A 333,907-nucleotide genomic window follows, 5' to 3' on the forward strand; every position below is an offset into this window, starting at 1 on the left:
GAGGACAGGAAGCTCAGAGTTAGCATGATGTCGGTTAATGGTGGACTGATGAGCGTAGTCAGCACTGATTATTAAAACTGACGGGCAGTTAAGCCCAGGTATCTTGAATATGGGGGATATTAAGGTTTATGTCAGTCACTCAAATGCTCCGCCAGCTACTCCAGTGGTTAATTACTGTAAATCCGGATTTATCACCTGTCTAATTGAGAGTACCCTCTGATAGACATAGAAAACCATTATGTTTTGCTGGCCTGCATATTTATTTTATTCAGGCATCAGGAACTTTTCTATAAATGATTCGTCTTATGCAACAGTTCAATAACTGACTAAAAATATAAATCAATAATGTTTACGCCAGATGTCTCTCTCAGCTGTTTAAATTCAGCACCTGTTTATCCGTGTCTGGACTCTCAATCAATAATTTCTGATTATGAAAATGATCCAATAACAGCCTATTATAATGGCCTGACAGTCAGCGCGACTGAAACATGCTTTCCCCTTTTAACCTCTTCATTTGATCAATTTAACCAGGATTTAATAGACCGGATTTTCCTTTCTGATAACAATGCATCGGAATCAACAGATAGTGACACTGAGAATACGACATTAAGCGGAAGAACTGAACGAGTTCAACGATGCTGGGTAAAAAATAAACTTTCAGGCTGTGAGATAAATGGCGTTAAAACGACAATTGAAGCATCAACGCCGGCTTCAGAGGATCCGGCCATTGAATTACCGGATGGCACACCAGAAAAAATACTTTCTGCATCTATACCTGAACCACAAAAGCCTGGTGCCCAAAGCAAGCTGTTTTTCTGTACTCAGTGCACACCGAAGAGATCGTACGCAACAAGGAATGCACGTAGTGTGCATATATATTCGTTTCATTCGGCAATAGAAGATAGAACCTGCAAAACCTGTGATAAATCGTTTACCAGTCGTCATGGTCTTTATATGCATAATAAAGGGGTTCACAAGATGAGAACCCAGAGAATGGCGGTTAACCATAAAATGAATACAGCTTTGCACGATACTCAAATGCATAAAAAAAATCACAGAGTAGCGCACCCCGTTGCTCGAAGAGTAGTCAGTTTAGTATCACAGCTTGAAACTGGTAAAACGGAGGGTCCCTATCGCTGTCTATTCTCAAGTTGCAACAAGGTGTTTGCTCAACGAGGCCTGTTTACAAGGCATGTCCGAACTCATACTCTGCATTAAACCTGGCACTTACTCATCATATAGGCATCAAATTTTCTAACCCATGTACTTTGGTTCTGACGTCCATACTGTCACCGGTTTACTTACTTCACAACCATCGTCGACACCAACTGCGCCACGGCCTCTCTCCGCTGAATATCCATCTTGCCCAGGCTGGCCACAATGACCTCGGTGTGTGGACAGTAGTCGTATACTGGTTCGCGCAGGACCGGCTCTCTCCCTTCCAGATACCAGTCGGTGGTAATGCCATAGAGTTGACACATCGACACAAGGTCCTCCATATTTCTGGGGCCTCTGCCATCTTCCGCCTCCCATCCATGCACCGTACTCACGCTCTTTCCAAGCTTCTTTGCAACCTCTCGGATGCTGAGCCCCGCCATTTGCCGTGCTGCCCTGACTCTCTGATTTTTACCGTTCATGTTCGTTGAGTTGGTGTCCAGATGAAAGCTGATCTATTGAACAGGAATATGACTGATGAGGACAGTAAACCCGAAACAAAAAATCGTTGAGTAATTAGAATTGATTCATATTTTTATGAGGTTTCTATTCGTTTTTTAATGACTTTTGGTTTATTTTGAGGTTATTAATTGTTGTTAATCATAAAAAAATGAGTTAATTTGTTTTTTGTGCGCATAAGAAAGTGAAATGGATAACAAAAACAATCAGCACAACGGAGATTCCAACGTATGAAAAAATCCCGTCCCGCCACCGCTGTTCTCGGTTTCCGGGTTTCCTTAGAAATGATCAAGCGACTCGATTCTCTGGCCGAACAGGATCACCGTACCCGTTCACAAATGGCCCGCCTGCTGATTGAACAGGCTCTGCGTGACAAGGAGCAGAGCCACAAAAGCAAAAGACTAGTCGCCACCGCCTGATAATAAGCCATCGCAGTACGGCTCTTTACTCTCAAACCTTATTCATACTGTCTTCTCAGGAATCTGGCAGGGGCTAGCCTCTGGCTGAAGAAAGTCAGGTCCTGAATGAAGGGGGAATCAATGTCAGATCAGATCCAGAAGACCAAAGCCGATCTTGTTATACCGGCCAGCGTTCAGGAAGAGCCAGACTCATTTTATCTGACCCTTGGCCTGACCTTAAGCGAGGTGTCCGTACTCAACCAGTTCTGTACCCATTTGCGCATTGGGCAGTTAACACAGGATAACCGGTGTACTGAGCAGCAGTCCCGTGCACTGATGCACCTGCTGCATCGCATTAATAACCATATCCAGCCAGATTGTGTACTGCCATTCCTGACCGGAGATGCTGATGAGCAGCCTTGAGGCACTCAAGCAGAAGGTGGATTTACACGAACTGGCTGACCGGTTGGGAATGCGCCGAGCCTCCAGAAACGGGCAGGGCAATGGGATGTATCACTCACCGGTACGAGAAGATAAGCACCCATCGTTGTCGGTGTTTAGCAGGGAAGGGGTACAGCGTTGGAAAGACCATGCCACTGGAGAAGGGGGGAGCTGTATCGACCTGCTTCTGTATGCAGGTGTCGTACAATCGGTTGCAGAAGCCAGTCAGTGGCTGCGACAGGTGTTCTCCCTGCCGGAAGCTGCTCCTTCCATGCCCCGTGCCCGTCAGAACAAAGAAGAGTGGCTTGCTTCCCGCTGCCTGCAACAGTCCCGTGAGGTTGAGCCTTACCTGATTAATGAGCGGGGTATTTCTGAGTCGGTGGTGACTTATGGGCGCAACAGTAAAACGCTTGGCTACTCCAGCTATACCAGCAGTAAGCCCGCCGGTGATGTGTTTCACGGTGGGCCAGCGGTAGCGTTTATCTGTCGGGATCTGATACGGCGCAATGTCACGGCCGTGGAATACCGTTACTTTGATCCGGCGTTGAACGGTGGGGTAAAGAACCATTGCCATGGTCAGAAGGCGGCAGCGTTCTGGTGTCTTAATCCTGGCAATCTCAAAGCGGCCAACACGGTAGTACTGGTTGAATCCCCCATTAATGCCTTGAGTGTGGAAACGGCTATTGAGCAGTGTTCCAGTATGCGTGACTGGGCATCCCTGGCAGTTTTGGGGGCGAGTAATGTGCGGGAGAAAGAGTGGCACCTGCTGCAGGGTAAAAAGATCATCATTGCCATGGACAATGATCCGCCACTGGATCAGCCGGGCAAGCGGGAAGGGTTCAGCCCCGGTGCCGAAGCGGCCTGGCAGATCCACGAACAGTTGCTGGCACTTAATATTGCCTGCCACCTGGTAGACCACCGTCGCTGGTGTGATCTGAACGATGTTAACGACATTCTGCGGGAGAAGGGGGTAGAAACTCTGCGTCGTTCTTTGATTAATCTGGAACCTTGGTTGATTCCCGGCGTCAGTGGCAAAAAGGATAAACGTCGTCCCAGGGTCAACCTGCCGGAGCACGACTACACCCGCTACTGGCAATTTCGGGTACGTGAAGACTTTACAAGTTTTCAGCGGGAAGTCACCAGTCGTAATGGTGAAACCCGGCTGGTCAATGAAGACCTGTGTGGCTTCCGTATTGCCGCATTGTCGTCTATTCGCATCCAGAGTGCGGCCGCCACCATGAGTGGCAGTGAAGACAGCCAGCCATCAGTGGTGTTTGCCGCCAGTGTACAGTCGGCGCGTCATGGGCAACGACTGATCCGTCAGGTGTTCACCGATGATCAGCTCTACAATCCGGACCGTTGGCGCAGTTTCGGCGGGGCGATCTATAAGCCTCTTCAGTTCAGTCGGATGCTGAATATCCTGGAACGGGCTACCCATATAGGCGGGCGTGAAGCGGTGAATTTTGTCGGGGTGGCCTGGCGTAATGGGCATTTGTCGGTTAATGAGGGACCGGACAGTTACTTTACCGAACCCGACAAGCAGTGTCCTTACCATAACTTGCAGTTTCCCTCGGGGGCGGTTGCCGATGCAGCACCGGTGATTCAGGCATTTCAGGCCACCTTTGGTTTTAATGCCGCTGCCCAGTTGTTGTGCTGGAGCCTGGGGACGCATTTGAAGGCCGTGCTGGGGTTCTGGCCACACATGGTGTTACAGGCTGATAAAGGGGCAGGGAAGTCCACCTTAATTAAACGACTGGAGAACACCATTGGTTTCACCATGTTTTCTGGGCAAAGTCTGCAGACCGAGTTCAGGCTGGTGACCTCGGTCTCCCATACTTCCCAGCCCGTGGGTTGGGAAGAGCTGTCAGCCAGACGCAGTGACGTTATTGATAAGGCAGTTGCACTGTTGCAGGAAACCTATCAATACACCATTACCCGCCGAGGTGCAGAGCTTACTGAGTATGTGCTCTGTGCGCCGGTGTTACTGGCGGGTGAAGATGTGCCGGTGCAGTCGCTGTTGGGTAAGGTGGTTCGGGTTGAGCTCACGCGTAAAGGGGCTCTGCTGCCGGATGATCTGCCCCGTTTTCCTCTGCGGCAGTGGCTGCAGTTTCTGGTCAGGTTATCGCCCGAGCGGGTGCGGGAGATGTACTGGGAGCACTTGGACTATCTGAAAGGGTTTTGTTCATCCAACACTGGTAAAAATGGAGTTTCCCGGATGGTGGCTAATTATGCGGCTATGGCCGTCTGCTGGTCACTGTTGTGTGAGTTCAGTGGCCTGCCCGGGGAGCAGGACGTGATGATGGTGGACATGGTGCAGTCCATGAATCATCACGTACTGGAAACCAGCAATGAACGTGAGCCCTGGGTGTGGATTCTGGAGATTATCCTGGGTGAGATTGATGCAGGTAGCTTCCCCAGGCCTTATAAATTCGAAACCAACGGTGATGACTGCCTGCTTTATATTCGCACCCCACATATTATGCAGCACCTGAGTCAGACCTCGGCCCTGCGTCCCAAGTTTGATGCACTGCCGGTAAAATCGGACCGAGTGCTGAAAAAACAACTGATCAAGGCGGGGGTGCTTGCCAGAGAGAACGACGACCGGGAGCGACGCATTGACGGCAAACGCTGTGCTCACATGAGCGGATTGTCGCTGAATCGGCTGGAAGGGTATGGGCTCAGTCCCATGTTGCCAGATGATCTGGCGCATGTTGGATCAGGAGTCTGCAATGAACAATAATAATCGTGAAGGAAGCGACATAGTGTTGACCACCGAACTGATGCTGTATGGCAAATACAAAAAACCCGTGATCAATCTGTCTGAGTGCTGTGAAGAGGTTCTTGGGCTCTGTTATAAAAACGCGAGAGAAGCGGCGCGCCGTTGTGAGCTGCCATTCCCTGTCGTCCGCACCCGAAATACCCGACATGCGCCGTACCTGGTGCATATACGCGATCTGGCCCGGTATCTGGACAGCACGTTTGAGGATGCGAGGAAGGATTTTGACAAACTGTAGTAACCGGTGCCGGTAGCGCTTGGTAGATGTATCCTGTTAAAAGCTTACGGTTTTTGTTCACCACGGAGCCTGAGGGTATTAAAAGCTGGTCGTACAATCAGTGGGCCAGTCGCCAAATCTTACATTCTCAGTGCTATCAGCCGATAAAAAAGAGCTGTAATCAACTGACTTGATTGATACGGCATGATAGAAGACTCCCTGAATACCTTGTTTCTGGCAACTTGCATCATTCTGGTGTTTCTGATGCAGGCGGGCTTTCTCTGTTTGGAGGCGGGTGCAGTCCGCCATAAAAACAGCATTAATGTCGCCGCCAAAAATCTGATGGATTTAATTTTGGTCACCAGTGCTTATGTATTGGTTGGCTTTCGTATTCAGTACGGTGCTTTCGATACGTTTTTCTCAAGTGATCCCATCATTGATAAATCCCTGATGCAGCAGGGATTCACTGAGTTGTTCATCATTTTTCAGGCGCTGTTTGCCGCTACGGCGGCCACCATTGTGGCGGGTGCCGTCGCCGAGCGGTGTGGGTTAGTCGGCTACCTCATCATCAGCCTGATGATCGGTATCCTCATTTTTCCCGTAGTCGGTGGATGGGTCTGGGGCGGTGTGCTCGACACGCCGGTTGGCTGGTTGTCCGAACTTGGCTTTGTTGACTTTGCCGGCTCCACCGTTGTTCACAGTTTGGGGGGAGCTGTTTCTCTGGCCGCTATTATGATCATTGGTCCCCGCAAGGGTGCTTTTTCCGAATCGTCGATAAGCACAGGTCAAAACATGGTACTCAGCCTTCTTGGCGTATTGTTGTTATGGCTGGGTTGGTATGGATTTAACGTTGGCAGTCTGTTGACCATGGGGCCGCTGTTATCCAATGTGTTTACCAATACATCCATTGGTGCCTGTACCGGAGGGTTGGTAGCCAGTGTATGGAGCTACTGTTACTACAAACAGGCCAACCTGAAGGTGATTGCCAATGGGGTATTGGCTGGCCTGGTCGGCATAACGGCTGGTGCTCATGTGGTAAATCTGTGGTCCGCGGCCATTATTGGTGGTGGCGCCGGAATTGCCTGCTGCCTGGCAACGGTCGCCCTTATACGTCTGAAGCTGGATGATGCCATTGGCGCCATTCCTGTTCACCTGGTTGCAGGCATCTGGGGCACCATTGCCGTGGGGGTGCTTGGTAACCTGGATATGCTTGGAACCGGACACGATCGGGGTACTCAGATATTGATCCAGGCTTTGGGCAGCATGAGCATTGTTATTGGGTCATTCAGTGTCAGCTATGCTCTATTGAGCCTGATTAATTGTTATATTCCCTTGAGAGTCTCAGCGGAAGAAGAAGAGCGGGGGCTGAATGTTTCCGAGCATGGGGCGGTGACCGAACTCTCTGAGCTGGTGTTCGAGCTGGAAAAACAGGCGGGAAATGGGATGTTGAGCTCTCTGACGGTTGACCCTTTTTCTGAACTGTCTGCCATTACGGAACAATATAATCGGGTCTTGAGCCGGTTTGCCCGGTCACAGTCTTCATTGCAACAGAATATCCGTGCGCTGGAAGAGGTCCGGGATCAGCTGCAAGTTCAGAAAGATAGGGCTGAACAGGCCAGTCAGCACAAAAGTCAGTTTTTGGCCAAAATGAGTGATGAAATCCGAACGCCGTTAAACGGTATTATTGATCTGTCGGATTCATTAGGGACAGAGCATCTGTCAGACCGTCAAAAAAAATCAGTGGATGTGATTCTGCAATCCAGTCGGGCACTGTTGGCGATTATTGATGATATTCTGGATACTCCTCAGGCTGAGACGGGAACCCCGTCCATTGAGACGGTCGATGTTCCAAGCAAAGGTTTCAACCTGAAGTCACTGCTTGAGCAATCCCTTGCCCTGTTTAAAGCAGAAACCCTTAACCGTCCTATTGCACTTAACCTGGAATTCGGGGGTAATATTCCTTCAGGAATACAGGGTGATGCCATGCAGGTCCGTCAGATCATCATTAACCTGCTGGGCAATGCCATAAAATTCACAGAAAAAGGCACGATTACCCTGAGTGCAGAATACGACTATATGACAGGGTTGGTGAGCATAGCGGTATCGGATACTGGCAGAGGCATCAGCCAAGGCTGTATCAGGCATATTTTTGAAGCCTGCCAACCGCAAGATAACGCCTTTAACCCTCAGTTCGGAGGGAAAGGGCAAGGCCTTGCTACCTGCAAACAACTGGTTGAATTAATGGGTGGAAATATTGATGTGCACAGTGTTGTGGGGCAGGGCTCCACGTTCTGTGTCCGGTTTCCGGTCAGGCAGTAGTCTTGTGATTGTTTAAATGTTCTTACAGCGACTTTAACTTCTGCTTCAAAGGCTCTGCGTTTGACATTGTGCTCGTCGCAACTGATAAAAACGGGGCAGGTGAAGGGCAGAAAACTCGTCTACACGAATGGTAGAAAGGTACTGGTGTTCAGACTGAGCCCGTAGTACTGGCTGTTTCTGAGCCCAGGGACTGAGACTGCTCGAGACAGAATTGGAGCAATGCCCCCTAGGGAGGACGCGACTGTTGATTGGCCAGCTGTGTCGCAGAATCCACCTCTTCGAGTTCCACCACACGTATGCGCCCCCATGCCCTGACTGCCTGCAAAGAACCGAAGTTTTTGCGGTCAGAGAAACGCTGAGCGGTGATCGTTTTTCGGACAACCGCAGTGCAGCGTGCCTTCCCAGCGTGATTCTTTCGTTTTAGTATGCTCATATTATTTTTATCCAGATATTACAAAGGATCGGGAATGTGTAACATGTTGCAGCTGTAACAGAAAAACAAAGCATTTCCAGACGTTCATATGCCCAATAAAGCCGACCAGATAAGTAGTAAATCTCCTGTGATTGATAGTAATAGCAAGGTTTCTAGCCATTCAGCGCTGGATCGGACTTTTATGGTAGCTCCGATGATGGATTGGACTGACAGGCATTGTCGTTACTTTCACCGGGTATTGTCCGAGCGCGCATTGCTTTATACCGAGATGGTAACAACTGGCGCTTTGGTTCACGGTGATAAAGACCGGTTTTTACAGCATGATGCGTTTGAGTATCCACTCGCCGTTCAATTGGGTGGACATGATGATAAGGATCTTGCGTTTTGTGCTGGACTGGCGGAAGAACGGGGCTATCAGGAAGTTAACTTGAATGTAGGCTGTCCCAGCGACCGGGTTCAAAATGGTCGTATTGGTGCATGTCTGATGGCAGAGCCAGACACTGTGGCTAAGGCTATCCGGGCAATGAAAGAGCAGGTGTCAATTCCTGTTACTGTAAAGCATCGTATCGGTATTAATGGTCGCGAGTCATGGCAGGAGCTGGTGGATTTTGTAGGTACGGTAGCAGAGGCAGGTTGTGAGACCTTTATTGTGCATGCCCGTATTGCTGTTCTGGAAGGTCTTTCTCCCAAAGAGAACCGGGATATTCCCCCCCTGAAGCCAGACTGGGTCTATGAACTGAAGCGACAGTTTCCTGCTTTGAATATCTCCATTAATGGGGGGATTAAAACATTTGAAGAAATTGATGATCACCTGCAGCAGGTTGATGGGGTTATGTTGGGGCGGGAAGCCTATCAGAACCCATATCTTCTTTCGGAAGTAGATGGCAGGCTTTATGGCAGTCAGAAACCTGTTGCCAGCAGGTCTGAAGTAGTAGAAAAGATGATTCCGTATATTGAGTCTGAGCTCTCGAAAGGGACGTGGCTTAGCCATATTACCCGTCATATGCTTGGTCTGTATCATGGTGTTCCTGGTGGGCGACGTTTCCGAAGACATATCAGTGAAAATGCCCATAAACCCAAGGCAGGTGTCGATGTGTTGCTTGATGCTGTCGGGCTGGTCGAAAGTTTGTAAAGATTTTAGTGAAAAGTTCAAGCCGGCTAAGGATCGCCGGCAGGATGATGCTTTTTAATAAGATCCCCCAGGAGTCTGCCGGACTTAACAGTGGCCTGCTGCGAAAAAGCCAAATTTGCCGGTTTTTATGCTGCTTTTCGTTGAATAGAGTCAGCATAAAAACTGGCTCAAACCGGACTTTTTCTCGCTACGACCGGTTAAGTCCGACAGGTTCCTAGCGCGGTTTTATTGGGGGAAGCTGCGCTTTCTTTTTTATACGATGTCTACTTGATTCGCTGACTTAGGTGGTCACTTCTGGCTGTCTGCAGCGTTCCAGTTGTTTGACGAGGTCACTAAAGGCCTTTCGGTTATTCTCATTCAGGCTCATGAGGACTCTGTGGGCATCCAGTACCCGGGCATGTGTGGACTCCTCGCTGCAGTCATTGCATTCGATTTCACGGTATTCACTGGTATGGTTGCCGGCATCTTCAACGATGACAAAAATCCGCTCAAATCCCATGCTCATGAGGATTCTTGTAATATCGGCGCGAGGCGATATAAGTACTGGCCGCTGATCTATTTGCTTTCGGGCCATAATGGATAACTTGGCGAGTAGTCCAAGCGATGTGCTGTCAATGGTTTCTGTTTCCGACAGGTCAACAATAACAGAACGGAATCCGGGTTCTTCAAACATGGCCTGAAGGAAGGTCTCCAAGCTGGAACACAGGGTAAGTCGTACTTCTCCGATCAGCTTGAGTACATAGGTACCTTCGCTTTCGGCAAACTGAATTTTTCCAGGGTTCATGATCAGTTTCGAGCCAGTATTAGCATTGCAATGTCATCGGGTGCTTCCTGAATATCATTAAGCCCCAGCTTTTCTGTCAGCGCTTCTATGGTGTCGGCCCCTTCTCTGATAACCGATAATAAATAATCTTCTTTTTCTTTAAGGCTTTTCTGCGGTAAAACCTCAATAATACCGTCAGAAAGGATAGTTAAGCTGAATTGTGGGGGCAAGTCTATAATAGCGTCTTCGTATACAGCATCTTCAAACAGTCCAACTGGTAAACCCTTGCCTTCAAGGAAGTGAACTTCTTTCCCTTCGGCAATTACGGGTAGCGGAAAATGCCCGCCGAAAGAGTATGTCAGTGTCTGGTCGCGGGTATTCACAATTCCACCGAATACGGTGACATGTTTGCCCAGTCCGGTTTTTAGCAGGCTGCGGTTAATGTAATTAAGTACATGAGAAGGTTTGACCCGAACTTTTCCACCATTGCTGTGATAGTCCTGAAGCAGGCTGATTGACATATGCTTCAGAAGAACCGTGACAAATGCAGAAGAGGCGCCATGGCCTGAAACATCTGCAAGATAAAAGGCAAAGCTGTGATCATTCAGGGTGAAATAATCAACAAAATCCCCACTTAAATACAAGGAGGGGATAATATTATGGCCAACCTTGAAATCCTGATACTGAAGGGGTTGCCTGGGTAACATGTTCATCTGTACCTGGCGCCCGGCTTTTTGGTCTTCTTGAAGAAGAGTCAAACTGCTCTTTAAAGAGTTTATCGCCTCTTCCAGACTCGCACGATAGCGCTTATTTTCTATCAGCAGTTGTGCTTTTTCCAATGCCCGGTTAATGGCGTACTCTAACACCTCAAGATCTACAATCGGTTTAACCAAAAAGTCACTGGCACCAAGATGGAGAGCTTCAACAACATCGGTCATGACGCCGGCACCGGAGACTACGATAAAGGGGATGTCGCTGGATTCACTGCGGACCTGACTTAGCATGGTGAGCCCATCCATGACAGGCATGCGCAGATCGCAAAGAATCAAGTCTGGCTTGCATTCACGGAAAATATGCAGACCCTGCTGGCCATTTTCAGCTTCAAGGGTTTTGAAGCCACTCCCTTTCAGGTAGGTGACAATGCTTTCACGTACTATAGTGTCATCATCGATGACCAGAATGGTACTGCCGGTCATGGATACACCCGCAAAGTAAAGAGGATATAAGAACCTGCTTGAGCTCGATACATTCGGATAAAAAACCACATTAAAATGTAAAGTTAAGGAAAAAATACTCCCAAGCGGCCTTGGCTGCAAGCGGGAGTATTGGCAAGTTAATGTGTTTGCTTTGATTAATTACAGCCAGAGGCTGCAGCGATTGTCTGTAGCAGTTTATCTTATTGGTTTTTTAGAAGTCATCTTCAGGCTGTTGGCCTGTAATTAAATATTCACGCCTTTGCAAATAAGTATCTCGGATAAAGGTATAACGGTCGCCAAGAATCAGCTCCTCAGCGTCAAGCAGCTGAGCGCGGCTGTTGATGATATTAATACTACCGGCAATCCAGCGATCACGCTCAGCTTCATGATAGGTCACCGGATTGGTTAATGCATCTGGAACCAAACCAACTCCGGATCTTATGGTGTTGGGGCCGAGCATGGGCATTACAAGATAAGGCCCGGAAGGCACCCCCCAATGAGCAAAGGCAAGCCCAAAATCACTATAGCGCTTATCAAGACCCATGGGTGTTGCTACATCAATCAGGCCAAGAATACCCACTGTTGAGTTGATAATGAGACGGCCTGATGAAACAAGGGCATCCTGACCTTTGAACTGGATGCCGGCGCTGGCGATATTTCGGAACTCTCCCAGGTTACTGAAAAAGTTACTGACCAGCGTTTGTGCTGGCTTGGGGGTAAGGTAGTTATAGGTTTTTGCTACCGGTTTGAGTGCATAGGTATCCAGGGTGTCGTTAAATCGAAACACCTTGCGGTTCCAGCTTTCCAGAGGGTCATCATAAGAGATGGGGGCTGCTCCGAGTGCCAGAACGGGTAATAGCATCAGTACCGTTACGACAACTGATCGAGCAATGGTCGCAGGAGAGTGATTCACGCGCTTGATCCTTGATTCCTTGTTGATTTTTAACGGGGCTGCTGTGACCCAGCCGCGCAGTATTCCATATTAAATGCGATGGTGATGTATGTTTCGCAATCCGTTGTCCTGAGTGAATAACGTTCAAAACGAGCTCAGTAGAATATAAAATCTTCCCTCGGATTATTCTACCTCGTTCAGTGGTGATTTTTCCAACGTAGTGATGATTTCAAAGAGTCCATCGGCACATTTTGGTGCACCGTTATAGGGCATAAAAAAAATAATGAGGTTCTTTTTTTGCTAACTTTTTGAAACCAAAGCAAAGCAGGTAATTGGTATGGAATTTGTTTACTAAAATAATGTGGATCATGGGTGGACAGCCTGAATTGGAGGTGACAGTATGTCCGACTCGTCACCGAAAAATGTCAGTATTTATTGATCGTTCAAGGAGTGAACATGGTTAAAAAATATCGAGAGTCAAGTGAGAATTTAGAAGGCTCCGAGAAGAAAATAAGCTTTGTTATCAACACCACTGAAGATCGGGTCAGCCTTCTGCGTCAAGCTTATCTTGACGGACAGCTGATCGTAAACAGTGAAAGCCTCGCTGAAAAAATGCTTGCCTTCGAGCGTCAGCTTGAAATCGTCTTTCCTGAGAAAGACAGTCCCTGAGTTGAATCAAACTTGTAGAGAGTGTGCTGGGCTGCCAAGGCTTGATCATCCCTTGTGAATGAAGTACGCTTCAAACCACTTAAAGAGTGCATCTGCCTTCGGCCTTAAGGCTGAAACTTTATGCTCCCATGGCACAGCTGGATAGCGCAGCCCCCTCCTAAGGGGCAGGTCGGAGGTTCGAATCCTCCTGGGAGCGCCATAAATAAAAGGCTTACTTTTGGTAAGCTTTTTTACCCTCAACCTTACACTTTCACTCCCAGCGTGCATGAAGTAATAATATTACCCCAATAAATTGTCTCTTTGTGTGGCTTTTCGCTTTTAGAACTTCCAGCTAAAGAATTTTATCTCTCTTTGTTTCTGCGACCTTCACATCAAAACCTGTTCAATAAATATGTTATTTAAAATGTTAAATGCTTCATCTACTCGCAAAAATCTATGAGTTGCTCTCCGAGTTTGCCCTTGTATGGATGGTGTTAGCCATTAATGGCATGGTTAGCGCTTCAGTTGAAAGTGGGCGTCAAATGTCGTCAGAATGTGCAGGTAAATGGTTTAATTTACTATTAAATGGAGGCTTTAAATAAAAGCCCCGAGTGAAAAAATTATATGAAAATGAACTGCCGGTAGAGCTCTTTTAAATCCTGTCGAATCTTTTTGGCTTTGTCTGATTCACCGTTATCTACCGCTTTTAACATTGCTTTTTCCCAAAAAGATATTTGCTGGCATAGCGATGCAAGATTTTCACAAAATTTAGGAGAATGAACTATTGGCTCAACGGCCATCTCATCATCATGTGCGGCTTGTTTGCGTTTTGAAGAGGTTGGCGTAATTCCATTGGCCTGGTTATAAGCGGCTTGTCGTTCTCGCCGTTGGGCTGACTCATCCATTGCCAGTTGCATCGCCGTTGTGATCCTGTCGGCATAAAGAATGGCTTTTCCGTTGGCGTTGCGGGCTGCCCGACCAATAATCTGTATTAATGCCTGCACTGAACGTAAAAAACCTGCATGGTCTGCATCAAGAATAATAACCAGAGATGCTTCGGGGATATCCAGTCCTTCACGTAATAAATTAATGCCAATCAATACATCAAACTCCCCAGCACGAAGTCCGTTAATGATCTCAACACGGTCGGATGTTTTCACATCAGAATGGAGAGTGCGGACTTTAATACCATTATTGGATATAAACTGATCCAGTAACTCTGCACTCTTTTTAGTGAGGGTTGTTACCAGTACTCGCTCATTCTGTTTAACTCTCAGGCGAATTTCTTGTAACAGATCATCCATACGGTTTTCTGAGGGGCGAACTTCTACTTCAGGGTCCAGTAATCCGGTTGGCCGAATAATTTGGTCAACAGCAATACCTCTGGACTTCTCCAGCTCATATACGCCCGGTGTAGCCGAAACAAAGATAGTCTGAGGCTTAATCATTTCAAACTCAGTAAATTTGAGTGGACGATTATTTCTCGATGAAGGAAGACGAAAACCGTAGTCAATCAGGTTATCTTTACGACTTTTGTCACTACGGTACATAGCCGAGATCTGGGGTATCATGACATGAGATTCATCAATAAAAAGAAGGCCGTCTTTCGGTAGGTAATCCATCAGTGTGGTTGGGGGCAGTGAGGCGTCACGATCATTGAGGTAGCAGGAATAGTTCTCAATCCCGGAGCAGTAGCCCAACTGCTGCATCATCTCGATATCATACTCTGTCCGTTCGTAGAGCCTCGCAGCCTCGGCAATCCGGTTTTCAGCATTTAATTCGGCAACCCGTTGCTCCATTTCACTCCGGATATGTTGACAGGCTTCTTCAATTTTTTCTCTGGGTGTAGAGTAGAGGGTTTTTGGAGATACTCGGTAGTTTTCTAACGCCTCTAACTTAGTGCCAGAAACCGGATCGATCCATGATAGTTGCTCAATGTTATTGTCAAAAAGCTCAATGCGAACACCAAGGTGGTCGGAATCAGCCGGAAAGATATCAATAACATCACCATTGACCCGAAAGGTGGCCCGCTCAATGGTTCGTTCACAGCGAGTGTACTGGAGTTGTGTCAGCTGCTGAATCAAATCCTGTCGGTCAATGGTTAAGCCGGGAGCCAAAGGAACCTGAAGGGCTCGATAGGCTTCTGGATCACCCAGCCCGTAAATGGATGAAACAGAAGCGACCACTACCACATCACGGCGCTCAATAAGTGACTTGGTGGTAGACAGCCGGAGCCGTTCCAGGTGCTCGTTAATGGCAGAATCTTTTCGAATAAAGCGGTCAGTGCCGGGAATATACACTTCAGGTTGATAATAATCGTAATAGGAAACGAAATACTCAACAGCATTTTCTGGAAAGAAATGCTGCATTTCACTATACAGCTGGGCTGCCAGTGTTTTGTTATGAGCCAGAATGAGAGTTGGACGCTCCAGGCGATGAATGATATTGGCCATGGTAAAGGTCTTGCCCGAGCCAGTAACCCCTTTGAGTGTCTGATGGGTTTCTCCGCTATCAAGACCGCTAATAAGCCGGGCTATGGCTTCTGGTTGGTCACCAGCAGGTGGATGGTTTGCATGCAGAATAAATGAGCCTTTCGACATGGTGTACGTCCATCATCGTGTGAAAGTCCCCTGTAGTATATGTTGATATGACCATATTGACTGAAAGAGCTTATTTATCGAAGTAAATCTGTGGTATGTGTAAACCAGATGCCAGCATTTCTAACCATGAATTAATCATGTCGTTATAGAGTTTTTAAGGCAGAATCCCCGTAGTATCGTCAGGTTCCTGGTTTTCAGCTTCGGCCTCAAATCTACAGTCACTTCTGGTAATCACGAACTTCATGATATGTACTCCATCATTTCCGGAGTACGAGTAAGCATACTTGCCACCGTACTGAAGTGACGGTTTCATCTCGGCACTATCGCAGACGCCATCACGAATAATAGGGAATACACCGGCTCTCATGATGTTTATATCAATATCTTTGGCGGTAAAGTTTGGGAAGGTGTAGTGATACGTCATTAATGCCCCGGGACCTACGGTGGCTTTTTCCATTCTGGTTTCTTCATCCACCATTAAAGGCGTCATTGCATTCAGTTGCTGAGCAGCGAGCTCAAATCCTTCAATCACTTTGGCTTCTAAAGCTTTGGCATTTTTCTCTGAAGGTGCGAATTGCTCTCTGGCACTTTGCATAACCATAACACCCGCAGTGATTAAGATAACCAGAGCGAATATGGAGCCAAGTACTTTCAGAAGGTTTGATGGCATATTGGGCTTCCTGTATCTGGCGTAAAGAAAACATTTATGGAGTATCAGGTCAGTTATCGTCCGTTTTAGTTAATCTTAATAGGCTTTATAGCGATTTATTTGTTAGTGATGTAGGTAAGCGCATTAAGCCGGTAAGAGGCAGGAATGCTTTGAAACTATAGCAATGGGTGACTGTCTACATGTGTTTCTGTTCATTAGGTTGTATTTATGAACACCGTGGGTGCTTCTCATCACACAGCTTCACCTCAACAGGTCCCTGAAACTGTTTCAAAATCAGAGGTAAAGCTGCCTGATAATTATTCTCACAACAAAATGAGAGCTTCAGGCAGTCCTTGTGAAAGAGGTCATCCTTCAGAAGAGCCTTTAATTTCACACAAAATATCTCCTCGAATGGTGGATCCAACGCAGGGTATGTCTGAGCAGTTGCCGGGAGATGGTCCTGGCTTAGCTTTTCCAAATCCTATGGGAAGGAATGAGGTCGGGCCTGAGAAGAGGTCAAGCTATTGTCTGGAGTCTGATGGCGAAAGCGGTTGTGAGGAAGGTACTGGCCTTAAAGAGACTCCATTAGAAAGGAAGCATAATGCTAAGTCCAATTCAGATAAACAGTCAGGACTGGATGTTAATGCCCTCCTTATGCGACTCGAGAATTTATCAGAGACAGGTATGCCCGAGGAAAAGTGCGCTGTCGTTTGTGATGTGGCTGTATCGGAGGAAGCAGAAAATAATGAGACAGGTGCTGCTTGCTCAGGCAGCTACAGACCTGGTGATACGAAAAGTGCTGAAAGCGAGGCTTCCGATTCAGAGTACTATGATAGCGACACTGACTGTTCCGATTTTGATGATGATTTTTCCAAAGAGTATGTGTTGGAAAAGCTGGGTCGATTCGACAGGTTAGCATTTAATGCATCACCCGATCATTTACAGCAACTCCGATCCGAGCTGGCTGATTATATGAAAAGGGCTACGGATCTTAGTGTTATTGATGTTCGAGATCTTAAAGAAAATGTCGAAGAACTTAATGCACTTTATAAAAACAAATTTCTGTTTGATAGGGCTGGAGTCTCAGAACCATTTGTTTTGGTAAAAAAAATGCCTGAAATCAATGGTAACGCTTTTGTCCAACATAGGATGAAAGTATCTAAGTTATTTGAGCTCATACAATGCAGTGCTATCTATGACAAGTTAATAGCATTTTGGAGGCAGCTGGAGTTTGCTCTGCCTGCTCGTGATGTACCAACCCGCCCTATGCTTGTGTTACATGAAGGGAAAGCTGGATCCCGTTTGCTTCTTGGTCTTCCGGTTTACTTGAATAAAGATGGTCTACCGGTGGTTCTACTCGTCGATCTTGATGCTCAAGCCACTGCCTGGAGCAATTTGCGGAAGAAGTTAATAAGTGAGCTGGATGCCTGTATTGCAGTAAAGTGCTGGCAAAAGCACAATCCTGATTATGCTATCAAAATGGAAATAGATCTTAATTTTGAAAACCTTGAATCATCAGTATTAACGTTAGAATTGATAGGGATAAATCACAATATGAATATTCGGATTGCCAAGACTTGTTCAGTTTTTGAATTGTTTGATGTTGCAAGTGGTGAAGTGTGCTTTAGGAAGTTCTTTAGCGTACTAAATCAAATGAAACCAGTACGTGATGATGTTACGGGCTCTCCAGATGATGAAAATACTGCTTTTGAATCTAATGGTCTGCCTGATCCGGGGCAAACAATCTTTCATTTAAAACTAACTTAGAAGGAGTGACTCTGTATTCCCACTCAATGTAGATGCGATTAAATACTGCCTGAATTTATACCTGCTAAAATCAGCAAACGCTCTTAGAGAAAAGGTAGCAAGACTACCTCGATACGACGACTATTAAATACTCTCAGGGTTTCTATACTCTGACTGTGTGGCTACTGGCTGGATTTCTTTTCTCTTTCAGGCCCTTTCAGTGACAAGTGTTCTCAATACCTTCCGCAATAGTAAAGCAGGAAACCTCAATGATTTATAAGAACCCTGGTGAGTCGGGTGCTGTTATCCGTTTTAAAGCACGATATGGAAATTTTATCGGTGGTAAATGGGTTCCGCCATCAGGGGGAGAGTATTTTGAAAATACAACACCGGTTACGGGAGATTTAATCTGTGAGATCCCACATTCCAATAGGGCCGATATTAACCTGGCCCTGGATGCAGCCCATGCTGCTAAAGGAGGGTGGGGAAAAACTTCGGCTACAGAGCGATCCAATATTTTATGGAAGATTGCTGACCGGATAGAACAGAATCTTGAAAAACTGGCTGTGGCCGAAACCTGGGATAATGGTAAAGCAGTGCGTGAAGCTCTGGCGGCGGATATCCCCCTGGCAGTGGATCATTTTCGTTACTTTTCCGGTTGTATTCGTGCCCAGGAAGGCTCAAGTGCTGATATCGATCAGCATACCGTCTCTTACCATTTCCATGAACCATTGGGTGTTGTCGGGCAGATTATTCCCTGGAACTTTCCATTACTGATGGCGGCCTGGAAACTGGCTCCGGCGCTGGCAGCGGGCAACTGTGTAGTACTGAAACCTGCAGAGCAGACTCCAGCTTCCATTTTAGTCCTGGTAGAACTGATTGGAGACTTACTGCCACCGGGTGTTTTGAACGTGGTCAATGGTTTTGGCCCGGAAGTGGGTGAAGCGCTTGCAACCAGTAAACGCATTGCCAAAATAGCTTTTACCGGCTCAACCACAGTGGGGGCAGGCATTCTTAAATGTGCAGCAGAAAACATTATTCCTTCTACTGTGGAGCTAGGTGGTAAATCTCCCAATATCTACTTTGAAGATGTATTGCAGCATGAAGATGAGTACCTGAGCAAATGTGTTGAGGGTACGGTGCTGGCTTTTTTCAACCAGGGGGAGGTGTGTACCTGTCCGTCCAGAGTGCTGATTCAGGAATCCATTTACGATGAGTTTATCAGCAAAGTGGTCGAGCGGGCTGGTCAGATCAAACGTGGGAACCCGCTGGATACTGAGACTCAGGTTGGAGCTCAGGCATCTATCGAGCAGTTTGATAAAATTATGAGTTATCTGGAAATTGGCCGTCATGAAGGCGTGGAGTTTCTGATGGGTGGCGGGAAGGATAATATTGGCAGTGGTTTTGAAAAAGGCTTTTATATTCAGCCCACCCTGATGAAGGGCTCCAATAATATGCAGGTGTTTCAGGATGAGATCTTCGGCCCTGTGGTGGGTGTTACCACATTTAAGAATGAGGCAGAAGCGCTTACCATTGCCAATGATACCCGGTATGGTTTGGGTGCCGGTGTATGGACACGGGATATGAATCTGGCCTTTCGAATGGGCCGGGGTATTCAGGCGGGCAGGGTATGGACTAACTGCTATCACTCTTATCCGGCGCATGCAGCATTTGGAGGCTACAAGCAGTCCGGTATTGGTCGTGAGACTCATAAGATGGCGTTGGAAAATTATCAGCAGATAAAAAACTTGTTAGTCAGTTATGACATTAATCCTATGGGCTTTTTCTGAGCAGGAATAGCAAGTATTTAATGAAGGGTTATCCTATGTCGAGCCACTTAGGGTAGACATAAAGGACTTCCCTTGATGCTTCTGGAGGGCAATTCCAGTAAGTCACTGATGGTCTCTGACTCATTGATTCACTCTGGTAGCCTAACCGTATTGCAGGGATCTTTTTTAAACCACAGAGATCACAAAGAGCACGAAGAAGAGCCTTTCTTTTCCTTTGTGTTCTTTGTGATTCAAGCTTTTTTAACCCATGCAAAAAAGGAGTAAGTGCTTAATGTCCACCTTAAGTGTCGAGATCAGGGTGTGTTTTAACTTGCCAGCTGATCGAAGGGTTCTTCATCTGTTGGCGGCCGCGTGTATGGCAATAACCCTTGAATGGCTTTAGCTCGACAAGCCTTTACTGCATAGCGGCTCCGCTTATTGTCAGTCTTGGCTCCAGAACCAGTGGTCTGACATCCAGTTTATTCCAGAACCAGCTTGCAGAGTCAGGAGAGAGTCTTGGGTGTGTGTCATAGCGGGCATGATAGTGTTGAAACAGGTAGTGAAGGAATTGTGGAAGAATATAAGTGCTATAAGGTCTGGATGGGCATTTTCTAGGTTCATAACCAAAGGCATGACCTTTAAGGGAGTTAGTAATCAGTATTTTATCGCCTGTCTTAAACAGAATGTGGTGTTCACCTGTATTTGTTGTTGTGGTCACTAAAAATGGTTGGTTGACCTTTCGTGGGAATAGTGTGGCAAGGGCTCGAAGGTTATGAACTTCATCTACAAAGAGCTTACCCATATTCACAAGATGCTGGTTTTCTTTATGCTGTTCTGCAACGTGAATGACAAAATTCGTGGCGGTATTACTGATATTTAATGAATTATCTATCCAGGATAATAAATTGAAAACAATATTCACGGCTTCCTCTGGCGAAATGTTATCAATATCTTGTGTTAGCGAAGGAGTGAAGACTGGCAGTACAGCTGCATTATTTGTCTTTAATAGCTCTACTGTTTTTAAAGCCAGAGTTTCACGTCTTGTTAACTGCGGGTGGCTGTTTTGAACATCGTCGAGTAACGGGTCTATATCGTATAAGAGGCATAAGACCTTATAGAATTGCTTCAGCGTTCGAATATTGCTGTAGGGTTGAACTTTGGGGAAGGGCTTGTTGCCGTGAATAAAGTTATTGGCTTTTAAATTATATTTTCCCGTGTGTTCTTCAAGTTGATCGTAGAGAGAGTTGATCTGGCGATAGTTTTCACCTACATGCTGCTGAATGTTTCTGTTTACGGGGTATTCAGGTGAAGGATTTGAAAAGAGTATTTGGAAATAGATCTGCGTTAATAAATTGCTGATCTGGTCTTCGGCGCGGTCTCCATACAAATAACCTGAAGTGATATTGTCGGTTAATAAAGCGGATAGGTCGGGCAATTGTTGCAGTCTTTCAAATGCATGGTGGAAAAAAGCAGCCTGTTTCCTTCCGTAGGCATGGTGGAACATATCACGTGCCGCGACTGGATTGTGTTCCAGAAGGAACCAGTTTTCAGGGGTCAGTAATCGCCGGTTGGTAAAGTTGTTGATTTCCTGCCCTTCAAGCGCAATGACTTTGTTTGCCAAGTCTTCGTTAGCGATAAAGTATATTTTTTTGTCTCTGAAGGACAGGTCGTAGTAACCATACCTGGTGGATTTGGCATAATCATTGAATGTTTTTATGTCCTGGTATGTGAGCACATAGGTTTTACTAACACGAGACACAGCTTGAAATGCTTTTAAAAGGGAGCTTTTCAATGCCCAGGACAGTAAGGGTGACTGTGTTTGTAGTTTATCGATTGAAAACAATGTTTGTGTTAAAACGGGAACTGCACGTTTTTTTAGAGAATAAGACCAGCTCGGTTTATCTGGTTGAACAGTTGCGCTGTAAGCCTGATTTGTCATCACAGAAAAAGATAATAAAGCAATGATCATTGTCATCAAGCTTATTGAAGTCTTCCTCTTGTTGGTGAGCGTAAAATGATTTTTCTTGTATGAACGTGTGATATTTCTATATAAAATCATTTTTAAATAACCGGTTAAATAGAATGTTTTTAAAGCATTCTTCGCATCTTTGATGTTGGCTCTGTCACTGGATTTTTATAGTTTTATCAGATACGTATTAGCGTTATTTTTAGTGGCTGAAAAACCAATATCCAAGTAATTAGTCTGATTATCGATAAAATAGTTCCAAGCTTTTTTATTGCTCGGTTTCGGGTACGGGTTGGCTATTTCCCTTTGCAAAACAGTAACAGGGGTAAGGTAAGTGTCTGGCGTTGTAAGAGGCTGGAGCTATTCAACGACTCCTCGACGCTGAAAGCCGTCTGAAAGAGGTAACAGGAAGCGGCTGTCCTATGTATTCATGTTCAGACGGTTTCAGTTGTGGGGGAGTGTCTCAGGGCGTTTCCTGAAGGTACTGGCTGGGGTCAATATAGAGGCCAAGTGATCGCTTATCGATACGTTTTTCTTTGTTGTCAGTTTTTCCAATTTCCTGGTATCTGAAGACGACAGTGTCGCCAATATTGACATCCAGAAGCTTGTCAGCTGACAGGTATTTGTAGTCGTCGCCGGCCACTGTCAGGGTATGGATATAGTAGTCTGGCATACCCAGCCATTCATTGTGAGGACCATCAGTGTTGACGGCTTCAAGCAGGCCACGGCCTTCCAGCTTGGGCTGGCGTTTTTGAAAATTTCTTTGCATTGGGCTGTTATCTCAAGAGAGTATTGAGTAGCGGTTAGTTGAATGGATCGGGTCGAGAGCGTCGTTTATTTCTCTGGCGCCAGTTGATGACAACATTCCAGCGCCAGGCTGCCCGAATCAACAGATAACTGATGAAGCCAAGCACAACACCTGAAACCAGTGACCCTAGATAAAGAGGCTTCCACACACGGGCAAGTCCTGCACCCAGGCCCTGAATGGTAAGTTCGAAGGAAGCTTCACTTACTGGTGTCTGAAGGATAAAACAGCCAATTTTGTATGTAAAATAGAATATGGCTGGCATGGTCAGTGGGTTCGTAATCCAGACCAGGGCAACAGACAGCGGTAAGTTACAGCGAAAGACAATGGCCAGGCAGGCTGCCAGAACCATCTGAAAGGGCATGGGAATAAATGCGACAAAAATGCCGACAAAAAATGCGGCTGCAGCAGAGCGGCGGTTCAGTTGCCAGAGGTTCGCATTGTATAATGCCGACCCCAGAAACCGCAGGTGACGATTTTCCTTAATGGTTTTTGGTTCCGGCAAATACCTTTGAATCAGTTTTTTCGCCATATCCTTCCACTATGTTACAGCTATTATTGCGTCTACTCGTGAGTGCTCTGAGCACCGTTGCTTTCAAGCTATGACTTTAGTTCATGGCCTGTAGAGCCTGCCAGCTTTTCCAGTATGAAAATCGTAACCCGGTTTATTTCCTTCTGCGGATCCACTGCATCAGCCTGAAATTCATCTATGCTTGCTGCTTTTTCATCGGCTGTGATGAGCCATTTTTCAACAATGGTTTTTTACTGCATCACGGTAGGGTGAGAGTCAATCAAGGCCAGAAAAAGCGGGCCCCGAATTGAGCATTAAAGCAGGGAATTATGCACTGAAACAGCAGGCAAGACTACGTGGATAACACTCACTATACAATAAAACCGGCAGCAGGGTTGCTGATATTATCAATGACAATTGGTCTTGCATCGTGGTTGTTAAACCTTTGTACGCTTCTGGTGATCAGTCTCCCGGCATTTATCCTCTTGTTTTGGATTCTTTTTTTGAAGAGAGGTTCCCGACTGCACTGGTGGCTGCTTCCGATAATAATAGGCGTATTGGTTAGTTCATTGTATGCAGGACGCTTCATTTCGACCCGTTTTGATGAAAGCCTTCAGGGAAAAGACCTTGATATTGTAGGCTATATTGCCAGCCTGCCGGTAGCTAATGGTACGGTTACCCGCTTTGATTTTGATGTTGATAGTCCCGAGGTTGGCCAAAATGAGTCTGGTCAATATCCCAAAAAAGTCAGGCTAAATTGGTATGAAGCGCCTGAGCTGAAGGTTGGCGAATACTGGAGGATGACGGTTCGACTGCGCCAGCCCCACGGTTTTGCCAGTGCCGGGGCTTTTGATTATGAAGCGTGGTTGTTACGTCAGGCTATTCAGGCAACAGGGTATGTAAGGTCAGGCAGTTTGCTCTCTGGTAGGGATTTATGGAAATACCCTGTTCATCAGCTCAGAACACAGCTTCGTGAGTGGCTGGAAAAGACGGTTTCGCCTGAAAATACGGGTGTTCTGACGGCACTTTTGTTGGGTGATAAATCCGTTATTACGGATAAGCAGTGGCGCATGTTTAATGAAACAGGCACCACTCATTTGATGGTGATATCGGGCCTTCACATAGGTCTGATGGCCTGGCTGGGGTTTTCTCTGGCGTCGCTGATGGGGAGGGTAGGGGTGTTACCTCTTCGCCGATTCCCACTGCCCCTGATCAAGGCTTTGGCTGGAATGTTATTTGCGCTTTGTTATGCATTGCTGGCAGGGTTTAGCATTCCTGTACAAAGGGCTCTGGTTATGACATTTGCAGCACTGCTATCCCCACTGTTTGGTATACGTGCTTCCCCTTTAACGCTCTGGCTACTGGCTCTTGCTGGTGTTCTCGTCATGGATCCACTGGCTGTGACCAGTCAGGGATTCTGGTACTCCTTTATTGCTGTCGCCGCACTTTTGTTTGGAATGGCTGGGCGTCAGGGTGGGCAGCATTGGCGAATAAAGGCGTTTAAGCCCCAGTGGCTGGTGTTTTTACTGTTGATGCCTTTGTTACTGGTGAACGGGCAACCTGTCTCGCCATTTTCTCCTTTGGTGAACCTGGTCGCTATTCCATTTATTGGTTTCGGCGTAGTTCCTCTGTTGCTATTCAGTGCTCTGCTGCAGTTTGTTCTGCCGGATATAGCCAGTTTTATGCTGCTTGGAGTTGACTCTCTGATGAACGCTTTTCAATGGTTTCTTCAGTGGGTCTCGGACTTCATGCTCTTGATACCATCACGGCAGTCAGCTGACTGGCCTGCAATTTTGCTGGCAATGATGGGGATGTTGTTGTTGATTTCGCCGGTAGCATTGCGGTTACGCTGGCTCTCTCCAGTCTTGCTTCTGCCTCTAATTTTTCCAGAGCAACATCTACTGCCAGCAGGGCAGGCTGAGGTGACGGTTCTTGATGTTGGTCAGGGACTTTCGGTATTGATAAAAACTCACCAGCATCTTCTGGTTTATGATACGGGCGATCGTTTTTCTGAACGTTTGTCAGCTGCAGACAGTGTGATTCTACCTGTATTATTGTTGTCAGGAGTAGCCCGGATTGATCGAATTATGATCTCTCATGGTGATAAAGATCACTCAGGTGGTTTATTGCCGCTGCTGTCCAGATATGATGGAACATCGGTTATCAGTGGGACTGATTTACCACAGTACGACGGTAAGCTTGCCCAGTGTATGGTGGGCGATCAATGGCAGTGGGATGGTGTTGACTTTCAGGTGCTCTCCGGAGGTGGTTTTCGCAGAAGTAATGATGCTTCATGCGTGCTGAAAATTACGGCGGGTTCCGAAAGTATCCTCTTGCCAGGGGATATCAGCGAGCGGGTTGAAAGGCACTTGCTGGATCAGGGCTCTGATCTTGAGTCTGATGTTCTGCTGGCTGCACACCATGGTAGCCGGTTTTCCAGCAGTCCTGAGTTTCTGAACAGTGTTCGGCCAGAAGTGGTTATCTTTTCTGCAGGGTTTGCCAATCGTTTCGGTCATCCCGCTCCAGAGACCGTTAAGCGTTTTCAGAAAGTAGGTGCTCAGGTCTATAACACGGCTTCAGATGGCTCATTATCTCTGGTGCTTGGGCGGGGCAATCTCATGGTTTCAGCTTACCGGAAAAAACACACGCATTATTGGTGGCGCTAACTCCATCTCAAAGCGATCAGTTACTGCTTAAATGGCACCAATCTCTGTGATACAGTCATGCTAACAACCTTGAAAATCGTGTGATCAGCTATTTAATACTCCGGTTTTCATGAATCTGTCATTGTAAGGGAAGATTATTGTGTTCGAACTGGTGAAATCCGGTGGTTGGCTGATGGTGCCTATTCTGTTGTCTTCTATTATTGCCATGGCGATCATCTTCGAGCGGCTGTGGACGTTGAGGCCCTCGCGTATTGCGCCAAAGAATACCCTCTCCCAAGTCTGGAAGTGGATTAAAAGCAATGGTCTGGACAGTAAAAAGCTGGAGCAGCTTAAAGGTGGTTCTCCGCTGGGTGAGATTCTCGCGGCGGGGTTGAGTAATGCCCGCAGTGGCCGGGAAATCATGAAAGAGGGTATTGAGGAACAGGCGGGTAAGGTTATCCACGACCTTGAGCGTTATCTCAATACGCTGGGAACGATTGCTGCCATTGCTCCACTGCTTGGCCTTCTCGGAACCGTGATCGGTATGATCGACGTGTTTACTGTGCTGATGGTTGAGGGCACTGGTAATGCGGGTGTTCTGGCGGGTGGTATTTCAAAAGCGTTGATCACCACAGCTGCCGGCCTGACGGTTGCTATTCCGGCTTTGATTTTTCATCGCTACTTTACCCGCAGGATTGACGAACTTGTAGTGGCTATGGAGCAGGATGCGATTAAACTGGTTGAAGTTTTGCAGGGCGACCGCAAGGGCTCTTCATCCGCTCTGGGCAGTGAGGCCAGGAAATAATGAATTTCCGACGACAGAGAAATCAGGAGGAGGTGTCAGTCAACCTGACGCCTCTGATCGATGTAGTGTTCCTGCTGCTGATTTTCTTTATGGTCTCAACCACCTTTACCAAGGAAACTCACTTGGCCATTGACCTACCGGAATCAGCTGGTGAAGTCTTGCAGCAGCAGCCGAAGCAGATTGAAATTACTATCAGTAAATCCGGCGATTTTGCGATTGATGGTCAGGGATTGGTTAATGGCCAGCTGGATACCATCAAACGAGCGTTAAGCAAAGTAAGCCAGGGGGATAGTAAGTTGCCTCTGATTATTACGGCGGATGCCAAAACCCCTTATCAATCGGTCGTAACTGCTATGGATGCAGCTGGTCAGCTGGGTTTCGTTAACCTGAGTATGACCACCCGTAAAGATACCGAGTCCGATCAGTGAGTCTATGGCGTCGGTTCAGTCAGTCCGTCACGGACTCATGGTATAATCCTTCGAGCGGTTGGACTCTGAGTCTAAAGCCGCTTAGTTCATTGTTTACCTTTTTTGCAGAAAGAAGAAAGCAGCGGTATCTTCGCTCATCCCGGTGGTCTCCTCCCGTGCCTGTCATTGTGGTGGGGAATATTTCTGTGGGAGGGACTGGTAAGACACCGCTGGTTGCCGCTCTGGTAAAGGCGCTTCAGGAAAAAGGTTACAGGCCGGGTATCATCAGTCGTGGTTTTGGTGCGGTATCCGGTGAATATCCCATGCTGGTCACTTCAGCCAGCGATCCGAATGAAGCGGGGGATGAGCCAGTGATGCTCGCCCGGCAGTTGGGCGTACCGCTGGTAGTGGATGTTGATCGGGTTAAGGCGGCTCAGTACCTTTGCAGTCAGACGGATTGTAATCTGATCATCGCAGATGATGGCTTGCAGCACTATAATCTGCAACGGCACATTGAGCTATTGGTGCTCGATGGTGAAAGGTTATTGGGTAATCGACTGTGTCTACCTGCTGGCCCTCTTCGGGAGCCGCTGGAAAGAATGAACTCTGTTGATATGATTCTGGTGAATACCAACAGTACGCCAGTGTCTATGAAAGTGGCAGAGGTGGAAAGCTCGCTCGGACGAAACCTATTGGCGCGAAAGGCGAACAAAGGGTTGTTCTATTTTTCCCTTGAGCCTTCGATGCCTTTAAGAGTAGCGGGTAGTTCTCAGCAGGCTCCAGAGTCAGGTCGGGTTCATGGGGTGGCCGGTATTGGTAATCCGGAGCGCTTTTTTAATACACTCCGGTCGCTGGGGTTTGATGTTATTGCTCATCCTTTTCCTGACCACCACGCTTTCATATCGGAAGACATCTCTTTCAATGATAATCTTCCGGTGATCATGACGGCAAAAGATGCGGTCAAATGCAGCGGGTTTGCGGATGAGCGTCACTGGTACTTGCCAGTCACTACTCATTTGCCGGACTCATGTATTGATCATCTGGTGGAAATGATTGAAGCACGTAAACCAGCCACTTCCGGCTTATAGATGTAGTCTAAGGAATCATTATGGATAAGACTTTATTTGAAATTCTGGCCTGTCCACTGTGCAAAGGGGAAGTGCATCTGGAAAAGGAGCGTCAGGAGCTGGTTTGCAGACCCTGCGGTCTTGCTTACCCGATACGTGATGGTATTCCTGTTATGCTGGAAGGTGAGGCGCGCACATTAACGGTTGACGAACGTTTAGATGAGGCGTCCTGATGACTCAAAGCTTTCAATCCACTGAAGGCTTGCGATCGGCTGAGAGCTCAGGCTTTACGGTTGTCATTCCCGCCCGCTTTGCTTCCAGTCGTTTGCCTGGTAAGCCTCTGGCGGAAATTGCTGGAAAGCCAATGGTTCAGCACGTTTATGAGCGTGCCCTGGCCAGTGATGCCCAGAGGGTCATTATTGCAACAGATGATGAGCGCATCATGAAGGTGGCAGAGGGCTTTGGAGCTGAAGTGTGTATGACTTTGCCGGGGCATCCTTCCGGAACCGACCGTTTGCAGGAAGTCTCTAGAATCTATGACATGAAAGATGATGAGATTATTGTCAATGTTCAGGGAGATGAGCCGCTGATACCGCCTTCTGTAATCAATCAGGTAGCAAAAAATTTGAGTGCGGCGCCGGATGCCGGGGCGGCTACGCTATCCAATCCGCTCGTTCAGGCTGAGCAGGTTTTCGACCCTAATGTTGTAAAAGTCGTGACAGACAGCAATGGTTATGCGCTCTATTTCAGTCGTGCCCCCATACCCTGGGCCCGAGATGATTTTGCGGGTGGTGAACGAAAAATGCCTGCCGAGATGTGCTTTCAAAGGCATATTGGTATTTATGCCTATCGGGTAGAGCTTTTGAATCACTATGTGACCTGGGGTGTCAGCCCTATTGAAAAAATGGAGTCCCTCGAGCAGTTACGCCTGATGTGGAATGGCTATCGCATTCATGTCGCTGAAGCGGTTGAAACGCCACCTCACGGGGTTGATACCGAGCAGGATCTGACTGCGGTTCGCCAGTTTCTGGAAAGAGGGAGCCAGGTGGTAGGGGATAGTGAGCAGAATGAGAAAGCGGTGAGAGTATAAGTAACCATGGTTAAGGTACTGTTTGTCTGTCTGGGTAATATCTGTCGGTCTCCCACAGCCCATGGTGTTTTTGCTCACCAGGTAGCTGAATCAGGGCTTTCAGGTCGCATCAGGGTTGACTCTGCAGGTACCAGTGGCTGGCATGAGGGTGGTGTGCCAGATAGCCGCTCCATGGCCCACGCTTCGGGCCACGGTTATGATCTTTCGTTTATTCGATCCAGGCAGGTGTCCTCCAGTGACTTCGTCGAGCAGGATCATATTCTGGCTATGGATAAGGAAAACCTTAAAAATCTCAGAAAAATCTGCCCACCTGAATATACCCACAAAGTTCGGTTGTTTCTTGATTTTGCTGACTTACCCGTAACAGAGGTGCCAGACCCATATTATGGTGGAGACGAAGGCTTCACCAGAGTTCTTAATCTTGTTGAGTTGGGTGGGCTTGCGTTGCTGGATCATTTAAAGAAAACCTTGTAGTGAGCTGGGCAGATATACCCAATGGATTTCAAGTTGCAACGTGGCGGGTATAGGTATCTAGACCTGGTTGTCGAGTAGTTAAACTCTCCCAAATATTGTCGTATTAATTATTACATGAATTCCCCTCTCAAAATTCACGAAAACTATTCTCTAAAGCACCGGAATACACTGGGCTTGTTGGCTTCTGCCAGGTATTTCGTCGAAGTCAACTCTGTGGACGAACTGCCGGAGGTGCTGGGTTTTGCCAGAGATAAGCAATTGCCGGTTATTCCTCTCGGCGGCGGAAGTAATGTGGTGTTCGGGGAGTTCCTGAACGCTCTGGTTGTCCATATAAACCTTAAGGGGCGATCCGTTTTACAGCGTGATCAAGGTCGCGTTGTGGTCAGGGCTGAGGCTGGAGAAAACTGGCATGAGTTCGTGTTATGGACATTGACCAATGAAGCCTATGGTCTCGAGAACCTTTCACTGATACCGGGGACCGTTGGTGCGGCACCTATTCAGAATATCGGGGCTTATGGTGTTGAGCTAAAAGATCACTTTGTTTCACTGGAGGCTATGAATATTGAGTCTGGCGAGATCGAGTGTTTTGATCGACAGGCCGTTTGTTTCGGTTACCGGGACTCTGTCTTCAAAGGTGAAAAGCTGGATCAGTATATTATTACCTCCGTAACCCTGGAGCTTGACCCAGTATTAAGGCCTAAGCTTGGCTATGGTCACCTGGGTGATCTTATTGCAAGTCGGCTGGATGGCGAGGCTCCATCGGCCCTGGATATCAGTCAGGCTGTTTGTGATATTCGTCGGGAAAAGCTGCCCGATCCTTCGGTGATTGGTAATGCTGGCAGCTTTTTTAAGAATCCCGAGATTTCACAGGAATTGATGGATCAGCTGAAAAAAAGGTATCCGAACATCATCGCCTACCCCGTAGGGGCGAAGTGGAAGCTTGCTGCTGGTTGGTTAATCGATCAGGCCGGCTTGAGAGGGGTGCGAGAAGGAGAGGTTGGAACCTATCAAAAACAGGCTCTGGTGCTTGTCAATCATGGCGGTGCGACAGGTCAGAATGTGTTGGCTTTTTCCGATAGGGTTCAGCAAAAAGTTAACGAGAAATTTGGCATCATGCTGGAGCGAGAGCCCCGGTTTTATAATGGGTGGGTTAGCAGTATAGGGTAGTGAGTACAAAGCGCAGCAGCTATCTTTTGTGGTGCGTGTTGTTATTCTTGTTGAGGGATATAACATACCTTTTGAAGGTAGCAGGCAATGGATTGCTCACTGGCTTCAAAGTGAGGCTGGGGTAATTCGGTGGGGTCAACCCATATCCAGCCTTCACATTTGTCAGGTTCTCTGTTTTCCTCTGTATCACCCTGGTGCTGTGCTTGCAGGCATACTGAAATGTAATGCTTGTTTTCTTCCTTAAAAGTTTTCAGGTTGTTGGTAATCGCAATCACTTGGGGATTTTTGATAATCAATCCTGTTTCTTCATATATTTCACGGATTGCAGCCTGCTCAAAAGACTCACCAAGGTCGAGATGCCCTCCTGGAATTGACCAGTAAGGAGCATGGCTGCCTTTACGCTTTCCAATCAGGATCTTTCCATCCTTTCTGATGACGATCACGCCAATACCGACTTTAGGCTCTGCTCTTAGGGTGGGCATCAAGCACTACTTCCTATTTTCATGGGGTATAGATTGAACCACAGAGAGCACAAAGGAAAAGAAAAGCTTTCTTCGTGCTCTTTGTGCCCTTTGTGGTTTAAAAAGAATGACCGCAGTATGATCAGGCTCGAAGAGTGAATCAATTTTTTGAGAATGTTGGTTTTATAAAATCAAAAAAAACGGGGTGGAAACCACCCCGTTTTTGATCAGCAGTCAATCTTAATGGTTGCTTTCTTCAGTGTGTGCAGGCTGAGCTTCCTTTGCTTCTTTAATTTCAGGCTCTACAGATAGTTCAACCTGCTGAGTCTGGCGCTTGGCTCTTGGATCGTTATGAGCCCTACGGCGGCGGCGGGGCTGATCAGGAGTCGTATTAGCCGCAGCTGCCACTTCTGGCTTATGGTCAGCCTGGGTAGTGACAGTACTTGCATCCTGATTCAGTGAAGGTTGGTCTTTAGCCGCTTCTTCCTTTGTCTGATTGTCAGGCTGTTCTTTGTTGGCAAGTTGAGTTGCCATCTCTGTTTGGCCTTCACTCTTGTCGAGGCTGGAGCGGTGTTCTACAGGGCTGTCAGCTGTTTTTGACAGCTGTTCAGACTGGTTCAGAGCCTGCTTCAGCATTTCCTCCGCTTCATTGGCTAAGGCAGTACTTTTCTTCTCGCTCTTGCTCTCGGAAGTATCAGCTTCAGTTGTTGCTGGTTTCTCAAAAGCCTGTGGTATCGATGTAAATGCTGACTTATCGAGGTTGTGAGAGGCTGCTACAGCTTTCGCCATTTCAGTCATCTGCGGGCGAGAAGCTTTTGCAGGCTCTGTCGTCATGGTTTCATCGGCACTGTCGGTGCGGGAGGAATCGTTGGTCTCATTGGCTGTAACCGGTGTTTCAGCTGTGGATACTTGCGATTCATCGGCTGCTACAGCGTCTGTGCCTGAAGTTTTGACTGTTTCTTCAGATGCTGGTGTTGCTTGCGCTGCTTGCTGCTCTTTCCTGAGGATGCGAGGATCATTCTTCACTCTTCTGGAGCGACGAGGCGCCACTGCTTCTTCAGAAGGTCGAGCTTCTTCGACAGTTTTGACAATGGCTTCTTGAGCGTGAGCTGCTGTGGCGTTGCCGGCTTCCTCTACCTTGCCTTCTGTAACCTTGTCTTCTCTAGAGCTGCGAGTTTCAACACTATCCTGCTTGGGGGCGGTCTCTGAAGTTCGGGTTTCAGAGGCAGGTTTAATGTTCTGAAGCTCGGTTTTGTCAGTAGTCGAAAGAGGTTCTTTCTTGTCTGTGCTCTTTTCCTGGGAAACAGGCGTGCTTACCGTGCTTTTTGTATTCTCGGGCAGCAATGGCTGAAGCTGAGGCTCATTCTGCTGCTGTCGCTGTGACTGGCGGTTATTGCGACGGCGTGGCGCTGAGCTTGGGCGACGGCGACGGTCATTTGCAGAGCCTTGTTCAGAATCCTGCTCCTGACGGCGTTCTGGTTTGTATTCCTGTTGTTGCTCAGAGCTATCCTGATGCTTTTCGCGCGGACGGCGTTCCTGCTTCTCAAAGCGATTATCTTGCTTGTTTTGGCGGTTGTCGGAGCGTTCCTGTGGAGTCTTTTTGCGCTCTTTCTGAGGGCGGCTATCCTTGTCCTGTTTATCCCGACGCTGTGAATCAGTCCGTGGCTTCTTTCTGTTCTGGCCTGGTTGATTGTCACGACGAGTTGACTGGCGCTGTTGGATAGCCTTGTCCTTGCTGGCAGGTTTCTCTTCTTCATTGTCAGAGCTGAAGAGGCTGCCAATGGACTTAAACAGACTACCAATGAATCCGGATTTTGCTTCAGCAGATTTAATAGCTGGTGCAGGCTGAGCGGGTGCTACATTTCGTACTGCTGCTTGCTGCTTCGGCTGTGGCTTAGCGGCTGTGATCAGTTCTTCTGCAGAAGCTTCTTCATTTTCCAGAATAATGTCATAACTGCTTTCGTGATCCTGCTGGTTACCATCTCGGAGGCGCTGAACGTCGTAGTGAGGTGTTTCCAGGTTGACGTTTGGAATGACGATGATGCGAGCATCATGGCGCTTTTCGATCTTGGCGATCATCTTGCGTTTTTCATTCAGCAGAAATGCCGCTACAGGTACAGGAACCTGGGCCCGGATTTCAGCGGTCTTGTCCTTCATTGCCTCTTCTTCCATAAGGCGCAGAATGGACAGTGCCAGTGACTCGATGTCGCGGATAGTACCCTGGCCGGAACACCTTGGGCAGACAACGCCGCTGGTTTCACCCAGTGATGGACGCAGGCGCTGGCGTGACATTTCCAGCAGGCCAAATCGAGAAATGCGGCTGGTCTGGACGCGGGCGCGATCTACTGATAGGGCCTGACGAATACGGTTCTCAACTTCCCGTTGGTTCCGGTTGCTGCCCATGTCGATGAAGTCAATAACAATTAGACCGCCAATATCGCGAAGGCGCAGCTGGCGTGCGATTTCATCGGCAGCTTCGAGGTTGGTGTTGAATGCGGTTTCTTCGATATCGCCACCGCGGGTAGCCCGGGCAGAGTTGATATCAATAGATACCAGTGCTTCTGTTGGGTCAATAACGATGGAGCCGCCGGATGGCAGTTTGACTTCACGCTGGAAGGCAGTCTCGATCTGACCGTCAATCTGGAAGCGGTTGAATAGAGGGACGCTGTCTTTATACAGTTTGAGTTTGTTTTGATACTGAGGCATTACCTGCTTAACAAAATCCAGGGCTTCTTCGTAAACCGAGGTCTTGTCGATCAGAACTTCACCAATATCCTGACGTAAATAGTCACGAATCGCACGGATGATGACATTGCTTTCCTGGTAAATCAGAAAAGGAGCAGGGTTTTTGTCGGCAGCGTCCTTGATTGAATTCCAGAGCTGCAGAAGATAGTCCAGATCCCACTGGAGGTCTTCCGCTGAGCGGCCAAGGCCTGCAGTACGGACGATAACGCCCATCTCGGCAGGAATGGTCAGCTTGCTCATAGCTTCGCGAAGTTCGGCGCGCTCATCCCCTTCGATGCGACGGGAAATACCGCCGGCGCGAGGGTTGTTTGGCATCAGAACAAGGTAGCGACCGGCCAGGCTGACCAGTGTTGTCAGGGCGGCACCCTTGTTGCCACGCTCTTCTTTGTCCACCTGAACAATAACTTCAGTGCCTTCCTTGATGACATCCTTGATATTTGGTCGGCCACCGGTGTGGCCAACGAAATATTCCCGGGATATTTCTTTCAGCGGAAGGAAGCCATGTCTTTCGGCGCCAAAATCAACAAAGGCGGCCTCTAAGCTGGGCTCAACGCGGGTGATTTTTGCTTTATAGATGTTCGCTTTTTTCTGTTCACGAGCTCCGGACTCAATATCCAGATCGAACAGGCGCTGTCCATCGACGAGTGCAACCCTCAGCTCTTCTTGCTGGGTTGCATTGATCAACATTCTCTTCATAGAGTACCAATTTGCTAATGGCTACCCTAATCAGTCGCTCTTTGCGAAAAGCCGTTCATTACAGTCGGTCAATCCAGTGCATCCATTGGTAAGGCGGGTATCCATATTGTTGCTGGTATAACCCGAACTTCACCACTGAGCATATAGCTGGCTTCCTTCAGTTTCTGTACAAACTCTTCGGTGCTACCCGATTGTAAACAGCCGGCTGTCATAGAGTTATGAGCTGCCGGTTATATCCTGCTATCAGTCATACAGCCTGACTTGTTTCAGATAGAGGCTGTAACGATATAGCAATATGCATCCATTATTTTGCCGGATGCAAAGGGGAGATGCGATTATCGGGCGCTTCTGGCTGGCTATGGATACGTTGTAAGGTATCCCCAGACCTTTCACTAGCATATGACCCGTTCGCTTTTCCTCATCCCTGGTATCGGGAGCGCAACCACTGATCAAGGGTGGCACTGTTTATCTATCACGGCTTATGCCGTGGTCTTTCATCTTTTAATCATGGCAGGGCCTTTATACCCTGAAATAAGGGTGGTGACTTGCTCTGCTGCCACGATATTTGTCTAAGCACGTATTCCTGAAGCCACCTAACCCATAATTACTGAGGGGTAAAAAGCGTGGCTTCAGTTTATTTTTCGGACCTTTTTAGCGGAATTTGAATGTAACTTCCGTCTCGGGTCTTGCTCAGACTTCGTAAATCGAACTGCCCTTACGGATAGATACCGGGCATTGCCACAACTATATCAGTAATCTGTAAGTGCTTCAAATGAGTCAAAGCTGATAAGATTACCTGAATGTGAATAGTAGAAAATCGATAAAGTCTAGTTATCTCAATTGGTTAGTGTAGGCTTTTCGGTAATGATTTTGTATTAACAGATATGTGGTTAGGCGATTGAAGCAAACGCGTGGTGTTAGTAGGAGGACTCGTTCCTCAGTAAGGAAAGGGGTCTCAAAGCCCGGTCGTGTGAATTCTACAGCTGCGGAGTCGTCAGCCGGCAGAAGGTCATCAGCCGTCAGAAAGCCTTCAGCTGCTAAAAAGCCGCCTTCAGGAGGAAGTGCTTCAAAGTTGGAGATAATGGCAGTTGAAGACGAGCGCTCCTCTCAGGATGGCGGTGAAGCTTTGAGGGTTAGGCTGATCACCATCGATGAAGATACAGCAGATCAAAGAATTGATAACTACTTGTTGAGGGTTCTGAAGGGAGTTCCCAAAACACGGATTTATCGCATTGTTCGAAAAGGTGAGGTGCGTGTAAACAAAAAGCGGATTACGGCTGATTATCGTCTGCAGCCGGGCGATGTGGTTCGAATTCCTCCTGTTAGAGTGGCTGAGGCCAATGCGCCGGCGCGGCCAGCAGATTCTGTTATTGCCCAGCTGGAAAAAGCCGTACTCTATGAAGATGATCAGTTGTTGATTATCAATAAACCATCCGGGTTGGCGGTGCATGGTGGGAGTGGTCTCTCTTATGGGGCAATCGAAGCGTTGCGTCAGCTGCGACCCGAAAATCGTACGTTAGAGTTGGTGCATCGGCTGGATAGAGATACATCAGGTTGTCTGGTCATTGCCAAGCGACGAAGTATGCTTCGCCACTTGCATAACCAGTTGCAGCAGAAAGGGAAAGTTGAAAAGCTGTATCATGCTTTGGTGGTGGGTAAGTGGCCTGCCAGAAAGCAGCTGGTTAATGCGCCTTTGTTAAAAAATGTTTTGCAATCCGGTGAGCGGATGGTCAGGGTTCATGTAGATGGCAAAAAGTCCCGAACGGCTTTTCGGGTGTTGGACCGTTTTCCGAATATGACGCTGGTCGAGGCTTATCCCATTACAGGGCGCACGCATCAGATTCGAGTTCACTGTCTGCACGCGGGGCATGCTATTGCCGGAGACGAAAAGTATGGCATGGATGAAGATAATCAGTCGCAAAGACAGTTTGGTTTGAAGCGTCTGTTTCTTCATGCAGCCAGTATCCAGTTTGAATTGCCAGATGGGCGCTTGTTAAAAGTTGAAGCACCTTTGCCGGATGAGTTGTTGGAGGTGCTGTCTGTGTTGAAGGGGGAGTGAGGCAGGAAATGTCAGAACGAGTAATGGATAAATACTCACTTATTATTTTTGACTGGGATGGAACACTGGTTGACTCGATTTCAAGCATTGTTAAAGCGTTGCGACAGGCTGCTGTAGAGGAGCGATTGCCCGTTCTTGATGATGTGCTATATCGTGGGGTGGTTGGCTTGAGCTTAGCTCCCGCTATGGAACATTTATACCCTGCGCTGAGTGCAAATGAGGTTGAGCGATTGTGTCGAGCCTATAAAAAGCATCACCTGGTTTTGGAGGAGGAGCCTTCTCGACCTTTTGTCGGTGTTTTAGAAGGGTTGCCTGCCCTTCGCGATAGTAAAATATTGCTTGCTGTTGCAACGGGGAAGCGACGATCAGGGCTGCAGCGTTCAATGATTGCTAACGACGTTGAGGCTTTTTTTGATGCAAGCCTGACGGCGGATGATGCTCGCTCTAAACCTGATCCAGATATGATTGAGCAGCTTATGAAACGCTTTCAGCTCATGCCTGAGCAGATTCTTATGGTTGGTGATTCCGGGTTTGATATGGAAATGGCCTGTCGTGCAGGGGTTGACCGCCTGGCGGTAACTTATGGGGCGGGTTCCCGTGAGGACCTTGAGCGTTATCAGCCGGTATTTATTGCCGATGACTTTGATGGCGTGTTGGTATGGCTGGGGGTTAAGCCGGTATTAGAGCAGGTTGTTTGATTTTGGATTTATAGGGGTGGTTATGCAAGATAAGTGGCGAGAGTCTTCGTCAGAGGCGACTTCTGCAGCAGAAGGGCGTATTGAAAGTGATCGGGCCTGGGGGCTGGTTGAGTCTCTTGCCAAGGGGGCTTTGCTTGAGCAGCGGCGCTCAAGGCGCTGGAGTATATTTTTCAAACTGCTGACGTTTTGCTGGTTGTTCTTCTCGGTTGCTGTGATTTACAACGCGACCAACGTCAATGATGTTTCGGTGGGTGCGGGTACTGGGGAGCATACCGCGCTAGTGGACATTAATGGCCAGATTGGTGGTGGCGATGTTGATGCTGATACCGTTGTTACCGGCCTGCGATCGGCTTTTGAAGATCCGGGTACAAAAGCCGTTATCCTGAGAATTAACAGTCCTGGAGGCAGTCCTGTTCAGTCTGGATACATCTATGATGAGATTATTCGCCTGAGGGGTATGCATGAAGACATACCGCTTTATGCAGTCATTATGGATATTGGGGCTTCCGGTGGTTATTACATCGCCGCTGCAGCGGATGAAATCTATGCGGATAAGGCCAGCCTGGTTGGGTCCATTGGTGTGATTTCATCGGGTTTTGGCTTTGTGGGAACGATGGAGAAGTTGGGTGTCACCCGACGAACGTATACTTCTGGTGAAAATAAGGCTTTCCTTGATCCGTTTCAGGCAGTTGATCGTGATGCTGCTGTCCAGTGGCAGCAGTCGCTCGATACCATACACCTTCAATTTATTGATGCGGTGAAAACCGGTCGTGGTGAGCGCCTGGTGGATGATTCTGATATTTTCTCAGGCATGGTCTGGTCTGGTGAGCAGGCAAAGCAGCTTGGCTTGATTGATGGGTTGGGCAGTGCTGGTTATGTGGCTCGTGAGGTTGTCGGTGAGGGGGAGATCATTGATTATACTTCCCGCCTTTCACCTCTGGAGAAGTTTGCCAGGGATTTCGGGGCGGGTGTTAGTGCTACCCTGGTTGAAGCCCTGGGTGAAGGTTTTCAATTGATGTAGTGTTTTTAAGAGACCTCTCTGGAGAGGTCTCTTTTTCCTTATATAGTAGCTGGCCATATGGAATCGAATATTTCTGGGTGATTAACCACTTGCTCAGAAAATATGATTTCATATAGTTAGTTACTTATACCCAACGGGTGGAGCCCTTCATTGATCAACATGCTGGTCAGGGCGATTAGTGGTAATCCTACTAGGCTGTTGGGATCATCCCCCGCCATCTTCTCAAAAAGCGTAATGCCTAGTCCTTCACATTTAAAACTTCCAGCGCAGTCCAGTGGGCTCTCTACATCTATATAGGTGGTAACCTGTGAGCTGGAGAGTTTGCGGAACCAGACTGTGTAGTCCACGCAGGCCAGTTGTTGTTGTCCTGTTGATGTGTTTAAGAGGCAGAGGCCGGTATGGAAAATGACCTGCTTGCCGCTGCAGTCTGATAACTGCTTAATAGCGCTCTCTCTGGTTCCCGGTTTTCCGAGAATGGTGTTCTCCAGTGCAGCGCACTGATCAGAAGCGATAATTAGGGTGTCGGTGTATTGGTCGGCCAGGGCCTGAGCCTTTTCTTTTGATAGTCTCAAGGCCAGTTTTTTTGCATTTTCGCCCGGCCTTGGGCTTTCGTCTATATTGGGTGAGGCTTGTTGGAAAGTCAGGTTGAGCCTCTCCAGCAGGCTTTTTCTGTAGGGTGAGCTTGAAGCAAGCAGAATATTCATTGATTGATGTTTCGGGCGTGATAAGTGGTGGTGATACGGGATAGTTGAGTGAACAGTATGTACTGTCTCAGGTTTTTGTGAAATAACCCCGTGTATTCAGGGGAAGGGATTGTGAAAAATACGGGGTTGAGGCATGTTAATCATGAAATTGTTGAAAATCTGATAAAAAGGTTGTTTGACAGCAAAGGGGCATCGCCCTATGATTGCGCGCTTATGTTATCAGGCCAATTACCAAAAACCGTTGATCCGCGTAAACTCGCGCGTCAGGGGTTACAGTTTGAAGGTTCGCTGGCGCTTAAGCAGTTTAATCGACTGGTCGCCAGTCTCGCTGACGATCAGGGTGAGGTGAAGGTCTTTCTTCATTTCTACATGAGCGAAGATCATCGAGTGGTTCTTCAGGGGTACGTTGAAGCAAATCTGAAAATGATTTGTCAGCGCTGCCTCGATGTGGCAGAACTTCCCGTACGTTCAGACCTCAACCTGATGGGTGTATTGACCGATGAGCAGGCCCGATCCCTGCCAGAGGGTTATGAACCCCTGATGCTCATAGATGAGCCGATGGAGTTGGTACCCTTGCTTGAGGAAGAGCTTTTATTGAGCCTTCCGATTGTGGCTTATCATCCGCCTGAAGCCTGTCAGGTTCAGCAGAGCTTTACTACTGAATCTGATGAAGAGGCTGAAGCTTTCGCTGCTCAGGCAGAGGAAGAAGAAAAGCGTCGTAACCCGTTCAGTGTTCTGGCCAGTCTGAAAACAGATGCTACCGAACCCAAATAGAGATTCAGGAGAGTTGACACATGGCTGTTCAGCAAAATCGTAAAACCCGTTCCAAGCGTGACATGCGCCGTTCCCACGACAGTCTGACTGCTTCCCAGCTGTCTGTTGATGCTACTTCCGGCGAAACTCATCGTCGTCATCACATGACTGCTGATGGTTTCTACCGTGGTCGTAAAGTGCTTGAAGGCAAAATCGGCGAGTGAGTCGATCGATGCCAGGACGGTTGGCGGCTCCAGGACGGAGAATAGCGCTTGATGTTATGAGCGGGGACGAAAGTCCCCGTTCTCGTATTCGGGCTGCGCTCAGGGCCCTGGGAACCTATTCAGATCTTCATCTTATTCTTGTTGGTGATCATTCAGTGATTGCTGATGAGCTATCCTCCGTTTCATTCGATCATGCCCGCCTTGATATTGTCCATGCAGAGAAAACCATTGGTATGGATGAAAAACCATCGGCCGCGCTAAGAGCCAAAGAGGGAAGCTCCATGTGGGTTGCTCTTGAGCAGGTTGCCAGTGGTTATGCTTCGGCCTGTGTCAGTGCTGGAAACACGGGCGCGCTGATGGTTATGGGGCGATTTGCCCTGAAAACATTTGTGGGTATAGATCGTCCGGCAATTGCTGCCAGTATCCCCAGTGCTGGTGGAAGTGTCCTGTTGCTTGATATGGGGGCGAACGTTGACTGTTCTTCGACTAATCTCTACCAGTTTGCCATCATGGGGTCCCAGTTGGTTGCCTCGGCGGGTGGTATTGCCTCTCCGCGGGTTGGTCTTCTGAATGTAGGCACCGAAGATATTAAGGGAAATGAGCAGGTCAGGTTGGCCAACCGGCTGCTGAGAGAAGACGGCCGTTTGAATTATATTGGTTATATCGAAGGGCATGATGTATTTGCAGGTCGGGCTGATGTTGTGGTCTGTGATGGCTTTGTCGGTAATATTGCGCTGAAAACCGGAGAGGGTGTGGCTTGTCTTATTCGGGATAGCCTTGTTGATGCCTTTCAGCAGACGCTCTGGCGCCGCTTTCTCTCCCTGCTTATCGCGCCGGTTATGCGTAAGCTCTATAAAAGCATTGATCCGGTGGTTTATAACGGTGCCAGCTTTCTTGGGTTGCAGGGGATTGTGGTGAAGAGTCATGGTCACTCCAATGAAGAGGGCTTTTTGCGAGCGATTGAAGAGGCAGTTCGGGAAGTGGATAGTGATGTCCCTGGTCGCCTGGCGGAAGAAGTTGAGGCAATGTTAAAAGGTTAATTTGCTTGTTTTTTCCATCGGAAACATAAATTTACTTACCTTGTTGTCTACTTTTTCTATAATTGCACCGGTTTTCTACAGGGAAGCGTGGCCAATTTGTGAGTAACTGCCTGTTTTTAATAGTGGTTGCATCGTTAAGGCTCGCTTTGTATCCGATTACGTTTTGATGGTTCTGTTTAAAGAAGACCTATTGGTGTTCTCCATAAAAAGCAGGGTCGAAGGAAAAAGAGCGGGTTGAAATGACGGATAAGCTAGCTTTTGTCTTTCCCGGGCAGGGATCTCAGCAGGTCGGCATGCTGGCTGACTACCTTTCAGAGCCTCTTGTTCAGGCAACGTTTGCGGAAGCTTCAGAGGTGCTTGGCTTTGACCTCTTGAAAATGGTATCCGAAGGGCCTGCTGAACAGTTGAATCGGACAGAAAATACTCAGCCTGCACTGCTGGTGTCCAGTGTGGCTCTCTGGCGTCTATGGTGTGAGCGTCAGGGTGAGGCTCCATCAATGATGGCAGGACACAGCCTGGGTGAATACTCCGCGCTGGTTTGTGCTGGAGCTATGAATTTTGTGGATGCGGTCAGACTGGTTCATCTTCGTGGGCTCTTTATGCAGGAGTCTGTAGCTCCTGGTGAAGGTGCCATGGCGGCCATTATTGGTCTGGGTGATGCGGATGTAATCGCGGCCTGTGAAAAGGCAGTCACTCTCGGTGAAAAAACAGAGGTTGTTGAAGCGGTTAACTTTAATGCTCCCGGGCAGGTGGTTATTGCGGGCCAGGTGGCTGCTGTGAAGCGGGCAATTGAGTGTGCAAAAGAGGCGGGTGCAAAAAGGGCTATCGAGCTGCCTGTCAGTGTTCCTTCTCATTGTGCACTGATGAAGCCAGCAGCTGAGCGGCTTAAGAAAGAGCTTGATAGTATTGACCTGCTTGAGCCAGTCATTCCTGTTGTTCAGAATGTCTCCGCTGATGTGTGTTCGGATCCGGTTCAATTGAAGGCTAACCTGGTTGCTCAGTTATACAGTCCTGTTCGCTGGGTTGAGTCTGTTGAAGGCATGATGACGGCCGGGGTTGGGCGATTTGCCGAATGTGGTCCCGGTAAAGTGCTTGCAGGGCTGAGTAAACGAATTGCACGACGTGCGCCCATTGTCACGCTGGAGTCCGCTGATGCTATGGCTCAAATGCTGGCAGAAGCTAACTAATAAGGAATAGGCGGGAAATGACAGCTTTCTCAGGACAAGAACTGGAAGGAAAGGTTGCTCTCGTTACCGGTGCCAGTCGTGGCATTGGCAGGGCGATAGCGCTTTCTCTTGGTAAAGCCGGAGCCATTGTTGTTGGAACTGCAACGACGGAATCCGGTGCGGCTGCCATTACCGAAGCCCTGCAGGCCGAAGGTATTCAGGGGCAGGGTATGGCGCTTAATGTTACTTCAGCGGGTGAGTGCCAGGCGGTGGTGAAGTCGGTTGCTGAAAAGTACGGCGCTCCTCTGATTTTGGTAAACAATGCCGGTATTACTCGTGATAATATCCTGATGCGAATGAAGGATGATGAGTGGGATGACGTTATTGATACCAATCTCAGTTCCATCTTCCGCATGAGTAAAGCCGTACTGCGTGGTATGACAAAGGCACGCTGGGGGCGGATTGTGAATATCAGCTCTGTTGTTGGTTCCATGGGGAATCAGGGACAGGCTAACTATGCCGCAGCTAAAGCCGGTATCGAAGGTTTTACCCGGGCGATGGCTCGGGAAGTGGGTTCAAGAAGTATTACTGTGAACACCGTTGCCCCGGGTTTTATTGCGACGGATATGACCAAGGCGTTGCCTGAAGAGCAGCAGTCTTTTCTGCTTGGGCAGATTCCACTGGCCCGGTTGGGGCAGCCCGAAGAGATTGCTGCTTCAGTTGCTTTTCTTGTCAGTGAGCCGGCGGGTTATATTACTGGTGAGACATTGCATGTTAATGGCGGCATGTACATGAATTAATGCTCTCTCCCAAGGGGCTGTTGCCAGGCTTGAATAGTCGTGAGCGAAAATAGCCATGAGCGGGAAAAATTTCTGTTCTGATGGGTTGGGTTTTGGGTTTTTTTTGAAGCAAATGTCAATTTGCGCGGATAGTCACTGGTTTTCCATGAACTGGCTTGAAATTCCCATAATTGACCATATACACTAGTTCACCTGTAGCCTCAGGCTGCACCGAATATCGATAGGAGCACAACAAGGTATGAGCACCATTGAAGAGCGCGTTAAGAAGATTGTTTGCGAACAACTTGGCGTGAAGGAAGACGAAGTCACTAACAGTGCGTCATTCGTAGAGGATCTGGGCGCGGACTCTCTGGACACTGTTGAGTTGGTGATGGCGTTGGAAGAGGAGTTCGAAACAGAGATTCCTGATGAAGAGGCTGAAAAAATCACCACTGTTCAGGAAGCAATTGATTACGTCGTTGCCCACTCCTGATTCTGCCTTGATTTGCACAACTATGATCACTCACGGAAAAGTCTCATGATGCTGTCTTGTGACACTGTCCTGTGACAAGAGTGTGACAACAGAAGCCGCATGACAATTGTCTGCGGCTTTTGTTGTTTCTGGCAGCCTGCTGGGCTATAACAGCTGGCTGTATGGTGGGCTAATTCGCATCATACCTGAGGTGGCTGCTTATAGCTGTGTAGCAACGCTGGATTCTTTGGATATATATCATGTTGTTGTCGTTTTTTCATATTCAGTGATCTTGTATGGGTTCAATGTGTGAATGACGGATCATTAAATCTGTACGGCAGGTCAGCAGGAGACTCAGTCTTGTCGGAAGAAAAAAAAATAGAGAAATTACAGCAGCGGTTACGTAGAAGGGTTGTTGTAACAGGGATGGGGGCTATCACCCCGGTGGGTAACAATGTCCGGGATAGCTGGATTAACCTTGTAGCGGGTCGTAGTGGTATTGAGTCAATCAGTCATTTGGATACTGAGGGCTTCAGTGTACGCATCTGTGGAGCCGTAAAGGGCTTTGATCCTGCTGGTGTGATTGATAAGAAGGATGTCCGGAAGATGGATGTCTTTATCCAGTATGGTGTTGCCGCTGCTGCTGAGGCTATAGCAGATGCTGGTTTTGTAGTTGATGACGATTTTGCTCATCGTTATGGGGTTGCCATCGGTTCTGGTATTGGTGGGTTGACGTCCATCGAGCAAAATCACTCTACGCTTATGAATAGTGGCCCTCGTCGTATATCTCCCTTTTTTATCCCCGCAGCGATTGTCAACATGGCAGCAGGCTGGGTCTCCATGAAGTACAATCTTCAGGGGCCAAATTTTGCCACTTCTACGGCCTGCGCAACCGGTAGTCATGCTATTGCTCTTGCTGCGAGAACCATTGCCTATGGTGATGCAGATGTTATGGTGGCAGGAGGTGCTGAAAAAGGCTCTTCTTCACTTGGAATGACAGGCTTTGCTGCTGCTCGTGCGCTTTCTACCCGGAATGATTCCCCTGAGAAAGCCAGTCGCCCCTGGGATGCAGACCGTGATGGTTTTGTGCTGGGCGATGGTGCCGGCATTGTTGTTCTGGAGGAATATGAGCATGCGGTGGCCCGAGGGGCCAGAATATATGCCGAACTCAGTGGAGTCGGTATGAGTGGTGATGCCTGGCATATGACGTCACCGCCAGAAGACGGTCGGGGGGCTGCACGGGCAATGTTATCTGCGCTCGAAGATGCCGGCCTGAGACCTGAAGATGTGTCGTACATTAATGCACATGGAACGTCAACGTTTGCAGGCGATCTCGCAGAGACCCGAGCTATACACAAAGTGTTTGGTGCGCATGCCACGCACCTTGCAGTCAGTTCAACCAAATCCATGACTGGCCATTTGCTCGGCGCTGCCGGTGCTGTTGAAGCTGTGTTCAGTATTCAGTCACTGGTTGAAGGGGTAATACCACCAACCATCAACCTGGATGCCCCCGGAGAAGGGTGTGATCTTGATTATGTGCCCAACAAGGCGCGTAGAATGACGATGGATCACGTTTTCTCGAACTCCTTTGGTTTCGGTGGTACTAACGTAACTCTGGCATTTTCTCGAGTAGTATAAGTTTTTTTGAAAAACTCAGGGTAAATGGGGCGTTGGATGAGTAATATCCCTGTTTGGGTAAATGGTGCTCCTCAGGATCATCTGTCTGTTTCAGATCGCGGGTTGGCTTATGGTGATGGCTTGTTTGAGACTGTTCGAGTGTCAAATGGCAAGCCAACCCTTGCAGGTTACCATTGGTCCCGTCTGCAGCGTTCCTGCGAGCGGCTTGGTATTGTTCTTGATGTTGCTCAGCTCCTTGAAGAAGTTGATGCCTTTTTGTCGGGCAATCAGGCAAGTGCAGGCGTATTGAAGGTGATTGTGACCCGGGGGAGTGGTGGTCGTGGGTATAACCCCGAAGGTTGCCTGTCTTCTTCCCGGATTCTTTCGCTCCATTCCTTGCCTGTACGTCAACGTGATCCCGGGCTTTTTGGTGCGCGGGTAAAGGCATGTCAGACCTGTCTTGGACGCAGTTCTCTGGCTGGCTTGAAACATTTGAATCGTCTTGAGCAGGTTCTGGCAAGAAGTGAGTGGCAGGGGGGTGCTTACGACGAAGGTTTGCTGTGTGACTATGAGGGAATCCTTGTTGAGGGCACAATGAGTAATTTGTTTATTGTTACTCATCAAGGTGATCTGGTTACCCCTGACCTGTCATTCAGTGGTGTGGCAGGTGTTTGTCGTGAGTTTATTATTGAGTTTGCACGCAGTCGTGGAATCATCGTTAAAGAGCAGCTGGTATCAGACCTTGATGTTGCGGAAATCTTTCTTTGTAACAGTGTCAACGGTGTCTGGCCTGTGGTTGAATATGAAGGCAGGGTATGGGAAATCGGCCCCATTACTACCCTGATTCGGGATTGTGTACTGGAAGAATTAAATGCTTAAGAAGTTACTGCTGACACTGCTCGGTGGTTTGCTGGTAGTTATGGTGTCCTTGGCTGCTGGTTTTTATGGATTGCGCTGGTATGGGGATCAACCGGTTTCTGCTGACCGTGATACAGAGTTCGTTATTGTTTCGGGAGACTCACTTGGGCGGGTTGTTCTGCGGCTGTCGACAGATCAGTTAATTCAATATCCAGAGGTGTTTGAGATATTTGCCAGAATAAAAGGCGTTGCAGCTGCGCTTCATGCTGGTGAATATCTGATTTCTCCCGGTATTACCTACCGACAGTTGTTGAATAAATTTGTTGAAGGAGATGTTCGCTATTACAGCGTCACTCTGGTTGAAGGTTCGACTCTGAAAGAGTTGTTGCAGGATCTTAACGGTCATCCCAAGCTGCTTTCTCCAGTAGAGCCTGCCAGTCTGTCAGCGATGCTGGGTCAGTATGTTCAGGGAGTGTCAAAGGCTGATAACCTTGAGGGGCTTTTTTATGCGGATACCTACAGCTTTGAGGCGGGCACGTCGGTTGAATTGATCCTTAAAAGGGCGCACAAAAAACTTCAGTCGGTTTTGACCGAAGAGTGGGGGCAGCGGACTGAGGGGCTTCCTTATAAGACACCTTATGAAGCCTTGATCATGGCTTCCATTATTGAAAAGGAAACGGGTGTTCCATCAGAGCGGCCTGATATAGCGGGTGTTTTTGTTCGGCGTCTGGAAAAGAGAATGCGCTTACAGACAGACCCGACCGTCATATATGGTATGGGTGATCGTTACGAGGGTGGGTTAAATCGTCGTATGCTCAGGGAGCGTACCGCTTATAATACCTACGTCATTCATGGGTTGCCCCCAACACCCATCGCGTCGGTCGGGCGCGAAGCGATTCGGGCGGCGCTGAATCCATCCGATGGAAAAACACTGTATTTTGTTGCTCGTGGCGATGGTACCCACCATTTCTCCAAAACACTGGCAGAACATAATCGTGCCGTGAGAAAGTATCAGATTACTGAGCGACGGAAAGATTACCGCTCCACTGTGCAGCAATAAGCTGTTCAGAAACGAGTGTTTACTGATGAAACTGAGAGATCAATGGGTTTTTTTCTGACGATTGAAGGCTGTGAAGGTGCTGGTAAAACCACAGCTAAAGGTGTGGTTCTGCAATGGTTGAAGGCGGCTGGACGGGAGTTTATAGAAACACGGGAGCCAGGTGGTACTCCACTGGCTGAGGAGTTGAGAAACCTAGTGCTTTCTGAGCACGAAGAGCAAGTATCGGATACCTCGGAGTTGCTTATGGTTTTTGCGGCCCGCTGTCAGAATTTGACTCAGCGAATTGAACCTGCGCTTGCTGAAGGGAAGGTAGTTGTCTGCGACCGGTTTACTGATGCGACCTATGCGTATCAAGGTGGCGGTCGTGGTATTGATGAGCAGCGTATAGCGGTTCTTGAGCAGTTGGTTCAGGGTGACAGACGGCCTGATATGACCCTGCTTCTGGATGTTGAGCCTGAGCTTGGACTTGCCAGAGCTCGAGGGCGTGCCCTGGAACAGGGTGGCTCTCTGGATCGTATTGAACAGGAGGCTATTGAGTTTTTTCATCGTGTGCGAAATGTCTATCTGCAAAGAGCTGAACGTTTTTCTGGGCAGTATGTGGTGATAGACGGCAGCCAATCCATTGCTCAGGTTGAAGAGCAGATTCTTAAGGCGCTGCAGGCTCGGTTGGGTAACTCGTTTGAATAGCTTTTTGGGAAAGCCGCTGCCCTGGCAAGAGGTGCAATGGAAGCCGTTGATTCAGCGTTTACAGTCAGGCCTGCTCTCCCATGCCTTATTGCTCAAAGGTGTGCCTGGTATTGGCAAAGGCCTGTTTGCGAAAGCGCTTGCTGCCCGTGTGCTTTGTAACGAGGATGGTTTCTATGCTTGTGGTCATTGTAAAAGCTGCGAGCTGGTGAAGGCGGGAACACACCCGGATTTTCTGGAGGTTGAGCCTGAATCGACTGGTAAGCCGATTAAGATTGATCAGATTCGTCAGGTGAATGAGTTTGCCCGTAAAACGGCACAGCAGGGCGGTCGCAGGGTTATTGTCATTAATCCGGCTGAGGCAATGAATATCAATGCAGCCAATGCGTTATTGAAAAGTCTGGAGGAACCGGGTGGAGATACATTGTTTATTCTTTCCAGTGCCCGTTCCGGTGATATGCTGCCAACGATTCGCAGTCGCTGTCAGATGGTAACGTTTCCTGTGCCAGAGAGAACTCTGTCAATTGCCTGGCTGTCTGATCATATTGCAGACTCATTGATCGTGGAGCAGCTGCTGGATCTTGCTTCTGGTTCGCCGATGACTGCGAGATTTATGTTTGATAACGATACTCTCGCCATTCGTGGACGCTTGGTTAATGCAATGCCGGAGTTATTCAGGGGTAATCTAACCCCTGTTGAAATGGCAAAGGATTGGCATGCCGGTAACATAACTGAACTGTTGTCCTGGATGGGTAGCTGGCTGGATGATGCTGTAAAACTGAAGCTGGCCGCCGATGAAAGCAGTATCAGAAATCGTGACCTGATTAGAATGCTGGACTATCTTGCTAAGAAAGTTGAGTCTTCTGAGTTGTTGGTGTTGCGGGACAAAATTATGCGCCAGCGGCAGCAGCTGCTGGAAGGTGCTAACCTGAACTGTCAGATGCTTTTGGAAGGCGTGTTCAGTGATTATCTTGAGCTGTTGGTGTAAGTCGATTTTTACAGGGTATTCGAGGACTAAAGTCCACCTGAACATAAACAAACCTGTGATTAACGGGTTGGATTTGGAATAGAAGGAGAGGATTGTCATGGGAAAAGGGATGCAGGGATTGATGTCTCTGACCATTCGGGACACAGCATCGCTCTATGAAGCCTATATGCCTTTTATCAGCGGTGGTGGCCTGTTTGTTCCAACCCATAAACATTATAATTTGGGTGACGATGTATTTATCCGTCTGACGTTGATGGATGAGCCAGAAAAAATTCCTGTTCCTGGTAAAGTGGTATGGATTACACCCATGGGGGCTCAGGGTGGAAGGCAGTCAGGTATTGGTATTCAGTTTAATGATCCGACAGACAGTGTCAGGACTAAAATTGAAACCTATATTGCGGGAGCACTGGCTTCAGATCGCCCAACCAATACGATGTAATTGATTTTTTAAAAAGAACTACGGCTTTTACTGCTTTGCGGTAAAAGCCGTATTTTGTTGAAGTGCTTTTTGGCTACAGGGCTGTGTATGTTTATTGACTCCCACTGTCATCTTGATCGCCTCGATCTCAGCGCTTACGAGGGCGATCTTGATAAGGCTATAGAGGCAGCCAGGCAAGCTGGTGTGGAACGTATGCTCTGCATTGGTATCGATCTTGAAAATGGTCCCAGAGTGGTTGAGCTGGCAGAGCGATACGACGATGTTTATGCCTCTGTCGGAGTGCATCCATTAGACTGCAAAGAGATGGTTCCGGACATCAATGTGGTGCGTTCACTGGCTGACCATAAGAAAGTTGTAGCCATTGGTGAGACAGGGCTGGATTATTATTATGCGGGCAGTGAAGGGTTGCAGGCAGTTCAGAGACAGTCGTTTATTAATCATTTACAGCTGGCTTCAGAGCTGGAGTTGCCTGTCGTTGTTCATACTCGTGATGCCAGGGAAGATACCATCGATTTTATTCGTGAATATGGTTCTGAAGCGTCTTCGGGTGTCCTGCACTGTTTTACTGAGTCTCTGGAGATGGCAAAGGCCGCCCTGGATTTGAATTACTATATTTCCATTTCGGGTATTGTTACGTTTCGAAATGCCGCCGCATTGAGAGAGGTGGTGCAGTATCTCCCCATGGATCGGTTGTTGATTGAGACTGACTCTCCGTATCTGGCGCCTGTTCCTCATAGAGGGAAGTCGAATGAGCCACGTTTTGTGGCAGATGTTGCCCGGTTCATTGCTGAGCTTAAGGAGGTTGATCTCGAGATACTCGGAGAGAAAACTACCGAAAATTTCTTCCGACTCTTTTCCCGTGCTACCTGACTGGTGATTATCAGGTGCTGTTGAAATGAAATTGTCGTATAAAAAACTGTTATATTTGTGAGTTCTTTTATCTTGTTTTGAATGCGTCAAGGGCGGAACTGGGCTGCTTTTTTGTATTTTCTATCTACTGGGACGGTGCGTGAAAAACTCTCGCGATTAAGGTGTTTTTTGGTTATTTCTAATAGGTATTGGTAAAAATATCCTGCCAATCAGTATGGCATATCACTTCCAGTCTCTTTATAATTGCGCCACCATTTTCATCGGTGATGTTGCGAATTAAGGCTCAGGTACGGAAATTCCGATCATGTTTCGGCTAATTATAAAGAACATAAGTTCTCAATTACGATGCGTGTCTATCTGTTTGCCCATTAGGATCCTGCTGGTTTAAGGCGGGGTTTTTTCTGCGTCTGGATGGATTGCCAGAGTGCTTTCCGGGATAAAGACTGCGCAGCAGTAACCTTGAAAAAGGGGTGCTCTTCCAGACCCTGCTGCTTTTCCCTGATGCCGCTGGCCTCAGGGCTTTGCTTTGTGCAGTATGTTTGCTCCCCTTTCTCAAGTGATTACATGAAAGCGTTCGCAGTGCTCTCGGCCAGTTATCTGGTTGCTGGGAGTTTTGGTTTTTGTACTGGCTCTTTTTGAGAGAGAAGGCTAGGAAACCAGAGCTTCCTCAATCGTTCGGACAATTCCGGATCACCGGAGAGACGGGTTACTCCTGACCTCAACTTGATTGATTAGGCGAAAGGTATGATCAAAATCAAACAGGGGCTGGATCTCCCGATCTCAGGATCGCCTGAACAAAGTATCACGGAAGGCAGGGCAGCGCGCTCTGTAGCCGTGATCGGCTTTGATTACGTGGGCATGAAGCCCACTATGGCGGTTGCTGTGGGAGATCGAGTTAAAAAAGGGCAACTGCTCTTTACCGACAAGAAAACACCGGGTATCCGGTACACCGCTTTGGCTGGCGGTACCGTTTCAGCCATTAACCGTGGCGAAAAACGGGTTTTTCAATCCGTTGTGATTGATGTTGATGGCCAGGAAGAGGAAGAGACCTTCACTGCGTACAAGCCTGAGGAACTGGCGGGTCTGACCGCTGATCAGGTTGAAGTGCTGCTGAATGAATCTGGTCTCTGGACTGCCCTGCGCACCCGTCCGTTCAGCAAAGTGCCTGCATTGGGCTCTCGTCCTGCTTCTATCTTTGTAACGGCCATCGATACTCACCCACTGGCTGCGAATCCAGAAGTGGTGATCAAAGAACAGGCTGAAGCATTTGAGCAGGGTATCAATATCCTGGGCAAGCTCAGTGGCGGCAAGATTTTCCTTTGTAAGGCACCTGGTGCCAACATTCCTGCCGGCATTGCCAACAGCGAAGAGTTTGCCGGTCCGCATCCTGCGGGTTTGCCAAGTACTCACATTCATTTCCTTGATCCGGTTTCTGCCACCAAAACGGTTTGGCAGGTGGGCTATCAGGATGTGATTGCCGTGGGTAAATTGTTCACCACTGGTAAGCTCTTTACTGACCGTGTTGTTTCTCTGGCAGGACCCCAGGTTGATAAGCCACGTCTGGTTCGTACACGCCTTGGTGCCTGTACCGATGAAATCACCGCCGGTGAACTGAAGCCTGAGACCAACCGTATTATTTCTGGATCGGTTTTTGGTGGTCGCACTGCCAACGGCCCATTTGCTTACCTTGGACGTTACCATAATCAGGTTTCCGTTCTGGAAGAGAGCGATGAGCGTCTGTTCTTGGGTTGGGTTAACCCAATGGTTGACCGCTTCTCCATTCTGCGCGTCATGACCTCTGGCCTCAGCAAGAGCCGCCTGTTCAACTTCACCACAACCACAAACGGTGGTGAGCGTGCAATGGTGCCCGTCGGTAACTACGAGCAGATGATGCCCCTGGACATCCTGGCAACACAGCTGCTTCGTGCAATTATCGTTGGCGATACCGATACCGCGCAGAAACTGGGTGCACTTGAGCTGGAAGAAGAAGACCTTGCTCTTTGTACATTTGTTTGTGCGGGTAAATATGAGTACGGCCCCCTGCTGCGTGACAACCTGACCCGTATTGAGCTGGAGGGGTAATCAGTGAAGCCATTAAGAAAACTCCTTGACTCGATGGAGCCCCATTTCGTCAAGGGCGGTAAGTACGAAAAGTTCTACGCGCTGTTTGAAGCGGCTGACACGCTGTTTTACACACCGCTGGACAAAACTCACAACACCAGTCACGTTCGTGATGCGGTTGACCTGAAGCGTATGATGGGACTGGTGTGGTTATGCACTTTCCCGGCCATGTTCTTCGGTATGTGGAACGTAGGTTTCCAGGCAAATACTGCGATTGCTGGTGGCCTTGCAGCACCTTCTGACTGGCACGGCATGTTGATCGCCATGCTGGCGGGTAACGATCCGGCCAGCATCTGGGATAACCTGATTTATGGTGCGGTTTACTTCCTGCCTGTTTACGCTGTGACGTTCTTCGTCGGTGGTTTCTGGGAAGTGCTGTTCGCCATCGTGCGTAAGCATGAAGTGAACGAAGGTTTCTTCGTTACCTCTATCCTGTTTGCCCTGATCGTTCCGCCATCCATTCCTCTGTGGCAGGTGGCTCTGGGTATTTCCTTCGGTGTTGTTATCGGTAAGGAAGTATTCGGTGGTACGGGTAAGAACTTCCTGAACCCTGCGCTGACAGGCCGTGCGTTCCTGTTCTTTGCCTACCCGGCACAGATCTCTGGTGACCTGGTCTGGACGGCTGTTGACGGCTTCTCCGGTGCGACCATGCTGAGTGTTGCCCAGCAGGGCGGTGTGGAAGCTCTGCAACAGTCCATCAGCTGGATGCAGGCATTTATCGGTGTGATGCAGGGCTCCATTGGTGAGACCTCCACTCTGGCAATCTTTATTGGTGGTGCGATTCTGCTGTTCACCGGTATTGCTTCCTGGAGAATTGTTGCAGGTACCATGATCGGTATGATCGCCACAGCAACCCTGTTCAACATGATTGGTTCTGAGACCAACATGATGTTCCAGCTGCCTTGGTACTGGCATATGGTTCTGGGTGGTTTTGCCTTTGGTCTGATCTTCATGACTACTGATCCGGTATCGGCTTCCATGACCAACACCGGTCGTTGGTTCTACGGTGCCCTGATTGGTGTGATGGTCATCCTGATTCGAGTGGTAAACCCTGCGTATCCGGAAGGGATGATGCTGGCCATTCTGTTTGCCAACCTGTTTGCGCCGCTGATTGACCACTTTGTGGTAGAGGCCAATATCAAGCGTCGGGAGGCTCGGGCCTGATGGGTAACGATTCTATTAAAAAGACACTGCTGGTCACGGTAGTACTGTCACTGATCTGTTCAGTGCTGGTATCTGCGGCGGCAGTATTCCTGAAGCCGGTTCAGGACCAGAACATTAAACTGGATGTTCAGCGTAATATTCTGGCGATTTCCGGTCTGACTTCGGATGCAAAGGCGCTGAGCGTTGCTGAAGTTGCAGAGCTTTACAAGCGTATTCAGCCACGTCTGGTGGATCTGAAAACGGGCAAGTTCGTTGATGAGGCCAATGGTTTGACCGTTGATCAATACGATCAGCGTGTGGCCGCTAAAGACCCTAAAGCTTCTGAAGCCCTGGCAGGCAGTAAGGACATTGCCGGGATCAAGCGTCAGGCCGATGTTGCTAAAGTCTACCTGGTTGAGCAGGATGGCAAGATGCAGACTCTGATTCTGCCAGTTCACGGCTACGGTCTGTGGTCTACCATGTACGGTTTTCTGGCTCTGGAAAATAACCTGAACACTGTTAAAGGTTTTGGTTTCTTCGAGCAGGCAGAAACACCGGGACTGGGTGGTGAAGTTAGCAATCCGGTCTGGAAATCCAGATGGTCCGGTAAGGAAATTTACGGCGTCGACGGTCAGGTTGCTCTGCACGTGATTAAAGGCGGTGTTGATCCAGCCAACCCGGGTGCCATGAATCAGATCGACGGTCTGGCTGGTGCTACACTGACAGCCAACGGTGTCAGCAACCTGATTAAGTTCTGGTTATCCGACACTGGTTTCAAGCTGTTCCTCAATAACCTGAAAGCGGGGAATGCATAATGTCTGTAAAGACCAAAGACATCCTGCTGGAGCCGGTGGTTAAAAATAACCCCATTACCCTGCAGATTCTGGGTATTTGCTCCGCGCTGGCAGTAACCACCAGTATGCAGGTTAGCCTGGTAATGGCGCTCGCGGTTATCGGGGTTACTACGGCTTCCAACTTTGCCGTTTCTCTGATCCGTAACCAGATTCCCAACAGCATTCGAATCATCTGCCAGATGACCGTTATAGCCTCGCTGGTAATCGTGGTAGATCAGATTTTGAAAGCTTATGCCTTTGATATCTCCAAGCAGTTGTCAGTATTCGTTGGCCTGATCATCACCAACTGTATCGTTATGGGACGTGCAGAAGCGTTCGCCATGAAGAATGGTCCTGCACTGTCTGCGCTGGATGGTTTCGGTAATGGTCTTGGCTACGGTGCAGTTCTGCTGGTTGTTGCTTTCTTCCGTGAGCTGTTTGGTGCCGGCAACCTGTTTGGTGTGGAAATCCTGCAAACCGTGAACAACGGCGGCTGGTATATTCCTAACGGACTGATGCTGCTGGCTCCTTCAGCCTTCTTCCTGATCGGTCTGCTGATCTGGGCGATTCGCAGCTGGAAGGTTGACCAGGTTGAAGAGGTGGAATTCAAGATTGCACCTAACACCAAATTCAGTGAGGCGCACTAAGTCATGGAACATTTTATTTCGCTTTTTGTGAAAGCAGTGTTCGTGGAAAACATGGCGCTGGCTTTCTTCCTGGGGATGTGTACCTTCCTGGCCGTGTCCAAGCAGGTGAAAACTGCGATGGGCCTGGGTGTGGCGGTGGTTGCTGTGTTGACCATCACCGTGCCGATTAATAACATCATCTACCAGAACGTACTGAAGCCTGACGCGCTGGTGCCGGGAGTTGACCTGAGCTTCCTCGGTCTGATCACCTACATTGGTGTTATCGCGGCACTGGTACAAATTCTGGAAATGTTTCTGGATAAATTTGTACCGTCACTCTACAACGCACTAGGTGTTTTCCTGCCACTGATCACGGTGAACTGTGCCATCATGGGTGCGTCACTGTTCATGGTGCAGCGTGACTACAATCTGGGCGAGTCTGTAGTGTACGGCTTTGGTGCAGGCATGGGTTGGGCGCTGGCTATTGCGGCACTGGCGGGCATTCGTGAAAAGCTCAAGTACAGCGATGTACCTGCGGGACTGCGAGGTCTGGGCATTACCTTCATTACCGTAGGTTTGATGTCTCTGGGCTTCCTGTCGTTCTCTGGCGTACAGCTGTAAGGGGATTGGGACGATATGGATTCAAATATTATCTATGGCGTTGCCATGTTTACCATTATCGTACTGGCGCTGGTGTTGGTCATCCTCGCCGCCCGTTCGAGACTGGTAAGCACTGGTGATGTGACCATCGGGATCAACGAAGATCCGGAAAAAGGCGTGACTACCGCTGCTGGTGGCAAACTGCTGAATACGCTGTCCGGTGCAGGCGTTTTCCTGCCATCCGCCTGTGGTGGTGGTGGTACTTGTGCACAGTGTAAGTGTAAGGTGCTCTCCGGTGGTGGTGAAATGCTGCCAACCGAGCGTTCTCACTTCACCAAGCGTGAAGAGAAAGAAGGCTGGCGTCTTTCCTGCCAGGTCGCTGTTAAACAGGACATGGAAATTGAAGTTGAAGAAGAACTCTTCGGCGTCAAGAAGTGGGAGTGCGAAGTTGTCTCTAATGAGAACGTGGCTACCTTCATCAAGGAGCTGGTGTTAAAACTGCCTGAAGGTGAAAACGTTAACTTCCGTGCCGGTGGTTATGTTCAGCTGGAGTGTCCTCCTCATACGGTTGAGTACAAAAACTTCGATATTGAAGAAGAGTATCGTGGTGACTGGGACAAGTTTAACCAGTGGCAGTACGTTTCCAAGGTGGACGAAGAGACTATTCGTGCCTACTCCATGGCCAACTACCCAGAAGAGAAGGGATTGTTGAAGTTCAATATCCGTATTGCTTCACCACCTCCGGGTACTGACTTTGCGCCTGGTAAGATGTCTTCTTTCGTCTTCAACCTGAAGCCAGGCGACAAGATGACCGTATACGGACCATTTGGTGAGTTCTTTGCCAAAGAGACCGATAACGAGATGGTTTTCGTAGGCGGTGGTGCAGGTATGGCACCAATGCGTTCGCACATCTTTGACCAGCTGAAGCGTCTTTCTTCCAAGCGGAAGATCTCTTTCTGGTACGGTGCACGTTCTCTCCGTGAAGCTTTCTACGTGGATGAGTTCGACAAGCTGGCTGAAGAAAATGAAAACTTCACATGGCATCTGGCGCTGTCTGATCCGCTGCCGGAAGATAACTGGACGGGTTATACCGGCTTTATCCATCAGGTTCTTTTCGATAATTACCTGAAGGATCACCCGGCTCCGGAAGACTGTGAGTTCTACATGTGTGGACCGCCCATGATGAACGCAGCTGTGATTAAGATGCTTGAAGATCAAGGCGTAGAGCCTGAAAATATCCTGTTGGATGATTTTGGTGGCTAATTCTTTGATTTAACAGCTGAAAATTAAAAAGGCCAGTTCTCTTTGAGACTGGCCTTTTTATTTGCAATTTTATTAATGATGGGGAACTTTTAAAAACATTAGTACACAAATATGAAGTGTATTCAAGACATACGGAAAATGTGAGTCTTCCGGGATTTAACCGAACAACTGAATGGCTTCATCAAATAAAAAATAAGGTAATTAACCATGGCTGGAATCCAATTAAGTACTCTGGAGTCTCTTTCTCATTCCTGGCATAAACATGCCCAGTCATGGCTGATTATTCGTGCTGTTAAAACATTTGTTAATACGGTTAAAGCAGTTTTTGGTTTTTACACTGTTAATGTATTGGATGGTGTTACTCCCCGCCTAGTTCAAAAGCACCCCGATGCCTGGTTTTCTCAAGCGCTTCGAAAGCCTCTCGCTTTATTTAAAATTGCTTCTGTGTTGCCTGAGTTAGTGTCTCCCTATATCGCAGGAAAGCTTCATAAGGTGAAGGATAGTGAGCGTTCAGTGGAGTGTAGATTAGTGTTTTCCGGGGATCATGTCGGCTTATTACCCTCATATCGATCTAAGGATGAACCTGCAGCTTATTTGAATTGTATAGTTATGTGGCCAGGTAAAACAGACAAAGATGATGTTATTGCGTGTAGGAATTTAGCACAAGCTTATACAGACCGCACCTTTGGCCGAGGAAAGAGCTCTTTTTTACAGGTTGATAGTCCATTTAAACTTCAAGCACTTGCTGCTCAAATTCCTGATGATAAAAAATTGCGAGAGATAGAGAAACAGGGACAGTCAGATGAAGCTTATTATTTCAGCATTGATTGCATTCAGGATGCCATTGAGAAAATTGCTGAGAAGCATTGGAATATGCGTGTGGGGGAGGAAAAGTGCTTCATGTTTCGGGCAAGTGATCATGCAATGAGCCTGCGATTTAAAAAGCAGGAAGGAAGTCTTAAAGTTATTTTCTATGATCCGAATCTGACAGATTTACACTGTACTTACGGATTAACTTCTCCGCTGGATGCCCGCGGTCTTACAATCGATTATTTAATGGCGGGAGGTGACATCAGTGAGTACTTTCCTGATAAAAGTCTGCGGTCAGGCTGTATCAATTCTAATACGATGATTCCAGATCGTGATCAATGTGATGTTCATATGTTTGGAAAGCCTGATGCAGGAATGATGTTCCAGGGTTTGAAACAAGGCCATTTTGGCCATAAAGGTTTTTCAAAGAGTGCCGTCGCAAGTGCTATTCAAGGGCTTACTTCTTATGAAAAACTGGATTTGTTGATGGCAAATAATGAAAGAGGTGCCCCTGGACTTTCCGCTGCCTGTGGTAAAAATCGTGTTCAAGCCGTAAGAGATATGCTTGCTTTAATTAATGAGTCCGGATTGCCTTCCTGGGATATCAAGCGATTATTTAAGGGCGATCCGGAACTTCATAATTTAAAGAGAGCATTGGCATTTAGGAGTCTTGATATTATCGTTCTATTGATCAGGGGTATTTTGGAAAACCGCACACTAGATTCCCATGATAAAAAAGATCTTCTTGGGCCATCATACAGTAATAACTCCATACTGCATGATGTAGCATTGATTGAAGGCGCTGGTGCTGAAATGTTACTGAACTCATATGTTCTTGAGGTAGCCAATAGTGATTTATCTTACCTTGATAAAAAGGATCTTTTGGTGGCCGGTAATAAATACGGTAGAAACTTCTTTGATACGTGTGGCCTTCTCGGTAAAGGGTACATGATAGATGTATACCAAAATGCTTTGATGGCTAGCTCGTTGGCAGAATGGCAGAAACAGGATATTTTGAGCGCAGGTGCAGGAAGATTCTATGGAGCGACTGCGGCTGCTTAGCCATTTTTGAGTGAGTTATAAAAGTTAGTGAGTTTATGTAGAACTAATGCATAAGTAAAAACATATGCAAAGTCTGAAAACATCTGTGTCAGGTACGGAATGAGCGAATAAATCTTTATGGTCCTCTCTCACGCAACCATTGATTTTACTTTGGTTTTGGGAGAAGTGACTTATTCGCAGCGTCCTTAATGATTTTCTTTGGTGGTTACACTTGATTAGTATTGAAAAGTTTAGATCAATAACCTTTCCAAGGCACCAGTTTCTTTTCCAGGTGGCGCATCAGTAAATCAAAGCTATAGGCAATTAATCCAATAATAATAATGCCTGCTACAACCACATCCGTTACCATAAACTCAGCAGCATTCAACACCATAAATCCGATACCTGCTTCAGCGGCGACCATTTCTGAGGCTACCAGTGTCGTCCAGCCAAAGCCGATACCAATTCTCAGCCCGGTCAGTATCTCGGGCAGGGCACTTTTAATAATGACATGGTATAGCACCTGCAGTTTGCTGGCTCCCATGGAATAGGCCGCTTGAATCTGTTCACTTTTGGCGGCATTGACACCCGCACGTGCACTTAAAGCAATAGGGGCAAACATAGCCAGATAGATCAGGGTTACCTTACTGGCTTCGTCAATGCCCAGCCAGATAATGATCAGTGGCAGATAAGCCAGTGGTGGTAGTGGACGGTAAAATTCAATAATGGGATCGAAAATACCGCGAAACCAGACATTGCAACCGATCAATATTCCCACAGGAATCGCAGTGACTGCTGCCAGTATGAATGCTCCAAAAACACGGCCAAGGCTGGCCTGCATGTGTTCAGCAAGGGACGCTCCGGCAAAACCATCCGTCACCAGCTCTCCCATTCTGGCTGCCACATCAAGCGGGGAAGGTAGAAACAAGGGGTTGATCCAGCCCAGTTCTGTGGCGGCCAGCCATATCAGAATGCAGCAGAGGGTGGTGACTATGGCAATGAGTCGACTGTCTCCCTGACCAGGCTCGCCATAATAACTGCCGGGTGTCATGGTTTTTGACAGGATTTTGTCTTTTAATTTAACCAGCAATGGTGTCGGTTGCCTGTCTGCTTCACACTGTTCCAGTGGGATGGGTTCTGTGTTCATTTCAGCAAGCCTCCTGAACTTCATCCTGGTGAATGATGGAGAGAATTTTTTCTCTCATGGCAATAAAGTCCGGTTCAGATTTAACCGCTCTTGCATCCCTGCATTCCAGAAAACGACGGTTGAAGTTCAGGTCAAAGGCGTGGGTTATCCGCCCAGGCCTGGGAGACATGACGATCAGTTTTGAGGCCATAAACAGTGCTTCTTCGACACTGTGGGTAATAAAGAACATCATTTTGCTGGTGGCTTGCCAGGCGTCCAGCAGCAATTCCTGCAGTGTTTCCCGAGTCAGAGCATCCAGTGCGCCGAGTGGCTCATCCAGAAGCAGAATGCTTGGGTCATTGGTTAAGGCTCTGGCAATACCAACCCTCTGTTGCATACCACCGGACAGCTGATACACCTTGTGTTGATGAAAATCATGGAGGCCTACCAGTGCTAGGTATTTTTCTGCTTTTTCACGGCGCTCTGCGGCACTGATGCCTTGAAGCTTCAGGCCAAATTCTGTGTTCTCTACCACATTCATCCACGGGAAGAGGGCATGCTTTTGAAAAACCACACCGCGTTCAGCGCTGGGGCCGAGAATCTGGTCACCAATGTCGCGCCCCATGGATACCCGGGGGACACCCGTTAACGTTGAGCTGCCCAGTGTCAGATAACCTTTAGTGGGTCTGATAAAGCCGGCAATAAGATTGAGCAGTGTCGTTTTACCACAGCCCGAAGCACCAAGGGCGACGACCAGTTCTCCCTGTTCGATCTCAAGATTAACACCGGACAGGGCAGTAACTGGGGAGCCTCCCTGCAAACCGGGGTATTCCACTGAGACGTCCCGGATTCTCAGTACCTTGTCCATACTCATGTGATTACTTCCTTATCCAGCAAATAGGAGTACCTGACCTTTCTAAGTCAGGTACTGATGACAGGCAAAAAGTGTTCCGGAATCACTCGGTCAGTTTCATGGCCAGTTCGGCATAGGCCGGGTTTACGAATGTGCTGTAGTCATCCTGAAGTCCATTGATCTTCTTTTCTTCCAGCAGAAATTCGGAGGTATAAAGAAGCGCTTTTGCAGCACCGCCTTCCATCTGGCAGCCAAGCCACTTGCAGGAAACCTGTGCAGGGATATCCGGGAATTCATAAAGGGCCATTGCTTCGACCACCTGATCCAGTTCACCACCTACGATGTTTTTGACAGACTGTGCGATAGGGTGTTCGCTGGAGAAGTCTGCACCTGCCTGGCGGTAAGTACTGTCGGCCTTAGCAATTACCTTGATCACTTTTGCCACAAATTCGGGAGATTCTTTGGCAAAGGACTTACTGGCGATCAGACCATCAAAGGTCGGTTTACCCCAGTTGCTCAGCTCTTTGGATGAAATAAGTACAGAGCCTTCTTTCTTGATGTTGCCCAGTACCGGGTCCCAGATAAAGGCACCATCAATATCACCTCTGGCCCAGGCGGCAGAAATGGCATTGGGCTGCATATTGACCAGCTTTACGTCCTTTTCACTCAGGCCAAACTCTTTCAGGGCGAAGAGCATGTGGTAATGGGTGGTCGAAACAAAAGGTACGGCAATCCGCTTACCTTTCAGATCTGAAGGTGACTTGATTCCACTGCCATCACGAACTACCAGAGCTTCTGCCTCAGCAATGTTTTCCATAATCCAGACCAGCTCCACATCAACACCCCGGCTGACGGCAGTGGCAATAGGGCTGGAACCGGCTACGGTCAGGTCAACACTGCCAGAGGCAATGCCGGTAATGGCCTTGGCGCCGGAATCAAACTTCCGCCACTTGATCTCAACACCGGTCTCCTTTTCAACCAATTTCTGGTCGATGGCGTATTTCCAGGGGTTAAACATTCCCTGGTAACCGATGGTGACCACGTCTTTGGCATAACTGATGCCAGAAGTAACCGCCAGACCGAGAGAGAGGGCTACCGTACCCAGCGTATTTTTAAATGTACCGGTTTTGCTCATGACTGTTTCCTTTCAGTTTATGGTGACTGGTTGTATTTATAAGTTTGGGTTGCACCAAGTGGGTGCGTTAGTAAGGGTGTTTACTTTGTCGTGCACTGTTTGAAGTACAGTGTCTTCTAAGGTGATATCTCTGTAATCACTTCATCCAGAATGCTCAGGATACGATCCGCTTCCTCCTGGTTGATGGTCAGCGCAGGGCTGAGGCAGAGGGTATTATTGAACTGGCTGAAGGAGCGGTTGGTTCTGCCAATCATCAAGCCCTTCTCAAGGCAAAGCCCTGCTACCTTGATGGCTACCTGCTCATCTACCGGCTCTTTGGATACAGGGTCATTGACCAGCTCAATGCCGAGGAAAAGGCCTTTGCCCCTGACATCGCCAACAATAGGGTGCTTTTGTTGAAGCTGTCTGAGACCAGCCATCAGGTACTCACCCATATGGCTGGCATTTTCCAGTAGCTTCTCATCTTCCAGAATTCGCAGGTTTTCCAGTGCCGCTGCGGGCCCGGCAGTGCATCCGCCAAAGGTGCTGATATCACGGAAATAGTCTTCCCGGTCTTCAGGGTTGCTTTTAAACAGATTGAACACTGCTTCTGTGGTCACGGTGCAGGAGATGGCGGCGTAGCCTGAAGCGACGCCCTTGGCCAGAGTGACAATGTCCGGCTTGATACCGTAATGCTGATAACCAAACCAGGCACCGGTACGGCCCATGCCGCAGACCACTTCGTCAATGTGCAGCAGGATGTCATACTTACGACAGATTTCCTGTATTTTCTGCCAGTACCCTTCCGGCGGGGTAATGACGCCACCTCCTGCAGTAATGGGCTCAAGGACAACTGCACCAATGGTATCAGGCCCCTCTTTCAGAATGACCTCTTCCATCGCCTTTGCAGCGCGGATGCCATAGTCTGCGATATCGCCATACTGACTCCGGTACTCGCAGCAATGAGGGATTTCGATAAAACCGGGAGTAAAAGGGCCGTACTGTGAACGTCGCTCTTCCTGTCCAGTTGAACTGAGGCAGGTGATGGTTGTGCCGTGATAATCCCGTTCTCTGTACAGAATTTTGTGTTTTTTTCCGTTGTATTTCTTATGGGCGATCTGACGCACCATTTTGTAGGCTTTCTCATTGGCTTCAGAGCCTGAGTTAGACAGATAGACTCGACTCATGCCCGGCATCTTCTCCAGCAACTTCTTGCTGAACTCTGCAGCAACCGGTGTGCCAGCTGTTGCTGCAAAGAAGTTTAATGTTTCCAGCTGCTGTTTTACGGCCTCCGCAATTGAACGTCTGCCATAGCCGACATTCACCGTCCATACGCCACCGGCAGAAGCATCCAGGTATTCCTTACCATTGATGTCCCAGACTTTCAGTCCCTCACCTTTCACCATGACAGGAGGCTGTTTATGGTCATAGATGGCGTGCTGTGAAAGGTGGTGCCAGACGTGCTGACGATCAATTTCTGCAATGTTCATTGGTTTACTCCCTGGCGTTTGTGCTTTTTTTCAAACTAAAAAAATCCTGCAAATCTCGCCTAGTGACAGTTTTGTTTTTTTATAAGGCCAGTAATCAGCAAATGGTTGGCCAGAAACTTGCTTTGCAGGTAGGGCAGGTGTTTAGAAAGGGAGTTGATAGGAATACTGCTCCAAAATGGTGAGGCTAAAGGAGATGGATGACGAATGAGTGAGCATTTGCTGCATATTGACTTTACCCGGGCAAGAGGTCTTCAGGAGCAGATTCGCGAGCACCTAACCACCATGATTCATCAGAACCATTTTGGCGATCGAGCGTTGCCATCCTGCCGGAAGATGGCGGAAATGCTCAAGGTTTCCAGAAATACCATTGTCCTGGTTTATGAAAAACTGGTGGACGAGGGATTTCTGATCTCACGGGAACGAAGCGGCTATTTTGTCAACCTAGACTACCTGTCACAGAATACGCAACTGGTGTCCAGAACCTTTTCTCTGAACTCGTCAGTATCGGACTCATGTTCTTCTTCGATTTGCTGGAAAGATCGACTTGTCAGGGATCTTTCCAGCTATCAAAACATCAGGAAACCCTCAGACTGGCAGGATTACCCATACCCTTTTGTTTTTGGCCAGCCTGATCATTCACTTTTCCCTCTGAATCAGTGGCGTGAATGCAGTCGTCTGGCCCAGCGGCAGAGTGCGATGAAAGCGTGGGTTTCGGATTTTATGGACAATGATGATGAGTTTCTGGTTGATCAGTTAAAGCAGCATGTGTTGAGTAAGCGGGGGATTCAGGTCAGCACGGATGAAATACTGGTGACTGTGGGCACCCAGAACTCCTTGTATCTTCTGGCATCCCTGTTGGTGGGAGAGAATACTCGGCTGGGCATGGAAGACCCAGGCTATCCGGATGCCAGAAATATCTTTGCCCACCATGGAGCGGAGGTGGTTCCGCTGGGGATGGATGATCAGGGCGTGATTCCGGATAGCCAAATGGATACCTGTAATTATGTGTACCTGACGCCCAGTCATCAGGTACCCACCAATGTCACCATGTCGATGGAGCGACGGCAGGCATTGTTGTCTGAGTCCAGTGAGAAAGATTTCATCATTATTGAAGATGACTATGAGAGCGAAACAAACCTTCAGGCGCAGCCTCATCCTGCCTTGAAGAGCCTGGATCAGTCCGGGCGGGTGATCTACGTGGGCAGTCTTTCGAAGTCGTTGTCGCCAGGGCTGAGAATCGGGTTTCTTGTGGCGGATGCTGAACTGATTCAACAGGCCAGGATGTTACGGCGCCTCATGTATCGACACCCTCCCATGAACAATCAGAGAACCGCAGCCCTGTTTATTTCCATGGGCTACTACGACAGCTATCTGCGCAAGCTTCGCAAAAGCTATGGTGAAAAGTGGCAGGTGATGAGCGAAGCCCTTGAGCGCTATCTTCCCGGGAGCATCATTAATCACACGTCAGGTGGTTGTTCTTTCTGGCTGCAGTTGCCCGGTGGTATTGATTTGGATTCACTGGTATCCAGCTGTGCCACAGAAGGCATTATTATTGAACCGGGAGATATTCATTTTCTGTCGTCAAAATCACCGGGCAACTTTATCCGACTGGGATTTTCAGCCATTGCTCCTGAAGCCATTACACCGGGTATTCAAATTCTGGCTCAGGTTATTTCAGCTCAGGCATACCCCTTGGACTGTCCATCAAGATTACCGGTAGCGGTATAGCAAGAATTAACCTTAATGATGACTCTGTCCCTAAAAAAAACAGCTTCTGTCTCTAATGGTCCTGGTTCCCAGTGATTAGACTGAGATGGGTTGATAGGGATTATGTATGTTGTCGATCGAGTGGTTACTGTTTGTTCCTGTTGCCATTGCTGCGATGATCCGGGGGTATACAGGATTTGGCTTTGCCGCCATTTCAATACTGGCTATCGGTCAGTGGTATCCGGTTCATATTGCCGTGCCTGTGGTGTTGCTTCTGGATGCTGTGACCGGGTTGCCGCTTCTGCTGGGCAGCTGGCGCCAATGCTGTGTCCGAACCCTGAATTCATTATTACTGGCTGGCGTTGCAGGCATGCCTGCCGGGTTGTTTCTGCTGTTTTATCTGGAAGAATCCACGCTGAGACTGCTGGTGGCGCTGGTTATTCTGTTGATGGGACTGTTGAGTTATCTGCCATCCAGCGTTGCTCAGTCGGTGATAAAGTCCGGCTGGATCTGTGGCGTGATGTCTGGTTGGACAACCAGTGCCGTATCGGCGGGGGGGATCCCGGTGATCATGCACATGGTGAACTCATCGCTGTCACTGCGAAAACAGCGGGCAACACTCATCATGTATTTTGTGATCAGTTCCATATTATGTGTGTCATTAATTCTGATGGGCACAAAGGATCTGGACTCGGTATTTGACCTTTTTCTGGGATTGCTCCCGGTTTGTATCTCGGGTGCCCTGGCAGGCAAGGTCTTTTTCCACTTCTACGAAACCGGTAGGGTTCAACAAATCGCATTTTCCTTTATGATGCTTCTGGCATCGCTTTCACTGATCAAGGCAGTTTATGTGGTGTTTTGATGTAAACTGCGACACAAGAAATGAAATGGAGTTACGCAGAATGAGTTCATCCACTGTTTTGATCACAGGGGCAACCTCCGGTTTTGGTCTGGCCTGTGCCAGGTTGTTTGCTGAGCATGGTCATTCCCTGATCATCACCGGTCGCCGTTCAGAACGTCTGCAGACGCTGGCGGATGAGTTGACGCCTAAAGTCCCGGTTCACAGTGTGACTCTGGACGTTCGCGATACCCAGGCGGTATCGGATATGGTGGATTCACTGCCCGACAGTTTTCGAAATATTGAGGTTCTGGTGAATAATGCCGGTCTTGCGCTGGGAGCAGGACCGGCGTGGGAAGCCAGCCTGGAAGACTGGCAGACCATGATTGATACCAATGTGACCGGACTGGTGAATGTGACCCATAAGTTGCTGCCGGTTCTGCGTGAACAACCCAAAGCCTCCATCATTAACCTGGCTTCTGTGGCTTCTAACTGGGCTTATCCGGGGAGTCATGTCTATGGAGCGAGTAAGGCATTTGTTGCCCAGTTCTCCCGCAACCTCCGCTGTGACCTGGCGGGCAGTGGCGTCCGAGTGACCAGCCTTGAACCTGGCATGTGCGAAACCGAGTTTTCACTGGTGCGTTTCAAGGGGGATCAGGAGAAGAGTGACAGTATTTATAAAGGGGTTAATCCGCTCCGCCCGGAAGACATTGCCGATATTATTCTCTGGATTGCCCTGCAGCCAGCGCATATCAATATCAACAGCCTTGAAGTGATGCCCACCTCCCAGGCATGGGATAATTTCAAAGTGGTTCGGAAAACTGACTGACAGAATGTTTTGTTGAACCACAGAGGTCACTAAGAGCACAAAGAAGAATCTTTCTTTTCCTTAGTGCTCTTTGTGATCTCTGTGTTTCAATCTTCAGCTCTCGAAAATAATTTAATGGCCGCTCTAAGTTAGGCTGAATAATGGGGCATTGGACAGTAAAGAGACAATACTCTCTAGGTCATCCGGCGTTGCTGAACAATACTTCAATAACATTAAGACTTCTTTTCACATCAGAGCATGTTGTAATCATTGGTCATGCTCGTGCTGACAAGTATCCATACCTTGCTAAATAGTGCCAGATTTTCTTGATTTCTTGCTCGTCGTAACCCTGTTCAGTAATTGCTGTGCCTAATAGCCTGGCATTGACGGTGCCGTTTACCGCAAGGCTGCGAGCTAGTTGAATGAACTGTTTACCCCTGTAGCTAGGGTAACGGCTCATAACATTGACCTGTAATTCATAACCATCATGCCAATTTATGGTAATACCTAGTTGATGAGCGTGTTCCTCTACGACACTGAATCTGTATATTGGATCTAAAACCAAACATTCCACGTCCGTTTTTATTGAAACAACTCCATGAATATGGGCTTCAATATAATCATCCAGTAAGTCAACTTGGTCTAACGAGGCTTTTGCTATTAATGAACTGACTGTGTTGGATACGGCACAATCTTCTGGTTCAAAGAAGCTGTCTGGGTAACAGAACGTTGTACGCTCCAGAACATGGGATTTCAGTTGGAAAAAGGCTGACCCAAAACGTGGTGCTGCACCGGTTTTGTACTTACGGAAATTAAGAGCACCATACTTAGGCCTAAGGTGTAAAGGCGCTTTATCATAAGCCCCTCCAAAAATCCGTTGTTCCCAAAGCCAGCGTGCACCACCGTTGTATGCAGTTAAGCCACCATTACTTGTAGCGGTTTCAAATTGAGACCTTAATTCTCCCGTTTTGGCAATAGCTAACAATAAAGGCACATTATCTGGTGTATATCGATCTGGATGAAAATTGATAGTAACAGAGTGCTCTGTACCTTCAGAATTACCAAAAGATTTTGCACGCACATTTTCTATAGCTTGAGTAACAGCATGTGTATTCATCCAGTCTCCATTTCAGACCTATGCTGGCTGAACAATCTGCCATGAAGCATCTTCTTGAAGGCAGGCCTGTCCCCAGGCTTCCTCTGTTTTTCCTCCAATCGTAACAGACTGCTGAAACTCTCGACAGACCAGTCCGGAGGTTGAGCTTTTGCCTTCTTTGGTGGCAACAACATAACCATTGGCGTCACCATCACTCCAGATGATCTTTTCACCTACCGGAGCAGTCGTCGCTTTAACCTGCGCCGCTTCGTGTTCCCGCTGGGCAGCTTCATTGATGTTATCAAGAATTTTCAGTGTAATGGCCGTGAATGCCAACCATTTTACCGCATCATTATCGTTGTGATAGTGACCATAACCCCCATAGGGGTGACCGTATGGACGAATCACCACAATGTTATTAATAACCCTTCTGCGAGGGACAACAATGGGTTGTACTCTGACCCGTCGATGATCATCCCAGCGGTCATCCTGGCGGTAGTCCCTACGGTCATCACGACGATCCACACGATCATCCACTCTTAAGTCGGCCATCAGAGGCTGAGAAACCAGGCCAAGAGACAATAATAACAACAGTGGTGAGAGCAGCTTTTTCATATCAGTGATTCCTTTTCTTATGATCAGGCTTCTTTACCCCAGAGCAGTACTGTTGCCTGGGCGCGCCCTTTGCCCTGGGTCTGATACCAGAAGGAGACTTTTTCTATGGCACGGGTTTTACCTGGCAGATCGATTTGGCGGGTGCTGTTGTTCTTGCGAACCAGGCCTTTCATGGCAATTTCACGGGTCTGACCATTTCGGTAATGGATGATGGCCCGCTTGAAATCCACATCTGCGCCACGAACCTTGAACTGAATCTTCCGAAATAACCCTTCACGGGCTCCCACGAAAATAGTGTCAGCTTCTGTACGGCGACTGACTTGTTTCTCGCCCAGTAGCTCCCAACCAGAAGCCTGTACTGGTTGAATAAAGAGGGTAGTAATGAACATGGCAATCAGGCTGAAAACGGTAAGGTGACCTTTCATGGCAATTGAAACTCCAGAGCTTTATTATTTATTTTGCATATGTGTATGCAATTTAGGGATGTTTAATAAAAATAGGTATAGTGGCTTTTACTTATAAGAAATTATTGAAGGACAAAACTGAGGTACCCAGAGCTATTTTCAATGTTTTATGGGCATCTTCATCAGAAGTCACCGTTTGCAACTGATCCAGCAGACGCATCATCGCTCCCTGAGTGGAGGGGTGTGGTGAACGGGACATCAGGTTATCAATGAACATCCTGACGACATTCCTGAAATGAAGATCATTTCTTAGTGCTGATTCCCAGGATGAAATAAATAACTGGCTGCTGGAGAAGTCGAGATTTCTGGCAACAATTGGCATCACTTTGCCCTGGAGGGCGGTCACAAAGTGCATTCTGCTGGGGTAGTAACGCTGTAGCGTTGATTTGCTGATGGTCAGTTCTCTGGCCAGGCGATCATAAGTGATGGCCTCCCAGCTTTCTGTCATAAATATATTCAGAATAACTGCGTCGTACATTTGTTTACGGCGGGCACGCTCTTCACTACTGATTTTAGCCATAGTCTGTTTCTGAGGGCTCTCTTCCTGGCAATACGTATAGCTGTTGTATACACATTAAGGTTACTTAAACTGGCGCTCCATACTATTTAGCATGCAGCACTTGTCAACAGGATAATTGATGGCTTGCATTATTTATCCATTATATATGTCATTTTGAGTATTGGTATGCATTAATGCAAGTGTTTTGTACTTCCAATCTGGAGATTGGTTTGATGATATAATTGAGCCAATGAAATTTGTTAATAACGATCTTTGGGGGATAAGAAGCCTATCTGTGTACTTCATGACGGTGACTCAGGATTGGGATGACATTCGGGGATGACTGATATTCACTCCCAGCTCGCTTTTTTGATGGCTTCAAATAAGTCGTTACACTCCGCTTCCAGTATTCCACCAATGACCTTCGTTTTTCTGAATGGTGTTCTTCTGGCCACCTCCTCCGCACGTATATCAATTTGCTTCCATCCCAGCTGTGTCAAATAAGGGATTGATGTTCCGTAATAAACGTTTTGAATACCACACCATTCAATAGCACTCTGGCACATAGGGCAGGGCTCTGCGGTGGTGTAAAGCGAAAGGTTTGACCAGTCTCTGGAATGATAAACATGTGCGCATTGATTGATCGCATCAATCTCACCGTGAAAAATCGGGTTTTCAGCAACCCGGTTAAAGCCGGTCGCGATAACTTCCCCGGAACCTTGATCAACAATGACAGAGCCAAATGGATATTCAGGCTCTTGCCCAGCAACGGAAATGGCCATTTTCATATAATCTTCGTGGCAGTTTCCTTTCAGGTGTTTGTATTTATTTGATTGCATATTTTCTGCTGCAGCTTCAGACGGCCTGGCAAGCATCATGGAAAGTCCAGCAAAGGAGAGTAGCGAATCCAGAAAAAATCGTCGACGAGTGACATGAAGCGTCGTTTTTTCTTTATTACCCGCTGAAAATGAATCTGAGTATTTCACTTTCTACACTGCACATTCAATAAATGGTCAGTGCAGTGTAGAGGTATATAGAAAAAGGGGGATAAAAATATACAGGTATTGAATCACTGGATCCCAAAATGATTAAAAACAGCCTCACCTGTTTTTACAATTATCTGGTTTCTTTCTTCAAAGCTGGCGTTTGTACCCGTCATATAAATACTGATGATGAGTGGCAGCCTTTTTTCACTCCAGATAATGGCGGTAATTCCCCGCGAACCATGGCCGCCTGCACCTGAGCGGTCGGCAATTGACCAGCCTTCTGGAAGCACAGAGCGAAGCAGGTTGTCTGCTACCTGGTTGCCCATCATCCATGTTTTCAGCTGTGCCCTAGAGCCGTCAGAGAGAGTATTCCCCAGTATTAGCTGGTTCAGGGTATCTGCCATTGCCAGAGGGGTTGTGCTATCTCTTAGGTCTCCCTGTTTTGCTTCATTCAATTCGGGCTCAATACGATCAAGGCGTGTAACGGTGTCCCCTGTAGAACGGAGAAAGTCTGTCAGTTGCTGTGGACCACCAATCCCAGTCAGTACCAGGTTTGCCGCAGTATTGTCGCTGGTGGTCATTGTCGCATCACAGGCCTGTTCCAGCGTAATTCTTTGGCCTGTCAACGGCTCGGTTACCGGAGAGTAGGTAACCAGTGATTCCCTGGTAATCATGGCTTCAGTGGTCAGTTTCTGTTTTTTCTGATCTGCATCAGCAAGCAGTTTGGCGCAGGCCAGCGTCTTGAAGGTACTCATTAATGGAAAGCGGGTATTGCCCCGGTAATCCCACAGAGACTGGTTTGACGTATCCATTACAGCAATACCGATGTGTCCTCCATGGCGATTTTCAAGATCCCTGGCCAACTCAGTAACCGGGTGAGCAAGGGCATGTGAGGAAAAGCAGAAAAGAATCAATGTAATGAATGAGAGAGAAACTGAACATCGGGCCATTGAAAAGTACTTAGTGTGTTTAGTGGACGATATCAAAGGGGCTGAATGCTATCATTGGCAAATTACTTGACACCAGTCTTTTGGTTACCTGCAACGGATGTAATCACGGTATGTATTCAGAGAAAGTTGTGATTGTCACAGGCGCCAGCCAGGGTATTGGCAATGCCATTGCTAGGGCATATGTCGATCAAGGAGCTATTGTAATTGGCTTCGACCTGCATAAGCCTGAAGCTCCAAGTATAGATTACTACTGTGTTGATCTTGGAAAGCCGGATGAGATTGAGGCGGCTTTTAGCGAGCTTGATCGCAAATACGGTGTAGTTCATGTCCTGATCAATAATGGTGCTATCAGCCAATTTAATAAACCCGTAGAGGATCTCTCTTCTTCAGAGTTTTCCCAGGTTATTGATGTCAATTTGAATGGCAGTTTTAACTGTGCAAGGGCGTTTATTAAAGCCCATAAAGATGAATATTATGGTCGTATTATTAATATTGCCTCGACCCGCTGGCACCAGAATGAGCCTGGCTGGGAAGCTTATGGTGCCTCTAAAGGTGGGCTGATCTCACTGACCAATACGCTGGCCATCTCACTGGCAGAGACACCGATTACGGTGAATGCCATCAGTCCTGGCTGGATTCAAACTGAAAATTACGATGACCTGACTGAGCAGGATCACCGGCAGCACCCATCAGGGCGTGTGGGTAAGCCAAGGGATATTGTGAATACCTGCCTGTTTCTGACCCATGAAGATAATGACTTTATCAATGGTGCCAATATTGTGGTTGATGGCGGAATGACGAAAAAAATGATTTATCTGTAAATTATTCAAAATTAACTGCACGGCTTCATTAATTCACTCTCTGCAGGTTTATCTTTAACACTATACTGGGCTCTCTTTCCATTATCACATAAAGGCATAGTGAATATTTCCGGTGCAGTATGTTCAGTTATGCTGGCTTTTCTGCTGTCTTTGACTCTAGTTGTTATGGCAGAACCCGTAGCAAGAAAGGAGTGCGTTGAGAAAACCCGGTACAGGCTTGACGGTGAAGTTGATAATTACACCTTTTCATTTCCTGTTCACAATGTTCAAAAAGCGTTGCAGGAAATTCCCGGTCAGCATAAATACAATCAAATAAAGCTATGGTCCTGTGGTCCGAATGCTATTGCACGGGCCATGATACTTGTCTCAGGGGAGAGTATTTTTTTATCCGACTCTGAGTACGTCCATTTTGCCCAAAGTGTGCCCAAGACTTTGGGAGAATATATCGATCACCGGTTTGATGAGCGGTTAAATATCGACAATCATCTTCTTAAAACGCTCAACTATCCAATGCGCCTGTTTTATATCAACAGTTTTCTGCAGTTAATTACCACAAGGCTGTCGTTGGATGTTGGAGCTTTTCCTGTCTGGCTGGCCGATTACATGAATGAGTATGTTGCTCTATCGAACAGGTCTGGCTTTTATTTTGAGTTCTATTCTGCAACCACCTTTCAGCGAATGAGGGATGAGATTCAGTCACACTTGTCCATGGGGCATGCTGTGATTCCACTGGTGATTATGGGGCCATTAAACTGGCATTATCTCAATATCATTGGGTGGGATGATATCACCGGTACTGTCATGATTATGGATACAGATTCCAGAATATATCGCTGGTCTGTTTATGTCCTGGAGTGTCTGATGAACACCGGTATTAAACATCAGGGGGCAGGATTGGATGACATGTTCTCTCTTGGTGTTTCTATCCTGGGAAACCAGATTTCTGAGATCAACTATTTCAATACTATTTTTGTTTCACTGCAGCCCTCATCAGATAAATAGCTATCAACTGATGATCAGAAACTCAGCATATATTATACCAATCGAACCTTCTAACTCCCTATTGCGCTGAAGATTTGAGCTTTAATCCTGCGTTGCCGATCGTCGCCATAGCTAAGGCTATGACTCCTCACGCCGCCTTGTCTTAAGGCTCAAATCTTCTTGCTCATAACGGGAGTTAAAAAGCACGATTGGTATTAGTTATTGATGAATAAACTTTGCACAAATATTTGCATGAATTTTCTTTTTCTATCATTTATTGTCGCTTATTGATGTAGACATTTGATTGAAATCAAAACTTCTCTCGAAACACATGCCTAGTATCCGTATTTTGAGGGGTAAGTTAAGATGTCTACTACAAAAGCCGCCCTCCAGCTCCTGTTCGATAAGCTTGCCAGTATTGGTCATTCCAGCCATGGCATGAATCGCATCGCCTTCACACCACCTGAAAACCAAGCCTTCGAATTTATCAGCCAGATTCTTGATCAGCATGGCATCGCCTATCGCAGCGATGGCTTTGGCAACCTGATTGCCCGTATTCACGGAGAAAAAAACAGGCCGGTGGTTGCCACTGGCTCCCACCTTGACAGTGTACCTGACGGTGGTTGTTATGACGGTGCAGTGGGGGTTATTGCTGGGTTGTATGCGCTGATTGAACTGCAAAAAGAAGCACTGAACCATCCTCTTGAATTAATTATTTTCAGAGCAGAAGAGTCCAGTCGTTTTGGCCACAGCTGCATGGCCAGCAAGCTGATGACTGGGCAAGCTGACCTGGATAAATGGCGGGAGACGCGGGGGAGTGATGGCAAAAATATCTTTGATGCCCTGAGAGACAATGGACTTGACCCCGATCAGCTGGACCAGGTGCGAATTAACCCAGCAAATTATAAATCCTTCATAGAGTGTCATATTGAACAGGGCAGGGTGTTACTGGATAACCATTTGAGTTTGGGCGTGGTCTCTGCCATTGCGGCGCCAACTCGGTTTTTGATTGAAATCAACGGCATTGCAGATCACTCCGGCGCTACACCAATGGGGCTGCGCCACGATGCGCTGGTGGCTGCTTCTCAGGTGGTGACCCGGGTGAATACCATTGCCCAGCGTGAGGCACTCCACGGTACTGTAGGTACGGTTGGCCGTATGGAGGTCTCTCCCAATGCCATGAATGTGATTCCCGGAAAAGTGGTGATGAGTATCGATATCCGTGGGATTGATACGGGCAGCATTCAACGAACTAACCATGACTTATTGACTTTTGTGTCTGAACTGGAAGGCGTTACCGTCTTTATTACCCGTCTCTCAGAAGAAAAGCCGGTCCATCTGAATAATGACATCGCAGAGCTGCTGAATCAGTCCTGTCTGGAGGAGTCTATTCCAGCCATGCCCATGCAGAGTGGGGCAGGGCATGATGCCATGTATATGGCCAGAGAAATTCCTACTGCCATGCTGTTTGTGCCATCGGTGAACGGGATCAGTCATAACCCGGAAGAGTTTACCCCGTTTGATGATATCTGGAATGCCGCCAGGGTGCTGAAGCGCACCATGAGAAAGCTGGCAGCCTGAATTTGTAACGTCAACAGGCCCCTAAGAATCTTATATAAATCCAGTTGATAGGAGATTGTTGTGATGACCCTCATGCCGTCGGATTTTGTAAGCGCCAATAAAGAGAAGTACACGGCGATCAGACGATTCTTTCACCAGATTCCTGAGCCGGGCTGGGAGGAGTATCTGACCACCTGGCATATTTATCAGCACCTGAAAAAGCTAGATGCTCCCTTCACCTTTACCATTGGTAAAGACCTGCTCAACAGTGATAGTCGACTAGGTCTTCCCAGTGTGCAATTGTTACTGGCTGCTCACCGTCGTCTTGAACAGACTGAAGCGGATGCCGGGTTTATTGAAAAGATTGCTGGTGGCCACACAGGTCTGATGGTCACTCTGGAGAGTGGACGACCCGGGGTAAACTCTCTGTTTCGTTTTGATATTGATGGTTTGCCTGTCAGAGAAGCTGACTCCGAGAGCCATATTCCAGTCAAAGCAGGTTTTCAGTCCACCCATCCAGGGTATATGCATGCCTGTGGTCATGATGGTCATATTACTACCGGCCTGGCCCTGGCCGAGTTTATTGCCCTGAACAAGGATTCGCTCAATGGTCGAATTCAGTTGTTGTTCCAGCCTGCGGAAGAGGGGTGCCGTGGAGCAAAAGCAGTGGCGGATCGTGGCTGGCTGAAGGATGTCGATCACTTTGTTTCCGGACATATTGGCATCAGTCAATACCCGGTCGGTACGGTATCCGCAAGAACCTGCGATATGCTGGCAACCAGCAAGCTGGATATCCGTTTCAGTGGTCGTTCATCCCATGCTGCCAATAATCCCCAGGAAGGTCGTAACGCACTGCTGGCTGCTGCTAATTGTGCATTGGGGTTACACGGCATCAGCCGTCATTCGGACGGGGGCTCCCGAGTTAATGTCGGGTCACTGAATGCCGGCAGCGGTCGCAACATTATTGCAGATAAAGCAAAAATGATGGTGGAGCTTCGCGGTGAGAACGATGAGATCAATGCCTTTATGCTGGATCAGGCCAATAGGGTGACTGAAGGCAGTGCGTTGATGTACGGCGTTGAACACGAGTTGCAACTGGTCGGTCATGCGCTGGCTGCTTCTTGTGACGAACCATTGGCAGAACGAATGGAAGCCGTGCTGAAGGACTGTCCTCTGGTTACTGAAGTGGTTCATCAATTACCTCTGAAAGCTTCTGAAGATGCTTCGGTGTTGATGGATGCTGTTCAGAAGAGCGGCGGACAGGCTACTTACCTGATGTTCTGTTCGCCCACCTGTGGTGGACACCATAACCCGGAATTTGATTTTGATGAGTCAGTGCTGAGTATCACTATGGATGTGATGGCCCGCTCGCTTCTGGCTCTGAATGGCTCATAGGAGGCTGACAGCCTGATTGGGTTCAGGCTGTTATCAACGCGCCTTGGCAGAACAGTATTCAATCCAATATCAATGATAATGAATGGGGGGAAGGCCGTATGTTACCGTTCATCGGCTTGTTGATTCTGTGTGGTACCGTTTATTGCTTAATCAAACGTCTGGAAACCCGAATGGTCCTGTTTGCGTCGGGACTGCTGATGTCGATAGTGGCACTGCAGCCGATGCTGGCACTGGACAGTTTTGCCGGGCGCATGACGTCAGGGGGGCTGATTCAGGCCATCTGTTCCGTAATGGGTTTTGCCTTTGTGATGAAATATACCGGCTGTGATATGCATCTGGTAAAAGCGTTGACCGGTGTACTGAAGAAGGGCGGGGGCCTTCTGATACCGGGAACGACCATGATCACGTTTGCTATCAATATTGCTCTCCCGAGTGCAGCGGGTTGTTCTGCTGCGGTAGGGGCAACCATGATTCCTCTGCTGATGGCTGCAGGTATTCATCCGGCCATGGCGGGTGCGGCTGTTCTGGCCGGAACCTATGGCAGCATGCTGAGCCCGGGGTCGGCCCACAATGCCTTTATCTCTGAGCTCAGTGGTAAGACGGTTATGGAAGTGATTGCTGTTCATGCTCCGGCAACGATAGCTGCCGGTATTGCTGGTGCAATCATTCTGACCGCAATCGCCTATTTTAGAAAGGAACACACTGGTCATCTGGTGCAGGCTACCGAAGGCACCATGGAAAACCAGGTTGATAAGGTTAATCCGCTGTATGCCCTGATGCCGGTACTGCCAGTATCCATTTTGATTCTGGGTTCTTCCGTGATGCCTGCGATCAAAATGGGGGTTCCGCAGGCCATGCTGATCGGTGTGGTGCTGTCGTTGCTGCTTACCCGCATGAACCCTCAGGAAGCGACCAAGAAATTCTTCAATGGTATGGGGACAGCTTACGCGGATGTTATTGGTATCATTATCGCGGCCAGCGTATTTGTTGCCGGTATGAAGGCACTGGGGATGGTGGATGTTTTCCTGAACTGGCTGATTAATACACCGAGCCTTGCGAAGTTTGGTTCAACCCTCGGCCCATTTATTCTGGCGATCCTGACTGGCACTGGTGATGCTGCTGCTTTCGCATTTAACGAAGCCGTTACGCCTTTCGCAGAGCAGTTCGGGATGACCATTGCCAATATGGGTACCGCTTCAGCGGTGGCTGGCGCCATTGGTCGAACTGCATCGCCTCTGGCAGGTGCGGCTATTGTCTGTGCCGGTATTGCCGGTGTGAGCCCACTGGAGCTCGCCAAGCGAACCATGCCCGCAATGATTGTCTCCTTGATTGTGTTGATGCTGGTTTTGTTTTTGTGAACAGGAACAGTAGATGAAAGCACCCAGAGTACAATAAGTCATTATTGTACTCTGGGTGTATCTTCATTCGAATGCTTCTTTAACCATTTCATCCATAGATCTATTGTAATCATCAGATATGCTTCTAAGAGCTTCTACCATAGCTTCGCACTGCTTTTGCCTGGAGCTATTCTCTGGATTACTACAAATTGATGTTCTAATGCTTCTTAACAATTGAAATGCTTTTGCTTCATCATTCAGCCCTTTGGATGAGTATATGCTATCAGCAGACTTCACCTGTTTTGCACCAAGGATATTAGCGTCAGCAGCAACCAACTTGAGATTGTCATACAGCTGGCTGAAGCCACGACTGTTTTCCTTAGAGCTCGGAGTAGAGAGATCGGAAAAATCCAAGAATAACTGCTCAGGGTCTGACCATGCAGATACCAATAGATTCATAAATTTGGAGAGCTCTTCATCATTAATTGTGATCTGGCCAGTTTCTATTGTCTCAATAGTTGACATTGTTACTCCAACATAAGTGTTCGGAGGGACTCCATCTCCAGTTATCTGCGTCGTAACAGTTCCACTCCATTTCTCTTGTGCCAGCGGTTTTCCAGCACTCTCCGCCTTAGCTCTGAGCTGAGCTTTCAAGTGTTCACTTTGACTAGAGGCTTCTTTTTTTAGTTCGGCTCTTACACCCTCGAGAGTTTTTATTGTTCTTTCAGATGAATGTATTTGAGGAGAACAGCAAGCATGGCAATATTTTTGAGGGTTTTCTTCTGTTGAAACTTTATAGCCTGCCCCCCAGCTACGTTGGCTATGATCATGAGGCTCTTGATTTTTTGGGCTATGATCTGGAACACTAAAAGTGTATCCACTGCTTAATTCACCAATTCTATTTTCCATATCACTTGGCCTTTGAAATCATAAATGAAAGCAAATTAATGGTATTAATGAGGGCGGTATTTAATTTTCAGTAGTTGAAATATATATCCCTAAAATATTAAGGGTATATATTTTTTCCTATTCAGATTTTTTAGGCTTATTTTATGGGGCAATCGAGGGAGTTTGTTGATAAAAAAAGATAATAAGTAGATGTTATTTTATAAAAGGCGGGATTAAGATTAAAGCAGCCCAAGGGGCTGCTTTAATCTTAGTGTATAAATATGCTCAACTCTTAATATCAAGGACTCTTGCAACATCAGCGGCAGGGCGATAGCCCGGAATCACCTGACCACTTTCCAGAACCATTGCTGGTGTTCCGTTAATGCCCATCTGAACACCCAGATTATAGTGCTCATCAATGATAGTGCTGCAGGCTGCCTTATCCCCTTTAATGTCCACACTAATGGGCTTACCCGTTTTCAGATCTGTTAATGCCTGTTTGCGGTCTACTGAACACCAGGCATCGGTCATCTTGCCATGCACTGGTGACTGTTGACCACCGCGAGGGAAGGCAAGGTAGCGTAATTCAATACCTAACTCATTTAACTGGTCGACTTCCCGGTGCAGTTTGCGGCAGTAGCCACAGTCGACATCCGTGAACGCATAAACAACGCCTTTTGTTTCACCTTTCGGCGAAAAAATCACCATGTCTTCCTTTTTCAGGGATTTGAGTAACTTGGCGTTCTGCTGGCTTTTAATTTCTTCCGTCAGGTTAACCAGCTGGTTGCCGCGAACTTCCAGCATATCCCCTTTAATAAAATACTGTCCGTTTTCACTGCTGTAGAGAACAAAGCCACCTTTGAGCATGACTTTGTAGACGCCAGGCATCGGGCTTTTGGTGACCGACTCAATGGGGATGGTGGCATCCAGCTTTTTTAGCTGACTTTCAATAAGGGTCTCGGGGCTCTGGACTGAGCTGTCCTTGCCGGTAGCCTCTGCATTGACAGCCACAGACCAGCCTGCGCTTGCGGTCATAATGGCAGTTAAAAGAAGAGCAGAGCGTTTAGACATACTGATTCCTTAAGTGATCCAGAAAGATAAGCCTGACTGACGGCCGATCAATTAATCAATGGGCATCTCAGGGGCTATCGGCAAGCCGTTCTAGCTTTGGAGAGAAGCGCTGGATAAAAACAGGAAAGTTTAGCCTTATTTCTCCCTGTTGTATCGCTTGGACACTGTTATCAGGTAAAGAGTTCTAAAAAAGGTGTATAGACGGTCAGGTTATCCCCTGGGATGATGCTCTCGGTGAAGCTCTGACAGCCTGTGGTTGGCAATATGGGTATATATCTGGGTGGTGGACAGATCACTATGGCCAAGCAGCAGCTGCACTACCCGAAGATCAGCGCCATGATTCAGAAGGTGAGTGGCAAACGCATGGCGGAGAACATGAGGGGAGACGTCAGTATTGATACCGGCAATCGTATTGTAATGCTTGATTCGATGCCAGAATGTCTGGCGGGTCATTGGGCGCCCGTGTCGGCCGGGAAACAGGGTTCGACTTTCATATTGATTCAGCAGATCGCCTCTTGCCTGCTTTACATACTGCTCTAAACACTCAATGGCATTCTGACCCATGGGTACCAGTCGTTCTTTTCTGCCTTTACCGATAATGCGAATGACACCCTGCCTCAGGTTGATGCTGTCCATGTTCAGGTTCACCAACTCCGAAATCCTGAGGCCGCAGGCATACAGGATCTCAAGCATGGCACGATCACGTAGACCAATGGCGGTATTGGTATCCGGACTGTTAAGCAGTGACTCCACATCGTCTTCTGACAGTGTCTTTGGTAATGCTTTTCCCTGGCGGGGCATTTCAATATTGGCCGTAATATCAGTAGGGATCTGTTCAGATTGTAAAAGATAACGGTAAAAGGCTCGAAGACTGGATATTTGCCGGGCGGTTGATCTTGGGTGGTAACTCTGCTCATAGCGCCAGCCCAGAAAGCAGCGAAGATCATCTTCACTGGCCGTGAGTAATAGATTGCCTGTGTTTTGAGTGTGCTCTTTCAGCCATTCAGAGAACAGCAGCAGATCTCGTTGGTAAGCTTCACGGGTATTTTTGCTGAGGCCTCGCTCAAGCCAGAGGTGCTGTAAAAATTCCTGTGTTTCAGGGGACGCGGGGGCTGGCATGACAATCAATAAATCCAATTTGGCGCAATGGTTGAATAATACCAATATTCTTCTCTGTGAGGCTAAGGTTCTTTAAGCATCTAGCCATTAATTTCTTTGAACCACGAAGCACACGAAGAGCACTCAGAAAAACGTTTCTTTTACTTTGTGCTCTTCGTGTGCTTCGTGGTTCCAATTTAAGGGCCAGCAACACGTATCAAGCAACATGTCTGCACCCGTTAGCAAAAGGCAAAGAACGAGGGAGAAGCAGTGGCAGAAAACAAAATCCCTTAATGTCTACCCTAAGGGCTAAGGTTAGGACGCAGTGTGTTTTCAGGCTGCCTCTTGATTGCACGTTATATATTCAGCATTGTTGTTGTGATGAAAAAATAAACCAGCATGCCTGTCATATCGACCAGTGAGGTTAAAACCGGGGCTACGATAACCGCTGGATCCAACTGTAAGGATCGGATAAAAACCGGCAGTATCGCACCCAAAAAACTGGAGCTGATTACTTGAATGGCCATGGCCGTTGAGACGGCAATAGCCACCTGGAGCAGGGTAATATCACCGGGAAGGTCTACATCTGAGCCAAACCCCATGACTCTGATCAGAATGATGCTGATCAGGGCTGCTGCCATGATCAGAGAAACCCTGAACTCTTTCCAGAGCACCCTGGCCCAGTCTCGCGTGGTTATTTCTCCTGTTGCCATAGATTGAATCAGCAGTGTTGAGGCTTGTGCACCAACATTGCCTCCGGTATCTGCCATAACGGGCATATAAATCGCCAGAATGACCAGGGCGCTCAATGCGTCCTCGTAACTGGCTATGATCATTCCTGAAAAAATACCAAGGAGGGATAGGCTGACAATCCATCCTAATCGTGATTTTACATGCTCAAATACGCCTGTATGCAGGTAGTTACTCTTTAAGTCTTTACGATGTGTGACCAGACCAAGGTCAACAGTGAGCCTAGTGTATTGAGTTGCATAACCGGCTTCCTTTAACTCATTCAGTATTTCACGAACCAGTATAAGGGGGGCCTGCTGAAGGGTTTGCAGAGTCTGTTCATAACTCAGTGCTTGCAGAATAGGGGTTCGATGCCCTCTATCGGTTTGGCTTAACTGATGAATCGTTGTGTCTGCGTCATGTGTGGTGGATTGGTCGTTGTGCGGATGCTCAAAAGCTGTGATGTCCAGGCTGGTCATGGTTATCCCTCTGGCCCGGGTGTCTCTGGTCATTAATAGCTTTTACAATCTGGTTTGTTTGTACGCAAATTGGGGCGCAAAACAGTAAGGATCAGCAGAATGATGTCAGGAAACCCAGTCTGGTTAATTTTTTGTATTCAAGAATCTGGAAGGTAAGGAGGGAGGTAGACATAAATAATCCGAGCCTGAAACAGCCCGTGAGAAATGAAACATCATGGGTCAGTTTGCAGGCCAGTCTCTCCTTACGTTGCTACTTGGAGGTTGGTCGCTGTTCATGGTCTTTTCCTGACTGAATGTAATGACGATGAAGCCTATTGGCGTATTTTATTTCGGACAAGGCTATTTACATAAATTAAAGATAAAAAAAAGCGGCTTTCGCCGCTTCTTTCTGGATCGGGGAGTGCCTGATCCGCTCTTCTGAAGAAAACAGTTGCCGGAAAATTAAACTGAATCTTAGTTGAGCTTTTCCTTGATGCGAGCAGCTTTACCGCTCAGCTCACGGAGGTAGTACAGCTTAGCCTGACGAACGTCACCACGACGCTTCACAGTAACAGAAGCAATCAGCGGAGAGTAAGTCTGGAAAGTACGCTCAACACCAACACCGCTAGAGATTTTACGAACGGTGAAAGCAGAGTTCAGACCACGGTTACGCTTGCCGATGACAACGCCTTCGAACGCCTGCAGACGCTCACGGTTGCCTTCTTTTACCTTAACCTGTACGACGACAGTGTCACCCTGGCCGAAGGCAGGGATCTCTTTGGTCATTTGTTCAGCTTCAAGCTGCGCAATGATTTTGTTTTTGCTCATTAAAAATGCTCCCAGTTAGTCAATGTTCCGCTCGGTTTTAAACTCTGACAGTAATTCCTCTTCCTTGCTGGTCAGGGGTCTGTTCTCCAGGAGATCAGGCCGTCTCAGCCAGGTTCTGCCCAGTGATTGCTTCAGTCGCCAGCGTTCAATGTGTGCATGGTTTCCTGATAACAGCACCGGCGGCACTTCCTGTCCTTCAAATATCTCCGGACGGGTGTAGTGCGGGCAGTCAAGAAGACCGTCAGCAAACGAATCTTCCGATGCGGAATCCTTATGACCAAGGGTGCCCGGTACAAAGCGTGAAACTGCATCAATCAGAGTCATGGCGGCTAATTCACCACCACTTAACACGTAATCACCAATAGACCATTCTTCATCGATCTCGGTCTGGATTACACGCTCGTCAATACCTTCATATCGCCCCGCGACCAGGATCAGTTTCTTGCTTTGGGCAAGCTCCTCTACACCTTTCTGGTCGAGCATTCGACCCTGGGGAGAGAGGTAAATCACTTTGGCCTCGGTTCCTGCAGCTTTGCGGGCTGCATGAATGGCGTCACGCAGAGGTTGAATTTTCATCAACATGCCGGGACCACCGCCATAAGGTCGGTCATCCACAGTTCGGTGTCGGTCATGAGTGAAGTCTCTGGGGTTCCAGAAATCCACGCCAATCAGCCCTTCCTTAACGGCGCGACCGCTAATGCCGTGCTCCGTTACTGCCCGAAACATCTCGGGAAAAAGACTGATGACACCGAACCATATTCCGGTGTCCATGGGGCTCTTGTCGGTTTCCAGCGAGCCTTCTTCAACGTCGCTGGAAGGTGAGGGTTGAGTCGTCATGGACACTTAAAACTCCGGATCCCAATCTACCCGGATAAATCCTTTCTCAGGATTTACGTCTAACACCACCGATCCGGTAAGCCAGGGTACCAGACGTTCACGACGGTCAATGCTGCCTTTTGAGGGGCGGATAACCAGAACGTCGTTGGCACCTGTTTCCATCAGGTGGCTGACTTTGCCCAGCAGGATATTGTCTCCCTCAGCGTTACGGGAGAATACATCCAGCGATTCCAGTTGATGCCAGTAAATCTCGTCATCTTCCGGTTCGGGCATCTCATCGGCGTTGATGGTGATCTCGCTTCCACAGTAGCTGCGGGCCAGCTCACGATCGTCACAGCCGACGATATGGGCAACCAGACCTTTACCGTGAGGACGGGCCTGATCGATTTCAACGGTCATCAACTGACCGTCGCGGTCAAGAATCCAGCGTGGGTAGTTGAGGATGTTTTCCATCGGGCTGGTATTGGAATGAATCTTCAGCCAGCCTTTAACTCCGTACACGGAGGCGATATGGCCTAACGCGATGCGCTTCACAGCGCCCTCTACTGCCTTTGTCACTGAATGGTTAACCTCACGCAGCCTTTTTAGCTTCTTTCAGAAGCTGGGCAACGCGGTCAGATGCAGTAGCACCCTGGCCCAGCCAGAATTCTACACGCTCGCTATCAACACGCAGACGTTCTTCCTGGCCACGAGCAGTAGGGTTAAAGAAACCTACACGCTCGATGAAACGACCGCCGTTAGCATTACGGCTGTCAGCCACGGTCAGGTGGTAAAATGGACGCTTTTTGGAGCCGCCACGAGCAAGACGAATGGTTACCATGGAATAGGTTTTCCTATAGTTGTTTCCGGCAACTGATTTTCTGTGTTTATTGTGCCTTTGGCGCGAGACCTCAGGCGAAAACCCAGAAGAGTTCTGACAGCTCTGGCCAGAGATAGTTCTCTTCCCATCGTTTGTCAGCTAATCCATGATCGGATTAAGGCCAATCATAAAGGGCGCATATTGTATGGAAATTGGCAGTGAGTGGCAATATTCTGTGATAAGTATATTCCCGCGATAACTTTTTTTGGGGTAGGGCTTTATACAATAGGTGCTGCTGCAGACCGGGGTGTTATTGAGTTATTTGCGGGCTTGCAGAGAGTGGAGCCGAAGAAGTCAAATCGTCTTTACCTGAAGGATAATGACCTCAGGATAGCAACGTGGTAATGAACCCAGTACTCATCAAGAGTACTGGGCCTGAAGGGTTATGACGGGTCGTGACCTTTAGAAAGGAAACTTCTTGCCACCACCGGGAGGCATCATGCCGCCCATTCCACCCATACCGCCAGGCAGCTGACCTTTCATGGCAGACATGCCACGCATCAGCTTGTTCATTCCGCCCTTTTTGGTGACCTTTTTCATCATCTTGCTCATCTGCTTATGCTGTTTGATGAGACGGTTGATATCCTGGATCTGGGTGCCGGAGCCTGCAGCTATGCGTTTTTTGCGAGAGCCGTTCATGATGTCCGGGTTGGCTCGTTCTGAAGGTGTCATGGAGTTGATGATGGCCTCCATCTGATTAAACACCTTGTTATCCATCTGTCCTTGCATCTGTGGCGCCATACCACCCATGCCTGGCAGTTTGTCCATCATACCGCTGAGTCCGCCCATCTTCTTCATTTGTTGAAGCTGATCGCGGAAATCTTCCAGGTCGAACCCTTTGCCTTTCTTTAGCTTACTGGCCAGCTTATCCGCCTTGCTGCGGTCAAGCTTGCGCTCGGCTTCCTCGATCAGGGAGAGAATGTCACCCATGCCAAGGATTCGGGAGGCAATACGATCCGGATAGAAAGGCTCCAAGGCATCGGTCTTCTCACCCATACCGATAAACTTAATGGGCTTACCGGTAATCTGACGGACGGACAGTGCCGCACCACCGCGGGCATCACCATCTGCTTTGGTCAGGATAACACCCGTCAACGGGAGGGCGTCACCAAACGCCTTGGCAGTGTTGGCGGCATCCTGACCGGTCATGGCGTCAACTACAAACAGCGTCTCTATGGGGTTAATGGCGCTGTGCAGTTGCTGGATTTCAGCCATCATATCGTTATCGATATGCAGGCGGCCGGCGGTGTCGACGATCAGTACGTCAGCATGCTTGATCCGTGCTTCATGAATGGCACTGTTGACAATGTCTACAGGCTTCTGGTCCGCAGAAGACGGGAAGAAGTTGAGTCCGGTTTCCTGGGCCAGAGTTTCCAGCTGTTTGATCGCAGCAGGACGGTAAACGTCGGCACTGACCACCATGACCGATTTTTTCTGGCGCTCTTTCAGCCATTTACCCAGCTTGGCAACCGAGGTGGTTTTACCCGCCCCCTGCAGGCCAGCCATCAGAATTACGGCAGGAGGCTGTGTGGCAAGGTTCAGTTCGTCATTGGACGAACCCATCACCTCAATCAGCTCATTCTGGACAATTTTGACAAATGCCTGTCCCGGGCTGAGGCTGGCCTGGACTTCCTGCCCGATGGCGCGTTCCCTGATCCGGTTGATGAACTCTCGAACCACCGGCAGGGCAACGTCTGCTTCCAGCAGAGCCATGCGTACCTCACGCAAGGTGTCCTTGATGTTGTCTTCGGTCAGTTTTGCCTTCCCGGTGACCGTTTTAAGCGTGCGGGAGAGGCGTTCGGTTAAATTTTCGAACATTCTGGGAATTACCCTGATCTAAGATGTTTATGCTCTGATGGAGGCCATTATATAGGAATCGTGACTAAAGCGGCATCCATTTCAATGGTCAGTGTTTGGTTCTGTCAGAAAGAACCTGAATGGTTGTTTGTCTAGTGCTGTTTAATATGACAAACTGCTGGTGCTGCTTGATCGTTGAAGCCTATGGACAAACAGGGCTTCCAGCTTTTTTATTTTCTGCTGTTTTGAGGACAATAGGCTTCGCTAATGGGTGTCATGTTGGTCAGTATGGGTGCGCTTGGTTGCTATCTGGCAGGCACGGTAGGTCAAGGGTTGCGAAACAGTGGGCGTGAAGTATCCAGATCATTGGTTTTGTTGATCACCGCCTTAGGCCTCGTTTTTCATGTTATTGCTCTTTATATCTCTATCCATACTGACCACGGTATCAATCTTGGTGTGTTCACTATGGGGTCGCTCACCGCGATGATGGTGACGATGATGGTTCTGTTGAGCAGTTTGAAAAAACCATCAGAAAGTCTTCTGGTGATGATTCTCCCGGTAAGTATGCTTGCCATTGTGCTCGCTTTACTCGCCCCGGTTGAGCATATTGTCTGGAATCCAGCTTCTTCAATGGTGACCCATGTTCTTCTTTCAGTAATGGCCTATGGCATTCTGATGGTTGCTGCATTTCAGGCGATTCTTCTTTCTTATCAGGAACATCAGCTTCGTACTCACCGGCATACGATTAAAACACTACCGCCTTTGCAAACCATGGAACGACTGTTGTTTGAGTTTCTCTGGCTGGGCGTTGTTTTGCTGACGCTCTCTCTGGGCAGTGGCTTTCTTTTTCTGGAAGATATGTTTGCCCAGAAACTGGTGCATAAAACCGTCCTGTCCATTACTGCCTGGTGTTTGTTTGCGGCGCTGCTGATCGGTCACTGGCGATTTGGCTGGCGGGGGCAAACCGCCGTTCGCTGGACACTGGCAGGCTTCCTTTTTCTTATCCTGGCTTACTTTGGTTCCAGGCTGGTGCTTGAGTGTATCGTCTCCGGACAGTCATGCTTTTGACCTGTTTCATGAGATCGGGCTTGGGACTTTGCCATTAAGTGAGTAAAATAAGTAACTTTACCTGCTCTTATTCTGACAAAAGGCGACAGCTCGTTGAGTGAAGCACCCCTTAGTATATTGATTGGCGCGTTAGTTTTCCTTCTGCTGCTCTCTGCGTTTTTTTCCAGCTCTGAAACCGGGATGATGGCAATCAATCGATACCGTCTCCGGCACCTGGCTCGCAAAGGTAATCGGGCGGCCAAAAGAACCAGTAGTTTGCTGGACCGGCCTGACCGCTTGATTGGGGTTATTCTGATCGGCAATAACTTTGTGAATATTCTTGCCTCGGCATTGGCAACTATTATTGCTGTCCGGTTATGGGGCGACAGTGGTATTGCCATTGCCACACTGGGTTTGACCTTTGTGGTATTAATATTTGGTGAGGTGACGCCGAAAACGATAGCCGCTATGTACCCCGAAAAGGTTGCGTTTCCTGCATCGATGGTATTGGTTCCACTGTTGAAAATTCTTTATCCGGTAGTGTTGCTGGTTAACTGGATTTGCTCTTTGTTGATGAGACCGTTTGGTATACGTCCGGGGCAGGAAGGTGAGGACCAACTGAGCAGTGAAGAGTTGCGAACACTGGTGAATGAGTCAGGCCTGCGGTTGCCCAAAAAGCGTCGTGGGATGTTGCTGGGAATTCTTGATCTGGAGAAAGTGCACGTCGATGATATTATGGTGCCGAGAAACGAGGTTTACGGTATCGATATTGAGGATGATATTAAAGAGATCGTGCATCAGTTAAGAGATTGTCAGCATACGCGTATGCCGGTTTATCGGGGAGACATTAATAATATTGTGGGTATGCTTCATATGCGGAAGATTGCCCGCCTGCTGACCCTGGAAGAAGTCAACAAAGCAACATTGTTGCAGGAAACTGCTGAGCCCTATTACATCCCTGAATCCACCCCGCTTCATACCCAGCTGTTTAATTTTCAGAAGTCCAAGGAGAGAACGGCGCTGGTGGTGGACGAGTACGGTGACATCATGGGATTGGTGACGCTGGAAGATATCCTTGAAGAGATTGTTGGTGACTTTACGACCGATGTTTCTGACAGCAGTCAGGACATCACTCCCCAGGGAGATGGCAGCTATATCATTGACGGCTCGGCTTCTATTCGTGACGTTAATAAAGCATTAGGCTGGGATCTGCCCACAGACGATGCTCGAACGATCAATGGTTTGATTACAGAAGAGATGGAAGTTATTCCGGAGGCCAGTGTGTGCTGGAAAATCAAAAACTGTCGCTTCGAGATCCTTCAGGTGAAAGATAACCGGATCAAGAGTGTCCGTATGTTTATGGCTGGTACATTGTAGTTCACTCCTGATCATTAGGATAATGGCATAATATGGGTTAACTGAATTTTCGTAATACCTCATGTCAGAAAACCTTTGAGCAGTTTCTTCCGTACAACATGGCGATAACTATTAGAATAAAGCAAAGGGGTCGCCATGCAGAAAGCCAGCGTAAAGTTCTTCACTTGTCTTTTTGAGTTCTCCCTCCTGTTGTGGCTTTTGGTATTTCTCTTCCCCTCACACTCTTTTGCTAAAGACACTGTTCATGAGAAGTCGGCTAATCCTGTCTGGCTGGGGTGGAAGACTGTTGGGCATTCAACACTAAAATGGGGGTTCTGGGATATTTATGACGCCCACTTGAGAACACCCTCTGGTACTTATTATCAGGCAAGCGACCATACTGTTTCCGATATGGCGTTACTGATTGATTACCGTCGAACGATCAGTAAAAAACGTTTACTGTCGGCAACGAATGAACAATGGCTTCACCTTGGGATTTCCCGAGAGGACAGGATGCGCTGGATTCAGGAACTCGGCAGGATATGGAAAGGTGTCAAAAAGGGGGATCGTCTGGTGTTTGTGCTGACTGAGACTGGTGGTCGCTTCTATTTTGGTAACGATTTTCTTGGTAAAACCGATGATTTGCAGATGGCTAGAAGTTTTATTGATATCTGGTTGTCAGAAAATACTGCCTATCCAGGGTTGAGACGCGAGTTACTTGGGCAGTAAGCATCAGGCTAAGCCTGTCGTTTTATATGTTGGCTGCTGAAGTGGGGGGCATTCAATGGAATGTCTGTGTCCAGTGTAATGTTCAGGAACTCAACCAGCATTACTGCTGTCAGCCCCCAGATTAGATACTCTCCATAGTAAAATGAGGGCATCATGTAATCCTGGTTGCGCATTTTCCAGTGATTGAATGACAGGTTTTCTTTTTCAAGAAAGTAGCTTAACGGGACTTTAAAAATGCGGTCCAGCTCTGCCATATTTGCCCTGAGCGGAGTGTCGGCTTCGATAATTCCGACAATTGGCGTCACTTCAAGACCAAAGCGGGAGATTACTGAACCAGTCTGGCCAATTATCCTGACGGTTTCCGGAGGCAGGGCAACTTCCTCGTAAGACTCCCTCAGCGCGGTATGTATCAGGTCTCTATCCGATGGGTCTCGCTTCCCTCCCGGAAATGCAACCTCACCACTGTGGGTATTCATGTGTGTTGCACGTCGAGTAAATACCAGCTCTGGCTCGGAAGCATTGGTAATGGGTATCAGCACCGCCGCTTCTGGCAGCTGAGCATCGACTCTTCTTGGCTGGTAGTTTTGCAGCCGTTCTTCAACCTGCTTTAACATCATGATGATTTCAATGGCATCCTTGCAAGGGACTTGATTTTATCATAAGTAGCTTAACAGGAATTATCCAGTGTTCGTCACAACTCCTTACATAACACTATCCTAGAGTACTTGTGGAAGATGTTGAGATCGATATTATGATAAGAATGCTTTTTGTCGGCTGCTGACCAATAGGTGAGTTATTAATTCTTCGTCGTGTATTATGTAAAACAGTTTGTTCATCTTTAAGGGTTTGTTACGCTGGTACTGTTTCTCTCTACCAGTCTGCCAGAAANTTTTTTTTGCGTCTCATGACCGCAGCTACTGCAGTAATGGATAGAGGATCCTGTCATCAATCGTCACTCCTTGTTTCTGGCAGACTGGTAGAGAGAAACAGTACCAGCGTAACAAACCCTTAAAGATGAACAAACTGTTTTACATAACACTATCCTAGAGTACTTGTGGAAGATGTTGAGATCGATATTATGATAAGAATGCTTTTTGTCGGCTGCTGACCAATAGGTGAGTTATTAATTCTTCGTCGTGTATTATGTAAAACAGTTTGTTCATCTTTAAGGGTTTGTTACGCTGGTACTGTTTCTCTCTACCAGTCTGCCAGAAACAAGGAGTGACGATTGATGACAGGATCCTCTATCCATTACTGCAGTAGCTGCGGTCATGAGACGCAAAAAAAAGTTCCTGAGGGTGATCATCGCCTTCGGGATGTGTGTGATCACTGTCAAACTATTCATTACCAGAACCCCAGGGTTGTGACTGGATGCCTTCCGGTTTATAAGGACAAAGTGTTGATGTGTAAGCGGGCAATAGAACCCAGGAAAGGGTTCTGGACACTGCCTGGGGGGTTCATGGAGTTAGGCGAAACCATAGAGGAAGGGGCGGCCAGAGAAACCAGGGAAGAAGCCTGTGCCCAGGTCACCATTGAGTCACTGTATATGCTTTTTAATGTGGTTCATGTTGGGCAGCTGTCGGCTTTCTTTCTGGCGAAAATGGAGAGCCCAGAGTTTGCACCCGGGGAAGAGAGTGAAGATGTTGCCCTGTTTTCCGAGGATGAAATTCCGTGGGATCAGCTGGCATTTTCTACGATTGGCCGTACCCTGCGCCATTACTTTGAAGATCGGCGGGAAGGCTTGTTTCCCATGCGGTTGGAGTATGTTACTCCTCCGGATCAGAGAGCTTGACTGGGTAAAGGTCAAAGGCAGGTATTTCATAAGGATGAGCTTGGCGGAGAGCTTGAACTACCTGCTTTAAAAATCGTTTCTCGCAGATCATTTCAACTTTCCAGGTTTCTTCCCTGTGTACTTCTCCTGATTTTCCGGAAAATGGCGTGCTGCCTTCAAGCGGGCGAAACTGCCCTGTTCCCAGGGTTTGCCAGCAACAGCAATCATACTGGCCATAACGTCCCGCACCCGCTATGAACATTGCGTTTTTAACAGGTTCCAGAAATGGCGAAGGAACCATTACACAGATCTTATAAATCACATCTTCCGGGTGAATACTGTCTGATTCTGAAGAGAGTGATTCTTGTGTTAGAGGTGTGGGTGGTTCCTGCATATCTATTTATGATCCATACCTGAATCGATTGATGACCGGCTGTGCGTACATTCTCAAGAACCATGGGCGGTATACTTCGGGGCAACGCTCCAGGTGTCGGGTGAACTCATCGCGCTTCTTTTTCAGGTCGGTATCAGGGAAAAGCGTTGAAATATCTGGAACCTGTATAGCGGGTTCCTGTTTGATTACATTATTGCCAATAGCTTCCCAGGCAAACAGGTTGGATGGCTGCAGTTTATAGTTATGGTGGATCTGGTGGTCGACTTCTTTGGCTACCGAAATGGCATTTTCAAGGTTTTGTGGCGCTTGTTTTCCTGATAATGGTTTGCCAAACGCAACATGAACATGACCTTTATATCCCTCAATCCCCATGACGATACTTTTCAGGTCTTCGTCGTCTGCTTTCAGGTATTCTCCGGTCTGCTGCTTTTCGAAGAGTTCTCGAGCCTTGCTGCAGTCACAGGGATCAAACTCATAAGAAATAGATACTGGCACAATATTCAATGAGCGGATGTTATCAGCAAACGCCGTTTGCTTATCGCGGCGGCTGACATTAAACATCTTGATGATTGCCGGGTCAGTCTGATCATTGCCATCCTTTGCCCGACCTTCACTCTGGGCTATCCAAACGGGCTGGCCGGAATCAATGCAGTGATGGATATAAGCAGAGAGATTCTGGAAAGCGGTCAGTTTTTCTCTGCGGCCAGTGAGAGAGCGTTTCACAATAAAACTTTTGTTCAGGCGCATCAGGTCGCTGACATAAGGGCGTTTAATCAAGTTATCGCCAATGGCTATCTGGCAGGTTTCCATGCCATTTTGATAAAGGGCGTAGTTCACCAGAGCAGGGTCAAGAACAATATCTCGATGGTTTGACAGAAAAAGATAGGCTTTATCTTTTTTCAGGTGCTCAAGGCCTGAAAAGGTAACCTTGTCGGTGGTTGTTTTGATCACTCGAGTCAGGTACGGTTCGATGATGCTCTGGAAGTCCCTGACATTTTGAATGTGCCGCGTTTTATGCTTCAGGACCATGGCCGTGAGCCATGTCATAATGCCGGAAAATTTCCGGGTTAAGTCAGGGTGGCGATGTTGTGCCATAACGCTGAGGAGGTCTTTGTTTTGTAAAAGACGTGCCAGTGTTGGTCTGACCTCATGGTCGTGGTAAGGGCGAATATCGTCAAAAGCTTCCATTGGTGCCAATGCTATGTATAAAGCGGTTAAAAAATCGTTATTGATCGCCAGTTTATTATATTACATTCATTAATTACTGGTCTGTATAGACAGTGTCGCTTAATGTAACCGAGGCTGACTGGCCTTACAATGAGAGATCTTTTGCAGCTGTTGAATGCAGTTTTAAGCATTCTTCTGCTTATGGTGGTTCGGTAAGTCTGCAAAATAGCGTTTGAAAATAATATAATTGTGTTGCTTTCGGTTCTGTTGACATAAGGTTCCTTTCTCAGCGCAAGCCCTTTGGGCGGGGCGCCCCGCTGGGTTTGGAGGCTTATGTCAACAGAGCCTAGACATAAGTTCGTCAGAATCAGGCCTTCCTATAAAAAAGCCAGAAAAGCAGAGGTTGTTCATGTTTAAGCAGTGTAGATGTGCTGTCGGTGTGATTGTCGTGTTGGCTTCAGTTGCCGGGCCGGTCTGGTCTGCAACACTCGCCGATGAGCTCATTGTGCAAAAAGAACAGCCTGTTTCCAGTAAGGCTCAGGGGCAGTTGGCGGAGGCTATTCAACTGTTGCAGTCTGCGCAGCAAACAAGTTCAGCTAAGGCCATTAATTCTTTGCAGCGAGTGGCCAGTGTGGGCAATCGTCAAGCTCGTGCAGAAGCATGGCTCTGGCTGGGTAGGGCATACCGGGATGGTCTGGCAGGCACGGGTAAAGATGCTGGTATGGCTTTTGATTTTTTCAAAAAGGCTGCAGGGCGGGAAGGGCTCAATGTCGAAGCTCAATATGAACTGGGTAGGGCTTATTTAAATGGGGAGGGAACTGATCGTAACCTGATAGCCGCTTATATGTGGACTGAACTTAGCCTGCATACGTCATCAAAAATGTCTTCTTCTGCTGAAGATCAGAAAACCAGGCTGGTAAAGATGCTCAATGAAGCACAGTTAGAAAAAGCCAGAGAACTGGTTAATCAATTGGAAACACTGTATCTGAAATGAACAGTATCTGAGATGAATAGTATCTGAAATGATTAAAGTCTACAGTCCGGCAAATTTGGTTGAAGCGCAGTGCTTGAAAGACCTGCTTATGAGTCGTCATATTTTCTGTCATTTGTCGGGCGTCGACTTGATCGGAGCGATGGGTGAGTTACCTGCCATTGGTTTGCTGGGGTTGTATGTTGATGATGATGATGCCGGCCTTGCCAAAGAGTTGATTGAAGATTATCTGAATGCTGAGCCGGTGCCGGGGGAAGAGTAGTCATGTGCAGCCGTTACTCCTTTAACTTGTCCAGGGTTGATCTCGGCTTTCTTGGTATTAAAGATACAGTATCGCAAAAGCCGGTTCAGCAGGTCGTTCCTGGTCAGCGGGTATGGCTGGTTCGGCACAATGACAATGGTGTTCCTGAGCTGGCTCAGGCCAAGTGGGGGCTTGCTCCTTCATGGCTGCAGGATTTCTCCCGTGTTCAAATCAATGCCCGTGTTGAGACCGCACCCGAGTCGAGAATGTTCAAAAATGCCTGGCAGCACAGGCGTTGCCTGATTTTGGCTGATAGCTACTACCAATGGCACATGGCTCCGGGGAATCGGCGTCAGTTATGGCGCATCGGCGCAAGAAATAATTCCCTGATACTAATGGCTGGGCTTTGGGAGCGGTATCGGGTTGACAGTACACTCTCTTTTGATTCCTGTGCTGTTTTGACCATGCCTGCAATGCCTCAGTTAAGGTTGATAGCTGAAAGGATGCCCGCTCTGGTCATGGCCCAGTATGCAGACAATTGGCTGTCAGGCTTACCTTTTGATATTGATAACTTTTCTGCTTCTCTTACAGACTTTTCCTTTCATAGTCAGAATATTCTAAAACGCTGACTTTCAGGTCATGAGAATCTCCATTCACTGCTGAAATGCTGGTCTATCATTAGCGTTCGTTGTGGCCGTGTGCAGTGAACCCAGTGCAATTTTCCATTAGAAAAAAAATCATTTTTTTTACTGTCGTGCCTGTCACGCTTCTTTACAACCTGATATTTGGCATCCACCTCTATTTCTCGCTCAAGCAGGCTACGGATGCAGTAGCTAAAGGGTTGATTGAGCAGGTTTGGCATAATGCCGGCAAGATTGACAGTCATACACAGCAGCTAATGACAGTGACCTCTTTCATGGCTGACATGCTGAGCCGGATGCCGGTGACTGATCACGCCATGATTAAACACTTTCTCAGTGATCTGGTTGAAAGGAATCCTCTTGTCCGTGGCTTTACCTATGTCAAGCTGGGGAGCAGCTTTCAGCATTGGGATGTTTTTCATGCTTATATGGGGGATGGCGAGGTCAAGCTGGATGAAACCGTTGATACCGGTTTGTTTCCTGCCCAGTTCTGGTGGGCGAATCAGGGTATGCAGAAAACAGGGTTCTGGACCTCGCCAAGGGGGGCTGCTGATACAGGCTGGGCAGTCAGTTATATTGTACCGGTTTTTTCAGAAAGCACCCTTTATGGCTATTTCTGGATGGATATCAATCTTGCTGATTTGAGGAATCAGTTGGTCGAAAATACCACTGGGAATGCCAGTTTTTCTATCGTTAATGGTGCAGGCGAATACCTTCAGACGGACAGTGAAACACCAAAGCGTTATCAGCTAAACAGTATTCACCAGAGCCAGTTTTATTATGGCTCCCCCGGGTTGTGGAGCGACCTGGAAGAGTTGATTGAAAGGGGTGAGCCGGCTTTCCGTCATAAGTGGGTTCCCGTTCGGCAAAATGAGTATTGGCTGATGGGAGCCCCTATTAAATCGGCTTCCTGGTGGATGATCAGTTATGCCCCCAGGGAAACAGTGCTTGCACCTGTTATTGATCAGGCGCAGATCAATGCATTGTTGATGATACTCTCCCTGACACTGATATTTACCTGTGCCAGCCTGGTGTCTGTACGAATTACCCGTCCGATTGTTCGGCTGAAACGGGCAATGGATGATTTTACCTATCGTCAGGTAAAGCCGGTTATTACCCATATCAGTAGAGATGAAATTGGCAGTTTAACGGAAAGCTTTCAGCAGCTGGTGAACAAGCTTGCCGATCGAGAGAAAGCACTTCACAAGGCCAGAGCCAGTAATATAGGGCATTTGCTTGAGCGATTGAGGGGAAACTACTTTTATTTCAATCTCAATAAAGATGGTTGTGTTACCCATGTCAGCCCTTCAATAGAAGCCATACTGGGTTACTCGCAGAGTGAATTTCTTCGTCCACTTATTGGTTATCTGGCCACTCAGGACAGTAAGTTTCGTTTTCGGGATCAATTTCGGGAGGCCAAGCAGGGGCGATGGGGGGATACCTTTGAACTGGATATCAGGCACCTTAATGGCAGTATTCGCAGGCTTGAAATCTTCTGGAGTGATATGGGGGACCTGCCAGGCAAGCAGTATCTTGTTGAGGGGTTGGCGAATGATATTACCGACCGGGTAAGTGATACCAAAAAATTCAAGCTGCTTCTCGACAGTGCACCTGATGCTACGATCATCGCAACGCCTGAAGGTATTATTGGTATGGCCAATAGCAGGACGGAAGACTTGTTTGGCTTCCACCGGGAAGACCTTGTCAATATGCCCTTGAGCCTGCTTACGCCACTGGAAAACCGGTTAGGTCATCCTCTGCTTGGAGATCTGGAAAAGGCCAGTTGGGAGCAATTATGTCTCGTGGGTTATGAGTCCAGAGGAATCGATCGTAAAGGTCGGGTTTTCCCGGTAGAGATCACCAGTAATCCCTTGAAAACCGATGATGGTCTGCTTATTTCCATGGTGGCTCGTGATATCACTGAGCGTAAGCGTATCGAGCATGAGTTGATGAGGGCTAAGGAGGAGGCTGAGCGAGCCAATCTGGCCAAAGGGCTTTTTCTGTCAAATATGAGCCATGAACTGAGAACGCCTTTGAACGGTGTACTGGGTAATGCTCAGCTATTACTGAGAAATCTTTCATTATCTTCTGCCCAGAGAAAAAGTCTGAATACTATTGAGGCCAGTGGGCAGCACTTACTTTCACTGATTAACGATATTCTTGATTTAACCAAAATTGAATCCAGTCAGATTGAGTTGCATCCCTCTGCGGTAAGGCTTATGGAGTTGCTACGGGGGGTGCGCAACATTTTGATGGAGAGAGCTGCTAGCAAGGGGCTTGAGTTACGCCTTCTGCCTATTGGTCCTTTGCCGGAAATTGTCATGCTGGATGAAATCAAGGTTCGACAGGTATTGTTGAATCTTCTCAGTAACGGCGTTAAATATACCGTCAAAGGCTGGGTGGAGTGCAGGGTTTCTGTAGAGCGAAAGGATATCGTTTTTGAAGTACGTGACACCGGAGTTGGTATTGCTCATGAGGATCTGGAAAAGGTTTTTGAGCCTTTTCGTCAGGTGCATCTGGGGCTTCAGATTGGCGGCTCAGGTCTTGGGCTGGCCATCAGCCGAAGGTTGGTCTCGGCAATGGGAGGAGAGCTTGATGTTACCAGTGAGCCGGGTAAGGGGAGTCGGTTTATATTTACTTTGCCACTTGTCAGGGGCAGCTTTGAAGCTCTGAAAGAACACCAGCGTCTATTGCCGGGTTCGATTTATGTCCATTTGGAAGAGCGATGCCATGGGGTTCGAGTACTGGTTGTGGATGATGTTGAAAGCAACCGGGATATGATGGCAGGGTTGCTTGATTCTGCCGGCTTCAGAGTTGATATAGCTTGTAATGGGCTTCAGGCGCTGGAAGCTGTGAAACAAGTAGATTTTGACTTGATTTTGATGGATATCTCCATGCCGGTGATGGATGGCGTGACTGCGATCAAGCATGTCAGGAAACTTCCCGGAAAATCTGAAATCAAAGTGGTGGCTGTAACGGCCAGTGTCAGTCATGAGGCTCGGGAGCGATTACTAAGTCAGGGGTTTGATGAATATATTGGTAAGCCTCTCGATGCAGGGCTGATGTTTGATAAAATTCGATGCCTGCTGGGGATTGATTACATCACGGCGTCCCCAAAGCCGGAGTGGAATGAGGATATTTTGCTGCAAAGGCTCAAAGACATGCATATGGATGCATTTGCCCATTCCACTATTTCTGCTTTTGAACAGGGGGATCTCGAATGTCTGGAGCAGGCTCTTCACGCATTTGAGGGTGATGCTGAGCTGGCAGATGTTGTCGGATTTTTACTAACGCTGACGGCTGATATGGATATTGCCAGGCTGGAGAATTTTATTGGGCAGCTTGTGGAAAATTTTGGCAAAGAGTCTTGATGAAGAGTTATTAAAAATGCGGTGAGAAACAGTTTTCAGCCAGTAGAGCTGACTGAAAACTGTGAGTAGAGTTAGGTGCTTTGCCTACGCCTTTGGCCCAGGAAAATAAACAGCAACAGGATGAATGCTGGAATCCAGGTCAATTGTTTTGGCAGGCGATCGGAAGGGACTTCAAGGCGTTGAATCTGCCAGTCGAAATCAATACCGACTTTCTGAGCCTCGCTGTTAAAGTCGACCATGTCAATGACCAGGTTATCACCATCAATCAGAACTTCCAGCCCCATATTGCGGAACCGCTCTTCGGCAGACGCTTTGTTGCCGGCAGGAAGAATAACCATCTGATTAACCTGCTTACCTTCCAGAGTTTCGCCTGCAACCCAAAGCCGTGCATTTGCCTGGTCAGGCAGTGCCTCAACCTGAGTGACGATACTATTACCGTCATAGGTTTCATAGGGAGGGTAAACCCTGTCCCACCAGAAGTCTGGTCTGAACAGCGTGAAGGCAATCAACAACATGCCCAGCGTTTCATACCAGCGGTTTTTCACCAGCCAGTGTCCCTGGGTCGCTGTGGCAAAGACCAGCATGGCGGCAATGGCACCAAAAACGACAATGACCAGCTGAGGAATGCTATCGATACCAATCAGCAGTAGCTCTGTATTAAAGATAAACATAAACGGCAAAACAGCGGTTCGGATATCGTAAGTGAAGCCCTGAATACCGGTTTTGATAGGATCGGATTGTGCAATGGCTGCTGCTGCAAAGGCGGCAAGCCCAACTGGAGGCGTGTCGTCTGCAAGAATTCCAAAATAGAAAACAAACAGATGAACGGCGATCAGTGGAACAATCAGCCCATGTTGTGCGCCCAGGGTGACGATCACCGGAGCCATCAATGTGGAGACCACGATATAGTTTGCCGTGGTTGGGAGGCCCATACCCAGCACAAGGCAGATAATTGCGGTAAAGAGCAGCATCAGAATAATACTGCCGGCTGAAATCCACTCAACAAACTCCGTCATGACCAGGCCAATACCGGTCAGGGTAACCGCACCGACGACGATACCCGCAGTTGCTGTGGCAACCCCGATACCAATCATATTGCGTGCACCAGTGGTCATGCCATCAATCAGATCCAGAAAACCTTCCTTGAGGTGAGTGGTTGTCTGTTCTTTCCTGAAAATATCGATCAGTGTCTTATGGGTCAAGGTAATAAATACCATAACCAATGTTGCCCAGAAGGCAGACAGTCCCGGAGAGTAGCGCTCAACGGTCAGGCACCAGAGCAGAACAACCAATGGCAGCAAATAATAAAGACCACGCTTAATGGTTGGGCCGGGTACAGGGGTGGAGCGTATTTCATCTTCAATGTTGTTGATAAGGTCAGGCTGTCTGGCCGCCACTTTCAGTAGAATCAGGTAGCTGGCAAGCAGTGTCAGAGTGATTATCGAAAGCGCGTATTCACCCATATATTGTCGTGTCCAGCCAACGCCGTAATAAACGCCAGCGCCCAGCAGACAGAGTCCGGCAAAGGAGCCGGTAAACGACATCAGGGCTTGTGTTCTGGTACGGGTAACGCTTCTCGGCAGTCCCTGCATTCCTGCTTTTAATGCTTCAAGGTGAACAATGTAAAACAGGGCGATATAGGAAATGGCAGCTGGTAAAAGGGCGTGACGAATAACGTCAATGTAGGAAATACCCACATACTCAACCATCAAAAAGGCTGCTGCTCCCATAATGGGTGGAGTGAGCTGTCCATTGGTTGAGGCGGCGACTTCAATAGCACCGGCTTTATGAGCAGGAAAACCAACCCGCTTCATCAGGGGGATGGTGAATGTTCCGGTGGTAACAACGTTAGCAATGGAGGAGCCGGAAACGACACCACTAAGGCCTGATGATACCACCGCTGCTTTGGCTGGCCCACCTTTGAGGTGTCCTAACAGAGAGAACGCAACCTGAATAAAATAATTACCTGCTCCAGCCTTTTCCAGCAGTGAACCAAACAGTACGAAAAGGAATACGAAGCTGGTGGATACACCAAGAGCCACCCCAAAGACACCTTCTGTGGTAATCCAGAAGTGAGACAGTGCCTTATTCAAGCTTGCCCCTTTATGGGCAATAACGTCCGGCATGTAGGGGCCGGCAAAGGCATAGGTGATAAAGACCGCGGCAACGATCATGAGTGGAGGCCCAAGCGCTCGACGGGTTGCTTCCAGCAGAAGCAGCATACCTGCACCTGCTGTGATCAAGTCCATGGTGACCGGGGCACCGGCACGAGTGGCCAGCTCCTGATGAAAAATATAGAGGTATGCGGCGCAGAAGCTGCCGGTTAGACCAAAGAGCCAGTCGGTAACGGGTACCTGGTTGGAAAACGATTTTTTTCTGGCGGGGAAAGCAATAAAGGCCAGAAAAATAGCAAATGCAAGGTGTATAGCTCGAGCCTGACCATCGTTGAAAATGCCAAAATTGAAAATATAAGGCAGTGGTGAGGCATTCCAGAGCTGGAACAGCGACCAGCACAGGGCTGTGCCCAATAATACCAGTCTGGATTTGCCTAAAGGCTGACGTCCACCTTGCTCGGATTGGTTTACCATTTGTTCAGCAGAGTTTGCAGAGTCTGCCGTTGAAGAATTGTTCAGCTTATCGCTGTTGACTGCTTCCATAATGTACCTGTTGTCATTGAAGTTATGCGTTATTCCTTTGGAAACGATGCATCCTTCATCAATTGGCTTATGGCCATTTAATCAATGGGGGAAGTGGAGTATTTGAAGCTTGTGAGGTAATAAAGACGACAGTGCTTCCCCGTTCAGCCCTGTGATCCATCATTGGATAGGGCTGTAGATTTCGTCGTTCAGCGTTCAGGCAGCACTCTAAACGACGAAAAAGCGTTCGAGAGAAGGTGTTGTTACACCTTCTCAAGAGAGGTGTTGCAATTTAGAGCAGGCCAGCTTCTTTGTAGTAACGCTTGGCGCCTTCATGAAGTGGGATGCTGAGGCCGTCAGAAACCATCTCTTCTTTTTTGAGAGTACCAAATGCCTGGTGTAGCTTTTTGAAGGTAGAGAGGTCTTCAAATACTGCCTTGGTGACCTGGTAAACGGCTTCTTCACTGGCTTCAGTAGAGCTTACGAACGTTGCTGCTACACCGAAGGTCTGGACATCCTGATCGTTACCTTTATACATGCCGGCCGGGATGGTGGCTGTGCGATAGTAGGGGTTGTCCTTGATCAGCTTGTCGACTTTATCTCCGGCAACGGTCACCAGAACAGTATCACAGGAAGTGGTCGCTTCTTTGAAGGAGCCGGAAGGGTGTCCAACGGTATAAACAAAGGCATCAATCTTGTTATCACAGAGTGCTTTGGCATGCTCAGCCGCTTTCAGTTCGGAAACCAGGGAAAAAGAGTCATGGTTCCAGCCATACACTTTCATCAGCTGTTCCATTGTGCCTCGCTGACCAGAGCCAGGATTACCAATGTTGACACGCTTGCCTTTCAGGTCTTCAAAGCGTGTGACACCGGAATCCTTTCTGGCGAGGATGGTGAACGCTTCTGGATGAACAGAGAAAATGGCCCGAAGATCCTTGTTGGCGCCTTGCTTTTCAAACGCGCTGGTGCCGCGATAAGCGTGGAATTGCCAGTCGGACTGGACAATACCCATATCCAGCTCGCCAGCACGGATGGTGTTAAGGTTATAAATTGAGCCCCCGGTACTTTCTACGGAGCAGCGAATGCCATGCTCTTTACGCCCTTTGTTGACCAGACGGCAGATAGCACCACCGGTAGGGTAATAGACGCCAGTGACACCACCGGTGCCGATGGTGACAAATTGTTGATTTGTGGTGGCTGCGCCAGCCGTAGAGGTCATGGCTGCGAAACCGGCCCCTAGAATGGCAAGTCCCAGTTTTTTAAAAATGGTCATTGTCAGTCCTCTTGATTTGAGCTTTTTGTACCATGGAAATACGCAGCGGGTTACACCAGCTATGGGTGCGCCAGTAAACCGTACTGTTTGTTCATGGCTGTTATGTTCAGTCCGGACACTTCTTCCGAGTTATCCGTTCCCCTGACTGATTCTGATCGTCTGATCATTGAAGAAAAGACGTAGGGTTTGCCTGTCAGACTACAACGGTTGTCTGTAGTAATCTGCTTAAGGTGGGCGATAGTACCACGTATGAGGGTTGTTTTCTTTGATTTTTGTCTATTGATTATCGGTAACTACCTATGATATTGCGAGTTTTTCATCCGTTAGTCTGGTTGCAGCACTTTTTATATTTTCTACCGCTACCACATGGGCAAGGATCGTTTCTGCCGACTGCATCCGTTTTGGTGTGTGATATTCCGGGGTATATAAAGTACCAGCGATCTTCTATTTTCATAAAAGAAGAGCGTTCATGGTGAACTTTTTCAGGGCTGGATAGAGACTCTTTAAACCAGGCTTTAAACTCAACGATACCTACCGGGTCTGATGCTTCACCAGATTCTTTATCAACCACTTCCAGTTTTTGCCACAGTGTATGAGCAGATTGCTCATACAGTTTTTGTTGTTTGACTGCACTCTGTTGTGCGGGATGGGTTGTGGTAATCAGATATTTAAAATTCTGCAGCGTATAAGCTGTGTATCTGGAACGCATTAATGCCTCTGCAGTTGGGGCCAGTGTGCCATTCATCAATGGCTGACAACACGCCGAGAATGGTTTTGCGGAGCCACAAGGGCAGTTCGATGTTTCAGCTTGCATGTTGGATACTCAAAACGCCGTTTTACAGAGGGTAAAATGATTTTTTAAAATAGAGCTCCGATTCTAACCTAATGCCCCAAGGGCTATAAAAATAATTTCTATTTCTTGATCTGTATCAATTTACCAGTAGTGAAAATGTATTTACTCTCGCTACGTAAATGTACCTACTCATAAAATAGTCAATGGATGTCAGTTAGAAATTAATGGAAATCAGCGCGGATGAAATTGATGACTTGCTGTATTGGACCCTTCAGCAGAGCTGGCCAGTAGAGCAGCATCTTGTAGCCTTTGCCTCACAGCAAATTGGTTTTGTTAATGATGAAGGAAACTGTGGTGTACGCTATCCAGGTTCCGACATCTGCCCAGGATTATTACCAGGACAGGTCGCTGTTCATCATTGGCATCAGGGTGAGTTTCTTGCAGTGAGTGAAGTTGCTTATCTAAATGTCATGACACAATTTCTAATAGACCGTGGTGAGATTGCCTTGGCCAATTCGCTGCCAGCTCCTGAGTCTCGTCGCCGTGAATGCCTGTTACTGGATCTGTCTGGAGCTTCCACTGTTTCCATGTTGGTCTCCTGCCTGAAAAAACAATTGGGCATACTGTCTTCCGGAACAAGTGTGACGGCAATCAATCAGGCAATGATGGATGATCGCCTCTCCAATATGCCTAAATACTTGATGATAGAGGGGCTTGGTTTTATTGAAGGTTTTCTGCCTGCAACCTGCAGAGAGCTAATGGATATCTTTTCCTGCTATCAGGATACTTTTCCTGATCGGACTTTGACGCTTCGGGTCGGTAGTCCTTCTGGTGAAGGACAGGGGCTTGTGGAGCTCCAGTGGGACAGCTTTGTTAACGGCTAGGAGCCTGTCGGACTTTTTTCGCTATGGTCGGTTAAGTCCGACAGGCTCCTAGTGGCATCTACCGCTGTGAAGCCTGACCAATTTCGATACAATCCAATCATAACGTCTAATTTTGAGTTACTGATGATACCGTAACTCCCAGGAGCGATTGGCATTGTGCTTGATGAACCCCAGAAAAGAGCCATCCAGAAAGCGTACTCAGCTTTTCTGGAGAGTAAGAAGCTAAAGGCCCGGCCGGGGCAGAAGCAGATGATTGCCGAAATTGCCCGGGCACTTGGTGATATCAGAACCGACAGTGAGGGGCGCAGAATTTCAGACCCTTCGGTGACCGTTATCGAGGCAGGTACGGGCACCGGTAAAACGGTCGGCTATGTCCTGCCTTCGGTGGTGATGGCCCAGGCTGCGAAAAAACGCCTGGTGATTGCCACTGCCACCGTGACACTCCAGGAGCAGGTCATCAATAAAGACCTGCCGGATATTATTCTGAAAACCGGATTAAAGTTTTCTTATACACTGGCAAAAGGGCGTGGGCGGTACGCTTGCCTCAGTAAGCTGGATCGACTGCTGCAGGAAGAGGAAGCGACGGCTTCTCTGATGGATATGTTTGCCTACGACGGCTTTACTCTGGAAAACGATCAATCCTCCCTGGCGCTTTACCAGAGTATGTTGGAAGCCTTTGCTGCTTCCAAATGGGAAGGGGACAGGGACAGTTGGCCTGACGCCCTGGAGGATCAACAGTGGCGCACCATTACTACTGATCATGCCCAGTGCAGCGGACGTCGCTGCGGCTATTTTCGACAGTGTCCATTCTATAAGGCGCGCGGTGATCTCGAGCACGCCGATGTTGTGGTGGCGAACCACGACCTCGTCCTGGCGGACCTTGCCCTGGGCGGTGGTGCCATTCTTCCTGAACCCAAAGATGCTATCTATGTTTTTGATGAAGGCCACCATTTACCAGACAAAGCTATTGACCACTTTACCTGCCAGTCTCGGGTCAAGGGAACGGCCAGCTGGCTCGAGAAAGCAGGACGTCATCTTCAGAAAGTGCTGACTCAGCAGGCATTGCCCGGTGAGCTGGGAGAACTACTGGAGCGAATTCAGCCAGAGTTTGATGCCCTGGTTAATGCCCTTGGCCATACCCGTGAGATGTTGCACAGTATCGCTCAGTTTGAGCCAAAGACTCATTTCACCCCTCAGGGTGAAAGTCAGGTGGCTTTTTACCGTTTCCCGGAAGGGGTTGTGCCTGAGCCGCTGCGTCAGCAGGCTGAACGATTAAAGGCAGGGTTTAGTAAATGCAGTGGGCTACTGGAAAAAGTGGCAAAAACGCTCGACGATGCAATGGATGGGGATGTTCCTGGCATTGATCGCTGGCAGGCTGAGCAGCTGTACCCTGAAATTGGTGGTATGCAGTCCCGTATGGAAAGCCATTTTCAGCTCTGGCTAACCTATACCATGAAAGATCCGGAAGGGGAGCCTCCCTGTGCCCGCTGGGTGAAATGGAGTGAAGGTTCTTTTGGTGAAGAACTGGAAGTGTTCAGCAGCCCGATTATGTCATCCATGCCACTCTGGCAGACGCTCTGGAATCCAGCCCATGCCACCATTGTTACTTCGGCGACGTTGGCGGCGTTGGGCAGTTTTGGCCGTTTCCGAATGCGTTCCGGAGTTCCTGCGGAGTCCCGTTGTATCGTGGTACCGAGCCCTTTTCTGCATAATGAGGCGGCTTCTCTGGTGATTCCTGCCATGGCATCAGACCCTCGAAATGCAGAAGAACATACCGGAGAGATCATTGAACTTCTGCCTGATTTGCTCTCGGGAGATGAGCGTCCAAAAGGGATGCTGGTGCTGTTTTCTTCCCGTCGGCAGATGAAGGATGTGCATTTTGGCCTGGGGAAGGAGTGGCAGGAAAAAATACTGCTGCAAGACGATTACTCTCGACAGGAATTACTGAAAAAGCATCGTCAGCAGATTGATGATGGCAACGTGAGTATTCTGTTTGGTCTGGCCAGTCTTGCGGAAGGGATTGATTTACCAGGGCACTATTGTGAACACGTGATTATCGCCAAGATTCCTTTTGCTGTACCGGATGATCCGGTGGAAGCGGCTCTGTCTGAGTGGCTGGAAGCTCAGGGCCGTAATCCGTTTATGGAAATAACCGTACCGGATGCTGCTATTCGTTTGATACAGGCAAGTGGTCGTTTGTTGCGAACAGAACAGGATCGTGGACGAATCACCATTATGGATCGACGTCTGGTAACCGCTCGCTATGGGCAGATGATTATGAACTCGCTACCGCCCTTTAATCGGATTGTTGAGCCGGCTTCGGCAGTGATGGTGCGATAGAGCCCAAAAAAGAGGTAAGAATCAATGGCTGTCATCAATTCCTCATTTGATCAGTTGGATGTCCATACGCTCTATCAGCTACTTAAGCTACGAGTGGATGTCTTTGTTGTTGAACAGACATGTCCTTACCCTGAATTGGATGATAAAGATACTTTACCGTCTACTAGACACCTCTATTTGAAAGAGCAGGGTAAGGTGTTGGCTTATGCCCGCTGCCTGGCTCCTGGTATCTCTTTTGAACAGGGCTCCGCGATTGGTCGTGTCGTTGTAAATCCTGACAGCCGGGGGCAGGGATATGTCAAGGTGATTATGGCGGAGGCAATCAAGACCTGCCAGCAACACTGGATAGATAAACCGGTATTGGTGTCGGCGCAATCATATCTGGTGGGCTTTTATCAGAGTCTGGGTTTTGTGGTATTGGGAGAGTCTTATGATGAGGATGGTATTCCCCATCAGGATATGATTTTACAATCAGCCTGTTTATAGAAATGACCGGAGCATTTGCCCTTTGTGCAATTCAGCTTTTTTGAAGTTGTCGTAGGGTATGTATATTCAAGTTATTCCTGCAGAGTTCTCTCTTCACCGGCTATAATGGTCTGGCATTACTTGACGTCAAAAACAGAGGAGTTTTGACATGAAGTTATGCCAAACGTTAGGTATGTGCGCTGTCACCATAGGTTTGTCGTCTTTTTCCGTGGCATTTGAGAATGCTAATTGCGGCAGCGCTGATGACTGGCCTTCTCATCACTTATGCTGTTCTCAACCCGGAGCTTCTGAAAACTCTATCTGGGCTGCCGCGCCTGGCAGTGGCTGGCACTGTACCTATCAGCAGCGCTCGAATTGTGGTGCAAGTACTCACCTCTGGGATAACGACGGTAAGTATGTGACCAGTGATACCATGTATACTTATTGTTGGGCTAGAGGGCAGTCCTATCCCGTATTTGATGGAAAGCCTGTTCCCCCCCCTGAAAAACTGGATGACGAGACTGGCCATGCAACTCGTCTTATAGAGGTTCAAGGCTAAATTTCATCGGGTCTATGCCCTGGAACCAGTGAGCATTACCAACTTGTTGGATGGCCAGTAAGTAACGCTCACTGGAGAACGTTCAGGCAGCGTTTGAAATGACCCTGTTTCCAGAGCCTACCCTCCCATCTCTATGTGTGCTTTCTCAAAAGCACTGTTAAAGCGCCCGTGAGCTTCGTGGAATGTGGCCTCTCGCATCGCTGAGTTTGAAGCCTTACATTCAATACACCCAAAGATAAAGTCATAAATACTCCGTAGTTCAGTATGGCAACGCTTGGTTTCCCAAAACCAGAAGGAACCATTACCGATCTTCCCGGTCAAAAGCACTGATATTTAAAACATACGTTAGTTTTATTTTTTGAATATGCTTCTGAACAGGGTGTCTGGTTTTGAAAAACAAGGGGTTAGCTTTTTATCTGCTGTTACTGTCTACCTGTGCAGTGGGTCTTCAGGATTCTTTCCATTTTCCATCTACCTACCTTGACCCGCTCCGAAGAGAGCAGTTTTCCAGCTTCTACCATGAAGTGCTGCGTTTTATTCCTGCCAGAAAAATGGATGAACTTATTCATCAGGAAGTAATGAAAAACCCAGGGGGGAGTGATCTGCAAATCTATTCAGCAATAGGAAGACGAATGCCTGAGATTCAACCCGGTAGATTAGAGTCTTTGAAGCTGGCCCAGTCGGCACTGGCTCATCAGAGACAAGTGCTGGGAGATCAGACAAAGGCGCTGCTTCCTGACAAACATGAGATTGATGGGTATCTTGAAATTGGCACAGATGGTACATACATCAGTGCATTGAAAGAGAGATTTCCCGGAGGGTTCACGGGAAAAAACTATGTGATGAATGATAAGCAGCCCAGCCCGCTGGATATCACTTCATATTATAAAAGAGATGCTTTCTTTCAGAATTTTCACTTTATTCCCTCCCGGAACTTTTCACCGATCTCTGTGGCGGATATTCCAACAGAAAGCCTCGACATGGTGACGATGTATGTTGGGTTGCATCACACTCCTGCGGAAAAGCTGGACCATTTTCTTGCCTCGCTGAATAGGGTGCTCAAAAAAAATGGTGTTTTTATTTTGCGAGACCATGACCTGAGTGAAATAAATGAGGACTATGTCCACCTTGCACACATGACGTTTAATCTGGCTACAGGGGTAGTATTATCAGAAGAACGGAATGAGTACCGAAATTTTCAACCTTTGCACTACTGGACTGACCTTGTGGAAAAACACGGGTTCTCTGCTCATTCAGAACGACTGTTGCAGGAGGGAGATCCTTCGGGAAATACACTGATTCGCTTTACCAAAACCCACGGTACAGATTTAATCAGGGTACAGAAGCACTGTCGGGAAAATAAACAATATGTCAGACCGGAAGACCAGTCGATATTAACGGTTCCAGAGTGGTGGATTGTCTGGAATGCTCAAGACTATGCTCGGCTTGTACAGAGTAATGGTTCCTATCAATTTCCATATTTTAAAAGCATTGGTTTCTATTGGTGGGTCTATGCTCAGTCGTTTATGAATACTCGGGAAATGAATATTGGATATAATTTTATGAATGCATTTCTGGGTGCTATTCAGGGTGCTGAATATGCAGTCAAAGGTGCTGTTGATAAAGTTTGGGTTCGAAAGAATAATACCAACCCACATATTGCGAAAATTCAACATGAGTATGGTGAGTATATTAACCATACACCTTTTTATGATTTTCCTTATCAGCAAAAATACCGGGAATTTAATCAGAAAAATTCCGGGAGTGATGGGGAGTCTGCTCTATTTCGAGCAGAGTTCTGGTTGAAGTCATATATAGCTCCTTTGCTCAAATCAGGATCAAGATCTACGTATGGTGAAGAGGTAGAGACAATCGGCATGATTGTTCATGACCCTGAAAGGGTTCTTGACCATATTGATGATCGAATAGACGTAATTTTTTCATCCGGTGATTATTACGCTGTTAATGTGCCGAGATATCAGCCATTTACTGAAATTCTTCTGAAATTGGCTCAGAGTTCTGCTCGTATTGAAGAGGTGGCAGGCAATCGGTGGATTGTACTGGCCATTGAAGCTCAAGACAGCGAATCAGAATCGCTATGTCCCACACAAGCCGATTGTGAAGAACTGTTCTCTGTCAACTCGGTGATTGACAGCAATATCAAACGATCAATGGTCAGGGTCGATCTGTCTGGAGTGAATGATGTCGTTAGAAGAGTCAGTGAATTTGAAGGTTTTACCATAAAACACATCTTTGACTATTAATCTTTGCTCTGCAGTTTGGGTGACTACATGATGGGTAATCAACATTCTTTAAGAATAAACCTCACATTGCTATTAATATGTATTCAGGTATTTTTGTTCAATACTGCCTCTGCAGTAGAACTGACTGCAACAGAGTCTCCCTATGCTCAGGGTATAACCCCTGAAATTGCTACTATCCATAAAGATGAATTGAGAGCTGTTCATTACGCTTTGCTTAATTACTTTCTTCCTGAATCGGATAATTTTTCCAAAGAAATTCGACAGGCGCGAGTGCAGGCCAGGGATATGTCGTGGGGGTATATCAGCGAGAATAAAGAGGCTATGGATATACTTAAACTCCTGAGTACTTCTGAAGCCTCTTTGTTACCAAAAGAGATACAAACAGCATACCCGGAACTATTAGCTTCAGGTTTTCAGGGGATGAGTTATAGCCGACAGACAAATCTGTTAATGGACTTACGGCGTCACCCTGAAAATGACATTCGAAGAATGGCGTTCGAGCTTCGTAAAACCTATATCACTCTGGCATACGCCAGTAAATTACCCGATGGGAAGTCTCTTTCTGAATGGGTCTCAGGGATTGATAAAATATCAGTGGTCAATAAAGCGGTGGACTATCAGCTTCCTGACTCAAGACTGTTTCTGAAAAATGGCATTATCAATCATCAGGATGGGGAAATAGATTATCTGATCATTGGCAGTGGTCCTGCCGGATCGCTTATTGCCTCTGAATTGGCAAGGTTAGGAACGGATCTCAATATTGTTTTGGTAGAAGCCGGGCCTTTCGTCAAGCCCGGTAGCCGGGATACGACATCTTCAGGAGAGCTTATTGAATCTGCAAACCTGAGAACGACCAGCGATGGCGGTATTGTCGTGCGCAACGGTCAGGCGGTTGGTGGCGGAACGACAGTGAATGTTGATCTGGCCTTTTCTCCCAGACTGCCGGCGATAGAGAAACGGTTGCACCAGTGGATGGAGAATGACTGGGTCAGGAAAGACCTGTTTAATGACTTACGGGTAGAGGCTACTTATCAGTGGGTTGTGGAAAAGCTAGGTACACGGAAACCCGCCGGTAGAGAAATAAATCAGAACAATCTGAATCTGTATCAAGGGGCTCTGGAGGAGGGGTTAACGCCTGAACGTTATCATTTAAATGCTCGAGTGCCCGGTGGTGGGGACGGCGAGATTTTGAAGGTATCTGCGGTAGATGCTTTTTTAAGCCCTGCTTTGCAAGGGGCTTATCCGAATAGAGTCTCTATTATTCCTTCTGCCCGTGTATCAACCCTTTTAATGGATAACAGTGGGCATTCTGCACAAGGAATAGAAATAGAGTTCCAGCAGGAATGGGATGCCAGCCATGTCGTGAATGACCCGAACCGGTTTTATGCAGAAGCTGGCGAAACGGCAGTTATTCGATCCAGAAATGTTATTTTATCAGCGGGTAGTCTGGGCTCGGCCGAAATTATGTTGCGAAGTTTTCCCGGCCATACCTGGGCGGGGAAGGGCGTTGTGCTCCACCCCTCTATGGGAATCCCAGCGTATTTTCCATTTCCGGTAAACAACCATGAGGGTATTTCCGCTTCTGTTTATGTGCCATCAAAAAGAGTTGAAGATGGGTATTTTTTTGAAGCCATGGCCGCGGATGCAGACTTTGGTGCTCTGTTGCACCCAGGAAGTGGTCAACAGATCTTCAGCATGACAGAGAACTTTGCCCATTATGGCGGGTTTGGTGTGATGCTGGTGGATGAGCCAGAAGAAAAAAACCGCATTTTTATCAACCCCGAAACAGACAGCGTTGACATTGCTTATTCATTCAGCAATGACTCAATAAAGCGATTTAAAGAAGGGTTGAAAACAGGTCTTAGAATTGCATTTAAGGCATCGGCTAAAAAAGTTGAACTGCTTTCCAGTGAGCCAGTGCTGACGAATGAATCAGTATACCTTTCCCTCTCGGATATCACTCAAGTGGAGGAGGCGGTGAGCAATATGAAATTTATACCCAATCAGAACTTTATTTCCTCTGCCCACTTGCAGGCCAGTAATAAGATGGGGAGTAATGCTCAAACATCGGTAGTATCAAAAAACTTCAGGGTTTGGAATCAGAAGTCTGGCCAGGAAATTTCAAACCTATACATTGTTGATGGCAGTATTTTTCCGACGTCCTGTGGAGCTAACCCAATGCAGACTATATATACTATGGCGAAGTTGTTTGTTGATGGTATTATTTATAAGTCAGGCACTGTCATTTTATAAATGTCTAAAATCAATTCCGTTCTATTAGACTTTAAATGGCAATACATTGTATTAATCTCTTACCCCATATTTTTGTTGTGCTCTTTTTAATTAACTGTTAACGGGTTTAATAATTCTTACCTGGCCAAGACTATGTAATTTTTCTAAATTATCCATTTGAGCATCTATTTTGTCTTTAAAACTATGTAATTTTTCAATGTTATTAATTTGAGTTTCTATTAGCTTAATCCTGGTGTTAGTTTGATTTAGGGTGTCCATTGCTAATTTTTGCTGTTTTACAGCATGGTGGAAACGTTGTTTTTGGCTTTCAAATCGTGGTGATTGTAACGCTTCTTGATGGCTAAGACCTGCTGCTCCGTAGGCTTTTTGAAACTGACCTCCGACTGTTTTCTTATTACTTTCTGCTTTCTGTACCCATGCCATCTGGCTGCTCTGTGTTGTCCTAAGCTGCTGTAAGCTCTGGCGTAATTCGTTAAGCGACTGATCGATAGATCCTGAACCTGTTTTTCCGGTTGCTGCTGGTGGCCTTGTTGATGGTAGTGAGGCATGAGCAGGTACTTGTTCAGTCTTGCGTTTGTTTATAAATTGATGTTTTTTATTGGGTTTTATGTTTTTTAAGGGGTTAATGTAATTCTTTCCTTCAGTCTTGAATACTTTTCCTGATTTGGACGCGTTCCCACCTTTATTTATTGCGAGAGAAATTTTTTTTTGAACCCAGTTTAATGCTGCTCCAATACCACCAATTCCTTTGGCCATATATAGAATCCCTTCCATCCGATAAAACGTTATTATTTTAGTGTAGACTGCTTTTTAAGGCTGAAAAAGTAGATGGTGGTCAGTAATTAGTAGCTGCTATCTGTAAACTGGTAGTTGTGGTGGTATATTACTGAATGCTTCAGTATGTCGGGTGAAAGGATGTTAGGTTTTAAGTATAAGTATATGGTACGGTTTGTTTCTTTGTACGTCTATTCTAATTAAATTCTGTGTTTATTGCTTTAAATATTTAATTGTTTAATATTTTTGGCGAATGAAATATTATCAGTTTTGAAATTATCAAAAATTAATAATTATAGTCTTTGTTAATTAGGAACTTTCTAATGATTCCAATGGGTAACTTCGGAAACCAACCGAGATGGACGGTTGATGATTATCAAGAAGCGACTGAAAGAGGCTTGGAAAGTATACACAGCTCAGAGGTGAATTCTGTAGTTCCATCCGGATCATCTGATCCTCATTCTTTAAAGTGTAATGCTGATCTTCAGTATGCTTTAGATAAAAGTGATTTGGCCGGATTTGTGGAGGGCAGTAACCTTGCAAGACCAGAGGATAAGGTTGCTAACTGGCTTGGGCTCGAAGTGACTCAGGTAGATCATGATGTTCATAATTTAAAAGTTACAGACTATGAATTAGAAAGGAAGCACTATCAATATTTGGATAGAAGGAATTTAATTAAATTGGACGAACATCTTACTATCAAAAATAGGATGATGGTTCCGGCAGATCAGACAAAGAAACTGGACGCAGAAAATTTAAAAAGAATGTTGTCATCTCTAATGAGACGCATTTCAGAGGCTAGTGCTCAAAAATCAAATAAACCCGAAGAATTATCAGTAGTGCCTGTTTCTTGTGAAGCGATAACTGACGAAACTCTTGCTCATGGTACTCTGTCTGAAAGTAGTCACTGGCATGCAGAAGCGCAGTGCGAAGTGGCAGCAGAATCAAGCTTTAAAGAATGTATTCCGGAGGCCGCATCTGAAATAGCAACTCATACTACTTGTTTGACTTCGTATGACGCTTCTACAAAAGAGAGAGCTGATACATCTTCTCACGAAGTGGTTCCATGTGATGCTTCTGACGATGCATTATTTGATTTTGATGGAGGACAAGCTCTTAGAGGATTGGAGCGTGAAATTCAACTGAAAATTGGTGCCTATATTGGGGATTTAAAGTGGGCTGAAAATTTGGATGATGTTCTGAGTCTTCCTGAAAGGCCATTTTCTTCAGGGTTGGTAAGAAGTAAACTTGCAGAATATGCACGACATCAATATCTAGGTCCTCATCCAGAAAACTTGATGCATAAGAATGAGGCGGAAAAAGCAGGTGCTGATTTCAGGGATCACTTGCACTATTATTTGCCCAGGTTTGACTTTCGTGGTGGTTTAAGATCATTGCTCTCATCCGATGATTTAGTGAGTCATACTGCTTTAAGAGAGCTTATATATGGACATTATTGGGAGGATCATAGATTACTAGATAGAGAAGAACAAAGGTTGGAAAATGTTGCTCATGAATATCGGTCTTTTTATTCTACGATTACACAGTTAACGCCATCATTTTCAGAGCCGGAAAGAAGCTTAGTAAATCCAGATGATTATATAAAGACAATTAAAGAGCATATTGGAATGGGATATGTTTATCCCTTTATAAGAGAAAATTCTAAATTGATGACATTTGCTCAGGCTTTGGCTTTGGATTTAAGGCTTAGAGATGAAATGCCTCAGAGCTGGCTTCCTGATCATCTCACGATGCCCTTTAGTCAAGCTAAAATAGTGTTGGTTTTTAATGAGTACTGTGGTCAGATGCATAACCATTCCTATGGTTCTCTTGAAAACCAGAATGAAGTTGATGAGGCTTTAAGGCAGCTTAGTGAAGTTTTAAATGGGCTTGGAGACATTGCAGTACATAATCGACAGGATGCAAATTTCTATAACCATATAGTAGCTGTGATTTGCAGGGCCATTAGTTACACAGTAGATATGAAAGATTTTCCTAAATACCTTGCTCACTTGACAAGTATTTATTCAAACCATGTTGATCGTCTAGTGCAGGAAAAGATGGGGACTAAGGTCAAAAAGGTTTCTGAAGATAACAGCCTTGCTGAGGTTTCTGAAGGAGAGTATGCCTCGCAATGTGCAGGTGCGATAGAATACACCAAAGCGGAAGAGCCTCAACAGGATCAACAGGCGTTGCCAAGCCTTATTACGGTCACTGCTGAAGTTCATCATGTTCCTGATGACCTGCCGGATTTAGTCGGTGAACCCCAGGAAGGCGAAGCATTAGTTGATAAGAAGCTAGAGTCTTCTGATGTAGAAGCAGAAAAATGTGGTGATATCCCATGGGCTGATGAAGTGGATAGATTTGAAAGCCAACCGGTTGTTCAAATGAAACGTCACGCCACTCAGACATATATGGAGGATGAGTCTTCACCAGAAGTGAAATTTGAGGCATGTATACTAGACACGGAGAGTGTTCAAAGTGTGACTTTGGAAGCCTTACCTCAGAAACAACGGGGCAATCCTGAAAGAGAAAGCTCTGTTATTGATACAGGGCATGTGTTGGTATCTGAGCCATTTCCTGAACTGGTTGTTGTTGAAGGGGGCAATGAGGCGGAGTCAGTTGATGAGTCACGAACTTTATCACCAGAGCAGGTATCTCAAGGATTAACCAGAGTTTGGTGTGCGCAATTTCGTTTATACATAGGTCAGTTAATGGAAGACCCGGAAGCGATGCTTCCACCTCTGACAAGACTAAGGCTTATGGCGGATTCTGAACCTATGGAAGCTCTTTCACAGGAAGGAATGATTGATGAAATAGGTCAGTTCGGGGGAAGTGAGTCGAATACTGTATTAATGGATACATTTGCTAGACAACTGTCTATAGGGAAAATGTCTGCGACCGATTTTGTTAATCGGTTGCGTGCTACAAACTATCTACAGTATCTATTAAAAAATCCATGTGTTGACCATACCGTTCTTCCTGTGAAGGCACTTCAGGTGATGTGTATTGCTGCTGAGCATTCAAAGACTCAAGCCGAGAAGAGCAAGGTTGCTGCAATATTTCAGAAATTAGATTTAAGCTGTGAACCGACAAATATCAATGCTTTTGTAATGCTCTGTGATGGTTTGAGAGATGTGCTTCCTGAGAGATTTATTTATGATAAGGCAATGAGTTTTTACCTTGAAACACGCAAAGAGTATTCAATATCAAAGGTTGAAACTTATGCTATCTCTCTTCATGGCTTAGTGAGTTTACTTCCAAATTATGATCGAGATCCTCATGTTTCAGCGAGTAAGGTTTCTTTTTTGTGTGACATCTCCTCGAGTAAGCTAAAGCCAGAATGCTTTGAGTATCGAGCCTTCCTTTCGGCCATGTATCATGAGGATGAGGCTAACCCAGAAGATCTGGTAACGATGACTGATAGAAAAGAACCTGTTTTTGGTAAAAATAAAAAGCTTGAGAAATGTAAAGTGATAGAGAAGGGCGCTAAACCATTGTGTGAAGTTGTTGCTAAAAAAAGAGCCGATGAAAAATCCTCTGTTATTGGTCAGGCATGTGTACTTCCTGTATGTAGTGCTAAACCACAGTTTAGGGCGTCAATGACTGCAGCTGACTTCAAAAGATTGGAAGTAATAACTGAGTCCAGAAATCATGATTGGTATGAAATACCGGAGATGATTAATAATGCTGTACTGACTGCTAATGATTTAGCATCTGTGGGGTATACGGCACATGAAGCTTTGGTTGTTGAAACTCAGCTTGATGCGCTGATTAAAAGTGGGAGAGAGATATCTACAGCTGAAAAGTTGGATCGAGTAACCACATTAATGCGAAGATGCCCAGCTGATAATCAATTACTATCTAGAAGAATAGGTGAGTATATCTCTGAAAATAAAAAAGAAGAGAGAGCAATCAAGGAAAGAATAAAGTACAGCTTGACTCAAGACTTTCGTACAAAAGTCAAAGGAGTATGGAAGACTAGAGTTGAAGAGGCGGTAAGTTATCAGCAATTCGGCATAAGGTTTGTTAATAAATCCCCAGATGAAAAATTTGTAGACAAAGTAGTTAATGACGTTGAGAGTGATGAAGAGTTTTCTGAAATGGTGGATGAAATGACTAACCTGAAGTCAGGTAAGCTGATGCTTGATCAGAGAAAGTCTGCTTTACGTGATTTGATGATGGATGAGGGAATAGAACCACCAGAAGACGAAACATTCGACGGATTACTTCATTTTTACAGAGATAAGGCTCCTTCTTTTGATGGTGATTGGGAAGCTTCAGGCGCTGTAATGTCAAAACAAGGTGGATCCGATTCTATCGCTTTAAAAATGGATGTGTCACTTGGCAAGTGTCAAGCTAAGGCCTCATATTTAGCACAAAAGCAAGCAGATGTTGTGACTCGAAAAACAGAACAAGAAAGTCATAAGTTTCAACAGACTGTACATAAGAAATTTTCCTCTTCTGCACACCATTCATTAATTGAAAGAGAAGTGAAAGAGCGGGTAGATAAGGGAGTAGGCCGAAAAATGGATGATTGGGCAAAAAGTATGAATGATAAAGTTCGTGAAAAAGCAGATAGAAAAGTTAAGGACGTTGAGGAAAGGATCGTGAAAAGGGCTGAGGCTAAAGTCGATATTGCGCAGAGGGATATTGGTGATTGTAGAAAAGGCTACATGCAAAGAGTTTCAGCAAACGCAGTTGAACAAGAATTAAACCAGCTATTGAGCAAACATGGCATTCGTAGTACCTATTTTACGAAGCTAGATACTGATAAAATGCGCAGAGACGATAAGAAAATGTTTTCAGAATCCGAAAAAGAAAGAAAATATAGAGCGGACATTAAAGCTGCTGAAGATAGTTGGGAGTCATCTGTGTCGTTTTTGAGAAGTATTTCTGATGATACGGTCAGTAAAGCAACTTATAGCCAAAGACTTAATAAGCAAAGAAGTGCTAGAGCTTTGGAGTCAGTACGGGATGTCTAGAGCCATTTTTTGTACCCTGCGGATACCTGCGTTGTTCGTTAGTATCGTTTCAACGGGTATCTTGATTGATAATACAGGCTCCAATTAAGTTAAGAGCCTGTTTCTTTATTATGGAATCAGCGGGTTGCCCAGTGCTTCACAGGCACCTGTCAGGCCAGGGTTATCATGAATAATCAGGCTGGTGGGAATGGCCGCCAGATAGCTCACCATCTTGTCATTAATTTCAAAGGACTTACGGAAATCCGACTGGGCAAAAAACTCCGGAAAGCGGGGAATAATACCACCGGCAATATAAACACCACCTTGGGCTCCAGTCGTCAATGCTGCGTTACTGGCAGCTCTGCCCAAAAGCTCACAGAAATGCAGTAAGGTTTGTTTGCAAAGGGGATCGCCACTAAGTGCCTGAGCAGTGATTTCATGATTTTTGAGCTTCTTCACTTGGCCCGACAAAGTGCTATGGGCTTCGAATAGCAGTTCAATACCTGAACCACAAAGTACCGACTCCCAGGAAACATAGCCCAGCTTCTGCTGAAGAATGTTGAGAATCTCATTATCCATGGAGGAAATAGGAGAGAATGCCGCATGTCCGCCTTCACCCGGTAGAGGCAGCCAGTGTTCACCTACTTTCTTCAGTGCCGCAACACCCAGGCCGGTACCTGGCCCAATAATCAGTTTGGTGGCCCCTTCAATCGATTCTCCATTGCCAACCTTGATCAGGGAATTTTCGGGTAGAGCCGGCAGCGCCAGAGCCTGGGCAGTAAAATCATTAATCACTTTGAAAGACTGTAGTCTTAATGACTCTTTCATTTCAGACTTGTTAAAAGCCCAGTGATTATTGGTCATTTTTATCTGCTGGCCACTCACCGGACAGGCAAATGCCATACAGGCATGATCCACTGCTACCTGCTGAATCGCCAGGTAATGGCTGACAGCATGATCCAGGTTCTCAAAATCGTTACAAGCCAGCACTTCCACCGAATCTGCTTGAAGCTGTCCATTCAGTGAGAGGGCAAATCTCGCGTTTGTGCCACCGATATCTGCTACCAGTGCCATTGAGTCATTCAAGAAGGTGTCGCGTGACATAATGCAGAGTGCTCAATTTGTTAAGTATCCAGGCTTGAAGTCATGCTGTTCTAGTGTTTGCAGTGTATACATACAGCTTGGCTTTGTACGTCTGGCTACTGGTGAGGGTAAAAGAGTGGGCAGGAGTTTACCCTACTGCAGAGTAAAGGCGTAGTTTGAAGACATGACACGAGTCAATGCAGTAGTCAGCAATGTATGCCGCAAAAGGGGGGGTATCTACACTGGTAAGATAGCACTGACGGTTCGGGTTTGATGGGGGCAGTTCATTGTATCGTTGGAGGTTCAGTCAAAAGCGGCACTATCAGTTTTGCAGGCAATTTTTTATATCACCATCCGGAGTAACGCGGAGCTGGTAGGGCATGTAATCGTACTTCTTTATAGCATTGCCTTCGTTTTCTTCGTCGATATCCTCTTCTTCAACAGCTTCCATAAGTTCAGAAGCTGCAGAGCAGAAACTTTCTTTGCTAAAGGAGAAAGCCAAAGTGTGAATGCTTGGAAAAAGCAAAAAGATCAGAATCAGTGCTGATAAAAATCGATATGGGGTGGGTATCCACTTCATAGCACGCCTCTTGTGATTTATTTTGGTTTTAGTCGCCAGAATTTTTTATATGTAAGTGTGATTTTGACATTCAAAGCACTTCCTGGTTCCCTGTTCAAGGTGTTCGACAGGGCATAAGTACTTGTATGACCAACCCGGAAGGGCCAGTTATTAACGTCCCCTGGGTTCTGTTGACGTAAGGCTCCTGCCTCAGCTCAAGCCAGGCTGCGCGTCTGGTTGGGTTTGGAGCCTCATGTCAACAGAATCAGGTCTGTGGCTTCCAATGAATAAAAACGTATATAAAGGTCTCGCCTGCCGAGCAATTCCAACGAACAGGCTATTGTTGTAGAATCGTTCAGTTGTATTACAGGTTTTGGTAATGGCCTTGTAGAGGTCAGCCTGTCATGTTTCATGAACAGCTACATGCTGTCATTCTCCGTTCCCATAGTTTTCTGAAGAGCAAATACACGTTGTCTCTTGATGGAGCTATGCAGTATATGAGTGTTGGTGCCGGGTGCACCTGACAAGAGCGAGTGATATAGGGCAATGTTTGAAGTCAATCCCATAAAGGAGCGTATCAAGGACCTGACGGCGCGTACTGACGTGCTTAGGGGGTATCTTTGACTACGCTCACAAAAGTGAGCGGTTGCAGGAAGTAGAGCGGGAGCTGGAAGACCCGAACGTCTGGAATGATCCTGAGTATGCTCAGAAGCTGGGTAAAGAACGCTCAACATTGGAAGCCATCGTGTCCACCATCGATGAGCTGACCAGTGGCCTGGTGGACTCTGAAGAACTGTTGCAAATGTCGGTAGAAGAAGAAGACGAAGACGGTGTTCAGGGTGTGGTGGATGAACTGGATGAGCTTAACCAGAAACTTGAAGTACTCGAGTTTCGTCGTATGTTCTCCGGTGAGATGGATCCAAACAGTGCCTTTGTTGATATTCAGGCGGGATCTGGCGGTACAGAGGCTCAGGACTGGGCCAACATGCTCCTGAGAATGTACTTGCGCTGGGGTGAGGCTAATGGTTTCAAAACTGAAATCATTGAAGTCTCCGCGGGTGAAGTGGCCGGCATCAAATCTGCAACGGTTCAATTTATCGGGGATTATGCCTTTGGTTGGCTGAGAACTGAAATAGGGGTTCATCGGTTGGTTCGTAAATCACCGTTTGACTCGGGTAACCGCCGTCACACCTCTTTTGCTTCCGTCTTTGTTTCTCCTGAAATTGATGACAATATTGATATAGAAATCAATCCGTCAGATCTGCGTGTCGATACTTATCGCTCCAGTGGTGCGGGTGGTCAGCACGTCAATACCACTGATTCTGCTGTCCGTATTACCCACGCGCCGAGCGGTATCGTCGTTCAGTGTCAGAACCAGCGATCTCAGCACCAGAATAAAGATAAGGCCATGCAGCAGCTGAAGGCCAAGCTGTATGAGATGGAGATGCAGAAGAGAACTGCGGAGTCTCAGGCGATGGAAGATACCAAGTCGGATATCGGCTGGGGGAGTCAGATTCGCTCTTATGTACTGGATGACTCTCGTATTAAGGACTTGCGCACAGGGGTTGAAACCCGAAATACCCAGTCTGTATTGGATGGTGACCTCAACAAGTTCATTGAAGCGAGCCTGAAAAAAGGGCTGTAATCGAATCACTCCGGATGGCCACTGCCATTCGGTACTGGAAGATCGTCATATGTCTGAAGAACAGTTTGAAGAAGGGGTCGCAGAGGCCCAGGAAGAGAATCGTCTGGTAGCCCTGCGCCGGGAAAAGCTCGCTGCGATCCGGGAGAAGGGCGTCGCTTTTCCGAACAAGTTCCGTCGTGACTCCCTTGCCGGAGAACTGCAGGCGCAGTTTAAGGATCACGATAAGGCAAGTCTGGAAACGCTGGGCCACCCTGTCAAAGTAGCTGGTCGTATCATGTTGAACCGTGGAGCTTTCATGGAGCTTCAGGATATGACAGGCCGCATCCAGCTCTATGTAAATCGTAAGCAGCTGCCGAAAGAGACCCTGGAATCGATCAAAACCTGGGACCTGGGTGATATTATCGGTGTGGAAGGGACTGTCCAGCGCTCTGGTAAAGGTGACCTTTACGTCGACATGAGTGCCGTCCAGCTGCTGACCAAATCCCTGCGTCCTTTGCCAGAAAAGCATAAAGGTCTGACCGACACTGAGCAGCGCTATCGCCAGCGCTATGTGGACTTGATCACCAGTGAACAGTCCCGGGAAACTTTCCGGATTCGCTCCAAAATCATTCAGGGTATTCGCAGCTACTTCTTAAGCCAGGACTTTATGGAAGTAGAGACTCCAATGCTGCAGGTGATTCCGGGCGGTGCCACGGCCAGACCGTTTGTGACCCATCATAATGCGCTGGATATCGACATGTACCTGCGTATTGCTCCGGAACTATACCTTAAGCGTGTTGTCGTTGGTGGTTTTGAACGGGTATTTGAGATTAACCGGAACTTCCGGAATGAGGGGCTGTCTACTAGACATAACCCGGAATTCACAATGATTGAGTTCTATCAGGCTTATGCGGATTACACCGATATGATGGATCATACCGAAGCCATGCTGAAACAGCTGGCTGAGGATGTTCTGGGTAAAACTGAGTTCGAGTACCAGGGGCAGATGATTGATTTTGGCAAGCCGTTTGCGCGGATGTCTGTTTTTGAGTCTATCTTGCATTTCAACCCAGATCTTGATGCCTCGGATATTGATAATCTGGAGTCTGCGGCTCAGGTTGCCAAGAAGCTGGGCATCGATGTGAAGCCGATCTGGGGGCTTGGTAAAGTTCAGATGGAAATTTTTGATGAAACTGTTGAGCATCACCTGTTGAACCCAACGTTCATTACGGATTATCCAACTGAAGTATCACCTCTGTCCCGTAAAAATGACGACAACCCCTTTGTTACCGAGCGTTTTGAGTTCTTTGTGGGGGGTCGCGAAATCGCTAATGGCTTCTCTGAGTTGAATGACTCTGAGGACCAGGCAGAGCGCTTCAAGCAACAGGTAGCCGAAAAGGATGCCGGGGATGATGAGGCAATGCATTATGATGCGGACTACATCAACGCTCTTGAATATGGCCTGCCACCAACAGCGGGTGAGGGCATTGGTATTGATCGGCTGGTAATGCTATTCACGGATGCGCCTTCTATCAGGGATGTGCTTTTGTTCCCGCATATGCGTCCCCAATAAAATGGATGCACTGGGAGTAATGGTATTTGACTGGTATTGGCCAAATGCTCTATTCGACGATGTAGTTTATCGTTTACATAGGGGATGCGAGTCTTCGTTTTCATCTGGCAGTATTGGCTGATACAGTCTTATCACAATTCCTTGGGATGTTGATTCTTCAGGGTCCATAGTATGAGCAGGTTAAGCCTGCTCATCTAGTATCTGAGGATTGGAACCTGCATTTGAGTTGATGCGCTTTACTGGTGATGTCAGGGAATTTTACCAGCTGCTCTGTCCAATCGAGCGTTACAGGGAGATAGAGCATAGCTGCTAATTATGGCAGCCCGACTCTCCTGAATAGTTGCGGGGGCAGGTTTTAGACGGATGGTTGATTTCTGTACTAAGATGCATGTTCAAGCGATGGTACTGGACGAACGCTATAAAACAATCAGGCAACTGTAAGGCAGTCTTAATATGGTTTCAACAATGGATTCCCCATCAGAAGGCATGAAGGGTTCTGGTAAGCACGTCAGTGGTATGGAATTGAAATACCAGGGGCGTAAAACCAGCCGTGCCAATAGTGAGCAGCGTCGTCGAACAATTCTTGAGGCGGCATTAAGAATCGTTGTGAGAGATGGAGTTCGGGGTGTCCGTCACCGTGCGGTTGCAAAGGAAGCGGATGTTCCTCTTTCTGCAACTACCTACTACTTCAAAGATATTACTGATCTGATTACTGATACCTTCACACTGTTTGTTGAGATGGGGGCTCAGAAATTTAAGGCATACTGGGAAGAGTCTGACAGTATGTTGAAAATAGCCATGAAGGAACTTGAGCCTTCAGAGGCCGCAAGTCGCCAGGTGTTTGCTGAACGGATTAGCGATCTTGCCATTGAGTATGTCCTGATTCAGCTGCGTGAACATCGTGACTATCTTATTGCAGAACGTGCTTTCCAGCAGGAATGTCTTCGTAACGAAAACCTCAGACCCATCGCTTTCAGTCACCAGAAGTTCTTTCTTGATAGCCTCGAAACTTTCTTTACAAAAATTGGTTCTAATTATCCTGATATTGATGCCGAGCTGTTCGGTAGTATCATACTGCACGTTGAGTACCAGGGATTAATAGCAGGCTTTGACGGTGAGATAGCGAACAAACTAAGAGCAATGCTTAAACGTCAGATTGAGTTGATGCTTGGTATCTATCACTAAAAATAAAAGTTCGACCACTCATAGATGGATCGTCTGATTGACAGACGATCCCGAATGGAAGTGCAGGCACTATTCAATGCCATAGAATAGGGAATTCGAGCATGCCAAGCGTGCTGTTGTGATCTGATATATTCAGCCTTTTAATGTCTAACTCTTCCATAAAGCCAAGTACTAATATTGCATTTGATAGGCTTAAATCATTTGTTTTATTGGTTGTTTGTAGCTGTTCCTGAATATATTTTTTGAGTATTCCCTTGTTCAGGAGTTTGCCATTCATGGTGACATCAACGGCAATGCTTTCCTGAAACACCGAACCAATGGCCGTGATCTGCACCTTTTCTTTTTTCAGTTCTCTGCGAATGATGGATGGTGTTCTACGGGCAAGGTACTTAGCGAAACTAATGGCGGCATCAAGTTCTTCAGTTGATATGGGGGATAATGAACCCGAAAGTTTTGCTGGTTTATTTTGAACGACTTCTTTCAAGTACTCCATAAAGTTTACTGAGCCGAACTCCCCTTTATGGGCAAATGGACCCACTTCAGGATCCGCAATAATCAGTTGAAAGCGCTCTTTGCCTATATCCCATACAACAGGCGCTTCAGAGTTGTCTGTTGCGTTCAGCGCTGAAAAGAAGTCCATACGGTCTTCTTCTTCAAGCGATAGAATCCGAATATCAATACCTGTAGTACGCCGTATTTTTTGTACCAGCTCTTCAGCATTGTGCGCCTCCCTGAATGTATCAGTTGCTATAGCCCTGACTTTAATAGCTTTAAAATGCTCTTGTCGGGTTCGCAGTTTTTGAAATAGATTCTGGGCTTTTTTGAACATACAACTGCTAAAGAACCGATTGTCACTGGCTGCAAGGTCATTGTAAAAACCGGCATCCAGGGAGCCATAATCAAGATATCGATAGACTTTATCAGTATTGTTATTCACGTCGGCAATCGCAAAGCGAACAGTATTGGCGTCAACCTCAATGGACATCCTCCGTTCCAGTTTTGCGATGACTGATTGACTTGTAAAAACAAGGGTTAAAACTGCTGCAGCACCGATTGATACTTTGTTGAAAGCTGGCATTTTATTAAGAATCATCCATAACAATGGCTTATTGCCATGGTTGTTATTAGGAAAAGTGTTCCTGTGCTAAAGTGCATCCGGTGGCAAAGAGTGTAGTTGGCTCTTATGCAGTTGGGGGGTAATTATTTGTCAGCATCATTTGGATGAGAGGTAAGAGGTCGGGTATGCCAGAAATCAAATTGCAACCTTCCTGGAAGGTCAAGCTTCAGGATGAGTTTACCAAAGAGTATATGCAGACCCTTCGTCGCTTTCTGCAAAATGAAAAAGCCCAGGGAAAAATGATTTATCCAAAGGGTGGCGAATATTTTCGTGCAATGGACTTGACCCCTTTTGAACAGGTTAAAGTGGTGATTATAGGGCAAGACCCTTATCACGGTCCTGGTCAGGCCCATGGTCTCAGTTTTTCAGTATGTCCGGACGTAGCGATTCCGCCTTCTCTGGTTAATATGTACAAAGAGCTGGAATCTGATCTTGGGATTCCACCGGCAAAGCACGGTTTTCTTGAACATTGGGCCCAGCAAGGGGTGCTGCTTCTAAACAGTGTTTTGACTGTGGAGCATAAGCAGGCAGCTTCTCACCAGGGTAGGGGGTGGGAAGCATTTACTGATCGAATTGTTGCTGTATTGAACGAGCAGAGAGAGAACGTTGTCTTTATTCTCTGGGGCAGTTATGCACAAAAAAAAGGACGCTTTATTGATACTGGAAAACATTTGGTCCTGAAATCGGTTCATCCTTCTCCACTCTCTGCTTATCGTGGTTTCTTTGGTAGCAGACCCTTTTCACAAGCCAATAATTATCTGGTGCATCATGATATACAGCCAATTGACTGGCAGTTGCCTTCGATAGACTGATTGGTGATATTTTGTTCTCTCAACGCTGTACATAGAACGGTTGTTTATGTATAATGCGCGCCACTGAATTGATGAGGTTGGTCAGACTTCAATCCATAATTTTTCAGTTTAACGCGCTCGTAGCTCAGCTGGATAGAGTACCTGGCTACGAACCAGGCGGTCGGAGGTTCGAATCCTCCCGAGCGCGCCATATCAACGGCAGTCCATCTGCCGTTTTTTTATGCCTGCTATTTTGTAAATCCTTTCTTTCTCTTTATATTTTCTCGATCCTGTCGCCGTTGAAAGCACAGGTAACATCACTTTCATTGCTTTCACCGGTGACTGGTGCTCATCGCTTCCTATTTTCTCGTTTGGTAATACTCAGTCAAGATGAAACTTTGAAGGCGATATCGTGCTTATAGCGACAGTTGATCAGAATCCTCAGGATAAATTCTATTCGATTAGTAAAAACCGTATTTGACTCAACCTAATGAAATCTCTATAGTTTGCCTCCGTTGACGCAGGGCGCTCGTAGCTCAGCTGGATAGAGTACCTGGCTACGAACCAGGCGGTCGGAGGTTCGAATCCTCCCGAGCGCGCCAAGTCAACGAAAAAGATTGACGAATCAAAACGATTCAAATATCTTTCACATCGCTTCAAACAACGCGCTCGTAGCTCAGCTGGATAGAGTACCTGGCTACGAACCAGGCGGTCGGAGGTTCGAATCCTCCCGAGCGCGCCATTTAAAAACGGTGAGGTGGCCGAGAGGCTGAAGGCGCTCCCCTGCTAAGGGAGTATACGGCTTATACCCGTATCGAGGGTTCGAATCCCTCCCTCACCGCCATATTACTTTCTTAACTCCTTGATTTCCCTTCCTTTTATCCTAGCTCAATAGTTCCAAATTACCTATGTGTCCAAGATGTGTCCATTTTGCTTAATGGATTTAGTCTTACGGCGTCGTTTAGGTGTTCTTTGCTGAATTTCGCGTATTTCATGGTCATCTTGATGTCGGCATGACCGAGGATGCTTTGCAGTACCCGAATGTTTCCACCATTCATCATAAAGTGGCTGGCAAAGGTATGGCGTAGAACGTGGCTGGCTTGTCCTCTCACGGTTCTGACACCAGAGCGCAGTAAAGCCCTTCTGAACGATTCCTGGCAGTTGGTGAACTCGCCTTTGTCCCTGATGTGCTGCTTTACTTCCTGGAACAATGCTTCATCTAATGGAATGATTCGATTCTTCTTGGACTTGGTGTAGGTCAGGTAGACCTGATTGTTTTTGAAGTGGTGATCCTTCCGACTCTCTATCTCTCCCCAGCGAGCACCGGTAGACAGGCAAATCTTGGTTATCATCATCACATGGCGACTTTTGCTGTTCTTCTGTATGTCTTCGAATAGAAGCTGGATCTCTTCACTGCTCAGGAAGATCAGCTCTTTCTCATGGGTACGGATCTTTTCTATGGGCTGAAAGGGATTGCAGTAACCAATGATGGCATTCCTGAATAGAAAGTTATAAACGGCATTTATATAGCCCAGAATGTTGTTCAGGGTTTTGTCACCGATGCCTGCCTCTCTCTTTTTCTTCTTATACTTGTGCCAGTCCCTTGTAGTGACTTCTTTGGCTATCGGGTTTCCCAGTGCATCACAGAAGCGAATCAGGTTCTTCAGGGTGCGCTCATTGTCGGCCAGCTCGATGCCTCTGGCTTCATACCATATATCAATGAGCTCTCTCAGAGTGCGATCATCTTTCTCTGGTGCTTCCTTATCTTTCTCGGCTATGCACTTATCTCGATACTGGATACATTCCAGCTTTGTTTTTGCGGTATGACGATATCGCTTGCTGCCAATTCGGAAATCAATTTTCCATTGGTTGTTATTTTTTCTGATGGGCATATGTTTTCTATTGTATGTATGGCTGGTAGTTGTATGAAAACCATTTTCTTATGGAATATTTCATATTGTTGGATTTGTTAAAATTAATTGCAATTAATTTATTTCTAATTTTGTCTGCATATGCAGACATGATTTTTGTATTTATTTTTGATAGCAATTAAATGTTTTTAATATCTGGTAGATTTTCAGTTTGGCTTTTTGATAGCAAAATATATGTAGGTATATGTTTTATGTATAGGTATGCATATTTTTTATATATACACATGCATATGTGATGTATATGCGGTGCATATATAACGTATATACATCTCCCGTATATAAATATGTAAAAAATACTTTTTACATATTTATTGGTTAAAAAATGTTGATTTTTAATAATTGATTATGTATTCCTATTGTTTCCTTAAATCGACATGGAACGTTGATCAATGATAGAGCCAAATGATGGAGAATATTTTATACAGTCAGTTGAGTCCTTTGCCCAACGGGTCGGAGTATCTGCTGAAACAGTCCGAACTTGGATTAAGGACAACAGAATTCCCACGATAAAAATGGGGAAACGTCGTTTAATCGATATCCGCAAGTTGAAAGCCAAGCTCGATAATGATGACTGATACTCACTGCAATAAAGCTCTAAAACATCTGTAATTATAGCTTGAAATACATGGTCTTACCTGTCTTTAGAGAGCCTTTTTTTGAAGCGAGGACGCAGAAAACAAGCGCACGATTCCACAGAAAGACTTTCCCAGCAAGTAGATGAGGCTTTGAAGCTTCAGGCTGATTTACCGTATATATTCTGCAATACCCTGTCATGGGTTGAATATGCCCGTTACATTCAATCAGAAAACTCCGTCTGGTTTCTGGATGTTGAGGAATCCATCAAACGATCAAGGCAATGAATTTTAATTATTGCTTTGGATGCCATTGTGCTTCACTTTTTTTGGCGATTTTCCCCATCGCCATAAAAAAATTGAAAGCATAATGGTAAGGCTCCAAAGCAAAAATTAAAAATTCATTTTGGTTGTTTTAAGTGGTTATAGGTCAGTGTTAGAAAGTTTATTTTCACCTATTGCGCATTTGGAAATCTGTGTATTTAATTCAACACAGGTGAACCAAAAAAGGAGAAAATAAAAAATGGAAACCACCGTCAAGGCTCTCTACCTGGGAGCTAAAGTTACCGAGTTTGAAAGCTCACGCTACTTAAAGGTTTTTCTTTCTGGAACCGGTGAGGATGATGATCCAAACATTTTTGGTTTGGATGTCATGATTTGCAGTTCTGATTATGAAAAGCTCGTTGATTTTCAATCACTGCAACCCTTAAAGCCGTATGAGTTTCGAACCAAAGTGATGTCCGGTTCAAAACAACGAATCTCTATCAAGATTCTTGGCATTAAAAAACCGGCATTAGAAAAGGCGGTTAAATAATGCAACTGCTTCTGTGTGATGGCTTTAGTTCGGATTCAGAAGGGCAGATTACCTGCTCTGGTGAGTCCGCCACCATCACGCTTGAAGAGGTGCAGGCGATCCCTGCATCGACTGGGCTGACGAAAGAACAGGCGGATGCCCTGATCAGCGCAACTCTCCTGTTGCTGGTCATCGGATTTATCTTTGCCCTGATCCTTCGTCAATTACGTTAACCAACAAGGAGATTAGCCATGAAGAAGCTAAAACACCTTGCACTCCTGCTGGCAACTTCAGCAATGGCATCCAGTGCCTTTGCCGAGATTGATGTGTCAGCAGCCACTACTGCCATTTCAACCGATGGTTCGACAGCGATTACCGCTGTGGGTACTGCATTGATTGGCGTGGCGGCACTTGCCGTGGTGTTCAAGTGGGTCAAAGGCGCGATTTTCGGCTGAGACCTGTTTGCATGGGTTGGCGGGAGGCTCGTTCTCCCGTCTTTTATTAACAATTTTATAAGGATGATCAGGCGATGTGGGTTCCAGACTATGGATGGTTCTATGTGCTGGTTGTCCTTGTGGCTGTCTGGGCTATGCGGCCATGAAACTACTTTTACTGGTTATTTTGCTTTCTGCTTTCAGTTTGGACTCCTATTCTTATCAGCCTGGTGGTGCTGACTGTAATTCGCCAATCGGTCAAACCTATTCCCATAACTCTGGCTCAACCTACTCAGTCCGTTTGCTGTCCCATGTTCATAATGGTTTAAGCCCTTATCCGAACAGCACCCTATACAACTACTGTCCTCCCGATGACCAGTCTTCAAGCTTCACTGCGCTCTACAATTTCAGTACACCGCCTGAGTGCGAGGTGTATGACGAAACCGGTTCCTGTACTTCGTCATGCTTAACAGCAAAACCAATCACCAGTTCCACCAATGCTCAAACGGCTTGTTACAACCAGTGCAGCTATACCTCACTGGGAGGGTTCCGTGACTATGACAACGCACTGGCTCCCATCGCTTATGAATACATTCCAACTGGTGGGGCTTGTACCAGTAATGAAGAAACGACTCAGTTAGCCGGTATCAGCGAATACACCGAAATCAATGAAGATGAACTGCCTTGCCGAACGGATGGGTACACTCAGGTGTGTATCAGTGCTGATCAAACCTGCAAGCTGGTGAATGGGGTTCCTGTCTGTATTGATAACGAAACAAGAGAAGATAAGTTCAACTGCGGAACCTTTAATGGTGAAGTGGTCTGCTTTGAAAAGAATGCCTATAGCAACTGCAAATATGTCAACGGTGAATACCTTTGCACCTACCCTGAAGGTGATGTCGTTGACCCAAATTCTGCTGATCATCCTGCCAATGGTGGCAATGCTAATGGCAACAGTTCGGATGATATTCTTGATCAGCAGGATCTCACGGATAACACACCCGAAGCACAAACTGTCCAGCAAATCGTCAAAGAAACCGGTATTCGCCAGCAAGCCGAAAAGCAGGCAGAGAACGACAACCCCAAATCGGCATTCTCTGGCTTTGAATGCGATAAAGAAGTGACCTGTTCTGGTGATGCGATTCAGTGCGCCATTGCTCGAATGGAGAAGAAGCAGCTGTGCCTCTCGCAATATAATGACGGTGAAATCAACTCTATCATCAGCAACAACCCAAACATGTCTCCATTGGGATCACTACCGGGGGATACGCTGGAAATCCATGTTGAAGACTTTCTGGAAACCGATGAGTACGTTACCTCTGACAGTCAATGCCCCGATCCGATTAGCTTTACTGTCCTCGGTGCTGAGTTTGAATTTGCCCTGACTCCATTATGTGACCTGGCTTCCTATATCTCATGGTTCATTCTCTTCGCCACCTGGTTCTCAATGGCGGTGATATTGGCCAAGTCTCTCGGCAACGGATAGGAGCAGATTATGGGCTACATACTGACTTTCATTGTTTCCACCATTGTTCCCATCGCATGGCTATTACTGCGAGGGCTTGGGGTAGGCGTGGTCACCTATTTTGGCTTGGATATCATGGTGGATTATCTGGGCGAGCAGATACAGGCCAACTTTGATGGTATGCCAGTGGCCATGTTCCAAATGCTTTCTCTGCTTGGCATCCCCAAAGCGGTCAATATCGCACTGTCGTTTATCACCGTGATCATGGTGATCAAGGGTGTCTCCTATTTCAATGGACGGCCAAAACAAAGCGTTTCCTTCTGGAAAGGCTTTGGTGGCTAGTCCTGAACCACGGGTTGTTAACGCTGTCTATTGAGCCGCTGGAAACGGTGTTCTTTTCCTGAAAAGAACTCGGTTTTCTGCGGAACCCAAAATCAGCAGTCATTAACAATCCGCAAGGATGACCACAGGAGAAAAGGGACAAGTGCGATGCTTCACTTCATTACCGGCAGACCAGGTGCCAGCAAAAGCCTGAACTGTTTCAAAACCGTCTGCACCGATAAGAAATACGCTGGCAGACCCAAGTTCTACAACAACATCAAACTGAACCTGCTGAACTATCAGCAGTGCCAGACCTTTCAGGCGTTTTTCTACGACATCTATCTACCGTCGCTGACCAAGAATCAGAAGTCAGTCATCGCTCCGATGATCCAGCCCATTCATGAACAAAAGCGGTTTGTAACGCTGGAAGATGCGCCATTTCTGGAACAGGCATTTCAGCAGCATGATCCACTGAGGCAATGGCTGAAGTGGGTCAAAGTCTGCTATCCAGCTTCACAGGTACAGAAGGTCTCTGAGATCGAGAAGAATGCACCTGAAGGGGTGGAACTCACTTTCAAGGACTTCGAGCATCTGAACCTGCACTGGACACATTTCCCCGATCCCCACCAATGGTTTGATCTGCAAGGCTACTCGGTGCTGGTCATTGATGAGGCACAGGAGTTCTTTCCGGTACGCTCCGGCAAAGACAAAGTTCCTTTGTATGCGTCACGCTTTGAGAAGCATCGCCATGACAGTTTCGATGTAATCCTGATTACCCAGCATCCGAACTTTCTCGATGTGCACCTGAGAAGGCTGTGCGGACACCATACCCACTACTTCAATTTCTGGGGTTCCTCCAAAGTCACCCGATTCACCTGGGACAAGTGCGTTGATCCTGATGATCACTTTGCCAAGAAAGAAGGGCGCAAGTCCGTCACTGGCAAACCCAAGAAATACTTCGGGGTCTACTTCTCGGCGTTTGAGCACACCCACAAGCTGAGCTTGCCGCCGGTGATCTGGCTGATCCCGATGCTGCTCGGTGCTGTCGGCTTTGCACTCTATCTCGGTTACACCACGCTTACCCCTGATCAACAAGGCGAAGCCGCACCAGCACCGGAACCCTCCGGTTCTCTATTGCCGGTTGCTGACACCGAACCTCAAAGCCGTGAGCAGTATCTGGAAGAGCGCAAGCCGAGGATCGTCGGCATCACACATACGGCTCCGGTCTACGATCACCTCACCAAACCCCGTTCTTTCCCGAAACCCCAGAACTGTGTGCTCTGGCGGGAAGGCACCGAACAGGAGGTCTGCATCTGTTACTCCCAGCGGGTGACTCGCATGGATGTGCCGGACTACCTGTGCAAAGCCATTGTCCACAATGGCTACTTTGACGAAACACTCTCGGATAAACGACACGACCGGAACAGTCGCCGCAGCAACCGACGGGAGATCGAGCCCTATGACGAACTCTGAGCCATGCACTGTGCGAGGCTGACACGCGCAGCGCAGCCCGCACAGGCGGACGTTCCTGTAGCACGTCATTAAAAAAGGGTAGTGAAAAACGAAAAGTTATAAAAAGGATTTTTGATATGAAACATTTGGATCGTTATGAACCATCAGAGGATGGTAAGACCACAAATCAACAGGATAAGGGACTTCTGTTCGTTCACCCCAAATTTGGGAAAGTGCAGGATCTCTATCTTGAGAACTTCCAGATAGTAGGAACCTATGTGGATACCTTACGACAACTGTTCAAAGGAGCCATGAATCTGGATTTCCTGACGGATATCGAGGACTCACTGAGTTTTGGGGAGAAAACCTTTCGATTTGTTGGCCATGACTGGATACTGGGCAAGAGTGGTAAGGCATCGGGTTATCAGTACCGGCTCCAGAATAATCAACTGGGGGTGATCATCTTCTGCAAAATGTTCCACTCAAGGGCAGAATCCATTGGTTCCCATCTGAAAATAGAATGCTCTCCGTGGTTCCTGGATAACCGATCCCCGAAAAAGGTGGATCAATTCCTGGCGAACATTGCCAAGAAAATACTCAGATGTGCTGAACCCCATTATCCCGCTATTCATCTGGCGGTAGATGTACAGGGATGGAAACCGGATAACGACCTGTCAGAGAGAATGACTTGTAAATCCAGACGGGTCTCCAATTACTTTGGGATTGATAAAGCGGAATTCACCGTATCGGATGTCTCCTGTGTCTATGATCGTGCCCAGTCCTTCAAGTTTGGCTCTGCGGGTGCAGTACAGCTGGCGATCTACAACAAGACCATACAGGCGAGGGATATTGATAAGTTCGACTACATGGAACACAAATGGCAGGAGAGCACCAAACTGGATGACGGCTCCAGTGGCTATGATCCTGAGTCTGATGTCTTCCGGTTTGAGGTACGATTCCACCACTCAGTGATCCAGCAATTTGCCCTGGGAACCTGCAATAAAGAAACCGGTGAAATCGGCGTCAAAATGAACACCTACACTGAGGTCATCAAACATATACAGGCACTCTGGCAATACGGTCTGAGATCCTTCAAGCTCAAATACAACAGCAACTACCTTGACCCCATTTGGACAATCCTGCTGGAAGATATCGTATTCAAATACCCTGAATCCGCCTATAAAGACAACCTCCATTACAAACGGTATTACAAGAAAGCCACGTCCTTCTCAGGCAAGAACTACCAGCTCTATATTGGTAATCTCCTGTCGGCCTGTGCAAGAAAAGGGCTGAAATTCAAAAGGGTGCTCAGGGAGCTACAGGGGAGCGTAATCTGGGACGATATTGCTCAGCACTACGAGAAAAAGAATACGACCGAAAATCAGCTGATTGAAAGACTGCGGGAGTCTTACCAAGAAAGAATACTGCTGGGGTACAGCATATAAAGACAAAAAACAGAAAGGGGATAAACCCCCATCTGTTATTTCTTGGTAGAGCGAGTCGGTTGCTCCAATGAGGACTGATTTTTCAGGAAGCTGTGAAGGATTTCCAGAATGGTTACCAGTTCTTCAACTTCGGAATTATAACTCTCGCGGATCACCTTGGTGGTGTATTGGCTCAGTTCTGCGATTTCATGACGCTTGGTTTCAAGCTGGTTTTTGGTCAGATGTATCAGGGTGCAGAGCATTGAGTTAGTGAGTGTTTTCATGATGTCTTACCTCGTTTGCTGAATGTAATTTGTCCAGGAACGACANTGAATCCGCCTATAAAGACAACCTCCATTACAAACGGTATTACAAGAAAGCCACGTCCTTCTCAGGCAAGAACTACCAGCTCTATATTGGTAATCTCCTGTCGGCCTGTGCAAGAAAAGGGCTGAAATTCAAAAGGGTGCTCAGGGAGCTACAGGGGAGCGTAATCTGGGACGATATTGCTCAGCACTACGAGAAAAAGAATACGACCGAAAATCAGCTGATTGAAAGACTGCGGGAGTCTTACCAAGAAAGAATACTGCTGGGGTACAGCATATAAAGACAAAAAACAGAAAGGGGATAAACCCCCATCTGTTATTTCTTGGTAGAGCGAGTCGGTTGCTCCAATGAGGACTGATTTTTCAGGAAGCTGTGAAGGATTTCCAGAATGGTTACCAGTTCTTCAACTTCGGAATTATAACTCTCGCGGATCACCTTGGTGGTGTATTGGCTCAGTTCTGCGATTTCATGACGCTTGGTTTCAAGCTGGTTTTTGGTCAGATGTATCAGGGTGCAGAGCATTGAGTTAGTGAGTGTTTTCATGATGTCTTACCTCGTTTGCTGAATGTAATTTGTCCAGGAACGACAGGTAAGGACGTGTCCAAAAAATGTTTTGTCCGTAGAGGCAACAGATTTATTGGACTAAGTCTGGTGTTGTTCAAAATTACCGGTATTCAGCAGGAGGTAGGCATTCAGAATAAACCTGACGTATAGACTCAAACTCCTGAACATAGTCCGGACTGAGGTTGAGCCAGTAAATGGAAACGCGGTGCAAAGCCTGTATTGCCAAGTGATGAGCTATAAGTAGAAGACGATGGAAGAATAGTGAAGGTTATCTTTAATTCTAACGCTTTAACTGATACTTTAGTCCGGTTTTCATAGGTAACGGTTAACACCATCGAAAAATATTTCATCACAAAAATTGTTGTTGAGCTATTTCATACCCTGCTCCCTGATGTCAGTAAAAGGCAGAAGAACAAGTGATGGACGGTAGTGTGCCTGATGGTCACCACTCTCAATCAGCTGTATGAGCATACAGTTATAATAAGAAATCGGTGATTTTGGTGAATTTCCAGAGTATATAGTGCACCCACAATTCTCGATTAATACTAATTCTCGCCTTGTCAGAACATGGCAAGTAAGGCTCAATTAAGTATTGTATAAAAAATCGATAAATTTTAATCAGTTGAAAGTTGCAAAGAGAACTCATTCGTGCGGATGTTCAAAGTAAAAAGCGGAATTCGCACTAAAAAGCGTTATGCACATAGAGTGTTTAATCAGGATTTTGGCATTAAATGAGTTATTTGAAAAGAAAAACGGGAAGAAATAGTCAAATCGATTCACTTCCAAATTACACTGCCGCTGGTTCTTATTGTTTTTTTAGCCAGTGTATCGAATTAAACGATTTAGAAAAAAAAGACTTATTGGCATTTACAGATACTAGTAAATCTATAGATGAGAACCATCAAGCAATTCTTAAATTTGGTCCTTTGCTAAATCATGAAGTTAAACACTGGTATGACGCTCATTCAACGCTATGGGGGCTGAGGTTTCTAAGCGATATTTACCATTGCAGAAATGATCTTTATGAAGCGGAGAAAAGTGGCATATCGACAGAGTTGCCACATTTTTACCGGCAGTTAGAACTGTTTGATAAAGTGCAATATATTAAATTCCCTAAATATTATTCAACTGCGAACCCAAAAGCTAATACATCAGCACCTTGGAAGTATAATTATTCAGCAGGAATAATGTTTAATAAATATGGAAAACCAACTGATAGAAACATATTTTTTACAAGGTTTGCAAATAACAACGGGGAGTTGATTGCTAGGGTTCCTTTTAGTCTTTGTTCGCTCTTGGAATCTTCGGCTGTTGCTCAAGAGCTTAACGCTAAAGTAAGGGTCATAGGTCTTATCGAAGATCCCGTTTATAGAAAAATAGAAAGTAACAAACTATTAAAAGAAATGATGGCAGACTTGTATAACGAGAATCTAGTTGAGTATTCAGTGGTAGCACATAAAATATCAAATTCGTTTACTATTTCTGATGCATTAGAAGCTTATAATATTGCAGCTAAGCTAACTCGATTAATACTAAACCTACCTGATGACATAATAATGTCATTAAAACCTAAAGATATGTTAAACGCTAATTTTGAACATTTTATTGCACCGTATGAAAATGCATTGAAATATGTTGACCATGGAGCCATATTTTCACTTCTTGTGGACTCTCTACATAGTGAATATCAATTAAAAGGGGTTCAGGTAACTAGTGATAATTTAGAGCAGTTATTAGCTGAATCTTTTAAAAAGCATCTTAATTTAACGCTATTGGAAGTGTTTGAAAGGTCAAAGGAAGAATTGAAAAAAATATGCTCTCCAGTTGGTTTCGATTTAGATAAAGAGCATATTGATTCATTGTTTGAAGTAGGAATTAAACTACATAATGACTTTGGTCTCATTGGTAGTCATTATATTAACCTTGATGAAAGTTTAGTTCCTGACTTTGTTCTTGGTGATGGGAGTTTTGTAAGTCAGCAGGGAGAAAGTCAAGAAGATTTTGAAAATAGATATTTTCAATTAACTGGTTATTTTGATTATCTATCAGATTTTTCAAAGGCGTGCATTGTTTAAAATAGTGCATAACAATGCCTTGAAGCGGAACAAAAACAGTTGGCTTTGTTTTGTACCTCAACAAGTATAGCCAACTGTTTTTGTTCCGCTTAAGGCGGCGTTAGCAATCAGGAAAAGTTAAAATAGAGGCATACATTGAAAAGTATTTTCTTAGAGACTGTCAAAGAGAATTACTACTATGAACTTGAAACTAGAAACTCAATATTTGGTAGGTTGCAGCTAAATCTTGCTGTTTATACAGTTTTTTTTGCAGTTATTGCCTATATGGTAAGGGTTGTAGACTATAAATCAGATACTGCCTTGATTTTACTTTTTTACTTTTTCACTTTGTTTTGCTTATACCTGGTCTCAATTTCGTCATTCTTTTCGTACAAGACACTAACAAGAATGGAGTACAAGCTTATTCCTTCAGCAGACAGACTAAATGAAAAATATAAATCATTTGCTGAGTACGAAAAGGAAATGGTTCAATACAATAAAGACCATAATCAGAATTTTCCTGTGCCATGTCGTGAAGATAAAATGAGTGAGTACTTATTAAACTCCTATTCCATTTGCGCCACACACAACTCAGATATTAATGAAAAAAGAAGACAGTGGAATCAAAAGGCACTGGTATTTCTAGTTCTATCTAGCATTCCTTTAGCAATTGCAGCTTCCATATTTGCAATTTGTGATTTAGATGCATCCTCTCCTAGAAAGGAATTCGCTATACAGAATGTATCTCAGAACAGCAAACTAAATGAAATCAATAAAACCTTGCTTGAAATAGGCAAGAAAATCGAACCGTCACAGTACATCGAGGAGTCAATTATGTGTGACGAAGAAAATGTTAAAGTACCACCACCACCACCTGTAAGCCCATCAACTAAGGGGGAAAGTGTGTATTCAACCGAGGATATAGATTCTCAAGATGTTGTAATTCCAAATGAAGATGGGGGAAATGATAGCTAACAATCTGTTTAAGAGTGATTCGAAACGCATGGCATTTTTACTATGCGTTGCATTTAGTGTTTAAGGTAGTGTGGGGGAGCTTTGGTATTGCGTTGTTCACACCTTAACAGGGCGTTAGCCTTTCGAGTTGCCCACGAATACTGGACACTTCATTGGATCTAACAATAGGTGTCTACTTTTCGTGGGTAACACTACTCTCAATTGTCAAGGGCAAACATCAACATTTATAATTAAATTTATGGATAATATTGCAAGATCAGTTTTAAGGGACAAAATTAAAAGTCTCAAAGCAACGTATTTTCAAGATGGCCTAGATAAAATATTCTTAGTGATCTATGAAGATAGATTCACAAGGATAAAGCAAAAGCATGATCAAGGCTCAGACGGAATAATTGATAACAATACGATAATTGCAGCCTATGCTCCAGAGAATTATTCACTTAGTGATTTTAAGAAAAAAGTTGGAAGTGATTACAAATCTTATGAAGAAAATTGGATCAAAACACATCCTTGCTGGATGGTAGTTACAAACTTAGAACTTTTGTCTTCAATGCAAAAGTATGTAGATGGCTTAAAATCAAACTCCAAAACTTTATGCATAGAAGGAATAGTAGAGCTAATAAGAAAGCAAACATGGTCAAAAATAAATTTAATTTTTCAATCCTTAGATATACCTGCGCATTATTTATCAAATGATGTGGTTGGCACTGTAATTGAAGACCTAATTAATGTAAGCGATAACGAAACTAAAATAGCGCCTTACCAGAAACCAATATATATTGAGGAAAAGGCTGAAATTAATCTAAGTGATGAAGAGTATGATGCATTTATTGATGAGTATGAAGAATTTTTACAGTTGTTTTCATTGATGAAAAATATAATACAAAACCAAGAACCAAAATCCATACAGGCATTGAGAACAAAGATTAGAAATACTTTTAATTCGACTAAAGGAGAGTTCTCGTCTCGTTTAAACACGACATGTGAGATACTAGCAAGCCAAAAGTATAATGACGACTACTATATGTATCATATGAGAGCTGTTCTTTTTTACTTCTTTGAGCAGTGCTTATTTGGAAAAAGAACAAGTGAGGAAAAAAGGGTATGATCAATGCCCATATTGAAATGAATCTTAATGACCACATGGTGGTTATTGCAACGTATATCCTTGAAATACTGAAGTCAAAGCAAGGTGAAAGTGTGACTGAAACTCTTATGAGAGAGTTTTTATCAAAAAATGATTCATATACTCCTGACCAATTCTTTGATTCTTTAACTCTATTATATTCTTTAGGCTTTATAGATATGCAAGAATATAAGGTTGTAGCCAACTATGTTTAAATTAAAATCGTTAAATTCTGAAACAAATCTGTTTAAAGAAGTAGAGTTTAGAGATGGCTTAAATATTATTCTTGGTGAGTATACACATCAAGATAAGGATATTAATGGAATAGGTAAAACAACAGTAGTCAAATTGATTGACTATTGTTTATTAGCTGATGGACCGAAAGCTGCTTTTTTTAGTGAGAAGTACAGTTTTTTAAAGAATCACACAGTAACACTCGAATTTAAACTAAATGAAGTAAGCTATAGAATAAAAAGAGACTTTAAAAATAAAAAAATAGCCTATTTTTCAGAATCAGTAAAGCCTTACGTTGAGTATGATGAAGCTGACCTGAAACTTATATTATTTCGAATATGTACTTTAAATGATATGTATTCAGGTGTTTTTGATCTTTCATGGTTTAGAACAATCATGAGTTTTTTCATACAAGATGATCACTCATTTCTTGCAAGAGATGCAAAAGATGTAATTAAGTTTATTTCTGTCGGCAAGAGGAAGTCAGAATTATTATTTCTAAATATGTATTTACTAGGTATTAATAATTCAAACATATGGAAGTTTGATCAGTCTAAAGTTGAATTAAAGCAGTTTCAATCAGACCAGACTAGAGTAAGAAAACAAATAACAGAGAGCTCAAATAAATCTGTTGGAGCATTCAGAGCTGAAGTTGATGATATAGAAAGAAAAATATCAAGTTTTGAAGAAAGTCTAGATCGATTTGAATTTGGTTCCAGTTACTCTGTTGCTGAAGAGGAAATCAGTGTTCTGAGTAAGGAAATAACAGAGCTAAACAAAGATTATATCACAATCTCAAAAAAACTTAATGACATTAAGGCGAGCTTAAAAATATCACTTGATGTTGATGTAGATAGAATAACCAATCTCTATGGTGAGTTAAGCCTTCAGTTTTCGGATTTTATAAAAAAAGAATTTGATGAAGTTATACAATTTAGAGAAGATCTTGTAGCAAATCGAAGTCTATTTCTCAGTAAAAGAGAAAGTGATTATACAAGAAAGCTAAGTAGTATAAAGGAGAAAATAATTTCGTTGGAGTCAAGACGAGGCCTGCTTTACAAAAGGTTGGACGAACAAAATGCTTTCGACTCTATAAAGTCAGCATACAAAACGCTTCTAGAAGAAAAATCTTCACTTGATTCGAAAAATGGATATTTAATTCAGCTTGATAATATTGAGTTAAATATTGCCGAAAAAAGAAATGAAACCACTGGAATTGTAGCTGACATTGTAAAAGAGAAAAATCAAATTACTCAGCAGCTTGAATCTGCTAAGAAAATTTTTCTTGATATTGTAGATAATTCAGTAGACACCATAGATACTGATGTAAAGCCTCATTTAAGTTTTGATGCACGATCACATGCAAGCAGTCCTATCAATGTATCTATTGAAGTTCCCAGAAGTAGTTCTCTAGGAAAAGGAAGATTTAAAATACTTGCGTACGACCTAGCATTATTTCTCAATTCTTGCCTCGCTCAGAGATCACTGCCTAAGTTCCTGATTCATGATGGTGTTTTTCATGGCATATCACATAAAACAAGAATTAATTTGTTGAATTATCTAGATGAAAAATTAATTTCAATGGGAAATGTTCAATATATAATAACCCTCAATGAAGACGAAATAACCTTTCCAGATGAAGAGATAGAGAAAGCGAAACTTAACTTTAATCTTGAAGACCGAGCGATAATAAGGCTTGAGGACTCTCCAAGTAGCATGCTTTTCGGAACAGAATTTGGGTAAGAGAGCTAACAAATATTTCCAGTACGTTCCGGGGCTTCGCCCCTCCATCCTGATCTTCCCCCGTTTTAGTGGACACCTAAATCCAACTTGAACGGGGGCATCTGTCTACATAGGCGAATCAATGATTATTGAAGTGTCCAAAAAGTGTCCACCAAACTGACCAATAACCACTTTTAATAACCCAAATGGACACTTTTTACTATTACGGATTGCTTTAACCTATTGATATTTAACGAGTCCTTGCTTTGTTGCAAGGATTCGAATCCCTCCCTCACCGCCATTATCCCTTCTGTAAGTTCCTGATTTCCTTTTCTAAAATAGCTCATTTTTACGACCATTGTCTTTTTCTGTCAACGAAGTGTCGACGGCGAAAAAATACCCTTGTTTTCTCGGCTTAAAAGCATGCTTCTGCCTTAATTCTCTGATATCTCGAAATACCAGAAACTCATTTCTATCATCTCTGGTTAAGCCTGATAGAGTGCGTCTCACTGTAATATTCAGTACCTGAAAGCCGATAGTAATATCGCTGGATTTCATGAAATGGATATTACAATGACACCCAAATGTGAGTATTACCCGATCTGCCCATTTTTTACGGACAGTCTGGTTTCAGGTATGCCGTCCACTGCGAAGCTGCTTAAAGAGAAATATTGCTGTGATGGCTACAGTAAGTGTGCTCGATATCAAGTAATGGTTGAAGCTGGTGAACAATATATTGAAGACAGCCTCTTTCCAAACCATGAAGAAAAAGCTCAGGCTATCATCGCTAGAGTTAAGAGCGAAAAGGGGAGCTGAGGCTCTGGTTTCATAATCAACTGAACAGTTCCTCTGTTTCTTCCAAAACCTTTTCAGTGTCATCATCCATGCCGGATAACGGATTCAAATTGATCGCCTCCTGAAAATGGTTCGGATCAAATTTGGCGTATCTCATGGTCATGGAAATATCGGCGTGTCCCAGTATTCGTTGCAGCACAATGATATTGCCGCCATTCATCATAAAGTGACTGGCAAAGGTATGGCGTAATACATGGCTGCTCTGGCCTCTCGGAAGCCGGATATTGGAGCGTTTCAAGGCTCGGTCAAAACTGCACAGGGAAGAGGTGAATCCACCGTAACGGTCGAAATGGGCTTCCACTTCACGGTAAAGTTTCCTGTTGATGGGGATGCTGCGAACCTTCTTGCCCTTGGTTTGCGAATAGACCATACAGCCGTTTTGCAGGTGGGTCATAGTGCGGCTTTCAACCTCTCCCCAGCGAGCACCCGTAGCAAGGCAGAGCTTGGTAATCAGCAGTACATGGGGGTTGTTACAGCTTGCCTTAATTTCCGTTAGCAGGGTGTTGATTTGCCGTTTGGTGAGGTAAGCCAGCTCCCGTTCCTGAAGCTTGATCTTCTTGGCCTTCTCCAGTGGGTTCTGATAGTTGATCTCATCAATCTCGATCAGGTAGTTATACACCGCTCTCAGGTAGCCCAAATGGTTGTTCAGGGTCTTGTCGGATACAGTCCGTTGGTTGTCGGCCTTGCCCATCTTGTTGCTGCGCTTGATCGCTTTGTATTCATTGAAGCGGGAAACCGTCATTCGTCGAGCCTGAATATCACCAATCACCTGAACCATGCTGTCCAGAACATTCCTGGTACGCTCACCGTCTGCCAGTTCCTGACCTCTGCCCTGATACCAGATATCGATGATCTCGGATAACAGGCGTTTATCCTCCTTCTCGATAAACTCCTTATTCTTGAGTTGCGTCTGTCCCTTGATGAAGTTGACGAACTGGTTGCATTCGGCCTTGGTGTCGTAAGTACGCCGATACCGTTTTGCACCTCGCTTCAATTGCAGGTCAACTTTCCACTTTCCGGTTTTATGATCTTTTCGAATGCTCACTATTCAATGCCCTGAATTGTTATTTTGATTCTAAGCCGTGATTTTTTATATTCAGAAAATAAAAAACTGACCGCTTAATACGCGGCTGATTATTTTTTCTGAATTAAATGGGTAAAAAATCACTGAGAATATTGTCAGCGTTGAATCCAACGTTATATGATTTTGAATCAACAGGAAAGTTGCTTTCCTGTTCCATTCACCAATTGATAAAGGGATTTAACAATGACTGATAATACCTGTTTGTTTTTTACTATTACCTTGTTTGCTGATTCTGTTGGCGTAACAAAGCGGACGGTCGAGGGCTGGATTGATCGAGGATTTATTCCCGCCGTTAAAATCGGTAAACGTCGTCTGGTCAATGCTCACGCCATCAGGAAACAGCTGGATGAGGCCAGTGACGGAGACGTCGCATTAGCGGGATGCTAAACATGCTGACCACCTATGAAGTATAGTAGAAAAGCCTTGAAAATCAGGGCTTTTTTACAATTTTTCCCTGCTTTTTAAACCGCTTTTTACCAGCATTCTGTCGCTCATTCGGTGGTCGATTAAGTTTGACAGTGAAATCAGCGATTAGAATTAATGCCCCAAAAATTCCATTTTTTGGGCAAGCGCAGCGGTTAATTCAGCTGATAAGGTTCGCTGTCAAATTTAATCGACTTTTTAAAAAATAAAACCCCCGTTTTTACGCATTATTACTCATTGCTGGGGATTTGAAATTTATTGGTTGTATTTTATTGATTTTGTTTTCTGAACCTGTAAGCATAAATCCACGAAAGGGATAACGAGTAAATCGAATCAATGAAATAACATTCATTAATAGTGCAATTCATTTGTTGTTTTTTCATCAGCCGCCAGCGGTTGATTAATTCTCTTATTGTTTTTAAAAGACAGAGCCACCATTTTTTATTCATCAACAGGCTCCCCTGATTTTCGTAAAGGCAAACGCCAGGAAGCGAGCTGCCTTTACACCGAGCGGCTGAAGCGGTGCTTTTTCTTTCGGTATGAAAAAGTACCGGTTCAGTCGAACCGACACGCTTGCCGATCCTCTGCGCAACTCGATGGCACTGCCCATGGTGTTGCGCAGAGCGATCGCAGCGTGCAAACCATCAGGAGGCACGATCTCAATGCGGACACCCAACTCACCAACCACACCCACGGACTCGCCGTCTGACTCCCACGCCCTGACTTGCACGCGCAGCGCAAGCGGGCGGGGGGAACGTCCTTGTAGCACGTTATATAAATACAATATATGGGATCAATAAAGTTATAAGAAAAGGAATTCTTAGTTATGAATCATCTAAATCGTTATAAGGTCGCCGAAAATGGCTTCACCACCGTCCCCTCGGAAACCGGGTTGATCTTCTGCCATCCCAAGAAAGGGAAAGTGCTCGATCTCACTGATAGTGGGTTTCAGGTGGTGGGCATGTGTGTGGATACCCTCCGGCAAATCTTCAAAGGCCGCATGGATCTGGATTTCCTGACGGACATACAACACAGCATCGAACTTAATGAGAAACAGATGACCTTTCTCGGTTATGAGTGGTTGGTGGCGAAAAGTTCCAAGTCCTCCGGTTATCAATACCGGCTCCAGAACAATGATCTTGGGTTGATCCTTCTTTTCAAAATGTTCCATGCCAAAGCAGAGTCAGAAAGCTCTCATCTGAAGATCGAGTGTTCCCCCTGGTATCTGGATAACCATTCACCTGAAGCGATTGATACGTTCCTGAGAACCATTGCTGAGAGAATTCTGAGAGTACCGGTATCTCACTATCCAGCCATCCATTTGGCCGTTGATCTACAGGGTTGGGAACCGGAACACGATCTGGCGGATAAGGTGGCTTGTCGCTCTCGTCGAGTGGCTCAGTACAATGGGTTTGAGAACATCGAATTTAACTTCTCCTACATTTCCTGTGTGTATGATCGTTGTCAGTCTTTCAAGTTCGGGCCAGCGACTTCGGTACAAATGGCGATTTACGACAAAACCATCCAGTCCAAGGACGCCGATAAGCTGGATTACATACAAAACAAGTGGAAGAAGTATGCCGGTAAGCAGGGAAGGGTTTATGACGCTGACAGGGACGTGTTTCGGGTTGAACTGCGATACCACCACTCGGTCGTCGAACAGTTCGCTCTGGGCTCCTATGACAGCAATGGAGTGATCGGGTTAAACATGAAATCCTATGCTGAGGTGTGCAACCATCTCCACGGCCTTTGGCAGTAGGGTTGAAGTCTTTCAAGCTGAAACACAATACCAATTACTTCCATCCTATTTGGAGTATCCTGATGAATGATCTGGTCTTCGCTCCTGAAGGCATCAATGCTCCAGATCAGCAACTCAACTACCAACGCCATTACAAGAAACCGGATACCTTCTCTGGCAAGAACTATCAGCTTTATCTGGGGAACTACCTGTCAGCCTGTGCCAGAAAGAGATTACCCTTTGAACAGGTACTGGAAGAGCTGCAAAACAACATCATCTGGAATGACATTGCTCTCCACTATGAGAGCATCAATACGACAGAGCATGAACTGATTGAGCGGCTTAGGGCGGGCTACCAGGAAAGAATCCTTATGGGATATGCAATATAAAAGTTAGTTCTTTGTTAAGTACTTATAGGTGCTATATTTATGGCTCGATGGTACTATTTAGCTCTTTTTTTACAGTAGTTGAAGTACAAAAAGGATAAGAAGCTCATGGGGAAAGCTTTAAAGGTTAGCTCGCTTTTTTTGGTGTTTTTTTTAAGTGGATGTGCAACCGATTCATATAGTTCAGCGAGTGCAGAGCCTAATTTTGACTCAAGTGTGAAAAGTAAATTGTACGGTAGCTGGAATTGTGAGGCGGCTTTTAACGATTCTGGTGCTAAGATGACCTCAGAATTTACTGAGACATATGTTAGAAATGGCACATTAAATAGTATTGGAAGTATGAATATTCAATTTTCGCCAGAGCTTCCTGAAATATTCTATACAATTACTAGTCATGGGACATGGTCATTGGATGATGGCTATTTGATTACTAATTACGCTAAAACAAAAATCAAGAATATTACCCATCCAGAGTTCGATGAAATTATCAATATTAATGACTTGTTTCCCGAAAGTGTTAGTGAGTCTTCGAAAATTGTTTCTCTTTCGAATACAACCTTATCACTGCAAAGTGAAAGTAGTGGTGAGTACATAACATGTAACCGCGAGATATAGTGTCATGAATAAGGTGGGGGGGGAGTTCCCCACCTCTTTTCTGTCACTTCTTGGCAGATTGGTTTGTTTTCTGAACCGAACTCTGGTGTATGAGAGTGTCACTAAGAATCTCAAGGATCGCCACCAGTTCCTCAACCTCTGAGTTATAGCTCTCAAGGATCACCTTGGTCGTGTACTGACTCAGGTCAGCAATCTCATGACGCTTGGCTTCAAGCTGGTTCTTGGAAAGATGAATCAGAGTGCAAAGCATGGAATTTGTAAGTGTTTTCATGATATCTACCTCTTTTTTGAATGTAATTTGATCAGGAATGATTGGAGCTCTGGTCAAAAAAATATTTTGTCCTTTAGTGGCAACAAATTTTTTTGGATAAGAGCGATATTATTCAGAATTACATCTATTCAAAAAGCTGAGGGGATTGTAAACTTTTAAATCAGTGATTTTGCTTCAGTGAAACCCAAATATACGTCAATGTAATGGAAGGGAAAAAATGGATGATGTAATGCTTGAGGGTGGAAAAAGTACCTCAAAATCTATCGCGTCTGACGTTTATATAGGGGTAAAGTCTTGGTATAAAAAACTCGACCCAACAGGAGATAAGCTGGAAGGTTATAGAGAAGGTATTAATCATGCGTTAAATAAAGTTCAAATAATGGGGATGGATAGCCATAAACAGATATCTGACATCTATATTGCATTAAGGGTTCACTCCAATATGCGAAAGCTATCCTCGGATAAACCAGCAGATAAATACATATACGATAAAGATAACCCTGAATCATCGCTTTTGCTGGATAATGAAAATGCATTTGATATTGATGGTTCATTGAGATCGTTAGGCTACGGACATATACCCGAATCTCTCAAGAGATTGGGTAAGAGTAGTGAGGCTAAATCAGTTGAAGATTTAAGTATAAATGATGGTCTGACCAATCACGTTTATCATGGAAAAGAGGCATTTTCATTTGTAGATGGAGAAGAAAAAGTTTTGGTTCTGGGCCAGCCTGGTTGTGGAAAAACTACTTTTTTAAAATCTTTGGCACTTGCTTATTCTCATGTATTCAAACCTGATGTTGAGCTCGGATTTTTAATACCAATCTTTGTAAGATTGAGAGATTTCTATATTGATGGGGTTGGTAGTTCTGATCTATTTTTAAAATTTATTCTTGAGGCTGTGTCTGAGCTATCCTCGGTCAGCTTTATTGATAATTGGATGCAACAGAAAATTGAGAAAGGTCAGTGCGTATTTTTGATTGATGGGGTTGATGAGCTTTCAGATGAACAGTCAAAAAATGTTTTAAACTGTTTTAGGAAGTTTGTTAATAAGTATCATAAAAATAAGTTTGTAGTAACTTGTAGAACCTCTGCCTATGAGCATGGTCTAGAGGGGTTTAAAATCTGTGAAGTGGATGATTTTAATGACAAGGATCTAGGTGCTTTTATCTCTCAATGGTTTGGTGATCAGGTTAAAACAAGAAAAACTTTGGCTAATGATCTTAAAACATCTTTGATTGCTAGGGACTTATGTAAAACTCCTTTGCTAGCAACAATGATATGTTTGATGTATCAATACAATAAGAGAATCCCTAATAATAGGTTCGAATTGTATGAAAGCTGCTTGGATGCATTGATGTATCGTTGGGACTCTTTTAGGAGTATTGATAGGAGTCGAAAAATAACCTCTATCTCCGATAATGCAAAGAAGGCTATTTTGGCAAAAGTTGCACGGACAACATTTGATGATGATAAGCTTTATGTGAGAAAAAACTATCTGCTCAGTTTGTTATCGAAAGAGATAGACCGACTCAGTCTCAAAATTTCATCTAGTGAGCTTCTATATGATTATGAAAGTAATATGGGAATACTTGTAGAAACAGATGTTAATCTATACACATTTTCACATCTGACTTTTCATGAGTATTTTACAGCTCTTCATTATTTAGAGTTGAGGAATGAGAATCAAATAATTGATAAGGCCCTTGGTGGGCATAAATATAAAGAAGTTTTGCTCTTGATAATGGAAAAAACTCTTGATGCTGACCGACTTGGGTTGATTCTCATTGGTAGAATTAAAAGTGAAGTTATTTCTACAGGTCTGTCAAATAGCTATGTTGAAGGACTTATTCAAGATGTTTTGAGATCCAGTGTATTGTTCGATAAGAGAGTAAGGGCTGCATTACATGAGGTTTACTCCGAGCTTATGTCTCTGCCTGATCCATTTGACGTATATGATGATGATTTTTTATAGGCTTTTTGATGGTTTATCCAGAGTAGATATTTGATGTTTATTCTGGTGGATATGGTGTCGACCAAGTGTCGACACTATAGCGGTATTAAGGGGGGGGATGGGTATTTTTCAAAAATATAACTAGTTGATATTGCTGTAACTTATTGAAATTTAAGGTGTTTAAAAACCTCTGACTCGGGTTCGAATCCCTCCCTCACCGCCATATATTCTTCCTAACTCCTTGTTTTTCCTCTTCTTAATTCTCCAAGACTTCTATTTTTTTCTTAAGTGTCCAAGATGTGTCCATTTTGCTTAATGGGTTTAGTCTAACGGCGTCGTTTAAGTGTTCTTTGCTGAATTTTGCGTATTTCATGGTCATCTTGATGTCAGCATGACCGAGGATGCTTTGCAGTACCCGAATGTTTCCGCCATTCATCATAAAGTGGCTGGCAAAGGTATGGCGTAGAACGTGGCTGGCTTGTCCTCTAACGGTTCTGACACCGGAGCGGAGCAAAGCCCTTCTGAACGATTCCTGGCAGTTGGTGAACTCACCTTTCTCCCTGATGTGTTGTTTCACCTCCAGGAACAACGATTCATCCAAGGGGATAATCCGGTTCTTCTTGGACTTGGTGTAGGTCAGGTAAACCTGATTGTTCTTAAAGTGGTGATCCTTTCGGCTCTCGATCTCTCCCCAGCGAGCACCAGTAGAGAGGCAGATCTTGGTGATCATCATTACATGGCGGCTTTTGCAGTTCTTCCTGATGTCTTCAAATAGCAGCTGGATCTCTTCATTACTCAGGAAGACAAGCTCCTTCTCGTGGATACGAATCTTGTCTACGGGCTGAAAGGGGTTAGGGTAGCCAATGATGGCGTTCCTGCTCAGGAAGTTATAGACCGCATTTATATAGCCCAGCATGTTGTTGAGCGTTTTGTCTCCGATACCTGCCTCTCGCTTCTTCTGCTTATATCTGTGCCAGTCCCTTGCTGTGACCTCTTTGGCGATAGGGTTGCCCATTGCCTCACAAAAGCGGATCAGGTTCTTCAGCGTCCGTTCATTGTCGGCCAGCTCAACACCTCTGGCTTCATACCAGATATCGATAAGCTCTCTGAGCGTTCGGTTATCCTTTTCTGGTGCTTCCTTATCTTTATCCGCAATGCACTTATCCCGAAACTGGATACACTCCAGCTTTGTCTTTGCGGTATGACGATAGCGCTTGCTGCCAATCCTGAAATCAATTTTCCATTGGTTGTTTATTTTTTTGATAGCCATAGCATTCCAGACCGTTTTTTTTTGGCCGAAAAAAATTCACCTGAATATGCAGTTTGGTGCAGTTCGGTGTGGTTCAGCGGAACTTTAACTTTTCAGGTTGGTTTTCTTGGATTAATTTCTATTTTTCTGGTCTCATAATTACATAACAATAAAAAAGGAATCAACTGACATGGAAAGTGAAGAAAGACTACTGCAAACGATTGAAGAATTTTCAAAATCAGTTGGTGTTTCAATTGATACTGTCAGAGTGTGGGTAAGAGATAATAAAATACCTTCATTTAAAATTGGTAAACGCCGCTTGATTAATATCAGGAAGCTAAAAGATAAGATGGATTCAGATGATAACTGATAGTTATTGTTAGTGTAATTATAGTCTAACCTGCTGATATTGCAGGGATAAGGTGGCTCTATTTTATGTTTTTTCGATCAGCATAAGTCATAGCTTTATTGATTTTTTGTCTTTGCTTTGGATGTCGCTGTGCTTTATTTTTTTTTGAGGCGACCTGTCGCCTCAAAAAATTAAAAGGCACAGCAGCAAGACTCCAAAGCAAAGATAAAAAATTTGTTTTAGTCATTATTGGTTGTTTTAAGTGGTTATTGGAAAGTTAAAAAACAGCTATTGATATTTATCATTGATATGGCTATTAAGGATTTAAGCGGCCTGCTTTTTTAGGAATGCTGTGAACAATAACTTTCAAGTATTGATAGTAGTTTTGTATTTTCTTTGAAACGTTGTTTCTTCCTTGTTGTTTTCTCTTTCAGGTGTGCCCCCAGGAATCTTGGCAGTCATTACTGTGGTGCATGTTGTCTTGAAATTGGTGTCGGCTCTCTCACTGATACTGTGCGAGGCTGACACGCGCAGCGCAGCCCGCACAGGCGGACGTTCCTGTAGCACGTCATTAAAAAAGGGTAGTGAAAAACGAAAAGTTATAAAAAGGATTTTTGATATGAAACATTTGGAACGTTATGAACCATCAGAGGATGGTAAGACCACAAATCAACAGGATAAGGGACTTCTGTTCGTTCATCCCAAATTCGGGAAAGTAAAGGATCTCTATCTTGAGAACTTCCAGATAGTCGGAACCTATGTGGATACCTTACGACAACTGTTCAAGGGAGCGATGAATCTGGATTTCCTGACGGATATCGAGGACTCACTGAGTTTTGGGGAGAAAACCTTTCGGTTTGTCGGCCATGACTGGATACTGGGCAAGAGTGGTAAGGCATCGGGTTATCAATACCGGCTCCAGAACAATCAACTGGGAGTCATTATCTTCTGCAAAATGTTCCACTCAAGGGCAGAATCCATTGGTTCCCATCTGAAAATAGAATGTTCTCCGTGGTTCCTGGATAACCGATCCCCGAAAAAGGTGGATCAGTTCCTGGCGAACATTGCCAAGATGATACTGAGATGTGCTGAACCCCATTATCCCGCTATTCATCTGGCGGTAGACGTACAGGGATGGAAACCGGATAACGACCTGTCAGAGAGAATGACTTGTAAATCCAGACGGGTTTCCAATTACTTTGGGATTGATAAGGCTGAGTTTACGGTATCGGATGTGTCCTGTGTCTATGATCGTGCCCAGTCCTTCAAGTTTGGCTCTGCGGGTGCAGTCCAGCTGGCGATCTACAACAAGACCATACAGGCGAGGGATTTTGATAAGTTCGACTATATGGAACACAAATGGCAGGAGAGTACCCAACTTGATGACGGTTCCAGTGGCTATGATCCTGAGTCTGATGTATTCCGGTTTGAGGTACGATTCCACCACTCAGTGATCCAGCAATTTGCCTTGGGAACCTGCAATAAAGAAACGGGTGAAATCGGCGTCAAAATGAACACCTACACTGAGGTCATCAAACATATCCAGGCACTCTGGCAATACGGTCTGAGATCATTCAAGCTCAAATACAACAGCAACTACCTCGATCCTATCTGGACAATCCTGCTGGAAGATATCGTATTCAAATACCCTGAGTCCGCCTACAAGGACAACCTGCATTACAAGCGGTATTACAAGAAAGCCACGTCTTTCTCAGGCAAGAACTACCAGCTCTATATTGGTAATCTCCTGTCGGCCTGTGCAAGAAAAGGGCTGAAATTCAAAAGGGTGCTCAGGGAGCTACAGGGGAGCGTAATCTGGGATGATATTGCTCAGCACTACGAGAAAAAGAATACGACCGAAAATCAGCTGATTGAACGACTGCGAGAGTCTTACCAAGAAAGAATACTGATGGGTTACAGCATCTGAATAAGGGATCAGAAAGGGGATAAACCCCAATCTGTTATTTCTTGGTAGAACGAGTCGGTTGCTCCGGTGAGGACTGATTTTTCAGGAAGCCGTGAAGGAGTTCCAGAATGGTCACCAGTTCTTCAACTTCGGAGTTATAACTCTCGCGGATCACTTTGGTTGTGTACTGGCTCAGTTCTGCGATTTCATGTCGCTTGGTTTCAAGCTGGTTTTTGGTCAGATGGATCAGGGTGCAGAGCATGGAGTTAGTGAGTGTTTTCATGGTGTTTACCTCGTTTGCTGAATGTAATTTGTCCAGGAACGACAGATAAGGACGTGTCCAAAAAATGTTTTGTCCGTAGAGGCAACAGATTTATTGGACTAAGTCTGGTGTTGTTCAAAATTACCGGTATTCAGTAGGAGGTAGGCATTCAGAATGAACCTGACGTATAGACTCAAACCCCTGAATATAGTCCTAATTGAGGTTGAGCCAGTACATGGAAGCGCCGCGCAGAGCCTTTATTGCCAGGAGATGGGCTATAAGTATAAGACGATGGAATAATAGTTAAGGTTGTCTTTAATTCTAATGCTTTAGCTGATACCTTAGTGCAGTTTTAATAAGCGACGGTTCACACCATCGAAAAATATTTCATCACAAAAGTTGTTGTTGAGCTATTTCATACCCTGCTCCCTGATGTCAGTAAAAGGCAGAAGAACAAGTGATGGACGGTAGTGTGTCTGATAGTCACCACTCTCAACCTGCTGTATGAGTATACAGTTATAATCAGAAATCGCTGATTTTGGTGAATTTCCAGAGTATATAGCGCACCCAAAATTCTCGATAAATAGCGATGATTAATTTAACTGTCTGTTTTTAAATAAAAAAATCACTCCCTAGATCTTTATCGCGAACTATGATTCTCGATTAATACTAATTCTCGCTTTGCCAGAAAATGGCTAGTACGGCTCAATTATGTATCGTAATAAAAAATTATGATTTTCAATTAGTTGAAAGTTGTAAAGTGAAATCATGCGTGTAAATGTCCAAAGTGAAAAGCGGAATTCGCACTAATAAGCGTTAACTTTCCTATGAAATCAAACATCGTTATTTTATTCTTGTCTTCTATGATTTCAGGCTGTACTTCACTGATTATGGGAAGTTATTGTGCTGATGCAGAAATTGAGAGGGAGCCAGTTTCGATTCCAGGAACTCACGTAATATCAATAATTACGGAAAGAAAGGAGTATGACTTCACATTCAAATGTGAGAAATATTACGATGCTCAATGCTCTACAAGAGGGAATTATTGGGACGTCAGATATAATAGCTTTTCCTCTAAACATGATACTCAAGAGATTGAATACGAGTTACCTGATCAAGCTCATGCTAAAGTTCTCCTTCCTAGTTGTAATGATCTATTAGATAAAAAATCATTCGATGTTAGTATGTTAAAGGTTTGGGTTTCTGGAATACCATATTTCTATCGTAGCTCTGATAAAGATCTTCATGTTTACATAAGCCATAAATTCGGAGATATCGAAGCAAGAGATATAGTTCTAGATCTAAAAATAAGCTACGAATTTAAAGAGTAAAAAGTTAACAAGGCGCAGCAACCGACCTTCGGCAACTGTCACCTTTTGTGCATTCGCACAAAAAGCGCCAGTTACCTCGGCGGCTGTGCGCGGCGTTATGCGTACTTTATGTCCAATTCTATTATCAAAAACAAAATTAAGAATTTAATTAATGAATTTAAGTTCGGATAATTAAGCGTTTAGTGAACAGTAATGCTATATAACCCACAAACTTTACGAGAAGTAATTCGGTGGTCGAAGCGCGACCAAATAATTGTATTAATAGCTGTGATTCTGCTTCCAGGAGGTGTATTTGAGTTATTGGTTGCAGCCATAATTATGTGCTTCTTTTTATTTTTAAGAAGAAAGCATATTAGAGCTTTTAGGATAATAGCACCAACAATCTTCCAAAGGTGGGCCTACCTGCTTTTAGCTGAGATCATCATAAGTTTTGCTTTTTGCTTGCTTTTGAAATGGGTGCCTGAGAATAAGGAGGAAATTCTGATCGCGTATATAGTATTAATTTTATGTACGACCATTTTCAATTACTTTCTTCTGGGCAGGCTGCCAGATATTAAAATCAGGGCGCAATATATCGGCCCTGATCTACCCGAAAGTCAGGTCATAAGAGACGGTCGGAGTAAAATGGGATTACCTCCTCTTGATAAATACGCTCCAAATAGCAAGAAAAAGAACGGTAAAAAGAAGATAACTCGGAGAAAATAAATACTTGCCTCGTTCCTACGCTCCAGCGTGGGATTACATGTGAAGCCATCCAAGCACCAAAGAAAAATAGAAGTCCAACATGTACTCCCCGGAAGTTAATGCCCTGCTCGACCACGAAGAACTTCTTCACTGTGCCTCAAACTATAGAAATTACCTGTTTGAAAGATAAAGTTATTATAATCGAGCCCACGCATAACAAAAAATTTCAGGGGAAGATCACAGCGCCTGCGGCGCTGCCCCTGAATTTGGCGTTATACGCCCAATCAGCGTACGCTCGTTGACACAACTTTGAGATAAACAAATGGAAATTGAAGTTCCAACAGCCAAGTCCTTATATATAGAAATGTATTTTGATGAAACATTACTAAGTTCAGGAACCGCAATCTTAGCCGCTAACAATCGTGAGTCTCATTGTGCTTTGATCACTAATAGACACAACGTAGTGAAGCTTAAGTGTCCAAAAAGTGTCCACCAAACTGACCAATAACCACTTTTAACAACCCAAATGGACACGTTTTCTTAAAGTTTGAATGTACAACTTATTGATAAATAAGTGTTTAATCTAATATGGCAAGGATTCGAATCCCTCCCTCACCGCCATTTATCCTTTCTGTTAAGTGCCTGATTTTCCTTTCTAAAATAGCTCACCTTTACGACCACTGTCTTTTTCTTCCAACAAAGTATCGACGGCGAAACAAAATCCTTGTTTTTTCGGCTTAAAAAGCATCCTTATACTTTAAATAGCTGATGTTTCAAAACATCAGAAACTCATTTCCACTGCATCTGGTTCAGCCTGATAGAACTCTTCTTTCAGTAATATTCAGCATCTGAAAGCCGATAGTAATATCGCTGGATTTCACTAAATGGATATTACAATGACACCCAAGTGTGAGTTTTATCAGGTCTGCCCATTTTTTACGGACAGTCTGGTTGCAGGTATGCCATCGACTGCGAAGCTGCTTAAAGAGAGGTATTGCTGCGATGCTTACAGCAAATGTGCTCGTTACCGAGTGACACTGGATGCTGGTGAGCAATATGTGGAAGACAGTCTTTTTCCTAACCATGACGAAAAAGCTCAGACTATTATCGCTAGAGTTAAGCGTGAAACCGGTAGCTGAGGCTCTGGTTTCATAATCAACGGAACAGTTCCTCTGTTTCTTCCAAAACCCCTTCCGTGTCATCCTCCATGTCGGATAACAGATTCAAAATGATCCCTTCCTGAAAATGGTTTGGGTCAAATTTGGCGTAGCGTATGGTCATTGAATTATCGGTGTGTTCCAGTGTTCGTTGCAGAAAAAGGATATTGCCGCCATTTATCCTAGGGTTGTTGTCGGTTCGGGTGTTCATCAAGAAATAAGTTTTCCATTTAGGTTTTTAGCTCAATGTGAGTTCCAAACCGTTGGCAGCCACAATAAGCCACAGCAACGTCTCTTCATCCAGATAACAAATACGAAAAACTACGTAAAAGTCTGGGTATAAACTCAGGTTGCCCGTATCCAGGGTTGAAACTATATTGCCTGCATACCGACCGGACGGTCTGTTTTTGTGGTGAGACACAGGTGAATTCCATGGACAAAAAGCAGCAAATTCTTCAAGCAGCTATTGAGCTGTTTGCCATACAGGGTTACGAAAAGACGTCCATCGCCGCTATTTGCGAACATGTAAAGGTTTCAAAGGGGGCGGTCTTTCACCACTTTAAAAATAAGGATGAATTGCTCAGAGAGGCATTCATCCGCATGGCCCAGATTATGAATGAGATTGCAGACAATCTTGATGTCATTAATGAGGGGCTATCGACTAAAGAGAAGCTGGTGAATCTGCTGGAGCATATCTTTTCATCCATGGCTTCTGCGGAACAAAAGTTATATTACCAGTTCGACTTTCAGGTTTTGTCTCAGCCGTCGCTACGGTTGGTTTTAAACGATTTGATTGAGGAGAGATACCGCCTTGCCATGGCATCTTTCCAATCCATTCTACGGGATATACCTTCGGCAGATGGCATGGTTGATAGCCAAATACTTATTGCTGAGATAGATGGTATCGCACTGAATTATCTCTTTGCAGAAGATGACTACCCGCTGGAAAAAATCAAAGAACGATTCATCAAAAAATATTTGTTATTACTGGGTCTTTAGGGGCTGAAATGAAAACACCATACGACATCCAATACGAAGCCTTCGCTGCGGCAGGTGGTCTTTATGATGAGCGTCATGCCAGACTTTACGCGCAGTTTGCAGACGACCTGATTGCCGACGGCAGTTTTTCTATTGTTTATGAGGGCGTCGCACACGCCTGCTATACACCCATCACCATCGATGCAGCACCACACCTCAAATGTTATGTGCTGGCACCATTGGCCGTACTCCCTGAGTACCAGGGGCAGAGATATGCCACTCGACTGATGGAAGAGGCTGAGAAGCAACTGGATGCCGACGTGATCTTTGTTATGGGTGAACCCTTCCATTACGGTAAGCGGTATAACGCTGCTCACAAGGTGCTGCCACCGGTAGCAACCCAGGCTCCTCTGGATTGCTGGTTCGCTCGTGAGCTAACTCCAGGAGCCCTCGATGGTGTGGGAGAGTCCACTTCCAGTATCTCTGGCCCTTACGCCGAGCCCCTGATGTGGGGGCACCCGAACGAACAGGTGTGACACTCGGGGTGTTTTTACGCCCCGCAGGGGGGAGTGTTCAACTGGTTGGATGGCCAGTTGGTAACCCTCCCTGATAGTATGGGGGATGTGCAGTTGCATGAACATATCGTTTTATTTGCTGATATTGAGCGACTGCTGGAGGCAGAGCAATGTGTCTCTGTCCCTTTTGTTCAGCATGAGACTAATGGACTGGTCAACTCAAGCCGCACACAGATTTCCATAACGAATTGGGTTTCATCGCTGGTCTAAAACGAGATCGTTAATTTCTCGTATCAGTGCCTCGGTGGAACATTGACGACAGTAACCTTTAATCGTCTCCAGGGAATGACGATGCCTCGTCTCTGTAAAGGTGGCACACGCATCTGAGACCAGGGTGACCAGGTAGTTCAAATCACAGGCATCGCGCACGGCACTTTCCACGCACTGGTCAGTCAAGACACCGGTGATGATCAAATGCCGGCAGTTCAGGTTACGTAGAAGGTAATCGATGTTGGTTGAAATGAAGACGCTGGATGATGTTTTTGGAATTACTATTTCATCACCGACCGGACTCACTGAGTTGATCACCTGGGCATCCTTTGAACCTTTCGGTACGTTGAACCCTGTAATCTTATAATCAAGGCCTCGATCTCTCCCATCGAGTGTGAGGCTTTCAATAACGGTGAACAGGACTTCAATGTGTGCCTCACGACAGGCGGTTTGCAGGCGTCGGATGTTCGGCAAAACCATGGCAGAAAGCTGTTGGAAATAGTAGTCGAACGCTTCCATCTCACTTGGGCTTTTTCCGGTAAATTCTCCACCTTCAGGTGTGCAACTGAAGTTCTGAACATCGATGATCAAACATACACTTTTCCCCAAAACCAAGGGGATATTCCGTGATAAGACTTCATTCATTATCTGGTTTCTCCTTCTTATTTAAGGGGGATGGATGTGCTCTGCTTCAAATCTCTTCCACTCCCCGTATAGGCATCTAAGGAGCCATCACGGACCTCATGGTACATATACTCTAACGGCAAGCTCTTCAGCATAGACTGTACGCCAAAATACAGATGTTTTGTTTAGTTGTGACCCTCAGGAATGTAATTACGACAAGATATTTAGAAACTTATTCAGCTAATATATTTTTATAGTCGTTTAATAATATTTTTCTTTCTGAATTCTGTTTTTATGTTGAACCTTCAGACTTCGGGCTTGTCCATTACCGGGTAAATTCATTAAGCATTAACCGTTGTTTATCGGAGGTGTAAGTTGGCTTCAGTGTTTAACTTTGGGTTTGATTTTTTTGTAGGTGATTTTGGTGGGTTTTCTTCTTTTCTTGTTCGGTCAATGATGTCTTTTCTCTGACACTTGGGGGGTGTAGTTACGTACAGCAGGAGTAAAGGTCATCACCTTGAGCTTTGCTCCTGCTAATGTATGCTCAGTCGAATACTAGGTTTTGGAGATATTGCTATTTATTTTCGTCGTTTATTATTTTATTAAATGGATTTCGTCTTTTATTTTTCAACCTGAAGAATAGTTTTTCATATACTTCTTTTTTCTGGATCTATGGGGTTATTTCAGGTCGTCTGTTGTGGAGATTATTGTTAAAGCCTTTTGCCAACCTTGATCTGACAGCCATACTTTCACGGTATATGTGATTTTTTGCTTGCCAAGGGTAATCTAGATTTGGTGTACATTACCGGGAAAGTGGTTAAAGGCTATGGGGTTGCTTCTGGTCAGGCCAGTGATTGTCCATTCCCGGGTGGTTCTATCCGTCTGCAGAAGCCCTGCTTCCTTGAGAAAGGGCTTGATCTTTCTGACTGCTTTGATGGCACTCTCAATATCTCCATTGCGCCATATTCTTTTCATTTTATCTCACCTGAACTGACGTTACCCAGGCTTGTCTGGCCGGGGGGATGTGAGACTTTCTCTTTTTCCCGTTGCTTTCTTCAGTTTGGCCATCAGAAGACTATCGGCTGGATTTATTACCCTCATCCGGAGACCAAACCGGGTCACTTTCACCGGTCAGATATTATTGAGGTACTGTCTCCCTGGTTAGAGGGTGTTGGTTATGGGAGCGAACTGACACTGCTGGTTAAGGGAGATGAAGTGTTGATCGAGGGGTGATACTTTCACTATTTTCCTGCTTTGTCATAAGTGAATGTATGGGGAGTCTTCAGAACTCTTTCTACATAATTACTGCTGACCCAGTGAACAACTATAATAAAAGAAGAATATAACGGACTGATTAAGTTGCTGATATATAGTGTCTTTTTTGTTTTAGAGAGCGGATTGCGATTTAAATATTTATTTTATCTCTAATAGTTATTAAAAATGCGACTTTGGTCTGATTCTCTGGGAAGGAAAAGCGTGGCGGTGTTGATTAATCTTAACAATTGTCACCAGGAAGTGAATCAGTATGAATGCCAAGAACGGTCTAATAATCAGCGGTTTTCTCTTTTCAACCCTGCTGTTGATCAGCACATTTGTTGAGGTTGAAGTATTTACCCGTGCGGATGGTGAAGTATCGTCCTTTTCGGCTCCAGCCCATGCCGATTTTTCCGATGAGGGTGTTATTCAGCATATATATGTCTCCGAAGGAGATTTTGTTGAGCAAGGCGATATTCTGGTTGAGCTCGATAATGAAGAGCAGAAAATCAACCTTGATATTTTCACTGAGAAACAAGAACGTCTTGGCAAAAAACTGGACATTCTCCATGCACTGCTTGAAGAGCAGCAACTGGACAGACTGGCTGATGGTCAGGAGCTTGAGAAGCAGGTTCAGCGTTTTGTATTGCTCAGCAATAATTATCACGACAGCCTCAAAAACCTGCAGCAACTGGTGGCTATTGATAGTCAGAAGAATCAGGCCATTACTGCTCTGGTGGAAAAGAAAGCGGCTGGCTCCATGCAGACCATGGACTCCACACAAAAAGTTCTGCGCTCTCGGAAAGACCTGTTGAAGGTTAAGAAGGAATTTGAAGAGCGTATTGTTTTTGAAATTGAACGATACGAAGAGCAGCTTCGGGAAGTCAGCAACAGTATTCGTTTGTATGAGCATTACATTGAACGTACTTATGTTCGTTCTCCGGTATCCGGTGTAGTTCGGCAGGTTAACTTTTCACAGGAAGGGAAGTTTATCAGCCAGGGTGATACGTTTGCCGAGATTATTGAAGATACTCCCCAGCCCTACAAAATCACCCTGAATGTCTCTGCCAGTGATATTGGCATGATCAAGGAAGATACCGATGTAAGACTGCGTCTTGATGCTTATGACCACACAATCTTTGGTTATCTGGACGGAACGATCAATCGAATCAGCGTTGACCGTCTTGAGGAGTCTGGCGCTGAAATGTTTTATCGGGTTGAAGTGGTGCCGGAAAGAGGGTTTCTGCAGTACAAGGATCAGAACTACCCTTTGAAATATGGTATGACGCTCTACGGTACCATTGAGCGCGGCAGGATTTCATTGATCAGCTACCTCATGAGCCCGGTGATTAAACATTTTCATGAGATTGGCCATATCTGATTCGGGTTGCCCCTGACTCGAATCACTCACAACAATAAGGTGGAGGGGCAAAAATGAGTGAAACTAATCAGGTCAAATCTTCTGCGTCCGGCAGCGAAAGTGTTGGTGCAGCACTACAGGCAGCGACTGTTCTGGGAGCTTCTGATGGGCTGATTAGTGAAAATCATGAAGCTGAGACCAAGGCGAGTGAAGAAGCTCTGGCGGAGCTGGAAGAGCAGTGGGAACAAGCGCCTGAAAGTGATGATGAAGAAGAAGGAGATCAAGGTGACAAAGCGGCATTAGTCAAAGGTGCCCGACCCAATATTGCCAATACCGCTAATACTGTCTCGCCTTCACCAGAAGTTTCAGCTCCATCATCAGAAGATGACTCTGAGGGGAGTCGCGACGATTCAGGGAACGTCGGTGCTTTGGATAATCCCTCCGATTCAGAAGCAGCCGAAGAAGATGCCGAAGACGATGCTGAAGAAGAGACCGACTCTGAAGAGACTGAAGAGGAGTCAGCATCGGATACGGATGAGTCAGCAACAGAGAATATCAGTACATTCCAGCCTACCGTTTCTCAATCCACAACCTATCCGTCCAACTATCAGCCAGAAGCTGTTCCTGACGACGTAACGGCCAGTGAAAGTGGATCATTATTGTTTGACCTGCTGGCTAATGATAATGATGTCGATGTGAATGACAGCGCGCAGAACTTCAGTCTTGATAGTGTCACTATTGTTGACAGTAATGGTGACGCAACCAGTGGTCAGGGAAGTGTTGAGGTCGTTGATAATCAGCTGCAATTTGATCCCGGTAATGACTTCCAATCATTGGCGACTGGTCAGGAGCAAGTGGTGACTGTCCGTTATGTGATGAGTGATGATGAAGGTGCCCAGTCGGTCTCCACGGTCAATATCACCATAACAGGTACCAACGATGCTCCAGAGGCGATAATGGATACCGGTCATGTGGCAGATAATGCTTCATTGTCTCTGGACGTTCTGGCTAATGACACCGATGTTGATGGCAATGATGATGTTTCCGTTTTCAGCCTTGATTCAGTTCAGGTCGTGGATGGCAATAATGATCCGGCTTCAGGGCAGGGGAGTGTCAGTATCAGTGGCAATCAACTGTTGTTTGAGACTGGAACTGACTTTGATGACCTGGCTTCCGGTGAAACAGAATCGGTCACCGTTCAGTATGTGATGAGTGATGATGAGGGGGCGATATCTACGTCTACTGTAGAAATTACCGTCAGTGGAGAAAATGACATCCCTGTTGCGGTAACTGATACTGGCGCAGGCAATGAAAATCAGACCCTGCTGATTGATGTGCTGGCTAACGATACCGACCCCGATCACAATGACCAGCCCGCTAATTTCGCTCTGAGCAGTGTCAGTATTGTTGATGTTAACGGTGACCCTGTTGTGGGGCAGGGCATTGTCACTGTTGCTAACAACCAGCTTCAATTTAATCCGGGAACGGATTTTGATGACCTGGCTTTGGGGGAGACAGAAACAGTCAGCGTCCATTATATAATGAGTGATGATGAAGGCGCCGTTTCAGAGTCTGAAGTGACCCTTATCATAACGGGGACGAATGATACTCCTGTTTCAGGTGATACGGTTCTGCTGGGCAGTAGCAGTGAAGACAGCTTGATTGAAATCACTGAAGCAACCTTGCTGGCCAATGCCTCTGACGTGGATGGTGATCAACTCAGTGTTCAGAACCTGACTTCTGACCAGGGAGCGGTTCTTGATAATGGGAATGGCACCTGGTCGTTTACCCCGAACAGTCACTTCAGTGGTACAGCCAACTTCTTCTTTGATGTCTCTGATGGAATCGCTTCTTCTTCCGCTCAGGCTTCAGTTGCTCTGACTGCGGTTGCGGATGCTCCTGGTCTTAGCATTAACCCTACCCATAATGATTTGCCCATTGCGGATCACCACTTCGACAGTGGCTCAGAAGGCTGGACTCAGATGTGGGTGGGAACCGGGCTTTTTGCGACGGGCAATATGCTTGGACGCTTTGAAGGTTCCGGAGGCAATCAACGAACCTCCAACACTTACGATGTGCCTCAGGGGGTTAATGAGCTGACCCTTAACTTTACTTTTTATGAAATCGATTCCTGGGATGGCGAAGAGTTTCGGGTATTTGTGGATGGCCAGCTCTTTCACTCACGGTCATACCAGATCTATAACAATACAGGCGATGTTGCGGGTACTGAAACTCTGACAAATGGTCAGGGGGATGTTATTGGTCAGGTGGTTCATGATGAAAGCTTTCAGGCGGTGGTGTCCACGAACTGGGTTGATCAGGCGCACCACTACACGCTGACAATTCCTGTTGATCCTAATGCTGGACAGGTCACCATTGGCTTTGGCTCCACGCTGGATGAAGCAAAAAGCAATGAGTCCTGGGGGATTGATAACCTGAATCTGGCCGTTTCAGGCTCTACCAGTGACGCTATTGGGTTGGAAGATACGGCTATTACTCTGGATGTTGCCTCAGCCCTGGTAGATACCGATGGCAGTGAATCCCTTACTTTGACTTTCTCTGGCATACCCACCGGAGCGGTGTTATCTGCCGGTCAGCAGAATCAGGATGGTACCTGGACTTTAACCGCCGCTGAGCTGGACTCTCTGACCATCACACCAGCCGAGCACTTTAATGGTGAGATGTCATTAACGGTGACAGCGGTTTCTGTGGAAGCAGAGACCGGAGAGACAGCCAGTATTACCGATACCATTACCATTAATGTTATTCCGTTTAATGACCTTCCGCTGGCATCCAATGGTGTCACAATTGGTTCTGAAAATACGGATTATGTCTTTACGATCAACGATTTCCCTTTTTCTGATCCTGCAGATGCAGGTGACGTTATTGAAGCTGTGCAGATAACACAGTTGCCAGGTCATGGGCAGATATTGCTGGATACTAATGGTGATGGCAGTTTCGAAACAACGGTTGCTTTGAACACCTCTATCAGCCGGACCGATATCGAGAGTGGTCGTTTGATTCTCCGTCCTGAGACCGGGTTCAGTGGTCAGGTGACTGTGGACTTTCAGGTCAGTGATGGGGAGGGGTGGTCTGACAATTCCGGTACGTTGACTGTCATTACCAAAAGTGGTGATGCTGCTGTTGTACAGCTGGATAGCGGTGTCGAGCATATTCTGGTTGGAGAGTCTGGAGAGTTAACCGGTACGGCTTCCTCTGGCTCGTCATTAAGTGTTGCCTCTGTGAATGGGCAGCCATTGGCCGGTACAGGGACATCATCCATTCAAGGTCAGTATGGTGAACTGAAGGTTCACCCTTCCGGAGACTGGAGTTATACACCGGATGGCATATCTGAAGCAGCGCTGTCAGTGACCTCCAGCCAGCTACAGGATTCTCTGGTTGCTCACTGGCGTTTTGATCAGGCAAGTAATGGCGTAGTCGCCGACAGTGCGACAACCGGAGTCGGTCAGGAAGCGGCAACACTGACCGGAGGTGCAGCGCTCGAGACGAGAGGGTTTAATGGTTCTGCTGTCTGGCTGGATGGGGTTGATGACCAGGTGCTGGTTGGGGACTCTACCGATATTAATCTCAACAGTACTACTTTGGACGAGCGCACTCTCAGTCTGGCATTTCAGTTTGATGAAACCAATGATCTTGATGGCCGGCAGATTCTCTATGAAGAGGGGGCGGGTTCCAACGGTATTGTTGTCTACCTGGAGAATCAGACGCTCTATGCAGGTGCCTATAACCAGAGCACAGGCTGGTCAGGGGATTATGCGACACAGGATGTCAGCTCGCTATCGGCGGATCAGTGGCATCATGTCGCGCTGGTTCTTGATGGCGCCGGTCAGCAGATGACGGCATATCTGGATGGTCAGGCATTTGTCAGTGGTAGTGTTTACGGTGAAGGGCTTTCCGGCCATTCTGGTGATATTTCCATCGGTGGCCCAAGTCTGGATGGTGGAACACCGTCGACCAATATTTTCCATGATGGTGTTCAGACTGGTGCTTACTTTCAGGGCAGCATTGATGATGTCAGGATATACAATCGAACGTTGAGTGATTCAGAGGTTGAAGCCGTTCGGTATGACTTTGACGGGCTGGTTGATCAGTTTGACTATACCGTTACCAATGGGGTGTCTACGACCAGCAGTACACTGGATATCTCTTTATCAAGAGCACCGCAGGCGGTTGATGAAACGCTGCATGTCTCTGAAGACAGCGGTTATACCAGCGGTCAGTTACAAGCTTATGACCCTGATGGTGGGGATACACTGAGTTATCAGCTTCTCTCAGGTCCTGATAAAGGGTTTGTCACGGTAGACAGTAGTGGGCAGTACAGCTTTGTAACCGGTTCGGACTTTGAGTCATTGAACAGTGGTGAATCTGAGCAGGTGTCATTTACCTATTCAGTGACGGATCTACAGGGCAATCAGAATATTGGCACGGTTCTGGTGGATGTCGCTGGTGAGGATGAACTGCCTTTTGGGGAGAATCTGGTGGTCAACCCATCGGCTGCCACTGGTGACTTCTCTGGCTGGACCATCACCGAAAATGGTGGAACAGGGTGGGGCGTTACTGGCACCAGCCAGGAAGGGACAAACAGCTTCATTACGTCACATGACTGGGGCCGAAAATATCAACTGATTGATTTGGAAAACCAGGGGTTTTCAGCAGATTTTCTTGATTCTGCACCAGAAATATCCGCCAGTGAGTGGTATCTGGGAATCGCTAACCCCAGTGATCAGTATTACTTCAAGGTTGAGCTGCGAGGTGCTGGACAGGAAGTGATCGATAGTTTTGATACAGGTACGTTGACGGCCAGCAACCAGTGGCAGGAAGTCTCCCATGAGTTCAGTGGATACGGTACCGGAGTCCGCTATGTCTACGTAGAACATGGTGGTAAGGACAATGAATACTGGTCAGGCCACTATGGTACAGCCATTGATAATACGCAGATTATAGTGAGTGCTCCGGAGGCTTCGGGCAATGGGCAGGGCAGCCTGGGTATTGACAGTAGTTCGTTTCAAATCATGGATGGTGCCATGCTTGGAACGGATCTTACTGGCCAGATTGTTGAGAACAATGGGTTTACTTCGCTGGATCAGTGGTTGCTTGAACATGACGGAGGAGCACTTTCAGTTTCATTGAATACAGCCGATGGAAACAGTTGGTCTGCTGGCGTACGTCTGCTTCACAGTGATGCCAATGGTTCTGCCGGTGTGGAAGTGGCTCAGTTCAGCGGGCAGCTTTCAGCAAACGGGCAGGCAACTCAGGTTCTGGCGTTTGATGATCTTCCAGCTGGTCATTATCAGCTTGTGCTGGGAAATGACGGTTTTGATGAAAGCAGTGCGGTCAGTGCTCTGGATTATCCGGGCGTGGTCAGTGGTGAGCATGGCTATGAGGTGGCAGTTGCCGGCCAGGTATCGGTTGCGGCTTTACCGAGGGATCCGGGACAGAATGCCCTGATTTCCGGGGAAACCTATGGCCAGACTGAAGGAATTCTTACATTGGCCGTTGTTAATAATGAAGCTGAGATGATCGACACCGATAACACCTTGTATTACGAGGTGTTTAATAATGATGTCAGGGTTGGGCAGGGAGCGTTCGATTTCAGTAGCGGTATGAGTCCGCAGAACATCTCTATTACGATTAACAACGAGCCTCTGGAAACGTTAACCCTGGACGAAGTTCAGGTGATATTTCATGAGATGAATGTTTCCGGGGAGGTGGTCAGTAGTCAGACGTTTGGCTTTGATCAGGCAACCATCCCTAATGGAAGTCCAGTGACAGCCCAGGGGGGCGACGGTTTACAGGGGCTGGAGCTGATAGAACTTGGACTGGACTATTTTGAGCTGGGTTTCAGTGAGTTGATGGATGATATGCAGGGGTAGTAGGGTGAGCAGTCAGATACCCAAAGGCTTTGGAGCTGCAAATAAGGCGGTATGTGAGTGAAGCTGCGGGAGCTTAGACAAACTAAGTGATCGGGGCAAGCGCAGCCAGCGCAGTAGCAATTTCAAAGGTGACGGGTTAGCCAAGACGTGCGTTGATCATTTACTGGATAAGGAGTGACTCCCGGCATTGTTGAAAGGCAATGGACTGTGAACATGAATAGTGAAGACTGTCTGGTTAATTCAGCCAGTTTGAGCAATGCGCTGGAATATCTGAACAAGCATTATACGCTGGACAGCAGACTCGCCTTTATTAATAACAAGTTGCGCAGAACCACCGACCTTAATATTTACAAAACCAAGTCCTATCTGGAAGAACTCGGCTTTCTCGTTAAAATCTCCTCCGTTGACAATCTCGATCTGGTTGAACTGGATGAAGAGCATTTGCTGTTCTGTTTTGACCACGAGCACGACATCATTATTCTTCGTCACAATAGTGATATGAATCGGACACGTTCCAAGCACAGCATGGAACACCCGATACTTGTCATCAGTACCAAAAAGCTGGAACCCAGGGCTGGTGCTTCGGGTGATGAACACAAAAGCATGGCCTGGTTTTTCCGGCGCCTGACGGATCGTGACGGCATATACCTGGTATTGACTGGCTTAATCACGAACCTTCTGGTGTATGTTGTCCCGCTATACAACATGAATGTGTTCGACAAGGTACTGCCCAGCGGCTTTGTGGGGATTTTGTCATCACTGGTTCTGATTGCTGTATTTCTGGTACTCATCTGGTTTGTTAACCGGTCAGCACTGTCTTATTTGCTCAGTGACCGGATCTTCCACCTGGAAGTTCAACTGGCGAATGAGTTTTCACACCGGCTTTGTAACCTGAAGCCATCGGCCATGCCCCAGTCGGCTTCATTCATGACCCAGCTGGTAACCTATGGCAAGTCTCTGAGCCAAATGCTGGGCACATTGCATTTAATGGCGTTGGTTGATTCGCCATTCATGCTGTTATCTCTGGCGATGATCGCCTACTTTGGAGGGACAATGGTAGCTATTCCGTTGATCGCCATTATTCTGGTCATCGGAATCAATCTTGTTCTCCAGCCAAAGATTCAAAAATACATTAATGATCGCTATGAGTTTGAAGGACGAAAGCGCAAGTTTGAATATGAAATAATGCAGTCACTGCCTTTTATTAAACTGGCAGGAATGGAACGTTATTTCACGGAAGTCATCGAGCACAACAGACCAGACCATAAGTTTTACTTTTCAATCTCTGCTCATATCAATCATATCTCTATGTTGATCCTGTTCCTTTCCCTGATTGCTGTCACCGGGTATGGTGCCTGGCAGGTCTCTGAGGGAATGATGACCATGGGACAGCTGGTGGCCTGTTCGCTTCTTGCCTCTAAGTCTATCTCCAACGCATCCATCACCAATTTGCTGTTTAATATCAATCGCATTCGGATTTTGTTTGATAACCTGAATAAGTTTTATGAAATCCCCATTGAGGAACGGGGTGCTTCTTTCTGTCTGACTCGAATTAAGCACCTTGAACTGAAAGATATTGAGTTTAATTATGCTGATAACCGTTATTTCCAGATAAAGGGTGTAAATATTGACTTTAACCTGCCGGATACACTGTACGTTTATGGTCGTCCGGGGGCAGGAAAGTCCAGTTTGTTTAATATTCTGGCAGGGCTTGAAGATCCATCCAGCGGTCATTTACTGGTTAATAACCTGAATGTTGAACATTTCGATTATCGGGATGTACGCAGCCATATTCATTTCTCTCCTTCATATTACCGGTTTTTTACCGGTACCCTTTATGACAACCTGACCCTTGGACGTACCTCGCTGACGGCTGATCAGGTAGCGGATGCCCTGGAAAAGGTCCATCTGTCGGAGAAGATTAACCAGATTGAGGATGGCCTGCACTTCCAAGTTGATAATAACGACATCGTTCCCCTGTCATCCGGTGAGCGGAAGCGTTTTATGTTAGCCAGGGTATTTTTGACGGATGCAGATCTTGTTGTTCTTGATGAGCCTTTTGAGTTTCTGAGTGATGAAGACAGCCTGAACTTTATCCAGTCAGTCCGTGCCTTTTGCAAAGAGACTGAGAAAGGTCTGATTATTCTCAGTAACCGCAAGTCTTTTGCCAGCTTCTGTAATCATGCTCTGACATTGAATAATGGTCAGTTGTATCCAATGAAGACAAAATAATTATTCATGAAGACAAGCCATAAGGTCATTTTGTTTTTTCTGATAGCGGTGGTTTTTATTAATGCTATCTACTTTGCATTTGGAGGGAAGTCCCGGCTGCCTGTGGAGGTGCTTTATCTGCTGGGAATGAATGTTATCTATTTTGTTTTTACGCCAGTCTTCTGGGTTGGTTATTCTTCCTTTGCTGAAAGAGGAAAAAGAACGGCTCTGAAAGTATACACATGGTTAATGGGGGGAGTCGTACTTGTGGTAACCCTCATTCTGCTGTTTGTTGAAACAGGTTTTGGCGACTGGCTAAAGTATGTTCTTTCAGAATCTTAGATGTGATAGTGCCCTTTTTCATTGCAGTTACACTCGTGATTCATCATTTTTGCAGCAATAAACTAAGTACTGGTTTCATCTTCTTCGGTAATCTGGCTAAGAGGATAATCTTCTTGTTCTGCTTTCAAAGACAGGTGCTGCATAAGTGAGTTTGCTTGATCTTCTGTCATAGCCACCAAAGACACAGGCTCATCTGAAGAGTTCAATAGCTTTTGAGATATATAACGGGACGTTGTTGACAGTTGAGATGCGAGGCTTATTCTGGATCCATATCGTGATAGGCTTGCTTCAACTTGTTGGTCATATTTTGTATTTAAGGCCTGTCGCGTGGAATGATTAACTCTATGTTTGGGTGTTCTGCTCAGTTTAGAAACAGTGTCATTCATGTTGTCCTGTGGGGCTTCCTCGATACTTGATACTGTCCTTAGATGTTTTCGTTCATGTGGACCGCTTAAGTTTTCTGCATTACGGGTAGTATTGCGTTTTTTTATACAGACAACCGCAATCGCTACTCCTGAAACTACTGCTAATGCTACAAAGGAAGTGACAACGACAGCGGCTATTTCACTTGGGCTAAGTCCATCATGGGAAACGGTGCCCTGCCCATCAATGTCAAGTGGTCTGGGCATTTCACTACTCGGTGGGGACAACCTAAACAGAATGGTGCCCTTTTCATCTGTGCAAACTTCCTGACTGAAACGGCCTCTGTTGTGTCTACAAAGTTCTTTGAAGTGAGGCGCTTCATCACCATAATATGGGTATTCATCGTAGTTGATAACACTATCAAAAAAAGAGAGACCTAAGCAGTCGTTGTCACCATCGTTGATGGAAGCCCTATCAACACAACCAGCTGAGTTAACTGTATATTGATATGGAGCTTTTATCATACACGCCAGCTGATCTTTGCGAAGGCAGGCTTCTGGGCCAGGATCATAAGCGGCAGTTTTTCCTATTTGGGTCAGGAGTCCGATAGAAATTGGAACAAATGCTGTTATACCTGATGTGGTGGCTGCTATTAATTTTCTTGTTCCCTGATCGGCAATCCTAACCCCACGGGATATTAGATCTCGTTCGGCACTCTGTAGCCTGTTAAGGTGGTTTATAGAGGCTTCACCAGCGATTATTACCTGTCTATACAGGCAATTAGGACTCAATACCTCACTGCACTTAGTACGAAAGCCTTGCCACAGAGCAGATGATGCTTCAGAGACCTGCAGATTTTTTTGCTTTGAAAGTATCGGTTCTGGCTGTGTTTTTCCTAAAGCGGAGCAATGAGAGGTAATGGTCGCAAGCATAAATACCATATTCAGGTTGTATGAATTTTTATACGATTTTCTTCATGATTTCTTTATAGTAATCATTCTCCGTGTAGTGACAGTAAAGCTGATAATAAGTTCAACAGCGGTAAAACTGCGTCAATTAAAATAATACTGAGCCAAGAGATTATTGAGTATCTATGAGCAATCAATTTGACGTCATTGTATTTGGGGCGACCAGCTTTGTGGGGCAGCTGCTCTGCCAGTATCTGGTCGATACTTTTAATGGTGATGGTCAGGAGTCTCTGAATTGGGCGATGGCTGGGCGTTCTCAGACCAAGCTGGATGAGTTAAAACTGCAACTACAGCAACCGGCCTTGTCAGTGCTGGTGGCTGATGCCGCTGATGAAAGTGCCCTCAGAGATCTGTGCCAGCAAACCAGGGTTATTGTTTCTACTGTGGGACCTTATGCACTTTACGGCGAACCATTAATTAAGGTTTGTGCGGAAAGTGGAACTGATTACTGTGACCTGACCGGGGAGGTACAGTGGATCCGGCTGATGCTGGACCGATATGAGGACACAGCGCAGAAAAGTGGAGCTCGGATTGTCCATTGCAGTGGCTTTGACTCAATTCCTTCTGATATGGGCGTGTACTTTACCCAGAAAAAGGCGAAAGAGGTTTTGGGTTCATTCTGTACGGATATCAGCATGCGCGTGAAAGCGGCAAAGGGAGGGCTTTCTGGCGGAACGCTGGCCAGTATGATCAATATCACCCGTGAGGCGGCAAAAGACCCTGCATTACGTCGGCAGTTGGCCAATCCGTACCTGATCTGTTCTGAAAGTGAGAATTTGAAGACCAAACAGGACGATGTTCAGACACCGACGTATGATTCCGGCTTTGGTGCCTGGCTGGCACCATTCATCATGGCAGCCATTAACTCCCGGGTTGTCTTTCGCTCCAATGCACTGGCTGAATACCCGTATGGAAAGGATTTCAGGTACAACGAAGCCATGCTGATGGGCAGTGGCTTCAAAGGCCGTTTACAGTCCACTCTTTTTGTAGCAGGGTTGGGACTTTTTATGCTTTCCCTAGTGATTAAACCAACCCGCTGGTTTATGGAACGGTTTGTTTTGCCAAAACCGGGAGAGGGCCCCTCTCCCAAAGCCCAGAAAGCCGGGTTTTATGATATTCGGTTTCTGGGCAAAACGGCAGACGGTCAGGAAATCCGAACCCGTGTTGTTGGGCAGGGTGATCCGGGGTACAGCTCCACTGCCAGAATGCTGGGGCAGGTGGCAGCAGGGCTGGCTCTGGACTTTCATGATCATCAGCAGAAGCAAGGGAAGTCGGGTGGTTTCTGGACAACGTCCACGTTGTTTGGTGACCGGCTTATTGAGCGTCTGGAAAAAGATGCTGATATAACTTTTGAAGTATTACGCTCCTGAGTGGAGATTATTCTGATGCTATCTATCTTCCCCAGATAGATAGCAGCCGCTTTGGCTGATTTTTCCTGCGCAAATTGCTCCGTTTTCTGACAGTACTTTTTCATTTAATCGAAACTTAATAGCAATAAATCTGTAACAGCCATCCCCTAACCTCTCAGTAAATCATTCTTTCAATAAAAATACGTTTACTTAGGGGGCGTTCTCAATTAGCCATGAGTCCAGTTGATCACACACGCATTCAGGCAAGGCGAACGGTGCAGGGCATGGTGGTTCCATGTTCAAGCCGTTCAACACAGCATGAATGCGTGTGTGATCAACCCGGAGGGCCGCCCATGGTTTGTGCCATTCTGCGTTGCTCACTACTTATGTGGAATAACCACACTACGCAGTTCACGCCTTGCCTGGCGCAAACCATGGGTGGCTGGTCACATGTCTAATTGAGAACGCCCCCTAACGATGAGGAATAATCATGAAAGCTGGAACTTCAAAATTACAGAACCATCGTGATTTTCATGAGCAATTGGAAGCGCTGGATGATCAACCAGACAATCTTTCCAGTAACAGTACTCTGGATGACGTGGTAGAAAAGAGCCGACGAAATTTTATGAAGGGTGGGCTTGGTCTTGCCATGGCTGGCTTTCTTGGCGGTTGTCTGGGCACAACCGGGCAGAATCATAATAGTGTTCGCGGAATTGCTGCTCGAAACCTGCAGCAGCCAGACATAGGATTGAAACCAATTCCCGTTGAACAGGATCTGATGTTCGACGCCGTCAATGTGCCTGAAGGCTATACGGCCAACGTCTTTTTTTCATGGGGGGATTCCGTGGAAAAAGGAGCCAGCCCCTGGCGGCCAGATGGCAGCAACAGCTGGCAGGAGCAGATGAAGCAGGCAGGGCAGAATCATGATGGCATCTGGTTTTTCCCATTTCCGGATAAGCCCGATGAGCATGGTCTGCTGGTGATGAACCATGAGTATATTAATCCTACGCTCCACCCCAATGGGCTGACAATCACTGAAGACAGTCATGGCTTTAAGCAGCGGCCTGAACATGAAGTAAAAAAGGAGATGGCAGCTCACGGTGTCAGTGTTATTGAAGTCCGCAAACAATCGAATGGTCACTGGCAGAAAGTCAACGATTCCGACTATAACCGCAGGATCACGGGGTTTACGCCGATGGACCTGACCGGTGAAGTGGCAGGTACTGATTTTCTGAAAACCGTTGCAGACCACGCTGGCCGTCAGGTACTGGGTACTTTGAATAATTGCGCCATGGGGGTTACCCCTTGGGGGACTTATCTCACCTGTGAAGAGAACTGGAAGAACTACTTTGTAAACCGTGATGCTGAAGACTATGAGCAACGCCCTGCTCATCATCGTTATGGTGTGGCCCAGGATAAGAACAGTAACTACTATGCCTGGGAATCGGTAGAACCCCGTTTTAATGCCACGCCTGACCACAATGTCGCTCACGGTGGTTATGTTAATGAACCCAACCGTTTTGGCTGGGTAGTGGAAATTGATCCATTTTCACCGGACAGTACCCCGAAAAAGCGCACCTCCATGGGGCGACTGGTAAGGGAGTGCTCAACGCTTTCACTGGGTGATGATCGTCGTATGGCGTTCTATTTCGGTGATGATACCCGTGGCGAATATGTCTATAAGTTTGTGCCGGATCAGGTGTATGAGCCCGGTAATTCAGCGGCAAACCGGGATATTCTGGATCATGGCACTCTGTATGTAGCGGTGTTCCATAATGATGGCCGTGGTGAGTGGCGGCCACTGGTGTTTGGCCAGAACGGGCTGACCCGGCGGAATGGTTTTACCAGTCAGGCCGATGTACTGGTACACGCCCGTCGGGCTGCGGATATTCTGGGAGCCACCACGATGGACCGCCCGGAATGGGTTGCCGTGCATCCACAAACCCGGGAAGTCTATGTCACCCTGACCAACAATAAGCACCGCGGTAAAAAAGAGGATCAGGAGATCAATGCCGCTAACCCGCGGGAAGATAACCGCCATGGTCAGATTGTTCGCTTTACCGAAGAAAACTCTGATCCAACGGCCACCCACTTTGACTGGGAAATCTTCCTGCTGGCCGGTGATCGTCCCGGAGCGACACTGGCTGATGGCAGTTCTGTACCTGAAAACCTGGTGGGAGATATCAAAGGTGATATTTTCTCTTCGCCGGATGGTATCTGGTTCGATTACCAGGGGCGCCTCTGGATTCAAACCGATTACGGTGACGATGATGAACGTAATATCAATATGGGTACCAATCAGATGCTTTGCTGTGATCCGGTAACCGCAGAAGTGAAACGCTTTCTGACGGGCCCGAGAGGATGTGAAATCACCGGTGTAACCACCACGCCCGACGGCAAGGCCATGTGGGTTAATATTCAGCATCCGGCCATCAGTTTCCCGGCCAGTGATGGAAAAACACGGCCTCGGTCGAGTACGGTGCTGATTACGAAGGATGATGGTGGGGTGATTGGAACTTAAATCATATTACTGATGATGAAAGGTGGGTATTTTAATAAACTGCCCACTTTGTTTTTTCATTTTAATACCTTTTGCATATCCTTTTTTATAACCAAGGCCTTGCCTTCTTGCCTGGTACCTACTCATCATCAAATCACCCGGGGTAAACTTTTTTAAAAAACCTGAACTATCAGCCAGGTAGATTGGTATCCCAAGCCTTGTTGCCAATATTACATCCTGCTGAGAAAAAAACAGGTAAGTACCTTTGCCGTTACCATGAGTGTGCCAGATAGCGATTAACTCCAAACTGTCTGGAAATTGCAGTGTTGCCGTGATTTGATTTTTTCCGGGTTTTCCCGGGATTACTGAATAGTAATAAAGTGATGTCTGGCGATGTTTGAATACTCCCCCAATATACTCCCGGTCTTCTTTTATGGAATCAGGGTTATAGCGCTCAGCGGCAGCCACTGCGGTTGCCAGTTCACTGTCAAATGGCGCTGGATAAAATGTGGGGACTTGTATCAGATGCTGCTGGCTGGTATCTGAAATCACATTGGTGGAAAGAAGTAATACACACACTGCAAAGATGCTTTTATCAAGTTTCATTCTGCCTTATCTGTATTTATTGGTTATATACAGAAATATCGGCAGGGTCAGGACTTTAGATTAAAGCCAGCTTATTCTCAGCTGGCTTTTGTATGGTGGGTTGGAACTGCCGCCAGCAATTGACGTGTATATTCATGACCGGGTTGTTTCAGAACTTGCTCCGCTTTTCCCTGTTCAACAATTTGACCGTCCTTCATCACCGCAACCCGATGAGCAATATGAGGAATAATGGACAGGTCATGGGTAATAAACAGATAGGAGACCTGCAGTTCACTCTGTAACTCCAGCAGTAGATCCAGAACTTCGGCCCGAATGGAAACATCTAGCGCGCTGGTGGGTTCATCGCAGATGATCAGGTCGGGCTCAACGGCCAGTGCCCGGGCAATGGCAATGCGCTGGCGCTGGCCACCGGAGAACTCGTGGGGGTATCGCAGCCGGTGTTCAGGTTCCAGCTTTACCCGGGTTAATAGCGCTTCAATCCGTTCCTGCCGCTCACTGGCAGACAGAGGCAGGCCTAGGCTGACCATACCTTCTTCAATAATATTACCAACGGTCATGCGTGGGTTCATGGACGAGAACGGGTTTTGGAAGATCACTTGGATTTTGCGCCGTAGTGGCATCATCTCCTTTCGGGACAGGGTATTTAATGGCTGATTGTTGTACCAGATATTGCCAGAAGTGACGGATTCCAGGTTAAGAATGGCACGGCCAGTGGTGGTTTTTCCGCAGCCGGACTCTCCGACTAACGCCAGGGTTTCACCTTTGCCGATGGTGAAGCTGACACCATTCACAGCACGAGTGTAGCTGTGTATTCGCTGGAAAAGCCCTTTACGAACGGGAAAGTGAACAGCAAGGTCTTCGACTTTCAGTAATGGAACTTCCTCTGTGTCTGCCCGGTAGCTGTCCATGGCTGGAAGACTGTTGATTAATCGACGACTGTAGTCTTCCCTGGGGTTGGCAAAGAAGTCGGCACAGTTACCCTGTTCAATAATCTCCCCCTGGTACATCACGCCCACCCGGTCAGCGGTCTGTCGAACGACTCCCATATCATGGGTGATCATTAGTACAGCCAGCTGGTGGCTTCGGGTCAGGGTTTGTACCAGCTCCAGAATCTGTTTCTGAATCGTGACGTCCAATGCGGTAGTAGGCTCATCGGCCAGCAGCACATCCGGTTCGCAGGCCAGGGCCATGGCGATCATTACCCGTTGCTGCTGACCACCGGACATCTGATGGGGATACCAGTCAATGCGTTTCTCGGGTTCCGGGATACCAACCTCACCCAACAACTCAATGCAGCGATCTCGAATTTCGTCACGGTTTAAAGCGGTGTGTAGCTTCAGGGTTTCCTCGATCTGCTGGCCTACCGTATGGACCGGGTTCAGAGCCGTCATGGCATCTTGGAAAATCATGGCAATCTTCTTGCCGCGAATAGAACACATGTCGTGTTCAGTCAGGCCGAAGATATTGGTGTCAGACAGTGTTATTCGACCCTGAGTGATTTTCAGTGCATCGGGTAGCAGTCTCAGTATCGACAGGGCAGCTACCGATTTACCGCTGCCAGACTCGCCAACCAGCGCATAGATTTCACCTTTTCTCAGCTCAAAGGAGACTTCGTTCAAAATCGGGGTGTAAGGCGAATGCCGTAAACTGACACTGAGCTGGTCAACAGACAGGGCTACTGATTCTTTACTCATCATGCAGCCTCCAGTTGGGTTTTGGGATCAAAGGCGTCGTTCACCAGGTCAGAAAACAGATTGACCGACAGCACCAGCACAAACATCAGGAAAAAGGCTCCGCTCAGGTTCCACCAAATGGAGGGCTCCCGGGACAGTTCGGTACTGGCCATGTTGATCATATTGCCCCAGCTGGCCATGGCCGGGTCGACACCCACACCAATGTAAGAGAGTACAGCTTCGGCCAGGACCAGGGCGCTGAAGTCCAGCACAAACGAGATAATAATAATGTGGCTCAGGTTGGGCAGAATATGGCGACGGATAATCTGAAAATGACTGACCCCGAAGGCATGGGCGGCCTGAACGTAATCCAGCTGACTGATTTTCAGGGTCTCCGCCCGAAGTAGTCGGCACAGGCTGGTCCAGCTGGTGATACCGAGAATAAAACAGAGGGCCAGAAATTTGGCATCCGCCTTCTCCAGACCGACTTCAAAAAAGTCCGGGTTATTGTTGATCCAGACCTGAAACAGCAGCACTGAGGCGGCAATCAGCAGAAGCCCGGGGATAGAGATCAGCGTCGTATAAATATACTGCACTACATCGTCAATCCACCCTTTGAAATAGCCTGCAGCAATACCCAGAGAAATGGCAATGGGCATGGTGATCAGTGTTGCCAGCGTACCGATTAATACACCGGTACGAATGCCTTTCAGGCTTTCGTATAAAGTATCATTACCGGCTTGATCGGTTCCCAGCACATGGTAGAGATTGCCCAGGGTGATCAGCCAGCCAAGGAGTGCCATGATGATGGCAAACGTGATCCAGCCTGCACGCCAGGGCAGGTCAGGTTCTGATGATTTGCTCCTTTTTTTCAGCCAGCGGGCGTGGAGGCTTATCAATAGCAGAGCAAGGGCCAGTCCCTTGCCAAGGCCCAGCAGGGAGTTAAGGGCAATATCCCGTTGTTTATCTTCATCATTTTTCAGATGCTGGCCACCGTATTTCAGCACCGGATAGTCTCTGACCCTTTCACCACCGGGCAGCAGCAGATTCTCTTTGTTCCAGGATTTCAGGGCAAAAGGTGCGGAGTAGGTTCGCTCATGTTGTTCTCCCATCTCGCCTAACGCCAGATCCAGCAGACTGTTCACCGTATTGCTGTAAAAGATCTGCTCGCTGCCCTGGCCTTCAACCGCAGGCAGTGCTTTGCGGAAATGGATGGAGTCCACCAGGGCAATGGCAATATAGGCCATGATGATCACAAAGGTACTCATACCCAGTCGGGTAGAGAACACCTGTCGCCAGCGCTGACGGTTTTCAGGGTTCTTCCTGAGGGATATCAGGAAAAGGGTGATTGCACCCACCAGGAAGAAGATCAGTATGTCGGTCCAGAGGATGGTCCAGAGTACGTGGTAGCCAAAAAGATCTGATCCGATAGAGAAGTCCATAGTGTCGTTTATCCCTTTCTGATCAGTTTAATCGAACCCTGGGGTCGGCCCAGGTGTAAGAAATATCGGTAAGAATCAGACCGATGATGTAGAGCACCGACCCCAGGAATACCATGGCCCTGACAATGGCAAAGTCCTGGGCCTGTATGGCATCCAGCAGATAGCTGCCGAGGCCAGGAATACTGAAGAAGGATTCCATGATCAGGCTGCCCATAAACAGTGAAGGGATCACAACAACCACTCCGGTCAGTATGGGCAGCATGGCATTGGGAAGCACATGACGGAACAGAACACCGGCTTCACTGACACCCTTCGCCCTTGCAGTTCTGGCAAAGTCTTGACCGGAGGCTTCAATAAACAGGGTTCGGTACCAGCGGGCGCCGGCACCAATACCGGCGATCACGCCAATGGCAATGGGCAGAACCAGGAAGCGCCAGCCATCAATCCCTTCGTTATAACCGGATACTGGGACCAGTCGTGAAACCTTGGCGATAAAGAACTGGCCAACCACGATGTAAAACAGGTAGGACACCGACATCATGGTCACAAAGACGGCAACGGCAAACCGGTCCAGCCGGCTGCCCCGAAACATCAACACCATCAGGGCAACGCTGATATTGACCCAGATACCAATGATAAAAGTGGGCAGAGCCAGTGCCAGGCTGGGACCCATACGATCCACCACATCGGAGCGGATATTCCGGCCTTCGTCAGAGTTGCCAAAGTCAAAGGCGAACAGTTTGATGGATTTCTCAAAGAAGATGGTGCTGGTCAACTGCTCCAGGCCACTGACCTGAGGGTTATAAAACAGCGGCTGATCGTAGCCCTTGTCAGCAATCCACTCCTGGATAGCCTGCTCGGTGACGTATTTGTCGCCCAGATGAGCCCTGGCCATATCTTCTGGTGTATTGACGATAAAAAACAGAATAAACGTCAGAAGATTCACGCCAATCAAAATAGGAATGGCGTAACAGAGCCTTCTTATGATGTAAGCGAACATATCCTTCTCTCCATGAATAGGCGCTAGGAGGCTGTCCAAGAAAAGCGCCCGTAGCGAGGATGTCAGAAAATTGAGGATAAAAAATCCTTTTTGTGAGGTGAATAGTGGTTCTATTTGCCGAACAAAAAGGGTTTTTTAGACCAATTTTCTGCCACCGCAGTAGGGCAGTCTATTCTCGGACAGCCTCCTGGTCTTCAATCGTCAGTTTCTGACGCTGGCGATAAGCTTTGATACCCGGTATCAATATCATCAGTAGCAAACCAATACCTGCAAACATTGGCCAGATCACCGGTTGGTTCCACGCCTTCTGTTTCTGTGCCCGGAGATCCGGGTCTACACGGAGGTATTTCAGGGTTGCCTGACTGATCCCGTGGCGTTTGGTGTTATAAACCCATTGATTGGAGAGGTAATACTCCTTGTTATTAAAGCCCCAGATCCAGGGGCTGTCTTTCTGGACGATAGCCAGCATTCGATTGATGGCTGAAAGCCTTTCCGGCCCATTCGGCAGTGTTTTTATCCGGTCATAAAGGCGGTCATATTCAGGGTTATCATAGTTGGTGGAGTTACTGCCATCGCACTGACATTTAACCAGCCCCTGTCGACTGTCGAGCAGAAACAGAAAGTTTTCCGGATCGGGGTAGTCTGCCAGCCAGCCCCAGCCAAACATCTGGGTATTGCCCTGACGCATCTTCTCTTTAAAGCGGGTGTAGTCGGTGGCTCTGAACTCCAGCTGAACATTGATTTTAGCCAGCTGTTTCTTGATCCAGTCTGATCGTGGGTTGCTGTCTCCGGCCGTCGTATCCATATAAAGAATCAGTGGCTTGCCAGTTTCACGATGGCGACCATTGGGGTAACCCGCTTCTGCCAGCAGTTTTCTGGCATATTCAATCGGCTTTCTCCGGGCCGTCTGAATAATTTCATCCCAGTCAAAGATATAGGGGTTCAAACCTTCTTTTCCGGCGGTATAGCCAAACAGTCCTGGCGGTATTGGCCCCTGGGCAACCTGGCCAATGCCATTGCGGAAGATATCGATATACTCCTGATCGTTATACACAATGCTGATGGCCTGACGCAGTTTACGCTTCTCTTCGCTGTAGCCTCCCACCACCGGATCCACCATATTAAAGCCAATATAATAAAGTGATGGGCTGACCTCTTCATCGACAACGATATCGCGGCTGGCCAGTTCTGGTGTCAGTTCGAGCCCGTCCGGGCCAGTGGTGAAGGCCCGGTCAAAGGTGGCACTGTTAATATTGGAGTTGCCATCACCAGAACGATCGTAATAGCCCTGGACAAATTTGCTCCACATGGAGGTGGCCGCTTTTTCATAGCGATAAACGGCTTTGTCGATAAACGGCAGTGGTTTTCCTGCATCGGCGAGATAGCCGCGCTCAAGGTCATTCTCAGAGCCTTCTGATGGATAGAAGTCCTTTCTGTAATTAGGATTTCTCTCCAGAACAATTTCCCGGTTAGGTGAATTAACCGTCATCATAAATGGTCCGGTACCGATGGGGTTCCAGTCCAGCGTCAGGTTTTTTTCCGGAAACCCCGGGTTATGGTAGAAGCGGTCGGCCTCCCAGGGCACAGGCGCGAAGAAATGCATGGCCAGCCAGTATTGAAACTGCGGATAGATGCCTTTAATTCGAATGGCAAAAGTCAGATCATCAATTTTCTCAAGACCTTCCATATCCTGCTGGCGCAGATCCAGCCACTCTCCGGGCTGTCGGTTGTTTTTGGTCCATTGCCCAAACGCTTTCATGCCGACAATATAGCCGGACATCAGACCCAGCAGGGGAGATTTATTCACTGGGTCCGCTATGCGCTTGATCTGATAAATATAATCATCAGCGGTCAGGTTTCGTGTTCCGGTAACGGGGAAATCGGCAAGCAGTTTGTACGGTGCGCCTTCATCAGTGGTACTGAAAACATAAAGAGGATTACCGCTGTCGTCTTTAGCAAATGCCGGGTGAGGCTGGTATCGGGTATCCGGCTTCAAGCGAATGGTGATTCGGCTGAAAGCCGCTTCTTTGCTGCCTGCTGGCAAAGGCTGCAGTTGCTCATTCAACAGTTCCAGAGAAGGCATGGTCGCAGCTGTTGCAGGCTCCAGTTCATAGGGCCTTTTCAGGAAGTGGTACTGCAGAGGGGGATCATAAATCTGATCAATAAACATCGCCTCTTCGGCGCTGTAGGAGCGTACCGGGTCCAGGTGCTTGGGACGGGTAATAAAACTGCCGAAATAGGTGACCTGTTCCGGGTTGGTCGGTGGGTTTGGATCATTCCATGGACCATTGCATCCTGAGAGCAGCACGGCTGCAGTCAGAATAGCGAGCCACTTCCAGGTGGGGCTTTGCTGCATAAATCTGTTCTCATTAGAGATTATTAAATCTGTCTATGGGATTGTACGTATTCGATTGGTTTCCGTCATCTACTATGGCATAGCTCCGTGATTTCCTGATGCTTGTCCAGTTACGGTAATCGACTTCTATTACGGGGTTGCCCAGCTGGATTTGAAAGTCGCGGTGCCTGTACTGGCGCTCCTGTGCATTGTTAAAGCATTAAAAATTCGTGCAGATAATTTCTACATGCTTGATGAATTAAGGCCATTTGTATTGCTCTGGCCAAATGCACCTCAGTGTCCGGCAAAATAATTATCGCAAGTCTCAGATCAAAGCCATTATTGAGAATACAATGATTGTGATAACTGAGAGCGTTGCTGACAGTCAGTTTTCTTTACAGTTCTCAATACAGCTACATTGATCTTCAGGTTAGGAGGCTGTCACTTTTGGACTGTTGCTCAAAAAGCAAGTTGGGTTGATGAACCAATGATCAAAAAACTATGTCCACTTTTACTGGGCTGCTGCGTGGCTTTTTCTGTTAATTCTGTGGAGACAGATCCAGTCACTAGAGCAAATGAGCTCTATGAAGCGGGCAATAGAGACCAAGCTAAATCCTTGTACACATTGGCAGCGGAGCAGGGTAAGGCTGAAGCCCACTTCAGGCTTGCCTACCAATATATCCTGCCAGATGAGCAGCGCGCGTTTCACTATCAACAAGCCGCCTTGCAAGGTCACCAAGAGGCATTAGAGTACTATCTTGAAGCGGTCTTTTTTCGAGCTGGCAGCATAAAAATGTCTGATCCGAAAAGTGCTCTTGCTGCCTATCAGGCAGCCAAGCAACAGAACCCCAACTTGTCTCTTTATGATGAAGATCGAAGTGTCCAAATTCTCACCTATGCTGCTGAAGTGCCAGAGCGAGATATCGATGCCTTTTTCGATACTTATCAGGTAGAGGATGAAGATGGTAAGTGGCCTTTCTACGATGTATGGGAACTGGCAGAGCAAGCCTCAAAGGAAGGAGGCATATTTGGCAAACCAGACCCTGAGCTTACCTTATGGTTGATTACCCGTGGAGGACATGTTCCTGCTGAGCTGTCTTATGCGGTCAAGGATTACTATCAGCATTGGAAAAACAATCAAGTGGTACCCTTCGACATTTGTCAGTATGTGACCAGTGGCGATGGCGCTGGCTTTTGCGCGAGGCGTGTTGCTGATGAGCAGGAAATACGCCGGCAGAGTGACTTGGCTGCTCTAAAAGAGCAACTGTTAGGCGAAAACCGTGCTTTAGTTGATGTCGCCTATAAAGAAATGGAAGCTTTTGTTACCCTCAAAGCTTATCAAGAAGAAATGCACGGTGGTACGGGGCGATTAGCGTGGATATCGGAATCGATTCAGGAGCAGAAAAATCGATATATCGAAATGCTTGAAAAAGCCCTCCAGGGCAATATCGAACGAGTGGCGACGCCATTGGCTGAAACAGATAATAGGTTGAATACCACTTATAAAGTGGTGATGAGTAAGATTAAACAGCTGTCTTCAGGCGATGAGATGCCAAAGCCTCAGGAGTTAAGGGAGGTGCAGAGGCAGTGGATCAAGTTCCGAGATGCAACATGCAGCTTACTCGCTTCCATTGATCAGCAGTTTCAAGAGCAATGCCTTAATAGCTTAACGGCTCAGAGAGAGCAGCAGTTGGAAGATATTATGCATATACCGGAGATCTGATTCACAGTACCCCACAGCTGAACATTACTGATGGATAACCAGCTTGATGGCCTGACTGAGGTAGATGTCTGCTCCACTCCAAATTAAAGTTAGCCTATTAAGCATTTGTCGTTTTTTTCTGCTCGATATCACTCACCTTATTCGATCGTGTATTCCCTATGGCCAGCTACTCATTGGTTGGCATCCAGCTCCATCTCATTCAAACTATTCGTTTGAGTCGTTCCTGATCGGGAATAGGAAGTCCTTAACATGCACTTTACGCCCGCAGTGGGATTGAAAAATCCCCACCTGCAAACCCTTGCTCCTCGCTTGATTCGCAGAGCTGCGTTGTTTGAGCCGATTTGGCAAACCCTGGACACTCCGGACGGTGATTTTCTGGAACTGGCCTGGAGTGAAAACTGGCAAACTGAACGGGCCCAGGTAAAGCCGGTATTTGTGCTGTTCCATGGATTGGAAGGCTGTTTCTACAGCCCATATGCCAACGGGTTGCTCAACGCTTTTACCAAAGCGGGCTGGCTGGCGGTGATGATGCATTTTCGAGGCTGTGGGGGTAAGCCCAATCGGCTGGCGCGGAGCTATCATTCTGGTGAAGTGTCTGATGCCCGCTTTTTCCTTAAGTATCTTCAGCAGCAACTGCCTGAACAGAGGAAAGTGGCGGTAGGAATCTCACTGGGTGGCAATATGCTGGTGAATTATTTGGCCAGATACCGCGATGACCCAATTCTGGATGCCGCCACAGTGGTTTCGGCACCGCTGGATCTGGCAGCCTGTGCGCAGCGGATAGAGCAAGGTTTTTCCAAAGTCTATCGAACGTATCTACTATCATCCATGAAGCGCAATGCCCTGCGTAAGTATTCGCTGTTGAAAAATGAAATCAGCATTACCCGTCAGGGAATTGAGCAGCTGACCACACTGTATGACTTTGATGATCTGATCACCGCACCACTGCATGGTTTCAGAAATGCAGACGACTATTATCAGCAGTGTTCTGGCATTCATTACCTGAAACAGGTGTCAGTACCACTGCAGGTGATTCATGCCAGAGATGACCCGTTTATGACTGAGGCTGTTATTCCTGACTTTGCGCTGCCGAAACATATTAACTACCAGTTATTCGATCATGGCGGGCACGTCGGCTTTCTTACGGGAAGTGCGATTAAACCGGAGTTCTGGCTGGAAGCTGCGTTACCGGCATATTATGAATTCATGTAACACTCTATATCATGTGACTGATTAAAGGGAGGTTGTCTTATGTCGCGCATCATGCGCTGGTTTCTGGAAGGGCTTGCTGTGCTGGTACCTATCCTGATCACTATTTACCTGTTCTCTAAGGGGATCACGTTGGTAGCTGACTTGCTTACAGAGACTCTTGGGCCTTTTCTTAGTCGGGAGCTGTCTATTCATGGGCGTTGGCAGCTGGTTTCCATCAGCCTTCTGTTGATGGTTGGTGTTACCGTATTTGTTGGTGCTGTAACCCACGTCTGGCTGGGGAGTCATATCGTTCGTCTTGTCGATCAGGTGCTCACCCATATTCCATTTGTGAAGCTGGTTTATTCTGCCATTAAAGATGGTGTCAATGCGTTTATTGGTGACCGGCGTGAGTTTGAACGACCCGTGCTGGTGAGTATGGGAGATATTCAGGTGCCCGGGTTTGTAACCCGAAGCTCTGCTGATGATTTTGGCCTTGAGGGCCATGTTGCGGTTTATTTTCCCATGGCTTTTAGCATTGCTGGTCGGGTTGTGCTGGTGCCTGCGGATAAAATCAGACCGCTTGAGAAAAGTAGTACAGAAGTCATGTCCTTCCTGGTATCCGGTGGTGTGACTTCCGGTAAAAAATCATAAAACGGGTTCGGATAAAGTCAGCAAATACTGGCTTTATCCGGGGGGGTGAATACCTTATGCCAGGGCAACTTCCTGCTCGATTTCTGGCTGGGCAGCCCCAACTGGCTTTGTCATAAAGGCCAGGGCAAGAGCGATACCGACCATAACAGCAGATGCACTGTAAGCAAGGGTATAACTGCCACTGGTATCAACGGCAAAAGCGGCGATGACCGGGCCTATGAAACCACTGATTCCCCATGCGGTATAGAGCACGCCGTAGTTGGTTCCATAGTTTTTCAAACCGTAGAATTCTGCGGTCAGTGACGGGAATACAGAGAGCAGTATGCCATAGCCAACACCGGCAGCAATGGCACCGATAATTAATGTAATCTCTGTGCTGTAACTGCCGAACATCAGCATATTGGCGCCCTGCAGCACAAATGCCAGCATCAAGGTTCTGACGCCACCGATTTTATCGGACAATATGCCACCACCCATTCTGCCAAGACAGTTAAAGATGGCCACGATGCCGACCAGGTAAGCTGAGTCGCTGATATTGGCCTGAGTGAGCGCAATGCTGGTGATATTACCGATCACCATCAGGCCTGCTGAAGAAGCAAAGGCGAACATGATCCACATGAAGTAAAACTGTGGGGTTTTCAGCATGGCTTTCCAGGTAATATCTTTGGGTTTAACGCTATTCGCAGTGGTCAGACTTTCATTTTTCGGTGCTTCTGGTTGGTAACCTTCGGGTGGGTTGTTAATGGTACAGGCAAGAGGAACAGCAATGACAATGACCGCGGCTCCGAGCACCATAAAGCTGTATTGGATACCCAGTGTTTCGATAAGCTGTGAAGTCAACGGCGCAAGATAGACGGCACCAAGACCAAACCCAGCGGTTATCACACCATTCACAAACCCCTTTCTGGATGGGTGAAACCATTTCATGGCTGCAGGGCTTAAGCAGGCATACCCAAAACCAATACCCGTTCCAACCACAACACCAAAGGTTAAGACCAGGGCGATAGGGCTGGCCACCAGGCCGGATAAAATCATTCCAAGCCCGACTAAACTGGTTCCCAGAATCAATACTTTTCTTGGCCCTATTTTGTCTTGCAATATGCCCGCAATCAGCAGGGCGGCAGCGAATACGACAATGGCTACGGTATAAGGCAGTGTCGCATCCGCGTTACTCCAGCCGTAATCAATAACCAGAGATTTTTTAAAGACGCTCCATGCGTAAAGAATACCGATGGCCAGGTTTATGCAAAATCCGGTCCATAGGATTTTGCCGGCTTTAGACAGTGACTGCATGATCTACTCATTGAGATTTTGTTTTAATAACAACAGCTAACACCGGTATTGGTGCTTATGTTTTTGCCAATAAAAAAGATGAAAAACTGTTGGCCAGTTTCTATTTGTTGAAACTGAAAATAGAAAAACAGCGGGTTGGACAACTTTCAGTGAACGAAAATTATCCAAGAATAAGAAGTAATCCAGATTCTGTTGCTCGCGGAGATTGTGTTTTTTCGACAGCAACATTGGCAGTTGTAGAAACGCTGCCGGATGGACTACGCAAAATATCTTAATCAAGGAAAGTGCTGTGAATGTTGATTTACATCAACAGGACCCGTGATTTTGGGTTGTAAATAGAATTCAGTCTGTTTGAAAAAAGCACACCGACTTGACAGCGGGCAGTAAGAGAATAAATTATACTGTATATAAATACAGTATTGGAGTTTGTCCGGCAATGAAGCTTGTCCCCCTGATCCCTGAGTTAAAGCCAGTAAAATACCCTTACTACCGGAGCCCGGCAGCCTGTGGGTTTGTAAGCCCTGCAGCGGATTATCTGCAGGAAACCCTGTCTCTGGACCAGCTGTTGATCCGCCATCCGGCAGCGACTTTCTTTGCCAGGGCGCAGGGGCAGTCAATGGAAGGGGCCGGCATCTTTAATGAGGATATCCTGATTATTGATCGTTCTTTGACCCCAAAGTCTGGGGATGTGGTTATTGCCCTGTTGGATGGAGAATTGATTGTGAAGCGTCTGGTTTACCGTGAATCAAAGCCGGTTCTTCAGTCAGAGAATCCGGACTACCCACCCATCGTACTGGACTCCGAACAGAATCTGGATGTCTGGGGCGTGGTCACAGAAGTGGTACACCATTTGCGATGAAACCGGTGATAGCCCTGTGTGATGCCAATGCCTTTTACTGTTCCTGTGAACAGGTTTTTGACCCATCTCTGCTCAACCGCCCCCTTGGTGTGTTGAGTAATAATGATGGCTGCATTATTTCCAGAACCCGTGAGTTAAAAGCGCTGGGCGTTGCCATGGGTACACCGGCTTTCAAGGTTCGTCATCTGCTGGAGCGAGGAGAGATTGCGTTGAGAAGTTCCAATTATCCGCTCTACGGTGATATGTCTTCCCGGTTTATGTCGGTGCTGGAACAATTTACGCCTGACCTTGAGGTTTACTCCATTGATGAAGCGTTTCTAGATCTTTCCGGTTTTCCTGATGAGCAGCTGGGAAGTATTGGCCGGGAGATGAAAGAACGGGTTTATCTATGGACAGGACTACCCATCGGTGTTGGCATATCAACCACCCGAACACTGGCCAAGCTGGCGAACTATGCGGCCAAGAAATATAGTGCTACAGAAGGCGTGGTAGATTTAACCAGCCCTGTGCGTCAGCGACGCTTGATGGAAATCACTCCGGTCGGTGAGGTTTGGGGGGTAGGGCGCCGAATTGGCAAGAGGCTGGAAGCTGCGGGAATCCATACAGCAGCTCAGTTAGTCGATTGTCAGCGCAAATGGATCAGGCGTGAGTTCTCTGTGGTACTGGAACGTACAGTGTGTGAGCTTCAGGGAGAGCGCTGTATTGCAGCAGATGACCAGGGCAGTGATAACAAACATCAGATCATGTGTTCCCGCAGTTTTGGTAAACGCATCAAAACCATTGAGGAACTGCACTCGGCCCTAGCCTGTTATATCTCCCGTGCCTGTGAAAAACTCCGGGAGCAGAAACAGCTCGCTCGGGAAGCCATTCTGTTTATTCGAACTGATCCATTTCGTCAGAGCACCTGGCCAATGGGAGGTAGTATTCGGCTGGCCCTTCCTGAGCCCAGTGCTGATACACGTCCGTGGTTGTATTTGTTGAGACCCGCCCTGGAGAAGCTATTCCATGAAGGCTGTGAATATAAAAAAGGAGGATTTGTATTGCTGGATCTCAGTCACAGCCAGAGCTTTCAGGGAGACTTGCTGGCCATTCCTCCTCACCCTGAGGCTCCGGGAAAAGAGTCAGTCATGACGGTTCTGGATGCGATTAATCATCGCTTCGGTCGAAATATGCTTCGCCCGGCTTCCGTGGGTTTTGAAAAACAGGACTGGCATATGAATCAGCAGTTATTGAGCCGCTGTTATACCACCCGCTGGCCCGATATTCTGAGGATTAACACATAGGGGGAAGCCTGATTCAGCGAAGAGCTGAAGCATATAACCAGTCCAGATAATACTGTATTATTCTACCGTTTTTACTATCCAGCCATTGAAAGCTCTTACCTGAATATGAAGAAGTTAAGTATTACTGCTGCCGCCTTTATTTTGGCAGGCTGCGCAACCCAGACGCCCCATGTGGCGGTAAAAGAGGCGCCTGCCAGTCAGGAGCAACAAATAGAAGCACAAAAAAAAGCTGCAGAAATCCAGCCCAGTGACCCACTCCAGCTCAAGCGAAAAATAGCCATTGGTCGAATGACTAATGAGACTACATATGGTCGCTCCCTTCTACGTGATGATCACAATGACCCACTGGGCAAACAGGTTGGCGATATGCTGTCTGCTCGGCTGATAAATTCTGGCAGTTTTCTGGTCTTTGAGCGTCCTGACCTGGCGCGTATTGAACAGGAAAGGGCAGCGTTTGGTGCAGGTGGAGAGCTGGTAGGAGTCGATACCCTGATTGTTGGCTCACTGACAGAGTTTGGTCGCAATGTGACCGGTGAAAGTGGCTTTTTAAGCAGTACAAAAACCCAGAGAGCGCATGCCAAGGTTGAGCTGAGGCTGGTGGATGTTAATACAGGACAGGCCTTTTTCTCGGCAACCGGTGCCGGTGAAGCTACCCTTGAAAGCGCTTCTGTTGCCGGTTTTGGTTCCCGTGCTGCCTACGATGGCACCTTGACGGATAAAGCGATTGCGGCAGCCATCAGTGATGTCATTGATGAGATGATTCAGAAAATGATGGAGCGCCCTTGGAAGACCTATATTCTGGATGTCGTTGAAGGTCAGACTTTTATTAGCGGTGGTAAGAGTCAGGGGCTTGCTCCGGGTAAAGAGCTAAAGGTCATGACTGCAGGCAAGAAGGTAAAGTCTCGTCAGACCGGTTTTACGGTAACCCTGCCTGGGGCTGAAGTAGCCAGAGTTGAAGTGGTTTCAACATTTGGTGACAGTGAAAGCAATGAAGGCAGTGTGGTGAAAGTCATCAGCGGGTCACTGGACGGTCATAAATTCGACAAGCTGGAAGTAGTTGAATAACAGGAGTTCATCATGAAGAAGTTTTCTGCACTGTTGTCAGTGATCCTTTCCTTGTTTGTCCTGACTGGTTGCGTGAATACACCAACAGAGATGGTTCAGGTAAAGGATGATCGTCCATTTATCATGTTTGCTGCGGCACAGCCCGGTGATGTGGTTATGCTTGATGGTATTGATATGGGCGCTGCCAGTAATTATTCCGCCGGAAAAGTGGGTATGCGAATTGAACCGGGTACACATGTTATTCAGGTTAAACGCTCAGGGGCTGTTGTCTTAAGTGAAAAGTTTTATGTGGCTGACGGTGTCAGTAAAACATTCAATATTGGTGGTGGTGAATGACCGCAGTTAGAAAAGTGGCCGGTGTTCTTGTGCTGGCAACCACGATATTTGTGACGGGCTGTCAGACCAATCAGCAGTTGTACCACTGGGGTGAGTACGAGTCTGGCCTTTATGGCTATTATAAAGACCCAGCCGAGTTGTCAGCATTGTCCGAGGAGCTGCTCAGTGCCATTGAAGATGCCAATGGACGTGTAGCTCCCGGTATGTACGCTGAATATGGAACATTGCTATTGCAGCAGGGGAAAAAGGATGAGGCCGTCGTTTATTACACCAAAGAGAAGGAACTGTGGCCAGAAAGTCAGCATTTGATGGATGCCATGATCAATAACCTGACTCGTACATCCAGTGCTGAGAACAGTGGGGGTTCACAGGATGACTAATATGAAAAAATGGTTATTGGTGATTGGGATCAGCCTGCTTGCCGGTTGTGCAGCGCAAGCTCCCAAAGAGATGGATTTCTCCGCTTTTAAACAGGAAAACCCTCACTCTATCCTGGTTGTGCCGGTTATTAATGATTCTGTTGACGTGGATGCTCCGAACTATTTCCTGTCGACAATTTCTGTCCCGTTAGCTGAAAAAGGCTACTACGTCTTTCCAGTAAATACGGTAAAGACGGTGCTTGAAGGTGAAGGTTTGTACGACGCAAATCTAGTTCATTCTGCAGACCCGGTTCGACTGGGTAACATGTTTGGAGCAGATGCCATTCTCTACGTTACGATCAATGAGTGGGATGCCCAATATGTCGTATTGAGCACGACTGTAACGGTGAGCTTTACCTATCGCATTGTTAGCGGAAAGTCTGGTGAAGAACTGTGGACTGCCCAAAAGACCATGCAGTATACCCCTCAGCAAAATAACTCATCAGGAAGTCCATTGGCTGACCTGCTGGTCATGGCTGTATCTGCCGCGATCACCCGAGCGGCTCCCAATTATATGCCATTGACTCAACAGGCTAATTATCAGGTGCTGTATATTGACCCGACTAAGCTGCCTGAAGGCCCTTATCGGAAGCCGAAGTCTTGAGGAATGGTTGACACCGAAAACCCGGTAGTAGCTTTGATAGCCCCAAGCTAATGGGGCTTTTTTTTGGAAGTTAAAAGACGATCCGTATCAGGTATTGTGACCCATGGTTATTTAATGGAGGCTATGGCTGGTATCATGCTTGGAAAAGAGGGTGCGATGGTTACCTGGGCAGGTGTTTCAACAATTGCTTAAGGAACCTTTTTCGCTCACTGTTTTCTTAAGGTAAGTATCAATCCCTTTGAGTTGTTCTGAAAATACTGAATACGATGTCAGACCCATTAACATCAGACCGGCCTTTCACTCCGGTTAAAGAAGCTGCAGTTTTTTTCGCAAAAGGGGTGGGGAAGCGTGATGATTCAGTTGCGGTAAAGCTTGGTCCTTTCAGGGTCTCATCTTTACCGGATGAAAGTGTTGAGAGAAAACTTGAAGCAGGAGGTTCAAAGGAAGTTCTTATTGAACCAGTGCCAATCTGGCAAAGGGCGGACAAGGCCTCCCAGACTTCCCATCTTCAAATATACGAAGGTGATAATAAAACATTATCCATTTGTGTCGGTAAACCGGAAGACCATAAGAATAGACAAAGTAAAGCAGAGGGTACGAAAGAAACCGCATTATCGTCATCTAAAAACAGGGAGGAACAATTACAGTTTGTTGAATCAGAATATTCATACTGCCAGACTGCAAAAGCTGCTCTGTCAATCATAAGCCGATATGAAGAATCTACTGATGACGATAATGTAACTGAGGATGATCAAACGATATTTGATGAAGTAAAAGGTGCGGCAATACCAATTTGGCAACGAATTGCAAAGCCTGATAATGATGATGGACAGTCAAACCCGTGGGAAGTTTGTTATCTGACGAAGGGAGAAGCAGCTCTGCTGGCGACAGAACGGGCAATTTTCGAAAGCTGGAAGCAAAGGTGGAGCGATAAATACCTTCAGCTCCTAGAGGAAGATATTGAACTTGCCACCGAGCTTCCCTGTGAATATGGGGAAGCTCTGGGTGGGGCAGTGCAGCTGCTCAGGAAGCAGCAGGCTTTGATTAAAGAATTGCAAACAGAGAATAAACAGCAAAAAGAAATGCTAGTCAAAGCAGAAAATAGTAAGCACGTTGATGATAACGGTACATTGAGCTCCATATCCTCTTTTGAGTCTGAGGCTTCTTAAGAAGAGTAGCCTATATCCACTTCACAGTAACTCTCAGGTATGCACTTGTCGTGTTTTAAATGTTATATCGTTCTGAATATTTTTTGAGCAATCGAATGAATTATCATCGATTGTTTTTCGAAATTTAATTGTATGGTTTTAAATATAAAAATAACTTTACTTTGAAAGGGTTATGGATAATATCGCAACTTAGTGAAAGTCATCTGTCTTTTACTTTTCTTTCAAAGGATGATTTGAGTGAATAAGAAAACTCTTCTTGCATTATCGCTTTCAATTCTTAGTCCTGTTGCTTTCGCCGGTGGTTATGCTGGTGGTAACGTGTCGGTTCTGGACTACTCCGAAAATGGCTTTGAAGATATGTCGGTCACTGCCGCAGCGGCAAAGCTGGGCTTTCAGGCAACGGATCATATTTCAGGCGAACTGCGTGTAGGTTTTGGTCTGAATGATGACAGCGCTACTGCTATGGGCGAAGACATCAGTCTGGAAATCGACAATTACTTTGGTGCTTATGGCCGGGTCGGTATGCCTGTTGGTGACTTTTACCCTTACGCTGTTGCCGGTTTTACCCGGGTTGAACTGACCGCAGGTGTTACTAGCATGGGTGTATCCATGTCTGATTCAGGCACCAGTGTTTCCTACGGTGTTGGTGTTGATTACAGTATTAATGAAGCCATTAGTCTGAATGCTGAGTACATGAACCTTTACGACAGAGATGCTGTAGAGATTGGTGGTTTCAGTGTCGGTGCTACTTACCACTTCTAATGTAAAATGGCAGAGAAAACGCTCTGCCATTCTCCCGCCACATAAGTACCCAACCATATGAAATCATATTTTCTGATTCAGTGGTCAGCCACTCCCGGCAACTGCCCCATGCGTTGCTCTAACTCCTGCATCCATGCAGTTGTGCTGCGTTACAGCTACGATCACATAGCTACGGCTATGCTCACTCCGCTGAGCCTTGCATAGCAACTAAGCACTAAGTCAGAAATATTCGATTTCATATGATCAGGTACTTGTTCATTCTTTTGTTTTTATATCCTGGTTGCTGTTTGAACTTGCTGCGTTCAAGGGTATAACAATAGCTATACCTCGTAAAAGTTATCTAACAGTGGAGGCCATGGATGGAAACAGAATACACACCGATATTTAATGACAGCTTCCAGCGCTGTACCGGTGAACCTGATTTTCTGGACCGTTTTTATCGGATATTCCTTTCCAGTTCCGAAGAAGTGAAAGCCAAATTTTCACACACTGATATGCAGCTTCAGAAGAAGATCATGCTGAAGTCCATTGCCTATATGGTGCATGCAAATATTAACCCCGCATCAATTCACAAAACGGCCATTAACCATGATAAGCATCATCTCAATATTGCCCCCTCATTTTTATGAGCTTTGGCTGGACTCAATGATTCAGGCAGTGGAGCAGACAGATCCACATTTCACTAAGAAGGTCGCGCAGGCCTGGAGAGAAACCCTCCAGCCCGGAATTAACCATATGATCAAGCAATACCATGCTTCCTGATGGTTAATGGTTTGCCAGTTCCTGCACTTCTAACTGTACGCTTAATTCAGACTTGAACTTCCTGCGCATCATTCGTGTGTATAACGCTGGAAACCATCGGTAGAATAAACTGGCCAACAATATGGCTTTACTGGGAAACAGACGGCTTTTGCCCGAATGGCATGCTTGAATGATCTGTTTTGCCATCCACTCAGCACTCTGAATATTCCCTATGGTTGAACGCGCATGGGTTGCCTTCTGGCCATTACCCGCCAGTGCATTCTTCTCAATATCCGTCGCCAGAAAGCTGGGGTAGACCATCAGAATGTTAACAGGAAGGTGGGTTGTTTCTGCCCGCAGCGTTTCAAAATACTGGTGCTGCGCAGACTTGGCTGCGCAATAGCCGGACCGCGCCATAACCGGCATCCACCCCGCCATGCTGCCGATATTGATAATTGTTGCCGGCTTTTTCCGGGTTCCTGAATTGGCTAACTGCTCAAACAACTGTTGTGTGAGTTTGACCGGTACCAGGAAATCCAGGTCCATGACTTTTTCAATCACGTCTATTGAGGTTTCCCTGGCCAGTGAACGGTGGGTGATACCGGCGTTGTTGACCAGCACATCAAGAGACGTGAAACGCCTGGAGAGGGTGTCTTTAATGCACTCAATAGCACCTGACTCCAGTAAATTGACAGTACACAGCTCTATTTTCTGAGTGTTGCTGCCCATTTCGAGCAGGGAAGCTTTTCTTGCCTCCAGCCCCTGCTGATCCAGATCGACCAGACACAAGCTGTATCCTACCTGCCAGAACTGTTGAGACAGTGCCCAGCCCAATCCATTGGCGGCACCGGTGATCAGGGCAACGGGTGTGTTCATCATTGCGCCGCCTCCCTATCAAGGTGTTCAGTAAACAGTTGAAACACTTCCGCTGACGTTTTTCTCGGGGTATAGCCAAACTTTTGTTTTAGTGCATCGTTGGCCAGCACCGGGCGGTAACGGAGAAATTTCAGCTGCTCTGGCCCATAGCGGGTGAGGCCGATGGTTTTACCGATCGCCAGTGCAATCTTGAGCAGGGCAGGCGGTAGCGTAAATACCGGTTTATTTAGGAAGCGCGCAATATCTCTTAAGGTGAGAGCACCGTCTCCAGCGAGATTGAAAATACCGGATTTATGCTGCAGAACCCCATCACAGATAATCTGAACCACATCCTCATCCCAGATAAACACGAAAGGGGAGTCAGACCCTTTAATGGTCAGTATGCGTTTTTTCAGGAACAGGTTGGTGATCAAGTTACGGGTGTTTTTGCCAAGCACGGTTCCCGGCCGGAGGATCAGCTGCTTCAAACCCGGATAATCCACCCGGTATTGTTCAAGCATCTCCTCCACCAGGCGCTTATGCCACGAATAGGCAAACTCATAGTTGCCGCGCAGTGGCGAGCTTTCCTGTAACCAGGGATCATTATCCGCATGATAGCCATAGGCCGCGCCACTGCTGGTGACGGTTAAATGATGTACACCGGCCTGCAGGCAGGCTTCAATCACATTACGGGTGCCTTCTACATCGATACGGTAGTCACGCTCGCGGTCTTCACTGGCTTCCAGAACACTGGCCAGATGAACCAAATGGGTAATTTGCTGACTGCGTAAGAGCTCAACCAGGGAAGCATCGCAGATATCCATTATTTCGATGGGGAAGTCAGCCGCCGTATTGGGTCGAATATCACAGCCAATCACAACCTGAGCTCTGGCCAGGGCATTCCCCACTTGATGGCCGATGTAGCCGGCAGCGCCGGTAATCAGAATTCGGTTAGCTGTTGGCATAGCGCGCCTCCCTGGCATCAGAGCGTGCATTCCAGATCAGTGCGAGGCTTAACCCGGTTACCAGATGCAGAACCCCCCAGAAGGCGGCAATAATCAGCATTCCTCCGTATTGTGGGAAGAAGGTGAACAGAATACCCAGAGCCAGTCCTGAATTCTGAATGCCCACCTCCAGCGTCACTGCCCGCCTATCTGGCGTATTCAGCCGGGCCAGGTAGCCGCTGATCATACCGATCAACAGGGCGAGGGCATTGTGTGCCACGACTAGTAAGGCAAAGCTGCCCATATGTTCGATAAACACGCCAACATTGTTGGACACTGCGATCACGATAAAGACCATAAAGACCAGCAGTGATAGAAACCGGAACGGTGTGTCCGATCGTTCGGCAAACCTGGGGAACAGTTGCCCGATCACCATGCCCAGCAGCAGAGGAATGGCCAGCACCAGCGTCACCAGCAGGAAGAGCTCAAAGGGCTGAATGGCGATCTCCTGGATTAAAGGACGGGTGACCGGGTTCAGCTGACCATAGAGGACAAAGTTAAAGGGCGTCATGACAATGGCGGCCAGACTGGAAACCGCAGTCATGGAGACGGATACAGCCACATTGCCCCGTCCAATATGGGTCATGATATTGCTGAATGAACCACCGGGGCAGGAAGCCACCAGAATCATGCCCAGCGCCAGCTCAGGATCCATATCAAAGACCCAGGTCACCAGGGCCGTGGCGGCAGGCAGCACCATAAACTGGGCCAGCAGACCGATAGTGGGCGCAATGGGAGAGCGGAGAATCTGTTTGAAATCATCCGGTTTCAGCGTCAGTGAAACGCCAAACATCATCAGGGCCAGAATACCGTTCAGCAGTATCAGGCTCTGGGGGTCGAAGTGGATTTGAACGTCAGTGAGCATCAAAAAGCCTCCGCCTGCGTGAACAGGTTATCGTTATCGGAGTAGTCTCTCTGCAACAGACGAATTCCCTGGTGTATGGCTTTCAGATACGAGGCTTTATCCACGTAATAGGCCATGCGCTCCAGCTCCAGATAATCCATTCCCCCCACAACCCGCTCAGCAAACTGCTGTTCGATGTTTTGCTCAAACACGGTTGCCGATGCTTTTTTATCCTGCTTCTGTCGTAGATACAGGGCAACCAGGTGGGCCTGGTCGTCACGCCCCTGCCAGCCCAGACCCGCAGCTTCAACCATCCCCATCACAAAAATATTATTGTGTTCAGGATTGAAGACGTTCAGATGAAGCTGAGGTGCATACCCCTGCCAGTTCAAGTGCTTCTTATCGATAAACGGGTAGTGCAGTTTATAGCCCGTGGCTTCCAGAATGAGGTCATAGCCCTGGCTGGACCCATCACTGAATTCCACCATTTTGTCTGAAACGGATTTAATGGCAGGCCTTGGCGTGATATCACCATGACCAATGTGGTGGAGAAACAGTGAATTGATGACCGGGTGACTTTCATAAAGGCGGTAATCCGGGTCAGGCAGACCATAATCACTGGGCTTACCAATAATCATGCGGATCAGCCAGCTGTCCACTGTTTGCTTTAACCGCTTTGGCAGTTTTATTTTTCCACCCAGGCTGTCCGTCGGCTGGCCTTTGATGAATTTAGGCAGGAAGTAATAGCCGCGCCTTACCGACATATCGACGCTTTTTGCCTGATGCACGGCATCAACGGCAATATCACAGCCACTGTTGCCACAGCCAATAATCAGCACCCGCTTATCTTTGAACAGTTGTGGGTCCTTGTATTGGGCGGCATGGAGGTGCTGTCCGGAAAAGTCACCCTTCAGGCTGGTTCTGTTCGGATGATGCAGGGTGCCATTGGCCAGCAGGACACCGGCAACATCATAAGATACTTCCTGACCATCGGTTACTGCGGTGATCCGCCAGTGATTGCCCTGGGGGGTAATGCTGTTGACGGTGTGCCCGAAGCGAAACCCTTGATACAGGTCGAAGTGTCTGGCGTATTTCTGAAAATACGCTTTCAAGTGCTGGTGGCTTGGGTAGGTCGGTACCGAATCATCCATGGGGAATTCGGCAAACTCGGTCTGCTTCTTTGAGCTGATCAGGTGTGCAGACTGGTACATGGTGCTGGTGGGGTTATCAATATCCCACAGGCCACCCACGTCGCGGTGAATCTCAAAGCCGATCCAGGGAATTTGATACTGGTTTAACCGTCTTGCCGTGCATAAACCCATTGGGCCTGCACCAATGATGGCATAGGGAAGCATTTAGCACTCCTTAGCAGTCGTCTGTTATTTTTATTGGGTTGACGCCTGACTTCTGTCTAACAAACAATGTACCCGTAAGGAAGCAAAATAACCTTGATTATTTGGGACATTGGCATGGTTAATTCGGGACATCCCACAGTTACGCAGCAGTTTACCAAGGCCATTGTGCGGACATTGGAAGACTCTGGCTTGAAGGTTTCTGGCGAGTTGAGCGGCATTATTGAAGAGATCAGCCAGCACGCCCGGGTGCCCATGCCGTTGCAGGATCGTCTCTGGCGCTCTCTGGTTGACGCGTATTCTGAGCCGGACCTAGGGCTGCGTCTTGGGCGTTATGTTCAGCCAGGAAATCTGGATATTGTCGGTTTTCTTCTGCTGAGTTGCGACACGCTGGAAGATGCCCTGGACGCACTGATCACTTACCATCCCATTGTCGGGGAGGGCGGGGAGTTTCTTTCCATGGAAGACGAACTAAGCTGCCGGCTTATTTATTCTCCCTTCCATAATGTCTGTCGAACCACCCGGGTGGAAGCGGTCATGGCCACGTTGATCCAGTTAGCCCGCTATCTTACCGATAATCGATTTGAACCTGCCTATATCTCATTCCAGCATGCGCCATTAATGGACCCTGAGCGTTATGAAGCAATGCTTGGGTGCCCGGTTCGATTCGAGCAACTGGCTGATGCCATGGTCTTTCCACGGTCACAGTATGCACTGCCATTGGTGCAGGCCAATAAATCACTGTATGCCCAGATGCGACAGCTGGCCGATCAGGCGCTGACCGATATGCAGGAGCGGGATTTTCGAACCCGGGTCGTCCGTATTCTTAAAGCACACCCGAACTGGGGAAAAGAAAAAGTGGCCGAGCAGTTCGGTATCAGTGGCCGGCATCTGAATCGTACGCTGTCCCGGGAAGGCATTACCTTCAAACTGTTGTCTGATCAGACCCGGCTTGAAATGGCAAAAGCACTGATGACTGAAGGGGTTTCCGGAAGTGAGCTGGCAGCACGACTGGGTTTTCATGATGAGAGTGCGTTTAACAAAGCGTTCAAACGCTGGACGGGTATAACCCCTGGAGAGTATTGCTGTGTTTGACGATCAGGCTCTTGGATAAGAGCCTGATGTGGACGAAGCGTTACAGTTTTCCTGCCTTATCCATGACAAAACAGAAAACCAATGCCGTGGCGATAAACCCACCGATAAAAATGGCGGGCATGGTGGCATAGCCAAGGAAGTGCCAGATAAAAGACTCCAGTGTGCTCATTGTATTCTCCTTGCTTTCACTGGGGCTGCTTACCAGCCCTCAATACCATGCATATTAGGCAGCTCGTGGGCAATACCCTTATGGCAGTCAATACAGGTCTCACCAGTAGGAAGCATCTTGTCCGTTCCCAGGAAGGCCTTGGTGTGACTCTCCATCGCTCGGGCAGACTGTTCGGAAAAGTCCATGTAGTCGAAGTTGTGACAGTTCCGGCACTCCTGCGAATCATTGGCCTTCATCCGGGCCCATTCACGTTCAGCCATTTCACGACGATGTGCCACAAACTTTTCATGGGTATCAATTTTCCCCGTCATTTTACCCCAGAGTTCTTTGCTGGCCTGAATCTTTCTTACCAGCTTGGGTGTCCACTCCTTGGGTACGTGGCAATCGGAGCAGACAGCTCTGACACCTGACCGGTTATTGTAGTGAATGGTGGCTTTGTACTCTTCAAAGACATTGTCTTCCATTTCATGGCAGCTGATACAGAATTCTTCTGTATTGGTTTTCTCCATGCCGGTATTGAAACCGCCCCAGAAAATAATGCCGGCAACAAAGCCGAAGGCGAGAATCACACCCATGGATATCTTGCCGGCCGGTGTGGTCAGCATCTTCCAGTAGCGTTTCAGAAAAAAGTCCTTACTCATCATGTTCACCTTTACCTACACGCGTCCTTACTTCAGGGAATCAACCGGCTCAAAGTTATTCTTTTGCAGCGGTGCTGTATCCGCCTGTGGCACATGGCACTGAAGACAGAAATAACGGTTAGGGGCCACGTCCGCGCGTTGTTTTCCTTCACGGTCGTAGAAGTGGGTGACGCTGATTCGGGTTGCTCCCCATTTGCTGGCATTCTTCCAGCTGTGGCATTGCAGACAGGTATTGACGTCTTTATTGACGGTGTAACCGCGAATGTCATGAGGAATCAGTGGCGGTTGCTCAATAAAATCACGGTGAAAGGTCGTGTCACTCTCCAGAACCTTTTTCATGGCTTCCGCAGGTGGCTCGACTGAGAGGTCAATCGTTCGCAGTGAATCTATGCCTCCGGTTTCAGCCACGGCAGTCATACTGACCATGGTTGAAACCAGTAATGTCATCACGCCTTTTGATACCGCTTTTACCCAGCGGATATTATTCAATGAGAGTCTATTTCTCAGGGTCATTGGTTGGCTCATGGCAGTGTCTCCGCCTTCCTGGTCAGTCATTATTCAGAGTCCATAACCCGGTTATCTGACCGGGTTGATGCGATGATTTGATGGTTAAAGGATGCCTGGAAGGAAAAGACATTCTTTTCACAGACATCAATACAGCGACCGCAGCGGGTACAGTCACGTTTGTTCAGTACCGGGCTGTCGCCCTTTTTTTCCTTAAGGGCCGCCGGAAGAATGTGTGGTTCGGGGCAGATGGCATAGCAGTCCATGCAGTCATTGCAATGTTTGCGCTCTGTGGCACTGACCTGCAGGGGACTGATGCGTCCAACCAACCCGTAAAATGCACCCAGTGGGCAGAGGTGACCACACCAGCCTCGGGTGCTGATCAGGAAATCAAACAGAAAGACGGCAGCGATCAGATACCAGCCCGCTCCCATGCCAAACAGAAGGCCTCGGATCATTTGGCTGACCGGGTTGAACAGCTCCCATACCATCATTCCAGTCACCAGTGGCAGCACCAGTACCATGGCCAGAATCCAGTAGCGGCTGCTTCTGGACAGCTTATGACTGTTGCGGATTCCCAGCTTCTTCCTGAGCCAGGCGGCCAGGTCTGTGATCGGGTTGATCGGGCAAACCCAGCTGCAGAAACTCCGGCCACCAAGCAAACCATAGAGAAGAATGACAACACCGGCACCAATAAGCCCCCGGGCTACCATTGGGTGACCAGCCAGTAGCCCTTGCAGTACGGCCAGAGGATCACTCATTGGCAGAATGCCCAGGGTCAAACTGGACGACAGGTTTCCGTTGATCAGCAGTGTGTCACCGGTCCATTGCACCAGATATGGGGATGCCAGAAAGAGAATTGGTACCATCAGCTGGCAAAATCGACGGAGCAGAAGAAAGCGCCATTTCTTCCAGTTGCTGCGTGACGTTACGGCACTCATGATCCTTCTCCTGCAGGTCGATGCGCCGGTAATTTCAGGTTGCGGGGAACCAGCTGCGTACCGGTGCGTTCCTCTTCCTTCCAGCCCAGCCGATAGTGGCTCCCCAGTTCTCCCTGTGCCAGTTTGTGAGGCACTACCTTGATGGCCGCTTCATCCAGCACACAGGCCTGTTCGCACTTTCCACAACCGGTGCAGGCATCAGAATGCACGACCGGTTCAAAAATCGCGTGAACATTGGTGCGTGTGTTGCGGCTCAGCTGCAGGGTAATGGCTTCATCAATGCGGGGGCAGACGCGATAGCAGACATCACAGCGAAGTCCCTGCAGGTTCAGGCAGTTCTCACGATCAATAAGAACCGCCAGTCCCATCCGGGCATCGTTAATATCCGTCAGTTCCGGTGACAGCGAACCACTTGGGCAGTTGGTGATACAGGGAATGTCTTCGCACATCAGGCAGGGATTTTCCCTGGCTTCAAAGTACGGCGTACCGGAAGCAACCGGGTCTTCCGGTTGCGCCAGTTTCAGCACATCGTATGGGCAATCTCTGACACAGATACTGCAGCGCAGACAGGACGCCAGAAACTCATCTTCCGGCAATGCGCCGGGTGGGCGCAGAGCCTGAGCTTCCGGGGAGCTGGACTTGCTGCCAACCCAGCTCAGCCCCAAACCCAACAGACTGACAGCACAGGCGGCCTGGGCTGTGCCCGCAATAAAACGACGCCGGCTTACTGTACGACTGTCATGCTGGCTGGGCTTGTTCTTACTCATACGGTTCCTGGCTCAGGGCTGCATCAAACTCTGACGATCTTCGCTGCGGTTTTTTTGAAATCCGTCTCTTTCGAGAGCGGGTCGGTCGCGTCCAGAATCAACTTGTTCACCAGCTGACCGGCATCGAAGAACGGCATGAACACCAGACCTTTGGGTGGCGTATTCCGGCCCCGGGTTTCAACACGGGTACGCACTTCGCCATAGCGGGTCACGATTTTCGCTTCCATACCACGGCGCAGACCGCGTGATTTGGCATCGTCAGGGTGCATGTAAACCACGGCATCGGGGAATGAACGATAAAGCTCAGGTACCCGGCGGGTCATTGAGCCTGAGTGCCAGTGCTCCAGAACACGGCCGGTGGACAGCCAGAGATCGTACTCATCATCCGGTGCTTCATGAGGCGGCTCGTAGGGGAGAGCGAAAAGCCACGCTTTACCGTCAGGCTTGCCGTAGAAACTCACTTCTTCACCGGCTTTCACATACGGGTCATAGCCTTCGCGGTAGCGCCACAGGGTTTCCTTGCCATCAACTACCGGCCAGCGCAGTCCGCGGGACTGGTGATAAAGGTCGAATGGTGCCAGGTCATGGGCCTTGCCACGGCCAAAGGTGGCGTACTCTTCAAACAGGCCTTTCTGAACATAGAAACCAAAATCACGACTTTCGTCGTTCAGGCGGTCGGCAGGAATCTCTTCCAGACTGTATTGATCGGCCTGCCCATTGGCATAGAGGACGTCAAACAGGGTTTTGCCCTTCAGTTCAGGCGCCTTGGCCAGCAGCTCATCGGACCAGACTTCTTCTACCTTGAAGCGCTTGGAAAACTCCATCAGCTGCCAGAGGTCTGATTTAGCGTCGCCCTGGGGTGCAACCTGCTGGTACCAGAACTGGGTCCGGCGCTCGGCATTGCCATAGGCACCTTCTTTCTCTACCCACATGGCGGTTGGCAGAATCAGGTCAGCAGCCTGGGCTGTTACTGTCGGATAAGGGTCGGAAACAACGATAAAGTTTTCAGGGTTGCGATATCCAGGCAGGCTCTCATGATTGATATTGGGCGCTGTCTGCATATTGTTGTTGCACATCACCCAGTAGGCATTGAGCTTGCCATCTTTGAGCATGCGGTTTTGCAGAACCGCGTGGTAACCCACCTGGGCGGGAATGGTGCCTTCAGGGAGTTTCCAGATTTTTTCAGATTTGTCACGATGCTGCTTGTTGGCCACGACCATATCGGCTGGCAGGCGGTGGGCAAAGGTACCCACTTCACGGGCAGTACCACAGGCAGAAGGCTGACCGGTCAGGGAGAAAGGACCACAGCCAGGCTTGGAAATCTTGCCGGTGAGCAGGTGCAGATTGTAGATGATGTTGTTCATCCAGACACCGCGGGTGTGCTGGTTAACGCCCATGGTCCAGAGGGACATTACCTTGACCTTGGGATCGGCATACAGTCTGGCCAGAGCTTCCAGCTGATCTACCGGAACGCCAGATAGCTTCGAGGTTTTTTCGGCAGTGTACTCACTGACAAAGGCCGCGAACTGATCAAAGGTAATCTCTTCCGAGCCACCGTTGCCGGGGTTTTTGGCCTGTTTCTCCAATGGGTGATCTGGACGAAGTCCATAGCCGATATCGGTGACACCGCTGCGGAAACGGGTATGCTTTTTAACGAAGTCTTTATCGACGGCATTGTTCTGGATGATGTAATTGGCAATATAGTTACCAATGGCCAGATCGGTATGAGGCGTAAATACCATGCCAATGTCGGCCAGTTCAAAGGAACGGTGTTTGAACGTCGACAGAACGGATACATTGACCTGGTCACTGGAGAGGCGGCGGTCGGTCAGGCGTGACCAGAGCACCGGGTGCATCTCCGCCATATTGGAGCCCCAGAGCACAAACGCGTCCGCTTTTTCAAAATCGTCATAACAGCCCATCGGCTCATCCATACCAAAGGTACGCATAAAGCCAACGACTGCGGATGCCATGCAGTGACGGGCGTTAGGGTCGATGTGGTTACTGCGGAAACCGGCTTTCATTAATTTGGCCGCAGCATAGCCTTCCCAGACGGTCCACTGGCCGGAACCAAACATGCCGACAGCAGGCATCTCGGGTGTGTTACGGGTTTTGGCAATGGCAGCTTTCCACTTGTCAGCCATGATGTCGAATGCCTGATCCCAGGTGATGGGCGTGAATTCACCCTCTTTATGGAACTGGCCATTTTTCATCCGCAGCAAGGGGGTCTGTAAACGGTCAGAGCCGTACATAATCTTGGACAGGAAGTAACCCTTGATGCAGTTCAGACCACGGTTAACCGGTGCTTCCGGGTCACCCTGGGTGGCGACGACACGCCCATCCTTGCTGCCGACCAGAACAGAACAGCCGGTACCACAGAAACGGCAGGGGGCTTTGTCCCACTTGATTTCTGTTGCTTTACTGCTGGTGATCAGATTGGTGGCCGCTGCTGGTGTACTGACGCCGGCAGCCGCTGCGGTGGCAGCGATAGCACTGCTTTTTATAAAGTCCCTTCGACTTATTTGTGAAAAACATTTTTCTTGGTTATCGACGTTGCTTTCGGATGGCGAAAAATGTTTTTCTTCCGCTATGGGCATTCGTTTCATATCCATCTGTTTACTCCTGATGCGCATAAATCAGTGCAGCAGACAACACTCCCGCCACAGCATTAATTTCGGTCAGCCTGTCAACCATCAGCTTTTCACCGGGTAACTCTTCAACGGTAACCACCAGCTTTCCCTGTGGATCACAGGCGTGAACCTCAACACCTGGCAAGGCTTCCAGTTGCCGGGTGACGTCGGTTAACTGCTCTGGCAGGGCCCGGACAACAACGCCGGAGATGGCGCAGATTTCAGCAGCTTGAGTCATTCACAAATCCTTCTGGCCGATGGCTTTTCTGAAGATGGTTGTTCTGAATTTGAATTCATGGAAATGGCGGTTATCGGACACAGGGAGACACACTCGCCACAGCCGGTACACTGGTCGGTATTGATGCTGGGAATGGCCACACCGCCAGTTTTAATCGTGAAACTGATGGCTCTGGCCTCGCAGGTTTCCTGACAGGTTCGGCAGTGCACCCGGTTCAGTGCCAGGCATTGTGAATTGATCGTGGCCAGAATATTCCAGGGGACGTCTTCGGTTTCTTGAATAACGTGCTGTTGAATGACATCGTGCTGGCAGGCATCACTGCAGGAGCCGCAGAAAGAGCAACCGGCTTGTGAAAAGTCTGCTTCTGGAAAGCCACCGCTGCCTTTTTTAAGAAGGCCTGTTTCACAAACGGCAATACAGTCATCACAACGACGGCACTGGTCGATAAACTCATCTTCCGGCGGCGTCCAGGGAGGACGGAAAGTGGTGCCTTCCTGCCGGTTGCCGGTTAAGAAACGACGTCGTGAAATCAGGTTGCCTGCCCCCATGTTGATCGGTATCTTTTGTTCTGAATTAAACGTTAACTGTTGCTTTCAAGTGGATGATAATCCCTTGAGTAAAAGGGTAAAGACGGTGTAAACCGGGGGGGCAGGAGAGGGGTATTAAGGTTGTACCTCTAAAGAGGTATAAGCTTGGTGGTTCTTCTCAGGTTATGATTCTCGAAATCAGAAAAATAGCGTTAAAAAACAAGGGGGTCTCTTAATTCAGGCTTCATTTGAGTGCAGGCCTTGCTGCATATGGGGCTATTATGGGACAAGTCAGAAAATAAGAGGTATATGCCTTCAACTGCAGGGGATGTTGATCTGGATCAATTAGTCTTTGGCTCTGACCAGGAGCAGAAAAAAAGTCGTATCGGCTCTCTGAGGCAGAAAGCACTTCTGGTGATATCAGGCATCTGTCTTCTTGCTCTGGTCAGTGTGGGTAGCTCTTTATGGTTTGCCCTGGTGACGGAGAGTGATGCGGCGGCGATCAATATCTCAGGTTCATTGCGCATGCAGTCCTGGCGACTGGCTGAACATGTCCTGATTCCTGAACTGACCAGTCCGGACACGCTGAACCGGTTACTGGATATCTATGACAACAGCATCAACAGCGAACCTCTGAGAAAATTACTGGATGACCGGAGCGATCTGGGTGAGGCCTATCGGTTGGTGGCCAGCCAATGGTTCTCAGAGATGAAACCACTGCTGGCTGACCCTCAGGGCTACGAAGCCTTTGTTCATCAGGTGCCGGAGTTTGTTGATCATATTGATCGTATGGTGAACTCACTGCAGCTGCATACCGAGCAGAAACTCCAGCAACTGTTTTTAACGGCGTTGTTTGTGCTGGCAGGTATTCTCACCATGGCATTGATGACCATCCGGTTTATTAATCGCCATCTTCTAAAGCCAATGGATGACCTGGGCAATGCCGCAGGTCTTATTCGAAATGGTCAGTTCAGTGAACTTGGTCTGAATTATCAGTCCAGTAATGAAATAGGAAACCTGACCCGGACCTTCCGTGTAATGGCCCTGGAACTCGGAAACCTGTATGGCCGATTGGAAGAAAAAGTAGAAGAGCAGACATACGCACTCGCCCAGTCCAATCATGCCCTTGAGCTGTTGTACAAAGCGTCCAGAAATCTGGCAACCAATCCATACGATGAGCATCTGGTGGCTTCTCTGGTCAGAGAATGGCAGGAGTTACTCAGGCTGGAGGATTGTTATCTGTGCCTTTCTGATACTGAAGACAGTAACCGTTTGCAGAGAATTGCCAGTGATCGCGAAAGGACCTGTGCCGGAGAGCATTGTGCGGACTGTCTGAATAAAACGATGGCAGGGGCATTGGATGAACCAAAATCATGGCAGTTTGTTCTGTTGTCCAGGCAGCACCGTTTTGGTTTTTTGAAAGTAACCGCTGGTTCATCCATTGAGCTGTCTGAAGAGAGTCAGCAGTGGCTGCAGACCTTTGCCGATATTATCGCGACCTCCATTGACCAGAACCGCTCCAGAATCCATGAGCGACGGATGTTGTTGATGGAGGAAAGGGCGGTGATCGCCAGAGAGCTCCATGATTCTCTGGCCCAGGCACTGTCTTATCAGAAAATTCAGGTACTGCGCCTCAGGCGGCAACTGGAAAAGTCGGAAGCCCTCCCATCGGTTGTACCGATCCTTGATGAATTAAGGGAAGGCACGAACAATGCCTATGCCCAGTTAAGGGAGTTGTTAAGAACCTTCAGGCTGACCCTGTCTGAGGGAGGCCTTGAACAGGCCCTGCAAAAGACGCTGGAAGAGTTCTCTCAGCGCTCACCGGACATTCATTTCCTGCTGGATTATCAACTGCGCTTTTCCAGCATCGGTGCCCATGACCAGATTCATGCCCTGCAGATTGTGCGGGAAGCGCTGATGAACGTGGTAAAACATGCGAAAGCCAGTGAGGCCCGGGTCAGCTGTTTTATAACCGGTGGTGGGTTACTGGGCATTACCGTCACTGACGACGGTTGTGGTATTGAGGCCAAACCCTCAGCACACGGTCATTATGGCACAACCATTATGCGTGAACGCGCGGCCAGTATGGGTGGAACACTGGATACCAGGAGGTTATCGTCCGGGGGGACGGAAGTGTATCTGGAGTTCGGGCGATCTGAAGAGAGAACTTATGAGTGAGCAAACCATCGATATTCTTCTGATTGATGACCACCCTTTATTACGAAAGGGCCTGGCCCAGTTGATCAATGAAGAAGAGGGATTACATGTGATTGCTGAGGCTGGCAGTGGGGAAGCCGGGCTGGAAGCTGCGATCAAACTGGAGCCAGACTTGATCCTGCTGGATCTGAATATGAAAGGTATGGATGGTCTGGAGACACTCAAGTCGATGAGAGCCGCTGACGTGGACAGTAAAGTGATCGTTCTGACGGTTTCCGAGCATCGAGAGGATGTTGCCGCGATGTTCCGGGCCGGAGCCGATGGCTATCTGTTGAAAGATATGGAGCCGGAGGATTTACTGCTTCGAATTGGTGACGCTGCTCGTGGCAAACTGGTAGTGGATGACAGACTGACAGAAGTATTAGCGTCGTTGCTCAGGCCGGAACAGGAGCAGGAAGACCGGCTGGAGCTGCTTACGTCCAAGGAAAGGGAAGTTCTTCATCTGATCGCTGAAGGTCTGGCCAATAAAATGATTGGGCGGAAACTGTCGATCAGTGAGGGAACGGTCAAAGTGCATGTAAAACGGCTGTTGAAAAAGCTGGGTGTCCGCTCCCGGGTTGAAGCGGCGGTGTGGGTGTTAAAAAACAATACGGTAACGGATGTTGATTTATAAGCCAGAGGCTGGAGTTGTTGCTGAGTACTTTGTGTTCGACATGCCCAGTGTCAGCTGAATATCATTGATCACCAGCTCATCGATGCTCTGAAGGTTGAGACTGCTATCACCCAGGTAGGAATAACTGGACAGTGTGAAGCTGGTAGCCAGTAACTTCCATGCACACTGTCGACTATCCAGTACGGGGTGAAACAAGCCGGTTGCTTTACCCTCGTTAATCACACCTTCAACCAGGTCAGTCAGGCTGACCATGGACTCACAGTAGACGGTTTTCAACTTTTCATTGCGCCACATTTCATCAGCGGCACTGAGCCACACCCGGTTTTCAAACTCCCGGTCAGGGAAGTTTGATGGCAACAACATCTCTAGCAGGGCTTCGTAGGGGGGTAATCCCTTAATCGCCTCCAGGTCGCAGTCAACGGAAGATGATACCGCATAACGGATTACCTCCGTTTTCAACTCATCCAGAGACGAAAAATGATGGTGTATGGTGCCCGTAGCGGCCCCCATTTCTGCGGCTACCTTGCGCGCGGTTATGCCGGCAAAGCCAAAGGAAACCACCAGGGAAAGGGTGGCTTCCAGAATGGCTTTGCGCTTTTCATCTTTTGGCAGGTAACTCATTAACCGCATCTGTCCGATATAAGTACTGGTTGACTTAGCATAAAAACAAATTGAACATATGTCCAATTTGAACGTTTGTTCATATTAATCAATCAAAGGAATAAAATATTGCTGGCAAAGGGGGGACCTACTGCCGCAATAAGGAAACGCTTATGTCAGTTCACACTACTGATGACAAGATGACCTCCGGCAGTACCACGGTGGATTTCTTCCGCTTTGTTGTACCATCCATACTGGGTCTGGTGGCACTGTCTTCAGCGGGTATTGTCGATGGTATCTTTGTCGGTAATTACGTGGGGGCAACCGCCCTGGCTGCGGTTAACCTGGTGGTACCACTCTACTCGGTGTTCTTTGGCCTCTGTGTCATGATGCTGGTCGGTGGTGCTGTGGTTGCCGGTAAAGCCCTGGGTGCCGGAGATACACGCAAGGCGTCCAACATTTTTACCAAATCCCTGACGGTGATTGTGATTTTCGCACTCATCGTAGCCAGCCTGGCATTCTTGTTTGCCGGTAATATTGCAGCTTTTGTCGGAGCAGAAGGTGAAGCACTGCCCTTGACCACGGAATATATCCGTATCATCTCTCCCTTTATGTTCTTCATGGGATTGGCCTATACCTTATCGTATTTTTCCCGGGTGGATGATGCACCCAACTATGCGTTAGCTGGGCTGGTACTGACCGCGTTAACGAATATTGCACTGGATGCGTTGTTTATCAAAGTGTGGGGCTGGGGTGTCAGTGGTGCCGCATTTGCCAGTGGTATCGCTTATACGGTGGGTACGGCGTTCCTGGTTATACGCTTCTTTGGCAAACAGGCCCGAATCCGGTTGATTAAACCCTATGGTTCCTGGTTTGAACTGTTCCGGGCCGCCTACAACGGTTTTTCCGAGTTCATTAATGAGATGTCCGGTGGACTGGTCATGTTCGTTATTAACTGGATTCTGATGATCGAAGCAGGCACTACCGGCGTTGCAGCCTTTACCATTGTCAACTATATCCTGTGGCTCAGTATCATGGTGGCATACGGTACTGCAGAAGCCTTGGGGCCGCTTGTCAGTGTCAACTTTGGAGCCAGAAAGCCGGAGCGTATAGCCAGCTTTATGAAACTGGGTGTTGGTCTTGCCATTATGGTCGGTATTACCTTTGCGACGGTTCTGCTGGTGTATCCTGAGGAGCTGGCCAGTGTCTTTATCCGGAGTGACGAAGTTGCCACACTGGCTCTGACTATGTCGATTATTGCTGTGATCTGGCCTGCATTTCTGTTTAATGGTATCAATATTACCCTGTCAGGCTATTTTACCGGTATGCATGCGGCTACCCAGTCGGCACTGATTGCAATGAGTCGCTCTCTGGTTCTGCCACTGGTATTGATCATTCTGTTCTGGAAAACCCTGGGGCTTGAAGGGGCGTTTCTTGCTCTGCCAGTGGCAGAAATACTGACATTTGCTCTCAGTGTTACCCTGTTTTACCGGGCAACACCGAAAATGATGGTGAGTAAGGATGTAGCGGCAGGGAATAATGAAATAGACAGTCTGGGCGGTGTTCACAATTAGAGTTGTGAACACCTTATGGTGACCGTCCGACTCAAAGCCTTCAGGGGGCTAATTGCCCGCCATTTACATCCAGAATCTGGCCGGTGATATAACCACTGCAGGCATGAGAGGCAAAGAAGGCGTAGGAGGGGGCAACCTCTTCAATGCGTCCGAAACGACCCATGGCTATGGATCCGGCAATCTTTTCTTTCAGTTCATCACTTTTGCCATCATGAAAGGCGGTGTTGATGGTGCCCGGTGAGACAATATTGAAGCGGATATGGTCTTTGGTGAATTCCTTGACCCAGTTACGATGAATGTCGTGTAACCACGCTTTGGAGGCAGCATAAATACCGGCACCCACACCACCGCCTTCTCTTCCTGCGATGGAGCCTGTGCTGATCACACAGGTGGTTTCCCCTGACTCAACCGCCGATTGACGCAGGTGCGGTATGGCGTATTTGGTGACCATCAGAACCGAGCGGGCATTCAGGTCCATCACCCGGTCGTAAAAGTCATCGGTAATGTCTTCCAGGTTATTGCGGCCACCAAGGCCACCGGCGTTGTTAATAAGAATGTCCAGCCCGCCGTAATGGGCGACAAATTCCCCAATCAGCTTTTCACATTCCGGCGTCTGGGTCAGATTAGCCTGAATAAAAATGGTCTCGCCACCCAGGCTATTCAGCTCTTCAACAAGGGCGTCAATCTGTTGATCTTTCCGGGAGCCGTTGATGGCGACTTTTGCACCGCACCTGGCAAAGGTTCTGGCAACCGCCAGCCCAATGCCCGCGGTTGAGCCAGTAACCAATACCCGTTTATCTTTTAAATCGTTGAACATCATCATTCACAGTCAGTAACGTGTTGAATAAGTGGTACAGCATGCTGGTGGGTTACATCACACCAAACGTTGTGTAAGCCTCAACCGTGGACATGCCTTCTTTCAGCGCATTCAGCACACGCTTTTCAGCACGGGCTTTTTCAAAGGCGCCCATAAAGACTTTTTCTTCGATCGCTTTGGGAATAATCACGGTGCCGTCAATATCGGCAAAGACGATATCGCCCGGGTTGACGCGAACGGCACCAAATAGAATGGGAACACCGTAATCCATGACTTTACCTCGGACTTTCTGATCCTGGGCGTAGCTGCCCATGGAGGCGATGGGGAAGCCCAGTGCGTTGATTTCCCTGATATCACGGCAGTAGCCGTTGACCACGGCACCGGCTGCCTGAAGGTATTTGGCCCGGGTGCTCATCAACCCCCCCCAGAGCGCATAGGTTGGCGATGAGCCGGAGCAGATGTACACCTCATTCTTTTTGAGTGAGTCCAGCGCTTCGAACATCAAGCCAAAATCTTTGGCGGTTACCGGATTGTTGACTGATGAATCGGCTGGCACCTGCACCACATCCGTTTCCAGAACGGTCATGGCTCGGCCAATAATGATGTGCTTCTCGTTCTGTACTTTGATTTCGGGGGGTAAAAACTGTGTCGTGTACCCCAGGTCGTCCATGATGTCGCCAACCAGTGCGGTAAACAGTTCGGTCCGCGCCATCTGGAACAGCTGGTCATCGTCTTGCCAATAAGCGTGCATGGTGCATTGCCTGTCAGTGAATAGAAATCAATGGAGAAGCCTGCACCGGTTGGGTGCAGGCTGTTGTATCAGACGGCCAGCTGAGGGCTGGTGTTGGATTGAATCCTGCGCTTAATCCGCCAGGTGCTGTACAACGATAGGGCTGAAAGCAGTACGAAGATCAGGACAATGGGGCGGTCATAGAGGAAGCTCCAGGATCCTTCGTACATCATCAGGGATTTTCTCAGGTTGGTTTCTGCCATGGGCCCAAGAATGACAGCCAGTACAATGGGCGACAGAGGTATTTCAATTTTGGTCAGCAGATAACCCAGTAAGCCAAAGGTGAGGGCCACGGCCACATCGAACATGCTGTTGTTCATGGAGTAGGCACCAACCACGGAGAGCAGGGCGATCATCGGGATGATCAGTGCCTTTGGAATCTCCACGATCCGACAGAAAATTTTAATCCCGGCCAGGCCGACAATCAGCATCAGGATGTTGGCAACCAGCATGGAGCTGAACAGACCGTAGACAATATCCGGGCTGTTCTGGAACAGCATGGGGCCAGGCGCGATGCCCTGGATGGTTAATGCGCCGAGCAGAATCGCGGCGACGGCATCACCGGGTACGCCAAGCGTGAGCAGGGGCACCAGTGCGCCGCCGGTAACGCCGTTGTTGCCGGACTCGGCAGCCGCGATACCTTCCAGGGCACCTTTACCGAAGTTTTCCGGATTCTTGCTGCTGCGACGGGCTTCGTTATAGCAGACAAAGGCCGCAATATCGGCGCCAGCACCGGGGACTGCTCCAATACAGGTACCCATCAGGCTGCTTTTCAGCGCAGAAGGGAAGAATTTTCGAAACTCTGGATAGCTGAACAGCTTATGGCTGAAGGTCAGTGCTTTTTGACTCGCTTCTTTAACGATCTGCTCGGACTGGAGCAGACACTCTGAAATCGCGAAGAGACCAATCAGCACCGGAATAATCGATAGGCCATTGTAGAGTTCCATGATGCCGAAGGTATAACGTGGCGTACTGGTGATAGGGTCCAGACCAATGCAGGCGATGGCCAGACCAATGAAACCACTGATCAGACCTTTGACCAGACTTTTCGATGAGATGCTGCCGATAATGGTCAGACCGAATACGGCCAGCATAAAGTATTCCGGGGCACTGAATTTCAGGGCAAATCCCGCCAGCATCGGGGAAAGCGTGATCAACATGATGGTACTGATCAAGCCTCCCATAAATGAACAGACGACCGAGATACTTAATGCTTTGGCGGCATGCCCTTGTTGCACCAGTTGGTGCCCATCCAGAACGGTCGCAGCGGATGCCGGTGTGCCCGGCGTCCGCAGCAGGATTGCCGGAATGGAACCGCCATAAATTGCTCCGACGTAGACGCCGATCAACATGGCCAGCGAGGCATTAGGACCCATGCCGAAGGTGAAGGGCAGCATAATGGCAACGCCCATGGTGGCCGTCAGCCCAGGGAGTGAGCCGATAATGATGCCGCCCGTGACACCGGCCAGCAACAGCAGGAAAATGCTGGGCTGTAACGTGCTCTGTAATCCCTGAAGTAAAAGTTCAAACATAAATCACGTCCCTATTGAAACAGCAGGCCTGATGGCAGAAATACGAGAAAGATGTCAGCAAACACAACGTTCAGACCATAGGAAAAAATCGGGGCAGCCAGATACCAGAGCCAGTTTCTGACCCCTAACATAAAGAGAATGAGCGCAAAGCAGAGGATGGTGGCTGCCAGGTAGCCAATCAGGTACATGGCAACGGCGTATCCGGCCAGAATGGAAAACATCCATACGGGGCGCCACGGAAATGATTTGCTGGCTTTCCGACTGAACAGTTTGTTCTGCTTAAGATCAAATACAACCTGAGTCGCAATTAACACAATCAGCGCAGCAGAAATCAATGACGGGTAAAAGCCAGGCCCCAGCGTATGGTTACCAATGGAGGGTACCGGAAATGTCGTTGCCAGGTAAAAGAAAGACAATGCAAAAATAAAAAGAAAAGAGTACAGCACAATGGTCAGCTGTGGACCTTTGAACTTTTCCATAGCGGATTCATCTTAAACAAATAAAGGGGGAGGGAACTGCCTGTTTAAATCGCTGGAAATAATGGATTCATTTGGCCAGCTATTTGATTTAAACAGGCGTTCAGTGTTTACATTTTTTCAATGATGGTATTCAGGGATTGAGTATCTTCAGCAATAAACTGAGTGAATGACTCGGAAGATTTGTCTTCAATAAAGAAGTTCCCTTTTTCCATAAAGCTGACAAAGCCTTCTTCTTTCACCGCTTTGGCAAATGCGTCTTCCAGTTTATCAACAATGGCGTCTGGTGTTCTGGAAGGAACGGCGATACCGCGCCAGGTTCCGGAAACCACATCGTAACCCAGTTCTTTCATGGTGGGGACATCAGGCATGGACGACAGACGATTCTCTGCCAGCACTGCCAGTGGCTTCAGCTGGCCTGAGTCCAACTGAGCTTTGACTTCACCCGGTCCGGTAATGGTGAACGCAACGTGACCACCCATAACCGCGGTAGTGGCTTCGGATGCGCCATTAAATGGAATCTGGTTAAAGGTCACATTCTGATTCTGTTCAATAGCCAGAATATAGAAGTTGGGTTTTGCGGTAGAGGCAAATTGAATGCGGCCTGGATTCTTTTTGGCCTCGTCAATGATTTCAGCCATGGTTGTGTACTGGCTGTCTGCACGAACCGTCACAATCGCAGGATCAAGGTTGACCAGCCTGACCATTTTGAAGTCTTCGCTGTCAGCCTGCATTAATCCCATTTTTGGTAAGGAGGCCAGCTCTCTGGTGACCATGGTAATGGTGTAGCCATCGGGTCTGGAATTAGCCCCAGCGGTCATGCCAACGCCGCCAGCGCCACCGGTTCTGTTCATGATGGCAATGGGTTGCCCAAGGTGTGGTTCTGCGTATTTTGCCAGTGCCCTGGCCACCGCATCAGTACCACCACCGGCACCAAAGGGAACAATTAAACGAACGTTTCTGGCTGGATAATTATCAGCAGACGCAAAAGCAAATGCAGAGCTCAGGCTGAGAAGGGCAATGCCAACAGCCGCTTTAAATTTCATTTTCATGGAGAAAACCCGGTTGTTTACCGGCGTGAGTATATGAAGTGATCTGTTAGGATTTATTGATATGTGTCATCTGTAAATGTTGTACGCATTAAATTGATGTGCCATTTTTTATGAAAATGAAAGTCTTTTTATTTTCATAAAACGTTTTCTTTCATTTGAAGTTCTGGGTAAAAAAGGATCAGTATAAAATATGCTCAATTTATCCGGAAAAACGTTTTAACTGGCTTTTTAACGATGGGTGTCGATTTAAAGGTTAGTTGCAGGATATTTTTTTCAATTAAAACGGTTTCTATATCGTTATTCGTTGTCGTTAATTCTATTTTTGGTTTTTAACGGGCTATCAAGCTCCGATGACTCGGAGCTTTTATTTTGATTAAATGTTCATCAATGAATGAAATCCAACGTTAATAGCAGGCGCTTATCGGCACCGGGTAATACCGGAGAGCGATGAACCAAACCTGCATTCTCATTCCCCTGCCAAAGCGTCCCTTTCAACAGGGCTACATCACCACAGTTAAGTTGCTTGATGGCCTGTTTATGCTGATACAAGCCTGACTGGTCATCCGTTTGGCCATGGCTTCCCCGGCCCAGCTTTGTGTGATCCACCGTTTCATGGGGTAACCATTCCGTTGCGACACCTTGATAGGTCGTCACGAGGCGACAGGGGACTCGATCCACATGAAATTTCGGGCACATTGCCTGATCCAGTACTTGCATGCGCAGTCCAACCCGCACCAGACCAAATAAACAGCAAAACATGTCGACCAGCAGAGCGATATCGTCACTCAACTCCGCCATTTCGGCAGTCTGAAAAGCCTCATTAACGCCTGAAAGTACATTGTCCTGGGTGACCACCATTTGGGTTTCAAGGGTGGCGTTTGAAGCCAGGTAACTTTTCACCGCATCTTGCAGGGGGGGCGACAGTTTACGTTGCCAGATCGCTATATTGGTGTCGTCTTTATAAATGTCGCTCAGAACGGCTGGCTGCTGGCCTTGTACTGAACGCCGAAAGGCTGCTGACTCTGAAGCCAGAGAGTCAGGAAAAATGGTGTGTGTGGGGTTGGTAGACATCATTCCTACTGGCTCCATGCGGGGAAAGGGTCGTTTAACGTTGCCCAGTGGGCTCTGCCTTTCAGAACATCTTCTTCACTTAACAGGCAGTGGTTTAGTGCCTGGGTGATACCGTCTTGATCCAGGCCCTGGCCGATAAAAACGAGCTCCTGGCGCATATCACCAAAAGGCTCAACCCAGTGTTCTTGAATGCTGGAGAGGTAGTCTTCATCATCAGGCCAGTTTTCCCTGGGAATGGCTTTCCAGAACATTCCCGCAAAACCATAACGAGCTACGCCGCCAGCCTGACTCCATTGCCCGGCAAATTCAGGACGTGAGGCCAGCCAGAAATACCCTTTTGAGCGCAGCAGCTTGCCGAAATTTTCTGTGCGGTGGAGAAATTGATAAAACTTTTCCGGGTGAAAGGGGCGGCGTGCTTCATAAGCGAAGCTAGTGATCCCGTATTCTTCCGTTTCGGGAACATGCTCACCACGCATTTCCTTGAGCCAGCCTGGTGCCTGCTGTGCTCGATCGAAATCAAACAACCCGGTGTTAAGGACCGCGTCCAGATCCACTTGTCCCTGGGTTATTGGGATAATTCGGGCGTGGGTATTGAGGGTCTTGAGAATGGCGGTGAGGCGTTCGAGATCGGTGTTCTGAGCTAAATCGGTTTTACTGATTAGAATGACATCCGCAAACTCCACCTGATCAATGAGTAAATCCGCAACGCTGCGTTCGTCTTCCTCACCAAGAGATTCCCCTGTTTCCTGCAAATACTCGGCTTGCTCGTAATCCTTCAGGAAATTGACAGCGTCCACCACGGTTACCATCGTATCCAGACTGGCAAAGTCCGACAGGGAAATACCGCTTTCATCCGTAAAGGTGAAGGTTTCTGCCACAGGCAGCGGTTCCGAAATGCCGGTGGATTCAATCAGTAGATAATCATAGCGTCCTTCCCGGGCAAGCTTATTGACCTCCTCCAGCAGGTCTTCGCGCAAGGTGCAGCAAATGCAGCCATTGCTCATCTCTACCAGCTTTTCCTCACTGTGATTGAACGAGATTTCATTTTGAACAATTGCGGAATCAATGTTGATTTCACTCATGTCGTTAACAATCACAGCCACTTTCTTACCTTGCCGGTTATTCAGAATGTGGCTGAGTACTGTGGTTTTTCCTGCGCCAAGAAAACCTGAAAGCACAGTAACCGGGAGTTTATGGGCTTCGAACATCGTCATTTCCACTCAGACCTGGGTTTTTATAGTCAGGAAGATAATGTTTAAATTATGTTATAACATAACATTAAAGTTGTCGAAGTCAGACCATTTCAAAACGTCCGTGAGGAGTTGATTCGTTATGAAGGAGGTTGGTGTTGTTGTCTGGCGGGGAGCATCAAAGATCTGTTATTCCCCCAGCGCAGGCTGGGGGATAGTCGCTTTTGTTTAGACGCCAAGCAGGTAACGAGTTCCGTATGCAACCGCTACCCCCAGATAATTCCCCAGCGCATAACCGATAATGGCGGCGGCAAATCCAGGCAGCAGAATTTCACGATTTTTCAGTGCTCCGGCAATCACCGGGATAAAGGGCACGGACATAATCGCTGCAGAAGAGGTGATCAGGAAGGTGTCCGTATCGATTTTCATCAACTTGCAGGCAATTGCCTGAACAAACAGGGAGCCCAGCAGGATAAAACCGATATAAGCAAACAGATCCAGATTGAGATTGGTCAAAATGCTGGTGTCGGTCATGGTACCCATGGTGAAACAGAAAACCAGAATCAGATACATGCCCAGCTGAAAACTATTCGCCAGCTTACGGATATAGGGAATAAAGGAGGCTGCCAGCCCCAGACTGGTGATGGAAATGATGGTAACCACCGACGACATGGACTTGGGAAACAGTGATGACAAGCCCAGTGCGAGCCCAACCACCAGTCCGGAAAAGAGCAACGATTGAAGTGTCTGAGGCAGGGTTTTCAGGCTGGCCAGTGCTTTATAGCTGTTTGCGCTTTCGTCGGCCATATGAGCAAATTTATCCTGATCTACAGAATCATTGGCATTCGCGTCCGACTGAAATGGGCGGAGAAACAAGCCAAACAGTGGTTTGGCCAGGGTCATGACAAACATCAGGTATAACGCCGAGAGCAGAATGTCGTAGGTGGTCATGGTGATGAAGATGTCCTGATCGGCTTCAATGGCCGTTTTGACCGCTGCGATATTTGGGCCACCGCCGGTATAGGCTCCGACCGACATCCCGGCAATCTGCCAGATATCCTGCAGTTGATCATTAAACAGAACAGCACCGATGGCGCTGATCACCATCACGCTCAACAGGGCGACGACCATACTTTTCATGGTATCACCGGCCATGTTCAGTGAATGTTTTACGTCAATAGAGAACAACAGCAGGGGGAGAGCGAGGGCAATGGAGATTTCGCTCAGGTTCATTTGAATGGCCGACAACTGTTCCTCACCGAACAGGGCTGGCAGGTCGAAACCGGCACTCAGGGCGATGCCCAGACCAAACGACAATACCACAACACCGATTTTATCCAGCAGCCTGAGGTTCTGGCACAGGATAATCAGTACGGCGGGCACCAGCAGATAAGCCAGGGCAGTAAATAACATGGACACAATAAACTCCTTATCCTTCAGCGGCTGATGCTGACAGATCCTTTGAAAACGGGGATGTGGTTTTGGCTAACGGTGAGCCGGGTTCCGGGTATTGAAATACCGGCCAGTAGGTTTCTATATTTCCGTTATTCATCAACGCAATATTCCCAAACTGCAGAAAGACGGCTTCGCTCTGGCTGGGCCGGAAAAACATAAAGTCATCCCTTTGAATAGGGTGGTCTTTGTCGATTTCGTACAGCTCCTGGTTGCTAGAGTGGCCAAGTAATCCCGAACGTTTGCTGCCAGTGGGGTAGCAGGGGGAAGCAAGCCAGTTACCCCCGTAGATAAATGCAGCTCGCTGTGGAGAAAGGCCTACCATTCTCAGTAGCGCTGAGATTCCTGAGGCCATGGGCAGGTCTGGTTTCTGGACATCTTTTATAACCGGGGTGGCAATAAACGCAGCAGGGGAGTGATGGTCCAGAGTGAAAACGTCAAAATCAGTGGGCTTCACCAGGGCGGAAGCGGTGGCAATTTCATTGATCAGGCTACTGTCCTGGTAGAGTGGGTAGGTGGTGCTTCCTCCCGCATTGAGACAAAGATGTTCTAATGTCTGGTCACCCAATATCTTGCGTACTTGTTCAGTAAATTCCCGGTAGCTTTCCATAGCTAGTCGAAATGCCTTCTCCGGACCGCCGATCAGGTTGGGAATCTTGGTGATGTGGGCTTCATAGCCCATCAATCCAGACAGTGACAGATGATCACTGTCTCTCAAGAGTTTGAGTGCCTGCTGGAATTCGGCAAGATCAGAAAAGCCACCCCGGTTGAGACCAATATTGATCTCCAGGTTAATTTGCAGCTGCAGGTTATTGTTCTGAGCAAAATCATGATACTCCTGCAAACGTGCCAGAGAATCGACCAGCCACTGAAGCTGGGATTCCGGCCGGAACTCGCCGGGGTGTTGCCGCTGCCAGTCATAGAAGTACCTGACGGCACTGACCGGCATGGGTTTGCCCAGTAAAACATCCGATTCTGGAATGTGTTCGATCAGGTGTATTAGGAAAGGAACGTGGAAACTCATCAAGCGCCGGGTTCCCGTGCGCTCCATGATATAGCGCAGCAACGGAATAGACGGCAGTGACTTGGCAACAATCCGGTACTGGAAACCCCGGTTGATTACCTCCCTTAGCTGGTCAATGTTGTGATCCAGCCGTTGCTTATCGATCACCAGCACAGGGCTGCAGAGGCCGGCCTTTTTCAGGCTCAGGCCCATGTCCTCATAGTAGCGATCATTTGTGTCGTTATGATTCATGGCCAGTATTGAAGTTTCTTATTCTTATAGTTGACGTACTGGTTCCAGGGAACTCTGATATGCCGCAAAAATATAGAGATGCTTTTCACCACAAAGACACCAAGGCACAAAGAAAGCACAATTCGGTTAACTGAGTCTGGCTAAGTTATACCTCAGAACACGTTGTGGCTTTGTGGCCTTTGTGGTTCCTTCTTTATAAAGCTATTTACGACAACCTCAATTTTCCATGAAGGCTGGTTACGAAGACCCTCTCAATATTGCTATCAGGTAAACAGTTGCTTCAAATAGGGGTTCAGGAATTTACCCTGAGGATCCAGTTGCTGCCGGACCTGGTTGAACTCTTTCCACTTTGGATAGAGCCTTGAGAAATCCTGGACAGTCAGCTTGTTGAGTTTACCCCAGTGAGGGCGGCCATGGTATTTACGCAGGATAGGCTCGATGGCCTTGAAAAATTCCTGGTAATCCTCTTCGAAGAAACGGTGTATGGCAATGGAGCAGGTTTCCCGCTGGTAGAACGGGCTTAACCAGATGTCATCACCTTTCACATAACGGAATTCGATGGGGAAAAAGACCTCATGGAAGTTTTCTTCCAAGACTTCACGAATTTCCTTCAGCGCTTTCAGGCCATTTTCCCTGGGCAGGTGATACTCCATCTCGTTAAAACGGACATTTCGATCGTTGGCGTAATTCTTCCAGGAGCTTTCAATGACGACCTCGTCGTCAATGGTTTTCATGTACGTACTTAAGATCACCTCACGCAGGGCAGGGGACCAGCTCAACATATCCCTGGCCAGCTTAAGGTCGTTGGCACCATCATTAGTATCCAGTCGTTCAGTGCTGCCTAATGGTTCATTGGTAATGTTGTGAACGTCAGTCCATCCCATGCCGGTAAAGGGGATGTAATAGAACTCGAAGTTACGGTTGTTGTCCGCCATGTCTTCTGCGACTTCGAGAATTTCATCGAATTCACGCCAGACCGTTTCCCGCTTTAACCGGTAAGGTGCTGAGTTCTGCATGGTGACCTTGGTGATAATACCCAGTGACCCCAGTGAAACCTTGGCAGCCTGGAACAGCTCTGCATTTTCCTGTTCACTGCATTGCAATACTTCGCCACTGGCGGTGACCAGCTCCAGGGCCTCTACCATGGTGGGGATACAGCCGATACCGGCTCCTGTGCCATGGGTTGCGGTGGCGAGACAGCCAGCCAGTGACTGCTGATCGATGTCTGGCATGATGGTCAGGGCCTGACCCAGTTCTTCCAGCGGCTGCCCAATATCACCCAGACGGGTTCCACCCTGAATGGTGGCCTGCAATTTTTCCGGATGATGATCGACGATGCCAGACATACGGCTGAGAGAGACCAGCGTGTCATCAGTAGGAACCAGGGCGCTGAATGAATGCCCGGAACCCACTGGACGAATAACACCCTTTGAGGATGTGATGATTTCCTGCAGCTCCGCAACGGTGCTCGGGGCTTTTCTGAATTCAGGAAAGCACTGCTGTGATCCAGACCAGTTGCGCCAGGGAATACGGCGTTTTTCTGCAGCAAAGCTGATGGTGGGTGAAATAGCCTGGGCTGCCGCAACAGCAACTAATGACGTCAAAAAATGTCGGCGACTTAACATAACGATATCCTGGTGTTCGCTTCTTATTATTCTGCTGGGGCAGCCATGAAGGTGATCAGGGCTTCAAACTGTTCGGGATCGCAGTCCATGCACATACCGAAAGGAGGCATGCCACCAAAGCCGTTGATCACATTGTCCAGAAGCTCATCCATGCCTTTGTCCATCCGACTATCCCAGCTGTAGCTGTCGCCAGTCAGTGGGGCACCGGTATTGGCAATGGTGTGGCAGGCCTTGCAACTGCGGTTGTAGATGGCGGAGAGGTGAGAATCTTCTGGCTGCAACTGACTGGCCAGTGTGGGGTCGAATGCTTCTTTTGATGACAGGATTTGTGATGAGTCACAAGCTGTGAGCAGGAAAGAAAATAATACGGTACCTGTCAGGTATTTTGCGGTTTTCAGGAACTTCATAAAGCGCTTCTCTTATTGTTGTTTGCTTTCTACGCTTGAGTTGAACCGGGATGATTTAATTTTCTTGTACCATAGTACAGTTTTGACTCAAAAAAAAGCCCCGTTTATGCATCGTGGTCAGTAGAGTAACGCTGAAGAACAAACATTGAGAGGTGTGTATAAAAAGAAGAAATCTGAAAAAAGGGAGCAGCGCATTGCTGCACCCTTTGATAAATACCATCAGGATATCGTTTGCTTTACCAACTCAAACTCTTTGGTGATTTCTTCATCGGGAGCCTTGGTTATCAGACTGATAATCACAATGGCTACAGAGGCAAACAGAATGCCGGGTACAATCTCATAGAGATCGTAGATGCCACCACTCAGCTGCTTCCAGACGACAACCGTAACGCCACCAACAACAATGCCAGCCAGAGCGCCAAAGCGGTTCATCCGCTTCCAGAACATACTGAATAACAGCGCAGGGCCAAAGGCAGCACCAAAGCCAGCCCAGGCATAGGAGACCAGCCCCAGGACAGAACTGTCGGGATCAAAGGCCAGGAAAAGCGCTACCAGTGCAATCGCGATGACTGCAAGACGTCCTACAAGCATGACCTGCTCTGAGGTCGCGTCTTTTTTCAGAATGTCTTTATAGAAATCCTCAGCCAGTGCAGAGGAGGACACCAGCAACTGAGAGTCAGCGGTGCTCATAATGGCAGCCAGGATAGCGGCCAGCAGAATGCCGGCAATCACAGGATGGAAGATGGCATTCACGAGAACCATAAAGATTGTCTCACCATCGGCAAGTGCAGAGCCCTGATCGTTCAGATAGGTCAGACCTGCGAGACCGACGAGGATGGCTCCTGCCATGGATAAGCCACTCCAGATGACCGCTATGCGACGAGCCGTGGGAACATCGCTCTGAGAACGAATGCCGGCGAAACGCGCGAGAATATGCGGCTGGCCAAAATAACCAAAACCCCAGGCAACCAGGGAAAGGATGGCAATCCATGTCAATGCTTCTCCATCGGCGCTGCTCCAGGGGTTCAGCAGGTGTGGATTATGGTTTTCCACCAGTGTGAGTAATGACTGGTCTGAAGAGCCAGACTGCAGGGCAATAATGGGAACAATTAACAATGCTGCCGCCATCAATAGCCCCTGAATAAGGTCAGTCCATGAAACGGCGAGAAATCCGCCAAACAGGGTGTAGGATATGATGCAGAGCGTGCCGACAATCACGGCAATGCTGTAATCAATACCAAAGACGGTTTCAAACAGTTTGCCGCCGGCCACCAGTCCGGAACTGGTGTAAAACAGGAAGAACAGCAAAATGAAAAAGGCTGAAACCACCTGCAGCATTTTTGAGTGGTCTCTGAAGCGATTGGTGAAAAATTCCGGCAGAGTTACCGAGTTTCCGGCAGCTTCACTGTATACCCGTAGTCGTTTGGCCATTAACAGCCAGTTCAGCCAGGTACCCAATAACAAGCCACCGGCCAGCCAGAATGCTTCAAACCCGGCGGCAAAGGCATAACCGGGCAGGCCAAGCAGGAGCCAGCCGCTCATGTCCGATGCTCCGGCACTGAGTGCCGCAGGCCATGGCCCTAGGGTTCGGCCCCCAAGGAAATAGTCTTCAGAATTGCTGGTGCGCTTCCAGGCCAGGAATCCGATAAACAGCATCAGGGCCAGATAGGCAATAAAGGTGATTAGAATGGCACTACTGCTCTCATTCATAAGTCGTCCTTTTTAGAGTTATTGGTTTTTATTGTTATGCCAGTGATTTTCTGATGTTGTTAGGGGGCGCAACTGTTCAGATGTTCATCTGGCTTCCTGAGTCAGGTTGAAACAGAGTAGCATTTTGTAATAATACTGTCGTGTTATCTGATCAGCCAGGCTATTATTCCTTGGAGTGAATGATTGTCAAATTTATAGCTGTTCTAATGATTTTTTGAAGTCACTTCCTGATCTGCAAGATGGATTTTTCAACATATTCAGCATTGTTTCTATCCTTTTACCGTACTGCTGCTTACTTTGCATATTTCTATCTTGAATTAATGACTTAATACCCGCTATGACTTGCTCTTCCAGCATTTTTTTCAGTTCACTGTGAGTGGAGTGTTTTTCAGTAAGCCCTCTGGATACAGCAAATGCCATTGTTTCTACTGTTGCTAATAATCGCTTTTCAGAAAATCGAGCCCATTCACACTGACGGTTGCCTGACTGACTGGCTTTCATAAGTGTGTGATGTAGAGCATTGATAAATAATTGGTCAAGTGCAGGATTATCAACTGGTTGTCTTGAGAGGGCTTGGTTATGTCGCTCAATGTTTACTATTAGTGCAATAACTTTATAGAGAGAGCCAGATTGTGATTTATTTATAATCTCATGCTGAATCAGGCTGGCCGTAATAATTCTATTGAGTTTTTCAGGCAGTAAAATCGGTTCGGATCCTTTACTATCAATCATTAATGATAAAATTTGGTTAATGAAAGGAAGGCGGTTTTGTACTGATAAGTTATTACATAGCCAGGCCAGTTTCGTATATCCCTCTATACAATTCACTATTGCATGGAAGTTGTGGCACTTCTGCAGCTGTGCAATAAATATATTTTTTTCCCGCAGAGTATCAATATCCCGCTGGGCTTTGCCAGAAAAGCTTAGTTCACCTCTATTGCTGCTTGCTGGTCTGGAGTATGGCATATGTGGCTGCGCATAATGCTGTCTTTGTATTCGCTGAGGGCCAGGGGAGGCACTATAAACGTATGGCTGAACAATTGCACAGGGCCGAGTTGAAAGAGTTGTACTTGTTGGGTAGGTCATGAGTCCTTGAGCTTGAAGTGGTGATAAGCTTTGTGGTTGAAGATTTACATGGAAAATAGAAGAGTGATGATAAAATGAGGCGGCAGATGCTTGTGATAAATGAGTATATGAATGTACTGGTGTGGTATTACTCTGAAACTGAATAAGCTGCTGACTTAGTAATGCTGGAGGTATATTTCCTGGCTGCATTTTGTCTTTATCCAAGTTGCGAAAAATGAAGACAATAACTACCAATTTATATGGAGTCGAATTTTTCTAGTTAATTGGGTTGGCACTGGGTAACCCAGCAGAGTGTCTGAGAAATGAGTATGTCAGAAAGTATGATTTCATATTACTAGGTACTTATTACTACGGTATATCTATTAACTTTTTTGTATTTTTAATATCCTGATTCTAGACGTTTTTTATATTTTTGGGGCCATTCCTAATGTTTTTTTAATGGCAGTGTGGTGCCATATTAATAGCATTGTTTGGTCTTAGAGAGTGATTTCGTTTCAAAATGACTTTATTGATTCGAGGTTGTTTGCTGAATATCTTTCATTGCTGGATCACTGAGGTTCAATAAGTTATCTCAATACGTTGCCTGAGAATGAGTTTACCCATATGGGCAAGAAATGTTCTGTCGAGCCTTTGAATGAGTTTAGAGTCAGAAAGGCTGAGTTGCAGGTCCATAGTCTATCTCCGGAAAGACTGATGGATATTAGCTTATTAATGGGGACTTGATCGCAGGTTCTCTGGCTGAGGAATAGTGGTAATCAGGATGTTCTTTATGGATTAAAACAAGAGCAGTGAAAGAAAACTTTTTCCAATCAGCTCCTGAGTCACTGTTGACCTTATGTGATACCCATTAAATAACCAGCGCCAGGACGGCGCTGGTTATGTTTGGCTAAGACGATTAATATCCTAAAGCCTTTCTTTCCTCATGGGTCATATAAGGATAAGGCGCCTCAAAATAGCTTTCAGGTACCTGGTAATCCTTACGCAGCTTATTAAGCTGGGCCGTCATGGTTTTGCGCACTTCCTTATATTCCGGGTTATCGTAAACGTTATTGATCTCAAACGGGTCGTTTTCCAGGTCATACATCTCGAATGAGCCCACTCCGGTGTAGAAGTTGATCAGTTTGAAACGATCCGTTCGAACACCATCGTGACGTGGAACGTTATGGCCACCATGCTCATAGTAGTGGTAGTAAACCCCCGGGCGCTCAGCCTGCCACTGCTGGTCGGTCTGCTTTCCGGTAAGCAGTCCTTTAAAGGACTTGCCTTGCATTTCGGCCGGTACATCAGCGCCTACCATGGTCAGAAAGGTTGGGGCAAAATCGATATTCTGAATCATGCCCTGGGGTCTGGAATCGGGCTCGATTTCCCCTGGCCAGCGGATGAGGAAGGGCATCTTCATACCTTCTTCGTACATGTAGCGTTTTTCAGCCCAGCCATGTTCGCCGATAAAGAAACTCTGGTCGGAGCTGTAAACAACAATAGTATTTTCAGCGAGCTTATTCTCGTCAAGCCATTCCAGCAGGCGACCTACGTTTTCATCCACGGTCACCACCGAAGCCATGTACTCTTTCATAAAGCGCTGGTACATGAACTTGGTGCGTGCCTTCAGGTTTTCCGGAGGAATGTTGTCGCCAAACTGACGCTTGTACGGCGGAGACTGGATTTTATGCCAGTAATCCATATTCATATCGTCGTAGGCATCGTGCCAGGCCTGACGCTGTTCATAAGTCATCCGGTTCATCCACTCATCGAAGTTTCGGCGGGTGAAGGTGTCCATCTGGGCAAGCCATTGTTTACGTACGACTTTCTCTTCCGGCGTGCTGCCGTCCGGTGGGAAGGCATTTACCCCCTCGTCGTTCATGCCGTACATCTGCATCCAGGCGTTTGGCGCATGGTCGCCACGGGTAGCGTAATTATCGTACAGCGTTGCGGGCTCAGGAAACTCATGATCCTTGAATAGATTCAGGTGACGAAGCGGTGGGCGCCTTGGGGTATGGGGGGATTTGAACTGTACCATCAATGAGAAGGGCTTACTTTCATCCCGCGATGTTTCCAGCCAGTTAATGGCTTTGTCCGTAATGACATCGGTTGAATACCCCTCGACGGTGTATACCTTACCCTTGTGATCAATAAACTGCGGGTTGTAATAGGATCCCTGTCCACCGTGGCTGTTCAGAACCGTAGCGTACTGGAACTCATTGGTTGGCGTGGGGTGCATATGCCACTTGCCAATCAGTGCGGTCTGGTAACCTTCATTGGCCAGCAGTCTGGGGAATACCGTCTGGTTACGGTTCCAGCGGGACGTATTGTCGGTTACTCCGTTAAGATGGCTGTGCTTACCGGTAAGAATGGACGCACGACTTGGCTGACAGATGGAGTTGCCAACAAAGGTGTTTTCAAAAATGGCACCCTCTCTGGCAATCCGGTCAATATTCGGTGTCTGAACCATTGTGTCATCGTAGGCACTGATGGCACGGGTGGAATGGTCATCACTGAAGATAAACAGAATATTGGGCTGTTGTGCTGCCGAGGCTGCCTGTGCCATCAGTGTGGCAGCCGTCAGCATTGCGCCGGCACCACGGTAAAAAGCGGATCGTGTGAAGTTCATTGTTTTTCCGGAGAGTTTTTAATTCAAATAGCAGTGGGTAACAAATCAAAATGAACGGTTAATTCACTGAACCATTTAATACCGGGACAGACTTAAGTGGTTCAGCGAAAATACTGAGGCTTACATTAAAAGCCCAGAGCCTTTCTTTCCTTGCGGTTCATATAAGGGTAGGGAGCAACATAGTAACTTTCGGGCACTTCATACTCCTTACGCAGATTGGTCAGTTGAGCCATCATGCTCTTGCGCACTTCCTTATATTCCGGGTTGTCATAGACGTTACTGGTTTCGTAAGGGTCGTTGTCCAGGTCATACAGCTCGAAAGAGCCTTCGCCGGTGTAGAAATTGATCAATTTGAAACGGTCTGACCTCACTCCATCATGGCGTGGAACGTTATGACCACCGTGCATATAGTAGTGGTAATACAGTCCGGGGCGTTCCGCCTGCCATTGCTGGTCAGTCTGTTCACCGGTTAGCAGTCCCTTGAAGGATTTGCCCTGCATCTCTTCAGGTACCTCTGCTCCCACCATGCTGAGGAAGGTTGGTGCAAAGTCGATGTTCTGAATCATGCCCTGTGGTTTCTGGTTAGGCTTGATTCCTTCAGGCCAGCGGATAACAAAGGGCATTTTCATACCTTCTTCGTACATATAGCGTTTTTCTGCCCAGCCGTGTTCACCAATGAAGAAGCTCTGGTCCGAGCTGTAAACGACAATGGTATTTTTTGCCAGTTCATTCTCATCCAGCCATTCTAGCAGGCGGCCAACGTTTTCATCCACGGTCACCACTGAAGCCATGTACTCTTTCATAAAGCGCTGGTACATGTACTTGGTACGGGCCTTTCGGTTTTCCGGAGGAATGTTGTCGCCAAACTGACGCTTGTAGGGGGCAGACTGGATTTTGTGCCAGTAGTCCATGTTCATATCATCGTAGGCATCGTGCCAGGCCTGGCGCTGTTCCGCATTCATACGCTTCATCCATGAATTGAAGTTTTTGCGCGCATTGGGAGCCATTTTGGCCAGCCACTTTTCACGAACGACTTTTTCTTCCGGCGTGCTGCCATCCGGTGGGAAGGCATTGATACCTTCATCGTTCATGCCGTAAATCTGCATCCAGGCATTGGGGGCGTGTTCGCCACGGGTCGTATAATCATCGTAAAGCGTGGCAGGCTCAGGAAACTCGTGATCCTTAAACAAATTGAGGTGACGCAGTGGTGGTCTTCTCGGGGTATGGGGTGATTTAAACTGCACCATCAGGGAGAAGGGCTTACTCTCTTCCCGGGAACCCTCCAGCCAGTTAAGGGCCATGTCCGTGATGACATCGGTGGAGTAACCCTGAACGGTATACACATTACTCTTGTTATCAATAAACTGCGGGTTGTAGTAAGTGCCCTGACCACCAGATCCATACAGTACCGTTGAAAACTGGAACTCATTGGTCGGCGTAGGATGCATGTGCCACTTGCCTATCAGGGCTGTCTGGTAGCCTTCATCAGCCAGCAGTCTTGGGAAAATGGTCTGGTTGCGGTTCCAGCGGGAGGTATTGTCAATAACACCGTTAAGGTGACTGTGTTTACCGGTCAGCACCGAAGCACGGCTTGGCTGGCAGATGGAGTTGCCAACAAAGGTGTTTTCAAAAATGGCACCTTCTCTGGCGATCCGGTCGATATTCGGTGTCTGAACCATTGTGTCATCATAAGCACTGATGGCACGGGTCGAGTGGTCATCACTGAAGATAAACAGAATATTGGGTTGTTGAGGTGCTGCCGAGGCGGCTTGGGCCATCAGTGTCGCGGCGGTCAGCATAGCACCGGCACCACGGTAAAAAGCGGATCTTTTGAAATTCATCGTTTTTCCCAGGTGGGGTAAAGTCTTCATTTTGTTAATTGTGAAATCAGCATGACTCAATTGCCGGTAACTCCATTGGCTCTCACTGATTCATCAGGCCATTAATAAAATCAGCGGGCAGAAATACGCTTGTTGTGTCGAGTTAATTCATGCAAAAGACAAGTACTGATTCTGTTTTATTATGATATTCATTTTTGTCGAAACGTTTCATAGACTTGGGTCATAAAAATTACCGGTTAAAAATTTTCAACATTCGCTAATGTAAACGGAAACCACTTGTGGGTTTCCGTTTGGGTAAGGAAGCCGGTTATCTTGCGGCTGTTGTCGTTTCACTGATAGTGGGTAAAGGCTTTCGATAATCCGCAGGTTCCGGATTGAAATAGTCGTTGAACGTGTTGAAAAACTCCATGCCCAGATTCTCCGGCAGTGCAGCCAGACCAAACAGCATTGTTGAATAATCCACGGCCTGGATATTGTCAGCCCGCCATTCCGGGTTAGTGGTACTGTACCGCCAGAGAATAGTGCTGCCATCCTTCAGCTGGTAATGGGCACGCTTGTCAGGATCACGGTACATGGCGATCAAATCGGTTCTTGCCCTCTCAAGATGGGGTAAGAAGCCGGAAACAATATGGGGAGAAGCAATTTTTTCCAGGTTAAGGTCTTTATCACCGGGAAGGGCGATACGGTCAACACAGTAGCCAGTGCTGCAGGCTCCAGCGCCACTGCCCCATTCATAAGTTTCCCGACTTTCAATACCCTGATCCTGCCACCACTGAAAATCAGCCATCGCCGCATATCGGGTGGCCTTCTGATACATCTGGGAGTCAGAGAAGTGATGAACCAGATAGTTGTTGAACTGGAAGTTGAACATGGAGATGAATCGGCTCCGGCCTGCGGAGAGAACAGGAATCTTCCCGTAATAGCTGATGGGCGTATATTTCAGGGTGTCATACCAGGTGTCCCAGAACCGTATGGCATCGGACCCCATATTCCCAAAGTCCTCTTCCTGCTGGCGGGCCAGGTCAGCAACAATCATGTATTCATTGAATACCTTGGTTTTATGGCGCTTGAAAGAGCCGTCCTTATGAGCAGCGAGGTAGATATGCCCGGTGCGGTAATCGGCAATAAAGGATCTCAGGTCTGTGGTTTCATAGAGCTCATCCACCAGGTCCGCGATTTCCTGGTTGTTATGGAAATACCGTTTGGCAAACAGGGCACCGCTGAGCATGATGGCGCTGTCGATCGGGCTCCAGTCATCACCGATCGCCTTGCCCGTTTCCACGTTATAAAAGTGGATGTAAGTGTTGTTATCATTGCGGGGAACCGAGAAGTCAGGGTCTTTGCCGGTCAGTACCTTAAGGCTTTTGATCACCAGTTTTTCGGCTTCAGGTTCCCAGCCATTGATATGGCCAATGGTCAGCGCAACCAGGCCCATACCGGAATTGGCAATGGAACCCACTTTGGACTTTCCATCCAGAGGGTACAGGTCGTTGTAGGAACCATTGTCGTTTCTCACCATCTGCCAGTAGGTATAGCTGTTACGATAAAGTGTCTGGATTATCGCCTCATCGCTTTCAACAACCTGTGCTGATGGCTGGATATTTTCTGCAGCCCAGGAGGGCTGCGCTATGCTCAGGCCCACTGCCAGAGCCCACCCGATTTTTTTCATACTGCCGAATTCCTTAAAAGCGTAGACTGATCTTTGCTCGCGCATATCAGGGCCGTTCCTGTGAGGAACGGCCCGGCCATTGGTCATTTCTTAAAACTATGAGGAAACAGCTCTCTCAGGGTGGGTGCCGGTTTACGTTCCAGGTCGGCATCGAGCCACTCCACCATGGGAGGAACATCGTATTTCGCTTCCAGCCTTTTGATTTCTGCTTTAAGCCGTTTTATTTCATCCGCATACCGGGGATCGTTGATGGCATTGTTCATCTCGGTGGGATCCCTGGAGAGATCGTAAAATTCCCACTCATCCATCTGATAATAAAAATGCATCAGCTTGTAGCGATTGTCCCGCACACCGTAGTGACGACTTACGTCGTGCATGGCCGGGTATTCGTAGAAGTGATAGTAAAGTGATGTCCGCCAGTTATTATCGTTGCCGGAGAGCAGGTCAACCATGGACTCGCCCTGCATGGCACTAGGAATGGCAATACCGGCGTATTCCAGGAACGTAGGTGCGTAGTCAATATTCTGAACCAGCTCGTTAACCACGGTGCCGGGTTTGATTCTGGCGGGGTATTGCATGACCAGCGGGGTTCGAAACGATTCTTCATACATGAAGCGCTTATCGAACCAGCCATGTTCACCCATATAAAAGCCCTGATCGGAGGTATAGACAACAATGGTGTTGTCGGTCAGGTCATTGGCTTCCAGGTAATCCAGTACATCACCGACGGATTCATCAACCGAGCGGATAGTCGCGAGATAGTCCTGCATATAGCGCTGGTATTTCCAGAGTGCCATCTCCCGGTCTGACCAGCTGGCTTCGTTGGCATTCATATGATCATTACGGGCCTGATAAGCTTCGTCCCATTCACGACGCTGTTCCGGTGTCAGGCGTGCCAGCAGATGAGGCCAGATATCTTCCCGCCACTGGGTTTTTCCCACACCGGTGGTCATTTTCAGGTCATGGCCTTCCTGGGCATCCCGGTAAATATTCATGGTCTGCATACTGGCAGCCACACGCCCTTCATAATCGTCGAAATAATTCTCAGGTACCGGGAATTCAACATGCTCAAACAGTCGGGTATGCCGGGGAGCAGGCATCCAGTTGCGGTGAGGTGCCTTGTGGTGCATCACCAGTGCAAAGGGTTTGGATTTATCCCTCTGCTGATCAATCCAGTTCAGGCTTTTTTCGGTGATCATGTCGGTGGTGTAACCCATCTCAATCTTCACACCCTCTTTGGTGATCCAGTCCGGGTTATAGTATTCCCCCTGATCGTTCAGAATTTCCCAGTGGTCAAATTTGAAGCCTTCCGGTGTCAGGTTGATGTGCCATTTACCGATGACCGTGGTGGTATAGCCATTATCCTGCAACAGGTTTGGCCAGTTATCCTGGGTACCATCAAATAGCTGACCATTGTAGTTAAAGCCGTTTTTGTGGCCAAACTTGCCGGTAAACATGGCCGCACGGGATGGGCCACACAGCGAATTGGTGACAAAGGAGCTGTCAAAGCGGACCCCGTTACGGGCAATACGGTCAATGTTGGGTGTTGGCGCCAGTTCAGCCAGATCACCACCATAGGCACTGACCGCACGCTGAGCATGGTCGTCAGACATAATGTAGATAATGTTCGGACGCTGCAGCGGCTGCTCAATACGGGTCAGATCAGGGCTGGTGGCATGAGTCAGCTGGGACAATACACCTGCTACCATAAGTGACACTACCTGCTTTTTCATTGGCTGTTATCTTGGCTGGTTTTATAAGCGCACCCGGTGTGACCGGGTGCATGCCATTCTCTAACGGGGGGAAAGCTCACAATGACCCTGGAGCGTTGCATTGCAGTCACCTCCGACAAATACCTCCAGTTGACCATCAAAATCCTGTTGCTTGCCAAGGGCAAAGTAGGTTCTTTGCTCCGGAGTGATCTGCAGGGTAATGGTGCGGGTCTCACCCGGTTTCAGGGTGATCCGGGCAAAGTCTTTCAGCTCTCTGGTGGGGCGTGTTGTTTCAGCCACTGGCAGGCGAACATAACATTGAGCCACTTCAGTAGCAGTAACCGCTCCCTCATTGGTCAGCTCAAAGGTAACGTTCAGGTTTTCAGTGCTGTCGAGCTGCTGGTGGGACAGATGCAGATTTTTATAGCTGAACTGGCTGTAGGTCAGACCAAAACCAAATGGATACAGTGGCTCTGCACTTTCATCCTTGTAGGGCTGGTAGTCCTGAAAGTCCCGCATTTTGCCAATGGGCTTGCGGCCATAATAAATGGGCACCTGTCCGGTAGTTCTGGGCATGGTCATGGGTAAACGGCCGGAGGGGGATACATAGCCAAGCAGTATTCTGGCAACGGCATGACCGGTTTCAGTTCCTGCCTGCCAGGCAAACAGCAGGGCATCGGCATACTGTTCTGCGGCAGGTGATGGAATTGGGCGGCCACCGCATTGAACCACAACCAGCGGCTTGCCGGTTTTGCCAATGGCAGTGATCAGCTGTTCCTGACCGGCAGGCAGCGCCAGTTCGGCAATGTTTCTGGCTTCACCGGTACGGCGATGGCTTTCGCCGACACAGAGAATCACCACATCAGCACGCCGGGCACACTCCACCATGTCGTCACTGAAATCTGCCGGTTCGGTAAGGATCTCCAGCTCAGGTGCCGCCGCCACCAGACCTTCATAAATGGAGGTCACATCCTCGGTCTTACCATCCAGGCACCAGGAGCCCAGATGCTGTCGTTTAGAGTGCGCATGGGGGCCGATAACGGCAACTCTCAGGCTTTTACGGGCCAGTGGTAGTATCTGCTGCCGGTTCTTCAGCAGAACCATGGACTGTTCTGCAAGATGTTGTGCCATGGCCACATGATCTTCACGCCGCATGACGTTCAGGTGACGCTGTTCATCCACATAAGTGGACTCAAACAGTCCAACTCTGAATTTGGCTCTCAATACACGGCAGACCGAATCATTAATGGTTTCAATATCAATGTTGCCGGCATCCAGCAGGTTGGCCAGATGATCTTCATAGGCCTCATTGGTCATGGCCATATCCACACCGGCCTTTAAGGCCATGGTGGCTGCTCCGGCAGCGTCCCGGCTGACCCCGAAGTAGGCGAGGTCTGAAATTGACCCCCAGTCACTGACGACCAGACCATCAAAGCCCTGGGATTCCTTAAGCCATCCGCGAATCAAACGTCGACTGCCGGATACTGGCTCTCCGCCAAGGTCGTTAAAGCCGGACATCAGGCTGCCAACACCGGCTTCCAGTGCCGCTTTAAACGGCGGCAGATAAACGTTGTGAAGCGTATTGTCGGTGATCTCGGTGGTGTCGTAGTCACGGCCACCTTCTGCCGCGCCGTAACCGACAAAATGCTTGGCACAGGCCAGCAGTGATTCGGCGTCTGACAGGTTTTCTCCCTGGAAGCCGTTAACAACGGCTCTGGCAAACTGGCTGCTCAGGTAGGGATCTTCACCGCTGCTTTCAATCACCCGACCCCAGCGGGGGTCCCGGACGATATCCAGCATCGGTGCAAACGTCCAGTGAATGCCCAGGGAGGCTGCTTCTCTGGCAATACCCCGGTAGGCTTCCTGAACCAGTTGCGGGTTCCAGGAAGCAGCTTGAGCCAGGGGGATGGGCAGAACGGTTTGCTGACCGTAGATCACATCCCGAGCCACAATCAGAGGAATGCCAAGACGGCTCTCTTCAACGGCCACCCGCTGTATTTCATTCAGTGTTGATGGATCGACCGTGAGCCCGGGCGCATTTCCTGCCCAGGCGGTATCTGCCAGAATTCGTGACCCCCAGCGTCCCTGTCGAACACCTTCAAGGTAAGCCTCCCGGTTGGCCTCAAACTCCAGCATGGGGGTCTGGCACAGCTGACCGATTTTCTCCGCAAGGGTCATGCGGGACAGAAGGTCCTGAACACGCTCTTCAATGGGGAGCGTGGCATCCTGATATGGGGTACTCATGATAGTTCCATCAACAGCGTCGTTTATTTTGAGTTCTGAGCAGCATCAATCTAGGAGGCTGTCCGAGAATAGCGCCCGTAGCGAGGATGGCAGAAAATTGAGGATCAAAAATCCTTTTTGTGAGGTGAATAGTGGTTCTATTTGCCAAACAAAAAGGATTTTTTAGACCAATTTGCTGCCACCGCAGTAGGGCAGTCTATTCTCGGACAGGCTCCTAGTGGTGTGTAAACTCTGGAAATGCTTCGGTCAGAAATTCCGTCATCTCGGTGGCCAGTTGCTCATCACCATTTTGTCTGGCCCGCTCCTGCAGTTCGACAGCGGCCTCCGGGACATAACGCAGATCCAGCTGAACGTAGATATCGATAAATTTCAGCAGTTCAGCGTCTGACAGTTTTGGCAGAACCTCACTGGCAGCGGTGATAGCCTGCTGATAGAAACCGGGTCTCGGGCCTAACAGGCTGGATTCCCAGGTTTCGATTACCTGCTGATAGCCCCCCAGGTAGGGGTCTTCAAGGCGCAGTTCGAGCTTGTTCATACCTTTCAGGGCGGTTACCCATTCACCCTGCTGCATTTGCTCCTGGGCATACTCGAAGTAAGCACTGGACTGGCGGTAAGCCGTAATCCAGGCCGCACAGTAAGCCAGCAATAGAAACAGGCCGATAAGAGAGAGTTTTTTCCCGAGGCTCATTACTTCACTCCTACCCCTGTAAATGCCTTGATAAAGTTTTTCTGCAGGAAGAAGAAAACAAAGACCACCGGTACTGCAATCATGGTGGTCATGGCCCAGAGCTGTTCCAGCTTGCCACCGGGTACATCGGACTGGAATTTGAACAGGGCCATCTGCAGGGTCAGCATGGAATCATCCCGGATATAGAGCAGGGGGCCCATAAAGTCGTTCCAGGCTCCCATAAACGTCAGAATGCCAACGGTTGCCAGGGCAGGGCGCAGCATGGGCAGCACCACCTTGAAGAAAATTCTGAACTCGCTGGCGCCGTCGATTCTGGCGGCTTCCAGGTAGGCGTTATCGATCTGCTTCATGAACTGAACCAGCAGAAAAATGTTATAGGCACTGATCGACCCGGGAATGATCAACACGCGGTAGGTATTTATCCAGTTCCAGTCGTACATCATCATGTACACGGGAATGGTGAACAGGATCGCCGGGATCATCATGGAAGAGAGGATCAGCTTGAGCCAGAACTCCCGCCCGGGCATATTGGTCTTCACAATGGCAAAGGCCACCATGGAAGAGAACAGGCAGTTTAGTACGGTGACTGAGGTGGCAATAAAAATGGTGTTCAGGAAAATCCTGCCCAGGTTAATGCTGTTAAAGACCTCGATGTATCCCCGGAACGACCAGTCCGTAGGGAGAGCGTTCGGTGTGTGCATGATCTCTGCTCCTGTTTTAAAGGAGTTGATGATCATGAAGAAAAATGGATAGAGCACCACGATACTGGCCAGGATCAGTGACCCGTAAATCAGCCAGTGTTGTTTCTTAATGCGGATCACTGGTTGTCTCCCTTGCTGGTCAGTTTCAGCTGCATCATGGTCAGGGTATAAATAATCAGGGCCAGAAGCAGACCGATGGTAGAAGCCTGTCCCATCTTCATCTGCTCGAAGCCGGTCTGGTAGAGGTAGAGCACCGGTGTCAGAGCGGCATTGTATGGACCGCCCTGCAGGTCAAAGTTCATGAACACTTCCACAAACATCTGCAGACCGTTGATGATGTTGATGGTGAGTACAAAGACAATCTGGGGTTTGATCATGGGCAGCGTGATGCAGGTCACCTTGCGCCACCAGGAGGCGCCGTCCAGCTCGGCAGCCTCGTAAAGTGACTTATTGATGCTGGCAATACCGCCGAGAAAGATGATCATCTGTACACCGAACCACTTCCAGGAGCTGAATACCGCAATAACCGGCATGGGCAGCCACTGTTCAAACTTCCAGAACACCGGCTGGTCGAGCAACCCGGTGCCGACCAGTGAGCTCTGGATGGGGCCGGTAGGTGCTGCCAGAAAGTCAAAAATGATCATGGCGACGGTGATGGACGTAATAACCGGCACGAACAGAATGGTTCGGAACAGGCTGGCCATGAATGTCACTTCATTCAGCATCAGGGCTGCGGTCAGAGCGATCACAAAGCTCAAAGCAACAAAGATGATCTGGTTGAACAGTACGTTAAAGAGTGACAGCCAGAACTTGGCATCAGTCGCCACCATTAACCAGTTACCCAGACCGACAAATCGAGTGTTTTCCGGATTCAGAACGTTGATGTCGAGAAAACTGTTCTGAAATGAGAGGAAAAACGGGTAAAGCAAAAACACCAGAAAATAGAGGATCCATGGCATTAAAAAGAGGTATGCGATCCAGTTTTCTTTAAACTTCATGTCCTGTGACCTGTAATAAATGTGCCGGAAAAAGCCATGTTGTTGATAACGGTTCCTGATAAAATGGGAGTTACTGTTTTAACAACGCTCTTGCTTCCAGGCCTGCCTGATGAACAGCCGCTTCCGGTTCCATTTCTCCTTTGACGACGACTTTCGAGTAATACTTCAGAATAATGTTGGCAACATCCGATACATTAACGAACGATTCATTCATCACGGTATGCTTCAGCTGATCAACAAAGGGTTTAACGTCGGGTTGTTGAAAATAGGGATCGTTCTGCAGCGCAGCCAATGTTGGTAATTGTTCAAGGGCTTTACAGGCGGTCAGGTTAATGTCGCTTTCCATTAACAGTTGAATCAACTGCCAGCTGTGCCGTTCTTCTTCACGAGTGCCTTTGAACATCATCAGGGCACGGCCATCCAGGTTGGAATAGTGGGGCATACCGGCTTCAGGCACCGGAATTGGAGCGATACCCACATCCCTGCCAATTTGCATGGGGCCGCCAGCGGCATCCTGAAGATTGGCTTTCCAGCCAAATCCGTATTGCAACCACATACCGATGCTTCTGGAGAAGAAGTTTTGTTCCATGGTCAGTGGGGAGTATTTCTGGGCCTGCTGCATGGTGGCGAAAAAGTCCGCCATGCCCGCCTCTTCACGGTCAAACGCAGGGTGAGTACCGTAACGGTTGAGCAGCTGGTGCTGGCCTTCATTAAAGTTGTAATACACCTGGGCAAGCATATTCCAGTACCAGCTACCGGTGGACAGTACATCGTTCCACATGACTGTACCGTATACCGTGTTCCCATTTTTCCGTGCTGGCAGCTGACTGATCTTTTCAGCCGTGGCTAAGAATTCACGCCAGGTGACCGGTGGTTTCTCAGGATCCAGTCCGGCTTCCACAAACAGGTCCTTGTTGTAGATCATCATCTGGGTAGTGGCATGCCAGGGGATGTAATAGTGGCGGCCAAAGTTTTCCTGCATGAACAGAGGGTCGATGCGTTGATTCAGCTCATCAAAGCCCGTGTATTGATCCAGATAGGAAAGACGACCCAGTTTGGCATAACGGGCGACCTGATAACCAAAGATACCGGCATAGACATTGGGGCCATCACCGGCGGCCATTCGAGTTTCCAGATTACCGTCATTGGTTACAATTAATTCAACATCAGGGAAACGACGTTCATATTCCGGCTTGATTACTTCGGTGACAAAGGTCATGTAATCGCCGGAAGGCACCATGAATTCAATCTGTTCTTTCGCCAGCGCAAAGGGGGTAAATGCGATCAGAGCAATTGCTAACCATTTATACATCTTTTAAACCTTTAATAAACAGGGCAGAAAACGTTTGCTACGGGCACAGTCATCTCTCATCAGCAATAGTGAGGAAACAAAAAAACTGTCTGTTATTCCTGTTTAGAAAACAGTGGAGCGTTCTGTTATCAATTGAAACTCGCCTGTTTTAGTAATGACTGAACAGGCGGATTCATTTTTCTATTGAATAAGTTAATGACGATATAAGCTTTAAATGACCACTTGTTTAATTAAAGGGTCTCCCTTTTGATTAAATTGGTTGGAATGATTTTTGGTGAATCAATATTGTCATCACCATTAATGGCGCTGAACAGGGTTTCTGCCGCCAGGGTGCCCATTTCCAGCTTCTGGTGGGAAATGGTGGTCAGGGCAGGAACGGTCATTTCCGATTCACGGATATCATCGAAGCCGACCAGCCTGAGATCGCCGGGAATGGTGACGCCATGTTCCCGTGCTGCTCGAATGATGCCAATAGCCATTTCATCGTTACCGGAAAAAATGGCCCTGGGGGCGATGCCTTTGGCCAGCAGCGCTTTCATTTGCTGATAGCCACTTTCTTCCGTGAAATCTGCGGGAATAATAAAGTCTTTATTGAATTCAACGTTGAAATAACCCAGGGCGGCGATGTACCCATCAAGGCGCTTCTGGTTATCGTAGGAATCCTGTGGGCCACTGAAGAAATAAACCTCTTTACAGCCAGAGGAGATCAGTGCCTTGGTTGCTGCAAAAGCGCCACCGAAATTGTCAATAAGAATGCTGTAGATGTGTGGTGCCTGAATTTCCCGGTCAAGTACCACCAGTGGAAGATCTTCAGATGCGACCGAATGCAAAAACTGATCGTCGAAAGAGTTGGTGAGAACAATGGCGCCATCCACCATTCGGTCACGGAGGTATTTATAGGCCGTTGAGTGCTCTTCACCATAGAGACTGCAGGCGACGAGGTCGTAACCCATTTTGTGGACCGTCCGCTCTATGCCGCGGGCAATCTCACTGTAAATAGGGCCAAACCATGAGTTGAAGAACAGACCAATAGCGCGTGTTTTTTTCTGTTTTAACATTTTGGCGTTGCCATTGGCTACGTAATTCAGCCGTTTGGCGACCTCCAGAACACGCTTCCGGGTCTCTTCACTGATTCGCTCATTGCCATTGATGGCATAGGAAACCGTCGAAATGGAAACTTTGGCTTCTCTGGCAACGTCTTTTATGGTCGCTTTCACCGCAATGCTCCTTTAGTTTTCAGGAAAGAGTTCTTGCGAAAAGAGAGGTTTGCGGGAAAGCCCTCGAAATACTCACAGACTATTGACTGTGAGTATTTCGAGGCTTTCATCTTCTCATTCAGGCTCAGTCCAGCAGTTGAAACGATTCTATCAGTAACCTTGGTCCGGGGCATCAATAATTTGATGCCCCGGACTTTGATTGAGTACGAAATAATCAGCGTTTGAGCCGTTATTGGTTCTTGTCTGAAAACTCCGTACTTTTCCATGTTTACAGCCAGATTTCCAGTAGATTATCCGTTGCAGAAAGCGTGCTTTCCAGAACGTCTTTTTCGACCAGAACCCCTCCGGTGCGGTATGGGTTGGCCAGCTGAGTAAACGTCAGTGGTTTATCATTCAGGCAAACCTTTTTCGGTGTGTGTTCGCCCTGTTCAGGGTGAATGATAATCTGGCATGGTTTGTCAAAAATCCGGAAGTTCAGCGTTACCTTGCCCAGTGTTCTGGCAATCACCGGATCCAGCACCAGTGACTGCTGCTGGTAACGGATGCCCAGTACGCTGCTGATCAGCTGGTTAATATAGATACCCGGTCCACTGGAATAGATTCTCCAGCCACCTTTCACCTTGACGTCGCCGGTTCTCAGTTGCTGGAAGTTGTCATACGCTTCATAGCGGTCATTGAACTTGCCATCAGAGCTGGAGAAATAGGCATTGGACTGACGCAGTTCAGCGTTAGGCACTGCAGACTGAATCCCAACCGGAATAATTTTGTAGAGGTTTTCAAAGACCGTTTCTGCCTTACCCATCTTGCACAGTGCTTCAATGAAGCGGATGTGCGCGTGGCAGTATTGCAGGCCAACTTCACGACCCAGGTTGGCGGCCAGTTCGGCACGTTTGAAATAACTCTGCTTACCGGCCTTGTATTCCGCCATGCGGTCCATCAGTCGAACACCGTCCGGGCAGAGCAGATGTTCATGGATAATGGCCATATGTTTTTCGGCCAGTTCCGGATCAAACGTCTCGGAAATGATCGAACGGGAGCCAGGCAGCAGACGGTATTTAATGCCGGTTTTCTGGTCCGCAGGGTGCAGCAGGTACTCCACCTGACTGGTATCGCCATTGGCAAAATGAATAAAGCCGGCAATCACACCATCTTTGATCAGGTAGCGGTGGTAATCGGCCTCCATTTTTTCAGCAAGAAGGTTCAGCTCATTGATAAAGGCGTCATACTGGCCATGACCGGCAAGCGCCTTACTCATGGTTTTCAGGGTTTGCAGCGTCAGTGGAATCGTCCAGCCACTGACCATGTTTTCCCGCAGCGCCTGGTTGGCTGGCTGCAAGGTGTCGTCCCAGTCGCCATCGCCGTAGCAGGACAGGCTGGTACCAGGCACCAGGCTGTCAATGATATGCTTCAGCTGTCTTTCAACATGGGCAAAGAGACTGACTGTCTGTTCGGTAAAGCCAAAACCTTCCTCAATCGCCGTATAAGGCAACTGCTTGTCCAGAATGGCCAGATCTCCGGTTGCTACCAGATAGTCTGCCAGTGCCTTCATCGGCCAGACCACTACATCCCCATGAGCATCTTCCTGCTGGATACGGGCGTACTGGTCGAACATGAACCACTGAGGCCAGGTACCGGTTTCCAGATGCTGATGGCTGTAGATGGTTTCCAGCAGGGCTGCCGCACGGTCATAACGCTGCAGGGACATAAAGAATTCGAACGGTCCCTGGGAAACATCACGGGTACCCCAGGCGGCGCCAGAGTATTGCTCCAGACCATGAGGCGTACTGTAATGCACCAGTGCATTGTGGGTGAACCACTGCATGGTATCGTTCAGTTTGTCCGCGTTGTGATGGTCATGTTCGAAATCAATATTGAACTGGTTGATCAGCTGGTTCTGGGCGTCCTGAAACGCAGTGGTTTCCCTGTCGAAGTCCAGTGTTTCCGGTGCCGATTGCTGCTGATCCCACAGGGAGCCAGTGATGGTGAGCGATGCCTGACCTTCAACGGTGCCGGAGAGCACCAGGTAGCGAACCGGGCCATTGCCGTCTTCCTGTACCAGGTCAACCTGATTCAGGCAGCTGTCAGTACGCAGGGTATAGCTGAGTTCCGGCAGTGTGTCGGCAATCAGTGCATTGTCGCCAGTGATATGAATCAGGTTGCCTTCCTGATGAACCTGGACATGGCTTTCATGCTCATTATTGGCCATCAGCAGCTGATGGGTGATCATCAGTTCAAGAGGTTGATCATAGCCTTCAGCCTTGATATCCATCTGAATAGCAGGCGCGCTCTGGGCACTGAAACAGCGCACCTGGATAAAGCCATTCTGGAATTTATAGACCCAGAGAGAGTGGTTGGCGCCAGCCTCATAGGCAGAAGGCATGGTCAACAGGTGATAGGTTTCACCCTGCTTGACCCAGATACGCTGGCCACTGGATTTAAACAGGTTGAGAAAGCTGCGTTCAACCCCGAGAAGTTTGTTAAAGGATGTATTGCCCAGCACCACATGGGAGTTGAATACACCATAGATACCATGGGTTGAGCTCATGACCGCGTTGGCAAAATCCTGGTTATTACCGGATGCAATCATGTGGCCGGTCGCTCTTTCCAGATGCTGCTCTTTTGCCTTAAGAGTGACATAGCAGCTGTTTTCCCTGAAAAAGGACAGAAGTTCGCCGCCTTCTGTTTCCGGGAACCGGCGCTGCTCACCAAAGAAACGGGTGATCTCGTTTTCGTTTAATGTTTCACCAATAATCACCGCTGGTTGGGTCAGGCAATTCTCTTTCAGTCCGGACAGGTCAACAGCAGCGCTATTACTGTGATCAACGGACGAGTAGTGCTGCCTGATATCGGCAACCGGCAGAGCCTCGCTCACATTGGATGATGGCATATTGTCCTGGAAATCCAGGTAAAAAACATGACTGGAGTGTTCGCCAGTAGTCAGCTGGATATCCTGAGTCTGAAGCGCAATATACGCCATCTCAAACTGGTAGCGTTTATCATCCAGCGCTGGCTTCAACAGGGCTTCAGGCTCATTGGTGAACTTGTAGCTTTTGCCAAAAAACTGAATACCGTCGGTAGAAAAGTGTGCCACTGGCTGGAATGAACCGATCTGTACCCATGGGTTACCACTGCTTTGTGGCAGGTTCTGACGGCAGCAGACGGTATAGCCAACACCTTCCAGCTGGAAGACCTGCTGATCGATGTACTGGCTGCAATAGGCTTCATTCGACTTGACCGCACCTTCATCGGCCAGGGCAATGTCCTGGCCGTAGATCAGGTCATAGGTCAGCGAATCTTTGCCAAGATTTTCTACATTGGCGGTAAAAAATACGGTATTGCGATCTATAGCTACGCTGACCGTGACGGTTGCGCAGAATTGTTCTGTGCGGGTTGTCCAGGTGACTTCACCGGACTCGCTCCGACAGGTTTCAATCTGCCCGTTGAAATACATCAGCGGCGTTGCTGAAATCTGGCCGTTCTCTTTTGTACGCAGATAAATGTTGGCCAGGGCCAGTTCCATCTCCGGCGTGTCGTACTGGCTGACCATAATCTTGCCAGCCCGGATAGACTGAAGGACATGATACTGGTTAAACGACAGTGAAATATTTTGACCGCTGAGCGTATGCTTGGCTGTTGAAATAGAGAAATTCATTGAAACTACGTCGTCTCCGTCGATATTTGTCATGATTCTTTTATTGAGCAAGGGAGATGTTCTCACCTGTCTCACTGTCGAAAATGTGGCATTTGTCCATACGGAAGCAGAGGGATTGCTCTGAGGCGTGCTTAAGGGAGTGTTCAGGGCTGATCAGTTTGCAGATGAGCGCGTGGCCCTGCAGATCGAAATGAACAAAAGACTCGGCACCCATCTCTTCAATACCGGTGATATGAGCACGGATTCCCTGTTTCTGACAGCTGTCGCCAATCAGAACATGCTCCGGACGCAGCCCCAGGAACACGTCTTTATCGGTGTGAGCTGATAACAGCGCCTGCTTCTCTTCAGACAGGGGGAAAAACTGGCCAACACTCTGAACACCGAGTTGTCCTTCGTGGTTTACCAGTTTGCCGGGCAGCATGTTCATGGAGGGGGAGCCAATAAACTCGGCAACAAATTTGTTTTTTGGGCGGTGATACACGTTCATGGGAGTATCAACCTGCATGATTGCGCCTTTCTTCAGGATGCATACGCGATCCCCCATGGTCATGGCTTCCACCTGGTCATGAGTTACATAGATCATGGTTGCCGGACGACCGGAGTCTTTCAGCTGCTGGTGCAGCCGGCTGATGCGCATGCGCATGGAAACCCGCAGTTTGGCATCCAGGTTGGAAAGGGGCTCATCGAACAGGAATACTTCCGGCTTACGAACCATGGCCCGGCCAAGAGCTACACGCTGGCACTGGCCTCCGGACATCTGGCCCGGTTTGCGATCCAGCAGCTCAGTAATCTCAAGCAGTTCAGCCGCCTCATTCACCCGTTTTTCAATTTCAGCTTTTGGTTTGCGGGCCGTTTCAAGGCCGAAGGCCAGGTTCTGGCGGGCGGTCATATGTGGATAGAGCGCATAGTTCTGGAATACCATGGCAATACCGCGGTCTTTGGGCTGAACATCATTGCATCTGGTATCACCGATGATCAGGTCTCCGCTGGTGACACTCTCCAGGCCGGCAATCATCCTGAGCAATGTGGATTTGGCGCAGCCTGAAGGGCCGACCAGAACCATGAACTCACCGTCCTCAATGTCGAGAGACACATCATGAACAGCGTGAAAGCCGTTCTCATACACTTTATTTATATCTTGTAGCTTTACCCGGGCCATTGAGGTGGCTCCCTGATGTGACTGAGGTTTGAGTCGATGTTGATCATCGCTCTGTAGAAACGTTTCAGCATGATATTGAGGCAATGAAACCGTGTCAATGTTGAACGAAAGGTAAAAAATTGATCCCTGTCGTAGAAATGATAAAAAAAACGGATGTGATTGAGCTATGGCCTGTCCCCAGTGGGGGAAGAGGGTATTTCTTTTATGATCTGGATCATGTGCATGGTGGTTCCAGAGATCAAAATAAATGAAGCTTTATCATAGTTGACTCAGGTCAATGCATGGTGAGCTGGTGATTAAAAAGGACGAAACTGGTGAAATGCTTCAAATGATATAGTGAGCGGAGTGTTGAAATTTATAACCTCCGGGACAGTGTCTCCCGGAGTTACCATTATATTGAACGAATGAAGCTTGACTGAGGATTTATGGTTAGTTCACAGAGACATTGAAAGCTGCTACATCAAGCTGCTTTCCTTCAGCATAGCCAGCATTGCGATTGACCGGCTTATGGCTGTGAGGATTGACCGGCAGCGTGGCTTCCCAGTGATCAAACTTATTCTGCAGCGATTGGGCAATCTCAGGATGCTGCTCTACAAGATCATGATATTCGCCCGGGTCTTTTTCTATATCGAACAGTTGAATGGTTTTTGGACCATTGTCGTCATTCCAGGCCAGTTTCCACTGGCCATCCCTAATGGCGTAGTCATTATCCCTGCGCCAGTAGAGTGTTGAGTGAGGAGTCTGATGATCAGCCTTTTCACCATTAAGGTAAGGTATCAGGTTAACGCCGTCATAGGGCATTCCACCTTGAGGTTTGATATCAAGGATGCCGCTGATGGTTGGCATAATATCCAGAGAGCTGACCATATGAGAGTAGGCTTTACCACCTTCCAGGGTTCCGGACCAGTGCATGATAAAAGGAACGCGGATACCTCCCTCATAAGTATCGCCTTTAAAGCCATTAAAAGGGCCGGGGCTGGACATGGTGGTTTGCCCACGGGTTTTTCTGCGGGGCTGTGCGAAGCCCTGACCAGAAGGAGACCCGTTATCGCTCATAAAGAAGATCACTGTATTCTGGTCAATTTCCTGTGATTTCAGTGCTGTCAGTACATCACCGATGCCTTCATCCATCGCCAGTGTCATGGCGGCAAAATGCTTCCGTTCCTCACCGGCAGGTAGGTCCTTAACTTTGTCAATATAGTGAGCGGGTGCCTGCCATGGATGGTGAACGGCATTGTAGGCCAGGTACAGAAAGAAAGGTTCATCCGCTGATCGTTCGATAAAGGATACGGCCTCATCGGTAAAACGGGTGGTCAGGTAGTCCCTGTTCTGCTGAATAGGGGGCTGTGGTTCATTATTTCGATAGATCGGTGCCAGTAGCGGCTTTCCACCTTCAGTGGATCTGGATTTAAAATAGTCGTGAGAACCGCCTCTGAAACCATAGAAATAGTCCGCGCCTCGTTCATTGGGAAGACCGGTGGGTTCACCCATATGCCACTTGCCAATCACTGCCGTCTGATAGCCTTCATCTTTCAGCATTTCCATCATCATGGGCTGTTCCCTGGGAATGGTGTTGTTGGCAAAGTTCCCATAAATCCCGAAACGCTGCTGATAAACGCCGGTTAGCATGCCTGCCCGCGAAGGGCCGCACACAGAAGCGGATGAATAAGCCTGGGTGAAATGAACACCAGTGGCGGCAAGGTAATCCAGATTGGGTGTCCGGATATCATTAAAGCCGTGATAACCGACATCCCCCCAGCCCTGGTCATCACTGAAAATTACAATAATATTCGGTTTTCCTGGCGTGTTGATTGCCGCTGTTGCAGCGTTGGTCGAATAAACCGCAGTAAAAGATGTGGCTGTTAATGCAATGGCAATCAGCGTTTTTTTGAGAGAGCTCATAGGGAAATTGTCATTATGTTTATTGGCGGGAAGGTGTGTTCAGCCTGTTCTGCAGATAACTAAAAATATGATGGGCTATGGCAGTAGCGCCCTGTTCGTTGGGGTGAACTCCATCTGATACAAAGAGGAGCCTGTCCATACCGGCCATGGTAATGACCTCGGCACTGGTGGTTTTACGGATCTCATCGATCAGTATTTTTCTGACATCAATCAAATTCGCCTCACTGACATCCCATGGGGTACGGAGTTCAGCGTGGCTGGTCACAGGGGTAGCCACATAAACGCGGGGTGATGATGGCAGGGACTGATAGTCATTAATCAGTGAAAGCAGGTCACGCCGGTAGGCTCCGGGATTCCAGAAAGCAGGTTTTGAGTCATTTGTACCGAGCATGATGATCACAACCGACGGGCTGGACGCCAGGCTTTCTGGATAAACGTCTCTTTTTATATAGGGGGTCAGCTCCGGTGTATTCTTGATAGCGGTGGCCCCATTGGCGCCATAGTTTTTTACCCGCCATTCATTCCCTAACAGCTGCTGTAAAACGGCTGGGTAGGCATCCTTATCAGGGTGCTGAATGGAGTGGCCGAAGGTGATGCTGTCACCCACGCAGGCAACGATATTCCCATGTGCCATTGAGATCTCCCCGATAAAGACAACAGCAAGCAGTAACAGATTCCGGATGCAGTGCATGGTGGTAAATGAAAAAGTGGGTTCTGGTGAAAAGCCATGCCGAATGAAACAGGCATGGCTTGAAATGCTATCTCAACACAGCATGAGTCAGGCTTTCTTTTTGGCTTTCTGTTCGCTGCGATACTTTTTGAAGGCTTTCATCTGCTTCTTGGAAACGGCTTCGGCAAAGGCATTCTGATACTCCTTCATATTTGCCTTGCGAGCCTGCTTGAGTTCGGAAGAACCTTTTTCATGGGCCTTGCTGGCTTCTTTGTTTTTGATAAACAGAGTCGTTTTCAGTTCTTTAATGGACTCGGCCTGCTGTGGAGTCAGCTTCATTACCTCCGTCATTGCTGTTACATCGCTGGTGATTTTTTCCTCAGCTTTACGGCTTATGTCGCCTGCCAGGGCTGCCATGGAGTGACTCAGGGCCAGGCTGACGATCAGGCAGGACAGTGTTTTTTTGATAGCAGTGTTCATGACAACTCCAGTATGGAAACCCGTTAATGGTTCTGGCTCAAAATAGAAGTGTAAGATCAGCAACCGCTGTGAAATGTTTCTATTTGTCTGACAGCAGTGAATTCGTCGCTAAATTAAGCCAAAACCGATCAGCAGAGAACATCCGGGTTGAGAAACTTTGACGAGTTCTGATGTATATCAATAAAAGGGTTTTCTGCAGGCGTTGAAAGAAAAGTTATCAAGTATTGATGAATAAAGGGCTGTATGGGAGTTTGGTTGATTTTCATGCGGGCTGGCTTGATTGATTGCAAATGGTTGAAACGTTTATATTGCTGTGGTTTTTCGTGGTGGCTCTGAATAAGCAAGCCGTTCTAGCCGGAAACAGGCTAGCAGAAAATGGTTATCTGTCAGGAGTTTCACCATTCACCACTTGGGCAGGGCAATAGTGCTTATGAATAAAACAACCTCCCTCCTGGCTGCAGGGTGCCTGGCGGCATCATCCATGGTGTGGGCAGTCAATGATCCGGTCAATATCATGCTGGTCACGGCAGATGATCTGGGTTATGAGGCCTACCAGCTGTTTAATAGCCAGGTGCCTGATCTGACGCCGAACCTGGTCAGCTTTGGCGATCAGGGTTTTCAGTTTGAGCACGCCTATATTAATTCATCAATCTGTCAGCCAAGCCGTTCGGTAATGTTGACCGGAAAGTACAGTACCACATCCGGAATGATGGGCTTTATCCATATGAAGGATAAGGTGCCAACCGTGATGACGGAACTGGCCGCCAACGGTTATCGAACCGGGATCCTTGGCAAGGTGGGGCACTCTACCCCCGACCTGGATTACACCTGGGACTACGCCTATGATGCGGAAGACTTGGGTTCCGGTCGTTCACCCCAGCTTTATCACCAGCGAACTCTTGACTACATCGAAGAGAGTAAAGCGGCTGGAAAGCCTTTCTTCCTGATGGTTAACTCCCATGACCCGCATCGGGCCTTCTATGACCCGGCAGAAGATAACAACCCTGACGATGGACGACAGCCTTCAAGAATCTACTCACCTGATGAGGTTATTGTTCCCTCTTACCTGCCTGATTATCCGGAAGTCCGGCTGGATCTCTCCCATTATTACAATTCGGTAAGAAGGCTGGATGATACGTTTGGGCAGGTGATGGATGCTCTTGAAAAATCCGGTGAAGCAGACAATACACTGGTTATGTTTGTTTCCGATAATGGCTCCGCCTTTCCCTTTGCCAAGGCCAATACCTATCTGGCCAGTACCAAGACTCCGTTGCTGGTGCAGTGGCCGGAAGGTGGTTTAACGACGAATGTTGTGGACTCCCGACATGTGGTCTCGCTGGTTGATTTGATGCCGACCATGCTGGAGGCGGCGGGTATACCCATTCCGGATACTGTGGATGGTCGTTCATTTCTACCGTTAATGAGGGGCGAGCAGCAGAATGACTGGGATTACGCCTATTCCCAGATTGATTACAAAATCAGTGGGCCGGCGACCCCCATGAGGGCTGTCCAGAGTAAGCAGTATGGTTATACGTTTAATGCCTTCGTGGGTTATGCGGAATTTCAGGTGGGCTACGATAAGGAAATTATCGAGCTGATGGAAAACTCCGGAGACCCGGAGCAGGTTGCCCGTGCTGAATTCTTTCGAACCCGCATACCTGAAGAGTTTTACGACCTGAAGAGTGATCCCGATAATCTGGTTAACCTGATTGATCATCCCGAACATCAGGATCGAATCAACCGGTACCGTACCCGTATAAGGAACTGGATGGTTCAGACAGACGATCCGGTTCTTGAGATCTTCGATGCCTGGACTGATCCGAAAAACGACGCTGGCGACCCTTTGAGTATTTCCATTTCCGGCCTGACTGACGAACAGGTAGCCAGTGTTCAGGTGGTTAATTATGGCAATAAGGATCTTTCCAGCACAACACCGGCTGGAACCCTGCAGTTTGAAATCAGCGATATTCATGATCTGGACGAATCGGTTAACCGGGTCACCGTTGCCATGAGCAGTGAAGATGGTCAGGAAGCGAAAGTGGATATTACCGGAGCCGTCTATTCATTTGCCGGTTCCGAACGTGTTCAGACCGTGAATATTCCCCTGAGCTGCTTTGCAGGTGTGGACTTTTCGCAACTGGATAAGCCATTTGTTCTGAAAACGGATTCGTCGGTTAACCTGGTACTGGGGAATATTAACCTGGCTCCTGAGAGAGCGGGTAACAGTCTGGATCTGGCCTGTGAGCCGGCAGGCGTTGTGCTTTCGGGGCCGGCTTCCCAGTTGCATGGACCGAATGGCAGTGATGTTCCCTGGCAGATCAAAACCAGTGGACAGAACCTTTCCAGGCAGAGTGATGCTCATCTGGTAGACAGTGAGGGAGGCTGGATTGATCAACAGGGAACCATCACCGGCAAAGTACCTGCTGATTTCACTAAGTCCAGTGCTGGAGTGAGCCTGGTTCCTGCAGACAATCAGAACCCTGAGTTGGTGGACATCAGTAAATACCTTGAAAATGGGGCGCTGGTGTTTGATCTGCAGGTGGATACCAGGGGTAGCATGGACACCAAAGTGGTTGTTCAACTGGATACCCTGAATGGAGGAAACTCGATCAAACAGGAGTTGATGGATTATTCAGCAACAGCGTTTAAAGAACAGCGGATCTCACTCAAGGACTTCTTTACGGATAAGGATGGAAAGGTTCAGGTCAATGGCGTGCAGTCCATTACCCGGCCCTTTATGTTTAAGCTGGAAAATTCTGCCAACAGCTTCAATGAAGCTGAATTTGATATCAGGAATGTGCGGCTGATGATGACCCCATAGGGAATTACTTCCTGAGAGTTCAATAAACGAGAGGGCCAATGAAATAACTGACGTTTCATTGGCTTTTTGTTTATGGATGGAATACAGATTGCTGACATTTCTTCCAGAGGGAAAGCTAGTCAAGAATACACAGAAAATCCTTGTGGGAAAATAAGAGAATACAGTCATTTATTATGCCATTAATCAGTTCTATAGTTTTGTTACCAAACAGACTGAACCATCTACAGAGTCTGACAAATGCTATCAAGCTGATTAAATGAGGAGCCGTTCAGCATGATTCAAGAGGTGTATTCATGGATGTGCTGATACTGACGGCGCTGATTCTGCTGAACGGCGTCTTTGCCATGTCTGAGATTGCTCTGGTATCGGCCCGTAAAAGCCGTCTGCAAAAGCTGGCTGATAAAGGGGATGCCGGGGCTGCCCGCCATCAAGCTGGGTGAAGAACCGACCCGATTTCTTTCGACGGTGCAGATTGGTATCACGGTAATTGGTCTGCTGAATGGTATCTATGGTGAGGCGGCGCTGGCAGCGCCCCTGGCCGAGTATATGTCCACCTTTGATATTTCCAGAAAAACCGCATCGGCTGCATCTACGGCGATTGTCGTTATTGGTATTACCTATTTGTCCATTGTTGTGGGCGAGCTGGTGCCCAAAAGGCTGGCGCAGCTTAACCCCGAATTGTTTGCCCGTATGATGGCAAGACCACTCAGCCTTCTGGCGCTGCTTTCCAAACCCTTTGTCTCCCTGCTGGCCTGGTCAACGGATTTACTGTTGCGTTTATTGGGGAAAAATGGAGGTGAATCGGAAGAGAATATTATCGAAGAAGATATTTTTGCTCTGGTTAATGAAGGTTCTCGCAGTGGGGTTATTGAAGCCCATGAGCGTGACATGGTGAGGAATGTGTTCCATCTCGATGATCGGAAAGTCTCGTCATTGATGACACCACGCAGTGAGATGAAGGCATTTGACCTGCGTAAATCCCTGGATGAGAACCTGCAGTGCCTGCTGGCCTGTGGTCATGAGCGCTTCCCGGTAATTGATGGGGATATGGATAACCCCATCGGGGTGTTATCCGCCAAGCAGCTGTTGAACATCAAGTTCACCGGGGCAGGGGATCATGATGCGATTAAAGCCGTTACCCAGCCAGCGGTGTTTGTCCCCAAAAGTTGGAGTGGCTCGCGGCTTCTGGAGTTTTACCGCCAATGCAATGATCACCTGGTATTTGTGGTTGACGAGTATGGAGATCTGAAAGGCATTGTGACCCATGGTGATCTGCTGGAGGCTCTGGCCGGTGAGTTTAAATCCAGTCTTCCAGAGGATAACTGGTCTGAGCAACATGTTGATGGCAGCTGGACCATGGATGGACTGATACCGGTTTCCGTGTTCAGAGACCTGCTCGAACTGGATAGCGTTCCGGACGAGAGCAAGCGTGGCTACCATACCCTGAGTGGCATGATGATGTGGTGCCTTGGCGAGATGCCGAAAGTCGGCGAATCGGTCGAGTGGGAAGGCTGGCAATTTATCCTGCTGTCGGTGGAAGGTAACCGACCAGAAAAAGTACTGGTGAGGCGAAAACTGGGTAGCAGCTCTTGAATAGCGGTCAATGAGCTGCATTTCCTGAGAGCAGGTGGTTGATTAATGACCCGTCTGCTCGTCTGGCATCAGGCTTTCCTTGGTTGGGTAATGGTTGCTCATCAGGTCAATCATCTTTTCACCACGGACATCGGCAAAACCGGTGGCAATATTGTCAACCCCGACAACGGTGCCATCCCCATCGACGGCAATATCCGCGATTAATCCATTACTGTCTGTTACCTGCAGAGTAAAGCTGTTATTCGTTCCGTGACTCAGGCCATCACCATAGAGAACCACTTTGTCAGGATCTGGCTCTGGAGCGGGCTCTTCTATGCAGTCCGGTGGGCATGGATCCGGAGCAGGATCTTCAACCGCCGGTGGCGGTGTGATGGTACTGGAGTCTGATTCATCATTACAGCCGGTAAGGAGTGTGGTCGCACAGGTGATCACTAAAACAGGCTGAATCAGCGATTTGCAAAACTTGTTCATTGTTGTTTGTTATCCCCGTCTCGCGTGTGATAACAGCACTGTTTTCCAGTGCATCAGGTATCTGAAATGATAAAGTAGAAACGTTTTTTTAAGATGGGTAGATTATCAGGAGAGGTAACAGGATGCACAGGCATAAAGGGCTGGCCAGTATTTTTTATGACACCCGTCAACAGAGTGGCCGGAAATAAAGGGCTTTCAAGCGGTTCAGCCTTGCAAAAAGCACACATTTCCCTTTCAGAATGAAAAGCAGTGCTGATGCTCAGCCGGTTAATACAGGAATGAAAAAGCAGAGAAAAGTTGTGTTAGCTTCTGATGTAAATCAATAAATTGATTATTTCATCATACGCCTGTTTTTGGGTTTTTTTCTTAACTTGTTGTTTATTATGGTTTATTCTTTATTTCGGTCATTTTTTGTCCCCTTGAAAGTATTCTGCTGAAACGTTTATATTTGCGCTGTTTCGAAAATATGCAGCCCATATCAGAGGCCATGGTTTCTGTCCGGGCAAATAGGGTGATTTTCAGGATCAGGGCAATACATTATGAATAAAACAACCTCCCTGTTGGCAGCAGGGTGTCTGGCTGCTTCTTCAATGGTCAGTGCCGCCAGCGCGCCGGTGAATATCATGTTGATTACCGCCGATGACCTGGGGTATGAGGCATACAGCCTGTTTAATAATGAGTTGCCAGACCTGACACCGAACATGGATCAGTTTGCTGCTGAAGGTGTTCAGTTTGAGCATGCCCATGTCAATCACTCGATCTGTCAGCCCAGCCGTGCCGTTATGCTGACCGGTAAGTACAGTACCACTTCCGGAATGATGGGCTTTATCCATATGAAGGATCAGGTACCAACGGTTATGACGACGCTGGCCGAACATGGCTATCGTACCGGTATTCTGGGCAAGGTAGGTCACTCCAGCCCGGATCTGGCTTATCAGTGGGATTACTCATTTGATGCCAACGACCTTGGCGCAGGCCGCTCTCCCCAGTTGTATCATCAGCGTACCAAAGATTATATCGAGCAGAGTAAAAAAGCCGGCAAGCCTTTTTTTCTGATGGTGAACTCCCACGACCCTCATCGAGCTTTCTATGATCCGGCAGGTAAAAGACAGGGTGGGGATGAGAAAACGCCCTCCAGACTTTATACCCCGGATGAAGTAACCGTACCTTCTTATCTGCCGGACTACCCTGAGATTCGTCTTGATCTCTCCCATTATTACAACTCGGTTCGCCGTCTGGATGATACCTTTGGGCAGGTTATCGATGCCCTGGAAGAGACCGGTGCAGCGGATAACACCCTGGTCATATTTGTTTCAGACAACGGTTCTCCATTCCCTTATGCCAAGGCCAATACCTATCTGGCCAGTACCAAAACCCCGCTGCTGGTTCAGTGGCCGAATGGCAAGCTGGAGAACGGTTCAGTGGATGATGAGCATGTTGTGTCCACGGTTGATCTGATGCCAACCATGCTGGAAGCGGCAGGCATTGATATTCCTGATACAGTGGATGGTCGTTCATTCCTGCCATTATTGAAAGGCGAGGAGCAGGATAACCGGGACTACACCTTCTCCCAGATCGACTACAAAATCGGTGGACCGGCAACGCCAATGCGAGCGGTTCAGAGTAAAGAATTTGGCTACACCTTTAATGCTTTTGCCGGCTTCTCCGAGTTTAAAGTGGGCTACGATCGTCAGGCGATTAATCTGATGAAGCAGTCTGATGATCCCGAAATGAAAGAGCGGGCAAAGCACTTCAGAAAGCGGGTACCAGAAGAGTTTTACGACCTGAAGAACGATCCAGACAACATCAACAACCTGATTGATAACCCTGAATACCAGCAGGTCATCAAACAGTACCGGGCCAAACTGGAAGAGTGGATGGCGAAGAATGAGGATCCGGTCCTTGAGATCTTTAATCACCGTGATGATCCCCAGAAGATGCGAGCGTTGATGAAGACTCACTACCCAACGAAAAACAGTTTGATGTCCAAGGCACAGAAGGAACATATGGCCGCGAAGAAAGCCGAGAAGCGCGCACGGCGTAAGAACAACAAAGACAGTAGTTAATTTTTAAGAAGTCATCGGTTGGTCGCTGATGCCCTTGACCCTGTATGGAGTTACCGGGAGCTGATTGTGTTCTCAGTCAGGTTTGCAAACCCCTCATTGTGCAAACCTGGTGACGATCCGCTGCCAGTAGGTCCATCAGGGTCTTTTTTTATGTCGTCAAATGACCAGCCTCATATCAGTTAAGTTTGGCAACATTGTAAAGCTTGTCTGGGGGACATTTTGTGAAGGTCGAAAATCCAGTGGGTCACGTACGACAAAGGTTGAGCATAGCCGTTCGAATTGCCCTGTTTTCCGGACTGGGCATGGCGTTGTCCGCCTGTGGTGGCGATGAGTCAGGAGGGGAAACGGTAACGCCTCCACTCCCACCACCTGTCATAGATATTGCTATTGAACCATGGTCATTTGATGGCAGTAATGGGGATCTGGTCAGTGCAGCCCAGGTCTCCGGGTTGTATGCCGCAGCTGATAGCAGCGGCGACTTGATAGAAATTCGTGATATTCATGAAACCGTTCTGCATGAAATATCGGTGGGTGAGCTGTCTTCAGTGTTGCCTGATTTCAGTTTCAGTGGCGAAAACGGTATCTGTGGTATGACTCTGACGCCATCAGGCCGTTTTCTCTATATAGCAGCCTGTATGGAAGGAGAGAGTGATAATAAGGACGCTATTGTCGCTTATAACACCAATACCAGGGAGCTGACACTTCTTGACCGGGTAACACTGGTTACTGACGAGGTAAGGCCCGTTGGAATGACTTACTTCAAAGGCCAGCTTTATGTGGGCGGGGATGCGGGAATTCATCGATACGATGCCACCCGGAACCGCGTCTTTGACGTTCGTAACAACAATCTGGATGTTACTGGTCAGCTGGTGGCTACTCAGCAGCCGGTTACTGGTCTCGCCGTGGATATGGTGGATGAAAAAATTTACTTCACCACACAGGGCTCACTGAACCGTATGCAACCTGATGGCTTTGGCATGACCACGCTCTCTTCAGGAGTCGGATTTGACAGGGTAACCATGGGGGCGGTCTATGGTAATGACGACTCTGATGGACTGTTCCTTCTGAAACACATTGCTGATGGCTCCCGAATTCTGAAGATACCGTCCGAAGCGCTACGAGCTGGCCAGCCGGTTAGCCCAGAGGTTTATGCCGAGCTTGACTATACAGTGGATGATATTTCAGCCACTGCCGATGGTCGGATGATGCTGGCAGCCCAGCAGATCCAGATGATGAGGGATAACACAGATCCACGATTGAGCTACCAGGACTGGTTGCAGGATGAACTCCACCAGTATTACCTGGCCATAAAGAGTCTGGTTGAAGACGGCAGTATTGAAGGAACCAGTACCTTATTGGGCAGGCCCGGCTTTCTGTTAAGCAAGATCGTTCAGGAAGGGGGGAGTCCGGACAAATCACCGGTAGCGGATAATGTGGGCTGGGCGCTGTTTCTGTTGATGGCCATTGACCAGGTGCAGCCAAATCCCGAGATCGAACGGCTGGTGGAATTGTTGATTGAGCGTCATGCAGGCCTGTATTCCGATGGTTATGGTGGCGTGCGCACAGTGGACGGTCATTTTGTCCGAATGTACGGCAGCGATGGCCTGCCCAAAACAGGTGGACCGGAAAAGTCGCAACCGCAGGTTTATGTCAGCATGAAGTTTCTGCCTGCCGCTTATAAGGCAGCAGAGATGTACCCGCACAATGAACGTTTGCAGACTTACAAAGAGTACCTCAGGCAGTTGCTGCAGCGTTCATCCGATACCATTCGAGCCAACCAGAAAATTACCTGGACCAATGACGATTATGGTCCGTTACTTAACAATAATGCCATGTCCAATGAAACCTGGCTGTTCGGGGATATCGGTGCAGCCCAGGACCCATTGGCGACTGAAGATTATGCACACTATGTTTATGATCGCCGTAACTTTGTCTATGACCATTGGCTTAAGGGGGAGGCAGTCATAAGGGCTGGGCATTCAGCCTTTATTGTGATGGGGGGGACGCTGATACTCAAACATCATGCAGAAGATGCGGGCTGGGCAGCTTTCAACCGTAACTACTATGCTGCGACCATGGCGGAAACCGATGATATGGGAGCTCCCTATTTTGGCGGATTCTCGGCAGGGAACCAGCCGACGTGTCCGACTGGAAATGAGGACTGGTGTGGTGGATACCATGCGGATGGTCCCTCCGATCACCCCAATGACATTATCCATTTTCCCGCCGTCCTTGGCTTTGGGCAGCATGGCCATACGCCGGCAGTCGTCGGAGCCTACATGGCTTATCGCGATGGAAAGCGTCAGCCAATGAATAATGCTGCGGGCGGTGAGCCGATCAATATGCTGACCCGCTGGTCCATGGCAGAACCTGATTACACGATGAAAGCGGTCGGTATTGCTGACTTCTGGTTTGGTGGTGTTGGCCTGGTTGAAGCCATTCAACCGGGTACCGTTGACCGTTTCCGGGCTGAATTTTACCGGCCGGATCTGGAAGTGGAACGGAGCAACGGTCAAACGACGCTCCATTATTCAAACATTACCCCCAGAAAAGTGATCGGGCATGATGGTCAGAAAGAAACTCATTACGGCTATCAAATGTCACCATTCAACTTGCCTGCCGGTATCAGTCATCAGGATTATGAAATTATTGACCCAGAGGGTGAATGGCTGGAGCTGGAAGATTTGGTCAGTGAGCTGGATGGAAAGAGCAAACGCTTCTCCAATCCGGGTTTTGAAAATGGACTCGATAGCTGGACAACCAACGGCGATGTGACTGTGGTAGACAGTGAAACTGGCAGTGCTGCTCAAGTTTCAGGTGTTGGTGCTCTTGGTCAACCGCTTGAACTGTCCATGGATCTTCCAGGCACACGTTATCGGATTAGCAGTACGTCAGAAATGAAGCAGGGGAGTGGCAAGGGGTATATACGGCTGCAGTGGCGGGCATCAGAAGATATTCTGGACCCTGTTCTGGAAGAAGCGGTCAGTAATGAAATAACCTCAGTTGGCAGTGGGCAGGCGTTATCCGTCGTTACTGAAAAGCCTGCAGGTGCTGGCTACCTGCATATCAATTATGTAACGGAAGGTGCTGACAGTGTTTTTCTGTTTGATAACACCGCAGCCGTGCGGCAGGGGGCTGACTCCCCTCTGGAAAATGGAGATTTTGCAGGTGGTGAAAATGGCTGGGATGTGAGATCTGGCAGTAAGCTCGTAGACAACCCGAATGGTGTTGATGGAAAAGCATTACTGATGAAACGGAGTGTTGGCCAGAGCGGTGCCACCAATGTTTTCCGGAATGAAGATGTTTCGCTTGACCCACTGGGCACACGCTATCTTTATCGTTTTGATGTCACTACAGAGGGATCTGATGAGTTTATCTTTGAGGTTGATGTGGAAGTGCTTGATGCAGCAGGCCAGCGTATTATTCTGAGGGAAAATGCTGGTGATGTATTACCCGGGCAGAAAGGTGAAGTCACTTTTGTGATGAGAAAACGACCAGGCGATCATACTCATCGAATTAATTTCCAGATGACAAGAGACGGAGAAAAAGATTTCAGAGATGCCAGCGTCTTTATAGATAACTTCCATCTTGATAAGCAGAAATTATTTGATGAATCTGCCTGTGTCAGTGATAGTCCAACAGGCTGTTTGCCCACAAGAGTTCAATAATTAAATAATACGGCGCTGCTATTTTTTGGTAGCGCTTTCTCTTTTTATTAATTCCTGTCTCTGTATGGCCTGTCATTTTTTAATAATTGTTGCAGTATCTAAAAGGTTATCCCTTGAAGTATTTTAAAAAAACCATAACTGCACTTATGGTCAGCTCAACGCTTTCTATAGCTCAGGTTGCAGCTCAGCCAAATATTGTTGTCATCGTAAGTGATGACTTGAATTACAGTGGTTTAAGTTTTACCGGGAATAGTAAGGTAAAAACACCCAATATTGATTCCATTTTTCAAGATGGTGTTTTCTTTGAAAATGGCTATGTGACTCATGCGGTATGTGCACCTTCTCGGGCTGGCATGATGACTGGCCGTTATCAGGCAAGGTTTGGTTATGAAACCCTCACTTCCAATGATAAAGATGGGGTGAAGCATGATATTGGTGTTGATACCCGTGAGATATTTCTATCTGAGGTTTTGAAAGAGGCTGGGTATACAACGGCGGCATTTGGGAAGTGGCATCTTGGGGTAAATGAAAAGTATCAGCCCTACAACCGGGGATTTGACTATGTTTATGGTCATCCGGGCAGATGCAGCTATTACAATTGGGACAGCCTGCGCATTAATGGGGTAGAAGTAAGCTTCAGGGAAGAAGATAAAATTGCCGTCTTCGACCATAAAGGAAGGCAGCGTGGCGATGCTTATACGACGGAAGCACTTGGCCGGGCTGCAGCAGACTTTATTGATAAAAAGGGCAGTAAACCTTTTTTCCTGTATTTCGGCTCGTACAATGTCCATAAACCGTTGCAGGTTCCCTTGGAATATATTCCTGAAGGTGGTGATATTTATGATGGAATGGTTGCAGCGCTTGATGCTAATGTTGGTACTATTCTGAACGCCATTGAAAGTAATGGGCTGGAAGACAATACCCTGATGTTCTTTGTGAATGACAATGGTGGTACCAAAGGCCATGCAAATGGTGTGTTTCAGGGTGGTAAGGCAACCAACTGGGAAGGCGGAATTCGTGTTCCTTTTGGCCTTAAGTGGCCAGAAAAATTATCAGGCGGAAAAAATTTTACAGGTATTACCTCGACCATGGATATATTTCCAACAGCGGTCGCCGCTGCGGGTGCTGAAATGCCTGTTGACCGTTCTTATGATGGTGTTGATCTGATGCCCTGGTTACTGGGTAAAAAAGCGGGTAACCCCCATGAAACTCTGTTCTGGCGATCAGGGTATGGGCATGCGATGAGAATGGGGAAGTATAAATTACTCTGGATGGCGGATAAAAAGAAAAGTATGGCCAATGAAAGGCAGCATTATGGTAGGAAAAAATTTAAATGGGAGTTGCCGCTTTATAAGGATAAGCACAAGACGTATATGGCTCCGAAATTATTTGATCTTTCAAAAGATCCCGGGGAGCAGATCGATATATCGAATAAATTTCCAGAAATCACGGAAAAAATGATCCGTCAAATTGAGGGGTTTGATATAGAGATGAGGTGATTATCATCGGATAAAGACTTTCAATAAAAATTATTGAAAATCTTTTTTAGAAAATATTAAGCGATAGAGCAAAAAAATACCTTAAGCCATGGCTGACTTAAGGTATAACAAAGGCTAAATAAAATACTAATGACTATTGAACAACCGGTGCTGGATTCATGACCAGTTTAAGATCAGCAATGGTGAACTGGGCACCTCTCAGTAAATAGCCCAGTTCATCCTGATCGTTCTTTTCACCGTTATTCAGCTTGAACATGAAGGGTTTGGTGATCGCAAGCAGTGAGCTGGCAAGTGCATTACCGTTCTCATCTTTCTTAACGAATTCCTTAACCGGGATAGTCACTGTTTTTGGTGTGGCTGATATCTGGTCAGCGGTCAGCGTATAAATGGCTTCAAAGTCATCATTGTCCTGCATGGAAACGGTCACAGAAGTTGTTGCTTCTGAGCCAGCAGGTAAGGTGACACTTAAGTCAAAAGAAAGTATACCGTTTTCAATATAATTTCTGAGGTTAATCGGGGTGTCTGCCTTACTGTCAGTGATACCGACCCCGGCAACTGCTTTGCTATGGGTATCTGGAATGGTTGCAGTCAGAGTAGCAACCTTCGTGACAGGGTCTGCATCGGTAATTGACCAGCCGCTGGCGCCTGCACCGGAGCCATCTTTTGGCAGCTGTAATCCGGTTAGCGTGGCTGTCCAGGGAGCTGCCGCGATACCGCCGGGTTTGGATGTCTCATCAGTGAGCAGCAGCAAGGATTCAGCATCGTCGAGGACGGTATTGGCAATGGCAGTACAAGGCAGGTCATAACCGGGAGACAGACTGTCCGGCGACATAATGACTTTGCCGAGAGTGAAGTTGAGGTCAGTGCTGGTGGTCAGTCTGAATGGTTCATCTACTTGGGTGAAATCAACATCAGCAAAGCAGCTCAGAGGTACCCTTATTTTCTGAGTGGATTCTGCTGCTGTAAAGGCATATATCGCATCGGTAATATCAACAGGCGTTGCTGTTGCACCGGTTGAGACGGTGACAAGATTTGATGCAGTGGACACTGGTAAGTTATTAATGTCACTGACTTCAATATGCAGTGTGCCATTACTGTTGGTGTTTGAAAGGTCTTGGCTTTCTGTGCTGTCCGTTAGAATAGAGGCGTCAGAAGCGCTGCCAATACTCAGATCCACAGCGACTGCCAGCGGATCCCCCAGTTCACCATCAACTGCGGCAGGCTGGGTAGAAATAGCCCCTACGGTATGAATACCACTTCCTGGAACCAGACTGGGTTCCGACAGGACGCTGTCTGCCAGCTTCAGGGTAAACACCGAACCTGCCTTATCACCATAAAGTACGACGGTGTTGGGATCATCTGGATCAGGGTCTGGGCCTGGACCTGGGTCTACCGGCGGGTTAGTACCATCTTCTGGATAATCGTAATTATCTTCCACACAGCCTGAGAGCATGGTCACAGAGAGCGTGGCCAGTAATATGGACTTGGCAAGGAGTGTTAAGGGCTTATCCATTGTTATCGTACTTCCTGACAGTAAACCGGGCTGATATTGTCTGAACAGCATGAAATTCGGTGTGGTTGTCTGTTTTTTAATCTGTGCTGAAACGTTTCTAAAAGAAAAGATACGGAGATTTATAAATCAGGTCAAGATGGATCATGGGCAGGCAGTTATTTGTCTGGAGTTTATATGACCTTTGTCAATGGATGGTCAGTAATTGCTCTCGGCAGCCTGTTGATGGCATTTATTGCGACTTATTTATTCAGGTTAAATTACTGATGTTTCGATATTTATGTAGTTATATTTATAATTTTTAGACCTATTTTACAGGGTTTATGGTTGCTCTAATTGTTGATGGTGTCGATTTGATTCAGATCAATAAAAACGACAATTGTAAAATAATTTCTAAAAAGGGTTGATTCTGCGAAAACGACCATGAGCTCTGCTATGTAAGGTGATTGTCAGCAAATAAGGTGATATTTGAGCGTTGCTGAGCGGTTGATGGTATATGTTGAAACGTTTATCTTGGTTTTGCGCTTCACGGTGTGAGGCGTTGGTAATAACGATAAGCGGCATTTCCAGCCTGAGCAGGGCTGAATAACAGTGGAGTGTTGTGCCAGTTCAAGAATACCCGTTACCTGATATTGGCAGGGTATTTCCATGACCAGACGTCATGGCAACCAGACTAAAAAAAGCTTAGCAATGATGACAAAGAAAAGAGTGTTGATTCCAGTGCTTATGGGGGCTGTTACTTTGCCTGGAGCAGTAACCGCAAATACAGGAGCGTTCGACCTTCCGGAGTTGTCAGCGGTCACTGTTGCCAGTGCCGATACTTATAAAGAAGAAAAGCGAAAAAAGAAACCACGAAAAGCCAGTCGGAGTGCAGATCATTTCAACCCTGGTGGTGTTCAAGCCGAAGACTTGCAGGACATCGGTGAGTTTGGTGAGATTATTCAGGCAGAAGCTCCAGGCAAGAAAAAGCGCCCTGGCTTTAAACGCACCCGTATTCTTTCCGGTATTGAATACACCAAAACGGTTTTTGATAACAAGCCCCGCCTTACCAATCTGCTGAAAATTTATGCTGATGGCAACACATTGATTACGGATAATTTCCGACTCAGTTATGTGCTTTCAGAGAGGGATCAGACTACCGGGCAATACGATGAGGAGCAGCCGGGCCGACTGAATATCAACCTTACACCACGGTATGAACAGTGGGTAAGCCCCAGGCTTAACTACTTTGTTGCTGCAGGCTATAAAAGAGCGGTAGAAGCCGATGAAGGCAAAGAAGAGGAGACGTATCGGGTCAAGCCCGGTGTTAACTTTAATTTTGGGAAAAACTTTTTCGGCCTGACCGGCGAATATAACTATAAGCACCATAACGGTTATTATGGTTTCAGTGTCGAAGGAAACTACATCTATCGCTGGAAGCCCAATATCAATGTGGGAGTAAAGGGAGCCTACAGTGAGGCAGGCAGTGACTCCGACAATAATAACAAGAACATCAGGGCGCTGATTAATTACCGTTTCAAAAACAAGGTTCGTATGGAGTGGAGTGTCGTACGGGGTCGTGATGGCGCTGATGTAAAAGGGGATGGCGACACCATGATGCGTCGTGGCTATGACTATACCTATTACAATATGAACACTAATATCCCGATCAATGATACCTTCAGTCTGGTTGCCAATGTCGCCTATCGTACTGGTGAGCAATACAACCCCAGTGATACCACGGGAGGGGATAAAGATATCTTCTTTGGTAAACTGGCGATTATTTCCAGCTTCTGATTCTATTTTTTGAACCACTAAGATCACTAAGGGAAAGAAGCGCTGTTCTTCGTATTCTTTGTGATCTCTGTGGTTCAATCGATATCCTGTCAAATGCTTCTTTCTATCGTTTAAATCCCATCGAATTAATTCTGCATGATGCTTTGTCATGACGAATGTTATCTGATTTAAATCAACGAAATCCTACTTTAAGTTTCTGTTGTTTTTTGCGCATGCCTTTCTATCAGGCGTAAACACTGGGGTTTAGGGGATGTGTCAGAATTGTATGTGATTTGTACCAAAGTTTGTCATTGATGGTATTTGGTGAAACGTTTATATTTCAATTGCTGCTGGAATTATCAACAAACTGTAAAGTTCCATCAGTCAATACAGCTTATGGTTAACAACGATGTTTTCTTGATGCCCGGGTCACTTGGATGACCTAAAGGGGTATGGAAATAACTATTATGAGAAAAGTATTGATTCCAGTTCTTCTGGGGGGGGCGTTATTGCCAGCAACGGCAATAGCAGACAGTAATCCTTTTGATCTTCCTGAGCTCTCTTCTTATCAGCTTGCCAGAGAGGACTCTGATAAAAAAAAGGCTCGAAAAGCGAAAAAAGAACGTACTAAAAATAACCGGCAGACAAAATATTACAACCCTGAAGGTGTTCAGGTCGAAGACCTACAGGATATGGGCGAGTTCGGTGAAATTATCCAGGCAGAAGCGCCTGGTAGAAAACGTCCCGGTTTTAAAAGAACCCGGATCCTTTCTGGTATTGAATACACTGAGACGGTTTATGATGATGGTCCTCAGACCACCAATATGCTGAAAATCTATGCGGATGGTAATACGCTGATAACCGATAACTTCCGACTCAGCTATGTGGTTTCCGAGCGGGATAAGCACACAGGCCAGAATGATGAGCAGCAACCGGGTCGTTTGAATTTAAACCTTACCCCTAGATTTGAGCAGTGGGTTAGCCCTGCGTTTAACTATTATGTGGCTGCGGGGTATAAACGGGCGGTAGAAGGTGTTGATGATAAAGAAGAAACCACTTATCGAATCAACCCGGGCCTGAACTTCAATTTTGGCAAAAACTTCGTCGGTGTATCCGGTGAAATTGATTATAAAGAGCATACGGATAACTATGGTTTCAGTTTGAATGCTAACCTTGTTCACCGCTGGAGAGATAATATTAACTTAGGTATTAAGGGAAGCTATACCGGTAATAATAACGAAGCAGATTCAGATAACTGGAATTTCCGGGGATTGATGAGTTATCGCTTCACGAATGGGGTTCGAACAGAGTGGAATATTGTGCACGGCCGTGATGGTGGTGATGGGAATATGATTGATGAAAACAATAATATTATCGGCACGGAAAGAAGGGGCTACAAATACACCTATTACAATATGAATACTAATATTCCGCTGACTGATACTTTCAGTATGGTGGCAAACGTTTCATATCGTACCGGTGATATATACAATCCCGGCAAGTACAGTAACGGGGATAAAGAGCAGTTTATGGGCAAGCTAGCTATAATCTCCAGCTTCTAAACAGTCTGTTATTGTCATCTGATCTGGTATTGCTTAGTTATCAGATCAGATGACAATACCCTTTTTGCAACGGTTTTTTCAGTACAGTCCTTTCCTCATTTATCGTTTATTTGCCAAATAGTCACGATAAGCCTGAAGCTGGCCTGCAGTCACGTTTTCCTTAAGGCCACGTTGGAAGGTTTTCATATTAACATCCTTAGCTGCCTTAAATGTTTTTGATCCGGCACCATGTTTATTTCTGGCTTCATTATTCCTAAGCAGAAGGTCAATTTTCAACTGCATAATGATAGCTTCCTGCTGTTTGGACAGGTTCATATGGTGATCCATCACTTTAACCTCATCCTCAAAGCGGGCGCGGACTTTTCGGTGAATCTGCTGGTAGGCACTGGCTTCAAATGTGATGCACAGAGTGAGTAGTAGTAAGAAAGCTCTGGTCTTCATGGTAAACCTGTTTTTCTTATAAATAGTCAGAAGTGTTATCTACCTTTTCAGATAGAGGGTATAGATTGTTTCTTGGGTATTAACAGCGAAGTGGTTGGCAGCACTTTACAATGCTGCCAGGTGTGAATGACTGTTTAGAGTTATGGAGTGGGGTCCATAATCAGCTGGATATTATCAACTTTGAACTTCATGCCTTCCAGGTCAGTTTTGTCATCAACGGGAGTCGGGTTGATGGCAAACAGTTTCTCCACATTCTGAAGGGCTGCTGCATCGATACGGTTGGAGCTATCTGACGCTTCGAGGAATAAATCCTGAATAGGAATTTGGACGGTTACCTGATCAGGGTATCCGAGTCCCTGCGCTAACGTAACAGATGTTGAACTGTTAAATCCTTGCGGTGTTTCCATTTTAACTAACAATGTTTGATCCGGATGACTGGCGTAACTCAGTACCTGTAAATCAAATGAGACTACTCCATTCGCCAGGTAGCGACTGATATCCTTGACCGGCTTTAGATCTGTCCCTTTTGCCTTAAAGGTTATACCTCCATTAGCGCTCTGGTTTCCGGCTACATTATTGTAGTTTGCAATGATGCCACCTTCGCTTGGGTAGCCCAGAGAAGCGAGCCCCCATGCAGAAACGAAATTTGAAATACCTTCCTCCAGGTATTTCTGAGAGCTCTCCGTGTCTGGGTTCTTGATTCGGCGGTATAGTAGTGAAGCTGGTTCACTTAAAAGCTCACTGTCCATTGAGCAGGGGAGAACATACTTTTCAGTACTGGTTTTTTCCCGGAGTCGGATATGATTGAGTTCAAACTCAACATCAGACTCTGAGGTCAGTGAAAATGGCAGGGTGTTCTGGCTGAAGTCAATACCAAGGTCGGTAAAACAGGAAACGGGAATTTTGACATTCTGGCCAGCGGCGAAGCTGTCAGCATCTGGCGCATTTACAAATGCATTATAAGTGCCCGTGATATCTACTTCCGTAGCAGTCCCATCTGACTTTGGTAATGTCAGAAATACTTTTTTGTCTGTGGCTGTCTGAGTTTTCGGTTTCAGGTAAAACTGAAGGGTGCCGCCGGAGTTTTCCTCATCGGCTTCATTGGCTGCTTTGCTTAAATCATAAGCAGTATCACTTTCTGCGATAATCGTTGCCGGAGATCCTCCGGTAATTTTGACCAGCAGAGACCCTTCGGCAGAATCTGCTCTGATGGCTGAAACAGGGGATACCTCTATATTAGTGCCTTGGGCAATACCGTTTTCGATGGTGTAAACATTGTCGGTATCATCAATGACTTTCAATGGATATAAGCCATCAGAGCCCTGGTATCCGTAAATGGTATAAATTGCGCCCGGAGTAGGAGTGCCACCACCACCGCCCCCGCCATTACCACCCTGAGAATAATCATAGGTGTCGTCCATACAACCACTGAGCATTGAAGCTGACAGTGTCACCAGCATGACGGATCTGGCTAACTCTTTTAATCGTATATCCATGGCTGAGCAATCCGAATTATCAATTTATCTTTTGTAGAAACGTTTCATTTGGCGGGAAGGTACGAAAGATGTCTGAAAAGGTCAAGAATCTGCTTCTGTGCTTCAGGAATAACCAAAGATTTACATGACCAGAGTCAAATATCGTTTGAATAATGCCCATTTTTCCAATTGCAGTCTTACGAAAGCCTTTTTAGTGATTGTGAGTTTCACTCTGTCACTGTTGTTATAAATTTCGATAGGTTCTGGATCTCGCACTACGACATTTGATGAGTATAAAACTGATTCAGGTCAAGGGATTGTACGTCCAGGAAATAAGTTCTGTTGGTTTGAAAGCTATTTAACTCTATGTTTTTAATATATTTTATCTTTTTCTTCTAGCCGTCGTCTCTCATTTCTTTAAAGCGATCCAAGATTGATGCTGTTTGTTGAAACGTTTATATTTTGTCTGCCTATAGTTTAAGTGCTACATGGATAAATGCTGACAATGAATCTGAAGATAAAAAGTCTTGCAGGCGCCACCCTGATGGCGGTGAGTGTGCTTGCCAATGCCAGCGCTGTCACACTGGATAAACTGGAAGTACGGGATCAGTTTTATCCGGCTGATTTCCGGGAGGAGCTTCAAACTAACCTTAACTTCTTTCTGGATGGTAAGGGGGTCGATGCGGATACCCTGGTGCCTTACGACACAATCTGGGTCAAGGACAATAAGGCGGAGTACGCTTATTACACCAATACAACCGAGATTGCGTTGTATCTGAATATTCTGGTGGAAGCCGAGAAGGCGGGAAATCAGAAGGCGCTGACCCGTATTCAGGAAGTGCTGACCACCCTTGAAGAGGCACCCAAGTTTAAAGGGCTTTTCTACTGGCCCTACGACATTAAAGGCGGTGAGCTGAAACCCGGTAAGGGAGAAATTGCGCCAGCTGTTGATAATGGCAACCTGGCGTTTTCACTGGCCGCTGTGGCAGGAGCCTATCTCAATTCCACGGATCCGGTTAAGCAGAGCATCATCAGTCGAATTGATCAGATGCTGAAAGCCCAGATTCCCGGCTGGTTATCCCTCTACGACAAGGATCGGGGGCTGCTGTGGGGTGGCTGGCAGAACGGAGAGCTGATTGAATATCACGTGGATCGCAAGGCCAATGAAAGCCGACTGGCGGCACTCTGGGCACCTCTGATCACGAAGCATCTGGGCGCTGAGGCGATTCCAGCTTCTGTTTTTAACGATATGGAAACCTATACCGTCAGCTACCGTCTGGACGGCAAAAACTATACACCAATCCTGACCTGGGACGGTGCCTATTTCCAAGCGCTGCTGCCTGCCATATGGCTGAATGAAAAGGAACTGGTGCCCGATTACTCCATGTTTGAAGACACTACACAGCTGCAGCGGATCTACAGCAAACGAAACAATATGCCCATGGTTTCCTCATCTGCTACGGTCAATGATGAATACCGTCCATTTGGGATCCCTCATCTTTCTGAAGCCTGGGTTCGCTATGACGATAAGATTGCCGGCGGTTCTACCGGTACACCGCATGCGACAGCATTGTCGTATATGGTTGATCCCGAAGGCGCGGTTAAATCTCTGAAATCCATCAAGGCACTGTACCCAGCCATTGAGACTTCCTATGGCTGGTACGATGCGGTGGACAGCAAGGGGCGTATGAGTACCAAAATTCTTTCTCTCGACCAGGGCATGTTTGTTGGTGCGTTTCTGGCGGAAAGTATCAATGCGGATGTTGAGCGCTACCTCAGGGCCAGAGGCTATTGGGATGATGTGAAGTCAATGTATCTGAGTTTTAAAGACGACCGGGCTAAGTAAAGCCAACCAGAGCAGTGTGATGGCTATTGACGGTTCATCACACCGTTCAAAATCAATAATCAGTTTCTAAAAGCTGTTTAATTCGATCGATCTGTGAATACCACCAATAACGGTGGGGTTGGGTCGTGCAATCATGAAATGTAAAATTGCGGCAGTCATTATGTCCTGCATCACCTCGTTACCAACCATTGCCTCTGAGGCAGGCTATCTTCTTAATCCTGATAAAGCGCTGGTTCCTGCCTCGAAACAGCATTGGCAGGATGATCAGAAGGTGATGGATACCTTTATTTCTGATCTGATCAGCAGGATGACGTTAGCGGAAAAAATCGGTCAGCTCGATCTTCAGTCAGGTTTCCGAAATACCACCGGGCCCTATGTGAATGACGCCTATGAGCAGCAAATTCGCGAGGGACGGGTGGGTGCGGTGTTCAATGCTTACGGTGCTGACTTTACCCGCGAACTTCAGAAGATTGCAGTAGAAGAAACCCGCCTGGGCATTCCATTAATCATTGGCCATGACATTATTCATGGCCATAAGACCATTTTTCCCCAGTCGCTGGGCGAAGCGGCTTCCTGGGATCCTGAGGTTGCCCGTATGGGAGCAAGGGTTGCCGCTATCGAAGCAACTGCAGACGGTATCGCCTGGACGTTTGCCCCCATGGCGGATATTACCCGTGACCCGCGCTGGGGCCGGGTTTCCGAGGGGGCAGGTGAAGATGTCTACCTGGGCACCATGATGGCTGTGGCCAGGGTTCAGGGGTTTCAGGGTGAGGATCTCAGTCAGCCGGATACCATGATGGCGACTGCAAAACATTTTGCCGGTTATGGGTTATCTCAGGCTGGTCGTGATTATCATTCGACCGATGTTTCTGAACTTGAGTTGTGGACGACTCAGCTGCCACCGTTCAAGGCGATGGTTGATGCCGGTGTAGCCACGGTCATGACCGCCTTCAATGATTTGAATGGTATACCGGCAACCGGTTCCAGACGACTGTTAACCGATATTCTCCGTGAACAGTGGGGGTTTGAAGGTTTTGTGGTAACGGATTACACCGCCATCAACGAACTGGTGCCCCACGGTTTTGCCCGGGATGAAAAGCACGCCGCTGAGATTGCCTTTAACGCCGGTGTTGATATGGATATGGTCGGCATGACGTTTATTGGCCATATGGAAGCACTGGTTGCTGAAGGTAAAGTGTCTGAATCGCAGATCAATGAGTCGGTACGCCGAATCCTTGAGATGAAGTGGCGACTTGGGTTGTTTGAAGACCCTTATCGTTATTCTGACCCTGCCCGTGCTGAAAGGGAGATTCTCAGTGAACAGCACCTGGACATGGCCAGGGATGCTGCCCGACGATCCATGGTGTTGCTGAAAAATGACCATCAGACGCTGCCGCTGAATGCGGACAGTCTGAACTCCATCGCGCTTATTGGTCCGCTGGCACATTCAAGACGTGACATGATTGGTAATTGGGCAGGAGCCGGTGATCGTTCTGAACAGCCCGTGTCGGTGCTTGAAGGCATGGTTCGAAAGCTGGAAGGACAGGTCGCCATTCATTATGCACCTGGTGCCACTTATGCCTACCTCCATGATGCGGACAGCGAAGAAGCGCATATCCGTGGGAAAGGTGTGTCACGGATGGAACGTGATGACCCGAGACTGGTCAGCCTGTTCCAGGAAGCGCTGGCCGTGGCTGAAAAGTCAGACGTCATTGTCATGGTAATGGGTGAAGAGGAACGCATGTCCGGTGAGGCGTCCAGCCGTGTTGACCTGATGCTGCCAGGCAACCAGCGACAGCTGATGAAGGCACTGAAAAAGCTGGGCAAGCCCATGGTGCTGGTGTTGATGTCCGGGCGGCCCAACGTGCTTGACTGGGAGGATGAACATGTCGATGCCATTCTCCATGCCTGGTACCCGGGAACCTCAGGTGGTCATGCGATAGCGGATGTTCTGATGGGAGAATATAACCCTTCAGGTAAGCTGCCAATGACTTTCCCCCGGTCTGTTGGTCAGGTGCCCATTTATTACAATGCCCGTAATACCGGACGACCTTACGATGCCGGGAGTGAAAACCCCCGTTCACAACATTACACGTCACGGTATGACGACTCTCCCAATACACCACTTTATGCGTTTGGCCACGGGTTGAGTTATACGGATTTCGAATACGGCAAGGTTCAACTCTCAAGCCACCAGTTGAAAACCAGAAATGATGAGTTGACGGTTTCCGTGGACATTACCAATACCGGCGAGTATTCCGGAGAGGAAGTCGTCCAGCTCTATACCCGGCAGCTGGTGGGCTCTACCACACGGCCCGTTAAAGAGCTGAAGGGCTTTCGAAAAATTCAGTTTGCGCCCGGGGAACGCAAAAGAGTGTCATTTTCCCTGCGATCAGATGATCTTGCATTTTACCGGGCGGACATGAGCTGGGGAGCTGAACCCGGAGACTTTCATGTGTTTGTTGGCTCCTCGTCGGACAGGGTTCAACAGGCTGAATTTACACTGGTTGATAAATAAACAGTCAATTCTATAAGGCGTAAATAGAATGATTCCAACGTTGAAAAAAGGACTAATGGCAGCAGCCTGTGCCGTGGCAATGGCAGGTGCTTCGTTATCGACAGCACAGGCTGCTGAGCCGGCTTCTGCCAGGCTGACAGAGCGACCCAATGTTCTGCTGATTGTGGCAGATGACCTGGGTTATGCTGATGTGGGTTTTCAAAAACAGAGCCGGGATGTGGTCACACCGAACCTGGACCGTCTGGCTGCCAAAGGCACGATCATGACGGCAGGTTATGTCAGTGCTTCGGTGTGTGGGCCAACACGGGCAGGACTGATGACTGGGCAGTATCAGCAACGTTTTGGCTACCACGATAACGTTGCTCCTTTTGTACGGGAAGAAGGTATTGAACAGGGGCTGCCTGTTGAATTGACCACCATGGCAGACCGTATGAAAGACGTTGGTTACCGGACCGGTATGGTGGGCAAGTGGCATGATGGAGATGCTGAACACTTCTGGCCCCATAACCGTGGCTTTGAAGAGTTCTTCGGTTTTAATAATGGTGCTGCAAACTATTTCGTAGGTCCCATCAATCAGCAGGAACAACAGAAAAAGCCCTGGTCGGCGATGTATCGCAACGATCAGCCGGTCAGTAACTTTGATGACTACCTGACCGACCGGTTTGGTGATGAGGCGGTCTCTTATATTGAGCGGCACAAAAATGAGCCATTCTTTCTCTATGTTGCCTTTAATGCCGTTCACGGTCCTTTACAGGCCCGACCTGAAGACCTTGAACGCTTCAAGCATATTACTGACGACAAACGCCGTACTGTACTGGCCATGAATTACAACCTTGACCAGAATGTTGGCAAGATTGTCAGCAAGCTTGAAAAGCTGGAGCTGATGGATGATACCCTGATCGTCTTTATTTCCGACAACGGTGGCAAGCTTAATGATAACCGCTCATTCAATACCCCACTTCGCGGAGAGAAGGGGACTTACTGGGATGGTGGTATCCGGGTTCCTTTCACCTTCACCTGGGAAGGCGTGATTCCTGCGGGCAAAACCCTGAATGAGCCGGTGATTGCCCTTGATCTGTTACCAACCTTCCTTAACGCGGTTGGCGCAGAAGTCAGGAAAGAGTGGGATCTGGATGGGGTGAACCTGCTTCCTTATGTTAAGGGTCAAGTTGCGCAGCTGGATAACCGTTACTTCTACTGGGATAACCAGATGAGCTGGGCCATCCGTGATGATGAATGGAAGTTGATCAAGGAAAACAAGTTTAACAAGCAGCAGAAAACCGAACTTTTCCGCATCAGTCAGGACATCAGCGAGTCAAACAACGTTGCTGATCAGTACCCTGAGGTGGTTGCGAAGATGACCAGTGCCTACATGAGCTGGAATGCTGAAAACGACACGCCAAAATGGGGCTGGAGAAAGACCGAGTTTCCTGTGGCTAATGGTTATCGTGGCAGACACTGAGCAACAAAAACTGCTAAATCAGAAAACCGTTTGAGCTTGTGGCTTAAGCGGTTTTTTTATAAACACGAAAATGGATTCTATTGAATGTTTGCCTGAAGAGCGTTTAAAAATATTTGTTATTCTCATCCTGGATATTGGTTTCGCAGCATATCTTCAGAAATACATGCAGTCTGCAGGTAAAGTTGTGAGGTGAGTTCAAGGATTTCTTTGTTATCAAGCATGGCCTTTATTGGTCTCCTGCTTCCTAGAAAGTACAGCGTTGTAGGCAATCATTCTTATGTTTTGGCAATGAATAGTGCCAGGCGGTATTCAATCGTTCAATATGTCGCAGGGTTGGTGATATTCTTTATTCCCATTGTTATTAATTTGCTATGAGAGGGTAATTGGGTGAACAGCAACTGGCCAGCTATCCTTGCTGCGTTAATGGCTCTTTATATGGTAACCAATACAGTATACGAAGCGATTTTGCGTGCCGAGAAGAAAAAGTACCCTGTTGATCTATATCAACTGAGCTACTTCTCTGAAAAATCGAAGCTTATGGTTATGTGGAATATTTTTTGTGGGAAGTATCGTGGAATAAGCCAAAGGCTGGATAAAGCTGGGTTAATCAATCAAATTGTGCATCTTCTTTATTATGGAGGAATCATACTATTCTTTCTTGATACATACTTGTTTTAGTTAAAAGATAGAAAAGGTTACATTTGGAGCACTTAGTAAACTGGCCCTGTAATTTAGGAAACGGGGAAAATAAGTGAGAACCGGTTCTTCCTGAAGACCCGGTTTTTTCTAGAGGCATTACTTATTACGGCTGTCAAACAGAGCCTGGAGCTGTTTTTTGCTCACGCTCTTGGAAACACCTTTCTGATAGGCCTGCATATTCTTGTTCATGGCGGAAGAAAGCTCAGAAGATCCCTCACCAAACTGTTTGCGGGCCTGTTGGTTCTTTTTATACAGATCAATTTTCAGGTCAAGTATCTGGTCTGCCTGAGTACTGTTAAGCCCCATAATCTGGGTCATTTTTACCACTTCGTTTTCAAAGCGTTTTTTCGGGCCAGCGGGAATTCCCGCACTGGCGGAAGTAACGATAGAAATGGACAGTAATGTGCTCAGTGCGATTGTGGCGAACTTGCTTTTCATGGAATAACGTCATCCAGTATTGGTAATTTGAGCGAACAGTTTGATGTATCAGGATTGTAATGAGCTTTCTACGGTAAAGTTTCTGATGATCTTTCAGTATCTTTGTCAGCAGCCAGCAATTGGCAGACAGCAGCAATCATGAATGTGTATGTGACCAGTCCTGTCAGCATGCTGGCTGCATTCATTATTTTTCTCCGTGCCTAATATTATAGAAACGTTTCTTTTGTTGTCGACAACATACGGAAGTTCACTGGCAAGATCAATAGATGACAGGTTTATCTTATTTTAACGGACTTCATTCCATGACGCAGGTCTAAAAAACGGTGGCAAATTGCTGCTTTTTCAGGCTTCAATCTCTTTCGATACCAACTGCTTATCTCCTTTATTTTATCAGTAAGGCAGCAGGTTGATCTTTCATAACAGGGGTTTGTACAAAAGTTTGAGCTTTTTTATACAGGAAGTTGACGTTGGAATCTGACCTGTGTCAAAAGAGTCATGACTAATTTTCAGGCAAATTTCAGGACTGATAATAGCGCTCACTTAGAAGCTTAAGGCGTGCAGAGAGTTGATGATAAAACAGGCAGAAAATGTGTGTGTTGATGCTATTTGTTGAAACGTTTATATTTGGCGCTGGTTGTCGTGGACAGGTGAGTTTCAACAGGGGGATATGTTGATCATCTGTCGTTGATTACTCAATGGTGCCCGGTGGGTATCGGTTGGAGCTTCCTGATTCTGGGTGCGCAGCTGCATGTTCAGGCAGGAAAAGCATAGCAATACAACGAATGAATAATAGCGTTTTATGAAAAAAGTACTGACACCGGTCGTCATTGCCTGCCTTGCCATGCCTCTCGCTGCCCAGGCGGAAAAAAGCAGTAGTTATCTTCCGCAATTTTCTGCGGATGACCTGAACATTGATGGTTCCAACGATATCATTCTTGTTGAAGCACCAACCCAAAAGCAGCCAGGACGAAAAGGTCCACCCAGAACCAACTTCGTTTCCGGTATTGAATACACTGAAACAATTTATGAGAACCAACCTAAAATCACCAATATTGTTAAGATTCTTGCCGATGGCTCGACCAAGTTTCATAAGAACTGGCGGTTACGCTATGTGCTTTCCCAGGCGGATGCCGAAAAAGGTATTGATCAGTCAGAACAACCAGGCAGGTTGAATCTTGTGGTGGCCCCCCGGTTTGAGAAATGGGTCAGTCCAAGGTTTAGTTACTTTATCGAAGGTATTTATAAAAACTCAGTGGAAGGCCGTGGCTGGGAAAAAGACGAATTTGTCTTCAAGCCCGGTGGCAGCATTAATCTGGGTCGACACTTCTTCAACGTGGTGGCTGAATATCAATATAAAGAGACCAGTGACCATGAATACAATAAAGGCACTGCCTACAGTACCGGGTTTCATATTGAACCAACGTATATTTACCGAATGAATCCACGGATGAATATCGGTCTGAGGCTGGTTTTTAATGAGCAACAGGATGAATCCCAGTACTTCAATAAGAATGTTAAAGCTCTGGTGAATTATCGCTTCAACAATAATATTCGTACTGAATTTAATGTTGTTGTCGGTAAAAGCGGGCAGGCAAAAAATGACTCCGGTCACAATTACACGGACTACAACCTCAATACCAGTATCCCGATCAACAAAACCTTTACCGGCATTTTGAACTTTGGTTATCGATTAGGTGACCAGTACAATCCAAATCAGTGGAGCTGGGGAGACCGCGAGGGAATCTTCACCAAAATTGCCGTTTCAACCCGTTTCTAATGAACTGGCAGGGATCAATCTTTATTGATCTCTGCTCTCTGGTATCTGGACATTCAATATAGGTGGCTTCCGGACTGAGCTCTGGAGGCAGCCGCAGTATAGGGATGTGGGTAATCCGGTTACCCTGATGTATATGACCAACACTGACCTTAACAAGCAATTTGCCCGGCATGAACTTCTGGAAAAGATCAACGCTCTGCGCCAGGAGGTGGGTAAGGTTATTGTTGGACAGGAGCAGCTGGTTGAACGCCTGATTCTTGCTCTGATCTGTCGCAGTCATGTCCTTATTGAAGGCATTCCCGGGCTGGCCAAAACACTGACGGTCAATACCCTTTCTCGAGCGCTTGGCCTGGCATTTAGCCGTATTCAGTTTACCCCCGATCTTCTGCCCGGTGATGTGACCGGAACCATGATTTATAACCCGGCATCTGGCCAGTTTCTTTCTGAGAAAGGCCCCGTTTTTGCCAATATTGTGCTGGCTGATGAAATTAACCGCTCACCGGCCAAGGTTCAGTCGGCACTGCTGGAGGCCATGCAGGAAAAGCAGGTAACACTGGGAAAGGAAGTAATGCCACTGCCCAGACCATTTCTGGTGCTGGCAACACAAAACCCGGTTGAACAGGAAGGTACGTACCCGTTGCCTGAGGCTCAGGTGGACCGCTTTATGTTCAAACTGAAAGTTGAGTATCCATCGTTTGATGATGAGCTTGAGGTCATGCGTCGTATGTCCAGGCCTGCCAGTACAGTTACTGTCAATGAAGTGCTTAGTCGGGAGGATCTCGATACCCTGTCGGAACAGATCGATTCGGTTTATATCGATCCCGGGCTTGAACAATATATTGTCCACCTGATCTGTGCGACCCGAGATCCGGGTCAGTATGGCATTGATATCAATGAGTTGATTCGGTTTGGAGCCTCTCCCCGGGCCACAATCAATCTGGCTCTGGCATCCAGAGCAATGGCTGTGGTGCAAGGTCGTGATTTTGTTCTGCCGGAAGATGTTCGGGCACTGGCACCTGATGTGCTCAGGCACCGTCTGGCAATGAGTTATAAGGCAGAAGCCCGTGGAATCAGTTCTGACCAGCTGATCGAGATGATTCTTGAAACCGTGGCCATCCCGAATCATTGATTATGAATGACCTGATTGAAGAACGACTGCATCAACTGGAGCTTTATTGCCGGTATCGCGTTGATCATCAGCTGACGGGTAAATACCGTTCGGTTTTCAAAGGGCAGGGGCTGGAATTTGATGAAGTCAGGGCCTATGCCCCAGGCGATGATGTCAGGGCAATCGACTGGAATGTCACCGCCCGGTCCGGTGAAGTGCATATCAAGCGTTACCATGAGGAGCGGGAGCTGAACCTGATAATGGTTGTGGACAGCTCACCCTCGTTTTTCTGGTCAAGCCAGCGGCAAGGTCGCCATGAAGTGATGTTGCAATTCTGTGCACTCCTTGGTTCAGCTGCACTGGCCAGTAATGACCGGATCGGTGTCGTTCGGTTCAGCGATGGGCTTGATGATTACCTGCCACCGTCGAAAGGTAAAAATCAGCTGATGCGTTGCCTCAGCTGTTTAATGAAAGCGCCACGTCAGGTAGCTGAAACGTCGGTAATAGAAGCGCTGGAGCACCTGAACCGGTTAACACTGAAACGTTCCATTGTCGTTATTATCTCAGATTTTTTTATGCCGGCTGTGACAGAGAAACTGGCTGAGCTGTCGCGGCATCATGAGTTACTGGCCATTGCCATCGATGATCCCCGTGAGCAGAAGCTGCAGGGTCAAGGCCTGTTCAATCTGCGGGATGCAGAAACCGGTCGATCCCGTTGGCTGGACCTTTCTGATAAAAAGCAGCAGGAAACCTATCAGCGGAATATGGTCGATCGAATCCGGTATCGACAGCAGCAGTTTTCAGAATGGGGTGTCGATATGGTCTGCCATCAGGTTGGTGAAGACCCGGTTGAAACCCTGCTCTCCTATTTTCTGAGTCGCAGGCATCGAGTAGAAGGGGAAACCGGTGGTTAATGTTTTCACTGCTCTATTGATGCTGCTGATATTGGGTCTTTCTGATTCCGTCATGGCTTCCGGTCAGGGCGATGTTCAGATTGAGCCGTTTGCTGGTCAGGTAACGCCGGGGCAGTGGATTGATCTGGTGTATACGATCCGTTATCCGGAAGGGACTGAGTTAAGGTTTGTTCCAGAGAAGCAAATCTGGGGGGATTTCAGGTTTGAGAATTTCCACCTTTCTGAATCCCGATGGGAGGATAACAACTGGGCTCAAACTCTGGCCATCAAATTGTCGGCCAACAGCATTGGTCAGTTTCACTCCCCTGTTATCAAGCTGGACTTATTACAGGGTGACCTTCACTGGCAGGTCAGCAGTCCTGCTGTATCAATACCGGTGATCTCTTCATTTACCAACGACAATGTACAGCTACAGGGCATTCTGCCTTTTCCGGAACGCTCTAAGCCCGATACAGAGCGATCATACACATTCCTGATTGCGGTTCTTTGTATTCTGCTGGTTGCTTTCTGGAGACTACGGTCTGGTAAGAGGGCAGTAGCTGTCAACCCATGGATCACACCAGCGACTCTGGCCGAGAAGGCAGAAACAGCGGGTGAAATAGACTGGGAAGCGCTAAGGCAGTGGTTAAAAGTGACAACAGGAAGTGACCCGATAGCAAAACTGACCACCCATGAGCCTCTGCTGCACGAATACCAGTCACTGCGTTTTAACGGCAATGCATCAGCCCGGGATTTCGCCGATTTCTGCTACCGCTGTGAGGAACGATGGAGATGATATTTGCCAATCCAGTCGTTCTGTGGCTTTTGCTGCTGTTGCCGTTGATCGGTATTTATCGCTGGCGGCAGGGCAGTGAGGGGGTGACCTGGTCACATTTACCGCTGGTGGACGACCTGCCCAAAAGTTACCGGCAGCAATGGCAATGGTTGCCTCTGGCTCTGCAGTTGATGGCGCTTGCTGCATTGATCGTTGCGGCAGCTCAGCCAAGGAAAATCCATGTGGCCAGTACCGAAGAGAGAGAAGGTATTGCCATGGCCATTGCATTGGATATGTCGTCTTCCATGAAAATCCGCATGGATATGGCAGGTGAGCGTGTCAGCCGGTTGAGTGTGGCAAAGAAGGTGTTGGGAGACTTTATTCTGGGTGATGAGGATCAGCTGCCCGGCCGGGATGGGGATCTGATCTCTCTGGTGACTTTTGCCCGCTTTCCAACGGTTGTCAGCCCATTAACCACTTCCCATGACTCGCTGGTTTTCATGGGTAATCAGATAGAGCCGCCCACCATACCGGGTGAAGACGGCACGGCATTTGGTGATGCCACGGCACTGGCGGCCGCTCAGCTCAGTGAATACGAAGAGCACTACAACCTGAAAAACAACGTTGCCAGCAAAGTACTGATTTTAATTACCGACGGAGAAAATAATGCGGGACAGTACACGCCAGCCATGGCGGCATCCATGGCCAAAGCCTGGGGAGTGAGGATTTATGCGATCTTCATTGGTAATCAGCCCCGGGATTCTGTGGTAGACAGTAACGAGAATACCGACAGAGTGGACTGGATGCTTCAGGCCATGGCGGATCAGACCGGGGGCTTTTACCATCGGGTTCACGACTATGACTCTCTGGTCAGGGTCTATCAGGCCATTGATCAGCTGGAAACGTCACGGTTGCAGACACTGACCTATGAGGATCATACACCGGCCTTTCAGTTTGTGGTGATTATTGGGCTGCTGTGCCTGATGGCGGCTTCGTTTCTGAGTGCTACCTGGCTGAGGAGGGTGGGGTGAACGCTCTCCGGTTATTAGAGCCCCAGTGGCTGTTATTACTGGCTGTGATTCCTTTGCTGGCGGCACTTGCCGTTTATCAGCATCGGAAAAGGCAGGCTGATCTGGCGCTTTTCAGTGAACGGGAAGGTGGACAGGTATTGGGTGTGGGGCGGATCGTTATGATAAGCGTTCCTGCTTTTCTGATGGTGCTTGCCCTGGCTAGGCCTGCCTGGAATCCAGTGCCCAAAGCGGTGGCTGAGCAGGGGCGGGATATGATCTTTCTGCTGGATGTTTCCCGCTCCATGCTGGCAGAAGATGCCAGACCTTACCGGTTGGAAGCTGCTAAAGCCGCTATAGAGCAGCTGGCTGATAAACCCGGATCGGATCGCTTTGGTCTGGCCGTATTTGCTGGCGTTACCTCCATTCTGTCGCCGGTTACCAGCGACCGTCTGTTTTTCAGCAATCGGCTTACCGGCGTCAGCACCGACTCGGTGCTTCAGGGGGGAACCAACATTCAGGATGCCCTGTTGACGGTGCTCAACAAAATGGTGGACCGGGAATCCGCTGTGAGATCACTGGACCTTGTCCTGATCAGCGATGGTGAAGATCTGGGTGATCAGCCAGAGCAGGCATTACAGCTGCTCAATCAGCTGGGCGTGCGTCTGCTGGTGATCGGGCTGGGCGACAGTCAGACCGGTGCCCGTATCCCATTACGACAGGGAGAGGGCTGGACCCTGAATCAGGGGGAAGAGCACTGGAGCCGGATGAATGATCAGTGGCTGAAAAGGCTGGCAGCCGGTGCTGATCAGGGGATCTATTTTCCGGTGGGTACTGACTGGCTGGATCTGGCGTTAATTATTGATCAGCTTGGCGTGGTCTGGCCGGGTGAGCAGCGAGCCGGTGCTGAGGTGCTTGAATACACAGAAGGTTATCCCTGGTTGCTGTATATGGCGCTGATATGGATGTCGGGTTTGATCATGAGTAGGCAGTGGCGTGGAGCTGGAGTGGGCGCTTTTCTGTTTATACTTTTATTGTCGTTCAATTCAGAGGTCGAGGCTTCTCAGTCAGAAAGCGAGTTCGCTCCCCATCAGCTGGAGTTACTGGCGGTCGCACTGGTTGATGATAAGCGATACCAGGAAGCCTCTGATATATACCGACAGATTGTGCAAAAGGCTGAAGAGCAACAGCTGGTGGTTACCGCCAATTATAACCTGGCCACTACCCTGATCCTCGCCGCAGAGTCGCTGGATGCGGCAAGACTGGTTGAAATGGGCACGGAAACCGATCTGGCAGAAGCGATGCAGGAAGGCCTTGAACCTGAGCTTTTTTACCAGGAGGCAAGGCGGTTACTGCAGCATGTTCTGGTGTTTGCTCCTGACCACCTGTCCGCCCGTCAGAATCTTGAATGGCTGGTATGGCAGGAACAGCTGCGGCAGTCACCGCCGGATCCCCAGATGCGTGACCAGCCTTCTGACGAGCCTCCCGAAGAGCAGGAGGGTGAGGATAAGCCTGATCAGAAAAAACAGGAAAGCCGCGACTCATCCCAGCGTGATAAGAAAGACACGCCTCAGGAAATGGAGCCATCAGATGATGAATCTGACGGCAGAAACAGACAGCACTCTTTCGAGCAGTTGCAGTGGCCCTCACCTTCAGCCAGTGCTGAAGAGGTTATGGAACAGGCGAGGCAGCGTGAAAGTCTTCAACAGCGTCAGCGTCAGCGTAGTAAGATACCTGTTGAACAGGATTGGTAACGCATACATCAGTTAAAGTGATCACCGGAAATGATGATGTTTTCAGGTTGTTTTTCAGGCGGCTTTTCAGGACAGGTATCGCAGGCCTTCCCTATGACCCGGTGCATTATCGCATTGCTTTTCTGCTGCGTGGTGTCTTCACCGGTTATGGGCAGCGCTGCCGGGTGGCAACTGGTTCTGGAGAAACCGGAAGGTGAGTGGTGGCAGGGGCAGCCGGTGGAGGTTTTGCTGGTATCGCTGGCACCCCCACACAGTGGGATGACACTCACTATTGCTGAAACGGAACGTTTTATTGTTCTGCAGCGGCCTGCAGTATCGGTTAAAAGGGGAGAGCTGAAAGGTACCGGGTATCCTGTTCAATTGACGCCATTAAACTCGGGTCGGCTGGCATTACCTGAGTTTTCAATGAAAAGCCATGATGATAAGCGATCGGTGTCGGCTGATGTGCAGGTAAAAGCACCGGAATTGACCGATGAGATGTCGCTTGATATCACCCGAAGCAGGGGCCGCATTTACCTTGGCCAGAGCATCCGCCTTGGGTTTGAATGGGTGACAACGGTGCCTCTTCAGGCGCTTAAAGCTGTCAATATTCTGATTCCGGAACTGGCCAGCCCGGTAAACAGGAATATTGCGCCTCATAACGTAAATTCGCAAGATGAAAACAGTATTGGTCTGCCTGTGGGTGGTCAGCGCATCATGGCTGACTGGCGACATCGTCCTGAGGGGGGGGTCAGTATCCATTTTGAGATCATTATCCAGCCACAGCAGACGGGAACGTTTCATTTTGATCCGCCAATGCTGCTGGCCAGTATTGACCCGGAAGTGATGGAGTTCAGTCCCCAGGTCTTTCGAGGGATGCCTTATCCAGCACACTTCGATAACAATTTTTTTGATCAGGATGATGCTGCGGGCGTCAAACGCTCCCAGCGGGTTATCGCTCTTGGGAAGCCCTATTCTCTGGTTGTTGATGCGCTGCCCCCTGGTCAACCGGAACACTTCTCAGGTGTGGTAGGGCGACCGGATATTTCACTGGCTATTGATTCTACGGAGGTAGGGCAGGGGGAACGAATGAACGTCAGTGTTCGTATTCGCCATCCGGATCTTGAGGCGTTTCCCATACCTGACCTGAAAGCGCAGGCAGCGTATCGGCAGGCATTTGATATTGGCAGTAAAACGAGCCATTCATCTTACCGTGAAGGGGTCAGGTATGAAGCGCAATACCTGACGCCAAAGCTGACCGAAATCTCTGAGCTGCCTCCCGTCGTGGTTAATTATTTTGACCCGATATCCGGCTTTTACCGTGATTACCTGACCGAACCAGTGCCCATCAAGGTTACCCCTTCCCGGCAGTTCAGCCTCACAGACACCAATCTGACGGATGGTATTGTCCTTAAGAATCCAGTGAAACTGGACAGCAGTGGGATCTGGGAACATGCCTGGGGTGAACTTGTCCTGTCGGAAAGCGATCCGGTAACTGACTGGTCTTATCTGCTTTATCTATTGTTGTGTCTTCCGCCGCTGGTGGCTGGTATTTACCTTGCGAGACATTGGTGGCGTTGCAGAGAGGAAAAGCGCGGGAGAGGATCTTTTGCTGTTTTCGCAAGGCATCTTTGGAAACACCGTGACCCTTATCAGTCGCTGGGTTTGTATCTGAATCGTCGTCTGGGGTTGCCACCCTCAAAGCTTGCCAAGGATGAGCTCCGGCTTTTGCTCCAGAAGCAGCAGGTGGATAAGGTCTTGGTTGAAAAACTCTGCCAGTGGTTGTCGCAATATCAGGCACAATTTCAATCCGGCCATCGAGAGATCAATGATCCACTGCTGACAGCATTGGCAGGTCTTGTGAAATCGCTGGATCGTGCCCTGGGCCATGAAAAGCCAGGTAAAGGAGTAACAGAATGAGTCATGGCATGAGTACTAATATCCGTATCTGGCCATTGTTTGTTCTCATGCTGCTGTCGTCAGGAAGCTTTGCCAGTGACAGTTATATCAAACAGGAACTGGCGCATATTCGAGATCTGCACCAGCAGGCTCTGGAACTCAGTATCAGTCACCCGACCAGGGGAAAGCGGGAACATGTTCGTGTCGCAGGTATGCTGGAATCATTTTGGGACCATCCTTTGATCGACAAAGGGGCTCTGGCTTACAGTGTTGGCAACAGCTGGTTTCATGCGGGTCGATACGGCGAAAGTATTCTCTGGTACCGGCGGGCAGAAGGCTTGGGCTATAACCATGCAGAGCTGGCCCAGAATCTGGATTATGTCCGCAGTAAAAGACTGGATGAATTGCCGGAAGCTTTTGGCGCTCAGTGGCTATCCGAGATGGACCAGTGGGCTTCACATCCATTATGGGTGCTCCTTTCAGTCGCAGTTTATCTCTGGTTCTGGTGGCAGCTGGTCAGTTATATCCGAGAGGGAAGGACTCGCAGGCTTTCTCTGGTGTTTTCAACAGTGGCTTTATTCATTGTTGGGTCGGGCTTTGTTTTCTCCAATATTTATGAGGCCCCTGGTAGCGATGGTGTGATTACCGTGACCAATACCACGGCTCGAAAAGGTCCCGGACTTATTTTTTCTCCAGCTTTTACCAGTCCTCTGAACCAAGGGACAGAGGTTATTGTTCTTGAGAAGCAGAAAAACTGGCTGAGGGTTCTGTTAAGTAATGATGCTCAAGTATGGCTACCTGAAGATTCTCTATCTTTCATTCATTTGAAATGAATAGAATAAATTTGAGGTGAAGAGGCTGTAAATAGAGCTGGGTAGTGTTATCTAACACTGTCCGTGATCAAATAAGTTGTCCTCCTGATTGTCATAAAAGTGTCTTTAAATTTGGCAATATAAGTTTCCGCTTTTTTAACTGGGGTGAAAATATTGTTTTTTTGGTGCTGGATGTGTAACAGAATGATTTAATATCAGTTTGTTATGAGTTTTTTTCGACAGTCTGAGCGGTGTGGCAGTTAAAAGATCTACAGTATTGAGCTATCTGGTAGGTTTTTTCTTGGCAAGAAAAGCCAGCGGATTGTGGAGGCCTCACTGGTTATTAAAAAGGCTGAGCGTTAAACCAAGGATTGCTGTTTTTTTGAGGCATTTTTATTAATATTTAGTTTGCCGAAAGTTGTCCGGAAATTTTTCAGAAAAAATGTTCGTTTTACAGATAAAAAAAAGGACACTATTCGTATAATGTGTCCTTTTTTTGAACTCTAGCTCGAAAAGTGCAGTCTTTAATCGTAAATTATATGATCACGTACAAAACTATTCGGCTTGTTCCTATCTGGTACCGGTGGGCGGACTCGAACCGCCACGCCCGCAAAGGCGGGGGATTTTGAATCCCCTATGTCTACCAATTCCATCACACCGGCAGGGTATTTCGATTCGCTGAGCTTATGTCATCTGTTCGCTGATTTCAAAACTTTTTCTCATCGAGTGAATCGTTGAGATGCTTTGGCGATGTGACCCTTGCTCAAGTGCGGCGAAGTATATCAAAGAGATTATTGAGATCAAGCAGTTATTGAACAGAGAGAACAAAAAAGTAAGTTAAGTCCGTAACTGCTCTTGGGATAGCCCTCCTGACACTTCTCTTGTTTTACAGTATCCTTTCATGCTTTTTATAACGACTGGTTTTCCTGGTTCTTCCATCGTCTTTTTACCATGAAAGGTGTGGATTACTGATGGAAATGAAGTAATTAACCACCGGATTGTCCATGCAAGTCAGTGATTTTGATTTTGATCTGCCCGATGAGCAGATTGCCCGGTTTCCTGCGGAAGACAGAACAGGGAGCCGCCTGCTGTGCCTTGATGGCAATAGCGGTGAGATTGAGCATCAGCAGTTTTCGGATATAGAAGGCCTTCTTGAGCCGGGTGATCTGCTGGTGCTGAACAATACCCGTGTTATTCCTGCCCGCATGTATGGGCAAAAGGAGACGGGTGGCAAGATTGAAGTACTGATTGAGCGGGTGGTAGAAGATAACCTGGCACTGGCCCAGGTGCGGGCCAGTAAGTCGCCAAAGCCTGGCTCTGTCCTATTACTGGCCGATGGTGCAGTTCGGGTTGTGGTAGAAGGGCGTCAGGACTTTTTGTTTATTCTTCGTTTTGAAACCTCTGTGTTGCCTTTATTGCTCGAACACGGTCATATGCCATTGCCGCCTTATATTGATCGTGAAGACGGTGATAGTGATCGTTTACGCTATCAAACTGTTTTTGCCGCAAGGGATGGTGCCGTGGCTGCGCCAACAGCGGGTCTACATTTTGATGAAGCTCTGCTGGCACGCCTTGAGGCGAAAGGTGTCAGGAAAGCTTTTGTTACGCTTCATGTGGGTTCTGGCACCTACCAGCCGGTTCGGGTCGATCGGATTGAAGACCATGTGATGCATGCCGAGTATATCGAGGTTTCTGAGGAAGTCTGTCAGGCTGTGCGGGAGACACGTGCTCGAGGTAATCGTGTGGTTGCTGTGGGAACCACGTCGGTCCGAAGTCTTGAGTCTGCCTCTGCCTCCGGTGAGATTGCGCCATTCCAGGGTGATTCCAAAATTTTTATCTATCCCGGCTATGAGTTTCGCAGTGTGGATTTGATGGTGACTAACTTCCATCTACCACAGTCCACTTTATTAATGCTGGTCAGTGCTTTCGCCGGACGAGAGCAGGTACTGGATGCTTATAAAGAAGCGGTTGAAAAAAAGTATCGTTTCTTCAGTTATGGCGATGCCATGCTGTTGGCTCGTAAAACTGATTGAGAAATCATAGGGTCTGTTGAATAAATTACGCATTCCCTTTCCCTCAGTCGCGCTTCTGTGCATGGTGGGTTGGGGGTAAACGCGGGATCGAGATCTAAAAGAATCGACATAATGTCCAGCTTATCTTTGCGACTTTGTGTCTTTGTGGTTTTAAAGAAAGAGCTAAACAGAATTCATGACAAGAGAATGCTTTATGAAATTTGATCAGCTGGCAACCGACGGCAAAGCACGTCGTGGTCGGCTGACGTTTCCACGCGGAACTGTTGAAACCCCATGTTTCATGCCGGTGGGTACCTATGGCACGGTAAAAGGTATGCTGCCACGGGATATTAAAGAGATTGGTGCAGAAATTATTCTGGGCAATACGTTTCATCTGATGCTTCGTCCTGGCACTGAAATCATTCAGAAACATGGCGATTTGCATGATTTTAACCAGTGGCATGGTCCGATCCTGACGGACTCGGGTGGCTTCCAGGTGTTCAGTCTGGGCAAACTGCGCAAGATCACAGAAGAGGGGGTGTCATTCCAGTCACCGGTGGATGGCTCCAAGGTATTCCTGAACCCTGAAATCTCCATGCAGGTTCAGAAGGAGCTGGGTTCTGATATCGTCATGATTTTCGACGAATGTACACCCGGTGATGCGACTGAAGAGCAGGCCCGTATTTCCATGGAGCTCTCTCTGCGCTGGGCCGCTCGTTCCAAGGCTGCTCATGGTGACAGTCCATCCGCACTGTTTGGTATTATTCAGGGCGGTATGTTTGAAGAGTTGCGGGATGTTTCGCTGGCAGGGTTGGCTGAGGTCGGGTTTGACGGCTATGCCATCGGTGGTTTGTCGGTGGGGGAGAGTAAAGAGGATATGATGCGTATCCTTTCTCACATTACGCATAAAATACCTGAAGATCATCCCCGTTATCTGATGGGCGTCGGCAAACCGGAAGATATCGTTGAGGCGGTGCGTCGTGGTGTCGACATGTTTGATTGTGTTATGCCAACCCGTAATGCTCGTAATGGTCATTTGTTTGTGGATGAGGGTGTTATCAAGATTCGTAATTCGGCTCACAAGAAAGACGAGCGCCCGCTTGAAGCACATTGTGATTGCTATACTTGCCAGAATTTCAGTCGCTCCTACCTTCACCATCTGGACAAGTGTGGTGAAATTCTTGGCTCTATGCTCAATACCATTCATAACCTGCGTTATTATCAGCGGGTGATGGAAGGGCTGAGGTCTGCGATTGAGCAGGGTCAGCTGGATGAATTTGTGGTTGAGTTTTACCGAAAGCGTGGACAGGATGTTCCTGACTGGGGCTAAGCCTTTATTCTGGGGCGACTTCATTGCATATGTGGGGTTGATATTGTGTGGAAAGTCCCCAATAAACAGTTTGTTTGTATCAACCGGATCATCTCTTAAAGGCCGGATACTGTGTTTGGTAGCCTTAATTATTGGGCTGTAGCACTGTTTTTACCCTCTTTTGATGACAGGACGGGTTCCTGACTGGTTGTTTTTCAGGTAAATTGCTGCGTCAACAGTAATAACTCGATTAGGAGTATAGGAATGATTCCATTCATCAGTCAGGCTCAGGCTGCAGCGGAAGGCGGTGCTACAGCTGCTGTCGGTGGCCCGGGTATGATCGGCCAGCTGGTGATGCTGGGTGGTTTTGTGCTGATTTTCTGGCTGCTGATCTGGCGCCCCCAGAGCAAGCGTGCCAAAGAGCACAAGAATCTGATTTCAGGGCTGACTAAAGGTGATGAAGTCGTAACCACTGGCGGTATCCTTGGAAAGGTAAGCAATGTAACTGACGAGTTTGTTACTTTGCAGGTTGCTGACAATATGGAGCTGAACTTCCAGAAGGGCTCCGTTGCCGCTACTTTGCCGAAAGGTACTATTAAGGCTATTAAGTAAGCCTTGAGAAAAGCAGCCTGAACAGGCTGCTTTTTTAATTGAATGGACTGTGCCATATGCCCATAGCCCTGGAAATATTTTTCCCGGCAAAGGCCGTATAACAATGCCGCTATGGCGCTTCACTATTAAATCAGGAACCGGTGAGCCATGCTCAATCGCTATCCATTGTGGAAGTACCTGCTGATTCTGGTCATCGTAGGTCTCGGGTTTTTTTATGCCCTTCCCAATCTTTACCCCGCAGACCCCGCTGTACAGGTGACTGGGGCCAGTTCGTCCAGAGTAATGGATGAGCGTGTTCAGCAGAGAGCTGAGAGGGCTCTTGCTGCTGCCAATGTCGATGTTAAGTCTGTTGAGCTTGACGATAATGCGCTTCTGATTCGCCTGAACCGCGCTGATCAGCAACAGTTATCCAAGTCGCTGATAAAAGAATCGCTTGGGGATGACTATATTGTTGCCATCAACCTGGCCCAGACGACGCCAGACTGGTTGACCTCTATTGGTGCTTACCCAATGAAGTTGGGGCTTGACCTTTCCGGTGGGGTTCACTTTTTGCTGGAGGTGGATACCGCAAAGGCACTTCAGTTGAAAATGGATATTGCCACGTCGGAAATTCGTTCTGCTCTGCGTAAAGACAAGCTTCGTTATCGTACCATGCCTGAGCGTGCGGATGGTGCACGACAAATGGCATTTAATGACTCTCAGTCCCGTGATAAGGCTGCCCGTCTGATCAGCAAGGATTTTCCGGATCTGACGTTAGAAAACTTTGAAGTTAATGGTCGTGCTGTTCTTTCTTACCGTTACTCTGAAACTGCTATTAAAGAGATTGAAGATTACGCGGTGCGTCAGAACCTGACAACAGTACGTAATCGTGTAAATGAACTGGGTGTGTCCGAGCCCCTGGTTCAGCGCCAGGGCAGGAATGGCATTGTGGTCGAGCTGCCTGGTGTTCAGGATACCGCAGAAGCTAAGCGTATTCTGGGTAAAACGGCTAACCTGCAGTTCCGTCTGGAAGCGTTGCCCAGTGCTTCCAGGGCCACTACTGAGTCCTTCAGTTTCCGTGACTCCCGTCGTCCACCGGTTGATCTTGAGCGGGACATCATCATTACTGGTGATCAGGTATCCAGTGCTCAATCCAACTTCGATACCCAGACCGGGCAGCCTCAGGTCAATATCAATCTGGATAGCCATGGCGGTACTGTCATGAATCGTTCCACGCGCAATAATGTTGGCCGTGCCATGGCGGTTATCTTTATTGAGCAGAAGCCTGTTACCAAGGCTGTCACCAAAATGGTTGATGGCAAGCCGGTTAAGGAAACGACTCAAAGCTTCCAGCAGGAAGAGAGTATTATCAGTCTGGCGACGATTCAGAGTGCCCTGGGTAATCAGTTCCGTATTACTGGTTTGAACTCTTCAGCTGAAGCATCTGAACTGGCGTTGCTGCTGAGAGCGGGTTCTTTGGCTGCGCCCATGTATTTCGCGGAAGAGAGAACCGTTGGACCAAGTCTGGGTGCAGAGAATATTCAGATGGGCGTTCACTCTACTCTGATTGGTTTTGCTCTGTTGACCATATTTATGTTGGTGGTTTACCGGGTGTTTGGTTTGCTGGCAAATATTGCCTTGTCAATCAACCTTGTTCTGCTGGTCGCTGTGATGAGCCTGTTTGGCGCAACGCTGACCATGCCGGGTATTGCTGGTATTGTTTTGACCCTGGGTATGGCGGTAGATGCCAATGTTCTGATTTTCTCTCGTATCCGTGAGGAGATTCGTGGTGGTCGTCCTATTCAGCGTGCTATTCATGATGGTTTTGACCGGGCGTTTGTTTCCATTTTTGACGGTAATATCACAACGCTGCTGGTGGGTATTATTCTCTTTGCAGTGGGTACCGGTCCCATTAAAGGGTTTGCGGTCACGTTGTGTATTGGTATTTTGACGTCTATGTTCACCGCCATTGTCTTCACGCGTGCTCTGGTTAACCTGACCCACGGCGGTCGTAACCTGAAGAAACTGTATATTTGAGGTGGCAGTGATGAATGATTTAAAAGTCATAAATTTCATGCGACTGCGCTCCTATGCTTCTGTGCTGTCGCTGATCTTGATGCTGGGCTCAATAGGTGCGCTCGCGGTTAAGGGTATTAACTGGGGGCTTGATTTTACCGGTGGTACGTTGATTGAGCTGGTTTATGATCAGCCGGTAAAAACTTCTGAGATTCGTGAGCAGCTGGCAACGGCTGGTTACGAGAACGTTGTCGTTCAGGAGTTTGGTTCCGCAGAAGATATCCTGGTTCGAATTCCTGGTGATGATCCAAAAATGGGGGCAGAGGTTGCCAGCTTGTTAGGTCAAAACTATGAGGGCAGCGTCGAAGCAGTCCGGGTCGAGTTTGTTGGACCACAGGTTGGTGAAAGGCTGCGTGAGCAGGGCGGTCTGGGTATGCTGTTTGCCATGCTCCTGATTACGCTCTACATCGCTTTCCGTTTCCAGTTCAAGTTCTCCGTTGGTGCTATTCTTTCCCTGGCGCACGATGTGATCTTCACGTTGGGGCTGTTTGCGCTTTTGGGGCTTCAGTTTGACCTGACGGTAATGGCTGCGTTGCTTGCGGTAATAGGTTACTCCCTGAATGATACGATCATTGTTTATGACCGTATTCGTGAGAATTTCCGCAAGCTGAGAAAGGGTGATGCAGAAGAAGTTATTAATGTCTCGCTGACCCAGACCCTGGGTCGTACTTTAGCGACTTCTGGTACCACCTTGATGGTGTTGTTGGCTTTGTTTCTGTTCGGTGGCGATATGATTCACAACTTTGCCCTGGCATTGATTGTGGGTGTGGGGGTGGGTACCTATTCTTCTATCTATATCGCATCCAATATGCTGATCTACATGAGAATCAGCAGGGAAGACCTGATTGTTCCTGTTAAGGAAAATGAGGAGCTCGACCAGACGCCTTGAGCCTCTGGTTTGATTATTGAAAACCGGCGCTTTTGCCGGTTTTTTTATGGTTTGATGTTGGGGAATTTGTGGTATTAATTTTTCGGCGATTTCAGCGTATGCCGGTGGCTATACATCGCTTTCTGTTTTTTTCACTGCTGACTTTTGTGTTGGTTATGTCATTGATTCCGGGTGAGGCTGATCCTTCCGGTTTTATTAACGACAAGGTTAAGCATGTGCTGGTATTTTTTATGCTGACGTTTGTTATGGAGATGTTGGCCTATCCATCAGAAAAATGGGGTATTCGAAAGCCGTTTTGGTTGATGATGTTTGGTGTGTTGATCGAGGTTTTGCAGGGACAGAGCGGATATAGGGATTTTTCGCTGGGGGATATGGTGGCTGATGGTGTGGGGGTTGTACTGTTTTATGCGGGCTTAAAGAGTTTGCAATATTTCTGGATAAAGAAAAGTGAGGCGTAATGGCCTCACTTTTCAATGCATCACTGGCGGAACATGCCTTCTGTTACGAAAGGTCTGATCCGCTTCAGTACTTCCTTAAAGCAGCCACTGTTGCCAGCGACGATCTGGTTGTTCTGCATATAGGTGTGTCCACCCTTGAAGTCGCCAACGAGGCCACCTGATTCTTGAACCATCAGAACGCCGGCTGCCATGTCATAGTCCTGCAGACCGATTTCCCAGAATGCATCCAGGCGGCCAGCGGCAACATAAGCGAGATCGAGGGCTGCGGAACCAGCGCGGCGAATGCCAGCGGTATCACCAAGCAGTGATCTCATCATGTTGAGATAGCTGTCCAAGTGGTTGATGCCGGGATTCATAAATGGGATTCCGGTACCAATTAGCGCCCCTTCCAGATTTCTGCGATTACCTACACGCATGCGCTTACTGTTGAGAGTGGCACCATGGCCGCGGCTGGCGCAGTACTCTTCTTCTTTGAGGGGGTCGACAATGACCGCGTGCTCGAGGCGTCCACGATACTGAACGGCAATAGAAACCGCAAAATGAGGAATGCCATTAATGAAGTTGGTGGTGCCATCCAGTGGGTCGATGATCCAGAGGTAATCTTTGCCTGCACCTGTTCCTTCGCGATGGCCGGACTCTTCACCATAAAAACCGTGATCAGGGTAGGTTTTGCTCAAAGAGTCGATAATGACCTTCTCGGCAGCCTTGTCTACTTCAGTCACAAAGTCGTTGCGGCTTTTGAATTCCACGTTAACGTGATCGAGATCTTTGTAGGCGCGGGCAATGATTTCGCCAGCCTGGCGCGCTGCACGCAGCGCCATATTAACCATCGGTTGCATAGGCTTAAATTACGTCTGAACTGTGAAAGATCGAATCGGGGTGGAGTGGGATTATACGGGATTCAATGATCCGTCTGTATCCCGACAGCCATGAGCTGAGTGTACGCTCATCGGACAACCGAACCGCCGAAACCATGAAAATACCTGCATAGTTGGAAATGTCAGAATTTTCATAATACAAATTGGGTGCGAATTCTGACAGGATGGAGGCCAACTTGCAATGGAGCGAGCTCCCTTACTTGTCGGTAGTTTTACTATGGACTTGGCTTTAGCCGTAATTTGAGTACACTGGCGAACTGATATTATATAAAGCTAGAGATTCCTGTGGTGCTCGACAATATTTCCATTGTACTGGTTAATCCTTCTCATCCCGGCAATATCGGGGCGGCTGCCCGAGCTATGAAAACCATGGGTCTGAGCCAGTTATGTCTGGTATCGCCTGATGATTTTCCGTCGGGTACCGCGACTGCGCTGGCCTCAGGTGCAGATGATATTCTCAGAAATGCCCGAATTTGTGCAACGCTCGATGAGGCGCTGGCTGATTGTCAGTTTGTAGTCGGTACCAGTGCCCGGGTGAGAGGTGTGTCTCTACCGTTAGTAGATCCTCGTGCTTGTGCTCAGAGCATTATTGATGAGGCGGTAACTCAGAAAGTTGCCCTGATTTTTGGTCGGGAGGATAAGGGGCTGACCAATGAGCAGCTGCAGCGTTGCCATCTTCAGGTTCATATTCCCACGAACGAAGATTTTAGTTCGTTGAATCTCGGTGCAGCCGTTCAGGTGATGAGCTACGAATTAAGAATGCAGCAGCTAATTAATGCGGATGCGCTGGAAATGCCGAAGCCTCGTACTCATGAGCTGGCAAATATGGATGATATGGAACGCTACTACGATCATCTACACCAGGTGTTGATGGAGATTGGTTTTCTGGATCACAGTAGTCATGAGAAGATTATGGCGAAACTGCGTCGTCTTTATGGTCGGGTTCGACCTGACCGTGTTGAGCTGAGTATTTTGAGAGGGGTTTTGTCAGAAACTCAGAGATGTCTTGCGTCAGACAATAAAAAGTAAATAAACGATGGAGGCTTCTGTATGTTGCTGATTGTGCATCGGAAGCTTTTATGACGGCGGGATGTTTTGTGTAGCTGAGTTTGATGCTGAACTTCCCGTGGTCAGTAAAGGATAACAACAGGCAGGCGCAGACCATGTTTGAGCGAATAAAAGAAGATATTAAAACCGTAATGGCCCGGGACCCGGCCGCCCGCGGTACCTTTGAAGTTATTACCAATTACCCCGGGCTGCATGCCCTGTTGCTTCATCGAGTGTCTCATAAGTTGTGGAAAGCTGGTTTTCTCTGGCTGGGGCGGACACTCTCAACATTTAATCGCTGGTTTACCGGTATTGAGATTCATCCCGGGGCAACCATCGGTCGTCGTTTTTTTATTGATCATGGCATGGGGGTGGTCATTGGTGAAACGGCGGTTATTCATGATGATGTCACGCTATATCATGGTGTGACACTGGGGGGGACTTCTCCGAATAAAGGTAAGGAACATCCAGCCAACCAGGGTAAGCGGCATCCGACGTTAGCAAATGGGGTTGTTGTTGGAGCTGGTGCCAAAGTCCTTGGGCCATTCCTTGTGGGAGAGGGAGCCAGAATTGGATCCAATGCTGTTGTTGTGCGCGAAGTTCCACCTGGCGCAACGGTTGTTGGTATTCCCGGTAGGATTGTTAAAAGGCCTGATAACAAGGATGATCGCCGCCAAGCCAATGCAGAAAAAATGGCAGAAAAGATGGGGTTTGATGCTTATGCGGTCACTTCAGAAATGCCTGACCCGACAGCGCATGCTATCTCAGCCATGCTGGATCACCTTCATGAGGTCGATTCACGCTTTGATACCTTATGCCAAGTATTAAAGGACAATGGGCTTGAGTGTAAGGTAAGGCCATTGCCAGAGTTGAAGAAAGAGGACTTCGAGCCGGTTAAGGAAGAGAGTCGAGAGGTGCTGACTGACTAGGAGAGCTTCTTCTGGTTATTATGGAGGAGCTTGGGTTGTTCTGCACAACAACAAATACAGTACCTGTTGTTGTGCAGATGTCGGAAGATTTAAAAGTGGTGACTCATACTTTCTTAACTCATTAAGAACGACTGCTCTTGTGTTATATCGTTGCTATCAATTATACATAGCGAACCCTGCTTTCTGTCCTTTGACAAAGTCTTCGTATTGCTCTGGTGTCATCCCAAAGTCAAAAGCATTAACTCTTTTTTGTATTGTTTCTGCCCCTGAAAAGTGGAAAGTATTGCAGTGAATATTCATTTTTTGGCAAGTGCTTTCGATGTATTCTAAATTTTCACGGATATCGTCAATAAAGCAAACGTGTCTGGTTCCTTGAAACTTTTCATTTATATATTGTTCAAGGGCAGCTCCTTTTGTGCCATAAGCGCTCTCTATGCTGTCAAACATGTTGGGGTTAAGACCTGCCTTTCTTAGCTTAACTTCGGTTTCTTCTTTGCTGGCCTTGGTTAGTAAGATGATATGGCTGTCGGGAGCCTTTTGTCTTATTTCTCTTATTACTCTCGGGGTTTCTGCTTCGATCAAGACTTTTTGTCTTTTACCATGAATGATGTCAGTAGCAATAATCGTCTCATCAACATCCAAAACTACTAATGTTTTATATCCATTCTGAACATGATCGGTGAGTATTCCAATGCTGGCTACATCCTGTTTTCGATCAGGGGTTGGTAGATGTTCAAGTTGTGGGCTGCATCTTGCACCTGATTGATGGTAAGGCTCAGTGATAGCTGTTAATCGACTTGTGGAGCCTGATCCGGCAGTAGGTCTTAGTGAGGATGCGTATGTACTGCTTGCTGCCGTTTGTGAATAAAAGCAAGGCTGAGTAGCGGTTGAAGCCTTTTCATCCCATTGTGAATATTGTTTTTTAATTGCTTCGTAATTTAGAAGTTCCTTGTCTGGGTGGCTGGGGGTGAACCGGCCTGAGGAGTCTGGTTGGAAATAAAGCTGCTCATCAAATGATGTGATAGCTCTTATCTCATCATTAAAAAAAGCGCCGTCAGTGGTATTTTCAAAGAGTGCTTTTAGACTTTTGCATTGTTCTTCAGTGAGTGGTGCGTCGTGTGTGGTTATTAAATGCAATCGTTCTCGTGTATGTCGCGAAGGCTGTCTCGCTCCTTCTAATGGGTTGTATGATGGTGAGTTAGGTATGTGAATCATTCGCTCGTTTGTTGTAGTTACTGTGAGAGTTCTTTGAGCAAGTGTTTTTGTTGCTTCCGGTAGTTCCATATAAAAATCTTGTGCCAGTTTTATATTGGCTGCTGTATGATTTTCTTCGCCTACCTCTGTGTTAAAAATACCTATGACCTTATAATTTCCATTAACGAGGTAAGGCTGTCCATTTGCTTGTTCTACCTGGTATTTACCAGTATGGAGGTTGCATTCGATTGACTTCTGGCTGCTTGAAATTAGCGCCGCTCTGAGTGGTGAATCCATTTGTTTAATTCCTTGATTGAATAGTTGCTAATGCCATTAATTTCTTGGGCTTAATAGTTGAGACATTGTCCATCAATATAATATCCGTCATTAACAAATTGGTTAGTAATATGGACGTGCATAAAACCAGAGCTCCTGATCAACCGTTGTTGATGGTCATTATGCTTCAACAACAGTAATCTAAAAGTTTGTTCATATCGTAGTGGGATAAGGCCTTACAGGGCTTTCGTACATTTAAGATTTTATTGGGATTCTGTGAGCATCGATAAGAGTGTTTACCTGGGGTTGGCAATAGTTGCTGGTTTTGTTGAGAAGACTATTAAATTTTGAAGGGGTAGATACCATTATACACGGATGATAATGGTATCTCTTAAAACAGGAGAATAAGAAAGCCGAGACGCTTTCTTTGACCTGGTTTCGAAAGCTAGCGCAAAGCTGGTTTTTCAGTTTGTGAGGCTAGTTGTTTTTTAGCGCATTGGTCATTCAGTTCCATGGTTTGCAGTGCTACCTGGCATATATTCAAAAGGAAATCGGCGTCTTGAAAGCTTGCGCTATCTTGTGTCGCCAGGGATGCCTCAACTTTTTTGTGTAGGCTAAACATTTGCTGAGCATAGGTCTTGTAGCACGCCATATCTTTCGGGTTGGCAGCTACTGCAGCTGGCACCTTCAAGCTTCCTGACTCAATATCGATCACTTTGCCACTTTTTATTAAAGCTTTAAATCCGGATAAGAGTTTCTCTTTTGCTTCGGCTGGGCCGCCTTCGCGACGGTACCTTCCATCGGATTCGGCTTTTTTCATGTCGAATTTAAACGCAAAGTCGGGTGTATCATAGTTTTGATCTAAGAAACGTCGAACTTCTGCAGCATCGCTTTGATGGCCTCTAAGAATACGGACTGCCTCTTTAAAAAATTGCGCTGCAGATGTGTCCGCTACAGCAACCGTTAAAGGTGAGTCTTCTTTATTTGTTTTTGTGGAGTCGCAAGCCTCGTAATAAGAGTCTTTGTTCGCAAGCAGGTGGCTGGATGTGTCATTACTTCTTTGAATGCACTGTTCTGCAATCTCTATTGCAATATCGGTTTTTGTCTGCAGATTATCTGCTGAACGGAACCTTGCCATTAAGGGTGACAAAGCTGCTCTGGATGTTTCAACCATAAACATTTGATAAAGGTGGTGTTCAAAAAAACCACGGTGTTCAAAAATTGATTTACAGTGGTCAGGGTAGTTGGCTTTCCCAAGAACGTCTCTCGTTCTCATAAAGTCGCACAGCTCTTTATGTTCTTTTTTGAAGCTATCATAAGAGCCTTTGTAGCCAGAAAAGTAATGCCGAATCACAACTGGCTGCTGTTGCTCCCTCTTGGCTGCTTCAGTCTGTCCTGCGGTCATTTTGGGCATGGGGCTCATTGCTTTTACAACGGCTTTTGAGGAGCTTGGACGTGAGCCGACGACAGCCTCCGGGGTGGGGCGCCTCTCTGTATTTCTGTGCGGTTGTTCAGAAGTCCAGGTGCTGTTAAGTGTAGCCAGTTTGCCTTTGTTTGCTGGTGTCGTTGAGTAAGCCTGTTGTGGTTGTTTAGCGGTAAAGGACGGTTTTGATCTTGAGGTTTGTGCACTGGCTACCGGCGCTTTTTCCCAGCGAAGATACTGGCTTTTTATGTCGTCATAACCTGTAAGCTGTGCCCTTGCAGGCCTGGTAGAGAACCCTCCATCGTTATTTGGTGAAAAATAAAAACGTTCATCCAGGGAGGTAAGTGCTTTCAGGTCATCGTTGAAAAAGACTTCTCCCCTCTCGATATGCATCTGGAGGCTCTTACAATGATCGTTTGTCAGTTGAGTTATATGTGTTTGGGTTGGGCGTGGAAGCCCTGTCGTTTTGCTGGTGCTGGGAGTATGAGCTCTTTGTATTTCGCCTGAGGCCGCCTTGGCTGCAGGGTTTATCATTGATTGAGTGTTATTTTTGATTTTAACGGTCATTTGCGCGAGCTGCTGAAGCCTTGGAGATAGGCCACGGAAGAGCTGTTGAGCAAAACTGATATTGTTTAGGGTGTTTTTTTGAGGAGTGATCTTGCCGTCAAGGAAGCATACAACCCTTTTTTCATTATCAAGGAGGTATGTTCCGGACTCTTCTTTTAATCCGTATTTCCCATTCCTGAGTCCTTGTTCGATTTGTGTATGTATATTCTGGGGGGGGCGTGATTCTGATTTGTGTATCCATTTGTCATCGTCCTTTGATTGATCATAGTAATTATTCATCAATACCCTTAACGGGCTATCGTTGTCTTTGAGACAATAATTATTTGAAAATGATCAGTCTTTGACACGTTGGTTAGCTATAATAACCATTTTGATGGTAAAGACGCCGTTCAGCTTCATTGAACTGGTTTGATGTAGAACTACTCCACCAGTAACCGTTCTCCTCATGGAATATGGCTATACGAACCAGACTGCGCGCCCCACAGGGTTCTGAATCTGATGTCAGCAGAATCTAATATTGTCTGCAATTGTAGATAGGGCGAGGGCTAATTCTACAAATTGGTGTAGATAGCCTTACTTTCCAATGACTGAAACCCTTGATGTTTCGATACATGTGGAAGAATTGGATAGGTGCAAGTGCCTGCAGGCGTACGCTGCAGGCTTGATGCTTTCTTTAACCTGGTTTCGAAAGCTAGTGCAAAGCTGGTTTTTCAGTTTGTGAGGCTAACTGTTTTTTAGCGCATTGGTCATTCAGCTCCATGGTTTGCAGTGCTACCTGGCATATATTCAAAAGGAAATCGGCGTCTTTAAAGCTCGCGCTATCTTGTGTCGCCAGGGAAGCCTCAACTTTTTTGTGTAGGCTAAACATTTGCTGAGCATAGGTCTTGTAGCACGCCATATCTTCCGGGTTGGCAGCTACTGCAGCTGGCACCTTCAAGCTTCCTGACTCAATATCGATCACTTTGCCACTTTTTATTAAAGCTTGAAATCCGGATAAGAGTTTCTCTTTTGCTTCGGCTGGGCCGCCTTCGCGACGGTACCTTCCATCGGATTCGGCTTTTTTCATGTCGAATTTAAACGCAAAGTCGGGTGTATCATAGTTTTGATCTAAGAAGCGTCGAACTTCTGCAGCATCGCTTTGATGGCCTCTAAGAATACGGACTGCCTCTTTAAAAAATTGCGCTGCAGATGTGTCCGCTACAGCAACCGTTGAAGGTGAGTCTTCTTTATTTGTTTTTGTGGGGTCGCAAGCCTCGTAATAAGAGTCTTTGTTCGCAAGCAGGTGGCTGGATGTGTCATTACTTCTTTGAATGCACTGTTCTGCAATCTCTATTGCAATATNAACCTTGCCATTAAGGGTGACAAAGCTGCTCTGGATGTTTCAACCATAAACATTTGATAAAGGTGGTGTTCAAAAAAACCACGGTGTTCAAAAATTGATTTACAGTGGTCAGGGTAGTTGGCTTTCCCAAGAACGTCTCTCGTTCTCATAAAGTCGCACAGCTCTTTATGTTCTTTTTTGAAGCTATCATAAGAGCCTTTGTAGCCAGAAAAGTAATGCCGAATCACAACTGGCTGCTGTTGCTCCCTCTTGGCTACTTCAGTCTGTCCTGCGGTCGTTTTGGGCATGGGGCTCATTGCTTTTACAACGGCTTTTGAGGAGCTTGGACGTGGGCCGACGACAGCCTCCAGAGTGGGGCGCTTCTCTGTATTTCTGTGCGGTTGTTCAGAAGTCCAGGTGCTGTTAAATGTAGCCAGTTTGCCTTTGTTTGCTGGTGTCGTTGAGTAAGCCAGTTGTGGTTGTTTAGCGGTAAAGGACGGTTTTGATCTTGAGGTTTGTGCACTGGCTACCGGCGCTTTTTCCCAGCGATGATACTGGCTTTTTATGTCGTCATAACCTGGAAGCTGTTCCCTTGCAGGCCTGGTAGAGAACCCTCCATCGTTATTTGGTGAAAAATAATAACGTTCATCCAGAGAGGTAAGTGCTTTCAGGTCATCGTTGAAAAAGACTTCCCCCCTCTCGACATGCATTTGGAGGCTTCTAAAATGATCGTTTGTTATTGGAATGCACTGGATTCGGCCTTGTTCCAAGACGGTTTCACGATGCTTTAATGTTGGCTCTAAGTATTGGAAGGCAAAAGCTTTAACAGTTTTATCATGCATTCCGCGGAAGGGTAATAGTTTATATTTTCCTTCTGTATCAGCCATCTCAACAAAGGTGGTTGGATTTGTTATGGCTTCCTGAGGGAGATTAAATTCTAATTCCATTGGAGGCTGCTGTGCTTGCATACCGGCGCACAACAGTAATACTTCTTCAATAAAACCGTGTGAGTCCGATGTTAAAACACCTTGTGGGGCATCCTTTTTAAATATGGCATTTACTGAGGCGACACATTTCTCTCTGTATTTTCCTAATATTTTGGTATTGCTGGAATGTTCATCGAGATTGCTGACCATTAAGCCTTTAAGTGCTTGCATGGGTGCCGTTTCATGTATTGTGGTGACTTGCAATGGCGTTGGTAAATGAGGAGGGCGTAGTCCAAAAGCTCTCGGATTTCTACAGATCTCTGCCAGATTGTGGTAGCCCAATACTGTTGATGCATTGGTTTTGCCGATAGCTTCCCTTAATACACATGCAGTGAATTCTTGATAGGCTGGATTCCCGATTTTGAATTGATCATAACAAAATTTATAGACCTCCATGATTGCCTCATTTCTCGTGTGTGCACTGCCTCTTAAGTGAGCACCTTTTACAGTTGAAGCAGTCTGAAATGTAAGCTGGCTATACTTTTCCTGTAAAACCGATGGTCGTGTTTTTGTAGAAATATTTTCTACTTTGGTGGTATCCCGGCTAACGTCCCTGGCTAGCTCCTGGCCTATCTTCTTAGCAAGGTCATCGTGCCACCCTGTTTTCTCTTTGAGTTCCTGTTCTTTGCTTTTTATGCATACTCGTAACCGTTTAACTTCTGCTTCAGGTTCGGTAAGCCAATTCTGAATGCTTTCCGGTAATTGTGCAGAAGCTTGAGCCTGTACCTCACGTTTTCTTTGTATGAGCTCCGCTGAGCTGGACGTTTGGCGGTCTGCTAACAGACTCCTAAGAGCTTCTAATTCTTTCTGGGTAGTTCTCATTGCCAGCTTTCTACGCTCTAACTCATCTGTTTCATCCCCATGACCTGATTGATTCTCTGTTTCTTCGATACATGGCCTTTCTGCAGCAACGAGAAGATTTTTCAGATGAGCTTGATTGTCTCTTAGTTGATCGTCAGTGATGGACTCAATAAGTTCAGCTCTTTCCATGATGACTTTGCGTGCCACGCCAAAGCCAGTTATGTTGAGAGGTATGCCTTCGTCCAACCCTACTAAAAAGCAAAGAGTTTTATAATGCTGATGGCAATCTTTGATGGTTGTTTGTGCCCGCAAAAGAAGGCTGAGTGTGTGTAAGAGGATGGGGTTCTTCAGTTTTGGAGGGATAAGCTGCTCAACAACAGACTCCACATGCATAGATGCAGCCTTGGCGTTTGCAAAGTACTTTTCTACTTCTTGAATGACTACTCTATTTGGTTGTGTCTTGCAAAGTAGGCCGTAATTATTAATGAATTCCGCGGGAGTTTCGCTTATGCGCAAAACTATCGCTATCTTTTCTGGGGGGGCACCAAGTCTTGTAGCCATTTTTTCGATAGGCTCTAGAGTCTGGCCTGTTGGGCTGTTAGGTTTATGAGATAGATGGCGGCTGGGTGAGGTGTCAGAAAATTTTGGCTTGCAGGTGGCAGAAGCAAGAGCACTCCTTGATGGTTGTTCTGTAGAGGGAGTGTCAGGTGATCGTGTTGGTTTTGATGTTAAAACTGTTGTTGATCCGGGTCTGTTATTACTCTGGCTGAATGGTTGGGGGGGACTGCTCTCGGTATTTTTCTCACCTGTGGCAGCCCAGATTTTATATTGTGCCTTATGTTCCGAATAATAGGGATGAGCCTCGTTAGCCCCTCCTGCTTTTATTTCCCAGATTCGTCTAGCAGGCACATAGCAATCTTCTGAATTTGGCAGACAGGCAATAACCTGTCTTTTGTCGTCGAAGAAACACTTATTTTTTAAATTGCCATGGAGTATGTGTAGCTGGAATTCACTGAGTTTTGTATAAGCTCCTGGTTGCGAAAGATCAGATTCTTTTATTCGTCCTCTAGTCAAACCTGAATTATTTGTTGTGGTCGCAGCGTTGCTTCTGGTTGTAGAAGGAGAGTTGGGCTGGCTAGAGTTTGTCTCCGCTGTGGCAGTATCTGAACGGCTGGTGGGTGTATGTGCTCTGGTTTCACGCTCTAGGACTTGTTTCCGTGGGCTCTTTTGATCTTGGGTGCTGGGATTGCTTGATGGAGTATTTCTATGTTTATCAACAGATCTACCATGGCTTAATACAAGGGAGTGGTCTGTTCCTGATTCAGGTGGTGGGTGTCTATCCGGGCTTGGAATTGTTTTGGTCTTGGCGCCCGAGCTTGAGAAGCTGAATGAGTCCATATAACTGATCCTGTGATAATTATTCGGTAGTTATTTTGGCGAAATCCCAATGTATGTACTGGGGTACATAGGTTTTTCAGTGGGGTTATAGCGCAAATCCCTTTGGGTATTGCAGATGTCGGATGTTTGTTAGGCTGAGTTTTTGAAAGTTCCCTTAACTTTCTATAAAATGCCGAAAAATTATATGAAGCTGTTTTTTAAAATCTTTTGATATTTACACATAGTTTGATTATCTGCTCCGGTTTTATCTCTAATAGTTGACTATTTTGCTAAGGTATTTCATAATTCCACAAAGATAGCTTGAGCCTATGTGGATTCTGCTGCCGGGAGAGTCGCAGTTAAGAATCATAGGCTTAAAGTGCTTGGGGACTGATACAAGAGTGATAACTCTGCCTTAATAGCAAGAGAGATGCTGTATGAGATTGACGACCAAAGGACGTTATGCGGTGACTGCCATGCTGGATCTGGCACTTCATGCCGATCAGGGGCCGGTTTCTCTCGCGGATATATCAGATCGTCAGGGAATCTCTCTCTCTTACCTTGAGCAGCTGTTTTCCAGGCTTCGTCGTGGGGATTTGGTTTGCAGTGTGCGTGGGCCCGGGGGAGGATATCGGTTAAGTCGTGGTACTGAAGCGATTTATGTCGCTCAGGTGATTGATGCAGTCAATGAATCGGTAGACGCGACTAAGTGCCGGGGCTCTGGTGGCTGTCAGAAAGGCGTAACGTGTCTGACCCATCACCTGTGGCAGGATTTAAGCGAGCAGATTCATTCGTTTCTTGGAGGGATCAGCTTGGCTGATCTTGTAGCGCGCAGGGAAGTGCAAAGTGTTGCCATTCGCCAGGATGAGCAGCAGGACAACAAAATTGCCGCTGACACCATTCTATGAGGACTCTTTGTAATAAAGAGCGTTTGGTGTAGAGGCATGATGATTTTAACCCTTTGCGAATCAAGGGCATTGAGCGTACTGACCGCCTGGAGATGTACCAGATGAAATTACCTATTTATCTCGATTATTCCGCAACAACACCGGTTGACCCGAGAGTGGCTGAGAAGATGATTCAGTGCCTCTCTCTTGAAGGTAATTTCGGTAATCCGGCTTCGCGTTCCCACGTTTTCGGCTGGCGCGCTGAGGAAGCTGTTGAAGATGCGCGTCGTCAGGTTGCAGACCTTATTCATGCAGACCCGAGAGAGATTGTCTGGACTTCTGGTGCAACAGAGTCTGATAACCTTGCCATTAAAGGTGTGGCCCGCTTTTACAGCAAAAAGGGTAAGCACATTGTCACTTCACGAATCGAGCACAAGGCGGTACTGGATACCTGTCGTCAGCTTGAGCGGGAAGGTTATGAAGTTACCTACCTGGATCCCGACAGTGATGGTGTGATTACTCCTGAGATGGTGGAAAAGGCTCTCCGTGATGACACAATTCTGGTTAGCTTGATGCACGTCAACAATGAGATTGGCGTTATCAATGATATTGAAGCCATTGGAGACTTGACGCGCTCTCGGAAAATTATCTTTCATGTCGATGCTGCCCAGAGTGCCGGTAAGATTCCTCTGGATATGGAAGCGATGAAGGTTGACCTGCTTTCTATATCCGCTCACAAACTCTATGGTCCTAAGGGTATAGGTGCCCTTTATGTTCGTCGTAAGCCACGTGTGCGTCTTGAGGCTCAGATGCATGGTGGCGGACATGAGCGTGGTATGCGTTCCGGTACTCTGCCGACGCACCAGATCGTGGGTATCGGTGAGGCGTGTCGAATCGCTGCTTCAGAGATGGATGCAGAAAAGGCTCGGTTGGAACAATTAAAAGACAGAGTGCTTTCGCAGATTTCAGATCTGGAAGAAGTGCATGTTAATGGTTCGCTGGAGCAGCGGGTTCCTGGCATTCTGAATATCAGTTTTGCCTTTGTTGAAGGGGAATCCCTGATGATGTCCCTGAAAGATCTTGCCATTTCGTCTGGATCGGCCTGCACTTCTGCCAGTCTTGAGCCTTCCTATGTACTCAGGGCGCTGGGGTTGAGTGATGAGCTTGCCCACAGTTCCCTGAGAATCAGTCTGGGGCGGTTTACGACAGAGGCTGAAGTGGATCACGCAGTATCAGAGATCAGAGAAGCGGTTACGAAACTGAGAGAACTTTCTCCGCTCTGGGATATGTACAAAGATGGTGTTGATTTAAGCCAGGTTGAATGGGTTGCGCACTAACGGGCTCAGAGTTAACTGAATTTAGGGGTAGTGCACTGAAGTGTGCTGCCCTGGAGGAGAGAAAAATGGCATACAGCGAAAAGGTTATCGATCACTACGAGAATCCTCGTAACGTAGGTAAGCTCGACCAGGACTCTCAGAGTGTCGGTACAGGTATGGTCGGTGCTCCAGCATGCGGTGACGTTATGCGTCTTCAGATTCAGGTCAATGATGAGGGTGTGATTGAAGATGCCCGCTTCAAAACCTATGGTTGCGGTTCTGCTATTGCTTCCAGTTCTCTGGCGACAGAATGGATGAAAGGTAAGACGCTGGATGAAGCAGCAACCATCAAGAATACCGATATTGCTGAAGAGTTGGCGCTGCCACCGGTAAAAATTCACTGTTCTGTTCTGGCGGAAGATGCTATCAAAGCAGCCATTGACGATTACCGGGGTAAACAGAAGCATGATGATGCGGCTCCAGCTGCCTGATATGTTTCAGAGTTGTCATGTAAGCATGACCCGTAGTTAAGCAGAACAGATTTATAGCCGGGTAAGCCGTGGTTTTCCCGGAAGTGGATGGAGTATTTAATGGCAATTACCGTAACCGAAGCGGCTGCCCGTCATATCAAAGGTCAGCTTTCCCGTCGGGGTAAAGGACTGGGCATTCGACTGGGTGTGCGTACTTCTGGCTGCTCTGGTATGGCTTACGTCCTGGAATTTGTGGATGTGGTTGATGATGGTGATCAGGTTTTTGAAGATCACGAAGTGAAAGTGTTTATTGACCCGAAAAGTATGGTTTACCTGGACGGTACTGAGCTGGACTTTGTCAAAGAAGGGCTTAATGAAGGCTTACAGTTTAACAATCCAAATGCTGCCAGTGAGTGTGGTTGCGGTGAAAGCTTTAACGTGGACGCTGGCTGACAGATAAGCAGTTCTTTATGGGCTTCTCTGGTTCTGTCAAACAAGTGCTGGTTGAGAGTTTTGATCTGCCTTCTGGCCCGGCTGGTTCATACTGGTCGGGCCTTATTTTTGAGAAAGTGCTCAGTTAATAATGAGTATTTTCTAATGTGTTATACCAATTCAGTTTTCTAAACTCGTTATGGGCATGGTGAGCTGGACGGAAAGGCAAGGTCGAAGTGACGAGTCATATCCATCGCTATGGCGAGGAGCTTCAATGCAGGGTTTCTGTTCAGCTCGCCATGGTGGCGGGGTTTGGAAAATGCAATTGGTATTATTATTGACTTGGGGTTTGAGTGCGCTGTGGTTGATTTAACCAAGAACTATTTTGAACTTTTTGAATTGCCTGTTTCCTGTCAGGTCGATCAGCAGCAGCTTTCCAGTCAGTATCGGGCGCTGCAGAGAGCGGTGCATCCAGACCGTTTTGCTGGAGATGGTGAGCGTCAGCAGCGTCTTTCGGTGCAGTATGCCTCTCATGTTAACGAAGCATTTAATACTCTGAAGCAGCCGCTAAAAAGGGCTATTTACCTTTTGAAGATTGCTGGTCGTGATGTTGATATGGAGCGCAACACCATTATGGATCCACAGTTCCTGATGGAGCAGATGGCGTTGCGTGAGGCACTTTCTGATATTAGATCACACGCAAACCCTGAGCAGGAGCTTGAACGGCTGGTTGATCGGGTTGATCACGATCTTGATACCTATCTCAAGCAGTTTGAAGGTTTCTGGGAGGCAGGCGAAGAGCTGGATCTGGATCAAGCGGAAACGGTTGTAAGAAAGATGCAGTTCATGGTAAAGCTGGCGGCTGAACTGGAACAGCTGGAATCCGAGTTGTTGGACGGCTAATTTAGGAAGAGAAGAGGCAGGTATGGCGTTACTGCAGATTTCTGAGCCGGGACAGGCTCCCGAACCACATCAATACAAGCGGGCGGTGGGCATAGACTTGGGGACCACCAACTCTCTGGTAGCTACTGTCCGTTCAGGTGTTGCTGAGACACTTCCCGATATCGACGGGCAGCACACATTACCTTCCGTGGTTCACTATGGTGAGCTGGGTGTTGAGGTTGGTGTTCCTGCAAAAAACTCATCTCTGATTGATCCGGAAAATACGATTGTTTCTGTCAAAAGGATGATGGGACGCGGTCTGGAAGATGTTGATTCCCTCGGTGGGGTTTTACCGTATCGATTTGTTACTGCTCCCCAGGGGCAGAGTGAAGGGATGCCTTTTATCAAAACCCGTCGTGGGGATGTCAGCCCTGTTGAAGTTTCAGCCGAGATTCTACGTTCACTGGTTGGTCGTGCAAAAGATACTCTGGGTGGAGAGCTGGATGGTGCTGTAATTACTGTGCCAGCCTATTTTGATGATGCCCAGCGACAAGCGACAAAAGATGCCGCAAAGCTTGCGGGTTTGAACGTGTATCGCTTGCTGAATGAGCCAACGGCAGCGGCTGTGGCTTATGGTCTGGATCAGGGCGGACAGGGGGTTATAGCGGTTTATGATCTGGGTGGTGGCACCTTCGATATTTCTATTCTTCGCCTGGAAAAGGGTGTTTTTGAGGTCATGGCTACCGGCGGTGATACAGCGCTGGGTGGTGATGATTTTGATCGGATGGTGGCGCGCTGGATGCTTCGTGAAGCGGGGGTTGATGAATCCTCAATTAACTCACTGCAACTTCGGGAAGCAATGGTCGAAGCTTGTCGGGTTAAAGAGGCTCTGACTGTTGGGCCTGAAGTCAAGGTCGGCTTTGGTGAGTGGAGTGGCACGCTTTCCCGTGAGCAGTTCGACGAGCTGGTAGACCCATTGATTGATCGTACGATCCGCGCGTTCAAGCGTTCACTCCGGGATGCCGGACTGAAAGCGAATGAGATTGATGAAGTGGTTATGGTGGGTGGTTCTACCCGTGTGCCCAGGGTTCGTGAAAGGGTTGAAGGGTTTTCCGGCAGGCAGCCGTTGACATCAATAGACCCTGATAAGGTGGTTGCTGTTGGTGCAGCTCTTCAGGCGAATGTTCTGGCTGGAAATAAATCAGCAGAAGATATGCTTCTTCTGGATGTTATTCCGCTCTCACTTGGCCTGGAAACCATGGGTGGTCTGATGGAAAAGGTGATCCATCGCAATACCACTATTCCTGTCAGTCGAGCCCAGGAGTTTACGACCTACAAAGATGGCCAGACTGCAATGGCTATTCATGTATTTCAGGGTGAGCGGGAATTGATTCGGGATAATCGTTCTCTTGCCCGTTTTGAGTTGCGTGGAATTCCTCCCATGCCGGCTGGAGGGGCCAAGATTCGTGTGACTTTTCAGGTAGATGCTGATGGACTTCTTGGTGTTGCTGCAGAAGAGTTATCTACCGGTGTCAAAAGCAGTATCCAGGTTAAACCGTCTTACGGCCTGAGTGATGCGGATATCTCCCGAATGTTGAAAGATTCTTTTGAGCACGCTGGTGATGATAAAGATCTGCGAGCTCTGCGTGAACAGCAGGTAGAAGCGGATCGTGTTGTTGAGGCGCTGACGGTTGCGCTGGAAAAGGATGGCGAGAGTCTGTTGAGTGAAAGTGAATATACTACTTTATTGGAAGATCTTGAGTCGTTAAAGCAGTGTCGTCAGGCTGGTAACGCGAAGTCGATTGCCAGTGAAATTGAACGTATTGGTAAGTCCAGTGAGGAATTTGCTGCCCGTCGAATGAATCAGGGGATTCGCCAGGCTCTTTCCGGACAGAAAGTAGATGATTTGGAGGAGTTCTGATTATGACTCGACTCGTTTTTCTTCCCCATGAAGACCTATGCCCGGAAGGTGCTGTTATTGAGGTAGAGCCGGGTGTCACCATCTGTGATGCGGCCTTGCAAAACGGTATTGAAATTGAGCATGCCTGTGAAAAGTCCTGTGCCTGTACAACCTGTCATGTGGTTGTTCGGGAGGGGTTTGACAGCATGGATGAGCCGGATGAGCTGGAGGAAGATATGCTGGATAAAGCCTGGGGGCTGGAGCCGGAATCCCGGTTGAGCTGTCAGGCGGTGGTGGGTGACAAAGAACTGGTGGTTGAAATTCCCAAGTACACGATAAATCAGGTCTCTGAACGGCACTGAATATTTGTCTTCAGCCCGTTTGGGTTCTCTTGAGCGGGCATTAGAATAATTATGGAGCAGAAAAATGAGTTTAAAGTGGACAGATGTTTATGATGTAGCCATTGAACTCTATGAAGCCTATCCAGATGTAGATCCCAGGTTTATAAATTATGTTGATCTGAGAAGCTGGGTGCTTGCGCTTGAAGGCTTTGAGGATGATCCAGATCGGTGCGGCGAAAAAATACTCGAAGCTATTCAGATGGCATGGATAGAAGAATCAGAAGACTGATATCAATTTTTGTCTGATTTGTAATGACGCTCAGCCTGTCCGGGGTGCGCTGAAAAAACTGTTAATGGGTTGATTGAATTAGAATTTTTATCATTTTTTTATTTTGCTCCCCTATACTATGAAAATGCCTCTTTAGAGGCATTTTTTATATTCCCTGAAAGTACGACCTCGCTTTGATCTTCTTTCGGGGCTATTGATGTTTCGTTGTGAGGCTTGGTGGCTCAGAAAGCGCCAGCAGGTCATGGAACTTTTGTGTCTGGATTTCGAATGGCTTGCCAGAGCTACTGGAGGTGAAATCATGAATTCTGATCATTCGCCCAAAGCAGGTCAGGTGTTTGCCCTGCGAGCTGATGAGGATTCATTGTCACTTCCGGTTTTATCATCCGTACACTCTTATGGTGATGAGAAAATCTGCATCACTGATCATCGCGGTTTCTCTACTCCCAGGGGGCGTAACCCTGAAGAGTTAGTGCTGGATGCATCAGAGGGTTTCATTCCTCTCTGGGCTGAGGGTGTCAATCTTCGCTGGCGATTTAATGAGCATGCGGTGAGTTTTTTTCAGCATCCAAATGCAGTCAAGCGTACTGTTCGAAAGCTGCTGTCTGAAGCATTGCTGGCGTGGGGGGCTGCAGCGCCGGTCAAATTCAGTGAGCGATCAGATACCTGGGATTTCGAGGTTGTTGTGCGACATGCCGACGATTGCAGTGAACACGGTTGTGTTTTGGCGCGGGCATTTTTTCCGGATTCCGGTCGGCATCATTTAGAGCTTTATCCGGTTATGTTCTCTCTAAGTCGGCAGGAGCAGATCAACACCTTGACTCATGAGACTGGTCATATTTTTGGTCTACGCCATTTCTTTGCCCAGATCAGCGAGAAGGCATGGCCCAGTGAAATCTTCGGTCATCACAATCCGTTCAGTATCATGAATTATGGAGAGAAGTCTCAGTTGACCAGAGAGGATGTGGATGATTTGAAAAAACTCTATGAGCTTGCCTGGGGTGGTCAGCTGCCACATATCAATGGTACGCCTGTTGTTTTGGTAACTCCGTATCATCACCTTGGCCGTTACCACGAATCCTGGGAGGGAAGGGTTGCAGCCAGAGTGTCTGCTTCCTGAAAGCTGTAATTCTTGATAGAGAGAACGTTTGAAAGGCTTGGTGGTAATACGGAAAAGGTTTGTTTTTTCTATCATCTTTCACCGGCCAATGATCCTCATGCAGGCCCTTGTTTGTAAAACCTGAAGAGTGCTTAAACGCTGTTTTTTTGTAACCTTTAGGTCTAAAGGACTGACACTATCGACTCTATTGTATACAATGCTGCCAGAACTCCAGCTATGGACAGTTGAGAGAGTCGTACGTTTTTAATAAGTAATAACAATCCCGAAAGGGCACGAAAATGACAATCTGGAGATCGTAATGGCGGTAGAGCGCACTTTATCCATTATAAAACCTGATGCAGTAGCCAAGAGTGTCATCGGTAAAATCCTTGCTCGATTTGAGCAGGCCGGATTAAATGTTGTGGCAACCAAAATGCTCCATCTTTCTGAGGAGCTGGCTGGTGGCTTTTATGCTGAGCACAAAGAGCGTCCGTTTTATAATGACCTGGTTGCTTTCATGACTTCCGGACCTGTTGTTGTGTCCGTCCTTGAAGGGGAGAATGCGGTAGCATTGAACCGGGAGTTGATGGGAGCCACTAACCCGAAAGAAGCCGCTGAAGGCACTATTCGGGCCGATTTTGCTGAAACCATCGATGAAAATGCGGTACATGGATCTGACTCGGCAGCGTCTGCTGAGCGTGAAGTGGCCTACTTCTTCGAGGATTCGGAGATTTGCCCCAGAACTCGATAATCTGAATCTGGCTGCTGTAGCAGTCGGACAGTGTGTGGGGCTTAGCGTGAATGTACGAGCCATCAGGGGGGAGACCTTCTGGTGGCTTTGAGGTATTAAAAAGATGTCAGAATTGATCGAGCCATCTATCGATCAGGCCAGCGAACTGGCTGGCGAGCTATCAAGTAAAGAAGCAAAAGTTAATTTGCTGGGCCTTTCCCGTAAAAAAATGGAAGCTTTTTTTCTCAGTATTGGTGAGAAAAAATTCCGTGCAGAACAAGTTTTGAAGTGGATTCATCATCATCGCGTCGATAGCTTCGACGAGATGAGCAATATCAGTAAGTCACTTCGTGAGCTGCTCAAAGCGAAAGCAGAAATTCGCGGGCCAGAGGTGGTCAGTAGCCATTTTTCTGAAGATGGCACCTGTAAGTGGATCGTTCGCGTAGCCAGTGGCAGTTGTGTTGAAACCGTATTTATCCCTGATAATGGCCGTGGAACATTATGCGTTTCCTCCCAGGCTGGATGTTCTCTGGATTGTAGCTTTTGCTCTACCGGCAAACAGGGGTTTAACTCAGATCTGACTGTCGCTGAAATTATTGGCCAGGTGTGGGTGGCTGCCCGTCACTTTGGCAATGTGCCCGCAAAAATGGATCGTTCCATTACCAATGTGGTGATGATGGGTATGGGCGAGCCATTGATGAACTTTGATAACGTTGTTGACGCCATGGATCTGATGATGGATGACCTTGGTTATGGACTTTCAAAACGACGGGTGACGTTGAGTACTTCGGGTGTAGTGCCAGCACTGAGAAAGTTGAGTGAAGTGTCTAATGTTTCACTGGCCGTTTCTCTGCATGCGCCTAATAATGAGCTGAGAAATCAGCTGGTTCCAATCAATCGGAAGTATCCGCTGGATCAGCTGCTTGATGCGATTCATCATTACATGAACAGTTTGACGGATAGCAAGCGGGTCGTTACGATCGAATATACGCTACTTGCTGGTGTTAATGATCAGCCTGAGCATGCCCGGCAGCTGGTTGCTTTGCTGAAAGATGTGCCCTGTAAATTGAATCTGATTCCTTTCAACCCATTTCCTCATTCAGGATATGAAAGACCCAGTAACAATGCAGTGAGACGTTTTCAGGAAAGTTTGCAGCTGGCAGGATTTAATGTCACCGTTAGAAAGACAAGAGGTGATGATATCGGTGCAGCCTGCGGTCAGCTGGTTGGCAATGTGATGGATAAAACCCGTCGCAGTGAGCGCTACATAGCAGCCAGACAGATTTAAGAGACTGCTTGGGAAATACTGCCATCATCACAATGGACGGCTGCTATTCCCGGGCAGCCTCACAGACTTATTCAAAATTTGCAAATGTGGGGATGAGCATGGGAGTCAGATTGAGGCCCATTGCATTACTGTTTTCTGTATCACTGGTACTGACTGGCTGTGTCACCACTGACGGCCGGCCTGTCAATGAGAGCAGGGCAGTGGTGGATTACATGAATCTTGCCAGGGGTTATCTCCAGGGAGGTTATTCTGAAAGGGCGGTTAAACCTCTGCAGAGAGCACTGGAGATAGAGCCTGACTCTCCCGATGTTCACGGTATGCTAGGTATGGCTTATCAGAGACAAGGAGAAGACCAACTGGCAGAGAAGGCGTTCAACAGGGCGCTTTCCATTGATCCCGAGGCCTCTGATGTACGCAACAATTTTGGTGCTTTCCTTTTCTCCAAAAACAGGCTCAAAGAAGCTTACCGCCAGTTTGAGCTTGCTTCACAGGATGTCTCTTATTCCCAACGCAGTCGTACCTTTGAAAATATGGGTATAGTGGCCCTGCGTCTGGGTAAATCTGAATTGGCTGTTGAGCACTTTATTCGAGCTTTGCGTCTGAATAGCAATCTGCCAAGAGCAAATCTTGAGCTTGCTGCTATCTACAAAGATGAAGGTAATCTCTACAAGGGGTGGCAGCACTATCAGGCCTTTGATGAAGTGTCTGATCAGAGCGCCCGTAGTCTGTTGTTGGGTATTGAGCTGGCAACTGCAAATGGTGCTCAAAGTAAGGCCGCCAGTTATGGGTTACAGCTGGAAAGACTTTATCCCGGCTCTATGGAGCTGAAGCAATATCGGAGTCGATTGGGTTATGAGTGATCAGGATACTCAGCAAGAAGAAGCCATTCAGCCGGTTTCTCCGGGTGCTGTGCTTGCCCAGGCTCGTAATAGCCAAGGGCTCTCTATTCCGGAAGTTGCAGAACATCTGAAGATTACTGAAAGCTATGTAAGAGCTATTGAAGAGAGTACGTTTGACGTACTGCCGCAGGCCGCTTTCGTGCGTGGTTACATCCGGAACTATGCCAGACTGGTAGGTCTCAGTGGTGAAGATCTGGTAAAGGATTTTGACCATTTTATTGGTAATGATGGGCTTGATACTCCCCGTTTGCAGGGTTCCAAAAAGGTAAAACCGTTACGTGCTCACAGTACACCCTCTCCGGCTCATGCGCTCGCATTGCTGCTGGTCGTGTCGCTGGGTGGTTTGAGCTACTACCTCTGGAATAACTGGCTGGATGCTGAGCCAGCAGCAGAGGTTGCCATCATTGAAGAGGTGTCCGAACAACTGCCTGAATATCTGGAGGCCGTGGAGAATACTCCTCTGGAAACAGATCTTGAAGTAGAAGCAACGGTTGTTGAGGAAAGAGCCTCTTCTGATCCTTCTGTAGTTGTAGAGCAGGAGTCTGAGCAGGTAGAAGAAAGGCCGGAATTTCCGCCAATTGCCGTCGATAGTGCTGAGATCGTGGATGTTACTGCCGATGATGATGTCAAAAAAACAGTTCTCGGGCTTGGCAAACCCCTCGTCATTGATTTCTCACAGGATTGCTGGGTAGAAATCAAGGATGCCACCGGTGAGGTCCTTGTATCTGCTGTGCAGAAAGCAGGTTCTTCAATTAGTCTGGATGTTTTTCCACCGGTCAGTGTTCGGTTTGGTAATACCCCAGGTGTGCAAAATATCGTTTATGATGGCAAGCCTGTAGCCAGACCCAACTCGAGTACCCGAGTTGCCAGTGTCTTATTGACTGGCAATGGACAGGGGTAAATTAACTCTCTGAAATTCCAATCCTTTCTGTGATCTTTACTCTTCACTGCCATGGGCATCCTTTTATGAGAGGACGGTGGGATTGTCACAGAAAGGCCTTAACGGTTATAGTTGCCCATTTTCAAGCCATATCTCCCATTCCAATGGGGTCGGGTGATATTTTTTAGGTTAGAGGGCATTTGAACTTGGGCAAGCAGCTTCAAGCCATTCGCGGGATGAATGACATTCTTCCCGAACAGACACCGGTCTGGCAGTACCTTGAGCAGCAGGTACGCTCTGTCCTGACAACTTATGGTTATCAGGAAATCCGAATTCCGGTTGTTGAAAGCTCTGCTCTGTTCAGCCGGGGGATTGGCTCCGGAACGGATATTGTTGAGAAAGAGATGTACACCTTTGAAGATCGCAATGGTGACAAGCTCTCACTCCGCCCTGAGGCTACTGCCGGAGTTGTGCGTGCCGGTATTCAGCAGGGACTGTTTTACAATCAGGTTCAACGTTTGTGGACTTCAGGTCCCATGTTTCGCTATGAGCGTCCTCAAAAAGGCCGCTATCGCCAGTTCCACCAGATCAGTGTTGAAGCCTACGGCATGACTGGGCCAGATATTGATGCAGAAATGATCATGATGACTGCCCGGTTCTGGCAGAAGCTTGGTTTGTCGGAACATGTAACCCTGGAGCTGAATACCCTGGGTACTCTGGAAGCCCGTGTTCGTTACCGTGAAGCATTGGTGGCGTACCTTAAGGACTATGAGTCAGAGCTTGATGAAGACAGTCGTCGTCGGCTGACCATTAACCCATTGAGAATCCTTGACAGTAAGGACCGCAACACTCAGAAAATTGTTGCCGGGGCACCTGAACTGTTCGACTATCTGGATGAAGAATCCCGGGTTCACTTTACCGGGTTGAAGCAGATTCTGGATGAGGCGGGTATTGCCTATCGAGTTAACCCGCGACTGGTGCGCGGTCTTGATTACTACGGAAGAACCGTCTTCGAATGGGTAACCGACAGTCTGGGATCTCAGGGTACGGTATGTGCTGGTGGCCGATACGATGCACTGGTTGAGATGCTTGGTGGAAAGCCCACGCCTGCCGTTGGCTTTGCCATGGGTATTGAGCGTCTGGTATTGATGTTGGAAACCCTTCAGTTACTGCCGGAAAGTGTCTCTAATCGGGTAGATGTGGCTGTCGTTGCTGTTGGTGATGGTGTTGTTCATAGAGTTCTGCCAGTTGTGGAGCGACTGCGTGATGCACTGCCAGAGCTTAAGATTCTGATGAATTGCGGTGGTGGCGGATTTAAAGCTCAAATGAAGCGTGCGGATCGCAGCGGTGCTGCCTATGCTCTCATTCTGGGTGAAGATGAGCTCGGTTCGGGTATGGTAACTGTCAAGTCGTTGAGAACTGATAGTGCCCAGCAGCAGCTGCCAATCGCCGATATGGCCGAATATTTGCAGAAAGTATTATAGAATGCTGCTGTTCAGTACGCTGCTTGTTGAGAAGAGCGCTCTGTTAACGGTTTTCAGGAAAGAAGTCAGGAGTAAAGGGTGAGTTACCAATCTGATGAAGAGCAGGTAGAACTGCTTAAGAATCTATGGAAAGACTATGGTCAGCCTGTTGTGCTGGGAGTTGCCATTACACTGGCGGCTGTTTCCGGCTATAACTACTGGCAAAAAACTCAGCATCAGGAAATCTCTGAAGCTTCTTCGCTTTATCAGAATTTGCTGGATACTTTGTCTCTGGAGCAGCAGGCACAGTTTGCAGCACCTTTGACCGAAGAGCAGAAGGCGACGGTAGGGCATGTTGTTTCTTCGCTACAGAATGATTATGCAGATAGCCAATATGCAGCGTTTGCAACGCTCTTTCTGGCTCAGCAGCAAGTTCAGGATAATCAATTGAGTGCTGCCCGGGCTTCTCTTGAGTGGGTGCTGATGCATAAACCAGCGGCTGAAGTTCAGACAATGGCCAGCGTTCGACTTGCACGTGTCCTGTTGAGCGAGTCATCCGAGAATGGCCAGCAGGCGCTTGATATTCTGACCAAACTGAGTGCAGGCAAGTCTTATGAGGCAACGGTGGAGTCTGCAAAAGGGGATGCATATCTTGCCCTTGGGGATCGCAAACAGGCAGAAGTGGCATACCAGAAAGCAGTCGATGCAGCACAGGATAATGGCTTGAACCGTCCATTGCTGCAACTCAAATTGGATGATTTGGCAGCAATGGCACCTCAGGAGGGGTAACGTAATGGAGAGGTTATTCAGGGGTTCTTTAATTCTTCTGCTGATGCTGGGGCTCTCTGCATGCAGTCTTTTTTCATCGGATGAAGAGGAGGTAAGAACTCCTAAACCTCTCCAGACGATTGCGGAAGAAAAGATACAACTGGTTAAGGTGTGGTCCAGAGGTGTTGGCAAAGGTGTTGGTAATCGTTTTGAGAGCCTGAAGCCAGCAATGGACGGTGATAAGGTCTTTGTGTCTGGCGCTGAAGGCTCTGTATATGCACTGGAGCGTGACACTGGAAAGGAAGTCTGGAAGAAAAAACTCAATACCCGGATCGGTGGTGGTGTCAGTGCCTATGCTGGTATGGTTCTGTTGGGTACACTGGATGGTGAAGTAATAGCTCTGAAGCAGGAATCCGGTGATGAGCTTTGGAGAGCACGGGTAAGTAGCGAGATTCTCAGTGCTCCTGTTACCGATGGGCTCTATGTTGCCGTTCAGAGTATTGACGACCGCCTCACAGTGCTAGATGCAGAATCTGGCAAGTATCTCTGGCGTCAGGAAGCACTTCAGCCAGCCCTGACTCTGAGAGGATCTGCCTCACCATTGATGTTCCGTGAAGCTGTGTTTGCAGGGTTTGCCAGTGGTGAAGCAAAAGCTTTCCGACTGGAAAATGGCGCTCCTCTCTGGAGTTCTCGAGTTGCTGCACCAAAAGGCAGTACCGAACTTGAACGGATGGTTGATATCAAAGGTGCTCCACTGATTATTGGTGACACCATTTTCTTTGTCAGTTTTCAGGGCAATGTCGCTGGTCTGGACCTCTATACCGGTCGGGTTCGCTGGACAAAAGAACTGTCCAGTTATGAATCCATGACGGACGGTTTCGGCTCTATTTACCTGAGCAGCGAAGACAGCTATGTCAGCTCCATTGATCAGAGAACCGGTGCATCTAACTGGCGTCAGGAAGATTTCGAATTCCGTCAGTTATCAGCACCCGCAGCATTCAGTAGCTACGTGGTCGTGGGTGATGGCGAGGGTTATGTCCACTTGCTATCTCAGGTTGATGGTAGTCAGGCGGGCCGTTTTAAAGTGGACTCTTCTGCTATTAAGGCTCAGCCTCTCGTTGATGGAGAGCTGATTCTGGTACTGACAGCAGATGGCGAGTTGGTAGCCTTGAAAGAAAAGGCTTCTGAGTAAACAGCGACTGACTGTTCACCATTCTTGATGGAAAAAGGTGGTGGAATAAGTTGGTGGAGAAAGTTGTCGGGCTGAATCCCTAACCGGATTCAGCCCGTTTTCAATTTCGGTTTTACTGGTATTTCATGCAGTAACCGGCGCATTGTCTGCGTATTTTTGTATTTGTGGTAAAACTTATGGTACCTGTTATTGCCCTGGTGGGCAGGCCGAATGTTGGCAAGTCCACCCTGTTTAACCAATTGACCCGCTCTCGCGATGCTTTAGTTGCGAATGTGGCCGGGTTGACCCGTGACCGGAAATACGGCGAGGGTAAGGTTGGCTCGCACCCTTACATTGTCATTGATACGGGTGGTATCTCTGGTGATGAAGAGGGGATTGATTCTGCTATGGCGGAACAGTCTCTACTCGCTATTAATGAAGCGGATGTGGTGTTATTTCTGGTGGATGCCCGGGCAGGTTTGACCGCTGCCGATGAAATGATCGCCTTGCATCTTCGTAAGCAGGGGAAAAAATACCACCTGGTACTAAATAAGGTCGATCGGGTTGATGCTGAGCAGGCTGAAACTGATTTTGCTTCTCTGGGTATAGGTGGGGCTTATCATATCGCAGCGGTTCATGGTCGTGGCGTCAGTAACATGATCAATAACGTGTTGCTGGAGTGTAGCGATGGGGAGACTGATGAGTCAGATGAGGCTTCGGTTAAGCCCCGAGGCATAAAGATTGGTATTGTCGGTAGACCAAACGTGGGTAAGTCTACTCTGGTCAACCGTATGCTGGGTGAAGACCGTGTTGTGGTCTATGATCAGGCGGGAACGACCCGTGACAGTGTTTATATTCCTTATGAACGCTTTGGTCAGGATTATACGCTGATTGATACTGCAGGTGTGCGCCGACGGGGCAAAGTGTCTGAATCCATCGAAAAGTTTTCGGTGATCAAGACGTTGCAGGCCATTGAAGACGCCAATGTAGTGGTTCTGGTTCTGGATGCCCGCGAAGGCATTGTTGAACAGGATCTGCATCTGCTTGGCTTTGTCCTGGATGCCGGTCGTGCCGTGGTGATTGCCCTCAATAAATGGGATGGCATGGAAGAAGAGCAGAAAACTAATGTTAAGGAGGAGTTGAAGAGACGCCTCGGCTTTATCAATTATGCTCGTATTCACATGATTTCAGCGAAGCACGGTACCGGTGTTGGGAACCTCTACGATTCTATTGAAGAAGCGTATGAGGCAGCGACTAATAAGTTATCAACTAACCGTCTGACCCGTATTCTGGAAGATGCTGTTAAAGAGCATCAGCCTCCCATGGTCAATAATCGCAGAATCAAGCTTCGCTATTGTCATGCTGGTGCGATGAATCCGCCAACCATTATCATTCACGGTAATCAGACTGAGCGTGTTCCAGCGGCGTATCGTCGTTATCTGGAAAATACCTTTCGTAAGGTTTTGAAAATTATGGGTACTCCCATTCGGATCGAATTCCGCTCTGGTGATAACCCTTATGCCGAGAATAAAGAGGTGGATCAGCGGCAGGCACATCGTAAACGCAGAGTCGAAAAGACGGCCAAGTTTGCCAAAGAAAAGCGTAAAACAAAGCGCTCCTGAGTACTGAAAGGTTAATTGATGAAAAACAACCTGTTCGAGAATATTCCTTCGAATTTGCCTGAGGAATTGTTTGAAATACTTCAAGGCTCTGGAGGTGTTAAAATCGAACGGATTGTTTCCCGTGGTCATGCTACTCCGGAAGGGGAGTGGTATGACCAGTCCTGGGATGAATGGGTTGTTCTTTTAAAAGGTTTGGCAATACTGGACTTTGATGGGGATAAAGAGTCGGTCTCGCTTAAATCTGGTGACTTTATATTTTTGCCTGCTGGCTTAAGGCATCGAGTAGCCTGGACAGAGCCAGATGTTGATAGCATCTGGCTGGCTATTCATTTTAATTTCTGATTGTTTGGTTAGCTTTTGATTTTTTCGACTTTGCAAGTAGCCTCACCTTCGCAGAAACGTGTAGTAATCAGATCTCCCTTCCGCAGTTGTTGACTGTTTCTGATAATCGATTCTCCAGCCATGGTTATGGAGTAACCTCGTGACAGCGTTGCCAATGGGCTTACTGTATTCAACTCGCCGGAAATTTTTTCCAATTTAAGTTGTCTTTTTTCAAGACTGTTCAGTATGAGCTGAACAAGCTTCTGGCCCATGTGATCATTTCTATTTTTAAGTAGTTCCAACTTGCGCTGTGGGTTTTGTTGGAATACGCGTTCCTGCATGCGATCAATGCGTGAACGGGCTCGTTCCAGCTGTAGCGTGATTGCTTGTTTTAATCGAATTTCCAGGTCATCCAGTCGCTGGCTGCTATCTCTCAATCGATCACCCGGGTGCCTGAGACGTTTTTTCAGGCTCTCAAGTTCTTTCTGGCTTAGTTGCAATTTGTGTCGTGTTAAGGCTGTCAGTTTTCGGCCTAACAGGTGTAACTGGTTCAAGATTGCCTGACGATCAGGGCTGAGAATTTCAGCGGCTGCGGATGGTGTGGCAGCACGGTGGTCAGCGACGAAGTCAGCGATGGTAAAGTCAATTTCATGGCCGACGGCACTGACAGTAGGGATGCTGCAGTCAGCAATAGCCCTGGCTACGACTTCTTCATTAAATGGCCATAAATCTTCCAGAGAGCCCCCTCCCCGGCCAATAATCAGAACGTCAAGCTGATTGGTGGCTTGTGCCATCGTTATTGCTTTAACCAGCTCACTCTTTGCTTGGGCTCCTTGAACAGAGCTGGGGATGATGGTCACGGGAATGGCCGGGAAGCGCCGTTTCAGTACTGTTAAAATATCTCGTATAGCTGCTCCTGTTGGTGAAGTGATGACGCCAATATGTTTTGGATGAGTGGGCAGGGGCTTCTTTTGGGTGATATCAAACAGGCCTTCAGCAGCCAGTTTCATTTTCAGAGCTTCGAAAGCTTTCTGGAGATCACCTGTGCCAGCACTGTCCATATGTTCAACAATAAGTTGATAATCGCCACGACCTTCATAGAGGCTTACCCGCCCCCTGGCAAGTAGAAGCATTCCCTCTGTAGGTATGAATTTCAGACTCTGATTTTTGTTGCGAAACATGGCGCAGCGAATTTGTGACTGCCTATCCTTCAAGGTGAAATACCAGTGTCCTGAGCTCGGGCGAGCCAGTCCGGAGATCTCTCCCTCAACACGGATATTATTGAAACTCATCTCCAGTAATCGCCGTGCTTTGCCATTTAATTCTGTCACTGAGAGGGCTTTGGCAGATAACTCTGAAGGCAGGGCAGGGTGATCAATAAACTGGGGCATGGAGAAACTCAGTAAGAGATTATCGGTTTTTTACTATTTTGCCTGAAGAACAGGTTTAGCTGAAGTAGCAAAACAGGGTATACTTGTCCGAATTTTTTTCCCATAAACTCTTGGTAACAGGCAATGCTGAGAATTGCACAAGATGCTCTCACCTTCGATGATGTACTCCTCCTGCCCGGCTACTCCGAAGTCCTCCCCAAAGATGTCTCCCTGAAAACTCAACTGACCCGTGGTATTGAGCTGAGTATACCGCTCATCTCTGCTGCTATGGATACAGTTACCGAGTCTTCCCTGGCGATAGCAATGGCGCAGGAAGGCGGAATCGGCATTATTCACAAGAATATGACACCTGAGCAGCAGGCCGCTGAAGTTCGTAAGGTTAAAAAACACGAAAGTGGCGTGGTAAAGGACCCGATTACCATCGATGCCAGTGCAACCGTCAGGGATCTTCTGGAGCTCACATCCAGACACAATATCTCTGGTGTTCCCGTGCTCTCTGGTACTGATCTGGTGGGTATCGTTACCAGTCGTGACGTCCGGTTTGTTTCCAATCTGGATAAAGCCGTTTCCGAGATTATGACCCAGAAAGACCGCCTGGTGACCGTTAAGGAAGGTACTGACCCTGAAACGGTTCGTAAGCTCCTGCACAAGCACCGTATTGAGAAAGTCCTTGTGGTTGATGACCAGTTCAACCTCGCTGGGATGATGACGGTTAAGGACATTAAAAAGGCTCAACAGTATCCGAATGCTTCCAAGGACAGTCAGGGGCAGTTAAGAGTGGGTGCTGCCGTCGGTACAGGTGCGGAAACACCGGATCGTGTTGCTGCACTGGTGGCTGCCGGTGTTGATGTCATTATCGTGGATACTGCTCATGGCCATTCCCGTGGTGTGATTGAGCGGGTTAAGTGGGTGAAGGAAAACTTCCCCCAGGTTCAGGTTATTGGTGGCAATATCGCTACTGCGGAAGCGGGTAAAGCGCTGGTAGAAGCTGGTGCTGATGGTGTTAAAGTCGGCATTGGTCCAGGCTCTATCTGTACAACCCGTATCGTGACCGGTATTGGCGTTCCTCAAATCAGCGCTGTGGCCAATGTGGTTGAAGCGTTGAAAGATACCGGTGTCCCGGTTATCGCTGACGGTGGTATTCGTTTCTCCGGTGATCTGGCAAAGGCGATTGTTGCTGGTGCCAGTACTGTCATGCTGGGCAGTATGCTGGCAGGCACTGAAGAAGCGCCTGGTGAAGTGGAGCTCTATCAGGGGCGTAGTTATAAGGCCTACCGTGGTATGGGCTCTCTGGGTGCGATGTCTCAGGTTTCCGGTTCCAGTGATCGCTACTTTCAGAGTGCAGAAGAGGGTGCAGAAAAACTGGTTCCGGAAGGAATTGAAGGTCGTGTTCCCTATAAAGGACCACTTCACGCCATTATTCATCAGATGGTGGGTGGTTTGCGTGCAGCGATGGGGTATACCGGTTCTCCAGATATGGAAACCATGCGTACCCGGCCACAATTTGTTCGTGTGACCAATGCCGGAATGGCGGAATCCCATGTGCATGATGTGACGATTACCAAAGAAGCTCCAAACTATCGTGTTGGCTAAGATCGCTTTTTCTGGTTATTAATGTTGAAACTTACAGCCGGGCAGGTAGCTTCTGACCCGGCTGCTTACTTTCAGTAAGGATCAGTTTCCTTCCCTTGCTGATACAGGACTTAGAGATTAATCATGTCCCAGGATATTCATTCAGATCGCATTCTGATTCTTGATTTTGGTTCTCAGTACACTCAGTTGATTGCTCGCAGAATTCGTGAGATCGGCGTCTATTGTGAACTGCATCCCTATGATATGGATGATGATGCTATTCGGGAGTTCAGCCCGAAAGCGATTATTTTGTCCGGTGGGCCGGAGTCGGTGACCGGTGATAACTCTCCGAGAGCCTCTGACGTTGTTTTTGAACTTGCTGTTCCAGTGCTGGGTATTTGCTATGGCATGCAGACCATGGCAGAACAAATGGGTGGCAAGGTAAGCACTTCCGATTTACGCGAGTTTGGCTATGCCCAGGTTCAGCTCGAAGAAAAGGTTCGCCTCTTTGATGGCATTGAAGATCATGTCTGTGAAGGTGGTCGCCTTAGTCTGGATGTCTGGATGAGCCATGGCGATAAGGTCAGCGCGATACCGGATGGGTTTGTGGTTGCTGCGTCTACCGGCTCCTGCCCTATTGCGGCAATGGCGTGTGAAGAGAAGCAGTATTATGGGGTTCAGTTCCATCCTGAGGTGACCCACACCACCCAGGGGCTGCGCATTCTTGAGCGTTTTGTTGTGGATATTGCTGGCTGTCAGAAGCTCTGGACCGCGGGCAAAATCATCGATGATGCCATTGCCCGTGTTCGAGAGCAGGTAGGCGATCAGAAGGTACTGTTGGGTCTTTCTGGCGGGGTTGATTCCAGTGTTGTTGCGGCACTGCTGCATAAGGCGATTGGTGATCAGCTGGTCTGTGTATTTGTTGATAATGGTCTTCTTCGGCTTCATGAAGGTGATCAGGTAATGGCCATGTTTGCAGAAAACATGGGTGTTCGAGTTATTCGTGCAGATTCTGAAGATCTCTTCCTTGGACGTCTGAAAGGTGTTCAGGATCCGGAAGACAAACGAAAAATTATTGGTAATACCTTTATTGAAGTGTTTGATGAGCATGCCAGTGCACTCGATAATATTGGTTTTCTTGCCCAGGGAACCATCTATCCGGATGTGATTGAGTCCGCTGGTTCTACAACCGGTAAAGCTCATGTGATCAAGTCTCATCACAATGTGGGCGGTCTTCCTGAAGATATGAAGATGGAGCTGGTTGAGCCGCTTCGTGAGCTGTTCAAAGACGAGGTTCGGACAATTGGTCTTGAGCTGGGTTTGCCTTATGACATGGTCTACCGCCATCCTTTCCCCGGACCGGGTCTGGGTGTACGTATTCTGGGTGAAGTGAAGAAAGAGTATGCCAATATTCTGCGTCAGGCTGATGCTATTTTCATTGAAGAGCTACGTAAATCAGGCTGGTATCATAACACCAGTCAGGCTTTTGCCGTTTTCCTGCCAGTAAAGTCGGTGGGTGTGGTAGGTGATGGTCGCCGCTATGAGTATGTCATTGCCTTGAGAGCGGTAGAAACCATTGACTTTATGACGGCACGTTGGGCTCATTTGCCTTATGAACTACTGGAAAAGGTCTCCAATCGTATCATCAATGAAATTGAGCAAGTTTCAAGGGTGACCTATGATGTATCCAGTAAGCCACCGGCGACGATTGAGTGGGAGTGATACGGTTATTACTAAATGTGATAGCTGTTTCCCGTGCTTATGTTAGCTTTGGGTTTTTATATTGAAAATGGTGGTGCATAATGCACCACATTCAGGGGTGGTGTGGCCAAAATGATTTTGCTACATCCCTGCCTGTGATCCTCTTTCCCGAATTAGAGGCGCGCTGTTTATCAGTAAATCGGAATAGGGTGACACCCGCACACCGATTGAAAGGAAATGGCGCCGAAGTGAGTGTGGCAGTCAACCATTCTTACTGGTAGTGCATCGAATAGGTGTACTACTGTCACAGTTTATACTGTGGAGAGCTAACGGGTACCAGAGAGCGCTGAGGTCTATCCTTTATGTGCTTCCTCGATGTACGCTTGCCTCCTGATCTAATGACAAATGGTTCACCCATCCTAATAAACAATGGAATAAACAGGCATGTGTGATCAAAAACGAGATCAGTTTTATGGAATTAACCAGTTTCAGTGATTCGTCATTGTCTTTATTAGCGCCTGCTGTAGCTATTATTCTGGCGGTAATAACGCGAAAAGTGTTGTGGTCTCTTGGTGCCGGTATTATGACCGGTGCCTTGCTTCTTACCGGTTTGAATCCTCTTATAACCATTCGCCGTATTTTTGATGGATTTGTGGGTGTTTTTTGGGATGAAGGTCTCAATTTAAGCAATATCTATATTCTGCTGTTTTTGCTGGTTCTTGGAATAATCACCAGTCTGATTAGTATTTCTGGGGGAGCCAGAGCCTTTGGTGAGTGGGCTCGCCAGCGTGTTAAGACCCGTCAGGGCTCGCAAGTGTTGACCGTTTTCCTCGGTGTTATCATTTTTATTGATGATTATTTCAACAGTCTTGCAGTGGGCAGTATTAGTAAGCCGCTCACCGACCGCCACAAGGTTTCACGAGCCAAACTAGCTTATTTAATTGATTCCACTGCTGCCCCTATCTGCGTTATTACACCGATTTCAAGCTGGGGTGCATATATTATCGCTTTGGTAGGTACCATAATGGCGACCCACGGAATCGGTGAGGATAGTCCGGTCTTCTCATTCGTCAGCATGGTGCCAATGAACCTCTATGCAATTTTTGCACTGGCACTTGTGTTCTGTACGGCTGCAATGGATCTTAATGTTGGCCCTATGGCAAAGCATGAGAATGCAGCACTCTCTGGTAGCCTTTTTGACGCTAATAAGGGTAATCCTCCGGGAGCTCCAGAGCTTGAAGAAGATGAGAATGGCCGTGTGGCCGATCTGATTTCACCGATTCTGGTATTAGTGCTGGCTACACTGACTGCCATGATCTGGACCGGGAGTGCTGCGCTGGCAGCGGATAATCAGGTATTTTCTATCCTTGGAGCGTTTGAGAATACAGATGTTACTTTATCCCTGATCAGTGGTGGGGTCATTGGTCTCCTGTTTGCAGTAATACGACTGCTTAGCCGTAATATCTCCGGAGAAATCTGGAGGAAAGCTGTGGTGGAGGGCAGTAAGTCCATGTTGCCTGCTATCTATATTCTTGTCTTTGCCTGGGTTTTGACAGGCATTATTGGCCAACTGGAGACAGGCAAATATCTAGCGAGCCTGGTTAGCGGTAATATTTCACCCAGCTATCTGCCACTGATTCTGTTTGTGGTTTCGGGGGTAATGGCTTTTGCTACGGGTACCAGTTGGGGAACCTTTGGTATCATGTTGCCGATTGCCGGAGATATGGCAGCAGCGGCGGATATTGCCATGATGTTGCCTATGCTGGCCTCTGTTCTGGCAGGTGCGGTTTTTGGTGATCACTGTTCACCAATTTCTGATACAACTATTCTCTCTTCTACGGGGGCTTCCTGCCATCACATGGATCACGTAAATACCCAGCTTCCCTATGCGTTGAGTATTGCTGCTGTGGCGATGTTTGGTTACCTGGTCATGGGTATCAGCCACTCAATCTCGACAGGATTTGTTGCGTCGCTTGTGGCATTTGTCGGGCTGGTTGTTTTGTTCAGAAGGCTTTCGGAAAAGTCTCGCTCATTGACAGCATCTGCTGAGTATCTGGCCAAGTAATCAAGCTGAGCTATTCTTAACTAGAGGCAGGGAAGCCTTTTCAAACGTATTTTAATCAGGGGCATGGATGCTATGGCTTTTGAGAATCTGATGAATGCTTATGCCGCTCGTCAGCAGATACAGCCGCTCAAATATGAAAATAATAAGTTTATGTTGACGGTTGATGACCGAATTGATGTTTCCTGTTTCCAGGCAAATGGTCGATTCTATGCCTACAGCACGATCACAAAGCTAGCTGAAGATAATAGTAAGCGAGAACAGCTTCTGATGATGCTTCTGGAGAAAAATCTTGCTCTGCTTGCGACTCAGCGTGTTTCACTCTGTATTGATCCTGATGAAAATGCTTTGGCAATTTATATTTCGGCACCACTTAAGAATTTGAGTGTTGGTGGTATCGAAGAATCCATTGCTGCATTGGCTAATAATTATGAGCATTTTCTAAAGTGGGCGGGGCAGAGTGCTCCACCTCCTCCAGCGCCCTCCATGATGCTGATGCCCTAATAGAACCTCCTGCAAGTTCGATATATAAGGTATATCAATGATCAGAGTTATTCGATATGCCATCGAAAAAGCAGCAATCGGTTCGTTCCTCAGTATTTGGTTGCCTGGTTGCCAGCACAGAGGCAGCATATTTCAACGGTCTGCGGCGTGCGAATGATGGTTTTCTAAAGGCGATTATTCGCTACAGCAGATTCAAAGAGATACACATTTTTGCTCCTCAACCGTTGCTACCAGACTTGAAGTCAGGTTGGGAGTATTTCCTTCAGCATTATGGCAGTGATAAATCCATCCATTTTTTACCGGCTCATGAGTTGAGTAAATATTTTTCCAAGATTAAATACGAGGTTTTCCATCAGGGGGATCCCTGGATTGGCCGTCTGACTGCACTTCGGGATGCATACTGTCAGGAGCCATTCCCAGTTACGGGTCGAGCGCATACATTGAGTACTGACTCGAATATGTCGAACACGCGGGATCTTTTACTGTCACCATTGAAGAGTTGTGATGCTATTTTGTGCAGCAGTAAGGCGCAGAAAAAGGTCATGATGCGGCTGTTGTCTGCTGCCAGTTCAAGTATTTCGGATCATATTGGGGTGGCAATACCTTATAAGGGGAGTGTCGTAAAGCTGCCTCTCGGTATTGAGCCAGACGAATGCTTCACCGGGAGTACAGAAGACGCTCGGGAAGGGCTGGATGTTAAGCAAGGTCAATTTGTTATTCTAACCTTGGGTCGAGTGTCTCCTGCGTACAAGATGGATTTAAACCCCGTATTGTTGGTAATGAATGACCTTGTAGAAGGGTATGGATACCGAAATATTAAGTGGGTTGTTGCCGGAGCTGGAGATGCAGCCAGTCCCGCAGTTCAGACTCTACTGAAACAAGCTTATGATTTAAACCTTGAGGGCTGTATTCGCTTTGAGCTGGATATTGATGATGACCGTAAAAATAAATGGTTATCAGCCTGTGATATGGTTCTGACGCTCTCGGACAATATTCAGGAAAGCTTTGGTTTGGTTCCTCTGGAAGCAATGGTTAATGGGAAAGCGGTTGTTCTATCGGACTGGAATGGCTATTCCGAGCTGGTTGAGGATGGTGTCAGTGGCTGTTTGATTGAGACGATGTCTACAGATTTTGACCAGCTGGCTCGCCCCTTGGGATCCTTGCTGACTGATCATGCTCATTTGTTGCAGTCGCAGGGGACCGCTGTCAATTTGAGCCAGTGTTCGGAAAAGATCCATCAGCTTATTCAGAACCCTCAGCTTCTGTTAAGCATTGGGGAGCAAGGAAAGCAGAGAGTATTTCAGTGTTATCAATGGGAGTCCATTGTTGATGAGTACCATCAACTAGTGAATGGGCTTAATAAAGATGCCGCACAGATTTCCAGGTTAAATAATCGACCAGTTGGGATTCCGTACCATCAGATATTTGAGCATTATCCTGCTTATCAATTGGAAGAGAGCAAAAACCTTAAAACGACAGATCGAGGTGTTCGAATGTTGTTAAGGGCTGAGCAGTATTATCACTATGCTGAGATGGAGTCATTTTTAAAGCCAGACTTGATTGATCAAGTCGCACAGCTCTGTCTATCTGGTTGCAAGGTAGCGGATTTAAAAGCCAGATTTCCTCAAGATCCAACACTTCTCTTAAATATTATTTGGATGTGTAAGTACCAGTTATTGGTACATGCCGAAAATCAGCCGTTGAGGCAGCCTTATAATCAAAAAAGATGGTGGCCTGAAGAGAAAAGGTTGCCAGCGGACATTATGCTTCATCTTGATTGTGCTGAACCGCATCGATTCAGACTTCTTGAGCCTTTACTTAGTTGGTTGGACACACAACTGATTGGCTATCATAAGCAGTCAGAAAATTTAGAGCTCAGGTCTAGTCTGCTAACGTTTTTTGTTTCCAAAATGGATGAGCAATTGCTTCAGGCTATTGGCTGGGTTGGTGAGATGAATAACACCCAGCAGTATGCGGATATACTGGACTATGTTTTTGAGCAGGGTGGGTTGTTATTCCTGAGCACAAAATTTCCTTTGTGGTATCGCTTGAATCGCTTAAGGGTTGTTCATGCCCTTAAAGATTTCAAAAAATTATTTTCCCGATTTAACAGGGATCTTAACGACATAAATCAGTTGTTTTCTGATGACTGGCAGAAGCCGGTACAGGGTATTACTCGTCTGGATTTTCCATTAAGTACGTCTTCTTGCATGATTGCAATAATTGGCTGTGATAATGGGGAGAATCTGGTTTATAAAAACAGAGACTTGGGTATTGAACATCAGATTATTGGATTTACTGAAGAAAATAGTAATATCGCAGGTAAGCTTAACCAATGGCTGGAGGGGCAGCCCGGTTTGGCTACCATACGGATATTGCCTGGTTCTTTTGACGGCTCTTATGGCTTTTGCGAGTTTATTGATAACAGTAATCATGAAATATTGGATGATAAACAGGTTGCTGTTTATTACCAGCGTTTGGGCGTTATTGCTGGCCTTTCAATCCTGTTAGGGTTGGGTGATGTGCATAACAGGAATATTGTATCCAGAAACGGCGTACCATTTATTGTCGACGTTAAGGCTGCTTTCTGCCCGAATGTAATTAAAGCGTTCGAGTCTGAATTAAATGACCCTCAAAGGGCGTTCTGTGGAGCTGATAATAGCTTCCAGAGAACATCCCTTCCCAGTGTTTTGGAGTTATTTCACTTTAATAGTTACAAGGAGTGCTTATTTCAGTTGATCAATGGTGAGTTGATCGAGATGCCTCCGGTTGAAGAAAATCTGGTGACCAATAACTGGATCAGGAGTAGTGGCAGCCATTCACTATCAAAGAGTAAACCTTTTCTGTGTGGTCAATATGCCAATGCTTTTGAAAAAGGCCTTGCTTCAGTGTTCAGAGCTGTCGTAGTTCATTGTGATGAGTGGTATTTACTCTTAAAAAATTGCAAAGGGATGTCGGTCTGTCACTTGCAACAATATGACCGACAATTTTTCTGGCGACAGAAAGTGAATTTATGGACATTTCATGGGTTTCAGGAGTTTTCCGAGAATCGTCTAAGAGCCTACTTTAGCAGGGTAATGAACCGGTTGTGCCAAGGAGAAGAAGAAGTTCAGCGCTGGGTCGAGCCTGAGTGGTTTGAACCTGCGGCACATTTGTCGGATGAATTGGTAAGAAGCATGCTTTCCGGCTCTATTTCAGAGTTCAGGCGAGAAATAGGAGGGAGTGAGGTATTTAGTGAGTCGTTCCATCGCGGAAGTTATAGAAAAGTTATATCAGATAACTATTTTTCGGTTGATACGTTAAGCAAGTCTATCTGCCTGGTGCAGGATATGGCTGAAAACCCTCAGAAAATGGAATGTTATCTAACGTTTCTCACAGCAGTAGTGAAACAGTGGCTGCTTGAAAAGGTGGTGCCGGGGAAAAACTTTCCGGAAGCTTTGAAGTATAAGCTTCCGGAATAGATTATTGGCTGTGGATGTTGCTAAGAAGTTCCTTGGCCATTGCAGCGGGCTCGGTCTCTTTTGAGGACAGAAGCGGTTTCAGATAGTCCTCGCTTTCCTTGTTACGACCTTCGAACATTAAGGCTAACCCCAAAAAGGCCTTGATCGAAGGGTCATCTGGATGCTTTGCAAGACCCTCCTTGTGTAACAGGTCAATAGCTTCCTGATGGCGCTTTCGATTCATGAACTCTAGGGCAAAACCAATGGTACTGAGGGGGGTGTCAGGCCTTGCTGCTTCAATGCCATTAAAAATACCAAAGGCATGTTTTGGAAGGCCAGTACCGCTGGCCATAAAGCCAATGTCTGCCAGAACTTTCAATAGTTTATCATCAATCATTGCCCGCTATCTCCATCCATGGATTTCATTTAGAGTTTCTGAATAATACTCTGTATCGTGTCTTTAATAGACTTGACGATACTGGAGCGAAGGCCTTCAACAATCATGTACTTGTTGAACTCAACCTGAAACTCAACCATGTCCTTTGTGCTGTTGGGGTCCATATTGGCAACACGGGTTTTCAGTGCCGCATCAAGAGCTTCCGCCTGGCTACCAAAAGTTTCAGAGACTTTATCAAAACTGAAACTGGTGCTCCCGGGCTGGTTGTAGTTCGGGTTATAGGTATCCTGAAATGCCATGGCTGAGTTCCCTCTCAGGCTTTAGATTGTCCGTGATGCTGTTTCCAGCTCTTATCGACAACCTCCATTGCTGCTACTACGGCAGTCAGAAGGCTATCAATCTTTGAAAAATCCTCTGGAGCAGCGCCTTGGTCTTTTAAGCCTTTAAGGCGTGAAGCTTCAGAAAATAATTGGCTAAGCAGTTGATCCCGATAGCTACCATCTTTATCTTCGATCAGTTGCTCTTCGATTGTTGAAAGATGAATATTTTCATCGTTTTTCGATTTGTCCGTCACGGTTCCCTCCAAGACGGTATTTGATTCTGTCAGTTCCGTTAGTTAATAAAAGATACTCAAGGTTAATATCTTCAATTATATACCCATTAGAAAGTTTTGCTCCTATCAGGTATTTGGAACCATCTATGAGTATCACATAAGGCACACTTCCCATACTGATACCACGGATATTTAAGGATAAAGGTGACTGGCTATCGGTTAAAGTACCTCCTGCATACTTGGTTGCTAGTTCAATGGATGGTTTATTGGCGTATTTTTTCTGAAACTTGGTGACAACTGTCTGCAGGTCATAAACCTGACCTTCATCAAGGAGGTGTCCTTTCAGAATAACGGTCTGATCGCGAACTACGACGTGTATTCTGGGGATTAGCCCCTTTTCGCGCAGCATGGATTTGAGGGTGTTGACTCTGCCAACCTGGTTTTCAACCTGGTCGACGACAGAGATTAACCCATATATCTCCTGCTTGAGCATTGTAATGATATTGTTGAGCTCGTCGGAGGTTGGGACATAGCCAGTTACCACCAGTGATCCGGGTGTATTGTCCAGCTCAAGTTCAAGATTGTCGTAACCGCGATCTCTCAGAAGCATTTCTGCATTATCACGCATCTCATTCATAACAATGATTTGCGAATTAAAAGGAACGTTTTGTTTTCTGAGAAGCTTTTGCAGTTCAAGTTTATCCTGAAGAGTTTGTGTATATCCTGAAACCAGTAATGATTTATCTGGTAATTGTTTGAATTTTATCTCTTTTAGTCCCAGTTTATCTTTGGTTTTTGCAGAGATCTCAAGCACCCCTGGAATGCGTGTGACTTTTTGTACCCGGGTATCCGTATTCGAGATGATCAGGCTTATAATGGCTATAACCAGTACCAAGGCGACAGGAATTGCAGCAAGCCATTTTTTATCAATACTGGCTATAAATGAGGGCTCTTCAAACTCATCCTCATCATCTTCTTCCTCTTCGTCATCAGATATCTTCTGATCAAAGTCTGATGCAGATAGTTCTGGCTCATCTGTTTCGGGAAGTTGTTGTTCTTCCTCGTTGATGGTCAGGTCTTGAGTCGGTGGAGGGTTGACATTCGGCAGTGCCAGAGATGGCCACTCTGCATCAACAGGGCCTATCGCTATGAACAGGTTGTTGGATGTAACAATATCGAAATGGTTGTACTGAATAGCCGAACCAGCGGGTTCTCCATTCAAATATAAAGGAGTATCTGGGGTGCTTGATTGAAGTTTGATTTGGCCATTATCAAAGATCTCGATAATGAGCTCAATATCACTCAGGTTGTCATCGGTTAATACCAAATCACAACCATCATCTTTGCCTAAAGAATACCTGCCTGGCTCGAGGGGGATCTCAGCACCAATGTGATTTCCGGAAAGTATTTTTAGATAAAATTCAGTCATATATAGCCTCCTGCCAGTTTGTGGCAGAAAGTGGTCTGACTGGGTTTGTAAACGGTAATATGGTCAACATCCTGTTGATTCTTTCCGTAGTTATTGCTGGAGTCTCTGGCTACCAGCGAAAATTCAGTTCTAAAAATAGATTAAGGTAAAAAAAATGTCATTGCCAGAGATTACATGATAATTATTCGGCAAATTCGTCACTTATTAGATGCCTATCGATAAAATGTTGGGTAGAATCAATTAAAAAGGCAAAATAGCCCTGATAACAATAACCATAAAATAAGAGGCGCAGTGCTATGGATGCATCATTCTGGAATGGCAAGAGACCTGCAGGTGTTGGTAACACAATCAATCCTGATGAATATTCCAGTGCATTATCTGTGATCAATGCTTTTTTAAATGAGAATAGCTCGCGCCCGGCGTTTACCGGTATTGGCCATACACTTACCTACGCCGAAATTGATACTTATAGCCGACAGTTTGCGGCTTATATTCAGAGAAATACCGATCTGAAACCTGGTGATCGAATTGCTATTCAGATGCCCAATCTTCTGCAATACCCGATAGCCGTGTATGGCGCGTTGAGAGCCGGCTTGGTTATTGTGAATACCAATCCACTTTATACTGCAAGGGAAATGCTACACCAATTCAAGGATTCTGGTGCAAAGGCGCTTGTGTTTCTTGAAAATTTTGGTCATCTCGTTGAAGAGGTGGTTGGTCAGACTGAAATAAAGCACCTCTTTGTCACTCGTCTTGCTGATATGGTGCCAGCGCCAAAGCGACAGGTCGTTAATTTTCTGGTAAAGCATGTTAAGAAAATGGTGCCAAGGTATTCGTTACCCGAGGCTATTCCATTTCTTGATGTTTTGAAGTCTGGAAATGCCTCTGGCTATCGACCTGTTGCTGAAGGAACGCTTTCTGACCCAGTGGTTCTGCAATATACCGGTGGTACTACAGGGGTTGCCAAGGGTGCTATTCTGACCAACAGAAACTTGATTGCCAATATGCTTCAGTCCAAAGAGATGCTGTCTCAAGTGGATGAACAGGGGCAGAGAATATTAAAAACAGGGCAGGAAATTCTTATTGCACCTCTGCCTCTTTACCACATTTATGCCTTTACAGTGCATTTATTGTGTATGCCATTTATGGGTAATCACAATATTTTGATTGCAAACCCGAGGGATACAAATACATTTATCAAATTTATTAAGCCATGGCGTTTTACTGCGTTTATTGGTCTTAATACTTTATTTGCCAGTTTGCTTAATCACCCCCGCTTTAAAGAGTGTGATCTCTCAGGTCTTAAGTTGACTCTGTCTGGTGGCACAGCACTACAGGAATCAGTAGCTCAAAGGTGGCATAAAGAAACGGGATGTATTATTTCAGAAGCCTATGGTCTAACAGAGTGCTCGCCAGCGGTTTGCATGAACCCAGCGGGAGACCTTTCACAACCGGGTACTGCCGGGTTGCCAATACCGTCTACAGAGCTGAAAACGGTTGATGATAGTGGCGTAGAAACGGCTATTGGTGAGCCTGGGGAGTTGTGTGTTCGTGGGCCACAGGTGATGCCCGGATACTGGCAGAGGGAAGAGGCGACAACAGAGGTTTTGGACTCTGATGGCTGGCTGAAAACCGGGGATGTAGCAGTGATTCAGGAGGATGGTTTTGTTCGGATTGTTGATCGCATCAAGGATATGATCCTGGTTTCTGGCTTTAATGTATACCCAAATGAAATTGAAGATGTTGTTTCCGGTCATCCAAAGGTTGCTAATTGCGCGGCTATCGGTATACCTGATGAAAGCTCGGGGGAAAAGGTAAAATTATTTGTAATAAAGGCTGATGACAGCCTTACATCGGATGAGTTGTTAAACTGGTGTCGTGATTATTTGACAGCCTATAAGGTACCAAAAGTCTGTGAGTTTCGTGATGATCTGCCAATGACACCTGTCGGTAAAATTTTACGAAAAGATCTCCGTCAGGCACAAGATGTGGCCTAGTCTTTGAGGGAGCTGGGTGGCAGTCAGTTATGCTGACTGCTGGTCATGGTTTGAAAAGTAGCGGTGTAAAATCTCGGGGTCGTCCTTAAGGGCATTAAATGCCTCTTTTGAGTCTGTTGGGGTAATGCTGGTGCGACTCAGTTTCATTCGGTGTATTCCGGCATCAAACCAGAACCAATGTTTATCTTCAGTAAGGCACAGTGCCCTGACGGAATAACTGGTTGAAGGGATGAATGGTAGTGGCATACCACTGGTGATCTGTTTCCTGACAACGGTAGAATTTTGGCAGGAATAGGTAGTGTTGTGATAAATCCGCTCAAACCGATTGAATTCATGACCAAACATCTTATTGGCCATAAGATCCTGTTTTTGACTTAGGTAATACAGCGCGAAAATGCTAGCCACAATCAGGATAAAGCTTTCCATTTTTTCATACCTCATGGGTTAATGCACCGGGCTTTCCTGCTGCTTCGGAAAACCCTTATATGTATTCTATACGCATTTGTCCATCTATGTTCAATTAACACAGAAGATTGATGAGCAATTTTTGGGGGCTTTGTTATAAAGCCCAGTCAGCGATCATCTGTTTGGCTATCGGCCGAAAAGCGTCTTTTCCATAGAGGGCATCAATTAGTTTGAAAGCAAAACCCATTGCATTACCGGGCCCCTGAGCTGTTATAACACGTTTCTTATCATCAACCACGATGGTGTTGCCTGGGTGAGGCAGGGCACCTTCGAGTTGATCCATAAAGCTGGGATAGCAGGTAGCATGGGTGTTATCCAGTAATCCATGATGTGACAAGACAACGGCGGGGGATGCGCAGATTGCAGCATACCATTTTCCTGCTTTTTGCTGATCATGAAGAAGGCTGATAAGTGGGGCGCAGTCTTTGAGATTCTCTGCCCCTGGCATTCCACCGGGTAGAGCAATTAAATGGAACGGCTTTCCAGTACAGGATTCTATGTGGGTATCTGCTTTAAGCAGTGTTTTTTGTGAGGCGATAATCGAGAGGTTGCCGTCTGGCTGGCAGCTCGCGACAGTTACCTGGGCTCCAGCTCTTCTCAGCGTATCAATAATAGTAACGACTTCAATTTCTTCAGAGCCATCGGCAATGGGGATAAGAACCTGTCTTGGCATGGTAGACCCTCAATGGGAGATAGGGCGATGAGATAAAAGTGAATGGGCTGGCTTCAACCAGCTGAAGTCTTAATCTAGCAGATAGGGGTGATAGGAGAGGTAAATTTGATGGAGCGGTTATAGCTGGCTTTCTGTGGCGGCTAGCTGTTCTGCAAAGGCGTAACCAATGGAGTACCCGTAATGGTAGTCAGAGACTAAATGATTCCGCTGTCTTGTTCCCCGAGATGAGCTGAGATTTTTTTCTGGAGCAATCTGGATCAGCTTTACGCTTCCATCCTGTGCCGGAATGTCTGCAAATTCTGCTGCACGATTATAAATTTTATTCTGATCTTTGATTAACTTTGCTACAGCTGGCATTTGTCGACTTTTCCAGGCATAAATTCGAGAACCTGTTGTCGTTTTTTTTCGGAATTCTACAGGTCTTGTTCTGAGAATAATAATTTGGTTAAAACCGTCGCTAACTGCCTTTTGTATCGGTAAGGGGTCTGAAAGGCTGCCATCCGTCAAGGCCTGACTATTAACCATAACTGGCTTTCTGTAAATCATTGGCAAAGCGCTGCTGGCCTTCAGGATGTCTGAAATGAGGTCGTTCGATGTCGTACGGTCTATTTTGTTATAAACCGCTTTCCCTGTTTTAATGCATGTGCTTACGACTGTGAAGTGCTCACTGGCCAGTTTATTTTTAAAACGGATGAAGTTTAGCGTGTTCTGCTGGCTGATTTTTTGAAAGAACCAGTCCAGATCAAACAGGTTTCCACCTTTTAGATGTCGTAATACGCTTATGAATTCAGGGTTCAGGCAAAGATTGGTGTAAAGCTCCAGGTTCCGACCGCGCTGACCAGCAATGAAGGAGCTAAGGTTTAATGCACCTGAAGAGACGCCGTAGTAACCGGTGAAATCCTTGACTCGTTTGTCAAGAAATGCATCTAACACGCCAGCAGTAAAAACGCCACGCATGCCACCGCCTTCAACAACAAGCGCTCTTTTAACAGGGGAGGAGTTGTTCGAAGACTGCATTATAGAATTGCTTGGGGGATAATTTTGAATGAAAAGTGGTTGCGGGAGCCGGATTCGAACCAACGACCTTCGGGTTATGAGCCCGACGAGCTACCAGACTGCTCCATCCCGCGTCAAAACTGTTCAGCTGATCTTTTAAAAAAGAACATCAACTGCTTTTAAGCGTACTGTAAAAATGGTTGCGGGAGCCGGATTCGAACCAACGACCTTCGGGTTATGAGCCCGACGAGCTACCAGACTGCTCCATCCCGCG

At 47.3% G+C, this 333,907-nt stretch carries 289 protein-coding genes, 8 tRNA genes and 1 riboswitch (1 of these 298 cut by a window edge); of the genes, 176 read left to right on the top strand and 121 right to left on the bottom strand.

The features are described 5' to 3' along the window. Positions 1-23 carry the 3' portion of a hypothetical protein gene (locus GV64_RS10970; protein WP_020582875.1) on the top strand. Its footprint begins 1,666 nt before the window's first position, so 23 of the gene's 1,689 nt are visible here — the last part of the coding sequence; the start codon falls outside the window, past its left edge; its stop codon occupies positions 21-23. A gap of 1,278 nt (positions 24-1,301) precedes the next feature. Here the strand turns inward: GV64_RS10970 and GV64_RS10975 are convergent. Further along, the gene (locus tag GV64_RS10975) at positions 1,302-1,637 is read right to left on the bottom strand and encodes a helix-turn-helix domain-containing protein (protein WP_020582877.1); all 336 of its coding nucleotides are present in this window, start codon (positions 1,635-1,637) and stop codon (positions 1,302-1,304) included. Positions 1,638-1,904: 267 nt separating this feature from the next. On the opposite strand from GV64_RS10975, the gene GV64_RS10980 reads away from it, so the two are divergent. The 5 genes from GV64_RS10980 (at position 1,905) to amt (ending at position 7,825) form a co-directional block, all read left to right on the top strand. Beyond that, complete coding sequence (locus GV64_RS10980; protein WP_020582878.1) at positions 1,905-2,093, top strand: ribbon-helix-helix domain-containing protein; 189 nt, start codon at positions 1,905-1,907, stop codon at positions 2,091-2,093. Between the two features lie 120 nt (positions 2,094-2,213). After that, complete coding sequence (locus tag GV64_RS10985; protein ID WP_020582879.1) at positions 2,214-2,495, top strand: hypothetical protein; 282 nt, start codon at positions 2,214-2,216, stop codon at positions 2,493-2,495. Next, positions 2,482-5,253, top strand: a complete 2,772-nt coding sequence (locus GV64_RS10990) for a toprim domain-containing protein (RefSeq protein WP_020582880.1) — start codon at positions 2,482-2,484, stop codon at positions 5,251-5,253. The genes GV64_RS10985 and GV64_RS10990 overlap by 14 nt, the downstream gene beginning before the upstream one ends. Then, positions 5,243-5,527, top strand: coding sequence for a pyocin activator PrtN family protein (locus GV64_RS10995; protein WP_020582881.1), 285 nt, complete (start codon positions 5,243-5,245; stop codon positions 5,525-5,527). The genes GV64_RS10990 and GV64_RS10995 overlap by 11 nt, the downstream gene beginning before the upstream one ends. 183 nt (positions 5,528-5,710) lie before the next feature. Beyond that, positions 5,711-7,825 carry an ammonium transporter gene (amt, locus tag GV64_RS23775; RefSeq protein WP_020582882.1) on the top strand — a complete coding sequence of 705 codons (2,115 nt, stop codon included), beginning with the start codon at positions 5,711-5,713 and terminating at the stop codon, positions 7,823-7,825. A gap of 226 nt (positions 7,826-8,051) precedes the next feature. Here the strand turns inward: amt and GV64_RS11005 are convergent, their stop codons facing one another. Then, entirely contained in the window at positions 8,052-8,258 is a 207-nt protein-coding gene (locus GV64_RS11005) for a hypothetical protein (RefSeq protein ID WP_020582883.1), read from the bottom strand. A gap of 88 nt (positions 8,259-8,346) precedes the next feature. On the opposite strand from GV64_RS11005, the gene dusA reads away from it, so the two are divergent. Beyond that, a complete protein-coding gene (gene dusA, locus GV64_RS11010) occupies positions 8,347-9,390 on the top strand; it encodes a tRNA dihydrouridine(20/20a) synthase DusA (RefSeq protein ID WP_020582884.1) in 1,044 nt (347 codons plus the stop codon). Positions 9,391-9,670: 280 nt separating this feature from the next. Here the strand turns inward: dusA and GV64_RS11015 are convergent, their stop codons facing one another. The 3 genes from GV64_RS11015 to GV64_RS11025 all read right to left on the bottom strand — a co-directional run bounded on the left by GV64_RS11015 (position 9,671) and on the right by GV64_RS11025 (position 12,262). After that, a complete protein-coding gene (locus GV64_RS11015) occupies positions 9,671-10,174 on the bottom strand; it encodes an STAS domain-containing protein (protein ID WP_020582885.1) in 504 nt (167 codons plus the stop codon). A 2-nt stretch (positions 10,175-10,176) separates the two neighbouring features. Then, positions 10,177-11,349, bottom strand: a complete 1,173-nt coding sequence (locus GV64_RS11020) for a SpoIIE family protein phosphatase (protein ID WP_020582886.1) — start codon at positions 11,347-11,349, stop codon at positions 10,177-10,179. A 211-nt stretch (positions 11,350-11,560) separates the two neighbouring features. Then, entirely contained in the window at positions 11,561-12,262 is a 702-nt protein-coding gene (locus tag GV64_RS11025; RefSeq protein ID WP_020582887.1) for an MlaA family lipoprotein, read from the bottom strand. A gap of 435 nt (positions 12,263-12,697) precedes the next feature. Here GV64_RS11025 and GV64_RS11030 point away from each other — a divergent pair, with 435 nt between their 5' ends. Both GV64_RS11030 and GV64_RS11035 read left to right on the top strand, forming a co-directional pair. Then, positions 12,698-12,910 carry a flagellar biosynthesis anti-sigma factor FlgM gene (locus GV64_RS11030; protein WP_020582888.1) on the top strand — a complete coding sequence of 71 codons (213 nt, stop codon included), beginning with the start codon at positions 12,698-12,700 and terminating at the stop codon, positions 12,908-12,910. 122 nt (positions 12,911-13,032) lie between these two features. After that, positions 13,033-13,109, top strand: a tRNA-Arg gene (locus GV64_RS11035). Positions 13,110-13,509: 400 nt separating this feature from the next. Here the strand turns inward: GV64_RS11035 and uvrB are convergent. Together uvrB and GV64_RS11045 are read right to left on the bottom strand one after the other, a co-directional pair. Continuing rightward, the gene (gene uvrB / locus GV64_RS11040; RefSeq protein WP_020582889.1) at positions 13,510-15,489 is read right to left on the bottom strand and encodes an excinuclease ABC subunit UvrB; all 1,980 of its coding nucleotides are present in this window, start codon (positions 15,487-15,489) and stop codon (positions 13,510-13,512) included. A gap of 154 nt (positions 15,490-15,643) precedes the next feature. After that, entirely contained in the window at positions 15,644-16,159 is a 516-nt protein-coding gene (locus GV64_RS11045) for a hypothetical protein (protein ID WP_020582890.1), read from the bottom strand. A 207-nt stretch (positions 16,160-16,366) separates the two neighbouring features. Here GV64_RS11045 and GV64_RS11050 point away from each other — a divergent pair, with 207 nt between their 5' ends. Both GV64_RS11050 and exaC read left to right on the top strand, forming a co-directional pair. Next, positions 16,367-17,905 carry a hypothetical protein gene (locus GV64_RS11050; RefSeq protein ID WP_020582891.1) on the top strand — a complete coding sequence of 513 codons (1,539 nt, stop codon included), beginning with the start codon at positions 16,367-16,369 and terminating at the stop codon, positions 17,903-17,905. 248 nt (positions 17,906-18,153) lie between these two features. After that, entirely contained in the window at positions 18,154-19,674 is a 1,521-nt protein-coding gene (gene exaC, locus GV64_RS11055; RefSeq protein ID WP_020582892.1) for an acetaldehyde dehydrogenase ExaC, read from the top strand. Positions 19,675-20,068: 394 nt separating this feature from the next. Here the strand turns inward: exaC and GV64_RS11065 are convergent, their stop codons facing one another. The 3 genes from GV64_RS11065 to GV64_RS11075 all read right to left on the bottom strand — a co-directional run bounded on the left by GV64_RS11065 (position 20,069) and on the right by GV64_RS11075 (position 22,956). Further along, positions 20,069-21,622: a hypothetical protein gene (locus GV64_RS11065; RefSeq protein WP_020582894.1), complete on the bottom strand. Its 1,554-nt coding sequence runs from the start codon at positions 21,620-21,622 to the stop codon at positions 20,069-20,071. 460 nt (positions 21,623-22,082) lie between these two features. Beyond that, the gene (locus GV64_RS11070; protein WP_020582895.1) at positions 22,083-22,388 is read right to left on the bottom strand and encodes a hypothetical protein; all 306 of its coding nucleotides are present in this window, start codon (positions 22,386-22,388) and stop codon (positions 22,083-22,085) included. A 34-nt stretch (positions 22,389-22,422) separates the two neighbouring features. Next, complete coding sequence (locus GV64_RS11075; protein WP_020582896.1) at positions 22,423-22,956, bottom strand: DUF2062 domain-containing protein; 534 nt, start codon at positions 22,954-22,956, stop codon at positions 22,423-22,425. Positions 22,957-23,345: 389 nt separating this feature from the next. Here GV64_RS11075 and GV64_RS11085 point away from each other — a divergent pair, with 389 nt between their 5' ends. From GV64_RS11085 to murB, 8 genes are all read left to right on the top strand, one after another. Next, positions 23,346-25,601, top strand: a complete 2,256-nt coding sequence (locus GV64_RS11085; RefSeq protein WP_020582898.1) for a DNA internalization-related competence protein ComEC/Rec2 — start codon at positions 23,346-23,348, stop codon at positions 25,599-25,601. A gap of 139 nt (positions 25,602-25,740) precedes the next feature. Next, entirely contained in the window at positions 25,741-26,385 is a 645-nt protein-coding gene (locus GV64_RS11090; RefSeq protein ID WP_020582899.1) for a MotA/TolQ/ExbB proton channel family protein, read from the top strand. Beyond that, positions 26,385-26,813, top strand: coding sequence for an ExbD/TolR family protein (locus GV64_RS11095; RefSeq protein WP_020582900.1), 429 nt, complete (start codon positions 26,385-26,387; stop codon positions 26,811-26,813). Before GV64_RS11090 ends, GV64_RS11095 begins: the two co-directional genes overlap by 1 nt. Next, the gene (gene lpxK / locus GV64_RS11100) at positions 26,810-27,880 is read left to right on the top strand and encodes a tetraacyldisaccharide 4'-kinase (protein ID WP_033403085.1); all 1,071 of its coding nucleotides are present in this window, start codon (positions 26,810-26,812) and stop codon (positions 27,878-27,880) included. Before GV64_RS11095 ends, lpxK begins: the two co-directional genes overlap by 4 nt. 20 nt (positions 27,881-27,900) lie before the next feature. Then, positions 27,901-28,092, top strand: coding sequence for a Trm112 family protein (locus GV64_RS11105; protein WP_020582902.1), 192 nt, complete (start codon positions 27,901-27,903; stop codon positions 28,090-28,092). After that, positions 28,092-28,949, top strand: coding sequence for a 3-deoxy-manno-octulosonate cytidylyltransferase (gene kdsB / locus GV64_RS11110; RefSeq protein WP_020582903.1), 858 nt, complete (start codon positions 28,092-28,094; stop codon positions 28,947-28,949). The genes GV64_RS11105 and kdsB overlap by 1 nt, the downstream gene beginning before the upstream one ends. 6 nt (positions 28,950-28,955) lie before the next feature. Next, on the top strand, positions 28,956-29,423 hold the full coding sequence (locus tag GV64_RS11115) for a low molecular weight protein-tyrosine-phosphatase (RefSeq protein ID WP_020582904.1): 468 nt from the start codon (positions 28,956-28,958) through the stop codon (positions 29,421-29,423). Positions 29,424-29,537: 114 nt separating this feature from the next. Next, positions 29,538-30,590 carry a UDP-N-acetylmuramate dehydrogenase gene (gene murB, locus GV64_RS11120; protein ID WP_033403087.1) on the top strand — a complete coding sequence of 351 codons (1,053 nt, stop codon included), beginning with the start codon at positions 29,538-29,540 and terminating at the stop codon, positions 30,588-30,590. Positions 30,591-30,631: 41 nt separating this feature from the next. Here the strand turns inward: murB and GV64_RS11125 are convergent, their stop codons facing one another. The 3 genes from GV64_RS11125 to GV64_RS25275 form a co-directional block, all read right to left on the bottom strand. After that, positions 30,632-31,072, bottom strand: a complete 441-nt coding sequence (locus GV64_RS11125) for a nucleotide triphosphate diphosphatase NUDT15 (RefSeq protein ID WP_020582906.1) — start codon at positions 31,070-31,072, stop codon at positions 30,632-30,634. A gap of 219 nt (positions 31,073-31,291) precedes the next feature. After that, positions 31,292-34,492, bottom strand: coding sequence for a ribonuclease E (rne, locus tag GV64_RS11130; protein WP_152554024.1), 3,201 nt, complete (start codon positions 34,490-34,492; stop codon positions 31,292-31,294). A gap of 68 nt (positions 34,493-34,560) precedes the next feature. Next, positions 34,561-34,704: a hypothetical protein gene (locus GV64_RS25275; protein ID WP_020582908.1), complete on the bottom strand. Its 144-nt coding sequence runs from the start codon at positions 34,702-34,704 to the stop codon at positions 34,561-34,563. An 869-nt stretch (positions 34,705-35,573) separates the two neighbouring features. On the opposite strand from GV64_RS25275, the gene rluC reads away from it, so the two are divergent. The 3 genes from rluC to GV64_RS11145 are packed head-to-tail and all read left to right on the top strand — an operon-like array spanning position 35,574 to position 38,270. Beyond that, positions 35,574-36,551 carry a 23S rRNA pseudouridine(955/2504/2580) synthase RluC gene (rluC, locus tag GV64_RS11135; RefSeq protein WP_020582909.1) on the top strand — a complete coding sequence of 326 codons (978 nt, stop codon included), beginning with the start codon at positions 35,574-35,576 and terminating at the stop codon, positions 36,549-36,551. Positions 36,552-36,559: 8 nt separating this feature from the next. Beyond that, positions 36,560-37,249 (top strand): HAD family hydrolase, encoded by a 690-nt coding sequence (locus tag GV64_RS11140; protein WP_081622139.1) that lies wholly within the window; start codon positions 36,560-36,562, stop codon positions 37,247-37,249. A 22-nt stretch (positions 37,250-37,271) separates the two neighbouring features. Next, complete coding sequence (locus GV64_RS11145; protein ID WP_026258297.1) at positions 37,272-38,270, top strand: S49 family peptidase; 999 nt, start codon at positions 37,272-37,274, stop codon at positions 38,268-38,270. 116 nt (positions 38,271-38,386) lie between these two features. Here the strand turns inward: GV64_RS11145 and GV64_RS11150 are convergent, their stop codons facing one another. Beyond that, positions 38,387-38,974 (bottom strand): Maf family protein, encoded by a 588-nt coding sequence (locus GV64_RS11150; RefSeq protein WP_020582912.1) that lies wholly within the window; start codon positions 38,972-38,974, stop codon positions 38,387-38,389. 111 nt (positions 38,975-39,085) lie between these two features. Here GV64_RS11150 and GV64_RS11155 point away from each other — a divergent pair, with 111 nt between their 5' ends. The 20 genes from GV64_RS11155 to GV64_RS11255 all read left to right on the top strand — a co-directional run bounded on the left by GV64_RS11155 (position 39,086) and on the right by GV64_RS11255 (position 58,382). Further along, positions 39,086-39,748 (top strand): YceD family protein, encoded by a 663-nt coding sequence (locus GV64_RS11155; RefSeq protein WP_020582913.1) that lies wholly within the window; start codon positions 39,086-39,088, stop codon positions 39,746-39,748. Between the two features lie 20 nt (positions 39,749-39,768). After that, a complete protein-coding gene (gene rpmF, locus GV64_RS11160) occupies positions 39,769-39,951 on the top strand; it encodes a 50S ribosomal protein L32 (RefSeq protein WP_020582914.1) in 183 nt (60 codons plus the stop codon). After that, positions 39,948-40,991, top strand: coding sequence for a phosphate acyltransferase PlsX (gene plsX / locus GV64_RS11165; RefSeq protein WP_236632942.1), 1,044 nt, complete (start codon positions 39,948-39,950; stop codon positions 40,989-40,991). The genes rpmF and plsX overlap by 4 nt, the downstream gene beginning before the upstream one ends. 239 nt (positions 40,992-41,230) lie before the next feature. Then, positions 41,231-42,178 carry an ACP S-malonyltransferase gene (fabD, locus tag GV64_RS11170; RefSeq protein ID WP_020582916.1) on the top strand — a complete coding sequence of 316 codons (948 nt, stop codon included), beginning with the start codon at positions 41,231-41,233 and terminating at the stop codon, positions 42,176-42,178. Between the two features lie 17 nt (positions 42,179-42,195). Beyond that, positions 42,196-42,957: a 3-oxoacyl-ACP reductase FabG gene (gene fabG, locus GV64_RS11175; RefSeq protein ID WP_020582917.1), complete on the top strand. Its 762-nt coding sequence runs from the start codon at positions 42,196-42,198 to the stop codon at positions 42,955-42,957. A 238-nt stretch (positions 42,958-43,195) separates the two neighbouring features. Then, entirely contained in the window at positions 43,196-43,429 is a 234-nt protein-coding gene (gene acpP, locus GV64_RS11180) for an acyl carrier protein (RefSeq protein ID WP_020582918.1), read from the top strand. A 339-nt stretch (positions 43,430-43,768) separates the two neighbouring features. Next, positions 43,769-45,046 carry a beta-ketoacyl-ACP synthase II gene (gene fabF, locus GV64_RS11190; protein ID WP_269078662.1) on the top strand — a complete coding sequence of 426 codons (1,278 nt, stop codon included), beginning with the start codon at positions 43,769-43,771 and terminating at the stop codon, positions 45,044-45,046. Positions 45,047-45,082: 36 nt separating this feature from the next. Continuing rightward, positions 45,083-45,904: an aminodeoxychorismate lyase gene (gene pabC / locus GV64_RS11195; RefSeq protein WP_020582921.1), complete on the top strand. Its 822-nt coding sequence runs from the start codon at positions 45,083-45,085 to the stop codon at positions 45,902-45,904. Continuing rightward, positions 45,897-46,943, top strand: coding sequence for an endolytic transglycosylase MltG (mltG, locus tag GV64_RS11200; RefSeq protein ID WP_020582922.1), 1,047 nt, complete (start codon positions 45,897-45,899; stop codon positions 46,941-46,943). Before pabC ends, mltG begins: the two co-directional genes overlap by 8 nt. 42 nt (positions 46,944-46,985) lie before the next feature. Then, positions 46,986-47,630, top strand: a complete 645-nt coding sequence (gene tmk / locus GV64_RS11205; protein WP_020582923.1) for a dTMP kinase — start codon at positions 46,986-46,988, stop codon at positions 47,628-47,630. Beyond that, positions 47,623-48,615: a DNA polymerase III subunit delta' gene (locus GV64_RS11210; RefSeq protein WP_020582924.1), complete on the top strand. Its 993-nt coding sequence runs from the start codon at positions 47,623-47,625 to the stop codon at positions 48,613-48,615. The genes tmk and GV64_RS11210 overlap by 8 nt, the downstream gene beginning before the upstream one ends. Before the next feature lie 97 nt (positions 48,616-48,712). After that, positions 48,713-49,054 (top strand): PilZ domain-containing protein, encoded by a 342-nt coding sequence (locus GV64_RS11215; protein WP_020582925.1) that lies wholly within the window; start codon positions 48,713-48,715, stop codon positions 49,052-49,054. Positions 49,055-49,141: 87 nt separating this feature from the next. After that, positions 49,142-49,924, top strand: coding sequence for a TatD family hydrolase (locus tag GV64_RS11220; protein WP_020582926.1), 783 nt, complete (start codon positions 49,142-49,144; stop codon positions 49,922-49,924). A gap of 744 nt (positions 49,925-50,668) precedes the next feature. Then, positions 50,669-52,006, top strand: coding sequence for a Na(+)-translocating NADH-quinone reductase subunit A (locus GV64_RS11225; RefSeq protein WP_020582927.1), 1,338 nt, complete (start codon positions 50,669-50,671; stop codon positions 52,004-52,006). A gap of 3 nt (positions 52,007-52,009) precedes the next feature. Continuing rightward, a complete protein-coding gene (locus tag GV64_RS11230; RefSeq protein ID WP_269078663.1) occupies positions 52,010-53,209 on the top strand; it encodes an NADH:ubiquinone reductase (Na(+)-transporting) subunit B in 1,200 nt (399 codons plus the stop codon). Beyond that, on the top strand, positions 53,209-54,003 hold the full coding sequence (locus GV64_RS11235) for a Na(+)-translocating NADH-quinone reductase subunit C (RefSeq protein WP_020582929.1): 795 nt from the start codon (positions 53,209-53,211) through the stop codon (positions 54,001-54,003). Before GV64_RS11230 ends, GV64_RS11235 begins: the two co-directional genes overlap by 1 nt. Further along, positions 54,003-54,668, top strand: a complete 666-nt coding sequence (locus tag GV64_RS11240; protein WP_020582930.1) for an NADH:ubiquinone reductase (Na(+)-transporting) subunit D — start codon at positions 54,003-54,005, stop codon at positions 54,666-54,668. Before GV64_RS11235 ends, GV64_RS11240 begins: the two co-directional genes overlap by 1 nt. A 3-nt stretch (positions 54,669-54,671) precedes the next feature. Further along, positions 54,672-55,268 carry an NADH:ubiquinone reductase (Na(+)-transporting) subunit E gene (gene nqrE / locus GV64_RS11245; protein ID WP_020582931.1) on the top strand — a complete coding sequence of 199 codons (597 nt, stop codon included), beginning with the start codon at positions 54,672-54,674 and terminating at the stop codon, positions 55,266-55,268. A 15-nt stretch (positions 55,269-55,283) separates the two neighbouring features. Beyond that, a complete protein-coding gene (nqrF, locus tag GV64_RS11250) occupies positions 55,284-56,510 on the top strand; it encodes an NADH:ubiquinone reductase (Na(+)-transporting) subunit F (protein ID WP_020582932.1) in 1,227 nt (408 codons plus the stop codon). Positions 56,511-56,717: 207 nt separating this feature from the next. Further along, positions 56,718-58,382: a hypothetical protein gene (locus GV64_RS11255; RefSeq protein WP_020582933.1), complete on the top strand. Its 1,665-nt coding sequence runs from the start codon at positions 56,718-56,720 to the stop codon at positions 58,380-58,382. 235 nt (positions 58,383-58,617) lie between these two features. Here GV64_RS11255 and GV64_RS11260 read toward each other — a convergent pair whose 3' ends face one another. From GV64_RS11260 to GV64_RS11275, 4 genes are all read right to left on the bottom strand, one after another. After that, on the bottom strand, positions 58,618-59,508 hold the full coding sequence (locus tag GV64_RS11260; protein WP_020582934.1) for an ABC transporter permease subunit: 891 nt from the start codon (positions 59,506-59,508) through the stop codon (positions 58,618-58,620). Position 59,509: 1 nt separating this feature from the next. Next, the gene (locus tag GV64_RS11265; RefSeq protein WP_020582935.1) at positions 59,510-60,361 is read right to left on the bottom strand and encodes an ATP-binding cassette domain-containing protein; all 852 of its coding nucleotides are present in this window, start codon (positions 60,359-60,361) and stop codon (positions 59,510-59,512) included. An 82-nt stretch (positions 60,362-60,443) separates the two neighbouring features. Next, positions 60,444-61,475 (bottom strand): taurine ABC transporter substrate-binding protein, encoded by a 1,032-nt coding sequence (tauA, locus tag GV64_RS11270; protein ID WP_020582936.1) that lies wholly within the window; start codon positions 61,473-61,475, stop codon positions 60,444-60,446. A gap of 116 nt (positions 61,476-61,591) precedes the next feature. Further along, positions 61,592-62,944 carry an aminotransferase family protein gene (locus GV64_RS11275; RefSeq protein ID WP_020582937.1) on the bottom strand — a complete coding sequence of 451 codons (1,353 nt, stop codon included), beginning with the start codon at positions 62,942-62,944 and terminating at the stop codon, positions 61,592-61,594. A gap of 204 nt (positions 62,945-63,148) precedes the next feature. On the opposite strand from GV64_RS11275, the gene pdxR reads away from it, so the two are divergent. From pdxR to GV64_RS11295, 3 genes are all read left to right on the top strand, one after another. Then, entirely contained in the window at positions 63,149-64,672 is a 1,524-nt protein-coding gene (gene pdxR, locus GV64_RS11285) for a MocR-like pyridoxine biosynthesis transcription factor PdxR (protein ID WP_020582939.1), read from the top strand. Positions 64,673-64,778: 106 nt separating this feature from the next. Continuing rightward, on the top strand, positions 64,779-65,513 hold the full coding sequence (locus GV64_RS11290) for a sulfite exporter TauE/SafE family protein (protein ID WP_020582940.1): 735 nt from the start codon (positions 64,779-64,781) through the stop codon (positions 65,511-65,513). Between the two features lie 40 nt (positions 65,514-65,553). After that, complete coding sequence (locus tag GV64_RS11295) at positions 65,554-66,318, top strand: SDR family oxidoreductase (RefSeq protein WP_026258304.1); 765 nt, start codon at positions 65,554-65,556, stop codon at positions 66,316-66,318. A gap of 253 nt (positions 66,319-66,571) precedes the next feature. Here the strand turns inward: GV64_RS11295 and GV64_RS11300 are convergent, their stop codons facing one another. From GV64_RS11300 to bla, 6 genes are all read right to left on the bottom strand, one after another. Further along, the gene (locus GV64_RS11300; protein WP_020582942.1) at positions 66,572-67,414 is read right to left on the bottom strand and encodes a DUF3626 domain-containing protein; all 843 of its coding nucleotides are present in this window, start codon (positions 67,412-67,414) and stop codon (positions 66,572-66,574) included. Between the two features lie 18 nt (positions 67,415-67,432). Then, the gene (locus tag GV64_RS23780) at positions 67,433-68,008 is read right to left on the bottom strand and encodes a hypothetical protein (protein ID WP_020582943.1); all 576 of its coding nucleotides are present in this window, start codon (positions 68,006-68,008) and stop codon (positions 67,433-67,435) included. 23 nt (positions 68,009-68,031) lie between these two features. Further along, complete coding sequence (locus tag GV64_RS11310; RefSeq protein WP_020582944.1) at positions 68,032-68,433, bottom strand: hypothetical protein; 402 nt, start codon at positions 68,431-68,433, stop codon at positions 68,032-68,034. A gap of 91 nt (positions 68,434-68,524) precedes the next feature. After that, positions 68,525-68,992: a TetR/AcrR family transcriptional regulator gene (locus GV64_RS11315; protein ID WP_020582945.1), complete on the bottom strand. Its 468-nt coding sequence runs from the start codon at positions 68,990-68,992 to the stop codon at positions 68,525-68,527. A gap of 329 nt (positions 68,993-69,321) precedes the next feature. Next, on the bottom strand, positions 69,322-69,957 hold the full coding sequence (locus GV64_RS11320; RefSeq protein ID WP_201772479.1) for a nucleoside deaminase: 636 nt from the start codon (positions 69,955-69,957) through the stop codon (positions 69,322-69,324). An 83-nt stretch (positions 69,958-70,040) separates the two neighbouring features. Then, positions 70,041-70,907, bottom strand: coding sequence for a class A beta-lactamase (gene bla / locus GV64_RS11325; protein ID WP_051087816.1), 867 nt, complete (start codon positions 70,905-70,907; stop codon positions 70,041-70,043). 110 nt (positions 70,908-71,017) lie between these two features. Here bla and GV64_RS11330 point away from each other — a divergent pair, with 110 nt between their 5' ends. From GV64_RS11330 to dcuC, 5 genes are all read left to right on the top strand, one after another. After that, positions 71,018-71,728: an SDR family NAD(P)-dependent oxidoreductase gene (locus GV64_RS11330; protein ID WP_020582948.1), complete on the top strand. Its 711-nt coding sequence runs from the start codon at positions 71,018-71,020 to the stop codon at positions 71,726-71,728. 129 nt (positions 71,729-71,857) lie between these two features. Continuing rightward, on the top strand, positions 71,858-72,730 hold the full coding sequence (locus GV64_RS11335; RefSeq protein WP_020582949.1) for a hypothetical protein: 873 nt from the start codon (positions 71,858-71,860) through the stop codon (positions 72,728-72,730). Positions 72,731-73,075: 345 nt separating this feature from the next. Next, positions 73,076-74,290, top strand: a complete 1,215-nt coding sequence (locus GV64_RS11340) for a Zn-dependent hydrolase (RefSeq protein WP_020582950.1) — start codon at positions 73,076-73,078, stop codon at positions 74,288-74,290. Between the two features lie 63 nt (positions 74,291-74,353). Continuing rightward, positions 74,354-75,664, top strand: coding sequence for an amidohydrolase (locus tag GV64_RS11345; protein ID WP_020582951.1), 1,311 nt, complete (start codon positions 74,354-74,356; stop codon positions 75,662-75,664). Positions 75,665-75,762: 98 nt separating this feature from the next. Beyond that, entirely contained in the window at positions 75,763-77,022 is a 1,260-nt protein-coding gene (gene dcuC / locus GV64_RS11350) for a C4-dicarboxylate transporter DcuC (protein ID WP_020582952.1), read from the top strand. 63 nt (positions 77,023-77,085) lie between these two features. Here dcuC and GV64_RS24720 read toward each other — a convergent pair whose 3' ends face one another. The 9 genes from GV64_RS24720 to ffh all read right to left on the bottom strand — a co-directional run bounded on the left by GV64_RS24720 (position 77,086) and on the right by ffh (position 85,587). Next, positions 77,086-77,910, bottom strand: coding sequence for a hypothetical protein (locus GV64_RS24720; protein WP_152554028.1), 825 nt, complete (start codon positions 77,908-77,910; stop codon positions 77,086-77,088). Positions 77,911-78,174: 264 nt separating this feature from the next. Further along, the gene (locus GV64_RS11360; protein WP_020582955.1) at positions 78,175-78,960 is read right to left on the bottom strand and encodes a DsbC family protein; all 786 of its coding nucleotides are present in this window, start codon (positions 78,958-78,960) and stop codon (positions 78,175-78,177) included. Between the two features lie 210 nt (positions 78,961-79,170). After that, the gene (xerD, locus tag GV64_RS11365) at positions 79,171-80,079 is read right to left on the bottom strand and encodes a site-specific tyrosine recombinase XerD (protein WP_026258306.1); all 909 of its coding nucleotides are present in this window, start codon (positions 80,077-80,079) and stop codon (positions 79,171-79,173) included. Positions 80,080-80,414: 335 nt separating this feature from the next. Next, a complete protein-coding gene (locus tag GV64_RS11370) occupies positions 80,415-81,299 on the bottom strand; it encodes a magnesium transporter (protein WP_081622142.1) in 885 nt (294 codons plus the stop codon). Positions 81,300-81,719: 420 nt separating this feature from the next. Further along, entirely contained in the window at positions 81,720-82,073 is a 354-nt protein-coding gene (gene rplS / locus GV64_RS11375) for a 50S ribosomal protein L19 (protein WP_020582958.1), read from the bottom strand. Between the two features lie 15 nt (positions 82,074-82,088). Next, positions 82,089-82,832 carry a tRNA (guanosine(37)-N1)-methyltransferase TrmD gene (gene trmD / locus GV64_RS11380; protein ID WP_026258307.1) on the bottom strand — a complete coding sequence of 248 codons (744 nt, stop codon included), beginning with the start codon at positions 82,830-82,832 and terminating at the stop codon, positions 82,089-82,091. A gap of 84 nt (positions 82,833-82,916) precedes the next feature. Continuing rightward, positions 82,917-83,468, bottom strand: coding sequence for a ribosome maturation factor RimM (gene rimM / locus GV64_RS11385; protein WP_236632943.1), 552 nt, complete (start codon positions 83,466-83,468; stop codon positions 82,917-82,919). Positions 83,469-83,481: 13 nt separating this feature from the next. Next, the gene (gene rpsP, locus GV64_RS11390; RefSeq protein ID WP_020582961.1) at positions 83,482-83,730 is read right to left on the bottom strand and encodes a 30S ribosomal protein S16; all 249 of its coding nucleotides are present in this window, start codon (positions 83,728-83,730) and stop codon (positions 83,482-83,484) included. 441 nt (positions 83,731-84,171) lie between these two features. Beyond that, positions 84,172-85,587, bottom strand: a complete 1,416-nt coding sequence (gene ffh / locus GV64_RS11400; protein WP_020582963.1) for a signal recognition particle protein — start codon at positions 85,585-85,587, stop codon at positions 84,172-84,174. A gap of 246 nt (positions 85,588-85,833) precedes the next feature. Between ffh and GV64_RS11405 the strand changes: the two genes are divergently transcribed. The 3 genes from GV64_RS11405 to GV64_RS11415 all read left to right on the top strand — a co-directional run bounded on the left by GV64_RS11405 (position 85,834) and on the right by GV64_RS11415 (position 88,698). Beyond that, a complete protein-coding gene (locus GV64_RS11405; protein WP_020582964.1) occupies positions 85,834-86,634 on the top strand; it encodes a cytochrome C assembly family protein in 801 nt (266 codons plus the stop codon). 93 nt (positions 86,635-86,727) lie between these two features. Beyond that, positions 86,728-87,990, top strand: a complete 1,263-nt coding sequence (locus GV64_RS11410) for an HlyC/CorC family transporter (protein WP_020582965.1) — start codon at positions 86,728-86,730, stop codon at positions 87,988-87,990. A gap of 135 nt (positions 87,991-88,125) precedes the next feature. Next, entirely contained in the window at positions 88,126-88,698 is a 573-nt protein-coding gene (locus tag GV64_RS11415; protein ID WP_020582966.1) for a chalcone isomerase family protein, read from the top strand. Positions 88,699-88,706: 8 nt separating this feature from the next. Here GV64_RS11415 and GV64_RS11420 read toward each other — a convergent pair whose 3' ends face one another. Beyond that, the gene (locus GV64_RS11420; protein ID WP_020582967.1) at positions 88,707-89,315 is read right to left on the bottom strand and encodes a CoA pyrophosphatase; all 609 of its coding nucleotides are present in this window, start codon (positions 89,313-89,315) and stop codon (positions 88,707-88,709) included. A gap of 614 nt (positions 89,316-89,929) precedes the next feature. Between GV64_RS11420 and GV64_RS11425 the strand changes: the two genes are divergently transcribed. After that, the gene (locus GV64_RS11425; protein WP_020582968.1) at positions 89,930-90,490 is read left to right on the top strand and encodes an NUDIX hydrolase; all 561 of its coding nucleotides are present in this window, start codon (positions 89,930-89,932) and stop codon (positions 90,488-90,490) included. Here GV64_RS11425 and GV64_RS11430 read toward each other — a convergent pair. After that, on the bottom strand, positions 90,465-90,863 hold the full coding sequence (locus GV64_RS11430; protein WP_020582969.1) for a hypothetical protein: 399 nt from the start codon (positions 90,861-90,863) through the stop codon (positions 90,465-90,467). The genes GV64_RS11425 and GV64_RS11430 overlap by 26 nt on opposite strands. A 6-nt stretch (positions 90,864-90,869) precedes the next feature. After that, positions 90,870-92,051: a 1-acyl-sn-glycerol-3-phosphate acyltransferase gene (locus GV64_RS11435; protein WP_020582970.1), complete on the bottom strand. Its 1,182-nt coding sequence runs from the start codon at positions 92,049-92,051 to the stop codon at positions 90,870-90,872. 388 nt (positions 92,052-92,439) lie between these two features. On the opposite strand from GV64_RS11435, the gene GV64_RS11440 reads away from it, so the two are divergent. From GV64_RS11440 to GV64_RS23790, 4 genes are all read left to right on the top strand, one after another. Beyond that, the gene (locus GV64_RS11440; RefSeq protein WP_020582971.1) at positions 92,440-93,024 is read left to right on the top strand and encodes a tetratricopeptide repeat protein; all 585 of its coding nucleotides are present in this window, start codon (positions 92,440-92,442) and stop codon (positions 93,022-93,024) included. A 28-nt stretch (positions 93,025-93,052) separates the two neighbouring features. After that, positions 93,053-93,283, top strand: a complete 231-nt coding sequence (locus GV64_RS11445) for a putative signal transducing protein (RefSeq protein WP_020582972.1) — start codon at positions 93,053-93,055, stop codon at positions 93,281-93,283. A 2-nt stretch (positions 93,284-93,285) separates the two neighbouring features. After that, positions 93,286-93,891: an SOS response-associated peptidase gene (locus tag GV64_RS23785; RefSeq protein WP_020582973.1), complete on the top strand. Its 606-nt coding sequence runs from the start codon at positions 93,286-93,288 to the stop codon at positions 93,889-93,891. 83 nt (positions 93,892-93,974) lie between these two features. After that, a complete protein-coding gene (locus GV64_RS23790; RefSeq protein ID WP_026258311.1) occupies positions 93,975-97,274 on the top strand; it encodes an ATP-binding protein in 3,300 nt (1,099 codons plus the stop codon). Between the two features lie 71 nt (positions 97,275-97,345). Here GV64_RS23790 and GV64_RS11460 read toward each other — a convergent pair whose 3' ends face one another. From GV64_RS11460 to GV64_RS11470, 3 genes are all read right to left on the bottom strand, one after another. Continuing rightward, a complete protein-coding gene (locus GV64_RS11460; RefSeq protein ID WP_020582975.1) occupies positions 97,346-99,931 on the bottom strand; it encodes a TRAP transporter permease in 2,586 nt (861 codons plus the stop codon). 271 nt (positions 99,932-100,202) lie between these two features. Beyond that, positions 100,203-101,183 (bottom strand): TAXI family TRAP transporter solute-binding subunit, encoded by a 981-nt coding sequence (locus GV64_RS11465; RefSeq protein WP_020582976.1) that lies wholly within the window; start codon positions 101,181-101,183, stop codon positions 100,203-100,205. A 316-nt stretch (positions 101,184-101,499) separates the two neighbouring features. Continuing rightward, a complete protein-coding gene (locus GV64_RS11470) occupies positions 101,500-101,997 on the bottom strand; it encodes a YchJ family protein (RefSeq protein ID WP_026258313.1) in 498 nt (165 codons plus the stop codon). A gap of 203 nt (positions 101,998-102,200) precedes the next feature. Between GV64_RS11470 and GV64_RS11475 the strand changes: the two genes are divergently transcribed. The 6 genes from GV64_RS11475 to GV64_RS11500 all read left to right on the top strand — a co-directional run bounded on the left by GV64_RS11475 (position 102,201) and on the right by GV64_RS11500 (position 110,741). After that, the gene (locus tag GV64_RS11475) at positions 102,201-102,860 is read left to right on the top strand and encodes a hypothetical protein (RefSeq protein ID WP_020582979.1); all 660 of its coding nucleotides are present in this window, start codon (positions 102,201-102,203) and stop codon (positions 102,858-102,860) included. A gap of 156 nt (positions 102,861-103,016) precedes the next feature. Further along, complete coding sequence (gene dinG / locus GV64_RS11480; RefSeq protein WP_020582980.1) at positions 103,017-105,200, top strand: ATP-dependent DNA helicase DinG; 2,184 nt, start codon at positions 103,017-103,019, stop codon at positions 105,198-105,200. Between the two features lie 24 nt (positions 105,201-105,224). Further along, positions 105,225-105,686 (top strand): GNAT family N-acetyltransferase, encoded by a 462-nt coding sequence (locus tag GV64_RS11485; protein WP_020582981.1) that lies wholly within the window; start codon positions 105,225-105,227, stop codon positions 105,684-105,686. 148 nt (positions 105,687-105,834) lie between these two features. Beyond that, positions 105,835-106,224 carry a hypothetical protein gene (locus GV64_RS11490; RefSeq protein WP_152554029.1) on the top strand — a complete coding sequence of 130 codons (390 nt, stop codon included), beginning with the start codon at positions 105,835-105,837 and terminating at the stop codon, positions 106,222-106,224. Positions 106,225-106,613: 389 nt separating this feature from the next. Next, complete coding sequence (locus GV64_RS23795) at positions 106,614-108,488, top strand: class I SAM-dependent methyltransferase (RefSeq protein ID WP_020582983.1); 1,875 nt, start codon at positions 106,614-106,616, stop codon at positions 108,486-108,488. 93 nt (positions 108,489-108,581) lie between these two features. Next, positions 108,582-110,741 carry a GMC oxidoreductase gene (locus tag GV64_RS11500; protein WP_020582984.1) on the top strand — a complete coding sequence of 720 codons (2,160 nt, stop codon included), beginning with the start codon at positions 108,582-108,584 and terminating at the stop codon, positions 110,739-110,741. A 90-nt stretch (positions 110,742-110,831) separates the two neighbouring features. On the opposite strand, the gene GV64_RS11505 is transcribed toward GV64_RS11500, so the two are convergent. Next, the gene (locus GV64_RS11505; RefSeq protein WP_020582985.1) at positions 110,832-111,497 is read right to left on the bottom strand and encodes a hypothetical protein; all 666 of its coding nucleotides are present in this window, start codon (positions 111,495-111,497) and stop codon (positions 110,832-110,834) included. Positions 111,498-111,838: 341 nt separating this feature from the next. Here GV64_RS11505 and GV64_RS11510 point away from each other — a divergent pair, with 341 nt between their 5' ends. After that, a complete protein-coding gene (locus tag GV64_RS11510) occupies positions 111,839-116,500 on the top strand; it encodes a hypothetical protein (protein ID WP_020582986.1) in 4,662 nt (1,553 codons plus the stop codon). 108 nt (positions 116,501-116,608) lie between these two features. Here the strand turns inward: GV64_RS11510 and glk are convergent, their stop codons facing one another. Together glk and GV64_RS11520 are read right to left on the bottom strand one after the other, a co-directional pair. Beyond that, on the bottom strand, positions 116,609-117,583 hold the full coding sequence (gene glk, locus GV64_RS11515) for a glucokinase (protein ID WP_020582987.1): 975 nt from the start codon (positions 117,581-117,583) through the stop codon (positions 116,609-116,611). Between the two features lie 301 nt (positions 117,584-117,884). Next, positions 117,885-118,142, bottom strand: a complete 258-nt coding sequence (locus GV64_RS11520; protein ID WP_020582988.1) for a hypothetical protein — start codon at positions 118,140-118,142, stop codon at positions 117,885-117,887. Positions 118,143-118,667: 525 nt separating this feature from the next. Here GV64_RS11520 and prfB point away from each other — a divergent pair. The 3 genes from prfB (at position 118,668) to GV64_RS11535 (ending at position 122,503) form a co-directional block, all read left to right on the top strand. Beyond that, a protein-coding gene (gene prfB, locus GV64_RS11525) for a peptide chain release factor 2 (RefSeq protein ID WP_152554030.1) occupies positions 118,668-119,766 on the top strand; the annotation gives its coding sequence in 2 pieces (ribosomal slippage) (positions 118,668-118,742 and positions 118,744-119,766; 1,098 coding nt in all). A 49-nt stretch (positions 119,767-119,815) separates the two neighbouring features. Then, a complete protein-coding gene (gene lysS, locus GV64_RS11530) occupies positions 119,816-121,318 on the top strand; it encodes a lysine--tRNA ligase (protein ID WP_020582990.1) in 1,503 nt (500 codons plus the stop codon). Between the two features lie 465 nt (positions 121,319-121,783). Then, entirely contained in the window at positions 121,784-122,503 is a 720-nt protein-coding gene (locus tag GV64_RS11535; protein ID WP_051087820.1) for a TetR/AcrR family transcriptional regulator, read from the top strand. Positions 122,504-122,576: 73 nt separating this feature from the next. On the opposite strand, the gene GV64_RS11540 is transcribed toward GV64_RS11535, so the two are convergent. Next, positions 122,577-123,488 (bottom strand): Ppx/GppA phosphatase family protein, encoded by a 912-nt coding sequence (locus tag GV64_RS11540; protein WP_157237033.1) that lies wholly within the window; start codon positions 123,486-123,488, stop codon positions 122,577-122,579. 257 nt (positions 123,489-123,745) lie between these two features. Between GV64_RS11540 and ung the strand changes: the two genes are divergently transcribed. The 5 genes from ung to GV64_RS11565 all read left to right on the top strand — a co-directional run bounded on the left by ung (position 123,746) and on the right by GV64_RS11565 (position 125,255). Beyond that, a complete protein-coding gene (gene ung / locus GV64_RS11545) occupies positions 123,746-124,432 on the top strand; it encodes a uracil-DNA glycosylase (protein WP_020582993.1) in 687 nt (228 codons plus the stop codon). 113 nt (positions 124,433-124,545) lie between these two features. After that, a tRNA-Arg gene (locus tag GV64_RS11550) sits at positions 124,546-124,622 on the top strand. Between the two features lie 314 nt (positions 124,623-124,936). Then, positions 124,937-125,013: transfer RNA gene (locus tag GV64_RS11555), tRNA-Arg, on the top strand. A 63-nt stretch (positions 125,014-125,076) separates the two neighbouring features. Continuing rightward, positions 125,077-125,153: transfer RNA gene (locus GV64_RS11560), tRNA-Arg, on the top strand. Between the two features lie 9 nt (positions 125,154-125,162). Then, positions 125,163-125,255: transfer RNA gene (locus GV64_RS11565), tRNA-Ser, on the top strand. A 58-nt stretch (positions 125,256-125,313) separates the two neighbouring features. Here the strand turns inward: GV64_RS11565 and GV64_RS11570 are convergent. Beyond that, positions 125,314-126,303 carry a phage integrase gene (locus GV64_RS11570; protein WP_020582994.1) on the bottom strand — a complete coding sequence of 330 codons (990 nt, stop codon included), beginning with the start codon at positions 126,301-126,303 and terminating at the stop codon, positions 125,314-125,316. 428 nt (positions 126,304-126,731) lie between these two features. Between GV64_RS11570 and GV64_RS11575 the strand changes: the two genes are divergently transcribed. The 8 genes from GV64_RS11575 to GV64_RS23800 all read left to right on the top strand — a co-directional run bounded on the left by GV64_RS11575 (position 126,732) and on the right by GV64_RS23800 (position 132,824). Further along, a complete protein-coding gene (locus tag GV64_RS11575; protein ID WP_020582995.1) occupies positions 126,732-126,917 on the top strand; it encodes an excisionase family DNA-binding protein in 186 nt (61 codons plus the stop codon). Between the two features lie 520 nt (positions 126,918-127,437). Beyond that, the gene (locus tag GV64_RS11580) at positions 127,438-127,728 is read left to right on the top strand and encodes a hypothetical protein (protein WP_020582996.1); all 291 of its coding nucleotides are present in this window, start codon (positions 127,438-127,440) and stop codon (positions 127,726-127,728) included. Next, a complete protein-coding gene (locus GV64_RS11585) occupies positions 127,728-127,940 on the top strand; it encodes a hypothetical protein (RefSeq protein ID WP_020582997.1) in 213 nt (70 codons plus the stop codon). The genes GV64_RS11580 and GV64_RS11585 overlap by 1 nt, the downstream gene beginning before the upstream one ends. A gap of 18 nt (positions 127,941-127,958) precedes the next feature. Beyond that, on the top strand, positions 127,959-128,162 hold the full coding sequence (locus tag GV64_RS11590; RefSeq protein ID WP_020580594.1) for a major capsid protein: 204 nt from the start codon (positions 127,959-127,961) through the stop codon (positions 128,160-128,162). Between the two features lie 142 nt (positions 128,163-128,304). Further along, the gene (locus GV64_RS11595; protein ID WP_236632944.1) at positions 128,305-129,627 is read left to right on the top strand and encodes a virulence factor TspB C-terminal domain-related protein; all 1,323 of its coding nucleotides are present in this window, start codon (positions 128,305-128,307) and stop codon (positions 129,625-129,627) included. A 9-nt stretch (positions 129,628-129,636) separates the two neighbouring features. Next, the gene (locus GV64_RS11600) at positions 129,637-129,948 is read left to right on the top strand and encodes a DUF2523 family protein (RefSeq protein ID WP_020582999.1); all 312 of its coding nucleotides are present in this window, start codon (positions 129,637-129,639) and stop codon (positions 129,946-129,948) included. A 30-nt stretch (positions 129,949-129,978) separates the two neighbouring features. Further along, entirely contained in the window at positions 129,979-131,400 is a 1,422-nt protein-coding gene (locus GV64_RS11605; protein WP_236632945.1) for a zonular occludens toxin domain-containing protein, read from the top strand. Positions 131,401-131,516: 116 nt separating this feature from the next. After that, complete coding sequence (locus GV64_RS23800) at positions 131,517-132,824, top strand: hypothetical protein (protein WP_051700871.1); 1,308 nt, start codon at positions 131,517-131,519, stop codon at positions 132,822-132,824. Positions 132,825-132,859: 35 nt separating this feature from the next. On the opposite strand, the gene GV64_RS11620 is transcribed toward GV64_RS23800, so the two are convergent. Together GV64_RS11620 and GV64_RS11630 are read right to left on the bottom strand one after the other, a co-directional pair. Further along, positions 132,860-133,087, bottom strand: a complete 228-nt coding sequence (locus tag GV64_RS11620; protein ID WP_020583002.1) for a hypothetical protein — start codon at positions 133,085-133,087, stop codon at positions 132,860-132,862. A 358-nt stretch (positions 133,088-133,445) separates the two neighbouring features. Next, positions 133,446-133,673, bottom strand: a complete 228-nt coding sequence (locus tag GV64_RS11630; protein WP_020583002.1) for a hypothetical protein — start codon at positions 133,671-133,673, stop codon at positions 133,446-133,448. Positions 133,674-134,425: 752 nt separating this feature from the next. On the opposite strand from GV64_RS11630, the gene GV64_RS11635 reads away from it, so the two are divergent. The 6 genes from GV64_RS11635 (at position 134,426) to GV64_RS11660 (ending at position 140,621) form a co-directional block, all read left to right on the top strand. Further along, positions 134,426-135,769 carry a hypothetical protein gene (locus GV64_RS11635; RefSeq protein WP_020583004.1) on the top strand — a complete coding sequence of 448 codons (1,344 nt, stop codon included), beginning with the start codon at positions 134,426-134,428 and terminating at the stop codon, positions 135,767-135,769. A 135-nt stretch (positions 135,770-135,904) separates the two neighbouring features. Beyond that, positions 135,905-136,723: a hypothetical protein gene (locus GV64_RS11640; protein ID WP_020583005.1), complete on the top strand. Its 819-nt coding sequence runs from the start codon at positions 135,905-135,907 to the stop codon at positions 136,721-136,723. A 238-nt stretch (positions 136,724-136,961) separates the two neighbouring features. Then, complete coding sequence (locus GV64_RS11645; RefSeq protein ID WP_020583006.1) at positions 136,962-137,831, top strand: hypothetical protein; 870 nt, start codon at positions 136,962-136,964, stop codon at positions 137,829-137,831. Continuing rightward, positions 137,828-138,064 (top strand): hypothetical protein, encoded by a 237-nt coding sequence (locus GV64_RS11650; protein ID WP_020583007.1) that lies wholly within the window; start codon positions 137,828-137,830, stop codon positions 138,062-138,064. The genes GV64_RS11645 and GV64_RS11650 overlap by 4 nt, the downstream gene beginning before the upstream one ends. Then, positions 138,057-139,826: a DUF2326 domain-containing protein gene (locus GV64_RS11655; protein ID WP_020583008.1), complete on the top strand. Its 1,770-nt coding sequence runs from the start codon at positions 138,057-138,059 to the stop codon at positions 139,824-139,826. Before GV64_RS11650 ends, GV64_RS11655 begins: the two co-directional genes overlap by 8 nt. 540 nt (positions 139,827-140,366) lie before the next feature. After that, positions 140,367-140,621, top strand: a complete 255-nt coding sequence (locus GV64_RS11660; RefSeq protein WP_020583010.1) for a hypothetical protein — start codon at positions 140,367-140,369, stop codon at positions 140,619-140,621. A gap of 16 nt (positions 140,622-140,637) precedes the next feature. On the opposite strand, the gene GV64_RS11665 is transcribed toward GV64_RS11660, so the two are convergent. After that, positions 140,638-141,705, bottom strand: a complete 1,068-nt coding sequence (locus GV64_RS11665) for a phage integrase (protein WP_020583011.1) — start codon at positions 141,703-141,705, stop codon at positions 140,638-140,640. A gap of 222 nt (positions 141,706-141,927) precedes the next feature. Here GV64_RS11665 and GV64_RS11670 point away from each other — a divergent pair, with 222 nt between their 5' ends. After that, entirely contained in the window at positions 141,928-142,131 is a 204-nt protein-coding gene (locus GV64_RS11670; RefSeq protein WP_020583012.1) for an excisionase family DNA-binding protein, read from the top strand. Positions 142,132-142,615: 484 nt separating this feature from the next. Here GV64_RS11670 and GV64_RS11675 read toward each other — a convergent pair whose 3' ends face one another. Beyond that, a complete protein-coding gene (locus GV64_RS11675; protein WP_152554032.1) occupies positions 142,616-142,897 on the bottom strand; it encodes a hypothetical protein in 282 nt (93 codons plus the stop codon). A gap of 96 nt (positions 142,898-142,993) precedes the next feature. Here GV64_RS11675 and GV64_RS11680 point away from each other — a divergent pair, with 96 nt between their 5' ends. The 3 genes from GV64_RS11680 to GV64_RS11690 all read left to right on the top strand — a co-directional run bounded on the left by GV64_RS11680 (position 142,994) and on the right by GV64_RS11690 (position 144,906). Continuing rightward, positions 142,994-143,926: a hypothetical protein gene (locus GV64_RS11680; RefSeq protein WP_020583014.1), complete on the top strand. Its 933-nt coding sequence runs from the start codon at positions 142,994-142,996 to the stop codon at positions 143,924-143,926. Positions 143,927-143,988: 62 nt separating this feature from the next. Further along, entirely contained in the window at positions 143,989-144,294 is a 306-nt protein-coding gene (locus GV64_RS25895) for a hypothetical protein (protein WP_236632946.1), read from the top strand. 105 nt (positions 144,295-144,399) lie between these two features. After that, positions 144,400-144,906 carry a hypothetical protein gene (locus GV64_RS11690; protein WP_020583016.1) on the top strand — a complete coding sequence of 169 codons (507 nt, stop codon included), beginning with the start codon at positions 144,400-144,402 and terminating at the stop codon, positions 144,904-144,906. 43 nt (positions 144,907-144,949) lie between these two features. Here the strand turns inward: GV64_RS11690 and GV64_RS11695 are convergent, their stop codons facing one another. Beyond that, complete coding sequence (locus GV64_RS11695; protein ID WP_081622152.1) at positions 144,950-145,177, bottom strand: hypothetical protein; 228 nt, start codon at positions 145,175-145,177, stop codon at positions 144,950-144,952. A gap of 217 nt (positions 145,178-145,394) precedes the next feature. Between GV64_RS11695 and GV64_RS11700 the strand changes: the two genes are divergently transcribed. Continuing rightward, positions 145,395-147,152 carry an NACHT domain-containing protein gene (locus GV64_RS11700; RefSeq protein WP_020583018.1) on the top strand — a complete coding sequence of 586 codons (1,758 nt, stop codon included), beginning with the start codon at positions 145,395-145,397 and terminating at the stop codon, positions 147,150-147,152. Positions 147,153-147,387: 235 nt separating this feature from the next. On the opposite strand, the gene GV64_RS11705 is transcribed toward GV64_RS11700, so the two are convergent. After that, positions 147,388-148,401, bottom strand: coding sequence for a phage integrase (locus GV64_RS11705; protein WP_020583019.1), 1,014 nt, complete (start codon positions 148,399-148,401; stop codon positions 147,388-147,390). Between the two features lie 169 nt (positions 148,402-148,570). On the opposite strand from GV64_RS11705, the gene GV64_RS11710 reads away from it, so the two are divergent. Continuing rightward, on the top strand, positions 148,571-148,750 hold the full coding sequence (locus tag GV64_RS11710) for an excisionase family DNA-binding protein (RefSeq protein ID WP_020583020.1): 180 nt from the start codon (positions 148,571-148,573) through the stop codon (positions 148,748-148,750). 598 nt (positions 148,751-149,348) lie between these two features. After that, positions 149,349-150,656: a hypothetical protein gene (locus GV64_RS11715; protein WP_020583021.1), complete on the top strand. Its 1,308-nt coding sequence runs from the start codon at positions 149,349-149,351 to the stop codon at positions 150,654-150,656. A gap of 34 nt (positions 150,657-150,690) precedes the next feature. Here GV64_RS11715 and GV64_RS11720 read toward each other — a convergent pair whose 3' ends face one another. Continuing rightward, complete coding sequence (locus GV64_RS11720; protein ID WP_020583022.1) at positions 150,691-150,918, bottom strand: hypothetical protein; 228 nt, start codon at positions 150,916-150,918, stop codon at positions 150,691-150,693. Positions 150,919-151,724: 806 nt separating this feature from the next. On the opposite strand from GV64_RS11720, the gene GV64_RS11725 reads away from it, so the two are divergent. Continuing rightward, positions 151,725-152,228: a hypothetical protein gene (locus tag GV64_RS11725; RefSeq protein WP_152554033.1), complete on the top strand. Its 504-nt coding sequence runs from the start codon at positions 151,725-151,727 to the stop codon at positions 152,226-152,228. A gap of 1,568 nt (positions 152,229-153,796) precedes the next feature. After that, positions 153,797-154,051 carry a hypothetical protein gene (locus tag GV64_RS11740; RefSeq protein ID WP_020583026.1) on the top strand — a complete coding sequence of 85 codons (255 nt, stop codon included), beginning with the start codon at positions 153,797-153,799 and terminating at the stop codon, positions 154,049-154,051. Positions 154,052-154,067: 16 nt separating this feature from the next. On the opposite strand, the gene GV64_RS11745 is transcribed toward GV64_RS11740, so the two are convergent. Next, complete coding sequence (locus GV64_RS11745; RefSeq protein WP_201772481.1) at positions 154,068-154,283, bottom strand: hypothetical protein; 216 nt, start codon at positions 154,281-154,283, stop codon at positions 154,068-154,070. Between the two features lie 218 nt (positions 154,284-154,501). On the opposite strand from GV64_RS11745, the gene GV64_RS11755 reads away from it, so the two are divergent. Genes GV64_RS11755 through GV64_RS11765 form a run of 3 tightly spaced genes read left to right on the top strand, consistent with a single transcriptional unit; the run spans position 154,502 to position 155,832 of the window. Continuing rightward, a complete protein-coding gene (locus tag GV64_RS11755; protein ID WP_020583029.1) occupies positions 154,502-155,068 on the top strand; it encodes a TetR/AcrR family transcriptional regulator in 567 nt (188 codons plus the stop codon). Positions 155,069-155,076: 8 nt separating this feature from the next. Continuing rightward, positions 155,077-155,583 (top strand): GNAT family N-acetyltransferase, encoded by a 507-nt coding sequence (locus GV64_RS11760; RefSeq protein ID WP_020583030.1) that lies wholly within the window; start codon positions 155,077-155,079, stop codon positions 155,581-155,583. A 33-nt stretch (positions 155,584-155,616) separates the two neighbouring features. Continuing rightward, entirely contained in the window at positions 155,617-155,832 is a 216-nt protein-coding gene (locus tag GV64_RS11765) for a hypothetical protein (RefSeq protein WP_020583031.1), read from the top strand. Here the strand turns inward: GV64_RS11765 and GV64_RS11770 are convergent. Next, entirely contained in the window at positions 155,818-156,477 is a 660-nt protein-coding gene (locus GV64_RS11770; RefSeq protein WP_020583032.1) for an isochorismatase family cysteine hydrolase, read from the bottom strand. The genes GV64_RS11765 and GV64_RS11770 overlap by 15 nt on opposite strands. Before the next feature lie 771 nt (positions 156,478-157,248). Here GV64_RS11770 and GV64_RS11775 point away from each other — a divergent pair. From GV64_RS11775 to GV64_RS11795, 5 genes are all read left to right on the top strand, one after another. Continuing rightward, positions 157,249-157,689 carry a hypothetical protein gene (locus tag GV64_RS11775; protein ID WP_033403097.1) on the top strand — a complete coding sequence of 147 codons (441 nt, stop codon included), beginning with the start codon at positions 157,249-157,251 and terminating at the stop codon, positions 157,687-157,689. 292 nt (positions 157,690-157,981) lie between these two features. Continuing rightward, a complete protein-coding gene (locus GV64_RS11780; RefSeq protein ID WP_020583034.1) occupies positions 157,982-159,091 on the top strand; it encodes an HlyD family efflux transporter periplasmic adaptor subunit in 1,110 nt (369 codons plus the stop codon). A 53-nt stretch (positions 159,092-159,144) separates the two neighbouring features. Then, complete coding sequence (locus tag GV64_RS11785) at positions 159,145-164,964, top strand: tandem-95 repeat protein (protein ID WP_020583035.1); 5,820 nt, start codon at positions 159,145-159,147, stop codon at positions 164,962-164,964. A 213-nt stretch (positions 164,965-165,177) separates the two neighbouring features. Beyond that, entirely contained in the window at positions 165,178-167,196 is a 2,019-nt protein-coding gene (locus GV64_RS11790) for an ATP-binding cassette domain-containing protein (protein WP_020583036.1), read from the top strand. A 6-nt stretch (positions 167,197-167,202) separates the two neighbouring features. Next, complete coding sequence (locus GV64_RS11795) at positions 167,203-167,517, top strand: hypothetical protein (protein WP_020583037.1); 315 nt, start codon at positions 167,203-167,205, stop codon at positions 167,515-167,517. 62 nt (positions 167,518-167,579) lie between these two features. On the opposite strand, the gene GV64_RS11800 is transcribed toward GV64_RS11795, so the two are convergent. Then, positions 167,580-168,812, bottom strand: a complete 1,233-nt coding sequence (locus tag GV64_RS11800; RefSeq protein ID WP_152554034.1) for a hypothetical protein — start codon at positions 168,810-168,812, stop codon at positions 167,580-167,582. Between the two features lie 161 nt (positions 168,813-168,973). Here GV64_RS11800 and GV64_RS11805 point away from each other — a divergent pair, with 161 nt between their 5' ends. Next, positions 168,974-170,218 (top strand): saccharopine dehydrogenase family protein, encoded by a 1,245-nt coding sequence (locus GV64_RS11805; RefSeq protein ID WP_020583039.1) that lies wholly within the window; start codon positions 168,974-168,976, stop codon positions 170,216-170,218. A 469-nt stretch (positions 170,219-170,687) separates the two neighbouring features. Further along, entirely contained in the window at positions 170,688-172,718 is a 2,031-nt protein-coding gene (locus GV64_RS11810; protein ID WP_020583040.1) for a PhoX family protein, read from the top strand. 6 nt (positions 172,719-172,724) lie between these two features. Here GV64_RS11810 and GV64_RS11815 read toward each other — a convergent pair whose 3' ends face one another. From GV64_RS11815 to GV64_RS11835, 5 genes are all read right to left on the bottom strand, one after another. Next, positions 172,725-173,303 (bottom strand): DUF4329 domain-containing protein, encoded by a 579-nt coding sequence (locus GV64_RS11815; protein ID WP_020583041.1) that lies wholly within the window; start codon positions 173,301-173,303, stop codon positions 172,725-172,727. Between the two features lie 77 nt (positions 173,304-173,380). Further along, a complete protein-coding gene (locus GV64_RS11820) occupies positions 173,381-175,000 on the bottom strand; it encodes an ABC transporter ATP-binding protein (RefSeq protein WP_020583042.1) in 1,620 nt (539 codons plus the stop codon). Then, positions 174,997-176,418 carry an ABC transporter permease gene (locus GV64_RS11825; RefSeq protein WP_020583043.1) on the bottom strand — a complete coding sequence of 474 codons (1,422 nt, stop codon included), beginning with the start codon at positions 176,416-176,418 and terminating at the stop codon, positions 174,997-174,999. The genes GV64_RS11820 and GV64_RS11825 overlap by 4 nt, the downstream gene beginning before the upstream one ends. Before the next feature lie 22 nt (positions 176,419-176,440). Then, on the bottom strand, positions 176,441-177,418 hold the full coding sequence (locus GV64_RS11830; RefSeq protein ID WP_020583044.1) for an ABC transporter permease: 978 nt from the start codon (positions 177,416-177,418) through the stop codon (positions 176,441-176,443). A gap of 169 nt (positions 177,419-177,587) precedes the next feature. Further along, complete coding sequence (locus GV64_RS11835) at positions 177,588-179,774, bottom strand: ABC transporter substrate-binding protein (RefSeq protein ID WP_020583045.1); 2,187 nt, start codon at positions 179,772-179,774, stop codon at positions 177,588-177,590. Positions 179,775-180,279: 505 nt separating this feature from the next. On the opposite strand from GV64_RS11835, the gene GV64_RS11840 reads away from it, so the two are divergent. From GV64_RS11840 to GV64_RS11850, 3 genes are all read left to right on the top strand, one after another. Next, a complete protein-coding gene (locus GV64_RS11840; protein WP_236632947.1) occupies positions 180,280-181,476 on the top strand; it encodes a lysozyme inhibitor LprI family protein in 1,197 nt (398 codons plus the stop codon). 249 nt (positions 181,477-181,725) lie between these two features. After that, positions 181,726-182,688, top strand: coding sequence for a hydrolase (locus tag GV64_RS11845; protein WP_020583048.1), 963 nt, complete (start codon positions 181,726-181,728; stop codon positions 182,686-182,688). Positions 182,689-182,727: 39 nt separating this feature from the next. After that, positions 182,728-183,318 (top strand): DUF502 domain-containing protein, encoded by a 591-nt coding sequence (locus tag GV64_RS11850; protein ID WP_034844248.1) that lies wholly within the window; start codon positions 182,728-182,730, stop codon positions 183,316-183,318. A gap of 54 nt (positions 183,319-183,372) precedes the next feature. Here GV64_RS11850 and GV64_RS11855 read toward each other — a convergent pair whose 3' ends face one another. Further along, a complete protein-coding gene (locus GV64_RS11855) occupies positions 183,373-184,611 on the bottom strand; it encodes an L-lactate MFS transporter (protein ID WP_020583050.1) in 1,239 nt (412 codons plus the stop codon). A 436-nt stretch (positions 184,612-185,047) separates the two neighbouring features. Between GV64_RS11855 and GV64_RS11860 the strand changes: the two genes are divergently transcribed. From GV64_RS11860 to GV64_RS11900, 10 genes are all read left to right on the top strand, one after another. Next, a complete protein-coding gene (locus GV64_RS11860) occupies positions 185,048-185,470 on the top strand; it encodes a LexA family protein (protein ID WP_020583051.1) in 423 nt (140 codons plus the stop codon). Continuing rightward, positions 185,467-186,753 (top strand): Y-family DNA polymerase, encoded by a 1,287-nt coding sequence (locus tag GV64_RS11865; RefSeq protein ID WP_020583052.1) that lies wholly within the window; start codon positions 185,467-185,469, stop codon positions 186,751-186,753. The genes GV64_RS11860 and GV64_RS11865 overlap by 4 nt, the downstream gene beginning before the upstream one ends. 105 nt (positions 186,754-186,858) lie before the next feature. Next, complete coding sequence (locus tag GV64_RS11870) at positions 186,859-187,818, top strand: CsgG/HfaB family protein (protein ID WP_020583053.1); 960 nt, start codon at positions 186,859-186,861, stop codon at positions 187,816-187,818. A 12-nt stretch (positions 187,819-187,830) separates the two neighbouring features. Next, positions 187,831-188,154: a hypothetical protein gene (locus GV64_RS11875; protein ID WP_020583054.1), complete on the top strand. Its 324-nt coding sequence runs from the start codon at positions 187,831-187,833 to the stop codon at positions 188,152-188,154. Beyond that, a complete protein-coding gene (locus tag GV64_RS11880) occupies positions 188,151-188,534 on the top strand; it encodes a DUF4810 domain-containing protein (protein ID WP_020583055.1) in 384 nt (127 codons plus the stop codon). The genes GV64_RS11875 and GV64_RS11880 overlap by 4 nt, the downstream gene beginning before the upstream one ends. Before the next feature lies 1 nt (position 188,535). After that, entirely contained in the window at positions 188,536-189,177 is a 642-nt protein-coding gene (locus GV64_RS11885) for a DUF799 domain-containing protein (RefSeq protein WP_020583056.1), read from the top strand. Between the two features lie 63 nt (positions 189,178-189,240). Beyond that, entirely contained in the window at positions 189,241-189,369 is a 129-nt protein-coding gene (locus tag GV64_RS26125) for a hypothetical protein (RefSeq protein ID WP_020583057.1), read from the top strand. Between the two features lie 74 nt (positions 189,370-189,443). Further along, positions 189,444-190,346 carry a hypothetical protein gene (locus GV64_RS11890; protein ID WP_020583058.1) on the top strand — a complete coding sequence of 301 codons (903 nt, stop codon included), beginning with the start codon at positions 189,444-189,446 and terminating at the stop codon, positions 190,344-190,346. Between the two features lie 237 nt (positions 190,347-190,583). Continuing rightward, complete coding sequence (locus GV64_RS11895; RefSeq protein ID WP_020583059.1) at positions 190,584-191,108, top strand: porin family protein; 525 nt, start codon at positions 190,584-190,586, stop codon at positions 191,106-191,108. Positions 191,109-191,467: 359 nt separating this feature from the next. Next, positions 191,468-191,737, top strand: a complete 270-nt coding sequence (locus GV64_RS11900; protein WP_020583060.1) for a globin family protein — start codon at positions 191,468-191,470, stop codon at positions 191,735-191,737. Between the two features lie 136 nt (positions 191,738-191,873). Here GV64_RS11900 and GV64_RS11905 read toward each other — a convergent pair whose 3' ends face one another. Genes GV64_RS11905 through GV64_RS11920 form a run of 4 tightly spaced genes read right to left on the bottom strand, consistent with a single transcriptional unit; the run spans position 191,874 to position 195,907 of the window. Beyond that, a complete protein-coding gene (locus GV64_RS11905) occupies positions 191,874-192,728 on the bottom strand; it encodes an SDR family NAD(P)-dependent oxidoreductase (protein ID WP_020583062.1) in 855 nt (284 codons plus the stop codon). Then, on the bottom strand, positions 192,725-193,669 hold the full coding sequence (locus tag GV64_RS11910; RefSeq protein WP_020583063.1) for an SDR family oxidoreductase: 945 nt from the start codon (positions 193,667-193,669) through the stop codon (positions 192,725-192,727). Before GV64_RS11910 ends, GV64_RS11905 begins: the two co-directional genes overlap by 4 nt. Then, on the bottom strand, positions 193,656-194,573 hold the full coding sequence (locus GV64_RS11915) for a bile acid:sodium symporter family protein (RefSeq protein ID WP_020583064.1): 918 nt from the start codon (positions 194,571-194,573) through the stop codon (positions 193,656-193,658). Before GV64_RS11915 ends, GV64_RS11910 begins: the two co-directional genes overlap by 14 nt. Further along, positions 194,573-195,907, bottom strand: a complete 1,335-nt coding sequence (locus GV64_RS11920; protein ID WP_020583065.1) for a flavin-containing monooxygenase — start codon at positions 195,905-195,907, stop codon at positions 194,573-194,575. The genes GV64_RS11915 and GV64_RS11920 overlap by 1 nt, the downstream gene beginning before the upstream one ends. A 114-nt stretch (positions 195,908-196,021) precedes the next feature. On the opposite strand from GV64_RS11920, the gene GV64_RS11925 reads away from it, so the two are divergent. Then, positions 196,022-196,999 carry an AraC family transcriptional regulator gene (locus GV64_RS11925; protein WP_033403216.1) on the top strand — a complete coding sequence of 326 codons (978 nt, stop codon included), beginning with the start codon at positions 196,022-196,024 and terminating at the stop codon, positions 196,997-196,999. Between the two features lie 40 nt (positions 197,000-197,039). Here the strand turns inward: GV64_RS11925 and GV64_RS24240 are convergent, their stop codons facing one another. From GV64_RS24240 to napF, 8 genes are read right to left on the bottom strand one after another with little or no spacing between them, the layout of a single operon-like run. Continuing rightward, positions 197,040-197,168: a TIGR02808 family protein gene (locus tag GV64_RS24240; RefSeq protein ID WP_020583067.1), complete on the bottom strand. Its 129-nt coding sequence runs from the start codon at positions 197,166-197,168 to the stop codon at positions 197,040-197,042. 29 nt (positions 197,169-197,197) lie between these two features. Further along, the gene (locus GV64_RS11930; RefSeq protein WP_020583068.1) at positions 197,198-197,809 is read right to left on the bottom strand and encodes a NapC/NirT family cytochrome c; all 612 of its coding nucleotides are present in this window, start codon (positions 197,807-197,809) and stop codon (positions 197,198-197,200) included. 27 nt (positions 197,810-197,836) lie between these two features. Beyond that, positions 197,837-198,364: a nitrate reductase cytochrome c-type subunit gene (locus GV64_RS11935; RefSeq protein WP_020583069.1), complete on the bottom strand. Its 528-nt coding sequence runs from the start codon at positions 198,362-198,364 to the stop codon at positions 197,837-197,839. After that, positions 198,364-199,254: a quinol dehydrogenase ferredoxin subunit NapH gene (gene napH, locus GV64_RS11940; protein ID WP_020583070.1), complete on the bottom strand. Its 891-nt coding sequence runs from the start codon at positions 199,252-199,254 to the stop codon at positions 198,364-198,366. Before napH ends, GV64_RS11935 begins: the two co-directional genes overlap by 1 nt. Continuing rightward, positions 199,251-200,021, bottom strand: a complete 771-nt coding sequence (napG, locus tag GV64_RS11945) for a ferredoxin-type protein NapG (protein ID WP_020583071.1) — start codon at positions 200,019-200,021, stop codon at positions 199,251-199,253. Before napG ends, napH begins: the two co-directional genes overlap by 4 nt. Before the next feature lie 23 nt (positions 200,022-200,044). Beyond that, complete coding sequence (napA, locus tag GV64_RS11950) at positions 200,045-202,633, bottom strand: nitrate reductase catalytic subunit NapA (RefSeq protein WP_020583072.1); 2,589 nt, start codon at positions 202,631-202,633, stop codon at positions 200,045-200,047. A gap of 4 nt (positions 202,634-202,637) precedes the next feature. Continuing rightward, positions 202,638-202,889 (bottom strand): chaperone NapD, encoded by a 252-nt coding sequence (locus tag GV64_RS11955; RefSeq protein ID WP_020583073.1) that lies wholly within the window; start codon positions 202,887-202,889, stop codon positions 202,638-202,640. Beyond that, positions 202,886-203,437 (bottom strand): ferredoxin-type protein NapF, encoded by a 552-nt coding sequence (gene napF, locus GV64_RS11960; protein ID WP_020583074.1) that lies wholly within the window; start codon positions 203,435-203,437, stop codon positions 202,886-202,888. Before napF ends, GV64_RS11955 begins: the two co-directional genes overlap by 4 nt. 288 nt (positions 203,438-203,725) lie before the next feature. Between napF and GV64_RS11965 the strand changes: the two genes are divergently transcribed. Together GV64_RS11965 and narL are read left to right on the top strand one after the other, a co-directional pair. Then, positions 203,726-205,594 carry a histidine kinase gene (locus GV64_RS11965; protein ID WP_020583075.1) on the top strand — a complete coding sequence of 623 codons (1,869 nt, stop codon included), beginning with the start codon at positions 203,726-203,728 and terminating at the stop codon, positions 205,592-205,594. After that, entirely contained in the window at positions 205,587-206,246 is a 660-nt protein-coding gene (gene narL / locus GV64_RS11970) for a two-component system response regulator NarL (RefSeq protein WP_020583076.1), read from the top strand. Before GV64_RS11965 ends, narL begins: the two co-directional genes overlap by 8 nt. On the opposite strand, the gene GV64_RS23805 is transcribed toward narL, so the two are convergent. After that, positions 206,241-206,867: a TetR family transcriptional regulator gene (locus GV64_RS23805; protein WP_020583077.1), complete on the bottom strand. Its 627-nt coding sequence runs from the start codon at positions 206,865-206,867 to the stop codon at positions 206,241-206,243. The genes narL and GV64_RS23805 overlap by 6 nt on opposite strands. A gap of 152 nt (positions 206,868-207,019) precedes the next feature. On the opposite strand from GV64_RS23805, the gene GV64_RS11980 reads away from it, so the two are divergent. Further along, the gene (locus GV64_RS11980) at positions 207,020-208,420 is read left to right on the top strand and encodes an MATE family efflux transporter (protein ID WP_020583078.1); all 1,401 of its coding nucleotides are present in this window, start codon (positions 207,020-207,022) and stop codon (positions 208,418-208,420) included. A 40-nt stretch (positions 208,421-208,460) separates the two neighbouring features. On the opposite strand, the gene GV64_RS11985 is transcribed toward GV64_RS11980, so the two are convergent. From GV64_RS11985 to GV64_RS12125, 28 genes are all read right to left on the bottom strand, one after another. Beyond that, positions 208,461-209,243 carry an SDR family NAD(P)-dependent oxidoreductase gene (locus tag GV64_RS11985; RefSeq protein WP_236632948.1) on the bottom strand — a complete coding sequence of 261 codons (783 nt, stop codon included), beginning with the start codon at positions 209,241-209,243 and terminating at the stop codon, positions 208,461-208,463. 46 nt (positions 209,244-209,289) lie between these two features. Further along, positions 209,290-209,988: an RraA family protein gene (locus GV64_RS11990; RefSeq protein ID WP_020583080.1), complete on the bottom strand. Its 699-nt coding sequence runs from the start codon at positions 209,986-209,988 to the stop codon at positions 209,290-209,292. 68 nt (positions 209,989-210,056) lie between these two features. Further along, a complete protein-coding gene (locus GV64_RS11995) occupies positions 210,057-211,559 on the bottom strand; it encodes a tripartite tricarboxylate transporter permease (protein WP_020583081.1) in 1,503 nt (500 codons plus the stop codon). Between the two features lie 11 nt (positions 211,560-211,570). Further along, a complete protein-coding gene (locus GV64_RS12000) occupies positions 211,571-212,038 on the bottom strand; it encodes a tripartite tricarboxylate transporter TctB family protein (RefSeq protein ID WP_020583082.1) in 468 nt (155 codons plus the stop codon). A 107-nt stretch (positions 212,039-212,145) separates the two neighbouring features. After that, positions 212,146-213,087 carry a tripartite tricarboxylate transporter substrate binding protein gene (locus GV64_RS12005; protein ID WP_020583083.1) on the bottom strand — a complete coding sequence of 314 codons (942 nt, stop codon included), beginning with the start codon at positions 213,085-213,087 and terminating at the stop codon, positions 212,146-212,148. A gap of 384 nt (positions 213,088-213,471) precedes the next feature. Beyond that, entirely contained in the window at positions 213,472-214,161 is a 690-nt protein-coding gene (locus GV64_RS12010) for a DUF1826 domain-containing protein (protein ID WP_020583084.1), read from the bottom strand. A 2-nt stretch (positions 214,162-214,163) separates the two neighbouring features. After that, entirely contained in the window at positions 214,164-215,366 is a 1,203-nt protein-coding gene (gene zigA / locus GV64_RS12015; protein WP_020583085.1) for a zinc metallochaperone GTPase ZigA, read from the bottom strand. Between the two features lie 210 nt (positions 215,367-215,576). Then, complete coding sequence (locus GV64_RS12020; protein WP_020583086.1) at positions 215,577-216,761, bottom strand: DUF819 family protein; 1,185 nt, start codon at positions 216,759-216,761, stop codon at positions 215,577-215,579. 16 nt (positions 216,762-216,777) lie between these two features. Continuing rightward, complete coding sequence (locus GV64_RS12025) at positions 216,778-218,055, bottom strand: alanine racemase (RefSeq protein ID WP_020583087.1); 1,278 nt, start codon at positions 218,053-218,055, stop codon at positions 216,778-216,780. Positions 218,056-218,318: 263 nt separating this feature from the next. Then, positions 218,319-219,680, bottom strand: a complete 1,362-nt coding sequence (locus tag GV64_RS12030) for a D-arabinono-1,4-lactone oxidase (RefSeq protein ID WP_020583088.1) — start codon at positions 219,678-219,680, stop codon at positions 218,319-218,321. A gap of 26 nt (positions 219,681-219,706) precedes the next feature. Next, a complete protein-coding gene (locus GV64_RS12035; RefSeq protein WP_020583089.1) occupies positions 219,707-220,087 on the bottom strand; it encodes a c-type cytochrome in 381 nt (126 codons plus the stop codon). 219 nt (positions 220,088-220,306) lie between these two features. Beyond that, the gene (putP, locus tag GV64_RS12040; protein WP_020583090.1) at positions 220,307-221,797 is read right to left on the bottom strand and encodes a sodium/proline symporter PutP; all 1,491 of its coding nucleotides are present in this window, start codon (positions 221,795-221,797) and stop codon (positions 220,307-220,309) included. A gap of 192 nt (positions 221,798-221,989) precedes the next feature. Beyond that, complete coding sequence (locus GV64_RS12045; RefSeq protein WP_020583091.1) at positions 221,990-223,072, bottom strand: hypothetical protein; 1,083 nt, start codon at positions 223,070-223,072, stop codon at positions 221,990-221,992. A gap of 706 nt (positions 223,073-223,778) precedes the next feature. Continuing rightward, positions 223,779-225,491, bottom strand: coding sequence for a sulfatase family protein (locus GV64_RS12050; RefSeq protein ID WP_020583092.1), 1,713 nt, complete (start codon positions 225,489-225,491; stop codon positions 223,779-223,781). A 125-nt stretch (positions 225,492-225,616) separates the two neighbouring features. Continuing rightward, complete coding sequence (locus GV64_RS12055; RefSeq protein WP_020583093.1) at positions 225,617-227,332, bottom strand: sulfatase family protein; 1,716 nt, start codon at positions 227,330-227,332, stop codon at positions 225,617-225,619. A 307-nt stretch (positions 227,333-227,639) separates the two neighbouring features. Further along, complete coding sequence (locus GV64_RS12060; RefSeq protein ID WP_152554037.1) at positions 227,640-229,001, bottom strand: hypothetical protein; 1,362 nt, start codon at positions 228,999-229,001, stop codon at positions 227,640-227,642. 83 nt (positions 229,002-229,084) lie between these two features. Continuing rightward, positions 229,085-230,734 (bottom strand): sulfatase family protein, encoded by a 1,650-nt coding sequence (locus GV64_RS12065; protein WP_020583095.1) that lies wholly within the window; start codon positions 230,732-230,734, stop codon positions 229,085-229,087. 60 nt (positions 230,735-230,794) lie between these two features. Continuing rightward, entirely contained in the window at positions 230,795-232,957 is a 2,163-nt protein-coding gene (locus tag GV64_RS12070) for a glycoside hydrolase family 3 N-terminal domain-containing protein (RefSeq protein ID WP_020583096.1), read from the bottom strand. 214 nt (positions 232,958-233,171) lie between these two features. Next, positions 233,172-233,645, bottom strand: coding sequence for a hypothetical protein (locus GV64_RS12075; RefSeq protein WP_020583097.1), 474 nt, complete (start codon positions 233,643-233,645; stop codon positions 233,172-233,174). Beyond that, positions 233,645-234,466 (bottom strand): carbohydrate ABC transporter permease, encoded by an 822-nt coding sequence (locus tag GV64_RS12080; RefSeq protein ID WP_020583098.1) that lies wholly within the window; start codon positions 234,464-234,466, stop codon positions 233,645-233,647. The genes GV64_RS12075 and GV64_RS12080 overlap by 1 nt, the downstream gene beginning before the upstream one ends. Further along, the gene (locus tag GV64_RS12085; protein WP_020583099.1) at positions 234,463-235,344 is read right to left on the bottom strand and encodes a carbohydrate ABC transporter permease; all 882 of its coding nucleotides are present in this window, start codon (positions 235,342-235,344) and stop codon (positions 234,463-234,465) included. Before GV64_RS12085 ends, GV64_RS12080 begins: the two co-directional genes overlap by 4 nt. A gap of 70 nt (positions 235,345-235,414) precedes the next feature. Next, on the bottom strand, positions 235,415-236,656 hold the full coding sequence (locus GV64_RS12090; protein WP_020583100.1) for an extracellular solute-binding protein: 1,242 nt from the start codon (positions 236,654-236,656) through the stop codon (positions 235,415-235,417). 230 nt (positions 236,657-236,886) lie between these two features. Beyond that, positions 236,887-237,873 (bottom strand): LacI family DNA-binding transcriptional regulator, encoded by a 987-nt coding sequence (locus tag GV64_RS12095; protein WP_020583101.1) that lies wholly within the window; start codon positions 237,871-237,873, stop codon positions 236,887-236,889. Between the two features lie 268 nt (positions 237,874-238,141). Next, on the bottom strand, positions 238,142-241,558 hold the full coding sequence (locus GV64_RS12105; RefSeq protein WP_201772483.1) for a GH36-type glycosyl hydrolase domain-containing protein: 3,417 nt from the start codon (positions 241,556-241,558) through the stop codon (positions 238,142-238,144). 7 nt (positions 241,559-241,565) lie between these two features. Beyond that, positions 241,566-242,684: an ABC transporter ATP-binding protein gene (locus GV64_RS12110; RefSeq protein ID WP_020583104.1), complete on the bottom strand. Its 1,119-nt coding sequence runs from the start codon at positions 242,682-242,684 to the stop codon at positions 241,566-241,568. Between the two features lie 429 nt (positions 242,685-243,113). Then, positions 243,114-244,586 carry a sulfatase family protein gene (locus tag GV64_RS12115; RefSeq protein WP_020583106.1) on the bottom strand — a complete coding sequence of 491 codons (1,473 nt, stop codon included), beginning with the start codon at positions 244,584-244,586 and terminating at the stop codon, positions 243,114-243,116. 19 nt (positions 244,587-244,605) lie between these two features. Next, positions 244,606-245,220, bottom strand: a complete 615-nt coding sequence (locus GV64_RS12120; RefSeq protein ID WP_157237038.1) for a GDSL-type esterase/lipase family protein — start codon at positions 245,218-245,220, stop codon at positions 244,606-244,608. A gap of 144 nt (positions 245,221-245,364) precedes the next feature. Further along, entirely contained in the window at positions 245,365-245,736 is a 372-nt protein-coding gene (locus GV64_RS12125; RefSeq protein WP_020583108.1) for a hypothetical protein, read from the bottom strand. 430 nt (positions 245,737-246,166) lie between these two features. Here GV64_RS12125 and GV64_RS24245 point away from each other — a divergent pair, with 430 nt between their 5' ends. The 3 genes from GV64_RS24245 (at position 246,167) to GV64_RS12135 (ending at position 250,150) form a co-directional block, all read left to right on the top strand. Further along, positions 246,167-248,557: a sulfatase-like hydrolase/transferase gene (locus GV64_RS24245; protein ID WP_081622153.1), complete on the top strand. Its 2,391-nt coding sequence runs from the start codon at positions 246,167-246,169 to the stop codon at positions 248,555-248,557. A gap of 293 nt (positions 248,558-248,850) precedes the next feature. After that, positions 248,851-248,997, top strand: coding sequence for a CNNM domain-containing protein (locus GV64_RS25630; RefSeq protein ID WP_201772484.1), 147 nt, complete (start codon positions 248,851-248,853; stop codon positions 248,995-248,997). Then, positions 248,966-250,150: a hemolysin family protein gene (locus GV64_RS12135; protein WP_020583111.1), complete on the top strand. Its 1,185-nt coding sequence runs from the start codon at positions 248,966-248,968 to the stop codon at positions 250,148-250,150. Before GV64_RS25630 ends, GV64_RS12135 begins: the two co-directional genes overlap by 32 nt. 42 nt (positions 250,151-250,192) lie before the next feature. Here the strand turns inward: GV64_RS12135 and GV64_RS12140 are convergent, their stop codons facing one another. Beyond that, positions 250,193-250,621, bottom strand: a complete 429-nt coding sequence (locus GV64_RS12140) for a hypothetical protein (RefSeq protein ID WP_020583112.1) — start codon at positions 250,619-250,621, stop codon at positions 250,193-250,195. 539 nt (positions 250,622-251,160) lie between these two features. On the opposite strand from GV64_RS12140, the gene GV64_RS12145 reads away from it, so the two are divergent. From GV64_RS12145 to GV64_RS12155, 3 genes are all read left to right on the top strand, one after another. Further along, positions 251,161-252,687: a sulfatase family protein gene (locus tag GV64_RS12145; RefSeq protein WP_020583114.1), complete on the top strand. Its 1,527-nt coding sequence runs from the start codon at positions 251,161-251,163 to the stop codon at positions 252,685-252,687. A gap of 221 nt (positions 252,688-252,908) precedes the next feature. Continuing rightward, positions 252,909-256,355: a hypothetical protein gene (locus GV64_RS12150; protein WP_020583115.1), complete on the top strand. Its 3,447-nt coding sequence runs from the start codon at positions 252,909-252,911 to the stop codon at positions 256,353-256,355. Positions 256,356-256,468: 113 nt separating this feature from the next. After that, a complete protein-coding gene (locus GV64_RS12155) occupies positions 256,469-257,854 on the top strand; it encodes a sulfatase family protein (RefSeq protein ID WP_020583116.1) in 1,386 nt (461 codons plus the stop codon). A gap of 133 nt (positions 257,855-257,987) precedes the next feature. On the opposite strand, the gene GV64_RS12160 is transcribed toward GV64_RS12155, so the two are convergent. Next, positions 257,988-259,367 carry a putative glycoside hydrolase gene (locus GV64_RS12160; protein ID WP_020583117.1) on the bottom strand — a complete coding sequence of 460 codons (1,380 nt, stop codon included), beginning with the start codon at positions 259,365-259,367 and terminating at the stop codon, positions 257,988-257,990. A 645-nt stretch (positions 259,368-260,012) separates the two neighbouring features. Here GV64_RS12160 and GV64_RS12165 point away from each other — a divergent pair. Together GV64_RS12165 and GV64_RS12170 are read left to right on the top strand one after the other, a co-directional pair. Beyond that, on the top strand, positions 260,013-261,140 hold the full coding sequence (locus GV64_RS12165) for a hypothetical protein (protein ID WP_020583118.1): 1,128 nt from the start codon (positions 260,013-260,015) through the stop codon (positions 261,138-261,140). Between the two features lie 446 nt (positions 261,141-261,586). Continuing rightward, positions 261,587-262,681 carry a hypothetical protein gene (locus GV64_RS12170; protein WP_020583119.1) on the top strand — a complete coding sequence of 365 codons (1,095 nt, stop codon included), beginning with the start codon at positions 261,587-261,589 and terminating at the stop codon, positions 262,679-262,681. A 99-nt stretch (positions 262,682-262,780) separates the two neighbouring features. Here GV64_RS12170 and GV64_RS12175 read toward each other — a convergent pair whose 3' ends face one another. Further along, positions 262,781-263,122, bottom strand: coding sequence for a hypothetical protein (locus tag GV64_RS12175; protein ID WP_020583120.1), 342 nt, complete (start codon positions 263,120-263,122; stop codon positions 262,781-262,783). A gap of 140 nt (positions 263,123-263,262) precedes the next feature. Then, positions 263,263-264,618, bottom strand: a complete 1,356-nt coding sequence (locus GV64_RS12180; RefSeq protein ID WP_152554039.1) for a putative glycoside hydrolase — start codon at positions 264,616-264,618, stop codon at positions 263,263-263,265. 484 nt (positions 264,619-265,102) lie between these two features. On the opposite strand from GV64_RS12180, the gene GV64_RS12185 reads away from it, so the two are divergent. The 4 genes from GV64_RS12185 to GV64_RS12200 all read left to right on the top strand — a co-directional run bounded on the left by GV64_RS12185 (position 265,103) and on the right by GV64_RS12200 (position 271,101). Then, positions 265,103-266,443 (top strand): membrane protein, encoded by a 1,341-nt coding sequence (locus GV64_RS12185; protein WP_026258326.1) that lies wholly within the window; start codon positions 265,103-265,105, stop codon positions 266,441-266,443. Positions 266,444-266,576: 133 nt separating this feature from the next. Beyond that, entirely contained in the window at positions 266,577-268,961 is a 2,385-nt protein-coding gene (gene bglX, locus GV64_RS12190; protein ID WP_020583123.1) for a beta-glucosidase BglX, read from the top strand. 28 nt (positions 268,962-268,989) lie between these two features. Next, the gene (locus GV64_RS12195; RefSeq protein ID WP_020583124.1) at positions 268,990-270,423 is read left to right on the top strand and encodes a sulfatase-like hydrolase/transferase; all 1,434 of its coding nucleotides are present in this window, start codon (positions 268,990-268,992) and stop codon (positions 270,421-270,423) included. A 387-nt stretch (positions 270,424-270,810) separates the two neighbouring features. Beyond that, on the top strand, positions 270,811-271,101 hold the full coding sequence (locus GV64_RS12200) for a hypothetical protein (protein WP_020583127.1): 291 nt from the start codon (positions 270,811-270,813) through the stop codon (positions 271,099-271,101). Positions 271,102-271,218: 117 nt separating this feature from the next. Here the strand turns inward: GV64_RS12200 and GV64_RS12205 are convergent, their stop codons facing one another. Next, positions 271,219-271,560 (bottom strand): hypothetical protein, encoded by a 342-nt coding sequence (locus GV64_RS12205; protein ID WP_020583128.1) that lies wholly within the window; start codon positions 271,558-271,560, stop codon positions 271,219-271,221. Positions 271,561-272,359: 799 nt separating this feature from the next. Here GV64_RS12205 and GV64_RS12210 point away from each other — a divergent pair. From GV64_RS12210 to GV64_RS12245, 8 genes are all read left to right on the top strand, one after another. Beyond that, positions 272,360-273,337 (top strand): hypothetical protein, encoded by a 978-nt coding sequence (locus tag GV64_RS12210; RefSeq protein WP_020583130.1) that lies wholly within the window; start codon positions 272,360-272,362, stop codon positions 273,335-273,337. A 127-nt stretch (positions 273,338-273,464) separates the two neighbouring features. Next, positions 273,465-274,466, top strand: a complete 1,002-nt coding sequence (locus GV64_RS12215) for an AAA family ATPase (protein WP_236632949.1) — start codon at positions 273,465-273,467, stop codon at positions 274,464-274,466. 2 nt (positions 274,467-274,468) lie between these two features. Next, positions 274,469-275,359, top strand: a complete 891-nt coding sequence (locus tag GV64_RS12220) for a DUF58 domain-containing protein (protein ID WP_020583132.1) — start codon at positions 274,469-274,471, stop codon at positions 275,357-275,359. Then, the gene (locus tag GV64_RS12225) at positions 275,352-276,134 is read left to right on the top strand and encodes a hypothetical protein (RefSeq protein WP_020583133.1); all 783 of its coding nucleotides are present in this window, start codon (positions 275,352-275,354) and stop codon (positions 276,132-276,134) included. Before GV64_RS12220 ends, GV64_RS12225 begins: the two co-directional genes overlap by 8 nt. Further along, positions 276,131-277,144, top strand: a complete 1,014-nt coding sequence (locus tag GV64_RS12230) for a BatA domain-containing protein (RefSeq protein ID WP_020583134.1) — start codon at positions 276,131-276,133, stop codon at positions 277,142-277,144. The genes GV64_RS12225 and GV64_RS12230 overlap by 4 nt, the downstream gene beginning before the upstream one ends. Beyond that, complete coding sequence (locus tag GV64_RS12235; protein ID WP_020583135.1) at positions 277,141-278,874, top strand: VWA domain-containing protein; 1,734 nt, start codon at positions 277,141-277,143, stop codon at positions 278,872-278,874. The genes GV64_RS12230 and GV64_RS12235 overlap by 4 nt, the downstream gene beginning before the upstream one ends. A 93-nt stretch (positions 278,875-278,967) precedes the next feature. Then, complete coding sequence (locus tag GV64_RS12240; RefSeq protein ID WP_157237040.1) at positions 278,968-280,773, top strand: BatD family protein; 1,806 nt, start codon at positions 278,968-278,970, stop codon at positions 280,771-280,773. Then, positions 280,770-281,585: an SH3 domain-containing protein gene (locus tag GV64_RS12245; RefSeq protein ID WP_020583137.1), complete on the top strand. Its 816-nt coding sequence runs from the start codon at positions 280,770-280,772 to the stop codon at positions 281,583-281,585. Before GV64_RS12240 ends, GV64_RS12245 begins: the two co-directional genes overlap by 4 nt. Before the next feature lie 554 nt (positions 281,586-282,139). Here GV64_RS12245 and GV64_RS12250 read toward each other — a convergent pair. Next, positions 282,140-282,226: transfer RNA gene (locus GV64_RS12250), tRNA-Leu, on the bottom strand. Between the two features lie 342 nt (positions 282,227-282,568). Between GV64_RS12250 and queA the strand changes: the two genes are divergently transcribed. The 6 genes from queA to GV64_RS12280 all read left to right on the top strand — a co-directional run bounded on the left by queA (position 282,569) and on the right by GV64_RS12280 (position 288,899). After that, a complete protein-coding gene (gene queA, locus GV64_RS12255) occupies positions 282,569-283,597 on the top strand; it encodes a tRNA preQ1(34) S-adenosylmethionine ribosyltransferase-isomerase QueA (RefSeq protein WP_020583138.1) in 1,029 nt (342 codons plus the stop codon). A gap of 193 nt (positions 283,598-283,790) precedes the next feature. Then, complete coding sequence (tgt, locus tag GV64_RS12260; RefSeq protein WP_020583139.1) at positions 283,791-284,906, top strand: tRNA guanosine(34) transglycosylase Tgt; 1,116 nt, start codon at positions 283,791-283,793, stop codon at positions 284,904-284,906. Between the two features lie 243 nt (positions 284,907-285,149). Further along, entirely contained in the window at positions 285,150-285,497 is a 348-nt protein-coding gene (gene yajC / locus GV64_RS12265) for a preprotein translocase subunit YajC (protein WP_020583140.1), read from the top strand. A gap of 147 nt (positions 285,498-285,644) precedes the next feature. Further along, positions 285,645-287,513, top strand: coding sequence for a protein translocase subunit SecD (gene secD / locus GV64_RS12270; RefSeq protein ID WP_020583141.1), 1,869 nt, complete (start codon positions 285,645-285,647; stop codon positions 287,511-287,513). Between the two features lie 10 nt (positions 287,514-287,523). Next, the gene (gene secF / locus GV64_RS12275; protein WP_020583142.1) at positions 287,524-288,441 is read left to right on the top strand and encodes a protein translocase subunit SecF; all 918 of its coding nucleotides are present in this window, start codon (positions 287,524-287,526) and stop codon (positions 288,439-288,441) included. Between the two features lie 68 nt (positions 288,442-288,509). Then, on the top strand, positions 288,510-288,899 hold the full coding sequence (locus tag GV64_RS12280; RefSeq protein WP_152554040.1) for a VanZ family protein: 390 nt from the start codon (positions 288,510-288,512) through the stop codon (positions 288,897-288,899). A 20-nt stretch (positions 288,900-288,919) separates the two neighbouring features. Here the strand turns inward: GV64_RS12280 and GV64_RS12285 are convergent, their stop codons facing one another. Then, a complete protein-coding gene (locus GV64_RS12285) occupies positions 288,920-289,738 on the bottom strand; it encodes an inositol monophosphatase family protein (RefSeq protein ID WP_020583144.1) in 819 nt (272 codons plus the stop codon). A 327-nt stretch (positions 289,739-290,065) separates the two neighbouring features. Here GV64_RS12285 and trmJ point away from each other — a divergent pair, with 327 nt between their 5' ends. Together trmJ and cysE are read left to right on the top strand one after the other, a co-directional pair. After that, positions 290,066-290,806 (top strand): tRNA (cytosine(32)/uridine(32)-2'-O)-methyltransferase TrmJ, encoded by a 741-nt coding sequence (trmJ, locus tag GV64_RS12290; RefSeq protein WP_026258330.1) that lies wholly within the window; start codon positions 290,066-290,068, stop codon positions 290,804-290,806. A gap of 134 nt (positions 290,807-290,940) precedes the next feature. Further along, positions 290,941-291,753 (top strand): serine O-acetyltransferase, encoded by an 813-nt coding sequence (gene cysE, locus GV64_RS12295; protein WP_020583146.1) that lies wholly within the window; start codon positions 290,941-290,943, stop codon positions 291,751-291,753. A gap of 156 nt (positions 291,754-291,909) precedes the next feature. On the opposite strand, the gene GV64_RS12300 is transcribed toward cysE, so the two are convergent. Both GV64_RS12300 and GV64_RS24725 read right to left on the bottom strand, forming a co-directional pair. Further along, entirely contained in the window at positions 291,910-293,244 is a 1,335-nt protein-coding gene (locus GV64_RS12300) for a DUF2608 domain-containing protein (protein WP_020583147.1), read from the bottom strand. Between the two features lie 424 nt (positions 293,245-293,668). Continuing rightward, positions 293,669-294,637, bottom strand: a complete 969-nt coding sequence (locus GV64_RS24725; RefSeq protein WP_152554042.1) for a hypothetical protein — start codon at positions 294,635-294,637, stop codon at positions 293,669-293,671. Between GV64_RS24725 and GV64_RS25285 the strand changes: the two genes are divergently transcribed. Beyond that, entirely contained in the window at positions 294,636-294,797 is a 162-nt protein-coding gene (locus GV64_RS25285; RefSeq protein ID WP_160171791.1) for a hypothetical protein, read from the top strand. The two genes, GV64_RS24725 and GV64_RS25285, sit on opposite strands and share 2 nt — an antisense overlap. A gap of 1,107 nt (positions 294,798-295,904) precedes the next feature. Here GV64_RS25285 and GV64_RS12310 read toward each other — a convergent pair. Continuing rightward, positions 295,905-296,279 (bottom strand): hypothetical protein, encoded by a 375-nt coding sequence (locus tag GV64_RS12310; protein ID WP_033403271.1) that lies wholly within the window; start codon positions 296,277-296,279, stop codon positions 295,905-295,907. Between the two features lie 3,856 nt (positions 296,280-300,135). On the opposite strand from GV64_RS12310, the gene iscR reads away from it, so the two are divergent. The 18 genes from iscR to GV64_RS12410 all read left to right on the top strand — a co-directional run bounded on the left by iscR (position 300,136) and on the right by GV64_RS12410 (position 316,474). Then, a complete protein-coding gene (gene iscR / locus GV64_RS12325; RefSeq protein WP_020583150.1) occupies positions 300,136-300,606 on the top strand; it encodes a Fe-S cluster assembly transcriptional regulator IscR in 471 nt (156 codons plus the stop codon). A gap of 101 nt (positions 300,607-300,707) precedes the next feature. Then, positions 300,708-301,922, top strand: a complete 1,215-nt coding sequence (locus GV64_RS12330) for an IscS subfamily cysteine desulfurase (protein WP_020583151.1) — start codon at positions 300,708-300,710, stop codon at positions 301,920-301,922. Positions 301,923-301,987: 65 nt separating this feature from the next. Beyond that, positions 301,988-302,392 (top strand): Fe-S cluster assembly scaffold IscU, encoded by a 405-nt coding sequence (iscU, locus tag GV64_RS12335; protein ID WP_026258331.1) that lies wholly within the window; start codon positions 301,988-301,990, stop codon positions 302,390-302,392. Positions 302,393-302,491: 99 nt separating this feature from the next. After that, on the top strand, positions 302,492-302,824 hold the full coding sequence (gene iscA, locus GV64_RS12340; RefSeq protein WP_020583153.1) for an iron-sulfur cluster assembly protein IscA: 333 nt from the start codon (positions 302,492-302,494) through the stop codon (positions 302,822-302,824). A gap of 291 nt (positions 302,825-303,115) precedes the next feature. Further along, complete coding sequence (gene hscB, locus GV64_RS12345) at positions 303,116-303,706, top strand: Fe-S protein assembly co-chaperone HscB (RefSeq protein ID WP_236632950.1); 591 nt, start codon at positions 303,116-303,118, stop codon at positions 303,704-303,706. A gap of 22 nt (positions 303,707-303,728) precedes the next feature. Continuing rightward, positions 303,729-305,606 (top strand): Fe-S protein assembly chaperone HscA, encoded by a 1,878-nt coding sequence (gene hscA, locus GV64_RS12350; protein WP_020583156.1) that lies wholly within the window; start codon positions 303,729-303,731, stop codon positions 305,604-305,606. 2 nt (positions 305,607-305,608) lie between these two features. After that, on the top strand, positions 305,609-305,947 hold the full coding sequence (fdx, locus tag GV64_RS12355; protein WP_020583157.1) for an ISC system 2Fe-2S type ferredoxin: 339 nt from the start codon (positions 305,609-305,611) through the stop codon (positions 305,945-305,947). A gap of 64 nt (positions 305,948-306,011) precedes the next feature. Then, entirely contained in the window at positions 306,012-306,215 is a 204-nt protein-coding gene (gene iscX / locus GV64_RS12360) for a Fe-S cluster assembly protein IscX (protein WP_020583158.1), read from the top strand. Between the two features lie 298 nt (positions 306,216-306,513). Next, positions 306,514-307,332 (top strand): matrixin family metalloprotease, encoded by an 819-nt coding sequence (locus GV64_RS12365; protein WP_201772486.1) that lies wholly within the window; start codon positions 306,514-306,516, stop codon positions 307,330-307,332. Between the two features lie 298 nt (positions 307,333-307,630). Next, on the top strand, positions 307,631-308,062 hold the full coding sequence (ndk, locus tag GV64_RS12370) for a nucleoside-diphosphate kinase (RefSeq protein WP_020583160.1): 432 nt from the start codon (positions 307,631-307,633) through the stop codon (positions 308,060-308,062). Between the two features lie 103 nt (positions 308,063-308,165). Continuing rightward, positions 308,166-309,329, top strand: a complete 1,164-nt coding sequence (rlmN, locus tag GV64_RS12375) for a 23S rRNA (adenine(2503)-C(2))-methyltransferase RlmN (protein WP_020583161.1) — start codon at positions 308,166-308,168, stop codon at positions 309,327-309,329. A 98-nt stretch (positions 309,330-309,427) separates the two neighbouring features. Further along, positions 309,428-310,189 carry a type IV pilus biogenesis/stability protein PilW gene (gene pilW / locus GV64_RS12380; RefSeq protein WP_026258334.1) on the top strand — a complete coding sequence of 254 codons (762 nt, stop codon included), beginning with the start codon at positions 309,428-309,430 and terminating at the stop codon, positions 310,187-310,189. Beyond that, positions 310,182-311,129, top strand: coding sequence for a RodZ domain-containing protein (locus tag GV64_RS12385; RefSeq protein WP_020583163.1), 948 nt, complete (start codon positions 310,182-310,184; stop codon positions 311,127-311,129). The genes pilW and GV64_RS12385 overlap by 8 nt, the downstream gene beginning before the upstream one ends. A 185-nt stretch (positions 311,130-311,314) precedes the next feature. Then, entirely contained in the window at positions 311,315-312,592 is a 1,278-nt protein-coding gene (gene hisS, locus GV64_RS12390) for a histidine--tRNA ligase (RefSeq protein ID WP_152554045.1), read from the top strand. 78 nt (positions 312,593-312,670) lie between these two features. Then, positions 312,671-313,360, top strand: a complete 690-nt coding sequence (locus tag GV64_RS23810; protein WP_020583165.1) for a YfgM family protein — start codon at positions 312,671-312,673, stop codon at positions 313,358-313,360. Between the two features lie 4 nt (positions 313,361-313,364). Next, on the top strand, positions 313,365-314,531 hold the full coding sequence (gene bamB, locus GV64_RS12400; RefSeq protein ID WP_020583166.1) for an outer membrane protein assembly factor BamB: 1,167 nt from the start codon (positions 313,365-313,367) through the stop codon (positions 314,529-314,531). Between the two features lie 176 nt (positions 314,532-314,707). After that, positions 314,708-316,132, top strand: a complete 1,425-nt coding sequence (gene der, locus GV64_RS12405; RefSeq protein ID WP_020583167.1) for a ribosome biogenesis GTPase Der — start codon at positions 314,708-314,710, stop codon at positions 316,130-316,132. Positions 316,133-316,150: 18 nt separating this feature from the next. After that, positions 316,151-316,474 carry a cupin domain-containing protein gene (locus GV64_RS12410; RefSeq protein WP_020583168.1) on the top strand — a complete coding sequence of 108 codons (324 nt, stop codon included), beginning with the start codon at positions 316,151-316,153 and terminating at the stop codon, positions 316,472-316,474. A gap of 8 nt (positions 316,475-316,482) precedes the next feature. Here GV64_RS12410 and xseA read toward each other — a convergent pair whose 3' ends face one another. Then, complete coding sequence (gene xseA / locus GV64_RS12415) at positions 316,483-317,844, bottom strand: exodeoxyribonuclease VII large subunit (RefSeq protein WP_020583169.1); 1,362 nt, start codon at positions 317,842-317,844, stop codon at positions 316,483-316,485. 123 nt (positions 317,845-317,967) lie between these two features. Between xseA and guaB the strand changes: the two genes are divergently transcribed. From guaB to GV64_RS12440, 5 genes are all read left to right on the top strand, one after another. Then, complete coding sequence (gene guaB / locus GV64_RS12420) at positions 317,968-319,437, top strand: IMP dehydrogenase (protein WP_020583170.1); 1,470 nt, start codon at positions 317,968-317,970, stop codon at positions 319,435-319,437. A 123-nt stretch (positions 319,438-319,560) separates the two neighbouring features. Further along, positions 319,561-321,138 carry a glutamine-hydrolyzing GMP synthase gene (guaA, locus tag GV64_RS12425; RefSeq protein ID WP_020583171.1) on the top strand — a complete coding sequence of 526 codons (1,578 nt, stop codon included), beginning with the start codon at positions 319,561-319,563 and terminating at the stop codon, positions 321,136-321,138. A 145-nt stretch (positions 321,139-321,283) separates the two neighbouring features. Next, a riboswitch (Lysine riboswitch) is annotated at positions 321,284-321,454 on the top strand. 135 nt (positions 321,455-321,589) lie between these two features. After that, complete coding sequence (locus GV64_RS12430; RefSeq protein WP_026258337.1) at positions 321,590-323,182, top strand: Na+/H+ antiporter NhaC family protein; 1,593 nt, start codon at positions 321,590-321,592, stop codon at positions 323,180-323,182. 72 nt (positions 323,183-323,254) lie between these two features. Next, on the top strand, positions 323,255-323,683 hold the full coding sequence (locus GV64_RS12435) for a CesT family type III secretion system chaperone (protein ID WP_157237044.1): 429 nt from the start codon (positions 323,255-323,257) through the stop codon (positions 323,681-323,683). Positions 323,684-323,739: 56 nt separating this feature from the next. After that, the gene (locus tag GV64_RS12440) at positions 323,740-327,144 is read left to right on the top strand and encodes a DUF4135 domain-containing protein (protein ID WP_020583174.1); all 3,405 of its coding nucleotides are present in this window, start codon (positions 323,740-323,742) and stop codon (positions 327,142-327,144) included. A gap of 1 nt (position 327,145) precedes the next feature. Here GV64_RS12440 and GV64_RS12445 read toward each other — a convergent pair whose 3' ends face one another. Genes GV64_RS12445 through sctD form a run of 4 tightly spaced genes read right to left on the bottom strand, consistent with a single transcriptional unit; the run spans position 327,146 to position 329,502 of the window. Further along, a complete protein-coding gene (locus GV64_RS12445) occupies positions 327,146-327,520 on the bottom strand; it encodes a tetratricopeptide repeat protein (RefSeq protein WP_020583175.1) in 375 nt (124 codons plus the stop codon). A gap of 29 nt (positions 327,521-327,549) precedes the next feature. Beyond that, positions 327,550-327,819, bottom strand: a complete 270-nt coding sequence (locus GV64_RS12450; RefSeq protein ID WP_020583176.1) for an EscF/YscF/HrpA family type III secretion system needle major subunit — start codon at positions 327,817-327,819, stop codon at positions 327,550-327,552. A gap of 14 nt (positions 327,820-327,833) precedes the next feature. Further along, positions 327,834-328,094 (bottom strand): EscE/YscE/SsaE family type III secretion system needle protein co-chaperone, encoded by a 261-nt coding sequence (locus GV64_RS12455; protein WP_020583177.1) that lies wholly within the window; start codon positions 328,092-328,094, stop codon positions 327,834-327,836. Continuing rightward, the gene (gene sctD, locus GV64_RS12460) at positions 328,069-329,502 is read right to left on the bottom strand and encodes a type III secretion system inner membrane ring subunit SctD (RefSeq protein ID WP_020583178.1); all 1,434 of its coding nucleotides are present in this window, start codon (positions 329,500-329,502) and stop codon (positions 328,069-328,071) included. The genes GV64_RS12455 and sctD overlap by 26 nt, the downstream gene beginning before the upstream one ends. Before the next feature lie 296 nt (positions 329,503-329,798). On the opposite strand from sctD, the gene GV64_RS12465 reads away from it, so the two are divergent. After that, a complete protein-coding gene (locus GV64_RS12465) occupies positions 329,799-331,499 on the top strand; it encodes a long-chain-fatty-acid--CoA ligase (RefSeq protein WP_020583179.1) in 1,701 nt (566 codons plus the stop codon). A 27-nt stretch (positions 331,500-331,526) separates the two neighbouring features. On the opposite strand, the gene GV64_RS12470 is transcribed toward GV64_RS12465, so the two are convergent. The 5 genes from GV64_RS12470 to GV64_RS12490 form a co-directional block, all read right to left on the bottom strand. Continuing rightward, positions 331,527-331,940: a hypothetical protein gene (locus tag GV64_RS12470; RefSeq protein ID WP_020583180.1), complete on the bottom strand. Its 414-nt coding sequence runs from the start codon at positions 331,938-331,940 to the stop codon at positions 331,527-331,529. Positions 331,941-332,058: 118 nt separating this feature from the next. After that, positions 332,059-332,637: a DJ-1 family glyoxalase III gene (locus GV64_RS12475; protein WP_020583181.1), complete on the bottom strand. Its 579-nt coding sequence runs from the start codon at positions 332,635-332,637 to the stop codon at positions 332,059-332,061. A gap of 117 nt (positions 332,638-332,754) precedes the next feature. Next, positions 332,755-333,654 (bottom strand): patatin-like phospholipase family protein, encoded by a 900-nt coding sequence (locus GV64_RS24250; protein ID WP_020583182.1) that lies wholly within the window; start codon positions 333,652-333,654, stop codon positions 332,755-332,757. Positions 333,655-333,690: 36 nt separating this feature from the next. Further along, positions 333,691-333,767 (bottom strand) — tRNA-Met (locus tag GV64_RS12485). A 63-nt stretch (positions 333,768-333,830) separates the two neighbouring features. Then, positions 333,831-333,907, bottom strand: a tRNA-Met gene (locus GV64_RS12490).

The organism is Endozoicomonas elysicola, assembly GCF_000710775.1.
GTDB lineage: Bacteria > Pseudomonadota > Gammaproteobacteria > Pseudomonadales > Endozoicomonadaceae > Endozoicomonas > Endozoicomonas elysicola.

What these genes read in the sequence shown, in the direction of transcription:
- GV64_RS10975 (WP_020582877.1), bottom strand. Translation starts at nt 1,637, where the DNA reads ATGAACGGTAAAAATCAGAGAGTCAGGGCAGCACGGCAAATGGCGGGG.
- GV64_RS10980 (WP_020582878.1), top strand. Translation starts at nt 1,905, where the DNA reads ATGAAAAAATCCCGTCCCGCCACCGCTGTTCTCGGTTTCCGGGTTTCC.
- GV64_RS10985 (WP_020582879.1), top strand. Translation starts at nt 2,214, where the DNA reads ATGTCAGATCAGATCCAGAAGACCAAAGCCGATCTTGTTATACCGGCC.
- GV64_RS10990 (WP_020582880.1), top strand. Translation starts at nt 2,482, where the DNA reads ATGAGCAGCCTTGAGGCACTCAAGCAGAAGGTGGATTTACACGAACTG.
- GV64_RS10995 (WP_020582881.1), top strand. Translation starts at nt 5,243, where the DNA reads ATGAACAATAATAATCGTGAAGGAAGCGACATAGTGTTGACCACCGAA.
- amt (WP_020582882.1), top strand. Translation starts at nt 5,711, where the DNA reads ATGATAGAAGACTCCCTGAATACCTTGTTTCTGGCAACTTGCATCATT.
- GV64_RS11005 (WP_020582883.1), bottom strand. Translation starts at nt 8,258, where the DNA reads ATGAGCATACTAAAACGAAAGAATCACGCTGGGAAGGCACGCTGCACT.
- dusA (WP_020582884.1), top strand. Translation starts at nt 8,347, where the DNA reads ATGCCCAATAAAGCCGACCAGATAAGTAGTAAATCTCCTGTGATTGAT.
- GV64_RS11015 (WP_020582885.1), bottom strand. Translation starts at nt 10,174, where the DNA reads ATGAACCCTGGAAAAATTCAGTTTGCCGAAAGCGAAGGTACCTATGTA.
- GV64_RS11020 (WP_020582886.1), bottom strand. Translation starts at nt 11,349, where the DNA reads ATGACCGGCAGTACCATTCTGGTCATCGATGATGACACTATAGTACGT.
- GV64_RS11030 (WP_020582888.1), top strand. Translation starts at nt 12,698, where the DNA reads ATGGTTAAAAAATATCGAGAGTCAAGTGAGAATTTAGAAGGCTCCGAG.
- uvrB (WP_020582889.1), bottom strand. Translation starts at nt 15,489, where the DNA reads ATGTCGAAAGGCTCATTTATTCTGCATGCAAACCATCCACCTGCTGGT.
- GV64_RS11045 (WP_020582890.1), bottom strand. Translation starts at nt 16,159, where the DNA reads ATGCCATCAAACCTTCTGAAAGTACTTGGCTCCATATTCGCTCTGGTT.
- GV64_RS11050 (WP_020582891.1), top strand. Translation starts at nt 16,367, where the DNA reads ATGAACACCGTGGGTGCTTCTCATCACACAGCTTCACCTCAACAGGTC.
- exaC (WP_020582892.1), top strand. Translation starts at nt 18,154, where the DNA reads ATGATTTATAAGAACCCTGGTGAGTCGGGTGCTGTTATCCGTTTTAAA.
- GV64_RS11065 (WP_020582894.1), bottom strand. Translation starts at nt 21,622, where the DNA reads ATGATCATTGCTTTATTATCTTTTTCTGTGATGACAAATCAGGCTTAC.
- GV64_RS11070 (WP_020582895.1), bottom strand. Translation starts at nt 22,388, where the DNA reads ATGCAAAGAAATTTTCAAAAACGCCAGCCCAAGCTGGAAGGCCGTGGC.
- GV64_RS11075 (WP_020582896.1), bottom strand. Translation starts at nt 22,956, where the DNA reads ATGGCGAAAAAACTGATTCAAAGGTATTTGCCGGAACCAAAAACCATT.
- GV64_RS11085 (WP_020582898.1), top strand. Translation starts at nt 23,346, where the DNA reads ATGACAATTGGTCTTGCATCGTGGTTGTTAAACCTTTGTACGCTTCTG.
- GV64_RS11095 (WP_020582900.1), top strand. Translation starts at nt 26,385, where the DNA reads ATGAATTTCCGACGACAGAGAAATCAGGAGGAGGTGTCAGTCAACCTG.
- GV64_RS11105 (WP_020582902.1), top strand. Translation starts at nt 27,901, where the DNA reads ATGGATAAGACTTTATTTGAAATTCTGGCCTGTCCACTGTGCAAAGGG.
- kdsB (WP_020582903.1), top strand. Translation starts at nt 28,092, where the DNA reads ATGACTCAAAGCTTTCAATCCACTGAAGGCTTGCGATCGGCTGAGAGC.
- GV64_RS11115 (WP_020582904.1), top strand. Translation starts at nt 28,956, where the DNA reads ATGGTTAAGGTACTGTTTGTCTGTCTGGGTAATATCTGTCGGTCTCCC.
- murB (WP_033403087.1), top strand. Translation starts at nt 29,538, where the DNA reads ATGAATTCCCCTCTCAAAATTCACGAAAACTATTCTCTAAAGCACCGG.
- GV64_RS11125 (WP_020582906.1), bottom strand. Translation starts at nt 31,072, where the DNA reads ATGCCCACCCTAAGAGCAGAGCCTAAAGTCGGTATTGGCGTGATCGTC.
- rne (WP_152554024.1), bottom strand. Translation starts at nt 34,492, where the DNA reads ATGAAGAGAATGTTGATCAATGCAACCCAGCAAGAAGAGCTGAGGGTT.
- GV64_RS25275 (WP_020582908.1), bottom strand. Translation starts at nt 34,704, where the DNA reads ATGACAGCCGGCTGTTTACAATCGGGTAGCACCGAAGAGTTTGTACAG.
- rluC (WP_020582909.1), top strand. Translation starts at nt 35,574, where the DNA reads ATGGCAGTTGAAGACGAGCGCTCCTCTCAGGATGGCGGTGAAGCTTTG.
- GV64_RS11140 (WP_081622139.1), top strand. Translation starts at nt 36,560, where the DNA reads ATGTCAGAACGAGTAATGGATAAATACTCACTTATTATTTTTGACTGG.
- GV64_RS11145 (WP_026258297.1), top strand. Translation starts at nt 37,272, where the DNA reads ATGCAAGATAAGTGGCGAGAGTCTTCGTCAGAGGCGACTTCTGCAGCA.
- GV64_RS11150 (WP_020582912.1), bottom strand. Translation starts at nt 38,974, where the DNA reads ATGAATATTCTGCTTGCTTCAAGCTCACCCTACAGAAAAAGCCTGCTG.
- rpmF (WP_020582914.1), top strand. Translation starts at nt 39,769, where the DNA reads ATGGCTGTTCAGCAAAATCGTAAAACCCGTTCCAAGCGTGACATGCGC.
- fabD (WP_020582916.1), top strand. Translation starts at nt 41,231, where the DNA reads ATGACGGATAAGCTAGCTTTTGTCTTTCCCGGGCAGGGATCTCAGCAG.
- fabG (WP_020582917.1), top strand. Translation starts at nt 42,196, where the DNA reads ATGACAGCTTTCTCAGGACAAGAACTGGAAGGAAAGGTTGCTCTCGTT.
- acpP (WP_020582918.1), top strand. Translation starts at nt 43,196, where the DNA reads ATGAGCACCATTGAAGAGCGCGTTAAGAAGATTGTTTGCGAACAACTT.
- pabC (WP_020582921.1), top strand. Translation starts at nt 45,083, where the DNA reads ATGAGTAATATCCCTGTTTGGGTAAATGGTGCTCCTCAGGATCATCTG.
- mltG (WP_020582922.1), top strand. Translation starts at nt 45,897, where the DNA reads ATGCTTAAGAAGTTACTGCTGACACTGCTCGGTGGTTTGCTGGTAGTT.
- tmk (WP_020582923.1), top strand. Translation starts at nt 46,986, where the DNA reads ATGGGTTTTTTTCTGACGATTGAAGGCTGTGAAGGTGCTGGTAAAACC.
- GV64_RS11215 (WP_020582925.1), top strand. Translation starts at nt 48,713, where the DNA reads ATGGGAAAAGGGATGCAGGGATTGATGTCTCTGACCATTCGGGACACA.
- GV64_RS11220 (WP_020582926.1), top strand. Translation starts at nt 49,142, where the DNA reads ATGTTTATTGACTCCCACTGTCATCTTGATCGCCTCGATCTCAGCGCT.
- GV64_RS11225 (WP_020582927.1), top strand. Translation starts at nt 50,669, where the DNA reads ATGATCAAAATCAAACAGGGGCTGGATCTCCCGATCTCAGGATCGCCT.
- GV64_RS11235 (WP_020582929.1), top strand. Translation starts at nt 53,209, where the DNA reads ATGGGTAACGATTCTATTAAAAAGACACTGCTGGTCACGGTAGTACTG.
- GV64_RS11240 (WP_020582930.1), top strand. Translation starts at nt 54,003, where the DNA reads ATGTCTGTAAAGACCAAAGACATCCTGCTGGAGCCGGTGGTTAAAAAT.
- nqrE (WP_020582931.1), top strand. Translation starts at nt 54,672, where the DNA reads ATGGAACATTTTATTTCGCTTTTTGTGAAAGCAGTGTTCGTGGAAAAC.
- nqrF (WP_020582932.1), top strand. Translation starts at nt 55,284, where the DNA reads ATGGATTCAAATATTATCTATGGCGTTGCCATGTTTACCATTATCGTA.
- GV64_RS11255 (WP_020582933.1), top strand. Translation starts at nt 56,718, where the DNA reads ATGGCTGGAATCCAATTAAGTACTCTGGAGTCTCTTTCTCATTCCTGG.
- GV64_RS11260 (WP_020582934.1), bottom strand. Translation starts at nt 59,508, where the DNA reads ATGAACACAGAACCCATCCCACTGGAACAGTGTGAAGCAGACAGGCAA.
- GV64_RS11265 (WP_020582935.1), bottom strand. Translation starts at nt 60,361, where the DNA reads ATGAGTATGGACAAGGTACTGAGAATCCGGGACGTCTCAGTGGAATAC.
- tauA (WP_020582936.1), bottom strand. Translation starts at nt 61,475, where the DNA reads ATGAGCAAAACCGGTACATTTAAAAATACGCTGGGTACGGTAGCCCTC.
- GV64_RS11275 (WP_020582937.1), bottom strand. Translation starts at nt 62,944, where the DNA reads ATGAACATTGCAGAAATTGATCGTCAGCACGTCTGGCACCACCTTTCA.
- pdxR (WP_020582939.1), top strand. Translation starts at nt 63,149, where the DNA reads ATGAGTGAGCATTTGCTGCATATTGACTTTACCCGGGCAAGAGGTCTT.
- GV64_RS11290 (WP_020582940.1), top strand. Translation starts at nt 64,779, where the DNA reads ATGTTGTCGATCGAGTGGTTACTGTTTGTTCCTGTTGCCATTGCTGCG.
- GV64_RS11295 (WP_026258304.1), top strand. Translation starts at nt 65,554, where the DNA reads ATGAGTTCATCCACTGTTTTGATCACAGGGGCAACCTCCGGTTTTGGT.
- GV64_RS11300 (WP_020582942.1), bottom strand. Translation starts at nt 67,414, where the DNA reads ATGAATACACATGCTGTTACTCAAGCTATAGAAAATGTGCGTGCAAAA.
- GV64_RS23780 (WP_020582943.1), bottom strand. Translation starts at nt 68,008, where the DNA reads ATGAAAAAGCTGCTCTCACCACTGTTGTTATTATTGTCTCTTGGCCTG.
- GV64_RS11310 (WP_020582944.1), bottom strand. Translation starts at nt 68,433, where the DNA reads ATGAAAGGTCACCTTACCGTTTTCAGCCTGATTGCCATGTTCATTACT.
- GV64_RS11315 (WP_020582945.1), bottom strand. Translation starts at nt 68,992, where the DNA reads ATGGCTAAAATCAGTAGTGAAGAGCGTGCCCGCCGTAAACAAATGTAC.
- bla (WP_051087816.1), bottom strand. Translation starts at nt 70,907, where the DNA reads ATGGCCCGATGTTCAGTTTCTCTCTCATTCATTACATTGATTCTTTTC.
- GV64_RS11330 (WP_020582948.1), top strand. Translation starts at nt 71,018, where the DNA reads ATGTATTCAGAGAAAGTTGTGATTGTCACAGGCGCCAGCCAGGGTATT.
- GV64_RS11335 (WP_020582949.1), top strand. Translation starts at nt 71,858, where the DNA reads ATGCTGGCTTTTCTGCTGTCTTTGACTCTAGTTGTTATGGCAGAACCC.
- GV64_RS11340 (WP_020582950.1), top strand. Translation starts at nt 73,076, where the DNA reads ATGTCTACTACAAAAGCCGCCCTCCAGCTCCTGTTCGATAAGCTTGCC.
- GV64_RS11345 (WP_020582951.1), top strand. Translation starts at nt 74,354, where the DNA reads ATGACCCTCATGCCGTCGGATTTTGTAAGCGCCAATAAAGAGAAGTAC.
- dcuC (WP_020582952.1), top strand. Translation starts at nt 75,763, where the DNA reads ATGTTACCGTTCATCGGCTTGTTGATTCTGTGTGGTACCGTTTATTGC.
- GV64_RS24720 (WP_152554028.1), bottom strand. Translation starts at nt 77,910, where the DNA reads ATGGAAAATAGAATTGGTGAATTAAGCAGTGGATACACTTTTAGTGTT.
- GV64_RS11360 (WP_020582955.1), bottom strand. Translation starts at nt 78,960, where the DNA reads ATGTCTAAACGCTCTGCTCTTCTTTTAACTGCCATTATGACCGCAAGC.
- xerD (WP_026258306.1), bottom strand. Translation starts at nt 80,079, where the DNA reads ATGCCAGCCCCCGCGTCCCCTGAAACACAGGAATTTTTACAGCACCTC.
- GV64_RS11370 (WP_081622142.1), bottom strand. Translation starts at nt 81,299, where the DNA reads ATGACCAGAGACACCCGGGCCAGAGGGATAACCATGACCAGCCTGGAC.
- rplS (WP_020582958.1), bottom strand. Translation starts at nt 82,073, where the DNA reads ATGAGCAAAAACAAAATCATTGCGCAGCTTGAAGCTGAACAAATGACC.
- rpsP (WP_020582961.1), bottom strand. Translation starts at nt 83,730, where the DNA reads ATGGTAACCATTCGTCTTGCTCGTGGCGGCTCCAAAAAGCGTCCATTT.
- ffh (WP_020582963.1), bottom strand. Translation starts at nt 85,587, where the DNA reads ATGTTCGAAAATTTAACCGAACGCCTCTCCCGCACGCTTAAAACGGTC.
- GV64_RS11405 (WP_020582964.1), top strand. Translation starts at nt 85,834, where the DNA reads ATGGGTGTCATGTTGGTCAGTATGGGTGCGCTTGGTTGCTATCTGGCA.
- GV64_RS11415 (WP_020582966.1), top strand. Translation starts at nt 88,126, where the DNA reads ATGCAGAAAGCCAGCGTAAAGTTCTTCACTTGTCTTTTTGAGTTCTCC.
- GV64_RS11420 (WP_020582967.1), bottom strand. Translation starts at nt 89,315, where the DNA reads ATGATGTTAAAGCAGGTTGAAGAACGGCTGCAAAACTACCAGCCAAGA.
- GV64_RS11425 (WP_020582968.1), top strand. Translation starts at nt 89,930, where the DNA reads ATGACAGGATCCTCTATCCATTACTGCAGTAGCTGCGGTCATGAGACG.
- GV64_RS11430 (WP_020582969.1), bottom strand. Translation starts at nt 90,863, where the DNA reads ATGCAGGAACCACCCACACCTCTAACACAAGAATCACTCTCTTCAGAA.
- GV64_RS11435 (WP_020582970.1), bottom strand. Translation starts at nt 92,051, where the DNA reads ATGGAAGCTTTTGACGATATTCGCCCTTACCACGACCATGAGGTCAGA.
- GV64_RS11440 (WP_020582971.1), top strand. Translation starts at nt 92,440, where the DNA reads ATGTTTAAGCAGTGTAGATGTGCTGTCGGTGTGATTGTCGTGTTGGCT.
- GV64_RS11445 (WP_020582972.1), top strand. Translation starts at nt 93,053, where the DNA reads ATGATTAAAGTCTACAGTCCGGCAAATTTGGTTGAAGCGCAGTGCTTG.
- GV64_RS23785 (WP_020582973.1), top strand. Translation starts at nt 93,286, where the DNA reads ATGTGCAGCCGTTACTCCTTTAACTTGTCCAGGGTTGATCTCGGCTTT.
- GV64_RS11460 (WP_020582975.1), bottom strand. Translation starts at nt 99,931, where the DNA reads ATGGAAGCAGTCAACAGCGATAAGCTGAACAATTCTTCAACGGCAGAC.
- GV64_RS11465 (WP_020582976.1), bottom strand. Translation starts at nt 101,183, where the DNA reads ATGACCATTTTTAAAAAACTGGGACTTGCCATTCTAGGGGCCGGTTTC.
- GV64_RS11470 (WP_026258313.1), bottom strand. Translation starts at nt 101,997, where the DNA reads ATGCAAGCTGAAACATCGAACTGCCCTTGTGGCTCCGCAAAACCATTC.
- GV64_RS11475 (WP_020582979.1), top strand. Translation starts at nt 102,201, where the DNA reads ATGGAAATCAGCGCGGATGAAATTGATGACTTGCTGTATTGGACCCTT.
- GV64_RS11485 (WP_020582981.1), top strand. Translation starts at nt 105,225, where the DNA reads ATGGCTGTCATCAATTCCTCATTTGATCAGTTGGATGTCCATACGCTC.
- GV64_RS11490 (WP_152554029.1), top strand. Translation starts at nt 105,835, where the DNA reads ATGAAGTTATGCCAAACGTTAGGTATGTGCGCTGTCACCATAGGTTTG.
- GV64_RS11505 (WP_020582985.1), bottom strand. Translation starts at nt 111,497, where the DNA reads ATGGCCAAAGGAATTGGTGGTATTGGAGCAGCATTAAACTGGGTTCAA.
- GV64_RS11510 (WP_020582986.1), top strand. Translation starts at nt 111,839, where the DNA reads ATGATTCCAATGGGTAACTTCGGAAACCAACCGAGATGGACGGTTGAT.
- glk (WP_020582987.1), bottom strand. Translation starts at nt 117,583, where the DNA reads ATGTCACGCGACACCTTCTTGAATGACTCAATGGCACTGGTAGCAGAT.
- GV64_RS11520 (WP_020582988.1), bottom strand. Translation starts at nt 118,142, where the DNA reads ATGAAGTGGATACCCACCCCATATCGATTTTTATCAGCACTGATTCTG.
- lysS (WP_020582990.1), top strand. Translation starts at nt 119,816, where the DNA reads ATGTCTGAAGAACAGTTTGAAGAAGGGGTCGCAGAGGCCCAGGAAGAG.
- GV64_RS11535 (WP_051087820.1), top strand. Translation starts at nt 121,784, where the DNA reads ATGGATTCCCCATCAGAAGGCATGAAGGGTTCTGGTAAGCACGTCAGT.
- GV64_RS11540 (WP_157237033.1), bottom strand. Translation starts at nt 123,488, where the DNA reads ATGTCCATTGAGGTTGACGCCAATACTGTTCGCTTTGCGATTGCCGAC.
- ung (WP_020582993.1), top strand. Translation starts at nt 123,746, where the DNA reads ATGCCAGAAATCAAATTGCAACCTTCCTGGAAGGTCAAGCTTCAGGAT.
- GV64_RS11570 (WP_020582994.1), bottom strand. Translation starts at nt 126,303, where the DNA reads ATGCCCATCAGAAAAAATAACAACCAATGGAAAATTGATTTCCGAATT.
- GV64_RS11575 (WP_020582995.1), top strand. Translation starts at nt 126,732, where the DNA reads ATGATAGAGCCAAATGATGGAGAATATTTTATACAGTCAGTTGAGTCC.
- GV64_RS11580 (WP_020582996.1), top strand. Translation starts at nt 127,438, where the DNA reads ATGGAAACCACCGTCAAGGCTCTCTACCTGGGAGCTAAAGTTACCGAG.
- GV64_RS11585 (WP_020582997.1), top strand. Translation starts at nt 127,728, where the DNA reads ATGCAACTGCTTCTGTGTGATGGCTTTAGTTCGGATTCAGAAGGGCAG.
- GV64_RS11590 (WP_020580594.1), top strand. Translation starts at nt 127,959, where the DNA reads ATGAAGAAGCTAAAACACCTTGCACTCCTGCTGGCAACTTCAGCAATG.
- GV64_RS11595 (WP_236632944.1), top strand. Translation starts at nt 128,305, where the DNA reads ATGAAACTACTTTTACTGGTTATTTTGCTTTCTGCTTTCAGTTTGGAC.
- GV64_RS11600 (WP_020582999.1), top strand. Translation starts at nt 129,637, where the DNA reads ATGGGCTACATACTGACTTTCATTGTTTCCACCATTGTTCCCATCGCA.
- GV64_RS23800 (WP_051700871.1), top strand. Translation starts at nt 131,517, where the DNA reads ATGAAACATTTGGATCGTTATGAACCATCAGAGGATGGTAAGACCACA.
- GV64_RS11620 (WP_020583002.1), bottom strand. Translation starts at nt 133,087, where the DNA reads ATGAAAACACTCACTAACTCAATGCTCTGCACCCTGATACATCTGACC.
- GV64_RS11630 (WP_020583002.1), bottom strand. Translation starts at nt 133,673, where the DNA reads ATGAAAACACTCACTAACTCAATGCTCTGCACCCTGATACATCTGACC.
- GV64_RS11635 (WP_020583004.1), top strand. Translation starts at nt 134,426, where the DNA reads ATGAGTTATTTGAAAAGAAAAACGGGAAGAAATAGTCAAATCGATTCA.
- GV64_RS11645 (WP_020583006.1), top strand. Translation starts at nt 136,962, where the DNA reads ATGGATAATATTGCAAGATCAGTTTTAAGGGACAAAATTAAAAGTCTC.
- GV64_RS11650 (WP_020583007.1), top strand. Translation starts at nt 137,828, where the DNA reads ATGATCAATGCCCATATTGAAATGAATCTTAATGACCACATGGTGGTT.
- GV64_RS11655 (WP_020583008.1), top strand. Translation starts at nt 138,057, where the DNA reads ATGTTTAAATTAAAATCGTTAAATTCTGAAACAAATCTGTTTAAAGAA.
- GV64_RS11660 (WP_020583010.1), top strand. Translation starts at nt 140,367, where the DNA reads ATGGATATTACAATGACACCCAAATGTGAGTATTACCCGATCTGCCCA.
- GV64_RS11670 (WP_020583012.1), top strand. Translation starts at nt 141,928, where the DNA reads ATGACTGATAATACCTGTTTGTTTTTTACTATTACCTTGTTTGCTGAT.
- GV64_RS11680 (WP_020583014.1), top strand. Translation starts at nt 142,994, where the DNA reads ATGAATCATCTAAATCGTTATAAGGTCGCCGAAAATGGCTTCACCACC.
- GV64_RS25895 (WP_236632946.1), top strand. Translation starts at nt 143,989, where the DNA reads ATGAATGATCTGGTCTTCGCTCCTGAAGGCATCAATGCTCCAGATCAG.
- GV64_RS11690 (WP_020583016.1), top strand. Translation starts at nt 144,400, where the DNA reads ATGGGGAAAGCTTTAAAGGTTAGCTCGCTTTTTTTGGTGTTTTTTTTA.
- GV64_RS11695 (WP_081622152.1), bottom strand. Translation starts at nt 145,177, where the DNA reads ATGAAAACACTTACAAATTCCATGCTTTGCACTCTGATTCATCTTTCC.
- GV64_RS11700 (WP_020583018.1), top strand. Translation starts at nt 145,395, where the DNA reads ATGGATGATGTAATGCTTGAGGGTGGAAAAAGTACCTCAAAATCTATC.
- GV64_RS11705 (WP_020583019.1), bottom strand. Translation starts at nt 148,401, where the DNA reads ATGGCTATCAAAAAAATAAACAACCAATGGAAAATTGATTTCAGGATT.
- GV64_RS11710 (WP_020583020.1), top strand. Translation starts at nt 148,571, where the DNA reads ATGGAAAGTGAAGAAAGACTACTGCAAACGATTGAAGAATTTTCAAAA.
- GV64_RS11715 (WP_020583021.1), top strand. Translation starts at nt 149,349, where the DNA reads ATGAAACATTTGGAACGTTATGAACCATCAGAGGATGGTAAGACCACA.
- GV64_RS11720 (WP_020583022.1), bottom strand. Translation starts at nt 150,918, where the DNA reads ATGAAAACACTCACTAACTCCATGCTCTGCACCCTGATCCATCTGACC.
- GV64_RS11725 (WP_152554033.1), top strand. Translation starts at nt 151,725, where the DNA reads ATGAAATCAAACATCGTTATTTTATTCTTGTCTTCTATGATTTCAGGC.
- GV64_RS11740 (WP_020583026.1), top strand. Translation starts at nt 153,797, where the DNA reads ATGGATATTACAATGACACCCAAGTGTGAGTTTTATCAGGTCTGCCCA.
- GV64_RS11755 (WP_020583029.1), top strand. Translation starts at nt 154,502, where the DNA reads ATGGACAAAAAGCAGCAAATTCTTCAAGCAGCTATTGAGCTGTTTGCC.
- GV64_RS11760 (WP_020583030.1), top strand. Translation starts at nt 155,077, where the DNA reads ATGAAAACACCATACGACATCCAATACGAAGCCTTCGCTGCGGCAGGT.
- GV64_RS11770 (WP_020583032.1), bottom strand. Translation starts at nt 156,477, where the DNA reads ATGAATGAAGTCTTATCACGGAATATCCCCTTGGTTTTGGGGAAAAGT.
- GV64_RS11780 (WP_020583034.1), top strand. Translation starts at nt 157,982, where the DNA reads ATGAATGCCAAGAACGGTCTAATAATCAGCGGTTTTCTCTTTTCAACC.
- GV64_RS11785 (WP_020583035.1), top strand. Translation starts at nt 159,145, where the DNA reads ATGAGTGAAACTAATCAGGTCAAATCTTCTGCGTCCGGCAGCGAAAGT.
- GV64_RS11790 (WP_020583036.1), top strand. Translation starts at nt 165,178, where the DNA reads ATGAATAGTGAAGACTGTCTGGTTAATTCAGCCAGTTTGAGCAATGCG.
- GV64_RS11795 (WP_020583037.1), top strand. Translation starts at nt 167,203, where the DNA reads ATGAAGACAAGCCATAAGGTCATTTTGTTTTTTCTGATAGCGGTGGTT.
- GV64_RS11800 (WP_152554034.1), bottom strand. Translation starts at nt 168,812, where the DNA reads ATGCTTGCGACCATTACCTCTCATTGCTCCGCTTTAGGAAAAACACAG.
- GV64_RS11805 (WP_020583039.1), top strand. Translation starts at nt 168,974, where the DNA reads ATGAGCAATCAATTTGACGTCATTGTATTTGGGGCGACCAGCTTTGTG.
- GV64_RS11810 (WP_020583040.1), top strand. Translation starts at nt 170,688, where the DNA reads ATGAAAGCTGGAACTTCAAAATTACAGAACCATCGTGATTTTCATGAG.
- GV64_RS11815 (WP_020583041.1), bottom strand. Translation starts at nt 173,303, where the DNA reads ATGAAACTTGATAAAAGCATCTTTGCAGTGTGTGTATTACTTCTTTCC.
- GV64_RS11820 (WP_020583042.1), bottom strand. Translation starts at nt 175,000, where the DNA reads ATGATGAGTAAAGAATCAGTAGCCCTGTCTGTTGACCAGCTCAGTGTC.
- GV64_RS11825 (WP_020583043.1), bottom strand. Translation starts at nt 176,418, where the DNA reads ATGGACTTCTCTATCGGATCAGATCTTTTTGGCTACCACGTACTCTGG.
- GV64_RS11830 (WP_020583044.1), bottom strand. Translation starts at nt 177,418, where the DNA reads ATGTTCGCTTACATCATAAGAAGGCTCTGTTACGCCATTCCTATTTTG.
- GV64_RS11835 (WP_020583045.1), bottom strand. Translation starts at nt 179,774, where the DNA reads ATGCAGCAAAGCCCCACCTGGAAGTGGCTCGCTATTCTGACTGCAGCC.
- GV64_RS11845 (WP_020583048.1), top strand. Translation starts at nt 181,726, where the DNA reads ATGCACTTTACGCCCGCAGTGGGATTGAAAAATCCCCACCTGCAAACC.
- GV64_RS11850 (WP_034844248.1), top strand. Translation starts at nt 182,728, where the DNA reads ATGTCGCGCATCATGCGCTGGTTTCTGGAAGGGCTTGCTGTGCTGGTA.
- GV64_RS11855 (WP_020583050.1), bottom strand. Translation starts at nt 184,611, where the DNA reads ATGCAGTCACTGTCTAAAGCCGGCAAAATCCTATGGACCGGATTTTGC.
- GV64_RS11860 (WP_020583051.1), top strand. Translation starts at nt 185,048, where the DNA reads ATGAAGCTTGTCCCCCTGATCCCTGAGTTAAAGCCAGTAAAATACCCT.
- GV64_RS11865 (WP_020583052.1), top strand. Translation starts at nt 185,467, where the DNA reads ATGAAACCGGTGATAGCCCTGTGTGATGCCAATGCCTTTTACTGTTCC.
- GV64_RS11870 (WP_020583053.1), top strand. Translation starts at nt 186,859, where the DNA reads ATGAAGAAGTTAAGTATTACTGCTGCCGCCTTTATTTTGGCAGGCTGC.
- GV64_RS11875 (WP_020583054.1), top strand. Translation starts at nt 187,831, where the DNA reads ATGAAGAAGTTTTCTGCACTGTTGTCAGTGATCCTTTCCTTGTTTGTC.
- GV64_RS11880 (WP_020583055.1), top strand. Translation starts at nt 188,151, where the DNA reads ATGACCGCAGTTAGAAAAGTGGCCGGTGTTCTTGTGCTGGCAACCACG.
- GV64_RS11885 (WP_020583056.1), top strand. Translation starts at nt 188,536, where the DNA reads ATGAAAAAATGGTTATTGGTGATTGGGATCAGCCTGCTTGCCGGTTGT.
- GV64_RS11890 (WP_020583058.1), top strand. Translation starts at nt 189,444, where the DNA reads ATGTCAGACCCATTAACATCAGACCGGCCTTTCACTCCGGTTAAAGAA.
- GV64_RS11900 (WP_020583060.1), top strand. Translation starts at nt 191,468, where the DNA reads ATGGAAACAGAATACACACCGATATTTAATGACAGCTTCCAGCGCTGT.
- GV64_RS11905 (WP_020583062.1), bottom strand. Translation starts at nt 192,728, where the DNA reads ATGATGAACACACCCGTTGCCCTGATCACCGGTGCCGCCAATGGATTG.
- GV64_RS11910 (WP_020583063.1), bottom strand. Translation starts at nt 193,669, where the DNA reads ATGCCAACAGCTAACCGAATTCTGATTACCGGCGCTGCCGGCTACATC.
- GV64_RS11915 (WP_020583064.1), bottom strand. Translation starts at nt 194,573, where the DNA reads ATGCTCACTGACGTTCAAATCCACTTCGACCCCCAGAGCCTGATACTG.
- GV64_RS11920 (WP_020583065.1), bottom strand. Translation starts at nt 195,907, where the DNA reads ATGCTTCCCTATGCCATCATTGGTGCAGGCCCAATGGGTTTATGCACG.
- GV64_RS11925 (WP_033403216.1), top strand. Translation starts at nt 196,022, where the DNA reads ATGGTTAATTCGGGACATCCCACAGTTACGCAGCAGTTTACCAAGGCC.
- GV64_RS24240 (WP_020583067.1), bottom strand. Translation starts at nt 197,168, where the DNA reads ATGAGCACACTGGAGTCTTTTATCTGGCACTTCCTTGGCTATGCCACC.
- GV64_RS11930 (WP_020583068.1), bottom strand. Translation starts at nt 197,809, where the DNA reads ATGAGTAAGGACTTTTTTCTGAAACGCTACTGGAAGATGCTGACCACA.
- GV64_RS11935 (WP_020583069.1), bottom strand. Translation starts at nt 198,364, where the DNA reads ATGACTGACCAGGAAGGCGGAGACACTGCCATGAGCCAACCAATGACC.
- napH (WP_020583070.1), bottom strand. Translation starts at nt 199,254, where the DNA reads ATGAGTGCCGTAACGTCACGCAGCAACTGGAAGAAATGGCGCTTTCTT.
- napG (WP_020583071.1), bottom strand. Translation starts at nt 200,021, where the DNA reads ATGAGTAAGAACAAGCCCAGCCAGCATGACAGTCGTACAGTAAGCCGG.
- napA (WP_020583072.1), bottom strand. Translation starts at nt 202,633, where the DNA reads ATGGATATGAAACGAATGCCCATAGCGGAAGAAAAACATTTTTCGCCA.
- GV64_RS11955 (WP_020583073.1), bottom strand. Translation starts at nt 202,889, where the DNA reads ATGACTCAAGCTGCTGAAATCTGCGCCATCTCCGGCGTTGTTGTCCGG.
- napF (WP_020583074.1), bottom strand. Translation starts at nt 203,437, where the DNA reads ATGGGGGCAGGCAACCTGATTTCACGACGTCGTTTCTTAACCGGCAAC.
- GV64_RS11965 (WP_020583075.1), top strand. Translation starts at nt 203,726, where the DNA reads ATGCCTTCAACTGCAGGGGATGTTGATCTGGATCAATTAGTCTTTGGC.
- narL (WP_020583076.1), top strand. Translation starts at nt 205,587, where the DNA reads ATGAGTGAGCAAACCATCGATATTCTTCTGATTGATGACCACCCTTTA.
- GV64_RS23805 (WP_020583077.1), bottom strand. Translation starts at nt 206,867, where the DNA reads ATGAGTTACCTGCCAAAAGATGAAAAGCGCAAAGCCATTCTGGAAGCC.
- GV64_RS11980 (WP_020583078.1), top strand. Translation starts at nt 207,020, where the DNA reads ATGTCAGTTCACACTACTGATGACAAGATGACCTCCGGCAGTACCACG.
- GV64_RS11985 (WP_236632948.1), bottom strand. Translation starts at nt 209,243, where the DNA reads ATGATGATGTTCAACGATTTAAAAGATAAACGGGTATTGGTTACTGGC.
- GV64_RS11990 (WP_020583080.1), bottom strand. Translation starts at nt 209,988, where the DNA reads ATGCACGCTTATTGGCAAGACGATGACCAGCTGTTCCAGATGGCGCGG.
- GV64_RS11995 (WP_020583081.1), bottom strand. Translation starts at nt 211,559, where the DNA reads ATGTTTGAACTTTTACTTCAGGGATTACAGAGCACGTTACAGCCCAGC.
- GV64_RS12000 (WP_020583082.1), bottom strand. Translation starts at nt 212,038, where the DNA reads ATGGAAAAGTTCAAAGGTCCACAGCTGACCATTGTGCTGTACTCTTTT.
- GV64_RS12005 (WP_020583083.1), bottom strand. Translation starts at nt 213,087, where the DNA reads ATGAAAATGAAATTTAAAGCGGCTGTTGGCATTGCCCTTCTCAGCCTG.
- GV64_RS12010 (WP_020583084.1), bottom strand. Translation starts at nt 214,161, where the DNA reads ATGATGTCTACCAACCCCACACACACCATTTTTCCTGACTCTCTGGCT.
- zigA (WP_020583085.1), bottom strand. Translation starts at nt 215,366, where the DNA reads ATGTTCGAAGCCCATAAACTCCCGGTTACTGTGCTTTCAGGTTTTCTT.
- GV64_RS12020 (WP_020583086.1), bottom strand. Translation starts at nt 216,761, where the DNA reads ATGTTATTTACTGCCCTGGCTTATCTGCTGGTGCCCGCCGTACTGATT.
- GV64_RS12025 (WP_020583087.1), bottom strand. Translation starts at nt 218,055, where the DNA reads ATGAATCATAACGACACAAATGATCGCTACTATGAGGACATGGGCCTG.
- GV64_RS12030 (WP_020583088.1), bottom strand. Translation starts at nt 219,680, where the DNA reads ATGTTAAGTCGCCGACATTTTTTGACGTCATTAGTTGCTGTTGCGGCA.
- GV64_RS12035 (WP_020583089.1), bottom strand. Translation starts at nt 220,087, where the DNA reads ATGAAGTTCCTGAAAACCGCAAAATACCTGACAGGTACCGTATTATTT.
- putP (WP_020583090.1), bottom strand. Translation starts at nt 221,797, where the DNA reads ATGAATGAGAGCAGTAGTGCCATTCTAATCACCTTTATTGCCTATCTG.
- GV64_RS12045 (WP_020583091.1), bottom strand. Translation starts at nt 223,072, where the DNA reads ATGCAGCCAGGAAATATACCTCCAGCATTACTAAGTCAGCAGCTTATT.
- GV64_RS12050 (WP_020583092.1), bottom strand. Translation starts at nt 225,491, where the DNA reads ATGAACTTCACACGATCCGCTTTTTACCGTGGTGCCGGCGCAATGCTG.
- GV64_RS12055 (WP_020583093.1), bottom strand. Translation starts at nt 227,332, where the DNA reads ATGAATTTCAAAAGATCCGCTTTTTACCGTGGTGCCGGTGCTATGCTG.
- GV64_RS12060 (WP_152554037.1), bottom strand. Translation starts at nt 229,001, where the DNA reads ATGAAAAAAATCGGGTGGGCTCTGGCAGTGGGCCTGAGCATAGCGCAG.
- GV64_RS12065 (WP_020583095.1), bottom strand. Translation starts at nt 230,734, where the DNA reads ATGAAAAAGCAGGTAGTGTCACTTATGGTAGCAGGTGTATTGTCCCAG.
- GV64_RS12070 (WP_020583096.1), bottom strand. Translation starts at nt 232,957, where the DNA reads ATGAGTACCCCATATCAGGATGCCACGCTCCCCATTGAAGAGCGTGTT.
- GV64_RS12075 (WP_020583097.1), bottom strand. Translation starts at nt 233,645, where the DNA reads ATGAGCCTCGGGAAAAAACTCTCTCTTATCGGCCTGTTTCTATTGCTG.
- GV64_RS12085 (WP_020583099.1), bottom strand. Translation starts at nt 235,344, where the DNA reads ATGAAGTTTAAAGAAAACTGGATCGCATACCTCTTTTTAATGCCATGG.
- GV64_RS12090 (WP_020583100.1), bottom strand. Translation starts at nt 236,656, where the DNA reads ATGTATAAATGGTTAGCAATTGCTCTGATCGCATTTACCCCCTTTGCG.
- GV64_RS12105 (WP_201772483.1), bottom strand. Translation starts at nt 241,558, where the DNA reads ATGACAAATATCGACGGAGACGACGTAGTTTCAATGAATTTCTCTATT.
- GV64_RS12110 (WP_020583104.1), bottom strand. Translation starts at nt 242,684, where the DNA reads ATGGCCCGGGTAAAGCTACAAGATATAAATAAAGTGTATGAGAACGGC.
- GV64_RS12115 (WP_020583106.1), bottom strand. Translation starts at nt 244,586, where the DNA reads ATGAGCTCTCTCAAAAAAACGCTGATTGCCATTGCATTAACAGCCACA.
- GV64_RS12120 (WP_157237038.1), bottom strand. Translation starts at nt 245,220, where the DNA reads ATGGCACATGGGAATATCGTTGCCTGCGTGGGTGACAGCATCACCTTC.
- GV64_RS12125 (WP_020583108.1), bottom strand. Translation starts at nt 245,736, where the DNA reads ATGAACACTGCTATCAAAAAAACACTGTCCTGCCTGATCGTCAGCCTG.
- GV64_RS24245 (WP_081622153.1), top strand. Translation starts at nt 246,167, where the DNA reads ATGAATAAAACAACCTCCCTCCTGGCTGCAGGGTGCCTGGCGGCATCA.
- GV64_RS25630 (WP_201772484.1), top strand. Translation starts at nt 248,851, where the DNA reads ATGGATGTGCTGATACTGACGGCGCTGATTCTGCTGAACGGCGTCTTT.
- GV64_RS12135 (WP_020583111.1), top strand. Translation starts at nt 248,966, where the DNA reads ATGCCGGGGCTGCCCGCCATCAAGCTGGGTGAAGAACCGACCCGATTT.
- GV64_RS12140 (WP_020583112.1), bottom strand. Translation starts at nt 250,621, where the DNA reads ATGAACAAGTTTTGCAAATCGCTGATTCAGCCTGTTTTAGTGATCACC.
- GV64_RS12145 (WP_020583114.1), top strand. Translation starts at nt 251,161, where the DNA reads ATGAATAAAACAACCTCCCTGTTGGCAGCAGGGTGTCTGGCTGCTTCT.
- GV64_RS12160 (WP_020583117.1), bottom strand. Translation starts at nt 259,367, where the DNA reads ATGGATAAGCCCTTAACACTCCTTGCCAAGTCCATATTACTGGCCACG.
- GV64_RS12165 (WP_020583118.1), top strand. Translation starts at nt 260,013, where the DNA reads ATGACCAGACGTCATGGCAACCAGACTAAAAAAAGCTTAGCAATGATG.
- GV64_RS12170 (WP_020583119.1), top strand. Translation starts at nt 261,587, where the DNA reads ATGAGAAAAGTATTGATTCCAGTTCTTCTGGGGGGGGCGTTATTGCCA.
- GV64_RS12175 (WP_020583120.1), bottom strand. Translation starts at nt 263,122, where the DNA reads ATGAAGACCAGAGCTTTCTTACTACTACTCACTCTGTGCATCACATTT.
- GV64_RS12180 (WP_152554039.1), bottom strand. Translation starts at nt 264,618, where the DNA reads ATGGATATACGATTAAAAGAGTTAGCCAGATCCGTCATGCTGGTGACA.
- GV64_RS12185 (WP_026258326.1), top strand. Translation starts at nt 265,103, where the DNA reads ATGAATCTGAAGATAAAAAGTCTTGCAGGCGCCACCCTGATGGCGGTG.
- bglX (WP_020583123.1), top strand. Translation starts at nt 266,577, where the DNA reads ATGAAATGTAAAATTGCGGCAGTCATTATGTCCTGCATCACCTCGTTA.
- GV64_RS12195 (WP_020583124.1), top strand. Translation starts at nt 268,990, where the DNA reads ATGATTCCAACGTTGAAAAAAGGACTAATGGCAGCAGCCTGTGCCGTG.
- GV64_RS12205 (WP_020583128.1), bottom strand. Translation starts at nt 271,560, where the DNA reads ATGAAAAGCAAGTTCGCCACAATCGCACTGAGCACATTACTGTCCATT.
- GV64_RS12210 (WP_020583130.1), top strand. Translation starts at nt 272,360, where the DNA reads ATGAAAAAAGTACTGACACCGGTCGTCATTGCCTGCCTTGCCATGCCT.
- GV64_RS12215 (WP_236632949.1), top strand. Translation starts at nt 273,465, where the DNA reads ATGTATATGACCAACACTGACCTTAACAAGCAATTTGCCCGGCATGAA.
- GV64_RS12220 (WP_020583132.1), top strand. Translation starts at nt 274,469, where the DNA reads ATGAATGACCTGATTGAAGAACGACTGCATCAACTGGAGCTTTATTGC.
- GV64_RS12230 (WP_020583134.1), top strand. Translation starts at nt 276,131, where the DNA reads ATGATATTTGCCAATCCAGTCGTTCTGTGGCTTTTGCTGCTGTTGCCG.
- GV64_RS12240 (WP_157237040.1), top strand. Translation starts at nt 278,968, where the DNA reads ATGACCCGGTGCATTATCGCATTGCTTTTCTGCTGCGTGGTGTCTTCA.
- GV64_RS12245 (WP_020583137.1), top strand. Translation starts at nt 280,770, where the DNA reads ATGAGTCATGGCATGAGTACTAATATCCGTATCTGGCCATTGTTTGTT.
- queA (WP_020583138.1), top strand. Translation starts at nt 282,569, where the DNA reads ATGCAAGTCAGTGATTTTGATTTTGATCTGCCCGATGAGCAGATTGCC.
- tgt (WP_020583139.1), top strand. Translation starts at nt 283,791, where the DNA reads ATGAAATTTGATCAGCTGGCAACCGACGGCAAAGCACGTCGTGGTCGG.
- yajC (WP_020583140.1), top strand. Translation starts at nt 285,150, where the DNA reads ATGATTCCATTCATCAGTCAGGCTCAGGCTGCAGCGGAAGGCGGTGCT.
- secD (WP_020583141.1), top strand. Translation starts at nt 285,645, where the DNA reads ATGCTCAATCGCTATCCATTGTGGAAGTACCTGCTGATTCTGGTCATC.
- secF (WP_020583142.1), top strand. Translation starts at nt 287,524, where the DNA reads ATGAATGATTTAAAAGTCATAAATTTCATGCGACTGCGCTCCTATGCT.
- GV64_RS12285 (WP_020583144.1), bottom strand. Translation starts at nt 289,738, where the DNA reads ATGCAACCGATGGTTAATATGGCGCTGCGTGCAGCGCGCCAGGCTGGC.
- cysE (WP_020583146.1), top strand. Translation starts at nt 290,941, where the DNA reads ATGTTTGAGCGAATAAAAGAAGATATTAAAACCGTAATGGCCCGGGAC.
- GV64_RS12300 (WP_020583147.1), bottom strand. Translation starts at nt 293,244, where the DNA reads ATGGATTCACCACTCAGAGCGGCGCTAATTTCAAGCAGCCAGAAGTCA.
- GV64_RS25285 (WP_160171791.1), top strand. Translation starts at nt 294,636, where the DNA reads ATGGGGCTCATTGCTTTTACAACGGCTTTTGAGGAGCTTGGACGTGAG.
- GV64_RS24725 (WP_152554042.1), bottom strand. Translation starts at nt 294,637, where the DNA reads ATGCCCAAAATGACCGCAGGACAGACTGAAGCAGCCAAGAGGGAGCAA.
- GV64_RS12310 (WP_033403271.1), bottom strand. Translation starts at nt 296,279, where the DNA reads ATGAAAAAAGCCGAATCCGATGGAAGGTACCGTCGCGAAGGCGGCCCA.
- iscR (WP_020583150.1), top strand. Translation starts at nt 300,136, where the DNA reads ATGAGATTGACGACCAAAGGACGTTATGCGGTGACTGCCATGCTGGAT.
- GV64_RS12330 (WP_020583151.1), top strand. Translation starts at nt 300,708, where the DNA reads ATGAAATTACCTATTTATCTCGATTATTCCGCAACAACACCGGTTGAC.
- iscU (WP_026258331.1), top strand. Translation starts at nt 301,988, where the DNA reads ATGGCATACAGCGAAAAGGTTATCGATCACTACGAGAATCCTCGTAAC.
- iscA (WP_020583153.1), top strand. Translation starts at nt 302,492, where the DNA reads ATGGCAATTACCGTAACCGAAGCGGCTGCCCGTCATATCAAAGGTCAG.
- hscA (WP_020583156.1), top strand. Translation starts at nt 303,729, where the DNA reads ATGGCGTTACTGCAGATTTCTGAGCCGGGACAGGCTCCCGAACCACAT.
- fdx (WP_020583157.1), top strand. Translation starts at nt 305,609, where the DNA reads ATGACTCGACTCGTTTTTCTTCCCCATGAAGACCTATGCCCGGAAGGT.
- iscX (WP_020583158.1), top strand. Translation starts at nt 306,012, where the DNA reads ATGAGTTTAAAGTGGACAGATGTTTATGATGTAGCCATTGAACTCTAT.
- GV64_RS12365 (WP_201772486.1), top strand. Translation starts at nt 306,514, where the DNA reads ATGAATTCTGATCATTCGCCCAAAGCAGGTCAGGTGTTTGCCCTGCGA.
- ndk (WP_020583160.1), top strand. Translation starts at nt 307,631, where the DNA reads ATGGCGGTAGAGCGCACTTTATCCATTATAAAACCTGATGCAGTAGCC.
- rlmN (WP_020583161.1), top strand. Translation starts at nt 308,166, where the DNA reads ATGTCAGAATTGATCGAGCCATCTATCGATCAGGCCAGCGAACTGGCT.
- pilW (WP_026258334.1), top strand. Translation starts at nt 309,428, where the DNA reads ATGGGAGTCAGATTGAGGCCCATTGCATTACTGTTTTCTGTATCACTG.
- GV64_RS12385 (WP_020583163.1), top strand. Translation starts at nt 310,182, where the DNA reads ATGAGTGATCAGGATACTCAGCAAGAAGAAGCCATTCAGCCGGTTTCT.
- bamB (WP_020583166.1), top strand. Translation starts at nt 313,365, where the DNA reads ATGGAGAGGTTATTCAGGGGTTCTTTAATTCTTCTGCTGATGCTGGGG.
- der (WP_020583167.1), top strand. Translation starts at nt 314,708, where the DNA reads ATGGTACCTGTTATTGCCCTGGTGGGCAGGCCGAATGTTGGCAAGTCC.
- GV64_RS12410 (WP_020583168.1), top strand. Translation starts at nt 316,151, where the DNA reads ATGAAAAACAACCTGTTCGAGAATATTCCTTCGAATTTGCCTGAGGAA.
- xseA (WP_020583169.1), bottom strand. Translation starts at nt 317,844, where the DNA reads ATGCCCCAGTTTATTGATCACCCTGCCCTGCCTTCAGAGTTATCTGCC.
- guaB (WP_020583170.1), top strand. Translation starts at nt 317,968, where the DNA reads ATGCTGAGAATTGCACAAGATGCTCTCACCTTCGATGATGTACTCCTC.
- guaA (WP_020583171.1), top strand. Translation starts at nt 319,561, where the DNA reads ATGTCCCAGGATATTCATTCAGATCGCATTCTGATTCTTGATTTTGGT.
- GV64_RS12430 (WP_026258337.1), top strand. Translation starts at nt 321,590, where the DNA reads ATGGAATTAACCAGTTTCAGTGATTCGTCATTGTCTTTATTAGCGCCT.
- GV64_RS12435 (WP_157237044.1), top strand. Translation starts at nt 323,255, where the DNA reads ATGGCTTTTGAGAATCTGATGAATGCTTATGCCGCTCGTCAGCAGATA.
- GV64_RS12440 (WP_020583174.1), top strand. Translation starts at nt 323,740, where the DNA reads ATGCCATCGAAAAAGCAGCAATCGGTTCGTTCCTCAGTATTTGGTTGC.
- GV64_RS12445 (WP_020583175.1), bottom strand. Translation starts at nt 327,520, where the DNA reads ATGATTGATGATAAACTATTGAAAGTTCTGGCAGACATTGGCTTTATG.
- GV64_RS12450 (WP_020583176.1), bottom strand. Translation starts at nt 327,819, where the DNA reads ATGGCATTTCAGGATACCTATAACCCGAACTACAACCAGCCCGGGAGC.
- sctD (WP_020583178.1), bottom strand. Translation starts at nt 329,502, where the DNA reads ATGACTGAATTTTATCTAAAAATACTTTCCGGAAATCACATTGGTGCT.
- GV64_RS12465 (WP_020583179.1), top strand. Translation starts at nt 329,799, where the DNA reads ATGGATGCATCATTCTGGAATGGCAAGAGACCTGCAGGTGTTGGTAAC.
- GV64_RS12470 (WP_020583180.1), bottom strand. Translation starts at nt 331,940, where the DNA reads ATGAGGTATGAAAAAATGGAAAGCTTTATCCTGATTGTGGCTAGCATT.
- GV64_RS12475 (WP_020583181.1), bottom strand. Translation starts at nt 332,637, where the DNA reads ATGCCAAGACAGGTTCTTATCCCCATTGCCGATGGCTCTGAAGAAATT.
- GV64_RS24250 (WP_020583182.1), bottom strand. Translation starts at nt 333,654, where the DNA reads ATGCAGTCTTCGAACAACTCCTCCCCTGTTAAAAGAGCGCTTGTTGTT.